463 protein-coding genes, 8 tRNA genes, 3 rRNA genes, 1 other RNA gene, 8 pseudogenes, 1 riboswitch and 4 other annotated features (2 of these 488 running past the window's edge) are annotated in these 461,373 nt (G+C 35.2%); of the genes and pseudogenes, 401 read left to right on the forward strand and 82 right to left on the reverse strand.

Going from position 1 to position 461,373, the window contains the following annotated elements:
- The 3 genes from F3I00_RS01370 to F3I00_RS01380 all read right to left on the reverse strand — a co-directional run.
- A protein-coding gene (locus F3I00_RS01370; RefSeq protein ID WP_020806544.1) for a hypothetical protein crosses the window boundary here: on the reverse strand, nt 1–156 show its 5' portion. 288 nt of this gene lie to the left of the window's left edge; the window shows 156 of its 444 coding nt (coding positions 1–156); it begins with the start codon at nt 154–156; its stop codon lies off the left edge, out of view.
- Nucleotides 157–287: 131 nt separating this feature from the next.
- Nucleotides 288–1,337 carry an IS30-like element ISLga1 family transposase gene (locus F3I00_RS01375; RefSeq protein WP_024273054.1) on the reverse strand — a complete coding sequence of 350 codons (1,050 nt, stop codon included), beginning with the start codon at nt 1,335–1,337 and terminating at the stop codon, nt 288–290.
- A gap of 241 nt (nt 1,338–1,578) precedes the next feature.
- Nucleotides 1,579–2,994: a C69 family dipeptidase gene (locus F3I00_RS01380; protein WP_020807240.1), complete on the reverse strand. Its 1,416-nt coding sequence runs from the start codon at nt 2,992–2,994 to the stop codon at nt 1,579–1,581.
- Between the two features lie 148 nt (nt 2,995–3,142).
- Between F3I00_RS01380 and glyA the strand changes: the two genes are divergently transcribed.
- The 11 genes from glyA to alr all read left to right on the forward strand — a co-directional run bounded on the left by glyA (nt 3,143) and on the right by alr (nt 16,221).
- Nucleotides 3,143–4,378 (forward strand): serine hydroxymethyltransferase, encoded by a 1,236-nt coding sequence (glyA, locus tag F3I00_RS01385; protein WP_020807239.1) that lies wholly within the window; start codon nt 3,143–3,145, stop codon nt 4,376–4,378.
- 70 nt (nt 4,379–4,448) lie between these two features.
- Nucleotides 4,449–6,680 (forward strand): alpha-galactosidase, encoded by a 2,232-nt coding sequence (locus F3I00_RS01390; protein ID WP_020807238.1) that lies wholly within the window; start codon nt 4,449–4,451, stop codon nt 6,678–6,680.
- A gap of 258 nt (nt 6,681–6,938) precedes the next feature.
- Nucleotides 6,939–7,931 carry a tryptophan ABC transporter substrate-binding protein gene (trpX, locus tag F3I00_RS01395; protein WP_159310962.1) on the forward strand — a complete coding sequence of 331 codons (993 nt, stop codon included), beginning with the start codon at nt 6,939–6,941 and terminating at the stop codon, nt 7,929–7,931.
- Nucleotides 7,928–8,827, forward strand: a complete 900-nt coding sequence (locus F3I00_RS01400; protein ID WP_020807236.1) for an ABC transporter permease — start codon at nt 7,928–7,930, stop codon at nt 8,825–8,827. Before trpX ends, F3I00_RS01400 begins: the two co-directional genes overlap by 4 nt.
- Nucleotides 8,820–9,584, forward strand: a complete 765-nt coding sequence (locus F3I00_RS01405; RefSeq protein ID WP_020807235.1) for an ABC transporter ATP-binding protein — start codon at nt 8,820–8,822, stop codon at nt 9,582–9,584. Before F3I00_RS01400 ends, F3I00_RS01405 begins: the two co-directional genes overlap by 8 nt.
- Before the next feature lie 140 nt (nt 9,585–9,724).
- Nucleotides 9,725–11,284 (forward strand): APC family permease, encoded by a 1,560-nt coding sequence (locus F3I00_RS01410; protein ID WP_051904654.1) that lies wholly within the window; start codon nt 9,725–9,727, stop codon nt 11,282–11,284.
- Between the two features lie 117 nt (nt 11,285–11,401).
- Nucleotides 11,402–11,653, forward strand: coding sequence for a type B 50S ribosomal protein L31 (locus F3I00_RS01415; protein WP_003647850.1), 252 nt, complete (start codon nt 11,402–11,404; stop codon nt 11,651–11,653).
- A 165-nt stretch (nt 11,654–11,818) separates the two neighbouring features.
- Nucleotides 11,819–13,186, forward strand: coding sequence for a UDP-N-acetylmuramoyl-tripeptide--D-alanyl-D-alanine ligase (gene murF / locus F3I00_RS01420; protein WP_020807233.1), 1,368 nt, complete (start codon nt 11,819–11,821; stop codon nt 13,184–13,186).
- Nucleotides 13,187–13,201: 15 nt separating this feature from the next.
- On the forward strand, nt 13,202–14,659 hold the full coding sequence (locus tag F3I00_RS01425) for a DEAD/DEAH box helicase (protein ID WP_020807232.1): 1,458 nt from the start codon (nt 13,202–13,204) through the stop codon (nt 14,657–14,659).
- A gap of 72 nt (nt 14,660–14,731) precedes the next feature.
- A complete protein-coding gene (gene acpS, locus F3I00_RS01430) occupies nt 14,732–15,091 on the forward strand; it encodes a holo-ACP synthase (protein WP_020807231.1) in 360 nt (119 codons plus the stop codon).
- Nucleotides 15,091–16,221, forward strand: a complete 1,131-nt coding sequence (gene alr / locus F3I00_RS01435) for an alanine racemase (protein WP_020807230.1) — start codon at nt 15,091–15,093, stop codon at nt 16,219–16,221. Before acpS ends, alr begins: the two co-directional genes overlap by 1 nt.
- Before the next feature lie 62 nt (nt 16,222–16,283).
- On the opposite strand, the gene cbpA is transcribed toward alr, so the two are convergent.
- Both cbpA and F3I00_RS01445 read right to left on the reverse strand, forming a co-directional pair.
- Nucleotides 16,284–16,964: a cyclic di-AMP binding protein CbpA gene (cbpA, locus tag F3I00_RS01440; protein WP_003647846.1), complete on the reverse strand. Its 681-nt coding sequence runs from the start codon at nt 16,962–16,964 to the stop codon at nt 16,284–16,286.
- Between the two features lie 142 nt (nt 16,965–17,106).
- On the reverse strand, nt 17,107–18,078 hold the full coding sequence (locus F3I00_RS01445) for an L-lactate dehydrogenase (RefSeq protein ID WP_003649482.1): 972 nt from the start codon (nt 18,076–18,078) through the stop codon (nt 17,107–17,109).
- Nucleotides 18,079–18,258: 180 nt separating this feature from the next.
- Here F3I00_RS01445 and pth point away from each other — a divergent pair, with 180 nt between their 5' ends.
- From pth to rpoC, 16 genes are all read left to right on the forward strand, one after another.
- The gene (pth, locus tag F3I00_RS01450; protein WP_020807229.1) at nt 18,259–18,816 is read left to right on the forward strand and encodes an aminoacyl-tRNA hydrolase; all 558 of its coding nucleotides are present in this window, start codon (nt 18,259–18,261) and stop codon (nt 18,814–18,816) included.
- A 1-nt stretch (nt 18,817) separates the two neighbouring features.
- Complete coding sequence (gene mfd / locus F3I00_RS01455) at nt 18,818–22,315, forward strand: transcription-repair coupling factor (RefSeq protein ID WP_020807228.1); 3,498 nt, start codon at nt 18,818–18,820, stop codon at nt 22,313–22,315.
- A 13-nt stretch (nt 22,316–22,328) separates the two neighbouring features.
- On the forward strand, nt 22,329–22,571 hold the full coding sequence (locus F3I00_RS01460; protein WP_003649479.1) for an RNA-binding S4 domain-containing protein: 243 nt from the start codon (nt 22,329–22,331) through the stop codon (nt 22,569–22,571).
- Between the two features lie 88 nt (nt 22,572–22,659).
- Entirely contained in the window at nt 22,660–23,037 is a 378-nt protein-coding gene (locus F3I00_RS01465; protein ID WP_003647843.1) for a septum formation initiator family protein, read from the forward strand.
- Nucleotides 23,037–23,393, forward strand: coding sequence for a S1 RNA-binding domain-containing protein (locus F3I00_RS01470; RefSeq protein WP_003649478.1), 357 nt, complete (start codon nt 23,037–23,039; stop codon nt 23,391–23,393). The genes F3I00_RS01465 and F3I00_RS01470 overlap by 1 nt, the downstream gene beginning before the upstream one ends.
- A gap of 21 nt (nt 23,394–23,414) precedes the next feature.
- The gene (gene tilS, locus F3I00_RS01475; protein WP_020807227.1) at nt 23,415–24,710 is read left to right on the forward strand and encodes a tRNA lysidine(34) synthetase TilS; all 1,296 of its coding nucleotides are present in this window, start codon (nt 23,415–23,417) and stop codon (nt 24,708–24,710) included.
- Nucleotides 24,711–24,793: 83 nt separating this feature from the next.
- A complete protein-coding gene (gene ftsH, locus F3I00_RS01480) occupies nt 24,794–26,920 on the forward strand; it encodes an ATP-dependent zinc metalloprotease FtsH (protein ID WP_020807226.1) in 2,127 nt (708 codons plus the stop codon).
- Between the two features lie 82 nt (nt 26,921–27,002).
- Nucleotides 27,003–29,702: a YfhO family protein gene (locus tag F3I00_RS01485; protein WP_020807225.1), complete on the forward strand. Its 2,700-nt coding sequence runs from the start codon at nt 27,003–27,005 to the stop codon at nt 29,700–29,702.
- A 221-nt stretch (nt 29,703–29,923) separates the two neighbouring features.
- The gene (gene hslO, locus F3I00_RS01490) at nt 29,924–30,799 is read left to right on the forward strand and encodes an Hsp33 family molecular chaperone HslO (protein ID WP_020807224.1); all 876 of its coding nucleotides are present in this window, start codon (nt 29,924–29,926) and stop codon (nt 30,797–30,799) included.
- 59 nt (nt 30,800–30,858) lie between these two features.
- The gene (gene dusB, locus F3I00_RS01495) at nt 30,859–31,866 is read left to right on the forward strand and encodes a tRNA dihydrouridine synthase DusB (RefSeq protein WP_159310963.1); all 1,008 of its coding nucleotides are present in this window, start codon (nt 30,859–30,861) and stop codon (nt 31,864–31,866) included.
- Nucleotides 31,867–31,880: 14 nt separating this feature from the next.
- Nucleotides 31,881–33,422 carry a lysine--tRNA ligase gene (gene lysS / locus F3I00_RS01500; RefSeq protein WP_020807223.1) on the forward strand — a complete coding sequence of 514 codons (1,542 nt, stop codon included), beginning with the start codon at nt 31,881–31,883 and terminating at the stop codon, nt 33,420–33,422.
- Nucleotides 33,423–33,522: 100 nt separating this feature from the next.
- Nucleotides 33,523–33,597 (forward strand) — tRNA-Gly (locus tag F3I00_RS01505).
- 40 nt (nt 33,598–33,637) lie between these two features.
- Nucleotides 33,638–33,711 (forward strand) — tRNA-Pro (locus F3I00_RS01510).
- Nucleotides 33,712–33,874: 163 nt separating this feature from the next.
- Nucleotides 33,875–36,343 carry an ATP-dependent Clp protease ATP-binding subunit gene (locus tag F3I00_RS01515; protein ID WP_020807222.1) on the forward strand — a complete coding sequence of 823 codons (2,469 nt, stop codon included), beginning with the start codon at nt 33,875–33,877 and terminating at the stop codon, nt 36,341–36,343.
- Between the two features lie 200 nt (nt 36,344–36,543).
- Nucleotides 36,544–40,182, forward strand: coding sequence for a DNA-directed RNA polymerase subunit beta (locus tag F3I00_RS01520; RefSeq protein ID WP_159310964.1), 3,639 nt, complete (start codon nt 36,544–36,546; stop codon nt 40,180–40,182).
- Between the two features lie 15 nt (nt 40,183–40,197).
- Complete coding sequence (gene rpoC, locus F3I00_RS01525) at nt 40,198–43,869, forward strand: DNA-directed RNA polymerase subunit beta' (RefSeq protein WP_020807220.1); 3,672 nt, start codon at nt 40,198–40,200, stop codon at nt 43,867–43,869.
- 67 nt (nt 43,870–43,936) lie between these two features.
- Here rpoC and F3I00_RS01530 read toward each other — a convergent pair whose 3' ends face one another.
- Nucleotides 43,937–44,614: a prepilin peptidase gene (locus F3I00_RS01530; RefSeq protein ID WP_020807219.1), complete on the reverse strand. Its 678-nt coding sequence runs from the start codon at nt 44,612–44,614 to the stop codon at nt 43,937–43,939.
- Between the two features lie 167 nt (nt 44,615–44,781).
- On the opposite strand from F3I00_RS01530, the gene rpsL reads away from it, so the two are divergent.
- The 40 genes from rpsL (at nt 44,782) to F3I00_RS01730 (ending at nt 67,590) form a co-directional block, all read left to right on the forward strand.
- Nucleotides 44,782–45,189 carry a 30S ribosomal protein S12 gene (gene rpsL / locus F3I00_RS01535; RefSeq protein ID WP_003647838.1) on the forward strand — a complete coding sequence of 136 codons (408 nt, stop codon included), beginning with the start codon at nt 44,782–44,784 and terminating at the stop codon, nt 45,187–45,189.
- 25 nt (nt 45,190–45,214) lie between these two features.
- Nucleotides 45,215–45,685 (forward strand): 30S ribosomal protein S7, encoded by a 471-nt coding sequence (rpsG, locus tag F3I00_RS01540; protein WP_003647837.1) that lies wholly within the window; start codon nt 45,215–45,217, stop codon nt 45,683–45,685.
- A gap of 29 nt (nt 45,686–45,714) precedes the next feature.
- Entirely contained in the window at nt 45,715–47,811 is a 2,097-nt protein-coding gene (gene fusA, locus F3I00_RS01545; RefSeq protein WP_003647836.1) for an elongation factor G, read from the forward strand.
- A gap of 270 nt (nt 47,812–48,081) precedes the next feature.
- On the forward strand, nt 48,082–48,390 hold the full coding sequence (rpsJ, locus tag F3I00_RS01550; RefSeq protein ID WP_003647835.1) for a 30S ribosomal protein S10: 309 nt from the start codon (nt 48,082–48,084) through the stop codon (nt 48,388–48,390).
- 26 nt (nt 48,391–48,416) lie between these two features.
- On the forward strand, nt 48,417–49,046 hold the full coding sequence (rplC, locus tag F3I00_RS01555; protein ID WP_003649467.1) for a 50S ribosomal protein L3: 630 nt from the start codon (nt 48,417–48,419) through the stop codon (nt 49,044–49,046).
- Nucleotides 49,047–49,060: 14 nt separating this feature from the next.
- The gene (rplD, locus tag F3I00_RS01560) at nt 49,061–49,678 is read left to right on the forward strand and encodes a 50S ribosomal protein L4 (RefSeq protein ID WP_003647834.1); all 618 of its coding nucleotides are present in this window, start codon (nt 49,061–49,063) and stop codon (nt 49,676–49,678) included.
- Nucleotides 49,678–49,974, forward strand: a complete 297-nt coding sequence (gene rplW / locus F3I00_RS01565) for a 50S ribosomal protein L23 (RefSeq protein ID WP_003647833.1) — start codon at nt 49,678–49,680, stop codon at nt 49,972–49,974. The genes rplD and rplW overlap by 1 nt, the downstream gene beginning before the upstream one ends.
- Before the next feature lie 19 nt (nt 49,975–49,993).
- Nucleotides 49,994–50,830: a 50S ribosomal protein L2 gene (gene rplB, locus F3I00_RS01570; RefSeq protein ID WP_003649466.1), complete on the forward strand. Its 837-nt coding sequence runs from the start codon at nt 49,994–49,996 to the stop codon at nt 50,828–50,830.
- A gap of 21 nt (nt 50,831–50,851) precedes the next feature.
- The gene (gene rpsS / locus F3I00_RS01575) at nt 50,852–51,139 is read left to right on the forward strand and encodes a 30S ribosomal protein S19 (protein ID WP_003647831.1); all 288 of its coding nucleotides are present in this window, start codon (nt 50,852–50,854) and stop codon (nt 51,137–51,139) included.
- Between the two features lie 20 nt (nt 51,140–51,159).
- Nucleotides 51,160–51,513 carry a 50S ribosomal protein L22 gene (gene rplV / locus F3I00_RS01580; RefSeq protein WP_003649465.1) on the forward strand — a complete coding sequence of 118 codons (354 nt, stop codon included), beginning with the start codon at nt 51,160–51,162 and terminating at the stop codon, nt 51,511–51,513.
- 14 nt (nt 51,514–51,527) lie between these two features.
- Nucleotides 51,528–52,196, forward strand: coding sequence for a 30S ribosomal protein S3 (gene rpsC, locus F3I00_RS01585; protein WP_003649464.1), 669 nt, complete (start codon nt 51,528–51,530; stop codon nt 52,194–52,196).
- Between the two features lie 2 nt (nt 52,197–52,198).
- The gene (gene rplP / locus F3I00_RS01590) at nt 52,199–52,636 is read left to right on the forward strand and encodes a 50S ribosomal protein L16 (protein ID WP_003647829.1); all 438 of its coding nucleotides are present in this window, start codon (nt 52,199–52,201) and stop codon (nt 52,634–52,636) included.
- Nucleotides 52,626–52,823: a 50S ribosomal protein L29 gene (gene rpmC / locus F3I00_RS01595; protein ID WP_003647828.1), complete on the forward strand. Its 198-nt coding sequence runs from the start codon at nt 52,626–52,628 to the stop codon at nt 52,821–52,823. Before rplP ends, rpmC begins: the two co-directional genes overlap by 11 nt.
- Before the next feature lie 22 nt (nt 52,824–52,845).
- Complete coding sequence (rpsQ, locus tag F3I00_RS01600; protein WP_003647827.1) at nt 52,846–53,112, forward strand: 30S ribosomal protein S17; 267 nt, start codon at nt 52,846–52,848, stop codon at nt 53,110–53,112.
- 33 nt (nt 53,113–53,145) lie between these two features.
- Complete coding sequence (gene rplN, locus F3I00_RS01605) at nt 53,146–53,514, forward strand: 50S ribosomal protein L14 (RefSeq protein WP_003649463.1); 369 nt, start codon at nt 53,146–53,148, stop codon at nt 53,512–53,514.
- 20 nt (nt 53,515–53,534) lie between these two features.
- Nucleotides 53,535–53,774 carry a 50S ribosomal protein L24 gene (gene rplX / locus F3I00_RS01610; protein WP_003647825.1) on the forward strand — a complete coding sequence of 80 codons (240 nt, stop codon included), beginning with the start codon at nt 53,535–53,537 and terminating at the stop codon, nt 53,772–53,774.
- A 14-nt stretch (nt 53,775–53,788) separates the two neighbouring features.
- Nucleotides 53,789–54,331 (forward strand): 50S ribosomal protein L5, encoded by a 543-nt coding sequence (gene rplE / locus F3I00_RS01615; protein ID WP_003649462.1) that lies wholly within the window; start codon nt 53,789–53,791, stop codon nt 54,329–54,331.
- A 14-nt stretch (nt 54,332–54,345) separates the two neighbouring features.
- Nucleotides 54,346–54,531, forward strand: coding sequence for a type Z 30S ribosomal protein S14 (locus F3I00_RS01620; protein WP_003647824.1), 186 nt, complete (start codon nt 54,346–54,348; stop codon nt 54,529–54,531).
- Between the two features lie 24 nt (nt 54,532–54,555).
- The gene (rpsH, locus tag F3I00_RS01625; RefSeq protein ID WP_003647823.1) at nt 54,556–54,954 is read left to right on the forward strand and encodes a 30S ribosomal protein S8; all 399 of its coding nucleotides are present in this window, start codon (nt 54,556–54,558) and stop codon (nt 54,952–54,954) included.
- Nucleotides 54,955–54,978: 24 nt separating this feature from the next.
- The gene (rplF, locus tag F3I00_RS01630) at nt 54,979–55,509 is read left to right on the forward strand and encodes a 50S ribosomal protein L6 (protein ID WP_003649461.1); all 531 of its coding nucleotides are present in this window, start codon (nt 54,979–54,981) and stop codon (nt 55,507–55,509) included.
- Nucleotides 55,510–55,536: 27 nt separating this feature from the next.
- Complete coding sequence (gene rplR, locus F3I00_RS01635) at nt 55,537–55,896, forward strand: 50S ribosomal protein L18 (RefSeq protein WP_003647821.1); 360 nt, start codon at nt 55,537–55,539, stop codon at nt 55,894–55,896.
- A 17-nt stretch (nt 55,897–55,913) separates the two neighbouring features.
- Nucleotides 55,914–56,438 (forward strand): 30S ribosomal protein S5, encoded by a 525-nt coding sequence (gene rpsE, locus F3I00_RS01640; protein WP_003647820.1) that lies wholly within the window; start codon nt 55,914–55,916, stop codon nt 56,436–56,438.
- 9 nt (nt 56,439–56,447) lie between these two features.
- Nucleotides 56,448–56,633 (forward strand): 50S ribosomal protein L30, encoded by a 186-nt coding sequence (gene rpmD, locus F3I00_RS01645; RefSeq protein WP_024273012.1) that lies wholly within the window; start codon nt 56,448–56,450, stop codon nt 56,631–56,633.
- A gap of 25 nt (nt 56,634–56,658) precedes the next feature.
- Nucleotides 56,659–57,099 carry a 50S ribosomal protein L15 gene (gene rplO, locus F3I00_RS01650; protein WP_003649460.1) on the forward strand — a complete coding sequence of 147 codons (441 nt, stop codon included), beginning with the start codon at nt 56,659–56,661 and terminating at the stop codon, nt 57,097–57,099.
- The gene (gene secY, locus F3I00_RS01655; protein ID WP_020807218.1) at nt 57,099–58,394 is read left to right on the forward strand and encodes a preprotein translocase subunit SecY; all 1,296 of its coding nucleotides are present in this window, start codon (nt 57,099–57,101) and stop codon (nt 58,392–58,394) included. The genes rplO and secY overlap by 1 nt, the downstream gene beginning before the upstream one ends.
- Nucleotides 58,395–58,405: 11 nt before the next feature.
- Nucleotides 58,406–59,059, forward strand: coding sequence for an adenylate kinase (locus tag F3I00_RS01660; RefSeq protein ID WP_003647817.1), 654 nt, complete (start codon nt 58,406–58,408; stop codon nt 59,057–59,059).
- 72 nt (nt 59,060–59,131) lie between these two features.
- Nucleotides 59,132–59,353, forward strand: a complete 222-nt coding sequence (gene infA, locus F3I00_RS01665) for a translation initiation factor IF-1 (RefSeq protein ID WP_003647816.1) — start codon at nt 59,132–59,134, stop codon at nt 59,351–59,353.
- A gap of 14 nt (nt 59,354–59,367) precedes the next feature.
- Nucleotides 59,368–59,484, forward strand: a complete 117-nt coding sequence (gene rpmJ / locus F3I00_RS01670; RefSeq protein ID WP_003647815.1) for a 50S ribosomal protein L36 — start codon at nt 59,368–59,370, stop codon at nt 59,482–59,484.
- A 33-nt stretch (nt 59,485–59,517) separates the two neighbouring features.
- Nucleotides 59,518–59,865 carry a 30S ribosomal protein S13 gene (rpsM, locus tag F3I00_RS01675; protein ID WP_003649457.1) on the forward strand — a complete coding sequence of 116 codons (348 nt, stop codon included), beginning with the start codon at nt 59,518–59,520 and terminating at the stop codon, nt 59,863–59,865.
- Between the two features lie 24 nt (nt 59,866–59,889).
- Nucleotides 59,890–60,279, forward strand: coding sequence for a 30S ribosomal protein S11 (gene rpsK, locus F3I00_RS01680; RefSeq protein ID WP_003647813.1), 390 nt, complete (start codon nt 59,890–59,892; stop codon nt 60,277–60,279).
- A gap of 45 nt (nt 60,280–60,324) precedes the next feature.
- Nucleotides 60,325–61,263, forward strand: a complete 939-nt coding sequence (locus tag F3I00_RS01685) for a DNA-directed RNA polymerase subunit alpha (RefSeq protein WP_003649455.1) — start codon at nt 60,325–60,327, stop codon at nt 61,261–61,263.
- Nucleotides 61,264–61,289: 26 nt separating this feature from the next.
- The gene (gene rplQ, locus F3I00_RS01690; protein WP_003649454.1) at nt 61,290–61,673 is read left to right on the forward strand and encodes a 50S ribosomal protein L17; all 384 of its coding nucleotides are present in this window, start codon (nt 61,290–61,292) and stop codon (nt 61,671–61,673) included.
- Between the two features lie 179 nt (nt 61,674–61,852).
- Nucleotides 61,853–62,701: an energy-coupling factor transporter ATPase gene (locus F3I00_RS01695; RefSeq protein WP_020807217.1), complete on the forward strand. Its 849-nt coding sequence runs from the start codon at nt 61,853–61,855 to the stop codon at nt 62,699–62,701.
- The gene (locus tag F3I00_RS01700) at nt 62,677–63,543 is read left to right on the forward strand and encodes an energy-coupling factor transporter ATPase (protein WP_020807216.1); all 867 of its coding nucleotides are present in this window, start codon (nt 62,677–62,679) and stop codon (nt 63,541–63,543) included. Before F3I00_RS01695 ends, F3I00_RS01700 begins: the two co-directional genes overlap by 25 nt.
- Nucleotides 63,540–64,337, forward strand: a complete 798-nt coding sequence (locus F3I00_RS01705) for an energy-coupling factor transporter transmembrane protein EcfT (protein WP_020807215.1) — start codon at nt 63,540–63,542, stop codon at nt 64,335–64,337. The genes F3I00_RS01700 and F3I00_RS01705 overlap by 4 nt, the downstream gene beginning before the upstream one ends.
- Nucleotides 64,338–64,340: 3 nt before the next feature.
- Complete coding sequence (truA, locus tag F3I00_RS01710) at nt 64,341–65,132, forward strand: tRNA pseudouridine(38-40) synthase TruA (protein ID WP_020807214.1); 792 nt, start codon at nt 64,341–64,343, stop codon at nt 65,130–65,132.
- Between the two features lie 102 nt (nt 65,133–65,234).
- Nucleotides 65,235–65,678: a 50S ribosomal protein L13 gene (rplM, locus tag F3I00_RS01715; RefSeq protein WP_003647806.1), complete on the forward strand. Its 444-nt coding sequence runs from the start codon at nt 65,235–65,237 to the stop codon at nt 65,676–65,678.
- A gap of 13 nt (nt 65,679–65,691) precedes the next feature.
- On the forward strand, nt 65,692–66,087 hold the full coding sequence (gene rpsI / locus F3I00_RS01720) for a 30S ribosomal protein S9 (RefSeq protein ID WP_003647805.1): 396 nt from the start codon (nt 65,692–65,694) through the stop codon (nt 66,085–66,087).
- 123 nt (nt 66,088–66,210) lie between these two features.
- Nucleotides 66,211–66,621: a hypothetical protein gene (locus tag F3I00_RS01725; RefSeq protein ID WP_020807213.1), complete on the forward strand. Its 411-nt coding sequence runs from the start codon at nt 66,211–66,213 to the stop codon at nt 66,619–66,621.
- A 102-nt stretch (nt 66,622–66,723) separates the two neighbouring features.
- On the forward strand, nt 66,724–67,590 hold the full coding sequence (locus tag F3I00_RS01730; protein ID WP_003649443.1) for an NmrA family NAD(P)-binding protein: 867 nt from the start codon (nt 66,724–66,726) through the stop codon (nt 67,588–67,590).
- Between the two features lie 252 nt (nt 67,591–67,842).
- On the opposite strand, the gene F3I00_RS01735 is transcribed toward F3I00_RS01730, so the two are convergent.
- Complete coding sequence (locus F3I00_RS01735; RefSeq protein WP_020807212.1) at nt 67,843–68,427, reverse strand: DJ-1 family glyoxalase III; 585 nt, start codon at nt 68,425–68,427, stop codon at nt 67,843–67,845.
- A gap of 275 nt (nt 68,428–68,702) precedes the next feature.
- Here F3I00_RS01735 and F3I00_RS01740 point away from each other — a divergent pair, with 275 nt between their 5' ends.
- Nucleotides 68,703–69,392 carry a histidine phosphatase family protein gene (locus F3I00_RS01740; protein ID WP_020807211.1) on the forward strand — a complete coding sequence of 230 codons (690 nt, stop codon included), beginning with the start codon at nt 68,703–68,705 and terminating at the stop codon, nt 69,390–69,392.
- Nucleotides 69,393–69,418: 26 nt separating this feature from the next.
- Here the strand turns inward: F3I00_RS01740 and F3I00_RS01745 are convergent, their stop codons facing one another.
- A complete protein-coding gene (locus tag F3I00_RS01745) occupies nt 69,419–69,742 on the reverse strand; it encodes a helix-turn-helix transcriptional regulator (RefSeq protein WP_020807210.1) in 324 nt (107 codons plus the stop codon).
- 97 nt (nt 69,743–69,839) lie between these two features.
- On the opposite strand from F3I00_RS01745, the gene F3I00_RS01750 reads away from it, so the two are divergent.
- From F3I00_RS01750 to F3I00_RS01770, 5 genes are all read left to right on the forward strand, one after another.
- Complete coding sequence (locus tag F3I00_RS01750) at nt 69,840–70,724, forward strand: cation diffusion facilitator family transporter (RefSeq protein ID WP_003649439.1); 885 nt, start codon at nt 69,840–69,842, stop codon at nt 70,722–70,724.
- 65 nt (nt 70,725–70,789) lie between these two features.
- Nucleotides 70,790–71,047: a hypothetical protein gene (locus F3I00_RS01755; protein ID WP_020807208.1), complete on the forward strand. Its 258-nt coding sequence runs from the start codon at nt 70,790–70,792 to the stop codon at nt 71,045–71,047.
- 1 nt (nt 71,048) lies between these two features.
- Nucleotides 71,049–71,234 (forward strand): hypothetical protein, encoded by a 186-nt coding sequence (locus F3I00_RS01760; RefSeq protein ID WP_020807207.1) that lies wholly within the window; start codon nt 71,049–71,051, stop codon nt 71,232–71,234.
- Nucleotides 71,235–71,252: 18 nt separating this feature from the next.
- Nucleotides 71,253–71,930: a 2,3-diphosphoglycerate-dependent phosphoglycerate mutase gene (locus tag F3I00_RS01765; protein ID WP_065169772.1), complete on the forward strand. Its 678-nt coding sequence runs from the start codon at nt 71,253–71,255 to the stop codon at nt 71,928–71,930.
- 109 nt (nt 71,931–72,039) lie between these two features.
- Nucleotides 72,040–72,975 carry an AAA family ATPase gene (locus tag F3I00_RS01770; RefSeq protein ID WP_003649435.1) on the forward strand — a complete coding sequence of 312 codons (936 nt, stop codon included), beginning with the start codon at nt 72,040–72,042 and terminating at the stop codon, nt 72,973–72,975.
- A 66-nt stretch (nt 72,976–73,041) separates the two neighbouring features.
- Here F3I00_RS01770 and pepC read toward each other — a convergent pair whose 3' ends face one another.
- On the reverse strand, nt 73,042–74,391 hold the full coding sequence (pepC, locus tag F3I00_RS01775; protein ID WP_020807204.1) for an aminopeptidase C: 1,350 nt from the start codon (nt 74,389–74,391) through the stop codon (nt 73,042–73,044).
- Between the two features lie 194 nt (nt 74,392–74,585).
- On the opposite strand from pepC, the gene F3I00_RS01780 reads away from it, so the two are divergent.
- The 13 genes from F3I00_RS01780 to F3I00_RS01840 all read left to right on the forward strand — a co-directional run bounded on the left by F3I00_RS01780 (nt 74,586) and on the right by F3I00_RS01840 (nt 87,976).
- Nucleotides 74,586–75,137 (forward strand): dUTP diphosphatase, encoded by a 552-nt coding sequence (locus F3I00_RS01780; protein WP_003649433.1) that lies wholly within the window; start codon nt 74,586–74,588, stop codon nt 75,135–75,137.
- Nucleotides 75,137–76,516: a DNA repair protein RadA gene (gene radA / locus F3I00_RS01785; RefSeq protein WP_020807202.1), complete on the forward strand. Its 1,380-nt coding sequence runs from the start codon at nt 75,137–75,139 to the stop codon at nt 76,514–76,516. Before F3I00_RS01780 ends, radA begins: the two co-directional genes overlap by 1 nt.
- A gap of 81 nt (nt 76,517–76,597) precedes the next feature.
- Nucleotides 76,598–78,097, forward strand: a complete 1,500-nt coding sequence (gene gltX / locus F3I00_RS01790; RefSeq protein WP_003649431.1) for a glutamate--tRNA ligase — start codon at nt 76,598–76,600, stop codon at nt 78,095–78,097.
- Nucleotides 78,098–78,190: 93 nt separating this feature from the next.
- A complete protein-coding gene (gene cysS, locus F3I00_RS01795) occupies nt 78,191–79,603 on the forward strand; it encodes a cysteine--tRNA ligase (RefSeq protein WP_020807201.1) in 1,413 nt (470 codons plus the stop codon).
- Nucleotides 79,596–80,039: a Mini-ribonuclease 3 gene (locus F3I00_RS01800; RefSeq protein ID WP_003649429.1), complete on the forward strand. Its 444-nt coding sequence runs from the start codon at nt 79,596–79,598 to the stop codon at nt 80,037–80,039. The genes cysS and F3I00_RS01800 overlap by 8 nt, the downstream gene beginning before the upstream one ends.
- Nucleotides 80,026–80,781 carry a 23S rRNA (guanosine(2251)-2'-O)-methyltransferase RlmB gene (gene rlmB, locus F3I00_RS01805; protein WP_020807200.1) on the forward strand — a complete coding sequence of 252 codons (756 nt, stop codon included), beginning with the start codon at nt 80,026–80,028 and terminating at the stop codon, nt 80,779–80,781. Before F3I00_RS01800 ends, rlmB begins: the two co-directional genes overlap by 14 nt.
- A gap of 182 nt (nt 80,782–80,963) precedes the next feature.
- Nucleotides 80,964–81,827 carry a PRD domain-containing protein gene (locus tag F3I00_RS01810; protein ID WP_020807199.1) on the forward strand — a complete coding sequence of 288 codons (864 nt, stop codon included), beginning with the start codon at nt 80,964–80,966 and terminating at the stop codon, nt 81,825–81,827.
- A gap of 9 nt (nt 81,828–81,836) precedes the next feature.
- Nucleotides 81,837–82,196, forward strand: a complete 360-nt coding sequence (locus F3I00_RS01815; protein ID WP_003649426.1) for a PTS lactose/cellobiose transporter subunit IIA — start codon at nt 81,837–81,839, stop codon at nt 82,194–82,196.
- 18 nt (nt 82,197–82,214) lie between these two features.
- The gene (locus F3I00_RS01820) at nt 82,215–83,918 is read left to right on the forward strand and encodes a PTS lactose transporter subunit IIBC (RefSeq protein WP_020807198.1); all 1,704 of its coding nucleotides are present in this window, start codon (nt 82,215–82,217) and stop codon (nt 83,916–83,918) included.
- Nucleotides 83,919–83,928: 10 nt separating this feature from the next.
- The gene (gene lacG / locus F3I00_RS01825; protein ID WP_020807197.1) at nt 83,929–85,356 is read left to right on the forward strand and encodes a 6-phospho-beta-galactosidase; all 1,428 of its coding nucleotides are present in this window, start codon (nt 83,929–83,931) and stop codon (nt 85,354–85,356) included.
- A 145-nt stretch (nt 85,357–85,501) separates the two neighbouring features.
- Nucleotides 85,502–86,059, forward strand: a complete 558-nt coding sequence (locus tag F3I00_RS01830; RefSeq protein WP_003649423.1) for a sigma-70 family RNA polymerase sigma factor — start codon at nt 85,502–85,504, stop codon at nt 86,057–86,059.
- A 67-nt stretch (nt 86,060–86,126) separates the two neighbouring features.
- Nucleotides 86,127–86,345 (forward strand): hypothetical protein, encoded by a 219-nt coding sequence (locus F3I00_RS01835; protein ID WP_003647785.1) that lies wholly within the window; start codon nt 86,127–86,129, stop codon nt 86,343–86,345.
- A 122-nt stretch (nt 86,346–86,467) separates the two neighbouring features.
- The gene (locus F3I00_RS01840; protein ID WP_020807196.1) at nt 86,468–87,976 is read left to right on the forward strand and encodes a gluconokinase; all 1,509 of its coding nucleotides are present in this window, start codon (nt 86,468–86,470) and stop codon (nt 87,974–87,976) included.
- Nucleotides 87,977–88,073: 97 nt separating this feature from the next.
- On the opposite strand, the gene F3I00_RS01845 is transcribed toward F3I00_RS01840, so the two are convergent.
- The 5 genes from F3I00_RS01845 to F3I00_RS01865 all read right to left on the reverse strand — a co-directional run bounded on the left by F3I00_RS01845 (nt 88,074) and on the right by F3I00_RS01865 (nt 94,683).
- Nucleotides 88,074–89,123: an IS30-like element ISLga1 family transposase gene (locus F3I00_RS01845; RefSeq protein ID WP_024273014.1), complete on the reverse strand. Its 1,050-nt coding sequence runs from the start codon at nt 89,121–89,123 to the stop codon at nt 88,074–88,076.
- A gap of 82 nt (nt 89,124–89,205) precedes the next feature.
- Nucleotides 89,206–90,363, reverse strand: coding sequence for a glycerate kinase (locus F3I00_RS01850; protein ID WP_024273015.1), 1,158 nt, complete (start codon nt 90,361–90,363; stop codon nt 89,206–89,208).
- Between the two features lie 100 nt (nt 90,364–90,463).
- Nucleotides 90,464–92,224, reverse strand: a complete 1,761-nt coding sequence (locus tag F3I00_RS01855) for a 1-deoxy-D-xylulose-5-phosphate synthase (RefSeq protein ID WP_020807812.1) — start codon at nt 92,222–92,224, stop codon at nt 90,464–90,466.
- A 99-nt stretch (nt 92,225–92,323) separates the two neighbouring features.
- Nucleotides 92,324–93,571, reverse strand: coding sequence for an MFS transporter (locus F3I00_RS01860; RefSeq protein WP_020807811.1), 1,248 nt, complete (start codon nt 93,569–93,571; stop codon nt 92,324–92,326).
- 95 nt (nt 93,572–93,666) lie between these two features.
- Nucleotides 93,667–94,683: a polyprenyl synthetase family protein gene (locus F3I00_RS01865; protein ID WP_024273016.1), complete on the reverse strand. Its 1,017-nt coding sequence runs from the start codon at nt 94,681–94,683 to the stop codon at nt 93,667–93,669.
- Between the two features lie 423 nt (nt 94,684–95,106).
- Here F3I00_RS01865 and rpmG point away from each other — a divergent pair, with 423 nt between their 5' ends.
- The 11 genes from rpmG (at nt 95,107) to F3I00_RS01920 (ending at nt 101,644) form a co-directional block, all read left to right on the forward strand.
- The gene (gene rpmG / locus F3I00_RS01870; protein WP_020807809.1) at nt 95,107–95,256 is read left to right on the forward strand and encodes a 50S ribosomal protein L33; all 150 of its coding nucleotides are present in this window, start codon (nt 95,107–95,109) and stop codon (nt 95,254–95,256) included.
- 7 nt (nt 95,257–95,263) lie between these two features.
- Nucleotides 95,264–95,434, forward strand: coding sequence for a preprotein translocase subunit SecE (secE, locus tag F3I00_RS01875; RefSeq protein WP_003647777.1), 171 nt, complete (start codon nt 95,264–95,266; stop codon nt 95,432–95,434).
- Nucleotides 95,435–95,529: 95 nt separating this feature from the next.
- A complete protein-coding gene (nusG, locus tag F3I00_RS01880) occupies nt 95,530–96,081 on the forward strand; it encodes a transcription termination/antitermination protein NusG (protein WP_003649415.1) in 552 nt (183 codons plus the stop codon).
- A gap of 130 nt (nt 96,082–96,211) precedes the next feature.
- The gene (gene rplK / locus F3I00_RS01885; RefSeq protein WP_003651949.1) at nt 96,212–96,637 is read left to right on the forward strand and encodes a 50S ribosomal protein L11; all 426 of its coding nucleotides are present in this window, start codon (nt 96,212–96,214) and stop codon (nt 96,635–96,637) included.
- Nucleotides 96,638–96,734: 97 nt separating this feature from the next.
- Complete coding sequence (rplA, locus tag F3I00_RS01890; RefSeq protein ID WP_003647774.1) at nt 96,735–97,427, forward strand: 50S ribosomal protein L1; 693 nt, start codon at nt 96,735–96,737, stop codon at nt 97,425–97,427.
- 130 nt (nt 97,428–97,557) lie between these two features.
- Nucleotides 97,558–98,202 (forward strand): amino acid ABC transporter permease, encoded by a 645-nt coding sequence (locus F3I00_RS01895; RefSeq protein ID WP_020807807.1) that lies wholly within the window; start codon nt 97,558–97,560, stop codon nt 98,200–98,202.
- Nucleotides 98,189–98,836, forward strand: a complete 648-nt coding sequence (locus F3I00_RS01900; RefSeq protein ID WP_020807806.1) for an amino acid ABC transporter ATP-binding protein — start codon at nt 98,189–98,191, stop codon at nt 98,834–98,836. The genes F3I00_RS01895 and F3I00_RS01900 overlap by 14 nt, the downstream gene beginning before the upstream one ends.
- Nucleotides 98,833–99,624 carry an amino acid ABC transporter substrate-binding protein gene (locus tag F3I00_RS01905; RefSeq protein WP_024273017.1) on the forward strand — a complete coding sequence of 264 codons (792 nt, stop codon included), beginning with the start codon at nt 98,833–98,835 and terminating at the stop codon, nt 99,622–99,624. Before F3I00_RS01900 ends, F3I00_RS01905 begins: the two co-directional genes overlap by 4 nt.
- Before the next feature lie 38 nt (nt 99,625–99,662).
- Nucleotides 99,663–99,786 (forward strand) — a sequence feature (ribosomal protein L10 leader region).
- A gap of 37 nt (nt 99,787–99,823) precedes the next feature.
- Nucleotides 99,824–100,324 (forward strand): 50S ribosomal protein L10, encoded by a 501-nt coding sequence (gene rplJ / locus F3I00_RS01910; RefSeq protein ID WP_003647770.1) that lies wholly within the window; start codon nt 99,824–99,826, stop codon nt 100,322–100,324.
- A gap of 43 nt (nt 100,325–100,367) precedes the next feature.
- A complete protein-coding gene (gene rplL / locus F3I00_RS01915) occupies nt 100,368–100,730 on the forward strand; it encodes a 50S ribosomal protein L7/L12 (RefSeq protein ID WP_003647769.1) in 363 nt (120 codons plus the stop codon).
- Nucleotides 100,731–100,807: 77 nt separating this feature from the next.
- On the forward strand, nt 100,808–101,644 hold the full coding sequence (locus F3I00_RS01920; RefSeq protein WP_020807804.1) for an ion channel: 837 nt from the start codon (nt 100,808–100,810) through the stop codon (nt 101,642–101,644).
- A gap of 35 nt (nt 101,645–101,679) precedes the next feature.
- On the opposite strand, the gene F3I00_RS01925 is transcribed toward F3I00_RS01920, so the two are convergent.
- A complete protein-coding gene (locus tag F3I00_RS01925; protein ID WP_003649409.1) occupies nt 101,680–101,904 on the reverse strand; it encodes a hypothetical protein in 225 nt (74 codons plus the stop codon).
- A 105-nt stretch (nt 101,905–102,009) separates the two neighbouring features.
- Between F3I00_RS01925 and F3I00_RS01930 the strand changes: the two genes are divergently transcribed.
- From F3I00_RS01930 to F3I00_RS02020, 19 genes are all read left to right on the forward strand, one after another.
- On the forward strand, nt 102,010–102,621 hold the full coding sequence (locus F3I00_RS01930) for a class I SAM-dependent methyltransferase (RefSeq protein ID WP_020807803.1): 612 nt from the start codon (nt 102,010–102,012) through the stop codon (nt 102,619–102,621).
- 76 nt (nt 102,622–102,697) lie between these two features.
- Nucleotides 102,698–102,880, forward strand: coding sequence for a hypothetical protein (locus tag F3I00_RS01935; protein ID WP_003647765.1), 183 nt, complete (start codon nt 102,698–102,700; stop codon nt 102,878–102,880).
- 160 nt (nt 102,881–103,040) lie between these two features.
- On the forward strand, nt 103,041–103,523 hold the full coding sequence (tadA, locus tag F3I00_RS01940) for a tRNA adenosine(34) deaminase TadA (protein WP_020807802.1): 483 nt from the start codon (nt 103,041–103,043) through the stop codon (nt 103,521–103,523).
- A 33-nt stretch (nt 103,524–103,556) separates the two neighbouring features.
- Nucleotides 103,557–103,637, forward strand: an RNA gene (ffs, locus tag F3I00_RS01945) — signal recognition particle sRNA small type.
- 62 nt (nt 103,638–103,699) lie between these two features.
- Entirely contained in the window at nt 103,700–105,508 is a 1,809-nt protein-coding gene (gene dnaX / locus F3I00_RS01950) for a DNA polymerase III subunit gamma/tau (RefSeq protein ID WP_020807801.1), read from the forward strand.
- 11 nt (nt 105,509–105,519) lie between these two features.
- Nucleotides 105,520–105,849 (forward strand): YbaB/EbfC family nucleoid-associated protein, encoded by a 330-nt coding sequence (locus F3I00_RS01955; RefSeq protein WP_003647760.1) that lies wholly within the window; start codon nt 105,520–105,522, stop codon nt 105,847–105,849.
- A gap of 2 nt (nt 105,850–105,851) precedes the next feature.
- Nucleotides 105,852–106,451, forward strand: coding sequence for a recombination mediator RecR (recR, locus tag F3I00_RS01960; RefSeq protein ID WP_003649405.1), 600 nt, complete (start codon nt 105,852–105,854; stop codon nt 106,449–106,451).
- The gene (locus F3I00_RS01965) at nt 106,448–106,684 is read left to right on the forward strand and encodes a YaaL family protein (protein WP_003647758.1); all 237 of its coding nucleotides are present in this window, start codon (nt 106,448–106,450) and stop codon (nt 106,682–106,684) included. The genes recR and F3I00_RS01965 overlap by 4 nt, the downstream gene beginning before the upstream one ends.
- Before the next feature lie 107 nt (nt 106,685–106,791).
- Entirely contained in the window at nt 106,792–107,433 is a 642-nt protein-coding gene (gene tmk / locus F3I00_RS01970; RefSeq protein WP_020807800.1) for a dTMP kinase, read from the forward strand.
- A 13-nt stretch (nt 107,434–107,446) separates the two neighbouring features.
- The gene (locus tag F3I00_RS01975; protein ID WP_003649403.1) at nt 107,447–107,773 is read left to right on the forward strand and encodes a cyclic-di-AMP receptor; all 327 of its coding nucleotides are present in this window, start codon (nt 107,447–107,449) and stop codon (nt 107,771–107,773) included.
- The gene (locus tag F3I00_RS01980) at nt 107,773–108,630 is read left to right on the forward strand and encodes a DNA polymerase III subunit (protein WP_020807799.1); all 858 of its coding nucleotides are present in this window, start codon (nt 107,773–107,775) and stop codon (nt 108,628–108,630) included. Before F3I00_RS01975 ends, F3I00_RS01980 begins: the two co-directional genes overlap by 1 nt.
- Before the next feature lie 10 nt (nt 108,631–108,640).
- On the forward strand, nt 108,641–108,985 hold the full coding sequence (gene yabA, locus F3I00_RS01985) for a DNA replication initiation control protein YabA (protein WP_003649401.1): 345 nt from the start codon (nt 108,641–108,643) through the stop codon (nt 108,983–108,985).
- Between the two features lie 3 nt (nt 108,986–108,988).
- Nucleotides 108,989–109,846, forward strand: coding sequence for a 16S rRNA (cytidine(1402)-2'-O)-methyltransferase (gene rsmI, locus F3I00_RS01990; RefSeq protein WP_003651995.1), 858 nt, complete (start codon nt 108,989–108,991; stop codon nt 109,844–109,846).
- 17 nt (nt 109,847–109,863) lie between these two features.
- The gene (locus tag F3I00_RS01995; RefSeq protein WP_020807798.1) at nt 109,864–110,598 is read left to right on the forward strand and encodes an acyl-[acyl-carrier-protein] thioesterase; all 735 of its coding nucleotides are present in this window, start codon (nt 109,864–109,866) and stop codon (nt 110,596–110,598) included.
- A gap of 50 nt (nt 110,599–110,648) precedes the next feature.
- On the forward strand, nt 110,649–111,164 hold the full coding sequence (locus F3I00_RS02000; protein ID WP_024273019.1) for a folate family ECF transporter S component: 516 nt from the start codon (nt 110,649–110,651) through the stop codon (nt 111,162–111,164).
- A gap of 28 nt (nt 111,165–111,192) precedes the next feature.
- The gene (tsaB, locus tag F3I00_RS02005) at nt 111,193–111,918 is read left to right on the forward strand and encodes a tRNA (adenosine(37)-N6)-threonylcarbamoyltransferase complex dimerization subunit type 1 TsaB (RefSeq protein ID WP_159310965.1); all 726 of its coding nucleotides are present in this window, start codon (nt 111,193–111,195) and stop codon (nt 111,916–111,918) included.
- Nucleotides 111,902–112,459, forward strand: a complete 558-nt coding sequence (gene rimI / locus F3I00_RS02010; RefSeq protein WP_065169729.1) for a ribosomal protein S18-alanine N-acetyltransferase — start codon at nt 111,902–111,904, stop codon at nt 112,457–112,459. The genes tsaB and rimI overlap by 17 nt, the downstream gene beginning before the upstream one ends.
- Nucleotides 112,456–113,502, forward strand: coding sequence for a tRNA (adenosine(37)-N6)-threonylcarbamoyltransferase complex transferase subunit TsaD (gene tsaD / locus F3I00_RS02015; protein ID WP_020807794.1), 1,047 nt, complete (start codon nt 112,456–112,458; stop codon nt 113,500–113,502). The genes rimI and tsaD overlap by 4 nt, the downstream gene beginning before the upstream one ends.
- A 234-nt stretch (nt 113,503–113,736) precedes the next feature.
- Nucleotides 113,737–114,360: a hypothetical protein gene (locus F3I00_RS02020; protein ID WP_020807793.1), complete on the forward strand. Its 624-nt coding sequence runs from the start codon at nt 113,737–113,739 to the stop codon at nt 114,358–114,360.
- A 90-nt stretch (nt 114,361–114,450) separates the two neighbouring features.
- On the opposite strand, the gene F3I00_RS02025 is transcribed toward F3I00_RS02020, so the two are convergent.
- The 3 genes from F3I00_RS02025 to F3I00_RS02035 all read right to left on the reverse strand — a co-directional run bounded on the left by F3I00_RS02025 (nt 114,451) and on the right by F3I00_RS02035 (nt 116,614).
- Complete coding sequence (locus F3I00_RS02025; protein ID WP_020807792.1) at nt 114,451–115,824, reverse strand: ClC family H(+)/Cl(-) exchange transporter; 1,374 nt, start codon at nt 115,822–115,824, stop codon at nt 114,451–114,453.
- 109 nt (nt 115,825–115,933) lie between these two features.
- Nucleotides 115,934–116,221 carry a hypothetical protein gene (locus tag F3I00_RS02030; RefSeq protein WP_003649392.1) on the reverse strand — a complete coding sequence of 96 codons (288 nt, stop codon included), beginning with the start codon at nt 116,219–116,221 and terminating at the stop codon, nt 115,934–115,936.
- Nucleotides 116,222–116,284: 63 nt separating this feature from the next.
- Complete coding sequence (locus tag F3I00_RS02035) at nt 116,285–116,614, reverse strand: DUF3990 domain-containing protein (protein WP_274741735.1); 330 nt, start codon at nt 116,612–116,614, stop codon at nt 116,285–116,287.
- 109 nt (nt 116,615–116,723) lie between these two features.
- Here F3I00_RS02035 and F3I00_RS02040 point away from each other — a divergent pair, with 109 nt between their 5' ends.
- The gene (locus F3I00_RS02040) at nt 116,724–117,773 is read left to right on the forward strand and encodes an IS30-like element ISLga1 family transposase (protein WP_159310966.1); all 1,050 of its coding nucleotides are present in this window, start codon (nt 116,724–116,726) and stop codon (nt 117,771–117,773) included.
- An 18-nt stretch (nt 117,774–117,791) separates the two neighbouring features.
- Here F3I00_RS02040 and F3I00_RS02045 read toward each other — a convergent pair whose 3' ends face one another.
- Entirely contained in the window at nt 117,792–117,974 is a 183-nt protein-coding gene (locus F3I00_RS02045) for a DUF3990 domain-containing protein (protein WP_020807948.1), read from the reverse strand.
- Nucleotides 117,975–118,128: 154 nt separating this feature from the next.
- Nucleotides 118,129–119,121, reverse strand: a complete 993-nt coding sequence (locus F3I00_RS02050) for a GMP reductase (protein WP_024273020.1) — start codon at nt 119,119–119,121, stop codon at nt 118,129–118,131.
- Between the two features lie 190 nt (nt 119,122–119,311).
- Here F3I00_RS02050 and F3I00_RS02055 point away from each other — a divergent pair, with 190 nt between their 5' ends.
- The 3 genes and pseudogenes from F3I00_RS02055 to F3I00_RS02065 all read left to right on the forward strand — a co-directional run bounded on the left by F3I00_RS02055 (nt 119,312) and on the right by F3I00_RS02065 (nt 122,487).
- Nucleotides 119,312–120,601, forward strand: coding sequence for an adenylosuccinate synthase (locus F3I00_RS02055; RefSeq protein WP_020807949.1), 1,290 nt, complete (start codon nt 119,312–119,314; stop codon nt 120,599–120,601).
- A 3-nt stretch (nt 120,602–120,604) separates the two neighbouring features.
- On the forward strand, nt 120,605–121,900 hold the full coding sequence (gene purB / locus F3I00_RS02060) for an adenylosuccinate lyase (protein WP_020807950.1): 1,296 nt from the start codon (nt 120,605–120,607) through the stop codon (nt 121,898–121,900).
- 133 nt (nt 121,901–122,033) lie between these two features.
- Nucleotides 122,034–122,487: pseudogene (locus tag F3I00_RS02065) on the forward strand (hypothetical protein).
- A 102-nt stretch (nt 122,488–122,589) separates the two neighbouring features.
- On the opposite strand, the gene F3I00_RS02070 reads toward F3I00_RS02065, so the two are convergent.
- Nucleotides 122,590–123,639: an IS30-like element ISLga1 family transposase gene (locus F3I00_RS02070; RefSeq protein WP_159310967.1), complete on the reverse strand. Its 1,050-nt coding sequence runs from the start codon at nt 123,637–123,639 to the stop codon at nt 122,590–122,592.
- A 122-nt stretch (nt 123,640–123,761) separates the two neighbouring features.
- Between F3I00_RS02070 and F3I00_RS02075 the strand changes: the two genes are divergently transcribed.
- From F3I00_RS02075 to F3I00_RS02105, 7 genes are all read left to right on the forward strand, one after another.
- The gene (locus tag F3I00_RS02075; RefSeq protein ID WP_024273021.1) at nt 123,762–124,505 is read left to right on the forward strand and encodes a hypothetical protein; all 744 of its coding nucleotides are present in this window, start codon (nt 123,762–123,764) and stop codon (nt 124,503–124,505) included.
- A gap of 16 nt (nt 124,506–124,521) precedes the next feature.
- Nucleotides 124,522–124,971 (forward strand): bis(5'-nucleosyl)-tetraphosphatase, encoded by a 450-nt coding sequence (locus F3I00_RS02080; RefSeq protein ID WP_003649380.1) that lies wholly within the window; start codon nt 124,522–124,524, stop codon nt 124,969–124,971.
- Nucleotides 124,972–125,086: 115 nt separating this feature from the next.
- Nucleotides 125,087–125,386, forward strand: a complete 300-nt coding sequence (locus F3I00_RS02085; RefSeq protein ID WP_003652023.1) for a type II toxin-antitoxin system RelB/DinJ family antitoxin — start codon at nt 125,087–125,089, stop codon at nt 125,384–125,386.
- Complete coding sequence (locus tag F3I00_RS02090; protein WP_020807867.1) at nt 125,386–125,694, forward strand: type II toxin-antitoxin system YafQ family toxin; 309 nt, start codon at nt 125,386–125,388, stop codon at nt 125,692–125,694. Before F3I00_RS02085 ends, F3I00_RS02090 begins: the two co-directional genes overlap by 1 nt.
- 99 nt (nt 125,695–125,793) lie before the next feature.
- On the forward strand, nt 125,794–126,981 hold the full coding sequence (locus tag F3I00_RS02095) for a CoA transferase (protein WP_020807868.1): 1,188 nt from the start codon (nt 125,794–125,796) through the stop codon (nt 126,979–126,981).
- Nucleotides 126,982–127,167: 186 nt separating this feature from the next.
- Nucleotides 127,168–127,986 carry a helix-turn-helix domain-containing protein gene (locus F3I00_RS02100; protein ID WP_065169794.1) on the forward strand — a complete coding sequence of 273 codons (819 nt, stop codon included), beginning with the start codon at nt 127,168–127,170 and terminating at the stop codon, nt 127,984–127,986.
- 101 nt (nt 127,987–128,087) lie between these two features.
- Nucleotides 128,088–128,552 carry a hypothetical protein gene (locus F3I00_RS02105; protein WP_020807870.1) on the forward strand — a complete coding sequence of 155 codons (465 nt, stop codon included), beginning with the start codon at nt 128,088–128,090 and terminating at the stop codon, nt 128,550–128,552.
- A 135-nt stretch (nt 128,553–128,687) separates the two neighbouring features.
- On the opposite strand, the pseudogene F3I00_RS02110 reads toward F3I00_RS02105, so the two are convergent.
- Nucleotides 128,688–130,619, reverse strand: a pseudogene (locus F3I00_RS02110) (ABC-F family ATP-binding cassette domain-containing protein).
- Nucleotides 130,620–130,784: 165 nt separating this feature from the next.
- On the opposite strand from F3I00_RS02110, the gene F3I00_RS02115 reads away from it, so the two are divergent.
- The 25 genes from F3I00_RS02115 to trxA all read left to right on the forward strand — a co-directional run bounded on the left by F3I00_RS02115 (nt 130,785) and on the right by trxA (nt 164,664).
- Entirely contained in the window at nt 130,785–131,429 is a 645-nt protein-coding gene (locus tag F3I00_RS02115; RefSeq protein WP_003647732.1) for a redox-sensing transcriptional repressor Rex, read from the forward strand.
- A 137-nt stretch (nt 131,430–131,566) separates the two neighbouring features.
- A complete protein-coding gene (locus tag F3I00_RS02120; protein ID WP_020807871.1) occupies nt 131,567–132,133 on the forward strand; it encodes a TIGR00730 family Rossman fold protein in 567 nt (188 codons plus the stop codon).
- A gap of 170 nt (nt 132,134–132,303) precedes the next feature.
- Entirely contained in the window at nt 132,304–132,762 is a 459-nt protein-coding gene (locus tag F3I00_RS02125; RefSeq protein ID WP_020807872.1) for a LytTR family DNA-binding domain-containing protein, read from the forward strand.
- Nucleotides 132,759–133,517 carry a hypothetical protein gene (locus tag F3I00_RS02130; RefSeq protein WP_020807873.1) on the forward strand — a complete coding sequence of 253 codons (759 nt, stop codon included), beginning with the start codon at nt 132,759–132,761 and terminating at the stop codon, nt 133,515–133,517. The genes F3I00_RS02125 and F3I00_RS02130 overlap by 4 nt, the downstream gene beginning before the upstream one ends.
- Before the next feature lie 507 nt (nt 133,518–134,024).
- Complete coding sequence (gene groES / locus F3I00_RS02135) at nt 134,025–134,309, forward strand: co-chaperone GroES (RefSeq protein ID WP_003647727.1); 285 nt, start codon at nt 134,025–134,027, stop codon at nt 134,307–134,309.
- Nucleotides 134,310–134,340: 31 nt separating this feature from the next.
- Nucleotides 134,341–135,972: a chaperonin GroEL gene (gene groL / locus F3I00_RS02140; RefSeq protein WP_020807874.1), complete on the forward strand. Its 1,632-nt coding sequence runs from the start codon at nt 134,341–134,343 to the stop codon at nt 135,970–135,972.
- Nucleotides 135,973–136,276: 304 nt separating this feature from the next.
- On the forward strand, nt 136,277–136,396 hold the full coding sequence (locus F3I00_RS10760) for a YSIRK-type signal peptide-containing protein (protein ID WP_229036579.1): 120 nt from the start codon (nt 136,277–136,279) through the stop codon (nt 136,394–136,396).
- Nucleotides 136,347–143,501: a Rib/alpha-like domain-containing protein gene (locus tag F3I00_RS10765; protein WP_236547646.1), complete on the forward strand. Its 7,155-nt coding sequence runs from the start codon at nt 136,347–136,349 to the stop codon at nt 143,499–143,501. Before F3I00_RS10760 ends, F3I00_RS10765 begins: the two co-directional genes overlap by 50 nt.
- A gap of 254 nt (nt 143,502–143,755) precedes the next feature.
- A complete protein-coding gene (locus tag F3I00_RS02155; RefSeq protein WP_020807788.1) occupies nt 143,756–145,519 on the forward strand; it encodes an ABC transporter ATP-binding protein in 1,764 nt (587 codons plus the stop codon).
- Between the two features lie 140 nt (nt 145,520–145,659).
- Nucleotides 145,660–148,233: a DNA mismatch repair protein MutS gene (gene mutS, locus F3I00_RS02160; protein ID WP_020807787.1), complete on the forward strand. Its 2,574-nt coding sequence runs from the start codon at nt 145,660–145,662 to the stop codon at nt 148,231–148,233.
- Between the two features lie 5 nt (nt 148,234–148,238).
- Nucleotides 148,239–150,131: a DNA mismatch repair endonuclease MutL gene (mutL, locus tag F3I00_RS02165; RefSeq protein ID WP_020807786.1), complete on the forward strand. Its 1,893-nt coding sequence runs from the start codon at nt 148,239–148,241 to the stop codon at nt 150,129–150,131.
- A 5-nt stretch (nt 150,132–150,136) separates the two neighbouring features.
- Nucleotides 150,137–150,715: a Holliday junction branch migration protein RuvA gene (gene ruvA / locus F3I00_RS02170; protein ID WP_003649357.1), complete on the forward strand. Its 579-nt coding sequence runs from the start codon at nt 150,137–150,139 to the stop codon at nt 150,713–150,715.
- Nucleotides 150,716–150,742: 27 nt separating this feature from the next.
- Nucleotides 150,743–151,762, forward strand: a complete 1,020-nt coding sequence (gene ruvB, locus F3I00_RS02175; protein WP_024273023.1) for a Holliday junction branch migration DNA helicase RuvB — start codon at nt 150,743–150,745, stop codon at nt 151,760–151,762.
- Nucleotides 151,763–151,822: 60 nt separating this feature from the next.
- Entirely contained in the window at nt 151,823–152,275 is a 453-nt protein-coding gene (gene yajC / locus F3I00_RS02180) for a preprotein translocase subunit YajC (protein ID WP_035425547.1), read from the forward strand.
- Nucleotides 152,276–152,382: 107 nt separating this feature from the next.
- Nucleotides 152,383–153,831 (forward strand): glucose-6-phosphate dehydrogenase, encoded by a 1,449-nt coding sequence (zwf, locus tag F3I00_RS02185; RefSeq protein WP_020807783.1) that lies wholly within the window; start codon nt 152,383–152,385, stop codon nt 153,829–153,831.
- A complete protein-coding gene (gene dinB / locus F3I00_RS02190) occupies nt 153,831–154,952 on the forward strand; it encodes a DNA polymerase IV (protein WP_024273024.1) in 1,122 nt (373 codons plus the stop codon). The genes zwf and dinB overlap by 1 nt, the downstream gene beginning before the upstream one ends.
- A gap of 40 nt (nt 154,953–154,992) precedes the next feature.
- Nucleotides 154,993–155,958 (forward strand): bifunctional oligoribonuclease/PAP phosphatase NrnA, encoded by a 966-nt coding sequence (locus F3I00_RS02195; protein WP_020807781.1) that lies wholly within the window; start codon nt 154,993–154,995, stop codon nt 155,956–155,958.
- Complete coding sequence (locus F3I00_RS02200; protein ID WP_020807780.1) at nt 155,942–157,327, forward strand: DEAD/DEAH box helicase; 1,386 nt, start codon at nt 155,942–155,944, stop codon at nt 157,325–157,327. Before F3I00_RS02195 ends, F3I00_RS02200 begins: the two co-directional genes overlap by 17 nt.
- Nucleotides 157,328–157,557: 230 nt before the next feature.
- The gene (gene alaS, locus F3I00_RS02205; RefSeq protein ID WP_020807779.1) at nt 157,558–160,206 is read left to right on the forward strand and encodes an alanine--tRNA ligase; all 2,649 of its coding nucleotides are present in this window, start codon (nt 157,558–157,560) and stop codon (nt 160,204–160,206) included.
- A gap of 54 nt (nt 160,207–160,260) precedes the next feature.
- Nucleotides 160,261–160,518 (forward strand): IreB family regulatory phosphoprotein, encoded by a 258-nt coding sequence (locus tag F3I00_RS02210; RefSeq protein WP_003647717.1) that lies wholly within the window; start codon nt 160,261–160,263, stop codon nt 160,516–160,518.
- Nucleotides 160,518–160,949, forward strand: coding sequence for a Holliday junction resolvase RuvX (ruvX, locus tag F3I00_RS02215; protein ID WP_003649348.1), 432 nt, complete (start codon nt 160,518–160,520; stop codon nt 160,947–160,949). Before F3I00_RS02210 ends, ruvX begins: the two co-directional genes overlap by 1 nt.
- A 1-nt stretch (nt 160,950) precedes the next feature.
- Complete coding sequence (locus F3I00_RS02220) at nt 160,951–161,265, forward strand: DUF1292 domain-containing protein (RefSeq protein WP_020807778.1); 315 nt, start codon at nt 160,951–160,953, stop codon at nt 161,263–161,265.
- A gap of 55 nt (nt 161,266–161,320) precedes the next feature.
- On the forward strand, nt 161,321–161,863 hold the full coding sequence (locus tag F3I00_RS02225; protein WP_020807777.1) for a CvpA family protein: 543 nt from the start codon (nt 161,321–161,323) through the stop codon (nt 161,861–161,863).
- Nucleotides 161,864–161,906: 43 nt separating this feature from the next.
- Nucleotides 161,907–164,273 carry an endonuclease MutS2 gene (locus F3I00_RS02230; RefSeq protein WP_159310968.1) on the forward strand — a complete coding sequence of 789 codons (2,367 nt, stop codon included), beginning with the start codon at nt 161,907–161,909 and terminating at the stop codon, nt 164,271–164,273.
- A 79-nt stretch (nt 164,274–164,352) separates the two neighbouring features.
- Nucleotides 164,353–164,664: a thioredoxin gene (gene trxA, locus F3I00_RS02235; protein WP_020807775.1), complete on the forward strand. Its 312-nt coding sequence runs from the start codon at nt 164,353–164,355 to the stop codon at nt 164,662–164,664.
- An 85-nt stretch (nt 164,665–164,749) separates the two neighbouring features.
- Here the strand turns inward: trxA and F3I00_RS02240 are convergent, their stop codons facing one another.
- Nucleotides 164,750–165,145 (reverse strand): YslB family protein, encoded by a 396-nt coding sequence (locus F3I00_RS02240; protein ID WP_003647712.1) that lies wholly within the window; start codon nt 165,143–165,145, stop codon nt 164,750–164,752.
- 96 nt (nt 165,146–165,241) lie between these two features.
- Here F3I00_RS02240 and murI point away from each other — a divergent pair, with 96 nt between their 5' ends.
- The 3 genes from murI to F3I00_RS02255 all read left to right on the forward strand — a co-directional run bounded on the left by murI (nt 165,242) and on the right by F3I00_RS02255 (nt 167,981).
- A complete protein-coding gene (gene murI / locus F3I00_RS02245; protein ID WP_020807774.1) occupies nt 165,242–166,042 on the forward strand; it encodes a glutamate racemase in 801 nt (266 codons plus the stop codon).
- Between the two features lies 1 nt (nt 166,043).
- Nucleotides 166,044–166,667 carry an XTP/dITP diphosphatase gene (locus tag F3I00_RS02250; protein ID WP_020807773.1) on the forward strand — a complete coding sequence of 208 codons (624 nt, stop codon included), beginning with the start codon at nt 166,044–166,046 and terminating at the stop codon, nt 166,665–166,667.
- A gap of 135 nt (nt 166,668–166,802) precedes the next feature.
- The gene (locus F3I00_RS02255) at nt 166,803–167,981 is read left to right on the forward strand and encodes an acetate/propionate family kinase (RefSeq protein ID WP_020807772.1); all 1,179 of its coding nucleotides are present in this window, start codon (nt 166,803–166,805) and stop codon (nt 167,979–167,981) included.
- Nucleotides 167,982–168,023: 42 nt separating this feature from the next.
- On the opposite strand, the gene F3I00_RS02260 is transcribed toward F3I00_RS02255, so the two are convergent.
- Nucleotides 168,024–168,920, reverse strand: coding sequence for a mechanosensitive ion channel family protein (locus tag F3I00_RS02260; RefSeq protein WP_003649340.1), 897 nt, complete (start codon nt 168,918–168,920; stop codon nt 168,024–168,026).
- Between the two features lie 126 nt (nt 168,921–169,046).
- Between F3I00_RS02260 and F3I00_RS02265 the strand changes: the two genes are divergently transcribed.
- Together F3I00_RS02265 and F3I00_RS02270 are read left to right on the forward strand one after the other, a co-directional pair.
- On the forward strand, nt 169,047–169,478 hold the full coding sequence (locus F3I00_RS02265) for a DUF948 domain-containing protein (RefSeq protein ID WP_020807771.1): 432 nt from the start codon (nt 169,047–169,049) through the stop codon (nt 169,476–169,478).
- Between the two features lie 22 nt (nt 169,479–169,500).
- Complete coding sequence (locus F3I00_RS02270) at nt 169,501–169,842, forward strand: hypothetical protein (protein ID WP_003647706.1); 342 nt, start codon at nt 169,501–169,503, stop codon at nt 169,840–169,842.
- A gap of 93 nt (nt 169,843–169,935) precedes the next feature.
- Here the strand turns inward: F3I00_RS02270 and F3I00_RS02275 are convergent, their stop codons facing one another.
- Entirely contained in the window at nt 169,936–171,042 is a 1,107-nt protein-coding gene (locus tag F3I00_RS02275; RefSeq protein ID WP_003649338.1) for an aminopeptidase P family protein, read from the reverse strand.
- A gap of 143 nt (nt 171,043–171,185) precedes the next feature.
- Between F3I00_RS02275 and F3I00_RS02280 the strand changes: the two genes are divergently transcribed.
- The gene (locus F3I00_RS02280) at nt 171,186–172,181 is read left to right on the forward strand and encodes a substrate-binding domain-containing protein (RefSeq protein WP_020807770.1); all 996 of its coding nucleotides are present in this window, start codon (nt 171,186–171,188) and stop codon (nt 172,179–172,181) included.
- Between the two features lie 80 nt (nt 172,182–172,261).
- On the opposite strand, the gene F3I00_RS02285 is transcribed toward F3I00_RS02280, so the two are convergent.
- The 5 genes from F3I00_RS02285 to F3I00_RS02305 all read right to left on the reverse strand — a co-directional run bounded on the left by F3I00_RS02285 (nt 172,262) and on the right by F3I00_RS02305 (nt 180,987).
- Nucleotides 172,262–173,902, reverse strand: coding sequence for an ABC transporter ATP-binding protein (locus F3I00_RS02285; protein ID WP_024273025.1), 1,641 nt, complete (start codon nt 173,900–173,902; stop codon nt 172,262–172,264).
- Nucleotides 173,903–173,908: 6 nt separating this feature from the next.
- On the reverse strand, nt 173,909–174,958 hold the full coding sequence (locus tag F3I00_RS02290) for an IS30-like element ISLga1 family transposase (protein ID WP_087261295.1): 1,050 nt from the start codon (nt 174,956–174,958) through the stop codon (nt 173,909–173,911).
- A 305-nt stretch (nt 174,959–175,263) separates the two neighbouring features.
- The gene (locus F3I00_RS02295) at nt 175,264–178,092 is read right to left on the reverse strand and encodes a transglycosylase domain-containing protein (RefSeq protein ID WP_020807922.1); all 2,829 of its coding nucleotides are present in this window, start codon (nt 178,090–178,092) and stop codon (nt 175,264–175,266) included.
- Between the two features lie 97 nt (nt 178,093–178,189).
- Nucleotides 178,190–179,587, reverse strand: a complete 1,398-nt coding sequence (gene pepV, locus F3I00_RS02300) for a dipeptidase PepV (protein ID WP_020807923.1) — start codon at nt 179,585–179,587, stop codon at nt 178,190–178,192.
- Between the two features lie 17 nt (nt 179,588–179,604).
- Nucleotides 179,605–180,987: a glycerophosphodiester phosphodiesterase gene (locus F3I00_RS02305; protein ID WP_020807924.1), complete on the reverse strand. Its 1,383-nt coding sequence runs from the start codon at nt 180,985–180,987 to the stop codon at nt 179,605–179,607.
- A 100-nt stretch (nt 180,988–181,087) separates the two neighbouring features.
- On the opposite strand from F3I00_RS02305, the gene F3I00_RS02310 reads away from it, so the two are divergent.
- The 5 genes from F3I00_RS02310 to F3I00_RS02330 are packed head-to-tail and all read left to right on the forward strand — an operon-like array spanning nt 181,088 to nt 184,751.
- A complete protein-coding gene (locus F3I00_RS02310; RefSeq protein ID WP_003647701.1) occupies nt 181,088–181,414 on the forward strand; it encodes a hypothetical protein in 327 nt (108 codons plus the stop codon).
- Nucleotides 181,415–181,427: 13 nt separating this feature from the next.
- The gene (locus F3I00_RS02315) at nt 181,428–182,795 is read left to right on the forward strand and encodes a bifunctional UDP-sugar hydrolase/5'-nucleotidase (protein ID WP_020807925.1); all 1,368 of its coding nucleotides are present in this window, start codon (nt 181,428–181,430) and stop codon (nt 182,793–182,795) included.
- A gap of 11 nt (nt 182,796–182,806) precedes the next feature.
- Nucleotides 182,807–183,352 carry a YutD family protein gene (locus F3I00_RS02320; RefSeq protein ID WP_003649331.1) on the forward strand — a complete coding sequence of 182 codons (546 nt, stop codon included), beginning with the start codon at nt 182,807–182,809 and terminating at the stop codon, nt 183,350–183,352.
- A 2-nt stretch (nt 183,353–183,354) separates the two neighbouring features.
- On the forward strand, nt 183,355–184,137 hold the full coding sequence (locus F3I00_RS02325; protein WP_020807926.1) for a TIGR01457 family HAD-type hydrolase: 783 nt from the start codon (nt 183,355–183,357) through the stop codon (nt 184,135–184,137).
- Entirely contained in the window at nt 184,125–184,751 is a 627-nt protein-coding gene (locus F3I00_RS02330; RefSeq protein ID WP_003649329.1) for a TIGR01906 family membrane protein, read from the forward strand. The genes F3I00_RS02325 and F3I00_RS02330 overlap by 13 nt, the downstream gene beginning before the upstream one ends.
- On the opposite strand, the gene F3I00_RS02335 is transcribed toward F3I00_RS02330, so the two are convergent.
- Together F3I00_RS02335 and F3I00_RS02340 are read right to left on the reverse strand one after the other, a co-directional pair.
- Complete coding sequence (locus tag F3I00_RS02335; protein WP_003649328.1) at nt 184,748–185,398, reverse strand: VTT domain-containing protein; 651 nt, start codon at nt 185,396–185,398, stop codon at nt 184,748–184,750. The two genes, F3I00_RS02330 and F3I00_RS02335, sit on opposite strands and share 4 nt — an antisense overlap.
- A 26-nt stretch (nt 185,399–185,424) precedes the next feature.
- On the reverse strand, nt 185,425–186,381 hold the full coding sequence (locus tag F3I00_RS02340; protein WP_020807928.1) for an NAD(P)/FAD-dependent oxidoreductase: 957 nt from the start codon (nt 186,379–186,381) through the stop codon (nt 185,425–185,427).
- Between the two features lie 99 nt (nt 186,382–186,480).
- Here F3I00_RS02340 and F3I00_RS02345 point away from each other — a divergent pair, with 99 nt between their 5' ends.
- The 10 genes from F3I00_RS02345 to F3I00_RS02390 all read left to right on the forward strand — a co-directional run bounded on the left by F3I00_RS02345 (nt 186,481) and on the right by F3I00_RS02390 (nt 195,530).
- The gene (locus F3I00_RS02345; RefSeq protein ID WP_003649326.1) at nt 186,481–186,846 is read left to right on the forward strand and encodes a CvfD/Ygs/GSP13 family RNA-binding post-transcriptional regulator; all 366 of its coding nucleotides are present in this window, start codon (nt 186,481–186,483) and stop codon (nt 186,844–186,846) included.
- Between the two features lie 523 nt (nt 186,847–187,369).
- A 16S ribosomal RNA gene (locus F3I00_RS02350) occupies nt 187,370–188,942 on the forward strand.
- 220 nt (nt 188,943–189,162) lie between these two features.
- A 23S ribosomal RNA gene (locus tag F3I00_RS02355) occupies nt 189,163–192,069 on the forward strand.
- 60 nt (nt 192,070–192,129) lie between these two features.
- A 5S ribosomal RNA gene (gene rrf, locus F3I00_RS02360) occupies nt 192,130–192,246 on the forward strand.
- Together the 16S, 23S and 5S rRNA genes with 4 tRNA genes alongside form the textbook arrangement of a ribosomal RNA operon.
- A gap of 13 nt (nt 192,247–192,259) precedes the next feature.
- Nucleotides 192,260–192,332: transfer RNA gene (locus F3I00_RS02365), tRNA-Asn, on the forward strand.
- A gap of 22 nt (nt 192,333–192,354) precedes the next feature.
- Nucleotides 192,355–192,444, forward strand: a tRNA-Ser gene (locus tag F3I00_RS02370).
- Nucleotides 192,445–192,560: 116 nt separating this feature from the next.
- Nucleotides 192,561–192,632, forward strand: a tRNA-Glu gene (locus F3I00_RS02375).
- A 23-nt stretch (nt 192,633–192,655) separates the two neighbouring features.
- A tRNA-Val gene (locus F3I00_RS02380) sits at nt 192,656–192,728 on the forward strand.
- Between the two features lie 77 nt (nt 192,729–192,805).
- Nucleotides 192,806–192,877, forward strand: a riboswitch (SMK box riboswitch).
- Nucleotides 192,875–194,083: a methionine adenosyltransferase gene (metK, locus tag F3I00_RS02385; RefSeq protein ID WP_020807865.1), complete on the forward strand. Its 1,209-nt coding sequence runs from the start codon at nt 192,875–192,877 to the stop codon at nt 194,081–194,083. (Overlaps the previous riboswitch by 3 nt.)
- Nucleotides 194,073–195,530, forward strand: coding sequence for an MDR family MFS transporter (locus F3I00_RS02390; protein ID WP_020807864.1), 1,458 nt, complete (start codon nt 194,073–194,075; stop codon nt 195,528–195,530). Before metK ends, F3I00_RS02390 begins: the two co-directional genes overlap by 11 nt.
- Nucleotides 195,531–195,578: 48 nt before the next feature.
- Here the strand turns inward: F3I00_RS02390 and F3I00_RS02395 are convergent, their stop codons facing one another.
- Entirely contained in the window at nt 195,579–196,286 is a 708-nt protein-coding gene (locus F3I00_RS02395; RefSeq protein ID WP_077959210.1) for a phosphatase PAP2 family protein, read from the reverse strand.
- Nucleotides 196,287–196,529: 243 nt separating this feature from the next.
- Here F3I00_RS02395 and leuS point away from each other — a divergent pair, with 243 nt between their 5' ends.
- The 15 genes and pseudogenes from leuS (at nt 196,530) to F3I00_RS02470 (ending at nt 211,865) form a co-directional block, all read left to right on the forward strand.
- Nucleotides 196,530–198,944 carry a leucine--tRNA ligase gene (leuS, locus tag F3I00_RS02400; RefSeq protein WP_020807862.1) on the forward strand — a complete coding sequence of 805 codons (2,415 nt, stop codon included), beginning with the start codon at nt 196,530–196,532 and terminating at the stop codon, nt 198,942–198,944.
- A 101-nt stretch (nt 198,945–199,045) separates the two neighbouring features.
- A complete protein-coding gene (locus F3I00_RS02405; protein ID WP_020807861.1) occupies nt 199,046–200,704 on the forward strand; it encodes a polysaccharide biosynthesis protein in 1,659 nt (552 codons plus the stop codon).
- Between the two features lie 107 nt (nt 200,705–200,811).
- The gene (locus F3I00_RS02410) at nt 200,812–201,945 is read left to right on the forward strand and encodes a DUF2974 domain-containing protein (protein ID WP_020807860.1); all 1,134 of its coding nucleotides are present in this window, start codon (nt 200,812–200,814) and stop codon (nt 201,943–201,945) included.
- A gap of 71 nt (nt 201,946–202,016) precedes the next feature.
- Complete coding sequence (locus tag F3I00_RS02415) at nt 202,017–202,763, forward strand: hypothetical protein (protein WP_065169722.1); 747 nt, start codon at nt 202,017–202,019, stop codon at nt 202,761–202,763.
- Between the two features lie 45 nt (nt 202,764–202,808).
- Entirely contained in the window at nt 202,809–203,654 is an 846-nt protein-coding gene (locus tag F3I00_RS02420; RefSeq protein ID WP_020807858.1) for an NAD(P)H-hydrate dehydratase, read from the forward strand.
- Nucleotides 203,655–203,659: 5 nt separating this feature from the next.
- A complete protein-coding gene (locus F3I00_RS02425) occupies nt 203,660–204,337 on the forward strand; it encodes a L,D-transpeptidase (protein ID WP_159310969.1) in 678 nt (225 codons plus the stop codon).
- Nucleotides 204,338–204,373: 36 nt separating this feature from the next.
- The gene (locus F3I00_RS02430; protein ID WP_024273028.1) at nt 204,374–205,300 is read left to right on the forward strand and encodes a D-alanyl-D-alanine carboxypeptidase family protein; all 927 of its coding nucleotides are present in this window, start codon (nt 204,374–204,376) and stop codon (nt 205,298–205,300) included.
- Between the two features lie 280 nt (nt 205,301–205,580).
- Nucleotides 205,581–207,257: an arginine--tRNA ligase gene (gene argS / locus F3I00_RS02435; protein ID WP_020807855.1), complete on the forward strand. Its 1,677-nt coding sequence runs from the start codon at nt 205,581–205,583 to the stop codon at nt 207,255–207,257.
- A 111-nt stretch (nt 207,258–207,368) separates the two neighbouring features.
- On the forward strand, nt 207,369–208,286 hold the full coding sequence (locus F3I00_RS02440) for a class II fructose-bisphosphate aldolase (RefSeq protein WP_003647684.1): 918 nt from the start codon (nt 207,369–207,371) through the stop codon (nt 208,284–208,286).
- 69 nt (nt 208,287–208,355) lie between these two features.
- Nucleotides 208,356–208,673, forward strand: coding sequence for a hypothetical protein (locus F3I00_RS02445; protein ID WP_020807854.1), 318 nt, complete (start codon nt 208,356–208,358; stop codon nt 208,671–208,673).
- A gap of 49 nt (nt 208,674–208,722) precedes the next feature.
- Nucleotides 208,723–209,178: a GNAT family N-acetyltransferase gene (locus F3I00_RS02450; RefSeq protein WP_020807853.1), complete on the forward strand. Its 456-nt coding sequence runs from the start codon at nt 208,723–208,725 to the stop codon at nt 209,176–209,178.
- Complete coding sequence (locus tag F3I00_RS02455) at nt 209,179–209,511, forward strand: putative quinol monooxygenase (RefSeq protein ID WP_020807852.1); 333 nt, start codon at nt 209,179–209,181, stop codon at nt 209,509–209,511. It begins immediately after the preceding gene.
- 437 nt (nt 209,512–209,948) lie between these two features.
- Nucleotides 209,949–210,485: a hypoxanthine phosphoribosyltransferase gene (gene hpt, locus F3I00_RS02460; protein WP_003649311.1), complete on the forward strand. Its 537-nt coding sequence runs from the start codon at nt 209,949–209,951 to the stop codon at nt 210,483–210,485.
- 11 nt (nt 210,486–210,496) lie between these two features.
- Nucleotides 210,497–211,165, forward strand: coding sequence for a type 1 glutamine amidotransferase (locus F3I00_RS02465; RefSeq protein ID WP_020807851.1), 669 nt, complete (start codon nt 210,497–210,499; stop codon nt 211,163–211,165).
- 68 nt (nt 211,166–211,233) lie between these two features.
- Nucleotides 211,234–211,865 (forward strand): annotated as a pseudogene (locus tag F3I00_RS02470) (NAD(P)H-binding protein).
- A 58-nt stretch (nt 211,866–211,923) separates the two neighbouring features.
- On the opposite strand, the gene F3I00_RS02475 reads toward F3I00_RS02470, so the two are convergent.
- Nucleotides 211,924–212,382, reverse strand: a complete 459-nt coding sequence (locus tag F3I00_RS02475; protein WP_020807850.1) for a GAF domain-containing protein — start codon at nt 212,380–212,382, stop codon at nt 211,924–211,926.
- A 208-nt stretch (nt 212,383–212,590) separates the two neighbouring features.
- Here F3I00_RS02475 and F3I00_RS02480 point away from each other — a divergent pair, with 208 nt between their 5' ends.
- The 4 genes from F3I00_RS02480 (at nt 212,591) to F3I00_RS02495 (ending at nt 215,957) form a co-directional block, all read left to right on the forward strand.
- Nucleotides 212,591–213,586 (forward strand): class III bacteriocin, encoded by a 996-nt coding sequence (locus F3I00_RS02480; protein ID WP_020806887.1) that lies wholly within the window; start codon nt 212,591–212,593, stop codon nt 213,584–213,586.
- 62 nt (nt 213,587–213,648) lie between these two features.
- Entirely contained in the window at nt 213,649–214,215 is a 567-nt protein-coding gene (locus F3I00_RS02485; RefSeq protein WP_020806886.1) for a DNA-3-methyladenine glycosylase I, read from the forward strand.
- Nucleotides 214,215–215,153 (forward strand): AEC family transporter, encoded by a 939-nt coding sequence (locus F3I00_RS02490; protein ID WP_020806885.1) that lies wholly within the window; start codon nt 214,215–214,217, stop codon nt 215,151–215,153. Before F3I00_RS02485 ends, F3I00_RS02490 begins: the two co-directional genes overlap by 1 nt.
- A 21-nt stretch (nt 215,154–215,174) precedes the next feature.
- Nucleotides 215,175–215,957, forward strand: a complete 783-nt coding sequence (locus F3I00_RS02495; protein ID WP_020806884.1) for a CPBP family intramembrane glutamic endopeptidase — start codon at nt 215,175–215,177, stop codon at nt 215,955–215,957.
- A gap of 39 nt (nt 215,958–215,996) precedes the next feature.
- Here the strand turns inward: F3I00_RS02495 and F3I00_RS02500 are convergent, their stop codons facing one another.
- On the reverse strand, nt 215,997–216,752 hold the full coding sequence (locus F3I00_RS02500) for an MIP/aquaporin family protein (protein ID WP_020806883.1): 756 nt from the start codon (nt 216,750–216,752) through the stop codon (nt 215,997–215,999).
- Between the two features lie 201 nt (nt 216,753–216,953).
- Between F3I00_RS02500 and F3I00_RS02505 the strand changes: the two genes are divergently transcribed.
- The 3 genes and pseudogenes from F3I00_RS02505 to F3I00_RS02515 all read left to right on the forward strand — a co-directional run bounded on the left by F3I00_RS02505 (nt 216,954) and on the right by F3I00_RS02515 (nt 221,819).
- Nucleotides 216,954–218,432, forward strand: a complete 1,479-nt coding sequence (locus F3I00_RS02505) for an MFS transporter (RefSeq protein ID WP_020806882.1) — start codon at nt 216,954–216,956, stop codon at nt 218,430–218,432.
- A gap of 105 nt (nt 218,433–218,537) precedes the next feature.
- Nucleotides 218,538–219,989 (forward strand): MFS transporter, encoded by a 1,452-nt coding sequence (locus tag F3I00_RS02510; protein ID WP_020806881.1) that lies wholly within the window; start codon nt 218,538–218,540, stop codon nt 219,987–219,989.
- A 255-nt stretch (nt 219,990–220,244) separates the two neighbouring features.
- Nucleotides 220,245–221,819: pseudogene (locus F3I00_RS02515) on the forward strand (ATP-binding cassette domain-containing protein).
- A gap of 47 nt (nt 221,820–221,866) precedes the next feature.
- On the opposite strand, the pseudogene F3I00_RS02520 reads toward F3I00_RS02515, so the two are convergent.
- Together F3I00_RS02520 and F3I00_RS02525 are read right to left on the reverse strand one after the other, a co-directional pair.
- Nucleotides 221,867–222,184, reverse strand: a pseudogene (locus F3I00_RS02520) (hypothetical protein); the annotation flags it as partial.
- A 111-nt stretch (nt 222,185–222,295) separates the two neighbouring features.
- Nucleotides 222,296–222,616, reverse strand: coding sequence for a transcriptional regulator (locus tag F3I00_RS02525; RefSeq protein ID WP_201288368.1), 321 nt, complete (start codon nt 222,614–222,616; stop codon nt 222,296–222,298).
- Between F3I00_RS02525 and F3I00_RS02530 the strand changes: the two are divergent.
- Together F3I00_RS02530 and F3I00_RS02535 are read left to right on the forward strand one after the other, a co-directional pair.
- Nucleotides 222,592–223,953: pseudogene (locus F3I00_RS02530) on the forward strand (oleate hydratase); the annotation flags it as partial. The gene F3I00_RS02525 and the pseudogene F3I00_RS02530 sit on opposite strands and share 25 nt — an antisense overlap.
- A gap of 247 nt (nt 223,954–224,200) precedes the next feature.
- On the forward strand, nt 224,201–224,629 hold the full coding sequence (locus F3I00_RS02535) for a GNAT family N-acetyltransferase (protein ID WP_024273031.1): 429 nt from the start codon (nt 224,201–224,203) through the stop codon (nt 224,627–224,629).
- 139 nt (nt 224,630–224,768) lie between these two features.
- Here F3I00_RS02535 and F3I00_RS02540 read toward each other — a convergent pair whose 3' ends face one another.
- Both F3I00_RS02540 and F3I00_RS02545 read right to left on the reverse strand, forming a co-directional pair.
- Nucleotides 224,769–225,557 (reverse strand): Cof-type HAD-IIB family hydrolase, encoded by a 789-nt coding sequence (locus tag F3I00_RS02540; protein ID WP_020806873.1) that lies wholly within the window; start codon nt 225,555–225,557, stop codon nt 224,769–224,771.
- Nucleotides 225,558–225,582: 25 nt separating this feature from the next.
- Nucleotides 225,583–226,389, reverse strand: coding sequence for a Cof-type HAD-IIB family hydrolase (locus F3I00_RS02545; protein ID WP_020806872.1), 807 nt, complete (start codon nt 226,387–226,389; stop codon nt 225,583–225,585).
- Nucleotides 226,390–226,494: 105 nt separating this feature from the next.
- Here F3I00_RS02545 and F3I00_RS02550 point away from each other — a divergent pair, with 105 nt between their 5' ends.
- Nucleotides 226,495–227,331: a helix-turn-helix transcriptional regulator gene (locus F3I00_RS02550; RefSeq protein WP_020806871.1), complete on the forward strand. Its 837-nt coding sequence runs from the start codon at nt 226,495–226,497 to the stop codon at nt 227,329–227,331.
- A 120-nt stretch (nt 227,332–227,451) separates the two neighbouring features.
- Here F3I00_RS02550 and F3I00_RS02555 read toward each other — a convergent pair whose 3' ends face one another.
- Nucleotides 227,452–228,783 carry a solute carrier family 23 protein gene (locus tag F3I00_RS02555; protein ID WP_003649289.1) on the reverse strand — a complete coding sequence of 444 codons (1,332 nt, stop codon included), beginning with the start codon at nt 228,781–228,783 and terminating at the stop codon, nt 227,452–227,454.
- Nucleotides 228,784–229,199: 416 nt separating this feature from the next.
- Here F3I00_RS02555 and F3I00_RS02560 point away from each other — a divergent pair, with 416 nt between their 5' ends.
- The 12 genes from F3I00_RS02560 (at nt 229,200) to lacG (F3I00_RS02615) (ending at nt 239,203) form a co-directional block, all read left to right on the forward strand.
- The gene (locus F3I00_RS02560; RefSeq protein ID WP_020806870.1) at nt 229,200–229,964 is read left to right on the forward strand and encodes a DeoR/GlpR family DNA-binding transcription regulator; all 765 of its coding nucleotides are present in this window, start codon (nt 229,200–229,202) and stop codon (nt 229,962–229,964) included.
- 15 nt (nt 229,965–229,979) lie between these two features.
- The gene (gene lacA, locus F3I00_RS02565) at nt 229,980–230,408 is read left to right on the forward strand and encodes a galactose-6-phosphate isomerase subunit LacA (RefSeq protein ID WP_003647662.1); all 429 of its coding nucleotides are present in this window, start codon (nt 229,980–229,982) and stop codon (nt 230,406–230,408) included.
- A 13-nt stretch (nt 230,409–230,421) separates the two neighbouring features.
- On the forward strand, nt 230,422–230,997 hold the full coding sequence (gene lacB / locus F3I00_RS02570; protein WP_020806869.1) for a galactose-6-phosphate isomerase subunit LacB: 576 nt from the start codon (nt 230,422–230,424) through the stop codon (nt 230,995–230,997).
- 18 nt (nt 230,998–231,015) lie between these two features.
- The gene (locus F3I00_RS02575) at nt 231,016–231,696 is read left to right on the forward strand and encodes a DUF4867 family protein (RefSeq protein ID WP_003647660.1); all 681 of its coding nucleotides are present in this window, start codon (nt 231,016–231,018) and stop codon (nt 231,694–231,696) included.
- Between the two features lie 241 nt (nt 231,697–231,937).
- A complete protein-coding gene (locus F3I00_RS02580; RefSeq protein ID WP_003649285.1) occupies nt 231,938–232,429 on the forward strand; it encodes a PTS sugar transporter subunit IIA in 492 nt (163 codons plus the stop codon).
- A gap of 27 nt (nt 232,430–232,456) precedes the next feature.
- Nucleotides 232,457–232,771, forward strand: a complete 315-nt coding sequence (locus F3I00_RS02585; RefSeq protein ID WP_020806868.1) for a phosphotransferase system, galacitol-specific IIB component — start codon at nt 232,457–232,459, stop codon at nt 232,769–232,771.
- Between the two features lie 24 nt (nt 232,772–232,795).
- The gene (locus F3I00_RS02590; protein ID WP_003649284.1) at nt 232,796–234,214 is read left to right on the forward strand and encodes a PTS transporter subunit IIC; all 1,419 of its coding nucleotides are present in this window, start codon (nt 232,796–232,798) and stop codon (nt 234,212–234,214) included.
- A gap of 28 nt (nt 234,215–234,242) precedes the next feature.
- Entirely contained in the window at nt 234,243–234,500 is a 258-nt protein-coding gene (locus F3I00_RS02595; protein ID WP_003647656.1) for a hypothetical protein, read from the forward strand.
- Nucleotides 234,501–234,804: 304 nt separating this feature from the next.
- Nucleotides 234,805–235,644 carry a PRD domain-containing protein gene (locus tag F3I00_RS02600; protein WP_020806867.1) on the forward strand — a complete coding sequence of 280 codons (840 nt, stop codon included), beginning with the start codon at nt 234,805–234,807 and terminating at the stop codon, nt 235,642–235,644.
- An 11-nt stretch (nt 235,645–235,655) separates the two neighbouring features.
- A complete protein-coding gene (locus F3I00_RS02605) occupies nt 235,656–236,012 on the forward strand; it encodes a PTS lactose/cellobiose transporter subunit IIA (protein ID WP_020806866.1) in 357 nt (118 codons plus the stop codon).
- 50 nt (nt 236,013–236,062) lie between these two features.
- Complete coding sequence (locus F3I00_RS02610; protein ID WP_020806865.1) at nt 236,063–237,760, forward strand: lactose/cellobiose PTS transporter subunit IIB; 1,698 nt, start codon at nt 236,063–236,065, stop codon at nt 237,758–237,760.
- Nucleotides 237,761–237,775: 15 nt separating this feature from the next.
- The gene (gene lacG, locus F3I00_RS02615; RefSeq protein ID WP_003649281.1) at nt 237,776–239,203 is read left to right on the forward strand and encodes a 6-phospho-beta-galactosidase; all 1,428 of its coding nucleotides are present in this window, start codon (nt 237,776–237,778) and stop codon (nt 239,201–239,203) included.
- Nucleotides 239,204–239,339: 136 nt separating this feature from the next.
- Here lacG (F3I00_RS02615) and F3I00_RS02620 read toward each other — a convergent pair whose 3' ends face one another.
- Entirely contained in the window at nt 239,340–240,224 is an 885-nt protein-coding gene (locus F3I00_RS02620) for a LysR family transcriptional regulator (RefSeq protein WP_020806864.1), read from the reverse strand.
- 210 nt (nt 240,225–240,434) lie between these two features.
- Here F3I00_RS02620 and F3I00_RS02625 point away from each other — a divergent pair, with 210 nt between their 5' ends.
- The 3 genes from F3I00_RS02625 (at nt 240,435) to glsA (ending at nt 244,718) form a co-directional block, all read left to right on the forward strand.
- A complete protein-coding gene (locus tag F3I00_RS02625; RefSeq protein WP_020806863.1) occupies nt 240,435–242,228 on the forward strand; it encodes an FAD-binding protein in 1,794 nt (597 codons plus the stop codon).
- A gap of 26 nt (nt 242,229–242,254) precedes the next feature.
- Nucleotides 242,255–243,670: a DASS family sodium-coupled anion symporter gene (locus F3I00_RS02630; protein ID WP_020806862.1), complete on the forward strand. Its 1,416-nt coding sequence runs from the start codon at nt 242,255–242,257 to the stop codon at nt 243,668–243,670.
- A gap of 127 nt (nt 243,671–243,797) precedes the next feature.
- Entirely contained in the window at nt 243,798–244,718 is a 921-nt protein-coding gene (gene glsA / locus F3I00_RS02635; RefSeq protein WP_020806861.1) for a glutaminase A, read from the forward strand.
- 73 nt (nt 244,719–244,791) lie between these two features.
- Here the strand turns inward: glsA and F3I00_RS02640 are convergent, their stop codons facing one another.
- Entirely contained in the window at nt 244,792–245,763 is a 972-nt protein-coding gene (locus F3I00_RS02640) for a LacI family DNA-binding transcriptional regulator (RefSeq protein WP_020806860.1), read from the reverse strand.
- A gap of 234 nt (nt 245,764–245,997) precedes the next feature.
- Here F3I00_RS02640 and F3I00_RS02645 point away from each other — a divergent pair, with 234 nt between their 5' ends.
- From F3I00_RS02645 to F3I00_RS02660, 4 genes are all read left to right on the forward strand, one after another.
- Entirely contained in the window at nt 245,998–247,938 is a 1,941-nt protein-coding gene (locus F3I00_RS02645; RefSeq protein ID WP_159310971.1) for a sucrose-specific PTS transporter subunit IIBC, read from the forward strand.
- Nucleotides 247,939–247,947: 9 nt separating this feature from the next.
- Nucleotides 247,948–249,618 (forward strand): alpha-glucosidase, encoded by a 1,671-nt coding sequence (locus F3I00_RS02650; protein WP_065169758.1) that lies wholly within the window; start codon nt 247,948–247,950, stop codon nt 249,616–249,618.
- A gap of 52 nt (nt 249,619–249,670) precedes the next feature.
- A complete protein-coding gene (locus F3I00_RS02655) occupies nt 249,671–251,833 on the forward strand; it encodes an alpha-galactosidase (RefSeq protein WP_159310972.1) in 2,163 nt (720 codons plus the stop codon).
- Between the two features lie 354 nt (nt 251,834–252,187).
- Complete coding sequence (locus F3I00_RS02660) at nt 252,188–252,808, forward strand: phosphatase PAP2 family protein (RefSeq protein WP_020806857.1); 621 nt, start codon at nt 252,188–252,190, stop codon at nt 252,806–252,808.
- Nucleotides 252,809–252,898: 90 nt separating this feature from the next.
- Here the strand turns inward: F3I00_RS02660 and F3I00_RS02665 are convergent, their stop codons facing one another.
- Nucleotides 252,899–253,915, reverse strand: a complete 1,017-nt coding sequence (locus F3I00_RS02665) for a C45 family autoproteolytic acyltransferase/hydolase (protein ID WP_020806856.1) — start codon at nt 253,913–253,915, stop codon at nt 252,899–252,901.
- 35 nt (nt 253,916–253,950) lie between these two features.
- On the opposite strand from F3I00_RS02665, the gene F3I00_RS02670 reads away from it, so the two are divergent.
- Entirely contained in the window at nt 253,951–254,118 is a 168-nt protein-coding gene (locus tag F3I00_RS02670; protein ID WP_020806855.1) for a hypothetical protein, read from the forward strand.
- 208 nt (nt 254,119–254,326) lie between these two features.
- Here the strand turns inward: F3I00_RS02670 and F3I00_RS02675 are convergent, their stop codons facing one another.
- From F3I00_RS02675 to F3I00_RS02725, 11 genes are all read right to left on the reverse strand, one after another.
- Nucleotides 254,327–256,027 carry an adenine deaminase C-terminal domain-containing protein gene (locus tag F3I00_RS02675; protein WP_003649258.1) on the reverse strand — a complete coding sequence of 567 codons (1,701 nt, stop codon included), beginning with the start codon at nt 256,025–256,027 and terminating at the stop codon, nt 254,327–254,329.
- 64 nt (nt 256,028–256,091) lie between these two features.
- Nucleotides 256,092–257,141, reverse strand: coding sequence for an ABC transporter substrate-binding protein (locus F3I00_RS02680; RefSeq protein ID WP_020806854.1), 1,050 nt, complete (start codon nt 257,139–257,141; stop codon nt 256,092–256,094).
- A gap of 28 nt (nt 257,142–257,169) precedes the next feature.
- Nucleotides 257,170–258,213 (reverse strand): ABC transporter ATP-binding protein, encoded by a 1,044-nt coding sequence (locus tag F3I00_RS02685; RefSeq protein WP_020806853.1) that lies wholly within the window; start codon nt 258,211–258,213, stop codon nt 257,170–257,172.
- A 10-nt stretch (nt 258,214–258,223) separates the two neighbouring features.
- Nucleotides 258,224–259,012 (reverse strand): ABC transporter permease, encoded by a 789-nt coding sequence (locus F3I00_RS02690; protein WP_003649255.1) that lies wholly within the window; start codon nt 259,010–259,012, stop codon nt 258,224–258,226.
- On the reverse strand, nt 259,005–259,835 hold the full coding sequence (locus F3I00_RS02695) for an ABC transporter permease (RefSeq protein ID WP_020806852.1): 831 nt from the start codon (nt 259,833–259,835) through the stop codon (nt 259,005–259,007). Before F3I00_RS02695 ends, F3I00_RS02690 begins: the two co-directional genes overlap by 8 nt.
- Nucleotides 259,836–260,157: 322 nt before the next feature.
- Nucleotides 260,158–261,042, reverse strand: coding sequence for an Rpn family recombination-promoting nuclease/putative transposase (locus F3I00_RS02700; protein ID WP_159310973.1), 885 nt, complete (start codon nt 261,040–261,042; stop codon nt 260,158–260,160).
- A gap of 184 nt (nt 261,043–261,226) precedes the next feature.
- Nucleotides 261,227–262,876, reverse strand: a complete 1,650-nt coding sequence (locus F3I00_RS02705; RefSeq protein WP_020806850.1) for an APC family permease — start codon at nt 262,874–262,876, stop codon at nt 261,227–261,229.
- Nucleotides 262,877–263,066: 190 nt separating this feature from the next.
- Nucleotides 263,067–264,278, reverse strand: coding sequence for an MFS transporter (locus tag F3I00_RS02710; protein WP_020806849.1), 1,212 nt, complete (start codon nt 264,276–264,278; stop codon nt 263,067–263,069).
- A 1-nt stretch (nt 264,279) separates the two neighbouring features.
- Entirely contained in the window at nt 264,280–264,489 is a 210-nt protein-coding gene (locus F3I00_RS02715) for a hypothetical protein (protein ID WP_020806848.1), read from the reverse strand.
- On the reverse strand, nt 264,482–264,913 hold the full coding sequence (locus tag F3I00_RS02720; protein ID WP_003649248.1) for a MarR family winged helix-turn-helix transcriptional regulator: 432 nt from the start codon (nt 264,911–264,913) through the stop codon (nt 264,482–264,484). The genes F3I00_RS02715 and F3I00_RS02720 overlap by 8 nt, the downstream gene beginning before the upstream one ends.
- Before the next feature lie 85 nt (nt 264,914–264,998).
- Nucleotides 264,999–265,586, reverse strand: coding sequence for a membrane lipoprotein lipid attachment site-containing protein (locus tag F3I00_RS02725; RefSeq protein ID WP_020806847.1), 588 nt, complete (start codon nt 265,584–265,586; stop codon nt 264,999–265,001).
- A gap of 305 nt (nt 265,587–265,891) precedes the next feature.
- Between F3I00_RS02725 and F3I00_RS02730 the strand changes: the two genes are divergently transcribed.
- Nucleotides 265,892–266,977 (forward strand): M42 family metallopeptidase, encoded by a 1,086-nt coding sequence (locus F3I00_RS02730; RefSeq protein WP_159310974.1) that lies wholly within the window; start codon nt 265,892–265,894, stop codon nt 266,975–266,977.
- Nucleotides 266,978–267,234: 257 nt separating this feature from the next.
- Here F3I00_RS02730 and F3I00_RS02740 read toward each other — a convergent pair whose 3' ends face one another.
- The 3 genes from F3I00_RS02740 to F3I00_RS02750 are packed head-to-tail and all read right to left on the reverse strand — an operon-like array spanning nt 267,235 to nt 271,301.
- On the reverse strand, nt 267,235–268,521 hold the full coding sequence (locus F3I00_RS02740) for a phosphatidylserine decarboxylase family protein (RefSeq protein ID WP_020806845.1): 1,287 nt from the start codon (nt 268,519–268,521) through the stop codon (nt 267,235–267,237).
- 25 nt (nt 268,522–268,546) lie between these two features.
- Nucleotides 268,547–269,980: a basic amino acid/polyamine antiporter gene (locus tag F3I00_RS02745; RefSeq protein WP_020806844.1), complete on the reverse strand. Its 1,434-nt coding sequence runs from the start codon at nt 269,978–269,980 to the stop codon at nt 268,547–268,549.
- Between the two features lie 34 nt (nt 269,981–270,014).
- A complete protein-coding gene (locus F3I00_RS02750) occupies nt 270,015–271,301 on the reverse strand; it encodes a phosphatidylserine decarboxylase family protein (protein ID WP_020806843.1) in 1,287 nt (428 codons plus the stop codon).
- A gap of 354 nt (nt 271,302–271,655) precedes the next feature.
- On the opposite strand from F3I00_RS02750, the gene F3I00_RS02755 reads away from it, so the two are divergent.
- From F3I00_RS02755 to F3I00_RS02810, 12 genes and pseudogenes are all read left to right on the forward strand, one after another.
- The gene (locus tag F3I00_RS02755; RefSeq protein WP_020806842.1) at nt 271,656–273,692 is read left to right on the forward strand and encodes a beta-galactosidase; all 2,037 of its coding nucleotides are present in this window, start codon (nt 271,656–271,658) and stop codon (nt 273,690–273,692) included.
- A 147-nt stretch (nt 273,693–273,839) separates the two neighbouring features.
- Nucleotides 273,840–275,332 (forward strand): annotated as a pseudogene (locus F3I00_RS02760) (peptide MFS transporter).
- Between the two features lie 152 nt (nt 275,333–275,484).
- Nucleotides 275,485–276,717 carry an MFS transporter gene (locus F3I00_RS02765; protein ID WP_003649236.1) on the forward strand — a complete coding sequence of 411 codons (1,233 nt, stop codon included), beginning with the start codon at nt 275,485–275,487 and terminating at the stop codon, nt 276,715–276,717.
- A gap of 97 nt (nt 276,718–276,814) precedes the next feature.
- Nucleotides 276,815–277,666, forward strand: coding sequence for an alpha/beta hydrolase (locus F3I00_RS02770; protein ID WP_020806840.1), 852 nt, complete (start codon nt 276,815–276,817; stop codon nt 277,664–277,666).
- A gap of 88 nt (nt 277,667–277,754) precedes the next feature.
- Nucleotides 277,755–278,195 (forward strand): MarR family winged helix-turn-helix transcriptional regulator, encoded by a 441-nt coding sequence (locus tag F3I00_RS02775; protein WP_003649234.1) that lies wholly within the window; start codon nt 277,755–277,757, stop codon nt 278,193–278,195.
- Nucleotides 278,196–279,929, forward strand: a complete 1,734-nt coding sequence (locus tag F3I00_RS02780; RefSeq protein ID WP_020806839.1) for an ABC transporter ATP-binding protein — start codon at nt 278,196–278,198, stop codon at nt 279,927–279,929.
- Nucleotides 279,922–281,691 (forward strand): ABC transporter ATP-binding protein, encoded by a 1,770-nt coding sequence (locus tag F3I00_RS02785; protein ID WP_020806838.1) that lies wholly within the window; start codon nt 279,922–279,924, stop codon nt 281,689–281,691. Before F3I00_RS02780 ends, F3I00_RS02785 begins: the two co-directional genes overlap by 8 nt.
- Nucleotides 281,692–281,742: 51 nt before the next feature.
- A complete protein-coding gene (locus F3I00_RS02790) occupies nt 281,743–282,564 on the forward strand; it encodes a transporter substrate-binding domain-containing protein (RefSeq protein ID WP_020806837.1) in 822 nt (273 codons plus the stop codon).
- Nucleotides 282,565–282,620: 56 nt separating this feature from the next.
- Nucleotides 282,621–282,869 (forward strand) — a binding site (T-box leader).
- A 145-nt stretch (nt 282,870–283,014) separates the two neighbouring features.
- On the forward strand, nt 283,015–283,764 hold the full coding sequence (locus F3I00_RS02795; RefSeq protein ID WP_003647627.1) for an amino acid ABC transporter ATP-binding protein: 750 nt from the start codon (nt 283,015–283,017) through the stop codon (nt 283,762–283,764).
- A gap of 1 nt (nt 283,765) precedes the next feature.
- Nucleotides 283,766–284,590, forward strand: coding sequence for a transporter substrate-binding domain-containing protein (locus tag F3I00_RS02800; protein ID WP_020806836.1), 825 nt, complete (start codon nt 283,766–283,768; stop codon nt 284,588–284,590).
- Nucleotides 284,587–285,225, forward strand: a complete 639-nt coding sequence (locus F3I00_RS02805; RefSeq protein ID WP_003647625.1) for an amino acid ABC transporter permease — start codon at nt 284,587–284,589, stop codon at nt 285,223–285,225. The genes F3I00_RS02800 and F3I00_RS02805 overlap by 4 nt, the downstream gene beginning before the upstream one ends.
- Before the next feature lie 13 nt (nt 285,226–285,238).
- Nucleotides 285,239–285,889 carry an amino acid ABC transporter permease gene (locus F3I00_RS02810; RefSeq protein ID WP_020806835.1) on the forward strand — a complete coding sequence of 217 codons (651 nt, stop codon included), beginning with the start codon at nt 285,239–285,241 and terminating at the stop codon, nt 285,887–285,889.
- 46 nt (nt 285,890–285,935) lie between these two features.
- Here the strand turns inward: F3I00_RS02810 and F3I00_RS02815 are convergent, their stop codons facing one another.
- The 3 genes from F3I00_RS02815 to treR form a co-directional block, all read right to left on the reverse strand.
- The gene (locus F3I00_RS02815) at nt 285,936–286,772 is read right to left on the reverse strand and encodes an Rpn family recombination-promoting nuclease/putative transposase (protein ID WP_020806834.1); all 837 of its coding nucleotides are present in this window, start codon (nt 286,770–286,772) and stop codon (nt 285,936–285,938) included.
- A 105-nt stretch (nt 286,773–286,877) separates the two neighbouring features.
- On the reverse strand, nt 286,878–288,536 hold the full coding sequence (gene treC / locus F3I00_RS02820) for an alpha,alpha-phosphotrehalase (protein ID WP_020806833.1): 1,659 nt from the start codon (nt 288,534–288,536) through the stop codon (nt 286,878–286,880).
- Nucleotides 288,537–288,549: 13 nt separating this feature from the next.
- Nucleotides 288,550–289,275 (reverse strand): trehalose operon repressor, encoded by a 726-nt coding sequence (gene treR, locus F3I00_RS02825; protein WP_020806832.1) that lies wholly within the window; start codon nt 289,273–289,275, stop codon nt 288,550–288,552.
- A 194-nt stretch (nt 289,276–289,469) separates the two neighbouring features.
- On the opposite strand from treR, the gene F3I00_RS02830 reads away from it, so the two are divergent.
- The 3 genes from F3I00_RS02830 (at nt 289,470) to F3I00_RS02840 (ending at nt 293,357) form a co-directional block, all read left to right on the forward strand.
- On the forward strand, nt 289,470–291,398 hold the full coding sequence (locus F3I00_RS02830) for a PTS glucose transporter subunit IIABC (protein ID WP_159310975.1): 1,929 nt from the start codon (nt 289,470–289,472) through the stop codon (nt 291,396–291,398).
- A gap of 142 nt (nt 291,399–291,540) precedes the next feature.
- Entirely contained in the window at nt 291,541–292,242 is a 702-nt protein-coding gene (locus F3I00_RS02835) for a DUF4097 family beta strand repeat-containing protein (RefSeq protein ID WP_236547647.1), read from the forward strand.
- Nucleotides 292,243–292,307: 65 nt separating this feature from the next.
- Nucleotides 292,308–293,357, forward strand: coding sequence for an IS30-like element ISLga1 family transposase (locus F3I00_RS02840; protein ID WP_024273054.1), 1,050 nt, complete (start codon nt 292,308–292,310; stop codon nt 293,355–293,357).
- Nucleotides 293,358–293,575: 218 nt separating this feature from the next.
- Here the strand turns inward: F3I00_RS02840 and udk are convergent, their stop codons facing one another.
- The gene (gene udk / locus F3I00_RS02845; RefSeq protein WP_003649222.1) at nt 293,576–294,211 is read right to left on the reverse strand and encodes a uridine kinase; all 636 of its coding nucleotides are present in this window, start codon (nt 294,209–294,211) and stop codon (nt 293,576–293,578) included.
- A 161-nt stretch (nt 294,212–294,372) separates the two neighbouring features.
- Here udk and F3I00_RS02850 point away from each other — a divergent pair, with 161 nt between their 5' ends.
- The 31 genes from F3I00_RS02850 to F3I00_RS03010 all read left to right on the forward strand — a co-directional run bounded on the left by F3I00_RS02850 (nt 294,373) and on the right by F3I00_RS03010 (nt 322,221).
- Nucleotides 294,373–295,740, forward strand: a complete 1,368-nt coding sequence (locus F3I00_RS02850; protein ID WP_020806830.1) for an MFS transporter — start codon at nt 294,373–294,375, stop codon at nt 295,738–295,740.
- A gap of 142 nt (nt 295,741–295,882) precedes the next feature.
- The gene (locus tag F3I00_RS02855; protein WP_003649220.1) at nt 295,883–296,035 is read left to right on the forward strand and encodes a hypothetical protein; all 153 of its coding nucleotides are present in this window, start codon (nt 295,883–295,885) and stop codon (nt 296,033–296,035) included.
- Nucleotides 296,026–297,345: a sensor histidine kinase gene (locus F3I00_RS02860; protein ID WP_231110767.1), complete on the forward strand. Its 1,320-nt coding sequence runs from the start codon at nt 296,026–296,028 to the stop codon at nt 297,343–297,345. The genes F3I00_RS02855 and F3I00_RS02860 overlap by 10 nt, the downstream gene beginning before the upstream one ends.
- A complete protein-coding gene (locus F3I00_RS02865; RefSeq protein ID WP_003649217.1) occupies nt 297,342–298,139 on the forward strand; it encodes a LytTR family DNA-binding domain-containing protein in 798 nt (265 codons plus the stop codon). The genes F3I00_RS02860 and F3I00_RS02865 overlap by 4 nt, the downstream gene beginning before the upstream one ends.
- Before the next feature lie 12 nt (nt 298,140–298,151).
- Nucleotides 298,152–300,311: a peptide cleavage/export ABC transporter gene (locus tag F3I00_RS02870; RefSeq protein ID WP_003649216.1), complete on the forward strand. Its 2,160-nt coding sequence runs from the start codon at nt 298,152–298,154 to the stop codon at nt 300,309–300,311.
- Between the two features lie 10 nt (nt 300,312–300,321).
- On the forward strand, nt 300,322–300,915 hold the full coding sequence (locus F3I00_RS02875) for an HlyD family efflux transporter periplasmic adaptor subunit (protein ID WP_003649215.1): 594 nt from the start codon (nt 300,322–300,324) through the stop codon (nt 300,913–300,915).
- Between the two features lie 301 nt (nt 300,916–301,216).
- Nucleotides 301,217–301,444: a Blp family class II bacteriocin gene (locus F3I00_RS02885; RefSeq protein WP_049159833.1), complete on the forward strand. Its 228-nt coding sequence runs from the start codon at nt 301,217–301,219 to the stop codon at nt 301,442–301,444.
- Between the two features lie 9 nt (nt 301,445–301,453).
- On the forward strand, nt 301,454–301,651 hold the full coding sequence (locus F3I00_RS02890; protein WP_003649213.1) for a Blp family class II bacteriocin: 198 nt from the start codon (nt 301,454–301,456) through the stop codon (nt 301,649–301,651).
- A gap of 562 nt (nt 301,652–302,213) precedes the next feature.
- Nucleotides 302,214–302,360 carry a hypothetical protein gene (locus tag F3I00_RS02900; RefSeq protein WP_156235821.1) on the forward strand — a complete coding sequence of 49 codons (147 nt, stop codon included), beginning with the start codon at nt 302,214–302,216 and terminating at the stop codon, nt 302,358–302,360.
- A gap of 366 nt (nt 302,361–302,726) precedes the next feature.
- The gene (locus tag F3I00_RS02905) at nt 302,727–303,011 is read left to right on the forward strand and encodes a bacteriocin immunity protein (RefSeq protein ID WP_003649210.1); all 285 of its coding nucleotides are present in this window, start codon (nt 302,727–302,729) and stop codon (nt 303,009–303,011) included.
- 155 nt (nt 303,012–303,166) lie between these two features.
- Nucleotides 303,167–303,364 (forward strand): hypothetical protein, encoded by a 198-nt coding sequence (locus tag F3I00_RS02910; RefSeq protein ID WP_020806826.1) that lies wholly within the window; start codon nt 303,167–303,169, stop codon nt 303,362–303,364.
- A gap of 13 nt (nt 303,365–303,377) precedes the next feature.
- Nucleotides 303,378–303,608: a hypothetical protein gene (locus F3I00_RS02915; RefSeq protein WP_003649208.1), complete on the forward strand. Its 231-nt coding sequence runs from the start codon at nt 303,378–303,380 to the stop codon at nt 303,606–303,608.
- Nucleotides 303,609–303,791: 183 nt separating this feature from the next.
- Nucleotides 303,792–304,106 (forward strand): bacteriocin immunity protein, encoded by a 315-nt coding sequence (locus tag F3I00_RS02920; protein ID WP_159310976.1) that lies wholly within the window; start codon nt 303,792–303,794, stop codon nt 304,104–304,106.
- A gap of 135 nt (nt 304,107–304,241) precedes the next feature.
- On the forward strand, nt 304,242–307,043 hold the full coding sequence (locus F3I00_RS02925) for a cation-transporting P-type ATPase (protein ID WP_024273036.1): 2,802 nt from the start codon (nt 304,242–304,244) through the stop codon (nt 307,041–307,043).
- A gap of 72 nt (nt 307,044–307,115) precedes the next feature.
- On the forward strand, nt 307,116–307,964 hold the full coding sequence (locus tag F3I00_RS02930) for a patatin family protein (RefSeq protein ID WP_020806823.1): 849 nt from the start codon (nt 307,116–307,118) through the stop codon (nt 307,962–307,964).
- A 101-nt stretch (nt 307,965–308,065) separates the two neighbouring features.
- Nucleotides 308,066–309,562: an ABC transporter substrate-binding protein/permease gene (locus tag F3I00_RS02935; protein WP_020806822.1), complete on the forward strand. Its 1,497-nt coding sequence runs from the start codon at nt 308,066–308,068 to the stop codon at nt 309,560–309,562.
- Nucleotides 309,546–310,280 carry an amino acid ABC transporter ATP-binding protein gene (locus tag F3I00_RS02940; protein WP_024273037.1) on the forward strand — a complete coding sequence of 245 codons (735 nt, stop codon included), beginning with the start codon at nt 309,546–309,548 and terminating at the stop codon, nt 310,278–310,280. Before F3I00_RS02935 ends, F3I00_RS02940 begins: the two co-directional genes overlap by 17 nt.
- 99 nt (nt 310,281–310,379) lie before the next feature.
- Complete coding sequence (locus F3I00_RS02945) at nt 310,380–310,901, forward strand: GNAT family N-acetyltransferase (RefSeq protein WP_020806820.1); 522 nt, start codon at nt 310,380–310,382, stop codon at nt 310,899–310,901.
- 117 nt (nt 310,902–311,018) lie between these two features.
- The gene (locus tag F3I00_RS02950) at nt 311,019–311,888 is read left to right on the forward strand and encodes a phosphate ABC transporter substrate-binding protein (protein ID WP_020806819.1); all 870 of its coding nucleotides are present in this window, start codon (nt 311,019–311,021) and stop codon (nt 311,886–311,888) included.
- Nucleotides 311,889–311,904: 16 nt separating this feature from the next.
- On the forward strand, nt 311,905–312,897 hold the full coding sequence (gene pstC, locus F3I00_RS02955; protein ID WP_020806818.1) for a phosphate ABC transporter permease subunit PstC: 993 nt from the start codon (nt 311,905–311,907) through the stop codon (nt 312,895–312,897).
- Complete coding sequence (pstA, locus tag F3I00_RS02960; protein ID WP_003647609.1) at nt 312,897–313,787, forward strand: phosphate ABC transporter permease PstA; 891 nt, start codon at nt 312,897–312,899, stop codon at nt 313,785–313,787. Before pstC ends, pstA begins: the two co-directional genes overlap by 1 nt.
- A gap of 10 nt (nt 313,788–313,797) precedes the next feature.
- Nucleotides 313,798–314,598 (forward strand): phosphate ABC transporter ATP-binding protein PstB, encoded by an 801-nt coding sequence (gene pstB / locus F3I00_RS02965; RefSeq protein ID WP_003647608.1) that lies wholly within the window; start codon nt 313,798–313,800, stop codon nt 314,596–314,598.
- A gap of 10 nt (nt 314,599–314,608) precedes the next feature.
- Nucleotides 314,609–315,364 carry a phosphate ABC transporter ATP-binding protein PstB gene (pstB, locus tag F3I00_RS02970; protein ID WP_020806817.1) on the forward strand — a complete coding sequence of 252 codons (756 nt, stop codon included), beginning with the start codon at nt 314,609–314,611 and terminating at the stop codon, nt 315,362–315,364.
- 17 nt (nt 315,365–315,381) lie between these two features.
- A complete protein-coding gene (gene phoU / locus F3I00_RS02975; protein ID WP_048684893.1) occupies nt 315,382–316,065 on the forward strand; it encodes a phosphate signaling complex protein PhoU in 684 nt (227 codons plus the stop codon).
- Nucleotides 316,066–316,219: 154 nt separating this feature from the next.
- Nucleotides 316,220–317,758 (forward strand): YfcC family protein, encoded by a 1,539-nt coding sequence (locus F3I00_RS02980; protein WP_020806815.1) that lies wholly within the window; start codon nt 316,220–316,222, stop codon nt 317,756–317,758.
- A gap of 80 nt (nt 317,759–317,838) precedes the next feature.
- On the forward strand, nt 317,839–318,306 hold the full coding sequence (locus F3I00_RS02985; RefSeq protein ID WP_003649196.1) for a DNA starvation/stationary phase protection protein: 468 nt from the start codon (nt 317,839–317,841) through the stop codon (nt 318,304–318,306).
- 122 nt (nt 318,307–318,428) lie between these two features.
- Nucleotides 318,429–318,770 carry a hypothetical protein gene (locus tag F3I00_RS02990; protein WP_065169551.1) on the forward strand — a complete coding sequence of 114 codons (342 nt, stop codon included), beginning with the start codon at nt 318,429–318,431 and terminating at the stop codon, nt 318,768–318,770.
- A gap of 58 nt (nt 318,771–318,828) precedes the next feature.
- A complete protein-coding gene (gene rbsK / locus F3I00_RS02995; RefSeq protein WP_020806813.1) occupies nt 318,829–319,752 on the forward strand; it encodes a ribokinase in 924 nt (307 codons plus the stop codon).
- Nucleotides 319,753–319,755: 3 nt separating this feature from the next.
- A complete protein-coding gene (gene rpiA, locus F3I00_RS03000) occupies nt 319,756–320,454 on the forward strand; it encodes a ribose-5-phosphate isomerase RpiA (protein ID WP_020806812.1) in 699 nt (232 codons plus the stop codon).
- A 115-nt stretch (nt 320,455–320,569) separates the two neighbouring features.
- Nucleotides 320,570–321,493, forward strand: a complete 924-nt coding sequence (locus F3I00_RS03005) for a nucleoside hydrolase (RefSeq protein ID WP_065169552.1) — start codon at nt 320,570–320,572, stop codon at nt 321,491–321,493.
- Nucleotides 321,493–322,221, forward strand: coding sequence for a GntR family transcriptional regulator (locus F3I00_RS03010; protein WP_003647599.1), 729 nt, complete (start codon nt 321,493–321,495; stop codon nt 322,219–322,221). The genes F3I00_RS03005 and F3I00_RS03010 overlap by 1 nt, the downstream gene beginning before the upstream one ends.
- 66 nt (nt 322,222–322,287) lie before the next feature.
- Here F3I00_RS03010 and F3I00_RS03015 read toward each other — a convergent pair whose 3' ends face one another.
- Nucleotides 322,288–322,614 carry a bacteriocin immunity protein gene (locus F3I00_RS03015; RefSeq protein WP_020806810.1) on the reverse strand — a complete coding sequence of 109 codons (327 nt, stop codon included), beginning with the start codon at nt 322,612–322,614 and terminating at the stop codon, nt 322,288–322,290.
- Nucleotides 322,615–322,877: 263 nt separating this feature from the next.
- On the opposite strand from F3I00_RS03015, the gene F3I00_RS03020 reads away from it, so the two are divergent.
- The 6 genes from F3I00_RS03020 to hpt (F3I00_RS03045) all read left to right on the forward strand — a co-directional run bounded on the left by F3I00_RS03020 (nt 322,878) and on the right by hpt (F3I00_RS03045) (nt 329,911).
- Nucleotides 322,878–323,657, forward strand: coding sequence for a DeoR/GlpR family DNA-binding transcription regulator (locus tag F3I00_RS03020; RefSeq protein WP_020806809.1), 780 nt, complete (start codon nt 322,878–322,880; stop codon nt 323,655–323,657).
- Between the two features lie 111 nt (nt 323,658–323,768).
- Nucleotides 323,769–326,174, forward strand: coding sequence for a phosphoketolase family protein (locus F3I00_RS03025; protein ID WP_020806808.1), 2,406 nt, complete (start codon nt 323,769–323,771; stop codon nt 326,172–326,174).
- A gap of 166 nt (nt 326,175–326,340) precedes the next feature.
- Nucleotides 326,341–326,997, forward strand: coding sequence for a nitroreductase (locus tag F3I00_RS03030; protein WP_003649188.1), 657 nt, complete (start codon nt 326,341–326,343; stop codon nt 326,995–326,997).
- 118 nt (nt 326,998–327,115) lie between these two features.
- Nucleotides 327,116–327,814: a hypothetical protein gene (locus tag F3I00_RS03035; protein ID WP_201288369.1), complete on the forward strand. Its 699-nt coding sequence runs from the start codon at nt 327,116–327,118 to the stop codon at nt 327,812–327,814.
- A gap of 50 nt (nt 327,815–327,864) precedes the next feature.
- Nucleotides 327,865–329,244: a hemolysin family protein gene (locus tag F3I00_RS03040; RefSeq protein ID WP_039157093.1), complete on the forward strand. Its 1,380-nt coding sequence runs from the start codon at nt 327,865–327,867 to the stop codon at nt 329,242–329,244.
- A 97-nt stretch (nt 329,245–329,341) separates the two neighbouring features.
- Nucleotides 329,342–329,911: a hypoxanthine phosphoribosyltransferase gene (hpt, locus tag F3I00_RS03045; protein ID WP_003649185.1), complete on the forward strand. Its 570-nt coding sequence runs from the start codon at nt 329,342–329,344 to the stop codon at nt 329,909–329,911.
- Between the two features lie 83 nt (nt 329,912–329,994).
- Here the strand turns inward: hpt (F3I00_RS03045) and F3I00_RS03050 are convergent, their stop codons facing one another.
- On the reverse strand, nt 329,995–331,305 hold the full coding sequence (locus F3I00_RS03050) for an APC family permease (protein ID WP_020806805.1): 1,311 nt from the start codon (nt 331,303–331,305) through the stop codon (nt 329,995–329,997).
- Between the two features lie 113 nt (nt 331,306–331,418).
- Between F3I00_RS03050 and F3I00_RS03055 the strand changes: the two genes are divergently transcribed.
- The 5 genes from F3I00_RS03055 (at nt 331,419) to wecB (ending at nt 336,331) form a co-directional block, all read left to right on the forward strand.
- A complete protein-coding gene (locus tag F3I00_RS03055) occupies nt 331,419–332,135 on the forward strand; it encodes a GH25 family lysozyme (RefSeq protein WP_020806804.1) in 717 nt (238 codons plus the stop codon).
- A 10-nt stretch (nt 332,136–332,145) separates the two neighbouring features.
- The gene (locus tag F3I00_RS03060; protein WP_020806803.1) at nt 332,146–333,381 is read left to right on the forward strand and encodes a DEAD/DEAH box helicase; all 1,236 of its coding nucleotides are present in this window, start codon (nt 332,146–332,148) and stop codon (nt 333,379–333,381) included.
- Nucleotides 333,381–334,706: a PTS sugar transporter subunit IIC gene (locus tag F3I00_RS03065; protein WP_020806802.1), complete on the forward strand. Its 1,326-nt coding sequence runs from the start codon at nt 333,381–333,383 to the stop codon at nt 334,704–334,706. The genes F3I00_RS03060 and F3I00_RS03065 overlap by 1 nt, the downstream gene beginning before the upstream one ends.
- Nucleotides 334,707–334,762: 56 nt before the next feature.
- Nucleotides 334,763–334,835: transfer RNA gene (locus F3I00_RS03070), tRNA-Arg, on the forward strand.
- Nucleotides 334,836–335,188: 353 nt separating this feature from the next.
- Nucleotides 335,189–336,331: a non-hydrolyzing UDP-N-acetylglucosamine 2-epimerase gene (wecB, locus tag F3I00_RS03075; RefSeq protein WP_020806801.1), complete on the forward strand. Its 1,143-nt coding sequence runs from the start codon at nt 335,189–335,191 to the stop codon at nt 336,329–336,331.
- A gap of 37 nt (nt 336,332–336,368) precedes the next feature.
- On the opposite strand, the gene F3I00_RS03080 is transcribed toward wecB, so the two are convergent.
- Both F3I00_RS03080 and F3I00_RS03085 read right to left on the reverse strand, forming a co-directional pair.
- Complete coding sequence (locus F3I00_RS03080; protein WP_020806800.1) at nt 336,369–336,878, reverse strand: GtrA family protein; 510 nt, start codon at nt 336,876–336,878, stop codon at nt 336,369–336,371.
- Complete coding sequence (locus tag F3I00_RS03085; protein WP_003649178.1) at nt 336,871–337,317, reverse strand: flavodoxin; 447 nt, start codon at nt 337,315–337,317, stop codon at nt 336,871–336,873. Before F3I00_RS03085 ends, F3I00_RS03080 begins: the two co-directional genes overlap by 8 nt.
- A 186-nt stretch (nt 337,318–337,503) precedes the next feature.
- On the opposite strand from F3I00_RS03085, the gene map reads away from it, so the two are divergent.
- The 11 genes from map (at nt 337,504) to F3I00_RS03140 (ending at nt 348,064) form a co-directional block, all read left to right on the forward strand.
- A complete protein-coding gene (map, locus tag F3I00_RS03090) occupies nt 337,504–338,328 on the forward strand; it encodes a type I methionyl aminopeptidase (protein WP_003649177.1) in 825 nt (274 codons plus the stop codon).
- Between the two features lie 15 nt (nt 338,329–338,343).
- On the forward strand, nt 338,344–339,267 hold the full coding sequence (locus F3I00_RS03095; protein ID WP_020806799.1) for a YihY/virulence factor BrkB family protein: 924 nt from the start codon (nt 338,344–338,346) through the stop codon (nt 339,265–339,267).
- Between the two features lie 58 nt (nt 339,268–339,325).
- Nucleotides 339,326–340,234 carry a UTP--glucose-1-phosphate uridylyltransferase GalU gene (gene galU / locus F3I00_RS03100; RefSeq protein ID WP_003649175.1) on the forward strand — a complete coding sequence of 303 codons (909 nt, stop codon included), beginning with the start codon at nt 339,326–339,328 and terminating at the stop codon, nt 340,232–340,234.
- A gap of 119 nt (nt 340,235–340,353) precedes the next feature.
- Entirely contained in the window at nt 340,354–341,187 is an 834-nt protein-coding gene (locus F3I00_RS03105; protein WP_020806798.1) for an Rpn family recombination-promoting nuclease/putative transposase, read from the forward strand.
- A gap of 127 nt (nt 341,188–341,314) precedes the next feature.
- The gene (locus F3I00_RS03110; protein ID WP_020806797.1) at nt 341,315–342,274 is read left to right on the forward strand and encodes an ABC transporter ATP-binding protein; all 960 of its coding nucleotides are present in this window, start codon (nt 341,315–341,317) and stop codon (nt 342,272–342,274) included.
- Nucleotides 342,267–343,814: an ABC transporter permease/substrate-binding protein gene (locus F3I00_RS03115; protein WP_020806796.1), complete on the forward strand. Its 1,548-nt coding sequence runs from the start codon at nt 342,267–342,269 to the stop codon at nt 343,812–343,814. Before F3I00_RS03110 ends, F3I00_RS03115 begins: the two co-directional genes overlap by 8 nt.
- 13 nt (nt 343,815–343,827) lie before the next feature.
- A complete protein-coding gene (locus F3I00_RS03120) occupies nt 343,828–344,238 on the forward strand; it encodes an OsmC family protein (RefSeq protein ID WP_020806795.1) in 411 nt (136 codons plus the stop codon).
- Nucleotides 344,239–344,366: 128 nt separating this feature from the next.
- A complete protein-coding gene (locus F3I00_RS03125; RefSeq protein ID WP_020806794.1) occupies nt 344,367–345,431 on the forward strand; it encodes a low temperature requirement protein A in 1,065 nt (354 codons plus the stop codon).
- A 67-nt stretch (nt 345,432–345,498) separates the two neighbouring features.
- Nucleotides 345,499–346,110, forward strand: coding sequence for a GTP pyrophosphokinase family protein (locus tag F3I00_RS03130; RefSeq protein ID WP_020806793.1), 612 nt, complete (start codon nt 345,499–345,501; stop codon nt 346,108–346,110).
- Between the two features lie 4 nt (nt 346,111–346,114).
- Nucleotides 346,115–346,780 carry a response regulator transcription factor gene (locus tag F3I00_RS03135; RefSeq protein WP_020806792.1) on the forward strand — a complete coding sequence of 222 codons (666 nt, stop codon included), beginning with the start codon at nt 346,115–346,117 and terminating at the stop codon, nt 346,778–346,780.
- Nucleotides 346,781–346,789: 9 nt separating this feature from the next.
- Nucleotides 346,790–348,064 carry a cell wall metabolism sensor histidine kinase WalK gene (locus F3I00_RS03140; protein WP_020806791.1) on the forward strand — a complete coding sequence of 425 codons (1,275 nt, stop codon included), beginning with the start codon at nt 346,790–346,792 and terminating at the stop codon, nt 348,062–348,064.
- 129 nt (nt 348,065–348,193) lie between these two features.
- On the opposite strand, the gene F3I00_RS03145 is transcribed toward F3I00_RS03140, so the two are convergent.
- Together F3I00_RS03145 and F3I00_RS10690 are read right to left on the reverse strand one after the other, a co-directional pair.
- A complete protein-coding gene (locus F3I00_RS03145) occupies nt 348,194–350,578 on the reverse strand; it encodes a Xaa-Pro dipeptidyl-peptidase (protein WP_020806790.1) in 2,385 nt (794 codons plus the stop codon).
- 122 nt (nt 350,579–350,700) lie between these two features.
- Complete coding sequence (locus F3I00_RS10690) at nt 350,701–351,609, reverse strand: hypothetical protein (RefSeq protein WP_020806789.1); 909 nt, start codon at nt 351,607–351,609, stop codon at nt 350,701–350,703.
- Between the two features lie 194 nt (nt 351,610–351,803).
- On the opposite strand from F3I00_RS10690, the gene F3I00_RS03160 reads away from it, so the two are divergent.
- From F3I00_RS03160 to F3I00_RS03190, 7 genes are all read left to right on the forward strand, one after another.
- Entirely contained in the window at nt 351,804–354,338 is a 2,535-nt protein-coding gene (locus F3I00_RS03160; protein WP_065169716.1) for a M1 family metallopeptidase, read from the forward strand.
- Nucleotides 354,339–354,425: 87 nt separating this feature from the next.
- Complete coding sequence (locus tag F3I00_RS03165; RefSeq protein ID WP_020806787.1) at nt 354,426–355,196, forward strand: Cof-type HAD-IIB family hydrolase; 771 nt, start codon at nt 354,426–354,428, stop codon at nt 355,194–355,196.
- Between the two features lie 45 nt (nt 355,197–355,241).
- A complete protein-coding gene (locus F3I00_RS03170; protein ID WP_003649162.1) occupies nt 355,242–355,937 on the forward strand; it encodes a CPBP family intramembrane glutamic endopeptidase in 696 nt (231 codons plus the stop codon).
- Nucleotides 355,938–356,023: 86 nt separating this feature from the next.
- Nucleotides 356,024–356,097 (forward strand) — tRNA-Arg (locus tag F3I00_RS03175).
- Between the two features lie 181 nt (nt 356,098–356,278).
- The gene (gene glmS / locus F3I00_RS03180) at nt 356,279–358,090 is read left to right on the forward strand and encodes a glutamine--fructose-6-phosphate transaminase (isomerizing) (protein ID WP_020807583.1); all 1,812 of its coding nucleotides are present in this window, start codon (nt 356,279–356,281) and stop codon (nt 358,088–358,090) included.
- A gap of 135 nt (nt 358,091–358,225) precedes the next feature.
- Nucleotides 358,226–358,645, forward strand: a complete 420-nt coding sequence (locus F3I00_RS03185; RefSeq protein ID WP_020807582.1) for a helix-turn-helix domain-containing protein — start codon at nt 358,226–358,228, stop codon at nt 358,643–358,645.
- On the forward strand, nt 358,638–359,225 hold the full coding sequence (locus F3I00_RS03190; protein WP_020807581.1) for a Fic family protein: 588 nt from the start codon (nt 358,638–358,640) through the stop codon (nt 359,223–359,225). Before F3I00_RS03185 ends, F3I00_RS03190 begins: the two co-directional genes overlap by 8 nt.
- 46 nt (nt 359,226–359,271) lie before the next feature.
- Here the strand turns inward: F3I00_RS03190 and F3I00_RS03195 are convergent, their stop codons facing one another.
- The 3 genes from F3I00_RS03195 to F3I00_RS03205 form a co-directional block, all read right to left on the reverse strand.
- On the reverse strand, nt 359,272–360,402 hold the full coding sequence (locus F3I00_RS03195) for an acyltransferase family protein (protein WP_159310978.1): 1,131 nt from the start codon (nt 360,400–360,402) through the stop codon (nt 359,272–359,274).
- Between the two features lie 245 nt (nt 360,403–360,647).
- On the reverse strand, nt 360,648–361,805 hold the full coding sequence (locus F3I00_RS03200; RefSeq protein ID WP_020807579.1) for a site-specific integrase: 1,158 nt from the start codon (nt 361,803–361,805) through the stop codon (nt 360,648–360,650).
- 584 nt (nt 361,806–362,389) lie between these two features.
- Nucleotides 362,390–363,370 (reverse strand): Abi family protein, encoded by a 981-nt coding sequence (locus F3I00_RS03205; protein ID WP_003653473.1) that lies wholly within the window; start codon nt 363,368–363,370, stop codon nt 362,390–362,392.
- Nucleotides 363,371–363,907: 537 nt separating this feature from the next.
- Between F3I00_RS03205 and F3I00_RS03210 the strand changes: the two genes are divergently transcribed.
- A complete protein-coding gene (locus tag F3I00_RS03210) occupies nt 363,908–364,096 on the forward strand; it encodes a hypothetical protein (RefSeq protein ID WP_020807578.1) in 189 nt (62 codons plus the stop codon).
- 818 nt (nt 364,097–364,914) lie between these two features.
- Nucleotides 364,915–365,145 (forward strand): hypothetical protein, encoded by a 231-nt coding sequence (locus F3I00_RS03215; RefSeq protein WP_003653471.1) that lies wholly within the window; start codon nt 364,915–364,917, stop codon nt 365,143–365,145.
- On the opposite strand, the gene F3I00_RS03220 is transcribed toward F3I00_RS03215, so the two are convergent.
- Entirely contained in the window at nt 365,127–365,822 is a 696-nt protein-coding gene (locus F3I00_RS03220) for a DUF4145 domain-containing protein (RefSeq protein WP_003653470.1), read from the reverse strand. The genes F3I00_RS03215 and F3I00_RS03220 overlap by 19 nt on opposite strands.
- Nucleotides 365,823–365,839: 17 nt before the next feature.
- Nucleotides 365,840–366,520: a LexA family transcriptional regulator gene (locus F3I00_RS03225; protein ID WP_020807577.1), complete on the reverse strand. Its 681-nt coding sequence runs from the start codon at nt 366,518–366,520 to the stop codon at nt 365,840–365,842.
- Between the two features lie 185 nt (nt 366,521–366,705).
- Here F3I00_RS03225 and F3I00_RS03230 point away from each other — a divergent pair, with 185 nt between their 5' ends.
- From F3I00_RS03230 to F3I00_RS03240, 3 genes are all read left to right on the forward strand, one after another.
- Complete coding sequence (locus tag F3I00_RS03230) at nt 366,706–366,951, forward strand: helix-turn-helix transcriptional regulator (RefSeq protein ID WP_113533036.1); 246 nt, start codon at nt 366,706–366,708, stop codon at nt 366,949–366,951.
- A complete protein-coding gene (locus F3I00_RS03235; protein WP_020807575.1) occupies nt 366,951–367,748 on the forward strand; it encodes an ORF6N domain-containing protein in 798 nt (265 codons plus the stop codon). The genes F3I00_RS03230 and F3I00_RS03235 overlap by 1 nt, the downstream gene beginning before the upstream one ends.
- Nucleotides 367,749–367,874: 126 nt before the next feature.
- Nucleotides 367,875–368,039, forward strand: a complete 165-nt coding sequence (locus tag F3I00_RS03240) for a hypothetical protein (protein ID WP_155271673.1) — start codon at nt 367,875–367,877, stop codon at nt 368,037–368,039.
- Between the two features lie 21 nt (nt 368,040–368,060).
- Here the strand turns inward: F3I00_RS03240 and F3I00_RS03245 are convergent, their stop codons facing one another.
- A complete protein-coding gene (locus F3I00_RS03245) occupies nt 368,061–368,216 on the reverse strand; it encodes a hypothetical protein (protein ID WP_157957776.1) in 156 nt (51 codons plus the stop codon).
- A 59-nt stretch (nt 368,217–368,275) separates the two neighbouring features.
- On the opposite strand from F3I00_RS03245, the gene F3I00_RS03250 reads away from it, so the two are divergent.
- From F3I00_RS03250 to F3I00_RS03260, 3 genes are read left to right on the forward strand one after another with little or no spacing between them, the layout of a single operon-like run.
- On the forward strand, nt 368,276–369,001 hold the full coding sequence (locus tag F3I00_RS03250; protein WP_020807574.1) for an ORF6C domain-containing protein: 726 nt from the start codon (nt 368,276–368,278) through the stop codon (nt 368,999–369,001).
- A 26-nt stretch (nt 369,002–369,027) separates the two neighbouring features.
- Nucleotides 369,028–369,249, forward strand: coding sequence for a hypothetical protein (locus F3I00_RS03255; protein ID WP_020807573.1), 222 nt, complete (start codon nt 369,028–369,030; stop codon nt 369,247–369,249).
- Nucleotides 369,250–369,432 (forward strand): hypothetical protein, encoded by a 183-nt coding sequence (locus tag F3I00_RS03260; protein WP_020807572.1) that lies wholly within the window; start codon nt 369,250–369,252, stop codon nt 369,430–369,432.
- Here the strand turns inward: F3I00_RS03260 and F3I00_RS03265 are convergent.
- Complete coding sequence (locus tag F3I00_RS03265) at nt 369,429–369,677, reverse strand: hypothetical protein (protein ID WP_020807571.1); 249 nt, start codon at nt 369,675–369,677, stop codon at nt 369,429–369,431. The two genes, F3I00_RS03260 and F3I00_RS03265, sit on opposite strands and share 4 nt — an antisense overlap.
- A 94-nt stretch (nt 369,678–369,771) precedes the next feature.
- Here F3I00_RS03265 and F3I00_RS03270 point away from each other — a divergent pair, with 94 nt between their 5' ends.
- The gene (locus F3I00_RS03270; RefSeq protein WP_020807570.1) at nt 369,772–369,981 is read left to right on the forward strand and encodes a helix-turn-helix transcriptional regulator; all 210 of its coding nucleotides are present in this window, start codon (nt 369,772–369,774) and stop codon (nt 369,979–369,981) included.
- A 56-nt stretch (nt 369,982–370,037) separates the two neighbouring features.
- Nucleotides 370,038–370,319 (forward strand): hypothetical protein, encoded by a 282-nt coding sequence (locus tag F3I00_RS03275; RefSeq protein WP_020807569.1) that lies wholly within the window; start codon nt 370,038–370,040, stop codon nt 370,317–370,319.
- Nucleotides 370,320–370,445: 126 nt separating this feature from the next.
- Here the strand turns inward: F3I00_RS03275 and F3I00_RS03280 are convergent, their stop codons facing one another.
- The gene (locus tag F3I00_RS03280) at nt 370,446–370,892 is read right to left on the reverse strand and encodes a hypothetical protein (protein ID WP_020807568.1); all 447 of its coding nucleotides are present in this window, start codon (nt 370,890–370,892) and stop codon (nt 370,446–370,448) included.
- A 60-nt stretch (nt 370,893–370,952) separates the two neighbouring features.
- On the opposite strand from F3I00_RS03280, the gene F3I00_RS03285 reads away from it, so the two are divergent.
- The 47 genes from F3I00_RS03285 to F3I00_RS03520 all read left to right on the forward strand — a co-directional run bounded on the left by F3I00_RS03285 (nt 370,953) and on the right by F3I00_RS03520 (nt 404,051).
- Entirely contained in the window at nt 370,953–371,180 is a 228-nt protein-coding gene (locus tag F3I00_RS03285) for a hypothetical protein (RefSeq protein WP_020807567.1), read from the forward strand.
- A gap of 35 nt (nt 371,181–371,215) precedes the next feature.
- Nucleotides 371,216–371,536, forward strand: a complete 321-nt coding sequence (locus F3I00_RS03290) for a hypothetical protein (RefSeq protein WP_020807566.1) — start codon at nt 371,216–371,218, stop codon at nt 371,534–371,536.
- 129 nt (nt 371,537–371,665) lie between these two features.
- Nucleotides 371,666–371,917: a hypothetical protein gene (locus F3I00_RS03295; protein ID WP_020807565.1), complete on the forward strand. Its 252-nt coding sequence runs from the start codon at nt 371,666–371,668 to the stop codon at nt 371,915–371,917.
- Nucleotides 371,918–372,108: 191 nt separating this feature from the next.
- Nucleotides 372,109–372,306 (forward strand): hypothetical protein, encoded by a 198-nt coding sequence (locus F3I00_RS03300; RefSeq protein WP_020807564.1) that lies wholly within the window; start codon nt 372,109–372,111, stop codon nt 372,304–372,306.
- A gap of 5 nt (nt 372,307–372,311) precedes the next feature.
- Entirely contained in the window at nt 372,312–373,049 is a 738-nt protein-coding gene (locus F3I00_RS03305) for a hypothetical protein (RefSeq protein ID WP_020807563.1), read from the forward strand.
- Nucleotides 373,046–373,396: a hypothetical protein gene (locus tag F3I00_RS03310; RefSeq protein WP_232001033.1), complete on the forward strand. Its 351-nt coding sequence runs from the start codon at nt 373,046–373,048 to the stop codon at nt 373,394–373,396. Before F3I00_RS03305 ends, F3I00_RS03310 begins: the two co-directional genes overlap by 4 nt.
- 25 nt (nt 373,397–373,421) lie before the next feature.
- Entirely contained in the window at nt 373,422–373,754 is a 333-nt protein-coding gene (locus F3I00_RS03315) for a hypothetical protein (protein ID WP_020807561.1), read from the forward strand.
- Between the two features lie 153 nt (nt 373,755–373,907).
- Entirely contained in the window at nt 373,908–374,381 is a 474-nt protein-coding gene (locus F3I00_RS03320) for a helix-turn-helix domain-containing protein (protein WP_126327871.1), read from the forward strand.
- Nucleotides 374,378–374,644 carry a hypothetical protein gene (locus F3I00_RS03325; protein ID WP_020807558.1) on the forward strand — a complete coding sequence of 89 codons (267 nt, stop codon included), beginning with the start codon at nt 374,378–374,380 and terminating at the stop codon, nt 374,642–374,644. Before F3I00_RS03320 ends, F3I00_RS03325 begins: the two co-directional genes overlap by 4 nt.
- Complete coding sequence (locus tag F3I00_RS03330) at nt 374,641–374,841, forward strand: hypothetical protein (protein WP_020807557.1); 201 nt, start codon at nt 374,641–374,643, stop codon at nt 374,839–374,841. The genes F3I00_RS03325 and F3I00_RS03330 overlap by 4 nt, the downstream gene beginning before the upstream one ends.
- A 7-nt stretch (nt 374,842–374,848) precedes the next feature.
- Nucleotides 374,849–375,043 (forward strand): hypothetical protein, encoded by a 195-nt coding sequence (locus F3I00_RS03335; RefSeq protein ID WP_020807556.1) that lies wholly within the window; start codon nt 374,849–374,851, stop codon nt 375,041–375,043.
- The gene (locus tag F3I00_RS03340) at nt 375,040–375,219 is read left to right on the forward strand and encodes a hypothetical protein (RefSeq protein ID WP_024273045.1); all 180 of its coding nucleotides are present in this window, start codon (nt 375,040–375,042) and stop codon (nt 375,217–375,219) included. The genes F3I00_RS03335 and F3I00_RS03340 overlap by 4 nt, the downstream gene beginning before the upstream one ends.
- On the forward strand, nt 375,219–375,500 hold the full coding sequence (locus tag F3I00_RS03345; RefSeq protein ID WP_020807555.1) for a hypothetical protein: 282 nt from the start codon (nt 375,219–375,221) through the stop codon (nt 375,498–375,500). Before F3I00_RS03340 ends, F3I00_RS03345 begins: the two co-directional genes overlap by 1 nt.
- 13 nt (nt 375,501–375,513) lie before the next feature.
- Nucleotides 375,514–375,780, forward strand: a complete 267-nt coding sequence (locus tag F3I00_RS03350; protein ID WP_020807554.1) for a hypothetical protein — start codon at nt 375,514–375,516, stop codon at nt 375,778–375,780.
- Nucleotides 375,767–376,039, forward strand: coding sequence for a hypothetical protein (locus F3I00_RS03355; protein ID WP_020807553.1), 273 nt, complete (start codon nt 375,767–375,769; stop codon nt 376,037–376,039). Before F3I00_RS03350 ends, F3I00_RS03355 begins: the two co-directional genes overlap by 14 nt.
- Complete coding sequence (locus tag F3I00_RS03360; protein WP_020807552.1) at nt 376,032–376,280, forward strand: hypothetical protein; 249 nt, start codon at nt 376,032–376,034, stop codon at nt 376,278–376,280. Before F3I00_RS03355 ends, F3I00_RS03360 begins: the two co-directional genes overlap by 8 nt.
- On the forward strand, nt 376,267–376,560 hold the full coding sequence (locus F3I00_RS03365) for a hypothetical protein (RefSeq protein WP_020807551.1): 294 nt from the start codon (nt 376,267–376,269) through the stop codon (nt 376,558–376,560). Before F3I00_RS03360 ends, F3I00_RS03365 begins: the two co-directional genes overlap by 14 nt.
- Complete coding sequence (locus tag F3I00_RS03370) at nt 376,541–376,798, forward strand: hypothetical protein (RefSeq protein ID WP_020807550.1); 258 nt, start codon at nt 376,541–376,543, stop codon at nt 376,796–376,798. Before F3I00_RS03365 ends, F3I00_RS03370 begins: the two co-directional genes overlap by 20 nt.
- Nucleotides 376,791–377,153: a VRR-NUC domain-containing protein gene (locus F3I00_RS03375; RefSeq protein ID WP_020807549.1), complete on the forward strand. Its 363-nt coding sequence runs from the start codon at nt 376,791–376,793 to the stop codon at nt 377,151–377,153. The genes F3I00_RS03370 and F3I00_RS03375 overlap by 8 nt, the downstream gene beginning before the upstream one ends.
- Complete coding sequence (locus F3I00_RS03380) at nt 377,150–377,641, forward strand: hypothetical protein (protein WP_015979941.1); 492 nt, start codon at nt 377,150–377,152, stop codon at nt 377,639–377,641. The genes F3I00_RS03375 and F3I00_RS03380 overlap by 4 nt, the downstream gene beginning before the upstream one ends.
- Before the next feature lie 90 nt (nt 377,642–377,731).
- Nucleotides 377,732–378,208 (forward strand): ArpU family phage packaging/lysis transcriptional regulator, encoded by a 477-nt coding sequence (locus tag F3I00_RS03385; protein WP_020807548.1) that lies wholly within the window; start codon nt 377,732–377,734, stop codon nt 378,206–378,208.
- Between the two features lie 286 nt (nt 378,209–378,494).
- Nucleotides 378,495–379,007, forward strand: coding sequence for an HNH endonuclease (locus tag F3I00_RS03390; protein ID WP_020807547.1), 513 nt, complete (start codon nt 378,495–378,497; stop codon nt 379,005–379,007).
- A gap of 167 nt (nt 379,008–379,174) precedes the next feature.
- A complete protein-coding gene (locus F3I00_RS03395) occupies nt 379,175–379,624 on the forward strand; it encodes a phage terminase small subunit P27 family (RefSeq protein WP_020807546.1) in 450 nt (149 codons plus the stop codon).
- On the forward strand, nt 379,621–381,495 hold the full coding sequence (locus F3I00_RS03400) for a terminase large subunit (protein ID WP_020807545.1): 1,875 nt from the start codon (nt 379,621–379,623) through the stop codon (nt 381,493–381,495). Before F3I00_RS03395 ends, F3I00_RS03400 begins: the two co-directional genes overlap by 4 nt.
- The gene (locus F3I00_RS03405) at nt 381,476–381,682 is read left to right on the forward strand and encodes a DUF1056 family protein (protein WP_113533035.1); all 207 of its coding nucleotides are present in this window, start codon (nt 381,476–381,478) and stop codon (nt 381,680–381,682) included. Before F3I00_RS03400 ends, F3I00_RS03405 begins: the two co-directional genes overlap by 20 nt.
- On the forward strand, nt 381,682–382,878 hold the full coding sequence (locus F3I00_RS03410) for a phage portal protein (protein ID WP_020807544.1): 1,197 nt from the start codon (nt 381,682–381,684) through the stop codon (nt 382,876–382,878). The genes F3I00_RS03405 and F3I00_RS03410 overlap by 1 nt, the downstream gene beginning before the upstream one ends.
- On the forward strand, nt 382,838–383,551 hold the full coding sequence (locus F3I00_RS03415; protein WP_020807543.1) for a head maturation protease, ClpP-related: 714 nt from the start codon (nt 382,838–382,840) through the stop codon (nt 383,549–383,551). Before F3I00_RS03410 ends, F3I00_RS03415 begins: the two co-directional genes overlap by 41 nt.
- 5 nt (nt 383,552–383,556) lie before the next feature.
- The gene (locus F3I00_RS03420; RefSeq protein WP_020807542.1) at nt 383,557–384,762 is read left to right on the forward strand and encodes a phage major capsid protein; all 1,206 of its coding nucleotides are present in this window, start codon (nt 383,557–383,559) and stop codon (nt 384,760–384,762) included.
- 12 nt (nt 384,763–384,774) lie between these two features.
- Complete coding sequence (locus tag F3I00_RS03425) at nt 384,775–385,155, forward strand: DNA packaging protein (protein WP_020807541.1); 381 nt, start codon at nt 384,775–384,777, stop codon at nt 385,153–385,155.
- On the forward strand, nt 385,112–385,468 hold the full coding sequence (locus tag F3I00_RS03430; protein WP_035425575.1) for a phage head closure protein: 357 nt from the start codon (nt 385,112–385,114) through the stop codon (nt 385,466–385,468). Before F3I00_RS03425 ends, F3I00_RS03430 begins: the two co-directional genes overlap by 44 nt.
- Nucleotides 385,461–385,940, forward strand: coding sequence for a hypothetical protein (locus tag F3I00_RS03435; RefSeq protein WP_020807539.1), 480 nt, complete (start codon nt 385,461–385,463; stop codon nt 385,938–385,940). The genes F3I00_RS03430 and F3I00_RS03435 overlap by 8 nt, the downstream gene beginning before the upstream one ends.
- A complete protein-coding gene (locus F3I00_RS03440; RefSeq protein WP_020807538.1) occupies nt 385,924–386,295 on the forward strand; it encodes a DUF806 family protein in 372 nt (123 codons plus the stop codon). The genes F3I00_RS03435 and F3I00_RS03440 overlap by 17 nt, the downstream gene beginning before the upstream one ends.
- The gene (locus F3I00_RS03445; protein WP_020807537.1) at nt 386,295–386,942 is read left to right on the forward strand and encodes a phage tail protein; all 648 of its coding nucleotides are present in this window, start codon (nt 386,295–386,297) and stop codon (nt 386,940–386,942) included. Before F3I00_RS03440 ends, F3I00_RS03445 begins: the two co-directional genes overlap by 1 nt.
- Before the next feature lie 79 nt (nt 386,943–387,021).
- A complete protein-coding gene (locus tag F3I00_RS03450; protein ID WP_020807536.1) occupies nt 387,022–387,573 on the forward strand; it encodes a hypothetical protein in 552 nt (183 codons plus the stop codon).
- A 210-nt stretch (nt 387,574–387,783) separates the two neighbouring features.
- Complete coding sequence (locus tag F3I00_RS03460) at nt 387,784–393,234, forward strand: NlpC/P60 family protein (RefSeq protein ID WP_159310979.1); 5,451 nt, start codon at nt 387,784–387,786, stop codon at nt 393,232–393,234.
- A complete protein-coding gene (locus F3I00_RS03465; RefSeq protein WP_020807534.1) occupies nt 393,221–393,964 on the forward strand; it encodes a phage protein in 744 nt (247 codons plus the stop codon). Before F3I00_RS03460 ends, F3I00_RS03465 begins: the two co-directional genes overlap by 14 nt.
- Nucleotides 393,961–396,759, forward strand: a complete 2,799-nt coding sequence (locus F3I00_RS03470; protein ID WP_020807533.1) for a phage tail spike protein — start codon at nt 393,961–393,963, stop codon at nt 396,757–396,759. Before F3I00_RS03465 ends, F3I00_RS03470 begins: the two co-directional genes overlap by 4 nt.
- 15 nt (nt 396,760–396,774) lie before the next feature.
- Nucleotides 396,775–396,984: a hypothetical protein gene (locus F3I00_RS03475; protein WP_020807532.1), complete on the forward strand. Its 210-nt coding sequence runs from the start codon at nt 396,775–396,777 to the stop codon at nt 396,982–396,984.
- Nucleotides 396,926–399,781 carry a BppU family phage baseplate upper protein gene (locus F3I00_RS03480; RefSeq protein WP_232610096.1) on the forward strand — a complete coding sequence of 952 codons (2,856 nt, stop codon included), beginning with the start codon at nt 396,926–396,928 and terminating at the stop codon, nt 399,779–399,781. The genes F3I00_RS03475 and F3I00_RS03480 overlap by 59 nt, the downstream gene beginning before the upstream one ends.
- Nucleotides 399,782–399,835: 54 nt before the next feature.
- Complete coding sequence (locus F3I00_RS03485; RefSeq protein ID WP_003656397.1) at nt 399,836–400,300, forward strand: hypothetical protein; 465 nt, start codon at nt 399,836–399,838, stop codon at nt 400,298–400,300.
- Nucleotides 400,301–400,312: 12 nt separating this feature from the next.
- Nucleotides 400,313–400,522 (forward strand): XkdX family protein, encoded by a 210-nt coding sequence (locus F3I00_RS03490; RefSeq protein ID WP_020807530.1) that lies wholly within the window; start codon nt 400,313–400,315, stop codon nt 400,520–400,522.
- Complete coding sequence (locus F3I00_RS03495; RefSeq protein WP_024273047.1) at nt 400,488–400,877, forward strand: hypothetical protein; 390 nt, start codon at nt 400,488–400,490, stop codon at nt 400,875–400,877. Before F3I00_RS03490 ends, F3I00_RS03495 begins: the two co-directional genes overlap by 35 nt.
- A gap of 3 nt (nt 400,878–400,880) precedes the next feature.
- Entirely contained in the window at nt 400,881–401,090 is a 210-nt protein-coding gene (locus F3I00_RS03500; RefSeq protein ID WP_003656394.1) for a hypothetical protein, read from the forward strand.
- Nucleotides 401,087–401,431, forward strand: coding sequence for a hypothetical protein (locus tag F3I00_RS03505; protein ID WP_003656393.1), 345 nt, complete (start codon nt 401,087–401,089; stop codon nt 401,429–401,431). Before F3I00_RS03500 ends, F3I00_RS03505 begins: the two co-directional genes overlap by 4 nt.
- Nucleotides 401,432–401,434: 3 nt before the next feature.
- Nucleotides 401,435–402,382 (forward strand): GH25 family lysozyme, encoded by a 948-nt coding sequence (locus tag F3I00_RS03510; protein ID WP_003656391.1) that lies wholly within the window; start codon nt 401,435–401,437, stop codon nt 402,380–402,382.
- A gap of 545 nt (nt 402,383–402,927) precedes the next feature.
- Nucleotides 402,928–403,113: a hypothetical protein gene (locus F3I00_RS03515; RefSeq protein WP_015979968.1), complete on the forward strand. Its 186-nt coding sequence runs from the start codon at nt 402,928–402,930 to the stop codon at nt 403,111–403,113.
- Nucleotides 403,114–403,385: 272 nt separating this feature from the next.
- The gene (locus F3I00_RS03520; RefSeq protein WP_024273048.1) at nt 403,386–404,051 is read left to right on the forward strand and encodes a nitroreductase; all 666 of its coding nucleotides are present in this window, start codon (nt 403,386–403,388) and stop codon (nt 404,049–404,051) included.
- Between the two features lie 41 nt (nt 404,052–404,092).
- On the opposite strand, the gene F3I00_RS03525 is transcribed toward F3I00_RS03520, so the two are convergent.
- Both F3I00_RS03525 and F3I00_RS03530 read right to left on the reverse strand, forming a co-directional pair.
- The gene (locus F3I00_RS03525) at nt 404,093–404,653 is read right to left on the reverse strand and encodes a DUF4811 domain-containing protein (protein ID WP_020807525.1); all 561 of its coding nucleotides are present in this window, start codon (nt 404,651–404,653) and stop codon (nt 404,093–404,095) included.
- Complete coding sequence (locus tag F3I00_RS03530; RefSeq protein WP_065169717.1) at nt 404,653–406,125, reverse strand: MDR family MFS transporter; 1,473 nt, start codon at nt 406,123–406,125, stop codon at nt 404,653–404,655. The genes F3I00_RS03525 and F3I00_RS03530 overlap by 1 nt, the downstream gene beginning before the upstream one ends.
- 172 nt (nt 406,126–406,297) lie before the next feature.
- Here F3I00_RS03530 and F3I00_RS03535 point away from each other — a divergent pair, with 172 nt between their 5' ends.
- A complete protein-coding gene (locus tag F3I00_RS03535; RefSeq protein WP_003649102.1) occupies nt 406,298–406,735 on the forward strand; it encodes a MerR family transcriptional regulator in 438 nt (145 codons plus the stop codon).
- A gap of 85 nt (nt 406,736–406,820) precedes the next feature.
- Here F3I00_RS03535 and F3I00_RS03540 read toward each other — a convergent pair whose 3' ends face one another.
- The gene (locus F3I00_RS03540; protein ID WP_113533030.1) at nt 406,821–408,575 is read right to left on the reverse strand and encodes an oligopeptide ABC transporter substrate-binding protein; all 1,755 of its coding nucleotides are present in this window, start codon (nt 408,573–408,575) and stop codon (nt 406,821–406,823) included.
- Between the two features lie 80 nt (nt 408,576–408,655).
- Nucleotides 408,656–408,895 (reverse strand) — a binding site (T-box leader).
- A 376-nt stretch (nt 408,896–409,271) separates the two neighbouring features.
- Here F3I00_RS03540 and F3I00_RS03545 point away from each other — a divergent pair.
- From F3I00_RS03545 to F3I00_RS03555, 3 genes are all read left to right on the forward strand, one after another.
- The gene (locus tag F3I00_RS03545; protein ID WP_003649099.1) at nt 409,272–409,637 is read left to right on the forward strand and encodes a pyridoxamine 5'-phosphate oxidase family protein; all 366 of its coding nucleotides are present in this window, start codon (nt 409,272–409,274) and stop codon (nt 409,635–409,637) included.
- Nucleotides 409,638–409,806: 169 nt separating this feature from the next.
- A complete protein-coding gene (locus tag F3I00_RS03550) occupies nt 409,807–411,123 on the forward strand; it encodes a C1 family peptidase (RefSeq protein WP_020806966.1) in 1,317 nt (438 codons plus the stop codon).
- 138 nt (nt 411,124–411,261) lie between these two features.
- The gene (locus F3I00_RS03555) at nt 411,262–412,167 is read left to right on the forward strand and encodes an ROK family protein (protein ID WP_020806965.1); all 906 of its coding nucleotides are present in this window, start codon (nt 411,262–411,264) and stop codon (nt 412,165–412,167) included.
- A 112-nt stretch (nt 412,168–412,279) separates the two neighbouring features.
- Here F3I00_RS03555 and F3I00_RS03565 read toward each other — a convergent pair whose 3' ends face one another.
- Nucleotides 412,280–413,329 carry an IS30-like element ISLga1 family transposase gene (locus tag F3I00_RS03565; RefSeq protein ID WP_024273054.1) on the reverse strand — a complete coding sequence of 350 codons (1,050 nt, stop codon included), beginning with the start codon at nt 413,327–413,329 and terminating at the stop codon, nt 412,280–412,282.
- Between the two features lie 98 nt (nt 413,330–413,427).
- Here F3I00_RS03565 and F3I00_RS03570 point away from each other — a divergent pair, with 98 nt between their 5' ends.
- The 11 genes and pseudogenes from F3I00_RS03570 (at nt 413,428) to F3I00_RS03625 (ending at nt 423,532) form a co-directional block, all read left to right on the forward strand.
- A complete protein-coding gene (locus F3I00_RS03570; protein ID WP_159311091.1) occupies nt 413,428–414,246 on the forward strand; it encodes an AraC family transcriptional regulator in 819 nt (272 codons plus the stop codon).
- Between the two features lie 94 nt (nt 414,247–414,340).
- Nucleotides 414,341–415,239, forward strand: a pseudogene (locus F3I00_RS03575) (alpha/beta hydrolase).
- Between the two features lie 5 nt (nt 415,240–415,244).
- Nucleotides 415,245–416,450 carry an MFS transporter gene (locus F3I00_RS03580; RefSeq protein WP_051904650.1) on the forward strand — a complete coding sequence of 402 codons (1,206 nt, stop codon included), beginning with the start codon at nt 415,245–415,247 and terminating at the stop codon, nt 416,448–416,450.
- Nucleotides 416,451–416,552: 102 nt separating this feature from the next.
- A complete protein-coding gene (locus F3I00_RS03585) occupies nt 416,553–418,349 on the forward strand; it encodes a DUF2207 domain-containing protein (protein ID WP_159310980.1) in 1,797 nt (598 codons plus the stop codon).
- Nucleotides 418,350–418,354: 5 nt separating this feature from the next.
- Nucleotides 418,355–418,807, forward strand: a complete 453-nt coding sequence (locus F3I00_RS03590) for a GNAT family N-acetyltransferase (protein ID WP_020806960.1) — start codon at nt 418,355–418,357, stop codon at nt 418,805–418,807.
- A gap of 41 nt (nt 418,808–418,848) precedes the next feature.
- On the forward strand, nt 418,849–419,310 hold the full coding sequence (locus F3I00_RS03595; RefSeq protein WP_024273050.1) for a hypothetical protein: 462 nt from the start codon (nt 418,849–418,851) through the stop codon (nt 419,308–419,310).
- Nucleotides 419,307–420,137 (forward strand): PfkB family carbohydrate kinase, encoded by an 831-nt coding sequence (locus F3I00_RS03600; protein ID WP_020806958.1) that lies wholly within the window; start codon nt 419,307–419,309, stop codon nt 420,135–420,137. Before F3I00_RS03595 ends, F3I00_RS03600 begins: the two co-directional genes overlap by 4 nt.
- A gap of 3 nt (nt 420,138–420,140) precedes the next feature.
- Nucleotides 420,141–420,698 carry an ECF transporter S component gene (locus F3I00_RS03605; RefSeq protein ID WP_003649089.1) on the forward strand — a complete coding sequence of 186 codons (558 nt, stop codon included), beginning with the start codon at nt 420,141–420,143 and terminating at the stop codon, nt 420,696–420,698.
- Between the two features lie 49 nt (nt 420,699–420,747).
- A complete protein-coding gene (locus F3I00_RS03610; protein ID WP_003647546.1) occupies nt 420,748–420,927 on the forward strand; it encodes a 2-hydroxymuconate tautomerase in 180 nt (59 codons plus the stop codon).
- 365 nt (nt 420,928–421,292) lie between these two features.
- Nucleotides 421,293–422,615: a DUF2325 domain-containing protein gene (locus tag F3I00_RS03620; RefSeq protein WP_020806957.1), complete on the forward strand. Its 1,323-nt coding sequence runs from the start codon at nt 421,293–421,295 to the stop codon at nt 422,613–422,615.
- Between the two features lie 77 nt (nt 422,616–422,692).
- A complete protein-coding gene (locus F3I00_RS03625; RefSeq protein ID WP_003649087.1) occupies nt 422,693–423,532 on the forward strand; it encodes a YitT family protein in 840 nt (279 codons plus the stop codon).
- On the opposite strand, the gene F3I00_RS03630 is transcribed toward F3I00_RS03625, so the two are convergent.
- Nucleotides 423,527–423,883 (reverse strand): arsenate reductase family protein, encoded by a 357-nt coding sequence (locus tag F3I00_RS03630; protein ID WP_020806956.1) that lies wholly within the window; start codon nt 423,881–423,883, stop codon nt 423,527–423,529. The two genes, F3I00_RS03625 and F3I00_RS03630, sit on opposite strands and share 6 nt — an antisense overlap.
- Before the next feature lie 121 nt (nt 423,884–424,004).
- Nucleotides 424,005–424,085, forward strand: a sequence feature (ribosomal protein L21 leader region).
- Between the two features lie 14 nt (nt 424,086–424,099).
- On the opposite strand from F3I00_RS03630, the gene rplU reads away from it, so the two are divergent.
- The 12 genes from rplU (at nt 424,100) to recN (ending at nt 433,286) form a co-directional block, all read left to right on the forward strand.
- A complete protein-coding gene (rplU, locus tag F3I00_RS03635) occupies nt 424,100–424,411 on the forward strand; it encodes a 50S ribosomal protein L21 (RefSeq protein ID WP_003647543.1) in 312 nt (103 codons plus the stop codon).
- 19 nt (nt 424,412–424,430) lie between these two features.
- Complete coding sequence (gene rpmA / locus F3I00_RS03640) at nt 424,431–424,730, forward strand: 50S ribosomal protein L27 (protein WP_003647542.1); 300 nt, start codon at nt 424,431–424,433, stop codon at nt 424,728–424,730.
- Nucleotides 424,731–424,802: 72 nt separating this feature from the next.
- Nucleotides 424,803–425,912, forward strand: coding sequence for an aminopeptidase P family protein (locus F3I00_RS03645; protein ID WP_020806955.1), 1,110 nt, complete (start codon nt 424,803–424,805; stop codon nt 425,910–425,912).
- 84 nt (nt 425,913–425,996) lie between these two features.
- Nucleotides 425,997–426,566: an elongation factor P gene (efp, locus tag F3I00_RS03650; RefSeq protein ID WP_003647540.1), complete on the forward strand. Its 570-nt coding sequence runs from the start codon at nt 425,997–425,999 to the stop codon at nt 426,564–426,566.
- A 17-nt stretch (nt 426,567–426,583) separates the two neighbouring features.
- Complete coding sequence (locus F3I00_RS03655; RefSeq protein ID WP_003647539.1) at nt 426,584–427,030, forward strand: Asp23/Gls24 family envelope stress response protein; 447 nt, start codon at nt 426,584–426,586, stop codon at nt 427,028–427,030.
- Nucleotides 427,031–427,432, forward strand: a complete 402-nt coding sequence (gene nusB / locus F3I00_RS03660) for a transcription antitermination factor NusB (protein WP_159310981.1) — start codon at nt 427,031–427,033, stop codon at nt 427,430–427,432.
- A 47-nt stretch (nt 427,433–427,479) separates the two neighbouring features.
- Nucleotides 427,480–428,328 carry a bifunctional methylenetetrahydrofolate dehydrogenase/methenyltetrahydrofolate cyclohydrolase gene (locus F3I00_RS03665; RefSeq protein WP_020806953.1) on the forward strand — a complete coding sequence of 283 codons (849 nt, stop codon included), beginning with the start codon at nt 427,480–427,482 and terminating at the stop codon, nt 428,326–428,328.
- Complete coding sequence (gene xseA / locus F3I00_RS03670) at nt 428,318–429,688, forward strand: exodeoxyribonuclease VII large subunit (protein ID WP_159310982.1); 1,371 nt, start codon at nt 428,318–428,320, stop codon at nt 429,686–429,688. The genes F3I00_RS03665 and xseA overlap by 11 nt, the downstream gene beginning before the upstream one ends.
- On the forward strand, nt 429,669–429,914 hold the full coding sequence (locus tag F3I00_RS03675; RefSeq protein ID WP_003647535.1) for an exodeoxyribonuclease VII small subunit: 246 nt from the start codon (nt 429,669–429,671) through the stop codon (nt 429,912–429,914). Before xseA ends, F3I00_RS03675 begins: the two co-directional genes overlap by 20 nt.
- On the forward strand, nt 429,915–430,781 hold the full coding sequence (locus tag F3I00_RS03680) for a polyprenyl synthetase family protein (RefSeq protein ID WP_020806951.1): 867 nt from the start codon (nt 429,915–429,917) through the stop codon (nt 430,779–430,781).
- Between the two features lie 3 nt (nt 430,782–430,784).
- Nucleotides 430,785–431,597, forward strand: a complete 813-nt coding sequence (locus F3I00_RS03685; RefSeq protein WP_003649079.1) for a TlyA family RNA methyltransferase — start codon at nt 430,785–430,787, stop codon at nt 431,595–431,597.
- A gap of 9 nt (nt 431,598–431,606) precedes the next feature.
- Nucleotides 431,607–433,286 carry a DNA repair protein RecN gene (recN, locus tag F3I00_RS03690; protein WP_020806950.1) on the forward strand — a complete coding sequence of 560 codons (1,680 nt, stop codon included), beginning with the start codon at nt 431,607–431,609 and terminating at the stop codon, nt 433,284–433,286.
- Nucleotides 433,287–433,346: 60 nt separating this feature from the next.
- Here recN and F3I00_RS03695 read toward each other — a convergent pair whose 3' ends face one another.
- Nucleotides 433,347–433,640, reverse strand: a complete 294-nt coding sequence (locus F3I00_RS03695; RefSeq protein ID WP_020806949.1) for a hypothetical protein — start codon at nt 433,638–433,640, stop codon at nt 433,347–433,349.
- 159 nt (nt 433,641–433,799) lie between these two features.
- On the opposite strand from F3I00_RS03695, the gene gmk reads away from it, so the two are divergent.
- From gmk to F3I00_RS03745, 10 genes are read left to right on the forward strand one after another with little or no spacing between them, the layout of a single operon-like run.
- Nucleotides 433,800–434,414: a guanylate kinase gene (gene gmk / locus F3I00_RS03700; RefSeq protein ID WP_003649076.1), complete on the forward strand. Its 615-nt coding sequence runs from the start codon at nt 433,800–433,802 to the stop codon at nt 434,412–434,414.
- A 3-nt stretch (nt 434,415–434,417) separates the two neighbouring features.
- Nucleotides 434,418–434,636, forward strand: coding sequence for a DNA-directed RNA polymerase subunit omega (gene rpoZ, locus F3I00_RS03705; protein ID WP_003647530.1), 219 nt, complete (start codon nt 434,418–434,420; stop codon nt 434,634–434,636).
- Between the two features lie 54 nt (nt 434,637–434,690).
- Nucleotides 434,691–437,087: a primosomal protein N' gene (priA, locus tag F3I00_RS03710; protein ID WP_020806948.1), complete on the forward strand. Its 2,397-nt coding sequence runs from the start codon at nt 434,691–434,693 to the stop codon at nt 437,085–437,087.
- 20 nt (nt 437,088–437,107) lie between these two features.
- Nucleotides 437,108–438,052, forward strand: coding sequence for a methionyl-tRNA formyltransferase (gene fmt / locus F3I00_RS03715; RefSeq protein WP_065169474.1), 945 nt, complete (start codon nt 437,108–437,110; stop codon nt 438,050–438,052).
- The gene (rsmB, locus tag F3I00_RS03720) at nt 438,045–439,361 is read left to right on the forward strand and encodes a 16S rRNA (cytosine(967)-C(5))-methyltransferase RsmB (RefSeq protein WP_020806946.1); all 1,317 of its coding nucleotides are present in this window, start codon (nt 438,045–438,047) and stop codon (nt 439,359–439,361) included. The genes fmt and rsmB overlap by 8 nt, the downstream gene beginning before the upstream one ends.
- A 6-nt stretch (nt 439,362–439,367) precedes the next feature.
- Nucleotides 439,368–440,120 carry a Stp1/IreP family PP2C-type Ser/Thr phosphatase gene (locus F3I00_RS03725; protein WP_020806945.1) on the forward strand — a complete coding sequence of 251 codons (753 nt, stop codon included), beginning with the start codon at nt 439,368–439,370 and terminating at the stop codon, nt 440,118–440,120.
- Between the two features lie 2 nt (nt 440,121–440,122).
- On the forward strand, nt 440,123–442,111 hold the full coding sequence (pknB, locus tag F3I00_RS03730) for a Stk1 family PASTA domain-containing Ser/Thr kinase (RefSeq protein WP_159310983.1): 1,989 nt from the start codon (nt 440,123–440,125) through the stop codon (nt 442,109–442,111).
- Nucleotides 442,111–443,004 (forward strand): ribosome small subunit-dependent GTPase A, encoded by an 894-nt coding sequence (gene rsgA, locus F3I00_RS03735; protein ID WP_159310984.1) that lies wholly within the window; start codon nt 442,111–442,113, stop codon nt 443,002–443,004. Before pknB ends, rsgA begins: the two co-directional genes overlap by 1 nt.
- Before the next feature lie 8 nt (nt 443,005–443,012).
- A complete protein-coding gene (gene rpe, locus F3I00_RS03740) occupies nt 443,013–443,663 on the forward strand; it encodes a ribulose-phosphate 3-epimerase (protein ID WP_020806942.1) in 651 nt (216 codons plus the stop codon).
- Nucleotides 443,660–444,328, forward strand: a complete 669-nt coding sequence (locus F3I00_RS03745; protein WP_020806941.1) for a thiamine diphosphokinase — start codon at nt 443,660–443,662, stop codon at nt 444,326–444,328. The genes rpe and F3I00_RS03745 overlap by 4 nt, the downstream gene beginning before the upstream one ends.
- Nucleotides 444,329–444,377: 49 nt before the next feature.
- Here F3I00_RS03745 and rpmB read toward each other — a convergent pair whose 3' ends face one another.
- A complete protein-coding gene (gene rpmB, locus F3I00_RS03750; RefSeq protein WP_159310985.1) occupies nt 444,378–444,563 on the reverse strand; it encodes a 50S ribosomal protein L28 in 186 nt (61 codons plus the stop codon).
- A gap of 171 nt (nt 444,564–444,734) precedes the next feature.
- On the opposite strand from rpmB, the gene F3I00_RS03755 reads away from it, so the two are divergent.
- The 13 genes from F3I00_RS03755 to smc all read left to right on the forward strand — a co-directional run.
- Nucleotides 444,735–445,097, forward strand: a complete 363-nt coding sequence (locus F3I00_RS03755; RefSeq protein WP_003647521.1) for an Asp23/Gls24 family envelope stress response protein — start codon at nt 444,735–444,737, stop codon at nt 445,095–445,097.
- Between the two features lie 21 nt (nt 445,098–445,118).
- The gene (locus F3I00_RS03760; protein WP_020806940.1) at nt 445,119–446,783 is read left to right on the forward strand and encodes a DAK2 domain-containing protein; all 1,665 of its coding nucleotides are present in this window, start codon (nt 445,119–445,121) and stop codon (nt 446,781–446,783) included.
- 3 nt (nt 446,784–446,786) lie between these two features.
- On the forward strand, nt 446,787–448,826 hold the full coding sequence (recG, locus tag F3I00_RS03765) for an ATP-dependent DNA helicase RecG (RefSeq protein WP_020806939.1): 2,040 nt from the start codon (nt 446,787–446,789) through the stop codon (nt 448,824–448,826).
- Between the two features lie 11 nt (nt 448,827–448,837).
- On the forward strand, nt 448,838–449,839 hold the full coding sequence (gene plsX, locus F3I00_RS03770) for a phosphate acyltransferase PlsX (RefSeq protein ID WP_020806938.1): 1,002 nt from the start codon (nt 448,838–448,840) through the stop codon (nt 449,837–449,839).
- Between the two features lie 55 nt (nt 449,840–449,894).
- A complete protein-coding gene (gene acpP, locus F3I00_RS03775) occupies nt 449,895–450,137 on the forward strand; it encodes an acyl carrier protein (RefSeq protein ID WP_003647518.1) in 243 nt (80 codons plus the stop codon).
- A gap of 157 nt (nt 450,138–450,294) precedes the next feature.
- Entirely contained in the window at nt 450,295–451,305 is a 1,011-nt protein-coding gene (locus tag F3I00_RS03780) for an ABC transporter ATP-binding protein (RefSeq protein WP_048686738.1), read from the forward strand.
- A gap of 6 nt (nt 451,306–451,311) precedes the next feature.
- A complete protein-coding gene (locus F3I00_RS03785) occupies nt 451,312–452,280 on the forward strand; it encodes an ABC transporter ATP-binding protein (RefSeq protein ID WP_020806936.1) in 969 nt (322 codons plus the stop codon).
- 2 nt (nt 452,281–452,282) lie between these two features.
- On the forward strand, nt 452,283–453,245 hold the full coding sequence (gene opp4B, locus F3I00_RS03790) for an oligopeptide ABC transporter permease (protein WP_003649062.1): 963 nt from the start codon (nt 452,283–452,285) through the stop codon (nt 453,243–453,245).
- Nucleotides 453,246–453,261: 16 nt separating this feature from the next.
- On the forward strand, nt 453,262–454,176 hold the full coding sequence (locus tag F3I00_RS03795) for an ABC transporter permease (RefSeq protein WP_020806935.1): 915 nt from the start codon (nt 453,262–453,264) through the stop codon (nt 454,174–454,176).
- Nucleotides 454,177–454,488: 312 nt separating this feature from the next.
- On the forward strand, nt 454,489–456,243 hold the full coding sequence (locus tag F3I00_RS03800; protein WP_065169476.1) for an oligopeptide ABC transporter substrate-binding protein: 1,755 nt from the start codon (nt 454,489–454,491) through the stop codon (nt 456,241–456,243).
- A 124-nt stretch (nt 456,244–456,367) separates the two neighbouring features.
- A complete protein-coding gene (locus F3I00_RS03805) occupies nt 456,368–458,125 on the forward strand; it encodes an oligopeptide ABC transporter substrate-binding protein (protein ID WP_020806934.1) in 1,758 nt (585 codons plus the stop codon).
- A 103-nt stretch (nt 458,126–458,228) separates the two neighbouring features.
- A complete protein-coding gene (rnc, locus tag F3I00_RS03810) occupies nt 458,229–458,909 on the forward strand; it encodes a ribonuclease III (protein WP_039156961.1) in 681 nt (226 codons plus the stop codon).
- 14 nt (nt 458,910–458,923) lie between these two features.
- Nucleotides 458,924–461,373 carry the 5' portion of a chromosome segregation protein SMC gene (smc, locus tag F3I00_RS03815; RefSeq protein WP_159310986.1) on the forward strand. It continues 1,111 nt past the right edge of the window, so only the first 2,450 of its 3,561 coding nucleotides appear in the window; its start codon is at nt 458,924–458,926; its stop codon lies beyond the right edge, outside the window.

A 461,373-nucleotide genomic window follows, 5' to 3' on the forward strand; every position in this document is an offset into this window, starting at 1 on the left:
TTCTGGCATTTTTAAATCTATATTATTCAGATCTTTACAATCTTTCATGTATACTACAGGACGATAATAGAATGTTCCGTTGCTATCAACACTTTGTTGAACACCGTAGCGATGAAATGTTCCGATAACTTTAACACATTTGTAAGTACCTTGCATATTATGTTTCCTCTTTATCTTTTTAGATTTGGTTTTCACATTATTATATACGCAAAGAATACTAATAATTTTTTATTAATTTTTCAATTTTTAATTTCCGTAAATTGCAATAATAAATTGAACACTTTTGGTTAAGCTGCTTGATAGATTCGATCTAATTCTCTTTCAAAGATTTCATCTGGTGTATGATAAGCTAAGATCTTTCTTGGCAATGAGTTGCACCAGGTTTCAATATCAATGATATTTTGTAAAGAATAGTTAGCTATTGCTTCTCCTTTAGGAATGAATCTGCGAATAAGACCATTGTGTCTTTCAACTGTTCCCTTATCACAAGAAGTGTAAGGATGGGCATAGTAAACCAGTGTATTGGATGCTTCTTCTAGGTTGGACAGATCCGCAAATTCTGAACCATTATCAGTGGTAATAGTTTTAAAAATATCATTCCAGTGTTCACTGTATTGTCTTTGGAGTTCTTTAAAGGCTTGCATGACACTGATAGAAGTCTTGTCGGGAATACGAATAATTAAGAATTCACGACTCATGCGCTCAGATAAGGTTAACAGCACTTCATCATCTTTAGTCTTATGTCCAAGAACCAAATCGCATTCCCAATGACCGAATTCATTACGTTCACTAATTTCTTTTGGACGTTCTTCAATACTTCTGCCAAGCTTTTTCTTGTTTTTGCGAACACGATGAAGCTTGGTATTGCGTTTAAGCTTCTCAGGCAAGTCGTAATTATAAATGCCTAATAAGCCCTTATCAACGTAATTATAAAGAGTTTTGGTGCAGACAACATCGCTGCTAGAGAATTCGCCAGCAGCAGTGGCACGATTACTGCAAACATCAAGCGACCAACCGTCTTTAAAGAAATGTTTGTGGACATAGTGAATAAATTGAGTTTTTTTGAGAAAGTCTGATTTGCGCCCACAATTTTTACGATGAGCTTGATATACATCATGTCCTTGAGTAGCCTTGTATCTTTTGACTTTACCATGATACAGTTTTACAGTGCCACGTTTAATCTCATAACTGATAGTAGAAGGAGAACAGTTGAGTTCACGAGCAATTGCACGCAAAGAGCAGCCATCTTTCAAACGCAATTGAATAATAACTCGCTCTTCAAATGATAAATGCTTTCCTTTAACGTGCTGGTTCATGGTAGAATGTAAAGAGTCCATTTTGACCTCCAATAGAAAGTTTTTGTGGTTATTAACATTCTATCAAACAGGTCCGAATGGACTTTTTATTTTTCTAAAGTGTTCAATTTGATTTTACAATCAACGAATTTTTAATTTCTATAAAAATATTTAATTTATATTTTCTGATAATAAAATCTGGGATAAGATAATATTCTAGACCATAAAAAGAACGTTGAGTTTTATGCTCAACGTTCTTTTTACATTAATGAATTTTTACAAATTAATCAAGTAAATCATACTTCAAAGTCATTAAACCATGACCTTCGTTAACCATGTTTCCTAATAATTCAACAGTATTATTGTAGACCGTGTCAGCCATCTTTTGGTTTGCTTCATTAAGCTTGTCTTGAAGTTCGTCGCCAGAATATTTTTCGGCTTCTTTGTCAGTTTCATGTTGAATTTTATGGCATTGAGCAAGACTCTTTTGTTCAAAATCAGCTTCTAATTCGCCATAAACGCGGAAGTTAGTATCACCTAGCTGAGCAGTTAACTTGTTTAACCAGAAGATCTTATTTAGATCAAACTTAGGGCCAGTTTGAAAGCTTGCTGGAGTAGTAGTGATATTAGTGTAGAAAGGAACCATGCTGTTAAAAGTATTTGGACCAAATGCTAACCATTGAACACCAGCAATTTTTTCTGGAACATCATTTCTAATTTGTAAGATATGAGTTTCAAAGTTTCTGTTAATACCAATTGGACGGAATGTCTTCTTTTGTTCAGCACTTCCTTGATCACCATATGCGTCAAAAGGTGTGTCTTGGTAGTGAGAACTTTCTGCCCATTTAATATCTTCAATGCTAATCTTACGGTTAGCGTGACAGATGAAGGGTTGATCTTGATCACTTGGCTCGCCGCCAAAATCAGGGTCAAAGTAATTGTGGATATACCAAGCACGAGGATTATTGTAGTGAGCATCTTTGATTGTTGATGAACCAAAAATATGACGTAAATTGTAGCCTTCGAGATCTGGATTTAGGTGATATTCTTCAATTAAATCTTTAAGATCTTTTGATGAAGCAAAATCATCGTCATCAAAATAAAATTCATCAATGTTTAAACGGTTAGGTGCAATAACATAAGCGTTATCTGGAATACGTCTAGCAGCCCAGTGGTGTCCGCCAATAGTTTCAAGATACCAAATTTCATTCTTATCAGAAAAGGCCATACCGTTCATTTCGTAAGTACCATACTTTTCAAGTAGATAACCTACACGTTCAACACCTTCATATGCAGAGTGAATGTAAGGAAGGGTCAAGGTAACAAAATCTTCTTCACCTAAGCCGCCTTCTTCAAGTAATGGATCAATACCTTGAATACGTGAGTTAGTAGTAATTGTTTCAGTTGCAGTCATAGCAATATTATCTGAGTTGATACCAGCAGCTGCCCAGATTCCATTTTCACCAGATGCATCAGGTGCACTAGTGTAGCGGAGCGGATTAGGAAGAAGATCTTTGTCATCAATCTTTTGATGGCTAATTACGCTTTCGTAGTGCTTGGGTTGATCTTTTGGCATTACTACGTCGAATCTCTCAGGAATAATGGTACGACCACCATCTTCACTACGAGCGATCATTGTTGAACCATCAATAGTTGCATCTTTTCCGACTAAGATAGTAGTACATTCGGTTTGTTTCATTAAAAAAGCTCCTTCTCTATTAACGTATTTATTTATATTTTAAAAGATCTTTCTAATATAAAGCAAACCTTGAAGCTAAATTTACAACAAATATAAGGTATAATTTGGTAAAGCATAAAGTTTCTGAAAGCATGGGAGGAATTAATCGATGAATTATGGAAAGAAAGCACCAGCACTTTGGGATGCAATTAAGAGTGAAGAAAAAAGGCAAGAAGATACAATAGAGTTAATTGCATCAGAAAATATTGTTTCTGATGCTGTCAGAGAAGCACAAGGATCTGTGTTAACGAATAAATATGCAGAAGGATATCCGGGTAAAAGATATTACGGTGGTTGTCAATATATTGATCAAGTAGAACAATTGGCGATTGACTATGCTAAAAAATTATTTAATGCGGAATATGCAAATGTTCAACCACACTCTGGTTCACAAGCTAATATGACAGTTTATAATGCTTTATTAAAGCCAGGAGATACAATTTTGGGGATGGGAATGGATGCTGGTGGGCACCTTACTCATGGCTCAAAGGTTAATTTCTCAGGAAAGATTTTTAATTCTGTTAGTTATGACCTAAATCCAGAAACTGAAGAATTAGATTTTGAAAAAATTAGACAAATTGCCTTAGAAAATAAACCCAAATTAATTATTGCTGGGGCATCAGCATATAGTAGAATTATTGACTGGCAAAAATTCCGTGAAATTGCGGATGAAGTTGGTGCTTATTTAATGGTTGATATGGCTCATATTGCTGGGTTAGTTGCTACAGAGGCTCACCCAAGTCCAATTCCGGTTGCAGATGTAGTTACTACTACTACTCATAAAACTTTACGTGGACCACGGGGCGGGATGATTTTGTCTAACAATAAGAAATTAGGTAAAAAGATTGATTCTGCTCTTTTCCCAGGTACTCAGGGAGGACCGTTAGAGCATGTAATTGCTGCAAAGGCACAAGCTTTTTATGAAGATTTGCAGCCACAATTTTCTACATATATTGAGCAAGTGGTTAAAAATGCCCAAGCAATGGCAGACGAATTTAAAAAGAGTGAAAATATTCGCGTAGTATCAGGCGGAACTGATAATCACTTGATGATTATTGATATTACTAAAACCGGTGTAACAGGAAAAGATGCGCAGAACTTGCTTGACTCAGTAAATATTACAACTAACAAAGAATCAATTCCCGGTGATACTAGAAGTCCGTTTGTCACTAGTGGATTGAGAATTGGAACGCCAGCAATAACTAGTAGGGGTTTTAAAGAAGATGATGCAAGAGAAGTTGCAAGAATCATTATTAAAGTTTTAGATAGCCCTGAAGATAAAGATGTATTAACAAATGCCAAAAGTAGCGTTAAAAGCTTGGTGGAGAAGCATCAAATCAAATAAAAAAGAGAGCTAGTTTACTCAGAAAAGACGCAGTATTTGAATAAGTTAGCTCTTAGTAAGGTTGAAACAAATGATTGATGTAATTGATAATAAATATTTCTATCTACATAATAAAGAAGTTGCGTATTTATTTGATTTGTTACCTAATCAACAATTAGAGCACTTATATTATGGTGAAGATTTAGGTAAATTATCTAAGAACGATTTGGAATATATGTCGCTTCATCCAAATAAAGCTTCTGGAACAGTAAAATTTTCTAAAAAAATAAAAAATTTGACACTCGCTGATCGAATGCAGGAATTTCCAACGTATGGTACAAGCGATTTTCGTGAGGGCGCTGTAAGTATTGAAAATGAAGACGCTTATCTATATCCTGAGTTTAAATATGATCATTTTGAGATTACAACAGGTAAGAGGAGGAGCTTAGATTTTCCTACTTCATATGGAAATGATAGTGAAAATTTAATTGTCTACTTAATCGATACTGAGCATCAATTAGAATTGCAACTTTCATATAGTATTTTTGAAAACTTGTCAGCAATAGTGCGTAAGGCAGCAATTATTAATCATGGTCAGCAAGAGATTAAACTTACCAATTTGCAAAGTACAGTTCTTGATTTGCCGAATGATAGTTATGATTTTCTTCAATTATCTGGAGCTTGGACCAAGGAGCGGCATATTATCAGGCGCCCTCTTACACAAGGAATTACCAAAATTGAATCATTAAGAGGAGCATCAAGCCATCAAGAAAATCCTTTTATTGCACTTGTGGATAAGGATGTGACAAATGATAGTGGAAATATTTATGCAAGCAATTTGATCTATTCCGGTAATTTTATCAGTCAAGTAGAAGTTGATGAGTGGGGACAAAGTCGGTTGATGACTGGAATCAATCCAGCTACCTTTACTTGGAAATTAAGTCGGAATCAAGTATTTTCTACACCAGAAGCTGTTTTGTTTTATAGCAAGCATGGATTTAACGGTTTAATGAAACAGACACATAATTTTGTTACAAAGCACATCATTGATCAAAAATGGCAACGGCGAGATAGGCCAATTGTAATAAATAATTGGGAAGCTACTTATTTTGACTTTAATGAAGCTAAATTGTTAAAGCTTGCAAAAGAAGCTAATAAGCTAGGAATTGAGTGTTTTGTTCTTGATGATGGATGGTTTGGTAAACGAGATAGTGATAACAGTTCATTAGGAAATTGGACAGTAGATAAAAGAAAGTTTCCACAAGGATTGGATCATTTTAGTGCACAGGTGCATAAAATGGGGATGAAATTTGGATTATGGTTTGAACCAGAAATGGTTTCACCAGACACCGAACTCTATAATATGCATCCCGACTGGATCGTTAGACACCCCTATAATCGTTTTTCTGTTGGACGAAGCCAATATGTCCTAGATTTTGCTAATCCAGAAGTAGTCGATAATATTTATAGACAAATGGAAAAAGTAATTGAAACAGCCCAGGTTGACTATATTAAGTGGGATATGAATCGAAATATTACTGAAGCATATTCACCATATTTGAACAAGTCGGGTTATTCACAGGGAGAGTTTTTCCACAGATATATTCAAGGCGTTTACAAGTTATACGCAAAATTATTAACAAGTTTTCCCGATCTGTTAATTGAAGGTTGCGCTAGTGGTGGCGGTCGTTTTGATTTAGGAATTCTATATTATAGTCCACAAATTTGGCCAAGTGATGACAGTGATGCGGTAGAAAGACTAGATATTATGTCAGGCACCTTACTTGCTTACCCCTTATCTACGTTTAGTAATCATGTTTCTGCTGTTCCTAACGATCAAGTAAAAAGAATAACAAGTTTAAAATTTAGACAAAATGTTGCTTGCTTTGGTCCTTTAGGATATGAGCTAGACCTAGGTAAGTTATCAACAGAAGAAAAGAACCAAATTAAAAATTGGATTAGATGGTATAAAGAAAATCGTAAATTGTTAGTCAATGGAACTTTTGATCAACTACTAAAATTTGATTCCTCACAAAATACTTATGCTTGGAGTGTAAGTAACTCTAACAAACAAATTGTTGGATTTTATCGCAAACTCGCTCGACCTAATGAAACTTTAGATCAATATCTCCCTCTTAAACATTTAAATGATCATCAAAAATATCAGATTAATTCTGACCAAATGGTATCGGGTAGAGTTTTACAAAAATTTGGATTACGTGAACCATATCAATTTAATGCTTCAAATCCTGACACTGCGCAAATTAGTGGTGACTTTCAATCGTATCTATATCAAATAAAAACTATTGACAGAAAAATATAAGCCAATTACAATATAATTAAATTTTTTAAGGAGTGCTTAATTATGAATACACAAGCTAAGTTTATTAAGAATAATCGTTGGCAAGGCCAGTAAATCAGGTTGTTAGCAAGATACAACCTGAAAGATTCAGATTGTATCTGTGCTGGCTGTGTATTTATTGTGGTCTGCATGGAAGAAACATGCAGACCTTTTCTTTTACAATAAAAAATGATAGGGATCTGCATGGAGTCAGATTCCTATTTTTTGTGGAGAAAAATTATGAAAGGAATGTATGGATTAATTGCAATTTTAATAGCTTTTTTAGCAGCGGCTTTTTTCACTGAAAATCGTAAACAAGAAACAGAGAGAAAAGTACCGCAGGTCGGTGTTTTAACTTTAATGCATCACCCAGCTCTTGATGAAATATATCGTGGTTTTAAAGCTGAATTAAAAGCAGCAGGATATGTAGATGGGAAAAATATCAAGATTGATTATCAAAACGCAAATAATGATCAAAGCAATTTACGTACTATGGCTACTAAGTTAACTGATGAGCAGTCAAAAGTCCTTGTTGGGATCACTACGCCGGCTGCGCAAGCATTAGCAAATTCAACTAGTAAAACACCAATTGTTTTAGGAGCAGTAACAAATCCGAAAGCAAGTGGTTTGGTAAAAAATGAACGTCATCCAGAATCAAATGTAACTGGTGTATCCGATGCTGCTCCGATTAAGCAACAATTAGATTTAATTAAAGAATTTATGCCTAATCTGAAAACATTAGGGGTAATTTATACTTCAAGTGATTCTTCCGCAGTTAGTGGTTTTCATGAAATCGAGCAGGAATGTAAAAGAAGAAAAATAAATTTAAGGGTATTTTCAATAGCAAATAGCAATGATCTTAATCAAGTATCAGAGCAAATGTTTAGGCAGGTGGATGCGGCTATAGTACCTACGGATAACACAATTGCTGGAGCAATGGAAACCTTAGTTAAAAATGGCAATGCAGCTAAGAAACCTATTTTCCCAGCGGCCGCAACGATGGTAAAGCAAGGGGGCTTAGCAACTTACAGTGTTAATCAGTACAAGCTAGGACAAATGACTGGAAAAATGACGATTGCTATTTTAAAAGGTAAAAGGGTCAGCTCATTACCAGTAGAAAGAGTTCAAAAAGGAGAACCTGTGGTTAACTTAAAAGAAGCAAAAGAATTGAATCTCCAAGTGCCACCAAGATTTCTAAAAGAGTGTCAAAGAAATGGGGTTGTTTACAGATGAATTTGATCGTATCTGCAATTGGTCAAGGATTATTATGGGCATTATTAGGCTTAGGGTTATATTTAACTTTTAGAATCTTAAATTTCGCTGATATGACAGTCGAAGGAACTTTTCCCTTAGGAGCAGCTGTGGCTGTTGCTAATCTTGCTCATGGGATGTCACCATATTTGGCTACTTTTTTAGCTTTGCTTGCGGGAATGATCGCAGGATTAGTGACCGGTTTATTATATACAAAAGGAAAAATTCCAATTTTGCTTGCTGGTATTTTGACGATGACTGCAATTTATTCGATTAACTTAAGGATTATGGGCGGTTCTAATATTTCATTAATTGGTAAGAAAACCCTGCTTAATAATGAGTTTTTGAAGTCTCTACCTCAGTATTTTAATAGTGTGGTCTTAGGAGTAATAGTTGTAGTAATTATTACAGGAATTTTGGTTTTCTTTTTAAATACGGATTTTGGCCAGGCTTTTATTGCTACGGGAGATAATCCTAAAATGGCTAAGTCTTTAGGAATCTATACTGATTCAATGATAATTATTGGTTTAATGCTTTCAAATGGAATTGTTGCTTTATGTGGAGCATTAATTGCACAAAATAATGGCTATGCTGATATTAATATGGGGATTGGAACGATTGTCATTGCCTTAGCTTCAATTATTATTGGTGAAGTAGCTTTTGGCGAATTAACCTTAAATCAAAGATTAGTAGCAGTTACTCTAGGAAGTATTATTTATCGCTTAATTTTATTAGCAGTTTTACAACTAGGCTTTTCAGCTAATGATTTAAACTTAATTTCTTCAATTGTTTTGGCACTTTGCATGATGCTGCCACAATTAGAAAAAATTGCACATTTGAAAAAACCAATAGAGAGAGGAGTGAAGAAGCATGACTAAGCCAATTTTAGAACTAAAAGATGTAAAAACCACTGTAAAGACAGCTGATGGTGAAATAGTTCCTATTTTAAAAGGAATTGATTTAAAAATTAAAGCTGGGGATTTTATTACTATTATTGGAACGAATGGGGCAGGTAAATCTACACTGTTGAACACTATTGCGGGTAGTTTAAGACCGGATAGTGGTTTTCTTCTCCATAATGGACACGACATTACTAAAATGAGTGAGGAAAAACGGACGCAATTTATTGGACGCGTTTTTCAAGATCCTAAGCTGGGGACTGCTCCTAGAATGACAGTGGCGGAAAATCTTTTGTTAGCAACTAAGAGAGGTAAGAGAAGATTTTTGAAAATAAGAAAGTTAAAGCAAAACTTACCACGTTTTAAAAAATTGGCTGCAGTTATGAACAATGGACTAGAAAATCGCTTAAATACTTTCGTAGAAGGTTTATCAGGTGGTCAAAGACAGGCTCTAAGTTTCTTAATGGCTACGATTGAAAGGCCGGATATTTTGCTGTTAGACGAGCATACGGCGGCCCTAGACCCACATACAAGTGAAAATTTATTGGCTGTAACTGATCAGCAGATTAAGGAAAATAAATTAACTGCCTTAATGATTACGCATCACATGGAAGATGCTTTAAAGTATGGGAACCGTCTTTTAGTTTTAAAAGATGGGAAAGTTAAAGCCGATATTAGCGAACAAGAAAAGCAAAATTTAAAAGTAAGTGATCTATATAAATATTTTGAAGATTGAAATGAAAGCTAGAGCCAGTTGTCGGCTCTGCTTTTTTTAGTTAAAATAATTTTTAATTGTTTTAAGTGTGTATTTAATAATAAAAATGGGGAGAAGCTGTGAATAATAAAGGACATAAAATAAGTTTATTTTCAGCAATAATGCTAGCCCTTAATTCATTGATTGGATCGGGATGGCTTTTTGGATCGGGATCAGCAGCCAAAATTGCAGGTCCAGCAGCTATCTTGTCGTGGATAATTGGTGCAGTTATTATTATTGCAATTGCCCTAACTTATGTTGAACTCGGAGCGATGTTTCCTGAGAGTGGCGGAATGAGCAAATACGCTCAATATAGTCATGGTCCCATGCTTGGCTTTATTGCTGCTTGGGCAAATTGGATTTCTTTAGTAACTTTAGTACCAATGGAAGCAGTTGCTGCAGTTCAATATATGAGTTCATGGCCTTGGAAATGGGCAAATTGGACTCATCATTTTATGCAAGGTGGTAATATAACGACACCTGGATTATTAGTTGTGTTTGCGTTCATGATTATTTTTACTTTAATTAACTTTTGGTCAATTAAGATTATGACGCACTTTACTAACTTGATTTCTGTTTTCAAGGTTTTACTGCCTACAATTACAATTATCATGTTATTTGCATCTAGTTTTCACCCTGCTAATTTTGGCCATGATGTGAAAACTTTTATGCCTTATGGAAGTCGAGCAATTTTTGAAGCAGCTTCCGGAGCTGGGATTATTATGTCTTATGATGCTTTTCAGACGATTATTAATATTGGTGGAGAATTAAAGAATCCACGTAAAAATATTATTCGCGGAGTTTTGATATCGATGCTGGTAACTGCAGCTATTTATATCTTGCTTCAAATAGCCTTTATTGGCGCAGTAGATCCTGCGATAATTGCTAAAAACTCATGGCATGGAATTAACTTTGCTTCTCCATTTGCGGATATTGCAATTTTGTTAGGAATTAATTGGTTAGTTATCTTACTGTATATGGATGCCTTTGTTTCGCCATTCGGTACTGGAGTAGCTTTTGTAGCAACGGCTTCTAGAGCATTAGCTGCAATGACTCATACTAAACATTTACCAGCTTGGCTAGGTAGACTCAATCGACGCTACTTAGTACCTCGCTTTGCGATGGTTGCTGATTTAATCTTAGCGATGATCTTAGTTAGTGTCTTTAGAAATTGGAATTTACTAGCAACGGTAATCACTTGTGCAACTTTAATTGCTTATTTAACTGGTCCAGTAACTACGATTACTTTAAGAAAAATAGCACCTGACTTAGACCGCCCGTATAAGCCAGTATATATGCGATGGTTTGCTCCATTAACATTTGTACTAACTAGTTTGGCTATTTATTGGACAATGTGGCCAACAACAATTCAAGTTATTTTGGTAATCGTGTTAGGCATACCGATTTATTTCTATTATGAGGTTAAATATCAAAAAAGAAATTTTAAGTCACAGTTTAAACATGCTGCTTGGCTTTTAGGTTATTTAGTATTTATCTCGATTATGTCTTATTGCGGTAGTGATGGTTTTGGCGGTCAAAATTGGATTTCATATCCTTGGGATTTCTTGGTTATTAGTATTGCATCATTATTGTTCTATAAATTTGCAATCAACAGTGGTCTAGAAAAAATTGATGCTACTGCGATAAAAGTAAACGAAAAAATTAAGCTTGAAGAAGACTAGGATTTGAAGTCGTAACTATAAAATAGCTTGAATTATGGTTAGAAAGGTGCTATTCTTAACTAGTCGTGAAATAATCTATGATCTGAAATATTGGTCATGGCAAAGGAGTATTAAACAATGAGAAAAGGGATTCATCCAGATTACCAAGAAGTTGTTTTCATGGACTCAGCAACTGGTGCTAAGTTCGTAGCTGGTTCTACTTTAAAGCCAGAAGAAACAATTGAATTTGAAGGTAAGACTTACCCATTAGTTCGTGTTGAAATTTCTTCAGATTCTCACCCATTCTACACTGGCAAGCAAAAGTTTGCACAAGCAGATGGTCGTATCGAAAAATTCAACAAGAAGTACGGTATTTCTTCAAAGAACTAATAATTCTTGGTATTTTTTACCAAAAGAGCAGCCCACTTTGGACTGCTTTTTTTTCATGATTAACGTGGTATAATTCTTATTGATATGCAGGTGACCTTTTTCTGATAAGTGTAAATCAGTATAATATGGTTACATGCAATTTTAGGTAGGAGTAATTTATTTATTATGAAAATGCAACTTGCTGAGATCGCCAAAGCATTAAATAGTTCAGTTAATATGGGAGAAGATAAGGTCATCACTTCTGTTGTTTTTGACTCAAGAAAAGCAACACCCAATTCTTTATTTATCCCATTAGCCGGTGTAAGGGATGGACATGATTTTGTATCGAATGCAATGGCAAATGGAGCAGAAGCAACTTTGTGGAAAAAAGGTCATGAAGGTAAGCCAACTGATGTGCCAGTTATTGAGGTTGAGGATCCATTAACAGCACTTCAATCTTTAGCTAAATATTACTTAGGTAAAGTTAATCCAACCGTTGTTGGAATTACTGGTTCTAACGGTAAGACTACAACCAAGGACATGGTTGCAGCTGTTTTAGCTAAAAGATTTAACGTTCATAAGACACAAGCCAACTTTAATAATGAAATTGGTGTTCCTGTAACCATTTTAGAGATGAAGCCATCTACTGAGATTCTAGTGCTTGAGATGGGAATGGATCGTCCAGGACAATTACATCATTTAAGTGAATTAGTAAGACCCGATGTTTGCGTGATTACCATGATTGGCGAAGCTCACATTGAATTCTTTGGTACTAGGGATAAAATTGCTGATGCTAAGATGGAAATTACCGATTTCTTAAAAGAAGACGGTAAGTTTATTTATAATGGCGATGAACCATTGTTAGAGGAACGTGCAGCTAAGATTAAGCAAGACAAGAGTACTTTTGGATTTAGAGAAGAAGATACTGTTTTTGCAACTACTTTTAGGTCTTACATGCACCATGCTACTTTTGAAGTAAATGATTCAGAGCAGCAATTCAAAATTCCAATGATTGGTAAGCATAATGTATCAAATGCTCTTGCGGCAATTAGTGTAGGACGTCACTTTGGCGAAAATGATGAACAAATTGCTCAAGCCTTAGCTAACTTTACCCCAACTGCAAATAGAATGCAGTGGAAGAAGGGAGACGTAGGCGAAGCAATTATGGACGATGTTTACAACTCAAATCCAACTGCGGTTAAGGCTGTTACTACTTCATTTGGTCAGGTGATGGTTAAAGATGGCGGACGTAGAATTGCAGTCTTAGGCGACATGTTAGAGCTTGGGGATGAATCTGCTGAGCTCCATGCTTCACTTGCTAATGCGTTAGATCCAGCAATTATTAACGAATTATATTTGTATGGCCCAGAAATGAAGAATTTATATGATGCACTTGTTGATAAGTATCCAGCAGCCAACTTGCATTATTATCCACAAGATGAAATGAATCATATGATTGATGACTTAAAGAATGATATTAAGCCAGATGATATTGTTATGCTAAAAGGATCACATGGAATGCATTTAGAAAAGGTTTTAGACCGCCTAATGTAGGAAGGAATTAGATATTTGAAATTTTCTGAAATGAACTTGAAACCTGAAATTTTAAAAGCTATTAAACGTTCAGGTTTTGAAGAAGCTACTCCAATTCAAGAAAAGACTATTCCCTTAGTTTTAGAGGGAAAAGATGTAATTGGTCAGGCACAAACTGGTACTGGTAAAACTGCTGCTTTCGGTTTGCCAATTTTACAGAATTTAGATAAACAACACGACTCGATTCAAGCCATTGTTATTGAGCCAACGCGTGAGCTCGCTATTCAAACCCAAGAAGAATTATTCCGTTTGGGTAGGGATGAAAAGGCTCGTGTCCAAGTTGTTTATGGCGGGGCAGATATTCGTCGTCAAATTCGTGCTTTAAAGCAAACCCCAGCAATTTTAGTAGGAACACCAGGACGATTATTAGATCACTTGAAACGTGGAACAATCGATATTTCTAAGGTGAAAACAATTGTTTTAGATGAAGCAGATGAAATGCTTGATATGGGATTTATTCAAGATATTGAAAGCATCTTGAATTATGCTTCAAGTAAACATCAAACTTTGCTTTTCTCAGCAACCATGCCTAAGCCAATTCTACGAATTGGTGAGAAATTTATGCATGATCCCGAAATTGTAAAAATTAAGGGAAAAGAATTAACTGCCAATTTAATTGATCAGTATTTTGTAAGAGCAAAAGAAAACGAAAAATTTGATATTTTATGTCGTTTGATTGATGTCCAAAATCCTGACTTGGCTGTTATTTTCGGTAGAACCAAAAGACGTGTCGATGAATTAACACGTGGTTTACAAGCTCGCGGCTATAACGCTGCTGGAATTCATGGTGATCTTTCTCAAGCTAAGCGCATGAGCGTGTTAAAGAGATTCCGTAAAGGTAAGCTTGATATTTTAGTAGCAACTGACGTGGCTGCCCGAGGATTAGATATTTCTGGTGTAAGTCACGTTTATAACTATGATATTCCACAAGATCCAGATTCTTACGTTCACCGTATTGGTAGAACTGGACGTGCTGGTCAAAACGGAATGTCAGTAACTTTTGTTACACCAAATGAAATTGGCTACATGCGTACTATTGAACAATTAACGCATAAAAAGATGATGCCGCTAAAACCGCCAACAGATGAAGAAGCATTTAAGGGACAATTGAGTGCAGCAAATAAGAAGGTAACAGAATTATTAGATGGTGATCTTTCTAAATATACTGCAGAAGCATCACAACTACTTGATGATTATTCTGCTGTGGATTTGGTAGCTGCCTTGTTAAAGAATTTATCTAAAGATGCTGAAAGCGTAAAGGTAAAAATTACACCTGAAAAGCCATTGCCATTTAAGTCAAAGCATGGTAACAATAATCACCATTTTAAACGTAACTTCAAGCGTGGTGGCGATCGTAATGAAAGATATCATCGTAAGCCAAATGCCCGTCGTGTTGGTAGAAAACATGACTTTGTAATTAAGAAAAAAGACTAGTTTTTAATTGGGAGCTGTAGTTGCTACAGCTCTTTTTTGTAATATAATGTATCAATGTGTGAGGTAAAAATAATGATTAGAGGCTTTGGAATTGACTCTGTTGAAGTTGAACGCATGAAAAAAATTGTTGAAAAAGGCGATAAATTCGCTAAAAGAGTGTTAACTCCAAAGGAATTTGCACAATATCAACAATTAAAAGGAAAGCGAAAAGTTGAATATCTTGGTGGACGTTTTTCATTAAAAGAGTCTTTTTCTAAGGCATTAGGGACAGGTCTAGGTAAGTATGTTGGCTTTCAAGATATTGAAACCTTATGGGATGATTTAGGACATCCAGTAATGACGTCGACTAAGTTTTCTGGAAATATTTTTGCCAGTATCACGCATGATGATCATGAGATTATAACAGGTGTAGTTTTGGAGGAATTAAATTAATGGTTCCAGGTATTCATCGCCCAGCTGTAGTAAAGGTTAATTTGGGCGCAATTAAGAGAAATATTGAAAATGAAATGCAGCATCTTGAGCCAGGCCAAAAGATGCTTGCTGTTGTAAAAGCTAACGGTTATGGCCATGGCGCAGTAGAAGTAGCTAAAGTAGCAGATCAGGTTGGAGCTGCTGGATTCTGCGTGGCAATTTTAGATGAGGCGTTAGAATTAAGGCGTGCAGATATTACTAAAACGATCTTAGTCTTAGGTGTTGTTTCTCCTGAATATGCTCCTATTGCTGCAGCCAATGATATTTCACTGACTGTTCCAAATCTAGAATGGCTTAAAGAAGCAGAAAAATATTTAGAAAATTCAGACTTACAATTGAAAATTCATTTAGGTATTGATTCAGGAATGGGTCGAATCGGATTTAATGAAGATAAGGACTTTATTGCTGCTAACAAATTTTTGAAAAATAATGATAATTTTTACATTGAAGGAATGTTTGCTCATTTTGCTTCTGCTGATAGCAGCGATGAAACTTACTTTAAACATCAATGTGAAAAATTTAACCATATGAAGAGTTTGCTTACAGTAAAGCCAAAGTGGATTCACGTTGATAATACTGCAGCAAGTATTTTTCATGATGGAATTAAGAGTGATTTAGTTAGATTTGGAATTGGTATTTATGGCTTAAATCCTTCTTCTAATCCTAATTCACCTGATTTGAAGTCAAAAATTGCCTTAGATCCAGCTTTATCATTTGAGAGTGAATTAACACATGTGAAGACAATTCATCAAGGCGATGGGGTTGGATATGGTTCGACATTTGTTGCCAATAAGGATACGATTATTGGAACAGTGCCAGTTGGTTACGCAGATGGTTTTATCAGAAAATTCCAAGGTTTTAAAGTTAAGGTAGGTAATGCATATTGCCCAATTGTTGGCCGTATTTGTATGGACCAGTTCATGGTTGAAATGCCAAAAGAAATGCCGATTGGAACTAAAGTAGTAATTATTTCTAATAATCCTGATGATCCAAATAATATTAAAGCAGCAGCTGATTATGTTGATACAATCCATTATGAGGTTGCTTGCTTATTGAACGATCGTTTACCGCGTGTTTATTACGAAGATTAAATTAAAAAGAGCTCGTTTAGCCAAATTGAAATGGCTAAGCGAGCTTTTTTATTGATTAAAATTTAATCTTTTAATTCCCCAGGTTGTTCTGCGCTACGAATTGTTAGTCCAGATTGAAGATCTTCAATTTCGGGAACTACAAAACCTTTCTTTTCTAGGCGATTTACAATTGCAGTCATAGTTTCGCGAGAGACACCGATTGGCAAAGTAAATAAATTACGACGAACTAGTTCGCCAGTTTTAACATCTAAAGTTAGACAGCCTGCGATATTACTGTACTTAGAAATGATTTTTGCCATTTTAACTAAGTTACCACGATCATTGTCAGAAAGAATAGTTAAAACATAAGAACCATTCTTAATGTTCCAAGCATCGGAAAGCATGTCTAGTAAACGAGCGTGAGTTAAAATTCCATAGAAGTGGTTTTCTTCATCCAATACAGCGATGTATGGGAGGTCTTTAATATTAAAGAATACACGGAAGAAAGGTGAATTTACCTTAATAGTTTTAGTAGCATTCTTAAGCAAGTAAGTTACAGGTAGATTCATGTCGCCACCTTGGGACTTATGACGGTAGATATGCATCTTATAAATATTTCCGCGGAAAATAGTTCCTGTATCATCTAAAATAGGAACACAACGGAAACCGGAGTCTTCTAAGATTTTTAATGCTTCGGCAAGAGTAGCTTTTTCGTTGACTGTAGTTAAGTAATCTTTTTTATAAACAAGAGATTTAATTAGCATGATTAGCCTCCATACATCTGAAATTTACAAGCCATTATACCATAGTTTTATATAAAAATTAAAGTCTGATTAAACAACTTTAATTTGAAGAAGAAAAAAGCATTCACGATAAGTGAATGCTCTTCCGTAGAAAAAGTCTTAATTATTGACGAACTTTTACGCCAGTTTCTTTGAAGGCTTTGTCCATAACTTCTTTCAATTGTTTTGCAGAAGCTTCCATCTTAGCTTGTTCGTCAGCGCTTAATGGCATTTCAATAACTTGCTCTAAACCGTGACGACCAACAACTGCTGGAGTACCAATGTGAAGATCGTGTAAACCGTATTCACCGTCCATAGGTACTGAAAGTGGAAGAACTCTGTGTTCGTTGTTCAAGATAGCTTTAGTAATAAATGCTAATGCAGTACCGATACCGTAGAAAGTAGCACCCTTCTTGTTAATGATATCGTAAGCCATGTCAGCAACTTCTTTGTGGATTGCTTCAAGCTTGTTTTCACCAACTTCTGGGTGAGCCTTTACCCAGTCGCTAACTTTTACGCCACCAACATTGTTGTAGCTCCATACTGGGAATTCGGTATCACCGTGTTCACCAAGCATGTATGCATTAACTGAACGAGGATCAACGTGTTCCATTTCACCGATAACTTTTTGAAGACGACCAGTATCAAGTGAAGTACCTGAACCGATAACACGATCCTTAGGGAAACCTGACATTCTCCAAGTTGCGTGAGTTAAAATATCAACTGGGTTAGCAGCAACTAAGAAAATACCATTGAATCCAGATTCAACGATTGGTTCAACAATTGAAGATAAAATCTTTAAGTTCTTGTTAACAAGGTCAAGACGAGTTTCACCTGGCTTTTGTGGAGCACCAGCAGAAATAACTACTAAGTCAGCGTCTTTTGCGTCTGAATATTCTGCAGAGTAAATAGTCTTTGGTGCAATCCAAGGAGTTGCGTCTGCTAAGTCAATAGCATCACCTTGAGTTCTTTCTTTAACGATATCAACGATACCTAATTCTTGGGCGATACCTTGTTGAACTAATGAAAATGCGTAAGTAGAACCTACAGCACCGTCACCAACAAGAATAATCTTATGAATTTTTTCTTCTGACATTTGCTAATACTTCCTTCCATATTAGTGATTTATTTAACAATAAGATTATATCATATTGAAATTTAAAAATTAAAAATATAACTTTAAAGATGTAGTTTATTATTTGTAAGTAAGCCTGTGCTATAATCTCAAGAGCGAAAGAATATAGAATTAGATATTTGTCAAAGAGGATGAAAAATAATGAAATTAATTGCAGGTTTAGGAAATCCGGGTAAAAAATATGATCAGACCAAGCATAATACTGGCTTTATGGCATTAGACCATTATTTAAACAAAAACAACTTAGATTTAGATAAAGATAAATTTGAAGGATTATGGACTAAGCAGAAGATTAACGGCGAAGATGTGATTTTTCTTGAACCGCAAACTTTTATGAATGATTCCGGAAAGTCAATTGCGCAAGTGGCCAATTTCTTTAAGATTGCTCCAGAAGATATCCTAGTTATTCACGATGACATGGATATGCCAATCGGGAAGATCAGAATTCGTGCAAATGGAAAATCAGGAGGTCATAATGGGATTAAGAGTATTATGGCCTGTTTAGGAACAAATAATTTCAACCGCTTAAAGATTGGAATTCGTCATCCGCGAAAAGAAAGCGTTGTTTCTTGGGTATTAAGTCCTTTTAATGATGAACAGCAAAAGTTAATGGATGCAGCTTTTGATGTTAGCGAAAATATCATTAACGATTTCATTAAGGGGAAGAATGCCCAGTATTTAATGAATCAGTACAATTAAAATGAACATTACAGAATTACTTAATAAAGACAAAGATTTAAATAATTTTATTAATAAAGTTCCAAAAGAAAAACGTTCACTTTTAACTGGAGTAAATTCTGGAGCTTTTAGTGCTGTCTTGATGCAAATGCTAAGCACTTGGCAGCGCCCATTAATTTTGGTTGAAGATAGTGAAGACAAGGCACAGATGCTTTTAGATGAACTAGGAAACTTATTACCTGATAATATGGTATTTAGTTTTCCAGTTGATGCCACAATTGCAACACAAACTGCTATCGCTTCTCCAGATGAGCTAAGTCAAAGACTGCAAACTTTGAAGTTTTTGACTGAAAAAAGAGCTGGAATTGTAGTAGTTACTCCGCAAGCATTGCAATATAAGTTAAGTGATCCGCGAGATTTTACTAAAGCAAAGCAAGTATTTAAACCTGAGGCAGAATTTGACTTAGATGAATTAACTGCATGGTTCACACAAGCTGGATATCGTAGAGAAAATATTGTCGCACGTCCAGGAGAATTTGCTCGTCGTGGCGATATTCTTGATGTTTATCCTTTAGACCAAGAAAATCCTTTTAGAATTGAATTTTTTGGTGATGAGGTTGATACCGTAAAAGAATTTGATGCAGCAACACAACGTAGCTTAGAAGAAAAAGATATTGTTTCAATCGGCCCGGCTTTAGATAGAGTGTTTTCTAGTCGTAATCTTCATGAGGCAGTTAAGAAAATAAAACAAGACATGAAGGAATCAATTGCCAAAGAAGAAAATGTTAAAAATCATTTTGTTAAAGCAATTGATTTGCTTGAAGCGGATGGCCTTCCTGAAAATTATGCTTTTTTAGTTGATTACTTACTTCCAAAGTCATTCAATTTAATTGATTATCTTGATAAAAATGGACTACTTTTATTTGATGATTGGCAAGCAATCAAAAAGAATGTTGCTGATGTAGATGCTCAAAATGAAGCTTTTATTTCCGAAGAAATAAAAGCAGGTGCAATGTTAAATAGCCAAAAATTACGACATAATTTTGAGCAAGTAGTTCAAAAGGTGAAACAAGCACAGGTAATATTTTCACTGTTTCAAAAAGGAATGGGTCGCTTAAAATTTGACCAAATACTTAATTTTACTACGCGAGAAGTCCAGCAATTCTTTAGTCAAATGCCGTTAATTAAGAGTGAATTGAAGCGCTTTGCGAATGAAGAAAATACGGTTATTTTACAGGCTGATTCTGCAACTCGTGCTAAGCAAATTACTCAAAATTTGGTAGATTATGGTGTTGATCTTCCGATTGTTAAATCTGATCAAGTTTTGGTAAAAAAAGCTCAAATAACTGTTGGTGATTTTGCACACGGTTTTGCACTTCCTAGTTTGAATTTAGTGTATTTAACTGAACGTGAACTATTTAATCAAAGACCACACCATCGTAAACGTATTAAAACACTTGAAAATGCTCAGCGTTTGCGAAACTATAACGAATTAAAGCCAGGTGATTATGTCGTTCATGTTAATCATGGTATTGGTCGTTTTGAGGGAATTAAGACGTTAGATGTAGATGGCAAAAAACGCGATTACATAACAATTACCTATCAGCATCATGATCAATTATTTGTTCCAGCTGATCAATTAGGATTAGTTCAAAAATACGTGGCATCAGAGGGTAAAGTTCCTCATATTAATAAATTAGGAAGTGCAGAGTGGGCCAAGACCAAAAAACGAGTTCAATCAAAGGTTGAAGATATTGCAGATGATTTAATCGAACTATACGCCAAACGTGAATCTGAAAAAGGTTTTGCCTTTAGTCCAGATGATGATTTACAAAAAGAATTCGAAGATGCTTTTCCTTATCCAGAAACGCCTGATCAATTGCGGTCAATTAGAGAAATCAAGGCGGATATGGAAAGCCCTAAGCCAATGGATCGCCTCTTAGTTGGAGATGTAGGTTTTGGTAAGACTGAAGTTGCTTTAAGAGCTGCTTTTAAGGCTATTCGTGATGGAAAGCAAGTTGCATTTTTAGCACCGACTACTATTTTGGCACAGCAACATTTTGAAACAATGCAAGATCGCTTTAAAAATTTCCCAGTCAATTGTGCGCTTTTATCGCGCTTTCAAACTCCTGCTGAAGTAAAGGAGATAATTGAAGGTGTAAAAAATGGTCAAATTGATATGGTTGTTGGTACGCATCGCTTATTATCAAAAGATGTAAAGTTTAAAGATCTTGGTTTATTAATAGTTGATGAAGAGCAGCGATTTGGCGTTAAGCACAAAGAAAGATTAAAGGAATTAAAAGCTAATATTGATGTTTTGACTTTGACAGCTACGCCAATTCCGCGTACTTTACACATGTCAATGGTTGGCGTGAGAGACCTTTCTGTAATGGAAACGCCACCAACTAATCGATATCCAATTCAAACCTATGTCATGGAAGAGATGCCTAGTGTTGTACGCGAAGCAGTTCTTAGAGAAATGAAGCGAAATGGGCAGGTATTCTTCTTGCATAATCGAATTGATGACATTGATAAAGTAGTTAGCCGATTAGAAGAACTGATACCAGAAGCTAAAATTGAATATATTCATGGTCGCATGAGCGAAAACCAAATGGAAGATATTATGTATCGTTTTTCAAGAAATGAGTTTGATATCTTAGTAACAACAACAATTATCGAAACTGGAGTTGATATGCCTAATGTCAACACAATGATTGTTGAAAATGCAGATCACTATGGATTAAGTCAGCTTTATCAATTACGTGGTCGAATTGGACGAAGTGCTCGTTTAGCTTATGCCTATTTCTTGTATCAGCCTAATAAGGTTTTAACGGAAATTGGTGAAAAAAGACTAAGTGCTATTCGCGATTTTACTGAATTGGGATCTGGCTTTAAGATTGCAATGCGGGACTTGTCAATTAGAGGAGCCGGCAACATGCTAGGAAAACAGCAACACGGCTTTATTGATAGCGTTGGTTATGATCTATATGCTCAAATGCTAGATGATGCAATTAAGAAACGTAAAGGCAAGAAAGTTGCTGTTAAATCTAATGCAGAAGTGCAATTTAATTTGGAAGCATATATTCCCGATGATTATATTGCTGATCAGGAACAGAAGATTGAATTTTATAAAAAAATTAAAGGGATTAATGATCAAAAAGAAGCAGAAAGTATTGCTGATGAATTAATTGATCGTTTTGGAGATTATCCATTAGCGGTGGAAAATCTGTTAAATGTGTCAAAAGTTAAAGCAGATGCTGATTTAGCTCAAGTTGTAGCAATTAATCAGAAGTCAGATGATAAATTACAGGTTATTTTCAATAATCGTGCTAGTGAAGAATTAGAAGGGCCAAATATTTTTAAGGCATTAGAACATGTGTCGTTAAGAGCTAGGATTAATATGGATCCACAAAAGAGAATGAATGTCATGCTTGAACTTGAAAAAAAGATGAGCACTAGACAATTATTTAATGAATTACATATATTTTTGGCAGCGGCGAGCGATATTGTTCAAAGGTAGAGAGGAAAATAAAATGAGAATCGATAAATTTTTAAAAGTATCTAGATTAGTTAAGAGACGTACAGTTGCTAAAGAAATGGCAGATCAAGGAAGAGTAAAAGTTAATGATCGAGTAGTTAAGTCCAGTTATGACGTAAAAGTCGGTGATGTTATTGAAATCGGATTCGGTACGAAACAATTGAAAGCTCGTGTACTTGACTTGAGAGAAACGACTAAGAAGGCTGAAGCAAGCGATTTGTATGAGCTAATTGATTAATGACAAGGGAAGAGTAAGGTGTTATATTAATAACAAGTGGTGATATAATTAAGATTTAGAATATAAACGAAAAGGCAGGGACACGCGTATGCAGAGAGGGCCACGACTTTATAATGCCTTAAGCGATGAAGAACGCTTGGCGCGCTTACGGCGCAAAGCAGCTAGGAAAGAAAAAGAAGTTCATCGCGTTCGGCGAAATCGAATTGTTGCTTGTTTTGCAATTGCAATTTTAATTTTTGGACTACAGTTAATTATGGTCCATGTACAAACGGGTAGAATTAATAGTCAAATTCAAACGAATAAGACAGAGTTAAACCAAGTTAATAAAACTAATAAAAAATTAAAGGCGCAAGTGGCAGATCTGAAAGATCCTGATTATGTGGCTAAAGTAATACGTTATAAGTTCTACTATTCTAAATCTGGCGAATCAATATATACTCTTCCTGATAAAGAGGAGGATTATTAGTGAAATTTCCAATTGGATTAAGACTTAATGCTAAAGTTAACAATATTACTAAGCTTGGGATTTTTGTGACTTTACCGCACCATCATCATGGCTTGATTTTTCATAAAGATTTTGGTGATAAATGGGAAAGTGCTAGGAACAAGTACAGTATTGGAGATGAGATCAGGGTAGTTATTATCAATAATCGTGAGGGAAAGCTTTCACTCTCTCTGAGTCAAGTAAACAATCCTGATTTGATTGATCCGACTAATGAATTTAAAGATAGTAAAGACTTTACTCCTTTAGCAAAGCTAGTAGAAAGTTCTACAAAGAAAATAGCAGATTTAAAGAACTCAATTGAGTTAAGTGACCAATAAAGGTCACTTTTTTATTTAACAATGACAGAATTTACAAATTTTTTTACTAAAAATAATATTGAAATTAAAAATAAAAAGTTCTTGTTAGCTGCAAGTGGTGGACCTGATTCAGTGGCATTATTCCATATGTTAGTTAACTTCTTACCTGATCCGTCAGCGCAGTTAATTGTGGCACATTTGGATCATTGTTTAAGAAAAGATAGTTATTTAGAAAGTGAGTTACTACAAAGATTAACCACTGCTTTTAAAGTAAAACTAATAGAAAAAAGCTGGCCCCTTGCGCTTCATCCTAAAACTGGTATTGAAGCAAGGGCGCGTGAGTTTCGCTATGCATTTTTAGCCAATACCGGGAAAAAATATCAGGTTGATTACTTGTTAACAGCACATCATGGCGATGATTTAATTGAAAATATTTTACTCAAATTTATTCGTTCAGGGGATGTAGCTGAAATGAATAGTCTTCAGGTCGTAGGAAATTTTAACTCTATGAAGCTATTACGGCCGTTAATTAAGTATTCAAAAGATCAGTTGTTAGAATATGATAAGCAGAATGACTTAGACTATATTGAAGACGAGACTAATTTTGAAGATGATACTTTAAGAAATCGTTTAAGGCATCATGTTGTTCCTTTATTGAAAAAAGAAACGAATCATTTAGTTGAAAATGCCTATCGTTTTAGCGAAAGTGCAGCGCTACTTTCAGACTGTCAAAGTAGCTTTTTTGAAAGTTTGATTTTACCTGTTAGCTTTGGTAAAGCTTTACAAGGTAGGAAATCAGATCTAATAGACTTAAATAAAAATCAGTTAGCAGCTTTTTTTGATTATCTAATTTATAAAAAGTGGCATCAACGAGTTCACTTTGATGAAATTAGGTGGAGCAAAAATGCAACTTTTAACAAAGAAAATTTTCAATTAATTTTTTATCAAGATTATTATTACTTGATAAATAGAAACGAGTTAACGCCAATTGACGTTAATAAAAAGAAAATTAAGCTCGATGAAAAGTTTTCTTTAAACGGAAAAGAATACATGATTTCAAATGGTAAAAAACTGGGCAACTTAGTTGGATATTTCTATGGAGCAAAAAGTGATTTCTTAGAGGTGGGAAGTTTACCTCAGGGAAGCAAATTAAGACTAGCTGATGGCAGGCAAACAAAAGCTAAGAAAAAATTTGCGGAGAATGGAATTCCTTTGATATTAAGGCCGTATTGTCTAACTATTTGGCAAGGAAAAAATCCAGTTTATGTTGAAAATGTCTATCAAAATCAAGAATATAATCCAGATTTTATTCGATATAATGTATATATTTATCTTTAAGTTTGTGCAAAGTTCTATGGTAAAAGCGTAATTTGTGGTAAAATCGTTGGAGTAATTCCAAGAAGTGTCGCGGAGGTTTATAGATGAAAAATAGAAGAAATAGACTGCTTTCTAACGGTCTTTTCTATATCATAGTATTCGTGATCCTCTTGGCTGGAATCAATTGGGCTGTGGGTGGCTCAGGTAGTAATGGTTCCACAGAAAATATCCGTTATTCTCAATTAGTAAAAGATTTAAAAGCGGGTAAAGTCAAGAGTATCAATGTACAACCATCGAATGGTGTATATACGGTTACTGGATCTTATAAGAAAGCTCAAAAGTCAAAGAATCAAAATAATACTGGATTTGGACTTATTCCAAGTTCACAAAGTAGTAGTGAAGTAACTCGTTTCAGTACTACGATGCTTCAAAATGACTCAATGGTTAAGACAGTTTCAGATCTTGCTCAAAAGAGCGGAGCATCAATTTCTGGACAAGGTGAATCTCAATCTGGAACTTGGATTTCTACTATTGTCATGCTTGTTCCAACTTTGATTTTTATTGTCATGCTTTGGATGATGATGAACCAAGGTGGACAGGGTCGTGGTGGCGGCATGATGAACTTTGGAAAATCTCATGTTAAGCCACAAGATCCAAGTAAAAATAAGGTTAGATTCTCAGATGTAGCTGGTGAAGAAGAAGAAAAGCAAGAGTTAGTTGAAATTGTTGAATTCTTAAAGAATCCAGCAAAATATACTAAATTAGGTGCTAGAATTCCGGCTGGTGTTCTTCTCGAGGGTCCTCCTGGTACTGGTAAAACTTTACTTGCCCGTGCGGTTGCTGGTGAAGCTGGTGTACCATTTTATTCAATTTCTGGTTCAGACTTTGTTGAAATGTTCGTCGGTGTTGGTGCATCTCGTGTACGTGACTTATTTGAAACAGCTAAGAAGAATGCCCCAAGTATCATTTTCATTGATGAAATTGATGCCGTTGGACGTAAACGTGGCAATGGTGTTAGCGGTGGTCATGATGAAAGAGAACAGACTTTGAACCAACTATTGGTTGAGATGGATGGTTTCGAAGGTGATGAAGGTGTCATTGTTATGGCAGCTACTAACCGTTCAGATGTTCTTGACCCGGCACTTCTTCGTCCTGGCCGTTTTGACCGTAAGGTTTTAGTTGGTCGTCCAGATGTTAAAGGACGTGAAGCTATCTTAAAAGTTCATGCTAAGAATAAACCTTTAGCACCAGATGTCGACTTAAAAGAAGTAGCACGCCAAACTCCTGGTTTTGTGGGTGCTGATCTTGAAAATGTTTTAAACGAAGCTGCTTTAGTTGCTGCTCGTCGTAATAAGACTGAAATTACAGCATCTGATATTGATGAAGCAGAAGACCGCGTTATTGCAGGACCAGCTAAGAAAGACACTGTTATTTCTCCTGAAGAAAGAAAGCGTGTTGCATACCATGAAGCAGGACACGCAATCGTTGGTTTAGTCCTTAGCGATTCTAGAACCGTTCGTAAAGTTACGATTGTACCTAGAGGTCGTGCTGGTGGATATAACATTATGCTTCCAAAAGAGGATGAAAATATCATCACTAAGAAGCAATTAATGGAACAAGTTGCTGGTTTAATGGGTGGTCGTGCTGGTGAAGAAGTAGTTGTTGGTGATAAATCTACGGGTGCTTCAAACGACTTTGAACAAGCCACTAACATTGCTCGTGGTATGGTTACTCAATATGGTATGACTGATGTTGGTATGACTGAGCTTGAATCTCCAAGTATGCAATCACCTTATGGAACTAAGCCATACAGTGAAGCTACAGCTGCTAAGATCGATGAAGCAGTTAAAGAAATTCTTGATGAAGGTCACAAACAAGCCGTTGATATCATTAAGAGCCACCGTGAAACTCACAAGATTATTGCAGAGGCATTGCTCAAGTATGAAACTTTAAACGAAAAGCAAATTCTTTCATTATTCAAGACTGGTAAAATGCCAGAAAATGATGAGAATGAATTTCCAAGTGAATCTAAGGCTTCAACTTATGAAGAAGCAAAAGCTGCAATGGAAAAGAAGGATCAACAAAGAGAAGAAACTGAAAATAAGGATGACAAAGAAGACGTTCATCCACTTCCTGATGATCATAAGAATATTGACGATATTCCACTTAATCCACCATCTGAAAAGAAAGATTCTGACGAACACAATTCAGATGAAAACGAGGATAGGTAAGAGTTTATTGTAAGAGTAATGTTTATACTCCTTTCTAATACTGAAATTACAGATTTTAGAAAGGAGTTTTTTGGTATTAAGAATGAAATATTTAAGTAAAAAAGACAAAAAGATTTTAAAATTAAGCTTAATAAGTTGTTTGACAACTATAGTGCTCTTTTTCCTTTTATCTACTTTCACTGATTGTAATCCAATCTTTGGAGGAGTATTGTACGGAGGAGATTTACCTAATCAGTACTTATCTTTCTTTCAATACTATCGTCATTTAGTTTTAGGAAATTGGGCTAGTGCTGGGTATACTTTTTCTAATGGACTAGGTGGAGATATGGCTGGTAACATTGCTTACTATGTCTTAAGTCCGTTAAATTTTATAGTTTTTCTTTTTCCTGCAAATAAAATCAATATTGCCGTTTATGTAATAATCCTGCTTAAGCTAGGTTTGATGAGTGGTACATTCACTTGGCTTATTTTAAAATGGTTTAACTTTAAATATCAGGCCTATGCAATTTTTTTAGGAATTGCGTATAGTTTAAGTGGCTATTCAGTTGCTTATGCTGGAAATGTCATGTGGTTTGATGGATTAATTTTGTTGCCTTTAATCACTTATGCTTTGGTTAGAGGAATCAAGACTAATAAATGGCTCGCGTATAGTATTTTACTGGCTTGTGCCATTATATTTAATTACTATATTGGTTACATGATTTGTATCTTTATGGTAATTATTTTCCTAGCATATACAATTAATAATTTTAAAGACATAAGACTATTTTTCCACCAATTCTTGAATTTTGCGATCAGTTCAATTATTAGTGGTTTAATTAGTGCAATAGTCCTATTACCAACTCTATTTAATCTCTCAAGTAATAAATTAGCACAGTCGGATTTTAATTCAGATTTTAATATTAAGCTACTTATTACTGGGGGAAAAACAGTATCAAGACTGTTTATTGGGGATACTTACAATGATTGGCCGCCAATTTTTGTAGGTACATTAGCTGCTATAATTTTTATTATCTACTTTATTGATTCTCGTAATTCAGTTAAAGCTAGAATTACTAATCTGATAATTGGAATTATGTTTGTCTTAAGCATTATCGTGCGTCCGTTATACTTATTCTGGCATGGTGGACAACAAACTATTGCTTATCCTTATCGGTTTAGTTTTTTAATCGTATTTTGGATTTTGCTTTTAGCAGCAAAAGAGCTGTCATATCAAGACTTTAAGAGAAAAGATAGAATTATAGCTACCACTATTTATTTATTACTGAGTTTGATGACTGTATATATTCGTCGTCGAATTGGACCAAATAATTTTTATGAATGGATAGCCGTAGCTTTAGTACTTCTCTTTGGACTATTAATCTACTTTTCAAATAAAAACTTCGTTCGAATTATTCTAATATTAATTGGACTAGTCGAATTATCGGGAAACGCATATACTGGCCTTAGCCATCTTGGAATGAAGAGTGATTACTATCCTAGATACGTTGCAGAAAATAATGAACTAATTTCAAAGATCCCAGCAGCTGATAAGACAGGTAGAATCGCTAAAAATTATGAACTAAATAATGATCGCGGTGAAGGATATACTTTTAACTATCGTGGGGTAGAAGAATTTTCATCCAATAATGATTCACGAATTAGTAGTTTGATGACTGATTTGGGATTTTCAACATTTAGATACTTCTATTATTATCAAACTGGTACTGTAGTTACTGATGCTATTTTTAATGTTAAGAGCTTTATTAACAGTTCTTTGACTAATCAAAGCATTTCACCAGAATATGTTAACTATGGTTTAAGAGATGATTTAAAAACTAGACCAGTTATTTTAAAACAGGGCGATAAAACTGTGTATCGAAATGAAACACTTCCATTTGCCTTTGCTGGTAATTTATCCAATAAATTAAAGTTTAAAGATGAAAATCCTGTCTATAATCAAAACTTAGTTTTAAATTCTTTGACCCAATCTAAATCAAATGTGTTGGATTATAGTACTAAAAAGGCTCGAATTACAACAAATAACTTGTCAGTGAAATATGGTACTGTAAAGTATCATGTCATAAAGAAACATAAGAAGATTACTAAACGTACTGAACAAGAATATTTCACAATTAAAAGATATGATAAAGAGCGTCCTGGTACGATGAGTTTCACCTATGATAATCTGAAACCTAACCAAGTGGGATATATTCGATTTAGCAAAAATTTGATGCAATTAGTACTTCCTTTAAATAATTATCAATGGAATAAAAATCCTGATTATCGTCCTCCATTTAGTTTGACTATAAACGGTAAACAAGTTCAACTTCAAGAATATACAGATCAACTAATTGGCGTTCAAGCCGATAAGAATGGAAAAGTTGATATTAAAATGACCATAGATGGAAAAGGCGGCAAGTTCATTCTCAAATATCCTAAATTTGTGAATATCGACTTTTCAGCTTTGCATGATAAAGTCAAAAAAGCCCGTAACAGAGAAATGAAATTTACAAGCTTTAAAGATGGATATGTAGCTGGTAAAGTTACAATTGATAAAAATCAAAACTTAGTGACTACTATCCCTTATAGTAAGGGCTGGCAAGCTAAAGTAGACGGAAAACCAGTTAAAATTAATCGTACATTGGGTGTATTTATTGGATTAAAGATGAAACCAGGAACTCATCAAATTACATTGAAATATAGAACCCCAGGTGTATTAGTAGGTGCCATCTTGAGCATTATTGGTATTATTTCCTTAATTGTATTTACTTTATTTTTAAAGAAAAATAAGAAAGATTAATTGATTAGATACACTTCTCGATGCTTGTTTTGGAGAAGTGTATTTTTTTAAGTAGGTAAAAATTCAGTAATATCGACAGTATTAAATTGCTTATTGGCGCTGTAACAAGTATCATAGGTATAATCCTACTAGTGGTATTTAATTTTTTTGAAAAAGAAAAAGTATTAGTCAAAAAGTAAAGTCTATGTTTTATAGGCTTTATTTTTTAGGGGAAAGAAAAAATGAAAGATTATTTAGTAAAAGCAATTGATAAAACTAAAAACTTACGATTGATTACAGTTAATGCCAAAGGTCTTGTTGGTGAAGCGCAAAAAAGACATGATACATGGAGCGCATCGTCAGCTGTACTTGGTAGAACTTTAATTGGCGGTCTGCTTTTATCAGCAGCCTTATTGAAAGATAAAGATGAATTGACAGTTAGATTACTAGGCAACGGTCCAGTAGGAGCAACTGTTGTAACAGCAAAAGCTGACTTGACTATTAAGGGGTATATACAAAATCCGCATATTGCTCTTCCTCCTAAGAAAGATGGACATATTGATGTAGCAAGAGCTGTTGGTGAAGGTTGGCTTGAAGTAACCAAAGATCAAGGCCTAAAAGAACCTTATACCGGTCAGGTTCCAATTGTTAGTGGAGAAATTGCGGAAGATTTTACATATTATTTAGCAAAATCTGAACAAATTCCTTCAGCTGTTGGCTTGTCTGTTTTTGTTGAACCAAACAATAGTATCGGAGCTGCGGGCGGTTTTGTATTACAAGCATTGCCAGGAGCAGCTGACGAACAATTAGCTCAAGTAGAAAAGAGAATTAAAGCTCTTCCGAATCTTTCAACTTTATTCCTAGATGGAATGACACCTGAAAATCTAGCAGAAAGGATCCTAGGAACTGATTGCAAGATTTTGGCTAAAGAAGATGTTGCGTTTTCCTGTGATTGCTCAAAAGAAAAATACAGCAAAATTTTAGCTACACTTAAGCCAGGACAACTAAAAGACATGATTGAAAAGGACCACGGTGCAGAATTAGTTTGTCGTTTCTGCAAAGAAAAATATCACTTTACTGAAGATGAATTAAAAGATGTCCTTAAGAAGGCAAATTAAAGTGGTGTGTAGTAGATAGTTTTGCTATAATATTGGGGTATTTGAAAGGATGAGCAAGTGTGAAAAACGATAGTTGGAAAATTAGGGATGTTGAAATTCCTAATCGTGTAGTAGTTGCACCGATGGCTGGAATTTCAAATGCTGCTTTCCGAGTAGTATGTAAAGAATTTGGCGCAGGCCTAGTGGTTTGTGAAATGATTTCAGATCATGGAATTATTTACCGCAATAAAAAGACTTTAGAGATGTTGACAGTTGATCCTAGAGAGCATCCGATGAGTATTCAAATTTTCGGTGGAAGTGAAGAAACTTTAGTTGAAGCTGCTCATTATGTGGATACTCATACTGCAGCTGACATTATCAACATCAATATGGGTTGTCCTGTACCAAAAGTAACCAAGACTGATGCTGGAGCTCGTTGGTTATTGGATCCAAATAAGATTTATCAAATGGTTCATGCTGTAGTGAGAAATGTGAACAAACCAGTAACTGTTAAAATGAGAACAGGCTGGGATCAAAAGCATATATTTGCTGTTGAAAATGCCTTGGCTGCCCAAGAAGCTGGTGCTAGTGCTGTTGCTATGCACGGACGTACTAGAAAACAAATGTATATGGGTGAGGCAGATTGGGAAACCTTAAAAGATGTTGCAGATGCATTAACCATACCTTTTGTTGGTAATGGAGATGTTACAACACCTGAAAAAGCAAAATCAATGCTTGAAGATGTTGGAGCTGATGCAGTAATGGCCGGTAGAGCAGCCTTGGGAAATCCATGGATTATTAAGGACATGGTTCATTATTTAGACACTGGTGAAAAACTACGTCCACAAACTGTTGAAGAAAAAGTGGCAACTGCTAAAGAACAGTTAAATGGCTTAATTGATCTTAAAGGTGAAAAAATTGCTGTACCGGAATTTAGACGTCAAGCTGCTTATTATTTGAAAGGAATTCCCCGTTCAGCTCGAACCCGTGCTAAAATAAATGATGTTTGGACGAAACAAGAAGTTTTTGACTTGTTAGATGACTTTGTGGAAAAATATGAAGCAAGACAAAAGCAAATTAATCGATAAAAGGAGTTTTTAGAGTGGCAAAGAATGAAATGAACGACCAACTAATTGTTCGTCGTGAAAAAATGGACGAAATGCGTGAAAATGGCATTGAACCTTTTGGTGTAAGAAAGTTTGATCGTCAAGACTTAGCTCGTACTTTGAATGAAAAGTATAGTAAAGAAGATAAAGATGAATTAAATGCCGATATGCCTATGACCAAAATTGCAGGTCGTATGCTTGCCAAGCGTGGTAAGGGTAAAGTAGGTTTTGCTGATCTTTATGACCGTACTGGTAAGATTCAAATTTATGTACGTAAAGATATTGTTGGCGAAGACAACTACAAGATTTTTAAGAAATCAGATATTGGTGACTTCTTAGGCATTGATGGGGAAGTAATGAAAACTGATACTGGTGAGTTAACTATTCGTGCTACTCACGTTACTTTCTTAGCTAAAGCTCTTCGCCCATTACCTAATAAATGGGACGGTTTGAAAGATGTTGAACAAATTTATCGTCAACGTTATCTTGATTTGATTACTAATCACGAAAGTTACATGCGTTTTGTTCATCGTACTCAAATTATTCAAGCTATTCGTAACTACTTAAATAACCAAGACTTTTTAGAAGTTGAAACTCCAGTTCTTCACAATATTCCAGGTGGTGCTGAAGCACGTCCATTTATTACTCACCACAACGCTTTAGACATTGATCTTTACATGAGAATTGCGTTGGAACTTCCACTGAAGCGTTTGATTGTTGGAGGTATGGAAAGAGTTTATGAAATTGGCCGAGTATTTAGAAACGAAGGTGTTGATACTCGCCATAATCCTGAATTTACTGAGCTTGAAACTTATGCTGCTTACTGGGATTTCCACGATGTCATGGATGAAGCGGAAGGAATTATCAGAGCAGCTGCTAAAGTAGTTTCTCCAGATGGTAAGATTAACTACCAAGGTACTGATATTGACTTAGGTAAACCATTCCGACGCGTTCATATGGTTGACTTAATTAAGGAAAAGACTGGTGTTGACTTCTGGAAAGAAATGACTGACGAAGAAGCTAAGAAGATCGCCGAAGAACATGGAATTCATACTGAACCATTCTGGAAAGTCGGTCATGTAATTAATGCTTTCTTTGATGAATTTTGTGAAAAGACTATTGTTGATCCAACCTTTGTTTATGGGCACCCGGTAGAAATTTCACCACTTGCTAAAAAGAATGCAGATGATCCAAGATTTACTGATCGTTTTGAAATCTTTATTTTGGGAATGGAATACGGAAATGCCTTCTCAGAACTAAATGATCCAGTTGATCAACGTCACCGTTTTGAAGAGCAAATGGAAGAACGCGAAGCTGGTAATGATGAAGCTGATATGATTGATGAAGATTATATCCGTGCAATGGAATTTGGTATGCCTCCTACAGGTGGTTTAGGTATTGGTATTGACCGTTTGGTAATGCTTTTAACTGATGCTCCAGCTATCCGTGATGTATTGCTCTTCCCAACAATGCGTCCTGAAAAGGTTGAAGACGTTGATGCCGAAGTGCAAGAAGACTTGAAGAAAAAGAATAAATAATTTAAGAAATAGGCTGTCTTTGAAGATGGTCTATTTTTTTGATTTTTTCAGAAAAAGTACTTGCAATCGAATGATGTTTTGCTATACTAGTAAATGTACTGCGGAAGTAGTTCAGTGGTAGAACATCACCTTGCCATGGTGGGGGTCGCGGGTTCGAATCCCGTCTTCCGCTCCAGTATAAAAGACTCACCGAAGCGTGAGTCTTTTTTGATATTCGGGATGTGGCTCAGCTTGGTAGAGCGCTACGTTCGGGACGTAGAAGTCGCAGGTTCAAATCCTGTCATCCCGATTGAATATTATTTTTATTAAAAAGTTCGTCTTAAGCTAGAAAGACGAACTTTTTTGTATATAATGTTCATGAAATATCAAATAGTTTACATTTACTAATTGTAAGTGTAAGATATTTGTCTAAAGATTGTAGTATGATCTTAAAAGAAATAAGGCGGTGCAGAATGGAAAAATCATATAGTGATAGTGCAAAGAATGTTCTTGAAATTGCTAAAGAGCAAGCACAAAACTTTCACCATCGAATTATTGGAACGGAGCATGTTTTGCTTGCTTTAGTAATTGAAGCTAACGGAGATGCCGGTAAGCTTTTGCGTGAAAGAAACGTAACACCAACCTTAGTGCGAGAAGAAATTGAAAGATATACTGGCTATGGTTCAAGTCCCAAAGCTACATATATGGAAATGTCACCACGCTTAAGCTTAGTTTTGAATTTTGCTAAGCAAAAATCTGACGAATTAGGCACTCCTCAAATTGAAACAAAGCATATTTTGCTAGGGTTATTAGCTAGTGACCAAATTTTGGCAAGTTTAATTTTGAAAAATATTGGTGTAGAACCACGTGACTTAAGTCAAGATATTAATGATAGTTTCATGGATGATTCTGGAGAAGCAAACAATATTTTTGATGTTTCTTCTGCAACTAGAACTAAAAAAGGCAAGTCACTGACACCTAATTTAGATAAAGTAAGTGTAAATTTAAATAAACGTGCACGCGAGGGTGCAATTGATCCAGTAATTGGTAGAGATAAAGAAATAAAGCGAGTAATTCAAATTTTATCTCGAAGAACTAAGAATAATCCTGTTTTAGTTGGAGAACCCGGAGTTGGTAAGACAGCAGTTGCACAAGGAATAGCTTCTGCAATTGTAAATCGTGAGGTTCCGGATAACTTAGCTAAAAAACGTGTCATGGCACTAGACATGGGAAGCTTAATTGCTGGAACTAAGTATCGCGGGGAATTTGAAGATAGAATGAAAAAAATTCTAAAGGAAATTCAACGTGATGGTTCTGTAATTCTATTTGTTGATGAAATGCATACCTTGATTGGTGCAGGTGGAGCAGAAGGTGCAATTGACGCTTCCAATATCCTGAAGCCATCTTTAGCGCGTGGTGATATTCAGATGATTGGTGCCACTACTTTTGATGAATACCAAAAATACATTGAAAAAGATCAAGCCTTGGCAAGACGTTTTCAACAAGTGAAAATCGGTGAGCCTTCAAAGGAAGAAACAGTGGACATCTTAAAGGGGTTACGTCCTAAGTATGAAAAATTCCATAATGTAAAAATTGAAGATGAAGCAATAAATGATGCAGTAGAATTTTCAACAAGGTATATTGCTAACCGCTTTTTACCTGATAAGGCAATTGACTTAATCGATGAAGCAAGTGCAGCGGTCAAGATTCAAGCAGTTGGTAAGGCTGACCCACGTTTGACTAAATTAGATACACAAATTAATGATGTTATTCACCGAAAAGAAGAGGCTGCTGAAAATCAAAACTTTGTTCAAGCGGCTAAATTACGTGATGAAGAAAGCAAGCTTACACAAGATCGAGATAAATTAATTGCAAAAGTAGAAAATAAGAATTCTAAGAAGTCTATTGTTGATTCAAATAAAATTGCCCAAATTGTATCAGAATGGACTGGCGTACCAGTTACTCGAATGAAGAAGAGTGAAACGAAACGTTTAGCTCACCTCGAAAGCATTTTGCATGAACGCGTAATTGGACAAGATAAGGCAATTAGTGCAGTAAGTCGTGCGATTAGACGAAGCAGAAGTGGAATTAAGGATGAAAATCGTCCAATCGGTTCCTTCTTGTTCTTAGGTCCTACTGGTGTTGGTAAGACTGAATTAGCAAAAGCATTGGCAGCAGCAGTCTTTGGCTCTGAAAGAAATATTATTCGGGTTGACATGTCTGAATATATGGATCAAGTAGCTACAAGCAAGTTGATCGGTTCTGCTCCTGGTTATGTAGGCTATGAAGAAGGTGGACAACTTTCAGAACGGGTAAGACGTAATCCATATTCAGTAATTCTGCTAGATGAAGTAGAAAAAGCTCATCCGGATGTTTTCAATTTATTGTTGCAAGTTCTAGATGAAGGTTTCTTAACTGACTCTAAGGGAAGAAAAGTTGACTTCAGAAACACAATCATTATTATGACTTCTAACCTTGGTTCTCGTAGCTTGCAAGAAGATAAAACAGTTGGTTTTGCAGCTGATAATGAAGATAAAAATAAACTTCAACAAGAAAAGGTTACGGCAGCAGTTAAGCAATTCTTTAGACCAGAATTTTTAAATAGAATTGACGAAACAGTTGTCTTTGATAGTTTAACTAAGAAACAATTGCGTGAAATTGTTAGTTTAATGACTAGTCATTTGATCACTCGATTAGCTCGGAAAGAAGTTACTCTAAAAATTTCTCCAGCAGCGTTAGATGTGTTAGCTAAAGACGGTTTTGATCCAGAAATGGGTGCTCGTCCTTTACGTCGTGCAATTCAACATGAACTTGAGGACGTGATTGCAGAAGATTTAATTAGTGAAAAGGTTAAAGCCGGGCAAACAGTTAAGGTTGGCGCTCATCAGGGAAAATTAAAGTTCACAATTGTTGATGAGAGTAAGCCTTTAGTTAAAAATTAGTTCCTTTTGACAAATTAGTAATATAAGTGTAAAATACAAAACGTTTAAAAGGCTGAAATTCAGGATTTCGCTGATCTATTGTCCAGCGAGATGATAAAACAAAAACGACTATTACGTTGTTTTTGTTTTTTTGTACCCAAATTTTAACTTTTTGTAATTTGTAACACAAATGTAATATTTAGATTCTTATATAAGAAAGGATGTTTTCTTTGTTAGGACACGCTGTGAACTACGGTAGTCACCGGACAAGACGTAGCTTCTCTCGAATTAAAGAAGTATTGAAGTTACCTAACTTGACTGATGTGCAAACGCAATCTTACAAGTGGTTTCTTAATGAAGGTATTCGTGAAATGTTTGACGACATTATGCCGATTTCAGACTTTTCAGGAAAACTTTCTTTAGAGTTTGTTGACTACAAACTTCTGAAGCCAAAATATACCCTTGAAGAAGCACGTGATCACGATGCTAATTATTCTGCTCCTCTTCATGTAACTTTAAAGTTAACCAACCATGAAACTGGAGAAATTAAGACTCAAGATGTCTTCTTCGGAGAATTCCCATTAATGACTGATTCAGGTACTTTCGTTATTAATGGTGCTGAGAGAGTTATTGTTTCTCAGCTTGTTAGATCTCCTGGTGTTTACTACCATTCAGATTTTGATAAAAATGGTCGCCAAATTTTCGGTGCTACAGTTATTCCTAACCGTGGTGCATGGCTTGAATATGAAACTGATGCTAAGGATTTAGCTTATGTTCGTATTGACCGTACTCGTAAGCTTCCTTTAACAGTTCTAATTCGTGCTTTAGGATTTGGCTCTGACAGTGAAGTTGCTGATATGTTTGGTGAAAGTGATTCACTTCGTTTCACTTTAGAAAAAGATATCCATAAAAATCCCGCTGACTCTCGTGTTGCCGAAGCTTTAAAGGATATCTATGAAAGATTACGTCCAGGTGAACCTAAAACTACGGATTCATCTCGTTCACTTTTATATGCTAGATTCTTTGATCCAAGAAGATACGATTTAGCTCCTGTTGGTCGCTACAAGATCAATAAGAAACTTTCTTTAAAGAATCGTTTATTAAGACAAACTTTGGCTGAAACTTTAGCTGATCCTGATACTGGTGAAATTATCGCTAAGAAGGGTGACGTTGTTACTCATGAAATTCTTGATAAATTGTCACCTTACTTAGATCGTGATGACTTTAAGATGGTAACTTATGAACCTTCAAAGGAAGGTGTATTACCTGATCCAGTAACAGTTCAAGAAATTAAAGTATATTCCAAAGTTGATCCTGAACGTGTAATTAAGTTAATGTCTAACGGTCATATTGCTGATGACGTTAAACACTTAACTCCAGCTGATGTTTTGGCATCAATTAATTACTTCTTTAACCTTCAAGATAACATCGGAACTACTGATGATATCGACCACTTAGGTAACCGTCGTATTCGTCGTGTAGGGGAATTACTTCAAAACCAATTTAGAATTGGTTTAGCAAGAATGGAACGTGTTGTGCGCGAAAGAATGTCAATTCAAGATATTTCTACAGTTACACCACAACAATTAATTAACATTCGTCCTGTTGTTGCTTCAGTTAAGGAATTCTTTGGTTCATCACAATTGTCACAGTTCATGGACCAAAACAACCCACTTGGTGAGTTAACTCACAAGCGTCGTATGTCTGCCTTAGGGCCTGGTGGTTTATCTCGTGATCGTGCTGGGTACGAAGTTCGTGACGTGCACTATACTCACTATGGTCGTTTATGTCCTATTGAAACTCCTGAAGGACCTAACATTGGTTTAATTAACTCTTTGGCAACTTACGCTATTGTTAATAAGTATGGTTTTATTGAAACACCATACCGTCGTGTTTCTTGGGATACTCACAAGGTTACTGACAAGATTGATTACTTAACTGCTGATGTTGAAGATAATTACATTATCGCTGGTGCCAACGCTCCATTAAACGAAGACGGTTCTTTTAAGGATAAGATTGTTTTAGCTCGTCATAAGGAAGATAACCTTGAAGTTACTCCTGATAAGATTGACTACATGGATGTTATTCCTAAGCAAGTAGTTTCCGTAACTTCTGCATGTATTCCTTTCCTTGAAAACGATGACTCTAACCGTGCCTTGATGGGTGCTAACCACCAACGTCAGGCTGCTCCATTGATTAATCCACACGCTCCAATTGTTGGTACTGGTATGGAATATCGTGCAGCTCATGACTCTGGGGATGCATTAGTTGCTAAAGCACCTGGTGTAGTTGAATACGTTGATGCAAACGAAATTAGAATTAGAAGAGACGATGATACTTTAGATAAGTATGTTCTTGAAAAATTCCGTCGTTCAAATGCAACTAAGAACTACAACCAAACACCAGCTGTTAAGCAAGGTGAAAGAGTAGTAGCTGACGAAGTTATTGCCGATGGTCCAGCAATGGAAAACGGCGAATTAGCTCTAGGTCAAAACCCAATTATTGCTTTCTTGACTTGGAACATGTACAACTATGAAGATGCCGTTATGATTTCTGAACGTATGGTTAAAGATGATGTCTACACATCTATCCATATTGAAGATTATGAATCAGAAGCTCGCGATACTAAGCTTGGACCTGAAGAAATCACCCGTGAAATTCCAAACGTTGGTGAAGATGCACTTAAAGACCTCGATGAAGAAGGTATTGTACGTATTGGTGCCGAAGTTCAAGACGGTGATATCTTAGTTGGTAAAGTTACTCCAAAGGGTGTTACTGAATTATCAGCTGAAGAACGTTTGCTTCACGCTATCTTTGGTGAAAAAGCTCGTGAAGTTCGCGATACTTCCTTACGTGTACCACATGGTGGCGGCGGTATTGTTCAAAACGTACAAGTCTTCACTCGTGAAGCAGGAGACGAATTACCACCTGGTGTAAACAAGATGGTTCGTGTCTACATCGTTCAAAAGCGTAAAATTCAGGTTGGTGACAAGATGTCTGGTCGTCACGGAAACAAGGGTACTATTGCCTTAGTTTGTCCTGAAGAAGATATGCCATACTTACCAGATGGTCGTCCAGTAGACATTTGTTTGAACCCAATGGGTGTGCCTTCACGTATGAACATTGGACAGGTTCTTGAATTACATTTAGGTATTGCAGCTAAGCAATTGGGTATTCATGTTGCTACTCCAGTATTTGATGGTGCTTCTGAAGATGATATGTGGAACATGGTTCGTGAAGCTGGTATTGGTAAAGACGGTAAGACTGTTCTTTATGATGGCCGTACTGGTGAACCATTCCACAACCGTGTTTCAGTAGGTATTATGTACTACTTGAAGTTGACTCACATGGTTGATGATAAGATCCACGCACGTTCAATTGGGCCTTACTCACTTGTTACTCAACAACCACTTGGTGGTAAAGCACAATTTGGTGGTCAGCGTTTTGGTGAAATGGAAGTTTGGGCTCTTGAAGCTTACGGTGCTGCATACACATTGCAAGAAATCTTGACTTACAAGTCAGATGATGTTGTTGGTCGTGTGAAGGCATATGAAGCTATTGTCAAGGGTGAAAGAATTCCAAAACCAGGTGTTCCAGAATCATTTAGAGTTCTTGTTAAGGAACTTCAATCCTTAGGTTTGGATATTAAAGTCTTAGATATGGACCACAAGGAAATTGAATTACGTGACATGGATGATGATTCTAATGATCACTTCAACATTGACACTTTATCTAAGCTTGCTGAACAACAAGAAAAGAAGAAGTTAGCCGAAGAAGCTGCAAAGAAAGATGATAAGTCAGCCGAACCTGTAGATCAGAGTGATTCTTCAACTTCATCTGATGATAAGGTTTCTAAGTAATAGGAGGTTAAACTTTTGATCGACGTAAATAAGTTTGAAAGTATGCAAATTGGTTTGGCTTCTCCAAACAAGATCAGAAGTTGGTCTTATGGCGAAGTTAAAAAGCCAGAAACTATCAACTATCGTACTTTGAAACCAGAAAAAGATGGTTTGTTCGATGAAAGAATTTTCGGACCAACTAAGGACTGGTCTTGTGCTTGTGGTAAGTACAAGGGTATTCGTTATCGCGGTATTGTTTGTGACCGATGTGGTGTAGAAGTTACTTCTGCTAAAGTTAGAAGAGAACGTATGGGTCACATTGAATTAGCTGCACCAGTTTCACATATCTGGTATTTCAAGGGTATCCCATCTCGTATGGGATTAGTGTTAGATATTTCACCTCGTGCACTTGAAGAAGTAATATATTTTGCTGCTTACATTGTAATTGACGCAGGTGATACTGATCTTGAAGATAAGCAACTTCTTACAGAAGCTGAATATCGTGAAAAGAAAGCAAAATTCGGTAACCGTTTTGAAGCTAAGATGGGTGCTGAAGCTGTAAAGGAACTTCTTGAGCAAGTAGATATTGATAAAGAAGTTCATGACTTAAAAGAAGAATTAAAGACTGCTACTGGTCAAAAGAGAACTCGTGCTATCAGAAGATTAGATATCTTAGATGCATTTAAGAATTCAGGCAACAAGCCTTCATGGATGGTTATGGATTGTATTCCAGTTATTCCACCTGATTTAAGACCAATGGTTCAACTTGATGGTGGTCGTTTTGCAACTTCTGACTTGAATGATTTATATAGACGTGTAATTAACCGTAACAATCGTTTGAAGAGATTATTAGACTTAAACGCACCTAGAATTATTGTTCAAAATGAAAAACGTATGCTTCAAGAAGCTGTTGATGCATTAATTGATAATGGTAGACGTGGTCGTCCGGTTGTAGGACCAGGTAACCGTCCACTTAAGTCTCTTTCTCACATGTTAAAGGGTAAGCAAGGACGTTTCCGTCAAAACTTGCTTGGTAAGCGTGTTGACTACTCAGGTCGTTCAGTTATCGATGTTTCACCAAAGTTGAAGTTTTATCAATGTGGTGTTCCACGACCAATGGCTTTAGAGTTATTTAAGCCATTTGTGATGCATGAATTAGTAAAACGTGGTTTAGCATCTAACATTAAGAACGCTAAGCGCAAGATTGATCGTGAAGATGACGATATCTGGGATATCTTAGAAGATGTAATTAAGGAAAGACCAGTTCTTTTGAACCGTGCACCTACTCTTCACCGTCTAGGTATTCAAGCATTTGAACCAGTTTTGGTGCCAGGTAAGTCAATTCGTCTTCACCCACTTGCTTGTGAAGCTTACAATGCCGACTTTGATGGTGACCAGATGGCCATTCACGTTCCATTATCTGATGAAGCTGTAGCAGAATCACGTTTGCTTATGCTTGCTGCTCACCATATCTTGGCTCCTAAGGATGGTAAGCCAATCGTTACTCCTTCTCAGGATATTGTTTTAGGTAACTACTGGCTAACTCAAGCAGAACGTGGTCGTGAAGGCGAAGGTATGATTTTTGATTCACCAGCTGAAGCAGCTATTGCATATGCAAATGGTGATATTCACTACCACACTCGTATTGGTTTAGCGGCTGATTCAATGCCTGAAAAGCCATGGCCAAAGGGATATGAACACGGAATTTTTGTAACTACTTATGGTAAGTTAGTCTTCAACCAAATTTTCCCTAAGGATTTCTTCTACATTAATGATCCTACTCAAGAAAATCTTACTCATCCTGTGGATGAAAAATACTTCTTACAACCAGGTGAAGATATCCATGAAAAGCTTGACAATATGAAGCTTGGAAAGGCATTTAAGAAAGGATTCTTATCAGATTCCATTGCTCAAATTTACAAGGATTATAAAGTTCAAAGAACTTCTGATTTCTTGGATGACTTGAAGGAATTAGGTTACACCGTATGTACTACTTCTGGTTTGACTATTGGTGTCGAAGATATTCCTACAATTACTGATAAGGATGATATCGTAGCAGAAGCTCGTAAGAAAGTTGATGTAGTTTCTAAGCAGTATCGTCGTGGTTTGATTACTGATGAAGAAAGACATGATCGAGTAATTAGTATTTGGAATAATTGTAAAGATATTGTTCAAAACGAAATTGCTCAAATTCATGCCCCAAGAAACCCAATTACAATCATGGCGGATTCTGGTGCTCGTGGTAACATTTCTAACTTTACTCAACTTGCTGGTATGCGTGGATTGATGGCTGCTCCTAACGGAGGAATGATGGAAATTCCTGTTACCTCAAACTTCCGTGAAGGATTATCTGTTTTGGAAATGTTCATGTCTACTCACGGTGCTCGTAAAGGTATGACGGATACTGCTTTGAAGACTGCCAACTCAGGTTACTTAACCCGTCGTTTGGTAGACGTAGCTCAAGACGTTATCATTCGTGAAGAAGATTGTGGTACTGATCGTGGCTTGACTGTTCATGCAATTACTGAAGGCGATGAAATGATTGAACCATTATTTGATCGGCTAGTAGGTCGCTACACTTCTAAGAGCGTTTATGATCCAGAAACTCATGAAGTTATCTGTCCAGCAGATGTCTTAATGGATGAAGATATGGCTCATAAGATTGTTGATGCTGGCGTTACTGAAGTAACTATTCGTTCCGTATTTACTTGCAACACTCAACATGGTGTATGTAAGAAATGTTATGGTATGAACCTTGCTACTGGTGACGATGTTGAAGTTGGTGAAGCAGTAGGTACTGTTGCTGCTCAATCTATCGGTGAACCTGGTACTCAGTTGACTATGCGTAACTTCCACAACGGTGGTGTTGCCGGTGCTGCAGATATTACTCAAGGTTTACCTCGTGTTCAAGAATTGTTTGAAGCTCGTAATCCTAAAGGACGTGCTACAATTTCTGAAGTAACTGGTGAAATAACTTCCATTGAAGAAGATCCAGCAGAACACACTCGTCAAATTACAGTAAAGGGTCAAACAGATACTCGTACTTATGATGTACCATATACTGCATCTGTAGCAGTTGCTGAAGGTGACCATGTTGTACGTGGAGATAAATTGACTCTTGGTTCTATTGATCCTAAGGAATTGATTCGTGTACGTGATGCATTGACTACTGAAAAATATATTCTAAGCGAAATTCAAAAAGCTTATAGAATGCAGGGTGTAGAAATTGCCGATAAGCACGTTGAAGTTATGGCACGTCAAATGCTTCAAAAGGTTCGTATTCTTGATCCAGGTGAAACTGATATCTTACCAGGTGAATTGATGGATATTGGTGAATTTAAAGCAAGAAACCGTGAGGTAATTATTTCTGGTGGTATTCCTGCAACTGCACAAAGTGTAATTCTTGGTATTACCAAGGCCGCTCTTGAAACTAACAGTTTCTTGTCTGCAGCTTCATTCCAGGAAACTACTCGTGTTCTTACTGATGCTTCTATTCGTGGAAAGAACGATCCATTACTTGGTCTTAAGGAAAATGTTATCATTGGTAAGATTATTCCTGCTGGTACTGGTATGCCTGTTTACCGCGAAATGGAACCTAAGGTTGACATTCCTGAAGATGAAAAGAAAAAGTCAGTTTATTCTATAGCTGATATTGAAAAAAAATTAGCTGCAGCTGATGCAGAAAAGAACGATGGCTCAGCTGACTAACCATCCTTTTAAAACTTAAACATTTGTGTTAAAAAAGTCTATTCGCTTTTGTGCGAATAGACTTTTTTTATATGAAATTATAAAAAATAATACTCAGAAATATAAAAGGTATGAAAGGATATTGTTTTTTGTTCCGAGCAATTAAATGAGTAATTATCAGAAAAATGGATGACAATAGGAAAAGATACTCAGCAATGTAGAAGTTATAGTAAAAAATAAGAATAATAAAAATTATTGTATCGCCATAACCAAATTTCTTTTTCAAATTCATTATTAAAAAACTCAATATAACGAAAGAAATTAACATCCATTCAATTGGAGTGTAATCAGAAATAAAGTAGGAAATTTTAAATCCTACTATTGCTATAAGTGGGATAAGGATTTGAACTGGAAAAGATTGATCAAAATAATCAAAAATACTAATTAAAAAAATAAAAATAATAAAAAGGTATGAAATTTGATTAGTAAGCGGATTTAACGGCATAAAAGCTAATCCACCTAAAATTTCGCAATAAAATGTTTCAATAGGAATATAAGCGTGACAGAAGAAACATTTTCCTTGATATCTTAGAAAAGAAAAAATAGGTATTTGGTTAAGAAGCGTAAGCGGGATTTGGCAGTTATCACAATGAGATTTATCGGTTATAAAGTCTTCTGTCTCAAAGCGCTGAACAATTACTAGTAAATGGGAACCAATAATACTACCGATTATAAAATTAAGTATATAAATAAATGAGTTTGACATCTTTTAACCTCCAATATTTATATACGCAAAATCAAAAAAATTTTTTTAAAATGTTTACGGAATTAAAAAATCATGTTACACTAGCCATTGTGCTATTAAAAACATGATATCCGTGAAGTCAAAAAAGAAACTCCCGGATGTGTGAACAATTTTAGGAGGAAATTTTAATGCCAACAATTAACCAATTGGTTAGAAAAGGCCGTCACTCAAAGACGACTAAATCTGATTCACCAGCTTTAAACTATGCTTACAACAGCATGAAGAAAAAGATGAACTACAATCCAGCACCTCAAATGCGTGGTGTTGCAACTCGTGTAGGTACTATGACACCTAAGAAGCCTAACTCAGCTTTACGTAAGTATGCTCGTGTTCGTCTTTCAAACTTAATCGAAGTTACTGCTTACATTCCTGGTATTGGTCATAACTTGCAAGAACACTCCGTTGTTTTAATTCGTGGTGGTCGTGTAAAGGACCTTCCTGGTGTTCGTTACCACATCATTCGTGGTGCTTTGGATACTGCAGGTGTTGATGGTAGAAAACAAGGCCGTTCTAAGTACGGTGCTAAGAAAGGTTAAAACAGTTAAATAGGAGGGACTACTAATGCCTAGAAAAGGTAATGTTGCTAAGAGAGATGTTTTAGCAGATCCAGTTTACAACTCTAAATTGGTTACTAAATTAATTAACCACTTAATGATTGATGGTAAGAAAGCAAAGGCATCTTCAATTCTTTATGATGCTTTTGGTATTATTCAAGATAAGACTGGTAAAGAACCAGTTGAAGTTTTTGAAGAAGCAATGAACAATGTTATGCCAGTTTTGGAAGTTAAAGCTCGCCGTATCGGTGGTTCTAACTACCAAATCCCAGTTGAAGTTCGCCCAGAAAGAAGAACTACTCTCGGCTTAAGATGGCTTGTTTCTTACGCTCGTTTACGTAATGAACATACTATGGATGAACGTCTTGCAAACGAAATTATGGATGCTGCTAACAATACTGGTTCAGCAGTTAAGAAACGTGAAGACGTCCACAGAATGGCAGAAGCAAACCGTGCATTTGCTCACTACCGCTTCTAATCGTTAGTTTGTAAAAGGAGATTAATCTTATGGCTAACAAACGTGAATTCCCTTTGGATAAGACACGTAACATTGGTATTATGGCTCACATCGATGCCGGTAAAACTACCACTACTGAACGTATTTTGTACTACACTGGTAAGATCCACAAAATTGGTGAAACTCACGAAGGTGACTCACAAATGGACTGGATGGATGAAGAAAAGGAACGTGGTATCACTATTACTTCCGCAGCTACTACTGCTCAATGGAAGGATTACCGAATTAACATCATTGATACCCCAGGACACGTTGACTTTACTATCGAAGTAGAACGTTCCCTTCGTGTTCTTGATGGTGCGGTAACTGTTCTTGATGCTCAAGCTGGTGTTGAACCACAAACTGAAAATGTTTGGCGTCAAGCTGAAACTTACGGCGTTCCTCGTATTGTTTTCGTTAACAAGATGGATAAGATTGGTGCTGACTTTGATAAATCTGTTAAGTCATTGCACGAACGCTTAAACGCAAACGCACATGCTGTTCAAATGCCTATTGGTTCAGCAGATACCTTTGAAGGTGTTATTGACTTAATCAATATGGTAGCTGATGTTTACGATGAAGATAAGCTTGGTTCAAAATGGGATACTATTCCTGTTCCTGATGAATACAAGGAAGAGGCTTTAAAGCGTCGTAACGAATTAATTGAAGCTGTTGCTGATGTTGATGACGGCATTATGGACAAGTACCTTGGCGGTGAAGAAATTTCTAATGATGAATTAAAAGCAGCTATCCGTAAAGCTACTTTGAACTTGGAATTCTTCCCAGTTTATGCTGGTTCAGCATTTAAGAACAAGGGTGTTCAAATGATGCTTGATGGTGTTATTGATTACCTACCATCACCACTTGACGTAAAACCTTACGTTGCTCATGATCCTAAGACTGGTGACGAAGTTGAACTTATGGCTGACGATAAGAAACCATTTGCAGCTTTAGCATTTAAGATTGCAACAGATCCATTTGTTGGTCGTTTAACTTTCATCCGTGTTTACACTGGTTCACTTCAATCTGGTTCTTACGTATTGAATGCATCAAAGAATGCTCGTGAACGTGTTGGACGTTTACTTCAAATGCACGCTAACTCAAGAACTGAAATTCCTGAAGTATTCTCAGGTGATATTGCTGGTGCTATTGGTTTGAAGAACACTACTACTGGTGATTCTTTAACTGATCCAGATCACCCACTTATTTTGGAAAGTTTACAAGTTCCAGATCCAGTTATTCAAGTATCTGTTGAACCTAAGTCAAAAGCTGACCGTGATAAGATGGATGTCGCTTTACAAAAGCTTACTGAAGAAGACCCAACTTTCCGTGCTGAAACCAACCCAGAAACTGGTCAAACTTTGATTTCAGGTATGGGTGAATTACACTTAGACATCATGGTTGAACGTATGAAGCGTGAATTTAACGTTGAAGCAACTATTGGTGAACCTCAAGTTGCTTACCGTGAAACCTTTACTAAGGAAGCTAAAGCACAAGGTAAGTTCGTTCGTCAATCTGGTGGTAAAGGTCAATATGGTGATGTTTGGATCGACTTTACTCCAAACGAAGAAGGAAAGGGTTACGAATTCGAAGACGCTATCGTCGGTGGTGTTGTTCCTCGTGAATTTATTCCTTCAGTTGACCAAGGTTTACAAGAAGCTATGAAGAATGGTGTTCTTGCAGGTTACCCATTAATTGATGTTAAGGCTAAGTTGTACGATGGTAGTTACCACGAAGTCGACTCATCAGAAGCTGCTTTCAAGGTTGCTGCTTCTCTTGCTTTGAGAAATGCTGCTGCTAAGGCTGGCGCTGTTATTCTTGAACCTATCATGAAAGTTCAAGTAACCACTCCAGAAGAATACTTAGGTGATGTAATGGGATCAATTACAGCACGTCGTGGTTCTATGGAAGGTATGGAAGACAGAGCAGGTGCTAAAGTAATCAACTCATTTGTTCCACTTTCAGAAATGTTTGGTTACGCAACTACTTTGCGTTCATCAACTCAAGGTCGTGGTACGTTTACAATGGTATTTGACCACTACTCACCAACTCCTAAATCTATTCAAGCTGAAATCATCAAAAAACGTGGTGGAGAAGACGCTGAATAATTTATAAATAGAGAGTTTGAAAAAGAGATATCATTTGATATCTCTTTTTTTGTATAAAAAAATAAAATAAATGCTGAGAAAGCTTGATATTTAAGGAAAGACAAAGTACAATAGTAAACGTGCGAAAATATTGGAGGGGTATACCCCGCGCACAAAAAGCAATGCTTTGACGCAAAAGGTTGCGGCACACCAGGCTGCATTGCCACAGAGGTGAGTCGGTAATTTTTGCCGAGCTAGTCATCTTTTAAAGAAGACGAAGGAGGTTATTAGATGGCAAGTCAACAAATTCGTATTAGATTAAAGTCATACGAACATGGTATTCTCGATGAATCAGCTGCTAAAATTGTAGCTACCGCTGAAAGAACTGGAGCACAAATTTCTGGTCCTGTTCCACTACCTACGGAAAGAACTTTATTCACTGTTTTACGTTCACCACACAAGAACAAAGATTCACGTGAACAATTTGAAATCCGTACACATAAGCGTTTAATTGATATTTTGAATCCAACACCTAAGACTGTTGATTCATTAATGAAGCTTGATTTACCAAGCGGCGTTGATATCGAGATTAAATTATAATTTAAAACATATATGGAGGTGTAATCATGACCAAAGGAATCTTAGGAAGAAAGGTCGGTATGACTCAAATCTTCACTAAAAACGGTATCTTGGTTCCTGTAACTGTTATTGAAGCAACCCCTAACGTTGTTTTACAAGTTAAAACTAACGAATCAGACGGTTACGAAGCAGTTCAAGTAGGTTACCAAGACATGCGTGAAGTATTGAGCAACAAACCTGCCAAAGGTCATGCTGCAAAAGCAAAGACTTCACCTAAGCGCTTCATTCGGGAAATCCGCGATGTCGAGCTTAAGGATTACGAAGTCGGCTCAGAAATCACGGTGGACTCATTTAGTGAAGGTGACGTAGTTGACGTTACTGGAACTACAAGAGGTCATGGTACTCAAGGTAACATCAAGCGTTGGGGCCAATCAAGAGGTCCAGAAACCCACGGTTCTAGATACCACAGAATCCCAGGTTCAATGGGTTCAATCATTAACCGTGTACCTAAGGGTAAGAAGTTACCTGGTCACATGGGTGGCAAGAAAGTTACCGTACAAAACTTAGTAATTGAAAAAGTTGTGCCTGAAAAGAACGTACTTTTAATCAAGGGTAATGTTCCAGGTGCAAAGAACTCATTAATTTTTGTAAAATCTGCTGCTAAAGCTGCTAAATAGGAAGGAGGACTATAATGGCTAATTTAGAAATTATCGATCAAAAAGGTAAGTCTGCAGGTAATGTAGATTTAAATGAAGAAATCTTCGGTATTGAACCTAATGAAAGTGTTGTTTTCGATGCAATCATTAGACAAAGAGCTGGTAAGCGTCAAGGCACTTCTGCTGTAAAGAACAGATCAGCTGTTCGTGGCGGTGGTAAGAAACCTTGGAGACAAAAAGGTACTGGTCGTGCTCGTCAAGGTTCTATTAGAGCTCCACAATGGCGTGGTGGTGGTACTGTATTTGGTCCAACTCCTCGTTCATACAAGATGGACATGCCTCGTAAAGCACGTCGTTTAGCTATGAAGTCAGTTCTTTCCCAAAAAGTTGCTGACAAAGATTTAATCATTCTTGATCAATTAACTTTAGAAGCACCTAAGACTAAAGAATTAAAGGCTATCTTAGATAATGCTAATGTTTCTGGTAAGGTTTTAGTTGTGTCTGATGATAAGAATGTTCAATTATCAGGTAAAAACCTTCCAAAAGTGAAAGTTGTACCTGTTAATGGCTTAAATGTTGTTGATGCGGTTGACTACCAAAAACTTGTATTAACTCAAGACGCTATTAAGAGAATTGAGGAGGTTTTGGCATAATGGATGCACGTGATATCATCTTACGGCCTGTAGTTACCGAAAAATCCATGAATTTAATGGATGATAAGAAGTATACTTTTGATGTGCTTGTATCAGCTACCAAGACTCAAGTTCGTAATGCTGTTGAAGAAATTTTTGATGTAAAAGTTAAGAATGTTAACATTATGAATGTTCGCGGTAAAGAAAAGAGAGTTGGTCGTTACACTGGTAAGACTGCTCGTCGTAGAAAAGCAATCGTTACTTTAACTGAAGATTCTAATGATATTAAGATCTTCAATGATAATAAAGAAAATTAGTAAATAGGAGGTCAGTCAATTGGCAATTATCAAATATAAGCCAACTACAAACGGCAGACGTAATATGACTTCTTCCGACTTTGCTGAAATTACCAAGAAAAAGCCTGAAAAGACTTTACTTGAATCTCAAAGTCATACTGCTGGTCGTAACTCATACGGTCATATTACTGTTAGACACCGTGGTGGTGGTCACAAACAAAAATACCGTATCATTGACTTCAAGCGTAATAAGGATGATGTAAAAGCAGTTGTTAAGGCTATTGAATATGATCCAAACAGAACTGCTAACATCGCTCTTCTTCACTACACTGACGGTATTAAAGCTTACATCTTAGCACCTAAAGGTCTAAAAGTTGGTACTGTTGTTGAATCTGGTCCAAATGCTGATATTAAGCCTGGTAATGCATTGCCATTATCTGCTATTCCAGCTGGTACTGAAATTCACAATATTGAATTGAAGCCTGGTAAAGGTGGTCAATTAGTAAGAAGTGCAGGTACTGTTGCACAAGTTCTTGGTAATGATGGTAAGTACACTTTAGTTAGACTTCAAAGTGGTGAAGTTCGTAAAATCTTATCAACTTGCCGTGCTACTATCGGTTCAGTTGGTAATGAACAACACTCATTAATTCAATTAGGTAAAGCTGGTCGTAAGCGTTGGTTGGGCAAGCGTCCACAATCTCGTGGTTCCGTAATGAACCCTAACGATCACCCACATGGTGGTGGTGAAGGTAAGGCTCCAGTTGGTCGCCCACAACCTATGACTCCATGGGGTAAGAAGTCTCGTGGTATTAAGACTAGAAACTCTAAGGCTAGAAGTGAAAAACTTATTATTCGTCACCGTAAAGGTAACAAGTAATTAAACGAAGGAGGTTAATTAATGAGCCGTAGTATTAAAAAAGGTCCTTTTGCAGATGCAAGCCTTTTAAAGAAGATCGAAGCCCAAGAAGGTTCCGAAAAGAAGCAAGTAATTAAAACATGGTCTCGTCGTTCAACTATTTTCCCTTCCTTTGTTGGTTTCACAATAGCTGTTTACGATGGAAGAAAACATGTGCCAGTATACATTACTGAAGATATGGTTGGTCATAAGTTAGGTGAATTCGTACCTACTAGAACTTTCCGCGGTCACAAGGTCGCTGATAAGGCCACTACTACAGTAGGTAAATAATAGGAAGGAGAGACATCTAAATGGCAGAACAAATTAGTTCAGCTAAAGCTGAAGCAAGAACAGTTCGCATCGCTCCTAGAAAAGCCCGTTTGGTAGTAGACCTTATTCGTGGAAAGAGTGTTGCTGAAGCTCTCGCAATTTTACAATTTACGCCAAGAGCTGCTTCCCCAATCGTTGAAAAAGTGTTGAAGTCAGCTATTGCAAATGCTGAACACAACTACGATCTTGAAAGTGCAAATCTTTACGTATCAGAAGCATACGTTAACGAAGGTGCAACTTTAAAGAGATTTCGTCCACGTGCTAAGGGTATGGCTTCTCCAATTAACAAGAGAACAAGCCACGTAGTAGTTGTAGTATCTGAGAAGAACGATTAAGGGAGGTAAATTTAATGGGTCAAAAGATTAACCCAAATGGTTTCCGTCTCGGTGTTAACCGTGATTGGGAAGCAAAGTGGTATGCAGACAAAAACTACGCTGACACTTTAAATGAAGATTTACGTATTAGAAAGTTCATCTCTGAAAAGTTAGCTGATGCATCTGTTTCCACTGTGGAAATTGAACGTGCTGCAAACAGAATTAACATTTCTATCCACACTGCAAAACCTGGTATGGTTATCGGTAAAGGTGGTAAAGAAGTTGAAGCTTTAAGAAAACAACTTAGTGCTTTAACAAAAAAGAACGTTCACATTAATATTGTTGAAATTAAGAAGCCTGATTTAGATGCTAAATTAGTAGGCGAAGGTATTGCTCGTCAACTTGAAGCAAGAATTGCATTTAGACGTGCAACCCGTCAAGCAACTCAAAGATCTATGCGTTCTGGTGCTAAGGGTATCAAAGTTCAAACTGCTGGTCGTTTGAATGGTGCTGATATGGCAAGAAGAGAATGGCATACTGAAGGTAGTGTTCCACTTCATACTTTAAGAGCAGATATTGATTATGCTTGGGTAGAAGCTGCAACTACTTATGGTCAAATTGGTGTTAAGGTTTGGATCAATCGTGGTGAAATTCTACCACAACGTAAAAACAAACCTTCTAAGAAAGCGAAGGGAGGAAACTAATAGTGTTAGTACCTAAGCGTGTAAAGCACCGTCGTGAATTCCGCGGTAAAATGCGTGGTGAAGCTAAAGGCGGAAAGACCATTGCATTTGGTGAATATGGTTTAGAAGCTGTTGAATCTCACTGGATTACTAATAGACAAATCGAAGCCGCTCGTATTGCTATGACTCGTTTCATGAAGCGTGGCGGACGTGTTTGGATTAGAATCTTCCCACAAAAATCCTACACTGCAAAAGGTGTTGGTGTTCGTATGGGTTCCGGTAAAGGTGCACCAGCTGGTTGGGTAGCTGTTGTTAAAAGAGGCAAGATTATGTTTGAAATCGGTGGCGTTTCAGAAGACGTTGCTCGTGAAGCTTTAAGACTTGCTTCAAACAAGCTTCCAATTAAGACTAAGTTTGTTAAGAAGAGTTCGGAAGTAGGTGGCGAATCTAATGAAGGCTAAAGATATCAGAGCATTAACCACTGATCAAATGTTAGAAAAGGAAAAGCAATATAAAGAAGAACTTTTTAATTTGCGTTTCCAACAAGCAACGGGTCAATTAGAGAACACCGCTCGCTTGAGACAAGTCCGCAAGAACATTGCTAGAATTAAGACAATTCTTAGCGAAAAAGAATTGAGCAAGAATTAGTTAACGGAAGGGAGTTATTAACTTGAGCGAAACTAACGAAAGAAATAATCGTCACGTATACCAAGGTCGAGTTGTTTCTGACAAGATGGATAAGACTATTACAGTTGTTGTAGATACCTACAAGAACCACCCTGTTTATAAGAAGCGTATTAAATACTCAAAGAAGTATTACGCTCACGATGAAAACAACGAAGCTAAGATTGGCGATACTGTTCGTATCATGGAAACCCGTCCATTATCACATGCGAAGCGTTACCGTCTAACTAAGATTGTTAAGAAGTCAATTTAATTACGCGGATTTTATTGAGGGGAGGATAAACTAGTGATCCAACACGAAAGCCGTTTAAAGGTTGCTGACAACTCCGGTGCAAGAGAACTCCTAGTTATCAAGGTTTTAGGTGGTTCTAAGCGTAAGACCGGTAATATTGGTGATATCGTAGTTGCTGCTGTTAAACAAGCAACACCAGGTGGCGTTGTCAAAAAAGGTGATGTTGTTAAAGCAGTTATTGTTAGAACAAAATCAGGTGCACGCCGTGAAGATGGTTCATACATCAAGTTCGACGAAAATGCAGCAGTTGTAATTAATGCTGATAAGAGTCCTCGTGGAACTCGTATTTTTGGGCCTGTAGCCCGTGAACTGCGTGAGCACGATTTCATGAAGATCGTATCTCTTGCTCCTGAAGTCTTATAATTTTTTAGGGAGGTGCACTGATGTTTGTTAAAACAGGTGACAAAGTAAAAGTTATTGCCGGTAAAGATAAAGGCAAAGAAGGCACTGTACTTTCAGTCAACGCCAAGACTAACCGTATTGTTGTCAAAGGTGTTAATAAGATCAAAAAGCATGAGAAACCTTCACAAGCCAACGCTAATGGTGGTGTGGTAGAAAAAGAAGGTTCTATCCATGCATCAAATGTAAAAGTTATTGCTAAAAAAGAAGATAACAACAAATAGGAGGGAGGACGCACATGGCAAACAGTTTAGTAGAAAAATATTCAAATGAAATCGCACCAGCTATGAACAAAAAGTTTAATTACGATTCAGTTATGGAAATTCCTAAAATTGATAAAATCGTTTTAAACATGGGTGTCGGTGATGCAGTTTCTAATGCAAAGAATCTTGATGAAGCTGTAGAAGAATTGACTTTAATCTCAGGTCAAAAGCCTTTGATTACTAAAGCTAAGAAATCAATCGCAAACTTCCGTTTACGTGAAGGTATGTCTATTGGTGCTAAGGTTACCCTTAGAGGCGATAGAATGTACGATTTCTTGTACAAATTAATCAACGTTTCTCTTCCTCGAGTTCGTGACTTCCGCGGAATCAGTTCTAGATCATTTGATGGTCGTGGTAACTACACTTTAGGTATCAAAGAACAATTGATTTTCCCAGAAATCGACTACGACAAGGTAAACCGTGTTAGAGGTTTGGACGTTGTTATTGTAACTACTGCCAATACAGATGAAGAAGCTCGTGAACTTCTTACTGAGTTTGGTATGCCTTTTGCTAAATAATTTGGAGGACATTAATGGCTAAAACATCACAAATCGTCAGAAATCATCGTCCTGCTAAGTTTTCATCTCGTGAATACACTCGTTGCGAGAGATGTGGCCGTCCACACTCTGTTTACCGCAAGTTCAAATTATGCCGTATTTGCTTAAAAGACTTAGCACACAAGGGTCAAATTCCTGGTGTTAAAAAGGCAAGTTGGTAATTAACGGTAAAGGAGGCAAATTAAATGGTCATGACAGATCCAATTGCAGATTACTTGACTAGAATTAGAAATGCTAACATGGCAAAACACAGTTCTGTTGAGATTCCTGCATCATCAATGAAGAAATCACTTAGTGAAATCTTAAAGAACGAAGGCTTTATTCGCGATTACCAAGTTGAAGATGACAACAAACAAGGTATGATCAAGATCTTCTTGAAATACGGTCCTAATAATGAACGTGTTATTTCAGGTTTAAAGCGTATTTCTAAGCCTGGTTTAAGAAACTACGTAAGTGCAGAGAACTTACCAAAAGTTCTTAATGGTCTTGGTATTGCTATCATTTCTACTTCTGCAGGTGTGATTACTGATAAAGAAGCTAGAGAAAAGAACGTCGGCGGCGAAGTTATTGCTTACGTTTGGTAATTTTGACAGAAAGGAGAACTATTAATGAGCCGAATTGGTTTAAAGGTCATCGAGGTTCCTGAAAAGGTCACAGTTACCAAAAATGGTGACGACATCACTGTTAAGGGACCAAAAGGTGAACTTACTAGATACTTTGATCCACGCATTACCTTTGAACAAAAAGATGGAGAAATTCATTTTAGTCGTTCAAATGAAGCTGATAAAGCTCTTCATGGTACTGAAAGAGCAAATCTTGCTTCCATGATTGAAGGTGTAACTGATGGATATGTTAAGAAGTTAACTTTAGTTGGTGTTGGATACCGTGCAGTTGCACAAGGTAAGAAATTAACTTTAAATGTTGGTTACTCTCACCCAGTTGTATTTGAAGCACCAGAAGGTGTTACAGTTAAAACTCCATCAGCAACTTCAATTGAAATTGAAGGTATTTCAAAACAAGTTGTAGGTCAATTTGCGGCAGAAATTCGTGATGTTCGTCCACCAGAACCTTACAAGGGTAAAGGTATTCGTTACGAAGACGAATATGTACGTCGCAAGGAAGGTAAGACTGGTAAATAATAAATAGAAAATTTTTGAGGTGAAATTGTGATTTCTAAACCAGATAAAAACAAATTACGCTTAAAGCGTCATAAACGTATTCGTGGAAAGATTTCTGGTACTGCTGAGCGCCCACGCTTAAGTGTTTTCCGTTCAAACAAAAACATCTACGCTCAATTAATTGATGATGTAGAGGGTGTAACGCTTGCAAGTGCCTCAACAAATGATAAAAATATTTCAGCTGAAGGTTCTAAGATGGAACAAGCTGCTGAAGTAGGTAAAGCTTTAGCTGAAACTGCTGCTAAGAAGAACATTAAGAGTGTTGTATTTGATAGAAGTGGTTACTTATACCACGGCCGTGTACAAGCTCTTGCTGATGCAGCACGTGAAAACGGATTAGAATTCTAGGAAAGGAGAATTAACTAATGGCAAACCGCAACGATTCTCGTAGAGATTCTCGTAAAGATCGTAAAAAAGACGATATTGAAGATCAATTAGTAGCAATTAACCGGATCACCAAGGTTGTTAAGGGTGGTCGTCGCATGAGATTTGCTGCTGTTGTAATCGTCGGCGATAGAAAAGGTCATGTAGGTTTTGGTACTGGTAAGGCTCAAGAAGTCCCAGAAGCTATCCGCAAGGCTGTTGAAGCTGGTAAAAAGAGAATGATTAAGGTACCTACTGTTGGTACTACTATTCCACATGAAGTTATGGGCCATTACGGTTCTGGTAACATTATGTTGAAACCTGCTGAAGCTGGTTCTGGTGTTGCTGCTGGTGGTGCTGTTCGTATTATCATGGATTTAGCTGGTATTTCAGATGTTACTTCTAAATCACTTGGTTCAAATACACCAATCAATGTTATCCGTGCTACTATGGACGGTTTGAGTAAGTTAAAGACTCGTGAAGACGTTTTGAAACTTCGTGAGTCAGCAAAAAGCTTAGAAGATTAAGGAGATTAAATAATGGATTTAAAAGTTACCTTAATTAAAAGCGTCGCACACCGTCTTCCAAAACAAAGAAAGATTGTTAAAGCTCTTGGTCTTGGTAAGGTAAATAGCACTGTTGTTCTTCCAGACAACGCTGCAACTCGTGGCGCTTTATTGAAGATTGCTCACCTGATCTCAGTTGAAGAGGTTAATAAGTAATTAGAATCCAAGGAGGTGCCAATTAATGAAGCTTAATGAATTAAAACCAAATGAAGGTTCACGTCGCAACAGAAAGCGTGTTGGTCGTGGTACTTCTAGTGGTTACGGTAAAACTGCTGGTCGTGGTCAAAAGGGTCAATTAGCTCGTACTGGCGGTAAAACACGTTTAGGTTTCGAAGGTGGTCAAATGCCATTATTCAGAAGAATGCCTAAGCGTGGTTTCAAGAACGTTAACCGCAAAGAATACGCTATTATTAATTTAAATGATTTAAATAGATTTGATGATGGTAGCGAAGTAACTATCGATACATTAAAATCATCAGGTTTAGTTAAAAAAGAACTTGCAGGAGTTAAGTTGTTAGCTAACGGTGAATTAAAGGTTAAGTTGACTGTAAAAGTTAACAAAGCCTCAGAAGCTGCTAAAAAAGCTGTTGAAGCCGCTGGCGGAACTGTTGAGGTGATCTAATGTTCTCGACCTTGAAGAACGCCTTTAAGGATAAAGATATTAGATCTAAAATCTTTTTTACACTCTTTATCCTGTTGCTTTATCGAATCGGAGCTAATATAACAGTTCCGGGAGTTAATGCAAAAGCTATTACACGGGTTGCACAAACTGGTTTAGTCCCAATGTTGGATACAGTCAGTGGTGGTGGATTAGATACATATTCAATCTTTTCTCTAGGTGTTTCACCTTATATTACTGCTCAAATTGTTATTCAATTACTCCAAATGGATATTGTTCCTAAGTTAGTTGAGTGGGGAAAGCAAGGAGAAGTTGGAAGACGAAAGACAAACCAAGTAACACGCTATCTTACTTTAGTAGTTGCTTTTGTTCAAAGTCTTGGGATTACTCTTGGCTTTAACGTTTTAACCGAAATGGGTTTAGTTAAAACGCAAACTCCTCAAACCTATATTGAGATTGCCATTATTATGACGGCTGGGACTATGCTTTTGACCTGGCTGGGTGATGAAATTACTGATAAAGGTTTAGGAAATGGTGTATCTGTAATTATTTTTGCAGGTATTATTGCCCGTCTTCCTAATGGAATTTATCAACTATTTAAAGATGTCATTATTAATAATAGTGCTAGCGATCGTTGGCAGGGGATTTTGTTCTTCATCGCGATCATTATTGCCATTTTACTAGTAACTCAATTTGTTACATGGTTTCAACAGGCTGATTTGCGAGTACCTATCCAGTATACTCGTAGGGCAGCAACAAGTGGCTCCGAAAGTTTCCTACCTTTAAAGGTTAACGTTTCTGGAGTTATTCCAGTTATTTTTGCCAGTTCCTTTATTATTACACCAGCTACAATTTTGATGGCTTTTCAAAGATCTCATGGAAATGAACAATGGTTTAAGATTTGTAATCAAATATTTAGTTTACAAACTACACCAGGTGCATTAATTTATACACTTTTGATTATTTTGTTCACTTTCTTCTATGCCTTTGTTCAAGTAAATCCAGAGAAGTTGGCTGAGAACTTGCAAAAGCAAGGAGCCTACATTCCTAGCGTTTGGCCAGGAAAAGATACACAAAAGTATGTATCTAAAATTTTAATTAGATTATCAACAGTAGGTGCGGTATTTTTAGGACTTGTTGCCTTGTTGCCGCAGCTTGCTACAAATATTTTTGGTTTACCAAGTTCAATTGGACTTGGCGGAACAAGTCTTTTAATCGTTATTGGTGTTGTTTTAGAGTTAGCCCGTCAAGTTGATGGACTACTAATGAAGCGCGAATACGTTGGATTTATTAGATAGTAAGGATAAAAATGATTAATTTAATTCTTTTAGGATTGCCTGGTGCAGGCAAAGGAACAGCTTCTGAAAGCATTGTAGATAAATATCACTTAGCACATATTTCTACAGGTGATATGTTCAGAGAAGCTATGGCTAATGAAACTCCAGTTGGTTTAGAAGCTAAAAGTTATATTGATAAAGGCGATTTAGTGCCAGACGAAGTTACTGCTAAGTTAGTTGAAGAACGTCTTAAGCAACCTGACACTAAGAATGGATTCATCTTAGATGGATTTCCAAGAACCACTGTTCAAGCTGAACTTCTTGAAGGTATAACTAAACGGTTAGAAAAGCCGTTAACTAATGTAATTGCAATTGATGTTGATGAAGATGTTTTAATCAAGCGCTTATCAGCACGCTACATTTGTAAAAATTGTGGTGCAACTTACAACAAGATTTCAAATCCAACTAAAGTAGAAGGTACTTGTGATCGTTGCGGAGGACATGAATTTTTCCAACGCGAGGATGACAAGCCAGAAGTTGTTAAAAATCGCTTAGAAGTTAACAAGAAGATGAATACTCCTCTTCGTGATTTTTATGAAGAAAAAGGAATTCTTTCAACTGTTAACGGTGAACAAACTCCGGAAAAAGTATTTGAAGACATTGACAAAATCTTAAGTAAAGATTAGTCTCTTATTGTTTTTTTACATTCCGTGTTATAATGCCTAAGTGTGACTATTTGTTCATGTGGAGGAACAATTTTGGCAAAAGAAGATGTCATCGAAGTTGAAGGTAAGGTAGTTGATACCTTACCTAATGCTATGTTTAAAGTTGAATTAGAAAATGGTGCAACAATTTTAGCTCACGTTTCTGGTAAAATTAGAATGCACTACATTAGAATTTTACCTGGTGATAGAGTAACAGTTGAATTATCACCATATGATTTAACCAAGGGTAGGATTACGTATCGTTTTATTAAGTAATTACGGAGGCAAACATGAAAGTTAGACCATCTGTTAAACCAATGTGTGAACATTGCAAGATTATCAAAAGACATGGTCGTGTTATGGTGATTTGCTCTGCAAACCCTAAGCACAAACAACGTCAAGGTTAATAGTTATATATTTTTATTAGGAGGTGCAATTTAATGGCACGTATTGCTGGTGTTGACTTACCCAGAAATAAAAGAGTTGTAGTCGCATTAACTTATATCTATGGTATTGGTGAATCAACTGCAAAGAAGATTTGTAAAGATGCTGGTATTTCTGAAGATATTCGTACTAATGACTTGACCCCAGAAGATCAAGAAAAATTACGTAGCGAAGTAGATAAGTACCGTGTTGAAGGTGACCTTCGTCGTGAAGTTAGTCTTAACATTAAGCGTTTAGTTGAAATTGGTTCATACCGTGGTATTCGTCACCGTCGTGGATTGCCAGTTCGTGGACAAAATACCAAGAATAATGCTCGTACTCGTAAGGGTTCAAAGAGAAAATAATTTATTAAATAGGAGGTTAAGTTAATGGCTGCAAAGAAAACAGCACGTAAACGCCGTGTAAAGAAGCATGTTGAAAGCGGCGTTGCTCATATTCATTCTACGTTTAACAATACCTTGGTCATGATTACTGATGTACAAGGTAACGCAGTCGCATGGTCTTCCGCTGGTGCTTTAGGTTTCAAGGGTAGTCGTAAGTCTACACCATTTGCTGCTCAAATGGCCGCAGAAGCAGCTGCAAAGTCTGCAATGGATCAAGGCATGAAGCATGTTGAAGTTTCAGTTAAAGGACCAGGTGCAGGTCGTGAAGCTGCTATTAGAGCACTTCAAGCTGCAGGTCTTGAAATCACTGCTATTCGCGACGTTACTCCAGTGCCGCACAACGGTTCCAGACCACCAAAACGTCGTCGTGTCTAGTTTATTCCTGCGTGCAGGACATTACGTTTTGAAAGGGGCCCAGTAATGATTGAATTTGAAAAACCAAATATTACCGTAGTAGACCAAGAGGAGGCATACGGTAAGTTTGTTGTCGAACCACTGGAACGCGGTTTCGGGACTACTTTAGGTAACTCACTCCGTCGAGTTTTACTTACTTCTATTCCAGGTACGGCACTTTCTTATATTCAGATTGATGGTGTGTTACATGAATTTTCAACAATTCCTGGCGTTAGAGAAGACGTCACAAAAATTATTCTTAATTTGAAGAAACTAGAGTTAAAGTCACTCTCAGATGAAGAAAAAATTGCCGAAATCGATGTAACTGGTCCAGCAATCGTAACTGCTGCTGACTTAAAGGTCGACTCTGATATTGAGGTCTTAAATCCAGATCAATATATTTGTAGTATTGCTGATGGTGGCCATTTGCATATGAACGTTGCGATCAAGAATGGTCGTGGTTATGTTCCCGCAAGTGAAAACAAGACTGATGACATGCCTATTGGCGTCATCCCCGTTGATTCACTCTTTTCACCAATCAAAAAAGTTAACTACCAAGTTGAAAGTGCTCGTGTTGGTAAAAGAGACGATTATGACAAATTAACTTTAGAAATTTGGACTGATGGTTCAATCACACCTAATGATGCCCTTAGTTTCGCTGCGAAGATTCTTGTAGAACACTTCAAAGTATTTATGTCTACTGATATGGATGCGCAGTTTGATGATGTAATGGTAGAAAAAGAGGACGATAAGAATGAGAAGAAGCTTGAGATGACGATCGAAGAGCTTGACTTATCTGTTCGTTCATATAACTGCTTGAAACGTGCAGGAATTAATACTGTTCAAGAATTAACTGATAAATCTGAAGCAGATATGATGCGCGTACGTAACTTAGGACGTAAGTCATTAGAAGAAGTAAAGAATAAACTTGCCGAACTTGGTCTATCACTTCGTCAAGATGACTAAGTTGGAAAAATAAGGAGGGAAAACTCATGGCATACCGTAAATTAGGTCGCGATAGTGCACATAGAAAAGCAATGCTTAGAGAAATGACTACCCAATTGATCATGAACGAACGCATTGTTACTACTGAAACCCGTGCTAAAGAAATCCGTAAAACTACCGAAAAGATGATTACTTTAGGTAAACGCGGTGATTTAAGTGCTAGAAGAAAGGCTGCTGCTTTTGTTCGTAATGAAATTGCTGATATTCATGAAGAAAAAGATGCAGTTGTCGTAAAATCAGCACTTCAAAAACTTTTCAGTGACATTGCACCTCGTTACAAAGACCGTAATGGTGGTTACACTAGAATGTACAAGTTAGCTAACCCACGTAAGGGTGATGCTGCTCCAATGGTAATCATTGAATTAGTTTAATTGCGCAAAATATAATATTATTTTATAAATCTTTCACAAAAGCGAGAATAAGCGTGATGATGGTGGCTTTTGCCTAGTCTAGCTTAGATGTTAAATCATCCCTCTTTGTGGATGATTTTTTTTTGCTCTTTTTTTATAATTGATACAATGACATATTTGAAGAAGAGCAAGTGATATTTATGAAAGACAATATAGTAACCGTAGAGCATCTTTCTTTTACTTATAAAGACAGTGAGGAACCTGCAGTAAAAGATGTTAGTTTTTCAATTCCTAAAGGTACTTGGACCACTTTGGTTGGTCATAACGGAAGTGGAAAATCAACTATTGCTCGTTTATTGAATGGTATTCTTTTACCAGATGATAATCCTAATACTTTGATCAATATCGATGGTATAACTCTAACTGAAAAAACTATGTGGGATATTAGAGATCGTGTGGGAATTGTATTTCAAAATCCTGATAATCAGTTTGTGGGAGCTACGGTTGAAGATGATGTAGCTTTTGGTTTAGAGAACCGTCAAGTCCCTCGTACCAAAATGAAAAGCATTGTTCAGGATGTACTTAATCAAGTAGAAATGATAGCTTTTCAAGAAAGTGAACCCCAATATCTTTCTGGTGGTCAAAAGCAAAGAGTTGCTATTGCAGGAATTTTAGCAATTGGTCCGAAATTGATAATTCTAGATGAATCAACGAGTATGCTTGACCCAGCAGGAAAGTCAAAAATTCTTAGGCTTATAAAAAAATTACAAAAAGAAAATGAGCTAACAATATTTTCAATTACGCATGATATTAATGAAGCGGTGCACGCAGACCAGATTTTAGTTTTAAATAAAGGCAGCTTGCTGGCTAGCGGTTCGCCTGGAGATATATTTAAAGATGATTCTCTTATTAGAAGCGCGGGGTTAGATCTTCCTTTATTTTATAAAATAAAAAATAAGCTAATAAATGAAGGAATAAGTATCCCGCAAGAAGTCAATACTGAGGAAAAGTTGGTGAACTATTTGTGTCAATTGAATTCAAAAATGTAGATTATATTTATGCGCCAGAAACTCCATTTCAGACTCAAGGATTAGCTGATATATCTTTTAAAATAAAAAGTGGCTCATTTGTTGCAATTGCTGGTCATACGGGAAGTGGTAAATCTACCTTAATGCAGCATTTTGATGGCTTATTATTGCCAAGTAGTGGAGCAGTTAATATTGCTGATAAGACTATAACTTCTAACACTTCTAGCAAGTCTTTAAAAGAAATTAGAAAAAAAGTTGGTTTAGTTTTCCAGTTTCCTGAAAGCCAATTGTTTGAAGAAACAGTTCTTAAAGATGTCATGTTTGGACCGCTTAATTTTGGCTTTTCGGAGCAAAAGGCTAAAGAACAAGCTATTGAGTGGATAGAAAAAGTGGGTTTATCTGAGCAAGTTATGAATAAATCTCCCTTCGAACTTTCTGGTGGACAGATGCGCCGAGTAGCAATTGCTGGCGTAATGGCTTATGAACCAGACATTTTATGTTTGGATGAACCAGCTGCTGGCTTAGATCCTGAAGGACAGAAGCAAATGTTTGATATATTTAAAAATTATCAACAGGAAGGACATACTGTCATTTTGATCTCGCATAATATGGATGATATCAGTCAATATGCAGATGATATGCTGGTTCTTGAACATGGTCGTTTAATAAAGCATGCAAGTCCAAAGGAAGTTTTTTCTGATCCTAACTGGGTAAAGGAGCATTTTTTAGATGAGCCTGCTACTAGTAAATTTGCTAGAGAATTAGAAAAGGGTGGCTTTCAATTTTCAGAAATGCCTTTAACTATTGATTCTTTAGTAAATAAAATTGCAAATGATTTAAAGGCGAAGGGAGGAAATGAATGAGTAAAATTATTATCGGTCGATATATTCCTGGGAATTCTGTCGTCTATAAGATGGACCCAAGAGGAAAAATAATCGCTACTTTTTTGTTTATTGTCATTATCTTCCTAGCTAATAACTGGTTATCCTATCTCTTTCTATCTTTTTTTACTTTACTTGCTGTTGGAGCAACTAAATTAAAACCAAAAGTATTTTGGGATGGTGTGAAGCCTTTAATTTGGTTGATCCTTTTTACATCAGTTTTGCAGCTATTTTTTACTACTGGTGGAAAAATTTATTGGCATTGGGGAATTTTTAATATTAGTGAATACGGCATTCAAAACTCTATTTTTATTTTTATTCGTTTTGTAATGATTATTTTAATTTCTACCGTTCTCACTCTGACAACAACTTCATTAGAAATTGCAGATGGAATGGAATGGATTCTAAGACCTCTTGGCTACTTAAAAGTTCCTGTAGCCCAGATTGCACTTGTAATGTCGATAGCACTCCGTTTTGTACCGACTTTGTTAGATCAGGCTGTTAGAATTATGAACGCTCAGAGGGCACGTGGAGCAGATTTTAATAGTGGTGGATTAATTAAAAGAATTCATGCAATTATTCCAATCTTAATTCCTTTATTCATTAGTTCCTTAACAATTGCAATTGATTTAGCTACTGCAATGGAAGCTAGAGGCTATCGAGAAGGGGCAAAAAGGACGCGCTATCGTGTTTTAAAATGGTCAAAGTATGATTGGATTAATCTGGGATATTTTGCCCTCTTGACGCTGATTTTATTACTTACAAGGACATATTAAATAATGACTACGAGATATAAGTTGACAATGGCATATGATGGACACCTTTTTCATGGCTTTCAAATTCAGCCTAATGAGCGGACTGTGCAAGGCGTAATTGAAGAAGCACTAAAAAAGATGACTAAAGGAAAACGGGTAGTGGTGCATGGATCTGGAAGAACTGATGCTGGTGTTCATGCTAAAGGTCAAGTTATCCACTTTGACTATCCAGGAAAAGAAATTCCAGCTAAAAATATGATGCTTGCTCTAAATGCATTAATGCCAATTGATACAGTTTTTTTTGATAGTGAAATTGTTAATTCAGATTTTCATGTTCAATATTCTACTAAAGGAAAATGGTATCGCTATATTGTAGATCAACATCGTTTTACTGATCCTTTTAACCGTTTTTATACGGGACATTATCCATATCCATTAGATATTGATTTAATGCAAAGGGCTGCTAAAGACTTGATCGGAAAACATGATTTTACTAGTTTTGCAGCAAGTGGTGGACAAATTGTTGATAAGGTACGAACAATTTATTACGTAAATATCACTTCTGATCCAGATAATAAAAAAATTATTTTTGATTTTATTGGAAATGGATTTTTATATAACATGGTTAGAATTTTAGTTGGTACTTTACTGGAGATTGGTAATAAAAAACGTCCAGTTGATGATATACCGAGAGTTTTAGCAGCAAAAGATCGACAAGAAGTTAGAACAACAGCACCAGCAAGTGGATTATATTTGCAACATGTTTTTTATGAAGAAGTTCCTAAAAAATATCGATTAGACCTTAAAAAAGATTGACTTTTTGAGCAAAACGACGTAAATTAGTATACGTATGTTTGTCCACGATAGGCCCCGGAAACTTATTGTTTGTCAAACAGAAGAAAAACGGAGGAATTTAAAGTGCGTACTACCCCATTAGCTAAAACTAGTGATATTAAACGTAAGTGGTATGTTATCGATGCGACTGATGTTTCACTTGGTCGTTTATCAACTGCTGTAGCATCAATTTTAAGAGGTAAGAATAAGCCTCAATATACACCAAATGTAGATACTGGTGATTATGTTATTGTTGTTAACGCAGGTAAATTAAAGTTGACTGGTAAAAAGGCAACTGATAAGATCTACTACCACCACTCAGATTACCGTGGTGGTTTAAGAGCTACTCCTGCCGGTGAATTATTAGCTAAGAACCCAGTAAGATTAGTTGAATTATCTGTAAAGGGCATGTTGCCAAAGAATACTCTTGGTCACCAAGAATTCATGAAGATGCATGTTTACGCTGGTGAAGACCACGAACACGCAGCACAAAAGCCTGAAAAATTAGACATCAACGAATTAATCTAGGAGGTTTTAAATAATGGCACAACAAGCAGCTTACGCTGGAACTGGTCGTCGTAAAGATTCTGTTGCCCGCGTACGTTTAGTACCAGGTAACGGTCAAATTACCATTAACAAAGAAGACGTAACTAAGTACATTCCATACCCTAACTTGGTTCAAGATATGAAGCAACCATTAGCATTAACTGAAACTGAAGGTCAATACAACGTTGAAGTTAATGTTAACGGTGGTGGTTTCTCAGGACAAGCTGGTGCAATTCGTTTAGGTATTGCACGTGCACTTCTTGAAGTTGACCCAGATTTCCGTGGTCCACTTAAGAAGGCTGGCATGTTAACTCGTGACCCAAGAATGAAGGAAAGAAAGAAGCCAGGTTTGAAGAAAGCCCGCAAAGCTTCACAATTCTCAAAGCGTTAATATTTATATTACGTTTTTATCGAAAAGACATCTCGAAAGAGGTGTCTTTTTTTGTCAGGTGTAATTATTCAATATAAAAATATTATGTTTTTAGAGAGTTAAAACTAATAATAGGGAATAATAATGATTATATACACTAAATATAAATTTAATGGTGAAGTATTCTTTTCAAGATTTTTCAATTTTGAAGAGATAATGGATCGTAAATATAGTTGCTTGGGACAAATGACTCGAGTGACTATAAAAGGTGGAAAGACTTATGAAGGTTTTGCTGATGAACCTTATTTGTCAGATAAAGGTAAATGTTTAACTTTAATATGGTATGATATCGATTATGGCACTTTAGGGTTAAGAAGTGGTAAAGTAACCACAATATTTATACCGTTAGACATAATTATTGGAATTGAGTCAATTTTACACAGTAATCCACGTTGGGGACATCCACCAATTAATGAATTTGTTTTTAGTAGTGAGTTAAGATCAAAATTAATGGAATTGCATGAAAAATATATGCAAAGTGAGAGAAAAAAGTAGTCTAATGAACTATACTTTTAAACTTCGCTTAAGAAATTGTGAAAGTTTTGAACTATAATAATATAGAAAAGTTAATCCTAAGAAAGGTTCTATATTATTTACATGAAATATTTAATTACCGGAGCGACAGGTAACTTAGGCGAAAAGGTTACTCGTTGGCTTAGAACTATGACTCCCGAAAATAATATTCGAGTTGGAATTCACAATTTAAAAAAAGCGAATAAGTTTGACGACTTAGATGTTGAAAAGGTTAAACTAGATTACTTTGATTTAGATACACTTGAAAAAGCAGTTTCTGGCGTTGATTTGGTTATTTATATTCCTAGTATTACTTATGATTTGCAGAGAAGAATCACAGAATTTGAAAATGTACTGCAAGCTGTGAAAAAGGCAAAAGCAAAGTTGATTTTTGTCAGCTTTTTTGCGGACCAAGAAAATAATCCTTTTGTGATGTCACCATTTTATGCTTATGTTCCAAGGCGATTAGCTAGCTCAAATGTTGAGTATAGTATTGTGAAAAATAGTCTTTATGCTGATCCTTTAGTTCCATATCTTGAAGAATTAATTAAGCGTAAGAACATTATTTATCCTGTTGGTGCACAACCACTTTCTTTTATTACTCGAAATGATAGTGCACATGCGATTGCCTGCCTAGCTATGCAGTCTATAATGCGTGACCAAGGTCAGTCTTATTTACTAAGTATGGATAAAAACTATAATATGGTTGAATTGTCCTACATCATGTCGCGAATTACTGATCATAAAATTGGTTATGCACCAGTCACAATTACTGAATTTGCTAAAATTTATGCCCAAGAAGGCGATGGAAAAGAATTAGCATCAATGTATGCTGGTGGTGCAAAGGGCCTATTAAGCGCAACATCAGACGATTTTCATCGCTTAACTGGACGTGAACCAGAAGAGATGGAGCATTTTCTGCGAAACGGCTACCAGATAGCTCGTTTATAAAAGAATTCTATATTAATACATAATATTTCAAGTTAAAATAAAAGATGTTATACTATAGGTAGTAAGTGCTGAGAGAAAATTAATTGTAATTAAAGTGTAGATGCAGAGCTGAGTAAGACCGTAGGCATGCTAGTAATACACAGACTTTTAGCTTAGGGATGAGGGTAAAAGTCAACTTCTTATTTTAACTGTTATATACGAAAGAAGAGATCAGACATTAAAATCTGATCTCTTTTTCGTGAAGTCTATTAATTAAAGACTAGCATTAATATTCTTAGCCAAGTAGTCGTAAAGCATACCTTTCTCTAAGTCACTGGTATCATGTCCGAGTGTCCGAGCGATAGTGTAAGCATATGCCCAAGCAGTAGCTGGACCACGACTAGTGATAATTTTATGTTCTTGGTCAACAACAGTGATGTCAGTGCTAAAGTGACCATTTGGACATTCTTCTTCGATTTGTTTTTCAAAGCCTGGATAACAAGTATAGTTAGCACCTTCAAGTAAACCGTAGTGCCCTAAAGCGATTGGAGCTGCACACATTGCGGCATCCCACTTACCTGCTTTATTTCTTTGAATCATCAAGTCTGCAAGCTTTTTATTATTTCTTAAATTCAAAGCGCCAGTTCTGCCACCAGGGAAGGCAACAAGATCATAATCAAGAAGTGAGTCATCCACAACCTTATCACAGGTAAGTAAGATATGATGATCACCATCAATTTCTTTTTTATCTAGTCCGACCATGTCGCAGTCAATATTTAAACGACGTAAGACATCAACGACACTTAAGCCTTCAACTTCTTCACAACCGTCTGCAAAGACAACAGCTACTTTTGTCATAAAAAAGTCCTCCTTTTTAGTAATTACTATACATTCTTATTTTAACGCAATGACTTTATCTTTTTTTATTTGAAGATTGAAAAAAATAACTAAAAATTGCGTATATAAATATAGAGAGGAAAATGAAAGAATGGGTGAGGATCTTGTAGTAGAAAATATGTGAAACACTAAATATAGTATCGATTTTAAAAATACTTGAAATAACGCAATATTCTGTTAACATTGAGATAATTGTAATAAAATTTGTGAAACAATTTAAGGAAAGAGGGTAAAAAATGGCTACTGAAGTTTATTTAGTAAGACATGGAGAAACGATGTTTAATCAGTTGAATAAAGTTCAAGGTTGGGCTGATTCTCCATTGACTGTAAAAGGAATTAATGATTTAAAAGTAACTGCTGCTAATTTATCTCAGGTTCACTTTGATAAAATGTACAGTTCTGACTTGAAGCGAGCCATTGATACGGTTCACTTAATTGCAGATACAAATGAAGTTTCAGAAATTGGCAAAATAAGAAAGCTTCCAGCCTTTCGCGAGGTATTTTTTGGAACTTTTGAAGGCGACGATATTGATGAAACTTGGAGAAAAGTTGCGAAAGCTGGTGGCATGAAACCAACGAGTGATGTGGTAAAAATTATTCAGACACTTGGTATTCATGATTTTCGCGAAGCTACTAAAAAGGCTGATCCCCGTCACTTAGCTGAAGACGCCGAGGCACTAGATAATCGCATGGATCAAGCAATTAGTCAATTAGCACAAGAAACTAAAGGATTAGGAAGAGTATTAGTAGTATCTCATGGTGACTTTATCAAGACTTTAGGTATTAAATATTGGGATCAAGCAAGTGGTGACCATGATATTCCATTTCCTGATAACGGAAGCGTTACTCGAGGAATTATTGACGATAATGGAAAATTTAGAATTATTAATTATGGTGTAAAAAATACTGATATTCCAAATTTATAAGATGTAACTACTTTGTTGCATCTTTTTTAGTATAGGTTAGAGGGATGTTCTTTAGCGGTATGTTCAACATGCTCAATCATTGCGTCGATCATTGATAAGACATCAGGATCATTTAAAAAGTAAAAAACGTGTGTCCCATGCTTATGATGTTTAACTAGGTTGTACTTTTCTAAAATTCCTAATTGTTTTGACACGACGGGTTGAGACAATTCAAGTGTAGTTGCAATTGTTGAAACATCGACTTCTTTAGAAGAATTGCGTAAGAAAAATAAAATTGAAATTCGTCTGCTATTACTCAAAACCTTGTATATCTTAGCTGCTTCGTTAACTAGGGATGTGTTTAAACTCATTATGATCACCAAACCTTATTGACAATATATCGAAAATGGAATATTATACTTTCTGCATATAAGTATACCAGATTCGATATATTTATGGAGAAAAAACATGAAAGATAAATCATCATTACGCTATTTTTGGGTAACACTATTAAATATTATTATTACAATTGCTGAATTTATTGGTGGGGCAATTTCTGGCTCGTTAGCTTTGCTATCTGATGCTGTGCATAACTTAAGTGATGTTGGTTCGATAGTCTTAGCTTTTGTAGCTAATTTAATTTCTAAAAGAAAAAGAAATACTAGCAAAACCTTTGGTTATGATCGGGCCGAAATTTTAGCAGCTTTTACTAATGGAATTATTTTAATTGTAATTAGTATCTATTTATTTATTGAAGGGATTCAACGCTTCAGCCATCCAGAACCGATTAGAGGGACAATTATGTTGATTGTTTCTTTAATCGGTCTAGCCGCAAATGTCATTTCGATGTTTGTAGTTATGAAAGAGGCTAAGACTAGTCTTAATGCTAAAGCTACCTTCTTAAATATGCTCTCTGATGCAATTACGAGTGTAGCGGTAGTTTTAGGTGCAATTGTTATTTCGATCTGGAAAATTTATTGGATTGATCCAGTATTAACAATCGCTGCTTCGGTATTTTTACTCAAAGAAGCATATGAAGTAACAATTAAGGCAGCTAATATTTTGATGGAGACAAACCCAAGTATCGATTTGAACAAGGTAAATGAGTTAGTCTTGTCTTGTCCACATGTGAATAATATTCACCATGTCCATGTCTGGCAATATTCAGATAATGTGACAATGCTAGATGCTCACATTAATGTGGATAAGAACTTAGATGCTGTTCAGCTAGAAAAAATCTATACAGAAATTGCAAAAAAGTTAAAATCTCTTGGAATTAATCATGTAACATTGCAAGCAGAATGCACGCGCGGAATTGATGATAAGATGATTTTTGCAGATAAAGAAGATTAGTTATTCTGGTTTTGCTGCTATTTGGTAAAATAGGTGCAAAGCCTTTTATTTTTAGGGAGAAAAAAATGAAGTTCGATACAGATGACTTAAAAGCAAGCCTAAAAAATTATCAACAAAAAGCTAGTGATCAATTTAAAGATTTCGCTGAAAACGATTGGCCTGACATTAAAGATCATGTGACAGAAAAAGGACAACAAGCGGGCGACTATTTGAAGAAAAATGGTGGAAAAGTTTATCAAAATTCTGTTAAAGCTTTTAAAAAAGGTGTTAGAGATCTTGATCAGTGGGTAAACGGAACTAGCGTACATAAGGACGATAAATAATATGAAAGTAAATATTTGGGTAGCATTAATTGTCTTGGTAGTTGGTTTATGGGACTTATATTATGCTTATAATCGTTATCAAGAAAAGAAGATAACTAAAAGAGGTAGTAAAGCAGACGCTATTTCTTTTGCAATTTTAGGGACAATTTTTACAATTGGCGGAATTATTATGCTGTTTATGCATTAGGATTAGGTGGTAAGAATTTTGGTTAAGTTGGTTTTAGTTCGACACGGCGAGAGTATAGCAAATCGGGACAATGTTTATACTGGCTGGAATGATGTGCCATTGAGTAAAAAAGGAATTGAACAAGCAAAAGATGCGGGGCTCAAAGTAGCAAAAATTCCTGACTTTGTGCCAACTCATATTCATACTTCCGTTTTGTCGCGTGCAATTATGACTGCAAATATAATTGCGGATGTTTGTAGTTTTCTCTATTTACCAATTACTAAAACTTGGCGCTTAAATGAAAGACACTATGGAGCTTTGAGAGGTATTAATAAACATGTTTCAAAGAAGATCTTTGGTAAAGAACAAGTATTAAAGTGGAGACGTGGGTTTGATAGTGTACCACCGCTTTTAACTCAGCCCGTTCAAGACCGCAGATATCAAAAGTATGATATGCGCTTAATGCCGCAGGGAGAAAGTTTGCATCAAACTCAAGAACGATTGATGCCATATTTTTGGGATCATATTGCACCTGAATTAATGTCCGGCCATGATCAATTGATTGTAGCTCATGGCTCAAGCTTGCGCGCTCTTATTAAAAAAATTGAGGGTATCAGCAATGAGGATATTGTGAAGGTTGAAGTTCCAAATGCAGAACCAATTGTTTATACTTTTGATTCTGACTTGCATATTATTAAAAAAGAAATTTTACACTAAGCGAGCAGACTTTCGGTCTGCTCCTTTTTTAATAGTTTGTATAGGTGGTTTTATGGTAAAATTTTTTACGAGTATATTTGAACAAATTCTTGTAGAGTAGGAGAAAATAATGCGTAAAATATTTTTATTAAGAGGAGCACCAGGATCAGGTAAATCTTCCTTCATTGCTCGTCACCACTTGCAGCCTTACGCTATTTCTCGTGATGAAATTAGGCTGCTCTTGGCGGATTTGACGGTCTATTATGAAGAAAGTACTGATCATTTGCACCAAGTTATTCCTCGTCATGTAACTGTGCGTACAGAGCAAATGGTTGATAATTTGGTCCAGCATAAAATGGCCTACGGCGAAACTGTCATTGTCGATGGCACACATATCACACCTGATAAAATTGAACATTTTCGTCCTTGGGTTGAAAAATATCGCTACGAACTATTTGTAGTTGATTTAATGCAAAATAATAGCTTAGAAAGCTTACTACGCAGAAATCAAACTAGAATGCACTATGACTGGGTTAAACCTGATGTAATTAAGATGATGTATGAACAATATGAAGCAAATCCAGAAGTACCATCTTGGGCCTATTCGATTTTACCCAATGGGATGGAAAGAGCTTTGAGCCAAAGGGAAAAGAACCTAGATCATTATTCACATGTGGTTTGTATACCAGATAAGGTTAAGCCAGAAGATTTTCCACATGTTCATATTTCTAATTTTTATTTTTCTTTTAATGATGAATTTACTAGAAAATATGGAACTTATCGAAATGTTATAACCTTAGCTAAGACTCAGGATGAGGTAATTGAACAATTTAGACTTCCATATTTTGTATTTAAGTTCCACCACAAGCATTTCTTAATTTCTGCTTATCCAATTCGAAATGAAATGTTAGATCCTATTCGAAAAGTAAAAGGAGTTTGGTCTTACTCGACTGGGCTATATAATGTAGCTGATTTTGTAAAAGAATTTCCAGAAAATGAACATCAACATGTTCATCAGTTCAATTTAAGTAAGATTGACCCTACTCGCTTGCTACATATTTGGTAAAAAGAAAACACTTCAAACTGTATTTTTAACAGTTGAAGTGTTTTTTGCTTGTTTTAAGAGTTAAAATTAATAGTTTTTAGCTAAAGCGCCCATTGGATCCCAAGGAAGTAATTGAATTGGGGCTTTGCTTCCTTCATCAAATGCCTTCTTTAAGTCGTCGCTAAGGTATTTCTTGTTGATAACTGCTTGGTAAACAAATTTATCAAACCATTTATCACTCATGACAAAGTAACCTTTAAATCCTGTTTTTTCGCCCCAAGAATTTTCAATCTTCCACTTAGTAGGTTTGCCATCTACTAAGTCAACACCAGTAATAACCATGGCGTGATCCATCATGCTTTCCCCTGAATCAAGCATATCAGCTTTTGACATATCAAAGTTAACATCAAATAAATCATCACGCTTGTATAATTCGGTGTCTAGTAAACCGGCTTGGCGTTCAGAGTCCTTAACAACATTTGAACCAAACCAAACAACTTCACCATTTTTAAGTTGTTTGATAATTAAGTCCTTCATTTCATCAACTGGTAAATTCAAGTGACGAACTTGACGACCGCCTTCAACATTTCCTAAGTATTCAACAGAAAATACCTTATGGAAAGGCTTATCTTTAGTTGGTGCATTAATTGTGGAAATGTATTCGCTCAAGTCCCAGTTAACATATTTCTTGAAGAAGTCTTGTGGACTCAAGTCAGCATCTCTGTGGTAATTACCATCATCATCTTTATATTCAAAATCAAATTGCTTAGGTGGAACACCAAGAGAAATTGCTAAAATACGGTAAACTTCGCGAAGCATTTCATTCTTGCGTTCTTGAACTTTCGCTTCACTCTTACCAGCTTGAACCATCTTACGTAATTCAAGACCATCTTTTCTAAGTAAAGTATTCAAGGTATCGTTTAATGCACTAGAGTTAGTTGCATTAGCTGTTTCTGGGTAAACTTTCTTAGGAACAATACCGTATTTTTCAATAATTCCGCAAAGCATATCCCATTGACCACCATCTTGTTGCGGAGTAGCAAATAGAAAAGCAACTTTACGATCGCCTAAGTCCTTGTCAGCAGTAGCGATTACATTTTCAAAGAACCAGTTTGATTTTTCAAATTTATCCCAGAAGTTAGTGTAGTTTTGAGATAATTCAAAATCTTTAATTTTGAAGTTCTTTTGAATTGAATGACGCATAGTGTTTAAAGCACTGAACATCCAGCAACGGCCAGATTGTTTTTGGTTAGCAACTTTACCAGTATCAATTTCGATTGAAAAAGTTGGATCTAAATCAATCTTAGTTTGTAAATTTTGACTAGCCTTGAAAATACCGTTTTCTTGAGCAGCACGAGCTGCAATTTTGTTAGCTTTACTTGAGTTAAAGTCATTTTCAAAGTCATTAATAAGATCGTTTGTGATTTCCTTGCTCATAGTCTTCCTCCTTAATTAAAAAAAGCTTAAGTATATTTTAGCTTAAATTAAAGATAAACGTCTAGTGATTGAGAAAAAGAATATTGACTCATAAAATTTATTAAAAAAATAAATGATTTTTTTCGTATATATAATCAGGGACATCTTACGAGAATTAACGTAAAATATAGGTCTAGGAAAAAGAGGGGAAAATAATGAAAAAACGTGGTTTTGAAATAGTATCTAAATATCGTAATGCAGGCTTGCACTTGCCGCAAAGACAAACAATTGCCAGTGCAGGTTATGATTTTGAATGTGCGCAAGATATAGTTTTACCATCAATTTGGTGTATGAATTTTGTTAGAATTTTCAGATTAATTAGAAATAGCCATGAGCTGAATGAACGAGACCTTGAATTAGCAGAAAAAGTTTTAAAGCCTTTTCTAGTACCAACGGGAATTAAAGCCTATATGCCAGAAGATGAAGTTTTGATTCTTGCCAATCGCTCGTCGAACACTTATAAGCGTAATGTTACCTTGCCGAATGGAATTGGAGTAATTGATAGTGACTATTATAATAATGAAAAAAATGAAGGTGAGATTTACTTTCAGATGATTAATTACGGAGTTCGTCCACTAAAAATTAAGAAAGGCGAACGAATCGGTCAAGGAATTTTTATGCCTTATCTGAAAGCTGATAATGATGAACCAGTTCAAAGACAACGTCTTGGTGGATTTGGCTCTTCAGGAACAAGGAATGAAGAATAATGGCAAAAGTTAAAACACGTTATAAGTGCCGTAATTGTGGTTATATTTCAGCTTCTTATTTAGGTAGATGCCCTAATTGCGGTGCCTGGAATCAATTTGAAGAAGAAACGCAAGAAGTAAAAAAAGTATCAACCAAGGCAACTGCTAGTCGCTTAATGACTAAAATTGGAAATAATGATCCAGTAAAATTAAATGAAGTAAAAGCTGAAAAAGAAAAAAGAATTGTAACTCCTTTTGAAGAACTAAATCGAGTTCTAGGAGGCGGAATAGTTCCGGGTTCTTTAGTTTTAATTGGTGGAGATCCTGGAATTGGTAAGTCAACTTTGATGCTTCAAATTACCGGTGCTTTAGCTAAAGAGCATAGTGTTTTATATGTTTCAGGAGAAGAGTCGGCTAGTCAGATAAAGATGCGAGCTGATCGTTTAGGTGTAAGCAACAGCGGAATTTTGCTTTATCCTGAAACCAATATGCAGAATATTCGTGAACAGATTGATGAAATTAAGCCGGATTTTTTGGTAATCGACTCTATCCAAACAATGAATGAGCCATCTCTTGATTCGATGGTTGGATCAGCTTCTCAAGTTCGAGAAGTTACGAGTGAGTTAATGAAGATTGCCAAGAATGATCAGATTACTACTTTTGTTATTGGACATGTGACTAAAGAAGGTGCAATTGCTGGCCCTAAGATTATGGAACATATGGTTGATACTGTCCTTTACTTTGAAGGGGATGGCCACCATTCATATCGAATTTTAAGGTCTGTCAAAAATCGTTTTGGTGCAGCTAATGAGATTGGTATGTTTGAAATGAAAAATGAAGGACTAACAGAAGTAAATAATCCTTCAGCGATTTTCTTAGACGAACGTTTACCAAATTCTACAGGTTCAGCAGTTGTCGTTTCGCTTGAAGGAACAAGGCCACTTCTAGCCGATATTCAAGCTTTGGTAACTCCAACTGCCTTTGGCTATGCTAAAAGAACTACGTCGGGGTTAGATTTCAATCGTGTAGCCTTATTATTAGCGGTTTTAGAAAAACGTGGTAACTTAATGTTACAAAATCAAGATGCATTTTTAACGGCAACAGGTGGAATTAAATTAAATGAGCCAGCGATTGACTTGGCAATTTGTATGGCTGTAGCTTCTAGTTATAAAAATAAAGAAATTTCTTCTACTGATTGTTTTGTAGGCGAAGCTGGCTTAACCGGTGAAATTAGAAGAGTTAATCAAATTGAAGCTAGAGTTAAAGAAGCTGCTAAAGTAGGCTTTAAGCGAATTTTTATTCCAAAACATAATTTAACTACTGAGCTTAAGAATAATTCTGAGATTGAAGTAATTGGTGTAGCAAGTTTGCCGCAAGCTTTAAAACTGGTTTTTAATTAGAAGAGAGATTGAACTTTTGCTCGTTAAAAGTTACACTTAAATGGATGAATTTTAATAAATTTTGAAAGAGGCGCTTTAATTTTGGCAAAACAAAAAATCCGTGTTCGTTACGCACCAAGTCCAACAGGTCACTTGCATATTGGTAACGCACGTACTGCATTATTTAACTATTTATTTGCACGTCATAATAAAGGGACTATGGTCTTAAGAATTGAAGATACTGACCAAAAACGTAATGTTGAAGGCGGTTCTAAGTCCCAAATGGAGAACTTGCACTGGTTAGGTATTGACTGGGATGAAGGTCCTGATAAGGGCGGCGACTTTGGCCCTTACCGCCAATCAGAGCGTAAAGATATTTACAATAAATACATTAAGCAATTAATTGATGAAGGTAAGGCTTACTATTCATACAAGACTGAGGAAGAACTAGAAGCACAACGTGAAGAACAACGTGCAATGGGAATTGCTCCTCACTACACTTATGAATACGAAGGTATGACCGCTGATGAAATTAAGCAAGCTCAAGCAGATGCAGAAGCAAAAGGCTTAAAGCCAGTTGTTCGTATTCACATTCCCGAAAATAGAACTTATGCTTGGGATGATATGGTTAAGGGTAAAGTATCATTTGAATCTGATACTATTGGTGGCGACTTTGTTATCCAAAAACGTGATGGTATGCCAACTTATAACTTCGCAGTTGTAATTGATGACCACTTAATGGAAATTACTCACGTTCTTAGAGGAGACGACCACGTAGCTAATACTCCTAAGCAATTAGTAGTTTATGAAGCACTTGGCTGGGAACCACCTAAGTTTGGTCATATGACTTTGATCATTAACTCTGAAACTGGTAAGAAGCTTTCTAAGCGTGACGAATCAGTTCTTCAATTTATTGAACAATATCGTGACCTTGGTTACTTGCCAGAAGCAATGTTTAACTTTATTACTTTGCTTGGTTGGTCACCTGTAGGTGAAAGCGAAATTTTCTCACAAAGAGAACTAATTAAGTCATTTGATCCTAAGCGTTTATCTAAGTCACCAGCTGCTTTTGATCAAAAGAAGCTTGAATGGATTAATAACCAATACGTTAAGAAAGCCGATCGTGATGTTTTATTAGATCTTGCTTTGAACAACTTACAAGAAGCAGGATTGGTTGGCAAAGAAATTTCACCTGAAAAGATGGAATGGGTTCGTCAATTGGTAAATATTTACGCTGTTCAAATGTCTTACACTAAGCAGATTGTTGATATTACTAAGATCTTCTTTGAAGAAGCTCCAGAATTATCTGATGCAGAAATCGAAGAGATTAAGAAAGACGACGCTCGTCCTGTAATTGAAGAATTCAAGAAACAATTAAATGCAATTCCTCGCTTTACTGCTGTTCAAGTAATGAACGCAATTCAAGCTACTCGTCATGAAACTGGCGTTAAGGGTAGAAAATTATTTATGCCAATTCGAATTGCTGCTACTCGTTCAATGGTTGGACCTGGTATCGGTGAAGCTATTGAATTAATGGGTAAAGAAAAAGTTAACAAGCACATTGATTTAACTTTGAAGCAATTAAGCGATTTAGGTCTTTAATTAATTCTGATAAAGTTAAAGCTACGTGAAAGCGTAGCTTTTTTTGTTAGAATATACTAGGAAATAAATGTCTTAAGTGAAAGAAGGATGATCATGAAGGTCTTTAATACTTTAACTCGGCAAAAAGAAGAGTTTAAGCCATTAGTAGCTGGTAAAGTAAGCATGTATGTCTGTGGACCAACTGTTTATAACTATATTCATATTGGAAATGCCCGTAGCGTGATTGCATTCGATACAATTCGTAGATATTTTGAATATCGCGGCTATGATGTGAAATATGTTTCTAACTTTACAGATGTTGACGATAAGATGATTAATGAAGCCCGCAAAGAACATACGACTGTAGGTGAACTTGCTGACCGCTATATTAAGGCTTTTATGGAGGATACAGAGGCATTAAATATTGAGCCAGCTACTCTTCATCCTAGAGCCACTCATGAAATTAAAGAAATTATTGATTTTGTTCAAGACCTAATTGATAAGGGCTTTGCTTATGAAGTTGACGGGGATGTTTATTATCGTGCTAAAAAGTTCCCTCACTACGGTCAATTAAGCGATCAAAATATTGCTGAACTTGAAGAAGGTGCTTCTGAACATATTAATGAAGAAGAACAAAATAAGAAGGAAGATCCAATTGATTTTGCCTTATGGAAAGCTCAAAAAGAAGACGATGAAATTGCTTGGGATTCTCCATGGGGAAAGGGGCGTCCAGGTTGGCATATTGAGTGTTCAGTAATGTCAACTAAGTATCTCGGTGAGACGATTGATATTCACGGCGGTGGTCAAGACTTAGAATTTCCACATCATGAAAATGAAATCGCTCAAAGTGAAGCTAAAACTGGTAAGAAATTTGTTAATTATTGGATGCACAACGGTTTTGTAACTGTGGGTAAAAAACAAGAAAAAATGTCAAAGTCACTACATAACTTTGTTACAGTGCATGACATTTTAAAGGAAATTGATCCACAAGTTTTACGTTTCTATATGTCTAGTGTTCAATACCGTCGTCCAATTAATTATTCTGAAGACGGTTTAAAACAAGCAGAGACTGTTCTTAAACGTTATCAAAATACCTTGCGTAATCTTGATGCTCGCTTAGCAGATGAGCAAGAACCTCTTGAAGATAATACTTTAAGGGATAATTTAACGCAGGCAAAGGCTGAGTTTATTGAAGCAATGGATGACGATTTTAATGTTCAAAATGCTTTGAGCATTATGTATGACCTAGCTTCAAACCTAAATACGCATCTTCAAAAAGATCAAGTGGATAAACCTGCTTTAAAAAAGGCCAAGAAATTGTTGCTTGATTGGCTTGAAATTTTTGGTGTTAGCTTTAATGAAAAGCAGGCTGATGACGATGACGAGATCGAAGTTATGGTTGCTAAACGTGATGAAGCTCGTAAAAATAAAAACTGGGCTGAAAGTGATCGTTTAAGAGATGAACTACAAGCAAAAGGCATTGTAATTGAAGATACCCCACAAGGAACGAGGTGGCACCGTGCTTAAACCAAAGGTTTTGACAGAAAAAAAGACTAATCCAGATGCCTTAGGACCGCTTACCCTAGCTTATTTAGGTGATGGAGTGTATGAAGTTTATATTAGACGCCACCTTGTGAAAGGCGGTATTGTGAAACCACAAATGCTTCAAAGATATGCAACGCACTATGTTTCAGCTAAAGCTCAAGCTGCTTTGATTACAAAGATGCAAGACTTAAATATGCTTGATGAAAATGAATTAGCAGCCTTTAAGCGTGGAAGAAATGCTAAAAGTCATACCCACGCTAAAAATACTTCGATCAATACTTATAAGTTATCAACTGGTTTTGAAGCAATGTTTGGCTATTTAGATTTATTAGGCAAAAAAGAGCGTGTTGATGAGCTAGCAAATTGGTGCATTGACCAAGTAGAGCAGGGAGGATTAGACAACTATGAGTTCGAATAATGATGAGTTTGTGTATGGACGTCATGCAGGAATCGACTTCTTAAAGACGCAAGATGCTAACTTAATTAATAAAGTTTTTTTACAAAATGGCGTTCAAGAAGAATTTGCTAATCAAGTTTATCAATTAGCACGTAAAAAGAATTTAGTTGTGCAGAATGCTCCGAAAAATAAATTGGATCAAATGGTTAATCATGAAAACCACCAAGGATTAGTTTTAACAGTCGCTCCATTTGAATATGCGGATTTAGATAAGCTTCTTGATAAATTTGACCAAGATGGGAAAGATCCCTTTATTTTAATGCTTGATTCAATTGAAGATCCTCATAATTTGGGTTCAATCTTAAGAACTTGTGATGCAACAGGCGTTGATGCAGTAATTATTCCAAAAAGAAGAGCAACTGGCTTAACTTCTGTTGTTGCTAAGACTTCAACTGGTGCTATTGACTATGTTCCAGTTGCTCGAGTTAATAATTTAGTACAAACTACTAAAATGCTTAAAAAGCGCGGCTACTGGATCTTTGGTACTGCCATGAAAGGTGAAGATTACCGTAAGTGGAATGCTAATGGTAAGACTGTACTTGTAATCGGCAATGAAGGTAAAGGAATTTCACCTCTTCTTTTAAAGCAAATGGATCAAACTTTAACGATCCCGATGGTTGGACATGTTCAATCGCTAAATGCTAGTGTAGCAACTGGTGTTTTACTTTATGGGATGTTTAATAGCCGTCATCCAGAAAAATAAAAATATAGGAAAACGCTTGCATATATTAACTGAACCTGATATGATAACAATCAGTAAGAGATTGAAAAAGTAGATTGTTACTATTGGATTAGGCGAGACTACTGAATAACTCTAACTAGCAATACGTTAGTGGAGTTCATTCAGTAGTCTTTTTTTATCCTTTTTTAAGGAGGTGGGGAGAATTGTTGTTGATCAAGCGCGTGTTTAATAATAATTCAGCTTTGGTTGAGCTAGGCAATAATCGTGAAGCAGTTGTAGTCGGAAACGGAATTGCTTTTAAAAAAACTGAAGGAAAGGAGATAGATACGAGTAAAGTTGAAAATATTTTTTATCTTGAAAATAGTGCAACAAAACGGACTATTTTCTCATTATTAAAGAATACACCAGTAGATATTGCTGTAACTACTATGCATGTCGTTGATCACGCACATAGAAAGTATCACTATGAATTATTTGATTATTTTTACTTGTCGTTGAGCGAGCATATTTTAGGAGTATATCATCGAATCTTGGATAATACTTATCAAGCAAGTCAAATCCCTGATATTAAAGATGAATATCCTCTGGAAAATAAAATTGCACAAGAAAGCGTAAAAATAATTGAACGGGATCTAAAAATTAATTTGCCGGTATCAGAAAGAAAAAATATTATGTTGCATTTAATTAATGCAAAGATTCCTGAAAAAAAGCAGTTTAATCAACCAAAAAATATGATCAACATTGAAGAAATGCTGCATATAGTTCAGGTGATCCTTGATCAACATAATATTTATCGATTAGCTAGTAATAATGATGAATATGAGCGTTTTATGATTCATTTGCAATATCTTTTCAGGAGATTAGAGCAGGGAGAAAAATTTCGCTCATCGGATATTACTAAAAAAGTAAAGGATGAATTAATATCCGAATATCCGGAATCATTTGCAGTAGTAAAAGAAATAGATGAACAGTTGAAACAAGATTTTCAATGGGAAATATCGGATGAGGAAAAGTTGTATTTAATTGTTCATATTCAAAGAATTTATGAGAAAAGTTCAAAATACTAGGAGAAAAAGATGGTTAGTAAAGAAGAAATTTCGATGGTTGGATTTACAATTGTTGCTTATGCTGGAGACGCAAAAACAGACTTGTTAAATGCTCTTAAATTAGCTCGTGAAGGAAAATTTGAAAAAGCTGAAAAGTTGATTGAAGAAGCAAATAATTCATTAGTAGATGCGCATAATGCACAGACTAAGTTAATGAGTCAAGAAGCTAATGGAGAAGAATTAGAAACAACTTTTATTATGTCTCATGGGCAAGATACACTAATGACAACAATGCTTTTACGTGATGAAGTTAAATATTTCATTGATTTGTATAAGCAAAATTTAGCTTTGCGAGCTGAAATTGAGCAGCTTAAAGAAGAAATGAACTAAATAAATGGAGGAGTAAAAATGGATGGGTTGGTAAAAAGAATTGAAAAAGCGCAGCCATTTTTTAGAAAAGTTGCGACTAATCAATATTTAAGAGCAATTCGTGATGGCTTTATCGCGTTAATGCCAATTATTATCTTTTCAAGTTTTTTCTTGTTAATTGCTAATGTGCCTCAAATTTGGGGATTTGTTTGGCCTAAAAAAGTAGCTACAGCTTTAAATTTATTTTATAACTTATCAATGGGCTTTTTGTCCTTAATGGCCGCTTCTACTGTAGCTAAGGCCTTAACTGGAAGTTTAAATCTAAAGTTGCCAAAAACTAATCAAATTCCAGTTGCTGGAGTTCAATATACAGCTCAAATTTCCTTTGCATTTGTGGCAATAGATACTTTGTTAAATAAAGGAAATTTATATTTAGCTACTGATATGATTGGAACTAAAGGATTAATTTGTGCCTTCTTAGTAGCATTTATTGTACCTAATATTTATTATTTTTGTTTTAAACATAATGTCACGATCACGCTACCTGATGTAGTACCTCAAAATATTGCTCAAGCTTTTAAGAATATTATTCCGTTTGCTTTAGCAACTACTTTCTTTTGGGCATTTACGCTAATTTTTAGAGCTTTAACTAATATGAATTTGGCAGCTTGGATAATTAAAAGCCTAACTCCACTTTTTACCGCAGCGGATGGGTATGTTGGGTTAGCAATTATTTATGGTGCAATGGCGTTTTTCTGGTTTATCGGAATTCAAGGGCCCTCAATCGTTGAACCAGCAGTTACGGCAATATACCTAACCAATGTTGAAGCTAATTTAAGAGCATTTAATTCTGGAAATATTCAAGGCGCTAATCATATTTTGTCACAAGGAATTCAAATGTTTGTTGCTACTTTAGGAGGAACTGGAGCAACTTTAGTAGTAACGTTTATGTTTGCTTTTTTATCTAAGTCTAAACAATTAAAAGCAGTTGGACGTGCATCAACAATTCCAGTTATTTTTGGTGTTAATGAGCCTATATTGTTTGGTGCTCCATTAATCTTGAATCCGATTTTCTTTATACCTTTTATTTTTGCGCCAATTCTTAATGTTTGGATCTTTAAAATTTTTGTTGATGTGCTTCATATGCCGTCATTTATTTACAACTTACCATGGACCACGCCGCCAACATTAGGATTGTGGATGGGAACTGGTTTTAATATTTTGGCTTTATTACTAGGAATTTTATTACTAGTAATTGATTCATTATTGTATTATCCATTTTTTAAGGCTTATGACGCTTCAATGCTAGCCCAAGAAGAAAAAAAGGAAGAACTTGAAGAAAAAGATGATAAAAAATCGGTTGTAACGTCTGCTGAACCTAAATTTAATGAATCTGAAATTCCACTTGGCAAAACTAAAGATCAACAAGCACTCAATGTTTTAGTTTTATGTGCCGGCGGTGGGACATCTGGAATTTTAGCTAAGTCACTTAATAAGTTAGCTAAAGAAGATAAATTACCTTTAAATGCAGCAGCTGCTGCATTTGGATCACATCATGATTTAATATCTGGAATGGATGTAGTAATTTTAGCGCCGCAAATGGATACCATGAAAGATGAACTTGCAAAGGAATGTAAACAAAATAATGCTCGTATGATTACCACTACTGGGAAGCAATATATTTATATGACGCAACATGCTAATGAATGTTTGAAACTATTAATCAATGATATTAATAAATGACGGAGGCAGTATGTCAACTTTATTGAAAAGGGTAAAAAAGTTACCCAAGAATTTTGTATGGGGTGCAGCCACTGCGGCTTACCAGGTTGAAGGAAATACAAATTTAGATGGTAAAGGAAAGATTATGTGGGATGACTATTTGAAAAGTCAAGGAAATTTCTCACCCAATCCTGCTTGTGATTTTTATCATCGTTATCCAGAAGACTTAAAATTGGCCCATAATCTGGGGCTAAATGCAGTTCGTATTTCGATTGCTTGGACTCGTATTTTCCCTAATGGTTATGTAACGAACAAGCCAAATGAAGCAGGGGTTAAATACTATCATCGACTTTTTCATGAATGCTTAAAAAATAATTTAGTACCATATGTAACACTACATCATTTTGACAGCCCTAAGACTTTGTTTGATCAAGGTGATTGGCTTAATAGAGAAATGATCAATGAATTTGTAAAATATGCAGACTTTTGTTTTCAAGAATTCGCCGAGGTTGATAATTGGTTTACGATTAATGAATTGATTTCATTAGCTATGTGTCAGTATATTCAAGGCACTTTTCCCCCTAATAAGTTATTTGATGTTTCTGATGCAATTCAGGCTCAGCATAATGAATTAGTAGCACATGCAAAAGTAGTTAATCTCTTTAAAGCTAAAGGATATAAGGGACGAATTGGGTTAATTCATGTGATTCAACCTGTTTATCCAGCAACAAATTCAGAAGCAGATCGACATGCAGCTGATTTAAGAGATGCATTTATGAATCGCTTTTTATTAGATGGAACCTTATTAGGTTTTTATTCTGATCGAACGCAGCATTTAATTAAGGAAATTTTAGTTGCAAATAATGCTGAATTAAAGATTCTTCCTGAAGATCTTGAGATTCTCAAACAAGCAAGTAAACAGAATGATATGCTGGGGATTAATTATTATCAAAATCAAACCGTTGCTAGTTATGAAGGACCAAGTGAAACTTATCATAACGGTAATGGAAAAAAAGGTAGTAGTATTTTTGCCTTTCATGGGGTTGGTAAAGATGTGCGAAATCCCGCTATTCCGACAACAGATTGGGACTGGAATATATATCCTGAAGGGCTATATGACGTACTAAAGAGAATAGAACACGATTATCCTGACTATCCTGTGATCTATATAACTGAAAATGGAATGGGTGCAAAAGAAGCGTGGGATAGGTCGAAACAGTATCTTGATGATGATTACCGAATTGATTTTATTGACCAACATTTGGCAGCTATCTTAAAGGCTCGAAATGAAGGAGTTAATGTGCAAGGATATTTCCTTTGGTCTTTACAAGATCAATTTTCATGGTCAAATGGCTATAATAAACGTTACGGCTTAATTTATGTGGATTTCGCTAGTCAAGATAGGCATTTAAAAAGAAGCGCCTTGTGGTTTAAGGCCCTAAGTAAGACTATGCAATAATAATTTCTTAACAGATAAGAAGTTATCGTTCCGAAACGAAGCACAACTTTACTATACTTGTATCCTATAAACATTCGTTCCCTTAGAAAGAATTCATTCTTTTTTTATTCTGATTATCAAATAGAAAAAGGAGGAATTTCCTGAGATGGAAAAAGTGAATGAAGTTTACTTGATTAGAAGGGTGAAAGAAAAGCAAGATATGAAGGCTTTACATGAGCTTTTGGATCGCTACCGGCCTTTAATCAATGGCGCTAAAATGAATTTTTTCATTCGTAATTTTGATAACGATGACTGGGAACAAGAAGCGTTAATTATGTGTTATCAGAGTTGCTGCACATATGATGAAGATCGAGCAGATAATTTTGGTGCCTACTATCGAACAAAATTCTATAATCATTTAAGATCGCTTTTAAGGTATGAACTAGCCCAAAAAAGGACCGCTTTTACTAAATCAATTTCTTACGACAATGTAGTGCAGAAAAATTTAATTAAAGAAGAAGTCGAAGAAATGCATATCACGCCTCGAAAAGAAATGTATCAAAAGTTTATTAAAAAGCTTTCTGATAAAGAAGTAATTGCTCTAAAAGTTTTTTTAGGAGAATTAACGATCGAAGAGGCAAGTCAGAAAACAAAATATAGCCGTTATCAATTATTGCAAGCAAAGGCTCGCTGCAAAGCAAAAATGCAAAAAGAATTGTTTTAAATTCGCATAGAGGTGATAAAAAGACTATAATAATATTTGTAGAATTTATTTAGGAGGTAATTTTAAGATGGCAGATGAAGTTATTAAGACAGAATTGTTAGACCGTCACATGAAGGAAGTTTTTGATTGGAGCGACTCTGACATCCCTGTTAGAGATGCACTATGGGACTACTTTATGGAAAAGAATGGTAGAGATACCATGAAGACGGAAAGTGACATGCTTCCGTTCTTGAAAGACTCTGACGATAAGATCGAAGCCTTCGTCAACGAAAATCTTAAGAAGTAACATCACCTAAAAACAATAATTCTACGCACCGTGGTCACGCATTGTTTGACCACCAAAGAACAATCTCTAGGGATTGTTCTTTTTTTATGAGAAAATATATTTTAAAAGAAAGGGGCGGTAGAATGGACTATATTATTGGAATGGATATTGGCACAACAGCAAGTAAGGGAGTTTTATATCAAGAAAATGGTAAAAAGATTGCAGAATCAACAATTCCGTATCCCTTAATTCAGGAAAAAGTGGATCAAGCTGAAGAAGATCCGCAAGTAATTTTTGATGCTGTGCAAAAGATTATTTTTGACTTAAGTAAAAAGGCTTCAGGAAAAGTAAAGGCAATTTCGTGGTCAAGTCAAATGCATAGCTTAATTGGACTTGGTAAAAATAATCAATTATTAACTAATAGTATTACTTGGGCTGATAACCGCAGTAGAGAAGTTGTAACTGCTGCAAAGAAGAGTGGATTAGCTAATAGTATTTATCAGCGAACCGGAATGCCGCCTCATCCAATGGCTCCTGTGTATAAGCTATTGTGGATTAAAGAAAAAAAGCCAGAGCTTTTTGCACAGGTGCAAAAGTGGATTGGAATTAAAGAATACATTATCTGGCGTTTAACCGGAAAAATAATGACAGATACAACAATGGCAGCTGGGACGGGATTGCTGAACTTAAATAATTTATCTTGGGATGAAGATTTACTTAGCCAGATCACTTTAGAAAAAGAAAAACTGCCAATCCTAGATAAACCAGAGACTGTTGTGGGAGGAATAATCCCCAATTATATTCAAAAATTAGGATTAACTGATCAGACCAAAATTATTTTAGGTGCAAGTGATGGATATTTATCAACAATTGGGGTTGGAGTTCTAAATGATAAATCTTTTGCTTTAAATGTTGGTACATCAGGTGCTGTGAGAGTAATTGCACCAAAGGCGATAGTTGATTCAGAAAATCGTTTCTTTTGTTATCCAGTAGATAAGAAGCACTACCTATTGGGTGGACCAGTAAATAATGGCGGTATAGTATTTGAATGGGCTAGAAAGACAATTTTCGGTCCTGATCAGACAGCTGAAGATTTTATCAATGTGGCAGAAAGTGTCCCTGCTGGAAGCAATGGGTTGATCTTTCATCCTTACTTGGGCGGGGAACGGGCTCCAATTTGGAATGCCCAGGCGCGTGGATCTTTTATTGGACTCACTAGAAATCACACTAAGCCGCAAATGGCACGCAGTGTTTTAGAAGGAATTGTTTTTAATCTTTTGGGTGCAGCTAGAGGCTTATGTGAAAAAATTGGTAAACCAGAGGCACTAAGAGTGACTGGTGGTTTTGTAAAGAGTGATTTTGTGAGACAGCTAATTGCCGATATTTTTAATTTGCCAGTAATTATAATTAAAAATGACCAAAGCGGAACTTTAGCAGCAATGTTTTTGGCACAAGTGGGGATGAAAAGAGAAGCAAATTTAGAAAAAATCGCTAAGAAAATTGATGAGAGCAAGGTTTATTTTCCTAATCCTAAAAATGTTGCAGTTTATCAAGATATTATTCCCATCTATCGTGAAGTTGAGCACGATTTAGATCAAAGTTATGAAAAAATAGCAAGTTTTCAAGAAAAATATCCTAGATTATTTGAATAAATTAAAAATGATCGTTTAGCATAAAAACTAAATGATCATTTTTTGTTTATAGATAAATATTTTTCGTAAATTGCAATAATAAATTGAACACTTTTAGTTAAGCTGCTTGATAGATTCGATCTAATTCTCTTTCAAAGATTTCATCTGGTGTGTGATAAGCTAAAATTTTTCTTGGCAATGAGTTGCACCAGGTTTCAATGTCAATGATATTTTGTAAAGAATAGTTAGCTATTGCTTCTCCTTTAGGAATGAATCTGCGAATAAGACCATTGTGTCTTTCAACTGTTCCCTTATCACAAGAAGTGTAAGGATGGGCATAGTAAACCAGTGTATTGGATGCTTCTTCTAGGTTGTACAGATCCGCAAATTCTGAACCATTATCAGTGGTAATAGTTTTAAAAATATCATTCCAGTGTTCACTGTATTGTCTTTGGAGTTCTTTAAAGGCCTGCATGACACTGATAGAAGTCTTGTCGGGAATACGAATAATTAAGAATTCACGACTCATGCGCTCAGATAAGGTTAACAGCACTTCATCATCTTTAGTCTTATGTCCAAGGACCAAATCGCATTCCCAATGACCGAATTCATTACGTTCACTAATTTCTTTTGGACGTTCTTCAATACTTCTGCCAAGCTTTTTCTTGTTTTTGCGAACACGATGAAGCTTGGTATTGCGTTTAAGCTTCTCAGGCAAGTCGTAATTATAAATGCCTAATAAGCCCTTATCAACGTAATTATAAAGAGTTTTGGTGCAGACAACATCGCTGCTAGAGAATTCGCCAGCAACAGTGGCACGATTACTGCAAACATCAAGCGACCAACCGTCTTTAAAGAAATGTTTGTGGACATAGTGAATAAATTGATTTTTTTTGAGAAAGTCTGATTTACGCCCACAATTTTTACGATGAGCTTGATATACATCATGTCCTTGAGTAGCCTTGTATCTTTTGACTTTACCATGATACAGTTTTACAGTGCCACGTTTAACCTCATAACTGATAGTAGAAGGAGAACAGTTGAGTTCACGAGCAATTGCACGCAAAGAGCAGCCATCTTTCAAACGCAATTGAATAATAACTCGCTCTTCAAATGATAAATGCTTTCCTTTAACGTGCCGATTCATGGTAGAATGTAAAGAGTCCATTTTGACCTCCAATAGAAAGTTTTTGTGGTTATTAACATTCTATCAAACAGGTCCGAATGGACTTTTTATTTTTCTAAAGTGTTCAATTTGATTTTACAATCAACGGATAAATATTTTTAATCAACCGGCCAATATTTTCACTAATCTGAGTGAGATCATGCTGACTGTCCTTAATTGCTTGCTTTAAATCTTTAGCGCCATTTTCTGTCGCAAAAATTGCATCAATTGGTCCATAGAGTTCATCAACCTTTTCACCAATATTTCCAGTTAGACAGATTACAGTAGAATTCGGTGCCACTTCTTTAGCTGCTTTGGCAACTCCGTAGGGAGTTTTACCAAATTTGGTTTGAAAGTCAGTTGCTCCTTCGCCGGTAAAAATAAAGTCTGCATTCTGTGTTTTTTCTTTGAAATGGGTCATTTCAAGTACGGCTTCAACGCCAGACTGGATAGTAGCATTTGTAAAGGTGAGTAAACCAAAGCCAAGGCCACCAGCAGCTCCGGCACCAGGAGTATTCTCATAATTCTTATTCAGATCTCTTCGTACAACAGCAGCAAAATGATGTAAATTTTGATCTAATTCTTCTACCATTTCAGGCGTAGCTCCTTTTTGCGGACCGAAGACGAAAGAAGCACCATTTTTACCTGTAAGTGGGTTGGTTACGTCGCTAGCTAAAATAATTTCGGTATTTTTTAGCCGAGGATCAATTTTAGAGTTATCAATTCTTACTAGATGATTTAAGTTTCCACCGCCTAGAGGAAGCTCTTGGTCCTGTAAATTAAGTAATTTAACACCAAGTGCTTGAGCCATTCCAGCACCGCCATCGTTAGTACTGCTTCCTCCTAGACCAATAATTATTTTTCTAATTCCTGTGTCTAGAACTGTTTTAATTAATTCTCCAACACCGTAAGTAGTAGTTATTAATGGATTTTTATTTTGATCATTAACATATTGCAGACCTGCTGCTTCGGCCATTTCGATGACAGCAGTTTCTTTGTCGCCTAAAATACCATAATGAGCAGTGACAGAAGTATTTAAAAGACCGGTAACTGATTTAGTAAAAATTTTTCCATTTGTGGCATCCACTAAGGCTTGCATTGTACCTTCACCGCCGTCAGCCATTGGAATTTCAATGTATTCGGCAGAAGGGAGGGCTCGTTTTAGGCCAGTATAAATGGAATTAGCGACTTCTTTTGCAGTAAGTGAGCCTTTAAATGAATCAGGTGCGATGATAATTTTCATAAATCTACCTTTTCTGTTTAGTAAAATATTTTTCAATAAAAAAGGGTGTAAACTGTACAACCTTAAGTACAATTTACACCTTTTGACAAAAATATCTAAATTATTTAATTATCTCCAAAACTTCACTGGCAATTTGCTCTGGCATCAAATGATCACGCTTATAAATAGATCCTTTTGGTTCGTTATCAGTGTATTCTTTCTTAGCACCGTAATTCTTAACCATCATCTTAGTTGGTCCGTAATAGCTTGCGACTTTTTGACCAAAACCACCATCAATACTATTATCTTCAAGAGTAACAACTAATTCGTGATCTTTTTGTAGGTCATCTAAAGTATCAGTATCAAGGTGAGCAGCAGATTTTGGATTAATTAAAGTGGCGTTGATATTGTCTTTCTTTAGTAAATCCACTACTTTTTCACCTAATTGATAAAAGTCGCCTAAACCAATAATTGCTACTTTAGAACCAGATTTAACATCATAGTGAATAGTTGAGTAATCTTCACTAACTACGTTGCCTTCAGGAAGTGGGTTAACTGGTGACTTAATTGCTACGGGATGCTTTCTTTGCTTAACTGCCCATTCGAGCATTGATTTTAATTCATTCAAGGTAGTAGGAGCCAAGTATTCCCAGTTAGGCCAATTTGCAACCATTGTATTGTCGAAAATACCTAAATGAGTTTTAGAAGCAGCAGTAATTCCACCACCAGCAACAATCATTACGACTGGTAAGTCATTAGCAGCAACATCGTGAGAAAGTTGATCATATGCACGTTGTAAGAAAGTAGAATTTTCAAATAAAACTGGCGTAATTCCTTCCTTAACAGCACCGGCAGCAAAGGCAACTGATTCTTGTTCAGCAATTCCAACATCCTTGTAGTTCTTTGGATAATTCTTTTTAATCTCACCTAAACCAAAGACGCCTGGAATAGCAGCATTAATTGCAAGAATATTTTCTTGGTTTTCAATATGTTTCTTTAATAAATCAAGAATTACAGTACTTGCATTTGGAGTTTTTGGTGCAGGAACAGTGGTTTTATCAGTCTTAAGGTCAAATGGAAGGACCCAGTGGTGACTAGCTTCATTTTCAACTGCTGGTTCATATCCCTTACCCTTGAGAGTATTAATGTGTAAAACGATTGGATGATCAATATCCTTAACTGCTTTGAAGGCATCGATCATAGATTTAATATCGTTTCCTTGACCAACATATTTATAGTCAAGCCCCATAGCTGTGAATGGATTGTCTTCAGCTTGACCGTTTGATTCACGTAATTTCTTTAAGGCAGTTACTACGCCACCAACGTTGTCATCAATAGACATTTGATTATCATTAACAACAATGATTAAGTTGTGCTTTTCATCAGCTGCATTATTGAAGCCCTCAAAAGCTAAACCACCAGTTAATGAACCATCCCCAATTAAAGCAGTAATATTTTCATGTTTGCCCATCATGTCACGTGCTCTAGCCATCCCTGTAGCTAAGGCAACAGAAGTAGATGTATGACCTACTGCGTAATAGTCATATGGACTTTCATCGGGATTTGAATAAGGAGTTACATCTTCATACTTATCTGGATCAAGCCAGGCATAAGCACGACCTGTTAACATCTTATGTGGATAAGTTTGGTGAGAAACGTCCCAAATAATCTTGTCCTTTGGTGCATCAAAAACATAATGATAAGCAATTGTAGCTTCGACAATTCCAAGGTCTGGTCCAAGGTGACCACCTTCTGCAGCATCTTTTTCTAGGATTAACGTTCTAATCTCACTAGCTAATTTTTCTAACTCTTTTAAATCTAATTTTTTAAGATCTTTTGGACTTTCAATCTTGTTCAGTAAAAATTCTGGATGTTTGTTCATGTTTTTTTCACCCCAACATTAATAAAAAAGCTTACTCATTTATTGTAGGTCAATGAGTAAGCTTTTACTAATATAAAGTTAGCATAGTGATCTATATATTTAATCTATACTTTCTTCTAATTCTTGAGAGGTTGCTTGTTTTTTAAGGGTCAAGAATAATGCAATAAAACTAAGGGCAAAAGCTGCGGAGTTAATTGCCCAGCCAAAGTTGTAAGAACCAGTTGTATCAAATAACAGACCATTTAAGTAAACAGAAGCAGACATTGCAAAAGCACCAGTCATGTTAATGACAGAAAGAATTGTACTGTAATCTTTAGCACCAAATTCTTCACGAATAAGGTAGGGAAGAGCAACTAAGCAAACACCTTGTCCTAATCCTAGAATGAAGGCAGATGCGATAAGAGGCAAACTAGTTTTAAAGAAAATCTCACCGCTCCAGCCTAGTAAACCAAATAAAGAGTAGATTAATAAGGTTAGACGAGTATTAAAACGGTCAAGCATAAAACCAATAGAGATTTTACCAGCTGCTGCCCCAAGCATTACACCGGATACTACTGCTGCTCCAATTGTTAAAGGCAGACCTTGACTAGTGATATGTCCTGAAATGTGCTGTACAGATCCAGAAACAAATTGTAAAGCTAGCATTGCGAAGGCTAGAGCATAGAAGACTGGTGTCTTTAAGGCAGCTTTTAGGCTAATACCAGTAGTTTCAAGAACTTTTTCTGGAATATTTTTAACTTTGCCATAAGCATGGTGTTTTTCGTTAGGTTTTTCTCGTAAAAATACTGCAGCGGGAACTAAAATACCGAGAATTAGTAAACCTTCACAAATAAAACCGCCTCGCCAGCCAAAGTTAGTAATAATATCACCAATTATTGGATTAAAGATTGTACCACCGAAGGCAGAAACGCCAAGTGCAATCCCCATAACTGTACCTAATTTTTCATTAAACCAATTCCCTAATAAGACAGGAATTGATAAGGTAATGGCAATTGGCTGACAAATTCCAATAATGATCCAAGCAATGTAAAAATGAGTCAAGCTTTGTGCTACAGACAAACTTAGCATTGAAAGACCAATTGTGGCAAAACAGAATGTTAAAAGCCAGCGTAAATTAAGCTTGGTCATAATTTTACCAGCAAATAAAAGAGTAATAGCTGCCGCTGCATTTTGCAGAGTGGTCATTAAAGCAACACTTGCTCGGCCAACATGGAAACTCTTACTAATTGGTTCAAAGAAGAGGCCGATTGTATTAACTATTAGACCGAAGCCAACTAATGAAATCAAGCATGAGACAATAAAGACCCACCATGCAAAAAAGTGTGAAGTATTTTGTTTTTTGTTCACTTCTTATCCTACTTTCTAGAGTATTTATCCAACCAAATATTATATCGAAAGTGAATGTTAGAGGAAAAGAAAAGAGCGTTCTTCTTAACGCTCTTTTAATATTGTCTTTTTAATAATCTACCTGTTAATTGTTCGATCAAAGCACGATTCTCATTATCTGGCCAATGTTTTTTTAGACTAGCTAGGGCTTTTTCGGTATATTGATCAGCTAACTTTTGTGCTCGTTCCACACCGCCGAGATGATTAACCAAATTTTCAATTTCATGTAATTGATCTTGGGTCAGATCTTTTCCCATTTTTACCAATTCGTGTAAATGATTATTATCATCGTTTTGCAAGGCGAAAATTAAAGGACCCGAATAGATTCCATCTTTAACATCAAGTAAGACCGGCTTTTTAAAAGTAGAGCTTGTAGTTTTGTAATCTAAAATATCATCTCTTAGTTGAAAAGCCTGTCCTAGGTATTCTCCAAACTGTTTAGCTTTTAAGGCTTTAGTTACTTTAATTCCACTTTCATAAGCACCAATAAAACATGCTAAGCCAAATAAAACGCCAGTTTTGCCCTTAATTTGGTTTAAATATTCTTTTTCAGAAATATTGATATTATAGGCATTGTTATATTGTTCAGTTTCGCCAACTAGGATATTTTGCATTGTTTTTCCGTCAGCAATTACGCTGTGTAAACTTTGAGCATTTTCGCTTAAAAGCGTTAATGAAAGGGCGAATAAATAGTCACCAGCATAAACGGCGATATGTTTGCCGTATTTAGTTTGAATAGATGGACGCCCATGTCGCATACTAGATTCATCAATAATATCATCATGAATTAAAGTGGCGTTATGAAGCGTCTCAATAGAAGTTGCTATTTTCTGGAGCTCGTCATGTTTTTGAGTAGCGTCAGGACCAAATGCACCAAAGAGCATTACACAAGCAGGGCGGAGCATTTTTCCAGGAACAGCAAAAGTATCTTCTAGTGCTTGTCCTAATAAACCGGGAACGCTATTAATGTGTTTTAAGATAATCTGATTAATCTCAATCATATCTTTTTGCACTTGAGGGAAACTATCCCAAAAAGTGAATTTATTTTTGATATTATTTCTTTTTTCTAGCATAGTATAGGTAATTAAAAGACTAAGTTATTAACTTGTCTTTTGTCTTTGATCCTTCCAGTCATTGAATATTGGTTATAAGAGTAGTCAAAGTGAATAAAAATAAAGTAAGTTGAAGCAATGGATGTTATTTTTCCGCAATATTTTTTAATTTGAATTATTAAGAACTAGAAGATGTAGATCTAAATAGATAATTATAAAAAATGCGATATATCAAGACTTACTATTCTTTATGATTATATAAAATATCTTTATTTTTAGTTAAATAAGATCTTATAATGTATAATTTTACACTATCTGGGATCATTATTTAAAAGTAGATATTGATTTTTTACAATATATATTTATCTTACACTTTACTTTTTAGATAGTAATTGCTAAAATAACGTTTTTTTGCTAAGATAAATGCAGTTTAGGAGTGGTTTTATGGCAGTAAAGAAAGCAGCTCTTGCATGTACTGAATGTGGCTCTCGCAATTATTCAATTGCAGCCAGCAAGAATAGAACGCAAAGACTTGAACTTAAGAAGTTTTGTAAGCACTGCGGCAAGCAGATTTTGCATAAGGAAACGAGGTAGGTAAGCGATGTTTAAATTTTTTAAGAGTGTTAATCAAACTATGGCAAAGGTATCATGGCCAACTTGGAAACAAAATAGACGTGATACCGGGGTCGTAGTAATTAGCTCAATTTTATTTGGTGCTTACCTTGGATTGCTAGATTTATTATTTAGCTACTTAACGCAATTGTTCTTATAGTGACAGTATATGTGTTATAATTGAATCAGCTAAAAAGCCTCCCTTGGAGGTTTTTTTATTTGCACTAAGGTATTATTTTAAGGAGTTTAAAGACAATGGTTGAAACCAGCGAAAAGAAATGGTACGTTTTACACACTTATTCTGGCTACGAAGAAAAAGTTAAGAAAGATTTACTTTCTAGAGCCCAATCAATGGGAATGCAAAACTATATCTTTCGAGTAATTGTTCCTGAAGAACAAAAGACTGAAACTGTTCGTGGTAAGAAACAAGAAGTCGATGAAAAGGTATTTCCTGGATACGTTTTGGTAGAAATGGTAATGACTGACGAAAGTTGGTACGTTGTTAGAAATACACCAAACGTTACTGGATTTGTTGGCAGTCACGGTGGTGGATCAAAGCCATCTCCTTTATATGATGAAGAAATCGAAAGAATTCTTAAGTCTCAAGGACAACCAGCTAAGGAGCAAAAAGCTGACTATGAAGTTGGTGAAACAGTAACTATTATCGATGGTGCATTTAGCGGCATGAGCGGTAAAATTACTGAAATTAATCCAGAAAAAGATAAACTTTATGTTTCAATTGATATGTTCGGCAGAGAAACAAATGCTGAACTTGACTATAACCAAGTAAAAGAATTTGATGAATAATAAAGTCTAATTAACTATTGTCAATTTGAGTAATTGCTGGTAGTATATTAGAGTATCTTTATTATTGTGGGAGGAGAAGAAGGAAAATTCTCCATTATAACCGCATCACGGAATCAAGGAGGTATTGACCGTGGCAAAGAAAGTTATTAACGTAGTTAAACTGCAAATTCCTGCTGGTGCAGCAACTCCTGCACCTCCAGTTGGTCCTGCATTGGGTCAAGCTGGAATCAACATTGTTGGTTTCACTAAGGACTTCAATGCACGTACTGCTGATCAAAAGGGTATGATTATCCCTGTAGTTATTACAGTATATGAAGATCGTTCATTCGAATTCATTACTAAGACTCCACCAGCAGCTGTTCTTTTAAAGAAGGCTGCTAAGGTTGACAAGGGTTCTGGTGAACCTAACACTAAGAAGGTTGCTAAGGTAACTAAGGACCAAGTTAAGGAAATTGCCGAAACCAAGATGAAAGATCTAAACGCTGCAGATGTTGAAGCTGCTATGCGCATGATTGAAGGTACTGCTAGAAGCATGGGCTTCACTGTAGAAGACTAGTGTTTTTAGGAACGTCGGATCGTTAATCAAAATTAACGAATCAAGGTGGGAGAGTTTGAGAAGACTCGTTTGACCACATTTTCAGGAGGATTTTTACATGGCAAAGCATGGAAAGAGATATTTAGAAGCAGCTAAAAAAGTTGATTCAACTAAATTTTATTCAGTAGATGAAGCTATGAAGTTAGCAAAAGAAACTTCATACGCAAACTTTGACGCAACTATCGAAGTTGCATATAACTTAAGCGTTGACCCAAAGCAAGCAGATCAACAAATTAGAGGTGCATTGGTACTTCCAAATGGTACTGGTAAATCTAAGAAGGTTGTTGTTTTTGCTGAAGGTCCACAAGCTGATCAAGCTAAAGAAGCAGGTGCTGACGAAGTTGGTTCTGACGATTTAGTAGAAAAAGTTCAAAACGGTTACTTAGACTTTGATGTAGTTATTGCTACTCCAATGATGATGGCTAAGGTTGGTCGTTTAGGTCGTATCTTAGGACCTAAGGGCTTAATGCCAAACCCTAAGACTGGTACTGTTACTATGGACGTTGCTAAAGCTGTTGAAAACCAAAAAGCAGGTCAAGTTGAATACCGTGTTGATAAGCAAGGTTTAATCCACGCACCAATCGGTAAGGCTTCATTTGACGCTGATAAGTTGGCACAAAACTTTGATGCATTACGTGACGTTATTCTTCGTGCACGTCCTGCATCAGCTAAGGGTCAATACATTAAGAGTGTTGCCGTTTCTGCAACCTTTGGCCCTGGTATCCACTTGGATCCATTGAACTTAGACTAATTAATAGTTACTTAATTAAGCCAAAAGACTTCACATTTGTGAAGTCTTTTTTTGTACTAAGGTTGAAAGTACAATTAGATTTTAGTTAGAATTAAACAATACGCTATTTTTAGAACAGGAGGTGAAGGAAGTGCTAAATTATATTTTTAGTATTTTACCTTCATTGTTTTCCGGTGCTTGGTTAACTATCGAAATCTTTTTTTGGACGACTGTAGTTTCTATTCCATTAGGTTTGTTAGTCGCTTTTGGCTTACATTCAAATTTAAAACTGGTTAAGGCTATTTTGAAATTCTATGTATGGATTATTCGTGGTACGCCGCTTTTACTCCAATTAATTTTTATTTTTTATGGCTTACCAACTGTCGGAATAGTTTTTCCAAGATATGAGGCTGCTTTAGTTGCTTTTATTATTAATTACGCCGCATATTTTGCTGAGATTTTTCGTGGGGGTTTACAAGCCGTTCCTGTTGGACAATTTGAAGCTGCGCAAGTGCTTGGGTTAAGTCGCTGGCAGACTATTAATCGAATTGTTCGACCACAAGTTGTTAAAATCGTTCTTCCCTCAATCGGAAATGAATTAATTAATTTGGTCAAGGATTCTAGTTTAGTTTATGTAATTGGCTTAGGCGATTTACTTCGTGCTGGAAATGTGGCAACGGCGCGTGATGTATCTTTAGTTCCACTTGTCTTAGTAGGATGTGTATATTTGGCAATGACTGCTGTTTTAACAGCTTTATTACGAGTAGTGGAGAAGAAGAGCAATGTCTGGAAATAAAGTTTTAGAGCTTAAGAAGATAAGCAAGAGCTTTGGTACAAGAAAAATTATTGATAAATTAGATCTCTCACTTGATCAAGGCGATATCCTAAGTATCATTGGGCCATCAGGCGCAGGTAAGACAACATTATTACGTTTAATTGCGGGCCTTGAAAGTGCAGATAGTGGAAAATTTATCCATAATGGAAAAGAATTTGATCCAACTGATCGTAATAATCATTTGGTAGGGATGGTTTTTCAAGATTATAATCTTTTTCCTAATCTTTCGGTAATGGATAATATTACCTTAGCTCCAATTATGGTGAATAAGATGAGTAAATCTGATGCTGAAAAAGCTGCAGAGCCTGTTTTAAAGCAACTAGACTTAGAAAAGTTTAAGAATTTGTATCCTTACCAATTGTCAGGTGGACAAAAGCAACGTGTAGCAATTGCTAGAGCATTGCAAATGAAGCCAGAAATTTTGTGTTATGATGAACCAACTTCAGCTTTAGATCCTGAATTGGTAGGAAAAGTAAAAGAAATTTTCTTAAAGCTTAAACAAACTGGAATGACGCAGGTTGTTATTACGCATGATCATCAATTTGGGAAAGCTGTCGCTGATAAAATCTTAAAAGTTGAGCCAATAGAAAAATGATGAAAAAAATAATAAAAGTTTTAGGCTTACTGATGATTGTTATTACAGCCTTGGGATTATATGGTTGCCAAAGACAGGAAAGCTCTTGGCAAAAAATTAAAGAGCGTGGAACCTTAGTAATTGGTGTGGATGATAGTTTTGTGCCGATGGATTTTAGACAAAAAAATGGTAAGTTAGTTGGCTTTGATGTCGACTTAGCAACAGCTGTTTGCAAGAAAATTGGTTTAAAACCTGATTTTCAAACTATCGATTGGTCAATGAAAGAAACCGAATTGCGTAATGGAACAATTGATGTTATTTGGAATGGTTATACCAAAACGAAGGCTCGAGCAAAAAAAGTAGCATTTTCACGACCTTATCTTGAAAATGACCAAATTTTAGTTACGCGTAAGAAAGATAAGATAGATAATTATCGTCAAATGAAGGGAAAAGTCCTTGGCGTTCAAACTGGGTCTTCTGGAGCAGACGATTTAGATAATTATCCTAATGTTCTAAAAAAGCGGGTTAAAAGCACAGTTTTATATGATACTTATAATAATGCCTTCATTGATTTGAAAGCCGGTAGAATCACCGGTTTATTGATTGATGGAGTGTATGCCAATTACTACCTAGCTCATAGTAAGTATCAAAAAGAATTTAAGAAAGAAAAACTACCATATCCGAGCGAAAAGTTTTCAGTAGGAATAAATAAGAAAGACAAGATTTTAAAAGATAAGATTAATCAAGCTCTTGAGCATCTAGAAAAGACAGGGGAGTTAGAGAAAATACGACAAAAATGGTTTAATTAAAAAAAGCTATTGACGACTTATCTAATTTAAGGTAATATATTGTACAGTAAATTCTACCTAAGACTCGGGTGGCTAACGTGCCTTAATATCCCGCCGAGGCCAGAAAAACTAAGAGTTTTACAACTCCATGTCTTTTTGGCGTGGAGTTTTTATTTCGGCTGATAGAATTTATCTTAAAGTAAATTTGGAGGTGAATTCGTTGAGTAAAGCAATCATTGCTAAAAAAGAAAAGCTTGTTGATGACTTTGCAGCAGAACTTAAGGAAGCTAAAGCTATCTTAGTAATTGACTACTTAGGTTTAACTGTTGAAGAAGTAACTAACTTACGTAAGGATTTACGTGATTCTAACGTTAAGATGAAAGTTATCAAGAATACTTACTTAAAGCGTGCTGCTGAAAAGGCTGGTATCGAAGGTTTAGACGATACTTTTGTTGGTCCTACTGCTGTTGTTTACACTGCTGATGCAGATGACATTACTGAACCAGCTCGTATTGTTTCTAAATACGAAGATGATATCGACGCATTATCAATTAAAGGTGGTATGCTCGAAGGTAAGGTTGCCAGCCAAGAAGAAATCAAGAAACTTGCAGCTATTCCAGGTCGCGAAGGTTTACTTTCAATGCTTGTATCTGTATTACAAGCTCCAGTTCGCAACTTTGCATATGCTGTTAAGGCTGTCGCTGATTCAAAAGACGAATAATTATAGTAAATTTACACATATCTAATTTCGGAGGAAACTTATAATGGCTTTAGATACTGAAAAGATTATTGAAGATTTAAAAGGTGCTTCAATCCTTGAATTAAACGACTTAGTAAAGGCTATTGAAGACGAATTTGGTGTTTCAGCTGCTGCTCCAGTTGCTGCTGCAGGTGCTGCAGGCGCAGGTGCAGAAAAGACTGAATTTGACGTTGAATTGACTGATGTTGGTCAAGAAAAAGTTAAGGTTATCAAGGTTGTTCGTGACATCACTGGTCTTGGCCTTAAGGATTCTAAGGACCTTGTTGATGGTGCTCCTAAGAACGTTAAGGAAGGCGTTTCTGAAGACGAAGCTAACGACATCAAAGCTAAGCTTGAAGAAGTTGGCGCAACTGTTACTGTTAAGTAATAAGGTCTTAACTGAACACACTATTAAAAATGAGGACTCTATTTTACGGAGTCCTCATTTTTGTTTACAATAAAATTATGCTTAAGAAAAATTTTTATAAATGGTTTAAGGCTGCTTTAGCTATCGTTTCAATTGTACTGATCGTTCTAGACTTTGCAGCCATAATTGATATTAATGGTACTAATAGTAAGTGGTTTTGGCTTAACAACATTATTTTAATTATTTTAGCAATTGATTATTTTTATAGGCTATATCTTGCTAAAGATAGGCGGGCTTTTTTTAGAAATAATATTTTTGAATTAGTGGCAATTATTCCGGTCGGAATTGCTTTTAACTGGATGAAATTTGCGCAATTGGGAGATATTGGTCTATATTTTAGACTTTTGCGTTTAATTCGCCTGGCCGGACTAGTGGGGATGCTGAAAGATATTTTGCACACTCATGGCATTTTATACGTAATATACTTTAGTATTGCATTTTTAATGTTAGGATCAGTTGCAATATCAATTACTGAACACGTTTCACTTGATCAAGCCTTTTGGTGGGCGATTACCACTGCAAGTACGGTTGGTTATGGTGACATTTCACGGCATACAATTTCTCCACAATCTTTGTTGGGAAAACTAGTGATTCTAGCAATGATCTTGATTGGAGTAGGAGTAATGGGAATTGTTACTAGTTCTCTTACTGCCTACTTGATGAGGAGAAATGAAGGAAAAGTCAGTATTAAAGATAAAGATGCAGAATTAACCTTAATTTTAGATAAATTAGACCGGCTAGAGCAACAAAATAAGCTTCTTGCTCAGCAAAACCAAAATTTACAAGAACAAATTCAAGAATTAAAAGATAGTCATACACCTAGCGAATGGAACAAGTTTAAGGATTGGATCGAAAAAAGAAAAGATAAAAATTAAAGCGTAAATTCAAAAAAAGATGAATTTACGCTTTTTTACATGGTTAAATAAAAATGTAAAATGATCATGAATAAAAGATAGCAGCCCGCGATGATAATAATAACCCACCCAGCAGTCAGCCAAAATCTAGCCCAAGTTTGACTGTTAGTTGAAAGAACACGGCCAAAGACAGCTTGATTGCCTTTTATTCTGAATCCCATCCATAGACAGAAAATTCCGACAATAATTGCTAAAATAAATATAGGAATAGAAACTAACATTCTATCTCTTCCTTTCTGTAATCATTCTAATTATAAAGCTTTGTAGAAAAAAGCAAAGTAGAATTGATAAACTATAAGATAGAAATTGAAGAAGCGAGAATAATTATGACAAAAAAGAATCAAATGTATTTTGCGGCTAATCCGGATGCTAAACATGATGAACATTTAGTTGATTATCATATTGACGATATTGATTTGAAATTTACAACTGATGCAGGCGTATTTTCAAAGCTAAGAATTGACTATGGTTCTGGTGTATTAATCAAAACCATGAAAGACTTAACCTTTCCAAAAGCTGGGATTTTAGACGTTGGAACAGGGTATGGTCCAATGGGCTTATTTGCAGCTAAATTTTGGCCAGAGCAAGAAGTTGATATGGTCGACGTAAATGAACGAGCTCTTGATTTAGCTAGGAGAAATGCAAAGTTTAATCAAATTAACAATGTTAATATCTACCAATCAGATATTTATGAACAAGTGGATAAAAAGTATGGGCTAGTGATTACTAATCCACCAATTCGGGCTGGAAAGAAAGTAGTTGACCAAATTTTATCTGAAGCTAAAGAGCACTTAGTGGAAAATGGAATTTTGCTAGTTGTCATTCAGAAAAAACAAGGGGCACCAAGTGCAAAGAAACTAATGACAAAAGTATACGGAAACTGTGAAATTTTAGCTCGGGATAAAGGATATTACATTTTAATGAGCGAAAATAATTAAAAAGATAACGATAATGGTTTATAATGAAAGCGAATACAAAGTAGAGAAGATAATGCTTTGAAAGAAGTGAATCATTATGAAGCTATTGATTAATATTATTTTAGTCTTAATTGTTTTGGCTGGGTTTGGTGGAATGATTTATTTATCAGTTAATGGTAATAGATTCCTTGGTGCAGCTGGTTTGGCTATGCTTTATTTTGTCGGATCAATTGGCTATTTTGTTAACTGCTATACGATTAAAAAACGTGGCCGAATTTAATAGAAGAGATCCAAAAGATCTTTTTTATTTTTACTTTTTATACTATACATGAATATGTTTAATGATGAACTTCTTTACGTTAGCAGTTAATTTAACTGGCTTTTTCGATTACAATAATAATGATTAATAAGAATTATAGGAAAGATATTGAATAAAATATATGTTTGAAAAAAGCGATAAGGAAGAATACATGCAGCTAGCTTTTGCACAGGCAAAAAAAGCTGAAGAGCAGGGAGAAGTACCGATTGGTGCAATTGTTGTGGATAAAGATGGAAATGTAATTGGCGAAGGCTACAACAGACGCGAGCTTGATGAGGATGCAACCCAGCATGCAGAAATGATTGCGATTAGAGAGGCCTGCAAAAATCTGGGTTCTTGGCGTTTAGTTGATTGCAGCTTGTTTATTACCCTTGAACCATGTCCGATGTGCAGCGGTGCAATTATTAATTCACGGCTAGCTGAAGTTTATTATGGCGCTTTTGATCCTAAGGCCGGAGCTGCTGGAAGTGTAATTGATTTATTCAAAGTAGAAAAATTTAATCACCACCCTCAAGTTTTTGGAGGCTTATTTAAGGATCAAGCAGCGCAAATGTTAAAAGATTTTTTCCGCGAAATTAGGCGTAAACAAAAGCAAGATAAATAGTGGAAAAAATAGTTAAAATACTGTATTATAGTTTGTGGGCAATGTCCGACCTCCAAATTGTGTCAGGACCGGAAGGTAGCAGCACTAAGGTTGCTTGGGCATGTGCCTTTTTTTGAGAAAATAAACAGCTCTTAGCTCGTTTGAGCTAGGAGTTTTTTTGATAAAGGAAGTGCAAAATGGCTTATCAAGCGCTATATCGTAAATGGCGTCCTAGAACTTTTGATGGGGTTGTAGGCCAAACAGCGATTACTGATACATTAAAAAATGCAATCAAGCGTGGCAAGATATCACATGCTTTTTTGTTTGCGGGACCACGTGGTACTGGTAAAACATCATGTGCAAAGATTTTTGCAAAGGCCTTAAATTGTACTAATTTGCAAGATGGTGAGCCATGTAATGAGTGTGAAAACTGTCTTGCGGCAGATCGAGGGACGATGAATGATATTATCGAAATCGATGCAGCATCAAACAATGGTGTTGATGAAATTCGTGATATCCGCGATAAGGTAAAATATGCTCCCACACAGGGGAAATATAAAGTTTATATTATCGACGAAGTTCATATGCTTTCGATGGGTGCCTTTAATGCCTTACTTAAGACACTAGAAGAGCCACCTGAGCATGTAGTATTTATCTTAGCTACAACTGAACTTCAAAAAGTCCCAGCAACTATTATTTCAAGAACTCAGCGCTATAATTTTAAACGGATTGATCAACATGATTTAATTGCTCGCATGACTTATATTCTTGGTCAAGAAAAAATTGGCTTTGAAGAAAAGGCACTTGAGGTAATTGCTCAAGTAGCTGATGGTGGAATGCGGGACAGTTTAAGTATCTTGGATCAAATTTTATCCTATGATCAGGATAAGGTTAAGTATGACGATGCCTTAAAAATTACTGGTTATGCTGCTCAAGAAAAGATTGAGCAAGTCTTATTAGACTTACTTAAGGGCGAAACGTCAGAAGCATTCGAAATAGTTCATAATTTACTTCAAGATGGGGCATCAACTAAGAATATCTTAGATGAACTAATTAGCTTAACTGTTAAAGGGATGCTGGTTATTAAGAGCAATCAAGAGGCAACTTTTTTAACTAAAGATTATGCAGCAGAATTAGCTAAGATCCCAGAAGAAAAATTTTATAATTTAGTTCAAGCAGCCAATACTGCTTTAAACGATTTGCGCTACACTAATCAGCAACAAATTCCGCTTGATGTGTTTGTGGTTCAAGTCACGCAAGGGGTAGGCGGAAATGCACCAGTAGAACAAGGTGATTCAGTTTCTTCAACTGTCGTTCAAAAGTTAAAAAATGAAATTGATAATTTAAGTAAACAAGTTGCTGAACTAAAAAATAGACCAGTTCAAGTAACTAATAGAAGTAGCTCTGACTTTTCTGGGACTATTAAGACAGAAACTAATTCTCGTCCTAAACAAGTTGCTGCTCAAACAGTTAATACTGATCAAAAACCTAAGAGAAGAAAGGCCAGTGCAAATAATCAAGCAGCACAGGAAAATAATCGCCGTCAAGTCTACCATGTACTTGAAAATGCGACGAAAGAGGACTTAAATACAGTCAAAGATATTTGGCCAGATTTATTGTCTACTTTGAAGGTATCTCAAAGAGCCGTCATGGAAGTTTTGAATCCTGTAGCTGCAAGTCATGAACAAATTGTTTTAAAATGTAAATATGAATTATGGTTTGAACGGGCAAATCAAGATGGAGATTTAATTTCTCAGCTTGAAGCTGAAATTGCCAAGTTAACGAAGCATAATTATAGTATTGTTTTAGTTGCAGATTCTTCATGGCTAAAAGTACGGCATGATTTTGTAGCAAGTCATAAGGAAGAATTACTTGCTAAGAAATTTCAAAAAATAGAAAAATCTGAACAAGAAACAAATGAAAATCAGGTAGATCCTCAAGCTAAAAAGGAAGTTATCGATAAAGCAAAAGAACTTTTTGGTGATCTAGCACAAGTTAAAGATTAAGGAGAGAAAAAATGAGTAGAAGACCTAATTTTGGTGGTATGGGTATGGGCAACATGCAAGGCTTAATTAAGCAAGCTAAAAAGATGCAACAACAAATGGAAGCTGAACAAGCAAATTTAGCTACTCAAGAATTTGTTGGCAAGTCTGCTGATGATATGGTAGTAGCAACTTTTAGTGGTGACCGTCAATTGAAAGACTTAAAGATTGATAAGGAAGCAATTGATCCAGATGATCCAGATATGCTTCAAGATTTAGTTATTGATGCTGTTAATAAAGGAATTAAGGCAGTCGATGATGCTACTCAAGCATCAATGGGAAAATACACTAAAGGTTTGATGTAATTATGCAATATCCATTACCAATTGCACGTTTAATTGATAATTATATGAAGTTGCCTGGTATTGGTGAAAAAACAGCAACGCGGTTAGCTTTTTACACAATGGACATGCCTGAAGATGATGTGGAAGACTTTTCCAAGTCATTAATGCAGGTAAAAGAAAATCTTCACTCTTGTTCTATTTGTGGAAATATTACCGAGAGCGATCCATGTGAAATTTGCCGAGATGCAAATCGTGATCGTTCAACAATTATGGTGGTAGAGCAGCCAAAAGATGTAATGGCTTTTGAAGAAATGGGTGAATATAACGGTTTATACCATGTTTTACATGGTGTTCTGTCCCCAATGGATGGTGTTGGCCCAGAAGAAATTAATATTAAGAGCCTAATTACTAGACTGCAAAAGCAAGATGAAGTTAAAGAAGTTATTTTGGCTTTAAATTCTAGTCCAGAAGGTGAAGCAACTGCAATGTACTTAGCTAAGCTAATCAAACCAGCCGGCTTGAAAGTGACGCGCCTAGCTGCAGGGTTAGCTGTAGGTAGCGATATTGAATATGCAAACTCAATTACTTTGAAGCGCGCTGTTCAAGGGAGAACAGATCTATGATTGGAAAAAGGCATAAAGTTAAAAAAGCAGGCGATGAGCGACTATTAAAAGTAGTTGCTCAATTGCAGAGACAACTTGCAGAACAAAAAGTTTTTGATCAGACAACAATTGATTATTCATTTGATAATCGTGTTTTAAATAAAATTCTACATGCGAAATTTATTTTTTTGTATGAAGAAGCAAGAAGAAGAAACACTAAATCTAGTAGCTCATCAAGCGTGATTACTAGATAATGTAGTCCACCAGTGGTGGACTTTTTTTGTGGAAAAATAAATAATCTGAAAAAAACAAGTCTGTCTTTCTTTTTTCTTTTACAGTACAATGCCAATTGGGGGTAGACATGAAAGGATATTTAATTACATTTGAAGGCCCAGATGGGGCAGGAAAAACCACAGTTATCAACGAGCTTATCAAGCAGTTGCCAAAAGAAATACAGAAAAAGACGATTATTACACGTGAACCTGGTGGATCAAAGATTTCTGAAAATATTAGAACAATTATTTTAGATCCAGCAAATAAGGAAATGGATGATCGAACTGAAGCTCTTCTTTATGCAGCTCAAAGAAGTCAGCATGTTAGTGAAGTTATTCGCCCAGCTTTGGCAGCTGGAAAAATTGTCTTGTCAGATAGATTTATTGATAGTTCTTTAGCTTATCAAGGTGTTGGACGTAATTTGGGTATTGAAGCTGTAAAGCAAATTAATGATTTTGGAACTGGCGGACTTGAACCAGATTTAACGATCTTTTTAGACTTAGATCCTGCAACTGGCTTGGCTAGAATTGAAAAGGAACGAGCAGGGCAAGAAGATCGACTTGAACAAGAAAAATTAGCTTTCCACAAAAAAGTTTATGCCGGATATACAGACTTGTTAAAACGATATCCTGATAGAATTAAAAAGGTGGATGCTAATTTGCCAATCGAGGAAGTTGCGGCTAATAGTGTTAAAATAATAAGAAAGCAATTACCTGATATTTTTATGTAAGGATTTGGTAAGAATGAAACTCGTTTTAGCAATTGTACAAGATAAAGACGCGGATGCATTGGCAAGAGAATTTATTCAAAATAATGTGCGTGCAACAAAATTAGCTACAAGCGGCGGCTTTTTAAAGGCAGGAAATACAACTTTTATTGTTGGGATTGAAGATGACCGAGTAAATGAAGTATTAGAAATTATCAAAAAGAGTTCCCACACTAGAGAACAGTATGTTTCTAATATGAATATGGATGCAGCGGGAACTTCAATGCTAGGTAAGCCTGTCCAAGTTACTGTAGGCGGAGCAACGGTCTTTGTATTACCAGTTGAGGAATTTAAGCACTTTTAATGATTGATTTAAAAAATATAGGTCAAAAGCAGACTGATCTTTTAAGGGATGCATATTTAAATAAAAAAGTTGCCCACAGTTATTTGTTTGTCGATCCAATGCAAAAAAAAGGACTTAATACAGCTTATTGGCTGGCATGTCTTTTTAATTGTACAGGAGAAAATAAGCCTGATGGGACGTGCAATAATTGTCAAAGAATTTTAGATGGCAATCATCCTGATGTCTTTTTAGTAAAACTAGAAGGAAAACAGACGCTTTCAATTGATCAAATTCGTCCTTTGAAAGAAGAATTGGCAAAAAGTCCTGTTGAAGGCAAGCGACGTTTTTTTATCATTGAAAATGCTGAAAAGCTAACTTTAGCTGCAAGTAATGCTTTGCTTAACTTATTAGAAGAGCCGGTAGCACCTGTAGTTACGATTTTGATAACCAATAATGAAAATCAAATCTTGCCAACAGTTAAGTCTAGAACGCAGATTCTTAATTTCTCTGATGAAAAAATTGATAGTAAGAGAGCGCAGTTGCTTGAATATGGCTTAACTGATGAAGAAATTGATGATCTAGGCGATACGGCTAAGCTTGAAGAAGAAAGTAAGTATTTGTTCCAAGAGTTATTAGAGCAGAATGATTTAGCACTGGTACGCGTGAGCCAGATTAGCAGTCTTGCTACAAAGCCAGCAAGTCAAAAATTTGTTTTTTATCAACTTAAGACTTTAGCGATGAAGAGTCTAGCAGCTGGTAAAAAGTTAAGGAAAAGTGCATTCTTATTGGAGTTGTTGATGACTGCTGATAAGATGCGAGCTAGTAATGTTAGTTTCCACAATACGTTAGATTATTTAGTATTGAGTTTTGAACGGTAGGTGTTTTTGAGTGGATCCATTTTCACAATTGTCACAATTACAGCAAAATCTTCAGGCAATGACAAAAACTGTTGCCGGTCTGGAAAATGACATGCTTGAAGTATTGAAAGAAAATACAGAATTAAAGGTTGAAAATCAACTATTAAGAGAAAAAATTAGTAAATTAGACGCCAACAAAGAACCAGCAGAAAGTAAATCCCAAGCTGGTCTAAAATCACTACGTAATATTTACGATTCTGGCTATCATATTTGCAACATGTATTATGGCTCTCACCGTGAATCTGGTGAAGATTGCATGTTTTGCTTAGATATTTTAGATAATTTCGTAAATCACGGACAAAAAAATAGGGGATAAAAGATGCAAGCGCAAAGTAGTTTTAATGAAAAGGATAAGGGACGGCTTTACCTTGTCCCTACACCAATTGGTAATTTAGAAGATATTACTTTAAGAGCGAAGAGGATTCTAACTGAAGCTGATTATATTGCTGCTGAAGATACTAGAACCAGCGGAATCTTACTTGAAAAAATTGGCGTTCATAATAGGATGATTTCTTTTCATAAGTATAATTCTAAAGAACGTGCGCCAGAATTAATTAAATTGCTTAAAGAAGGGAATACGATTGCCGAAATTTCTGATGCTGGGATGCCAGTTATTTCCGATCCTGGTTATATTCTGGTCCAAGAATGTATCAAAAATGATATCCCGGTTGTTTCGCTTCCAGGACCTTCAGCTTTTGCGACAGCTTTAATTGCATCTGGCTTTGATGCTCAACCATTTACCTATTATGGCTTTTTACCGCGTAAGAGTAGTGAGCAAAAAGTATATTTTGAGATGATGAATCAGGCACGTGCGACTTCAATTTTCTATGAAGCCCCTCATCGTTTAAAGAAGACTTTAAAGACCTTGGCTGAGGTAATTAAACCAGATAGAAAAATTGTGTTAGCTCGTGAACTAACGAAGATTCATGAGGAATATTTAAGAGGTACAATTAGTGAAATTAATGAATACTTCACTAAGAATGATCCTCGAGGCGAGTTCGTAGTTTTGGTTTCACCAAATGATGAGAAAGAAAAGCAACTTTCTTGGGATGAGCTAATCAAGCAAGTGGCTGATCGAGTTGAAGCTGGCGAAAGTAAAAAGGATGCTATTAAGTTAGTCGCTAAGGCTAATAAAGTATCAAAGAATGAGCTCTATGATAAATATCATCAAAATTAATTGCGTGGTGATCGCTAATGGAAAAGATTTTTAAAGAAGAACATCAGGTTACTTATGGCGACTGTGATGAAACGGGGAAAATTCAGCTTCCTAAATTAATTGAACATTTTATGAAAGTTTCAAATGATCAATTAACTCAAGGCAATGCTGGGATTCATGATTTATTAAAACAAAACTTAGGCTGGGTGGTAGTTGAATATCATCTTGATCTTGAGCGTCTTCCTGAAGCTGGTGAAAAAATTACCGTTACAACAAACGGTAGCGGTTATAATCGCTTTTTTGAATATAGAGATTTTGGTATAATAGACTCTACTAACAAAAAGATAGTAGATGTCAAAAGCCAATGGGTGATTTTAGATCTAAAAAATCGAAAAATTACTGAAGCAGATAGTCAAATGATGGAAAAGTTTGGAAATCCATACTTGAAACATATGCCACGTTTTAAGAGATTACGTCCTTTGAAGGATTATGAATCGAGTAAGACATATGCGGTTCGTTACTATGATTTAGATACAAATCATCATTTAACTAATAGTGTTTATTTTGATTGGATGATTGATACTTTACCAAGAGAATTTTTGAATTCTCATACTGCTAAAAGTGTCGATATTTCATTTAAAAAAGAAGTACAATATGGCGATCAGGCCGTATCTGAGCTTACGCTTGATCAAGATACGCTTACGTCGTATCATTTGATTTCTAATCAAGGTGAAATTTCTGCTTTGGCTGAAATTAGTTGGAGAGAAAATTAAGAGCATGACTTATTAGTACAGTCGTGCTTTTTTGGAAGGTAGGGATGCCAATGAAGACGGGAATAAAGAAAATAGATTTGCAAGGTTTAGTTACTTTGGCATTATTTGTAGCGATGGATATTGTATTAGAAAAAATTTCTTTTGGTCCTTCAACTGTAAAAGTAGGATTGGGATTTATTGGAAGTGCGCTTTTAGGATATTATTTCGGCCCACTTTGGGGTGGAATCGGCGCATTAATTAGTGATTTATTGCGGTCAGCTATTTTTGGAGTTGAGGGAGGTTTCTTCCCTGGCTTTACTCTGTCAGCTATTGTTGGCGTGGTAATCTATGCCTTATTTTTATACCAAAAGCCAATTAAATGGTGGCGCGTTATTGCAGCGACTTTATTAGTCACTTTAGTAGTTAATGTATTAATGAATACTTATTGGCTTCACCTACTATATGGCCTAGACTTACGAGCAGCCTTCTTACAAAGAATTCTCAAGGAATTAATTACGCCATGGATTCAAATTGTCGTACTTTACGTGATTTTAAATGCTTTTCAACGTGTTAAAATAAGAAGGTAATTTCGATAGTATTAAGGATAGAGTTTAAATGAAGATATTAAGTATCACGACTGCAACCAATCATTTGAGTGTAGCTTTGAATGATGGGGATAAAATTGTTGAAAAAAATGAAGAGGATCATCGCAACCATAGCGAGCATTTAGATCCTTTGATTACTGAATTACTAAAAGAAAATAATCTTACCTTAAAAGATATTGATCGTTTTGCAGTGGCAGAAGGGCCAGGTTCTTATACGGGATTGAGAATTGGAATTACAACTGCTAAGATGTTTGCTTCTATTTTAAATAAAGATTTAGTCGGAGTATCAACTTTGGCTGCTTTAGCTAATGGAGTAAATGACGGAGTGATTGTAAGTGAGTTAGATGCTCGTAACAAGAATTTCTTTGCTGGGGTTTATCGAAAAGTAAATGGTAAGCTAGAGAACTTAGTTCCAGATGGTCATTATCATTTAGACAATTTAATTAATAAGATTAAAGAATTGGGTCTGCCTGAAGAAGTTGTCTTTGTCGGCAGTCCAATTGATAAATATCAAGATGAGATTGAAGACTTGTTAGGGTCAGACAACTTTAAGCAAGCTGCAGGCGATAATCAAATTCATGCTGGGGAAATTGGTAAGTTAGCACTTAATAAGGAAGCAATTGATCCTGATAAGATGGTGCCAAAATACTTGAGACGTACGCAAGCTGAAATTGATTGGCATAATAAGACTGGAAAGGCATTTGGTCCAGATAGCGACTATGTTGAAGAAGTTTAGTTTATTTTTTCATCCAGCAGAAATTGACTTGAGTTTTTCGCCTTTTGCTTTGAGACTTGATAATCAAACTTATCAAATTATGAAGGCGAGTGATGAAAATATTGCTGACTTGTTGGGCTTAGAGCAAGAAGTTTATTTTGGCAGAACCCCATGGAGTCGATTTTCTTTTAAGAGCGAATTGAAAAAGCATGCCAATTCTTTGTATCTTGTGGTTTATCAGGGTTCAACCTTGGTAGGCTTCGTCGGGATGAGAATGCAGGCACAAGAAGGACATATTACTAATATTGCTGTTAAGCCTGCTTTTAAAAAAAGAGGAATTGGTGGATTTTTGCTCAGGACAATGATTGAAATTGCTCAAAGAAATCATGCTGTTCAGATGACCTTAGAGGTGCGAAGCGATAATTACAATGCGCAGAGCTTGTATCGTAAGATTGGATTTAGGGATAATTTTATTCGGAAGAATTATTATTCGGCTGAACATGCGGACGCCGTAAGCATGATTAAAAAGATAGCAGATAGAGAACAGGAAGAAGTAAATTGACAAAAAAAGATATTCGAATTTTAGCATTTGAAAGCTCATGTGATGAAACTTCTACCGCCGTAATTAAAAATGGGCGCGAAATTGAAAGCTTAATTGTAGCTACTCAAATAAAAAGCCACCAACGTTTTGGCGGGGTAGTGCCAGAAGTTGCAAGTCGTCACCATATTGAAGTGATTACTCAAATTACTAAGGAAGCTTTAGCTGAAGCAAACGCTACTTGGGATGATATTGATGCAATTGCCGTTACCTATGGACCAGGTCTAGTTGGAGCTTTGTTAATTGGGGTTAGTGCCGCAAAAGCAGCTTCAATGGCAACTGGGATTCCATTGATTGGCGTTGACCACATTATGGGCCACATTATGGCTGCACAATTAAAGGATGAAATTGAATATCCAGCACTTGCCTTGCAAGTATCTGGTGGTCATACTGAAATTGTCTTGATGAAAGATCCGATCCACTTTGAAATTGTGGGTGATACAAGAGATGATGCAGCTGGTGAAGCTTATGACAAGATTGGTCGTGTTTTAGGAGTTAATTATCCAGCTGGTAAGACAATTGATGAATGGGCACATAAGGGTAAGGATACTTTCCACTTCCCACGTGCAATGATGGAAGATGATGACTATGATTTTTCATTCTCAGGATTAAAGAGTGCCTTTATCAACACTTGCCACCATGCAGATCAAATTCATGAAAAGCTTGATAAGTATGATTTAGCTGCTAGTTTTCAGGCTTCAGTTGTTGATGTGTTGAGCCACAAGACAATTAGAGCGATCAAAGAATATAAGCCGAAGACATTTATCTTAGGCGGCGGTGTCGCCGCGAACCACGGCTTACGCGATAGATTAGCAGAAGGGATTGAAAAGTTACCTGCTGATATTAAGCCAAAGGTGATTTTACCGGACTTGAAACTTTGCGGAGATAATGCGGCAATGATTGGTGCTGCTGCATATAACTTGTACAAGGCTGGTAAGTTTAGCGATGAGAATTTGAATGCAGATCCATCACTTGAGTTGCCATATGCAGAGAGCATGTTGAAATAGAAAAATAGTTATGAAAAGAGTCGAACAGAGATGTTTGGCTCTTTTTTGGTAGAATGTTTTTATTTTCTAGTTTTAAATAACTGACACATTAACATTTCATTAAAAACAAGCAATTTCTCCGTTGCTTGTTTTTTCTTATCACTAACATGTTTCCGCAAGTCCTTATTCTGCCGTTTTATAACAATTGTTGCTATAATAAATACGAAAGATAAATAGTCTTGAGGAGGAATTATTATGAAAGATGAAGTTCAATCTCCACAAGAAGAAACTCCTAACACTTATTGGCGTTGGTTAGTAGAATCATGGCGCTATCCTTTAGGCCACAATCCTGCAGAGAAGTGGTATGGAGTTGTTACCTTATTAGGTGAAGATATTGTATTATTCATTGGTTTAGCTGTTGCAGGTAATTACATTGCCAACCTGTTTGACATGCCATTAGTGCATCATGGATCTGGTGCAACTTTCTGGGCAATAGTAATTTTATTTGTTGTTCAGATTATTACAATTCTTTGTTCCATGGTTGGTCACTTATTCGTGTTTGGTAACACAGGTGGCTTTTGGCAGTATGTCAATAAGGTTGCACAAGTAACTAACTGGAACTTCTGGATTGCAATTTGTGCATTCTTTTTCTTAATTTTGAGCTTAAGCTCAGGCTTGCTCGGATTTGGAGAAGGTTTAGTTTGGATTTTCTACGCACTATTTGCATTGGGATCATTTCTTTTAGTTGTCTGCCCAGATCCAGGAACCGAAAAGATGATTCACGACCCATTCTGGGGAGCAGTTATTTACTTAGTAATGGTAGCTGTAGTTTATGCCATTATTTGGGGCATAGCATTAAGTATTTTAATTAACTTGTAGAAAGTTATTATTTCTATATAAAAAGGTGTTGATCATCTTCGCTTATTGTGTTGAATGATCGACACCTTTTGTTTTGAAAATATTTATGAATTATTCTTCTGCATGTTTAACTTTAGGCAAGTTAGATAGCTTGTGATAATTCATCTGAATTCTTAGAGCTGCGTAAATTGGTTTTCCACCTAAGAGATCTAACACAAAGTAAGCGATAAAAGTGGTGATCAGCATTGGAAAAATCTGTTCAACTGAACCTACCATTTCTGTTAAAAGCGTCAGCGCAGTGAAAGGAGCCTTTTCAATAGTACCAAAGTAAGCACACATCGAAGTGACAATAATAATGCCATAGCAGCGCTTTGGCGCAATATTGAAGTGAATCATAAGCACGGCAAAAACAACGCCGAGAAGGGCTCCTAAGACTAGAATTGGCATGAAGATACCACCAGGAACAGATGCCCCATAAGAAATCATTGAAAAAATAAACCGAACAACGAACCAAACAAGTGGTAATAGTATCAGACTTAAGGATCCAGTTTGAATACTTTTCATGAAAGTTGGGTCAAATAGACTTGAAATAAAGTCGTGTGAGCCGCCAAGTAGGTTAGCATTCCATAAACCAATTGGAATTACGAGCAGAAGCGGAATAACACTATGATAAATTGCTGGAATTTTGGTGATCTTTGCATAGACTGGTTTAAGGCTTAAGAGGCAGTATTGATAAAGGTAGGCGAGTAAGCCTAAGACTACACCAATAATTGCTACAAACCAATAAGAAGTAAGTGGCAATGACTTGTCTAAAGGAAGGTAAAGACAAGGCTGCGTGCCAAAGAAGCAAAGCGTCATTAAGTCAGATGACATGGCAGCAGCTAAGGCAGTCAGGACTTCTTTGGGAATGAAGTTAAAGGTTATTTCTTCTACTAGGAAGAAGACACCAGCTAGCGGTGCGGAAAATGCGGCGCTTAATCCAGCAGCTATTCCGCATCCCTGGAGTCTTTTAAGGTCATCTGGATCAGCATGGAAGAGATTTTCACCAAAGGCCTGACCAACCATTGCGCCCATTTGAATACAAGGACCTTCTCGTCCTAAGAATAGACCGGGACAAATAGCTAGCAAGCCACCAACAAACTTGCGCCAGAGAATGCTCCACCAGTTCATTTTATTTTCGTTAAGCATCACAGCTTCAACTTGCGGCACACCGGAACCAGTAATATTACTTAGAACGGGTTTAATAATCTTTCCCAGAATTAGAACGATTGACAAAGTTGCAATGATGTAAGGAATTAGGTAGATCGGTTTTTGCCGCATTAGGGGATAGATAAAGAATAAGAACTTCATTGTGTGGTCGATAATCCACCTAAAGGTACCGACAATTAATCCAGTTATGATTCCGATGATAATTCCCTGTAAGAAGATAAAGAAGAAGTTTGATGTAAACGGCTTAGCTAAGACTTGCTTGGCAGTTTTAATCAATTTTTTCGCCAGCTTTCTAAAAAGTACTTGCTTAATTTAGTTTACATCAATTAGAAGTTAAACTAATAAAAATAACGATAGCTGTGCGCCATCGTTGTTTTTATCGGTATTAATCTGTTGGTAACTTATATAGTTGAGGATTTTGCATTAAATAAAGTTGATTGTTGTCGACCATTAGTCCTTTATGCTCTAAGTTTTCATACATTTCATAGAAATATTGTGGATCTTCTTCATAAAAATAATCCGGTGGAAAACATAGAAAATTATAGACTTTTGATTCTTTAAATAAATTTTCAGCTTTTTCGATCGACATATGATCATTTGCAGCAATTAAAATACTGACTTCCTTAGTAATTGCATTAATAAATGATTCGGTTACGTATTTATTTTTCTTCATAAAGGACACCTCCATATTTTAAACAGTTAATTGAATTTTGAGTTTTAAAGGCCCATTGGTCAGTTAAATTTTCTGGTTTAAGACGAAATATAGCTTTCTCAAAAGATATTGTACCATTAGAATATAGTGCCAATGCTTCCCAGGAATTTGCTTAGAATATAGTGCCAATGCTTCCCAGGAATTTGCTCCATCAACTACAGGACCTATAACTAGATCATAATCTGTATTTAAAGCAAAATCGATATTCTTTCTATTTTTTATGATATAGTTTAGCCAATCTTCGCTTACATGATCAAATATTTTGACTCTTAATGAATAGAATTGGTTTGTATCAAATACATATTTAGAAATTAAAATGTTGTACGGATTTTGTTTTAATTTTGAAGAATTAATTTTTCGTTGATTGTAAAATCAAATTGAACACTTTAGAAAAATAAAAAGTCCATTCGGACCTGTTTGATAGAATGTTAATAACCACAAAAACTTTCTATTGGAGGTCAAAATGGACTCTTTACATTCTACCATGAATCGGCACGTTAAAGGAAAGCATTTATCATTTGAAGAGCGAGTTATTATTCAATTGCGTTTGAAAGATGGCTGCTCTTTGCGTGCAATTGCTCGTGAACTCAACTGTTCTCCTTCTACTATCAGTTATGAGGTTAAACGTGGCACTGTAAAACTGTATCATGGTAAAGTCAAAAGATACAAGGCTACTCAAGGACATGATGTATATCAAGCTCATCGTAAAAATTGTGGGCGTAAATCAGACTTTCTCAAAAAAAATCAATTTATTCACTATGTCCACAAACATTTCTTTAAAGACGGTTGGTCGCTTGATGTTTGCAGTAATCGTGCCACTGCTGCTGGCGAATTCTCTAGCAGCGATGTTGTCTGCACCAAAACTCTTTATAATTACGTTGATAAGGGCTTATTAGGCATTTATAATTACGACTTGACTGAGAAGCTTAAACGCAATACCAAGCTTCATCGTGTTCGCAAAAACAAGAAAAAGCTTGGCAGAAGTATTGAAGAACGTCCAAAAGAAATTAGTGAACGTAATGAATTCGGTCATTGGGAATGCGATTTGGTTCTTGGACATAAGACTAAAGATGATGAAGTGCTGTTAACCTTATCTGAGCGCATGAGTCGTGAATTCTTAATTATTCGTATTCCCGACAAGACTTCTATCAGTGTCATGCAGGCCTTTAAAGAACTCCAAAGACAATACAGTGAACACTGGAATGATATTTTTAAAACTATTACCACTGATAATGGTTCAGAATTTGCGGATCTGTACAACCTAGAAGAAGCCTCCAATACACTGGTTTACTATGCCCATCCTTACACTTCTTGTGATAAGGGAACAGTTGAAAGACACAATGGTCTTATTCGCAGATTCATTCCTAAAGGAGAAGCAATAGCTAACTATTCTTTACAAAATATCATTGACATTGAAACCTGGTGCAACTCATTGCCAAGAAAAATTTTAGCTTATCACACACCAGATGAAATCTTTGAAAGAGAATTAGATCGAATCTATCAAGCAGCTTAACTAAAAGTGTTCAATTTATTATTGCAATTTACGAGAATTAATTTTTATTTTATGTTTGCTCCATTTTGCTGCTTGATTAATATCTGTAGTTAAGTAAAAGCCTTTACCGAAGTCATGTCTTGGTTTTCCCGCATGAATATCTGGTTTTTCTACAATAACGTCACTGCCATGGTACAAAAGATTTGGAATGGAAATTTTCATACTAAATCAACTTTCTAAAAATATATAGAGAAAAAGTTAGTCTCTATATAAATAAGTACGCAAAAAGAAGATGATTTTTTGTATGAAAATTGAATGAATATAAAAACCGAAGTATCCACTTAATATGAATACTTCGGTTCTCATGATTTAAATTTTATTTATCGCCATCAAAAATGGAAGATTTTACAATAACATAATCTACTACTCGAATTGCACTCAAGTCTTTACCGCCAGCGTATGAAATAGAAGACTGTAAATCTTCCTGCATTTCACGCAAGGTATCTTTAATAGAGCCACGATAAGGAACTAACATTTGCTTTCCTTCAACATTGCGGTAGGCTCCTTTTTGAACTTCAGAAGCTGAACCCCAATATTGCTTATATCTCTTGCCATCAATTGTAATTAAGTTGCCAGGAGATTCCTCGTGTCCTGCAAAAAGGGATCCAATCATGACCATTGAAGCGCCAAAGCGGACAGACTTGGCAATATCCCCGTTGTGACGAATACCACCGTCAGCAATCAATGGCTTTCTAGCTGCTTTTGAACACATTCTAAGTGCTGCTAATTGCCAGCCTCCGGTACCAAAACCAGTTTTTAACTTAGTAATACATGCTCTACCAGGTCCTACGCCGACTTTAGTTGCATCAGCTCCAGCATTTTCTAATTCACGAACTGCTTCAGGAGTTGCAATGTTGCCAGCTGTTAAAAATGTATCGGGCAACTTATCTTTAATGTATTTGATCATTTTAATGACGTAGTCAGAATGACCGTGAGCTACGTCGATTGTAATATATTCAGGGATGATCTTTTCTTTAGCTAAGTAGTCGATAAAATCGTATTCGCTATCTTTAATCCCAACAGAAATTGAAGCAAATAAGCCTTTATCATGCATCATTTTAATAAAATCAGCGCGCTTTTCTGGATAAAAACGGTGCATTACATAGTAGTAGCCGTTTTCCGCTAACCAAATAGCTAAATCATCATCAATTACGCTCTCCATGTTTGCTGGAACAACCGGGATTTTAAATGTTCGGCTTCCAAATTTTACGCTTGTATCGGCCTCTTTACGGCTCTTGATAATGCATTTATTAGGTACAAGTTGGATGTCATCATAATCGAAGGCTTCCATACTAAAGTAATTGCTCATCTAATTTACCTCGTGCTTTTTAAAAACTACATGAGTTAATATACGGGGGTTATGAGGTAAAGTCAAGAGCAAAAATGAATGTTTATTTTATTGATTATCAAAAATGTTCGGAAATTAATTGACTATTAAGTTATAGATTGTTAAACTAGTCTTCGGTTTTAAGAAAATGATTTTTATGAGGTGAAATCAAATGACAGCAATAGCAGTTGTAGGTAGTCAATGGGGCGACGAAGGAAAGGGTAAAATTACCGATTTCTTAAGTAAAGATGCAGCAATGGCTGTACGTTCAAATGGTGGTAACAATGCAGGCCACACTATTGAAATTGGTGACAAGACTTTCAAGATGCGCCTAATTCCATCTGGAATTTTTGCTGCTAAGAAGGGTGCTGTAATTGGTAATGGTGTAGTTATCAATCCAGAAGTAATGTTCGGAGAATTAGATAACCTTGAAAAAGAAGGTATCGATATTAGTGGCTTGAAGATTTCTAATCGAGCACACGTAATTATGCCTTACCACATTTTGCAAGATGCTTATCAAGAAGAAGCTAAGGGTGACAAGAAGATCGGAACTACCAAGAACGGTATCGGTCCTTGTTACATGGATAAGGCTTCAAGAATTGGTATTCGTGTTTGCGATTTACTTGAAAGAGATACTTTTGAAGAAAAATTACGTACTAATTTGGCTGAAAAGAATGCTTTATTTACTAAAGTTTATAACAAACCTTCTCTTAAGTTTGAAGATATTTTTGAAAAATACCTTGAATACGGTCAAAAGATGAAGAAATACGTTACTGATACTTCAGTAGTAGTTAATGATGCGTTAGATAAGAATGAAAAAGTCTTATTCGAAGGTGCGCAAGGCGTAATGCTTGATATTGATGAAGGTACTTACCCATACGTAACTTCATCAAACACTATTTCTGGCGGAATTGCTTCTGGTATCGGTATGGGAGCTAACCGTTTGAATACTGTAATTGGTGTCTGCAAGGCTTACACTACTCGTGTTGGTGAAGGTCCATTCCCAACTGAATTATTAGATGAAGTTGGTGATCGCATTCGTGAAACTGCTCATGAATATGGTACTGTTACTGGCCGTCCACGTCGTGTTGGTTGGTTTGACTCAGTAGCTCTTCGTCACGCAAAGCGTGTTGCTGGTATCAATGCTTTAAGCTTGAACTTATTAGATGTATTTTCTGGCTTTGACAAGATTAAGATTGCTACTGCTTATGAACTTGATGGTAAGAAGATTGACTACTACCCAGCAAGCTTGAAAGAATTATACAGATGTAAGCCTGTTTACGAAGAATTACCAGCTTGGGATGAAGATATTACTAATGTAAAGACTTGGGAAGACTTACCAGAAAACGCTAAGAAGTTCTTGAACCGTGTTTCTGAATTAGTTGGTGTTCCTCTAGTTACTGTTTCTGTTGGTCCAGATCGTGAACAAACTATTGTTTTGAAGAATCCTTGGGAAATGTAATTTATGCTAGAACGTTATACTCGTCCCGAAATGGGCAAAATTTGGTCATTAAAAAATAAATATGCTGCTTGGTTAAAGGTTGAGATTGCAGCAACTAATGCTTGGTCAGAGCTTGGTGAAGTTCCTGCTGAAGATGCTAAGAAAATTGCTGATAATGCTTCTTTTACGGTAAAACGCGTTAGTGAATTAGAAGCAATTACGCACCACGATGTTGTTGCTTTTACGAGAACAGTTTCTGAGAGTTTAGGCGAAGAAAAGAAGTGGGTTCACTTTGGCTTAACTTCAACTGACGTTGTGGATACTGCACAAGGCTATATCTTAAAACAAGCTGACGAAATTATTCTTAAAGATTTAGAGACCTTAAAAGAAACAATTGCAGATAGTGCTCGTAAGTATAAGTACACCGTTGAAATGGGAAGAACTCATGGTGTTCAAGCAGAACCAACTACTTTTGGCTTGAAGTTAGCTCGTTGGTATGCAGAAATTAATCGTGACATTGAACGCTTCAAGGCAGCTGCTAAAGATGTTGAATCCGGTAAAATTTCTGGAGCGGTTGGTACTTTTGCTAATGTCCCACCAGCAGTTGAAACTAGCGTTTTAAAGCAACTAGGATTAACTCAGCAACCAGTTACTAGTCAAGTTTTGCCAAGAGACTTACATGCTTACTACATCGCTACGATTGCTTTAATTGCTACAAGTATTGAAAATTGGGCAACAGAAATTCGCGGTTTGCAACGTAGTGAAATTCATGAAGTTGAAGAACACTTTAGAGCTGGTCAAAAAGGCTCTTCTGCAATGCCTCACAAGCATAATCCAATTGGTTCTGAAAACTTATGCGGTATGGCTCGAGTAATGCGTGGTTTTATGGTGCCAGCTTATGAAGATGTAGCTTTATGGCATGAGAGAGATATTTCTCATTCAAGTGCTGAACGTGTGATTTTACCTGATGCAACAATTGGAATTGATTACATGTTAAACCGGTTTAACCGGATTTTGACTAACCTTGATGTTTTCCCAGAAACAATGCTCAAGAATATGGACCGTACTTATGGTTTGATTTATTCACAACGGGTGCTTTTGAAGCTAATTGATGAAGCAGGATTGTCACGTGAAAAAGCTTATGACATGGTGCAAAAATTGGCTAATAAGTCATGGCAAGAACAGACTTCATTTAGAAAGTTAATTGAAGATAGCGAAGTTATGAACTACTTGTCTGAAGCTGATTTAGATGATGCCTTTGATTATCATTATCACTTGAAGCATGTAGATGAGATTTTTGAAAAATGCGGCTTAGATTAGGATAGAAATAGAGATGCTTTTACGTATCTCTATTTTTTTGTTGTTATAAAAATATTATTAAAACATAATTGACTATATTAAACTATTTTTACAAAATTTTAATCAAGTAAAAATGGAAGAGGTGGAGAAATTTATGAAGAATAAAAAGTTATTTGTTGTGCTAGCCTTTGTCTTGATTGCTTTAGTAGGCGGAGGTGTATGGTTTTATCATAATCAGACGACTGTTCCTAAAGGCTGGGTGGATAGAACATTGGCAACAGAGATGAGCGAACCAGATAATAAGTTAAGTAATCCATTCTTTTTAAGATTTGAAAAAAATCAAGCTTACCTTGTGGCACGAGCTAATGGAAGTTTAAATAGCAAGAAGTCTGGACTAAATCAAGAAATTCAAAGAGCATTTTCGAAACGAGGAAAAGATTTACCTGAAGCGGGAGAACAAGTAAAACTGGGACGTGTCAAGACAGAAAAGATTAAGAATGGTTATAAAATTCATACACGTAAGGTAACCTTTATTTTTTAAAAAGACATCTAGGGGTGACTATAGAAGTCAAGATGGAACTTATTGGCAATTTACTCCAAAAGAATAGGTAGAAAAACGTTTTGTTGGATATAATTATGTCCAACAAAACCTTTTTTATTTTGGAAGAGGAAAATATCGTAAATTGCAATAATAAATTGAACACTTTTGGTTAAGCTGCTTGATAGATTCGATCTAATTCTCTTTCAAAGATTTCATCTGGTGTATGATAAGCTAAGATCTTTCTTGGCAATGAGTTGCACCAGGTTTCAATATCAATGATATTTTGTAAAGAATAGTTAGCTATTGCTTCTCCTTTAGGAATGAATCTGCGAATAAGACCATTGTGTCTTTCAACTGTTCCCTTATCACAAGAAGTGTAAGGATGGGCATAGTAAACCAGTGTATTGGATGCTTCTTCTAGGTTGGACAGATCCGCAAATTCTGAACCATTATCAGTGGTAATAGTTTTAAAAATATCATTCCAGTGTTCACTGTATTGTCTTTGGAGTTCTTTAAAGGCTTGCATGACACTGATAGAAGTCTTGTCGGGAATACGAATAATTAAGAATTCACGACTCATGCGCTCAGATAAGGTTAACAGCACTTCATCATCTTTAGTCTTATGTCCAAGAACCAAATCGCATTCCCAATGACCGAATTCATTACGTTCACTAATTTCTTTTGGACGTTCTTCAATACTTCTGCCAAGCTTTTTCTTGTTTTTGCGAACACGATGAAGCTTGGTATTGCGTTTAAGCTTCTCAGGCAAGTCGTAATTATAAATGCCTAATAAGCCCTTATCAACGTAATTATAAAGAGTTTTGGTGCAGACAACATCGCTGCTAGAGAACTCGCCAGCAGCAGTGGCACGATTACTGCAAACATCAAGCGACCAACCGTCTTTAAAGAAATGTTTGTGGACATAGTGAATAAATTGAGTTTTTTTGAGAAAGTCTGATTTGCGCCCACAATTTTTACGATGAGCTTGATATACATCATGTCCTTGAGTAGCCTTGTATCTTTTGACTTTACCATGATACAGTTTTACAGTGCCACGTTTAATCTCATAACTGATAGTAGAAGGAGAACAGTTGAGTTCACGAGCAATTGCACGCAAAGAGCAGCCATCTTTCAAACGCAATTGAATAATAACTCGCTCTTCAAATGATAAATGCTTTCCTTTAACGTGCCGATTCATGGTAGAATGTAAAGAGTCCATTTTGACCTCCAATAGAAAGTTTTTGTGGTTATTAACATTCTATCAAACAGGTCCGAATGGACTTTTTATTTTTCTAAAGTGTTCAATTTGATTTTACAATCAACGAAGAGGAAAATATATTAATGAATCAAGAACTACTAAATAAACTTGAGCATTTAACTGAAATATATAAATCAGGTCACTGGGGAAGCGATATGCCAGAAGATACACGTCCTCAAAATTTAGATTCTAATTCTGAAGTAAATGCCATTTTTTATACATTGCCAACTGCTTTAGACTATCAACGAAATTCTAATACCTTGTGGAAAAGTGCTACGGCTACTTTTGAAGATAATGAAACTAGTTTTGTATTTAATCCACAAGAAGTGGTAGATAAAGATTTTACTGAAGTACAGGCAGCCTTAACTAGATATAGTTTGGCTTTGCAGAAAAATAAGCAGACACAAATTTGGATTAAGCTTTGTCAGACTTTAGATAATAATTTCAATGGAAAAGTAACTGATTTTTTTGCTTATTTTGACAATGATATTCAAAAAGTTCGTCATTATATGCAGGTAGAAAAGAAAAAGGATTTTCCATACCTGTCTGGTAAAAAATTGTGTAATTACTGGTTATACGTGATGTATCAGTATACGAATCTACCTTTGATTAATACTAATCAAATTTATATTGCTACAGATCGGCATATTATTAGAGCTACGCATAAACTTGGGCTGATTACAGATGAAGAAGTAGAAAACACAAAAGTACAGGATTATGTAATAAAAGCTTGGATTGAAGCACTAAAGGGTATCAATTATGTACCTATTGATTTTCAATCTGCGCTTTGGTTATGGGCAAGGAATGGATTTAAAGAAGAATTATAGTTAAAGGGAAAATATCATGAAACATGAACATTCAGCAGGTGCAATTATCTGGCGCAAGAAAAATAACGAAATCCAATATTTATTAATTCAAAGTCAGCCTTATAAGCAATTCAAGAGTGCATGGGCTTTTTCAAAAGGACATCTTGAAGCTGGAGAGACAGCGCAAGAAGCTGCAAAACGAGAAATTTTTGAAGAAGTAGGTTTGAAGCCTGAATTTAATTTTGATTTTAGTGAAAGCTATTCATATCAAGTTACTTCAGAAATTGAAAAGACTGTAACTTTATTTTTAGCAAAATACAATCCTGATCAGAAAATAAAACGGCAAGAAAGTGAAATTAGGCAAACTGCTTGGCTAAACTATGAAGATGCGCAAAAAAGGATTAGAGAGCAAAACTTTAAGGAATTCAGTTTCGAAGATCTGTCTTCTATTTTGGAAAAGGCTAATGATTATTTGAATGGACATTGATTTTGAGAATATAGCCTGATGAGATTCTTTATAATTCAAGTAAGATTATATCTAGTTAAAATCAAATACAATGTATATAAATTGTAGTATAATTTCAGAAAGGGGAGTGATTAATATGGCACATACATATAGTTATCGTGCAGATTCTAAAGATCATGATGAAGTTAAAAGAATTTTAGATAATCTAGGTTTAGATATGTCTACTAGTATTAAAATGTATTTTAAACAAATTATTAGACATAATGGAATTCCCTTTTCAGTAACTAATTCTGATACGCTTACAGAAGATACTAAGAAAGCTCTTTTACTTGCAGAAGCTAAGGATATGGGCTTAATTGAAGACGATACTCCAGCCTTTAAAGATACTAATAAATTGATTAGTTATATGAAAAAACGTGCAAAGGAATTAGAGTAATGTATGAAATAAAAGCCGAAGATACTTTTATTCAGGATGTAAATCGTTGGAGTAAGAAAGTTACTGAGTTATGGGATGAAATTCAAGCAATAACTTCATATATGCAAGAAACTGGAGAAATACCGGAAGAATATGATCCACATCTTTTAACTAATGAAGAGCTGAATTATGTAGGATATTTTGAGTTTCATTTATTTGAGGGGAAACTTGACTTGCTTGTTATTCATACAAAAAACAGAAATAAAAAAGTCTTTCGATTGGTTAGACTAGGGTCTCATAATGAATTATTTCATTCTGATTTACGATAATTAAAATTAAAGTCGTTGCTATCAAACGGCTTTTTATTTTGCTCATTTTTATCTAAAATAAGACTTGAATACAGTTAAAACAAGAAAGTGTATATAAAAATGTCAGAACCAAATTATGCCAAGTTAGAAGCAAGCAACCCTCATTTAGATAAAGAGAAGCCATATCCATTAGCAGGAATCTTGGTTGTGGACTTCACTCATGTCTTGTCAGGTCCAACTTGTACAAGAATGCTTGCCGACGCAGGTGCACGAGTAATTCATATTGAAAGAAAAACAGGGGATGATACGCGTCACATGGGACCATACATTGCGGATGGTTCAAGTGAATATTTCAGAATCTGCAATGCAGGAAAAGAATCAATTGCCTTAGATTTGAAAGATCCAAAAGATCATGCGTTAGCTGAAAAAATGATTGCCAAAGCAGATGTAGTTGTGGAAAACTTCCGTCCAGGCGTGATGGCGCGTTTAGGTTTTGCTCCAGAAGAAATGGTGAAGAAGTATCCTAAATTAATTTTTGCATCAGTATCTGGCTTTGGACAATATGGACCTTGGTCAAAGCAAGCTGCTTACGATACCATTATTCAAGCTGTTTCAGGATTAATGGATGCTACAGGTGAACCGAACGGTAAGCCAACACGTGTTGGAACTTCAGTTTCTGATGTTGTTGCAGGAATCATGGGTTATAGCGCGATTACCACTGCCTTAGTGGCAAGAGAACGCACTGGAAAAGGAACCACAATAGATGTTTCGATGCTAGATTCTACTTTTTCCTTAATGGTGCAGGACTTGATGCTGGCACTTGGGCCACATGAAGTACCACACAGAATTGGTAATCGTCACCCTGATATGTATCCATTTGATACATTTGATTGTCAAGACCAGCCAATTGCTATTTGTTGTGGTAATGATCATTTATGGGGATTATTATCTCATGCGTTAGGCCATGAAGAATGGATGAATCAAGCAGATTTTAAGACAAATGATTTGCGTGAGAAGAACTGGCAAAAAGTAAAAAATGCAATGCAAGATGTGCTTAAGACCAAGCCTGCTGCTGAGTGGGATAAGATCTTACACGAAGCAGGTGTGCCAGCTGGTTTAGTGCTCAATGTGGATAAGACCAGACGCCTTGATCAAATTATTGAGCGCGGGATGGTTAAGACTTTGCCCGATGGCAATGAAGTTTTAGGTTCACCACTCAAGTATGGAACTTGGAATTCTTATGGATTGCAAAAAGATGCACCGAAGTTGGACGAACAGGGTGAACAGATTCGTAAGGAATTTGAATAAAATTAGACATTAAAAAAGATCAAGATTTTCTATTTTTTGAGAATCTTGATCTTTTTTAATGTGGCCTAAAGACTTTTTTAATATTAAATATTGATTTTTAGTGTTTTCTGCTATATTCTAAGCTTTACCATTGAAATATAATTAGCAAAAAATTAATAGATAATAAAAATGCTAGGAGATGAAATTATGACAATTGGAGAAGCACTGTATGAAGAGCGACAAAAATTAGGATTAACGCAAGAAAATATGGTGAAGGGAATTATTAACAAAGGGCATTATTCTAAGATTGAACGAGGATTAGAAAATATTTCAATTAATACATTGTTTAGAATTATTTTGAAACACCATATTGATATTAGTGACTTTTTCAATAAGGTGAAAGACAATTATTATACTTTTGAAGATAAAAAAGCTGAAGAATTAAAGCAAAAGATAATGTACGCTTTTAATAATAATCAAAGAGAAGAATTAAGAATATACTTAAATGAAATTTTGGATTTAAAAGAGCATCAGATTTTTAAATATCGAACCGTAATTGCTATCGCATCTTTAGAAAATAATTTAGCTGACTTAAGTCCATCTTTTAAAAATAAAATAGTTACTAAATTTTCCGAGCATGAAAATTGGTTTGAAAATATTGGAGCATTACAGTTATTTTCTGACTGTATGAAAATATTTACTTTGGAACAGCTAGACTATTTTCTTAGTCAACTGTTAAAGCATTATCAAAAACATACTTATTCTGAAAGTATGCAAGAAAGAATAGCAATTATTTGCAATAATTATCTTTGCTATTGTTATAAGCAAAAAATAGCTGGAAGTAATATTCAAAATGCATTGAGCTATTTAAAAAATTTAGAACCGATTGGTCATTTTTTACTTTGTAAAATATGTTATGATCTATATTTTTATTTATTTGAAGGCAATACAGGAAAAGCAGATGAAATAAAGAAATTGCTGATTAATTGTGGATATCAAGACTGTATTGAACGGTGGCAAATTTAGTTGTGTCTGACGTAACTAATTAAGTAAATATGAAAAAAGATGTGATAATTGTGAGCAATAAAATATAAGTAGGTTACATTTACCTAGAAGGGAGGACAAAGATGAAAAATAAGAAATTAGTTGTGACTGCTTTGGTAGCTTTATTACTTTTAGTAGGCGGTGGAGTATGGTTTTATCATAATCAGACGACTGTCCCTAAAAGCTGGGTTAATCAAAGCTTAATGACTTTGGAAAAATCAGATAATAAACTGAGTAATTCTTTTTATTTGATGTTTGACAAAAATACAGCCTATCTGGCTACACGCTTAGGGGGTAATGAAGAAAGCAAACCTTCAAAATTAAGTAAAGACATTCTAAATGCTTTTTCATTGAAAGAAAATGAACGTCCACAAGCAGGCCAATGGGTAAAATTAGGCAGAGTTAAAACCGAAAAGTTGAGAAATGGTTACAAGTTTAAAACGCGTAAAGTAACTTTCATTTTAAAAAAGACTTCTAACGGTGCCTATCAAAGTCAAGATGGTACTTATTGGCAATTTGTTCCAGAAGGAGTGGCAGAAAGTAAATAATCAAAATGGATATAAGTGATATTAATATTAACCAATATAAAAAATATGCCTAATTAGATTTTGTTAGTCTAACTAGGCATATTTTTATTTATAAGTATTGTAGAAATTGAGTATAGTCAATCTTGATCTTTTACTTTATTCAAATTCATCTAGTGCATCCAAGGCATTTTCCCAGTCACTATTTGCCTGGTCTAATTGCTCTTGAACTGCAGATAATTTTTCTTGCAGTGGTCCAAGCTTTTCAAATGAAGCGGCAATATCTGGATTTGCCATTTCAGTTTGAATTTCTTTTTCTTCTGCTTCTAATTTTTCAATCTTAGCTTCGGCATCGCTAACTGCACGTTCTAATTTTCTCTTTTGAGAATCGCGTGCTTTTTATTCTTGATAAGATAGTTTACCTTTATTTTGACTGGCAGCCGGAGTGGTTTCAGTTTCTGCTTTTTGTGCTTCTGCTTCTTGAGCAGCTGCAGCTTGCTTAGCATTTTCATCTAGGTAGTAAGAATAGTTACCATTATAGATCTTAGCGTGGCCATCGCGAACAGAAATAATCTTGTTAGCTAACTCATTAATGAAGTAACGGTCGTGAGAAACGAAGAGCAATGTTCCATCGTAATTATCTAGTGCTTCTTCAAGAACTTCTTTAGCTTCAATATCTAAGTGGTTGGTAGGTTCGTCCATTAGTAAGAAGTTATCTTTTTCAAGAGACAAAACAGTTAGAGTCAGTCGCGCTTTTTGACCACCAGATAATTGACCAACTGTCTTATCAATATCTTCGGCAGTGAACAAGAAGGAAGCCAAAATAGATCGGACGTCTTTTTCAGGCATTGTCTTGTGACGATCCCAAATTGTATCAAGAACAGTTTTTGAAGGATCTAAACTTTGGAGTTCTTGATCATAGTAACCAATATCTAAACTTGCACCATATTTAATTGAACCACCTTTTGGTTCAAGCTTTTTCATAATGGTTTTGAGCAAGGTAGACTTACCAATTCCGTTAGGGCCGATAATAGCAACGCGGTCATTCTTATTGACTTGGAAGTCGATATCGGAAACCATTACCTTATCAGGATAGCCGATCGTCAGATCCTTAGCGATCAGTACTTCTTTTCCAGAAGGACGTTCGCTAGTGAAGTTAATACGAACTTTTTGCTTGTGCTTAGGTGGCTTGATACGCTCCATCTTGTCCAAAACTTTACGCCGGCTTTGGGCGCGTTTAGTAGTAGAAGCACGAACTAGGTTCTTTTGAATGAACTCTTCTTCCTTTTTAATCTTTTCTTGCTGTTTTTCATAAGCGGCTTCTTGCTGGCTATCCATCAATTCACGTTCTTTAACGTATTGACTGTAATTACCCTTGAAAGTAGTCAGCTTTCCAAAGTTCAGTTCAAAAATTTGATTAGCTAAGTGATCTAAGAAGTACTGGTCGTGAGAAACAGTAATAATTGCGCCTTGATAATTCTTTAGGAACGCTTCTAACCAATCTAAAGTATCTAAGTCAAGGTAGTTAGTAGGTTCGTCAAGCAGCAGTACTGGTGGCTTTTGTAAAAGCAATTTAACAAAGGCAAGTCGTGTCTTTTCACCGCCAGAAAGGGTGCCAATTACCTTATTCCAAGTATTTTCTTTAAAATTAAAACCGTTAAGAATACTCTTAATTTCAGCCTGGTAGGTAAAGCCGCCTTCTTGTTCGAAGTCGTAAGCTAATTGATCATACCGCTTGAGCAAGTCTTCATCTTCGGGATGGTCGGCAATTTGCTCTTGCATTTTAGTGATTTTTTTATTTTTTTCGATTAAGTCATTAAAGACAGTAAGCATTTCATCCCAGATTGTTTTGTCTTCATCGAGGCCATTTTCCTGGGCGATGTAGCCGACTTTTAATCCCTTATTAATAGTAAATTGACCACTAGTTGGTTCTTGTTGACCAGTCATGATCTTTAATAAGGTAGTTTTTCCGGCTCCATTAGGTCCAACAAGACCGATTCTGGCATTGTCAGGAACCGAGAAAGAAATGTTACTGAAGATAGTATTGCCTCCAAAACGTTGTTCGAGGTCTTGAGCTTGTGCAATAATCATAATTATTTTCTCCTAGTGCTTATTTTAACATAGTGAATCTTTTAAATTTTATGAAAATATGGCCTTTGTGAAAATTGTTTCTTGATTTATCCTTAAAGAATGCCTATTATTAGTTTGATTAGTAAATATTTCACATTCGTATTTATAAAAGAAAGAGGCCTCTTAATGGATGAAATTAAGATTCCTAAGGCTACTGCCAGACGCTTGCCGCTATATTATCGCTATTTAATCTTTTTAAATGATGAAGGAAAAGAAAAAGTGTCCTCAACTGAACTTGCGGAAGCAGTTCAAGTTGACAGTGCTTCAATTCGTCGTGATTTTTCTTACTTTGGTGCCTTAGGTAAGCGTGGCTATGGCTATGATGTTAAGAACTTGCTTAATTTCTTTAAAAAGATTTTGAACCAAGATACTTTAACTAACGTTGCCTTAGTTGGTGTTGGTAATATGGGACATGCGCTTTTGAATTATAACTTCAAGCGTACTAATAATATCAGAATTAGCGCTGCTTTTGACATTAATCCTGAAATTACTGGAACAATTATGTCAGGTGTGCCTGTTTATGATATGAGTGAAATGAAGAAGCAGCTTCGTGAGCAACAAATTACGATTGCAATCCTTTGTGTACCGCAAACAGCAGCCCAAAAGACTGCCAATGAAATGTTTGATGCCGGGATTAAAGGGATCATGAACTTTACGCCACTTCGTTTATCTGCACCTTCTAGTGTTCGTGTACAAAATGTTGACTTGGCAACTGAACTTCAAACTTTAATCTACTTCTTGGATTCAGATAAAGATAAGAACAAAAAATAATTTACTATTAATATAGCTTTTGCACAAGCTTAACTAGGCTTGTGCATTTTTTATACATTTTTATTTGTAATCAGAGAGAAAATAATTTTAAGATAAATAGGCATAGAATTTTTAAATTTAGAAATAAGGTAGATAAAATGATTAAAAAAATGGCAGTTTATTGTGGTGCACGCTCAGGTAACCGCCCTGAATATGCTAAAGCTGCTTATGAATTTGGTAAAAAAATGGCAGACCACCAGATCGAGCTAGTCTATGGCGGCGGTAAGTATGGTTTAATGCGAGCAGTTGCTGACGGCGTTTTAGAAAATGGCGGTATTGTTCATGGCATTATTACTGAAGAATTAAAAGATCGTGGTGCAGCTTACGATAAGGTGCAAGATTTTCGCGTGGTCCCAAGTATGGATAAGCGCAAAGATACGATGATGAACTTGGCTGATGGGATGGTAGCTCTTCCTGGCAGTATTGGTACTTTAGAAGAAATAAGTCAAGCTATTTCTTGGACTGCAATTGGCGATAATGCTAAGCCCGTTGCTTTTTATAACTATGCTGGCTTTTATGATTATTTAGATAAGCTATTAAAGCGCATGAATCAGGATGATTTTTTAGAAAATATTTACTTAGATACGGTCTATTTTGGAACTGATTTTGATAAGATTTTGCAGTTTATGGAGGATTATCAGGCTCCAGCTTATCGTGAATATTGATTTATTAAACTAAAGAAGTATAGCCTAAATTTTCCCCTCGTATTTAGGGTCATGCTTCTTTTTTTGACCACTTAGAACTTTAAAATGACCACTTAGTCAATTTCACTAGATTTTAATCTTATATTCATGTTTAATATAAATATCAAGAACGAAACAAGGAAGTGAGAATTGTGAAAGTTAAGCTTGAACTTGATCCAGATCAGCAAGAGACAGAAATAACAATTCATGCTAAAAGCTTAACGCCTGAAGTAGAAAGAATATATCATCAACTTCAAACTGATTCAGAACATCCTGATCAAATTGAGGGGATGATGGACAATACTTCTTATTATTTAAGTATTAACAATATTCTCTTTTTTGAAACAGACGCTAAGCAGGTAATGGCGCATACGACGAGGAATGCATATTTTGTTAAGTATAAATTATATGAACTAGAAAACTTATTAAGTGGGCAGTTCATGCGAGTATCGAAATCGACTATTTTAAATTTAGATCAGATTTACGCTGTTACTAAATCGATTTCTAATTGTCAGATTAAGTTTCATGATTCCTATAAGACAGTCTATGTTTCAAGAAGATATTACCGAGATTTAAATGAAAGATTAAAAGAGAGAAGGGCATTATCATGAGAAAGGCCAGTTTTGGAAGAATTCTTTGGGGATTAGGTTTGCTTGCGGCAGCTGCGTTTTTAGTTTTAGATCAGCTCCACTTGATGCCATTAGAATTAGGCTTTTGGGCAATTTTTTGGACAGTAGTCTTTGGAGCAACCTTAATTACTTCTTTAATTAATAAAAGTTTAGGCGGCAGCATCTTTTCAATTGCTTTCCTATTAATTATTTATGCTAAACCACTTCATATTGAACGTATTGTTCCTTGGACAGTACTTTTAGCAGCATTCTTAATTTGGGGAGGTTTGAGATTAATCTTCAAAAAAAGCTGGAAGCCGACTGTGATTATCAATGGTGAAAAAGTTAATGCTAATTGGTCAGACTTGAAGGCACCACATAAATTTAAGGCTGAGCATGTATTTTCTGATACGTCTAGTTCAGATAATGATGACAATATTGTGATTAGCGAAAAGTTGTCTTCTACTTCACGTTATGTTCATTCGCAACACTTAGAAACGGTGACTGTGAATGTTTCAATGGGAGATGTTAATGTATATCTTGATTCAGCTAAGCCTGCCGGGGATGAAGTACTTGCTAACATCAATATGTCGATGGGAGATATAAATATTTACATTCCAACTTCTTGGCGAGTTGATGATCAACTTGAACATAAATTTGGTGATTTCACTATTGATGGTGATCAACCAGCAGAAGGTCCAACATTAGTACTTCAAGGTCGTGCTAATATGGGGGATGTTACTATTAAGAGAGTTTAGAACTAGAAAAGTCAATCAGCTCTAATTTGAAGTAAAAATTAATTTGCTGTAAAATACTTGTAGTATAAAAAAGGAGAGCTACTGGTAATAGCTCTCCGAAGCACAAGCCGCTAAAAGTGCAGTGGCAAAATTACTATTAGCAAACTAAAAAGTCGCTTTCAACTCTGCCAAAAGTCATCAAGCGGCTTTTTTGTTTGCTTATTTTTTCTTCCACAAATCGTGGATAGCCTTTATCAGTCGTTTTGCAGCTTTTGCTAACTCGGTTAAATCTTTTGCAAGTTTTAGTTTTATTAAAACAAGAACAAGACAATCCATATTAAAATTCAAACAAAGATTCAAGTAAATTGGCACTTTTTAGCACTCAAGCAAGAAAAGTGCTAATTTTTGTGTCTAAATACTTGCTTTTCTTTTATAAACAAGGTACTATCGTAAATGTAAGTTAGCACTTATGAGATATGAGTGCTAAGTGATGTAATAATAGATTAAATATGTACAGGAGGGACTAACGTGTTACAACCAATTGGTGATCGCGTGATCGTTAAAGTAAAAGACGAAGAAGAAGAAAAAGTTGGAGGCATTGTCCTGGCTTCTAACGCTAAAGAAAAGCCTCAAATGGGTGAAATTATTGCCGTAGGAAATGGTAAGCGCAACGCAAACGGCGACTTAATTCCTATGTCAGTTGCAAAAGGTGAAACAGTATTCTTTGATAAATACTCTGGCACTAACTTGAAATACGAAGGCGAAAAGTACTTAGTACTTCGTGAAAGCGACTTATTAGCTGTCGTTAAGTAATTAAATTAGAAATAAAAGGTGGCATATAAATATGGCTAAAGACATTAAATTTTCTGAAAATGCAAGACGCTCATTATTAAAGGGTGTTGATAAATTAGCAGACACTGTTAAGACAACTTTAGGACCTAAGGGTAGAAATGTTGTTTTGGAAAAGAGCTATGGTGCTCCTGACATTACTAACGATGGTGTTACTATCGCTAAGAGTATTGACTTAGAAGATCACTTTGAAAACATGGGTGCAAAGCTTGTTTCTGAAGCTGCACAAAAGACTAACGATATTGCTGGTGACGGTACTACTACTGCTACTGTTTTAACTCAAGCAATTGTTCGTGAAGGTATGAAGAACGTTACTGCTGGTGCTAACCCAGTTGGTATTCGTCGCGGTATTGAAACTGCTACTAAGGCAGCTGTTGACGAATTACACAAGATCAGTCACAAGGTAAGCACCAAGGATGAAATTGCTCAAGTTGCTTCTGTTTCATCAGCTTCAACTGAAGTTGGTAACTTAATTGCTGACGCAATGGAAAAAGTTGGTCACGATGGTGTTATCACAATTGAAGAATCAAAGGGTATTGATACTGAACTTTCAGTAGTTGAAGGTATGCAATTCGATCGTGGTTACTTATCACAATACATGGTAACTGATAACGATAAGATGGAAGCAGACTTAGACAACCCTTACATTTTAATTACTGACAAGAAGATTTCTAACATTCAAGACATCTTGCCATTATTGCAAGAAATCGTTCAACAAGGTAAGAGCTTATTAATCATTGCTGATGATGTTGATGGTGAAGCTCTTCCAACTCTTGTTTTGAACAAGATCCGTGGTACTTTTAATGTTGTTGCTGTTAAGGCTCCTGGCTTTGGCGATCGTCGTAAGGCAATGCTTGAAGATATCGCTATTTTAACTGGTGGTACTGTAATTTCTTCAGACTTAGGTCTTGAATTAAAGGACACTAAGATTGATCAATTAGGTAAGGCTGGCAAGGTCACTGTAACTAAGGATTCAACTACTATTGTTGAAGGTGCTGGCTCAAAGGATGCTATTAGTGAGCGTGTTGACCAAATTAAGAAGCAAATTGCTGACACTACTTCAGACTTTGACCGTGAGAAGTTACAAGAACGTCTTGCTAAGCTTGCTGGTGGTGTTGCTGTTATCAAGGTTGGTGCTGCTACTGAAACTGAATTAAAGGAAAGAAAGTACAGAATCGAAGATGCCTTGAACGCAACCCGTGCCGCTGTTGAAGAAGGTTACGTTGCTGGTGGTGGTACTGCATTAGTTGATGTTATGAAGTCCATTCAAGGTAATGTTAAGGGCGATAGCCAAGACGCACAAACTGGTGTAAACATCGTTATGAAAGCTTTAGGTGCTCCTGTACGTCAAATTGCTGAAAATGCTGGTAAAGACGGTGCTGTTATCTTAGATCACTTAGAACATGAAGACCCAGAAATTGGTTACAATGCTGCAACTGACAAGTGGGAAAACATGGTTAAGGCTGGTATCATCGACCCAACTAAGGTAACTCGTTCAGCCCTTCAAAATGCTGCTTCAATTGCTGCCTTGTTGTTAACTACTGAAGCTGTCGTTGCTGATGCTCCAGAAGATGACAAGAACCAAGCCCCTGCAGCTCCAAACCCAGGTATGGGAATGGGAATGTAATTTAATTCCTAACAAAAAATAAGAAAGAATTATCATTATGACACTATTAGTTTACTGATAGGCATAATGTAAAAGAATCGAGCAATCGCTGATGGTTGCTCGATTTTTTTTTTATGGGCTTTGTAGGATTAAGGGATATTTCTTTAGGTTGTACGGCAATAAATATAAAAAAGTGAAATCGAATTCAATATTAGTATAGAATTTATAAAAATAAGTGTTATTATATAGTTGTCGATTGAAAACGTTATTTAATTAAGGAAATAACCATTTAGGTCTATTGGAGGTAATTTGTATGAGTAATAATATGTTTGGAGATAAACACAACCATTATAGTATTAGAAAACTTTCCGTTGGGGCAGCATCTGTTTTAATTGGTGCCACAATTTACTTGGGGGGGGGTAAACGCCCAAGCTGTACGCGCTGATAGTATTAATGGAGATGCTACCGAACAAGTAGAGAAGAAGAATGAAGCTGATGCTAAGACAGCAGAAGTAAAGACTACTGAACAAAAGCAAGAAAATAATAAGACAGCAGTTTCTGCTACTAATGAAAATGCTAAGCAAAATGTGGCTGAAAACACATCAGATAGTAAAAAGGTTGCATCAAATAGGGATGTTAATGTTATTAAAAACGATGCAACTACTGATGAAAAAGCAGCTACTAAGTCTAGTGTTCAAACAGATAAAGATGTTAATGCAAATAAGTTGGACACTAATACTGTTTCAGTGAATAAGCTTCAGAGAAATTTTAATGTTGCTGGACTTACTGAGAGCAAGGCTGCTAGTGAGAATGTTGAACAAGAAGCTGAGGAGAGTCCACTTGGTGCACGTTTTATGAACCATGTGAATGAATTTCAATCTCTTAGTGATGTTACAACAACGCGTACAGTAACCTTAAATAAACCACAATCTGCTGGTGGTAGGGAAACTATTACGCAAAAGTTAGGTGGATTTGGCTATCCTCAAGTAACAAAAGCAAGCAATTTATCAACAAACATAACTACGATAAATTTTGAGTTTACTGTGATGCTAACCCTTAACGGTCGAGGAATGGATACTGGTATTCGTGATTTTTCAACAAATTTAGTCCTTTCTAATAACAGCTGGACATTTGCATCTGCTGAAGATGAAGAAAATTATAATAAGTTCCTGGCTTTTCAACCATCTGATTATAAGGGAACTTTACCAGCTATTGAGAATAGTGAAATTGCTGTAGATGGATATACTTGGAAGATCACAAGTGCTACTCCAGATGGCGCAGGACTTGGTGCTGAAACATTATCACCATATGCTGGTATTTCACAAAATATCGTTATTGATTATACAAAAGAAGAACACACTGTAACTTACAAATTTAAAGATCCATTTGGTAATCAAGTAGGTAGTTCAGTACCAGTAACCGGTGCAGCTGGTAGCAATCAACCAGTTAGCTTAACTCTCCCAGATGGGTACCAACTTGCATCAGGTAGCCTTCCAACTAGTGTTACTATCCCTACTAATAGTGATAAAACTATTTCAATTCCTGTAAAACATCAACTTACAATTACTATTTCAGGTGAAGGCGCATTTAATTATGCGGACGATAACTGGAAAAATTTAGTTGAGACTAATGAACTTCCTGCTAGTGGTTATAATGTTGGTTTTAATGATGCCAACGCTAGAGCACAACTGTCTAATGGCGATGTAACGTATAATGAAAATAGAAATGTCGGAACTTATACAGTTAGTCTAACCGAAAAGGGTCTTAATGACATTAAGGATCAATTGGGTGATAACTTCATTTATCCAGATCTTAAGGATGTCAAAAGTGAGGCCAAGTTTATTATAGATAAAGGAAATAAAACAATTTCTCTTATTGGAGGAGATACAAAGGTATTTGATAATACTTCTACTCTTCCAGATCAAGGTACTTTCTATTCAGGGCTAGGTCTTGCGGATAATGATCAAGGTAGAATATCAGTTTACAATTCAGATGGCACTCGTAGAACAATTCAATTAACACCAGCTGATGTAGAATTTTGGTTTAATGGACATAAAATCGATAAAGACCAAGCTAAAAATGTTGGAACGTATAATCTTCGTTTAACTGATGACTTTATTAATAAAGTTAAAGCTGCTGATGGTAATAATGGAAATAACTATGAGTGGGCTTATGGAACGCACACGCCTACTGGTAGTGATACTTACACTGCTGACTATGTAATTTATCAAGCAACCGGTAAAGCTAACTTAAGCGGTAACAATTCTAAACTTTATGATGGCAATGCTGTAACTACTGCTGACGTTAATAAGGATGGAAAGATTACTATTGATTTAACCTTACCCGTCTATAAAAAGGCCGATGCACCAGGTGATGAGCCTCAATTATTGAGAACTGTTGATTTAGGTAAGTACACGCTGCAAGATGGTGACTATACTTGGAACACTGCTGATGGTGCTGCACCAACTAAAGGTGGCCAATACACCATTAAATTGAACAAGGGCAATATTTTATCATACTTGCAAGATCGTTTGGTTGCCTTAGCAGGTACGGGAACAGATCCTGATGATGAAACTAAGTCGATGAGTAATGTCACTATTGATACTAACGATATGGATGGTCAAGCAGACTTTGATATTAATACGACTGTAACTTATCAATTTGTTGATGATGACAACAATAAGAGTGCTGTAGGTAATCCTGTAGTTGTAACAGGTCTGAATGGTAAATCGAAAGATGTCAGCTTAAATGTACCAAAAGGTTATGAACTTGTAGGTGAACTACCAACTAAGGCAGCTTTTGGTGATACAAATAAAACTATAAATATTAATTTAGTTCACAAGAAGGATGTAGCTACTAGTCAAGAATCAGTAACTCGTAAGATTACTGTTAACAATCCTACTACTAAGCAGGCTGACTCACACGACCAAACTGTTACCTTCACTAAGGAAGTTACAACTGATGAAGTTACTGGAAAGTCAACTACGATTTATACTCCTGCAACCAAATCTATTCCAGAATACACTGCTCCAACCTTTGCTGGTTATGTTCCTAATCAAACAACTATTCCTGCAACAACTGTTAAACCTGGTGATACTCCAGATGCGGTTATTATTAACTACAATCCACTTGTAATTAAAATTAATCTTAGTGGAGATAACATGACTGAATTTGGGGATGATCTCTGGCAAGATTTCTATACTAGTGATAATTTAATTGTCCCTGGAGTTCAGAATTACACCCTTTCTTTATCATCCGACCAAGATGCTCATATAGCGGATACACATCTTGATCTAATGAATGGCGATCTTATATTTAAAGAGAAACCAACTAATGTAGGAAAGTATAGTGTGATTTTAAGCAAACAAGGACTTGAAGATATAAAGAGCCAGTTAAAAGATGTACTTGGTGATTTGTATGCAGACTCAGAAGTTCAAGATAGTAATATCACAAGCGATGCCACCTTTACGATTGACAAGGGTCATAAGGAAATTGATCTAAACGGATATGATAGTAAGACATTTGATAACACTGCCGATATTCCATCTCAAGATACTTTCTATACTGGATTAAGTTTATCTCAAGATAGTGATCAACCTGGTCAAATATCGATCTATGATAGTAAAGACGGTAAGCTTCACACCATCACATTAGAACCAGAGGATGTTGAATTTTGGCTTGATGGTAAGAAAATTTCCAAAGATCAAGCTAAGAATGTTGGTAGTTACAGCCTTCGTTTAACTGATAGTTTTATCCAAAAAGTTAAGGATCAGGATGGAAATCATGGAAATAACTACGAGTGGACTTATGGCACGCATACTCCTAGTGGGGATGATACCTATACTGCTGAATATGATATTAACCCAGCAACGGGTGTTGCTACTTTAGCAGGAAGCAATTCTAAGGTCTACGATGGAAAAGCTGTTACAACTACTGAAGTTAATAAAGACGGTAAAATTATTGTTGATTTAACTTTACCAGTTTATAAACAAACAGATGATGAGCCACAATTATTAAGAACAGTTGATTTAGGTAAATATACTTTGCAAGATGGTGACTACACCTGGGCTAGTGGAGCTGCACCAACTAAGGGTGGTACCTACACAATTAACTTGAATAAGGACAAGATTTTAGCTCACTTGCAAGACCAGTTTAATACTTTAGCTGGCATGGGTAGAGACTTTGATGATCCAACTAAGTCCTTAAGTAACGTAACGATTGCTACTAAAGATATGAAGGGTACAGCAAAATTTGATATTAATACGACTGTAACTTATCAATTCGTTGATGATGACAACAATAAGAGTAACGTTGGCGATCCTGAAGTTGTAACAGGCCTTAATGGAAATAGCCAAACTGTTAGTCTAGTAGTACCTGATAACTATGTCTTAGCTGCTGGTCAAACTTTGCCAACTAGTGCAAAGTTTGGTGATACTAACACTACAGTTGATATTCACTTGAAACATGATCATATTACTGTTACTCCAGATAAACCGGGAACGCCGGGACAACCAATTGATCCAAGTAATCCAGATGGTCCTAAATATCCTGCTGGTACTGATAAGGATTCGTTGCAAAGTACGATTAAGCGGACAATTAACTATATTTATCAAAATGGTAAACAAGCTGAATCTCCGGTTAATGATTCTCTGCAATTCACTGATACCAAGGTAATTGATAAGGTTACTGGAGAAGTCATTAGTGATGAATGGTCACCAGCTCAGAATTTTAATATCATTACCACGCCAACGATTGAAGGCTATACTGCGGATCAGCCATCAATTTCGAATACCAATATTAGTCATGATCATTCAGCAATCGTAGAAACTGTTACTTATGCACCAAATGACCAAACCGGTAAGATTTCTTACGTTGATGATAAGACTAATACTGAAGTAGGAACTACCTCATTGACTGGCAAGACTGATGAAGATGTAACTATTACTCCAGTTGTACCAACAGGCTGGAAGATTGTCGATGGTCAAAATATTCCAAAGAGCGAAAAGGCTACTCCAAATGGTATTGATACTGTAATTGTCAAAGTTGAACACAAGACCACAACAGTTCCACCAACAGATCCAAAGACGCCAGAAGATAAGTTGCCTGATAATCCAGATAAGCACTACCCAGACGGCGTAGGTGAAAAAGATTTGAACAAGACAATTGTTCGTCAAATTACAGTTGTGAAACCAGATGGTACTAGAGAAAGTCACGATCAATCAGTTAAATTAACTAGAAGTGCAACAGTTGATGAAGTGACAGGTGAAGTAACTAAGTACAGCGACTGGACAACAGGAAACTTCGAAGAATATGATGCCCCAGTAATTGCAGGGTACACACCAAGTCAAGCTAAGATTGAAGGCGTTAAGGTAACTGCTGATAGTGACTTTACTCCAGTAGAAATTACTTACACGCCAAACGATCAAAAAGGTAAGATTTCTTACGTTGACGATAAGACTAATACTGAAGTAGGAACTACTTCATTGACTGGTAAGACTGATGAAGATGTAGTTATTAATCCAGTTGCACCAGCAGGCTGGAAGATTGTCGATGGTCAAAATATTCCTAAGACTGAAAAGGCAACTCCAAATGGTATTGATACTGTAATTGTCAAAGTTGAACACAAGACTACGACAGTTCCACCAACAGATCCAAAGACGCCAGAAGATAAGTTGCCTGATAATCCAGACAAGCACTACCCAGACGGCGTAAGTGAAAAAGATTTGAACAAGACAATTGTTCGTCAAATCACAGTTGTAAGACCAGATGGTACTAGAGAAAGTCACGATCAATCAGTTAAATTAACTAGAAGTGCTACTGTTGATGAAGTAACTGGAACAGTAACAGGCTACAGTAACTGGACTACTGGAAACTTTGATGAATATGATGCCCCAGTAATTGCAGGTTACACACCAAGTCAAGCTAAGGTTGATGGTGTTAAAGTAACTGCAGATAGTAACTTTGATCCAGTTGTGATTACTTATGTTGAAGATCCAATTGGTCAAGACATCACAGTAAAGAAGGGTGACATCCCATCACCAGAAGATGGCGTTAAGAATCATGGTGACTTAGACAAGGTCACTGATCCAAAGCATCCAGATGCTAAGACAACCTACACTTGGAAGAAGACGCCAGACACAAGCGTCGCAGGAGATGTCCCAGCAACAGTGATCGTTCACTACCCAGATGGTTCTAATAAGCCAGTTGATATTACTGTCCATGTTGTAGATGACACTCCAGTAGTACCAACCAAGAACCCAGATCCAATTGGTCAAGACATCACAGTGAAGAAGGGCGACACCCCATCACCAGAAGATGGCGTTAAGAACCATGGTGACTTAGACAAGGTCACTGATCCAAAGCATCCAGATGCTAAGACAACCTACACTTGGAAGAAGACGCCAGACACAAGCGTCGCAGGAGATGTCCCAGCAACAGTGATCGTTCACTACCCAGATGGTTCTAATAAGCCAGTTGATATTACAGTTCATGTTATAGATGAAACTCCAATACCAACCAAGGACCCAGATCCAATTGGTCAAGACATCACAGTAAAGAAGGGCGATACTCCAGATCCAGAAGATGGGGTTAAGAACCACGGTGATTTAGATAAGATCACAGATCCAAAGCACCCAGGCACTAAGACAACCTACACTTGGAAGAAGACGCCAGACACAAGCGTCGCAGGAGATGTCCCAGCAACAGTGATCGTTCACTACCCAGATGGTTCTAATAAGCCAGTTGATATTACTGTCCATGTTGTAGATGACACTCCAGTAGTACCAACCAAGAACCCAGATCCAGTTGGTCAAGATATCACAGTAAAGAAGGGCGATACTCCAGATCCAGAAGATGGGGTTAAGAACCACGGTGATTTAGATAAGATCACAGATCCAAAGCACCCAGGCACTAAGACAACCTACACCTGGAAGAAGACTCCAGATACAAGCGTAGCAGGCGATGTCCCAGCAACAGTAGTTGTTCACTACCCAGATGGTTCTGAAAAGGCAGTTGATATCACAGTTCATGTTGTTGACAACACCCCAGTAGTACCAACAAAGAATCCAGAACCAACCGGTCAAGACATTCACACTCCACAAGGTAAGGTTCCAACTCCTGAATCAGCTATTACTAACAAGGATAAGATGCCAGATGGAACTAAATACACTTGGAAAGAAATCCCAGATGTTAATACTTTAGGTAAACATCCTAGTGTAGTTGTTGTAACTTACCCAGATGGAACTGCTGTTGAAGTGAAAGTTAATGTCTTTGTTGACGGCACTCCAGAAGCAAAGAAAGAAACTAAAGCTCCAGTAGTTAAGAAACAAGTTGTTGAACCAACAAAAGTTGAAACAAGACAAAAGTTGGTTAATAATTACGTGGCTCCTCGTGCAGTAGAAGTTCAAAGAGCTCAAGCTAAAGGTAAGCGTCAATTACCACAAACTGGTGCTAAAGAAAATATTGCAAGTGAAGTACTAGGCATGCTTTCAGTAGGCTTAGGTGCATTGACTGCAGGATTTGCTTCAAAGCGTCGTAAGAAGAATAGATAGTTTTTAGGATAACTAATTAAAAACACTCCATGATTTTTCAGAAATCACGGGGTGTTTTTGCGTAGAAAAAACATAAAATTTTAATTTTAAAATAATTTTGCATGATATAATTTAATAAAAATATTATCTTAGGAGGATGAAAAAATGATCATGGTAGTAACAAACGCTCATCAAAATGTACAAATCACTAGATAATAGATGAGCGGAACTTAATTAAATTTCATTTTGTTAAATCCGTTCATCGAGGAGGCAAAATGAAACATTTACATAAATTAAATCAATATTTCAAAGAATTAACTAAGACTTATTACCTGTTCTTCAAATCTGCTCCTTTAGTTGCCACTTGTGTCTTATTACTTGCGCCGCTTCAAGCAGTAATTCCTTTACTTACTGTGACAGCAGGGCAAAAGGTAATTGATCAAGTTACTAATCATTCACCTTTTATGGAAATGATCATTGTTTGGATTGTAGCTACGGCATTTCAACAATTTTTACCATCGCTTTCGACAATGGTTCAAGGAGTTCTAACTGATAAATTAACAGGTTTTATCAATATTAGCTTGATGAAAAAATCAGCAGACTTACAATCAATCAGTATTTTTGATGACAGCAAATATTTTGATGATTTACAAATGCTCAGAGATGATGCAAGCTGGCGTCCAGTTAATTTAATTGTTTTTGGTGTATCGGTTTTGCAATCATTTCTAACGTTAGCTTTTATGCTAATCTATCTAGCACGATACAATTGGTGGCTAGCTTTGCTTTTGTTAATTGTAATGGTGCCACAGAGTATTTCTTACTACCGTATTCAGCAGCAGTCATTTGAAACGATGGTTGAAAGAAGTAAGAACGCTAGGTATTTGCACTACTATAGTGGACTATTGCTTGATCGTAGGGATGCTAAAGAAGTTAGACTTTTCAATATGTTTCCAAAGATCATCGAAAAGTATATAAGCTTATTTGAACAAACTAAAAAAGATGTTAATCAAATTCGTAAAAAGCAACTTGCGACTAGTTCACTGTTTGTTGTATTAACTGTTGGAGTATTCGGCTATGGCTTTTATTGGTTCACTAATTCAGTAAGAATAGGTGCATTAGAAGTTGGCGTCTTATTGATGTTTGTTTCAGTGATTGGCTATATTTCTACTAGCATGGCTCGAGTAGTGGAAGACAGTAGCTTGTTATACGATTCATTATTATGGATTGAAAAATACTTCAATTTTCTTGAGTATCAAGATAACTTTGAAAACGGTACGAAAAATTTTCCCGATGATTTCGAGAATCTTAGCGTTAAGAATTTATCCTTCACTTATCCATTTTCTAATGCTGAGATTTTGCACAATGTTAGTTTTTCAGTAAAAAGTGGAGAAAAGATTGCAATTGTTGGAGAAAATGGGTCAGGAAAGTCTACTTTGGTAAAATTATTAATGCGTTTTTATGACCCGACTAATGGAAAAATTTCTGTTGATAATTATGATTTAAAAGACTTTAATATCTTTGACTTGCATAAAAATTTGTCAGCTACTTTTCAGGATTTTTCTCGCTTTAAATTAACTCTTAAAGAAAACGTGATTACTGGATATTCATTCAATAAAGATAGGGTAAATAATGTTCTTAAAGCATCTGGATTGGGTGATTTGTTAGCTAATGACCATCTTAATCTGAATACGACGCTGGCTAAAGATTTCAAAAATGGAACTGATTTGTCAGGTGGTCAATGGCAAAAAGTAGCTTTGGCACGAGACTTATATGCTGATGGTAAGATTGAATTTTTAGATGAACCAACGGCAGCTTTAGACGCTAAGAGCGAAGCAGAAATTTATCAACGTTTTTTGAAAGAAAATGATAACAAGACGATTTTCTTTGTGACTCATCGTTTGTCAGCAGTTAGGTTTGCTGATAAAGTATTATTTCTCGACGGTGGAAAAGTTAGCGGTTTTGACACGCATACTAATTTGTTGCAAATTAATCCAAAATATAAAGAAATGTATGATTTACAGAAAAATGCATATCTGTAAGGTTCAATTTTAAATAAGTAATCAATTCTTCATGCAAGTAGGCATGGAGAATTTTTTGCCTTTTAACAGTTAAGATTTTTCAGTGACTTTTACGTTATAATAGAACATAGGTTTTTGGAAGAAAGGATATTTGGTAACGAATGGCAAAAAAAGATACGACACCAATGATGAAGCAATATTACGAGATTAAGGAACAATATCCAGATGCGTTTTTGTTTTATCGTGTGGGCGATTTCTACGAATTATTTGAAGATGATGCAGTTAAGGGTGCACAAATTCTAGAATTAACGTTAACTCATCGTTCAAATAAAACTAAAAATCCAATTCCAATGGCAGGAGTTCCTCACCTAGCTGTGGATACTTACGTCAATACTTTGGTGGAAAAAGGATATAAGGTTGCACTTTGTGAACAACTTGAAGATCCCAAGAAAGCTAAAGGAATGGTCAAACGCGGGATTATTCAGTTAATTACGCCAGGAACCATGATGCAGGAGCGTCCTGACCAAGCAAAAGATAGTAACTACTTAACTTCAGTTATTTCAACAAATTCTGGCTTTGGCCTAGCTTACAGCGACTTATCCACTGGGGAGACTTTTTCCACACACTTAACTGATTTTGAAGGTGTCGCAAATGAATTATTATCCCTTCAAACAAGAGAAGTTGTGTATAACGGGCATTTAACAGAAGCAAACAAAGACTTTTTGAAGAAAGCTAATATTACTATTTCTGAACCAGTTAAAGTAGAAAGTGAACATGCAGAAATTTCTTATGTAGCCCAAAACTTAACTGACGATGCAGAAATTAAGGCCACTAAGCAACTAGTAGCTTACTTACTGTCAACGCAAAAGCGTAGTTTAGCCCACTTACAAGTTGCTCAAAGCTATGAGCCGACGCAATATTTGCAGATGTCTCATACTGTGCAAACAAATTTAGAATTAATCAAGTCAGCTAAGACTTCTAAGAAGATGGGCTCTTTATTCTGGCTCTTAGATAAGACAAGTACGGCAATGGGCGGCAGATTGTTAAAATCATGGATTGAGCGTCCGCTTTTATCAGTTACTGAAATTAACCGACGTCAAGAAATGGTTCAAGCACTTTTTGATGATTACTTCACCCGTGAAAAAGTTATCGACAGTTTAAAGGGTGTGTATGACCTAGAAAGACTGACTGGTCGAATTGCTTTTGGCTCAGTTAATGCACGTGAAATGCTACAATTAGCGCATTCTTTAGGTGCAATTCCTGATATTTTGAATTCCTTACTTGAAACGAATAATCCACATCTGCAAAACTTTGCTAAGCAAATTGATCCTTTAAAGGGAATCCATGATTTGATTGTTAATACTATTGTGGATAATCCCCCACTTTTAACGACAGAGGGTGGTTTGATTAGAGAAGGAGTTTCAGACCAATTAGACCGCTACCGGGACGCGATGAATAATGGTAAAAAATGGCTATCCGAAATGGAAAGCCACGAACGTGAAGTGACTGGAATTAACAACTTAAAGGTTGGCTATAACAAGGTCTTTGGTTACTATATTGAAGTTACGAATTCAAATAAAGATAAGGTGCCCACTGATCGCTACACTAGAAAGCAAACATTAACTAATGCAGAGCGGTATATCACGCCTGAACTAAAGGAACATGAATCATTGATTCTAGAAGCAGAAGCTAAGTCAACTGGCTTAGAGTATGACTTGTTTGTAAAACTAAGAGAAGATGTTAAAAAGTATATTCCAGCTTTACAAAAATTAGCTAAACAAGTTGCAAGCTTAGATGTTTTGACAGATTTTGCGACAGTTAGTGAACAAAATAATTATGTTCGCCCAGACTTTACAGTTGATAAGCAAGAAATTAACGTAGTTAATGGTCGCCACCCAGTTGTTGAACAAGTTATGACTGCTGGTAGTTATATTCCAAATGACGTGAAGATGGATCAAGATACTGATATTTTCTTAATTACTGGACCAAATATGTCTGGTAAGTCTACTTATATGCGTCAAATGGCCTTGATTGCAATCATGGCGCAGATTGGTTGTTTTGTCCCAGCAGATAGCGCAACTCTACCAATTTTTGATCAAATCTTTACTCGAATCGGAGCAGCAGATGATTTGATTTCTGGTCAGAGTACTTTTATGGTAGAAATGAGTGAAGCTAATGATGCTTTGCAACATGCGACAAAACGTTCTTTAATTTTATTTGATGAAATTGGACGAGGCACTGCTACTTATGATGGGATGGCTTTGGCTGGAGCAATTGTGAAGTATCTTCATGATAAGGTCGGAGCAAAGACGCTCTTTGCGACTCACTACCACGAATTAACTGATTTAGACCAAACACTAAAACATTTAAAGAACATTCACGTTGGTGCGACCGAAGAAAATGGTAAGTTGATTTTCTTACATAAAATTTTGCCAGGACCAGCTGATCAATCTTATGGTATTCATGTTGCTCAATTGGCAGGCTTACCACGTAAAGTTTTAAGAGAAGCAACTACGATGCTGAAGAGATTAGAGCAGCAGGGAGCAGGAGAGTTACAGCCGGCTAGTGAGCAACTTGATCTCTTTACCGCTGAAGAAGCAAGTGAACCGGCAATTTCAGATGATGAAAAAGATGTCTTGGATGATATTCAAAATGTGTATCTTGCTGACAAAACTCCTTTGCAGGTCATGGAACTTGTATCTCAGTGGCAGCAAGAGTTGAAAGATAAGGACTAATAATCATGAGTAAGATTCATGAACTTTCACCTGAATTAACTAATCAAATTGCTGCTGGTGAAGTTATTGAACGACCAGCTAGTGTTGTTAAAGAATTGTGTGAAAACTCCCTTGATGCTGGTAGTAGCCGTATTAGAATTGACTTTATTGATGCGGGCTTAAAGCAAATTACGGTTCAAGACAATGGAAGCGGAATTGCAAAAGATCAGCTTGATTTAGCTTTTACTCGTCATGCAACAAGTAAAATTGCAACTGAGCGAGATTTATTTAACATTTCTACTTTAGGATTTCGCGGAGAGGCCTTGGCCTCAATTGCCGCGGTTTCCCATGTTGAAGTAATAACCAGTAGCGATAATTTAGGCGGTGTTCGTGCAATTTTTGTAGGCAGCGAAAAGAAACTACAAGAAGATGCAGCTTCACCAAAGGGAACCAAGATTTCAGTTAGTGATTTATTTTTTAACACGCCAGCTCGGCTTAAATATTTACGCTCTGAAAGAACGGAAATTCTAAAGATTGTTGATATTGTCAACCGACTTGCTTTAGGACATCCTGATGTTGCTTTTACTCTCACTAATAACGGTAAGATCTTACTAAAAACCAATGGACGTAATGATTTAAGACAAGATATTGCGAATATCTATGGCCGTCAGCTTGCAGAAAAGATGGAGGTCCTTAAGGGCACTAGTCCTGATTTTAAGATTACTGGCTTACTTTCTGATCCTAATACAACTCGTTCAAATCGAAACTTTATTTCTTTATTATTAAATGGCCGCTATATAAAAAATTATCGTCTGACTCAGGCAATTATAGCTGGTTATGGCAGTAAGTTAAGGCCGCGCCGTTATCCAATTGCTGTTGTCAACATTGAACTTGATCCACTTTTGGTTGATGTTAACGTCCATCCAACTAAACAAGAGGTGCGCTTGTCAAAGGAGCAGGAATTAGAGCGTTTATTAACTACAAGTATTTCAGAAGCCTTAGATCAGACCAGTCAGATCAATTCAGGTTTGAATAATCTATTAACTCCTAAAAAGTCGACAAATATTGACCAATTAAAATTTAACTTAAATAAAGATGTGGTTGATACTGTTCGTCCAGTGGAGTTTATTCCGCAAGTGGAAGCTGATAAAAGTGCTGAAGTTCATGAAACAGCAGCAAATTTTGTCAGTTTAGATAAGGTTCGCAATGACGATAAATATGTGATTACTGCAAGCTGGGATGAAAATGTGGATAAACAGGTGCAGCTAAGTCCATTTGATGAAGAAAAAGATATTCAAGGAAAAGATGATAGTCTTATTTCTTCAGGGGATGAAATTTTAGCTAACAATTTACCTGAATTAATTTATTTAGGTCAGACTAAGTCATATTTAGTTGCGCGCCATGATGAAGACTTATACTTAATTGATCAAATAGCAGCTTATCGGCGTTTAGCCTATGATCAAATTTTTCATGATTTAAATAGTGAAAATATTTCTCAGCAGGGTTTACTTAGTCCTTTGATTTTAGATTTTAGTAATGTTGACTATTTGAAACTAAAAGAAAATCTTAATAATCTACAAGAATTAGGGATATTTTTAGAGGATTTTGGTCAAAATAGCCTGATCTTAAGAACTTATCCGATCTGGCTCCAACCTGATGTAGAAAAAAATGTGCGCATGATTTTAGATTTATATTTAAATCAAAATGAACAAGATTTTACCAAGCTTAAAGCACAAATTGCTGGCGAAATAACAATGCGCCAAAGTACTAGAAGAAGAAATTTAAATCCAGTTGAAGCACAAGAACTATTGAAAGACCTGAGAAATAGTAGTGATCCTTATCAAGATTTTGAAGGAAAAATCATTATTATTCAATTAAGTGAGAATGATCTCAATAAGATGTTTAAAAAAGATGAGTAGGTAAAATGTTTGAATATCTCAAAGGAATAGTAGCAAAAATTGATCCAGCTTATGTAGTATTAGATGTAAATGGCATTGGGTATAAGATTCTTTGTCCCACTCCTTATAGCTATCAAGAGAATCAGCCAGCAACTATTTATGTTGAACAAGTTGTCAGAGATACAGGAATTACCTTGTATGGCTTTTTATCTTTAGAAGACAAAGAATTATTTTTAAAATTATTAAGCGTTTCAGGAATTGGACCAAAATCGGCCGTAGCGATTATGGCAGCTGAGGATACGGATTCGTTAGCCAGTGCAATTCAAAATGGAGAGGTAAAATATTTAACTCGTTTTCCAGGAGTCGGAAAGAAGACTGCTTCTCAGATTGTCTTAGACTTAAAAGGAAAGTTAGGCGACTATGTGAAGAAATCAACAGTTGCTGCCGATCTTTCGCCGAGCCTGCAAGACGCTGTGCTTGCCTTGGTAGCACTTGGTTATACTCAAAAAGAAGTTGACAGAATTACTCCAAAATTAGCAAAATTACCTGAAAATACTGCTGATGGCTATATTAAAGAAGCGTTGGCTTTACTACTTAAGAAGTAAAAGTAAAAATTAGTTAAGGATAAGGAAGTGAAAGATGTGAATGATGAAGAACGAATTATAGGCGCTGAAAGTAGCGAAGAAGATGAAACGATCGAATTGTCTTTGCGTCCGCAACTACTTGCTCAATATATTGGACAAGATAAAGTAAAGAGCGAGATGAAAATCTATATTAAAGCTGCTAAAAAGCGAGACGAAGCCTTAGACCATGTTTTGTTATACGGACCTCCTGGTTTAGGTAAAACTACTTTGGCATTTGTAATTGCTAATGAAATGGGCGTTCACTTAAAGAGTACCTCGGGCCCAGCAATTGAAAAAGCGGGAGATTTGGTGGCTCTGCTTTCAGAATTAAATCCAGGGGATGTCTTATTTATTGATGAGATTCACCGCTTAGCAAAGCCAGTCGAAGAAGTCTTATATTCAGCAATGGAAGATTTTTATATTGATATTGTGGTCGGAGAAGGGCAAACAACTCATGCAGTGCACGTGCCACTTCCTCCTTTTACTTTGATTGGAGCAACTACCAGTGCTGGTCAATTATCTGCGCCGCTAAGAGATCGGTTTGGAATTATTGAACACATGCAGTACTATTCTGTTGATGATCTAGAAAAAATTATTCAAAGATCAAGCGTAGTTTTTAACACTAAGATTGATCCAGAAGCAGCAATTGAATTAGCGCGACGTTCTCGTGGAACGCCACGTGTTGCTAACCGTTTACTTAAGCGGGTTCGCGATTTTGCGGAAGTAAAGGGAGAAGAAGCTATTTCTTTAGCAACTACTAAGCACTCACTTCATTTGCTAGAAGTTGACGATGAAGGATTAGATCAAACTGACAGAAAACTTTTAAGAATGATGATTGAAAATTATGGTGGCGGTCCTGTTGGAATTAAAACCATTGCAGCTAATGTTGGTGAAGACACGGATACAATTGAAGAAGTTTATGAACCATATTTACTTCAAAAAGGATTCATTACTCGAACTCCTCGGGGAAGAAGCGTTACGCAAAAAGCTTATTTACAATTAGGATATCCACCAAAAAAAGCAGAGTAAGTTTTTAGTTAGAGCAAAAATACGGTATAATTATTATTTGAAAGTTAATTAATAAAAATAATGAGGTGTAATACTTTGAATACATTTTTCTTAGCACAAAGTGCTGCTGGTATGAATAACATGTTCATGATTATTGCAATGATTGCAATTTTTGTCTTCTTCTACTTTTCAATGATTAAGCCACAAAAAAAGCAACAACAAGAACGGATGAAGATGATGTCTGAACTTAAGAAGGGCGATCAAGTAATTATGGTTGATGGTCTTCACGGTAAAGTTGATTCAATCAATGACGCAGATAAGACTGTTGTGATTGATGCCGATGGAATCTTCTTAACATTTGAAAGAATGGCTATTCGTCGCGTTCTTCCAACTGCTGCCGCTCCAGCAAAAGATGTTGAAGCTAATGAAGCAAAAGAAGAAAAGGTTGAAACAGAAGAAAAGCCTACTGAAAGTAGTAAAACAGAAGAAACAACTTCTGACAAAGCTGATAATACTAATTCTGAAGATAAATAAAAAAACGTCCGCAAGGACGTTTTTATTTTTTCATTGTCATAGATTAATATTGTAAAATATGAATTGGTAAAGTAAATTTTAATAAGTTTAATAGGTAGGTAGTTAGAATGGAAAATATTCCAGTTGTCATGATTATTTTTGGTGGCTCGGGTGATTTAGCTCATAGAAAGCTTTATCCAGCCTTATTTAACTTATATCAGAAGGGATTAATTCATGATCATTTTGCCGTAATTGGTACAGCTAGAAGACCATGGAGTCATGAATACTTACAAGAACAAGTTGTTGCAGCAATTAAAGAAAGCAACAATAGCTTTGATGAGAAAGATGCAAAAGAATTTGCTTCGCATTTTTATTACCAGTCACATGATGTAACTGATGTTGATCACTACATTGCTCTTAAAGAATTAGCTACAAAGCTTGATAAGAAATATCATGCAGAAGGCAACCGTATTTTCTACATGGCAATGGCACCAAGATTTTTTGGCACAATTGCAACTCATATTAATGATCAAAAGCTAGTTGGTAGTGGTTTTAACCGCTTGGTAATTGAAAAGCCGTTTGGTCATGACCTAGCTTCTGCTGAAAAATTAAATCAAGAAATTGGAGAAAGTTTTGCTGAAGATTCGGTATATCGAATTGACCACTATCTCGGTAAAGAGATGGTTCAAAATATTATGCCGCTTAGAATGACTAATCCAATTGTTAATAATATTTGGTGCAAGAAGTACATTGCTAATATGCAAGTCACTCTTGCTGAAAGCTTAGGCGTTGGTACTCGTGGTGGATATTATGAAACTTCTGGTGCTTTACGCGATATGGTTCAAAACCATATTTTTCAAATTATTACTCTCTTAGCAATGCCAGAACCTAAAGCCTTAGATTCAGATCATATTCATGAAGCAAAGCAAGAACTACTTGATAGCTTGGTTATTCCAACTCCAGAAATGGTAAAAAAGCATTTCTCACGTGGTCAATATTTAGCAAGCGACGATGAAGTAGAGTACTTAAAGGCTGACCAAGTTGTTCCTGATTCTAAAGTAGAGACATTTGTTGCTGGTGAAGTTAACTTCAAAAAGGGTCCTGTAGCTGGTGTTCCAATCTACTTTAGAACTGGTAAGAAGATGAAGGATAAAGTTTCTAGAATTGATATTGTGCTCCACCACATGAATAATTTGTACGGCAATGCACATTCAAATAATATTTCAATTATTATTGATCCAAGAAGCGAGATTTTCTTTACAATTAACGGAAAAAAGATTACTACTGAGGGCTTAAGAAGAGAAAATCTTAGCTATAAGTTTTCTAAACAAGAAATGGATCAAGTTCCAGATGGCTATGAAAGATTACTTCATGATGTCTTTGTAGCTGATCGTACTAACTTTACGCACTGGTCTGAATTAAAGCAATACTGGAAGTTTGTTGATGCAGTTGAAGCTGCATGGCAAGATGAAAACAAAGATATTAAGCAACTTGAGCAATATCCAAGTGGTGAATTTGGTACTGAATCAAGTAACCATATTTTTGAAAAAGATACTGAGCATTGGATTTACCGTTAATGGACTTACTGCCTAAAAATAATATTAAGCGTAAAATTATTCATCTGGATATGGATGCTTTTTATGCCTCAGTAGAGATTCGAGATAATCCTGCTTTAAAAAATAAAGCTGTTTTAATTGGCGGCGATCCTAAAAAAAATAGGGGACACGGGGTTGTGGCAACTGCTAATTATTTGGCCCGTCAATATGGTGCGCATTCAGCCATGCCAACTGCTAAGGCAGTTAGGTTAATTCCAGCAGAAAAACTTGTAATTATTCAACCACATTTTGAAAAGTATCGAGCTGTTTCAGCTGAAATTCACCGTTTAATGCATGAGATGACTGATCGAGTAGAATCAGTTTCTTTAGATGAAGCATACTTAGATGTAACGGAGAATAAGCTTCACTTAGATGATCCTGTTCGAATTGCAACTATCCTTCAAGAGCAAATTTATCAAAAGGTTGGATTGACAAGTTCATTTGGCGTTTCTTACAACAAGTTTTTAGCTAAAATGGGGTCGGAATATGCTAAACCCTTTGGTAGAACTGTAATTAAGCCTGAAACTGCACTTGATTTTTTAGCAAAGCAAAAAATCGAAAAGTTTCCCGGCATTGGACCTAAAACGCAAGAAAGATTAGCAGAGATGGGAGTCTACACCGGAGCTGACCTAATAAAAATTCCAACAGATGTGTTGATCAAAAAATTTAATCGTATGGGCTATTTGATTGCCCAACATGCACATGGTATTGACTTGAGAGAGGTAGTTACTGATTCAGAAAGAAATCGAAAGTCGATTGGGATTGAGCGAACTTTTAATCAGAGTTTATTTGATGAAAATGAAGCTTTAACTAAACTGCGAGCTTATAGCGGTGAACTTGAAAATAAGTTAAAAAAGCGACATTTTCTTGCAAATTGTGTTGTTTTAAAGATTCGCGATGTTAATTTTAAGACAATTACTAAAAGAAAGAAGCTAAAACAAGGCACTAATGATAAAATTGTTATTTACGACACTGGTCGTGTCTTGTTTGAAACAGAAAAAGGGATGCTCGCAACTGGAGTACGTCTGTTAGGACTTACTGTAACCGATTTTGAAGAACATCCAGTTGAGAACTTATCGTTAGATATTTTTGAAAACAAGTAATGATAAAATAAATTTAGTAAACAACAAGGAGAACAGATTAATGGCAACTTTTGATGAAATTTATGAAAAGATAAAAGAATACCCAACAATTATTTTGCACCGTCACACTAGTCCTGACCCAGATGCAATTGGCTCTCAAGCTGGTTTAGCAAGATCATTGAGATTAGCTTTTCCAGATAAAAAGATTCTTTGTGCTGGTGAAAATGATGAAGGTGACTTGATCTGGATTAATAAAATGGATGAAGTAACACCTGAAGATTATCAAGGAGCTTTAGTAATTACTACTGATACTGCAAATACTCCACGTATCTCTAATAAGAATTACGATAAGGGAGATCTTTTAATTAAGATTGACCACCACCCAGATGTAGATCCATATGCAGATATGAGCTATGTAGATCCAGACGCACCAGCTGCTTCAGAAATTGTCTTTGACTTTTTGAAAGCAGAGAACTTACCAGTTACTAAGGAAGTTGCGGCAGCTTTATATGCAGGTATTGTCGGCGATACAGGTAGATTTATGTATCCTGAAACTTCAGCGCACACTTTTGACGTTGCAGCCGAATTAACTAAGACGGGAATTAACATTACTGATATTGCTAGAGAAATTGCAGATGTTACTTTTGATGAAGCCAAGTTGCAAGCTTTAGCAATGGATAAGATGGAAATTAACCCAGTTGGAGCAGCTTACACAATTTTGATGCAAGACGATTTAAAGAAGATGGGATTAACTGACGATCAAGCAAATGTTGCTGTTTCAACTCCAGGTCGAATTAAGGACGTTTTAGCTTGGAATGTATTTGTTGAAAAACCAGACGGTACTTTCCGCGTTCATTATCGTTCAAAGGGTCCTGTAATTAATCATTTAGCTGAAAAGCATGATGGTGGTGGCCATGCATTAGCATCTGGTGCCAATGCCAAGGATATGGATGAAGTAAAACAAGTCTTTGACGAAGTAGTAGAAGTAACAAAGAAGTACAATGAAGAACATGGCACAAACAAATAGTATATTTCAAAGTGAAAAGATTAGACCAGAATTACGAACTGGTCTAGAAAAAATTAACTTTAGTAAACCCACTAAGGTTCAAGCTGCAGTTATTCCGGCTCTTTTAAATAATAAAAACGTCGTAGTTCAAGCAGCTACTGGTTCAGGTAAGACTCATGCCTACCTGCTTCCACTTTTGAACATGATTGATGAAAATGCCCCAGTAACGCAAGCTGTAGTAACTGCGCCTAGTCGTGAATTAGCAAATCAATTGTATAAAGTAGCGCGTCAATTAAGGGATGCGAGTGGTCTAAATATTTCAATTGAATATTTAGGTGGTGGCAATGACCGGAATCGCCAAATTGAAAAAGCTGAAAATAGGGCTCCACAATTAATTATTGCTACTCCTGGTCGTTTACATGACTTTGCATCAAAGAAAGTTATTAATTTAGATAACGTCAAAGCCTTTATCATTGATGAAGCAGACATGACACTTGATATGGGCTTTTTAGGGCAAATGGATGAGATTATCTCTAAGTTAGATAAAAAAGTCGTTTTAGGTGCTTTTTCAGCAACTATCCCAGTTAAGCTAGAAAATTTCTTAAGGAAGTATATGTCAAAGCCGGACTTTATCGTTATTGATAATCCAGCAATTATTGCTCCAACAATTCAAAATGACTTAATTGATGTTGGTTCAAGAGATAAAAAAGAAATTTTATATAAGCTCTTAACAATGGGACAACCATATTTGGCCTTAGTTTTTGCTAATACTAAAAAGACTGTTGATGAATTAACTGATTATCTTGAAGAGCAAGGCCTTAAGGTGGCTAAGATCCATGGCGGAATTACTGAACGTGAGCGCAAGCGTATAATTCGCCAAGTTAGAGAAGGTCAGTACCAGTATGTTGTAGCTAGCGATTTAGCTGCTAGAGGAATTGACGTACCTGGCGTTAGTTTAGTGGTTAACTATGAGATTCCTAAGGATCTTGAATTTGTTATTCACCGAATTGGTAGAACTGGTCGAAATGGCCTTAAAGGTCACGCAATTACCTTGATCTATGATGAGGAAATGCCACAAATTGAAGACTTAGAAAAATTAGGTATTCACTTTGACTTTAAAGAAATTAAAAATGGTGAATTAGTTGAAAGAACACACTACCATCGTCGTGACAATCGTCAAGCTCGCAGTCACAAGCTTGATAATCGCATGATTGGAATGGTTAAGAAGACTAAGAAAAAAGTAAAGCCCGGTTATAAGAAGAAAATTAAGCAAGCCATTCAAAAAGACCGCCAGCAAAAGCGTAAGATCGAAGAGCGTCATCAAATTAGAAAAGCTAAACGTAGACGTAAGCGTGAGCGCGAACAAGCACGCGGAAATTTTGACAACTAGAAAATTTGTAGTAAAATAAATCACGTTTAGGACATATTACTGAAGTATTTTCTTCAAAGAGAGGACCAGGCGGGTGAGAAGGTCTAGAAGTACTTAGTAATGCTACCTAATTTAACTAAGAAATTAAATATTTAAAGAGGTAACAAACACTGTTGCAATCAAGGTGGTACCGCGCTGGGAGCGTCCTTGTTTTATGCAATAGTGTTTTTTATATTTGTAGGAGACTTTTTATGAAACAATTGACTAGTTCACAAGTACGTCAAATGTTCTTGGACTTTTTTAAAGAGCATGGCCATATGGTTATGCCCAGTGCATCATTAATTCCACAAGACGATCCAACCTTATTGTGGATTAACTCTGGTGTTGCTACGATGAAGAAATATTTCGATGGTTCTGTTGTACCTAAGAATCACCGAATTACTTCTTCTCAAAAATCAATTAGAACTAATGATATTGAGAATGTTGGTAAAACTGCACGTCACCAAACTTTCTTTGAAATGCTTGGTAACTTCTCAGTTGGGGACTACTTTAAGAAAGAAGTTATTCCTTGGGCATGGGAATTTTTAACTAGTCCAAAATGGTTAGGCTTAGATCCAGATAAGCTTTATGTAACTGTTTATCCTAAGGATACAGAAGCATACCATATGTGGCATGATGTTGTTGGCTTACCTGAAGATCACATTGTGAAGTTAGAAGATAACTTCTGGGATATTGGTGAAGGTCCATGTGGTCCTGACTCAGAAATTTTCTATGATCGTGGTCAAGAAAATAACGATGTTGCTGAAGATGATCCTGAAAACTTCCCAGGTGGGGAAAATGCTCGCTACCTTGAGATTTGGAACATCGTATTTTCACAATTCAATCACTTACCAAATGGTAAATATGTTGATCAACCACACAAAAACATTGATACCGGTATGGGATTAGAGCGTGTTGTTTCAATTATTCAAGATGCACCAACTAACTTTGAAACTGACTTGTTCATGCCAATTATTAAAGAAACTGAAAAGTTAAGTGATGGCAAGAAGTATGCAGCAAACAAGGAAGATGATGTGGCATTTAAGATTATTGCCGACCACGTTCGTGCTGTAAGTTTTGCGATTGCTGATGGAGCTCTTCCTTCAAACTCAGGTCGTGGATATGTTTTACGTCGTTTAATTAGACGTGCCGACTTGAATGGTCAACGTTTGGGTATTAAGGGTGCATTTTTGTACAAATTAGTACCTGTAGTTGGCGAAATCATGAAGAGTCACTACCCAGAAGTTGTTGATCAACAAGCATTCATTCAAAAAGTAATTAAGAACGAGGAAGAAAGATTCCAAGTAACGCTTTCATCTGGTTTGAACTTACTTGATAACATTATTGCTGAAGCTAAGAAGAGCGATGACAAGACTGTTTCTGGTAAAGATGCGTTTAAGTTATTTGATACTTACGGCTTCCCATATGAATTAACTTTTGAAGCTGCTCAAGATGCTGGTCTTAAGGTTGATAAGAAGGGCTTTGATGAAGAAATGAAAGCCCAAAAAGAACGTGCTCGTAAGGCTCGTGGTAACTTACAATCAATGGGCTCACAAGATGTTACTTTGATGAACATCAAGGACAAGAGTGAATTTGAATATAGCACTCTAGAAGAAAAGCATGCTAAATTAATCGATATTGTTGTTGATGATAAGCTAGTTGATAAAGCCGATGGTGAACACGCAACTTTAATTTTTGATAAGACTCCATTTTATGCAGAACGCGGTGGACAAGTTGCTGACCATGGTGAAATTTTGAACCAAAATGGTGAATTAGTTGCTCGCGTAACAGATGTACAACATGCACCAAACGATCAAAACTTACACTTTGTTGATATTATTTTGCCACTTGAAAAGGGACAAGAATATATCTTGAAAGTTGACCAAAAACGTCGTCGCGGCTTAAAGCACAACCATACAGCTACCCACTTATTGCATGCTGCTTTACGTGAAGTTTTAGGTACTCACACTCACCAAGCTGGATCTTTAGTTGAACCAGACTACCTACGTTTTGACTTTACTAGTTTAGAGCCAATGACTAAGAAGGAAATTGCTAACGTAGAAAAGATCGTTAACGAAAAGATCTGGGAAGAAATTCCAGTTAAGACAACAGTTACTGATCCTGATACTGGTTTAAAGATGGGTGCTTTAGCCTTATTTGGTGAAAAATATGGTGACACAGTTCGCGTTGTTCAAATTGATGACTTCTCAACTGAATTCTGTGGTGGTACCCACTGTGAAAACACTGACCAAATTGGTATGCTTAAGATTGTTTCTGAATCTGCTGTTGGTGCTGGTACTCGTAGAATTATTGCTGTTACTGGTCCAGAAGCTTATAAGTATGTAACAGACCGTGACGAGATCTTGAAAGAAGTTCAAGATGAAGTTAAGGCAACTAAGGCTGAAGATGTAACTAACAAGATTTCTTCTCTTGAAGAAGACTTACGTGCAAGCCAAAAAGAAGCTGAACAATTAAAGGCACAAATTAACAAGGCAAAAGCAGGCGACTTGTTTAATGATGTTAAGCAAGTTAAAGATTTAACTGTAATTGCTGCTCAAGCTGATGTAGAAGGCATGAATGATTTACGTGAACTTGCCGACAATTGGAAGAGCAGTGCTAAATCTGATGTTTTAGTTTTAGCTGCTGAAGTTAACGGTAAGGCTAACATGGTTATTAGCTTGAACGATAAGGCAATTAAAGCTGGTCTTAAAGCAGGCGACTTAATTAAAACTGCTGCTCCAATCTTTGGTGGTGGCGGTGGCGGTCGTCCAAATATGGCACAAGCCGGTGGTAAGAACCCAGCAGGTTTAAAGGACGCTATCGCTAAAGTGTTACAAGAAGTTGAAGAAAAACAAAATTAATTGAGTTCGTTCGATATTTCAAGTAAAATTAAGAAGAATAGGAGGAATTTTATTATGAGTTCGCTAGATAAAACAATGCATTTTGACTTTAACCAAAATAAGGGTAAGAATGTATACGACACTCTACAAGACGTATACAATGCACTTGAGGAAAAGGGCTACAGCCCAATTAATCAAATTGTTGGTTACTTACTCTCAGGCGATCCTGCATATATTCCTCGGCATAATGATGCCCGTAATTTAATCTTGAAACATGAACGTGATGAAATTATTGAGGAATTGGTTAAGAGTTATTTAGGTAAAAATAAATAATGCGATTACTTGGACTGGACGTTGGCTCTAAGACTGTGGGGGTTGCAATTAGCGATCCTTTGGGAATCACTGCTCAAGAGCTTGAAACAATCAAAATTGACGAGAGCAAGTTTAGTTTTGGCATGCGTCAAATCAGAAAGATTGTCCGTAAATATGACGTCGAAGGTTTTGTTTTAGGACTACCCAAAAATATGGATGGCAGTAGTGGGCATTCTGTAGAAAGAAGTAAGCAGTACGGTGAACGCTTGAAAGAGAAATTTGACTTGCCTGTTCATTATATGGATGAGCGGCTTACAACCGTACAAGCTGATCGTATTCTAGTTCAAGAAGCTGGCGTACATGATCGTGTTGAAAGAAAAAAAGTTATTGACCAAATGGCTGCTGTTTTGATTTTACAAAGTTATCTAGAAGCAACCAGAAAGGATAAGTAAAATGAGTGAAAAAATTAACGCTAACCAAGATAATGATCGTCAAATCACTTTAGTTGATGATCAAGGCAATGAAGAACTTTTTGAAATATTATTCACTTTTACGTCTGAAGATTATGGTAAATCCTATGTTTTACTATATCCAGCAGCCGTTAGCGACGATGATGATGTGGAAGTACAGGCTTTTAGCTACGATGCTGACGAAGACGGTGATGTAACCAGTTCTGACTTACACGAAATCACTGATGATGACGAGTGGAATATGGTACAAGGCGTTTTAAATACATTTTTGTCAGACGATCGCTTAAGTGGCGAATAATCTTCAAAAAAGACTGGCGGAGGGGCTAGTCTTTTTTGCTTAATAAGGATGAACAATGATTTCTATTCTCATTTTATTAATTTTTATTTATTGTTGTTATGTAGGTTATCGACGTGGCATAGTGTATGAAGGCTTGGCTGCAGGTGGATATGTAGTAGGGTTGATTTTTGCAACATTATTGTACAAACCCTTTAGTAACTTCTTAAATCTTTGGGTGCCATATCCTTCAGCGAGTGATCGAAGTAGTTTTGCCTTCTTTGATAAGACTACAGGATTAACCTTAGATAAGTCATTCTATGCAGCAATAGCTTTTTCGATTGTTTTGTTGCTTGTTTGCTGTATATGGCGTTTGGTGATGTTAGGTTTTAATCAGCTAAGGTATATTACTGTAGATGCTAGATTAAATACATGGGGCAGCATTATTATTGCTTTTATTGTGACCCAGATTAGTGTTTATTTGCTTTTATTTATTTTAGCTACGATTCCTAATAATAGTTTGCAAAATATGCTGGGGCATTCTATTTTAGCAAGTGGTATCTTGCATTTTTCTCCAGGAATTTCACAAGTTTTCATAAAATTATTCATTACAACAATATAAAAAGTGGGCCCAGTTATGGGGCCCTTTTTGCTAGGTGGAAGATATGAACTCTAAAATTATTGAAAAATTAGAATATAATCGCATAATTAAACAATTAAGTGACTTGGCAATTACTGCACCTGCAAAAGCTCAGGCTTTGAAATTAATGCCAAGCAGTGACTTTGATGAAGTAAAAAAATCGATTGATCAAACTAGGGTACTTTCGAATATCTTGCGGGTTAAGGGACCAATGCCGATAACGGACTTTAAAGATGTTCGACCTAGTTTGAAGCGACTTAAAGTTAAGGCTAACTTAAATGGCGAAGAATTAGGTAATATATTTCTAGTCCTTAGTCTGGCTAAAGACGTGGGACAATTTACATCGGACCTTGAAGAGCGTGAAATTGATACACGTCCTATTGAAAAATATCTCAAAAATTTAGCAGTTTCAGAAGATTTGTTTAAAAAATTAAATCAGTCAATTGAATATGATGGAACAGTTAAGGATACAGCTTCTTCAAAATTGATGCAGCTTAGACATGATATTCAGAGTAATGAAACTGATATTAAGAACCACATGAATGACTATATTAGTGGCAAACATACGCAGTACTTGTCAGAAAATATTGTAACTATCAGAGATGGACGTTATGTTTTGCCAGTAAAACAAGAATATAAGAATAAATTTGGTGGAGTTGTTCATGATCAAAGCGCTAGTGGTCAAACTTTATTTGTTGAGCCACAAGCAGTCTTAGTACTTAATAATCGTCAGCAAAATTTGCTGGCTCAAGAACGACAAGAGATTCACCGTATTTTAATCGAGTTATCAGAACTTGCTGGTACTTATCAAAAAGAAATTAAGAATAACGCAGTAGCTTTAGCTCAATTAGACTTTTTAAGTGCTAAAAGTAAATTAGCAAAGAAAATGAAGGCTACAGAGCCTGTTCTAAATCAAGATCATGTTATCAAATTAAGAAAGGCACGACACCCTTTAATTGATCCAAAAAAAGTAGTACCCAATAATATTGAACTAGGAACTACTTTTGACACTATGTTAATTACAGGACCAAACACCGGTGGTAAAACGATCACGTTGAAGACTTTGGGATTACTTCAATTAATGGCACAAGCTGGCTTATTTATTACTGCAGAAGAGGGGAGTCAGTTAACGGTCTTTAATGAAATCTATGCAGATATTGGAGATGAACAATCGATTGAGCAATCTTTAAGTACATTTTCATCGCATATGGATCAAATTATTAAGATCATGAATAATGTTACTGAAGATGATTTGGTTTTAATTGATGAACTTGGTGCTGGAACTGATCCAGAAGAAGGTGCAAGTCTAGCAATCGCAATCTTAGATGATTTACGCCAAACACAAGCAAAGATTGCGATTACTACGCACTATCCAGAATTAAAACTGTATGGTTATAATCGCGAGCGAACTACCAACGCTTCAATGGAATTTGACTTAAAAAAATTGGCACCAACTTATCGCTTGAGAATTGGAATTCCTGGTCAAAGTAATGCCTTTGCGATTGCACATCAATTAGGGATGAATGAAGCTGTTGTAGATAAGGCTAGAAGTTTAATGAACGATGAAGACAGCGATATTAATAAAATGATTGAGCGTTTAACTGAACAAACTAAGGCTGCTGAACAACTTCATGAAACTTTGAAGCAAAATGTTGATCAAAGTATCACGCTTAAACGTCAACTTCAAAATGGACTTGATTGGTATAACCAACAAGTACAGAAACAACTTGAAAAGTCTCAGGAGAAGGCTGATGAAATGCTTGCTAAGAAACGTAAGCAAGCTGAAAAAATTATTAATGATCTTGAAGAGCAAAGAAGAGCTAGCGGACAAGTTAGAACAAATAAAGTAATTGAAGCTAAAGGCGCTTTGAATAAACTTGAGCGTGAAAATCAAAACTTAGCTAATAATAAGGTGCTACAGCGTGAAAAAAAGCGTCATGATGTAAGTGTAGGCGATAATGTTAAAGTCCTTTCATATGGCCAACAAGGTGTAATTACGAAGAAGTTAGGCGATCATGAATTTGAAGTCCAAATTGGTATTTTGAAAGTGAAGGTAACTGATCGTGATGTTGAAAAGATCGCTGCACAAGCCAGTCAAAAAAAGCCAGAAAAATCTGTTCGCTCTAGCCGCGGTCTTCGCTCTAGCCGTGCAAGCAGTGAACTTGATTTAAGAGGGCAGCGCTATGAAGAAGCTTTAACTAACTTAGATCGTTATCTTGATGCCTCGCTTTTAGCTGGTTTGAATACGGTGACCATCATTCATGGTATTGGTACAGGTGCAATTAGAAATGGTGTTCAACAGTATTTGAAACGTAATCGACATGTAAAGAGTTATAATTATGCTCCAGCCAATCAAGGTGGAACAGGGGCTACAATAGTTAATTTGCAATAAGCAATATACTTGCAAAAAGTAAGTAGTTCTACTAAACTATATTTATAATTTAAAGAATTTATTTTGTGAGGTAATAACTATGGTTGATGAAATTACAGATGCAACTTTTGAAGATGAAACTAGCGAAGGTGTTGTTTTAACTGATTTCTGGGCAACTTGGTGTGGTCCATGTAAAATGCAATCACCAGTAATTGACCAACTTTCAGAAGAAATGGACGATGTAAAGTTCACTAAGATGGATGTTGACCAAAATCAAGAAACAGCTCGAAACTTAGGAATCATGGCAATTCCAACTTTACTAATTAAAAAAGATGGTAAAATTGTTGACCGCCTAACTGGCTATACTCCTAAGGAAAAGCTTGAACAAATTTTAGATCAATACACTGATTAATTTACAGTCAAAAAGGGTACAAACTATGAATTTTAAATAGTTTGTACCCTTTTTAGTATTAATATTTTTTCTTCATTAAGAGTAATTAATCAGACTGAGCTGTGATTTGAACGACATGTTTTTTAGTAATCGTAGCTGAAGCCTCAGTAGGAGTACCATTTTGGCGTTCTAAACATTCTGCAATAATTCCACTTTCTAATGAAAACTCATCACTTTGACTATCTAGTCGATCAGTAACAACTTGTCCTGAAAGTTCGAAAACTGCAGTGTGTTTACGATCTTTGAGTACTTTTAAAGTTCCAAATTGAGCCATGTCAAAAAATTCGATTAAGTCATCGATATCTGATAAGTCATATTTACGACTGACATGTTTACCAGCCCAGTAAAGAATTTCTTTATCTTCGCTACCTAAGATAGTAGGCAAGATAAAGTCACGGTATAATGAATTTAAAAAATAAAGATGTTCGTTTGTATGTTCCATGCTTTCATTTCCTTTTGTCTTCTATAACATTTTAACTTAAAATAGGTGGAGGGGAAAAGAGATTTTAATCATCATTTGTTTAAAGGAGTTTTTTTAATGGATAATCGACCAATTGGAGTTTTAGATTCAGGCTTAGGTGGCTTAACTGTATTAAAAAAAGTAATTGAAAAAATGCCTAATGAATCAACTATTTTTATTGGTGATCAGGCTAATATGCCATATGGAGATCGCTCAAAAGAAGAAATTATTTCTTTAACTCGCGATAGTGTAAACTTCTTATTAAGTAAAGATGTAAAGATTATTATTTTTGGTTGCAACACAGCGACTGCAGTTGCAATGTCTACTATTCAAAAAGAAGTTCCTTTGCAAATAATTGGAGTGGTTCAATCTGGTGCCTTAGCTGCAGCTAGGACCACAGAAACAAAGAATGTTGCGGTAATTGGTACTAAGGCAACTGTTAATAGTCATTCTTATTCAAAAGAAATTCAATATCGTGATCCAGAAATTCAAGTAAGCGAATTTGCACAACCTAAATTAGCACCTCTTGCTGAGGAAGATCCTGCTGAAGAGATTAAACAGGCTGTTGTCAGCGAAAGTTTAGCGCCATTGAAAAATATTGATTACGATACTCTTGTTTTAGGCTGTACTCATTATCCATTATTAAGAGGTGAAATTGTTGCAGTGGTTGGTCAAGATAAAAAAATTGTTGATCCAGCTGATCAGGTGGCACAATATACCTATAACGTTTTACGGCGTGACGGCTTATTTGCTGCTGATGATTCTGATACAACACATGAGTACTATACGACAGGGGAAGCTAAGAAGTTCACTGAAATAACACGTCAATGGATGAATGATGAAACAATTGTTGGTCATCATGTAGATGCTGAGGATTAAAATGGATACTTTATTATTTGCAACTAACAACAAAAATAAGGCTAAGGAAGTTGAAGAGGCCTTACAAAAGAATAACTTTCCAATTCATGTGATTACTAATCAAGATTTAACTGATCCGCCACATGTTTTAGAAACTGGTACCACATTTTTAGCTAATGCCAAGCTAAAGGCTCATCAGATGGCAGAATTTAGCAATCTACCGACTTTAGCTGATGATTCAGGATTATCGGTCGATAAATTAAATGGCGCTCCTGGTGTCTATTCTGCGCGCTATGGCGGTGAAGCTCATAATGACGCTTTGAACAATGCTAAGTTATTAGCTGAATTAGGCGGCGTGCCAAAAGAAGAAAGAAAGGCTACTTTTCATACAACAATGGTTGTTTCCTGGCCAGGTAAATTTGAGGATGATTTAGTAACCGAAGGCGAAATTCGCGGTGAAATTTTAACTTATCCACAAGGTAAAGGCAATTTCGGTTATGATCCGCTTTTCTTTGTTCCTGATAAGGGCAAAACGTTTGCTGAAATGACAGTGGATGAAAAGAATGCAATTTCTCATCGAGGTCAAGCTTTGAGAAAATTACTTACTGAATTGCCAGCCTGGTGGAAAAAGATGGAAAATAAATAAATTTCGAAGAACTTATTCTGATTAATGGATAAGTTCTTTTATTTTCTACTTTTAATTGTTAAGATGAAAGCGCTATACTAAAATTGTGAGTTTACTTGATAAATGTAAGTTTAGTTGAAATTGAGGTTATAGCGTATGAAAAAAGTTTTAGCAATTAATTCAGGAAGCTCTTCCTTTAAATATAAATTATTTTCTTTCCCTGATGAAAAAGTCATTGCTTCAGGAATGGCTGATCGAGTGGGGATGGAAAATGCTGTCTTTAAAATCAAGCTAAGTAATGGCCGAGAATATATCAAAAATATGCCTATTCATGATCAAGAAGAGGCAGTGAAGCTTTTAATTGAGGATTTGAAAAAATTTCATGTAGTTGAAGACCTGAGAGAAATTACTGGAATTGGTCACCGAATTGTAAATGGCGGTGAAATATTTAAGGAATCTGTTCGTGTTGGTGACAAAGAGTTACAAGAAATATTTGATTTAGGTGAACTTGCACCTTTGCACAATATTCCTGAGGCAAATGGAATCAAGGCCTTTTTGAAAATTGTTCCTAATGTTCCACAGGTAGCGGTTTTTGATACTTCTTATCATCAAACTTTAGATCCAATCCACTATCTATATTCGATTCCTTATGAATATTATGAAGATTATGGCATCAGAAAATATGGTGCGCATGGAATTTCTATTTCTTATGTTGCACCGCGTGCAGCCAAGATGCTTAAGAAAAATCCTAACTTAGTTAACTTGATTGTTTGCCACTTAGGATCAGGTGCTTCAGTTACTGCGGTTAAACGTGGAAAGTCTTATGATACTTCAATGGGAATTAGCCCGTTAACTGGTGTAACAATGGGAACGAGAAGTGGAGATTTTGATCCTTCAGCGCTGCAACGTTTAATGCATAAGACCGGAATGAATATTGATGAAGCAATTGATGTTTTGAATTATAAGTCAGGATTATTAGGTATTTCAGGTGTATCTTCTGATATGCGTGATTTAATTGAAAGTAAAGATAAGCGTGCTAAGTTAGCACGTAAGATATTCATTAACCGAGTTGTTCGCTATGTAGGCGCCTATGCAGCAGAGTTAGGCAGAATTGATGCAGTTGTCTTTACTGCAGGAGTAGGTGAACATGATCCTGGCATTAGAGCTGGTATTATGTCTTCATTAAGATATTTGGGTTTAGAACCAGATTTTAAGGCTAATCGAACAGATGGCGAAAAGTTTATTTCTAAACCTAAGTCTAGAGTAAAGGCACTTATTGTCCCAACTAATGAAGAATTAATGATTGCTCGCGAAGTAGTTCGCGTTGTGCAATAAAAAAGGATTAAGCAATAGATAAAAGTCTAGTTGCTTAATCCTTTAAGATGCAGAACTATTTTCTTGTTTTGTTGGCATGGGACTGAATTTAAGCCCGCGTTGATTGAATTCTTTGATATAAGCACTGAGATAGGCATTTTTAATCGTACTTTGGCTATTTGCAATTACTTGAAAATGAATTTGATAGGTAATACTTGAGCCGGTTTGATTAATGATTCCAATAATTTGAGGGCCCTTTTTGATTTGTTTTTTAAACTTATCTTTTAAAGCGGCGTTTACCGTATCAACGGCATGATTAATTTCAGTAAGATTATTTTCTACTGAAAGATTTAAATTAATATCCATGCTCCAGCCAGAGTGTGAACCATGACTCAAATTTTCAACTACGGTAATGTTACGATTAGGAATATAGATTACAGCGCCATTAGTAGTTTTAAGGCGGGTATTACGCAAGGTAAAGGAGAGAACAGTTCCGGTGTAGTTGCCAATTTTGACAGTATCGCCTATATTGTATTCACCTTCGCTTAAGATGTTCATCCCAGTTATGACATCGCTAACTAAGCCCTGTGCGCCCATTCCTAAGGCTAGAGATACTAACCCTACACTAGCTAACAACGTTCCGACTGGGATTCCCATTAACGTTAAAACGCTATATAAATAAAATAAGAGAACAGTGTATTGAAAAAGAGCAATTCCTAATTGAGCTAGAGTTCTTTTCCTTCCAGTCATACGTTCTTGAAATTTAGGATTCTTTAATAAATATTTCGTTAATAAGCGTTTCCCTATATGCCAAATTAAAAAGAAAATAATTGTAGTAATAATAATTTGTATACCACGACTTAATAAAGTATGAAGTACATTGTCCCAATTAATTAAGGAATCAATGTTATTAGTTTTTTTAGTTGTAGAAGTTCCTTTTAGAAGAGTAGACCAGTTCAACTCATGCCCTCCTTATCTAATTTCTTTAAAAATAGTATATCAAAAACTTGGGTACTATTTCATTGCTTGAGGGGAGGAATAATGCTAGACTTTTTTATGAGAGGAATAATTAATGGAGGATAGATTATGTCAATTTCATATGGTGCATTAGCTGGCTTAATTGCAGCAGTTGCCTTTTTAATCTTGGTCTTATTTACTTTACCTTTAATTGTTAGAGTTACTAAGACAATGAAAAAAGTTGACGCAACTATGGACAGCGTTAATACAGCTGTTGATGATTTAACGAAACAAACTTCTGTATTAATGAAGCAAAGTGAAGATTTATTAGAAAAAAGTAATGCTCTTCTAGCTGACGTAAATGGAAAAGTAACAGAATTAGAACCAGTTGTAAAGGCGGCAGCAGATTTAGGTGAAAGCTTGTCAGACATCAATTCTTCATCAAGAAGAATGGTTGAACGCTTCTCTGGTATGGGTATTAGAGGAGCTGGAATTGGCATCTTTTCATCTCTAGTTAGTCGCATGTTTGCAAGACGTAAACGTCGTCGCGGTGAAGACTAATATTTATTAAAGGAGAACAATTATGCGTAAACTTGGTGGATTTTTATTAGGTAGCGTTGTTGGTTTAGGTGTTGGCTTAATTGCTGGCTCATTATTGTTGCCAGAAGACGCAACTGATGATGTAAAGAAAAAACTTGCTGAAAATGAAAAATTGCAAGATTTGAAAGAAAAGTATGATAAGGGAACTGAAGCAATTAAGAATCAATTAGCTTCTTTCCCTAAGTCAGTTGAAGATGATTCAGAATTAAGAGATTTTGATGATATCGTAATTGATGACACTAACAAAGATCTTGGCGAAGATGAAAAATCTGATAAGGATGCTGTTAGTGACTTAAACAATGCTGAAGATACTGAAAATAACTAAAATTAAATATTTATAAAGAGAATCAAGTTTTGCTTGATTCTTTTTTTTACAATCAAAAACCTGCTGATAAAGTTTATCAACAGGTTTTTTTGATTAGTCTTTAACTGGAATGTATTTTAATTCCTTACTTGTCTTAGTGAAGGTTTCAAAACCGTTTTTAGTGACTACACCACAATCTTCAATTCTAACGCCGGCTACGTTAGGAATGTAAATACCAGGTTCAATTGAGAAGCACATACCTTCTTCAAGAACTACGTCGTTTCCTTCCATGATTTGTGGAAATTCGTGAACGTTCATCCCAATACCATGACCAAGACGGTGAATAAAGTATTCTCCATAACCAGCTTTAGTAATAATATCTCTAGCAACAGCATCAAGTTCGCTGGCAGTAATACCTGGTTTCGCTGCTTCAATAGCTGCTTGTTGTGCTTCACGGTCGACTTCATAAATTTCTTTTTCTTTAGCAGTTGGTTCGCCGTAAGCGACAGTTCTACTTGAGTCAGAAGCATAGCCGTTGTGCATGGTTCCAAGATCGAATAAAACTAATTCGTTTGGTTCAATTTTGTTCATTGTTGGACCAAGGTGAGGGTTAGCTGCATTTGTACCTGCTTGGACGATCGTTTCAAAACTAGTATGCATTACACCTTTTTGAAGTTTTAGTTGGTAATCAATTTGTCCAGCAACATAACGTTCAGTTACGCCGTTTCTAAGAGCATTGAAACCAATTTGAAAAGCAAAGTCAGCTTCTGCACCGGCAGCTTTTAATTGTTTTACTTCTTCGGGGGTTTTACGTAAACGTGCTTCAGCTACGAATGGAGAAACGTTATTGGTAAATGAAGAATCAGGAAAGGCAATGCGTAATTGTTCTAAACGATCAACTGAGAGATGTGATTTTTCAATTGCGATATTATTAGGTTTACCGACACGTTGATTTACTAGATCAGCAATTTTTGCCCATGGATTTTCATGGTCAAGATAGCCATAAACATCACCATCCCAGGCAGAATTTTTAGCTTCTTCAACATTTAATTCAGGCGCAAAGATAAATGCAGGCTTGTCTTTAAAAGCAAGTAAAGCAAAAATTCTTTCATGTGGATCCATGCTATAGCCAGTGAAATAATTAATACTGATTGGATCAGAAATATAAGCAACGTCATTATTGGTTGAAATTAACCAATTTTGTAACTTGTCTAAATTCATAATTTTGGCTCCTTTTTTAATATATACTGGGAGTATACCATATAATATGGTAAAATAATGAGTTTTTAGTCGTAAACGGTTGCAATGTGTGAATATTCTTGATAAGTTATAAAAGAGTGTTTTTACAGGAGTGTGAGAAATTTATGCAAAAGCAAGAAGTAACTATTTATGATGTTGCTCGTGAAGCAAAAGTTTCTATGGCTACTGTTTCAAGAGTAGTAAATGGAAATAATAATGTACGTAAAGAAACACGTGAAAAAGTATTAGCTGTCATTGATCGCTTGCATTATCAACCTAATGCAGTTGCTCAGGGATTAGCTTCAAAGAGAACTACAACAGTTGGATTAATTGTTCCTGATTTGACAAACATGCACTTTGCTGAGTTATCTAAAGGAATTGACGATATTGCTACGATGTATAAGTACAATATCTTACTTTCCAGTGTTGGTAATACTTTGTTGAATGAAGATCAAGTAATCCAAAACTTACTTAATAAGCAAGTTGATGGTGTAATTTACATGTCAAACTTAATGAGTGAAAAGGCTCAAGAAATCTTCAAGCGTACAAATACACCAGTTGTTTTAGCTGGTACTGCTGATGCTAACCAAGACTTTCCAAGTGTAACAATTGACTATAAAGCCGCTGAAAAGGAAGCATTGAGTCTTCTTTTAGAAAACGGTAAGAAGAACTTAGCCTTAGTTGTAGGTGACGGAAAAGCTTATGTTAACAAGGACAACCGTTTCGTTGCTTATACGGATTTCATGGAAGAACATAATTTGAAGAATGTTCATATCTATGAAGATGCTAAAACTTATGAAGATGGCTATAAGTTATTTAAGCAAATTAAAGCTGATAAAGTAGATGGGATTATTGCTACTCGTGATGTAACAGCTGCAGGTATCGTTAATGCGGCTGTTCATGCAGGCGTAAAGATTCCAGAAGACTTAGAAATTATTTCTGCTGCATCAACTAATGTTGCTAAAATTGTTCGTCCTCAATTAACAACTGTTCAACAACCACTTTATGATATCGGTGCTGTTGCAATGAGAATGTTAACTAAGTTGATGGACGATGAAGAATTAGATGATGCTCATGTTATCTTGCCATATACTTTGAAGAAGTCTCGTTCTACTAAGTAGATAAGTTAATTAAAAAAAAGTACTGTTACTCTGCGGTTGAAAAAACGTCGATGTTAACAGTACTTTTTTGTATTGTGAATTTAAATGGTTTCACTAGCTGTATTTTTTATTTCATTTAAATTAACTACTTTGTTAGCTAATTGTTCGATTTCGTTCCTTAAGTGATGAGTTACCATAATCACTGTTTTATCCTGTTTAGTCAGAATCAAACGTTCGAGCTGTGTACTTGAGGCTTTATCTAATGCAGACGTTGCTTCATCTAGTAAGTAGATTGGAGTATCACGTAATATTTCTCTAGCAAATGCAATACGTTGCTTTTGACCGCCAGATAATTGCTTTCCTTGATCATCTAAAACTGTATCAATTCCATTAGGTAGTTTAGTAATTAAATCTTCTAGGCCACATTCTTTGATTACCTTATTAATTTTCTGAGTTGATATCTTTTTTCCTAAAGTTAAATTCCATTTTAGGGATGCTGAAAAAATATACGAATCTTGCTGTAAATAAGAAATTTTCTGATGTAGGTCATGATCTGAAATTTGATCGTAACTCATATTGCCAAGGTTAATTTCTCCTTTGTAGTCTCTTAGTAAGCCACCAATTAGATTTAAAATTGTAGATTTTCCAGCTGCAGAATCTCCTGTTAGAATATATTTATTTTGCAATATAAAATCTAAATTCAAATTATGGAAAATTGGTTCATCACTTTCAGCATAATGGTAGGAAACATTCTTTAGGTTAAGTTTTCCTAGTTGCCAATTAGAAATTGAATGAGTCTCACTTTCATTGTTAGATACAGATTTAAATTTTTCCATTATTGGTTTTATAGACTTAAATTCCTGCCAATTAAAACTAATACCACTTAATTCAGCGAAAATTGTACTAGCAAAGAATTGTGCACCACTAATCGTTCCTACTAGGGTGAGATGATGTAAGATTAGCCAACCAGTTTGTCCTAAAATAATGACTTGGCTAATAAATGCTAAGCCATTAGTTATTGCTTGAGTTATTCCAGCCGTTTTACTGTAGTTTAGTGTATGCTTTTTTACATCGTCTGAAGAACCCTCGATTTTTTTTACGATAGTCTGAGGGAGATTAGCTAAAAAGAGTGTATTGAAGCCATTTAATATATCATTAATTGTATTAACTAATCGTTCATTAGCATGAGTATATTCTAATGATCGTTTAGCTAAGATTTTAGAAAACATATTTGGCACGATTCCCATAATAACTGTTAAGACAACAACAGTTACTACCAAACTTATATTGAAATATGCTAGTGTAAGCATCCCAAAAACTATTTCACTAACTTGTCTGACAATCATTAAAAAGTCAGTAATTCCGAAATTATTAATAGTAGTAATATCATTAGTTAGCCAAGAACTGTATGTTGCTACAGTTTGTTTATGAAAAGTAGCATAATTTGCCTTGGATAAGTCTGTTGCAATACTATTTCTGATTAATTTGTCTACATTTTGAGATAAACGTGTCTGTTCTACGTTAACAAGGCAATTAACAATAGCATAAATGATATAGGCTCCGCCCATTATTGCAACCCACATAAAGAATTCAGCGGCACGTAATTTAGCAACCGAACTCAATGCATTAGCGCTAGAAATACCTGCTAGTGTTAAAAATCCAGCATTAACAACTATGAGAAAGACTACTAATAGAAATTCCCATTTTAACTTTTTCGTAAATTGCAATAATAAATTGAACACTTTTGGTTAAGCTGCTTGATAGATTCGATCTAATTCTCTTTCAAAGATTTCATCTGGTGTGTGATAAGCTAAAATTTTTCTTGGCAATGAGTTGCACCAGGTTTCAATGTCAATGATATTTTGTAAAGAATAGTTAGCTATTGCTTCTCCTTTAGGAATGAATCTGCGAATAAGACCATTGTGTCTTTCAACTGTTCCCTTATCACAAGAAGTGTAAGGATGGGCATAGTAAACCAGTGTATTGGATGCTTCTTCTAGGTTGGAAAGATCCGCAAATTCTGAACCATTATCAGTGGTAATAGTTTTAAAAATATCATTCCAGTGTTCACTGTATTGTCTTTGGAGTTCTTTAAAGGCCTGCATGACACTGATAGAAGTCTTGTCGGGAATACGAATAATTAAGAATTCACGACTCATGCGCTCAGATAAGGTTAACAGCACTTCATCATCTTTAGTCTTATGTCCAAGGACCAAATCGCATTCCCAATGACCGAATTCATTACGTTCACTAATTTCTTTTGGACGTTCTTCAATACTTCTGCCAAGCTTTTTCTTGTTTTTGCGAACACGATGAAGCTTGGTATTGCGTTTAAGCTTCTCAGGCAAGTCGTAATTATAAATGCCTAATAAGCCCTTATCAACGTAATTATAAAGAGTTTTGGTGCAGACAACATCGCTGCTAGAGAATTCGCCAGCAGCAGTGGCACGATTACTGCAAACATCAAGCGACCAACCGTCTTTAAAGAAATGTTTGTGGACATAGTGAATAAATTGATTTTTTTTGAGAAAGTCTGATTTACGCCCACAATTTTTACGATGAGCTTGATATACATCATGTCCTTGAGTAGCCTTGTATCTTTTGACTTTACCATGATACAGTTTTACAGTGCCACGTTTAACCTCATAACTGATAGTAGAAGGAGAACAGTTGAGTTCACGAGCAATTGCACGCAAAGAGCAGCCATCTTTCAAACGCAATTGAATAATAACTCGCTCTTCAAATGATAAATGCTTTCCTTTAACGTGCCGATTCATGGTAGAATGTAAAGAGTCCATTTTGACCTCCAATAGAAAGTTTTTGTGGTTATTAACATTCTATCAAACAGGTCCGAATGGACTTTTTATTTTTCTAAAGTGTTCAATTTGATTTTACAATCAACGATTTTAACTTTTTGAAATATTTTAGTAATTCCATTAATTCTCCTTTAAATATTAAAATTTGATTTAAATAATAATACTTTGATTAATTTTATTCAATATATTTTAATAATTAGTTTGAAAATTATAGTTTTAGTCAAACAAAAAACTGATAATCGTTAATTTTGATTATCAGTTTTTATTGATTTTAAAACTATATTTTTCTATGGAGCAGTTGGACCATTATTAGTGGCTGTACTGCCTTCAGTGGTCTCGCTGCTAGTATTTGTGTTAGCAGCTGAACCTTCATTAGAACTAATATTTGAATTTACATCATTTGCAGCATTGTTGCTCTCGGAATTACTACTTTCCGCGGAAGAAGATGATTCACCTGTGGAACTTGAACGATTTCGCCTAGTAGAAGTAGATGATGAAGAACCATTATTATTTCCTCCTTGACCAGTACTTCGAGCTTGTTGGTCATTTGCTCCGACATTTCGGTTAGTTGAAGACGAAGAATTATTATTTGATTCACGGTAAACTTCGTGGTTTTTGCCGTAATAATTTTTAGCATCTTCTGAAGTTGAACCATCAGCGACAGCAAATAGGCTGTTGATGTTTTTCTTCTTAGAAATTGTCTTGCCAGTATAGATTAAGACTTTGCCATAATCATTATTCTTGCCTTCTAAGTAATCATAGAAGAGGTTGTAGTCTTTAGTTGATCCACCGATACCAAATCTAGCAGTAGCAGCTGGAGCAGGGGACAAACTTAATGCAGTAGTCTTTTTGCCAGAAAGCTCAATATTATCGCCATCATAGCTTACAGTTCCTGGTAATGTTCCAGTTCTTGCTAAGACTCTATTTTTATAAACCGAGCTTGGACGACTTGGTGCATCATTTAATTTAAAGATCGATGGATCTTCTTCGTAAAGTGCATTAGCGATATTTGCCCAAAGATTTAAGTTGGTCTCACTAGAATTAGAATCTAGGTTGTATGAGTGACCATAGAAGTTGTCATAACCCATCCAACTAGAAATCGTGATTCCAGGGGTAGACCCATTGAACCAAATATCACGATAATCGTTACTGGTTCCAGTCTTACCAATTAAGTTCTTGTAGTTAAACTTCAAAGTACCTGTTAAACTTGATGCAGTACCCTTAGTTACTACTTGGTGAAGCATCTTCTGCATAATGTAAGAAGTACCAGTAGAGAAGACCTTTTGTGGATTTTGCTTATGCTTATAAATTACTCTACCTGATGGATCTTGAATTTCTTCAATGTAGTATGGATCAGCACGCTTACCATTGTTATAGAAGTTAGAGAAGGCACTAGCATTATCGGCAACTGAAAAACCATAATCTGTACCACCGAGGGCCAAACCTAGGTTTTCAAATTCGCTTTTACTCAAGTTTAAGCCGAGTTTTTTCATATCCTGACGCAAGTTAATGTTCTTATCGTTGACTAACTTACTGTATAAGTTTACGGCAGGTAAGTTGTAAGATTTACTTAGAGCTTCTTGAGCTAAGATAAACCGGTTTTCTACAGTTGAATTATAGTCAGTTGGAATATAGTTGCCAAATCTAGTAGGGAAATCTGCCAGCGCTGTTTGGCTAGAAATCAGCTTGTGTTCAATTGCTGGACCATAAACTAGATATGGCTTAATAGATGAACCAGGTGAACGATAAGTATCAAAGGCGTGGTTAATTTGAGAGTTCTTAAAGTCAACTCCGCCACTGAATGCTAATACCTTGCCAGTTGCGTTATCAATTACAACACTACCATTTTCCACATGTTCGGTAGTATTAACCCACTTGTTAGTAGATGAGTCAAAATCACGAGAAGTCTTATCTTGACCATATTTATTTTGCTTAACTATACGTTGCATGGTTTGATAAAGTGGCTGTCTAATCGTGGTCTTAATATGATAGCCCTTTTGATGAAGTAATTCAGTTGCACTAGTTAGGTATTGATTATAACGGTTAGTATCTTGTTTAACATCTGATACCTTTAAACCATCTTGCTCAATTAATTTTTCTGCTAAGAGACTGGTACTCTTATTCATTACTAAATTATATAAGTAGCCACTTTGCTTCTTTTGTTTGGATGCTTTTTCAGGAGCAAGAAAATCAGCACGTAAATCATATTTTTTAGCTGCAAGATAGTCTTTTTTACTAATATCGCCATTTCGATACATCCGAAATAGAACAATATCTTTTCTGCGCATTGCTAAATCAAGGTCTTTTTTAATTTTTCCGTTTAAACGATATGGGGTATAAATAGATGGACTTTGAGGTAAACCAGCAATGAAAGCAGCTTGTGGCAAGTTAAGTTCAGAAATAGACTTACCAAATATACCTTGTGCCGCAGTTTTAATACCCACAATGTTTTCTCCACGGTTGTTTTTACCATAAGGAGCAGCATTTAAATATGAACGGAGAATATCTTCTTTTGAGAAATGCTTTTCGATCTTATGAGCATAAAACATTTCGGTAACTTTTCTTCTCCAAGTGGTCTGACTAGTTAAAAACTGCATCTTAACCAATTGCTGAGTTAAAGTTGATCCACCAGTTTGTACACCAACACCAGTTAGTTCAGAAAGGACAGCTCTAACTAGGGATTTAGGTAAAACTCCCTTATGAATATAGAAATTTTCATCTTCAGTAGCTGTTACAGCATTCTTAACTAAAGGGGTTAGTTCGCTTTCACTTGCCTTTTTGGTGACTGTATCTGAGCGAACCGTAGCAATTTTTTTATTGCCAGCATAGTAAAGTGTGGCTGAATTTTGTGCATGGTTTATTTGCTGATTTAATTCGCTAATTGTTGGAATGGGCTGCTGGCGAACAATGCCAAGGGCGTAGCCACCACCAAAACCAATTAGGAGAAATAAACCAAAAACTGCAATTAAGATCAAATAATGGAAAACACGACGTAAAGTTAAATAAACGATGCCGCTGTAAAATTTCCATTGGCTTTCGTCTGATTCGCTTTGAAGTGTTTTAACTTCTGGCCCCGCAGTTAGGAACTCTATGATTTTTTCTTTTAAATTTTTCACAGATCAGGATCCTTTGTTAATTACTTTCCCCCTATTATAGCAAAAAAAGGACTAGCATTGACGTTGTCCTTTTTTACGAATTTATTAATATTTTGATTTATTTAGTTAATTCATAGATTGCTTCAGCATAAATAGCAATTGAATTAATCAAATCTTCAACCTTCATGTATTCATTTGGTTGGTGCATAACAAGTGGAGCACCTTCTGGTTGAGCACCAAAGGCTACACCATGTTTAAATAAACGACCATATGTACCGCCACCAATGATAACTTCATGTCCCTTCTTGCCAGTTTGCTTTTCATAAACTGACAGAAGAGTTTTAACGATTGGATCGTCTCCAGGAACATAATGAGGCGCTTCTGCTGAGCCATCAACTCTGGCGTCTAAGATATTGCCAAATTTTTCGTTGATTTTTTTAACCATTTCTTCTGGTTCAATACCTTGTGGGTAGCGAACGTTGTTTAGTAGGTATGCATTTTGACCTTCAAAGTTAAACATACTTGGTGAACTGGTTAAGTCGCCCATTAAGTCGTCATGATGGAAAATACCTAACTTCTTACCGTTAAAGTCTTTATGTTCAACAGTTGCAAGGAAGTGTAAGAAATTCTTGGCTTGACCATCAAAATTAAGACTATCAAGGAAAAGAGCAAGGTAAGTAGCAGCATTTCTACCAGTTTCAGGAGCTGAAGCATGAGCACCGTGACCGGTTAGAGTTAATGAAAGACGACCGCTAAGCATTTCTGCTTTTCCTTCAAGTTTATGTTCTTTAAGGAATAAGTTGAATTTTTCCTTGATGCCATCAATATCGCCTTCAAGTTGAGCATGAGCGGTTTGAGGGATGACATTAGTTGCAATTCCTGATTGGAATGTCCAAAGTTTAACGTCGCCTTGGTTTGGATTATCTTTAAAGTCAAGTTTTAAGGTAACAATGCCTTGTTCACCATTGATAATTGGAAATTCTGCGTCAGGTGAGAAAGCAACATCTGGGGCAGGTTGATGCTTTAAGTAGTAGTCAATTCCAACCCAGTTAGTTTCTTCATTAGTTCCAACTACGAAGTCAATTTTCTTTTTAGGTTTAAAGCCGTGTTCTTTTAAAATTAGCATCCCATAGTAAGCTGCTAATGATGGGCCTTTATCATCGGCACTACCACGTCCATAAATTTTGCCATCTTTGATAGTCATCTTAAATGGATCGGTCTTCCAGCCTTCACCAGCAGGAACGACATCCATGTGACCGATAATACCGACACGCTTGTCGCCAGAACCCATGTTGATTCGACCAGCATAGTTATCAAAGTTTTCAGTATCAAAGCCGTCACGTTTAGCAAATGATAAAAACTTTTTCATAGCCTTAACTGGTCCGGGACCTACAGGATATTCTTTGCTAGTATTATTTAAATCTTCAGAAGAATCAATTGCAATCAATTCTTTTAAATCATTTAAAATAGCATCCTTCTTTTCTTGTGCTAATTTTTTATAATCTAGTTCTTCCATAACATACTCCTTTATTTTTATCTCTGATTAAATATTACAGCATTTACATCTGAATAAGTCGACCAAAAGCTTTTATTTGGGACTTTTTCAACTGGTAAATAGGGAAATAGGGCAACGTTTGTTTGACGATAAGCAGGATCAAGTTTTTGATAATTCTTATAGGCAAATGTGTTTTTATTAAATAAGCCATAATATAAGACTTTAGAAGACTTAACCCAGCCATCATTAGTAAGAAGCCATAAATCTTTAACTCCGCCACTTACACCTAGTATTTTATAGTGTTTTCTTGGCATAAGTCGATTCTTTTTACCAGATTGCTTATCAGGTTTATTATAAGTGAAAATTGGATTTTGAGTAGGGTTAATAATGCTTAAATTCCAATATGGCAGAATCCATTCTGGCTGTAAGTCTAAACTAACCAGGTCGGCAGGAACAAATTCCTTATCGCCAATTTGATAAAAAGTTTGTCCTGAGGCGATAACAGCTGAAGAAACATGAACTGGGTCTAAAAAGTTAAGTTCTTTTGATGTTGTCACTTTTAGATATGGATTTTCACTAATTGCAGTAGGCATCCGACCAAAGTAAATTCCATCTTTATTGACGTCATATTTTTTAGTACCAGTTTTAGCTAATTTGTATTTATAGCCTCTTGCGGGGAAGTTAGTGACAACTCCATCAACATCATTGTTGATTAACCAGTTCCATAGCTTCGGCGTTTCATTCATTTCAGCCCAAACAAATACTTTTTGATGTAGTGCATGAAGCTGGCTAATTAGCTTGGGATTTTGAGTAATTAGATCAGATGAGATATTGATCCCGTTTACGTAACTTAATACTTCAAAATTAATTCTTTGCAAAGAACCAACAATAAAGATTCTTGGAACATCTGGTAGCAGTTGACTCATAGTTTTTAAGCTCGGTGCAGAAAAGCTGTGAATCATTACCCGATCTTGCATATGGTACTTTTTGATACTGGCAGCAAGTAGTTCTTCCATATTTTTAGGACTATTATGTTTAGTTTTTTTGGTTTCAAGTAGGAATTTAGTGTTAGGTTTATCTTTGTAGTAATCAAATAATTGATCTAAAGAGATAATTGATTCACCGTTAGCTTGTTTTAAGGTGTTTAAATAGGAGAAATTATTTTGTGATACAATAACCGATGATCCAACAACTCGGCTTAAATCGCGGTCATGAGAAACAACTAAGACGTTATCTTTGGAAACATGCAGGTCGAGTTCAACATAGTCCGCGCCATCCGCAAAAGCTGAGTTATCACTTTGAATTGTTTCTTCTGGATATTTACTGGGATTACCGCGGTGACCAATGACTAGGAATCCCGATTCAAAAATAAAAATCAAACTAAAAAAAAGGGCTAGGAAATAATGCCTGCTTGTTTTCATGTGTACACCTCTATTCTTTTTAACAATAGCATGGATGTATACTTTTTTCTATAATTAATATAGTAGTTAATAATCATTTTAAGAAAGTAGATGCTGAAATATGGCTTATGAGCAACTAGATTTAATCGAAGAAGTTACTCGCAATGACGGATCTAAATATTATGAAATTTCAAATATTGATCAAAATGGTATCGCTGAATTAGCCGTAGACCGTGGATTAATAAAGAAAGTACGGATACTTCAGCTAAATTTGGCTAGAACAAAGGCACTTCAATTATACGAAGAATATATTAATAAAACATATCAACTAGAAACTTTAACTAATGAGGATGATTGGAAAGATCCGCAGTGGGTTGAGTGGGAAAAACCTAAAGGAAAAGTTTTAGACGCCTTTAATACAGTATTAAAAGCCAATCATATTGGTTAGAAGAGAGTAAAGTATGGAAAAATTACGTATTGTTCATACCAATGACTTACATTCTCACTTTGAACAATTTCCTAAAATAAAAAGATATTTACATCAAGCGCAAAATGATAAAAGCGTTGATCAAACTTTTACCTTTGATGCTGGCGACTTTATGGATCGTTCTCATCCTTTATCAGATGCAACTGAGGGTCAAGCTAATATTAAATTAATGAATGAATTTAATTATGATGCGATCACAATTGGTAATAATGAAGGAATTTCTAATTCACATGCAGTTTTAGAAAAATTATTTGATCATGCGAATTTTCCAGTTATTTTGGCTAACTTACGTGAAGAAGATGAAAGTATGCCGAAATGGTGTACTTCATATAAAATTTTTGAAACTAAAAAGAAAACGAGGATTGCAGTTGTTGGTTTAACTGCCGCTTATCCAATGACGTATGGCCCTAACCATTGGCATGTAAAGTTGATTTCTGATACTTTAGATAGATTACTTCCTACAATTAAAGGAAAATATGATATGTTAATCATTGTTAGTCATATTGGCTTAAGGATGGATCGATATATTGCACATCATTATCCAGAAGTGAACTTGATTGTTGGTGGACATAGCCATGATTATTTGCCCAAGGGAGAGAAAGTAAACAAAACATGGATTACTCAGACTGGAAAATGGGGTCAGCATGTCGGCGATATTGCGATTCAATTAAATGATAACCACCAGATAGTGTCAATTGTGCCAAATACTGTCAAAACAGCTGATTTACCAAGTTTAGAATCGGACCAAGCTAAAATTGCTGCTTGGCGTAAGCAAGGTGAGCAGATGCTTCAATCACGTCAAATTGCAAAGTTACCTGCTAAATTTAACAATGATAAAATGGCGGCAATTCAAGTTTCTCTCGATGCAATTAGTAATTTCGCTGGAACTGATATTGCGGTTTTAAACAGTGGCTTGTTTTTAACGCCATTTCATCAGGGAATTTTAACAGAAGCTGATTTACAAGCTGCTTTGCCTCACCCAATGCATGTAGTGCAAACTAAATTGCTTGGAAGTGATGTTTGGCGCATGGTAATGGAGATGGAAAAGAATCGTCATTTTCTAAGTAAGTTTGCTCTTAAAGGAATGAGTTTTAGAGGAAAAATCTTTGGCGATCTTGTTTATAAAGGTATTCAAGTTGATCATGCAAGTAGAACAGTCTACATCAACGGAAAAGAGATTGATCCTGAAAAAGAGTATACGCTTGCCTTGCTTGATCATTATGTTTTAATTCCATTTTTCCCTACCATTTCAATTATGGGCAAAAACAAGTTTTTGTTCCCTGATTATTTACGGACTGTAATTGGAAACTATTTAAAAGAAAAATACCCGATAGATAAATAGAAAGAAAAATAATGGAGTATAAAGAAGCAGATAAAGAACAACCGCTTTATCATCCTTTGGCTCATGTAATTGTCAATGAAGACACGATAATGATTAATGGGCGAAAGTATGAAATTTTAGCTAATGTAAAAGATGCTCTAGATATTGAATTGCTAAAGGAAAAATATGATCCTTACCTTGATCAGTACGATTATTTAGTAGGGGATATTTCAAGTGAGCATTTAAGATTAAAGGGATTTTATGATGAAAAAGATCGCGTTGCAATTGATAAAAAAGCTAATGCGATTGTGGATTATTTAGAGGAATATTGTAATCCCGGCAGTGCGTATTTTGTTTTACGACTAGCTCAAGAAAATCAGATCAAGAAGGTTGCGTTTGGCAGACAAAATAAGAGAAAAAACATGTCTAATAATCGCTATCATTCTAAACGTCCCTACTTTAAAGAAAGACGTGTCCACAAAACAAGAATTGGTGGTCATAAAACAGCTGTAAAATTTCAACGTGGAAAGGGAAGTCATAAAAATAGGGGCTTCGTAATTAAGAAAAGAAAGGGCTAATTGTGGAACATAAAGATTATAAATGTTACTTAATTGATTTGGATGGAACTATCTATCGCGGTAGCGATACGATCGAAAGTGGCGTGAGATTCATTCATCGTTTGCAAGAAAAAAATATTCCCCACTTATTTTTAACTAACAATTCTACTCGTACGCCGCAAATGGTAGTTGATAAGTTGCGCGGACACGGAGTTAATACAGATATTTATCATATTTATACGCCTGTTTTAGCTACAGAGTCTTACTTACTAGCTCAAAATCCAGATACTGCTAAGATACCAGTTTATATCATTGGACAAACAGGATTAGTGCAAGGGCTATTAAAAAATGAACGTTTCTACTACGATGATCGAAATCCTAAATATGTGGTAGTTGGAATGGATACGGATTTAACTTATCATAAAATTCGCGTGGCTACTCGCTCGATTAGAAATGGTGCAACCTTCATTGGGACGAATGCTGATAAAAATTTACCTTCTGGAGATGAGCTATTGCCAGGTAACGGTGCACTTTGCACAATGCTAGAAGTAGCAACAGGTGTTAAGCCTATTTATATTGGTAAACCGTCATCAATTATTGTGGCTAGTGCTTTGAAGATGCTAAATGCTCAAGGCAAGGATGCAATTTTGGTTGGGGATAATTATGATACTGATATTATGGCAGGCGTTAACTGCAATATTGACTCTTTGTTAACTTTGACTGGTGTAACTACTAAGAAACAATTGGCAGAAAGGGATAAGCAGCCAACTTACGTTGTAGAAAATCTGGATGAATGGAAACTATGAAGAAAAAGCCAATCGTTGCAGTTGTTTACAATTGTTTGATGGCTCTTGCTACTGCTACTTTGGGAGCAGTAGTTTTAAGCTGGCCGTTATTAGCAGTTTTTGTAAAAATCCAAAAAACAAATTTAATAGTAAAAACAACCTTAGCAACAGTGATGGAGAACTATACACAGCTCTTAGATTATTTATTGTTGCCATTTAATGATAAACTTCAGATGTCTAATTTTCCGACTTCTTCAAGCGCAGCGCGTCATTTTTATGAGTGTAAGTTATTATTTGAATTAGCAATAATTGTTTTTGTAGTTGGATTACTTATTCTTATTTTCTTAAAAATGAGAAAGAGAATGAGTTATATTTATATTTCGAGAACAACAGCGCTAATTTTCATGATTTTACCTGTGATAATCTTACCGTTTGCTTTAATGAATTTTGATGAATTTTTTATAGCATTTCACCATCTCTTGTTCAACAATGGTGATTGGCTGTTCAATCCTGCAACTGATCCCATTATTAACGTATTAACTGAAGAATTTTTTGCTGGTTGTTTTGCAACTGGCGGAATAATTTATGAGTTATACTTTTCTTGCTTTATTTTGTCAAAAAAAAAGGAGCTTTAACGAAGCTCCTTTTTTAATACTAATTTTTTCTTTAACCAGATAATTAAGACTGGCAAAACCGAAATTAAAATGATTGCAATTACGATCAATGAGAAATGTTCCTGGACAACTGGAATGTTTCCAAAGAAGAATCCTAATGCAGAGAATAGAGTTACCCAGAGAAAACCACCAATAAAGTTATAAATGATGAAAGTTCGATAATGCATCTTACTTGCACCTGATACAAATGGAACAAATGTACGAATAAATGGAATAAATCTTCCAATTACAATAGTAATGCCGCCGTGTCGATCGAAAAAGTTTTCAGCGGCTTTTCGTTTATCTTGATTAATTAATTTGTTGAACCAACTATGTTTAGTTCCTTCAGCTTGCGACCAGTGTCCGATTTCATAGTTAATCGTATCACCTAAAACAGCAGCTGCTATGAAAATTAGATAGCAAACCCAGAAATGAAGATTATATTTAGGTGTGGCTGCCATAGCACAACATGCAAATATAAGTGAATCTCCAGGTAGAAATGGAAAGATAACCAGACCCGTTTCGATAAAGATAATTGCAAATAAGATTAAGTAAGTCCAGTTTCCAAACATATTCACAATGGTGACTAAATGGTCATCAATATGAAGAATAAAATCGATAAGTCCCATAAATAAAAATAGATTCCTTTCACAAATTAAATACTGGTAGAATGAAAAGTCATTGTTTTTTCTGGAAATAGGTCTTGCATAATATTGCTAATTGCAATTTGTGCTTCACCAAATCCTAAAGCAATCATTGGTACTCTTCCAGGATAAGTAATGGCATCGCCAATTGCATATACATGGGGAAGATTAGTATGCATTTGTTGAGAAACAGCGATTAGATTATGGTCTAATTTGATTCCCCATTTACGTAATTGTCGATTATCACTCTTGAAGCCATATGCAACTAGTATTTCATCAACATTTTTAGTAACAAAATCTTGACTTGCACCAACTTTATGCAAAACTAATTCCATTCTATTATTGTTTAACTGCACATCTTTTGGAAGATAAGGAGTTAAAAGTTCAACATTTTTTAAACTTTTAAGCTTGTTGACGGAGCTTTCAAGACCACGAAACTCATTTCTACGGTGAATTAAAAATATATCTGATGTGGTTGCTAACTCTAGCGCCCAGTCAAGTGCAGAATCTCCACCACCAAGAATAGCTACTTTTTTGTTAGCAAAGATTTCAGGATGCTGCATTGAGTAATGGATATGTTTTTGTATGTCTAAAGTAGTTGATAAAGGAAGTGTTTTAGGCTTAAATGCTCCAAGCCCTGTAGCAATTAATAAACTTTTAACTTCATATGTTTTATCGATTAGGATATTTTCGTTTTCTAAAAAAGAAATCTCTTTTACTTTATGAGAGAGTATGAATTTAGTATTACTGTTTTGCTCAAGTAATTGAGAAACTAGTTTTTCACCTTTAATAGAAGGAAAAGCGGGAATATCCTTAATATTTTTTTGTGGATAAAGCATATTAATTTGCCCGCCAACTTCGTCTAATGCATCAAAAGAAATTGTCTTTAATCCGTGTAAATTAGCGAAAGAGGCTGCAAAAAGTCCAATAGGACCTGCACCAATAATAGCTAAATCATATTTTTCCATCTTTATAAGAAATCCTCCGTAAAACTAAGCATAGAAGTCATGTCTTTAGCGTTAATTAAAAAGACAGTTATAATTAATATTAGTAAGGGATGAGATAGTATGCAAGTTAAAATTGGCGATATAGTTCATGGAAAAATTAGTGGGATACAACAATATGGAATTTTTGTAAGGCTAGATAGCAAGGTAGAAGGCTTGATCCATATCTCTGAAATACATGGTGGATATGTTAAAGATATCGGAAGAGAGTATCAAGTTGGCGAAACAATAAAGGTACAAGTTATTGATATAGATCCATACTCTAATCAGATTAGTTTATCAAGAAGAGCAGTCCTTCCAGAAGTAAAAGAAGCAAGAAAAAAGCGAGTCCATTTTTGGACTTCAAAACGAGTTAAAAAAGGTTTTACTCCTTTAAAAGAGGTCCTGAGTACCCAAATTAAAGAAGCAAAAAATAGATATTCGAAATAAAGAGCAAATAAACATGTTAAGTATTACTGCTTAACATGTTTATTTTTATATCCGAATTTTTAAAATAAAGATTGCTTTTAAGTTGGAAAAATAAAAGACGAAAATCAGACAATTGAAATCTATTAATAGTTAATATTCGGAATATATCTTTTTGTTAAAAACTATATTGACGAAAAGGAGAAAAGTCTGTAAAGTAATACATGCTGTTTGAGGCAAGCAAGAAGCAGAGCCAGGAGGCAAAGCGAGAAGCTTGTCAAGAGAGCAGAAAGATGATAATATTATAAAGCTGTCATTTGAGAGAGATGAGAAAGAGAAAAAAGCTTGTCAAAACTCAAGAGGCATGATATAATATAAAAGTTGTCACACGGCAACGGTAGTACCTTGAAAACTGAACAAAGTTTCGCTGAAAGTGTGCGGGATATAAAAATCCCAAACAAAAGCGAAGTCAATTCGCAAGCAATAAATTTGAGATAACTCAAAGAAAGTTTTAGAGCTAAACGATAAAAAGCTCATTTTCAAGAAGGAAAATGAGAGTTTGATCCTGGCTCAGGACGAACGCTGGCGGCGTGCCTAATACATGCAAGTCGAGCGAGCTTGCCTAGATGAATTTGGTGCTTGCACCAAATGAAACTAGATACAAGCGAGCGGCGGACGGGTGAGTAACACGTGGGTAACCTGCCCAAGAGACTGGGATAACACCTGGAAACAGATGCTAATACCGGATAACAACACTAGACGCATGTCTAGAGTTTAAAAGATGGTTCTGCTATCACTCTTGGATGGACCTGCGGTGCATTAGCTAGTTGGTAAGGTAACGGCTTACCAAGGCAATGATGCATAGCCGAGTTGAGAGACTGATCGGCCACATTGGGACTGAGACACGGCCCAAACTCCTACGGGAGGCAGCAGTAGGGAATCTTCCACAATGGACGCAAGTCTGATGGAGCAACGCCGCGTGAGTGAAGAAGGGTTTCGGCTCGTAAAGCTCTGTTGGTAGTGAAGAAAGATAGAGGTAGTAACTGGCCTTTATTTGACGGTAATTACTTAGAAAGTCACGGCTAACTACGTGCCAGCAGCCGCGGTAATACGTAGGTGGCAAGCGTTGTCCGGATTTATTGGGCGTAAAGCGAGTGCAGGCGGTTCAATAAGTCTGATGTGAAAGCCTTCGGCTCAACCGGAGAATTGCATCAGAAACTGTTGAACTTGAGTGCAGAAGAGGAGAGTGGAACTCCATGTGTAGCGGTGGAATGCGTAGATATATGGAAGAACACCAGTGGCGAAGGCGGCTCTCTGGTCTGCAACTGACGCTGAGGCTCGAAAGCATGGGTAGCGAACAGGATTAGATACCCTGGTAGTCCATGCCGTAAACGATGAGTGCTAAGTGTTGGGAGGTTTCCGCCTCTCAGTGCTGCAGCTAACGCATTAAGCACTCCGCCTGGGGAGTACGACCGCAAGGTTGAAACTCAAAGGAATTGACGGGGGCCCGCACAAGCGGTGGAGCATGTGGTTTAATTCGAAGCAACGCGAAGAACCTTACCAGGTCTTGACATCCAGTGCAAACCTAAGAGATTAGGAGTTCCCTTCGGGGACGCTGAGACAGGTGGTGCATGGCTGTCGTCAGCTCGTGTCGTGAGATGTTGGGTTAAGTCCCGCAACGAGCGCAACCCTTGTCATTAGTTGCCATCATTAAGTTGGGCACTCTAATGAGACTGCCGGTGACAAACCGGAGGAAGGTGGGGATGACGTCAAGTCATCATGCCCCTTATGACCTGGGCTACACACGTGCTACAATGGACGGTACAACGAGAAGCGAACCTGCGAAGGCAAGCGGATCTCTGAAAGCCGTTCTCAGTTCGGACTGTAGGCTGCAACTCGCCTACACGAAGCTGGAATCGCTAGTAATCGCGGATCAGCACGCCGCGGTGAATACGTTCCCGGGCCTTGTACACACCGCCCGTCACACCATGAGAGTCTGTAACACCCAAAGCCGGTGGGATAACCTTTATAGGAGTCAGCCGTCTAAGGTAGGACAGATGATTAGGGTGAAGTCGTAACAAGGTAGCCGTAGGAGAACCTGCGGCTGGATCACCTCCTTTCTAAGGAAGGCGAAAGATGATGGAGAGTGCGAGAGCACTAAAGAGAAGTCATCGAGAAAGCCAAGCGGAAGCACACTGAGAAACTTTGTTTAGTTTTGAGGGTAATACCTCAGAGAGCTAGTACATTGAAAACTGAATATAATCTAAAGCAAAAAACCGAGACAATCGAAAAAACAGATTGAAGAGCGACCGAGAAGAGAGAGAAACTCAACTTGAAATAGGTCAAGTAGAAAAGGGCGCATGGTGAATGCCTAGGCACTAGAAGCCGATGAAGGACGTGACGAACCACGAAAGGCTTCGGGGAGCAGTAAGTAAGCGATGATCCGGAGATATCCGAATGGGGGGAACCCAATACCGCGAGGTATTATCAAGAGCTGTTAAGGCTGTTGAAGGAAGACGCAGTGAACTGAAACATCTAAGTAGCTGCAGGAAGAGAAAGAAAAATCGATTTCCCAAGTAGCGGCGAGCGAACAGGAAAGAGCCCAAACCAGCTGGCTTGCCAGTTGGGGTAGTAGGACTGCAATAAAGTACTTGAAGCGATAGCAGAATTATCTGGAAAGATAAGCCAGAGAGGGTGAGAGCCCCGTAAGCGAAATTGCAGAGAGACTTAGCAGGATCCTGAGTAGGTCGGGACACGAGGAATCCCGATTGAAACCGCGAGGACCATCTCGCAAGGCTAAATACTAACTAGTGACCGATAGTGAACCAGTACCGTGAGGGAAAGGTGAAAAGAACCCCGGAAGGGGAGTGAAAGAGAACCTGAAACCGTGTGCCTACAAGTAGTCAAAGCACATTAAAGTGTAATGGCGTGCCTTTTGTAGAATGAACCGGCGAGTTACGTTATGGTGCAAGGTTAAGTCAGAAAAGACGGAGCCGGAGCGAAAGCGAGTCTGAAGAGGGCGAGAGAGTATCATGACGTAGACCCGAAACCAAGTGACCTACCCATGACCAGGTTGAAGGCGTGGTAAAACACGCTGGAGGACCGAACCCACGTGAGTTAAAAATCGCGGGGATGAGTTGTGGGTAGCGGTGAAATTCCAAACGAACTTGGAGATAGCTGGTTCTCTCCGAAATAGCTTTAGGGCTAGCCTCGTGTGAATGATAATGGAGGTAGAGCGCTGTTTGGACTAGGGGCCCGTCAGGGGTTACTGAATCCAGATAAACTCCGAATGCCAGATATCAATGCACGGGAGTCAGACTGCGAGTGATAAGATCCGTAGTCGAAAGGGAAACAGCCCAGATCACCAGTTAAGGTCCCCAAATCTATGCTAAGTGGAAAAGGATGTGGAGTTGCGTAGACAACTAGGATGTTGGCTTAGAAGCAGCCACCATTTAAAGAGTGCGTAATAGCTCACTAGTCGAGTGACGCTGCGCCGAAAATGTACCGGGGCTAAGCATAGTACCGAAACTGTGGATGCATATCAAAGGATATGCGTGGTAGGAGAGCGTTCTAAGAGCGGCGAAGTTAGATCGAGAGGACTAATGGAGCGCTTAGAAGTGAGAATGCCGGTATGAGTAGCGAAAGATAGGTGAGAATCCTATCCGCCGAAAGACTAAGGTTTCCTGGGGCAGGCTCGTCCGCCCAGGGTAAGTCGGGACCTAAGGTAAGGCCGAGAGGCGTAGCCGATGGACAACAGGTAGAGATTCCTGTACTGAAATTGTTCGATAAGAACAAAGGAGGGACGCAGGAGGCTAATGACGCATGTAGCTGGAAAAACATGTGCAAGCAGTAAGAAAAAAGATGAGTCAAATGCTTATGTTTAGATTTCAAGCTGTGACGCGGAGTGAAATCAAAGTAGCGAAGGTCATGATGTCACACTGCCAAGAAAAGCTTCTAGCCAGAGCAATTTTACCCGTACCGCAAACCGACACAGGTAGTCGAGTGGAGAACACTCAGGTGAGCGAGAGAACTCTCGTTAAGGAACTCGGCAAAATGACCCCGTAACTTCGGGAGAAGGGGTGCTGATGGTAAAAGATCAGCCGCAGTGAATAGGCCCAAACAACTGTTTATCAAAAACACAGGTATCTGCAAAATCGTAAGATGACGTATAGGTGCTGACACCTGCCCGGTGCTGGAAGGTTAAGAGGAGAGCTTAGCGCAAGCGAAGGTTTGAATTGAAGCCCCAGTAAACGGCGGCCGTAACTATAACGGTCCTAAGGTAGCGAAATTCCTTGTCGGGTAAGTTCCGACCTGCACGAAAGGTGTAATGATTTGGGCACTGTCTCAACGAGAGACTCGGTGAAATTATAATACCCGTGAAGATGCGGGTTACCCGCGACAGGACGGAAAGACCCCATGGAGCTTTACTGTAGCTTGATATTGAGTATTTGTTAAACATGTACAGGATAGGTAGGAGCCAGAGAAAGTAGGACGCTAGTCTTACTGGAGGCAATGTTGGGATACTACCCTTGTTTGATGGATCCTCTAACTCGCAGAGCTGAGCGTTCTGGAGGACAGTGTCAGGTGGGCAGTTTGACTGGGGCGGTCGCCTCCTAAAATGTAACGGAGGCGCCCAAAGGTTCCCTCAGAATGGTTGGAAATCATTCGCAGAGTGTAAAGGTATAAGGGAGCTTGACTGCGAGAGGTACACCTCGAGCAGGGACGAAAGTCGGGCTTAGTGATCTGGTGGTACTGCATGGAAAGGCCATCACTCAACGGATAAAAGCTACCCTGGGGATAACAGGCTTATCTCCCCCAAGAGTTCACATCGACGGGGAGGTTTGGCACCTCGATGTCGGCTCGTCGCATCCTGGGGCTGAAGTCGGTCCCAAGGGTTGGGCTGTTCGCCCATTAAAGCGGCACGCGAGCTGGGTTCAGAACGTCGTGAGACAGTTCGGTCCCTATCCGTCGTGGGCGTAGGAAATTTGAGAGGAGCTGTCCTTAGTACGAGAGGACCGGGATGGACATACCGCTGGTGTACCAGTTGTCTTGCCAAAGGCATCGCTGGGTAGCTATGTATGGAAGGGATAAGCGCTGAAAGCATCTAAGTGCGAAGCCCCCCTCAAGATGAGATTTCCGATGCGCAAGCAGTAAGACACCTTAAAGACGATGAGGTAGATAGGCTAGGAGTGGAAGCATAGCGATATGTGGAGCGGACTAGTACTAATCAGTCGAGCACTTGACCAAAGCTCAAAGGTTTAGAGCGGAAGATTATATTCAGTTTTGAGTGTAAAAGCTCAGAAAGAGTACGGTGGCGATGGCAAGAAGGATACACCTGTTCCCATGCCGAACACAGAAGTTAAGCTTCTTAACGCCGAGAGTAGTTGGTGGGAAACTGCCTGCGAGGGTAGGCAGTCGCCGTGCTCTTTTTTAATATTCCGGCTTAGCTCAGTTGGTAGAGCACCTGACTGTTAATCAGGTTGTCGTCAGTTCGAGTCTGACAGCCGGAGTTTATGGCAATAATAAAATGATGGAGTGTTGTCCGAGTGGCTGAAGGAGCATGATTGGAAATCATGTATACGGGCTTTACCTGTATCGAGAGTTCGAATCTCTCACACTCCGTTGGAGAATATTTTTCGCCATAATGTGTATTTCATTTATTGAGTATTTTTCAAAAAAAGTTCTTGATTTTTGAAAATCATCTGGTATAGTAATATATGTGCTCAATTGTGAGATCTGACCCGTTGGTCAAGTGGTTAAGACACCGCCCTTTCACGGCGGTAACATGAGTTCAAATCTCGTACGGGTCATTACCATATTAAATATGGTTGTTGGAGGATTAGCTCAGCTGGTAGAGCATCTGCCTTACAAGCAGGAGGTCACAGGTTCGAGCCCTGTATCCTCCATCGTTCATGGACTACCGAATATGGTAGTCTTTTTTTGTGTTTAAAAATTAATGAACGAAATTTTGTATATATTGTTATTCGGTTAAGGTCCCGAAAGGATTCGTTTTTTAGCGAAGATGCCTTGTAACCGAAAGATGGGGGACTCTATGAGAAAAGAAAAACGTTTATTTACTTCAGAATCAGTTTCGGAAGGACACCCTGATAAGGTTGCCGATCAAATCTCTGATGCAATTTTGGATGCTATTTTAGCTAAGGATCCAAATGGTCGTGTCGCATGTGAAACTACGGTTACTACTGGTCTTGTACTAGTAGTTGGTGAAATTTCTACTTCTGCTTATGTAGATATACAATCAGTAGTTCGAAAGACAATTTTAGAAATTGGTTATAATCGTCCTGAACTGGGTTTTGATGGTAATAATTGTGCCATTTTGGTTGATATTGATGAACAATCGAGTGATATTGCTGGCGGTGTTAATGAATCTCTAGAAACACGTGAGAATCATGAAGATAAAGATGATTTGGATAAGATTGGTGCTGGAGATCAAGGCTTAATGTTTGGGTTTGCGATTAAAGAAACACCTGAATTAATGCCACTTCCTATTTCTTTAGCACATTCATTGATGAGACGGGTTGCTAGTCTTCGCAAAGAAGGACGTCTTGATTGGCTAAGACCAGACGCAAAGGCACAAGTAACTGTGGAATATGATGATGACAATAAGCCAAAACGTGTAGACACAGTCGTTATTTCTACTCAAACTGATGCAACAGTAACTAATGATGAAATTCGTGAAGCAATGATTGATATGGTAATTAAGAAAGTTATTCCATCTCAATATCTTGATGAAAATACTAAGTTCTTAATTAATCCTTCTGGTCGCTTTGTCATTGGCGGACCTAAGGGAGATTCCGGTTTAACTGGTCGAAAGATTATTGTTGATACCTATGGTGGATATGCCCGTCACGGTGGTGGTGCATTTTCAGGCAAAGACTTAACAAAAGTTGACCGAAGCGCTAGTTATGCAGCTAGATATGTAGCTAAGAATATTGTAGCTGCTGATCTAGCTTACCAATGTGAAATTCAACTTGCTTATGCAATTGGAGTTGCTCATCCAGTTTCAATCATGGTAGATACTCATGGAACAAGTAAGGTAAGTGAAGATTTGCTAGTTGAAGCCGTTAGAAATGTCTTTGATTTAAGACCAGCTGGTATTATTGAGATGCTTAACTTAAGACGTCCTATTTACCGTCAAACAGCCGCTTACGGACATTTTGGAAGAACAGATATTGACTTACCTTGGGAACATACTGATAAAGTAGAAGCTTTGAAAAATTATGTGAGTGAGCATGCAAAATAGAAGTAATACTAAAATTGTTACAATTGCTATCTTTTTGACGACTTTTATGACTGCAATTGAAGGTACCATTGTTTCAACGGCGATGCCAACTATCGTTTCTGATCTAAATGGATTAGAAATCATGAATTGGGTAGTTTCAACTTTCTTATTGATGACTGCTGTTTCAACTCCAATTTATGGAAAATTAGCTGATAGTATTGGCAGAAAACCTGTTTTTCTGTTTGGAATTGCGGTTTTTGTAGTTGGTTCTGCGCTCTGCGGAATTGCTCAAAATATGGTAGAACTGATTCTCTTCCGTGTGATTCAAGGATTAGGTTCAGGTGCTGTTCAGCCGGTGGCAGTTACAATCATCGCTGATTTATATACACTAGAAAAAAGAGCAAAAATGTTAGGATTGAACTCCGGCTTTTGGGGAGTAGCTTCTGTTATTGCTCCTTTATTAGGTGGATTTATTGTACAGCATCTTTCATGGCACTGGATTTTTTATATTAATGTGCCGTTAGGAATCATAGCTTTTCTTTTGGTCGTTTTCTTCTTAAAGGAAAGGAAAACTAGCAGTAATTCTACTTTGGATTTAAAGGGAACAACTTGCTTGGTTATCTTTTTATTGGCTTTAATGGTATTTTTACAAGAGTTAGAAAATGGCTTAACTATTGTCTTATTAGGTTTAGTAGTTATTATTATTGTTTCGGCGATTATCTTTTTCAAAGCTGAAAAAAGAGCAAAAGATCCAATTATGCCACTGGATATGTTAAGCAGTAAAGAATTTACAATGATTAACTTGATTACGTTACTTATTTCTGGTGTGGTTATTGGCTTTGAATTTTATATTCCGACATGGATGCAAGGGATAAATGCCACAAGTGCGTCTATTGCTGGCTTTGCAGTAACACCAAGTTCTTTAATGTGGATCGTGGGTTCATTTTTAATTGGTGGTATGTTAGGTCGATGGGGGATAAAGAAAACATATGATTATATGTTGCTTATCTTGATAGTCGCTGATTTAGCATTAATTTTAGTTCCGATTTACACATCGTTTTGGATATTTTGCTTAATTGCGGCCTTTAACGGAACAGCTTTTGGGGCTATTACTACAGCTTCACAAGTTCGCTCTCAAGTACTTGTTGGACACGATAAGATTGGTGTTGCTACTAGTTTTAATACACTAATGAAATATTTAGGACAGACTATGATGGTATCGATCTATGGTATTACTTTTAATGTGGTCGTAGCTAAACAATTATCGCATCATCCAAATTTAACGCAAAAGATGATGAATGATATAGTTTCAGCTGATAAGGCTAAGCATTTGGCTGCTAATTTAATACCAAGTTTAAGACAAGTATTATTAAGCGGGTTAAAGTCTGTATATGTAGTTTCTTTAATTGTTATTGTTTTATCTTTAATTCTTAATCAACTTTATAAGCAAAAGAAAATTGCAAAATAAAAAGCGCTAACTGAGATTGATCTAGATTAGATCTCAGTTAGCGTTTTTTTAATTATGCTTTTTTAAGTAAGAATGGTACAGAACTGAAAAACCTAGTAAAACAAAAGTAGTACCTTCTAACCATCCACCGACTACATCGGAAGGATAATGAACATGACAGAAGATTCGAGTATAACCGATAAACAGTGGAAAAATAATCCAAATAATAATTAGCGTGGTGCGCCAAAATTTATTTTTAACTAATAAGATAGTTAAAATAATTAGAATTCCGAAGAAAGTTGCGCTGCCGACAGAGTGGCCTGATGGAAAGCTATAACCATCTGCAAAAACTAAATGATGAACTAAAGGACGATGGCGTTCAACTGCATGTTTAGTAATCCAATTGTAGCCATTGGCGCATATCATTAATCCCGCCGAAAAGAAAGCATAACTAAATTTTTTAGCGATAAGTAAACCGATGAATAAAACGATAGTTGCAATCGTTAAAGTACTAGTATTCCCGATCACAGTTAACTTAGTTGCAATTGCAATGTTGACTGGATTGTTATTAGAAATAAGATGAATAATTGTTTGGTCAAAAGAATGAATAAATGGATTTTTATATATGACCAAAAGGGCCCAGACTACATAGAGAATTAAAAAAATAAATCCTGGAACCAGTGTGTCATGAACGACTATATTGTTATCTTTCTTTTTCAAAAAAATTTCTCCCCTTGTAATTTCTAGTAGATGTGGTAAATTATAATCATTATCCATAAAAAAATAAAGACTAGGGAGTAGTAGCAAGTCATAATTGTTTTTAGAGATGAGCTGGTTAGGTGCAAAGCTTAACAGTTATGCTGTGAACTTACCCTTATGAGAAGTCTATCGTTTGCTTTCCGCGTTAAGGGGCATGAGTGTCGCACATAATCTGTGTGGAACTTAGGTGGTAACGCGAAAATGAAGTTCGTCCTATGATTTTTATCATAGGGCGTTTTTTAATTTTAAGGAGAGATTTAGGTGTACAATCACAAAACTGTAGAAAAAAAGTGGCAAAAATATTGGGCAGAGCATGATACTTTTAAGACAGGAAATGATCCTAAGAAGAAAAACTATTATGCTTTAGATATGTTTCCATTTCCATCTGGTAAGGGGCTTCATGTAGGACACCCAGAGGGCTATACCGCAACTGATATTATCTCTAGAATGAAGCGAGCACAAGGCTATAATGTGCTTCATCCGATGGGATGGGATGCATTTGGTCTGCCAACAGAGCAATATGCTTTAAAGACTGGTGAAGATCCAGAAAAAGTTACTAAAGAAAATATTGCTAACTTCAAAAAGCAGCTTAATAAGCTTGGCTTTTCATATGATTGGGATCGCGAAGTAACAACCTCTGATCCTAACTACTATAAGTGGACTCAATGGGTTTTTGAACAGATGTACAAGAAAGGTTTAGCTTATGAAGCTGAAGTTCCTGTTAACTGGTCACCAGATTTAGGGACAGTTGTTGCCAATGAAGAAATCGTTGATGGTAAGACTGAACGTGGTGGCTACCCAGTTTACCGCCGTAATATGCGTCAATGGATGCTTAAGATGACTGCTTATGCAGATCGTTTACTTGAAGATTTAGACGATTTAGATTGGCCAGAACCAGTTAAAGAAATGCAACGCAACTGGATTGGTCGTTCAGAAGGTGCACAAGTTACTTTTAAGGTTAAAGATAGTGATAAGACTTTTGATGTCTTTACTACTCGTCCAGATACTTTGTTTGGTGTTAGCTACACAGTACTTGCTCCAGAAAGTAAATTAGTCCAAGAAATCACTACCCCTGAACAAAAAGCAGCAGTTGATTCCTACATTAAGAAAATTGAATCTAAGTCTGATCTTGAAAGAACTGATCTAAATAAGGATAAGACTGGTGTATTTACAGGTGCTTATGCAATTAATCCTGTCAATGGTAAGGAAGTTCCAGTTTGGATTTCTGATTATGTCTTAGCAAGTTACGGTACTGGGGCAGTAATGGCAGTGCCGGCTCATGATGATCGTGATTATGCTTTTGCTACTAAATTTGGTTTACCAATTAACCGAGTTATTGAAGGCGGAGATTTAGAAAAAGAGGCCTTTACTGGCAATGGTAAGCATATTAATTCAGACTTCTTAGACGGCCTAGATAATGAAGAAGCTAAGAAGAGAATGATTGAATGGCTTGAAGATCACAATGCTGGTCAAAAGAAGGTCAACTATAAACTTCGTGACTGGGACTTTTCTCGTCAACGTTACTGGGGTGAACCAATTCCTGTTATTCACTGGGAAGATGGTACTACTTCATTAGTTCCTGAAGATGAATTACCACTTCGTTTACCACATGCAACTGACATTAAGCCATCTGGTACTCCAGAAAGTCCACTTGCTAACTTAACTGATTGGGTAAATGTTGTTGATGAAAATGGTCGAAAGGGTAAGCGTGAGACCAATACTATGCCTAACTGGGCTGGTTCTTCTTGGTACTACTTGCGTTATGTTGATCCACACAATGACAAAGAATTAGCTGATTACGATCTCTTAAAACAATGGCTTCCAGTTGACCTTTATATTGGTGGTGCAGAACACGCAGTTCGCCACCTGCTTTATGCTAGATTCTGGCACAAGGTACTTTACGACTTAGGTGTTGTACCAACCAAGGAACCATTCCAACGTTTGTATAACCAAGGCTTGATCTTGAAGAATCACGAAAAGATGTCTAAGTCTAAGGGTAACGTAGTTAACCCAGACGATGTGATCGATGAATATGGTGCTGACTCACTTAGAATGTATGAAATGTTCATGGGTCCACTTGATGCTTCAATTGACTGGGATGACAATGGCCCGGCTTCAACTAAGAAGTTCCTAGATCGTGTATGGCGTCTATTTGTTAACGACCTCGATTTAAAAGCAATTCCGCAAGAAAGAATTGTTGACAAAAATGACGGTGAACTTGATAAGGTTTATGCTGAAACCGTTAAGAAAGTTACGGAAGATTTTGATGCCTTACACTTCAACACAGCAATTAGTCAAATGATGGTATTTATAAATGCTGCTCAAAAGGCTAAAACTATTCCACGTGAATATGCTGAAGGTTTTGTTAAGTTACTTGCTCCAGTGGCACCACACATGATGGAAGAAATCTGGCAAGTCTTGGGTCATGATGAATCAATTACTTATGCTAAATGGCCAACTTATGATCCAGCTAAATTAGTTGAATCAACTGTTGAAATTATGGTTCAAGTTAACGGCAAACTTCGTGGTAAATTTAAGGCTGCTAAAGATTCTGATAAAGATACCTTAGAAAAAGAAGCTCTCTCGCTTGACCATGTTCAAAAATTCTTAGATGGAAAAGACGTTAAGAAAGTGATTGTTATTCCAAACAAGATCGTTAACATTGTTGCTAAGTAATTTAAGTTTTTCCTAAATAATTAATATTTGTAAATACTGTTTACATTAATGAGTAATATATAATTCAGACGCTTAACTGGATATAGGGAAAATTTATTTTTATGGAAAATAATACTAAAAATACTAAAGAGACAATGGTCAAGGGCTCCGCATGGATGACCTTTGGCTCTATTGTGTCACGAATTTTAGGTGCATTGTATATTATTCCTTGGTATGCCTGGATGGGAAGCCATGGAAATATTGCTAATGCCCTAACAGCGAAAAGTTATAATATTTATAGCTTATTTATCATTATTTCTACGGCTGGTATTCCGGGTGCAGTTGCTAAGCAAGTAGCGAAATATAATGCTCTAAATGAATATGACATTGGACGTAAGCTGTTTAGACGTGGCTTGATTTTGATGGCAATTTTTGGCGTAATTTGTGCTGCTATTATGTACTTCGGTGCTCCAATTTTAGCTACTGATAATATTATTGGCGCACTCTTACATGGGGCAGAAAGTGATCCACGACAAGTTGCTGTAATGAGAAGTTTATCTTATGCAGTTTTAATTATTCCAATTTTGAGTATAATGCGTGGATATTTCCAAGGTTATGCAGATATGATGCCTCCAGCTATGTCTCAATTTGTTGAACAATTAGCTCGTGTATTGTGGATGCTTTTAACGGCATATATCATCATGCAAGTTCAACATGGTTCCTATGTCCATGCCGTTGTTCAATCAAATTTAGCTGCAGCCATTGGTGCGGTATTTGGAATTTTGCTTTTAGTTTGGTTCTTATATCGTAGAAGAAATGAATTAAACGCATTGATGGAGCACTCAAATCATGCAATTAAAATTTCTACTGCTGGAATTTTTTGGGAAATTATTAATCAGTCGATTCCATTTATTATCATTGATTCAGGAATTACATTATTTCAATTAATTGACCAATACACTTTCCACCCAATGATTGCGATGTTTGTTCATGCAAGTTCTGATCAAATCGAGTCATGGTATGCTTTATTTGGATTAAATGCAAATAAATTAATTATGATTATCGTGTCTTTAGCTACTGCTATGTCAGTAACTGCCATTCCACTTTTGTCAGGTGCTCATGCAAGACGTGATTATGCTAGCATTTCTAGCCAAATTGAAAACACAATGGAACTATTCCTATTTGTTATGATTCCTGCTTCTTTAGGGATGGCTGCAATTGCAACACCAATTTATACGATTTTTTACGGCTATGATCCATTAGGCTCAAATGTCTTATACCTGTCGTCTTTTACAGCAATCAGTTTAGGACTTTTTACGGTTTTAATGGCAATTTTACAGGGACTATCAGAAAATGGACTAGCAATAAAATACTTAGTTTTGGGAATCATTATTAAATTTGCTGTTCAGTTACCAATGATTCAATTATTTAAGGTATATGGACCACTTTTAGCTACAAATATTGGATTAATTATTACTATTTGGCTTTCTTTGAAACATTTAAAGGTTAGATACAAATATAATAGTGGGCGTACATCCAGAAGATTCATTGGAATCGCAATTTTCTCAATGGCTATGTTTGTTGTAGTTACTGGAGTAGTTGATTTTGGTGGAAAACTCATTTCGCCTGAGCGTCGTCCAACTTCCTTTATTTTAGTTATACTTGCTGTTGCTGTTGGTGGCATTTTGTATGCATTCTTATCAGTGAAATTTGGCTTAGCGCAAAAGATTATTGGACCAAAGGTTAACCGAGTATTAGCAAGATTGCATATTAGAATTTAAGAATATAGAGAAAAAGGGAAACTTAGTGCCTATACCTAAGTTTCCCTTTTTTGCCCCTGCCAAGGAACTTCATTATATAATATTCTAGAGAAAGTGAGGAAGAAAAGATGAATAATATGCTTGTATATGCTGCGAAAGAAAGGAAAAGCTTTAGTGAAGCTTCTTTAAACGAGATAGACAGCATGATTTTTTCACAGTTAGCATATTGCAATTTTGATCTTCTTCCTCAAATCACTAAGTTGACCGATTTGGCTTCAGACGACGAAATTAAGACTTTAACACAAGGCAATCTTGGCGGAAAAAATACCGAAAAATTAATCAAGATTATGATTAAAAATCCACGTTTTAAAAATGTATCTTGGCATCAAGCCATTAGTAAGGTAGATGCAAAAACACAGATGCAGTTTAATGCTGTTACTTTTTATGTCGCTACGGGCGAGTATTATGTTGCTTATCGTGGAACAACAGCGACGACTATTGGATGGAAAGAAAACTTTAATATGTCTTTTAGAGATTGGGTGCCAGCTCACTATTTTGCCCGTTCATATTATCGAAAAGTAAGAAATAAATTTCCCGGGAAATTTTATATTGGAGGTCATTCGAAAGGTGGTAATTTAGCTTTTGCCGTTGCATTAGGCCTAAAAGAGGCCGATTTAGCTAATATTGTTAGAATAGACTGTTTTGATGGTCCCGGCTTTCATAATCAAGATCGATTAAAAAATAAATTTTTAAAATTAAAAGGGAAAATCCATAAATACATCCCACAAGGATCCTTAATTGGAATACTTCAAGATGATCTTATTGGAGAAAAAGATTATTGCACGATTGTAGCGGCTGCAGGTGTGAATATACTTCAGCATGACATGTTTAATTGGCGTGTAAAAAATGACAAGTTTGTGACTTTAAAACAATTAGATAGTACCTCTGAAATTTCCTGGAAGGCAATTGCTGAATGGCTAAAAAATACTACTGATGCTGAACGAAGAGATTTTATTGAAATGTTGTATTTAACTGTTAGCGATACTAATCAAATTTATTTTAGAAATCTATTAACGCCTAAAACAACGTATAAACTAGCCACTTGTTTAATTAAAAATAGTTCTGTTAAAAAAGAGGTATGGGAACCAATAATTAGAAAATTATTTCAAGCTTATGTTAACTCAGGTACAACAACGCTCAGTGATCAGAGAAGAAATAATTTAATGAGTTTTAAAAATATTTTAGATGAGCAACGCCGATAGTAATAAAAAATTTAAAATTTCCCGCTTATCAGGAAAAAGAGTAAAATAACGTTTGAAAGAGGTGGACAAAATTGAAAAAAGATACATATATGACTTTGCTAGGATTGCGTGATACTTGTTATAACAATTTCAATTTTGATATTGATGAAAAAGATTTCTACTTAGGAACCGATACATATAAAAAGATAGATAAGATCTTAAAAAACGCACAAGACGAGCAGCTTCTAATTCAGTTTGAAGAAGGTACTCACCTTTATCAAGATTATGATCCCGAATATTTGAGTGTAGCTCAAAAGAGAGAAGTGCAACATGATATTAACGCAGCTCGTGACTTTTTAGATAACTATGATGGTAACAGTGATGATAAGCATGATAATTATGCCGCTTACTTAGATGACAATTCATTAAGTTATTCTTTTGGTGCAGATAGTAGTTTAGATGAAGTGCAAAATAATTTAAACGATATTGAAACTGACGCAGTTATTGTTTGGCAAAGAAGAAAAGATGAATATATCTTACTCCCACATACTATTCACAGCCTTGAAAGAATTAAAAAGCAAATTTCATCGAATAAGCATGTTGATGATAAAAAACTTCGTTATGCAATGGAGCGTTTGTTTGATAATATAACTGATTTCCTTAAGCCATTTAGTGATAGCGAACTAGGAAAATATGAAAATACGATTTCTGAAGAGTTAAAGGACAATTTTGAGCATTATGCTTTAGGCGTTCAAACAGATGCACGAGAAACAGCAGCTGATAAATTGACAAAATATGCTGTTGAACTTGCAGAAAAGGAAAATAACGATAAATTATAAAGCTGAAGCTCATCGATTTGATGGGCTTTTTTGGATAAGATAAAAATGAAAAGTATTTCAAAAGAACTAATATCTGAGGTAATTAAAAAGCGTGAAAGTGCCACACATAAGGGTAATTATGGGCGAGTACTATTAATTGGTGGTAATAAAAAATATGGTGGTGCTCTCATTATGTCTGCAGAAGGTGCACTAAACAGTGGTGCTGGTTTGACTACGGTGGCGACAGATTCAGTAAATATTAGTGCCCTACATACCAGAGATCCTGAAATTATGGCTCTTGATTGGGATAAAAGAGATGAATTAAGAAATCTAATTGTGGGCTCTAATGTAGTAGTTTGTGGTATGGGACTTGGTTTAGATGACCAGGCACGAGATATTTTGGCTCTTATTAGAGATAGCATTAGCTTAAAGCAAGTATTGATTTTAGATGCAAGTGCACTTGATTTAATTAGCCAGCAAAAAGATTTATTGCCAGTAAACTCAAAATTAGTAATTTTTACACCTCACCAGATGGAGTGGCAAAGATTGAGCAAAATAAAAATTGCTGACCAAAATGATCAATCGAATCAAGCTTTTTTAAATGAATTAGTCCCCAGGAAAAATGCTATTTTAGTATTAAAATCTAATCATACTAAAGTTTATGATCAAGCAGGAAATATTTATCAGAATCCTTTTGGCAATCCAGGAATGGCGATTGGCGGAATGGGAGACACGTTAGCTGGAATCATTGGTGGTTTCTGCGGACAATTTCCACCTAATTTAAAGACTGTCGCAGGTGCTGTGGGAATTCATTCAATAACTGCTGATGAAATTGCGAAGAAAGACTATATTGTTCGACCGACACAACTGTCAGCCCTTATTCCTGCAATGATGAGAAAATATGAGAAGTGAATAAAATGAAAAAGATAAGTAAATATCAAAACTCTGTTTTAATTATTGGAACAATACTAACTATTTTAGTATTTGCAATTATTTTATTTCCTCATCGTAATGTATCGCTGGCAAGTCCAAATAAAATAGTAAACAGTAAAGTAACCAAAAAAGTAGCCCCAAAAGTAAAAAAAGTTACACATAAAGATTCTAATTTACCATATCCGGATCCCAAAGATTTACAGCCAGCTGGTAGCTGGAAAGTTAAAAGTGAAAGTAAGGCACATCCTGATCTGGTGAGCCTAAATAATTTGTGGATAAGAGTTTCAATTAAGGGAAATCGTGTTTATATTATGGATAGTAACAAACCAGTTTACACCATGCTTGCATCTTGCGGGGTGTATCATAATGGTAAATCTGCAACGCCAACTGGAACTTATGCTGTCGAAGCTGAAAGGGGAGCAACATTTTTTAACCAGAGTCTCCAGGTTGGCGCACGTACTTACATTAGCTGGCACGGCCATGGAACTTATCTCTTTCATTCGGTCCCAACAGATGGTAATAATAAAATCATGAAAAATGAAGCAAAGAAACTTGGTAAAACCCAAGCCTCGCATGGTTGCATTCGCTTGAGTATTCCTGATTCTAAATGGCTATATGAAAAATTACCTGTTGGCACTAAGGTTGTAGTAAAGGATGAGTAGACTAAATATGTGCAGCGAAAGAAATTAGGTGACGAAATGAGGCATGCAAAAAAGAAATCTAGAAAAAAATTTCTGTGGATAATAGGTATAGCAGTAATTATTATTTGCTTTTTTCTGTGGAAAAATGATCATGGTCCAAATGGGATGCCGTCTAATTATCATGCCGATCAAGTGAACTTAAATGTTAAAGCTGCCGTAGCAATTGATGCCAAAAATGAAAACGTCATTTATGCCAAAAATGCCAATCAAAGTTTGCCAATTGCTTCAATGACTAAGTTGTTAACTGCTTACTTAACTTTAAAAGCAATTAAAGAGAAGAAAATTTCTTGGGATACAACTGTTAGTCCTACTCAAGAAATCATTAATTTAAGTTCTAATCCTGATTATGCAGGTGTGCCACTTAGTTTAGGTCAAAAATACACTGTTAGAGAACTTTATGATGCGGCATTGATAAAGTCAGCTAATAATGCAGCTCGTATGCTGGCGATTGCAGTTAGCGGAAGTGAGACTAATTTTTTAAATCAAATGCGACAGCAAGCCAATAAATGGAAACTTCATAATGTTAAATTGGTGACAGTTGATGGGTTACCGGAGAAAAATAAAAACTTCTTAGGGATGACAACGACAATTGAAAATAAAATGAGTGCTAATGATATGGCAATTATTGCGAGAAAATTAGTTACAGATTATCCTGAAGTTTTAAGTACGACTAAAGTAGCAAAGTCCGATTTTAGAAATACATTAATGACTAATAGCAATAAAATGCTAAGTCGACTTTCAGACTACGATCCTAATTATCCTGTCGATGGGTTAAAAACAGGAACAACTGATGGAGCTGGCGCTTGCTTTACTTGTACAATGGATAAAAATAATAAGAGAGTAATTACAGTGATTTTGGGTGCTCAAAATGATAACGAGCGCTTTTCAGAAACAAAAAAGTTACTTAATTATTCTTTTAATTAAAATTTAGCTATGAATTCGTTTTAATATTGCACTTTGGCTAAGATTGCTGATATAATCTTCATGATAAAGAGTTAAAAGTAGTAATATTAATCTATTTTCAGCGAGTCTATGGTTGGTGGAAGTTAGGCAATAGAGTGATATGAAGGCGTGTTTAACTACAATTTTAAAATCAATTAATAAGCGGATACTTTGTATCAAGTAGAGTGGTACCGCGGGAAACTTTCTCGTCTCTTTCTAGATTAGCTAGGAAGAGACTTTTTTTATGCAAGAGGTGTTATCAGTGGATTTTAAACAAAAAGTCGTAGATTTAGTTAGTGAACAGGTAGATTTACCTAAAGAAAAAATTGCAATGTTAATTGAAAGACCAAAGAATGCTAAAATGGGAGATTATGCTTTTCCAGCATTTGCTTTGGCTAAAATTGAGCACAAGAATCCAGCTTTGATTGCAAAAGACATTGCAGAGAAAATTAGTGACGATAATTTCACTAGTATTCAGGCAGTTGGACCATATGTTAACTTTGCGATTGATCATGCTAAACTTGTTAATGCAACTTTAAATGATGTTTTGACAGAAAAAGACCATTTTGGTGATCAACAATTAGGCGAAGGTAATGTACCGATTGATATGTCTTCTCCTAACATTGCTAAGCCAATGTCAATGGGGCATTTACGTTCTACTGTTATTGGTAATTCAATTGCTAAAACTTTGGAAAAAGTTGGTTACACTCCAATTAAGATTAATTACCTTGGTGACTATGGTACACAATTTGGTAAGTTGATTACAGCGTATCGTTTATGGGGCAATGAAGAAGATGTTAAGAAAGATCCAATTACTAATCTTTTCCATTATTACGTTAAATTCCATGAAGAAGCTGAAAAAGATCCTAAATTAGATGATGAAGGACGTGCTGCATTTAAGAAACTTGAAAATGGTGACGAAGAAGAGATTAAATTGTGGAAATGGTTCCGCGAAGTTTCCTTGCAAGAATTTAACCGTATTTATAAAGAATTAGGTGTAACTTTTGATTCATACAACGGTGAAGCTTTCTTTAACGATAAGATGCAACCAGTAGTTGACGAATTAAGAGAAAAAGGATTACTAGAAGAATCTCGCGGAGCTCAAGTCGTTAACTTAGGTGAAGATGAGAATCCAGCATTAATCTTAAAATCTGATGGCTCTAGTCTTTATATGACTCGTGATTTAGCTGCTGCATTATATCGTAAAAAAGAGTATGACTTTGTTATGTCTCTTTATGTTGCTGGTGGTGAACAAAGCGGTCACTTTAAGCAATTAAAGCAAGTTTTGAAGAAAATGGGATATGACTGGGCTGATAATATTCACCACATTCCATTTGGTCTAATTACGCAGGGCGGTAAGAAGTTATCAACAAGAAAAGGTAATGTTGTCTTCTTAGATAAAGTATTGAAAGATGCGGTTTCTTTAGCAGAACAACAAATCGAAGAAAAGAATCCTAACTTAGCTAATAAAGACCAGGTAGCTCATGATGTTGGTGTGGGTGCAGTAGTATTCCACGACTTAAAGAATGATAGAATGGATAATTTTGACTTTGACTTAGAAGAAGTTGTTCGTTTCGAAGGGGATACTGGTCCATACGTTCAATATACTAATGCTAGAGCACAAAGTATCTTGCGTAAGGCAAATAAAGAAATCTCAATGGATAATTTGAGCTTAAATGATGATTGGTCATTTGCAGTTGCGAAAGCTTTAGCTGATTTCCCAGCTATTGTAGCAAAAGCTTCAGAAAAATTTGAACCATCAATCATTGCCAAATATGCGTTAGATTTAAGTAAGAAATTTAATAAATACTATGCAAATGTGAGAATTTTAGATGAAGACGATCAGTTAAATGCTCGTCTTGCACTAGTTCAAGCAACTTCAATTGTTTTAACTGAAGCTTTGAGACTTTTAGGCGTAAATGCACCTAAAGAAATGTAATATTTCTCAAAATAAAAATATTCACTGAATTTTTTTGAGCTAAAGTATGTTAATTTTTGCACTAATGGGTTAAACTAATGATGTGTTAAAAATTTAGGAGGTATTTTTTTAATGGCTTATTTAGTAAATGGTAATGACATTTTCAAAGCTGCTCGTGAAAACCACTACGCTGTAGGTGCATACAACACTAACAACCTTGAATGGACTCGCGCACTTTTAAGAGGTGCTAAGGAAACTAGAACTCCTTTATTGATTCAAGTTTCTACTGGTGCTGCTAAGTACATGGGTGGTTACAAGACTGTTAAGGATTTAGTTCTTAACGAAATGGACAACATGGATATCGATGTTCCAGTTATTTTGAACTTGGACCACGGTGACTATGAATCTGCTAAGGAATGTATCGCACTTGGTTACTCATCAGTTATGTTTGATGGTCACAACTTACCAACTGACGAAAACTTAGCTAAGACTAAGGAAATCGTTAAGTTAGCTCACGAAAGAGGTATCTCTGTTGAAGCTGAAATCGGTAAGATTGGTGAAAACCAAGGTGCCGATGGCGGTGAATTAGCATCTGTTGAAGACGCTAAGACTTTCGTTGCTGCTGGTGTTGACAAGCTTGCTTGTGGTATTGGTAACATCCACGGTGTTTACCCAGAAGGCTGGAAAGGCTTGAACTTCGATCGTTTGAAGGAAATCGCAGAAGCTGTACCAGGTGAACCACTTGTTCTTCACGGTGGTTCTGGTATTCCTCAAGACCAAATTGAAAAGGCAATTAAATTAGGTATTGCTAAGATCAACATTAATACTGAATTCCAATTAGCATTCCAAGCTGCAACTCGTAAGTACATCGAAGACAAGATGGACTTAGACAAGGGCAACAAGGGTTACGACCCACGTAAGCTTTTGAGAGCTGGTACTGACGCAATTACTGATTCTATGAAGGAAATGATTTCATGGATGGGTACTGCACCAATCGACTCAAAGGAATCATCAGTTAAGTTTGACGAAGCTTCATTAAACGAAGAATAATCAACTAATTCCATTAAAAAAGACCTCAGTTTTTCTGAGGTCTTTTTTGTTTAGGTGAGATAAAAGATAATGCATGTCGAATTTTACGAAAAGGGTTGTAAAAGTTTCTTTAAAAAATATAATAAGCAAAAAGATACCATTGTAGAATTGGTTGAAGCCGCAATTGACAAAGAAGTGGCTAGCGGGATGACAAAGGTTAAATTGGCAACCAGAAAAAGAATAAAGGGTAGAAATATTTATGAATTTCGTCTTAATGCTGGCACAATAGGTTCGATTCGAATTGCATTTTCAATTTTCGATAAAAAAACAATAGTTTACTTTATTAGCAAAAACCTTCAAAAATCAACGTTTAGTAAAGATTTTGATAAAATAATTGTTAAGCTATAATAAAATATTTTTAGTGCTATACATATTCAAAAAGTAAGAGTTTATTACTATGAAAATTTTGAAAATTAAAGCTCTTGATCAAGAAACAGAAAATAAATTATTAGTAATTTGGGAAAGCAGTGTCAGAGCTACGCACAATTTTTTATCAGATCCAGAAATTAATAATATTAAGAAATATGTTCCTCATGCTTTAAGAAGAGTATCGCATTTAATTGTTGCATATGATGAGAATGAACCAGTTGCTTTTATGGGAATCAATGATCTAAAGCTAGAGATGCTTTTTGTTGCTGCTAATCAGCGTGGAACTGGAATTGGAAAAGCCTTAATTACTTACGGCATCAATAATTTAGATATTAATGAGCTTTCCGTTAATGAGCAGAATCCAGGAGCTCGTAGTTTTTATGAACATATGGGATTTAAAGCAGTAGAAAGATCTGAGTTTGATGATCAGGGTAATCCTTACCCAATTTTAATTATGAAAAAGAATTTAGAAAGAAGGATTTAGATGTCTTTAACAGTTAACCTTTATTACACTGGAAAAAATGGAAGTGCCCGCAAGTTTGCTGAAGAAATGGAAAGTAGCGGTGTGGCTGATCGTATTAGACAAGAGCCAGGCAATGAAAAATACGATTATTTCATTCCTATGAATGACCCAGAAACAATACTTTTGATTGATAGCTGGAAGAACCAAAAATCTTTAGATGCTCATCATGCTTCGCCAATGATGAAAGAATTAGCAGATTTACGTGAAAAGTATGATCTACATATGCGTGTTGAACGTTATATTTCTGATGAGAATGGGATGCCAGATACGGATCAAAAGTTTATTAGAAAATAGTAACAGAAAAACTCGTTGATCTATCAATCAACGAGTTTTTGCGTTCAATACTAAAAATAGAGGAAAATGAAGAATAGAATTATAGATTTATTTCCGACGAACCTTTACAGGAACTGGAACTGGTTTATTTACAATAGCGGCATTTGCAGCAAGTACTGCCATAGCGCTAACTCCTAGAATTAATAATAATTTCATTAAACCATTCCTTTCTTTATTTGATTGATATCCATCTTAAAGTGAAGTTGTGAATTTTTTGTGACTTATATTTAAGAGAAAATCTAAAAAACTATAAATAATTTTATTCCCTTTATAAATACGAACGATTTTGCAATATTAAGTAAAAATAATTAATAAATAAGTGTAAAAAGACTAAAAAAATCTCTTTATTTATGTTAAAATTTCATCATTGACGATTTTAAGTAAAGAGGAATTACAGAATGAATAACGATATCGAACGTATATTGTATACTCAAAGCGACTTAGATAGTCGTATGGATGAAATGGCTGCGGAATTAAATGTGAAGTATAAGGACGAAGAGCCGATTGTCGTGCCCGTCTTAAATGGAGCCATGATTTTTGCTAGTGACATGATTAAGCGATTGAATTTTAAGTTGACTATTGATCCGATTAAGGCCTCTAGTTATGCTGGTACGCAATCAACTGGAGAAGTAAAGATTACGCAAGATATTAAGTCAGATGTAAAAGATCGTCCAGTAATTTTTATGGAAGATATTATTGATACCGGTCGGACTTTACAAGCACTCAGTGAAGTCATGAAAGGTCGTGGAGCTAAGAGCGTTGAAGTTGTTGCAATGCTTGATAAGCCTGAAACACGTGTAGTAGATTTTCATGCTGATTATTACGGTTTTAAGGCACCAGACGAGTTTTTAGTCGGCTATGGCTTAGATTATAATGGCCTATATAGAAACCTGCCTTATGTGGGAATTTTAAAGCATGAGGTTTATGCTAAATAAGGGGATAAGTAATGCGTGTAAATGTTTTACAACATACTCCAAATGAAGGACCTGGTTCAATTAAAACTTGGGCTGATCAACATCACTATGATTTCTATGTTTATCATCCTGAAACTTTTGGTAAACTGCCAACTGTGGAAGAAACGGATTTATTAATAATTCTTGGTGGACCAATGAGTCCAAACGATGATTTAATTTGGATTAAGCAAGAGAGAAAATTAATAAAAGAAATGCTTGATGCACATAAACCAATGTTTGGCGCATGTCTTGGTGGACAACAAATTGCAAAAACTGTGGGCGCTAAGATTTTAGATGCTCCCCATAAAGAAGTTGGATGGGCACCGGTTTACTTGAAGGATCAGACTATTTCTAACATCCCGGAAAAATTAATAGCTCTTCATTGGCACCAGCAAATGTTTGAAATTCCAGAAGGAGCTAAGTTATTGTTCTCAAGTGATTTAGTAAAGAATCAAGGCTTTTTACTTGGTGATAATGTGATTGGTTTACAATTTCATTTTGAACCAGAAGAAGATAATGTGAGAGAAATTGCAATTAATGATGTTGATTATCCGTTAGAGAATAATGATTTGCATCAAACTGGTAAAGAAATTATTGCTCACGGGGTACCGGAAGAAAATCAGAAAGTAATGTTTAAGTTACTCGATTTCATTACTAAGTAAAAATTTTAGACTACTAATAAAAAGTAAGCTAAAATAAAGCTGTAAGTTTTTCTAGGAGGAAAATTATTATGGCTAAGATTTTTATTTTTGGTGGTTCAGGAAGAGTTGCTACAGACTTAATTCAAGACTTAGTAGCAGATGGTAATACTGTGACGGCTGCTGCTCGTCATCCAGAAAATATTATTCAACTTGATGGCGTTACGGCTGATAAACTTGATTTACATGTTGACGTTGATGATATTTTAAACAAGTAAAAGGTTTTGACGCAATTTACTTTACTGCTGGTTCACGTGGTAAAGATCTGATTCAGACGGATGCAATGGGAGCAATTAAGACAATGATGGCTGCTGAAAAGGCGGGCGTTAAGCGTTACATTATGCTCAGTTCGATGCTTAGTTTAGATATTAATTCATGGAAGAAGATTCCAAGCTTAGAGGATTATTTGGCAGCTAAGTTCTTTGCAGATACTTATTTGATGGATTCTACAAATTTGGAATATACTATTTTACAACCAGGCAGTCTTATTGAAGAAGCTGGAACAGGTAAAATTCAACTTAATGTTGAAGCGACAGATTCGAATCCAATCCCTGATGTTGCCAAAACATTAGCAGCAATTCTGAAATATCCGAATACAATCGGCAAGGTTATTCCAATGAGTAGTGGTAAGACACCAATTGATGATGCTTTGAAAGAAATCTAATAAAGAGAAAAAAGACTCCATTATGGGAGTCTTTTTGTGTGTTAAGGAAATATGCTATTTAAAATTTAAAGACATTAGAAATTGCTTCCAAATATTTTTGATCTAACTCATCAAAATTAGCAATTTTAGTTGAGTCAAAATCAAAAACTCCCCATAAATCATGATTTCTCTTAAAAATAGGAATAACGATTTCAGAATTTGAATCACTATCACAAGCAATATGTCCTGCAAACTCATGTACATTTTTTACAATTTGAGTTTGCCTTTCTTTTGCAGTTGTTCCGCAAACTCCTTTACCAACAGCAATATGAACGCATGCTGGTTTTCCCTGAAATGGACCAAGGATTAATTCATTATTTTCATAGCGATAAACACCAGCGAAGTTAACGTTATCAAGTGAATTAAATAAGAGTGCAGAAATATTTGCAGTGTTAGCAATCCAATCACTTTCTCCGTCTACTAGAGCTTCAGCTTGTTTTACTAATAGTTGGTAATTGCTTTCTGTTGTTGCTGACATAAGTGGTACCTCAATTTTTAGTAAATTTATTTAATTTTAACACTTATAAAACATTTAATAGAGAAAATTATATTTTTAATTTAAACATTTGTCTTTCTTCACATCCTAATCAGATTTATGTTAGCAGTTTACTTTATTTGTTGTCTGGATTCAAATCGCTCATAATAAAATTGAGAGAAGGGTAAATGAAGAAAGGATTTGTCCAATTATGATTGGAAAAGAAACTCAAATACGTTTAGTAAATAAATTAGAAAATATACACCACGTTGTTGTTCAAGCTTCAGCACTCGATGGAAGTAATGTATTTGTCTTACAATTACTTCATAGACAGAGCGATGTTATTGTTTATCAAACTCCAAATGATAGCGAAACTGTGACCTTTAATGAGGATCATCCAATTTTATACTTGAAAGGACCCAATTCAGCTGGTACAGCGGGTGGACATACTCAAACTTGGGTACAAAGTGGAGAAGACAATAAATGGTTCGTTGGAACTAAACCTAAAAGGCATGGTAATACTTATTGGACAACGCAAATTGCGCGAGTAACAGTTCCTGGCTATCAAACTCAAATTTTTACCAGTAATACGGAGTTGCCAAGACTTTCTTATCTTAATCGCGCAGGTTCAGGCTATGACGATGGAAGTGTAGCTTATCCTGGCAAAGATTTAGTTAGAGTAGAAGCAGCTGTTTCACCGAATAAACAATATTTCTTAATTGCAAGTATTGACATCAATCACACAGGTCATTTTGCTATCTATAATCTTGATGAAGTTAATAAAAAACTAGATCAAGCAGAAGAAAAAGCTGAAGATGTTAATATTCAGAGCTTGAATTGTTTAGGTGCATTTAATATCCCACATTTTAATGATCAAAAGATTATTTCGATTCAAGGCTATGGAATTGATGATAATAAGGACATTTATATTTCCAGTCAGCCCAGCCCGCATACAACGTTCTTAGGATTTCCAAAACAAGGTAAACCACGTGAAATTGTAAAAATTCCCTGGGGAATATCCAATTCAAATAAATGGTCATCAGTCAATTTAGACAACAGTTTAAATTTAGATGCATTAGACTTTTGTACTGAATTTGAAGGAATACAAGTAACAAGTGATTGTCTTTACTTAACCGTTGCCTATCACCAACGAAACAGTGATTTGACTACTTTGATGAATCGAATATATCAGGTTGAAAAATTTTAGAAAATGGACAGACTATTGAGTCTGTCTATTTTGTTATAATTGATAAAAATGAGGTGTAAAAATTGAAACTAAGTCGTTGTAGTTGGGGAAACAGTAAAAATCTACTTTATCAAAAATATCATGATAAAGAGTGGGGAAAGCTTAATTTAGATTCAACTTATTTATATGAAATGCTAGTTTTAGAAAGTTTTCAGTCAGGATTATCATGGGAGACAATTTTAAATAAACGAGGAAATTTTAGAAAAGCTTTTGCAAATTTCGATTATCATAAAGTGGCTGAATTCAATCAGGATGATTTTGAACGATTGATGCAAGATAAAGGAATTGTACGCAATCGCTTAAAGATAAATGCAGCAATTAATAATGCAAAAATATTGGTTAAACTAGAAAAAGAAAATCGGACTTTTGAAGATTTTCTAACTGAATTTATTCCTAAGCCAATAATGCATTATCCACAAAAGATGGAAGATATTCCTGCTTCGGATGGTTTATCTACGCAAATTTCAAAAGAAATGAAAAAACTTGGCTTTAAATTTGTAGGACCAGTAACTGTGTACTCTTTCTTACAAGCGGTTGGATTAATTAATGATCACTTAGAAAATTGTAGTTTTAAGAACGGGGGACTTTGATGTCTTTATTACTGCCGACAAAACAAGTAGTAATCATGTTCATTTTGATGATTGTCGGCTGGATTTGTTATCAAGTTAAGTTTCTACATGAACAAACGGTTAAGGATCTAACTAAGATCCTTTTATATGTAGTATCTCCTTGTTTAATTATTAACTCATTTCGGCAGTCATTTTCGGCTGCTAGATTATTACAATTTGGGCTAGTGTTTTTACTAGTAATTGCTTTATTTATATTTAAAATTATTACTAGTGAGTTTATTTTTGGTAAAAATTTAGTCAAAGATCGTCAGAAAAGAACAGTATTGCGATATGCAGGCACCTATACTAATGCAGGCTTCATGGGAGTTCCATTAGTACAGGCAATTCTAGGAACTAAAGGAGTCTTTTTTGCAGTTCCTTATTTAATTGCTTATAACATTTTCATGTGGACACATGGAATTAGAATGTTCACACAGAAAAAACAGTCATTTAGAGAAAGTTTTCAGCAAGCCGTGATTAACCCTAATATTATTGCGGCGGTTATTGGGATGATTTTGTTTATAACGCAAGTTAAATTACCTGATGTAGTTTCAGATCCAATGAATTATATTGCTAATTTAAATACACCCTTAAGTATGATCGTAATCGGTACAAATCTTGGTTCCATTAATTTAAAAGCAGATTGGCAAGATAAGCTAGCTTGGAGCGGAGTGTTTGTTAGAAACCTATTTTTTCCAATAGTCATTTTAGGGATCTTATATGCCTTACCATTACCGGCAATTGCCAAAATGACTACGTTAATTATGGCTACTTGTCCAGTTGCAGGTGTTGTAGTTCTCTTTAGTTTACTTAGTAATTTTGATGTGAAATTTCCAACGAAATTAATGTGTTTATCGACTTTAGGAGCGATTATTACTATTCCTTTAGTGATTTGTTTAGCTACGTTTATAGGCTTATAAGCTAAAAGGCGAGGAAAGATAATGAAAAAAGATAATTATTTAGCAATCAGTGAAACAAACGCATCGATTAAATGGATGCTAATTGCTTCTATAATTTATCTGGTGGTTTATTCACTAGCAGGAAGATTGGAATTTCAGTCTCAATCGATTTGGATGCAAATTTTGTATTTAGGTATTGTCTGCGTTTTGGCAATAACTTTTAAAAAGTTCTATAAGACAGACAAAGTTTTTATTAAATTGCCTAAAGAAGGAAAAGTAAAGATTATCACAATTATTTTTTGTGCTCTGGTGATCTTACTCTATGCTCTATTGGGTAGCGTGGTAAGTTGGGCAGAAGTTTTTGAGTCAATGCCTGAAATGATGTGGGGATCCATTTGCGTTGCTTTGGCTGCAGGAATTGGCGAAGAAGTTTTATGCCGAGTTTTACTATTTAATTTGTTTGCTAAAATTTTTGAAAATAAAAAATATGTTTTAGTTTGGGCTTCTTTAGCTTCGTCAATCTTATTCGGATTATTTCATTTGATTAATTTAACGCATGGAGCAGCTATTAATGCTACTATGCAACAAGTATTTTACGCAACTGCTATTGGATTAATATTTTCATATATTCATATTTTTACTAATCGAATTTGGTTGTGTATTGTGATGCACTTTTTATTAGATTTACAGCCCAATATTGGAACGATGGAAGCACAGGCATCTCCATGGGGGCTAATTTTATTAATCTTTGGTACAGCAATGATTGTTTCTTTATTTTCTATTTATGTATTTAATAGAAGAGCTAATAAGGTGTTTGAATATTAAAAAAAGCAGATCAACTGATCTGCTTTTTTACATACTTAATTAATTTCCAAAAGGAATTTTGTAAAGAAAAATTCCGATAATTGCACCAAGAGTAGGAGCGATAACAGGAATCCAGCCATAACTCCAGTGTGCGCCACCCTTTTTATTAGGGATTGGCAAGAGTGAGTAAACAAGTCTTGGACCAAAATCACGTGCTGGGTTAAGAGCTGGACCAGTTGGACCACCAAGAGCCATAACTAATGCAGTAATTAAAAATCCAACACCTATGTTAGCAATATCGACAGCTTGTTTGAAAAACATACCCTTGTAAAGTCCGATTGCAACAAACATTAAAACTGCAGTACCAACAACTTCTGAAATAAAACCGTTCCATTTGCTGTTAGTACAGTCGCTAGTAGCAAAACAAGAAAATACAATGTCAGGATCAGTAGATTCTTTAAAGTGTGGCCAATACATTGCTAGAACAAGAAGCTGACCACAAATTGCACCTAGTAATTGGCAAATTATATAAGGAGCGACTTGTGACCATGGAAAGTTACCAGCAGCTGCTTGAGCAACAGTAACGGCCGGATTAATATGGTTACCAGAAATTGAACCAAATAGCATGGCAGGAAGCATAACACCAAAGCCAAAACTGAAGGCAACCAAAATCCAACCACCATTAGCCTTACCGTCAGGTGCATTACCAGTTGTTCCTTTTAAGAAAGAGTTGGCAACTGAACCATTACCAAATAATACTAAAATTAAAGTACCGAAAAATTCGGTAAAATACTTGAGCATCCAACTATGTTCCATAGATACTTTTTCCTCTCTTGAAAAAATAAGTGAAAAATAAACACAGCTACTGATTATACCTAAAGTTCTAGAAAAATCCTAGATATTTTTTTAAGATTCTTGCATTTTTGAGCAAAAAGTTTGCATAATATAAAGATAAATGTTTTAGCTCTAATTACTTGATGTAATAAGGGCTCTTTTTATTGTTGAGGAAGTGCTTTAATGAACAAGAAACAGATCAGGATGGTAACAGTGGCCTTGATGCTGGGAAACGTAATGGCCGGACTAGATGGAACAATCACTAATACTGCAATTCCAGCAATTGTATCGGCTTTACACGGAATTCAATTTATGGGCTGGATTGTAGCAATCTATCTTTTAGGAATGTCTGTTTCAATACCAATTTGGACCAAAATTGGTGAAAAAATCACTAATAAATTAGCTTTTGAAATTGCATTAGGTCTGTTTGTTTTAGGGTCAACTTTAGAAGGGTTAGCACCAAACATCTACTTTTTCTTAGTGGCAAGAATGATCATGGGCATTGGTGGCGGTGGCATGGGATCACTACCTTATATTATCGCTGGCTATGTTTTTCCAAATATTAAAAAGAGAACACAAATTTTAGGTTACTTGACTGCAAGTTTTAATGGTGCAGCAATTCTGGGACCTTTAGTGGGTGGCTGGCTAATTGATGCCTTATCTTGGCACTGGGTTTTCTATATTAATATTCCAATCGGATTAGTTGCTTTACTAATCGCCCTAGTTTACTACAAACCGGTGACACCCAAATCTGCACCAGTCTTTGACTTAAGAGGAGCATTTTTATTAGTTAGTGGTTTGATTATGTTTCTGATGGGGATTCAACTCTTAGGTTTAACTGCAACTTGGATTGTAGTCGGATTAATATTATTGAGCTTAGTTCTTTTAATTTTCTTCTTCTTACACGAAGCAAAGGCTGAAAATCCAATTATTCCATTATCAATCTTTAGAAACAGAGATTTAAATGGTGATCTAATTCTATTTGCAACTACCTGGGGTGCCTTTATTGCCGTTAACACTTATTTACCAATGTGGGCACAGGCACTTTTAGGGATGTCGGCGTTAATGGGTGGAATGACTTTAATTCCTAATTCAGTTGTTGAAATTATTGCTTCGCAAACTGTTGCTACAATTCAAGAAAAAATTAGAACTTTTACCTTAGTAATGATTGGAATTGTCACAATGATGATCTCTTCTGGTGGACTATTTTTAGCAAATAATCATACACCGCTATGGGTATTAATTGTAGTCGGTGCTTTTTCTGGAATTGGAGTTGGTTTTATCTTCGTGGCACTTCAAGTAAAAGTTCAGATTGATGCTGGAATGAAAGATATGGCGACTGCCACTTCGACATCGTACTTAATTAGAATTCTAGCTCAAACAGTAATGGCAGCAGTATATGGTGTAATTATGAATTTGGCTTTAGCTAGCGGAATCAATTCGCACAGTAATATCACGATGAAGATGATGAATGAATTAAGTGACGCTAAATCTGCTAAATTATTGCCACAGCAGCTTTTGCCAGAGATGCGTGAAATTTTTCATAGTGGTATCCACGAAATAATGGCAGTTTCCTTTATTTTATTATTAATTGCTACTATTTTTAATTTCTATTTCAACTTCAGACAGCCAAATAAAAAAATTCGAAATTATTCAAAATAGTTCTTGTTTTTAAGTAAGTGAGCAAGTATATTTTAGATAGATTATTAGCCTTGATTATTGCGAAATAATTGGGGCTTTTTATTTTTTAGAAAAGTAGGTGTAGATATGACGAAAAAGCAAGTAACGATGGTGACGTTTGCCATGGTTTTAGCAAATGTAATGGCAGGATTAGATAGTACGATTATTAATACCGCAATTCCCGCCATTATCGCGGACTTACATGGAATCCAATTCATGGGCTGGATTATTGCAATTATGCTCTTAGGGATGTCAGTTTCAACCCCAATTTGGACCAAAGTCGGTGAAAAAATTGGTAATAAAGCCACCTTTGAATTATCGTTACTCTTTTTTGTTTTAGGCTCTCTTTTTCAAGGCTTGGCTGATAATATGTATTTCTTTCTTTTGGCACGTGCTTTAATGGGGATTGGTGCTGGAGGTATGGGGTCGCTGCCTTATATTATGGCTGGCTTTATTTTTGATAATATTAAAGCAAGAACGAAGATTCTAGGATATTTAGGTGCTGCTTTTAGCGTAGCAGCGATTGTAGGACCATTAGTAGGTGGTTATTTAGTAGATTCTCTTTCCTGGCACTGGGTCTTTTATATTAATATTCCAATTGGTCTTTTAGCAATTTTATTATCGTTAATGTATTATCACGAAGGCAAGATCAGAAAAACGCCTAAGTTTGATATACTGGGTTCTTTTTTAATCATTGTTGGATTAACTTTGCTTTTATTAGGGATTCAGTTGCTTGGTCTAACTAAGCCATGGAGTGTAGCAAGTTTAATTATTGCTGGTTTAGTGTTATTAGTTTTATTCTTTATGCATGAAGGAGGGCACCCCAATCCTGTAGTACCGATTAGTATGTTTAAAAATCGAGCTTTAGTCGGTGATTTTTTACTCTTCATTTTTAGCTGGGGTGCATTTTTAGCAATTAATACATATTTACCGATGTGGGCGCAAGGTTTGCTTGGCACAACTGCGTTAATTGGTGGAATGACCTTAATTCCGAATTCCTTAGTTGATGTGGTAGGAACTTTAGTGGTTAATCCCTTAAAGGCGCGTTTTAATAATCGAACACTACTTTCGATGGGATTAATTTGTATTTTGATTTCGTCCTTAGGACTAGCACTGGCACCGCAAAGTACTAATATTTGGTGGTTGGCAATTATTGGAACTTTTTCTGGCTTTGGGGTGGGGTTTATTTTTGTATTGCTTCAAATTAAAGTTCAAGTTGATGCTAGTGAGAAAAACATGGCGCCGGCAACATCACTTTCATATTTAATTCGAATTCTGGCTCAAACTGTCATGGCTGCTGTTTATGGTGTGATTATGAATGTACAATTGGCCAAGGGAGTTGCTGAAAATTCAGGTATAACGATGGGGATGCTTAATAAGTTAAGCGATGCTTCATCTGCTAAAAGCTTGCCACAGAATTTATTACCGACAATGAGAAATATTTTTCATTTAGGATTGCAAGAAATTATGTGGTGTGCCACTGCTTTGCTTGTAATTGCGATTGGATTGAATTTTATTTTTAATAAAAATAGTAAATAAGAAAAAAGCTGGTAGACGAATCCTAAAATTGGAATTGTCTATCAGCTTTTTTTGTAGTATTAAATCGCTGTAGTCTAAACACTACTTAGTGCTGGCACTAATAAATTAAAGAAATATTGATATTTTAATAAAAAAATAATATTATTGAGGTAATTTCTAAATGGTTATCTCCAACTAACAGATATGTATATTTATCAGTTCCCTTAGAAAAAGCGGACGCTATTAAAAATAATTATAGGATCTAGATGATTAAAAATGAGTTTTCAAAAATTAATTAAAACTAATTTACTCTTATTCATTGTAATAATTGTTTTAGAGATTTTGTTTGCAGCAGGATCTGCAACAAGTTCGTATATTATACAATTCGCTTATAATCAACTAGTTAAAAATATTCTTCTAGGTTTTTTGCTAATTATTGCCAGTAGTGTCTTTCTTTCATTCGTTTCTTATATTTTGAGTTCGTTAGCTACATATCTTTTTAGTAAGCAAACGCAAAAATATATTCACAGTATTAGGCATAAATTAATAAGCAAATACTATCATGACAAGGCGCCTAAAGTAGCTGAAATGGAAAATGAATTAAATAGCAATTTACAAGTGCTGACTAAAAATTATGCCGATCAGTCTTTGAGTATTATCCAATCAGGTTTTTTATTGGTTACGTCAATTAGCAGCCTTCTTCTAATGAATTGGATGCTGACATTGTTAGCAATAATTCTATCAGTTATTACGCTTTATATTCCCCGCTTTACAAGACAGAAAGCTTCTAATGCAACGCAAAAAGTAGTTAGTAGAAATAGTAAATACTTGTTAGCTATTGAAGAATGGTTTAATGGTCTAGAAGAATTAAGAAAATATACTGCTTTTAATAAATTAGACTTAGTCATGCAAAAAGTTAGTCAGAATCTAGAAACAAGTTTCGTAAAAAGAAAAAAGGTAATTTCTGTTGCTGATTTCCTTAATGGATGTGCTAATTCTTTTTCTCAAATTGCGATTACTCTGTTAGCCGCAATTTTGTTTTTTAATCATCAAGTAACTTTTGGAGTAATAATAGCAGCAGGTAACTTCTCCTCTATGATTTTAAATTGTTTATTGACAATTACTACATCGCTAACAAGAATTCAGTCAGTTCAAGGTCTTAACAAACAAATTATTGAATCCCAGAAGTTAGCCTCTTCTCATAAAGAAACTAATACTGATGAAATATACTCAATTAGTACGCATAATTTAAGTATTTCATTTAAAAATGGAGAAACGATCTATTTCCCAGATATTCATATTGAAAGAGGAGAAAAAGTGTTGCTTAGTGGCGACAGTGGTACTGGTAAGTCTACGCTATTTAAGCTAATTCTTAATAAATTACAACCAACTAATGGACAAGTTGTTTTTGAAAATAAATATGGTAAAGAAGTTAGTCCTGATTATGCTTAGATAGGATATATTCCTCAAGATGGGAAGCTTTTTCCTACTTCTATTATCAACAATATTATTATGTTCGATAATAAATTGAAAAAACTGGTTAAAAAAGCAGTTGAAAATAATGATTTAAGTAAAGATATAGCTAGTATGCCAAATGGACTTGAAACGGGAATTGATTTAGATACGAATAATTTTTCTGGAGGTCAGCGACAAAAAATTGTGTTAGCTCGGGCTTGCGTTCACGATGACGATTTTATTTTGATTGATGAGGGTACTAGCGCTATAGATAAAAAAGCAACGCTTGATATCTTAAAGAAGTTATTAGATGGCCCATACACTGTGATCTTTATAGCTCATAATTTTAATGAAGAAATGAACAGTCTCTTTGATAGAGAAATACACTTAACTTAGATGCGTTTTTTGTATTATTAATTATTTGCTTTTTCTATTTTTCCAACTGCAATTGGAAGAGTAACATGTGGACCATATTTTACTACATTTATATTGAAAGGAACCATTGTTGTGCCTGACACTAGCTCAGTTTCTGGTAAATCAACAAATCCATCTCCATTTAAGTCATTGTCCATTGTTGCTTTACCATCAGGGAAACCATGGAAGTGTTGCTAGTGTTCGATATTTGCTGGAGTGTCGAACATTTCAATCATAATATGTAACGTATCTTGTTCCTCATCTTCAGTAAAAGTAGCAGTTCCGTGAGGAGAGCAGGCTATTTTTTCGGCATTAAGTGGTCCAATTTTAGCAATATATTTTTTCATTTTAATTTCCTTTCTAAAAAATTAAACTTTCAACTATATTATAGAAAGCAAAATTGAAATGAAGAAAATAATATGCTTAGAAATTAGTACTGGCTAATGATAACAGAATAGTTAGTTATTGATAACAATATGATTCTCAATATATGATAAGAGCTCATTAATTTGCTTTTGATAATCATGACCAACCCACCAAACCAAGAGCATGTAAATCCCACCTGACTGATAGCTAATTGCATAGGGAGGAAGTTTTAAATTAGGTTGAGAGTAATTAATTAACTCTTTCAAAAATTTGGTTTGCTGGTTAAGTAATTCTCCTTCTAAACCAGCATTAAGGAATAATTTCATTAGATCCGGATGATCCTTAAAAAATTTAAAATAGACTGCTAATTGATCCTTGAAGTCGGTTAGATGGCGATTTACTTCTTTTACCAAAGGCTGTTAAAGAAATCTTGAATTTAGTAATGACACCAGAAAAGGATTTGCAAGATAAGAAAATTAATGAAGTCTTTGACGATGAATTTTTTAAGTCAAACTTCTGGTTATATTGGCAAACAATGTTTGCATTTATGCCTTGGGCAAGTGCAATGGAAATGCGTCGTTACTTAATGCGGTTTGTTCAGCATGTAGCAACTTTGAAGAATCTGTCTTCACTTCGCTTTACTAAGTACAATCAATACGAAGATTTAATTATGCCTTTGATTAGTTACTTAAAGAAGCATGGAGTAAAATTCCACTATGACACAATTGTAGATAATATTATTGTTAATCGGACTGAGGATGAAAAAGTAGCTACTGAAATTAAGATGACTGAGAAGGGGGAGCAAAAAGTTATTAAGTTAACCCCTAACGACTTGGTCTTCGTAACTAATGGTTCAATTACTGAAAGTACAACTTATGGGGCCAACACGCACCCAGCTGAACAAAAACATGAGCTTGGACCAAGTTGGCAATTGTGGAAGAACTTAGCAGCGCAAGATGAAGACTTCGGTCATCCAGAAAAGTTCTGCGAAAATATTCCAGCTGCTAACTGGGTAATTTCAGCTACAGTTACTTTCACTAATGATGATATTGTGCCTTACATTGAAAAGGTTAATAAAAAGGATCCACATTCTGGTTCCATTGTAACTAGTGGTCCAACTACGCTTAAGGATTCTAACTGGTTACTTGGATATTCAATTAGTCGTCAACCACAATTCCATAAGCAAAAGCCAAATGAACTGATTGTTTGGTTATATGGCTTGTATTCAAATACTAAGGGTAACTATGTCAAAAAGACTATGCCTGAATGTGATGGTATTGAACTTTGCGAAGAATGGCTTTATCACATGGGTGTTCCTGAATCAGAAATTAAGAAGATGGCAATTGATGTAACTACAATTCCAAATCATATGCCATATATTACGTCTTACTTCATGCCACGTGCATTGGGGGATCGTCCAAAGGTAGTGCCAAAGAATTCCAAGAATTTAGCCTTCATTGGTAATTTTGCTGAAACTGAGAGAGACACTGTCTTTACTACTGAATATTCAGTACGTACTGCTATGGAAGCTGTCTACACTTTGCTTAACGTAGATCGCGGTGTTCCTGAAGTATTTGCATCTGCCTTTGATGTGAGAATGTTAATGAACGCAATGTATTACTTAAATGACAGAAAGAAGTTAACTGAACTAAATTTGCCTTTACCTGAAAAATTGATGGTTAAAGAAGGTTTGAAGAAAGTTAAGGGAACTTACGTTGAAGAATTACTTAAGAAGTATAAGTTGATATAGATAAAAATTTAATTATTTGACTAATAGGGATGAGTGGAATAGCTTGTCCCTATTTTGTATAGTATTAGAAATTTGCTTTTTATTGAAAAGTATTTTTTAATTAGAGAAGTAAATTATATTATTAGAAAAGAGAAGGATTTTTATTTTAGACGAACAACCCGCCCGATGGGGCTCTAAGAATTATCGTAAAGTTAAAGATTTATATTATAGTGCTTTTCCAGAATGGGAAAGATTTTCATGGATGTCAATGGTATTAATGAGTTTGCGCAAGAAGCTACAACTTAATGCCGTCTATGATGGAGAAGTATTTTGCGGGATGGTTTGTTACTACATTAGTGACAATACTGTTTATCTGGCTTACTTAGCTGTTGAATCCGAATTACGTGGTAATGGATATGGAAGCAAAATTTTACATATGCTTGAAGAAAAATATCCAGATCAGCAAATTGTGTTAGATATTGAACCGCTTGATCCTGATGCGGAGAATTATCATCAACGTGTAAGTCGTCTGCGCTTTTATCAAAAGAATGGGTGGCGTAGAACTCACCAGATGTTAGTTGACGCAGATGGTGAATTTGAAGCTTTAGTTGATCAAAATCATTTTGATAAAAAGGATTTTGCTAAGACCTTGAAACAAATGAGTTTAGGCTTTTATCGCTTTAGAATTGAAAAATAATATTTGCAGTCACTTAACTATTGAGTGACTGTTTTTTATGAAAGTATATTTAAAATATAAAGTTGAAGAATTTGGCGATATGTATTAGAAAAAGTAAAAAGGCTTGAAACAGAGAGGGGGATTGTTTCAAGCCTTTTTACTAGAGAATATTATTTTTAATGTAGGTGAGAACACCTTGTTCATTGTTTGATGTTGTTGTATGATTCGCGACCTTTAAAAGTATTGGAGCTGCATTTGACATAGCTACGCCATCGCCAACTTCTTTAACCATTTCTAAGTCATTTCCACCGTCACCGAAAGCAGTCATTTCAGTAAGAGAAATACCAAGTACTTTACCTAATTCTGCTAAGCCATGTGCCTTATGAATTCCTGGTAAGATAAGATCGATATCGCCGTGCCCACTACTTGTTACATTACAGTAATTGCCAAGGTTCTTTTTTAGAAAATGAATATAATAATCTGTCTTTTCATCAGGACAGGAAATAGAAAATTTCAGAACTTTGTCGTCAATTTCACTAAAGTCGTGTATTTTCTTTAAACGATAGTAATACTTAGTAGAGATTTCGTAATAAGCGTCCGTAAATTGAACTGGAAAATAGGCACACTCTACTCCTGATACTAAAAATTGTAATTCAGCTTGCTTTAAAAGAAAATCTTCAATCTTTTTAACGTTTTCTTCAGAGAAAGCATGCAGGGCTAGAATCTTTTCTTTGGTTCTAACTAAGGCACCATTTTCTGCAACATAAACTACAGCTGGAAATTTCTTAAAGAAAGTAGTAATTTGATAATATTGATTACCACTAGCAACTGTGAATATAATGTTTCTTTTTTCTAATTCCTGGTAGATTTTAGCAAATTTTTCTTCATCATAACTTTTATCGTCTCTTAAGAAAGTACCATCCATATCAACGGCAATTAGCTTTGTCATTTTGCAGTCTCCTTTTAATAATTTATTAAAAAACAAACTTATCTAAAGCCTTTGCGATGCCGTCATCATCGTTTGATGCAGTGATAAAGTCTGCGTGATCTTTAGCTTCTTGACTTCCATTACCCATAGCCACAGCAGTTCCTACGATATCAAACATAGAAATGTCATTTCTTTCATCCCCAAAAGCAATCATTTCGTTAGTGCTAATGCCAATCTTTTCACCTAATTCTTTCAAACCGTTTCCTTTGTTTACGTTTGGATGTAGACATTCTAAGAAATGGTCATCTGCACGAACAATATATAAATCTTGATCAAACTTTGTTCTTAATATTGGTTCAAATTGATCAAGAGGAGCTTTATCGCCAACAAAGCAGCCTTTAGAAATCTGAAAGTCGTTAGGCATTTCATCAGGAGTTCTAATGAACAGTGGAGCCGTATTCTCCCAGGCTTGCAGTAATTCAAAGTAATCTACGTCATGATCTGCAGTAATAATTCTCGAATCTGGATCAACAATATTGAAAGGAATTTTTTGCTCTTTAGCAAATTTAGTCAGCTCGCGGTAAAGCTTATTGCTGACAAGATCTTGCGTCATTATTTTTCCGTCTGCGGTTCTCGTAATTGCACCATTTAAAGTTACGGCATATTGATCACTGCCTTCAATTCCAAGTTCTTTCATGAAATGCGCAAGACCCGCGATTGGTCGACCAGAGCAAAGTACGACCTTGATTCCCTGATCTAAAGCTTTTTTAATTGCTGCTTTAGTAGAGGGAAGAATTTTATTTTTAGAGTTTAAAAGTGTACCGTCTGTATCTAAGGCGATTAATTTAATCATTTTTATTTCCTCCTCGTATTTTTTACACTATTAAGATACCATTTATAAATAGAAACTAAGTGTCATTTCTGTAACTAAGAAGTAATTATTTTGAAAGGGATTACAATGGTTGAGCATGAGGAAGTTCAAAATAATCAAAGACTACCATTTTATTTTTATCGTGATAATCAGGTAAATGAGCCAGAGCATTGGCATCAGGGAATTGAGCTTAACTATTTAATTAAAGGAAAAGATTTGCGTTTTGCACTTGAGGGTAAAACTTACCATTTCAATAGTGGCGATATCTGGCTAGTTAACCGCCGGCAAATTCATAGTGCTTCAGGTGAAAATGAAGACTGGAAGTATGAAGGTTTTATTATTGATGATGACTTTTTATTGAGCCAGTATCCAACGAGTATCAATTGGAATCTTGATTTATTAGGTAAAAATAGTACTAATAATCAAACTGCTTATAAGGAGTTAAAAAAAGAAGTTGTTGAACTTGGTGAATTGTGTCAAAAAAGCTTGACTGACGCTCGACGTTTTATGATTTTAAGTCATTTAATGAGAATTATTGTCTTACTTGATCAGAATTTTAATAAGAAAGAGCCAGTTACTAGAAATCCTAATCTTCCCTTGGGGGATGAAATAATTAAATATATTAATGATCATTTTCAAGAAGATATTCAGGTTAGTGATATTACAAATAAATTTAATATTTCGCATGTAACTCTGAATCGGCAACTTAAGCAGAGCAATAATATGAGCATGGGTAAATACTTAAAGCTGGTTCGTTTGATGCACGCTAGAGAAATGCTACTGAGCACAAATAAGCCAATTGAATTGGTGGCGTTTGAGAGTGGATTTTCGAATGCACGGGTGTTGAATAGAAATTTTAAAGAATGGAAACATAAGACGCCAACGGAATATCGAAATGAGTTTAGTAAATACTTTATTAGATGAATTATCAATATTTTTTAGCAATAAAAATATGAAGATACATAAAGATATACAAAAAAATATTTTATATGAAAAAAGCTAGAATCCACATTACATGGATTCTAGCTTTTCTCATATATTCAACTAATTAAAATATTTTTGTCCTTTTTCTTTCTTTTCAGCTTCTAATGCTTTTTCACTGGCTGCCTTCTTAGGTAAGATCCAGTTCATTAACATACCGAAGATTGTACATAAAGCGACTGAAGTTAATTGAAAATTACCAAGTTGGAGGTAGGCACCACCAATACCGATAACTAAAATAACTGAGGCAATTAACATATTACGTTTTTCACCAAAATCAATCTTGTCGTCAACTAAGATCTTAAGACCGTTAGATGCAATAGTTCCGAATAATAAGAAAGAAATACCACCAATAACTGGCATTGGAATTGATTCGATAACTGCAGCGACTTTACCAACAAAGCTAAAGATAATTGCAAATACAGCAGCTCCAGCTAATACCCAAACTGAGTGAACCTTAGTCATTGCCAAAACACCAATATTTTCACCATAAGAAGTGGTAGGTGGACCACCGATGAAACCAGCAATAATTGTTGAAAGACCATCACCCATCATAGTTCTGTGAAGACCAGGATTCTTAAAGAAGTTTCTCTTGGTTAAAGAGTTAAGAACCATAATATGTCCCATGTGTTCAGTCATAGTAACAAAGGCAATTGGAGCCATAGTTAAAATAGCTGCAGGATACCACTTAAAGTGGTAGCTGATTCCAGGTAGGTCTAAAGCAGGCATGGAGAACCAAGCGGCTTTTGCTACACCAGAGAAGTCAACAATTCCTAAGACGCAAGATAAGGCATAACCACAGACAATTCCAAGCATAATGGAAACTAGACTAGTAAAGCCTTTAAAGCACATTTGGAAAATTAGTGTCATAACTAATGTGAAGATTGCAACTCCAAAGTAGGTTAAGTTGTATTTAGTGCCTTTCATCATGGCGTCGTTAGCGGCAGTAGTTGCTAGAGATAAACCAATTACGATAATAATTGGACCGACTACAATAGGTGGCAAAACTTTATTAACCCAATCAGAACCAACTTTTGCAATGACTAAAGCTACAATTACATATACAAGACCAGCAGCAATCGCACCTTGAGCAATTGCTGGATAGCCATCTTGTCTCATTAAGGCTTGCATAGTAGCAACAAAGGCAAAACTTGAACCTAAGTATGCTGGAATCTTGAAGTGGGTAAGAAGCATGTGGACTAATGTACCTACACCAGATGAAAGCAAGGCAATACTTGGATTGATTCCGACTAAAATTGGAACTAAAACGGTTGAACCGAACATGGCAAACAAGTGCTGCATTGAAAGCAAAATTCCTTGTCCAAGTTCAGGCTTTTCATAAACGTCTAAGATCGCATCATCATTATGAAATGTGTCTTTAGGCATCTTTTTCATTTTTTCCTCCTTGAAAACGACATTTGGATGACCTAAAGAAAAAACGACTATCTAAAGAATTACCTCTAAGATAGTCGTTTCTGTTTAAAACTATGCAAAAATAGTTTACGCGCAGACTTCCTTGATAGCCTCACAGGACTAAATTAAAGGTCATCACTTATATTTCTTTTTTATTTAACTAAGTTATAGTAAAAAAGTCAAGTGTGAAATTTGAGCTGTTCTAACTTGTGAGTTTGAAAGTTCACAAAAAATTTAAATATTTTATTTGTAAGCGATATCGTTGCTATAATACGGCTTAGAAGGGCTATTTGGCAATTTTTGATGAAAATGAACATAAATTAACTTTGACAAACATAAATGAACATATATAATAAAGATGTAATGAGTTGGTTAGCCAAATAGAATTAAGGTGAACAATGCTAAAAAGAGAACGATTAAGAAATATTTTAGAAATTGTGACTGATAGAAAGTTTGTGACCGTTGATGAATTGGCTAAGGCGTTGCAAGTTTCAGATATGACAATTAGACGAGACCTCAATGAATTGAATACGACTGGTAAAGTGATGCGAATTCATGGGGGAGCGCAAGTGATTTCTCAGCAAGATTCAGTTGAAAAGAATTATATGCAAAAAAGAGAAATCAACATTTCTGAAAAAAAAGCAGCTGCTGAAGTTGCAAGTAAGATTGTTCAAGATGGCGAAACGATATATGTTGGACCAGGAACGACTCTAGAGTTTATGGTTGCTAAGTTAAATCAAAGGAAATTACGGATTGTTACTAATTCTTTGCCTGTTTTTGAAGCAGCTAAAAAGAATACAAATAATTATGAACTAATTTTAATTGGTGGAGCATATCGTCGAGTTAGCGGAGCTTTCATTGGGGCATTAGCAAATAATCAGTTAAGAGGAATATCTTTTGATCGTGGCTTTGTTGGCGTAAACGGAATCAAGGACACCTCAATGATGACTGCTAACTTAGAAGAAGGACAGACGCAAGGCTTGGGATTAAATCGCTCACGTAAAAAGTATGTTGTGGCTGATTATCACAAGATTAACCGCAATGACTTTTATGAGTTTTATCACTTATACGATGTTGATGGTTTGATTACAAGTCCTGGGCTTGATCCGGATATCGTAAAGCATTACAGCCAAATCACGACTTTATATCAGGGTAGTGAATAGCGAAAGGAGAACAACATGAAAGTTGTTATTGGTAGTGACAAAAAAGGTTTTGAATTAAAAGAAAAAGTTAAAAAGTATCTAGAAGATGGCGGCTATGAAGTATTAGATGTAACGCCAGAACCAGCAGAAGACTTTGTAGAATCTAGCTTAAAAGTTACGCATGAAGTCTTAGACCATGGTATTAAGAAGGCTATTATGTTTGATGAATATGGCGTTGGTTCAGCAATGGCATCAAACAAGGTTAAGGGCATGGTAACTGCTGATGTTAACGAAGAAAGAACTGGACACATGACTGCTATGCACAACGGGGCTAAAGCATTGGCAATTGGTAGTGGCATTGTTGGTGAAAAGCTTGCCGAATCAATCATTGATTACTACTTGCATACTGAATATGCAGGCGGACGTCACCAAGTTCGTTTAGACATGCTTGAAAAAATGATTTAGAGGAGGCTTGAAAATGTTTGATAATGATAGACCACAACCAGAATTTGTAGACCCAAAGATTGATAAACATACTGTTGTTGCATTAGGTAATGACCACATTGTTACGTCAATTAAGATGGCATTATCTGACCATTTGAAAGAAGAAGGATACCAAGTCTTAGACTTTGGTACTTATGACAACACTAGAACTCACTACCCAATGTATGGTAAGCGTGTTGCTGAAGCTGTTGCTGACGGCAGAGCTGATGTTGGTATTGTAATGTGTGGTACTGGTATTGGTATTTCAACTGCAGCTGATAAGAATGAAGGTATTCGTGCCGCAATGGTTGGCGATGTTGCTCAAGCTAAGTATGCTAAGCGTGAATTAAATGCTAACGTCTTAGGTATGGGCGGTATTGTTTTAGGAAGAGACTTTATTTTCTACATTGCTGATGCATTTTTGAATGAAAAGTATCAACCAACTGAAGAAAACAAGAAGTTAATCGAAAAGATCGATAGTATTGCTAAACCAAATCCTGACCAAAAGGACAATGAACACTTCTTTGACGAAGAAAACAAGAAGTGGGCTGAAGGTGTATATCACGATTAGTTAGAATGGGGTAATAACATGAGTAAATTAGAAGAATTTAGAAAAGCAAATCCCCAATATAAGATTTTAACTTTGGATGATCCATCTTTTAAAGAATACGGTGTACTCTACACTAATGACTTTAATTTAGATGATGTTTATAAGGTAATGGAGAAGGTTCCAATTCCCGAAACTGGCATGAAGTATATTGCTAACATTCCTGAACTAGCTGACACTTATACTATGCTTGCTGTAAAGCGTGATATTTTTGGTGAAATTCCAATTGATGCTGGTGTTACATTGGGTCACTCAGATACATTTACTGCATTTGAATATCACCAATGTTCAGAAGTAAACATTATGCTTGATGATGTCTTAATGGTGCTTGGTAAGCGTGAAACTTTGGAAGAGAAGCATTTTGTTGATCCAAATACTGAAGCTAGAATGTTCTACATGCCAAAAGGTACTATTGTAGAACTCTATAATGATACTCTTCACTATGCTCCAATTCAGATAACTAAGAAGGGCTACAAGGTAATTGTGGCTGTAATTCATGGTACTAACGCTGTTTTACCTGAAGGCGTTAAGAGTCTGAATCCACGCGTAGTTAAATGCGGAAAGTTCCAAGTCGTTCACCCTTCTCGTAAAGATAAGATTGAACAAGGTTATCAAGTCGGTTTAAGTGGGGATGTAATTAAAACAACTCCACTTGATGAATAAATAATAAGCGCAATAAACTACAATATTTATAAATTTCCCTCAACTTTTATTAATAGAAACTTATGGAGCATATAATTATATGCTCCATTTTTTTATGCAAAAATAAGTTCAAAATCATTTTTGAAAGCGCTTGTAATTTAACGAACAGTATTATATGATAATGGTGTAGTAAATGAACAATATCTAACATATAAAAAACAAAAGTAAAAGTTCATTTACAGATACTGGAAAGGTGGTTCATATGACAGTGGCAACTAGTTTATTTGCTCCTGACGCAGTTTTTACCAGCGACAAGACGAGTAAGGAAGAAGTCCTAAAAGAGGTCTATGGCAAATTATTAAAGGCTGGCTATGTAAAAGGAAATTTCCTTTCACATATTATTGAAAGAGAAGAGCATTATCCAACTGGAATTGACACTTCGCCAATTTCGAAAGAGTTGCCAAATGTCGCAATTCCTCATACAGAAGGCGAATTTGTAAATGCTCGTCTGATTGTTCCAATCGCTTTGAAACATCCAATTAAGTTTCAAAATATGATTGCTCCGGATGAAAGTTTAGAAGTTAAATTCTTATTTATGATTTTAAACAATGATCCGGAAGGACAGGCAAATGTCCTAGCACAGATTATGGGGTTCTTATCCACAACGCCAGTTGAAGATTTAATTAGGCTGTTTAATCTCACTTCAACTAAAGAAATATTTGATTTTATGAGTGAGAATTTTAAGCAAGAATAGGAAGATATTTTTTGGGAGGTATTTATTATGGCAAAGGAAGTTAAGTTATTAGCTGCATGTGGTGCAGGGGTTAACTCTTCTCACCAAATTAAGGATGCTGTTGAAGAAGAAATGAAGAAACGTGGACACAATGTTCATGTTGATGCTGTGATGATTAAGGATGTAAACGAAGATATGCTTAATCACTATGATGCATACTTGACTATTGCTAAAACTGATCTAGCATTTGAACCTAAAATTCCTTTAATTGAAGCAGGTCCAATTCTTTACAGAATTCCAGCAATGGCTCAACCTGTTTATGACAAGGTTGAAGAAGTAGTTAAAAAGGTAGAAAACGAATAGCAGTTATTCCTGGGGGAATAGAAAATGAACGCGATAATTGATTTTGCGAATGCTATCTTTAAGCCTTTAATTGATATGGGAGCACCAACAATCATGTTGGTTGTTCTTACTATTATTGCTCTATGTTTCAGAGTTAAATTTAGTAAGGCTCTTGAAGGTGGTATGAAATTAGCTATTGCCTTAACGGCGATCGGCGATGTTATGAACTTATTGACTACCAGTTTTGCACCAGCGATGAATCAATTCGTTAAGAATACTGGTATGCATAAAGATATCATGGATATGGGATGGGCACCACTTGCCACTATTACTTGGGGTTCTCCATATACCTTGTACTTCTTGTTAGTTTTAATTATCTTGAATGTTTTAATGTTGATCTTCAAGAGAACTAACACACTAGATGTTGATATCTTTGATGTTTGGCACTCAGCCTTTGTTGGTTTGTTTGCAGTATTCTGCGGCGCACCACTTTGGTTAGCAACTTTATTAATTTTACTTATTGGTTACTTGAAGATCGTCAACTCAGACTTAATGAAGCCAACATTTGACGACTTGCTAGATGCTCCATCAAGCAACCCTATGACTACTACTCACATGAACTATATGATGAACCCAGTAATCATGGTCTTCAATAAGTTCTTTGATAAGTGCTTACCATGGCTTGATAAATACGACTTTGACTCAGCTAAATTAAATGAAAAAATTGGTTTCTGGGGCAGTCGTTTCGCAATTGGTGTTTACTTAGGTATCTTTGTTTCATTACTTGCTGGCTACAACTTTACAACTGAACAAGGTTGGAAGACAATGTTTACTCTTTCCTTCACAGCCGGTGCATGTATTGAGTTGTTCTCAGTTATTGGTTCTTGGTTCATTGCTTCTGTTGAACCATTATCACAAGGTATTTCAAACTTCGCTACTTCAAAATTTAAGGGACGTACATTCAATGTTGGTCTTGACTGGCCATTCATCGCTGGACGTGCTGAAATTTGGGCAGCTGCCAATGTTTTAGCTCCAATTATGATGGTTGAAGCTATGGTTATTCCAGGCAACAGATTAATGCCTTTAGGTGGTATTATTGCCATGGGTGTTACTCCAGCCTTGTTAGTTGTAACTCGTGGTAAGATTATTAGAATGATTATCATTGGTACCATTGAATTACCAATCTTCCTTTGGGCAGGTACTTTAGTTGCTCCATTCGTAACTCAAGTAGCTCACCAAGTTGGTGCTAACATTCCTGCTCACACTTTAGTATCAGATACTACTATGGAAGGTCCTATTGAAAAATTCTTAGGTTACTTAGTAGGTAACGCTTGGAAGCATCAAGGAATGTTCATTGTTTATGCAATCTTAGCCATTGCTGCTTATATTTTAATCTTCTGGTGGTACTCAACAGAAATGAAGAAGCGTAATGCTAAATATGCAGCAGCTGCTAAAGAAGCATAGTTAATAATATTATTTAGAAACGGTAGAGATGATTTTTATGAAGACAAAGAAAGTTAGCCGCGAAGAAGAAGCACGACGTAAGCGAGTATTATATTGGACAATATTTGTAATTGCGATTAATATTCCACAACTTTTCTTTAAAAATATTTTTATTGAAGGCTTTGCAATGATTGGTACTATTTATGCCCTTTATCGCTTGGTGGTATTCGATAATAAAAAGAATCGTCTCAGCCGTAAATATTATGACTGGAAGGGCAGACCTTTAGACGCCAAGAATAAGAATTAAGACAGTTTAGAATAAGTTATTAAAAAAAGTTAAGATTTATATTTTTAGAAAAACCGCACGCAAAAAGAGATTGGAATTGAAACCAATCTCTTTTTATTTAGGGACAATAAATAATAAAATAAATAAATACTAATAAAAGCGTTTACATTAGACAGATTACATGCTAATATACATGTGTAAGCAAAAATAAATGTGGATTGTTACTAATACGATTAGGCAAAACCGCGAATTTTTAATACAGATGACTAACTGTAATCTCGTATTAAAATTCGTGGTTTTTTTATTTTTCCTGGAGGGGTGAGAGATGGAATACCGAATAGTTCAAATATTAAACAATAATGTTGCTATTGTTCATACCAGGAATAATAAACAAAACATTGTTATGGGAAGGGGTGTTGCTTTTCATAAGCAAAAAGGAGATTTAATCCAAGAAGAGAATGTCGACAAAATATTTGAGATAAGAGATAGAAATACCGTTAATGATTTAACAACTTTGTTATCAAACGTACCGCTAGATTTTGTAACTACAAGTTATGACTTAATTGATCAAGTGCAGGCAAAATATCATTTTGCTGCTGAACCTTACATCTACGTAACTTTAACAACACATTTATTTGGGGCGTATCAGCGCTTAATCAATGGCGATAATGATGTTAATTATTTACCAGATTTAAGTGATAACTATTCAGTTGCTTACAAAATTGCGGATGACGTAATTAAGGGATTTAAAAGTAGTTTAGATATTTCTTTTCCAGAGTCAGAACATAAGAGTATCGCCCTTCACTTTATCAATGCTCATACTAGTGGAAGTGTTGAAGAAGAGAAGAGTCAAACAGAAAATGAAGAAATCATAAAAGTTGTTCAAAATGAGCTTGAAAGAAATGGGATATATCGAACGCAAAAAAATGCCAACGATTATGACAGATTGTTAGTTCATTTGAAGTATTTTATTAATCGGCTTAATAATCACGAGCCAGATAGTTTACCAGTTTCTAAAGGAATGATTGGAGAAATAGAAGCTAGTTATTCGAAGGCTTGGAGAATAGTTCAGAGAATAAAAGAATTAATGCAAGAAAAATTAGAAATAAAGTTATCGTTAAGCGAACAAACATATTTAACAATTCATATTCAGAGATTGATCTAAGGAGAATAAAAATGGACGCAGAAAATCAAATTACTAAAGAAGATATTTCAATGACTGGTTTTTCAATTGTTGCATATTCAGGGGATGCAAGAACTTACTTAATGCAGGCAATGGATAAAGCTAGTGAAGGAAAGATTACTGAAGCAAAAGAACTTGTTAAGAAGGCGGAGGAATCAATCAACTTAGCTCACAATGAACAAACTAAGCTCTTGAGTAAAGAAGCTGGAGGAGATGATATGGATGTGACCTTCATTATGGTTCACGGTCAAGATACATTGATGACCACAATGCTTTTGAAGGACCAGATGAAGACAATTATTAATCTTTATGAACGAGTAAATAAGCTCGAAGGAAATAGTATTGAATAAGTAGTTTAAAAATAAATGATTTTTAAACTTAGGATGAGGAGGAAGAAAAGATGAATGGTTTTACCAAAGCAATGGATAAAATGAAGCCAAAATTCGAAAAAATAGCGGCTAATCCATATGTTTCAGCAATTCGTGACGGCTTTATTGCTGCCATGCCAATTATTTTGTTTTCAAGTTTGTTTACGCTGATTGCATATGTACCAAACGCATGGGGATTTTATTGGCCTAAGGCAGTAGAAAATGCATTGGTTTTGCCTTATAGCTATTCAATGGGCTTGCTTGCTTTATATGTAACTGCAACTTGTGCGAAGAATTTAACTGATTATAAGAACTTAAAGCTTCCTAAGACAAACCAGATTAATCCAATGAACGTTATCTTAGCTGCTGAAATTTCATTCATTATTATTGCTATTAAAGTTGGTAAAAATGGATTAGATTTAACTTACTTAGGTACGCAAGGATTAATCGCTTCATATATTGTTGGTTTGATCGTACCTAATATTTACTATGCATGTGTTAAGAACAATGTAACTATTAAAATGCCTGATGTTGTACCACAAAACATTGCTCAAACTTTTAAAGACATTTTTCCAATGACTTTTTCAGTAGCATTATTCTGGTTGGTACAAATTGTATTAAATCAATTCTTTGGTGCAAATTTATCAGAATGTGTAGTAAAGGTTCTTTCACCATTATTCCACGCAAGTGATACTTATGGTGGTTTAGCATTAGTTGCTGGTGCGATGGCATTCTTCTGGTTCGTTGGTGTACAAGGTCCTTCAATTGTTGCACCAGCCGTAGCTGCAATTGAGACTACTAACGTTGGTTTGAACCAACAATTAGTTCATGCAGGAATGCAAGCAAGCCATGCTTTAACTATTAACTGTCAAGACTACGTTATGAACATGGGTGGTACTGGATCAACTTTCGTAGTTCCATTCATCTTCTTACTTTTAGCTAAATCAGCTCAAAACAAGGCTGCTGGTAAAGCCGCAGTTATTCCTGGATGTTTCTCAGTTAACGAACCTATTTTGTTTGGTGCTCCAATTATCATGAACCCAGTATTCTTCATTCCATTTTTGGTAACACCAATGTTCAATGTCTGTGCTTATAAATTCTTTGTTCAAGTTCTTCACATGAACGCTTTATACAACACTTTACCTTGGACTGTTCCAGCTCCAATTGGTATTATCGTATCTTCTGGTTTTGCTGGTTTATCATTTGTTTATGTAATTTTAACTTTAGTTGTTGATACTTTAATTTGGATTCCATTCTTTAAGTTCTACGACAACGATTTGTACAAACAAGAACAAGCTAAGCTTGCTGCAGAACAAGCTTCTGGCGTAGCTACTGCTACTGATGATTCAACTGCTAGCCTTGCAGCTACTGACAAAGAAGCTAAAGAAGGTATTACCAAAGATACTAACGTAATGGTTATCTGTGCCGGTGGTGGTACTTCAGGTATCTTAGCTAAGGCCTTAAACAAGATGGCTAAAGAACGTAATTTGCCACTTCACGCAGCAGCTCGTGCTTATGGTCAACACATGGATATTATTCATGATATGGACTTAATTATTTTGGCTCCACAGATGGATAGTATGAAGGATAACTTGAAAGAAATTGCTGATCATGACGGTTCTAAATTAGTCACTACTACTGGACGTCAGTACATTGAATTAACTCAGAAACCTGATTTAGCATTTAAGTTTGTTGTTGATAGCCTTGAAGGCAAGAATGAAGATAAGTAATTGAGGTAAAAATTAATGAAAGAATTTAAATTTCCAAAAGGATTTTACTTTGGCGGTGCAACTGCTGCTTACCAATGTGAAGGCGCAACAAAAGAAGATGGTAAAGGTGAAGTAATCTGGGATAAGTACTTGCGTGAACAAGGAACAATTAATCCAGATCCAGCTTGTGATTTTTACCACCGTTATCCAGAAGACTTAGAATTATGTAAAAAGTTTCACATTAACGCAATTAGAGTTTCAATTGACTGGGCAAGAATTTTCCCTGAAGGTGAAGGAAGAATTGAGCCAAGAGGTGTTGAATACTACCACAAGTTATTTAAGAAATGTCATGAAGAAGGCGTAGAACCTTTCGTAACGCTTCATCACTTTGATACACCACAAGCCTTGCAAGACAAGGGTGGCTGGCTATCACAAGAAATGTTAGATGCTTTTGTTGAATATGCTAAGTTCTGCTTTAAGGAGTATGCTGGCGAAGTTAGATACTGGATTACCATTAACGAACCTACATCAATGGCTGGTCAACAATATGTTGGTGGAACATTCCCTCCTGCATACAAGGATCAATTTGATAAGTGTTTTAAAGCTGAATATAACCAGAATCTAGTTCATGCCCGGATTGTTAATGCTTATAAAGAAGCAGGCTATACTGGCCAAATTGGTATTGTTCATGCTCTTCAAACTGTTTATCCAGCAACAGACAGCGAAGGTGACAAGCATGCTGCTGAATTAAAAGATGTTTTAGAAAATAAGTTTTATCTTGATGGAACGTTAGCTGGTAAGTATTCTAAGCATACGCTTGCTTTAGTAAAAGAGATTATTGATGCTAATGGTCAACAAATGATTGACATCAAGCCAGAAGATGAAAAAGTACTTCTTAAAGCTGCAAAGCAATTAGACTTTGTGGGAGTTAACTATTACTTCTCGAAGTTTATGAAAGAATATCATGGTGACACCGAAATCATTCATAACGGTACTGGTGAAAAGGGAACTGATGTCAACCGTATGAAAGGCGTTGGTGAAGAAATTCACCCGAAGGACTTGCCAGCAACTGATTGGGATTGGATCATTTATCCACAAGGGATGTATGATCAATTGAAGCGTGTTTACGATGATTATCCTTTAGTTCATTCAATCTATATTACCGAAAACGGAATGGGTTATAAAGATAAGTTTGAAGGCGAAGATAAGATCATCGATGATACACCAAGAATTGATTATCTAAAGCAACATATGGAAGAAGTAGCTAAGGCAATTGAAGCTGGTATTCCAGTCAATGGTTACTTTGTATGGTCACTGCAAGATATGTTCTCTTGGACGAATGGTTATTCAAAGCGTTATGGCTTATTCTATGTCGATTTTAAGACGCAGAAGCGTTATGCCAAAAAGAGTGCATATTGGTATAAGAAATTAGCTGAAACTCGAGAAATTCCTTCTATTGATTAAAAAAATCATTTGTAAAAGCTAAGTACTAAATGAAAGTACTTATTTTTTTTGATGGAAAAGTTTAGAAGTATATATTAAGTTCAAGTAAACGTGCAGGTAAAAACCAGCCAAGCATTCAATGCTTAGCTGGTTTTGTTTAATTTAGATGGAACTTCCGAAGAATGTCAATTCCTTGTTTTTGATATTTATTGGGAATAAAACTTTTTCTCATTGCAATTTGCATGTATGCCCAGAGTTTTTGTCCTGAACGAAGACGAATTATGTGGAGATCCTTTTCCTCTTTAACGGAATTCTCCATTGCTAGAGCAATACCAACGTTTCTTTTAACTAAATCGATCATTAGCTTCATTGTTCGAGCCGTGTATAAAATGTTTGGAGTAAAATCGCCGAGCTTTGCCTCTTCTTCCAAACATTCTCTGGTTAAGTAACCTTTTTGTCTGGCCACAAACTTGCGGTTTCTTAATTCCTGGGCATCAATGACTTTTTTATTTTTCCAAGGATCATCTTTACCGGTAATGATAACTAACTCTGTTCTATCTAAATTACGGATAAAATAGGCAGGATCGTTGATTGGCACCATCCAAGAATAGATAGCAACGTCTACATCGCCATTATTTAAATCTTTAAATGCAGTCGCACTTCTTTCTAAGCGAGCATCTAACAGGTTAACAATGTCTTCTTTATAAAATTTTTCTATAATTTCAGGAATATAAATACTACCAGCAATCCCAGAAAAGGCTACTCTAATTTTTTTAATATTGGCGTGTTTAACGTCGTAATCGATACTTGCCATTTCTTTTAAAAGATATTTGGCTTTCTGATAAAGTAATTCACCTGCGGGTGAGAGTGTAATTCTACTTTTGCGATTCTTTTGAAAAATCAAGGGATCATCAAATCTATTTTGAAGTCGCTTAATCGCCATCGAAATTGTCGGTTGTGTAACGTTGAATGAATTAGCAGTCACGGTATAGTTCTGCGTTTCAACTAATTTGCAAAAATATAATAGATCCTTATCGTTCATATTATTATCTCTTTTATAAATATTTTTTATAAACTAATCTTTTTTAATTATAAGTTACATTTTTCACAATTGCAAGGAAGCTATGATATATGCGGTTTTATAGAGTTGAGTAGTTCAATTTTATTCACAATTACCCACTAGAAAAAGTTTATAAAGAGATATAAATTGCTATGTGTAAAGGATGAAACAAGTTTGTGAGGAGAAGAGCATATGGTGTATAAGACGAAAGTATCTTGGGATGCCACATATGATGTAATTGTAATTGGTTTTGGTGGCGCCGGAGCAGGTGCAGCGCGTTTTGCTGCTGATAATAATGCAAAAGTTCTTTTGATTGATGCTGCTCCTGAAGGAAGCGAAGGTGGTAATACTAGATATGCTGGCGGTGCTTTTGCTTGGGGATCAAATTTCGATCAACTGAAAGAATACTATAAGCAGACCTATTATCCATTTAAGTATGATGAAGAAGCTTTAGATACCTTTATCAAAAATGTAATGCAAATGAAGGAGTATTCAAAAAAGTATTTTGGAATTGAAGCTCAACCAACGGGTAGAAGACCAAATGGAGAATATCCAGAATATAAAGATGCAGCTTCTATGCAGTCTCAAAGTATGACTAAAGGGATGTACAATGGCGGATTTTGGAAATTGCTTCGTAAGCAAGTTTTTGATCGATTAGACAAAATTGATATTTGGTTTGAATCGCCAGCAGAGCACTTAATTCAAGATCCAGAAACTAATACAGTAATGGGTGCTGTTATTAAGCGAAATAATAGAGAAGTAAATGTTGCTGCTAAAAGAGGAGTTGTCTTAAGTCTAGGCGGTTTTGAAAATAATCAAAGTATGATTCAAGACTTTTTGGGTCAAGGTTCGCTTGCGCCAATTGGTACTTTGTATAACCGTGGTAAGGGAATTGATCTTGCTGTTGAAGCAGGTGCGCGATTATGGCATATGTCTAACTACGATTCACATGGCTTATCACTTAGACAAAATGAACCACGAGAAAAATTTGCTTACATGATTAATTGGAAGAGCTTATTTAATGGGTCAATTTTTGTGGCAGGGGATGATGGAACTCGTTACTTTAGAGAAGATGAAGAAGATCGTCATGGCTACAAGTACAATCATGGAAATTGGGTTATGATTCCTAATCAAAATCATCCACATATCATTATGGATCAAGCTCAATATGAGCAGCTTTCTAACGATCAGTCAGCTAAGGCAGATCAAATTAAAGAATTGATTTCATATGCAATTAAAGCTGATTCAATTGAAAAATTATCTAAAAAAATTGATGCGCCATATTTAAAGCAGGCAGTTGAAGACTTTAATTTCTTAACTGATGTGAAAAAACGAGATATGTTTTTGAACAGAAAAATTGAAACTATGAGATCTTTAAAAGAAGGCCCATACTATGCAATTCCTGTTCGTCATAATATTTTGCATACACATGGTGGTGCACAGAGAAATTCTAAATGTGAAGTAATTGGACTTGATGGAAAGGCAATTCCTAATTTATATGAAGCCGGAGAATTAGGAGACATTTTTGCCACTAAGTATTTAGGGGCCAATTCAATTGCTGATTTATTAATTTCAGGAAAGATTGCTGGAACTAATGCAGCAAAAATAAAGAATAACGTAGATCTTCCAGATGCTGTTACTAGCGCAAGTCAAGTTCATGAAGATTTAAAGAGTGATGCACATCAAGTTAAGATGCATTTTGAAGCTGGTAAAAATCAAGGAATTGGGTCAAGCGATCAAGGGATTAATGATCTTCCAATTGTTGTTCGTGTAACTTTAGATGAAAATCAAAACTTAAAGAATATCGAAACGCTTCAAGAAAAAGAATCTGGCGATTTGGGTGGTCAGGCAATACCAAAATTGACCCAAGAAATGCTCGACCATAATTCTGCTGACGTGGACTCAGTTTCTGGTGCAAGTACAACTAGTAGAGCATTTAAAGATGCTGTTAAACAAGCAATAGAGAATGCTCGTAAAAGCAAATAGCTTTGGTTAGGGGAGAAGATATACAAATGTTAGCAAAAGTAAATTGGAAGGGATTTATACTTCCAGTAATTATTGGATGTGTATTGTGGATCATTACACCTTTTAGACCGGCTGCAATAACACCAATTGCATGGCATTTATTTGCCTTATTTATTGCCACAATCGTGGCATGTATTACTAAACCATTACCGATGGTTGGTTCTACTTTGGTTGCTGTTACAATTGGTACGCTACTTCATATTTTTAATATTAAAGAAGTATCTGCATCTTTTGGGAATACGACTGTTTGGTTAATTGCAATGTGCTTGTTCATGTCTGCTGGATTTATTAGATCAGGATTGGGTAAACGTGTTGCTTATCTATTTATTAGGTCTTTTGGTAAAAGAACAATTGGCTTAGCTTATTCACTTTCAACGGTTGAAACCTTAATGGCGATTGCCATTCCAAGCAATATTGCACGTGTTAATGGTATTATGTATCCAATTATTGACGCCTTATCTAGACAAATGGGGTCAGATCCAAAAGAAGGTACACAAAGAAAGTTAGGATCGTATTTGATTTTTAACGAGTACGAGGTAAATATTGTAACTTCAACTATGTTTTTAACTGGACTAGCTGGAAATATGGTTGCTTTAGGTATTGCAAAAACGCAAGGAATTACTGTCTCATGGATGCAATGGTTTTTAGCAGCAATTGTTCCAGGTCTAATTTCTCTAATTTTAGTACCATTTATTTTATATAAAATTTATCCACCAGAAGTTAAAGAAACACCTAATGCTAATGCATGGGCAAGTAAAAAGCTTGAAGAAATGGGAAAAATGACGCCTGCTGAAAAGATTATGGCTTGCGTATTTGTTTTGGCATTACTTTTATGGTTATTAGGATCAAGTATTGGAATTGATGCAACTTTAGTTGGTTTTATCGCAGTTTCAATTTTGTTAATTTCAGGTGTCATTACTGTTAAAGATATGATGGATCAAAAGGGTGCTTGGAGCTTGATTGTATGGCTATCAATTGTAATGCTTATGTCACAGAAATTAATGAAATTAGGATTTTTCCCTTGGTTCTCAAAGGAATTAGGTCTAATGCTTCATGGCGTTAACTGGGTTTGGGTCTTAGTAATTCTATTCTTGGTTTACTTCTATATTCACTATATGTTCCCATCTATTACTACGCAAAGTTCAGCCGTTTTAGCAGGTTTTCTATCAATTGCACTTGGAGCTGGTGTTCCAAAGCTAATGGCGGGATTAATGCTAGGCTTTGCAGGGTCGATCTTTTGTTCAACGACTCCTTATTCAGCTGGACCAGCTGCACTTCTTTCAACTACAGGATATGTAAAATCATCAGATTGGTGGAAATTGTCCGCAATTTTCGGTGTCTCTTTGAATATTGTATGGCTTGGCGGCGGTCTGCTTTGGACTAAAATAATTGGTTTTTGGTAAAAAAATAAAATATCAGCGGTGCATGTTATCGCTGATATTTTATTTTGTAATCTCAAATATTTCACCTAATCAATTGAATCATCTATGCTTAAAGTGAGAGTGTGTTTTTCATAGAAAAGAAATAGCTATGATTCAATTAGAGCAATTAGTTCAGAAAAATTTAGCTAAGGAAAAAGAAGGTAAAGTTGCAAGTTATATTCCTGCCTTAGCAGAAGTTAACCCTAAGCAATTAGGAGTAGCGCTTTATGATTTAGATGATGGCGAAATTGGTGAAGCTGGGCAAAGTGAAGTTCGATTTGCAATCGAGAGTATTTCAAAAGTAATTACCTTGATGCTTGCTATAAAGAAGATGGGGATCCAAGAAGTATTTAAGCATGTTGGATCTCGTCAAACCAGTTTTGCCTTTAATTCAATTCTTAATATGGAGATTGAAAAGGCCAAATATCCACTGAATCCGTTTATTAACGCCGGTGCTATTGCTACAACATCGATGGTAGTAAGTAAGACCGGAGAAGGAGCATTTGAGGAAATCTTATCATTTGCCCGTGATATTTGTAATGATCCTAATCTTTATTTAGATCAAATTATTTATCATTCTGAAAGACGGACTGGTAATCTCGACCGGTCACTTGCATATTATATGGAATCTAAAAATATGATGCTTGGAGATGTGGTAACTAGCCTTAATACGTATTTTAAGCAGTGCTCAATGATGGTTACAGCTCATTCTTTGGCTAATTTAGGTGCCGTTTTGGCAAATGGTGGGGTGAAGCCATGGGATAACAAGCGGATTATTTCTGATGAAGAGGCTAGATGTGTTAAATCGCTGATGATGACAACGGGTCTTTATAATCAATCAGGAACCTATTCGCGTTTAATTGGCGTGCCAACTAGGAGTGGGGTTGGTGGTGGTTTAATGTCAGCTGCTCCTCATAAGTATGGCATTGGTATCTTTAGTCCGGCCCTTGATAAGGATGGTAATAGTGTTGCCGGCCTTGATCTATTAAGAGATATTGTCGAAGGATTAGAATTGGATATTTTTGATTAGTTAAAAATTGGATAGAAAAAAGCTAAGCTACTCGCTATTTTTTGCGGGATGCTTAGCTTTTTTTGCTATAGGATTAATCTCCAATGATTAATTTAACTGGAAGTTTAAAGTTTTCATTTTTTTCAGGTTTATATCCATTAATCTGTTTAAGAAGTAATTCAATTAGTAAACTACTAATTTCTTCTATTGGTTGTTGAATGGTCGATAACTGAGGAAAATAATTTCGTATCAAATTCGTACCATCATAACCTATTAAATCTAAGTCTTGTGGAATTTTAATTCCTACTTCTTGAGCTGCTTCATAAGCAAGGATAGCTGTTAAATCATCAGTACAAAAAAGGCCATCAATAGGTTCATTTTGAAGTATTTTCTTTATTAGTTCTTTTTTTATAGTTGGTGACATTGTAAAAGAAAATGCATGTTCATGTGGAATTAAATTACATTTTTTTAATGTTGTAAAAAAGCCCTCAACACGGGCATCGGTCGGATTATGAGATCTGACATGGCTGCTTATAATATGGATATGTTTTGCGCCTTGATTTATTAAATATTTAGTTGCTTTAATTCCACCTTTAAAATTGTCAGAACTCACTACTGGAATATATGGTGCCAGATTTCTATCAAAGGAGACAATTGGCGCCTGTATATTTTTATATTCTAGGATATCTAGGTTATGGGTTCCCGAAATAATTCCGTCTACTTTATTGGCAGCTAGCATATCTAGATATCTTTTTTCTTTATCAGGACTATTCGCGGAGTTACATAGAAAAACTCTGTATCCTTTTTCAAATAGCTTTGATTCTAATTTTGAAATTAATTCGCCAAAGAATGGGTGAGAAGTATCATAAAATATTAAGCCAATAATATGAGTTGCTTTTCCTCCAAGTGATCGAGCAATGTTGTTAGGCTGATAGTTTAATTCTTTGATGGCATTATTTACTTTTATTTTGGTTGCATTTGATATATATCCTCTATTATTAAGGACTCTAGAAACTGTTGTTGGAGATACACCAGCTTTTTTTGCAACATCAGTTAATTTAATCATAATGGGTTCCTCTCATAATTAAATATTGAACCAATTTTTACTCAAAAGCAAGCGCTTACTATAATGAATTTATGCTATCCGCATGCCAGTATACTGTTTTCTTAGGTTGATATACGTAACTAATTTAGGAATTTATAAGCGGCTTTTATGTGAAAGCGGTTGACATACTATGAAACAAGACTATGATTGTAGTTGTAGAAAGCGTTTACAGTATTAATGCTTAGGAGGAAAATAATGGATCATAAACAAGTAGCTAAACGTATTTTAAAATACGTTGGGCAAGATAATATTCAAGCAGCAGCGCATTGTGCTACGCGTTTAAGATTGGTTTTAAAGGATGATAAAAAGATAGATCAAAAGGGATTAGATAATGATCCAGATGTAAAAGGTACTTTTGAAACCGATGGTCAATATCAAATCATTATTGGTCCTGGGGATGTTAACAAAGTTTATGATGAAATGGTTAAGATAGCCAATTTGAAAACAGCAACTACTGATGATTTAAAGAAAGTTGCTGCGAATAAGAATCATAACGTTATATTGGACTTGTTTAAATTATTATCTGATATTTTTATTCCAATTATCCCAGCTTTAGTTGCTGGTGGTTTATTGATGGCTTTGAACAACGTTTTGACAGCACAACATTTATTTGCTGCAAAATCATTAGTTCAAATGAATCCTCAATTGAATGACTTTGCTAACTTTATTAATATGCTAGCATCAGCACCGTTCACTTTTTTACCAGTGTTAATTTGTATGTCAGCAACTAAACGCTTTGGTGGCTCAAGAATTTTAGGTGCTACTATGGGCTTTGCTATGGTAATGCCACAATTGATTAGTGGTTATGCTATTTCTACTACTCCGCATATTCCTACCTGGAACTTCTTTGGTTTGCATGTAATGCAGGCAGGTTATCAAGGTCAAGTTTTATCTGTCTTAGGTGTGGCATTTATTTTGGCGAGTGTTGAAAAGTTTTGTCATAAGCATTTGAAGTCAGCAATTGATTTTACTTTTACGCCAATGATTGCAATTATTGTAACTGGATTTTTAACTTTTGCAATAGTTGGTCCCGTTTTAAGAACTTGTAGCGACTGGATCACTAATGGAATTATTTGGTTCTACAACACGACTGGTTGGTTTGGAATGGGACTATTTGGTTTATTCTATTCAGCCATTGTTATTACTGGTTTACACCAAACTTTCCCAGCAATTGAAACTCAACTTTTAGCTAATATTTCAAAAACTGGTGGTTCATTCTTCCTACCTGTAGCAGCTATGGCTAATATTGGTCAAGGTGCCGCAACTGCTGCTGTATGGTTGACTTCAAAAAATAAAAAACAAAAATCATTAGCAGGCTCATCAGCATTTTCTGCAATGCTTGGTATTACAGAACCAGCTATCTTTGGTGTTAACTTAAAAATGAAGTATCCATTTATTTGTGGAGCCATTGCTTCTGGTATTAGTAGTGCAATATTAGGTTTATTCCATGTTCTTTCCATCTCAATGGGACCTTGTTCATTAATTAGTTTTATTTGTATTAAACCAGGCTTTATTCCTCAGTTTATGTTAGGGATGATTATTGACTTAATCGTGGGATTCTCAATAACATACATTTATGCCAAGAGATATAATGCAAAACATCCTGTTGAAGACGATACAGTTGAAGAAATTGATGTTAATGATGAAGTAATTACTGCACCCATCAGTGGTCAAGTTGAATCTTTAAGAGATACTAAAGACAAAGTCTTTTCATCAGAAATGATGGGAAAAGGAGCTGCTATTATTCCTGAATCTGAAAACGTGGTTGCCCCAGCAAGTGGTGAAATAACTGTAGCTTATCCTACTGGACATGCATATGGAATAAAAACTGATGACGGAGCTAATATTTTAATTCATTTAGGAATTGATACAGTAAATTTGAAAGGTAAAGGATTTTCTAGCAAGGTTAAACAAGGAGATAGAGTAAATAAAGGTGATCTTTTAGGAACGTATGATTTTAAGTTAGTTGAAAAAGAAGGTTATGATCCAACAGTAATGGTAGTTGTTACGAATACTGCAGATTATGCTGAAGTTAAGAGAGTTACTGGTAAAGAAGTAAAGGAAAATGATAATTTAATTGCTTTAACTGAACCTTCTAAAGGAAAAACATCAGTTGCAACAGCTGATCCAGTTTAGGAGAGAACAATGAAATGGTGGCAAAATTCAGTAATTTATGAAATTTATCCTAAAAGTTTTTATGATACAAACGGTGATGGTATCGGAGACTTAAAAGGTGTGGAGAAAAAATTACCATATCTTAAAGAACTGGGAATAGACGCAATTTGGCTAACACCTATTTATTTATCTCCACAAGTTGATAATGGGTATGATGTAGCTGACTATCGCAAAGTTGATCCAATGTTTGGAAGTAATGATGATTTGAAGGAACTTATTCGAAAATCCCATGATTTAAATATTAAGATCATTCTTGATATGGTTGCTAATCATACTTCAGATCAATGTGCTTGGTTTAAAGAAAGTAAGAAGTCAAGAAATAATTATTTTAGTGATTTCTATATTTGGAAAGATCCAAAGCCAGATGGAAGTGAACCCAATAATTGGGCAGCTAGTTTTGGAGGTTCTGCTTGGACTTATGTACCAGAAAGAAAACAATATTACCTTCACTATTACGCCTCTCAACAACCAGATTTAAATTGGGAAAATCCAATTGTACGTCAATATATATATGATGCAATGCGTTATTGGAAGGCTCAAGGAGTTGATGGTTGGCGCTTGGATGTAATTACACAAATTTCTAAAGACTTAACCTTTAAAGATGCACCAAGAGTTGTCGATAGAAAGTATGTTCCATTAAAAAATACCAGCGGACCGCATATGCATCAATATATTCACGAATTAAATCAAGAAGTATTAAAGCCATTTGAAATGATGAGCGTAGGCGAGGCACCGAATAGTAGTATCAAAGAAATTCTAGATTTAACAAGTCCTAAAAGGCAAGAGCTTGATATGGCATTTAGTTTTGAACATATGCGAATAGATAAAGCTGCTAAAGAAAATGGTGCTCTTGCCCTTAAACAACCAGATTTCTTACAATTAAAAAAAGTTTTATCTAAAATGCAATATGAGCTTAATAATAAAGCTTGGAATGCTTTATATTTTGAAAATCATGATCGTTCAAGAATACCTTCGCGTTGGGGAAATGATACAAAGTATCGTTATGAGAGCGCAACGGCATTTGCGACTATATTACATGGATTAAAAGGCACGCCATTTATTTTTCAGGGTGAAGAAATTGGAATGACCAATCCTAAGTATTCAGTGGAAGAATATGAAGATATTGATCTTAAAAATAAATACCAGGAACAAGTTAAAACAAAGCATTTATTAAATGCTAATGAATTTTTAGCAATAGAACATAAAATAGCATGTGATAATTCCCGTACTCCTATGCAATGGAATGGTGAGAAAAATGCAGGTTTTACAACAGGAATACCTTGGTATAAGATAAATCCAAATTATTTTAGGATAAATGTTGAATCAGATAAAGCTAGTGAAAAGTCGATTTTTAAGTATTATCAACGTCTCATAAAGTTACGTCATAATGAAGAAATATTAACAAAAGGTAATTATGAAGAATTACTTAGGGATGATAAAAATATTTTTGCGTATAAACGAAACTTGAATAGAAAAAGTTGGCTAATTATAGTCAATATGACGGATAATATTTTGTCATTAAAATCATTAGAAGCTGATTTGAAAAGGTATTCAAAAGTAATTTTGCATAATTATAAAGGCAAAATTACAAACAATGAATTTAAACCATATGAGGCATGTATCTTAGAAAAAAGGTTGTAAACTAAATTAAGAGTATGCAGGATCCGTAATGATCCTGCTTTTTTGGAGAAAAATGTTAAAGATAGATAATAATAAAAATCAAATATTATTTCATTTGTATAACACTCAAATTTCTTATGTGATAGAAATAATTGATGGAAAATTTGTGACAAATAGATATTTTGGCCCTAAGCTACCATATTTTTCTGGCAGTACTTCGTTAGATAATGGAAAGCATGCTTTTTCCATTTATCAGCAGGAAGATGCTTTTTCAGTTTCGAGTCTGCCATTAGAATATAGCGTTTCACAATCAGGTGACTATCGTGAAACTAGTGCTGAACTCAATGATAAGTTCAATCTGCCAATAATTGATATGAAATATGTGCGATATGATCAAGAAAAGGTTGAACTTTCAAGTTTACCCCACATAAGGCAAGCCAAAGGGAGTAGCTTAAATATACATTTGATAGGTAATAATGGTAGGTTGGCTATTACAATACATTATTTTTTACTGAATGATTTTCCAAGTATTATACGTTGGATATCGTATAAGAATATAGGCAAATCTCTGATACATATAAAAAAAGCTGATAGTTTACAACTAGATGTGCCTAATAGAGAATGGAAAACGTTAAGTTTTTATGGAACGCATGCAAGTGAATTCATACCATCAATAAAGCCAATTTTTGATGGAAAGGTTGAAATTAATAGTACAAGAGGTAGTAGTAGTCCGCAACATCAGCCTTTTATTGCATTGATCGACAAGAATTTTACATTAGATAGAGGTAAATTTATTAGTTGTAATCTTATTTGGAGTGGAAATTTTAGAATTAGTATTGAGAAAGAACAAGAAAACTATGTAAGATTAAACGCTGGTGTTAACAATAAATTATTTAATTATACTTTGAGACCTTCTGAACAGTTTATTACTCCGCAAGCAATTATAACAACTGGGCAAAATGGATTAGGAGAAATGAGTAGATTATCTCAAGAAATAATAAGTAATTACATTGTGAATTCGAGAATCCAACAACCATTAATAGCTCTTAATACTTGGGAAATGTCATATTTTGATGTTACAGAAAATAAGTGCATAAAAGCTTTAAATCAAGCCGAAAAGATTGGAGCTAATTTGTTAGTAATTGATGATGGTTGGTTTAATAATAGAAACTCAGAAAAAGGACAATTGGGGGACTGGATACCAGATTATAATAAATTCCCAAATGGTTTAAAATATATTGCTGAGCTAACCCATAAAAAAGAAATGAAATTTGGAATTTGGATTGAGCCCGAAATGGTTACTACATCAAGTGATTTATTTAAGAAGCATCCAGATTGGGTTTTAGGCTTAGATTCTGTTGAGAGAGCTTTATATAGTAGAAATCAGCTCGTTTTAGATTTAAGTAAGAAAGAAGTGCAGAATTACTTAATTAATATAATAAGCAACTTAATTATTGAGAACAGAATTGATTATTTAAAATGGGATTTCAATCGTCAACTAGCACCTATTTTTAGCCAAGGAAGAAGTGCATTAGATCAAGGAAAAGTTGGCTTTGATTATATTTTAGGCTTGTATCGTATATTAAGTTCTCTTAGAGAAAAATTTAAGAACTTAATTATAGAAAATTGTGCAGCTGGTGGCGGAAGAATGGACCTGGGGATGGTATACTTCACTGATCAAACTTGGATTAGTGATTTAACTGACGCTTTGGGTCGTTTTAGAATAATTACTAATATGGCTACAATTTATCCGATTAGAATTTTTTCATCCCATTTTTCAAAATCCCCTAACGAACAAGATGGAAGAATATTACCGATAGAAACTAGATTAGTTCTTTCTTCATTAGGATCCTTGGGTTTTGAATTAAATTTAGAATTAATGGGTGAAGATCAAATTGATAAAATTAAGTCTTACGTAAAAAAATATAAAGAAGAATATAGCTTAATGCATGATTCTGTATGTTTACCGTTAACGCCATTAAGAGAAAAAGCTACGATGCCAATGGCCATTATGTTAAAAGATGCCAAAAAGATTGGGGTTATATATTCGTACGGTGCAACAGATGCTGTTCATATCCCTCGATGGCTACCACTTATTTTTTTAGATAATAAGTGTGACTATAAGGTAAATGATGACTATTCTTGTTCAGGTGTTGAATTAAATAATGCAGGATTAACTATTTTCCCAGTTATAGGTGATTTTTGTGTTGATGTTGAATATTTAAAAAAAGAATAGGAATCTGACTAATAAATTTTCTAGAAATAGAAGATTATTAGTTTAAAAGTGATTTATAGAAAGAATATATTGATCTAAAAAAGCTAAGTATTATCTTAGGTGCTCTTGGTACATGTGCCATACGTATCGCAAAAGCTTACGCAATAATAAAAAAAGCTAATCACAATGATTAGCTAAACTCAAAAGTCATCTTAAGTTACGATTGGAGTTAGTGACTCGCACTCACTAGCTCCTTTTCTTTTAAAATTATACACTAAAAAGTTCATTTTTGGTATGAAAGTGTATGTAAAGCTCATTTTTGATCCTATTTAAGTGGTAAAATAATAAAAAACATTAATGGAAATAGGAGTAAAAATGAAAAAGTACGCAAAAGCAATATATTGGGGATTACCAATTAGTTTAATCCTTGCTATTTCAATTATTTTGCATTTAGGTTGGATCAATGCCTTTGATAATTTCTTTGAAGGATTAGTTCATATTGTGCCTAATTTAAAAGGTCTAATGCTAAAGATTACATTTTTAGCTGATACCAAGGTTGATTTAGTTTGGATGGTGCTGATTGCCGTAATTCTATGGTTTAGAAAACAACGTCCTCTTGCAACTAACTTGGTTTTAACAATGATTACTGGGGATGCAGTAGGTTGGGTAATTAAACACTTAATTCAAAGAGCACGTCCAGTACAACACTTAGCAGTTGATGACGGTTTTAGTTTTCCAAGTGGCCATACCTTAGGAATGGGAATGATTGTAATTTGGATTATTATGGTTCTCTTGCCAGTTGTCTTGAAGGATAGAACTAAACGTTTTTGGATTGATTTTCTTTTAATTGTTTGGTTAGTCATTGTAATGATTTCTAGAGTATATGTGTATGCTCACTATCCATCAGATGTTTGTGGCTCCGTTGCAATTGCCTTAACTTGGGTTGCTGTCATGCAATTTGTGTTTGAAAAGATTAAGCAAACGATAAATAAATAGTAAACAAAATAGGGTTAAGCGTAAATGCTTAACCCTATTTGTGTGAGTAGTTTTATAATTATATTTCTGATTAAGTTAATAGAAATTTATTTAGTCAAATAATGTCCAAGGTTGACTTGGTCTGTCATACAGATAACCTTTTTGCCAGTTCCATTCTGGATGCTGTTTCATAAAGTTTTTTGCATCAAATGGCTCGCCATCGGCTCTGCCAAAGATGCCCCACATATTCAAGCTTTGAATATCAGTAGCATCTGCGCATTTACCATCGCATGAGCCACCTGGGAAGAATGGAACATTCCATACACCATGTGGATCATCAGCATAATATTGTGGATCAACATCGTAGTGAGCACAAATATTACGTGAAGAAGGACATTGATAACCAAGATATGGGTCATATTTATCAGCTAAAATCTTTTTAGCTACTGAATCGTCAATTGTGCCTGATACTTCTGGCAATAATTGCTCAAAGCGAGCCAGGCGAGCACCAGTTTGCTGGCGAGTGTCATTATAGCCGTTGTCGACACACTCAAGATTGCGAATTCGAGGATTATGACAAGCATTGCAGCCATAGTAGAAACCATCAGTTGATTCTAGTAATTCTTGATTCTTTAATCCTTGCTCATAACGGGCAATTTCACCGGTATTAATATTGCAAAGAAGCCAAATATTAGCGTAGCCACCGTTATTCCCTTCATTGACTAGTTTTACCCATTGGTCAATATTATTAGCATATTGAGTAGCTTTACGAGCCCGGATAAATTCTGGCATCCCGTTTACATCATAACCAACAAATCCAGCAATAGTGGTTTCAGTAATGCCAAGACCTGCATCTGTTACGTAAAAGTCGGTCATTGAATCGATGTAGCCAGGAACGGTTTGCATCTTAAAGGCATGACCATTAGTTGGGTGAACTTCTTCGCAAACGTTGAAGTATTGTCCACTCCAAAAATCGTCAAAACTTTCGTGAGCAATGACAGGTTTTCCATCCCGCGTAGCAGATCCAGTTGCAACAAAACCAGAGCAGTGTGATCCGCGTGGACCTTGAGGTGGATTGTTTGAGTAGTTAGCTGCAACTTGTGGCCACCAATAGCCGGTTAACTCCATCCAATCGTTCCAGCTCCAGTTTTAGCACATGTTACTTGGTATTTAACTTTACTTGGGAAACCATCTTACTTTCAATCATTGTAGCAGCTGTAACTGCCATTCTTTATCTATTCTTGGGTAAAAAGAGATTGGCAAAGATTGGCGATATTCCTACTGCAATTAGGGAGCAGAAGAATCATCAAGACGCTAAGAAACAAAATTAATTTTTTTGAAGTATATTTCAATTTTTAGCAATTTATGTGCTGAAATGAAGTATACTTCATTTTTTTATGAATTTAAGGCAAATTTGAAGTATAATTCAAGAAAATAATTTAGAAACAAAAATACGCCATTTCTATCTAATTTAAATTAGGTAAGAAATGGCGTTTTTTGTTAGTTATTAGAATTTAAGAAAAAGCGACTATATAAGCATTATAATTTCTCAAATAAAGGTATTTTTTCCTGAGATTTTACATCGAACAATCCTTTATCAGAAATTTTTATTTGAGGAGAAACCAATAGAGACAGTGTTGAAAATGACATAATTTCGTTTGTATTTTTATATCCTAAGTCTTGCAGAGTATGTCTAATGTTACTAATTTTTTCTCCTAATTTTGTCATTGGTTCATCACTAACAACTCCGCCGATAGGTAATGGAGCATCTTCTATGATTTCGTCTCCTTTAGCAACCACATAACCACCTTGTTCATCTATTAATTGATGTTGTATTTTTAGCATAGCCTTAATGTTTGTTCCCATTATCATTATATTGTGGTGATCATGAGCCCAGGTGGCTCCAACAGCACCGTCTTTAGAAATTCCGCGATCTACTAGTCCTAAAGTGTAGTTACCATTGTTTTTGCCATAACGGTCTTGCACCATAATAAGATTTAAGTTTGCTTTTTTCCATTGCACTTCATGATTTTTAACTTCTAGTTTTACTTTAATATGATTGGTAAAAGTTCCAACAGGATTAATTTGGATTACATTGGCAACTACTTGACCATTGTTAATCAGATCAGTTTTTAATTTGAAATCATTGATTTCTAGTTTAGGAGCTTTAACTGATGATCTTAGAGAAGGCAAGAATTGATAATCAGATTTCTTAAATTTGTTTTCTATAGGAAGGCCATTTTTGTATACGGTATTAATAGATAATGTTCTAGGATTGTCTAGAATTATAAAATCAGCTATTCTTCCTGGTGCAATACTTCCGCGATCCCATAAACCCATATGTCTTGCAGGAGTATATGTTGAAATATAAATTGCTTGCTCTGGGGTCATTCCCATATCAATTGCTTTCTTTACTAAAGCATTTAAGTGGCTATGAAGAAGAGTATCAGGCATTGAGTCATCTGTTACAAGAGCAACATGTTCGAAAAAGTCATTTTTAATGATAGTGTCAATTACATCTTGATGCATAGACTTTAGTTGGACTTCTACAAACATTCCATTGCGAACTTTTTCTTCAACTAGTTCGGCAGTTTGTTGAGTATGATCAGTTGTAATGCCAGCATAAATGACCTTTGTTAAGTCTTCTCCAGTGTAAGCTGGAACGTGACCTTCAAGTGGCATTGTAGGGTGGATGTTTCTACACGTTTTTATTATTTTCTTGATTAAAGTATTATCAGGGGAAGTCATACCTTTAAAGTTCATTACTTCACCCAAACATATGAAGCGGGGATCCTTTAATAGCTCTTTAACTTCATCGGGCCCAATTTGACCACCAGTAGTTTCCATATGTGAATTAGTTGAAGGAACTGATGATGGTATTCCGAAATAGATGTCTATTGGAGAGGGCTGATTAATAAAATTTTTAAGACCTTTTATACCAGCGACGTTAGTAATTTCATGATCATCTGCAATAATTGTCGTTGTACCATATTTTCCAATTGTTTGTCCCATGATTTCTGGTGTTGTCATTGAACTATCAATATGCATATGAGCATCAACAAAGCCAGGAATAAGATATTTACCTTTCAGATCTATAACTTTTTTAGCTGTAACGTTAGCTAGATTATCGCTAATCCAATAAAATTTATCATCTTTTATAGTTACATCGCTGTGAATGAACTTTTTCAAGAAGACATTGAAAACTTGAGCGTTTTTAATTAATAAATCTACCTGTGTCATGTGTTGCTCCTTATAAATAAAAGAGTTGGTAATTCCAACTCTTTTATAATGTTTGCGTTAAAAACTAATTATTCATTATCTTGTTCCATTGGTTTATCCATTTGGAAATATGGCTGTTAACATAGAAGAAATCAATGGTTTTAGCACGTTTAGCTACATCACCGTAAGTTTTATTAGCTGCCTCTTTTTTGCTTAAATTAACTTGTTGATTAACAGGAGCGTTATTAAGTGATTTAGTATTAGCAACTTTCTTTTGCACTGATTCGCTTAAACGGTAATTAATATATTGATAAGCTGCATTCGTATTTTTACTATTTTTCAAAATAGAAACATTATCATAGTTAGCATAAGTGCCAGAAGCTGGTACGAAATATTTTAAATCAGGATTAGTTGCTTGAAGCATTCCGACAGCATAGTCACCTACAACTGCAGCACTAATTTCTCCAGTCTTAAACATATTACTTAAATCAGAACTTTGAGTATAAGTTTTTACGATGTTAGGTTTTAATTCCTTCATTGCTTTAAATGCGGCAGTACCATCATCTTTAGTAACTTGGGTACCAGCATGATCTCCAGCAATATATAGCATAGCAGGGCCAAATGTAGTAGTCATATCTGGAACGGATATTTTTTGCTTGAGCTTATCAGACCAAAGATCGTTCCAATCTTTAATGTTTACTTTTTTAGGATTATAAATAATTCCTACACTATTTACTGTATAGGGAACAGTATTGGTTTTCTTAGCTAATTGCTGTTGATCTTTAGATAGATACTTGAAATTTTTGATTTTTGAAAAGTTTAGTTTTTTAAATAATTTCTTTTTTGCTCCTGTAACAGCATTATTTTGAGCGAGTTCAATAACATCGACATTAGAGTTGGGATTATGTTCTATTTGAGTTAGTCGAGTTGAACTGTCTCCAAATTGAGTTGAGACTTTGACGTTATATTTTTTTGAGAAGGGATTTAAAACATCTGAGCGCATTTGCTTAGTAGATAAGCCAAAGGTTGAAACTACCAATTTCTCACTTGATTTTGATGAACAAGCAGAAGTACCGATTGCAATACCAGCAGTAATTAAGATAAGGGACCAAAGATAAAACTTTTTGAATTTCATGATATTCCTTTCTGAAAATAAAATTCAATTATTCTGATAGAGGATGAAGATGTTTAGCTGGGAGAGTGAGAGTTACTGTATCTCCTGAACTGCGCATCTTTGCTCTAGCTTCTTCAACTTGAAAAATTCCTAAATCACTTGTAATTGTGTATTTAAAACTTTGTCCCAGATATTCACGAGATGTAATAGTTCCTAAGAAAGAGTTTTCTGAATGATTATCTTGATCAAGAAGAATATTTTCTGGTCGAATGGTTAAAATTTTGGCATTGCTGTTTGATTCTTTTGTGGTTAGCAAAGTGTTTTTAACTAGAATATGATGGTCGTCGTTTCTTTCATTAGAATTTATAGAAATGAAGTTATCGTAACCTATAAAACGAGCTACATATTCTGTACGAGGGTGATGAAAAATATTTTGCGGAGTATCGTATTGCTCGATGTGACCATCTTTCATAATTAAAACTTTGTCAGAAATTGCGAAACATTCTTGCTGATCATGTGTAACGAAAAGAACAGTCATTTTTAACTTTTGCTGTAAATTACGAATTTCTTCTCTCATTTTTAAACGTAATTTTGCATCTAAGTTGCTTAGAGGTTCATCCATCAATAATAATTGTGGATTTGTAACTAAAGCACGTGCTAAAGAAACTCTTTGTTGCTGCCCTCCTGAAAGTTGAGCAGGGTATTTTTCCTTTAACTGATAGAGTCCTGTTGTGTTAAGGATTGAAGTAACTTTATCTTTTATTTCATCTTTAGAGACTTTATGCATTTTTAAACCAAAAGCAACATTATCAAAGACATTTAGATGAGGAAACAGAGCGTAGCTTTGAAAAACCATCCCAAAGTTTCGTTTATAGACTGGAATATTTGTAATTTGTTTACCATTGAGTAAAATTTGTCCCTTACTTTCTGGAATTAAGCCAGCAATAATTCGTAATGTTGTAGTTTTACCACATCCAGATGGTCCTAATATTGAAACTAAATCACCGTCTTTTATATTGAAAGAAATATTTTTTAAAATGTTGTTTTTTCCATCGTATGACTTAACTAAATTTTTAATTTCTAAATTTGCCAAAATAATACCTCTATTTAGTAAGACTATTAATCCCAATTGCTTTTTCGACTAAGACCATCATTAAAGCTGTAAAGATCATTAAAAGAACGGAGATAGCTGAAACTGTTGGATCATAATTGTTTTGCAGATAATTTAAAATTGCTGGCGGAAGCATTGTTAGAGAAGGACCATTCATAAACAATGAAATTGGAATGTTGTTGAATGAGTTAATAAAACACAGCATAAAAGCCGCAATAATACTGGATTTAATATTAGGTAAAACTATTAAGAAAAATCCTTTTCTTGGTGAGCATCCATATATCCAGCCCGCTTCTTCTATGTGTTTATCCATTAATAGCATGCTGGCTGTAACTAGGCGAATTACGTAAGGTAAACATAGTAAGAAATGACCTATAACTAGACCTATAAAGACTGGGATTCTTAGAGTAACAACTACGGCTTGATATAGGGCAAAACCAATAACAATTTCTGGGATTAATGTAGGGCTGAGGAAAAATGATTGAAACCAAGCGGCATGTTGAATATGAAATCGAGTTAGTGCATAAACAGCTGGAATACCAATTAACAAAGCTAAGCTACTAGCTAAAAGAGCCACTATTAAACTTGATTCAAAACCAGAAATAAAGTCAGGTTGCTGAAAAATATTCGCATACCAATTAAAAGTGAAACCTTTTATAGGTAAAGAAATTGAACTCTCAGTATTAAATGACGTAATAATAACTAGAATTAAAGGAATCAGTAATAACGCTAATATGATAAGTGAAATAGCAGTTAAAACTTTATTTTTTCGATCAAGCATGGCTAGGTCTCCTATCTAAAAAGTAATTTATTTTTTTCATAATCCACATAGATAGTGCAGAAATAATAATTAAAATTAGAGCAATTACGCTAGCTTTTTGCCAATTACCTAAAGTCATTGCTTGTTGGTAAATTAACGTAGACATAACCAAATGACGATTCCCTCCCAAAATTTGAGGAGTAGTATAAGCTGTCATTGTTCCTGCAAAAACCAAAATGCAGCCTGTGAAGATTCCTGTCGTTAACTGAGGGATTATTATTTTAAACAAAGTTTGTAATGGAGTAGAGCCAAGTACAGCAGCAGCTTCTTCCACTTCTAGATTGAGTTCAGAAATATTACTAGTTAATGTGATGATCATAATTGGTAAAAATAGATAAATGGATCCGATTATGATTGCTAGATTGGTATAAAGCAGTGACAAGGGATGATTAATTAAATGCAAATTTAATAAAAATTTGTTTACTATGCCATCTCGTCCTAGGATGATAATCCAAGCAAAGTTTCTGACAACTGCGTTAGTTAACATTGGAAATAAGATTAGGATCATTAAAATTTGTTTAATGGATTTTTTCTGACGAGCAATCCATAGAGAAATGGGTAACCCTAAAATTAAGACAAGGATAACTGTTACGATAGCTATAAAAAATGTTCTTCCAATTATTTGCCAATTATAAGTATTCCTTAGGAATGTAGAATATAGTCCCCAGAAACCATATCTAGTTTGAAATGTAGGAATAATGATTTGAATAATGGGAAAAAGTGCGAATAATAAAACTCCCATAAAAGCTGGAAGAAGTAACCAAATGACTGATTTTCGATTCATTTTTAACCTCCGATTTGTCTATTAGCTTAAATGATTGTAAGTCTAAAGTCAATGATAAATACGAATATTATTAAACATATGCTTGTCTAAAGATTGCATTTATGCATAAATAAAGCTGATAAAATTTTTTAATAATGAATAAGATAAATAAAAACACGAACATTAAAAAGGAATAATGTTTTTGTAAGATATAGCATTACTATAAATAATTGGATATAAAAAAACTGATATACCGGCGTTGTGATTATAACGTCTGCATATCAGTGCTGATTTTTTATTTTAGATTTTAATTTTGAAAATTATACACAAAAATATAAACGCATTAGTTTTTATGCGAATCATACATAGCAATAATTTTTTCTAATTCTTCATTGGGAATCAGTTTCAAATTTCTAACAAATTCTGTAGCTTGTTCCAAAGTACTGCCATTATTCAGTTGATTTTTGAGAATAATTTTGGCAGAATCTATTTTTCCTTGCTCTAATCCCTGTTTAATACCGTGCTGTATTCCTTGCTCATAGCCTGCTTTTCCTGCAGCTTGTTCTCGTTCTAGCATTCTTGTTTCGTAAAGCACGATCTTTTCCCTCATTTCCGGATCTTCGTTGATTTCTTTAATTCTTTTTTGCGCATAATCGAAATGTTTATTTAATTTAACTGGCTCATTATTCATCAGTTTAGCTAGAGCTTTTAAGTCTTCGCTCTGACCCTCAGCTGAAACTTGTGAATTAATGATAATCTTTGTCACGCCATCCTGCAATTGTTTCGACCTATCTTGATCTGAGTAAGTATGGTACGACTCGTAAAATTTATCATCTTTCTTAGGCTTAAAATTACAGAGAAAAATAATATAGGCGTCTTTTAAATTTCGATAGGTCTTGCCCTTATTTAAAGTATAGCGTAAATCAATCCTTGAAAGATAGTAACGCATCCGTCTACCAATATCATCTTGATCCGTTGTCTGCATTTCGATATTAAACACACGACCTTCATGGTCTGTGACTAAAACATCAAGTCTAACTTCTTTAGCCTCGTTTTTACGCTCAGAATTATTAATCTCAACTTGCTTATCTAACCAATCAATCTTCTTGATCTTTAGATCTGGAATGATGATTTCAAGCAAATATTTACAAAAATCCTTGTTTTCCATCACCATCCCAAAGACCTTATCTTCTGTGAACCCAAACCATGGTTTAGTCTTTTTAACCATATGAGCAGTCCTCTCTAAAGATATTTGAGGAAGTAATCCCATATGTTTATTACGCAAAGTGGTAAGATTTTTTATAATTAATTTAAAATTTATTCTAGCTAAAAAAGCATATCCCAATATAAAATCAGAATATACTTTTTCACTCTAATTAATAATGTACTTTAACAAATAATTATTAGGGCCTTTAATCTTCTTCAGCCTTAAAACCATTGGCTAGGTTAGGTTTTCTTCTACCAATTAGCCAAACAATCAGTAGACTAAATATACCTTCAACAGCAATGTAGATTCCACGTCCAGATAAGTGCTTTAATCCTCCTAGGTAAATTCCGAAGATAATTGAACACATAATGATTGCAATCATTGAAATCCATTGAACTTTATCAAAAGCAATACCGTATTCAACTTCTCGGTGTCTGATTCCAGGCAGAATTGCACCTAAACCAATTAAGACGATTACAGCAACAATATTAATAATTAATTCATACCACCAAATACTGCTTCCTTCTGGTACATCTTGTGGCGTAATTCCCATAATCGTGGCTATAGCAGTAACGAGAAGGAGAATTAATCCAACAGCATAGGCAATTTTGTCGTTTTTAATAAAGACATATTTTGAAGGGAATTTTTTCGAATCTTTTCTAACCCGCATAAATGAGTAGAAGATCCAGCAGGTAACACCTGGTGAAACGATTGCGTTTAAGTTAAGCAACCAGTTAAAAATATCGTTCATGTCAGGCAAAAAGATACCTAAGATCATAATGAATGATGACAAAGCTACAGTTAATATATATCCATTAATTGGTAAGCCATTCTTATCCTTTTTTCTAAGGAACTTAGGCATATAGCGACTACCAGTATCGGAAATTAACATTCTAGTCATTGCATCAAGTAAAACTGCTAGCAACGCACAGTTAAAGAAGAAAGATGTCCAAGCCCAGAGATAAAGAAGGAAATTGCCCCAACCATATTGGTGACCAATCATCTTAAAGGCATAGTAAGCACCGTTCATTTTTAAGTCGTTTGGCATATGATTAGCGTTAAAGTAGATTCCTAGAGCAAATGAGCCTAAAATTGTTAAAAATGCAGTCATTGCTGCTAAGGCAATCATTGCCTTAGGGAAGTCATATTGTGGCTTTTTCATTTTGGTTACATAAGGAGCCACTAGTTCAGCACCGTTCATTGCATAGATTAACATAGCAATCGTTGAGAAATAGTGCCAGTCAAATTTAGGAAAAATATCTTTCCAAGTAAAATTGGTTGTCGCCATATGACCGCCTGATTTTGCCAAGCCTACAAAGGCAAGAACAACAAAAAGAATGGTCATAATTACCATTAACCCACCACCAATTGTTGACAAGAATTCCATTGAATTTGAAAAATGGTGTTCAATAATAATGAATACAATAAAAGTTACAAAAGTTAATAGGGCAAATAAAGAATTGGGGATTTGATCTTGAAATTTTTCTGATCCAGTAAGGGCCCAACCTAAGTCAACGATAACTTCATTAGCTGAATCAACAGCATAAGGAATTGAAGCAGCCCAATAAGTCCAAGCAGTGAAATATCCTAAGAATTCACCATCAGTTCCGCGTACCCAGGAAGAAAGCCCTCCACCCTCTGTACTAAAGGCAGAGCCTAATTGGCCAACCATTAAAGAGTAAGGAATGACATAGAATAAAACCATTACAATCCATGAGAATATGACAGCCATTCCTTGGTTTTGAAAATTGAACATGATATCGTCTAAACCAATAACAGTACAGAGCGCCATCAAAAATAAAGTCTGCCAAGAAATAAATTTCTTATCTGGGTTTAATGCATTTAATTCATCCACGTTTAAATTTTCTCTCTTTTCTAGTAATAATTATTTATGCGTTATTACTAGGATTAACTCGGTGACTTATTTTTAAATTTAATATTCATAAATCTAAAATCGATCCTTATATATTTTTTCTTTATCTAGTATAGATTAAAATTGTCGTTAAAAATAGCACCTCTCAAATTTATGAGGGATGCTATTTTTGTTATTTGGCAAGATTTCTAACAACATTAAGATTAAACAAAATTAAATTTAAGACTACGATTGCTGCGGTGACAATAAATACCATGCTGTAGCTGGAAATTCCAGCGATAAAGGAACCAAGAAGAGGACCGACAATATTTCCAATATACATTGCACTTTGATTCCATGAGAAAATTCGACCGGTTACTGCTGCCGGGGAATTTTTAGTAAGCAAGGTTTGTACTTGAGGAAAAAGACAGGCATCAGTAAAACCAACAAAAAATCGTAGAATACCTAATTGAATTGTATTATGAACAAAAGCAGTTAAAAAGAAGAGAATTGTCGCTCCGATAAAACCACCAATAATAATCTTGTGTGTACCAATTCTGTCGCCTAACGCTCCAAAACGAGAAGCAGCTAAGAAAGTAGCAATTCCCGGAAGAGCCGCAATAATTCCTGAAACAAAGACGACATTGCCATTTCCATTCATTAATTGCTTAACATAAAGTGAAACAATCGGATTAATTGAATTATTGGCAGCCTGGATAATTAAGGTTGTTAAGAGCAAACCAAAGATTAAGGCAGGAGAGCGAAGAGTTGCAATGACGCCGCTTGCTTTATCAAGTTTCTTTTCAGTAATGGGCTTAAAGCCTTCTTCATGAACAAAGAATAATGAAAGAAGGAAAGAGATTAACAATAAACCGCCCGTGATAAAGAAAGTAACACGGTAACTAAAGGCAGAAGCTAGTGCACCTCCTAAAAATGGTCCCAGCAAGTTGCCGGCAGTAAAAGATGAAGCCATGGTTCCTAAAGCTTGACCAGATTTTTCCTTTGGCGTTTCTGTAGCAATTAGAGCATTTGAATTTGATACAAAACCCGCAAAAACTCCTTGTAGCATTCTTAGGAAAAATAGTTGCCAGACGTTAGCAACTAGTCCCATGCTTCCAAGAACAATTGCCATTCCTAGAGAAGCTCGCAAGATCATTAGTTTTCTACCTTTTTTGTCAGCTAATTTTCCCCACCAAGGCGAGATAATAGCGGAAACAAAGTATACTCCTGAAAAAATGAAGCCAGACCAGAAGTTTAATTGCTGGTGAGTAAAATGACCAAGAGTATCAATATACAGAGGCAAAAAAGGCATGATTTCTGAAAAAGCGATTCCCGCAATAAAAACGGCAATTGAAAGGACATAAAGGTTCTTTTTCCAAATAGGTTTATCAGATTTTTTTGTCATCCTATTCCTCCAACTTTTTAAAGTTTACGGTCTTATTTTTCAAGGAGATCTTTCCTACTTCAAATCCATAATCTTTGAGTTCTTTTTTATAAGTCAGAAAAGAATGGTCGATTGGCAGACCAGCAATCTCTTGAATTTGATCAAAGGATAACTGGAAATCACTATTTTTATTGTTTTTAATATATTCCCATAAGGGATTAAACTTACTCATCATTATGCCTTCTTTGAACTTGTTTTTCTAAATTATTTGATATTTCTTCTAGTTTAGTTAAAGTGTCAGAATTTACCGTGCCGACTAATTGATTAACTTCTTCAAAAGCTTGATTAACTTGATCAAGAACATCTTTGCCAGCTGGTAAAAGAAATAATTGCTTCTTTAAACCGTTCTTGGGATCAGGACGGCGTTCAATCATCTGCTTTTTTTCTAATAATTTAACTACATTGGTAAAGCTAGCAGGTTGATAAAAGAGATATTCAGCAACTTCTTTTTGGATACAACCGGGATGCTTTTGAATATAACGTAAGGCATGAGCATGCGTCATTCTTAAGTTAATTGAACTCAATCTTTGATTAATTAAAAGATTCTCTAGTTTACCAATATGATATAGAAGATTGGCTAGTGGTCGTTTTCTCATAGAATTCCTTCTTAAAAAGTTGTAATTACAACTAATGTCAAAAATAATTATAACGTAATTAATTGTAATTACAACTAGTCATTGATTAATTACTTGGATTAGTGACTTGTGAGAAATCATATTTACGATATTTTAAAGCAGCTTTTCGATCCTTAAAAATAGCACTGTGAATATCACCTGATGAATATGCTAAGTAGAGGCAGCGATGCCCTTTAAAAGTACCTGTAATATAAATAATATCAACAGTATCTAAGAAACCACGTGTCCGTAACCACTGAGAGCCGTTTTTGTCTTCAAAGGATACCATTGTTGCGTTTCCAGCATAGGTTTTATTGTCTTTTTCAGAACGATGGCTCAAATTTAAGTTGGGATCTGTTTTTTGATAGACCACAGAATCCATGATTGTATGTTTGGTAATGATAAATTTTCGAGCCTGGGTGCTATAGATATCAGTTTGGTACCAAGTACCTTGAAAGTTGTCTGGAATTGTAGCTAGTTTAAAGCCTGGATATTTTTTATTTAAGTTTGGCTTAGGCGTGGCGGTTTTACTCTTCTTTGAAGTAGTGATTGAAGATTTTGAACTGGAAGATTTATTTTCGGTATTATTAGACGAAGTATTGCTGCAAGCAGTGAGCAATATGGTTGAAAGAAGTACTAGGACTAGCTTTTTCATGTTTTTTACTTCCTTAAGATATGAATTTTTGCTATAAGTATAACAAAAGATAGGAAAATCTATGATATTTTTTAACCGCAAAACAAAAAGCAGACATCTGGGGGAATAGAAGTCTGCTTTTTTAATGTCGTATGTTATTCTGGGAGAATAAGTAAGGTGTAGAAGTTCCCTTACTTGTCTAATAGAATACCTTTAATTTTTTAAATAAAGCTAGGCATAAGATTTAAAATTTGCAAAGAATTTCTTTAAAAAGTTTAAAGAAGTAAAATATAATTAAAACAAAAGTATTTGCGAGAGGAAAAATCATGAAAAAAGAACAAGAAATTGAAATGCTAAAAGAATTCTCTGATGCAAATTCAACCTCTGGATTTGAAGAAGAATTTGTAAAATTATTTTCGACTTATGCTAAAAATACAGCAGATATTACAGTTGATGGCATGCTTAATGTGTATGCTGCAAAGAAGGAAAATAAGGGAGATCGTCCTGTAATTCAGATGGATGCACACTCAGATGCAGTGGGCTTCATCACTCAAGCGGTTAGACCAAATGGTTTAATAAAATTCGTGCCACTTGGTGGCTGGGGAAAATATAATATTCCTGCATTAAAAGTAAAAATTAGGAATCGTGATGGTGAGTATATTCCAGGTGTAGTTGCAACTAAGCCACCACATTTTATGACTGCAGCTGAAAGAAATTCGATTCCAGAAGTAGCTGACATGTCAATTGATGTTGGCTCATCAAGCAGAGAAGAAACAATAAAAGACTATAAGATCGATACCGGTTGTCCAATTTTTGTTGATGTGAAGTGTGAATATCATGAAAAATCAGGTCTTTTCTTTGGAAAAGATTTCGATGATCGATTTGGTGCTGGTGCAATGGTCGATGTTTTAGATAATTTAAAAGGTGAAGAAACTGATTTTGATGTTGTGGCTGCTTTATCAAGTCAAGAAGAAGTTGGTCTTCGCGGAGCTTATGTAACTGGTAGAAAGATTAAGCCAGACTTATGTATTGTGCTTGAGAGTTGTCCAGCAGACGATACTTTTGAGCCAGACTGGCTATCTCAAACTGGATTAAAACGTGGTCCAATGTTGAGAGATATGGATACTACATTTTTGCCAAACCCTAAATTTCAACAATATGCTTGTGATTTAGCTGATAAAAATGGAATACCATACACCCGATCAGTAAGAACTGGTGGAGGACAAGATGGAGCTGCAATTTACTACGAATATGGTGCACCAACAATTGTAATTGGTATTCCAGTACGTTATGAACATTCGCCATATTGCTTCTCTGCGTATAAGGACTTTAAGGCATCAGTTGATCTAGCAACTGCAATTATTCGCGATATGACGCAAGAAAAATTAGATAGTTTTAAAAAGGTGATTTAATGGACTGGAAAAGTTTCTTTAGAAAAATGACAATTATCATTTGGATGCTATGTTTGATTAATTTGTTGGTGTTAATAGTTCGCTACACTGCAAGTGATATTGGAACGTTTTTTTCGTGGGATTATCCGCTAATATGGGCTTTTATACTGGGATGTATTTTTTGTATTTTGGCGATTTTCTGGCCCAAGAAAAATAAATAAAAGTATGAAAAAAGTGAAGGTACATTGAAGTGCCTTCACTTTTTGTGTGATCTGATTTTATTCTACGCGTGCAATTTCATCATGAACCTTAATATTGTGTGAACCTAGACTTGGCTCTTGACCATGAAGATTAAATTTGACGTTAACACCAGGTCTAAATAGAAGTACATGAGTTGAACCACCAAAGTGGAAAATACCTAATTGATCACCTTTATTAATATGTTGACCAACTTTAACTGTTATTTCATTACCAGATACTTCTGCCATACCTACAGCAACAAAGCACATTAATCCAATCTTTGGATTATCAGCTTTGATGAAAATAACAGCACGTGATGCAGTTTCAGTAATATAAGCTTGAGAATCATTAGGTGCAGCTGGGTCAGGACCTTTAGGATTTTCAAAACCTTGTGGTAAAGTTTCAGAATAGTATGAACCATATAGGTTATAAGCTTTAACAACCGTACCACTAACAGGACTATTCCATCTGTGGTAACTTAGTGCACTAAGAAAGGCTTGATAGAGAGTACCACCAACAAATTCTGATGTTAATGAGTCATTGTGAAGCAAATCGATTAATGAATATGGTTGTCCCTTAATCCAGAATTTAGCTTTAAGTGGAAGGTTATGTGCAATACGATATGGTGCTGATTCACAAGCATTAGCAATTGAATCAGGGTCATCAGCATTAGCAACAGGACGAACGCCAGGATTAAAAGTTCTCGTGAAGAAATGATCCCAAGATTTAAATCCGTATTGCTGATCAATATCATTATTAGGACAGGCAAAAATGTCATGGAAGTTTTCGCCATAAGCAGCATTACACATACTCTTTAGTGCTTCGTCTCCAAGCCATCCTTCTTTAGAACGATTAAGAACATATGTAGAATCAGGAGATTGTAAAAATCTTCCCCAATAATCTAAAATATCACGTAATTTTTGATTAACACGTGGATCCATAAAAGCGACATAGCCAGCTTTGGTTGCCATTGGGTAATCTAAGATAGCATTGATTGGGAAGCCGACTAATCCAGTAGCATTAAATTCTGGAGCCCGGTGCATGACACGGTTAATAACTCTGAGCATTTGATGATAATTATGAACAGCTGGGGTGTCCATTAGTGTTTCGACATATTTAGCTGGAACTTCTTCAAACATCATATGGAATAAATTCCAAAGATACCGATCGGATTCAATTAGATCTTTCAAGGCTTGAACAGGTGGTAAAAGAGTTTGATCTTGTTCTGCTTCAGCTTCTTTTAACACCTTTTTTAGCCAATTATTGTAAAACTCTTGATCGCTAGGTAACCATTGTCCAACATTAAATTTTGCATCTTTTTTCATTTTCAACACCTTTTAATAGTAATAACTATAATGAAATCTTCTTTGTGACTAGAAGGTAGACAGAAACAACAGCCAAAATACAAATGATAATAGCCAATGCTAATTCCCATTTGTTAAATAGAGGGGTACCTTTTTTGTCGTATTCTTTTCTGGCAAAGTAGTAGAAGATTATACCTACAGCATAAATAATTGTTGAAATCAGTAGGTAATTAAGTCCTGCTGCATATAAGAGCCATAGACAATAGATGGTTGATAAAATACCTATGAATAAACTCTTATTACGTTTACGAGAATCATTAGCAAATATTTCACGTTTTTGAGCAATTTTCCATAAGTACATTGAACTTAATAAGTAACAAGGTAAAATTATTACCCCGGTAATGTCGATACATGCGAGATAAACATTATTAGCTGTTACTACTAAGATCATGAACAAGGACATCAAAATACTTGAAATGTATAAGGATACACTAGGTACCTTTTTCTTATTTTCATGAGCAAAGAATTTTGGCAATACATGTCCTTTAGCTGCAGCATATGGAAGTTGAGCCATCATAACGGTCCATGCAACCCATGAACCACCAACAGAGATAATTACGGAAATTGTGACGAAGTCTATGAACCATGGGCCTAATAAGTTTTTCATCAAGTAAGCTGTTGATGGATCAGTTAATTTAGAAAGAGTTGGTTGATGATAAATACCATAAGCAACAATACTAATTAGAACATAGGCGATTAATGAAATTAAATAGCCCATTACAGTTGCTTTACCAACATCTTTAGGATTTTTAGCATGGTTAGAAATAACAACCGCACCTTCAATACCGATAAAGCACCATAATGTTACTAACATAGGAGCTTTAATTTGGCTAACAAAGTTTCCTAAGTGAAGACCTTGTCCCCAGAATCCCCAGAAAAATGTTGGGAAGCGGAAGAAGATTAGCATACAAATTAGAATGATTCCTAAACTAATGAACTTGATGATAACTGTAATGTTGTTAAGAAATGAGGCTTCTTTAACACCATTAAGAACTAAAAAATTATAAATCCAAATTAAAACAATACCGAATATAACAGTTGGCCATTGGTGTTTAAGCAAGACCGGAAAGTAACGACCGAATGAGTCATTAAGCATAACGGCATAAGCTACATTACCTGTAATTGCTTCAATCCAATAACCCCATGCTGAATTGAACCCAACATATTTACCGAAACCAGCGCGTGCATACGAATAAATACCAATATTTAAATCTGGTCTTTCTTCAGCTAAGATTTTGAAAGTAAAAGCAAGTCCAAACATGCCAATACCGGTCAAGATCCAAGCAATAAGGACAGCACCAAGTGATGAAGAAGCGGCCATATTTTGAGGAATATCAAAAATTCCGCCACCAATCATGGCACCAACTACCATAGCTATTAAGCCAAAGAGACCAATTTTATGACTTTTAGTTTTAGTCATTTTGAAGTCTTCTTTCTTTTAATTAAAATCCAACTTATTTAACGCGAGCTATTTCTTCGCTAACTTTAATATTTGAGCTACCTAATCCAGGTTCTTGATCATGTAAATTAAATTCAACTTGAGTTTCAGGTCTAAATAGAAGTACATGAGTTGAACCACCGAAGTGGAACATTCCTAGTTGATCACCCTTATTAACGTGTTGACCAACACGTACAGTGATTTCATCACTTGAAACTTCAGACATACCTACAGCAACAAAACACATGAGACCAATCTTTGGATTATCGGCTTTGATGAAAATGACAGCACGAGTAGCTGTAGCAGTTAAGAAGGCTTGTGAATCATTTGCAGCAACTGGATCAGCACCACGTTCATTTGCGAATCCTTGATATAAACTTTCAGAGTAGTATGAACTTGGTAAATTATATGCTTTTACAATAGTTCCACTAACAGGACTATTCCATCTGTGATAACTTAAAGCACTTAAAAATGCTTGATATAAGGTTCCACCTTCAAATTTTGAGGTCCATGGGTCGTTATGAAGAAGATCCATTAATGAGTAAGGTTGTCCTTTAATCCAGAATTTAGCTTTCATTGGTAAATCACGAGCAATTCTAAATGGAGCAGATTCACATGCATTGGCGATTGAATTTGGATCTTCAGGATCTTGAACTGGACGAATGCCAGGATTAAATAAACGAGTAAAGAAATTGTCCCAGGAAGTAAAACCTAAATGTTTTTCACGGTCATCTGACTCACATTTAAAAATAGTTGTAAAATTATCGCCATCAGCTACTTTAGACATTTCATTTAATGCATAGTCACTTAACCAGCCATTTTTAGAAGTGTTAAGAACATAGGTAGATGCGGGAGTTTGCAAATATTTGCCCCAATAATTCAATATATCTCTTAATTTCTCATTGATTTTTGGATTCATGAAAAACACATATCCAGCCTTAGTAGCCATTGGATAATCCAAAATTGCATTGATTGGCGTTCCGACCAATCCAGTAGTATTAAATTCTGGAGCTCTTTGAATAATACGATTGAGCATTAAAAGCATTTGACGATAATTTCTTACTTGAGGAGTGCCCATCGGTGTGTCGACGTATTTTTCAGGAATTTCATCAAACATCATTTGAGTAATATTGTACAAGTATCTATTAGACTCAATTAAATTTTTCAAGGCTTGAACAGGAGGTAGTAACTTTTGATTTTCTTCACTTTCTGCTTCTTTTAAAACCTTTTTCAGCCATTTGTTGTAAAATTCTTGGTCACTTGGTAACCATTGTCCTACATTATATTGGATATTCTTTTTCATCTTATTTACCTCTTGTATTTATAAAAAATAACAAAAAAATATAATAAAGTGCACTTTCATCATCACTATAAGGCTAAATGTAAGTGAGATCAAAAAAAACGTATTTTTAAATAAAAAAACAGGTAGCGCTAAACTACCTGTCTTTGCATACATTTAATTTAAAAACTATTATTTAATTCTTTGCAGCTGTCACTGATAATTATGGTGAAAAGCTTGGAACAATTGTTGTTGAAAAGAAGATCAAAAGTTAAGTACAAATGACGGACAAATTAAGAATTAAAAGCAGTATGATTATCTTAAAGGAATAGCTACGTTTTCTGAAATTGCAGATAGAAAGAAACAAGGAATAAAGTCATGAAACGTATCTTAAATACTAACGAATTTCTACATGGCGGTGATTATAATCCTGAGCAGTGGTGGGATGAACCGGATGTGATCAATCAAGATTTTGCACTGTTTAAGCAAGCAAAGATAAATACAGTGACGGTAGGAATTTTTTCGTGGGCAAAATTAGAACCAGAAGAAGGTAATTATGATTTTTCTTGGCTAGATAGTATTTTTGACCGAGTTGAGGAGATGAATGGTCATGTTGTTCTTGCTACGCCTAGTGGCGCAAGACCTGCATGGCTTGCACAAAAATATCCTGAAGTTCTTCGAACAGATAATCTAGGAAATAAGCGTGGTTTTGGTGGTCGTCATAACCATTGTTTGACCTCACCTATTTATCGTGAAAAAGTGCGAGAGATTAATACGAAATTAGCGGAGCATTTTGGTCAAAGAAAGAGTCTAGTGCTTTGGCATATTTCTAATGAATATTCAGGCGAATGCTACTGCGAGTTATGCAAAAATGCTTTTAGAGAGTGGTTAAAAAATAAATATGGAAATTTAGATAATCTCAATCATGCTTGGTGGAATACTTTCTGGAGTCATACTTATAACGATTGGTCGCAGGTTAATCCACCAAGTCCTTTAAGTGAGATGGGTAATAAAGGGATGAATCTGGATTGGAAGAGATTTATTACTGATCAAACAATTTCGTTTATTGATAATGAAACTGCACCCTTGAAAAAGATAACGCCGAATATTCCAGTTACTACTAATATGATGGCTGGAAATCCTTTAATGGATCCATTTGCTGGTTTTGATTATCAAAAAGTTGCGAAGCATTTAGATTTTATTTCTTGGGATTCTTACCCTGCATGGGGAAATGATAATCAAACTACAGCAGAACTTGGAAGAAATGTTGGTCTAGTTCATGACTTCTTTAGAAGCTTGAAACATCAGAACTTTTTAGTCATGGAAAACACTCCGTCGCGTGTTAACTGGCATAGTGTTGATAGGGCAAAGAGACCCGGAATGCATGAATTAGCCAGCTTACAGGATATAGCACATGGCAGTCAAGGCGTGCTGTATTTTCAGTTAAGAGCGTCACGCGGATCATCTGAAATGTTTCATGGAGCGGTAATTGAGCACCGTCATCCTGAGCAAATGCGTGCCTTTAAAGATGTCACTAAGGTAGGCAAAGACTTAGAAAAAATTAGATCAATTATAGATACCAACTATCTTAAAGCTAAAGTTGCTATTGTTTTTAGTTATGATAGCTATTGGGCTTTGCAAGATGCTGAAAGCTATAGTAAAGATAAAAAGATTTGGCAAACAATTCAAAAACATTATCGTTATTTTTATGACCATGATATTCCAGTTGATTTTGTTAGTCCTGAAGATGATTTTTCAGAGTATACCTTATTGATCGATCCGATGCATTTTTTGATGAGTAAAGCATACATTGAAAAAATTGACAGCTATGTTAAAAATGGTGGTCAGATTGTTGGCACTTATATTAGCGGGGTTGTAGATGAAAATGATCTGGCTTATATGAATGAGTGGCCTAAGGAATTACAAGATATATATGGAATAGAGCCACTTGAGACGGATGTTTTGTATCCTGGACAAGCAAATACGATTATTTTTAAAGGAAAAGAATATAAGACACACGATTATTGTGAAACTTTAATAAATTGTACAGGAAAGGTGCTTGCAAAATATACTAGTGATTTCTATCAAGATACACCTGCTATTGTGGAACACGACGATGGGCTAGGAAAAGGATATTATCTTGCTTGCCGGACCGATTATGATTTGCTAGAAAAATTTTATGAAGAAATAGCCAGTGATTTAATTCCAGAACTGCCAATTTGTAAATCTAGCAGTAAAGTTTCGATTCAAGTGCGTGAAAATGAGAATACACAGTATTGGTTTGTTCAGAACTTTTCTGATAAAGAGGCAAAGATTAAATTAGATAAGGAACTTCTTGACCTCATAGGAGGTAAAAAGGATAAAGGAGAAGTTGTTTTAAAGCCATTTGAGAGTAAAGTTTATGGTGTTGAATAAATGAGTTTAAAATAAGCATTCTAAGATGGAAAGAGAATGCTTATTTCACATACTGCTCTACACCAATTTGACTACTTATTCTAAATAGGTATAAAATTAACCTTTCTGTGTGAATAAAACACAAAAGACGGAAAGGAATAATTTTTGATGAATAATTCGACAACAGAGAAGACTTTCTTTGGACAGCCACGTGGTTTGTCTACTTTGTTCTTCACTGAAATGTGGGAGAGATTTAGTTACTACGGTATGCGTGCTATCCTACTCTTCTACATGTACTATGCTGTAGAACGTGGCGGACTAGGCATGGATGAAACAACTGCTGCCTCAATCATGTCTATTTATGGTTCGCTAGTTTTTCTTTCTACAGTAGCTGGGGGCTGGCTAGCAGATAGAATCTGGGGAGCAAGGAGTACTGTCTTCTTTGGTGGTGTCCTAATTATGATTGGACACATTGTTTTAGCTTTGCCAATGGCAGAGTTAGGCTTATATATTTCAATTGCATTTATTGTAATTGGTACTGGATTGCTTAAACCAAATGTTTCTAACATGGTAGGTGGTCTTTACTCTTTAGATGATCGAAGAAGAGATGCAGGATTCAGTATTTTTGTTTTCGGCATTAACCTTGGATCTGCTTTGGCTCCCTGGCTTGTTCCTTGGGCAAGTGAAGGATTTGGTTTTAACTTATTTGGCAATCATCTTAATTTCCACGCTGGTTTTTCTTTAGCGGCAGTGGGAATGTTCTTTGCCTTGGTGCAATATGTGTGGGGAGGTAGAAAATACCTTTCTGATGATGGGATGCAGCCGACTGATCCAATTGATCCTGCAACTCGTAATAAGCTATTGAAGAGAGTTCTTTTAGGTGCTTTAGTTTTAGCAGCTGTTTTAGGTGTGATGGCTGCGTTAGATCAATTAAACGTCGAGAACATTATTACCCTAATTACTATTGTGGCTATTGCTTTGCCAATTTACTACTTTGTTTTAATGCTTAGAAGTCCTAAAGTAACTAAAGAAGAACGTTCGAAAGTATGGGCTTATATTCCATTATTTATTGCTGCTGCAATTTTCTGGGGAATTGAAGAATCTGGATCAGTTGTTTTAGCCTTGTTTGCTGCGCAAAGAACAGTTCTTCATATTGGAAACTGGCACTTTACTGCTGCTAACTTCCAAACTTTAAATCCATTATTTATTATGATTTTAACCCCATTTTTTGTTTGGCTATGGGATAACTGGAAGAAGCAACCGAGTGCTGCTGGTAAGTTTGCAGCTGGTTTAGTTTTCGCTGGACTTTCATACATGTGGATGGCACTACCAGGTATGCTCTATGGAACAAATGGACGGGTTAGCCCATTCTGGTTAGTTGGTTCCTGGTTCATTGTTGAAATTGCTGAGATGCTTATTTCGCCAATTGGATTATCCGTAACAACTCGTTTAGCTCCTAAGGCATTCCGCTCGCAATGATGAGTCTTTGGTTCTTAGCTGATGCAACTGGACAAGCTGTTAATTCGCAGATTGTTAAGTATTATTCAAGTAAAACTGAAGTAGCTTACTTCTTAGCTGTTGGTTTGGTAAGTGTGTTATTTGGTGTTGTAATGTTTTTCTTCACAAAGAAGATTCATAATTTGATGGCTGACGCTGAGTAATTAAGTAAAAAATTGAATATTTAAATTAAAAAGATTCAAGCTTTAGCTTGAGTCTTTTTTCTGTAGGCATTGTAAATTATTAAAAAACGAGTAGAATGAATTCTGAAGAAATAATTGGATGACAGAGAGCATTCGTTTTGGAGGAATTAAATATGGATACAATGGTTAAGCACAGACATAGTCTAAGCAAAAATCAGAAGTGGGTTATAGCATCTACTTCTTCAGGTTTTGCTCTTGAAAATATGGATGTGCTTTTTTTATCGTTTGCAATGAGTTCAATGATTGCTGATCTGCACTTATCAGGTGGAGCAGCAGGTTTTATTTCGACAATTACTAACCTTGGAATGTTAGTGGGTGGAATTGCTTTTGGAATTCTAGGAGATAAAATTGGCCGTGTTAAGACTTTTAGTCATACGGTAATTATTTTTGCGATTGCGACTGCTTTGATGGCTTTTGCTAATAATATTTATATGATCTATGGACTACGTTTCCTAGCAGGAATCGGAGCTGGTGGTGAATATGGTGTCGGAATTGCTTTAATTGCTGAAAACTTTCATAAAGAGCAAATCGGTAAGATGACATCAGTTGCAGCAATTGGTGGTCAAATTGGCGCAATTTTAGCAGCTTTGATTGCGGCTTGGATTATTCCAACGGCTGGTTGGCATATGCTATTTCTAGTAGGAATCATTCCAGTAGTTTTAACAATTTTTATTAGAAAGCATGTTCATGAAAGTGAACAATTTCTTGAGGCTAAAGCTAGTGAAAAGAATTCATTATTGTCAGATGTAGCTAAAAAGATGTTCTCTACGCCTCGTCTTGCTTGGCAAACACTGGGCTTGATGATTATGATGACTGTTCAAATTGCGGGCTACTTTGGCTTAATGAACTGGTTACCAACAATTGTTCAAAAGCAATTAAACTTAAATGTTTCAAATTCTAGTCTTTGGATGATTGCAACTATCATTGGGATGAGTATCGGAATGATGACCTTTGGTTCAATTTTTGACTACTTTGGTCCTAGAAGAGCCTTTGCAATTTTCTTAATTGGTTCTGCCTTGATGGTATATACTTTGAGCTTAGCTCAAAATATGGCTACTCTTTTAGTAATTGGTGCTGTTGTCGGTTTTTTCTCAAACGGGATGTTTGGCGGTTACGGTGCTGTGATCAGTAGATTGTACCCAACTGAGATTAGATCAAGTGCCAACAACATTATTGTTAATGTGGGTAGAGCAATTGGTGGTTTTTCATCAGTAGTAATCGGTATTTTAATGGATAGATATAATCTTGGTGTAGTAATGGGCTTTTTATCAGCCTTATACATTATTAGCTTCATTGTGATGATTACTTTACCAGGTTTAAAGGATTTATCAAAAGTAACAAAATAGTATAGCTTTTAGCAATAGTAAACTAGTGAGAATAAATATTTTTCAATTAATAATTGTCCTTGTATACTAGAGAAAAGTAAGTGTGAGGGGAAAGATTATGAAGAAGAGAAAAATTTATCTTGCTAGTTTTTTTGTTGCTTTATTTTTATTGGTTTTAACGGGATGTAGTCAAAAGTCGCAGGAAATTCCAACAAAAAAGGTTACAGTTTCATTGAGTAATACTAAAACAATTCCTACCTTTTTCTTCCACGGTTGGGGCTCTAGTGTAAATGCCGAAAAGCATATGGCAAATGCGGCTAAAAAGGCCGGTGCGACTAATACCATTGTTCAAGCTGACGTAAGTAAAAATGGTACTGTTAAGTTGAACGGAACTATTCTCAAAAGTGTCAAGAACCCAATTATTGAAGTTAATTTAGAAGACAATCAAAGTGGTAAGACGTCCTATGTGAAAGACGTGATTACTGCCGTTTCAAATAAATATCACTACGCTAAAATCAATTTAGTTGGACATTCGATGGGAAATTTGCAGATTGCTAATTATATTAATGAGAACTACAACAATAAAAAATTACCACAGATTAATAAAGTAGTTTCAATTGCTGGACATTACGATGGCTATTTAGGTGAAGAAGCCGGACAAAAAGCCAAGATCAAGAATAAAGAAACAGGGCAACCAGACATTTACAGTGATGGATTTAAGAAATTGTTGCCTTTGCGTAAACATTATCCAAAGCAGATCGAAGTTTTGAATATTTATGGTAATAAGAAAGATGGCTCGAATTCGGACGGGTCAGTTTCTGTAGCTTCTGCTCAAAGTTATAAATATTTAATTAATGGACGTGCAAAATCATATCGAGAAGTTGAAATAAAAGGAAAGAATGCGCAACACAGTAAATTGCATGAAAATAAAGAGGTTGATCGTCTTCTAATTGACTTTTTATGGAAATAAAAATAAAAAATATTGACAAATAGTCCTTGTAGATACTAATATAATTAAACGATTAGTATCTACAGGGACTATTTTTGCGAGGCAAAGCATGGAACTAAGTGAAACAGAAAAATTAAATTTTGCGATTATTCGTGGTAGTAAGGCTTATGAAGAATGGGATAGACAGCAAGGCATGCCTGCTTATTTAACGATTATCTTGTATGAATTACTATTACGCAAAAGATTGACACAAAAGGACTTAGTTTATCTAAGTGACTTACCTAAACAATCAATTAATAAAGGGATTCATCGTTTATTAGAAAAGGATTATTTGAAATTAACAATTGATCCGGATGACAATCGAGTAAAGTATTGTCAGTTGACTGAATCTGGTAAAAAATATGCCAAGGAAAAAATGACACCCTTATTTGAAATAGAAAATAAAGTAGCTCAAAAGATGGGTGCGCAAAAGATGAAACAATTGGTAGCTCTAAATGAAGAATGGAGTGAAACATTTTGGAAATTTTTAAGAAAGAAGGGAGAAAAATAAATGCAGATTTTGAAGCCGCATTTCAAAAATTATCGTAAAGAAATTATTTTGGCAGTTATCACCATTTTGGTTTCAGCTTTTGCAACCTTATGGCAACCGCGATTGTTAGAAAACATTCAAAAAGCAATTTTAGCTGATAATCATGATACTGTTTTAAGAGATGGGATTGGGTTAGTAGTACTTGGTTTATTAGCGATTATTGCCGGAATTTTTAATGTATATTATGCTGCAAAAATTGCCCAGGGAATAACTTCAGATTTACGAGAAGAAACTTATGCAAAAATTCAGAGCTTTTCATTTGGAAATATTGAGAAGTTTTCTAGTGGTTCTTTAGTAGTACGTTTAATTAACGATATGAACCAAGTTATGAATATGATGATGATCTTGTTCATGCAGCTGCTTAGAATGCCGATAATTTTGATTGGTTCATTTGTATTAAGTATTGTTACTATTCCTCATTATTGGTGGGCTCCAGTATTAATGCTTGCTTTAATGATGGGTGTTGGCTTTATTGTTATTCAAAATATGAACCAGCTGTTTGCCAAGTTTCAAAAATATATGGATAAAATTTCTACTCGTGTAAAGGAAAATTTACAGGGTGTTCGTGTAGTTAAATCTTTTAATCAAGGTGAAAATGAAATCAAGAGATTTAACAAGACTTCTGATAGTTTGAATGAGTTAAACATTAAAATTGGTTATTGGATTTCTACTATTATGCCAGCGTTTATGCTAATTGCTTATTTAGTAATTGCATTAGTAGTCTTTTTAGTAGGCCGCAGTGCTAATTTAAATCCAACTGATGTAGCTGTTGTATCACCATATGTTTCTTATATTTTAACTTTGCTCTTTGCAATTTTAATTGGGGGCTTTGTGATTATGAACTTCACCCGTGGGATGGTTTCTTTGAGAAGAATTAAGGAAGTTCTTGATACTGAGCCGGATGTTCAATTTAATCCCAATGCTTCAGCTGCACCAGAAAAAGGTAGTATTGAATTCGATAATGTTTCTTTTACTTATCCAGATGGGGAAAAGCCAACTCTGAAAAATATTTCCTTTAAAGTAAAGCCAGGAGAGATGGTTGGTATTGTTGGAGCAACTGGATCGGGTAAGAGTACGCTTGCTCAACTTATTCCGCGTCTTTATGATCCAACTGAAGGAATGATCAAAATTGGTGGCAAAGATTTAAAAACTATTGGTGAAAAAGCTCTTCGTAATACAGTTTCAATGGTTTTGCAAAAAGCAATTTTATTCTCTGGTACAATTGCATCTAACTTACGGCAAGGTAAAGAAGATGCAACCGATTATGAATTGAAGCGTGCTTCAGAAATTGCACAAGCGCAAGAATTTGTAGGTCAATATCCAGATGAATTCGATCATGAGGTTGAAGAGCGATCAGCCAATTTCTCCGGCGGTCAAAAGCAACGTTTATCTATTGCTCGCGGTGTAATCGGTCAACCACCTATTTTAATTTTGGATGATTCAACTTCAGCCTTAGATGCTAAATCTGAAAAATTGGTTCAAGAGGCTCTAGAACATGATCTAAAGGATACTACAACAGTAATTATTGCTGAAAAAATTGTGTCAGTAATGAATGCTGATAAAATTTTAGTTTTAGATGATGGAAAACTCGTCGCTGAAGGGACTCATGAAGAGCTATTAAAGACTTCTCCAATTTATCAAGATATTTATCGCACACAAAAAGCTAAAGAAAAGAGAGGCGAGATTGATGAGTAATACTAAAAAAGCCCTGAAATATTTTGCTAAGTATCTGAAGAATTACTGGAAAGGAGTTACGGTAGTTGTAGTCCTTTCCTTGGCTTCGACTTTAAGTCAAGTTTTAGGACCGCTTTTCCTGGGAAATGCTGTTCAAGAATTGACTAAAGCTGTCAGCAAAGTAGCTAGTCGCAGTCATGATTTAAGTAGTTTTTATCAGTCTCTTGGCTCAATGGTCAGCGTTTATGCAGCAGGAATTATTGCTTCGTTCATTGCTTGGATGGTAATGTCTAAATTTACTGCGAACGCTACAAATGACATGAGAGAGAACTTATTTGCCAAGTTTCAGAGGATGCTAATTCGTTATTTCGATACTCATCAAGATGGAAAGTTATTATCTTTGTTTAATTCAGATTTAGATAATATTTTTAACGCCTTAAATAATGCAATTTTTGAAATTATTTCTCAAGGTGCATTATTAATCGGAACAATTATTATGATGTTTATTGTTAATCCAGTGATGGCTTGTTTTACAATAGCTACAACCCCGTTTATTTTGATAATTAGTTTAGTCATTATGAAAAAGGCACGAATTTATTTAGACAAGCAGCAAGATAAAATCAGTGACCTTAACGGATATGTTAATGAACAGATTAATGGTGAAAAAGTTATTATTACTAATGGCTTACAAAAAGAATCTGTTCAAAACTTTAAAAAATATAATAACGATGTTCGTAGCGCTATGTTTAAGGGGCAATTTTATTCTGGAATGCTTTTCCCATTATTACAAGGAATTTCTTTATTGAACTTAGCTATTGTAATTGGTGGAGGTGCATGGCTAATTGTTAGCGGTCAGGTAAGTGGAGCAGTGGGTTTAGGATTAATTGTTGCTTTTGTTGAATATTCGCAAACATATTTCCAGCCTTTAACTCAATTAACTTCTATTTATTCTATGACTCAACTTGCTTTAACCGGTGCAAGAAGATTGGCTACTGTTGAAGAGCAAGATGAAGAAGATACTGTGCCAAATGGCAAAGTTTTACAAGGAATTGAAAAAGGCGTTAAGCTTGAAAATGTGCATTTTGGTTATAACGCTGATAAAGAAATTTTGCATGGTGTTTCAATTGACGTTGATAAGGGGAAATCTGTTGCCGTAGTTGGTCCAACTGGATCAGGGAAAACAACTATTATGAACTTGATTAATCGCTTCTACGATGTTAATAGTGGAAAAATAACCTTTGATGGCGTTGATGTACGTGATATTACGCTTGAATCTTTAAGAAATAATGTAGGTATTGTTTTACAAGATTCAGTACTGTTTACTGGAACAGTTGAAGAGAATATTAAGTATGGTAAGCCAACTGCAAGTCGAGAAGAAGTAATTGCAGCAGCAAAAGAAGCGAATATTCATGACTTTATCATGACGCTTCCTGAGGGTTATGATACTCAAGTTTCGGAAGAAAATTCGGTCTTTTCTACTGGCCAGAAACAATTAATTTCGATTGCTAGAACTATTTTGACTGATCCAGAATTTTTGATTTTAGATGAGGCCACTTCTAATGTTGATACAGTTACTGAGGCTAAAATTCAAAAGGCAATGGATGCTGTTATTGCAGGCAGAACGAGCTTTGTTATTGCTCACCGTTTGAAGACAATTCTAAATTCAGATAAAATAGTAGTATTGAAAGACGGAAATGTCATCGAAGAAGGAAACCACGACGAGCTGATTAAGAAGCGTGGATTTTACTACGGACTATATACTAACCAAATGGCATTTGAATAATTTAGAGGGATCTTTTCCCTCTAATTTTAGTTAGGGGGGGAAAACAAAAAAGTGAAAAGAAAGCTACGAATTTTTTCTTTATTTACTGTTTTATTGAGCGTTTTTCTACTATCAGCATGTCAAAAAAATACGCGGAATGTATATCAAGAAGTCAAAAAAAGCAATGAAATTACCTGGGGCGTTAAAGCTGATACCCGTTTATTCGGTTTAATGAGCATTAAAACTGGAAAGATTGAAGGCTTTGAGGTTGATTTAGCCAATGCATTGACCAAAGAAATTCTGGGAAAAAATGCTAAAGCCAGCTTTGTACAAACTACTGCTAAAACCAAAATTCCGCTGTTAAAGAATGGAAATATTGATGCAGTTTTAGCTGCAATGACAATTACACCAGAGCGTAAAAAACAAATTGATTTTAGTAATCCATACTTTTATGCTGGTCAATCTTTGCTAGTTAAGGAAGATTCATCAATTAGAAATGTTCAAGATTTAAATGGGAAAATAGCATTAGCTGTTAAAGGTACAACAGCTGTCGCTAATGTTAAAAAATTTGCTCCCAAAGCAAAGGTATTAGAATTTGACGATTATGGTCAAGCATTTACTGCACTAAAGGCAGGTCAAGGGCAAGCGATGACAACTGATAATGGTTTACTTGCCGGAATTGCTACTGAAAATAAAGGCTATAAGCTTGTTGGTGGTACATATACAAATGAACCATACGGTATTGCCGTGAATAAGGGACAGAAGCAAATGAAGAATGCAATTAATCGTGCTCTAAATAAATTAAAAAAAGATGGGACGTATAATGCCTTAGTAAAGAAGTGGTTTAGCGGTATTCCAGGCTTTAATATTAAAGAGGCTGAAGGTGAAAAATAAATTTTTTACTTGCCTTTTTTGAAAAAATATTATTAAATGTAATCAACATTTAAATTTAAAAAGCGATGAAAAGAAAAGTAAATAATTTATTTCTTTTAGTGAGTTAACGGTAGTGGAAAAGTTAGCAGACCCTGGATTATTGAAAGACACTTTTACAATGCTGCTGGCTGAAATCTTTAATGAGAGTAAGTTTAGCCGTAAGCGGTACGTTATCTAGCCGCTGGAGCATGTTTGTGCTCTAGTCAAGTTGGTCTTTAAGTAGACAATTTAGGTGGTACCGCGGAAAAAAGCCTTTCGTCCTGAGAAATCTAGGAGCGAGGGGCTTTTTTCTTTACTCCAAATTAAAAAAGGAGTTATGTCTGAGTAAGCAATAGCTAAGCTATATTAAAGTTAATTTTAATAATTTTAGAGTAGAATGGAAAAGTGAGTAAAAAAGAGAGGGGAAGCACAATGGCTGCAATTATTGATTTTAAGCATGTAAATAAGTACTATGGTAAATTCCATGCTTTAAAGGATATAAATTTAAGTATTGAAGAGGGTCAAGTTGTTTCAATTATTGGACCATCTGGTTCTGGTAAGAGTACTTTGATTCGAACAATGAATGGACTAGAGCGAATCAATTCTGGTACTTTAATGGTTACTGGCTATGATCTAGCAGATAAGCATACGGATTTAAACAAAATTCGTAAAAATGTGGGAATGGTTTTCCAGCATTTTAACTTGTATGACAACCATACTGTGCTTGAAAATATAACTTTAGCTCCTAAGATTGTTTTACACCGTCCAGAGAAGGAAAACCACGATATTGCAATGGATCTTTTGAAAAAAGTGGGTCTTGAAGAAAAGGCTAATATGTATCCAAGACAGTTATCTGGTGGGCAAAAGCAACGTGTTGCAATTGCTCGTTCATTAGCAATGAGACCAAAAGCTATTTTATTTGATGAACCAACTAGTGCGCTTGACCCAGAAATGATTCAAGATGTTTTAGATGTTATGAAGTATGTAGCAGATCAAGGAATTACAATGGTTGTTGTAACTCATGAAATGGGCTTTGCTCGTGAAGTTGGAGATAGACTTATTTTCTTTGATCAAGGAAGAATTTTAGAAGATGCTAAGCCAGAAGAGTTCTTTGAACATCCTAAGACTGAACGTGCACGTCAATTTTTAAGTAAGGTTATTACTGAAAAGCTAGGTGGCTAAAATGAAAAAATCAATTAAGATTTTTATTTTACCTTTGGTATTAGGTTTACTGATTACTTTAACTGGATGTGCCAAGAAGCAAAAATCAAGTAATGCTTATGAACAGGTTAAAGCAAGTAAAACCATTACTTGGGGCGTTAAGGCTGATACGCGATTATTTGGTTTAATGAGTATTAAAACTGGAAAAATCGAAGGTTTTGAAGTAGATTTAGCAAAGGCTTTAACTAAACAAATGTTAGGTAAAAATGCAAAAGCTGAATTTGTGCAAACTACGCCTAAGACGAGAATTCCGTTACTTAAAAATGGTAATATTGATGCAATTTTAGCAACAATGACAATTACACCCGATCGTAAAAAACAAGTAACTTTTAGTGAACCATATTTTACTGCAGGTCAATCTTTACTAGTTAAGGATAATTCAACTATTAAAAATGTTAAGGATCTTAATGGTAAAACGGCTCTAGCTGTTAAGGGAACAACAGCAGTTGATAATGTTAAAAAATTTGCACCAAAAGCAAAGGTTTTAGAGTATGACGATTATGGTCAAGCTTTTACGGCCTTAAAAGCAGGACAAGGTCAAGCAATGACTACTGATAATGGCTTGCTTGCCGGAATTGCTAGTGAAAATAAGGGGTATAAGTTGGTTGGTGGTACCTACACCAGTGAACCTTACGGAATTGCTGTAGAAAAGGGACAAACTGGTTTTGCTGATCGCATTAACAAAGCACTAAATGAATTAAAGAAAAACGGAACATATCATCGTTTGTTAGTTAAATGGTTCAATGGTATTCCAGGATTTAACATTAAGGAGGTTGAAAATTCGTGATAGGGATTTTAACAAATCACTGGTCTGAATTCTTATCAGGCTTTTGGAACACAATCTTATGTAGTCTAATTGCCCTGTTCTTTAGTTTAATTCTTGGGGTAGGCTTTGCTTTATTAGAAGTTGCACCGAATAAGTTTGGTAGAGCAGTGGCACATGTCTATATTGAAATTTTCCGTAACATTCCTTTGCTAGTTATTACAATGATTTTTTACCTTGTTGTACCGCAAATTTGGTTTAAGGTATCAGGTTTTGCAGCTGGAACAATTGGATTAACCTTGTATACTTCAGCTTTTATTGCAGAAACTGTTAGGGCAGGAATTAACTCAGTTGGAGATGGACAAATGGAAGGAGCTCGTTCAAATGGGATGACTTATACGCAAGCAATGCGATACGTTATTTTGCCACAGGCTCTAAAGATTGTAATTCCTCCATTGGGCAATCAATTTATTAACTTAATTAAAAACTCATCGGTATTAGCCTTTGTAGCCGGTTTTGACTTGATGTATCAAGCAGATGTCATAGCTTTTTCATCTTTTGAAACTATTAATACCTATGTTGTTGTAGGTTTATTTTACTTAATTTTAACCTTGCCATTAAGTTACTACATGCGTCACTTGGAAAAGAAATTAGCCTAGGGAGGAGAAAAAGATGGAAAACTTTATTCATGCATATTCTTGGATTAACATTCGCTTTCTCTTACAAGGTTTGTGGGTGACTATATATGTATCCTTAATATCAATTGCCTTGAGTTTTATTCTAGGATTAGTATGCGGCTTTATTCGATATGTGAAGATCAAATATCTTTCAACTATTGTTGGTTTTGTAATTGACATTATAAGAAATTTACCGCTATTGCTGATAATCTTCTTTACGTACTTTGGATTGCCAGAGTTAGGAATTGTTACTAATCCAACAGTAGCATCGATTATTGCTTTGGTAGTATTTGAAGGAGCAATGCTTGCTGAAATTGTTAGAAGTGGTATTGCTGCTGTGGATCCGGGACAAATGGAAGGAGCTCGTTCAAATGGGATGACCTATATGCAGGCGATGTATCATGTGATCATTCCGCAAGCTCTTAATAAGATGATCCCGTCCCTTCTGTCACAATTCGTTTCATTAGTTAAAGACACATCACTTGCAACAATTATTGTTTTGCCAGAGTTATTGTTTCATGCACAGATTATTTACAGTCAAAATACGACATATTTGATTCCAATGTATGTAATTATTGCAATTATGTATTTCATTGTTTGTTTCTCGCTTTCAATGATTGCTAAGCATTTGCAAAGTAAGTATTAATTATATGAAAAACCACGTGAGCTGAACTCACGTGGTTTTTTGTTGATTAATTATTTTTTATAAATTGTTTTAGTTCTTTTTGAGAGAAGTATGAACCATAATCTTCAGTTAATTGTTTTAAAATGAAGTCATTGCTAGCATTCAATTTTCTACTGAGCTTAATCATTTTCTTAATAGCGTCAATTCGTTCTTCTTCTTTTCCTGTTTTTTCTCCAACATATCGCATATCATCAAGTTTCATTTGGTAATCCATGAGCTCTTTCCTTCTTTCTGGATTAGTTTTATATTTCTCAACATCGCTTTGTAACTTTTGAATAAAGCTATCATTTGTATTAATTTTACCACGCATTAAATCAAAAAATCCTTGCAGACGGGGCGTGATTTTTCCTTTTGTTCCACTTGCATTAAGCAAAATCAGATTTTGACCAATATTTAATGGATCATGTCTAAATCCCTCAGTGCTCCAAGTAGTATCGTAACGATATTGGTCAAGCCCAAGCGGATCGGTTGGTAGAATTAAAATTAAATACGTAGTAGGCAAGTTGCGATAATTTTCACCTTGCATAAATAGACTTTGATCCATCATTGAAAAATAATACCGCATCCGCTTTCCTAAAAAATCAGGCAGGGTCATTTGTAGTTCAATATCAAAGACTCGGCCTTTGTCATCTGTAGCATAGATGTCGGGGATAATACCATGCATTGCAGGATGAAACTTCAATCTTTTCTGTGTTTCAAAACTAGCAGTTTGAATATGCAATTCAGGCGCAATTGCTTGTAAAAGGTCGCGGCAGTTAGTTCCTTGTTCCATAACCCAGCTAAAGATGGGATCAGCGGTGATATTAGCTTCATCAACCCGTTTTTCTAATTCTTTCCTATCCATAGAAAACTCCTTTAAGTGTATTAGAGAAAGATCTCCAATCTTAATTACGCAAAAGGGAGTTTTATTTTTTGAAAAGAAAAAGAAGATCAATCTGATCTTCTTAAATTAAAGTTTGATTGCTAAAGCTTCATAAGGCTTTAATTGCAAGACTGAAGGCAGAGAAACAAGATTTTTATCGTAATTTTGAATTAAAATCTGACCAACCTTATTTAAATATTCAGCAGGTATTTTAACTTCAGTTTCTTTGCCATAGAAGTTTGCAAATACTAAAAGTTTTTTATTAGAGTCATCTAAATAACGTTCATAGGCCATAACTTGTGGGTGTTCCATTAAAAATGGTTTGATGTGACCTTCAGAGATCAATTTTTCTGATTTTCTGAGTTTAATTAATTTTTGATAGAAATTAAAAATTTCACCATCCTGTAGTTCTTTTTCAACGTTAATTCTATCTTGGTCTGTTGGCATGAGCCAAGGTTTGTGGCCACTAAAACCAGCATATTGAGAATTATCCCAGTGCATTGGAACCCTTGAGTTATCGCGAGCTTTAGACTGAACAATTTCAAAAGCTTCTTTTTCATCAATACCTTTTTTGATTAATGCGTCATAGGCATTCAAAGCTTCGACGTCAACATAATCCTTCATGGAAGTATAGTGAGGATCCATCATACCAATTTCTTCGCCCATATAAATGTAAGGCGTTCCGCGTAGTAGATGAAGAGCAAGAGCTAACATCTCAGCAGATTTATTGTGATATTTTCCAGTATCACCGAATCGATTTAATGCCCAAGGCTGGTCGTGATTATTCCAGAATAGAGCTTGCCAGCCACCACCTTGATCAATCTTACTATTCCAGGTAAGCATAATATCTTTTAATTTCTTAAAGTCAAAAGGCATCTTAGACCATTTTTCACCGTTTTTATAGTCAACTTTGAGGTGATGAAAGGTAAAGACCATTGAAAGCTCATGATCTTCTGGACGAGTATAAGCAATTGAATTTTCAATTGTAGTTGATGACATTTCTCCAACAGTAACTGATTCTCGGTCTTGACCGAAGGATTTGGCATTTAATTCTTTTAAATATTGCTGCACCACTGGTGTATCAGTATAAAGGGATTTTTCTTGCACCGGATCTGTTGAGTTAACTAAGGTAGTATCTTTCCCTGTAACGTTGATTACGTCAAAGCGGAAGCCGTGAACTCCTTTATTACGCCAAAAGTTTACAACATCTATTAAGGCAGCACGAACTTCAGGATTATGCCAGTCAAGATCTGCTTGAGTTGGGTCATAGAGGTGGAGATAGTAGTAATCAGTGTCGCCAAATTTTGACCAAGCTGGACCACCAAATTTTGATTGCCAGTTATTAGGTAGTTGTCCGTCCTTACCTTTTCTAAGATAAAAGAATTTTTGATACTTTTTATCTCCAGCTAGAGCTTTTTTAAACCATTCATGTTCCGTTGAACAGTGATTTAAAACCATGTCGAGCATCACATTAACATTAATTGTTTTTAATTTAGCGACTAGTTCTTCGAAGTCGCTCATTGTTCCGAATCGAGGATCAATTTTTTTATAATCAGCAATGTCATAGCCGTTGTCATTTTGTGGAGAAACAAAAAATGGGTTAAACCAAATGAAGTCTACATTTAGCTTTTTGATATAGTCGATTTTTTCAATGATGCCACGTAAGTCGCTGATACCATCATTATTTGAGTCATAAAAAGATTTGGGGTAAATTTGATAAATTACTTTATTGCCTAAATTATTCATCGCTGAATCCTTTCTAAAATTTAATCTTTTTTCTGCGAGCAAAATCCACAAATTTGAATTTGTCAGGTCGATGATAGGACAGGGTTAATTCGAATTTAGTTGTGTCAGCTAAATAATTTCTACTTGCAACTAGCACTGCAAGTTTATTGTCTAATTGAAGTAAATCTTGAATTCTCTTGTCAACTTTACAAACAGAAATTTCTTTCGTTGCATAGGAAATTTCTAATTTTTCTTTATTTTCTAAATAATTATAAATAGAAGTTTCTGCGGCATCTTTTGGAAGTGAATTAATAGGAGGAGAAAGCAAATAGTCGCAATCTAAGACATCAGCTTGTCCTTCTATTAATCGCAAGCGTTCAAGATGAAAACCAGCACTGTTTTTTTCTTCAGGAAAATATTTGATAAAGCCAGTTGGCAAATGATCTTCTTTTTGTAAAAATAAAACTTTTGTTTCTGCTTTAAGTCCTAATTGATTATTCAATTCTGCAAAACTGCTAATTCCTGAAATGGGAAAAGTGTAGCGATCGAGATTTAAAACTATTGAACCTTTTCCACGAATCTTCTGAATTAAGCCTAGGTCGGTTAAGCTAGTAAGTGCTTTTCGAATTGTTTCTCTTGAAGCACCATATAAGTCCATTAATTGATGTTCACTAGGGAGATATTCGCCAGGTTTATATTGTTGATGCTTAATTTTATCAACTAAATCTTGAGCAATAGCACTAACTTTAGATTGAGCCATAAAAGATCCTCCTTTGTCTTTAATTATATACACTTGTTTAGACAAGTAAAGCAAAACTTTTTCATCTATAAAATACTTAATTTAAAAGAAAAGTAAGCTTTTTCATAAAATAGTATTGACAGCTTGTACAGACAAGTATAATATTTAAATCAAGATATGTGAAAGCGGATACTTCCAAAGAGGAGAATGAAATTATGGTACAAGATACTACTAATTTATTAGCTCCAGCTACTGGAGCGGTTATTGCTTTAGCTAAGACTTCAGATCCTATTTTTTCTCAAGGAACAATGGGAGATGGATTTGGTTTGACCCCAACTATTGGAAAGGTTGTAGCACCTGTTTCAGGAAAAATCAGTATGGTTGCCGATACTAAACATGCTGTCGGAATCGTTACTAACGAAGGGCTAGAAGTACTAGTCCACATGGGCGTTGATACAGTCGGCTTAAAGGGTGCACCATTCACGATTAAGATTGAAAATGGTCAAGAAGTTAAGGCCGGCGATGAAATTGCTGAAATGGATTTAGATGAAATCAAAGCTAAGGGATTAGATACAACAATCATGGTTTTGATTACTAATTCAGCTGACAAGATTTCAGGACTTGATGTAACTGAAGGTGAAGCAAAAGCTGGTGAAGCTGTAGCAACGGCTTACTTAAAGACGGCAGAAGCAGAGGACACTTCAAGCAAAAAATTATCTTATCCAGAGTTAGCTTCTTTTATTATTAAAAATGTCGGCGGTAAGGAGAATGTTAATAATGTAATTCACCGTATTACACGCTTACGTTTTTACTTAAAAGATGAAAGTAAAGCAAATGATGACGTTTTAAAAAATCAACGTGGAATTTTAGACGTGATGCATGCGTCAGGACAATATCAGGTTGTAATTGGTAATGAAGTAACTAATGTCTTTGATGAAGTAGTTAAGCAATTAGGACCTTTAGATAGTGAAGCAGCTCCTGCTCCAGAAGATGACGGTAAAAATCCAGTTTCAAAAGCTTTTGGTAATTTAATTGGATTTATCACTGGTTCAATGAGTCCAATTATCGGTGTAATTGCTGCAGCTGGTATTATTAAAGGTATTTTGGCATTGCTTACTCTGCCACAATTAGGTAGTTTACTTAGTGTCAAGAGTACAGCCTATATCACTACTAGCGCAATTGCTGATTCGGCTTTCTTCTTCTTGCCAGTTCTAGTTGGTTACTGCGCAGCTAAAAGATTGAATTCCGATCCAATCATCGCAGCAGTAATTGGTGGAGTATTAGTTTATCCGCAGTTAGTTGAATGGGGCAAAGCCTTTAAGACAATGTTTGAAGTTGGCGGAATTAAGTTTGAATTTTTGAACTATACTTACTCAATTTTCCCAATGATTTTAGCCGCATGGCTTGCTAAGAAGTGTGAAGATTGGCTTAAGAAATGGCTACCATCGTACTTACAAATGATTTTTATTCCATTAATTACTGTTTTAGTAGTTTCAGCATTGACTTTAATGGTAACCGGCCCAATTATTCAAGGTGTTGCTAATGGTATTGCAGCCTTTATCAACTGGTTAGTTCATGCATCTGGCTGGATTGGTGGATTTATTATTGGTGATTTCTACCAAGTATTGGTTATCTTTGGTTTGCACTGGGGTGTTGTGCCGCTTGTTGCCCAACAAATTGCTGGCACTGGTGAAAGTGCATTGAACGCAATTATTTGTTCATCAATGATTGCTCAAGGTGCTGCCGTATTATCGGTAGCTATTAAGTCTAAGAAAGAAGACTTAAAGGAATTAGGTTTTGCTTCAACTATTTCTGCAATGTGTGGTGTTACTGAACCAGCTGTTTATGGTATTAGTTTAAGATATAAGAAAGTATTTATTTCTGGTTGTATTGGTTCTGCATTTGGTGGTCTTGTTACTGGTTTAATGCACGGAACAATGTATGGCTTTACTGGTGGATTAATTGGATTTTCTTCATTCTTTAATCCTAAGCATCCTACTGATTTATCTAGCTTCTATACATTTTTGATTGCTAGTGCTGTAACAATTGTGGTTTCATTTATCGTAACTTGGGTTTGGGGCTACAATGATAGCATGGTTCAAGGAGCTAAGGTTGCAAAGAAAAAGAGACCTGGTAGTAAGTAAAAGAATTTATTTAAATTAGATAAAAAATAAAACAACGTTGAAAATTTCAGCGTTGTTTTTTGCGTTTAGGAGTTGCAAATATTAAATCATATTAATATAATTAATAATAATTTAATTAAGTCGTGGATTAGGGGGAAAGGCTATGATTTTTGAAAAGCTTTTTTCTAAAGAGAATAAAAAAGATGAGATAGTTGATGTAAAGTTAAGTGATAAAAAGTTCAATGAATTAAGAATAAAGCTAAGTATTGGAGACGTAACAGTTGAACAAGGCGAGAATTTTTCGGTTAATTTTACTGGGAAAAGACACTACTTACCGCTTATTCGCTTAGAAGATGGTAAACTACGACTTAAGCAAAAAATGAATTTGATTGAAAAGGGAGAAGCTCACTTAAAAGTTGTGATTCCTGCAAAGGCTACTTTGGATAGTCTTGATATTCAAACTAGTAGCGGTGATATTGAGATAGTTGATATTAAGACTGAAAAGGCATATCTTAAATCGACTGAAGGTAGAGTTAGAGTAAGACGAGTGGCGATAGCTGAGTCACTTCTTGAATCAACAGATGGAAATGTAACAGTACGAAATAGTGATCTGGCCGATGGCAAGTTAGCGACATATGATGGCGAAATCAAAGTATCGGGATCTATTTTATCTAAGATTTCTTTAAATGTAACAGATGGAGATATGAATCTAACTGATGTTACGATTGACGAAGGCAGCGCAAATTTAAAGGCTGGCAACTTTACGCTCGATCATGCTGTATTTAAGAGTGATTATGAAATAAAGAATATTGAAGGAAATAATACCGTTGATTGTAAAATCAAATTGAACACTTTAGAAAAATAAAAAGTCCATTCGGACCTGTTTGATAGAATGTTAATAACCACAAAAACTTTCTATTGGAGGTCAAAATGGACTCTTTACATTCTACCATGAACCAGCACGTTAAAGGAAAGCATTTATCATTTGAAGAGCGAGTTATTATTCAATTGCGTTTGAAAGATGGCTGCTCTTTGCGTGCAATTGCTCGTGAACTCAACTGTTCTCCTTCTACTATCAGTTATGAGATTAAACGTGGCACTGTAAAACTGTATCATGGTAAAGTCAAAAGATACAAGGCTACTCAAGGACATGATGTATATCAAGCTCATCGTAAAAATTGTGGGCGCAAATCAGACTTTCTCAAAAAAACTCAATTTATTCACTATGTCCACAAACATTTCTTTAAAGACGGTTGGTCGCTTGATGTTTGCAGTAATCGTGCCACTGCTGCTGGCGAATTCTCTAGCAGCGATGTTGTCTGCACCAAAACTCTTTATAATTACGTTGATAAGGGCTTATTAGGCATTTATAATTACGACTTGCCTGAGAAGCTTAAACGCAATACCAAGCTTCATCGTGTTCGCAAAAACAAGAAAAAGCTTGGCAGAAGTATTGAAGAACGTCCAAAAGAAATTAGTGAACGTAATGAATTCGGTCATTGGGAATGCGATTTGGTTCTTGGACATAAGACTAAAGATGATGAAGTGCTGTTAACCTTATCTGAGCGCATGAGTCGTGAATTCTTAATTATTCGTATTCCCGACAAGACTTCTATCAGTGTCATGCAAGCCTTTAAAGAACTCCAAAGACAATACAGTGAACACTGGAATGATATTTTTAAAACTATTACCACTGATAATGGTTCAGAATTTGCGGATCTGTCCAACCTAGAAGAAGCATCCAATACACTGGTTTACTATGCCCATCCTTACACTTCTTGTGATAAGGGAACAGTTGAAAGACACAATGGTCTTATTCGCAGATTCATTCCTAAAGGAGAAGCAATAGCTAACTATTCTTTACAAAATATCATTGATATTGAAACCTGGTGCAACTCATTGCCAAGAAAGATCTTAGCTTATCATACACCAGATGAAATCTTTGAAAGAGAATTAGATCGAATCTATCAAGCAGCTTAACCAAAAGTGTTCAATTTATTATTGCAATTTACGAAGGAAATAATACTGTTTGGAGTGCAAATTTAAAATATGCCCATGTAAGAACGGCAAATGGTTTAAATAATATTTCGTTTGATCCACAACCTTCAGGCGTTGTTTTAACAATGACAACGGTAGATGGAGATAATGTAGTTGAGTAGAAAAAATAAACCTCGTAGAATAACCTACGAGGTTTATTTCTATTTAACGTTACTTAAAACTGAACGAATTTTAGTAGTAAGCATATCAATTGCTACATCATTTTCGCCGCCTTCTGGAACGATGATGTCAGCGTAGCGTTTAGTTGGTTCAATGAATTGATTGTACATTGGTTTAACGGTCTTTAAGTATTGATCAATAACTGAATGAACTGAACGACCACGTTCTTGCGTGTCGCGCTCTAATCGTCTAATGAAGCGAATGTCATCATCAGTATCGACAAAGACCTTGATACTCATTAAGTTACGTAAGTTTTCTTCACCAAGGACGAGAATACCTTCTAGGATAATAATATCAGCTGGTTCGGTGTGAATCGTCTTTTCGCTTCGAGTATGAGCAGTAAAATCGTAAACTGGCATTTCAACTGCCTTATAGTCCATTAATTGACGAAGTTGGTCAACAAGTAGTGGCATGTCAAAGGCATCGGGATGATCGTAGTTAATCTTCTTACGCTCTGACATTGATAAGTCATCGTTATTTTTGTAATAAGAATCTTGCGTCATAATTAAAATATGGTCATCTTGTTGTAATTGGTCATAAATTTCATGGGCAATGGTCGTTTTACCACTACCTGAACCACCGGCAATTCCAATGATAATAGGGCGTTTACTTTGCACGATTAAAATCTCCTTTTTTAAACTATTACAATAATACCTTAAAATTACGCTCTGTGATAGATTTACAGGCAATAATATTGACAAATATGTGTTTTTTCTGAACATGTGAAGTAAAATAAAATTGAAAGTGTTATATATGGTTTTAAAAAGAAGGTTTTACTTTGACTGCTCAAGAAAAAGTCGCAATCAAGAATTGGAATCCCCGATATCGGAGAAATGTTTATTTATATCTATGGATTTACGGAATTTTAGGTGCGGTAACTGGAATTACTAATGATGCAGCTTTGTCATACTTTGATATAGTAGCACCAGGATTAATTTCAGGTCTGAATATCTTTAATGCGATTACTGCATTATTAATGTCGTTGATGATTGTTTGGGTGCATGAATTAGGTTATCGTAAAATTTTGTTGATTTTGCCGCCTTTAACTTCTATTTTCCTGGCGTTAACTACTATTACAACTAATCAAATAATTATTATGTTTGCCTACATTATTTCATGGACTGCAATTGGAGTTTATGACTTAATGTATCCTTTGATGTGGACTTCTTATGTACCTAAAGAAATCAGAACTAAGATGTTTACAGTAGTAATGGTTGTAAACTTAGTTGCTCAAACTATCTTAACTTTTATCGGTGGAAAAGCAGTAGTGTACTTCTTTAGTAAGATGCAGGGTATTTCTTATGATATTGCTTCTAATCTATCTGCTCATACCGCCCAATTAAGTGGGAGTTATCTAGCTAATTATACCAATGCCTTTAGAATAGTATTGATTTTGACTGCTTTAGTTAATGTAGTTGCTTTTGTATTAGCAATCTTTATTAAAGATGAGCCAAAGGACTATCGAACCGTGGGGATGAAGAAACCGCAAACGCCAGAAGAGAAGAAAAAAGCTTTTGAAGCTTTGATTAATAAAAAGACGATTATGTGGATCTTGTATATTGCAGGTATTCAACTAGGTGCTAGATTGGTTGTTCCTTATATTCCAATTTACTTGAATGAATATCTGCATATTCCCCGGGGAATTACTTCAACAATTAATACCTTTCAGACCGCAGCGATGTTTATTGGATATTTCTTTGCTCCATTCTTAGCCAAGAAGCTAGGTGCCATTGTTTCTATTGCTGCTGGAACCTTAACTTGTGCACCATTAATGTTTTTAATGGCTAACGGTCGACACTTCGGCACTGGAATTACTCTTTTTGTAATTGTAGGGGTTTTGCTATTCTTACGTAGTGGTTTAGCAAATGCAACAATGCCAATTCAGCAAGAAGTACAGATGATTATTGTTGATAAAGATATGCGTCCAGCCTTTACTGCTGTGGTTCAGATTGCATATGCGGTAATTGGAATAATTGATGGATTATTTACAGCCTTTTACTTACTTAAGACGCCAGCTGGGTATGCGAATGCATATTACATTGCGACTGCCCTATATGTAGTAGTAAGTATCTTATTAATTGCAATGTTTGCTAAACAATATAACTGGATCTTAGACGAGAAGAAGAGCACATCTAATGAAAAATAGTTAATTGATAACTTAAGAATAATAATAAAATACCGAATTAGTCGTAAAAGTGACTGATTCGGTATTTTTGGTATTTTCGAGGGATGAAAGATGGTAATATTTAAGACATAAAAATAATATTGATTATTTAAGGAGAAGAATAATGAAAGAAATTAGAAAAGAAAATATTGTTAAAACTACTACTTTGAGTGAAGAAGAAATGATTGAAGTTGTTGGTGGTACTAGAGTAAATGGTTTTGTTAATGGAAATTTTAGTAAAGGTATATTTTACTGGACGCGCAACATTTGGAAATAAAAATGTTGTTAGTTTATAGCTTTTTAATGCTTATTTCTGGAATAACTGATTTATGGATATTTTTTAGAGTTTCTCAAATTGCAGCTAGTAAAAAAAATATTTTGATTCTCGGTGGAGTGTTATTCTTACTTCCAATTTTATGTGGAGGAGTTGTTGAACTAGCCACTTTTTTGGAAATTTTATTTTTCATATTTTATTTTAGAAAGAGTAAAGAAAAAAATTTGGCTATTGGGGCAATTTTAATTGTAGGAGTTGTAGATTCCATAATAGATATACTAGGTAGTATCTTAATGGAGCTTTTACATATTGAGGATATAATTTATCTTAATTTATTAGTCCAAATTAGTATTATACTTCTTGCAGTTTTTATAATTGAGATCTTCTATAAGCATCTTCACTCATATTTAATGAATGAAAATCACAATGTGTTTATAGGACTGTTGATCTATCTATATGTTTCCACTACTTTAACAATGATTTTTTATGGACAAACCCAGAAAAATGCATCGTTAAGTATGTTTTTTACAATTTTTGTATTAATTCAAATAGTTTTTGCTATGGCGACTTACGTGGAACTAATAAATATTCAAAAGCATCTTTTAAAAAAATCACAACAAGATAAATTAATAAAAGAGCAAAAACAATTACAAGACTATGCGCAATATCTTGAAGAGAGCGAAGATGAGTTACGTGCTTTTCGGCATGATTATCGAAATATGTTTAACTCATTAAAAATCAGTGCACAAGAAGGAAATACTAAAGAAGTAATCCAAAAGCTTGATGAATATACTAAGGCCAATTTAAATGCAAAAGCATTTGAAAAATATAGAGATGTTAATCATATAAAAATAAAATCTCTCAAAAGTATCATTATTGCTAAGTTAACAGAAATGTATAGAGAACATATTCCATATAATTTTGAATGTAGCAGTGAAATTACGAAATTGCCTAAAAATATTAATGAAATAGATTTAGTCAGAATCGTCGGTATAAGTTGTGACAATGCGATTGAAGAAAGCAAAGTATTAATAGAGCAAAGTCAAGAAGCTCATATTGAAATTATGGCTTATTCAAACGAACGTGGTGAATTTGAATATGAAATACAAAATAAACGAGGTGATTCTGAAATTTCAATTAAACAAATACAACAAAACGGTTATTCAACAAAGAAAAGTCACTCTGGCTTGGGCTTAGCCAATATCAATAGTATTAAAAATAAATATGAAAATATGACTATTTCTTATGAAGTGCCTGAAGGATACTTTGATTTCTATCTCGTGATTGAACCAGAGGAGGAAAGTGAAGAATGAAATATTCCGTAATCGTTTGTGATGATGACGAAGTATTAGCAAAAAATTTAGCGAAAAATATTAAATATGCAGTTAGTAACTTTACCGATGATAATCCAGTCTACGAAAATATTGAAATCAATTTAGAGCTAGTTGCTAATACATTTGAGCAAGTTGTAAGTTATGTAGTTGCTAATGATATTCAAAATGCAATTTACTTTTTAGATATTGAATTAAGTCAAAATTCAAAAGCTAAAAACGGAGTAGACTTAGCAGAATTTATTAAAAAGCAAGATCCAAATGCACAAATAATTTTTGTTACTGCTTATGACAAATATGCTCCTTTAACTTATCGTAGAAGAATTGGTGCTATTGATTATATTAATAAGGCCTTAGATTCAAGAGAAATGATGCAGCGATTAGAAGAAACCTTGACTGGCGCCGTTCAAAGTATCAATAATCTTATGAAATCAGGAAGAAAAGAACTTATCTATAAAATTGGACGGAGAGTTAATAAAGTTGAAGACACGACTATTTATTATCTTGAAAATAGTACTTCACAACACAAAGTTAATTTGATAACTGAAACTGGTGTAGCTGAATTCAGAAGTAATATCTCCAAAATTAACGAAGAAAATGATTTTTTAGTTAAGGTATCTCAATCTTGTGTAGTAAATCCAAATAATATCAACAGCATCGACTTTTCAAAAAAGACAATAAAGTTTCCTAATGGAGATGAAGTAGTGTTCGCTCGTAGTTGCAGAAAAACTGTTGAGGATCTATTAAATAAATATCCAGAAATTAATGTTAAGTAAAAGGTAAGACTTATGTTATTCAAATATAAATCCGTATACGTGCCACAAGTGGATGAGATGGATTGCGGCGTTGCTTGTCTAGCAATGATCTTAAAGCAATATCATTCTCGCGTATCTTTAGCACATTTACGTCATGAAGCTCGTACTAATCTTGAAGGCACAACTGCTTTAGGACTAGTGAAGACAGCACAAAAATTTAATTTCAAAACAGAAGCCGTAAAAGCAGATATGTCTTTATTTGATGAGAATAGTATTCAATATCCTTTTATTGCCCACGTCCTAAAACAAGGAGAACTACTTCATTATTACGTAGTTCTTAAAAATGCTAAGAATTATTTAGTAATTGCAGATCCTGATCCATCAGTTGGTGTAGTAAAGATGCCAAAAGACAAATTTGCTCAAGAATGGACTGGTGTTGCACTCTTTATGGTTCCTAACGAAGACTTTGAACCAATCAAAGAAAAGAAGAATAATTTATGGTCTCTCTTTCCATATATGTTTAAACAAAAGCGGCTGATGATTAACATCATTTTAGCCGCTTTATTAATGACCATAATTAGTATCTGTAGTTCATATTTTGTTCAAGGAATAATTGATACTTACATTCCAGATGGAACCTATCAGACTCTTTCGATCTTAGCTGTTGGACTATTAATTGCTTATGTCTTTAATTCAATTTTTTCTTATGGACAGAATTTTTTATTAAATATTTTAGGTCAAAGATTAAGTATTGATCTAAATCTGCGATACATCAGGCATATTTTTGAATTACCAATGGAATTCTTTGTAACAAGAAGAACGGGTGAAATTACTTCGCGTTTTTCTGATGCAAGTAGAATTATTGACGCTTTGGCAAGTACAGTTATTTCGCTCTTCTTAGACCTCTCAATTGTGATTGTGATGGGATTAGTCTTAGCAGCACAAAATATGACATTATTTGGGATTACACTGTTAGCTTTGCCTATTTATGCAGTTGTAATTCTAGGTTTTACTAAAAAGTTTGAAAAACTAAATAACGAACAAATGGAAAGTAATGCTGTTTTGAGTTCTTCAGTTATTGAAGATATTCAAGGAATTGAAACTATTAAAGCTTTAAATAGTGAGAATACAAGATATAGAAGAATCGACAGTCAGTTTGTAGATTACTTAAAGAAGTCATTTAAATATAGTAAGACTGAGAGTTTACAGACAGCACTCAAGACATTTATTCAATTATCTCTTAATGTAATTGTTCTTTGGGTTGGTGCAAAGATTGTAATGCAAGGACAATTGAGCATTGGTCAGTTAATGACGTTCAATGCATTGCTGGCATATTTCATTGATCCCTTGCAAAGTATTATTAATTTACAACCGCGACTTCAATCAGCTAGTGTTGCTCAAAATCGATTAAATGAGGTCTATCAAGTAAAAAGTGAATTCAATCAGAAGGCTACTATTGAAGATCGTAAGCTCCTAGAAGGAAATATTGAATATAAGAATGTGGATTATAGCTATGGTTATGGCACAGATGTCTTAAAAGATATTAATCTCAAAATTAGCCAGGGCGAAAAATTAACGATTGTTGGAATGAGTGGTTCTGGAAAATCTACGATGGTTAAGTTGTTAGTAGATTTCTTTTCGCCAAGTAAAGGTCAGGTTACATTAAATGGACATGCAACAAGTGAGATTGATAAGCATACGTTGCGGTCATATGTAAATTATGTACCTCAAACTCCATATATCTTTTCTGGAACAGTTAAAGAGAATTTGTTGTTAGGTTGTAGGCCAGATATCACTGAAGAAGATGTAATAAAGGCTTGTCAAATTGCTGAGATTGACCAAGAAATAGCTAATCTACCTTTGCAATTTGAAACAAAATTAGATGAAAATGCCAAAATTTTATCTGGTGGACAAAAACAAAGGTTAACTATTGCCCGGGCATTACTATCTCCTGCAAAGGTATTTATTTTTGATGAAGTAACAAGTGGCTTAGATACAATTACTGAGAAGAAAGTGATTGATAATTTGATGAAGCTAAAGGATAAGACAATTATCTTTATTGCGCATCGACTAGCAATTGCAGAACGGGCAGACAAGGTAGTTGTAATTGATCATGGTCAAATAGTTGAAGAAGGCAGCCACAGCGAATTGATGAGTAAGCATGGTTTTTACTATGACTTAGTGAAGGGATAGGTGAGTACAGATGGATGCAAAAGAGTATGAAAGTACAGAATTCTATTCCTATAAGTTCAAGAATTTCTCGACAATGATTATTATTCCAGCCGCTATTTTTGTTCTACTTTTATTTATTGGATCTTTTTTTGCTGTTAGACAGAGTACAGTCTCTTCGGTTGGCGTTGTTGAACCAACGGTTGTAATTAATCAGAAAAATGTTAGCTATGATGAGGGACAAGTCGTTACAAAACATGGTCAAAAATGGGTAGCTCATGTTGATCAAGATAGTGGGATTAGTTTAATGCCTGTTATGAAAGCTAAAGGAAAAGTGAGGATTGTTACCTATGTGCCCACTAATAAAATCTCGTCTATTAAGAAGGGGCAGAAGTTAAACTTTTCTGTACCTACAGTAGACGGCTTGAATAGTAGATTAACTGGTAAGGTAAAGGAGATTGGTGTTTATCCAATAAATGTGAACAAGCAAAGTATGTATGAAGTTATTTCGATTGCCAAAGTTAGTGATATAAATGTTAAGTACGGAATGCAAGGTAATGCCACAATAGTGACAGGTCGTAGCACATATTTTAACTATTTTTTAGATAAGGTATTGAATAAAAGATAAATTTGATAGAATAAAAAATTAAAATTTTATTAATCTAAAGATAAAAATATAAGTGAATAAAAAAGAGATGTTAGATAAGAATATTGATTTGCAAAGAGCAATATTTCATATAAAGCAAGATATTAATTTGTATTCTGTAGTGTATGGATTTAAATTGCCTGAAACTTAATTTTGGGAACGAATTTGGATAAAATATACTGTTTTGGTTAGTAAGTAAGCAATATTAATCCATATAAAAAATAAATTGTTTTTTATAGTAGGCTAAATATATAAAGATTATTAATTATAGGAGGTCTTTATTATGAAAAATTTTAATACATTATCATTTGAAACATTGGCTAACATAGTTGGTGGGAGAAATAATTGGGCTGCTAATATAGGTGGAGTAGGTGGAGCGACAGTCGCTGGATGGGCTCTTGGAAATGCAGTTTGCGGTCCTGCTTGTGGCTTTGTTGGAGCACACTATGTTCCAATAGCATGGGCTGGCGTAACGGCAGCTACTGGTGGATTCGGAAAGATAAGAAAGTAGGGAATTAATATGGCTTTAAAAACATTAGAAAAACATGAATTAAGAAATGTAATGGGTGGAAACAAGTGGGGGAATGCTGTAATAGGAGCTGCTACGGGAGCTACTCGCGGAGTAAGTTGGTGCAGAGGATTCGGACCATGGGGAATGACTGCCTGTGGCTTAGGAGGTGCTGCAATTGGAGGATATCTGGGATATAAGAGTAATTAATTTATATAGAGATTTATGTTATTCTTTGTAACTATTATTAATGTAATACTTTTTTTAGGTAACTTGTATCAAACGGGCTTTAATTATTTTAACTTTAATCAATTGCAAGCACTTTTACTAACTATTTTTCTTATTGTTACTGTAATAGTTATCGCTATTAATAAAAAATTAGAAAGAGGTTATGATCTTTCTTTTTTTGCACTTTATTTGTATTGGCCAATTTATGTTTTTGAAGTTAAATTATATAATTCAACAAATTATAAAGATGGAATAGAATTTTGGGTTTATTTCGTACTAATTTTGGCCATATCGTTTGTAATAGGAAAAATATTAAAAAGAATCATAAGAAAGTAATAATAAAACTGAAAGTACTAAATTAGTTTTTGAATGACTGATTTAGTGCTTTTTCTACTTTCTCCTTTATTTAAGTAAATATGAAAATCTAATAGATTTACTTAATGTTAAGCTTATTTTATAAAATTTTGAAAGAGATGGGATTACATGGAATTAAATAAGAAAATCACTACATTAATGTATCTGGGAAAAACTCAGAAATTAAGAAATGCTATTAAATCTTGATATTAATAAACCTTGGTTTAATAACGTTTTTCTTTTGAGTAAAAATCCAGAATTAACTAAAAATAGACTTCTTTCCCAGACACTACTTATCGTTTTGTTTGCTAAGCCAGTAAATGCGCAAGAAGTATAAAATACACAACTTCAAGAAATAAAAATAGAAAAGTATGCTGATGTATCACCTCAGAAATATGAAAACAATGTTTGAGATCAAATATGACTCAAGTTAAGGATTTAATTAGTAAACGCGATAATAAAGAATATTTGCTTTATATTGGACGTCCAACTTGTTATTACTGTCGTGAATTTTTTCAGCATTAAAGGAATTTAATCGGGTAACAGGTGAAAGTCATTATATTTTGATATTTGATGCAAGGTAATGCCACAATAGTGACAGTACGCAGTACATATTTTGAATATTTTTTAGATAAGGTATTGAATAAGCGGTAAATTTGATAGAATAAAACGACATTAAATTATATTATGTGAGGATAAAAAGATGAACGAAACCAAATTAAAAGAGATGTTAGATAAGATTAAAGCAAACTCTGATATTGCAACTGATCCAGAAGCTCAAAAATTGATTGACACCGCTATTGAAAAATTGGATAAGGAAATTAATTTACAAAAGGTAGTATTTAATCTAAAGCAAGATATTAATTTGTATTCTGTAGCACATGGATTCAAATTGCCTGAAACTTTGACCAAGTTGCAACTTTTATTAGATAAAGATCTCGACAAGTGGGCTGGGGCTGGTGAAACTTTGTCATTGACTAATTTTTAGATAAATCAGTATTCAAGCACTAGGCACTATTGAACTTGGCACGTAGTAAATAAATACCAAATTTGTCATAAAAAAGACCAAATAGGTCTTTTTTATTTTTTGCCAATTTTTAAATGCTAAAATCATAGCAAGATCTTTACAGGAGAAGAAAGAAAATGAATGATAAACAGCTTATTTTTTATTCTATTCTTAGCGGAATTTTAATTAGTATTCTTGCTAGCTTGGGTGATCTTGCAGTTGGAAGTCAGCTAACTTTTTGCATAATTTTAGGGAATATCCTATGTGGAATAATCTTTGCCTATTTAGTATTTGAATTTATAAAAAGAATGAAAAATAAGAAATTAAAAGTATAAAGGAAGACTACCAATGAAATGGATTGAAACAATTAAAAATAAGGAAACAAATACGGAAGAATGGATAGTGGTTGTACTAAGCTTAATCTTTGCAATTTTTGTAAGAAAAATATTCTTCTATTTCGTAAATATTGATAGTGTAGTCCTAAACTTTGCAATCGGAATTACTAGTATGTGGATTTTCTCAATTACTTATTATTATATGAAAGACAAGTTGCAACAACGCTTAAAGAATAGAAAATAAGAAATATAGGTATGAGCAAAAGAAGAACTTATTAAAAAAAGTAAATAATTTATATATCTAAATACCAAATTGGTAATATATTAGGTCAAATCAGTCATTTTCAAGTTTTACAAAAAATGATAGTAAAATTAATGAATAAATGATAATATTTGGAAACAAAACTACTCTTTGGAGGACAGAAATATGAAAAATGAATTGAAACAAGTGTTGAATGACTTTATCGCACTTGCTAAGACTCATTATGATAGGAAAGGCAATGAATACTTACTAGAACAACTTGAAGTTGCTTTAGACAAGTTAGAACATAATGTTCAAGATGAAGTAGATGAAGCCCGTGCAACTTATCAAAATATAAATACTATTTGTCTTACTAACTATCTTTACTTGGAAACAGATGAAGAAGCATTACTTGAAAAGATTAAAAAAATTTCAATGAGTAAAGGCTGGCTTGGTGGCTTAAACAGCTGGAATACAACTAATACTTGGCCTGGAAGATAAGAAAAACATAAATATCAAAAGAAAAATTTAACAAAGAATGAAGAGTAGTCGAAGGCTACTCTTTTTTTAATATATTAACTTTATGTGCATATTTTTTAAAAGTGAACTAAAATGGATCTGTAAAAAGGAATAGAAGTGATAACTTTGACTAAAAATGATGAAAACGATGAGATAATTAAGGTTGCTCAATTATCTGTTGAAGATGCACTGAAGGAATTAAATACTAGTCAAAGCGGCTTAACAATTGATGAAGTTCATACATTGCAGCAAAAATATGGAAAGAATATTTTTGCCAAAGCAAAACAGGAGCCACTTTGGAAGAAATTTTTAACTAATTTTACTAATTTAATGGCGATTCTGCTTTGGGTAGCAGGTATTATTGCTTTTTGTGCTGATTTAGTGCAATTAGGAATTGCTATTTGGGCAGTAAATATCATTAATGGTATTTTTAGTTTTTGGCAAGAATTTCAAGCTGATAAGGCAACTGAGGCCTTAGCGAATATGCTCCCTTCTTATACTCGTGTTGTAAGAAATGGTAAGGAAGAGAAGATTTTAGCTAAAGACTTAGTGCCTGGCGATATCGTTAAGCTTGAAGAGGGAGACGATATTCCAGCTGACATTCGTGTAATTGCAGCTACAACGGCTCAAGCAGATCAGTCCTCACTGACTGGTGAAGTGAACCCAGTTCATAAGGGGGCACATGCTGTTGAAGACGTTAAGAAGAAAAATCACGCTGATCTTAATAACATGATTTTTTCTGGTACTAATATGATGAAGGGCAACATTACCGGTGTTGTTGTCAAAACGGGCATGAATACTGATTTTGGTAAGATTGCTGAATTAACTCAAAACGTTGCTCAACAAAAGAGTCCGCTTGAAAAGGAACTAGATACTTTAACTAAGCAGATTTCAATTTTGGCAATTTCAATTGGAATTATTTTCTTCCTAATTGCTACTTTCTTTGTTCACTATCCTTTAGTAAAGGGCTTTGTTTTTGCCCTGGGAATGATTGTAGCCTTTATTCCAGAAGGATTAGAGCCAACAGTTACTTTATCTTTAGCTGGTGCAGTACAACGAATGGCAAAAAAGCACGCTTTAATTAAGCGCTTGTCTAGTGTAGAAACGTTAGGTTCAACATCAGTGATTTGTTCTGATAAAACAGGAACTTTAACTAAGAACGAAATGACAGTTAAGGAACTTTGGACACTAGAAAAGAGTTATCATGTGTCAGGTGAAGGCTATGCTGTTCGTGGTCATATTAAAGAGGGACCAACGCATGTTTTTGCTAAAGATAACGATACTTTAAAAGAAGTATTACTTGGTGGCGTTTTTGCAGACAACGCAAGAATTCAAGCACCAGATAAAAAGCATGTCCGTTATCAAATCTTGGGCGATCCAACTGAAGCATGCCTTGAAGTGGTTGCTCGAAAAGGTAAAGTTGATGTTGAAGCTGAATTAAAAAATACGCCGCGAGTTAAAGAACTACCATTTGATTCAAGTAGAAAAATGATGACGGTAATTCAAAGCTTTGATGGCACACACCGTTTTAATACCTATACTAAGGGTGCTCCAAATTGTGTGGTTGATAAGTGTACTTCTTATTTAGAACACGGTGAGATAAAACCTATTACCCAGGAAATAAAAGATAAGATTATGCGAGCTAATGATGGCTATGCGAAGGATGGACTGCGTGTTTTAGCAGTTGCGGGACGTAATCTTGATCAAAAGATGATGAACAATTTAGACTCAGCAACGATTGAGACGGTTGAAGAAAATCTTACTTTCTTAGGTTTAACAGTCATGATGGATCCACCAAGAGCAGAAGTATATAAAGCTGCTCGTGAGTGTCGCAAAGCTGGAATTAAGGTAACGATGGTTACCGGTGATTATGGTTTAACTGCTAAAAGTATTGCGCGCCAGATTGGTTTGACCGATCCAGATAAGCCTTTAACTGTAATTACAGGGGATGCTTTAAAGACAATGCCAGATGATGAATTAAGACATTATCTTGAAGGTGAAGTTGTCTTTGCTAGAATGGCACCTGAGCAAAAATATCGTGTCGTTTCTATGTATGAAAAAATGGGCAAGATTGTTGCTGCTACCGGTGACGGTGTTAATGATGCTCCAGCCTTAAAGAAAGCCAATATTGGAATTGCCATGGGCGGTACTGGTACTGATGTTGCAAAAGAAGCAGCTGATATGATTTTAACTGATGATAACTTTGCTTCTATCGTTGGTGCAATTAAAGAAGGACGCGGTGTGTATAGCAATATTCGTAAGTTCTTAATTTATATTTTGAACTCAAACATGCCTGAAGCAGTTCCTTCAGTTTTGTTCTTGCTTTCAGGTGGCGCAATTCCGCTTGCTTTAACTGTAATGGAAATTCTATTTATTGACCTAGGAACAGATATGATTCCAGCACTCGGATTAGGACGTGAAGATCCTGAAAAAGGCATCATGGATCGACCTCCAAGGTCACCTAAAGATCACTTAATTAATAAGCATGTTTTAGCTAAAGCATTTTTATGGTACGGCTTAATTGCTTCAATTATTGCAACAGCAGCATTCTTTGGTGCTAACTTCTATCGTGGTCATATTTTTCCAAATTTACCAGTAGTAGGCTGGGATTATCGTCAAGCAACGACAGTAACTTTGGCTGCAATTATTTTTTGTCAGATTGCGGCAGTATTAAATATTCGTTATTCGAGACAATCAATGTTTAATAGGCATTTCTTCAAGAATTCCATGATCTTTATCGGAATTATTATGGAGATAGTTTTGTTACTATGTATTTCTTATGTGCCAGTTTTCCAGTCATTCTTTGGTACGGAGCCACTTAATGCACATGATTGGATTATGCTAGTATGTATTCCAATTCCGTTAATTTTAATTGATGAATTAAGAAAGTGGATTCTCAGGAAAAATTATAAAAAGTAAATAAACTTTAACTGCTAGTTTTAACTAGCAGTTTTTTCTTGCTAAAATATTAAAAATAAAGGTGGCGAAAGTATGAAAAAAGGATTGGTAATGGAAGGCGGAGCAATGCGCTGCATGTTTACCGCTGGTGTTATTGATACTTTAATGAAAGAAAAAATTAAGTTTGATGGAGCAATTGGTGTGTCAGCTGGGGCTGCATTTGGCTGTAATTATAAATCTGAACAAATAGGAAGAGTTTTACGTTATAACATTAAATATGCTCATGATCCTCGCTTATCAAGTTGGCAGTCGTGGCTAAAGACAGGAGATTTATATGGTGCTGATTTTTGCTACCGAGAGCTACCAGTTAAATTAGATATCTTTGATACAAATGCTTTTCAAAAAAATCCAATGGATTTTTGGTGTGTGGCAACTGACATTGATAATGGAGAAGCTGTATATCACAGGTTGTTGTCAGGTAAAGAGGCTGATTTAAAATGGATTCGTGCATCTTCTTCTATTCCAGTTTTTGCAAGGCCAGTAGAGATAGGTACTCGTAAATATTGGGATGGGGGAATTAGTGATTCAATCCCGATTAAATTTTTTGAAAAAATTGGCTATCAGAAGAATGTTGTAATTTTAACGCAGCCACTATCTTACCGAAAAGAAGCAAGTAAACTATACCCAGCGTTAGAGTTAGTATTACACAAGTATCCTGCTGTCTTAAAAAAATTGAAGACTAGGGCAACAGATTATAATGATGTCCTTAGTTACATTAGAAAAAAAGAAGTACAAGGCAAAATATTAGTTATCAGGCCTCCTTATCCTTTAGATATTGGTACGATGGAAAAAGATCCTAAGGAATTGAAACGAGTATACAATATTGGCGTAAAAGAAGCTCAAAATTGTCTAAAAGCAGTTCAATCTTATTTAAAAGAATAATATTTACTTGTCTTCATTGCGTTTCATTCGCTATAATTAACAAAAGCTTAAAATTTCAGTTTTTAATTTTTAATAGTAATAATATAGAGGGAATGAGCGTAATGAAGAAAACAAAACTATTTAGTTTTTTCTTTGCATTTTTACTCTTCTTCTCACTCGGTGCCACTTTTATTCAACCAGCTCAAGCAGCTAGTGAAAAGAAAGTAGCAGAAGGTAGTGTTTTAAAGAAGATTAAAAAGAGTGGAGAGCTAGTAGTAGGTACATCCGCCGACTATCCGCCATTAGAATTTACAGCAAGTGAAAATGGCAAGACTAAGTATGTTGGAGTCGATATTGAATTAGCTAAAGACATTGCCAAAGATTTAAACGTAAAGCTTGTTATTAAAAATATGTCTTTTGATTCACTGTTAGTTGCACTTGAAACAGGAAAGGTAGACATGGTTATTTCTGCTATGACGCCTACCCCTGAGAGAAAACAAAGTGTAGCTTTTTCAAAAATTTACTACAAGCCAAGTGGTGAATATTTTTTAGTAAACAAAAAAGATAAGGATAAGTATACAAGCATCCAAAGCCTTAAAGGCCAAACTATTGGTGCTCAAACAGGAGGTAACCAATATAATTTAGTTAAGTCGCAAATGAAAGATTCTAAGTTAAAAGGTCTTGGGAAAATTAATAACTTGGTCTTAGCTTTACAATCTGGTAAGGTTTCGGCAGTTGTCGTTGAAGAATTAATCGCTAAAGCTTATGCGGAAAATAATAATAGCTTAGCCGCAGTACGTTCAAACCTGAAAGAAACACAGTCTGGAAATGCAGTAGCAATTGCAAAGGGACAAGATGAATTAGTTGCTCAGGTGAATAAAACTATTGATCATGTTCAAAAGAAAGACTTAATTAATAAACAATACCTTCCAGCAACTGCCAAATATATGAAAACGGAAAAGAAAAGTAATACTTTTGCTAAATATATTCCATACTTCTTCAAGGGCATCTGGTACACGATTGTAATTACTGTCTTTTCTGTCATTATTGGTATTGTTTTAGGAATCATTTTAGCCTTGATGCGCCTGTCTAAGAATCCAATTTTACATTGGCTTGCTGTTTGTTATATTGAATTTATTCGCGGTACGCCTCAAATGGTTCAAATCTTGTTTGTATACTTTGGAATTGGATATTTGATTTCTAATCTTTCAGCCTTGGTTGCTGGTATTATTGCCATTGGGCTTAATTCTGGAGCCTATGTGGCTGAGGATATTAGGTCAGGAATTGATTCTTTGCCAAAAGGACAAATGGAAGCAGCACGTTCCCTAGGTTTAAGCCGTCAGAAGGCATTTAGATATGTAATTATTCCTCAGGCAATAAAGAATATTTGGCCAGCCTTAGGTAATGAGTTTATTACTTTATTAAAGGACAGTTCTTTGGTTTCAGTAATTGGGGTTGCTGAATTAATGTACCAAACACAATTAGTTCAGACTTCAACTTATAAGGGTGTATTGCCATTATTCATTGCCATGATTATTTACTTTGTTATGACTTTCTCATTGACGAGATTGTTGAATCACTTTGAAAAGAGGATGAAACGTAATGACAGCAATGATTAAGGTTGAACATTTAAAGAAAAGTTTTGGAAAAAAAGAAGTCCTCAAAGATATTTCAGCAAATGTTGATAAAGGAAAAGTTATCAGTATCATTGGCCCATCAGGTTCAGGAAAAAGTACATTTTTACGCTGTCTTAATGTACTTGAAAAGCCAAGTAGTGGTAAGATCGTTTTTGATGGACAAGATTTAACGCATATTAATGAAAAAGAGTTAGATGTTTTACGTGAAAAAATGGGAATGGTTTTTCAAAGTTTCAATCTTTTTCCTAATATGAATGTAGTTGAAAATATCAAACTTGCTCCAATGAAAGTTAAGGGCGTAAGTGAAGATGAGGCTGAGAAACAAGCTTTAGAATTACTGGCTAAAGTTGGTTTGAAAGATCGGGCTGAGCAATATCCTTCGAGTCTCTCTGGTGGTCAGCAGCAGCGTGTTGCCATTGCTCGGGCGTTAGCGATGGATCCAGAGGTAATGCTGTTTGATGAGCCAACAAGTGCATTAGACCCAGAGATGGTCGGAGAAGTTTTAAAGACAATGCAGGATTTAGCTGATTCGGGAATGACGATGGTTATCGTTACTCACGAAATGGGGTTTGCTCGTGAAGTTTCTGATGAAGTTTGGTTTATGGCGGATGGATATTTACAGGAACAGGGCAGTCCTGAGCAAATTTTTGAAAATCCGCAGAGCCCACGTGCACAAGATTTCCTTTCTAAAGTTTTATAAATATTAATATTTCTTTTAAATAAGCACTTTCTTTTTACAAGGAGAGTGCTTTTCTTTATAATGGTTTCTTGATAAAAAAGTTGGAAAGGGATGAGTTTAATGAAGATTAGACAAGCTACAATAAATGACTATGATCAAATCATGACAATTTTGAAGGATGGAGCAAACCAACTAGCAGAGCGCGGAGTTGATCAATGGCAAGGAGACTATCCTTCTCCAGATCAAATTAAAGATGATATTGAAAAAGGCTTTGCTTATCTTGCTGTTTCAGCTGATGGCGAAACTGTTGGAGCCATTTCAATTGTTGAAGCTCCAGATCATTCCTACGATAATTTAAAGGGTAAATGGCTTCGTAATACAGACAAGTATGTGGTAATACACCGTGTCGCAATTCATTCAAAGCATGCGGGCAATGGTTATGCTACTAAATTGTTGACTGAGGTAATTGATTATATCCGTGATAATCGTAAAGATATTGATAGTATTCGTATTGATACTCATGAAAATAATACTGCGATGCAGCATTTGATTGATAAAATGAACTTTACTAAAGTAGGAGAACTACATGGCGTTTATCGTCCCGATGAAATTTCATATGTTTATGAAAATGTCAGAGAATAGATAACTTTTTGGCTAGGTTGAAAAACCTAGCCTTTTGTTTAGTTTATGCGTTCTGTTGACAGAGGATATTATGATAAAATATTCTTGTTAAATACTGTAAATTACATGGAGAAATTGATGAGAACAAATTTTAAATTTAAAATAGCTGCTGTTTTAGGACTGCTAGCTATTTTAATCGGACTTACAGGCTGTGCTAACAATAATAGCAATAAGATTACTGTTGTTGGATCTAGTGCCATGCAGCTTTTGGCTGAGCAAGCTGGAAATGACTATCGTCTTTCTCATCCAGACAGTAATATTGTTGTTCAAGGTGGAGGTTCTGGGACTGGTCTTAGCCAAGTACAGGCTGGTGCTGTTGAAATCGGAACTTCTGATGTTTTTGCTGAAACACAAAAAGGAATTGACGCCACAAAATTGCAAAATCATCTAGTTGCAGTTGTAGGTATTGTACCAATTGTTAATAAGAGCGCTGGCGTGAAAAATTTAACCAGACAGCAATTGAGTGATATTTTTACTGGTAAGATTACCAACTGGAAACAAGTTGGCGGAAAAAATCAAAATATCACTGTAATTAATCGTTCTAAAGGTAGCGGTACTCGAGGAACTTTTGAAGGCTTAATTCTGAATGGAAAAAAGCCAATTCAAGCGCAAGAACAAGATTCTAACGGTACTGTGCGTAAGATCGTCAGCTCTACGCCAGGGACGATTTCTTATATTTCTTTCCCATATGCTAATGATGAAAATATTCAAAAACTGAGTATTGACAAAATAAAGCCTACGAATAAAAATGTGGAAACAAATCGTTGGCATCTTTGGTCTTACGAGCATATGTATACTAAGGGAAAGCCTAATAAAAATGTTCAAAAGTTTATTGATTATATGCTTGGTAGTAAAGTTCAAAATGACTTAGTGCCAAAGCTAGGCTACATTAGTATCAATAAGATGCAAGTTGAACGTGATAGTAATAATCATGTTGTTCAAAAATAAAGAATAGGACGTTTTGATGAATAACAAAGATCTAAAAAAAGTAGTTGAATCTGCTTTAGATAAGCAAAAGGTTCCTCATGTTAAATTAAAGAAGATTGGAGCTAGCAAGGTTGATGTTGCTAGTTTAACTGAACCCTCAAAAGAAACGCGACAAGAATATTGGGGTAAGGGGTTAACTTACTGTGCTATTATCTTAATTATTATTTTAGTTGCTTCAATTATTGGTTTTATTGGCTTTCATGGCTTAGAAACATTTACTAAAGACCACGTAAATGTATTTCAATTTTTGACTTCTAGTGACTGGGATCCAGGTGAAGGAAAGGGCCATGTTGGTGCGGCTGCAATGATTGTAACTTCTTTTTCAGTAACTTTATTAGCAGCTTTAGTAGCAACACCATTTGCAATTGCAGTAGCCTTGTTTATGACTGAATATTCTTCTAAAAAAGGCGCACGCTTTTTACAATCCGTAATTGAATTATTAGTTGGGATTCCATCTGTTGTTTACGGATTTTTGGGGTTAACAATTATTGTCCCATTTATTAGAAATATTTTTGGTGGCACAGGATTTGGTATTTTGTCTGCTACTTTGGTTTTATTTGTCATGGTCTTACCAACGATTACTTCTTTGACTGTTGACAGTTTAAAGGCTGTTCCTTCTGACTACCGAAAGGCTTCTTTTGCTTTGGGAGCAACTAAGTGGCAAACAATTTATAAGGTTATTTTGCGAGTTGCTTCTCCTAGAATTATGACTGCGGTAATTTTCGGAATGGCACGTGCTTTTGGGGAAGCATTAGCCGTACAAATGGTTATTGGTAATGCGGTCTTAATGCCAGCTAACTTAGTAAGTCCATCAGCTACTTTAACTAGTCAATTAACTAGTCAAATGGGAAATACCGTGATGGGAACTTTGCCTAATAATGCCCTTTGGTCCTTAGCCTTGTTATTATTAATTATGTCTTTAGTCTTTAACTTCTTAGTCCGCTTAATTGGAAAGAGAGGACAGAAATAATGAATGCAAAAACGCGTAATAAAATTGCTACGGCTGGTATTTATACCTTGGTGAGTATTGTCGTAATTATTCTTTTTGGAATTTTAGGCGATATTTTAGTTTCTGGTGTACCACATCTTTCATGGCATTTTTTATCTTCTGAAGCCTCTTCTTATCAAGCTGGTGGTGGAGTAAGAGATCAGCTTTTTAATTCTTTATATTTATTAGTCTTGACACTGATTATTTCTTTGCCAATTGCATTAGGGGCTGGGATTTATTTAGCAGAATATGCTAAGGATAATTGGTTTACAAACTTAATTAGAACAACCATTGAAATCCTGAGTTCTTTACCATCCATTGTTGTAGGTTTATTTGGTTACTTATTATTTGTAGTGCAATTTGGTTTTGGCTTTTCTATTATTTCTGGTGCATTAGCACTAACATTTTTTAATCTACCAACTTTGACTAGTAATATTGAACAAGCTATTGAAGGTGTTCCACAAGCCCAAAGAGACGCTGGACTTGCTTTAGGCTTATCGAACTGGAAGACAATTCGGGGGATTGTTTTACCTGCAGCTTTACCTGGAATTTTAACAGGTATTATTTTAAGTGCTGGTAGAATTTTTGGTGAAGCAGCAGCTTTAATTTATACTGCAGGTCAAAGTGGATCAACAATTGACTATAGTAATTGGAATCCGCTTAGTCCAACTAGTTTCTTAAATGTTATGCGCCCAGCAGAAACTTTAGCTGTTCATATTTGGAAAGTTAATACCGAAGGAATCATTCCTGATGCAACAATTGTTTCAGCTGCAACTTCTGCTTTATTAATCATTGTGGTTATTTTGTTTAACCTGGGTGCACGTGCCTTAGGTAACCATTTATACCGCAAGTTGACAGCTGCTAAGTCATAAGGAGAAATTTATGCAAAATGTAAATGAAGCACCTACTTTTATTCATCAATTCGATCAAGATGAACAAATTATTTCTACTAAGGACCTTAGTGTTTTTTACGGTGGGAGTATTCAAAAGCTTTTTGGAGCTAGTCTGCAATTTAAGAAAAAAACAATTACTGCCTTAATTGGTGGATCTGGATCAGGAAAGTCGACTTTTTTACGTTGCCTTAATAGAATGAATGATAAGGTTGCTCGAGTTGATGGTGAAATTTGGTATCACGGCTTAGATATTAATAAAAACAATATCAATGTTTACCAATTAAGAAAAAATATTGGCATGGTCTTTCAAAAGCCAAATCCATTTCCAAAATCAATTAGAGAAAATATTACGTATGCTCTAAAAGCAAATGGCGAAAAAGATAAGCAAAAGCTAGATCAAATTGTCGAAGAAAGTTTAAGAGCAGCTGCTTTGTGGGATGAGGTGAAGGATAAGCTAGATAAGAGTGCCTTAGCAATGTCAGGTGGACAACAGCAACGTTTATGTATTGCTCGAGCGCTTGCCTTGAAACCCGAAATTCTGCTTCTTGATGAACCGGCTAGTGCGCTTGATCCTGTTTCTACCTCTAAGCTTGAAGATACGCTCAAGCAATTGAGAACCGATTATACGATGATTATGGTTACTCATAATATGCAGCAAGCTAGTCGTATTAGTGACTATACAGCTTTCTTTCATTTAGGACATGTTCTAGAGTACGATAAAACAGAAAATATTTTCACTAATCCTAAGGGTGAAATTACGGAAGATTATATTCGCGGAAGTTTTGGATAAGGGGTTTACTGTGGAAAATATTATTACAAGTAGAGATGTTCATCTAAGTTATGGAAATGTTGAAGCTTTGCATGGGATTAACTTGGATTTTGAAGAAAAAGAATTAACTGCTTTAATTGGACCTTCGGGGTGTGGAAAGTCAACTTTCTTGCGCTGCTTAAATAGGATGAACGATGATATTCCAAACATTCATATTAGCGGTGATATTCAGTTCGAAGGACAAAACATTTATGGTTCTAAGATGGATCTGGTAGAATTGCGTAAGGAAGTTGGGATGGTTTTCCAGCAGCCGAGTCCTTTTCCATTTTCTGTTTATGACAATATTGCTTACGGATTAAAGATTGCTGGAATTAAGGATAAAGAGTTAATTGATCAGCGCGTTGAAGAAAGTCTTAAGCAGGCAGCAATTTGGAAAGAAACAAAAGATAATTTAGATCGCAATGCCCAAGCCTTTTCTGGTGGTCAGCAGCAAAGAATTTGTATTGCGCGTGCTTTAGCAGTTCGTCCGAAAGTAGTTTTGCTTGATGAACCCACGAGTGCGCTTGATCCAATTTCAAGTAGTGAAATTGAGGAAACCTTACTTGAATTAAAGCATGAATATACTTTTATCATGGTGACGCATAATTTGCAGCAGGCCAGTCGAATCAGCGATTATACTGCTTTCTTAATGAGTGGGGACTTAATTGAATATGGTAAAACAGCTGATATGTTCATGAATCCTAAGAAACAGATTACAAGTGATTATCTGAATGGACGTTTTGGTTAATAAGGAGAAGTTTTAAGATGCATGAAGTTTTTTTAGATGAATTACGTAAATTAAATACCCGCTTTATGGGGATGGGGATTGATGTTAGTGAGTCAATTGAGGAAGCTACGCAAGCCTTTGTTGATCATGATAAAAAATTAGCTCAAAGCCTAGTAAAAGATGATCAAAAAGTTTCTCGGGCTGCTACTAAAGTTGAGAAGAGAACCTTGAAGTTAATGGCTCTTCAGCAACCGGTTGCTAGTGACTTTAGAAATGTAATTAGTATCTTAAAGGCAACGGGAGATTTAGAACGAATTGGCGAAAATGCACTTTCAATTGCTTGGGAGACAATAAGAGTAAAGGGTAATCCACGTATTCCAGAAGTTGAAACAATTATTAAGTCAATGTCTAAGAAAGTTAACTTCATGCTTGATCAAGTTTTAAAAGCTTATGTTCAAGGTGATGAAAAATTAGCTCGTGAAGTTGCTAAAAAAGATGACGAAGTAGATGAAGATTATGTGAAGGCGCGTAAGTTGATTATTGCTGGGATTAAACAAGATCCAGAAGCTGCAGTTGCTTCTTCAAGTTACTTTATGGTAATTCGTTTACTAGAACGTATTGGTGACCACGTAGTTAATTTAGCACAGTGGGTTGTTTATAAGATGTCAGGTGAATTAGTTGACTTAAATACTAAAGATACTGATGAAATGACTGAACTATAGATGAAATGGCTGAACTATAATTGAAAATATTTAAATTAGAAGACTGCAATTTTGCAGTCTTTTTTGTGTAGATAAATGTAAGCGCGTGCAAATTTTCATAAAGAAATCTATAATAAAACTATAAATAAAACTGTAAATGTGATCGGGGGAAGTTATGAGTAATACAGTTCAAAAAAAGAAAAAGCATCAATTTCCAACAGCGTATACGGTTATTATTATCGTTCTGCTATTGGTGCAGATTTTAACATTTTTTATTCCATCGGGTAATTATGCAACGCTTGAGTATGATCAACCTAATAAGGAATTTGTGATTACTAAGCCAAATGGTAGTAAACATAAAGAGGCAGCAACCCAAAAAACTTTAGATAAGTATAAAGTTAAGATTGACGTGAAGAAGTTTACTAATGGTACCATTTATAAGCCTGTGGCAATTCCTGATTCTTATGAAAAGATCGATCAGAAAAAGCCAGGACTAGGTGGAGCAATTTATCAATTTTTATCTTCACAAGTAAATGGAATTGCGCAAAGTATTGATATTATTGCCTTTGTTTTAATTCTTGGTGGATGTATTGGTGTTGTTCACGCAAATGGTGCAATTGATGCCGGTATGCAGGCACTTTCTAAAAAGATTAAAGGTAAGCAAGTATTATTGATTGTTTTGGTAATGGGCTTGATTGCCATTGGTGGTACAACTTTTGGTTTAGCTGAAGAAACCATGGCCTTTTATCCAATTTTGATTCCAGTATTTTTACTGGCAGGATTTGACCGTATGACGGTTGTCGCGACGATCTTCTTAGGAACCAGCATTGGTACGATGGCGTCAACTATTAACCCATTTTCAACTGTAATTGCTTCTAATACTGCTGGTGTTAACTTTACAGAGGCATTGCCGTTAAGAATTTGCATGTGGGCAACTTGTGTTATTGTGGGGATGATTTATGTTATTGCATATGCTAAAAAGGTACAAAAGAACCCTAAGGCTTCATATGTTTATAATGATTTCGTTAAGGAAGATCAAGAATATCTGAATCAAGACCAAACAATACAAGAGCATGAATTTACTTGGCGCCAAAAATTAACATTACTTGTTTTCGCAATTGCATTTATTGTAATGATTTGGGGCGTTCAGCAAAAGAGCTGGTACTTCACTGAAATTGCAGTTGTCTTCTTAGCAACTGGATATATTTTTGCCTTTATTTCAGGCTTAAGTGAGCACAAGTTTGTTGAAAGCTTCGTAAATGGTGCAGGCGACTTATTAGGTGTAGCTTTAACAATTGGATTAGCGCGTGCCGTTTCAATTGTGATGGAAGAAAGTCATACTAGCGATACCATTATGAACTTCTTTAGCCAACAAGTTTCTGGTATGCCACCACTACTGTTCATTTGGTTTATGTTCTTGGTCTACATTGTTTTAGGATTCTTTATTCAATCATCTTCAGGTTTAGCTGTTCTTTCAATGCCAATTATGGCACCATTAGCTAACGTAGTTGGTATTGACCGAGCAAGTATTATTGATGCTTATAACTGGGGACAAGGCTTTATCAGCTTGGTAGCTCCAACTGGTTTGATCTTAATGAGCTTAATGATGGTGAATATCGGCTTTAATAAGTGGTTTAAGTTTTGCTGGAAATTATTAGTAATTGAATTTGGTATTTGTTTAGCATTTTTAGCAATTGGCTTAGTTGTTTACTGATAAGGCAGATAAATAGCTTTTATTAATTTTTATAGTTATGATTTAAATATAAATATTGTTTTATTCAAGGAGGCATTTTTATGGCTTATCCAAAAACTAAAAAAATTATGAATGAAATCGTTGCTGATTTAACTCAAGCGCATATGGTTGTTCATCAACATCATTGGTATATGCTCGGAAGAGGATTTTTGAAATTACACCCATATTTAGATGATGTAATGGATGAATTAGCTGAACAACAAGATGGAGTTGCAGAAAGATTAATTGAGATTAACGGTAGTCCAATTTCAACTTATGAAGAAGTATTAGAAGAAACTAACGTTCCAGATCAAGTTGGCAGCTGGGACTTATCCATGGAAGAAAGATTTCAATTAATTGTTAATGCATATAAGCAATTACGAGATGATTATGAACGTGGTATTAAGATTAGTGAAGATGAAGGCGACAATTCCACTAATGACTTATTAATTGCTTATCATACCGCCGTTGAAAAGAGAATCTGGATGATGTCAGCTGAACTTGGTAAGAGACCTGGCGAAGGTGAATAGATTTTAAAGAATAAAAAAGGAGCGAATGAATTTTTGCTCCTTTTTATCGTTTATTGTATGATTTAGAAAAATTATAAGTTAAATATATTCTTTTAAGTGAAATGGAAAATTTAGGTATAACAATGGATCTATTTAACAACCAACAAGCTCGAGATGCTGCAATTAAAGCCATGCATGAATATCATTTAGCCTATAAAGCAGGGCAAAGTATTGATACAACAGAAGTTAAACAATCGCTGAAAAAGTTATCTCAATCAGATAGAACTTTTATGTTTATTCTAGGAAATACAAGCAATCCATTAGTTGCAATTCCGTCAATCAATTATGATATAAAGAAAAACACTTTAAATAAATTAATTATGGCCTACTTTTATTTCAAAAAAGAAACCGAAAACAAAATGGACAGGCAAATATTAGTGGTGCAGGCAGATAACTTTTATAAATCAGTTGCCTTAAATAAATAATAAATGCTCCTTTTTGCTATAATTAAAAGAAAAAGATCGTGCATGAAAGGAAAAATTGATGAATAAAGTTACAATTGTTGGATCAATTAACGTTGACAACATTATGCATATCAAGAAACTTCCTCAACCAGGAGAAACAATAGCAATGTCCGAATTTTCAAAGGCAGCTGGTGGAAAAGGCGCAAATCAAGCAGTTGCAAGTAGTCGTGCCAAGAATGAAACAATATTTGTTGGCCGTGTTGGGGATGATGACAATGGCCGCTTTATGCTTGAACAATTTAAGGATAATGGAGTTAATGTTGATCATGTAACAGTAACGCCTAATGAACAAACTGGTCAAGCTTATATTTTGCTTCAAGAATCTGGTCAAAATTCGATTATTATTCAACATGGTGCCAACTTTGATGTAACTGCTGAAGATGTTAGAAATGCCAAGGATCAAATTGAAGATAGCGATTTTGTGATTGCACAATTTGAAACTCCACTTGAAGCAATTATTGAAGCCTTCAAGATTGCTAGAGCTGCAGGTAAAACTACTATTTTAAATCCTGCTCCTGCTCGTACTGACATTCCAAAAGAATTATTAGAGTTGACCGATTTAATTACTCCTAATGAAACTGAAGCTGAAAGTATTACCGGGATTAAGGTTGATAGTGAAGAATCAATGAAGAAAAGCAGTGAAGTCTTTCATCAGATGGGGATTAAAGGCGTAATTATCACTATTGGTGAACGTGGTTCTTATGTTTCCTATGAAGATATTGAAGAGATTATTCCAGCCTTTAAAGTCAAGGCCGTAGATACAACCGCCGCAGGTGACACTTTCTTAGGTGCTCTATCTAGTGAGTTAAAACCTGATTTAAGCAACTTAAAAGATAGTGTTGTTTATGCGTCTAAATCTTCGTCATTTACTGTACAAAAACTAGGTGCATTTCCATCCATTCCGACTAGAGATGTAGTTGAGCAAGCTTTAAAGGAGAACTAAATAATGGACAAGAGTGAACAAGATCAATTAAAAAAGGAAGCAGCCACTAAAGCTGCTATGATGGTAGAATCTGATTCTGTTTTAGGTGTTGGAACTGGGTCAACAGTTGCTTTCTTTATTGATGCATTAGGTGAACGCAAAGAAAAAGAGGGTTTTAGTCTTAAGCATATTGTTACTACTTCTAATCGTAGTAAAAAGCAACTTGAAGGTTTAGGCTTTAAAGTTGATGAGTTAGCAGATATTGACCAGGCAGATTTAACTGTAGATGGAGCAGATCGTGTTGATGATAATCTAGATGGAATCAAGGGTGGCGGTGGCGCTTTAACTTTAGAAAAGAATGTCGCTATTAACTCAAAGAAGATCATTTGGATTGTTGATGAATCTAAAATGGTTCACCACCTAAGTGGTTTTCCGCTTCCAGTTGAGGTTTTACCAGTTTCAGCTGAACAAAATTTTAAACGTTTTGAAGTAGAAGGCTTAAAACCGCAATGGCGTCTAGATGATAACGGCAAGCGTTATGTAACGCATTATGGAAATTATATTATTGACTTAGCTGCTGATCCAACTCCTGTACCATATGGCTTAGCAGATTACTTAGATCACACAGTTGGTGTTGTTGAACATGGATTGTTCTTAGATATGTGCGATGAAGTTATTATTGCTCATAGCGATGGTACGATTGAAGATAAGAAAAGAAAATAGATAGTTTTAAAGAAAATAATCTAACTTTTAAAGACTTGACTAGTTCAAGTCTTTTTTTGTAACAAATCTTAGTTCATAATAAATATGATACGTAGATTTAGAAAGAAGGACCTTTATGTCAAAAAAGCCCTTAATTATTAGTACAGATCCGGGAATTGATGATGTAGCTGCAATGACGATTAGTCTCTTTGCAGCTGATCTTGATGTTAAGATGATTGTTCCTACTTGGGGAAATGTATCCTTAGAACACACGCTTCAAAATACTCTTGATTTAGAAAAATTTTTACATACTAAGGTACCAGTAGTTAAAGGTGCTAATCAACCACTAGTACGTCCAGCAATTAGTGCTGCTTCAGTTCATGGCGAAACAGGAATTGCAGGTTTTGAATTTGAAAAAGCAAATAATGATTTATTAATGTCAGGTCTTGCTGCTACTAAAATGTGTGAAGCAATTAAAAGTAGTCCTGAAAAGGTAACTCTTTTAGGAATCGGCCCATTAACTGATTTTGCACTTTTATTTAAGCAGTATCCTGATGTAGTAGAGAATATTGCTAAAGTTTATATTATGGGCGGAAATATTGGTCATGGAAATCATAGTCCATTTGCGGAATATAATATTGCTGGAGATCCGGAAGCTGCTCAAATTGTCTTTCATTCTGGATTACCAGTCTATGTTGCTCCACTTGAAATTGGCGACAAGGCGCATTTGACACAAGATCAAATGGATAAGATTAAGGAATGCGGCGAAGTTGGAAAGATGCTATATTCGATGTTTTCACATATTCATGAGCCAGATGGTGATCTTAGAATTAAGATTTATGATCCAACTGCTGTAGGTATAATGCTTCATCCTGAATTCTTCACCTTGAAGCCTGCGAATGTTGAAATTGAATTAGCTGGACGTTATACTTATGGCGCTAGCGTGATGGACTTTTTAAGCAAAGAACATAACGCACAAATCGCAACCGACGTCGATACAGAGAGGTTTGCAACTTGGTTCGTTCAAAGTATCCAAGCTGCCAATAACGGGAGAAAATAATGACTGATTTAGTCTATCGCTCAGTAATGCGCGATATTAAACAAAAAATACTTAATAATGAATATGAAGATATGCGCTTACCAGATGAGCGGAGTTTAAGTGATTATTACCATGTAAGTCGTTCATCAATGAAGCGAGCTTTGGGATTACTTGCACAGCAAGGAATAGTCTTTAAAAAAAGGGGTAGTGGAACTTTTATTAATCCTCTTTACTTAAAGAATCAAGCTCTCTTTAAATATGAGGGATCAAATTTAGGTATTACGGATTCTTTTAGTGTTCCAGGTAAAAAGCAAAGTATTGAGTTACTAGACTATCAAGTAATTAAGGCTGATGAAGATTTAAGACAAGATCTATTTTTGAAAGAATCAGATTTTGTTTACCAAATTAAGCGATTGCGTTTATTAGATGATCAACCATTTTTGATTGAAACCGGCTTTATTCCAATTAAGATTACGCCAGAATTAAATCCAGATATTTTAAAAGGATCTCTGTTTAATTATTTAGAAGATACGCAAAATAAAACTGTAACGCGGTCATTCTTAACGATTACAGTTGAACCTTCAACATTAGAAGATCAATCTAAGTTAATGCTGGCTCCTAATGAACCAGTTGGCGTGATGGAAGGTATTTTCTTTTTAGATGACGGAACGCCATTTGAAGTTTCAAATATGCGAATTCACTATAAATATATGAAATACAATACTTTTGTTAACTTAAGTCAAGAATAAAAAAATAAGGCATCGTTTTTCTCGGGGGATGAGAGAAACGATGTCTTTTTTGATTGAGGGGATAGTTTAATCAAATTGCAAACTATCATTAATTGGTGCCAGATATACATAGTTTAAGTTAGTATTTTTGCATTGTTCACTGAGAGAATTAATTAAAGCATCTTGTTCCTTAGTGATTGGAATTTGTTTTAGCGCTATTTGAGATTGTAAAAACATAACTAACTTATTACTCCAAGCAGCTGCGTCATCATGATTTTCCGCTTTTGCTATAACCTTTAAAATTGCTTTTTCAAGAGGAAGATATGCGTTAATTTGTACTTTATTAAAACTAGCATATAAGTCCTTTAACGTTATGACAACTTCATTTTGTTTAGTAATAGTATTTTCTAACATGATAATGACCTCGCTTCGTAAATAACTAATTTATTTCTGGGCCCACTTAAATACTAGCATCTGCAATGTATGAAAAGGTGTTTTTACGCCCATATTGCAGCTTTTGTTAAGTGTTTGTCTTGATTTAAATAACATCATACTGAAATTTATCAGTGAATTGTTTCTTAAATACTGATAAATACTTAGAATAAAGCTGAAAATACAGAGAAACACGCAAATATGATAGGGCTTTCTGATAAGATTAGACTTGTGAGGTGAGAGAGATGCAATCGCAAGTTGAAAGATTAGATTTAATTAGACGTACATTAGATGAAAGAAAAACAATTAGTACGCGTGAAATTATGCAATTATGCCAGGTTTCCTTTGATACGGCTAGAAGGGATGTAATTAAATTAACCAATACTGGTCAAGCAATTCGAATTCATGGTGGACTGATGAAAATTAAACAAGGAACAGTGCCTGACTATAATTCTAGAGCACATGTTTTATCACCTATTAAGAATAAGATGGCTAAAATGACAGCAAAATATTTGACGGCTGATAAGTTAATATATTTGAATGCGTCAACTACGATTTCGCAGCTTTGCCATTATTTAACAGGTTTGAATGCCACAATTATGACAAATTCAATTGATAATGCAGGAGCCTTAATGATGGATAATTTGCCTAATGTGATTTTACTAGGTGGCTATTTGAATAAGGAAAACCACTATACATCTTCTTTAAATAGTTTGAAAGAAATTGATCAGTATGAGTTTGACGTTGCTGTGATTGGAACGTCATCGGTTAATAAGAATGGTGTATTTGTAGTTAATCATTCTGATGCTCAGATTGAAAGAGAAGTAGTTAATCGGACAAAGACAGTTATTTTGCTAGCAGAAGAGTATAAATTTAAAGAAGATCGATCATCCCCGTACAAGGTAATGGACTGTAAGCAGGCAGATATTTTAATTACGGATAATCGATTAGCTCCTCAGTATCGAAAATATTTCAAAAAGAATATCAAGATTCGCGAGGTATTAGCAGAAGAAAGTCAAAATTGAATTTACAAAATTGGACCGTCCCAATAATTTTAAAAGTTGAATTTTAATGCTTGATGAATTATGATTAATACTGTAATAAGCAATGAAAACTATTTCAAGGAGATACTTGCTATGGTAGTAAATTATGATTCTGAAGAATATTTAAAGAGCGTCGATGCATATTGGCGTGCAGCCAACTACTTATCAGTTGGTCAACTATTTTTAATGAATAATCCACTATTAAAAGGCGAATTAAAAGCTGAAGATGTAAAGCCCAAGCCAATTGGTCACTGGGGGACAATCGTTCCACAAAACTTTATTTATGCTCATTTAAATCGTGCAATTAAAAAGTATGATTTAAACATGTTCTATATTGAAGGATCCGGTCATGGTGGCCAAGTAATGGTATCTAATTCATACTTAGATGGTTCATATACTGAGCGCTATCCAGAAATTACTCAAGATGAAAAGGGAATGGCTAAGTTATTTAAGCAATTTAGTTTCCCAGGTGGAGTTGCTTCTCATGCTGCACCAGAAACACCAGGATCGATCCATGAGGGTGGCGAATTGGGCTATTCACTTTCTCATGGTGTAGGTGCAATTTTAGATAATCCGGATGTAATTGCAGCGGTTGAAATTGGTGACGGTGAATCAGAAACTGGTCCACTTGCTACTTCTTGGTTCTCAAGTAAATTTATTAATCCAATTAAAGACGGTGCTGTCATTCCAATTTTACAAATCAATGGCTTTAAGATCTCTAATCCAACTATCGTTTCCAGAATGAGCGATGAAGACCTAACTAAGTACTTTGAAGGAATGGGCTGGAAGCCATATTTTGTTTCTGCATATAAAGATGGCGAATTTAATGGTTACAAGGACCACATGGAAGTTCACCACGAGATGGCTAAGACAATGGATGAAGTTGTTGAAGAAATTAAGGCTATTCAAAAGCATGCCCGTGAAAATAACGATGATTCATTAGTTAAATGGCCAATGATTGTCTTTAGAGTGCCTAAGGGATGGACAGGTCCTAAATTTGACTTAGATGGTAATCCAATTGAAAATAGCTTCCGTGCTCACCAAATTCCGATTCCAGTTTCTCAAGGTGATATGAGTCATAAGGAAATGCTTACCGACTGGATGGAAAGCTATAAACCAGAAGAGCTATTTAATGAAGATGGGTCACCTAAGGAAATTGTTAAAGAAAACACCTTATCTGGCGACCAAAGAATGGCGATGAATCCAGTAACTAATGGCGGAATTAATCCTAAAGTGTTAAATATGCCAGATTACCGTGATTTTGCAGTGAAGTTTGATAAACCTGGTTCTGTTGAAAAGCAAGACATGGCTGAATGGGCAAAATACTTAGACAAGATGGCTGCCTTAAATCCAACTAATTTCCGTGGTTTTGGTCCAGATGAAACTAAATCTAACCGTTTATTCCAACTTTTAGATAATCAAAAACGTCAATGGATGGAAAATATTCATACTCCAAATGATGAAAACTTGGCTCGCGAAGGTCGCGTGATTGATTCGCAATTATCTGAACACCAAGATGAAGGATGGCTTGAAGGTTACGTTTTGACAGGCAGACATGGTTTCTTTGCTACATATGAAGCATTTGGCCGCGTAGTTGATTCAATGCTTACCCAACACATGAAGTGGTTAAGAAAGGCTAAAGAACAAACTTGGCGTCATGATTATCCAGCTTTGAACTTAGTTGATACTTCAACTGTTTTCCAACAAGATCATAACGGTTATACTCACCAAGATCCTGGTATGTTAACCCACCTTTATGAAAAGAACCGTCCAGATTTAATTCATGAATACTTACCAGCAGATACTAACTCACTTCTTGCTGTATCTGATAAGGCATTTAGAGATCGTGAATGCATTAACGTTTTAGTAACTTCCAAGCAACCTCGTCCGCAATGGTTCTCGATTGAAGAAGCTAAAAAGTTAGTTGATAAAGGTCTTGGCTACATTGACTGGGCATCAACTGATAAGGGTGCTAAGCCAGATGTTGTCTTTGCTTCCACTGGTACTGAACCAACGATTGAGTCGTTAGCTGCGATTGATTTATTGCATAAAAAGTTCCCAGACTTAAAGATTCGTTACATTAATGTTATTGATGTCATGAAATTAATGTCTCCAGAAAAGAATCCGAATGCAATCAGCAATGAAGAATTCGATCGTCTTTTCCCTAAAGACACACCAGTCATCTTTGCATGGCACGGCTTTAAACCAATGATGGAATCAATTTGGTTTGATCGTGGACGCGGAAAGAATGATGTTCATATTCATGGCTATGAAGAAAATGGTGATATTACTACGCCATTTGATATGCGAGTATTGAACCATATGGATCGCTATGATTTAGCAAAAGATGTTGTCGAAAGTGTTCCTGAACTAAGTGAAAAGAATGCTGACTTTATTGATGAAATGGATAGCTTGCTTGCTAAACACCATCAATATATTCGCGACAATGGTAAAGATATGCCTGAAGTTACAGAATGGCAATGGAATGGCTTAAAATAGAGTTTAATAAATAATTTTTATAGAAAGACCTAATAAATGTTAGGTCTTTTTTTTATGGCTAATTAGTTATTAAAATTAGCTCTATCCTAAGAGCAGCATAGCTGTTATAATGAGCTTATAGAATGTAAGTGTAATTTTATTGATAAAATATTGAAGGGATGATTGGATGGAATTTAAAGATGTCTTAGCACGTGAACATGCAACAAGAAAATTCACGGATCAAAGAGTAAGTGAAAAAACTGTACGTAAGGTTATCGAAGAAGCACAAAGAACACCATCTTTACTTAATTCGCAGCCTTGGCGCATTTATGTTGCTGAAGGTGAAGTAGCAAAAGCAATTAGAAAAGAACACGAAGAAAAGACTTTGGCTAATGAAGAACCTCACGAAGAATTTGATTCATTATTAAAAGTTGAATGGGATACGTTTCCAAGTAAGAACATGGCAACAATGAGTGAAACTTTAGATTATTTCTTACGAGGAGAAACAGATGATTTTGATCAAGCTCAACTAAAATTATTCAATGCTCCTGTAATTGTTTTTCTTACTATTCCTAAACAATCTCCAGCTTGGTCAATCTTTGACTTAGGTGGCTTTTCACAGACTTTAATGCTGGCTGCAAATAATCGTGGCTTAAGTACAATGCCAGCACATGCTTTTGTTAAGTATCCAGAAGTAATTAGAAAATATTTGAATATTCCAGAAGATGAAACAATTGGAATTGGGATTGGCTTAGGATATCCTAATAAAAAGGCAACGATTAATGATTATAAGTCTAAGCGTGTACCACTGGATGAAATTTTAAAAATTAAGAAAAATCTTTAACCATGATTTCCTGAAGAATTGAATGTAGATATTCTAGTTCTTCAGGATTTTTATATCCACTTATTTAAAATAAAATTAAAATATGGCATAATTATAAAAAACGGTAAAAGGGATGAAAATGATGACTTTATTAGTTTCTCCGCAGCAGTGGGCTAATTGGGATCAATGGTATAACTACACTTTGCTTGGCTATGTTTTAATTTTAGGAACTATCTTTTTATTTGTGGGCTTAATCCCATTTTTATGTGTAAAAAATAAATTAACGGCGATTTTATTTGGACTAACGACTACAACTCTATGCATTTTTTTAGGCCTATCGTATTTTAAAAATAAGGAATCAACAGAATATAGGAAGGAAAATCATTACTTAACTGCAATGGTAAGAGTATATGATGCTCAAATTTTTGCCAAAAAGTATTATGATCCAAATGAAATTGAAACATTTAAATATGTGGCAGATATTAATACACCTTCTCATTTGCCTTCGATTTATCAAAAAATTCCTGTTAAACAAGAAGTTACTTATCTTGGTAAAAATGATTATTATGCTTTTGTTAAACTAGATAATACAGTGATGAAATTTAGTTTAGCAGATTGTAAGAAGATTCCTGGTAATAAAGCCTATTTTACTGGTTATCATTTTAAGATACGAAATAAGAAATTTTTGAAATTAGGTTTTATTGATTTAAAACATGATTTACGCGATAAGATTGAGTTACCAGCAGATTCTTATAATAAGCAAGTATCAGAGAATATTGAAGAAAATTACAATCATCCAGGATTAGTTGCAAACTGGATCCCTGATTCGGAGAAATAATGCTAAAATAGAGATGTAATTATTTAATATATAAAAAAGGTGAAGATCACTTGTCTACAAGTACTATAACTACTAATTTAATTGTTATTTTCATAACGTTTTTAATTGCGATATTCTTTGTTGTTGCCGAATTTGCTTTAGTGCAAACTAGATCTAGTCAGCTAGAAGATATGCTAGCAAACGGTCAAGGTAGCCCTAAGAAATTAAAGCGAGCATTACACATGGTTCATAACTTAAATGAATCATTATCTACTACTCAAGTAGGTACGACCTTGGTCGGTGTTATTTTAGGTTGGATTGGTCAAGGAACGATCGAAGAGTTATTGACTGATGTATTTAAGATGACGCCCTGGTTTGGAGTAAAGACTAGCGGAGTATTAGGAGCAACTTTAGGTGTTGTACTATTAACATACTTAGAAGTTGTTGTAACTGAAATTGTCCCTAAAAATATTGCCATTGATATGCCTGTTAAGTGTTTGATGGCTGTTGTTACTCCTTTGACTGTATTTCATACGGTAGTATACCCATTTGTTTGGCTACTTAACCATAGCGCCAATGGCTTACTTCATTTGTTGGGAATGCAATCAGCTGATGAAGAAAGTGAAGTTTATTCACAATCTGAAATTCTCCGTTTATCGCGTAATGCTGTGACTGGCGGTTCACTTGATAAAGACGATTTGTTATATATGGAGCGTGCCTTTGAATTAAATGATAAGGTTGCTAAAGATATTATGACTGACCGTACTCAGCTTCAAGTTTTGAATGCCACTGATAATGTTAAGACGGCTTTAAAGAAATATATTGAGGATGGTTTCAGCCGTTTTCCAGTTGTTCGTGATAACGATAAAGATGATATTGTGGGGTATGTTTATGCATATGATATTGTAAGTCAAGATCAGGAGAATCCTGATGTTCCCATTACTAGAATTATTAGAGCGATTATTACTGTGCCTGAATCAATGTTAATTCAAGATATTTTGAAGTTAATGATCAAAAAACACACTCCAATTGTTCTAGTAGTAGATGAATATGGTGGTACCAGTGGTATCGTAACGGATAAAGATATTTATGAAGAACTCTTTGGTTCGATCAAAGATGAAATCGATGATGTTTCCGATGAATATATTGTTCGTGACGATCACGGCGACATTCATGTTTCAGGAAAGACTACTTTATACGATTTTGAACGTTACTTCCATACTAAGCTTAAGAGTTTTGAAGACAGCGATATAATTACTATCGGTGGCTATATGATGGAACATTACCCTAACCTAAAGAAGGGTGAATCTGTTGACTTAGAAGGTTTTAAGTTTAAGTTAGTAAATATTGAACAAGGTTTCATGCGTTGGTTCCTTGTTTCTAAGATAGCTAAGGATACTGACAAAAAAGCAGCAGATAGCGATCAAAATAGTGAAGAAAAAGCCAAATAATCGGCAAAAGCACCTTAAGATGGGTGCTTTTTTTGATAATTAAATGTTATAATTCTACTAATAACAAAGCATTTATAAAAAGATATAGAGGGTTAAGATGCAAAATAGTGATAATATTGACAACATTATTGATCGTGTTTTATTCAGCCAGGATGATATTGAAGAAATTTGCCAAAGACTGGGCAAACAATTGACTGAAGACTACGCTGGAAAATTTCCATTAGTCATTGGTGTATTAAAGGGTGCAGTTTATTTCATGACGGATTTAACTCGTCACATGAATGTAAAGATGCAAAATGATTTCATGGATGTTTCAAGTTATGGTGACGGTTTTGAGTCAAGCGGCAAAGTTAGACTAGATATTGACGTTCAAGCTGATGTCAAAGATAGAGACGTTTTACTTGTTGAAGATATTGTTGATACTGGTCATACTTTGAAGTTTATGAAGGATTTATTAACTAAGCGCGGTGCCAAGAGCGTAAAATGCTGTGCTTTGCTTAATAAAACTGAACGTCGTGAAGATGATGTAGTTGTAGATTACTTTGGATCAAAAGTTGAAAATGAATTTGTTGTTGGCTATGGTTTAGATTACTTAAATGCATATCGTAATTTACCTTATGTCGGTGTTTTAAAACCAGAAGTTATTCAGGCAAACTTAAATCGTTAATAATTAAAATATTACTTTAATAGACAATCATAAAAGGGTTGAAAGCTGCTCGTTAGAGATAGTTTCAACCCTTTATTTGTAAATTAATTCTGCTGATTGTGCTTCTTCATATAATAGTAAACTGGTAATCCCAAAGCCGTTAATCCAATTCCAGTTATTGAAAGCCAAAATTCATTAATTACGGTACTAATTACAATAAACAAACCGCCGCCGATTGAAATGATGGGGATAATTGGGTACCAAGGAACAACATATGGACGATCTAGCTTAGGTTCACGATAGCGTAGAACTACCACTGCGATTGAAATTAATGTTGTAAAGGTCCACATGACAAATACCAACATATTAGTTAAGAGATCAAAAGTTCCTAAAAAAATCATTATTAAGGAAACAGTCAAGATAATTAAAGCACTAATTGTCGGCACACCTGTATTAATGTTAGTACGGCCGATTTTATTTGAAAATGGCAACATTTTATCTTTTGCTAGAGTATATGGAATTCTCATTCCGGTAAGCATGAAGCCATTAATTGCTCCATAAACAGAGATTAAAATTCCAATTGTAATTAATTTGCCGCCCAGACTGCCAAAGAGCTTTAATGAGGCAAGATAAGCTGTATTTTGGTTGCCAATTATTTCTTTAAAGGGAATTGCAGTTAAGAAAGCATAATTTACTAACACATAAATCAAGGTAATTGCGGATAGTCCGATAATAATCGCTCTTGAAAGGTTCTTTTCTGGTTCCTTTACTTCACCAGCTAAATTGGTAACATTAATCCAGCCATCATATGCGAATAAAGCAGCTAATAAACCACCACTTAAACCAGCCCAAAAAGAAACATTATGGCCAGAACTTAAGGGAAGTAAGTTGACACTAATTTTAGCTGGATTAAAAAGACCAAAAATCACAATTAAAGCAATTGGAATTGCCTTCAGAATTGTCATCGCTGACTGCATTCTGGTTGAGAACTTGGTAGAAATAAAATTTAAACTCATTAAAAAAAGAGCGAGCAATAAAGCAATCAGGGTTGCATATTTAGTAGGGAAACCAAATAAGACAGCAAACTGTTGCCCAAATACCACGCTTAAAGCGGCGATATTGGCAGGAAAGTAGACCAGCATTTGTGCCCAGCCAAATAAAAAGCCCCAAACTTTCCCATAAGTATATTCAATATATTTAATTGATCCGCCAGTAACTGGGAGTGCAGCAGCAATTTCAGAAACTGTTAGACCAGAAGCAATAGAAACGATACCGGCTAGAATCCAAACAAAAAGAGTTAAAGATGGTGTACCTGTTTCATGACTAATGCTACCAATTTTAAAGAAGACACCCCCGCCAATTACAGTTCCCACCACGGTTGCCAGAGCTTGTCCAAAGCTAATTTGTCTTTTCAATATGTGCTTTCCTTTCAATTCATTTATAACTTTTAGTATTGATATCATTTTATACTAAATTTTAGTGAAAGTGGTATAGAAAGGAGAAGTTCGTTAAAATAACTAATGGAGGGATGATTGTGCATCGTTATCGACATAAATATACTTTTCCAAGTATTATTATTTTGCTCATTCTAGCCTTTTCTGGACTGGTGTGGGGATATTTCAACATGAAGCAAAATACAACTGTGCCACGTGGTTCAAATATGAGCGTGCTTGGAATTGAATTAGATCAAACTAAAGATTATATTGACCTTCATAAATTAGAAAAGAACGGTATTTCATTTGTTTATTTGCGTTCAACGCAGGGGAAGTCGTATTTTGACGACAATTATTTGCTTTACCGTGATCAACTTCAGGGGACTAATCTTAATTTTGGTACAATTATTGCCTATAGTGATGAAACCAGCAATCAGGATCAGTATCAATATTTTGTAAATAAAGTAGGAACTAATACTGGCAGTTTACCAGTTATGATTGTACCGGCTACAAATCACTTAACGAAATCATATTGGAAAAAAATGGGTGAATTTGCTCAGATGATAAATAATCTTGGCAAGAGAACGATGATAGCAGGTGACTATCATTATCATAATTACTTTCCAGAAGGAACAAGATTTTTATATACGGGAGCAAGTTTAAAAGACAGGCGACATTATGCCTTTTGGTGTTACACTCAAAATGGAAGAGTTAAAAATATTGATAATTTAGATCGAGATGTAACAATGTTTGCTTACATTGGTACTAATACGCAATATGCGCAATTATATAGTCAAGAAAAAACACAATAGAGGAAGTAAAATGTATTCACAAGCAGTTTCACAAGTTCTAGAAAGAGAACACAAGACTAAACCAACTTTAATTCAAGAGCGGACGTATGATGCAATACGCAATGGTGCAAGTCTGGTTGGACTAGCTAAGACTGGTACGGGAAAGACTTGGGCATATGGATTGCCAGTAATGGAGCGCGTTGCAGACATTGGCGGTCGAGGGGTAATTTTAGAGCCAACAACTGAACTAGCAATTCAAACGAGAAATAATCTTTTGCATTATGCCAAAGCTTTAGGACTTAAAACAATCGCACTAGTTGGGGCTGGTAATAGAAAAAGACAATTAGAGCGTTTAAAAAAAGAAAAGCCAGAGATAATTATTGCTACTCCAGGAAGATTTTTTGACTTTCTATCAGAGAATCGAATTAAGTATCAAGATATTAATGCTTTAGTAATTGATGAGGCAGATGATATTCTAGAATTTGCAAAATTAGATTTATTGAGTTCCTTAGGACAAAATTTATCTTCAACAGCTCAAATTTTACTTTTTGGTGCCTCAGAATCTGAAGTTACAAAAAATGCAGAAAATCTTTTTAATCATACTTTTTTATTAGTTGATGTACGCCCAGAGCAAAAGTCTGAAGTTAAACATTATTTCTTGCAAGTTTCAAATGAATATAAAATGCAGTTTCTACAACGCTTAGCAAAGTTAGATAAATTCAAAGGTATCCTGTTCTTTGACAGTAGCGAAACTGAAATGAGATTTGCGCGAATTTTTAATCGCAGCAAGACTAAATTTGCTGTTTTAAGTAATGAAACGAGCAAGCAAAACCGTGAAAAGTTGCTTAGTAATTTCAGAGCAGGTCGAATTAAGTTTTTATTTGCGACTGATTTAGCTGCGCGTGGCTTAGATTTACCTGATGTTAGTTATGTCATTAATTTTGAAATACCAAGTGAAGTTAATACATACTTGCATCGTAGTGGTAGAACTGGACGGATGAATAAGTCAGGAACAGTCGTTACTCTTGGGGATGACCATGATTTTAGAAATCTAAAGAAATTGCTGGCTGGTACGTATCAAATTGAAAGAGCATATTTTGCTGGCTATAGTTTAACCACTGAAAAACCTAAGCTTAAAAAAGAAGAGAATGCAGAAAAGAAAGAGCATAAAAAGGTGGAAAAAAATAAGCCAAAGCATAAAAAGAAACGTTGGCGTAATAAGAAAAATAAAGGATATCATCCTCGAAAGAGCAGAGGAGAGAAATAATGTCATCTTTAGTTAAATGGCTTGAAACTTACGTTTTACCTCCTGCATCTCGCTTAGCTCAAGTCCGCTGGCTAGTTGCAATGCGGGATACTTTTATTTCTTTACTACCAATTACAATGGCTGGTTCAATTGCAATGCTATTTAATAGCATCATTAGAGCCGCTAAAGTGCAAATGCATTGGGATACCTTTTATTCTTTGATGCAGCCGATTGTCGCAATTGATAATATTATTTGGGAAGGTACATTTGCACTTTTTGCAGTTTATTTTGCGATTTCTTGGGGCTATCACTTAGCTAAGACCTATGAAGTAAATCGTTTTGCTGGTTCAGTTGCTTCCTTAGTTGCTTTTGCAATGAGTATTAGCGATTCAGTGAAATTACGTATTGATGGAGATGTGGTTGATATTAAAAATGCTTTTGATATTAAGCAGTTTTCAACAATGGGATTATTTACAGCTATTATTTTTGGCTGTATTGGGACTGCCTTGTTTATTGTATTTTATAAGGCAAGAATTCGGCTTAAAGTTGATACCAGTATGCCCCATGCGGAATGGGTAGCATTTAGTACTTTAATTCCAATTCTACTTTCAGTATTTATTGTTGGCTTTGTTAATTACGCCTTTCAACGGCTTACTGGAACTTATTTTGGTAATTGGCTTCTTGCTACTATTCAGCGTCCCTTGGTTAATTTGGGGCAGGGTTTTGGAGTCGTCTTATTGGTTACCTTTCTAGTTCAAATCTTTTGGTTCTTTGGGATTAACGGCATTAGCGTTTTAACTCCAGTGATGGACTCTTTGTGGTTAACTCCAGAAAATATTAACGTTACAGCTGTTCGAAATAGTGAGCATGTTCCATATATTTGGGTTCGCGATTCATTTAATGTATTTGCTTGGTTTGGTGGAGCAGGAGGTACATTAGTATTAATTATTGCAATCTTGATGTTTTCTAAACGTAAAGATTATCGAACAATAGCGAAGATGGCTGTAGCACCTGGGGTATTTAATATTAATGAGCCTATTATTTTTGGCTTACCTGTAGTTTTTAATCCAGTTTATTTAATTCCATTTGTTGTTGCTCCGCTTGTAAATGTGTCACTAGCATATTGGGCTACAACGGCCGGCCTAGTTAATCCGGTTCAAATTTTTGTTCCAACAGTAATGCCGCCACTTATTGGACCATTTCTAGCATGTAATTATGACTGGCGTGCTATTGTTTTAGCGCTTATTAATATGGTAATTGCACTTCTTATCTGGATGCCGTTTGTTTTTGCAGCTGACAAGATTGCTAAACAAGATAATAATCAACGCAATTTCTATTTACCATAGTATTAAATTTTTAATAGTTAAAAGTCAGTTTTTATGTTAAAGTAGAAACTGATTCTGACCCCGTAGTTCATCTGGATAGAACAATGGTCTCCTAAACCGTAGAGGTGAGTTCGAATCTCACCGGGGTCATAATTAAAAAGGTATGTACTTCAATTATAAGGAGTACATACCTTTTTGAATATCAGACGTATTTTAATGGATTGATAAAAATTTTCAAAACAACCCAGAGAAAAATAATTAATAAGATGGCAATAATTCCAATTAAAAAATATTTAGTCCTTCGGGGATAGGAATTTCCTAAAAGAAAAACCAGACAGAACACTATAATGGTAATCAGAATTGCAGCCAGAGATAAAAAACTAAACATAATATATTTCACTTTCCTTATAATATATAAGTATAAATTAGTTCGGCTAATAGTACCAAAGAAAATTGAATTAGGCTATAGTATAAGAGATAAGCTATAAGGCGAGGAAATATTTATGAAGAAAATCGAAGTTATGACTGTTTTTGGAACTAGGCCAGAAGCTATTAAGATGGCCCCCTTAGTGTTAAAGCTAAAACAAGATGAGCGTTTTGAGGAAATAACGGTAGTAAGTGCGCAGCACCGTGAGATGCTTGATCAGGTGTTAGATATTTTTAAAATCAAACCTGATTATGATTTTAATATTATGCACAAAAATCAAACTTTGGAAGATATTACTTCAAAGGTATTGATTGATATGGCAAAAGTAATCAAAACAGAACGTCCAGATATCGTTTTGGTTCATGGTGATACAACCACTAGCTTTGCGGCTGGTCTTGCAACGTTTTATGAACAAACTACTTTAGGTCATGTTGAAGCAGGTCTTAGAACCTGGAATAAATATTCACCGTTTCCTGAAGAAATGAATCGGCAAATGACAGATGATTTAGCAGATTTGTATTTTGCACCAACTGAATTAAGTAAAAAGAATTTAATTAAAGAAAATCATCTAAGCGATAATATTTATGTTACTGGAAATACGGCAATTGATGCATTAGAGCAAACAGTAAAAAAAGATTATCACCATGACGTTCTTGATGAGATTAAACCTGGCAATAGAGCTATTTTAGTTACTATGCACCGCAGGGAAAATCAAGGTGAACCGATGAGACGCGTTTTTAAAGTAATGAAGCAGGTAGTTGATAGTTATGATGATGTAGAAATTATTTACCCGGTTCATCTTTCACCAAGAGTTCAAAAAGTTGCAAAGGAAGTACTGGGCGGGGACCCTCGAATTCACTTGATTAAACCACTTGATGTAGTTGATTTTCATAATTTGGCTAAAAGAAGTTACTTTATTATGACTGATTCAGGTGGGGTACAAGAAGAAGCACCTTCTCTTGGTAAACCGGTATTAGTTTTACGCGATACGACTGAACGCCCAGAGGGTGTTGAAGCAGGAACTTTGAAGCTTGTAGGCACTGAAGTAAATAAGGTTCATGATGAAATGATTCGCTTACTTGAAGACAAGAATGCCTATGATGAAATGGCTAATGCTAAGAATCCATATGGAGATGGCAAGGCTTCAGATCGAATTATGGATGCAATTGCTTATTATTTTGATAAAGAACATAATCAAAAACCAGCAGATTTTAGATAAAAATAAAGCTCCAGAAATTAATCTGGAGCTTTTTTCATTATTTCTTATTAAAATGATCTTTAAATCTTTTAGCAAACTTGTTACTAGTATTAAGGAAAATTGATTTAGTAGTTAAATAGTTAAAAATACCTACTAAAATTTGATCGACAATTTTTACAAAAAGAGCATTCCAGTGAAGCCAGGAAATACCAACTAACATAATCAAGTTATCAGGAATCAAACTGATAATTCGGTAAATAAAGAATAAGCATAATTGGTAAACAACGCCATGCTGCTTATCAACATTTTGAATGAAGACGCCATGTTTATTAAAAGAAAAAGAGGCTAAGTTAGAAATAATGAAAGCGACTGTGTTGGCATAAATTACTGGAATTTTCCAAACATTATGAAATAAAAGAAAGCAGGCAATATTAATGACTGCTGCTAAAAAGCCAAAGATAACGTAAACATAAAAGTTTCGGTGCCTGGCAACAAGCTTACTTCCAAGCTCTCGTAACTGGGCTTGGGTAATCTTTTGCCCCTTTCTTTTATGATGATTTTTAGTCATTAAATGCCTCGACTATTTCTTCGGTAGCTTGATCAATTAAATCAATATCTTCGTCATCAACAGCGTTTTCGATTTTTACTGGTTTTGCTACTTCAACTGCGCCGCACTTAATAAATGCCTTTTCAAAGTCATCTACGTTTTCACAATAATGATCTTTGTATGTTTTATCTCCAGACCCCATAACGGCGAATTTTTTACCCGATAAGTCAAGAGTAACTAATTGGTCATAAAAGTCTTTTAATTCATCAGTCATCACACCTTCGCCGTAAGTATAAGTAACCATTACGCAAAGATCAGCATCAAGATAAGAAGAAGCATCTGCAAAACTGACATCAATATTTTCTACGTCAAAACCTGCATCTTGTAAATTTTCTTCTAAAATTTCTGCCATATCTTCATCATTACCAGTCATACTGGCAAAGACAATCTGTGCTTTCATGTAAAAAACTTCTTTCTATAACGTTTTCTCCTATTATACTAAAGAAAGTTGGTGGTTTGTAATCTTAAGAGAAATTATTTAAGAAAAGCTTTATAATGAATGGTTGAGACTGTCTTAATGACTACTAAATTATGTTTATTTAAGGTATGCTAATAGTATATAAATATTAAAAAAGGAGATTTTTTAATGATAACAATTAAGTCAAAACGTGAACTTCAGGGTATGCAAAAATCAGGTCGCGTTTTAGCAGCAATGTTTGAAGGCTTACGTGATGTTATTAAGCCTGGAATTTCTACTTGGGAAATCGAAGAATTTGCTCAAGATTTTATGAAAAAACATGGTGGTCGTCTTTCAGAACAAGGTTTTGAAGGCTATAAATACGGCACTTGTATTAGTGTTAATGACGAAATTGCACATGCCATTCCTCGAAAAGATAAGATCTTAAAAGAAGGCGACTTAGTTAGTGTTGACGTAACTTGTAACGTCGATGGCTATGAAACTGACTCTTGCACTACTTACGGCGTTGGTGAAATTTCTGCTGAAGATCAAAAATTAATGGATGTTACCAAAAAGGCAATGTACATGGGAATTGATCAAGCTGTAGTTGGTAATCGTATTGGTGATATTGGTAGCGTTATTCAGAACTACGTTGAAAATGAAAATGGCTACGGAGACGTTCGTGAATTAGTTGGTCACGGAATTCAACCATCTATTCATGAAGATCCTGAAGTTCCTCACTGGGGTAAGGCTGGTCACGGCTTACGTTTACGTGAAGGTATGACAATTACTGTTGAACCAATGGTCGAAGCTGGTGGTGATTGGAGAATTGAACAAAAGACTGTTTCTGATCCAAACGATGACTGGGTTTACTACGCAACTCCAGATGGCTCAAAGTCAGCACAATTTGAGCATACTTTTGCGATCACTCCAGATGGTCCAAAGATTTTGACTTTGCAAAAGCCATATGATGGCTATGAAAAGTATCTTCCTCATTTTTTAGATGAAGATTAATAAGTAAAATATTTTATGAAATCTTTTCTCAATCAGACTAGGAACCGTACAGCAAATTTTATTCAATTACTATCAAAACATATTAGCCAGGGTGAAATAAACCAAAATTCCATTATTATTGCTTATTATGTATTGTTAAGTATTTTTCCAATCATAATTATTATTGGAAATGTTTTACCTTTATTTAGTATTGATACCAAGCCAATTGCTCGTTATTTAGAATTGATTTTTCCAAGTCAAGTTTCAAGCTTAATTATGCCGATTGTTAATGCTTTATTGAAAAAACATTCAAGTGGATTTATTTCTTTAGGTATTGTAGTTGCAATTTGGTCATTGAGTTGTTTGGTTAATTCGATTCGCTTGGGCGCAAATAAAATCTATGGCGTTGATAAGCAAGAAAAGGGAAAATCTTGGTGGAATTATTTACTAGCCAGAACTTTCACTTTTGCTTTATCAGTAATTTTAGTAGTTGGATTTTCAATAATAATTTTCATTTTCACTTTTGGTAGACAAATTATGGAATTTTTGGCCCCAATTTTTAACCTATCCTTATGGTGGGTTTATAAATTAGAAAATTATCGCTGGCCGATCATAATTTTAATGACAGTGATAGTGAATTTGTACATTAACTATGTAATTCCAAATATTCGAGTTCAAAAACGTGTGGTTTGGCCAGGAGTATGGTTTACTGTAATAAGCTGGAGTACCTTATCATATTTCTTTGGGTTATACCTAAGACAATTTGGGACACGCTGGCAAAATTACGGGATTGTAGGCTCATTTATTATCTTTATGCTTTGGCTTAATGTAGGTTCATTCTTATTATTGCTGGGTATTTGTATTAATGCAGCAGGAGATGAACTAAAAGGTAGAAAGATTGAATACAGTCAAAGCCCGATTTTGAGAATTTTTAGAAAAAACAAAGAATTACCTAAATAAGTTGACGTAAGTTTGGTAAAATCCATTATGGAAAGCTTATTTTTGTGAGGAGAATAAAATGAAAGTAAGAAAAGCAGTTATTCCAGCAGCTGGATTAGGAACTAGATTTTTACCTGCAACTAAGGCTATGCCTAAGGAAATGGTACCAATTGTTGATAAACCAACAATTCAATTTATCGTAGAGGAAGCAAAAAAATCAGGAATTGAAGATATCTTGATTGTTACTGGTAAGAACAAGCGCTCAATTGAAGATCACTTCGATGCTAACCCAGAACTAGAACAAGATTTGGAAGAAAAGGGTAAGACTGAACTTTTACACTTGACTCAATCAATTACTAATTTAGGTGTTAACCTTTACTACACTCGTCAACCACACCCAGCTGGTTTAGGAGATGCGATTTTAAGAGCTCGCAGCTTCGTTGGGGATGAACCATTTGCTGTTATGCTTGGTGACGATTTGATGGACGATAAAGTTCCACTAACTAAGCAATTGATTGATCGCTATGACAAAACACATGCTTCAACTATTGCTGTTATGCCTGTACCACACGAAGAAGTTTCTAAGTATGGTGTTATCGATCCAGATAACGAAATTGAACCAGGTTTGATTAACGTTAAAGCCTTTGTTGAAAAGCCAGATGTTGATAAGGCACCTAGTGATTACGCAATCATTGGTCGTTACTTATTGACTCCAGAAATTTTTGATATTTTAGCACATCAAAAACCTGGTCGTGGTGGTGAAATTCAATTAACTGATGCTATTGATACTATGAACAAGACTCAACGAGTATTTGCTCACGTATTTAACGGCGAACGTCATGATGTTGGTAACAAGGAAGGCTACCTTGAAACATCAATTGAATATGGTTTATCTCACCCACAAATTAAAGATGATTTACGTAAGTACATCATTGCAATGGGCCAAAAATTACAAAATGAAGATAAAAAGACTAATAAGAAAAAATAATAATTTTTATTAACATTTTAGAAAGAAACTATCGATCGATAGTTTCTTTTTTTGATAAAAAATATTTTTCATTTTTGCGTAATAGTAATTAGAAACTTTTCGTAAAAAAGGAGATGCCTATGCGCAAAAGTGAAAACGAGTTAGTAGCTAAGATCACTGATGATCCAGTATTCAGCTGGGTAATGGAACAGGATGATAATTGCTGCAAACTGTTGCAGGCAATTTTGCCTGAATTGAATATTACTCGAGTTGAGTTTGAAACACAGAAGAGATTGAAGTTTCATCCTGAAAAGCGAGGGACAATTCCGGATATTTTAGCTTATGATCAAGAAGGAAGAGTATATGACATTGAACTACAGGTATTACAGAATAAGTTTCTTGCTCAACGAATTCGATATTATTTTTCAATGATTGATCAGAATTTGTTGATGAGTGGTGGTAAGTATCGAGATTTACCAGAAACTTATGTGATTTTTATTTTGCCAAATGATCCATATGATCAAGATGAAAAATACTACGAATTTGCCTTTCAGCAGTTGAAACGAAAAAATCCATTGGTGCTTGATACTAAGCAACACGCAATTATCTTAAATGCGAGTGGGAGTATTGGTGAGGTTACACCGCGTCTACAAGGCTTTTTTGACTTGATTCATGATAAAATAAGTACAAAAGATGAGTTTATTGAAAAATTGAATCGAGAAGTTAAAAAGTTTGGTACTGATCCGGGAAGGAGAAAGGAACTTATGGATTATCAGATGCGACTAGATGATGAGAGAGAATTTGGAAAAGAACAGGGAAAACAAAAAGAGCAAATTTCTTCAATCAAGAGACTAATAAAAATGGCTCGGCAATTTAAAGCAAGCGATGATTTTATCTTAAAACAGCTTATGGAAGATTATGGCGATAATTTTTCAAAATCAGAATTGCAAGAGTTTATTAAAAAGAATAAATAAAATTAAAACAAGAATTATGTAAAAAAGAACATAATTCTTATTTTTTTAGTCAAAAAGTGTAATCTTTTTGCCAACTTCTTGTAAGTAGTGAGAAAATATAAGTAACACTTTTTATAAGGATTAAATGATGATTGAATATAAAAATATTTCGAAGAAATATCAGGATCAAGAAATCCTAAAAGATGTTTCTTTTACAGTGAAAAAAGGAGATATCTTCGTCTTAGTTGGACCTAGTGGTAGCGGCAAGACTACGCTACTAAAAATGTTTAATAGACTGATTGAACCAACAAAAGGTGAGATATTGTTAGATGATAAATCAATAAAAGACTACGATTTACGTAAATTAAGAGAAAAAACAGGCTACGTTTTGCAGACGGCCAGCTTGTTTCCAAATTTGACTGTTGGTGAGAACATTACCATTGTCTTAGAGCAAGAAGGCGTTAGTCGAAAAGAGCGACGCAAGAAACAAGAAGAATTACTAAAGTCAGTTGGTTTAGACCCAAAATTGTATTGCGATCGGATGCCAAATGAGCTTTCTGGTGGTGAGCAGCAAAGAGTGGGAATTATTCGTGCACTTGCTGCAAATCCTGAGGTAGTTCTTATGGATGAGCCTTTTTCTGCACTTGATCCAGTCGTGAGAAAGCAATTACAAGATTTATTGCTTAATCTCCATGATCAGCTCAATAAGACGGTGATATTTGTAACCCACGACATGCAGGAAGCAATTCGTTTAGGGAACACAATTGGTATCCTGCATAAAGGTGTTTTAGAGCAAGTTGGTAAACCAAGAGAAATTTTGCGTCATCCTGCCACCGAGTTTGTTCGAGAGTTTTTTGCCGGGAATCGAATTAATCAAAAACTTGATCTAGAAACCTTGCTCAAGAGCGAGTTGGGAGTAGATCCAAGATTTTATCCAAAGGTAGAGACTTTAGTTCGCTATCATGTCTACAGTGTGCAAGATTTGATTAAGGATTGTTCTAATCATCCTGATAGTTTATTTATTGCGGAAACGGAATTTGGCGAGTTTTTAATTGAACCAAAACGTGTTTGGAATTTCTTTTTAAAGTGGGTGGCTGGAAATGATTAAATCTTTGTGGCAAATGCTTTTAACAGAACATGATCAAATTTGGGCTACAACGCTTGTTCATATTAAAATTTCATTGATTGCGCTTCTTATCGCAATGGTCATTGCAATTCCGCTAGCTTTTATCTTAAAAGGACATAAAAAGGCAGCTGAATTCACACTGCAAATTGCTGGTATTATCCAAACTATTCCAAGTTTAGCAATTCTAGGTTTACTTCTACCATTTGTCGGCATTGGAACTACGCCTGCAATTATTGCCTTAGTTTTATATGCAATAATGCCAATTTTTCAGAATACTTATTCAGGTTTAACAGATATTCCTGATAACTTAGAAGAAGCAGCAACTGCTTTTGGTCTGACTAAATGGAAAAAGCTGCAGCGATTAGAAATTCCAATGGCAATGCCAATGATTTTTGCCGGAGTTAGAATTGCTTTAGTAATGATTATTGGTACCGCAACTCTTGCAGCCTTGATTGGTGGCGGAGGCTTGGGTACTTACATTTATGTCGGTATCAACTCAAACAACAATACAGAAGTTCTAATGGGTGCGATTTTATCTGCGCTGCTTGCTTTAGTATTTAGTGGCGTTTTAAAATTTATTGCTAAAAATAATAAGCGACTCAAGTGGGGAAGTATTATTATAGCTGTAATTTTGCTCATTTGGGGCGGAAGCAGTTTATATAGTCACTTTACCAGCACTTCAAAGAATGTCGCTGAACCTAAGCAAACAATTACAATTGCTGGGAAAATGGGCTCTGAGCCTGCTATTTTAATTAATATGTATAAGGATTTGATTGAGAAGAATGATCCAAATACAAAGGTAGTCTTAAAACCTAATTTTGGAGGAACAACTTTTTTGTTCAAGGCACTTCAAACAGATAAGGTTGATATTTATCCTGAATTTACAGGAACAGTCTTACAAACTTTAGTGAAAACGGGAAAAAAGACTGGTAATGATCCAAATCAAGTTTATGTTGAGGCTAGAAGCGATTTAAAGAAACAATTTGACATGGAATACTTGAAGCCAATGGCTTATCAAAACGGCTATGCCTTAGCAACAACGCAAAAATTTGCGAAAGATAACCATCTAACAAAGATGAGTGATTTAAATCGAGTTAATAAAAAAGTTCATGCGGCTTTTGATCCAGACTTTACTTCTTTAAAAGATGGATATCCTGGTTTAAAGAAAATTTACAAGTTAGATTTTGCTTCAATTAAAAGTACTGAATCAAGCATTCGATATCACGCTATTGCGAATAATCAAGCTAATATTGTTGATGGATACACTACTGATGCTGAGATTAAAAAGTATAACTTAGTGATGCTTGATGATGATAAAAAATTCTTTCCGCCTTATCAAGGTGCTCCGTTAATGAAGGCAAAGTTTGCAGAGAGAAATCCTCGAATTGTAAAGGCATTAAATAAATTAGCTGGTAAAATTACAACTCAAGAAATGCAGGAAATGAATTATCAGGTTAATGTTAAGCATGAAAAACCAGCTAAAGTAGCCCATGATTATTTGGTAAAACATGGATTAATTTAGAAAAGAGATAAGAATGACAAAGTATACAGTAAAAAGCGAGTTAACTGGGACTCCTTGGCAAATTGAAAATAGAACCAAAAAACATAAATTTATCGTAGATGAATCAGCAAGTGGTAAAAATGTTGCTCCTAATCCAGTAGAATATTTAGCTGGTGCAGTAAATTCCTGTATCTCAATTTCTGCGGGGATGATTGCTAACGTCCACCATCTAGACGTAAAGAACTTCAAGGTGACAAATCAAGCAATTACTACTAAGTTAGGCCATGGAAAATCAGTTGTCAGTGAAATGTTAATTACAGTTTCCTTTGATAGCTCCATGTCTAAAGAAGAAAAGCAGGACTTTTTAGCACATACCTTGCATGTTTCAACGGTTTATCAAACAGTCTCTCAAAGCATTAAAATTTATGTAGAATTAGAAGATTAATTTATAAAATACTCTTAGTTACTCGGACTAAGAGTATTTTTGCTTTTTTAGGAAAGATAGGGCAAGATATAAATTAATTAAGTTTTAGGGGGATTTAAGTTAAAAAAATAATTGCTAAACCAGTTGGAATGTTTGAATTATTCTATGATCTAGTTTTTGTCTATGCAATTTCTCGTATTCCAGCAATGATTCATCATCCTGTCAATGGTAGCATTCCTCTAATTACATTTTTGCAATTTTTATTAGTTGTCATTGTGGTAATGCAAATTTGGTTTTACCAGGTTATTTACTTTAATCGCTATAGTAAAAATAAAATTGGCGATCTGAGTGGTTTAGTATTAAATATGTTTGTTGCAGTGTATTTAGCCAATAATATTAATATTGAATGGCGGGTCACATTTCATTACTTTAATACGGCAATGGTTGTAATGGTTGCAACGCTTTTTTGCCAGTATTTGTTTACAAAAGTTGAAGAAAATAATGATAAAAAAGTTTTTCTAATCATTTTGGAACTCGAATTCTTACTAATAGTTTTAGGCCTTTTGGTTGGTTATCCAGCAGGAATTTATTTTTGTATTGCGGGCTATATCATCGGCTTTATTTTGCCAATCTTTTTATGGCATATGTTTAAAGAAGAGCACGTAAATTTTCCACATTTGGTTGAAAGAGTAAGTTTAATTGTCATCATTGCCTTTGGTGAAGCGATTGTTAACTTGGCAACTTACTTTAATAACAAAACACCGCTAGTTTACGCTGCACTTTTGTTTTTGTCTTTAGTTTTGATGTTTGCGAGCTATGCAATTTTATCAGATAAGTTAATCAACCATCATCAAATTAGTAAGGGCTTCGTGCTGATGTATAGTCATATCGCAATTGTAGTTTCGATTTTATTATCGACAGTATCTTTGCTTTATTTACAAATAAAAAATGTAAATAAATCATTTCTATTTTTCTTAATTATTGGCTCACTAAGTTTGTACTATTTTTCCTTAACTATTAATCAAATATATAACGAAAATACGTGCAAATTTGCCATTCGTGATTTTCTTACATTAATAACTATTTTCTCGTTGGGAGCAGTTTACTTATGGTTGGTAATAAGTTCTGAATTAGGTATTGCAATCTGCTTATTAATTTGGAACCTGGTATTTTTCTTAGATTTTCTAATGAAAAGCAAGAATTCTTTAAAATAGTGTAAGTGTGATTATTAAAAAATCTTTGACTGCTATAATATTAGTAAATCAATAAAGAAGGTTTAATATGGACATTTATGGTGGCTACGCCCCAGTTTTAGATAAACTACTTAATCAAATGCTGGAATATTTTAGAAAAGAAAATAAAATTCACCAAGAGCAAACCGGGGACAGTCTTTATGAACACTTAATTGGTCGAGTAAAAAGACCCGAAAGCATGATTGAAAAATGTCAGCGAAAAGAGCTGCCAGTAACTCCAGAATCAGCAATGAAAAAAATTCGAGACAGCGTTGGAATTCGGGTTGTCTGCAATTTTATTGACGATATTTATACTTGTATTGACTTGATTCAGGATTGGGATGATGTGGTAATTGTTAAGCAAAAAGACTACATTACCAATGCCAAGCCCAACGGTTACCGTTCTTACCACATGATTTTAGATGTTGAAAGACCTGAAAAAGACATTGAGGGCAATACTCCAGGACACTATTACGTTGAAGTACAGCTTAGAACAATTGCAATGGATACTTGGGCAAGTTTAGAGCATGAAATGAAGTATAAGCATAAGATAAAGAATCCTGAAATGATTGGTAAAGAGTTGAAGAGAGTTGCGGATGAATTGGCGTCTTGCGATGTAAGCATGCAGACCTTGCGTCATTTGATTAGAGAGGAAGACTAACTTAATGAAAATTTTACTGGCAGAGGACGAAGAACAGTTATCTCGTGTTTTGGTAGCAGCAATGAAAAGCGTTAATTATGATGTCGATGCTGTTTTTAATGGCAGAGATGCGGTAGAACTTGCTAAAAAGAATTCATATGATGTAATTATCTTAGATATCATGATGCCAATTATGGATGGCATTACTGCGCTGAAGCAAATTCGTAAAAGTGGCGACAAGACCTATGTATTAATGCTTACTGCAAAAGCAGAAATTGATGATCGCGTAACTGGTTTAGATAGCGGGGCAGATGATTATCTGACTAAACCATTTTCATTAAAAGAGTTGCTCGCTCGTTTACGTTCAAAAGAAAGACGAGATGATCAATATACTCCTAATGAGGTTGAGGTTGGCGATCTAGCCTTGAATGTATCTGAGCAAGAGCTAGTAAGTCATAATTCAATTCGCTTAGGAAGTAAAGAGACGCAACTTTTGAATTATTTGATGCTCAATGAAGGTAAAGAATTTTCAACTTCAGACCTATTAGCGCATGTTTGGAAAGATGAAGATGATGCTAATGAAGAGGTAGTCTGGATTTATATTTCTTATTTAAGACAAAAACTACAATCGATTCGAAGTTCAGTTCAGATTGTAGGTGAAAAAGGCGGTAGTTTTTCATTAATTAGGTAGGTGAGATTAATGATTCAAAAATTTCGCTGGAAATTTATTGGAATGTCGATTATGGCGCTGTTCGTAGTTCTAGTTATTACGTTAGGTACATTACTTGGAATTAGCTACACTCAGAGCCATAATGAAGTCGATCGAGTATTGACAACCTTAGTCAATAACCAAGGTCAATTAACACCGCGTAACGCTAAACCAGTTTTTGGTAATCAAAAAGATCCAATTAATAAAAATTTCTTAGCTGGTGAGTATAATCCAGAAGCTATTTTTCAGTATCGCTATTTTACGGTTGCAAGTACCAAGAATAATACACCTAAAATAATAAACGACGCTAACGTGTACGATGTAGCGCAAAAGAAAATTATTAATACGAGTAAGCAGGTTTTTAAGGATAAAGTAACTAGTGGATCAGTCAGTATTGGCAATAATCAATATGCTTATCGAGTAGGTAAGGACCAAAAAGGTAATCAGTTTATTGTCTATTTGAACGAATCGCTGATCTATCATCGATTTTCTCTCTTATTTAGAGTTTCAGTGGTGCTGGGATTAATTGCTTTAATTGTTTTTGCACTGATTCTAATCTTAGTATCAAAAAAGGCAATTGGACCAATAATTACTACTTATCATAAGCAGCGCGAATTTATTACTAATGCAGGACATGAATTAAAGACGCCTTTAGCAATTATTTCGGCTAATACTGAAATGGAAGAAATGCTGGGGAATAATTCAGAATGGAATAAAAGTACAAAAGAGCAGGTTGATCGCTTAACTCGGTTAATTAATCGTTTAATTGCTTTAGCTAGAACCGGTGAAACTGGAGAAGTAGTTTTAAATAAGGTTAACTTTTCTGAGATTGTTAAAAAGAATGTTACTAACTTTAAGTCGGTCATGCAGAAGAATGATTTGAAGTATAATGCGATAATTATGCCAGATTTGTATGTAAAGGCCGAAAGAAATATTTTAAGTGAATTGACTAATATTTTATTAGATAATGCACGAAAATATTGTGATAAAGATGGTGAAGTTAAGGTAAGTTTGACTAAGGGCAGACTTGGTACAAATGCAATTTTAAAGGTTGCAAATACTTATAAAGAAGGAAAGGGGAAAGATTATTCTCACTTCTTTGAAAGATTTTATCGTGAAGATGAATCTCACAATTCAAAAAAATCTGGTTTTGGTATTGGACTAGCAATGGCGCAAGAAATTGTGCAAACTTTCCATGGTAAGATTCATGTTAATCATAAAGACGAGATGATTGTTTTTACAGTGATTTTAAGATTAGCAAAATAAAAGCAGTTAGTTTTCAGTTTTGAAGACTAACTGCTTTTTTGCATATATTATATTTTTTTTATTATCATCTTAAAAATGAATCCAATACATAGTCGAACTTGAAGTTTCCATCTAAAACATCTCCGTTTCTTACATTTCATGAAAGATCAATTGAGTCTTATCTAAGTCAATTGTATAAGTCTCATCTTCAAGTGGGCGCTTAGTCATTCCCTGATCGGTTGAATAGATAATCAAACCTAATCTTGCACCAGCTGGTAATCGATAGAAAGTAGGTTGCAATTCAAACTCCAAGTCATAGAATTTACCTGCTTCAATCTTTTCAGCGTGTTTCATATCAGCGTAGTTTTGGACGTTCATATGCCCCTTAGTAATCAACTTAGCCTTTGTTTCTTTATCAGGAACAAATTCTTTCATTACTTCAGTTCCGAAACGGTAACCTAATTCCTGAATTTGATCGTTAAAGGACTTAGGAATTGGAGTAAGACGTTTTCTTGATCCTAAATCAACCAAAGCTACTGAAATTTGTCCTTTTGGAAGAGAAGTAGCAAGGCTCATCTTAATCTTAGGACGACCGACTAAAGTTACAGTATGAATGAACTCGTCAGTTACAAAGCGTAATTGCTGATCAAGCCACTTTTCTTCACCAGAGATAAAGTCATATTGCCATTTACCTTCGGAAATTTTAGCTTCTTTGAAGACTTTACCGCCTTGGTCGGTGAATGAAAGTTTATCATTGTCTTCGCCGCCATCTTTTAAGAGCTTACCTTTTTTATCAGGGAAGTAAATTTCTTTTTTACCTAATTCATTATTCCAAGTTGGTTCTTCATGCCAGATGTCTGGTTGTAAGTTGTCTTGGATTAATACATCTTCCCATTGCTTGTAGGCATTATTCTTAACACCTAATAATTCATGACAGAACCATAAATTCATTAAGTCTGAGAAGTCGATTGAAAGTAAGTTGTTCATGTTGTAGTGCGGACCTTGGTGCAAGAATAATTTATGCGCAATTGGTAATTTAGAAACTTTTTGCCAAACTTTGTAAACATTCTTTGGTTTAACATTCCAGTCGTTTAAACCATGAACTGAGATCCAAGAACATTTGATATTATCAGTATGATGACGGTAATTTCTAGCTTCCCAGAAATCAGAATATTGACCAGTTTCACGATCTGATTTTTCTAAGAGACGTTTTTGCATAGCATCAAACTTTGGCTTGATCTTAAGATAGTCGCCAGCATCCCAAAGGTTAGACTGACAAGTTTCGGCAAGCATGTCTAAATCTTCACCTTGACAAGCTTCTGGAGCAATTACTAATCCATGTTCACGGTAGTAATCATACCAGGAAGAAATAGCTGCTTCTGAAACAACCGTTTTAAGTCCAGCAACGCCAGTAGTTGCAATTGCAATTTGAAGCGTACCTAAGTATGAACGACCTGTCATTCCAATATTACCATTACACCAAGATGCTTTGGTTTCATGTTTTCTAGTACGATCAGTATAAGCAATTCGGTCGCCATGAAGCCATTCGATAATTTCTTTAGCAGATTCAGTTTCTTCTGGAGCGCCAGTAATTCTTAAACCATCTGAACCACGGGTTCCGATTGCACCTGCATAGACATTAGCAAAACCGCGTGCAAGTAAGTATTCATTTAAAGAATAAGCTGCTTTGTGGACTGCTTCTTCAGTTGCCGCTTGATCTTCGCTAGCTGGCTTTTTAGCTTTAGCAGTCGGCATTGCTTCATATTTAGGATAAGGACTCTTACTTGCATCTTCTAAGTTGACATCTACATTGTGATTACGTTTTTCATTAGCGATAATTCCACCAAAATAGGGGTCAGCTGTATAAAGGGCAGGGAACTTGAAGTTGTTTGATTGATATGGTCGAAAGACAGTTACTTGAAGTAAATCGGGTTTGCCATCTTCATCAGTATCAAGATCGCTTTCGACATAAACAACTTCACGAATTACCTTACTCATATCAAAAACAGGTAAAGATTTTCCATTAAAGTACATAAACTTATTATTACCGTAAAATTGAGTGAAATAGCCCTTACCAGCCATATTATCAATGAAGGTTTGACCGTTTTTGGCACGAGTATTAAGTAAACGATAGAAGACCTTAATTAATTCATCACGATCAATCTCTTCTTTTTCGGTATATGGAAGGGCATTAGCCTTCATGCGAGCTAGGGGATCTTTTAAATCATAGTCATATTCCACATGATACCCCAGCAACTGCAAGGCAATATTATAGAAACTATTGCGTGAAATTGAAGCAGGATCTTTAGCTAAAAAGTCTTTTAAAGTTTCATTTTCACTAACTGCGAACTCTGCAAGTTTAGCTTCTTTTGCGCCATAAGTTTTTGCTTCCGCAACTGAATTTTCGACTAACGTAGCTAAAAGATCAGAAAAGCTGTTTTCTTTCCAATTATCAGGCAAGAAATTGATGGATTCTAATTCTTTGATCATTTGGTCAAAATCAGTTTGAAGATAACCATATTGATTGTATTTCATTAAATATACGCTCCCTTTTATATAATCTCTTACTCATAATTTTACTAGTTTTACCTCAATAAAAGAAGAAATAAAAATGCTGCAAATTTTGCGACATTTTTGTTGAAATTAAGAGGTTAGTTTTAATTAATTTTGTTCTCAGTGTATTCATTACCAGATTGATAATCATTGAAATCTTCACCATTAAGATGGAAGTGTTCGCCGTAAACTAAGTTAATGATTTTTGGATTTCGATTATCTTCTAGACCGAAGAGGACATAATCCGTCCATTTATTTCTACTAAAACTAGCATCAAAGTCTTGATTAAATTGAATTTCTTTATCTTTGCCCAATACAGTTAATTTAGCAAGGAGCAAACTTTTATCTAGATGAGCTACTTCTTCAAAAATTACAGAATCGATGACTGTTTCATCAACTGTTCCGGCGTTTCTCTTAAGTTCAATTTCTTTAACCATTGCCTTGTAGTAATTTCGATCAAGATACTGCTTTAGACTTTTAACTTGGTACTTAGAATTAACATACTTCTCTCTTAACAACTGACTATATAGGAACTGTGCTTGAATATAGACTTCTTTATAAGCCGTGAAGTCATCTTTAGGATCCGGCTTAGTGAATTTGATATGGAGACGATGCAATAGTTTTTGGTATTTATCGAATCTTTGATTAGGATAGAAAAGTTTATAATTATTATCGCCAGAGTTCTTAATGAGGTAATTAGAATCATATTCAAAACGTAGCCGTACTTTAAATATGAAATCAAAAAGAGCAGCAATAATATAAAAACTGAAAAAGATAAGTACTAAAATGGCGAAGCCACCTACTATACCGCCAATAGAAGAATTGTTACTATCGCTACTATCAGATGAAGTGTAACTAGTTCCTCCGCCTGAAGAGCCACCAGTACTGTGACCACCACCGGTTGATCCCATGGAAGCAAAGGCTGGTTGAGAAAAATTGGTATTAGTCGTAGTGACGCTTACACCTAAGAATAGAAGACAAACTAAGATAAATATTTTAACTTTCTTTTTCATAAAATTACCCAATAAATAAAATACGTTATTTATATTTTAATTAAATAAGAAGAAAAAAAGCAAATTAAGATTTAAAGATATTTTTTAGATTTTAATGAATATAACTAAATTATTTTTAATTCAAAAACTGGTAAGTAAGATTTTTATTTCTTATAATAAATAATTGAGAAGCTATAAATATTGGAGGTCAAAATATGGCAGAAGTTAAACGTTTTTATGAAACTTTTCACCCAGATCATTATGATATCTATTTAGATATTAGCCGTGAAAAAAAGAGCTTCCACGGTAAAACTATTGTAGTTGGGGATGCTCAAGAAGAATTAGTTAAATTAAATCAAAAGTACTTAAAGATTACCTCAGTTAGAGTAGATCAAAAGAAAGCTGATTTTGATTATAACGATAAAGAAGAAGTCGTTAATATTAAAGCTGGCAAAGTTGGTAAGATGAAAATTGAGGTTGACTTTGAAGGCAAGTTAACTGATTCAATGATGGGTATTTATCCTTCTTACTATGAAGTGGATGGCGAAAAGAAGCAATTAGTTGGTACTCAATTTGAAACTACTTTTGCTCGTCAAGCCTTCCCATGTGTTGACGAACCAGAAGCTAAGGCTACTTTTGCACTAGCGATTAAGTTTGATGAAAAGCCTGGTGAAACAATTATTTCTAACCAACCAGAAGAGAAATTTAAAGATGGGGTTCACTACTTTAAGCCAACTGTACGTATGTCTAGCTATTTAGTTGCCTTTGTCTTTGGCGATATGCAAAAGAAATTGACTAAGACTAAGTCTGGTGTTGAAATTGGTGTATTTGCAACAAAGGCACATAAAGCAAAAGAATTAGATTTCGCTTTGGATATTGCTAAGCGTTCAATTGAATTTTATGAAGATTTCTATGAAACTCCATATCCATTAGAGCATTCATACCAAGTAGCACTTCCTGACTTTTCAGCAGGTGCAATGGAAAACTGGGGCTGTGTAACTTACCGTGAAGCATATTTATTGCTTGACCCTAATAATACTTCACTAGATATGAAGCAATTGGTTGCAACTGTTATTGCTCACGAATTAGCTCACCAATGGTTTGGTGATTTAGTAACTATGAAGTGGTGGGACAACTTATGGCTTAACGAAAGCTTTGCTAACATGATGGAATATGTAGCAATTGATGCCTTAGAGCCAAATTGGAAGATTTGGGAAATGTTCCAAACTTCTGAAGTTCCTGCCGCTCTTCAAAGGGATGCTACTGATGGTGTGCAATCAGTTCACGTTATGGTAAATGACCCAGCTGAAATTGATGCTTTGTTTGATTCAGCTATTGTCTATGCTAAGGGTTCAAGAATGTTAGTCATGGTACGTGCTTTATTAGGTGATAAAGCACTTCGTGAAGGATTGAAGAATTACTTTGCAGCTCATAAATATAGTAATGCCACAGGTGACGATTTATGGAATGCACTTGGTAAAGCAAGTGGCTTAGATATTGGTGCAATTATGCATTCTTGGTTAGAGCAACCAGGTTATCCAGTCGTTAATGCCAAAGTTGAAGATGGCAAGTTAGTCTTAACTCAAAAACAATTCTTCATTGGTAAAGGTAAAGAAGTTGGCCGTAAGTGGCAAATTCCATTAAATGCTAATTATGCAGCTGTACCTAAGATTATGAAGGATGAAGAATTAGTTGTTGGTGACTACAAAGATTTACTTGCTAATAATGGTACTCCTTTCCGCTTAAATGTTGGTAATAATTCTGACTTTATTGTTAAGTATGATCAAACACTTCTTGATGATATCTTAAGTCATGTTGATGAGTTAGACGCAGTTGATAAGTTACAATTGCTCCAAGACTTCAGATTGTTAGCTGAAGGTGGTCAAATGTCTTATGCAGATATTGTGCCACTTCTTCCTAAGTTTGCAGATTCAACTTCACCAATTGTTAATAATGCTTTGTACAGAATTATGACTACTTTACGTAATTTTGTAACACCTGGCTCAGATGAAGAAAAGCAATTGAAGAAACTCTATGATTTGCTTTCTGAAAAACAAGTTAAGCGTTTAGGCTTACTTCCTAAGGTTGGCGAGTCTAACGATGATAACTTAACTAGACCATACGTTGTTTCAGATTCTCTATATGCTGATAATGATGATACTATTAATGGTCTTCACGCTATTTATTCAGAAAACTCCGATAACTTAGAGGGTATTTCAGCTGATATCAGAAGTGCTGTTTTAGTTAACGAAGTTAAAAACTTTGGTAATATGACCTTGTTTGATAAGTTGCTTAAGAAGTACCAAGAAACTTCTGACGCTAGTCTCAAACAAGACTTATGTGCTGGTATTACTTCAACTAAAATGCCTGAAATTATTGACGCAATTGTTGATGATTTTGAAAATGCACAAGTTGTTAAACCACAAGACCTACGTGCTTGGTACCGCAATGTTTTAGCTAACCCATTTGGTCAAGAACAAGCTTGGAATTGGATTAGATTAGAGTGGCCATGGCTTGAAGCAACTGTTGGTGGTGATATGGAATTTGCTACTTTCATTACTGTGACAGCAAATATTTTCCATACTGAAGAAAGATTGAAACAATTCAAAGACTTCTTTGAACCAAAGATCAATACTCCAGGATTAACTCGTGAGATTAAGATGGATACTAAAGTAATCGAAACTAAGGTCAACTTAGTTAAGAAAGAACAAGCTGCTGTTAATGCTGCAATTGCTAAAGCAGTTGCTTAAAAATAAAGATTAAATAAATAAAAAAGATGCGCTTTCAGTTTTGAAAGCGCATTTTTGATATAATCTATAAAATAGGAGTGACTTAATTTGATAAAAACAATCTTTTTTGATGTTGACGGAACATTAGTTTCGCATAAAACAGATAGTGTGCCTAAAAGTACTAGAAAGGCACTTAAGCTTTTACGTGAAAATGGAATCAAGCTTGTGTTAGCTACTGGGCGTGATATGAGCCAATTAAAAAAATTACCGGTTAAAGATATAAAGTTTGACGGTTATTTGACGATGAATGGACAACTCTGTCTAGATGAAAATGGTAATGAACTTTTTGGTAATCCAATTGATAAAGAAGATACTGAAAAGATGATTGAATTAATTAAAGAGGAGGCTGTCCCGATTACTACGATTGGTAAAGAAGGACCATACATTAATTTTGTGACAGATCAAGTAGTTGCTGCTCAAAAAGCTGTTTCTAGTAAAGTTGCACCAGTTGGTAAATATCACGGTGAAAAGGTCTATCAATTTATTGCATATGGAAAGCGCGATGACTTAAAGAAATTAGTCAATAATCTTCCAAATTGCAAGTTAAGTTGGTGGAATGAGTATGCAGTCGACATTATTTCAAAAGATGGTGGTAAACTAGCTGGCGTTGAGAAGTATCTTAAATTGCAGGGACAAACTTTAACAGATACCATGGCTTTTGGCGATGGCGAGAATGATTTAGACATGCTAAAAGCTGTTCAACTTGGTATTGCTATGGGCAATGGAGAAGAGCAGGTGAAACAGATTGCTGATTATGTGACTAGCGATATTAATGAAGATGGAATCTATAATGCCTGTAAGCACTATAAGCTGATTTAAAATAGCACTATAATAAAAGCAAAGATTAAGTTGGGGAGAAATTTGATGAAAATAATTAAGTGTGTATTCAAATGGTTAGGGATCGCCATTTGCCTATTTCTTATTTTTGCTTTTATGCAAGTGCCAATTTTGGAAAGTACACCTGTATATTCAATCGATAGTCAGCAACAATTTATTGAAGCTTTTAAGCATGTGAATATGTTTCATAATATATTTATGATAATTATCTTTACAATTATCACATTTATTATGGAATGGTATGTTTGTAAATGGCTAAATAATAAATTGGATTTTTCAAAAAAATTAAGTCGAAAAAATCTGATTTTATCATTAGGAGCAGGTGTATTTTGTTTTATTCTTCAGTTATTAACAATGTTTTCTGTCTTTGTTAATGCCAAACCGGATGTATTTACAGAAACATTGAAAACTGGATTAGCTGTACCTTTAATCTTATCCCTAACTTTAATCGGCCCCACTTTAGAAGAATTATTATTTCAAGCTGGAATTCAAAAGGGTATTTTCAAAAGGTTAAATCCATGGATAGCGATTATTTTGACGGCAATTATTTTTGCTGGTGCTCATAATGTAACTCTGAATTGGTCATTTTTGAATAGATTTTTATCCGGAGTAGCTTTTGGATATGTTTACCAGAAGACGGATGATATAAAAATGGCAATTTTGAGTCATAGTATATCTAATCTTTTACCACTGATAATCTGCTGCATGCAGGCTTGGAGTTGAAAAATCAATTTAAATAAATTTCTTCAAAAAATAATTGACATCCAACTTCCTTTTCCCTATACTAGAATATGTTCTGTTAAGGAACTGGTTTGGTAGCTCAGCTGGATAGAGCAACGGTCTTCTAAACCGTGGGTCGTGAGTTCGAATCTCACCCAAATCACTGATATGACGCTCCGTATGGGGCGTCTTTTTTTTATGCAATTTTTCTTCTTTTTGATATAGACCAATTACAAATAAAACTTCTTGACCAATTTTTAATATAGGGTTATTATTGCTCATATGACAACAAATAAAAGATAGTCCATTTATTTCAAATGAACTATACCAAAGGAGAAAAATGTATGTGTGGAATTGTTGGTGTTGTTGGAAAACCTGCAAGAGATATTATTTTAAATGGTCTAACTAACTTAGAGTACCGTGGTTACGATTCAGCAGGTATGTATTTAAATGATCTTAATGGCAATGAATATTTAACTAAGGCAGTTGGTAGAATTTCTAACTTAAAAGAAAAGTTAACTCCAGATGAACAAGGCTTAGTTGGAATTGGTCATACTCGCTGGGCAACTCATGGTAAGCCAACAGTTGATAATGCTCACCCTCATTTTGATGAAACTAAGCGTTTTTACTTGGTTCATAATGGTGTAATTGAAAATTATGTGGAGTTAAAAGAAAAATATTTACAAGGTGTTAAGTTCCATTCAAATACTGATACTGAAGTGGTTGTTCAATTAATTGGTAAAATTGCACGTGAAAAGAATTTAGACGGTTTTTCTGCATTTAAAGAAGCTTTGAAGTTAGTTAAGGGCTCATATGCTTTTCTTTTGGTTGATAATACTGAACCAGACCATGTTTTTATTGCAAAAAATAAGTCACCAATGATGCTCGGTCTTGGAGATGGATTTAATATTATTGCTTCTGATGCAATCTCTGTTTTAGATCAAACTAAGACTTTTGTTGATTTACAAGATGGTGACGTAGGTGACATTACCAAGGATTCTTACACAATTGAAACTGTTGACGGTAAAAAAGTTGAACGTAAACCTCACGTATTAGATATTGATCCAAATGCTGCTTCAAAAGGCACCTATGAATTCTATATGCTAAAAGAAATCGATGAGCAACCAAGCGTTATGCGTAAAATTTCTCAAACTTATTTTGATGAAAATGGTGACGTTAAGGTTGAGCCTCAAATCATTGATGCTCTTTCTAAAGCAGATCGAATTTACATTTATGCAGCAGGTACTAGTTACCATGCTGGATTAGTAGGAAAGATGCTTTTAGAACACTACACAGGTATTCCAACAGAGGTTGGTTTAGCTTCAGAAGCTGGCTATCATTTCCCAATGCTGAGTAAAAAGCCATTCTTTATTTTTCTAACTCAATCTGGTGAAACTGCTGATTCACGCGTTGTTTTAAAAGAAGTTAATAAGCGTAATATTCCAAGTTTAACCATTACTAACGTAGAGGGTTCAACTTTATCAAGAGAAGCAGACTACACTATGCTGCTCGAAGCAGGTCCTGAAATTGCCGTTGCATCTACTAAAGCTTATACTGCTCAAATTGCTGTTCAAGCAGTGCTTGCTAAAGCTTTGGGTGAAGTACTTAATAATCAAGATGCAAAAGACTGGAACTTAAAGCATGATTTAGCCATTGCAGCTGAAGGGATGCAACAGCTTGTTGACAGCAAGGAAAGTTTAAAAGAAATTGCTGACAAGTACTTAATTAAGTCACGCAATGCCTTCTATATTGGACGCGGAATTGACTATGCTGTTGCCTTAGAAGGAGCATTGAAGCTTAAGGAAGTTTCATACATTCAAACTGAAGGTTTTGCTGCAGCTGAATTAAAGCATGGAAATATTTCTCTTATAGAAAAAGGCACTCCAGTTATTGCTTTAATTAATGATCCAGCAACTGCCGATTTAACTCGTGGTAACATTCAAGAAGTTGTTTCTCGCGGAGCTAATATTATTACAATTGTTGGTAAGGACTTCGCTAGAGAGGGCGACGATGTAGTATTACCAGAAATTAACTACTATATGTCTGCGCTTTTAACTGTTGTACCGGCGCAGCTGCTTGCATATTATGCTTCTAAAGATAAGGGATTAGACGTTGATAAGCCACGTAACTTAGCTAAGAGTGTGACTGTTGAATAAAATTTAAATAAGTTAGTAAAATAGCGAATTAGTGATCTTGAAAGTGACTAATTTGCTATTTTTAATTGAATGTTTTTTCGAAAATATGAGCTTTTGATTTAAAATAAGGATAGTTAATAATCAGTGAGGATTCTTATGCTATCAAAAATATCAATTTTACTTACAAATCACCAGCTTACATTAAAAGATATTTCTCAAAATCAACATTTGGCAGAACAAGATTTAAGAAAAGCACTCGACGAAAATCCTGATAATTGGTCCAGTTCGGTCTTATCAGCTTTGTCGTCATCTTTGAATATGCGACCTGGAGATTTATTAGAATTACTTGATCCGGTTTATTCTTTAAAGATTAATGATCATAGCCAAATGATTCAAGGAATCTATATTGAAGATCCTGAAATTTATGAACAAATTCGCTTTGTGGTAGAAAGTGAGCATTTAGAAGGTTGGCAACCTGATGAAGAGGATATTTTAAGATTGCTTGATGAAGCACTTAATCCATCTCCTACATTCCAAACTGAAATAGGTAAGATCTGGGGTGGGGAAGATGATTGAGGAGAGAAAAGATACAGAATGGTATCGCAGAAAATGTCTTTATCCCAATGGAACACTTAAAAATAAACTCAATATTAAGGATGCAGCAGAATTAGCGCAAAAAGAATACTTAGGTTCAGCTGTGCGCGCGTTAGCTTTTTTGAGGAAGAATAAAAAGATTACTAGCGTTGAAGACTTGAAGAAAATTCATAAAATTATGTTTGGTTGGCTTTATGATTGGGCAGGACAAATTCGAGATTATGAGCTGATTAAAGGAGATACTGAGTTTTTAGAATATACTCGAATTAAGTTTGGAATTGAAGAGATAGATGAGAAAATGAGGCAATTGGCTAGTCAAAAAGAACTTGCCAACACCGATTATGCCTTTCTGCTTGATCGCTTAAATTATCTCCATCCCTTTAGGGAAGGAAATGGTAGGAGTAGCAAGTTGTTTTTACAAGCTTTTGCTGCAAATCATGGTCAAGTTATTGATTATCCGCGGTCAAATAAAGAATTGATTATTGCTCAAAATAATGCAGATATTAACCAAATTGCTAGATTAATTAAGGTCAAGTCCAAATCCAAGAGAATTAAGTGTTAAATAAAAAGGCATCCCAATGATGGTTTTTCGTCATTAGAATGCCTTTTTAATTGAACAGAAAACTAATTCTCGATAATTTATTTTCCTTAACCCAACTCCAGCAAAGATGTAATAAGTAAGCAGAAGCAAAAGATAGACACCAAGTAAAAATCCATGTTCCAAAGAAAGTTAAAAAGGGATGATAGTGAGCATGAAGCGACATGTTTAGACCGCGCCAAACTAATTGGTTCCAGAATACATTAGAAAGATACGCACGGTAGGCGTAAATAGCTAGAAAATGAAAAACTTTTAAACTAGTTTGGGAATTTTTCTTTACTTGATGTAAGCAAAATGCAGCAATAAGAGCAATTACTGCTAAAGAGTATGGTGTCATGGAAGGTTTATAATATGGAGCATTATTAAAATTAATGGGGTGGCCAAAACCTTGCAGTTCAATATTGGTCCAAATAAAGCAAATAATAAAAATAATACTAAGTAGCCACCAAAAATTAGTTAAAAATGCGTTGACATAATCGCGTAATTGCCAGGCCAAAACTCCGTAGACGCCATAGATAAAGAAAGAGATAAAAACTCTATCCAGTAAATACCAGTCATTTTGATGGATGCCATGAAAGACATAGGTATCGTAAAACCCAAGCCAAGTGAAATAAAGGATAAATGTGACAATTGCAATTATTATTCCACGTTTAGTATTCGTCCCTACATAGCGACTAATCGCCCAAAAGAGTGGCATTAGGATGATAAATTGTAGCATCATCGTGTTATACCAAAGGTGCGGTGCCGCAGTTCCGTTAATGAATTGCCAACAAAAAGTTGGAAAATTATAGTATTTATTTACTTGTTGTTCCCAGGGCATTCCTAGTAAATAGATTGAAGTCCACCAAATGGTCGGTACAAATAAATTAGACCAATTACTGCGAAAATATTTCTGATAAGAAAAATGTTTTTTTAAATCATAAGTTCTAATAGTTGTATATAAGATTCCAAAAATAAAAGCAGGGGCGGTATATTTTATTAGGTTATATAGAAAGCCAAAAACATCTTGAGTATGTGTTGGTTGCTTAATATCCATAACTAAGGCCATAATTGGTTGCGCCATAACTGCAGTACATGCAAAGACCTTAAGATAGTCGCCAATATCAGCTATTCTAAATGATAAAAATTGATATTTTTTCATAAATTAGTCCTCTCATGAGTAGAGTCTAAAAGCTAATTCCTAATATATGCATCTTTTTGAAAAAAGACAAGATGTCTATAATTAGGCGCTTAACAATTATTAAAATTTGAACTAGGATATAGATGACTGATCGAAACTTCTCATCCTAAGAAGTGTAGGATAATAAAGAAAGCCCCGTAGCAGTAGTGCTATAGGGCTTTTATGTGTGGTTATTAAACTTAAAAAGGGACAGAAAAGGGACAGTTTTATTCAAAATTTTGTATAGCTTCATCGAATTCTAAGTGTTGTTTATGGGTAACGTGTAAATAAATTTTTCTTGTAATATCAGAATTGGCATGACCAACTCTATCGGTAATTAAACTTAATGGATATCCTTCCTCTGCAAGTTTGGAAACGTGAGTGTGTCGGAAGATATGCGAGGTAGCTTTCTTCTTCCACTTCTGTTCATTTACAAACTCTCTTAGAAATCTACTTACAGCTGATGTATTTATCGGTCCATTAGTATTACTGTATTTATTATGAAATAGGAAATCATTAGAGTTTTGTCCCTTAGAAAACTCTTTATATATCACAACTGCTTCTTTAGGCAAAACAATAGTTCGTTGGCTAGAGGATGTTTTGGTAAACTCTTGTCTTTCATTCCGATGTCCTTCAGTACTAATTAAAGTGCCTGAAATATTAACATACCATAGCTTTGTTTCTTTATCTTGAAATATATTCTTTACGAGCAACCCACATCCTTCTCCTACACGCATACCAGTAAGGTATAGCATTTTGAATAAAGCATAAAAATCAGTTCTCTTTTTTTCTAAACAATGGTTAAATAATTTGCTCAGTTCTTTATCGGTAAGATACCAGTTTTCTACTCGATCTTGCTTCTTAGCACGTTCATTTTTAAAATTAATTTTTACTTTTAAAGCTGGATTCTTTTTTGCATACCCAAATTGAATTGCAAAATCAAAAAGTTTTGTAAAAACCACATGATATTTATGTGCAGTAGCATTAGATAATTCATCTTTATAAAGAAGATTATTAATGTATGTATTAAGTTCAATAGTAGTAATAGAATCAGCCGATCTTTTTCCGAAAGTCCTAGAAATTTTACTAAGGCAAGCAAAGTAAGTATCTAAAGTTTTAGGTGCTAAGCCCTGATTAGACATATTAGTTTGTAAATCTTCAATAAGTTTATCCATCGTAATTTGTTTAATAGATTGAATATTTAACTTATCTTGGATCATCTTTTTGACTTTCACATCAGCTAAATTTCGAGCCTTAGCAGTGTTTTTAGTAATTGTGGTAGAACTCTTATGTACACCCAGGAAAGAGGGATCAGTATACCTAATTGAGTATTTAAATTTGCCATTTTTCAAAGGCTCTACTTGAGGAGTATAATATTTAACCATTTGATTTTTACCTCCATTTTGCTAAAATAGGGTAGACGAAAGGCGTTGAGTTACCAGCTCAACTTTTCATCTAGCATATATATGTGTTTGCTTTGAACATTGGTCAGAGTGATGACCGACCCGTGAAGTGTTATCAGCGCTTTGCGGGTCTTTTTTTATTGCTTGGCTTGGTGGATATTAGACTGTAGCATATAATTTTGAATAGCGGTACGGTAATTAAAATTCTGCTAGAATATGAGTTAGGATCACGTGTGCCCAATTTTGGGCTAGGCTTGTAAGATAATTAATATCTTGCGAGTCTTTTTTATTATTAAGCTGCGCGATCGGAACGAGCGCGCAGCTAGGGCGCCCGCGGTCAGATTCAGATTATCTCTTGTTGATTTTCGTGAATCAAAAGAAGTAAGATGATTAATGTAATGATTGTTTGGTTCATGTTTGTCACCTCCGAGTGACATGGGCACAGCTTGCTGTGCTAAACTCAGGAGAGTGACATAACATGAAAGAGCGGGCGCCCTAAGAGCTTTTAACTTCTAGGGATGTTATTTCAGCTTTTATAGTCGCCAGCCGTTTAGACTAAGTTTAATTTATTTACTTAAAAAATCAGCATTGAGTTCTGCTTGATTACAAATAAACTCTTTTTCATCAGGATAAAGTTCAAGATATCTTTTAATGTAAAAACTAATACCACCACTTAGCTCATTGTATGCGGTTCGATCTTGTGAAAATTCTAATGTATTAATTAATGTACCTAGACGACTTTGACCTTTACCATTTCTATAATCAGCTGGTGAAATTTTAAGAAGACCATGGATTATAGGATTATATGGAATTGCATGCTTTTTAGAAAAATGATTATAGATTCGTCCACCATGTGCTGATGTGTTTCTATAGTCTAAGTATAAAGATAGCAAGTTAACATATCCTTGTTCAAAAGCATTAATCTGCTGTAACAATGCCTCATCTAATCCTGTCATACGAGAAGTTACACTTCTTTTTTGTGGAGTTTTAAGAAGTCTGTACCACCAAATTAAATTTCCAAAGTTAAGTTTCTTAACAATTATCCAAGGTGGAATGTTATGGTGATCATTTCGGTAGTGGCTATATGGTTCAGACTTAGCATGCGTAATACCTTTTAGAATACTTAGCAGAGCATCAATAGGATAAACCATTTTATGAAGGGATTTATTGTATTGCTTTTTACCTGTAACGTAATTTTTTCGGTTTAAATATATTGTTTGGTCTTCAGATATTTGTTCTGCTACTGTATATGCTAATGCTTGTCTTAGGTTAGCTTCAAAAATTTCGATAGCAGACATAACCTCAGATCTTATTTTTCTATCTAAAGTAAATAATTGAAAAATATGTTCAAAAGTAATTCCAGCCTTGAATTTGTCTTCTGAATCTAATGGATTAGCTAAAAAACAATCTTTATAGCCATTAATAATTTCATAATAGCCGTAACTCAATAAATCTTTTTTGGCTGCTTCTTTATTTTGAAATAACAGACCACGTTGTTCTAGTAATTCTATTTGTTTATCAATAGTTAAAAAAGGTTTGGTATTCATTTTAATTCTCCAACACAAAAAGGACATGTATCAAAACACATGTCCTTTTTGGTACGACCGCACAGCGGTCACTTAAATTGATTAACTAAATCTTATCAGGTAAAAGGGCAATGTGTCAATCAAAAATGTATTTTTTTATACATTTTTGTAACTAGTAAGTTGAATTGTATTCTTTTTATACAATTTCCTAATAGTCTAAAAAGAAAATAATTTTTCTTTTCATTTTCATTCTCCATGACCGTCCGAAAGGGCGGCTTTTATTTTGCAGATAAATATGTATCAATAAGGTAGTAATGCTTTTTAGGGATGCTTGCTTTTTATTTTATATACGAAAAACACCTCATGGAATATCTACCATGAGGTGTTTTAACGACCTGTGTACTTTACAGGCATTTTAGCTATATCCTAATGATAAATATAAAAACATAAATTTTCAATAATAATTACTTGGTTTTCCTATGTCATCGTCAACTTGAACGGCAGCAATTTCATCATTTTAACAGTGTCACCTGATATAATTTTCTTGAGGTGAACAACATGAAAGAGACAATATATTTTACAAAAGAGGATGGCAATAATAGATTGCTCTTTACTTCTGATAATGGAAACACTAATTGGCGAGGTGCTATTAGTGAACTTGGTTTAAAAAAGGCAGAAAAGCAGTTGGGACACAAACCAACAAATATATACATGTTAGTTGATGGTTGTGAAATAAAGCTAATTTAATCCAAGTTTATTTTTTATATAACTTTCTGCTACTGCTGCAATAATAGTTATAGAAGCATTGCCAACTTTTTCTTTATCATAAATTTGTTTTAAAAATTTATATTTATCCATAGTACCTTTTACTACATATCAAACCCAACGTGAATAGCTTTACCCAGAATACGGCCTGGATTATCTTCGTTTAAGATGATCGGGTCGTATTTTGTGTTTATAGGATAGGGCGGTTTTTATTTTGGTTAGAGAATTCATATTAGAGAGCCTTTTTGTAATAAAAAAAGCCCTCTATTCAATTAGAATAGAAGGCTAAAGGGACTATATCCCACGTAAAAATGTTTAAGGAGCTTAATCTCCAAGTACCTATATTATTACATATTCTTTCCTTCTATTCAAGTTATTTGGAAATGTATAATTTCATTAGTTCATCACTTATTGATTTCATGAATCAAAAGAAGTAAGATGATTAATGTAATGATTATTTGGTTCATGTTTGTCACCTCCGAGTGACACAGGCACAGCTTGCTGTGTTAAACTCAGGAGAGTGACATAACATGAAGAGAGCGGGCGCCCTAAGAGCTTTGTGCTTAAGGGATGCCTGTTTCTTATTTTATATACGAAAAACACCTCATGGAATATCTACCATGAGGTGTTTTAACGACCCGTGTACTTTACAGGCATTTCAGCTATATCCTAATGGTAAACATAAAAATATTGGTTTTCAACAATAATTACTTGGTTTTACTAGTCATCGTCAGTCTGAATAGTTGCAATTTCATCATTTTAACAGTGCCACCTGATATAATTAGTCTTGAGGTGAGAAAATGATTAATAAAAGTACTACACCTAAAATATCTGAATTACTTTCGAAAAATGTAGACTTGAAACGTCAATTAAGAATAGCGAAAGAATTACAGCAAAATAAAGTAATAGACTTGAATGTTCAAAAAGTGATAAAAGTTACTTATCGAGTCGGATTAGGAACACCAGATGATCCAGTAAGAGAAATCAATTCTTATTGGGATGAAAATGGATCTCATTTATTTGATTTGTGATTTCTGCTTACGGGTGGATTTTTAATCATTAATTTAACATTTATTTGACTAATGAATATATCCAAATAAGCCTTCAGCTCTTGCAGTTTCTGATTAGTATCAAAATTTTGTGGTCGATTCCAATGCGCATAATCATTTCCATTAATTCTTACGACATCGGCTGATACACCTAAAGCGTCAGAATCTTTAAAGTAATGACCAATTGCACTATTTAATGTATATTTACTTACTTTTTCAACATCGTCACTTGAAAATTTAACTGCAAAGTCCTTAATTAGTATTTCTTCAGCTGCACGATATCCAATACCAGCAAGTTCTATATTTCCGTTATTTTCAGCTTGTTCTGCTTGATGATACATATCGACAAAACGTGGTGAAAAATCACTTATTCGTTTTTCAAACTGTCTTAAGCTGCTAGATGGAGTATACGTAAGCAATTGGGGATCAGAATCATCACTATCTGGAAATACTTTTTGAATTGACCAATGGTCTTTTTGACAACTAGGACAGTGATGACGCATGTAAATAATTTTAAAGCCACTGTAATGAGTGTGTCCTTCAATAGAGGATTGAGGATTATTAATTTTTCCGCAATTAGGACATATATCTGGAATTAAAAATTTAGTACGACGATAATTAGGAATTTGTTGATCAATCTGATAAATTCTATATTGCATAAAAATCTCCTATAATTTTACATATCAAACCCAACATGAATAGCTTTACCTAAGATACGGCCTGGATTATCTTCGTTTAAGATGATCGGGTCGTATTTTGTTGTGTTGATAGGATAGAGAAATACATCTTTGCCGACGTGCTTAACCTTCTTTAAGGTAGCTCTGGTGTCATCGTCAACTTGAACGGCAGCAATTTCATCGTCTTCAACAGTAGGTTGCTTATGGATAAGAACAAGAGCACCGTCTGGAATAAGTGGTTCCATCGAATCACCTTGGCATCTTAGTGCAAAAAGTTCATCTTTTTTCGGTTCTTCTTCAAATAATTCATAAGTGTAGCCCTCAATGTTCTGTTCGGCCAAGATAGGTTCACCGCATGCGATTGTTCCTATAATAGGAACTCGAACGTAATGCATCCCTGATGTGTCGATAGAATTGGAGGGAGTAGGTTCTGAATCTAGTTCAAAAGAATATCTTGGATCTATATCACTTTTTTTAACATTTAATGCTAAAGCGAGTTTTTCCAAGTTTCCAGCATTAGGAGTAGATTTTTCTCGAAGATAACCGGATAACGTTGTAAGAGGTATACCAGCTTTTCTGGCTAATTCAGATTGTGTCATTCCATGCATATATTCTTTTAAATTAGCAGATATTAACTTTCGAGCGGCTTGTTCGAAAGCTGATAATTTATTTCTCGGCATTATTTAGCCTCCTTTCTCTAACTGATCTTAAAACTAAACTTTTAAGATTAATTGAGTTTATGCCTATATTATAATAGAAATTCCGTAGTTGTGTTCATTTTTATACAAAAATACTAGTTTATTAGTTGGCATTACTAATAAACTAGTATAATATAAAATCGAACTTGAACGAGAGGAGGAAATATATGAGTCAAAAAGATGTGAAACTTACGCTCGAAGCGGCTCGAATAAATGCAGGATATACACAGGCTCAAGCTGCGAATGCACTAGGACTAAAGTCGACAACACTTGCAGGTTGGGAAAAGGATAGCACTAGATTGTCATATATAGAAGCACATAGATTAGCTAAGTTATATGGAATAACTCCTGATTTGCTTTTTTTTGGCAAAAAATACGACTTTATTAGTAGAATGAAGAAAGAGAGAAAGTAATGAATAATCAATTGAAAGTTCTAGGTACAAAACATATCGGTAAGATTACATTCACTGGAATTGAGGGTGGATTTGGACCAGGTAAGAAAGCAATTTTAGCAAAAGACACTGCTAGAATTCATAATCAGCCAGTTGGAGAAATCAATAGAAGAATCAATAACAATCGTAAGTGGTTTAAAGACGGTGTCGATATTATTGACCTGAAATCCGTTATGGCTCAAAACCATAACGAAATTGGATTTACCCAAAATGCTTGGAATCGTGCTAAGAACATCTATCTCTTATCTGAGCGTGGATATGCCAAGCTTTTAAAAATCCTAGACGACGATAAAGCTTGGGAAATTTATGACGAATTAGTAGATAACTACTTCAACATGCGAGTAGCAGTTAAGGAAAATAAGCCAGCGATTGTTAATCAAGAGCGTTTAGCAATTATGAAAGATAATTCAGCTACTAGAAAAGCCAATATTCTTTACAAAATTGCAATGCACACTAAGTCCGATTCTTCTAAGGAAATGTTATTGGCAAAAGCAGCAAGCTTAATTACTGGAGAGATGACAATTCCAGTAATGGAGAAGAAGACCTATACGGCTACTGATATTGCTAATGAATGTGGAATTAAAGCTCAAGCAGTTGGGAAAATTGCTAATCGTCTTGGCTTAAAAGCTGAACAGCCTGGTCAAAACAAATATGGTCGCTGGGCAAACAGTAAGTCACAATATTCAGATAAAGAAGTTCCACAGTGGCTCTACTTTGAAGAAGGCAGAGAAGCAATTAAGAAGGAATTGGAGGAATAATTATGAACTACGAAAATGTTAAAGATGCACTTAAAGAATTAGTTGCTTTGAATAGTCCTGGTACAACTACACAATACTTGTTCTATCTGTCACGTAAAGATAAATAAGCAGGAAGGAGTGTTCGATATGGATGAAACAATGATTGAAATTAATGCCGTGATTGATCAATTAGCATCTAAATTAATTCAAAAAGATGAATTTGATTACGACATTAAAGATGCACTTATTTCAATGCTAGAAGCAAAGGAAAATTATTCACTAGCATTAAAAAAAGCCAAAACTAGAAAATAATCTAGTTTTGACTAGTCAAGATTAATGATTAGATGATTTCACCTGGCTTAAAACACGCTTATAAATTCTAAAATACTCAGTTACCGCAGACAACGAAGTATTAGAAGTATTTTTCTTTTGAGCACTTGCTACAGCCAAGGCAACAGTTATATCATGAGCGATTTGTTCATCTGTCATAAAATTCACCTCCATTTACAGGATGAATTAATTATATCTCATAGAAAGGAATGCTTATTATGGTAAATAATCTTCAATTATTTAAGTTTGAAGGGAAAGAAGTTAGAACTTTAAAAATTAATGATGAACCATATTTTGTAGGGAAAGATGTGGCAACCATTCTTGGATATGCAAAGGCGGCTAATGCAATTAGTCAACATGTAGATGATGAAGATAAAGGGGTCACTAAAATGATGACCCCTGGGGGAAATCAAAATATTCAAATTATTAACGAATCAGGGATGTACAGTCTCATCTTAAGTAGCAAACTTCCAAATGCTAAGAAGTTTAAGCACTGGGTAACAAGCGAAGTTCTTCCAGCTATTCGAAAGAATGGATCATATCAATTACCGCAAACACCAGAAGAACGTTTGAAACTAGCAATGGAAGCTACCATTCATTTGGACGAGCGAATGACTAACGTAGAAAAAGATGTTGATTTTATTAAAAATACGTCTGAAATTGACTTAAACCAACGATTTAAACTGCGAAAAGCAAGAGATAGAAAATCGGTAGAAGTTTGCGGTGGTAAGAAGAGCAATTTTTACAAAGATAAAAATAAAAGACGCAAAGTTTTTCGTCAGTTAGAGCATGATTTCAAAGATTCGTTTGTAATTTCAAGATATGAGGATTTATCAAAGAAAGACTTTGATAGAGCAATTAATTTCATCAGTAATTGGTATCCATCATATCCGCTACAACAAGATATTCAACGAATGAATGCACAGACTGATTTAGGTCTATAAGCGATGTAAGAATTGGAGAAATAATGATGAACTACGAAAATGTTAAAGATGCACTTAAAGAATTAGTTGCTTTGAATAACCCTGGTACAACCTTTGGCAAAGTTTCAACAATTATTGATTCAGGGGTAAAGACTGGAGAACGAAAGTTTGAAGTAAAGGATCTTCAAGAATCTAATTATGAATTGTTGGCTAATGTATGTGACTTACTTGGTTTGAGTGACATTTATCTTGATGAGGAGGAAGAGTAAATGAAAAGATACACAGTGACATCTAAGCCTATTGAAGCAACTGAAACGCTTAAACAAATTCCAATAGCTAAAGAAATCATTGCTGTTTTAAGAAGCCATGATCTTAATTATGAAGATGCAAAAAAAGCACTTGATTGTGCAAACCAAGTACTTTTGAATTATTTGCTTGACAAAAAGATTTAGTTGTTATTAAGCCAATCTTTTACGTTTTGTCCAGCATTTTTAGTTTTCTCTTGTTCTTTTTGATACTCAGCATATTGTTCAGCATTAGCACCGACTACATAGCTTGTTTCGTAGTCAGCTGGTTCACCTGAATTTACTAATTTAGTACCTACATGAAGAAGCTTCCAACCCTTTTGCAAATACTTATTAGCACGTTCATTTGAATAAATGTCATCAAATTCAAGAGTAAAAACAATGTCTTTCACGAGTAAATCATCTCCTTATTTTCAGATCATCAATGGGCAACTAAAAATATTATAACACAGTATATTGTGGGAACATAAGTGCGAGGCACAAAATATGTGGAACAAAATTGAAAAAATCTTAAAAGAAAAACATATGTCAATATATCGTTTAGCTAAGGAAAGCGGAGTTAACGAGAACACATTACGCAATTATAAAAAGAATTATTCGAATCCTGACGGTGTTGATCCGAGTTTTAAAAATGTATGCAAAATTGCTGATGCTTTGAATGTTTCTCTTGATGATTTAAGAGACAAAGAAAAGTAACCGACAAAGGTCAGCAATACTTTATTAATAAGTTTTTGAGGGATGAGGAAGAGTAAATGGAAGAAAAAGATGACATTTCGATTTTAAACTTAATCGAAAAAAATATAAGCAAAATAAAAGTTTCACATAATTTTCAAGCAAAAAGTTTCTACATTTCTACAATTGAAAAGTTATGTGAAGCGTACGATCAACAGATTAGTGCTGAACTAATTAATTTTCGAGAAGAAAAGCCATCGGTTAGGAAACCAATGACTAAAGAACAGTATGATGAATTCTTTAAAAATGCTGGGATTTTACCCAATCAAGAATTTTTGGACAAAAAGGAAAGTAAAGAATGATTGAACTAGCTGTAGTAGCAATGTGGGTATTTGGATTAATAATTGTAACTTTGATGAGTTATGAAAAAACAAAAAACACCACATTGAATGTAGTGTCAGTAATCTTAATTCTCATAATTACAACAATTATTGTTGCTTCTTTAAGTCATAGTTAAATGCTTTCAAGGTAGCAAGAACAGATTCATTAGCTGTATCAAAATCGTTTTGATCAGCCCCATATTCACCAGCTTTAGCGATTTTTGACAAAGTATCGTTAACTAATTTTTTCTCTTCTGAATTACAAATTGGTAATACTTGACCAGCTGATTTTTGCGCTTGTCTTAGATTGTTTATGTCACCAAATTGGTTAAGGCAAGAAGCTAAATCGCCTAGAAAATTAGAAATTAAATTATTTTTGAAATCTTGCATAGCTTGATTTCTCTTAAGTTTTTCATTTTCTTGCGCAAACTTTTGCTTGGTCAATTCTAATTCTTTAACAGTTTTGTTATTGCTTCGATTATTCAGAAAAGTAACAACAGAGGCTACTACAGCAACAATGATGCTACCAATTTGACTAATTAATGCCCAGTTCATTTAACTATGTACTCCTTATTAATTCTATTGAAATTATAGCAGAAAACGAGATGAGTAGGGATGGAGGAAAAGAAAATTAGCATAGATAAAGAAATACTAAAAACGATAGAACATACTGCTAACATTGCTGCAATGACTGGTAGCAGGAAGAATTATGGAATTTATATTAGTACGATTTCAAGCTTATCAAATGTACTTACTGTTTTAGGTAATTTAGAAAAAGAGCCGCCGAATAAAATTAAAGTTTATGGTAGCGGTCAAATAGCAGCTGAAATTGAAGATAAATAAATCACAATCGGAGGTAATAAAAGAGGTATCCAGATATGAATTTATCAGAAGAAGATATTAAACGAATTGCTAATGAAGTATATGAACTTCAAAAGCGAGATAAACAATTTACTGTCAAAAAACCAGTATATAGCAAAGAATGGATCAAGTTGAGCAAAGAGATTGATGCTTGGTGCCATGAAAATAAAGATGGTTATGGTGCTGGATATCAAACGTTGCACGATCAAATTTATGGAGCAATTAGATTCGTCACTGGTTGTAGTTGGATTAAAAGTTTAACTAAATATGATATACCGCCGGCTAGATTTATCTTTGAGCAAATGACATCTGAATTTAAGAAAAATAGAGGTAAATAAAAATGGACGAAGAATTTATCAATGCATTACGTGATTACACATTAAAAGTAATGAAAAAAGAACAGTCTCCAGAATTAGTTAGCAAGTTAGTTGCTGAACTTATGGAGTTGCAAAGGTAGGTGAGCAGAGATGTCTATAAAAGGTGCAATAAAAGATGTGTCTAAAATGGACGATATTTTAACGCCTAAGGAAGTTGAAAAGAAGTATAGCTGGTCATACTCAACGTGGCGAAGAAGACGCGAGGAGTGCTTAGTTTCTCCATATAAAGATGCAATTGTAATGGAGAGCCAACGAAGATGTCATGTTAAGGCTAAGAGGTTTGAAGAGTTTCTAGATTGGAAGTCACAACAAATCTATGATGAGCAGTTTGGGTTAGTTTAGGAGTTTAAAAATGTATAAAACAGATATTTTAATTTCAAAATGGTTTAACAAGAAGGTTAATGATTTCTTCGAAACAAATTTGAGTACAAGAGAAAGTGATATCTTCATGTTCACTGGAATCTTTTCAGCATTAGTAATTTTCGTGATTCTCTTCTATTGCGTAATCATGCCGAACATATAGGAGGGATGAAATGCTTAGTATTAAAACGATGCATAAGTTAGTTTTAAACTCTAATGTTTATCAACTAAAACAACCAATTCAAAAAGATAGATATACAGTGCTATTTGAAAAAGAGCTAGAAAAAAGCCCATCGCTAACGGTAATTAGTGATGGACTGTTAAAAAATAAAAACCATATTGATTATAGCATGTGCACTATCAGGCGGTGAACAAGATGGTACGGATTAAAAAGGTCTACGACAAGAATTATACCGTTATTGGAAATACTTCTATAAATGATAGCGGGTTGTATTTAGCAGATAAGGGAATGCTTGAATATTTGTGGTCAAAGCCTGACGATTGGGATTTCTATGCAAGAGAAGTAGCAAAGCATCAGAAGGACGGAATAGATGGAGTAAATTCTGCATTACGTCACTTAGAAGAAAATGGTTATTTATGTAGAGGTCGAGTTAGAAATGAAAAAGGACAGCTTAAAGGAAGCAAGTGGCTTTTATCAGAAACTCCAAAAAAAGAATGGAGTGAATATTATCAAAAGAAATGCGAAAAAAGAAAGAAAAAGCCTAAAGTGGAAAAACCAATACAGGCTAAGCCTAAACAGGCTGAACCTAAACAGGAAAATCCAGGACTACTAAATACTAACCAAACTAAATACTCACCTAACAAAATAAAGAACTTTACTAAATCTCTCTCTAAAGAAGAGAGGGAGAGAGATAAAAATCTAATTGATATATTAATCAATCATTTAAATAATACTGCTGAATTGTGGCACAGAGAACCAATTATTTTTTCTGAGAATGAATACAGTAGGTTAATTAAAGCAGTACATGGTAAAGATCCAAGATTATTAAAAGAAATTGCTGAGAAAACAGTAGTTAACAGTGAACAATATCCGCAAGGCTATTTGCTGAACTGTATCAAGAATTTACCAGATGTGAAAGAAGAGAGTGCATGATGGATAAATACATTTATAGCAAATCATGGTATGGACGTCGAATAGTTGTTAAACAGTTAGCGTATGAGGATATAGGTCCATACTTTGCAGGATACATCGAATTAAAGAAAGATGATCCTAAGGATTGGTTGAGACATGCTGGAGTGGGAGATCAGGATTATTTTTATGGAGTTGATCCTTTTACTTCGTTTCCAGGATGCCCTACATTTGCTGGATATCTATTAGATGATGAACATCATATCTACGTTGGCTTTGATACGCAAGAATTTGCAGCTGCATACAACAGGGATGATTGCATTGAAATTTTAAAAGAGGTAGCCAAAAAATTAGCATCCCACAATAAATAGAAATTAAGAAAGGCAAGAAGAAAAAATGGGAAGATACAATTTTAAAAACTATGAGTACAGCAAAAAAGATAATTTAAACAGTAATTTGGATATTAATAAGCTTTCTAAGGAACTAGTTAACAGGCCATTAAACTCATCATATCGAAAGAATGATTCTTACAAAGTGGGAGTTGTCTTATATTTTATGAGTGGCCAAACATATAAGACACCAGAATTTACAGTTGACGATATTTATGATGCACTGCAACGAAATAAACGCTGGCTTGATCAAGAAAATGGCGGAGCAATTAATCTAGGCTATGTTGTAAGATACAGTACTTATAAGTTTTATGAAAGGTCAGAACATGGTAGAGCTTAAGTTTGCATGGAGAAAAGAAAAGCGTGAGGGTTTACCTAAAGAAGATCAGGAAGATCTTAGTTTAGATCATCAGAATATAAAGGTAGCACGCAACGAGTTATTTTTTATCATACTAAATGTGGAAAAGAATGGGCACCAATTGCAGGAGAGGTTATGTATAAAAATTCTCACTGTCCTTGTACTTCTAAATTTAGAAATCATGATTATGGGTGTAATAGAGTTGATAAATTTCTTGAATCTCATAATTGTAAAAGAATTGGTGAATATAAAGATATGAAACACCCCATTAAAATATTTTCTGAAAAATGTAAACATACTTTTCTTAGAACACCAGATATTCTTCTTAATCAAAAAGCTGGAGCTAAATGCCCAATTTGTAGGAAAAAGCCTGCCAGATTTCAAATTAGCAACTTTATGAAAGAAGAAATTAAATGGAGAAAATCTAAAGGATTTACTCAGAAAGATGTTGGGGATCTTATACATTGTTGCGATCATCTAATATCAGATTTTGAAAATGGGCATAAAAGACCATCAAAGAAGCAAATTGCTGAAATTAAAAATTATATGGAAGCTTTGACTATTGGGGATGATGACGTGATTAGAGAGGCAGTTGACGATAAGCAATGAAAGTAATAGATAAGCGAGGAAAAAAGCAAGCTAATGACTGGCAAGTTGGTGATGTAGTTTGTTTTTGGGAAGATGTCGAAAATAAAAAATATGCGATTATTACACATATTAGTCAAGAAGATGGATATGGATTGACCAACTTAGGTGCAAATGCGGGTACTGAGCACGTTCTATTTGCAGATACACCGTCTTCAGTAATTGATATTTTAATTGACCGTGGCTTTCACTTTGAAAAGGTAAACGCAAAGCTGGTGATTGAATGATGCTTTGCAGTGCAGTTGCCTTTGTAGAAGGCTATGATCCTAAAATTAAACTAAGTCAAAAACAGTTACTTAATATGGTGCATCAAATTAAGCCTAATGAGCCTTTACCAAAAGAAATAGATGGCTATAAGGTTAAACCTTGCGATGATTATTCGAAAAGATATTTAATTTATATTTTTTACAGATTGGAGAACTAAATATAGAATGCTAGCAACAGATAATAAATGTAAATACTGTCAAGGTAATGAACCGCTGGTAAGTTTTGATGATACTCCAATACAAATTTACATGGGTTTCAATGAAGATTCAGCTTTATCGGTTGATGTGGATTCTGCAATTTACAATTTAACTTTTGAAATTCAAGCAATTTATTGCCCAATGTGCGGGAGGAGACTATGAAAATTAGAGTTTCGTGGGATTCGCCAGATTATTATCAACCCACAGAAGATACTTATGAAGATATTGAAGTAGATGATAATGCTACCGAAGAAGAGATTGAAAATGTTGTAAAGGAAACGGCATTTGAACATTTTGAATATGGCTATGAAATTTTAACTACTAAGGAGAAAAAATAATGTTTTTAAATGGTAAAGACTGGAAATGTCCTAAATGTAAAACTGAAAATTATATTGGAGATAGTGTAAATGATGTAGCAGCATTAAAAAGTTTAGATTATCTTGAAAATAATAATATTGAAGTACCATTTATTTGTGATAAGTGTGGTTTTAAAGAAGTATTACTAGTTGCGTATGACTTGGCTAAAAATCGTTACGAAGTGGATTATGAAGATACAGCATTTTGTAATAAAGACAAAAAATGGAGAGATAAGTTATTACAGGATGCTAATTTGATTTAAGGAGACAAAATTTATGAAGCGATTCAAAATACCAGAGACTGGGGACAATGTCATTTTAAAAAGTAAAAAGACAACTGATTATAAAGAAGTCAAAATAGTGGAAGTTGAAGCTGAATTTTATGCTATTGAACTTGCTACAGGTAAATCTTTAAAAGATAAGTCAGAGACTTTTATAGGTGAATCAATTCCAGATTTGCTTGGCTGTTTACAAGATAGATATGAAATTTACTTAGACGATGAATTTGTAGAAGTGAGTGGTTTTGATTATGTGCCAAAATAAATGTATTTACTGCACTTTCAATCCTATAACTCATATGGGTGCAGATTTCATAAGTGGTAAACCAATTGACAAGAAGTTTAAAAAGAAAATTGATTTATGGGATGGAATGGATTGGAAATATGCAACGTATATCTATACCGATAAAGAATCATTTACTTTAGAAACAGATGAGCCAGATAGTGAATGCTATGAACGTCAATATACGCATACTCTTATTGATTACTGCCCGAAATGTGGGAGAAGGTTAACTGATGAATGAAATGATAATTAAGTATCAACTTATTAAAGTTAGGCAAAAGCAATTAGAAGAAAATGGCCTACTAAAACTAACAGATTACTTAGTAACTAATGATTATAAAGGCTTTGAAAAGTATCTTTCATTGTGGGCTAAAAAACATCATATGCCTGTTCTCAAAGCAGCATTTATTTTTACGAAATTTGAAGATGATTTTATAGATTTACAAACTCAATTAATGGAGAAACATTATGAACAAAATTAACTCAATTATTACTTTAAGACATTTTGAAAAAGATGAACCGTTAATTATTTATAGTCCTGAGATTGCTGACAACGTAAGTCTGCAAATGGTTAATACAATTGCAGACATTAGCGCTTATGTTTATGATGATGAATCTTTCTATGATTTAGACCGAGAAATAACTTATGGATCTAACTCTTACGTTATTAATCGAAAACCAAGCAGACAGCGTGAAGTTTTTGTAAATGCCAAAGATATTGTTATGGTTCAGGAGGCTGACATTGATTTGGACGATCGTTAACACAATTGGACCTTTGATGGTCATTGTACTTTGTATTTATAACAATCATTTACAGAAAGAATCGCAACGTCTCAGTAAGCAAGCTTTGAAAGAAATTGATGAGTATTATAAAACGATTTCCAAAGCTTTTGATGCACAAACAAAATTTAATGATTCAACAGTTGATAATATTGAACGTCATGAGGAAGCTATGCGAATTATTGTTAATTATATTAAAGCAGGTGAAAATAATGTCTGAATCTGAGCATAGTATTCAATCTAAGATACAAATTGAATTATCTAAGCATGGTTGTACAGTATTCCGTGCTAACGTTGGAAAGATGAGAACACCAGATGGGCGTTTCTTTTCTACTGGATTACCTTCTGGCTTTCCCGACTTGTCCGGTTTTAGATGGATTGATGGCAAAGCTTTCTATATTGAAGTTAAGAATGCAACTGGCAAACCAAGAGAAGATCAGATACGTTTTCATCACATGCTTACATCACATGGTATTATTCACGGCATTGCTCGCAGTGTAGATGATGCTCGAATGATAGTCGAAGGTGCACTTATAGGCTATGGTTTTGATGATTATGAAGGAGGAATTGCATGACACTTTCTACTGAGTTTTATGATTATTTACACCAATTAGAAAAGGACGGATCAATTAATCGTTTTGATATGGATAGCCCACAGCTTACTAAGCTTCATGAGCTGGCTTCTGGAACGTTTGAAGATAGACGAGCTAATTGTATTAAGCTTCTTGAACGAGGATTTGATAAGTGGGAAATCTCTGCTGAAACAGAGTTTGCAGCGTCAGTTATTGAAATTTTTCGTAGAGAAGCAAGAATTCCGATTGTACCTCACTATAACTATTTAATTGATGGCAAGTTCTATACAGATTTAAATGCACTACGTAAGGCTTTTAAAATACCTACTACTGCTGGTGCAATTGATTATCTTTGTGATAGACGCCATAAAGCTTATCATCTCAAAAAATTCCATTGGGAACAGATACCATTAGGTTCGCACATGATCGATGGGCACGGTACAGAACGAGTTAAAGATTCTTATGATATCAGGACTTACAAGCAATTTTAGTCTACTTATACCCATACCTTTTAACTGTTATATGTATTAAAATATAGAAATGAGGTATTGAAAATAACAGTAAATTTGAGGAGTGGGAATGTGAGTTTATTATTTAGAGAATTAGATTGCGATAAGACGTGCGATAGAGTTGATGAATTCTTAACTGATGATTTAGAAAGATTAATTCTAATGGCTGGTCGTAATCTTACTGACTTACGTTCTCCTAGCTTATCTCTAGCACCTGGTCATTCCAGTGGAACTAATCATGCAGAAGTAAATATCATTCATGGTCTTAACGCTGAGGCAGAGGTAAGAGCAATCCATCACACCATTTACCATCTACCTGAAATGTCAAAAATAATAATGCGCGATCTCTACATTTATCAAATGGAGAGTTGGCAAGTAGCCGATGCAATTAGATATGGTCACACTCAATACAATGCGTTAAGACGGCGAGCACAATTATTCTTTGCTGATAGTTTTGATCATTGGCAAAGGTATATGAATTGTGAACCAATCATTGATTTACATCGATATAAAAAAGACCGGAATCATACCGGTAATTTAGCGGAATAATAGTGATGGTCGAACGGCTAGAATATAAGCTATAGTAGTACTGTGAGTTAAATCGGAATACATAATGCTCACACCACTCCTTAAATATAAATATGTAAGGCTGGTAATGGTTCGACTCCATTATCAGTCATCAGATATCGCAAGCATCAATTTTAATTGTTATATTTTTATTTAGGTCATTTACAATTTACATGCTTTATCTGCTTACGATATCGCTGGAGAGTTTGCTTATGGAAACAGCAAGCTCTCTTTTATTTTGCTCTAAGAATTATGTGGAGATGATAAAATGCCAAGAGTTAGACGGTGTAAGTATAAGGGATGTCATGGGTTTGCCATGATGCCTAATTACTACTGCACCAAACATATTAAGTATGAAGTAGAGTATAGAGCGGAACGTGAGAAGTATCGCAAGCGTCAAGCTTCACGCTCTACTACTTGGCATTACAATCATGTCACTCGCTATCGTAACTCCGTTAAGTCAGAGCAGAATAAGTTCTATCACTCTCGTGAGTGGCAGTCACTTCGTGCTCTCGCTCTTCAACGTGACTTTAACTTGTGCAAATATTGTCGGATAAATCCTGGAAACATTGTCGATCACATTGTTCCTATTGAATGGGATCAAAACAGAATGAAGAATGCAGATAATTTGGTAACGTGTTGTAGGGACTGTCATGCCAAGAAGACACGCTGGGAGCAGAAGTATTATGGTACTGGTCTACATAATTCTTTAAAAGATGTACCAGCCATTACGGATATTGAAATAATTAATAAATTGATGAATGCACGAGATGACAAATAACTGCGATCTAAGACGATTTAATTTTTAATGAGCGATCATCATACTCAAATGAAAATTAAATCAATTTTATCCCCCGCCTAGTGGCGAAAATGGAAGAGCCGCACCATAGCCGTCATCTTGCGTGAAATATTAAATTTTGAAACTTTTTGAAAGCGGGGTGAAACCTAATGAACGTTGACTTAACTAAACCAAAAGTTCCAACGCAAGCGCCGAAATGGCTGGGAACTTACGGCAAATATTTGTGGCCCAAATTGACCGCATATTTGAATAAAAGCAATAAGATTATTCGTGCAGACGAGTATTTAATTCAGCAATATTGTTCTGCATATGATATTTACAGACAGGCTTATGAAGATTTACAAAAAAATGGCATTCAGCAAAAGGTTTATAAAACTTCTCTCTCTCCTGTAGATGGTTCAGTGGTCAGTCGTGATTTTCAGGGTTTCAAGAAAAATCCTGCTTACAATATGATGTCTGATTCTTTAGGAAGACTTAATACAATTGGTAAACAACTGGGCCTAAGTCCACAAGCTAGAAATAAGCTTATGGAACTTTCAGGGCCAGACACAGAAAAGAAATCAGTTGCTGAATCAATGAAGGAGTTCTTTAAATCATGAAAATTGATCTAACACAAACTCATGACGTAATCGGTGCTTTTAAAAGCATTGATTGGTCAGATATTAAATCAAAATATACTGATCCCGCAACTTTATACGCTTTTTCTGTTTTAAATGGCACAAAAATAGCTGGATATAGGATAAAACTTGCATGCTTTCGGCATTTAATGGATCTCAAAAGACAAGGACAACCAGATTTTCCTTATCACTATGATGTAGAAGAAGCTAATAGACTTCTAACTTTCGCTAAAATTTGTCCTAATGTTGATACTGGAGAGCCAACTAAGTTAATGGAATGGCAAGAGTTCACTTTTGCTCTTATGTTTGGCTGGCGTGATGAGGATAGCAACAAACGATTTACTCGTGTAATAGACTCTGTATCGCGTGGTCAAGGTAAGACGTATCAAATGGCTATCTTAGTTTGCTACTCATTTCTAATTGAAAGCATTGGGTTATCAAATCAAGATTATTTAGTGGCTTCTATTAACTTCAAACAAACTATGAAGTTATTTGGCTATGTCGCTTCAATGATGAGAAAAATTATTCAAAGTGAACCTTTTAAAAGCTACGCAAGTGAAGTAAATCTTTATATTCAGTCAGACCAAATTATTATGAAGAAAAATAATAATGTTTTACGTGCCATTAGTCTTGAAGCTGGACAATATGACTCTTATCACTTTAGAACAGCTATATTTGATGAAATCGGAGAAGTTAAATCACGGGAAACTGTGAGCAAGATCATTTCTGGCCAGGTTAAAGTTCCAAATCATCAATTTATCCAAATTTCTACTTCTTATCCTGATCCCACAGTTCCATTCCATCAAGATCAAAAAATGGTTATTCAAGCAATGGAGCAGGATTGGAAAAGGGATGCAGATAGCTATCTAGGATTAATTTGGTCACAAGATAGCTTAGATGAAACTTACAAGCCTGAAACATGGGTTAAGTCCAATCCCCTCTTAGATTTACCGGATCAACACGACGGCTTGATGAAAGGCTTAAAAGACAAGCGTGATAGCGATTTGCTAACTGGTAATATTTCAGACTTTCAAACTAAAAACCTCAATTTATGGCTAAAACAATCAACTGATAGCTATTTAAATTTAAGAGACGTTGAGGACGCTGTAGATAATGATTTTAAGATTGATGGTCGAGAAGTATTTATCGGCTTTGACTACTCTATGTTTTCAGATAACACAGCACTAGGTTTTGTTTATCCTTATGGAGATAGAAAATTCCATTTAGAACAGCATAGTTTTATCCCTTGGCAACATGCAGGATCAATTGAAGCTAAAGAAAAGCAAGATGGACTTGCCTACCGTAATTATCCTGAATATTGCACGATTACAGCACATCAACAAGGCATTATTAATCCAGAACAGATTTATAGATGGTTGCTAAGCTATGTTGAAGAACACCAATTGAAAGTTAAATTCTTTGGCTATGACCGCTTTGGATCATATCAAGTCAAGAACATAACAGAATCTCTTAATGTAAATACCGACTGGTACATTATGGACATTCAGCAAAGAACGTCAGCTCTTGCAAATCCTACTAAGTTTTTACAGGAACTTTTTGTTACTCATAAAGTATCTATTCCTAATGATCCAATCATGCAAAAGGCTTTACTTAATGCGATAGTTAAGGCTGATAAAATTGGTATTCAAATTGACAAGGATAAAGCCACTTTAAAGATTGATGTTGTCGATGCTTTAATTGATGCACTATTTCAAGGAATGTACTACTTCGATGAAAATGCTGATTTAAATAATAAAGACACTGAAATTGATAGAATGACAGAACAACAAGTCCTTGATTGGTTTAAGAATCCTAAGTCAGGACTACTAGGAGGTGAGACCACTGATAACTAAGTTAAAAGAACAGCTATGGAAATACATTGATGTGATTTTCTATTTTGCAGGACTTATAGCAATTACTTTTGGTGCTTTCAAAATTAATGAACCATTGGGTTACATCGTTGGCGGTGTAGCCCTTTTAATTTCTGGTTATTTAGTAGAACTTATCGCATCTGGCGGTGAGAAAGGAGGTGGTAATTAATGCCTCTGCTTAAACTAAATAGATCTCACTCTCAGGGGTTTTCTTTAAATGATCCTGATTGGGTAACTTTTCTAACAGGCGGAGAAGCACAGAAATATGTTTCTGCTGATACCGCATTAAAGAACTCTGATATTTTTTCTCTGATTATGCAACTATCAGGAGATTTAGCAATGGTTCGTTATACTGCTGATTCTGATAGATCTCAATCAATTATTAGCAATCCGAGCGTAACCACTAATGGCTATAGCTTTTGGCAAGGAATGTTTGCCCAGTTATTGCTAGATGGGAATTGTTACGCATATAGGCATAAAAATGCTAATGGAGTTGATTTATCTTGGGAGTATTTAAGACCCTCACAAGTTCAACCAATGCTATTACAAGACGGTTCAGGATTAATCTACAACATTAATTTTGATGAACCAGCAATTGGGTATATGGAAAATGTACCGACTTCCGATGTCATTCATATTAGGTTATTGTCAAAGAATGGCGGTAAAACTGGCGTATCTCCACTTTCTGCACTAATAAATGAGCAGCAAATCAAAGACGCTTCTAATGCCTTAACTTTAAAAGCATTAAAGCAGTCTGTTACTGCTAGTGCAGTATTAAGTATTCAACATGGTGGTTTACTTGACGCTAAGACAAGAATTGCAAGATCAAAGGAAATTTCAAAACAGATTCATGAGTCAGATGGTCCAGTAGTAATTGATGCGCTTGAAGAGTACAAACCGTTAGAAATGAAAGGCAATATTGCAAGTCTTCTAAATCAAGTTGATTGGACTAGAGATCAAATTGCAAAGGTTTATGGTGTACCCGACAGTTATTTAAACGGTCAAGGCGACCAGCAATCTTCTATTACTCAAATTGGTGGTCAATATGCTAAATCATTAAATCGTTATGTACAAGCAATTATCAGCGAGTTAAATGATAAATTGCATGCTAATATTTCAGCCGATATTCGCTTTGCTATTGACGCAATGGGAGACCAATATGCAAGTACTATTTCAGGCTTAGCCAAAGATGGCACAATTGCTGGTAATCAGGCTCGATTTATTTTACAAAATTCTGGCTATCTCCCTAGCGATTTGCCTGATCCAGAAAAGAAACCACAACAAGCAATTCAATTAATTCAGCAACAAGAGGGAGGTGATGACGATGGTAACAATTCAGATGAACGGGGAAGTAATTCCGAGTGATTATGCTGACGTCTATGATTATTTAGGCTATGAAAGCATTAATCCTAAGACTGTTAAGCAGGCTTTGAATGACGCAGATGGATCAGACGTAACGCTTGAGATTAACTCTCCTGGTGGTTATGTGGACGCAGGAAGCGAAATCTATACAGCACTTAAAGAGTATCAGGGCAATATTACAGCTAAGATTACTGGTCAAGCTTGTTCTGCTGCTTCATGGATTGCCCTTGCAGCAGATAAGGTTGAAATGTCGCCAACTGCTCAAATGATGATCCATAGAGCTTCTACAATTTCAATGGGTAATAGCGATGACTTATCTAGTGCGTTAAATGCTTTGGATTCACTTGATAAGTCGTTTGTTGATCTATATAGTCAACGCACTGGCTTAGACAAGCAAGAAGTTTACAGATTAATGTGTAATACTACTTGGATGAATGCTAAACAAGCAGTAGATAAAGGATTTGCAGACGAAATTATGTTTCAAGATAGTAAACAGCCTGCATTAGTAAATGCAGATGGTTCTCTATCAGTTAAACCAGATATGATTAATAAGATTAAGAACTTACTTCATAACCAATCGACCGAGAATGTCGTTAAACCTCTACCAAAAGAAAATAAAAAGAATGATGGCCAACTTCAAAAGAAGCTGGTTATTTTATTTGGAAAGGAAAATTAAGATTAATGAATATCAATCAATTAAAAGACGCGTTTGATATGGCTGGTCAAAAAGTACAAGACTTAGAAGATAAACGCGCACAAATTGTTGTTGATCTTGGTAAAGATGAATCTTCTCACTCTGTAGATGAAGTTACCAAGTTAAATGAAAGTTTAAAGAATGCCAAGATGAATCAAGAATTAGCTAAAGCAGCTTATGAAGACGCTAGAGCTGATTTGAATGCTGAACCAATTAATAAGAAACCATTACCAGTTAAACAAGACGGTAAAGCTGATATTAAGGCTATTAAGAACCAATTTGTTTCTGATTTTAAGAACTTGGTAACTTCTGGAACTACTGGTGCTGGAAATGCAGGTTTAACTATTCCAGAAGATATTCAATTACAAATTAGAACTTTAACACGTTCATTTGTATCTCTTGAAAGCTTAGTTAATGTTGAAAATGTTTCTACTTCTCATGGCTCACGAGTTTACGAAAAGTTGAACGATATTACACCATTGAAAGACTTAGATGACGAAACAGCCATTATTGGTAATAATGACGACCCAGAATTAACAGTAATTAAGTACTTAATTCACCGTTACGCTGGAATTACTACTGTAACTAATACTTTATTAAAGGATACTGTAGACAACATCATCCAATGGTTAGTTAACTGGGTAGCTAGAAAAGATGTTATTACTCGTAATGCTAAGATTCTCGAAGTCATGGGGAAAGCTCCTAAAAAGCCAACTATTTCTAAGTTTGATGATATTAAGGACTTAGAAAACAACACTCTTGATCCAGCAATTGAAGCAAGCTCAAGTTTTATCACTAACCAATCTGGGTATAACATTTTAAGTAAATTAAAAGATGCAGAAGGTCGCTACTTAATGCAACCAGATGTAACTAATCCAGATAAGTACATGATTGATGGTAAACCTGTAGTTCGTATTGCTGATAAGTGGTTACCAGATGTATCAGGTTCACACCCTCTATACTTCGGAGACTTAAAGCAAGGCATTACTTTATTTGACCGTCAACAAATGCAAATTGACACTACTAATACTGGCGCTGGTTCATTTGAAAGCGACAGTACTAAGCTTCGTTTCATTGACCGATTCGATGTTGAATTAATTGATGATGGAGCTTTTGCAGCTGCTTCATTTAAGACTGTTGCAGATCAGTCTAAAGGAACGGCTGATACTGATAAGCAAACCTCTCAAAACTAGAGGTGATTCTTAATGACCGCTTATCTTAAGATCACTGATGGCCTTAAGAGGTCATTAGGATATCTTGATGAAGACGATTCTTTAGATGAAGGTTTAAAGAAACGTATGACTGGTGCTTTAATTGCAGCTGAAAGCTATGTTCAGGGTGCAATTGGCACTGACTTAGATGATTTCTATACTTCTGAGGAGAATAAGCCACTGTATACCTTAGTGTGCAATGCTTTAGCAGCTTCTTATGTTCAAAATCCAGTGAGCATTACTTCTGGTGCAGTAGTAACGGTGGATGCTGTAACAAATGCAGTAATTGGCCAGCTTAGAGGGCGTTATGCCAAGGAATTGGAGGATCACGATGGTAAGGATATTGAATCCGAGCAGACAAAATCAGAAGATTGAGTTTGGAAAAGAATCTGATGAACCTGAGTACGACCAAAATGATAATCCAATTCCTTCAATTACAGTCTTATGGACGACTCTAGCAATTCCTTATAGTTTGAACACGACTCAGATCATTCAAGCTCAGGGGCTTAATTTAGCTGACCAGCGAATGTATGCTGTAAGACATCGGTTAGATAGTTTCTGGGATCAAATCTCAAGAGCTAGAGTTAATGGCGAGATGTATGAGGTTGTTCATATAAATCCAGATGAAAAGAACTCTCCCACAAGCTATGATTTAGTGACTGTTAAGAAGGTTGAAGATCATGGCTAAAGATATGGGAGAGTTTTTAGATAGTTGGGTTGATTCCGTTGAGCAGAGCATGAAATTGACACCTGAAGACAAGGCAAGAATTACCGGCGCAGGTGCCGAAGCTTTTAGTCAGGTATTGCATGATCGCACGCCACGAAGCAATGAAATCTATCGAAGAGGGCGCTCTGCTGGTCATGCGAATGCTAAGCATGGTAATTCGCACCGAAAGACTAAGCACCTGCAGGATAGCATTACGTATAAGGCTGGTTATACAGCTGATAAAACTCATACTGGAGATACAGATGTTGGCTTTGAAGGAAAGTACTATGATTTTTTAGCTAAGATTGTAAATAATGGTCAGCACCATATGTCTGAGAAAAGATATGCCAACATGCATTTTTATGATAAAGCCCAACAAGAAGCTAAGAAATCAGTTAAGGAAGCTGAATTAAAGGCATTTAAGGAAGTGATGAACCATGACAGCGATAAATGACGCATATCAAGCTATTTTAAATAAAGTGCCCGGAGTCGATCGCTATTATAAAAAGCGAATAACAGGGAAAATTGATAATACTAAAACTGATTTGCTGATTACTCCAGTTATTGGAAGTTATGCCGGTTATGGCTCAAATATTCCCACTGTAGAAGTTCAAGAAGTAGAAATTCAAGTTTTTATTGGTATAGAAAATAAAACAGCTAATTTAGACACGATCAAGAATTCGATTGTGTCTTTTTTAGTGCCTGAATGGCAAGTAAGCTATGGACCAGATGAAGGAACTGATCCTGAAACAGATGAAACTATGCTTACTTTCCATTTCACACGCAATTATGAAAGGAAGTTAAATTAATGGAATTAAATGGTTTTGCGAGAGCATTAATTGCTCCTGAAGATGATAATGCAAAATTGAAAACTCTTGATGAATTCAAAAAGTATGGTCAATACAAAGCACAAGGTGTTTTTCAAGCTGATTTACAAACTGCTAGAGGTACTACCCAAAGCAATATTACTGGTTTGAACCCAACAGTAACTAAAGTTTATGGTTCTAACACTACTGCTGAAAGTGAAGTTGGTGTTGAGAATATTTCATGTACTTTTGCAGCGAATGATATGCCTTTTGATATTGCCTCTCTTATGCAAGGTTTGTTTAAGGATAAAGAACATGGTGGGTATAAACGTGCGGATAAGCGCTTGTTCAAGGGGGCTTATATTGCAGTTTCTGAAAATCATGGCTTTCCAGTTTACTATGCTTTCCCATACTGTACTTTTACTCCAGGTACGGGTGTAAACATGCAAACTGATGCAGCTAGTCCAGTGACTGTGCATGACACATTTACAGTTACTCCACAAGCTCGTCCAACTGATAATTTACTCTATCAAATCTTTGTTGGTGATCCTGATCGTGATCCAGCTTGGAAAAATGAGGAAGCAATGTTGGCTTATATCATTGATGGTTTCCAACAAACATCAGCCCCAACTCCAGCACCTTCTAAGTAGTTAAAGCAGGGAGGGAGGGGTAGGAACAAATAAAGCAGGTTCGAATCCTGCTTTTTTTATATGAAAGGAAAATAAATAAATGACTCAAATTACTGTAGAAGCAAAAGAATTAGGTTTAAAGCCTATTGAAGTGGATCATAGCTTCAGAATGAAAAGAAAAGCTGGTCAGCTTAATCAAGATATTTCTCAAATTCAATTAGAAAAACAAAGAGGCTTTTCTAGTGCAGTACGAGATCTGAATGTTTTGCAAAAGCTTGATAAGTCTAAAGCAGAAGATGAGCGTACCTTAGAGCGTTTAGAAGACAAGTATGGAACTGGGTTCGGCTCAACTGATCCGGATTACTGGGATATGAGGGTTGAATCAGTTGCTTTAGCAATTTCACCGCAAGTAAATCAGGTCACTCTGACTTCTGAGACTGAACTGAAAATTACGGAAAAATATTTAGCTTTTATTGAGGATTTAGCAGGTATCAATACAAAAGCCAGAAAGCAAAAATTTGAAAACCAAGATTTAAATACTGATGATATTGCTAAAGTTGCGAAAAAGCTTGTGTTTGCAATTTTAGATATTAAAGAAGATTCGGAGGCTTCTGAATCAGATAAGAAAAGTAACTCTTTGGGAGATAAATAAGTTCTGGTCAGAATTTGTTGAAGATATTGATTACACCGAACAAGATGCAATCGTTAATGGTCATGTTTCACCTAATGAAATAGAAGCATTTGACACAGATCGCTGGGCACAAATTATGGAAGCTCAAAGCCGTAAAGATCGCCCAATAGATGCTAGTGAATATGCTTTAAGCCAATTAGCACAAGGAAAAACTAGAAAGGAGGTTAAATAATGGCAGGAAAAATACCAGTTGGAGATTTTAATACACGAATATCATTAGATGGCGAACAGCCAATTCAAACGCTTAAATCTTTAAAAAGTGAGGTATCTTCTGCTACTAGTGCATGGAAAGCACAAGTTGCCGAACTAAAATCAGCTGGAGATCAACTGGGAGCTGCAAAAGCTAAGTATGAAGGACTAGGAGATACTTTAAAGAAGCAACAATCTTTATTGGAGCGTAATAAGTCTGAATTAAATAGCTTAAAAGAGGCGCAAGCTAAAGTTGATACAACGACAGAAAAAGGTCGCAATGAGTACGAAAGATATTCAAAAGAAATTGCTACTGCTGAACGCAATGTTGCTAACGCTACTACTAAAATTGCTAAATTAAGTCAGCAACAAGAAAAGGCTCGTAACTCGCTTGATTACTACAAGTCAGGATTAGCAAGCGCGCAAAGCGAACTTAGAAAAATTACTGAGTCAAGTAATGCTTATGTTGGAAGACTTGAAGCAGAAGGTAAGCATGAAGAGGCCAATAAGGCTAAATTGTCGGGCTTATCACGTGAATACGACAAACTAAATCAAGTTTATAAGATCCAATCTAATGAATTATCTAAGATTGCTTCTGAAGCTGGTAAATCTAGTGAAGCATATAGACGTCAGAAAGTACGTGTAGATGAGACGGCCACAAGTTTAGCTAAGACTAAATCTGAAATGTCAGGTTTATCTTCAGAAATGAAGAAAGCTAATCCATCAATTTTTGATCGTTTTAAATCTAAAATTACTGGAGTTAATGGAGAAGCTAAACAGACTCATTCTTTGTTTAAAAAGATTTTTAGTGCAAATCTTTTAAGTAATGCTGTTTCTTCAGGGTTTAGTTCATTAACTTCTGGACTAAAGTCAACTATTACATCAGGTATGCAGCTTGATGGTGTAATTGGTAAAGTTCGAGCACAGTGGGCTGGATTAGGTAAAAATAAAAATGATACTCAGATCTTAGTAGATCAAATGGGCTACTTGAAGTCTAATACTGCAATGACTGGGGACGAAGTTCATCAGCTACAGTTAAATATGAATCGTTTAACTAATGGTAATTTATCGCATACGTTAGCTTTGTCTAAAAGTATTGCAACCATTGGGGATGCGACTAAGATGACTTCCGGCGAAATGGTTGGTCTATCAAGTGCAATGGCTAGGGCTCTTAGTGGCTCTAAAGTTTCAGCAATGCAATGGCAAAGAATGAGTAAGCAAGCGCCTGGATTAGGTGCGGCTTTGTCTAAAGTGGCTGGAATGTCAGAAGAAGCATTTGGCAAGATGGTCACTTCTGGCAAAATGTCGACTAAACAATTTGAAGAATTAGTTGAAAAAGCCGGCCAAGATGGTGGTAAAGCCTTTGCTAACTTTAAAAAGACCCAAGGTGGTGCTGCAAAATCAATGCAGGACTCTTGGAATTCATTAAAAGCTAAAATGGCACAACCATTATTTGATGTGAAGACATCAGGAATGCAACAATTGGCTGACTTAATGCAGTCAAAGCCAGTACAAGATGGTGCTGAAATGCTTGGTGTAGCAATTCAAAAAGTTGCTAAACTTGGAATGCAAGCATTAGGCTACATTGCCAAGCATAAAGGCGATATTGTAGGTATTGGGTCTGATCTTATGTCCATTACCAAAGATATTGCAATAGATACTTGGAAGACTCTTTCTAAAATAATTGTTGATATTGCTGAAGCCTTTGGTTTAACTAGTAAGAATGCTTTAAAGTCAAAAGACCCTCTGAAACAATTAAGAGTGGTATTAGATAATTTAGCTAAAAATAAAAAAGCGATTCAATGGATTTCTAAGGCAATTATTGCTATTGCAGCCATTAAGACTTTAAAACCAGTTGCAAGTGGATTGTTTTCAATTGCAAGTGGTAGTGTCAAAGCCTATAAAGGCGTTAAAGCACTTCATGATGGTTTTAAAGGACTTGATTCTGTTAAAGATCTCAAAGGGCCAGAAGGGGCACTTGCCAAGATAGGCTCGGGCGTTAAAACAGCATTTTCTAAAATTAGCTCTGGGTTTAAAACGATTGCAAGTGTTGCAAAATCCACAGCTTCAAAAATGTGGTCCTCGTTCAAAGATGTTTTCGCCAAGATAGGCTCGGGCGCTAAAAACGCACTATCTGGTAAATCTTTTGGAGGTGCATTTCAATCTTTAAAATCTGCTGGTGGATTTAGCAACTTAACAACAGCTGGTAAAGTTGCTACTGGTGCAGCAGGTGTGGGCGTTGCTTTAGATGCTGGTTCATCTATCCTATCAGCATTCAAAGATAAGAAAGGATCAATGAAACAGTACCAAGATGCAGGAAAAGGAATAGGTTCTGCAATTGGTGGCGGTATTGGTCTTTTCTTTGGTGGTCCTGCTGGTGCAGCGATCGGTTCTCAGATTGGTAAGATAGCTGGTGGCTGGGGTGGTAAAGCAACCAAAGAATTTCTAAATGGCTGGAAGTCTAAGAAGCCACCTAAGAATTTCTGGTCAATGGAAAACTTAGGCTGGTCCACAAAGGATGCTTTTGGCAAGATGAGCAAGGGCATTGATTCTTGGTGGAAAGGCATTAAAAAGTCTAACCAAAAATCTCAAAAAGAATGGCAAAAAATTGATAAGCTTAGAGAACAAAACCAAAAGAAACAGCAAAAAGCTTGGAATGATTATTGGAAAAAAGTTGGTAAAGGTTTTGAGAAATTTGGTAAGGATTCTAAGAAAAATCTAGATAAAACAGTTAAAAACTCACAGAATTTTGTAAAGAAACTGGGACCTAATATTAAGAAGGGTTACGATACTTTTCTGAAAAATGGTCACAACTTCTTTAAGAAATTTAATTCAAACCTAGGTGATTTCTTCAAATCTATTCCTAAAAATAGATATGTAAAGGCATTTCAAAAGGGAAAACTATTTCAAACTGCTTATAAGGATATTTCTAAGCAAACTAAGAAATGGACTAGAGATTTTAGTAGATCTTGGAATAATCATTGGAAGAATACTCAAAAAGCTGTTTCCCAATGGTCTAAGAACACTAAGAAAAATTATGATAAAGGGACTAAGTCTTTACAAAAAAGCTTTAAATCCTGGTCTAAGAATGCAAAAAAGACATGGGATTCTCATTGGAAAACTTTAAATAAGTCAGTAGGTACTTTCTGGAATAAAGCGAAGAAAAGCAGTGCTGATGGTACTAAGAAATTACTTGAAGAAACCAAAGGATATGCAAAAGAATCAGGCAAAGAATGGCTTAAACATCATAGCTATGTAACTGATATTTCTAATGATTTCCAAAAAAACTTAAAGAAGAATCATGGCAATATGCTAGATGCTTTAAAACAGACTACTGGAGATCAACTACATAAAATAGCCCATAATTTTGCTGATAAATGGGATTCAATTAAGCGTGATACAGCTAAAAAATGGTCAGATATGAAGTCAAATGCTTCAAAGTGGGGAAGTAATATGCATTCCTGGTTTGATGGCTTTAATAGAAAATGGCAAAATGGCTGGTCCAATTTAGGTAAAGGTATTCAGAATATTTTTTCTGATATGTGGAAGTCAATGCAAAAGCTCGGCAAAAATGCCATGACTGGTTTGATCGATATTGTTAATGGTGGTATTGGTGCTGTTAATGATGTCATTTATTTCTTTGGTGGTGGTCACTCTACTGTTAAAAAGTTATCTCATTTTGCAACTGGTACTGGATACTTTGGCTCTCAAAGACGTGCGATTACTGAACCAACATTAGCAATGGTTAATGATGGCAATGATTCACCAGAAACTGGCAATAAGGAAGCTCTTTACCGTCCTACAACTGGAGAATTTGGTATTTTCCAAGGTCGAAATACTACCACAATGCTTTTACCAGGGGATGAAATTCTTAATGCCTCAGATACCAAGAATTTAATGAGTGCAATGGGAGTTGCTCATTTTGCAAACGGCGGTATTGGTGGATTCTTCAGTAATATTGGCAAGAATGTAGGTAATTTCTTTGGTGGTATCGGTTCATGGGCTAAGAACACTATGGACGGTATGAAGAAGTTCTTTGACTTAGCTAAAAAGATTGTCTCTGGTCCACAAAAATACTTGGATGGTATTTTTAAATGGACTGGTGTTAAAGGCTTATCTCGTGGCGCATTTCATACGATGATTACCAAAGGATTTGATAAAGGTAAGAAACAAGTAAGTGCCTTTTGGAAAACTCTTTGGAATATGGTATCCAGTTCTCTTGATGGAGAAGCAGAAGGAGGATTGCTAGGTGCTGTTGAAAAATATGGTAAAGACAAACCTTATGTATGGGGTGCCGAAGGCCCAGATTCATTTGATTGTTCTGGATTGGTTAAGTATGCCTTAGAGAAAGCATTTGGTAAAAGCTTTCCTCACTATTCAGGCGATCAATATTCTGCTTCACGTGGGGTTAAAGATCCACAAATTGGCGACTTAGTATTCTTTGGACCTGGTGGTCGAAACCACGTTGGTGTTTATGCAGGCAACGGTAAAATATGGTCGGCTATGAATCCAAGTTCTGGAATAGGAATGGCCAATGTCTCAGACTTTCACGAGGGAGAAGTAAGCTATCGTCGTGTTCCAGGATTAAAGAACGAGGGCGGAGAAAGCAACGTCAAAGCAAACTCTAATTTGGAAAAATTTATTAAAGGGCTACCTGGAATGGGTGGCTTTTTTAAGTTCATTAGTAAAATTGGAGATTTATTTGGTATTGCAGCTGATGCAAAGGATCCTGCTGGTACAGGAGCTGATCGTTGGGGCGAAGACATTAAAAAGGCTGCTGAAACAATGCATACCTCAGTTACTCCAACAGAAATCAGAAAAATTATCTCTATGATTGCTGGTGAATCTAGAGGCAATCCTAGCGCTGTACAGCCAGGAGCTGATCCAGATGGTGACGGTTCTGGTCCAGCACGAGGATTATTGCAGTACAAAACTAGTACTTTTAATGCATATAAAGTTAAAGGACATGGCAATATTTACCATGGCTGGGATCAATTGCTTGCTTTATTTAATGATTCTAACTGGCGTAATGATATTCACTTTGGAGCAGGTTGGGGACCCACAGGACACAAACGTTATGCAAATGGCGGTCTTGCTAACCAGCCTTCTATTTTTGGCGAAGCTGGCTTAGAAATGGCTATTCCACTATCAGCGGTTAAATCTAGTCGTTCTTATGAATTGCTTGGCAAGACTGCTGCGATTGTTGCCGCTAGAGATAATATTCAACCAACCTCTGCTAATGCTGGTGGTTTAGGCGAAAAATTAGATAAAGTAATTGATCTGCTTACTGCTATTCTTACTGCACCAGCAACGGTTGAAACTAGTATTAATGTAGATAAACAGTCTCTGGGGAATTCAATTACTGAGGTTGTAAATGCAAGAATGCGTTTGAATTCAATTAATAGAAAGAAGGGTATAAGTGTCATACGGTAGATTAATTTATCACAATAAAAGCTCCACTTATTTTGGAGCGCGTGTAGTTTTTCCATTAGTGCAGGCCACAACCAAAAGAAACGTTTCTCTCACTCAAGTTGTGGGTGTAAATGGTTCTTACATTAATGATAATTTGAACTATACAGATATCACGCAACAAATAACTTTTATTGTCGAGCGTCCAATTTTCTATAAAGATTGGTTTACGTGGGGGATGGATTTTGGTGATTGGTTAACATGTAAAGATAAATTTGTTAAGTATGAGCCTTTTTATTTTGATCATTTTAGAGGTTGGCATTGGGAAGCTTATGTAAGCGAAAGTCCTACTGTAACACCACAAAGTAGCAATATTGCTAACGTAACAATGAGCTTAGCCTGCAAGCCGTTTCTAATTGATGATGAATCAATTAAATACCAGCCAGTCTCCACCTTACCTATCTATAATCCAACGCAATATAATTCCTTGCCTTTATTTCATATTGTTGGCAATGGCGATTTTACGATGACTGTTAATGGTTTAGATTATCAGTTTAAAGATACTGATGACGAACTGTTTATAGATAGTGAAAAATGTTTGGTTTATAAGTCACTGACAGAAAGACGGACAAGCAGGGCAATTTTGCCTAATCATGAATATCCGGAATTAATACCAGGTAAAAATAGTATTACATTAAAAGGTAACTATTCTAAGTTTGAATACCAACCAAGATGGGGGCGAGCAATTGTATGATTCCTCGACTTTATGAAACATATATTTCTGACTTTAATACTGAAGGTCTAGGATCACTTAAGGATTTACTTACTATTTCAATTACTAAAAATAGGAATCAGATACCTACTTTAGCAATGACTTATCCGATTAATGCATCTTTAAGCAAAGACATAACTGAGGGCATGGTAATTGTGGCTGATATGGGACTAGAAGATGATGAAAGAAATCAACAATTTAGAATTGTAGACGTATCTAAGAGTATGACTTCAATTTCAATTACTGCTAATCATGTCTGGTCTGATTTATCGAATATTCCTCTCAAAAAGGATATCAGTGAAGCACATGCTGGGCCGAATAGAGCATTTGATTTAATTAGCGATGCTTTGGCATGGCCTGTTTCAGGGTTAGGTTTTGCTAGTGATATTCCTACCGTTGCAAACTTAGGCTGGAACTTTAAAGAGTTAGGTAATGCTAATGCTGCTATTTTTGGAGCTGACCAAGCTGGGGATCAAACCACTAACACAATGGAAGCTTTATACAATGGAGAATTTAGATTCAATAATTATTACCTAACTATGCTGAAACATGCTGGTCAAGATAATGGGGTAGTGATTAAATACGGGCGAAATATGCAGTCCATTACTAGGGATGAGACCACTAGTGGAACATATAATGCGATTATGCCGTATGTAACCTATTCTCCCGAAGAACAACCACAGCCAGACGGAGAACCATTTGATGGAAAAGCCACAGTTCAATATTTGGCTAACGGTACAATTAACCTTTTTAGTACCCCATATAAAGGACACACCCCTGTAAACAGTATCAGGAATGGCGAATACTTAAAGTTTGTTGCGAAGACTGATAAGCAAACGCTCAATAATGATATCTGGTATAAGACTGATACAGGTGGTTGGGTTGAAGCCAGTTTGATTACATTTGACAAGTCAGGTAACTATGTAGTTAATAAGATCACTGCTCAGGGAACTCTTGAAGTGGGTGATGATATTCAAGGCATAATTGTTAAGAATGACGGTGTTGGTACGGTTTCATACGCAGGCCCTGGTCAAGTGCCACTTTATACTTCACCTTTTGGAGGTCATAAGAGCGGACAATACTTGAATAATGGCTCTAGCTATAAGATTTATTGGAAGGCTAAAGATATCGATGGAACTGTTTGGTACAATTTAGGCAATCGAGATACGCAATGGATTTCATCTCAATATTTTGTCTTATCAAAGACTGGGGACTATGCAACGCAAAAAGCCTATGGCCGTTTAAGCATTAATGGTAATGTAACAGTGATGTCGGGTCCTGGTGGGACAGGAAACGTAATTAGCTGGAATAATAAAGGTCAATATCCGATTTATGATATTTCAACTGACTCTGAAGGCACTAAGTGGTATCACATTGGTCAGCAGAATGGCCATCAGCTTTGGGTTAAATCTGGCGATAATGTTAGCTTTAAAGAACCTGGAACAGTTGAATATAAAGAAGATGATGCAGAAAAAGCTAATATTCAGCAAACTGCACAAGTTCCTGTATATAGTGATCCAAGTGGTATAAGTCCAACCGGAAAATACTATAGCTTAGGTAGTTTACTAAGAATTACAGCGCAGTCAACTAGTCAAGGTAAAACCTTTTATGAAGTTGGAACTAATCAATGGATTAATTCAGATTTCTTCAGTTTCGCTCATGCCACAGATGTAGCACCAGGTGAAGATGATTCGGATGCTGAGCCTGAGGTATCAGAACAAACTTTAGAATTAGACGAAACAGTGCTAGTTTCTGAATATGCACGGATAACTAACGCACCTTTGAGAGTGCAAGCAGTAGATTTATCTTCTTATGGAATTGGTAATGATAAGAACAAGTTGCTAGCAGTTGCTAAAGCTTATATGAAAGAATACAGGATCGGTTACCCAAATATTTCGCTTACTGTTTCATATGAGCAAATGCAAGGCGAGTATCAAAAATTAACTCAAGTTGACTTATATGATTATGTGAGTGTGTTATTCGATGAGGTAGGAATTTTTGAAAAAGCTCAATGCACTTCCATAACTTGGGATCCTGTTAGAGAAATTGCTACCAGCATTACAATAGGTCAGTTGCCTATTAGTTATGACCATGCTTTAAATAATTTTGTAACTAATATGGTTGCAAAAAATACAACTATGGCTACTAAACGCGCAACTCACTTGTTTGGGGAATTAAAGCAAGTTATGGAAGAAAATGATCAAGATCAAAAGGCTGGATTGCTTAAATTAACTAGGCAGCTTGGTATTGACGATCAAGCTTGGAGAGATAGCTATGACCGATTACAAAGTATGATTACTTCCATAAATACGACTGTACAAGACGTACACAACTGGATTGCCAGTGGTGGCGGGGGAGAAATTACCGCTTATCCTAACTGGCAAAAGCCAACTGAATTAAGAGCTTTAAGTAATGGTGGCGGATATCTCCGTTTTAATGCTGAAGGCTTAGAATACGTTGGACGCGATGGGGTTGCTAGAAGTGCCATAGACAGTCAAGGCCGGCTAATTGCTGAAAGAATTACTGGTGGTACGATCACAGGAGTTAAACTTGAAGGTATTACTGTTGATGGTGATTCTTACATACGTTCAATTGGTGGCGATGGAAAAGTTGCAGTTATGTCGGGCGACCATGGCTTTTCTTGCACAGCACCTGGCAAAGAAAAAGTTGCTCTTGATTGGGATCAAAATTGGGGAGTGCTCAGGATTGGAAATCAATACTTATATGCTTCTGACATTGCTTGGATACGTCAACAGCGTGGCGGCCGAATTCATTAGATTGAGGTGAAATAATTGAATAATGATGCTGTTTTAGCAAAAGCTCTAAACGAAATTGCACGTTTAGAGCTTTTAAATTTTAGGAAAGACGTTGTAATCGAACAATTACAAAACGAGATTAGAATGAGAGATCAATTGAAAGGAGGCGAAAAGAATGCTCCAAGCAGTGACACTAAGCACGAACAAACAAACGACCAATCTAAGTCGAGTGGAGGTAAGAGATAGTGATAAAGGTGAAATACTAGAATCGTTTATTCTCAATCCTGATGGAACGCCATACGATTTAACAAATAAATCTCTCGTCTTTAATGAAAATAAAGATGGCAATAAGTTTGTTTCAGATGATAACGTCGAAATCGTGGATGAAAGAATAGGGCATATTACTTATCAGTTACACGATCAAGTTCATTCTGCAAGAGGTACGGCTTGGTTTGACATTATTGATAAATCTAATGGGTCGAAGATTGATTCAACTACTGACTTCTATATTGAAGTTAGAGACAGCTTAAAGTGTACGGTTTACAACACAACGTATATTTCAGATCTGGAAAAATTAAAGCAACAGATGGAAACCTTGCTTAAACAAGCTGATGGTGAACTTCAGGCTGAATTGCAAAAAGCGGAACAGCAACTTGATCAAGAGTTGCAGAACTTCCGTAATCAATACAATTCTTTAAGTGCTGATTTTCAAAATCAATTTAATGCTGCACAAAATGCTCGTCAGCAAGACTACACAAATCAAAAGAATGCTATTAACCAGGACTGGACTAATAATAAAAATCAGATCTGGGGTCAATGGAATACTGACAAATCTAGCATTGACAAGCAAGCTAAAGATACCATTCAAGCAATTAAAGACAATGCTAAGCAAGTGCTAGATAAAGACCAAGCAGACTGGAATGCAAAACAGCATTCTTGGGATGACACATTTAGCCGAATTGTTAAAGAGTGGCAAGTTAAGACTAACAGTTTAAATAGCACCGTTCAGGATTTAACAACTAAATTTGGCAATATTATCAATGAAGTGACTGACTTGATGAATAACAAATTGCCAGATATGAATGCTAAAACTGACGCTGTTCAAAAGAAGGTTGACCAATTAAGAACAAGTCTTGGTCAGATTGATTGGACTACTTTTTCCAGAAGAACAGACAACAGTGGTGGTGTAAACTTGCTTCCTAATACAGCTACTTTGAAGGATTTTAGTACAGGACATTATGGCGACAGTGATGCGCACAATGGAATATCTATAGATCCTAAAAGTCAGTGGTCCTCTGACACAAATATAAATTTAGTTAAAACAAAAATAGCTTATGTATGGGGCGATAAAGCTAAAAATGCTCCACTTGTTATTCCGGGTGGCGTGTATTTACCGGCAGGGACATACACATTAAGTTTTCTAGCTCGAACAAATGGTATAGATGATTCCCCAATATTCCATTTTGGATTATATAGTGATTGGACTAATAATCATGGTGGAGCTCCGCTTGCTACATCTGACGCTGTAAACAATAAATGGGGAAGACATCAGATAACTTTTAGCATTCCAGAAAGCTACTATCATACTACATTGCGGATACAGCAGAATGATGATGCCGCTATTCCGGGAGGTTCTATTTATTTTGCTAATTTAAAGCTTGAATCAGGCTCAATCGCTACTGATTGGTGCCCAAGCTATCTTGACTTTGATAGGCTAGATGGTCGTCATGATATGGTAGATTCTCCTGATTTCAATACTTTAACAAGTACAGGAATATACTTTATTACACAGCCCGATCATGGCCGTAATTATCCTGTTGCAAATGGGGGTATCTTAAAAGTCGATAATGCTCATGATTCACGTATTGAACAGACCTATTATGAAGATACAAATGACGCACGAATCTGGCATCGTCAATACGTGGAGAGTACATGGAAGCCGTGGAAACAAATACCGAATAGCGATGAAGTATTGCCTGTATCTGGCGGTAGTATGCAGAAGGGAAGCTGGATTAATTGGGATGCACAAAGTCCTTATAATGCTCATGAGGGCAATATTGGTGGAATTCAATGGAATGGCGCTTCTGATAGTATTAAAATTTTTGGAGATAACAACGCCAGCGACAATCTAGATCTAGCTATTCAATTAGGTGATGATGATTCTAATCACATTTCTTTTAGAAGAGCAGATGGCGACGAAGTAGCTGCAATTAATATGGATGGATACTATACGGGATCAGTAGGTTGGAATAATATTAGAAGTAAGCCTGATGTAGCGCAAAAAAGCGATCTAAATGTGAATGTTATTAGAGGCTATAATATTGAAACCGATCAGCCAGGTCCTACGACAGTAGAACAGGCTGGAAAGCCTGTGCTAGTAGATCAAGCAACATTAGCTACTTTTGCCAGAGCTTATCGAGATGTTCGAAACCATACCGATTATCGCTATCCAACAGATCAAGCATTGAATACAGCTATCAATTTAAATAGTGATCCTTATCTGGATACAGGAATTTATAAGATCGTTAATTGTGCCACTATCAATGGACCATGGCCTGATACTACAAGACGATGGTACTATTTAACTGTGATTAAATATGATGACAACACCATTTATCAGACTGTTGACCAGGGACCTGAACGTTTTGTAAGAACTGTTTCTAAAACTACTAATTCATATCCGCAATGGAATCAATTCGCTATGATGAATAGAGTTACGGATCTATCTGATAGATTGCAAGGCTTTACCATGCAACAAACTATGTTCCAACACCGCGTTGACTATGAGAGCCCATCAGGAACTATCAGTAATCAAACCGTAGACTTCAATGCTTATAAAGAAACAGGAATTTTAAAGGTTGTTAACTGTTTAGTCCAAAACGGACCATATAAGAGTGATAATCGTCATAGTGTTTTCTTGAAAATTACTAATCTTGATGGTCAAACTCAATATCAAACTGTGTACGAGGGAGACAACCTTTATGGCCGTAAGCTTTATAATGGGTCCGGTCAATGGCATAAGTACACTAACACACCGATTTAATATTTTTAATCCTTAACCAAATGGTTAGGGATTTTTTTATGGAGGAATTTAACTATGACAGAAGAAACTAATCAAAATGCAGAACAAGCAAAAGCAGCTGGTACAGCTACAACTATGAAGACTTATTATTGGTCAAACGATGATGTGCCTTTTAGGGTAATTTCATCAGTTGATGTAATTACAGCTAATCAATATCCTTTAGTAGTAACTCCACCTGATCCAAACTTGAAATCTCCAAAATATGATTGGATGAAAGGCGAATGGTACGACGTTAGCGAAGAATCTTACGGACAACGTTTGACAGCAGTTACCGAAAGCTTGAAGACCCTTGAAGGAAGTATTACTAGCTTGCAAGAAGCCCACAAAGGCACTCTGCAAAGTGCGGAAGCCAGCGATAAGGTTATGGAGCAACTTCAAGCCTCCGTTCAACAAACTAACAGAATGGTGGCTAGCTTAAGTGCAATGATGGTTGCCTTGGGTAAAAGATCTCAATCCAGCAATACTGAAGTATCAAAATAGGAGGATTTTAAAATGGATTTACAAGCAATGATCGCAGAAGTTCAAAGAGAACTAATTGAATCATGGAAGAACCAATATAATTGGGGCTGGTTTGGCGAAAAGAAAGAAGCCAACTTAACTTTCCGAAGTTATGTTCAGCAAGGCATTCTTAGCAAAGAAGGATATAAAGAAATCACAGGTGAGGACTATGACCAAGCTGAAACGGTACTTAGTCAACCTTAAGCTTAATGACCTTCAGGTAATTATTGCAATAACTATGATCGCTATTGGCGGCTCACTTTGGTACGATCGTCATTATTTCTTTTGGCCGCCTAATTTGCAAAGCGCGCTCAATGACTGGCGAATAGATATTTTTATTTTGCTAGTTGGCATAGTGCTATTTTTTGCTACTGCATTTAGACCTGACGATACCTTATTAATTCGTACGCTTTTAGTAGTATGTGGAGGTATTGTATTAGGCTTGGCATTCTTGCAATTAGGACACATTATCTTTACATCTGAATTCAGAATGGGACACACCGTCATTGGCGATGTAGTCCTTTTTCTTTTGATTTTGCATGTAGCTCATGATCGCTAGGAGGTGCTTCGCTTGCATGTAGACCTAATTATCGGTGCTCTTGGAACATTCTTAGGAGTGCTAATAACTGCATATAACGCATATCATAAAAACAAGCGAGATACTTTCCAAGATATTGTCGAAGAATTAAAAAGCGAACGTGACGATTACAAGAAACAGGTTAAGCATCTACAAGAAGAGAATGAAAAATTGAGAGAGGAATTACGAAAATGAGATTAGATATTAATTTAATTTGGGCAATTGTAGTTTTATTAGTAGCTGGAATGGCTACTGCTTACAGCATGAATAAGCAGAAATTGGAAAAATTAAAGCTCACTCACCCTAAGCTTGCGACAGTTTTAGAAACAGCAGGCGAGTTAGCTTTAAAGGCAACTACTTATCAAGCATCCCTTGACGATAAAGAGGGATCGAAGAAACTTTATGATGCAACAGATGAGGTCTTTTACCAATTGCAAAAACTCTATCCGAATCTTCCAATTGATAGAGCAACTGTAAGAAACATTGTTCAACATGAGTATGAAAAGCTTGTAGCTGATTCAAAGAAAGAGGCTTAATAAATGACGCAAACAATTGAAAATCGAGCTTATGGTGTTGATGTATCTAGTTTTAATAATGCAAATGTGACTGAATATACAAACGCTGGGGCTAATTTTGTTCTTGTAAAAGTATCTGAAGGCTTAGACTATCGTAACCCTAAAGCTAAAGCGCAAGTAGATAGTACTAAGCAAAATAATGTGGTACCAATGGGTTACCACTATGCTCACTTTGGTGCTGATAGCAACAGAGCTGTTCAAGAAGGAAACTATGCTATTAGTTCTGCTAAGCTAGCAGGTGTAGTTGTAGGATCTTTTTTAGCTTGTGACTATGAGCAAGGCAGTGGAAACGAAACTGGAGGAGATCGTGAAGCTAATACGACGGCAATTCTAACTTTCTTGGATACTATTGTGAGTGCTGGATATAAGCCTTTACTATATTCAGGCGCTTATCTTATGAAAAATAAAATTAATACTTCTAGAATTCTAGCCAAGTATCCTGATTGTTTATGGGTAGCAGCATATAATGGTAAAATAGCGAATGACGCGAATTTTGGCTACTTCCCATCAATGGACGGAGTAGCGATCTGGCAATTTACTGACAATTGGAAAGGCCTGAGTGTGGACAGTAATATTGCAGTTAAGTCTTTAAAAATTGATGCTAATGTAAACAAACCAGTATCACAACCAGTTAATACTTCCACACAGCCTAAGACATGGACCGATGTACAAGGAATGACTTGGCATGAAGAACATGGTACTTTTATTACTGGCGGAGCAATCAACCTTAGATGGGGTGCTAATACACAAAGCACACTAATTGCTACTTTACCAGCAGGCTCAGAAGTTAAATATAATGCTTGGGCTAGAGATAATGCTGGACGTGTATGGTTACAACAACCACGCGAGAACGGGCATGATGGATACTTAGTTGGTCGAGTTGGTACAGAAGCATGGGGAACATTTAAATAATTTGATATAATGGATTTGACCAAGCTAAGGAACTCTACGTGAGCTTAGCTAACGTAATCTAGTTTAGTAGGACTGGCTAGGTGCGTTCTAAATCCTACACTAATAGCCACTCTGGAGATTTCTCTGGAGTGGCTATTTTTTTGTATTATTTTTTATGATTTTTATTGACAATGTACGCTAAAGCATGTATTATAATAATTGAAAGGAGGAAAACGATACAGGATAGAAAGGAGAATTTAAGATGAAGAAAAAAAGGCATAAGAAAAAACCAAGAATAAAGATGCACTTCAAAATCAATCTTTGGTTCTTGGTTTACGAAATCTCCATTGAATGGAGCTAATAATTGAAGAGGGAGGGAACGGAACTCCCTTCCTTTTCTATATCTTCATTTTACTAAGCAAAAAGGAATTTTACAAATGAAAAATCTAAAAATTCAGAAGAAATATAACAATAAAGAGATGAAATTTGAATTTTATCCAAGAAGGTTTTTAATTGTTTTAGGTACAATAATAACTTTACTGGTTCTCTGGAAGGTGGTATTTTAAATGGCTAAAATTACAGAAGCAAGAGCTAAAGCTAATAAAAAATGGGATGAAAAAAATAAAGCTAGAAAATTATACATCAATAAACGTTCAACTGCTAAAAGCTTCATATTGAATTTAGCGACTGAAGAAGATTTAGCTAATATTGAAGAGTATGTAGCAGAAAGAAGAAAGCAATTAGGTCTTTAAAAAGGGACAGAAAAGGGACAAACTAGTGGCAATAATTGACATTTAGTGGCATTTGATGGCAACTAGTCAACATCTAAAATTATTGATTTATCAATGGTTTTGCTTTAATATCAATATTGGTGTGATTTCGTCACATTGAACCTCCTAAGAAGTGTAACAATTTATTTTCTTCATTAGGTCATGTTAAGCTGTAATCAGAAGTGGTTGCAGCTTTTTTTTATAGTCATAAAAGGGTTAAAATATAAGATATTAATACAATAAAGAAGGAATATATGATGAACGTAGAAGAAGCAATTTTAACTCGGCATGCAGTTCGTTTATTTAACCCAGATGATAAAATTTCAAGAGAAAGTTTAGAAAAAATTGTTGAGTTAGCGCAACATGCACCTTCATGGGTAGATTCACAACCCTGGAAGGTATATATTGCAACCGGTAATACACTAGCAGCAGTTAAAAAGCGCCATGCTGAAAATGTTAAGAATGGTGTTAAGGCAAATCCGGATTGGCCAACTACTCACCGAGAAGATTGGGCTAAGTTTCCCAGAGAAAATATGCTAAAGCACAATGAAGCAACTGCACATTTTTGGGAAAATCCAGAGTTGTCTAATATGACACGTCAAGATTTACAGATACGTCTTTACGATACGCCAGCAATTTGTTACTTAACCATTCCTAAAGATTCAAATCAATGGTCAGATTATGACTTGGGTGCTTTTGGTCAAACTTTGATGTTAGCAGCTAGAGGAATGGGGATTGACTCAATGCCAGCTTATGAAATTGTAAAATTCCCTGAATCAGTTAAAGAAATTATGAATATCCCTGATTCTGAATGGCTTGCCATGGGTATAGCATTAGGATATGCCGATATGGCAACAAGAGTTAATGAATATCGAGCTCCACGTGTACCACTAGATGAAATGCTAAAAATAAAAGACTAGAAAAGACGCCGCTCAGGACGTCTTTTCTGAAGAAAATATAATTAATGAAGGGATGCAGCTTTTTGAGACTGCATTTTTTCTTGCATTTGTTTTTGTAATTTCTGCATATCTTTTGTCGAGATAACCTTCCAGTTTGAAGGAAGGGTAAAAATATACTCTCTATGTTTTAACTCGTTATTATGACTAAACGCACTAAACATAATCCGGCTAAAATTATCTTTGTAAATATATCGAGTAGTTCTTATCTTAAGACTAGCTTCTTTACCTTGCTTAACTTTGGTTGAAACCTTATCTAGTTTAATTGCTTTGGGCTTCTTTTGATTGTTATTAGTCTTATATAAATATACTTTTTCTGTTCCATTACCCAGAGATTGATAAAGTAAAATTGGTAGGTTAGGGTTAACGCTTGAAGTTAAATTTTGTGTGCTAGTCTGTGTTTCTGTCTTCAGTCCCCAGTGATTGTAGTCATGTTCGACGATACCCAGCACGCAAAGCAAAGTAATGATTAAAGAAATCCATGAAACTAGAGTATGACCTTTCCCAGGGATGACATTAAAGTATATAAATAAAATTACTGCCAAAATTAAAATTATAATTATCATTATCCGTTCACCTCTTCTTGATTTTCACGTGCACGGTTGCCTTTCTTTAAGAAGAAAGAAAGAACTAAAGCAACTAAGGCAAAAAGAATACTCATTGCAAATGAAGCACGGAATCCATCTAAAGTTGCATTGATTGCTTGATTCTTATATTGAAGTGGAAGGGTATGAAGCAGTTCTTTTGCTGGCATATGGTTGTTGGTTGTAGTAGTTAAAATTGAAACGAGAATAGCAGTACCAATTGAACTTAAAACTTGTCGAAAAGTATTGTTCACTGCTGTTCCGTGGGAGATTTTGTTTAAAGGCAATGAGTTCATTCCTGAAGTGGTAACGTTCATCATAACTAAAGCAACACCGACCATTCTAATTGCGTACAAAACAATAATCATAGTATATGAGCTTTCTGCAGTTAAGAATACAAATGGAATAGTGCCAAGTGTTAAGAGGGTCATTCCAGTAATTGCCATTTTTCGTGCACCATATTTATCGAATAAACGTCCCGTAATTGGTGACATAATTCCGATCATCAAGGCACCAGGTAATAGCATTAATCCTGAATGAAATGCTGATACACCACGTAAATTTTGAATATATAATGGCAAAACCATTTCAATACCAACCATTGCTAAATTGGTAATACCACTTAAAGCAGCTGCTAGAGAAAATTCGAAATGTTTGAAGACGGTAATATCTAAAAATGGATCTGCCATCTTTAATTGCCGCATGCCAAAAAGAATAACAAATATAATTCCTACGCCAATAAATCCTAGAATTTCAGGGTTAGTCCATCCTTTATTACCAGCTTCTGAAAAGCCGTAAAGTAAACTACCAAAACCAATAGTTGAAGTTGTCACTGACCAAACGTCAATTTTTTCTTTCTTAGTTGGAAGAACGTCTTTAATTAGGAAAAACGCTAAAATAATAACAATTCCAGCAATTGGAGCAATAATACTGAATAAGTAACGCCAGGAAAGATTATCAACAATCCACCCAGATAAGGTTGGACCAATAGCTGGTGCGAGACCAATAACAATACCAACTGTTCCCATCGCAGCACCGCGTTTATTAGCGGGAAAGATTGAAAGCATGATGGTTTGAAGAAGCGGCATAGTAACACCCACGCCGAGTCCTTGAATAATTCTTCCAGTTAATAAAGTCCCAAAATTTGGCGCAACTGCAGCAGTCACTGTTCCAATAAAGAAAACTGACATTGCTGTCAAATACATTTTTCTTGAGCCAAAACGATTAATTAGCCAAGCTGAAACTGGAATCATGACTCCATTAACTAATAAAAATGCAGTTGAAAGCCATTCAGCAGTTGCTGTACTGATATGAAAGGAACGCATAATTGAGGGAAGAGCTGTTGCAAGCAAGGTTCCATTTAACACAGTACAGAAAGATCCAATAATTAAAACTAGAACAAGCAAGTTTCGATTATAGGCTTTTCCGTGAATATCGGTTGGTTGATGATCCATTTGAATTTTCCTTTCTATTGTTAAAAAATCTTACAAACTATAAAAACTATATTCTTAAATAATTCCCTTGTCAAATTATCTTACATAAAAGTCATGATATTTAACATATATGTTGTCAAAATTAACATAAGCTATTAAACTATAAATAAGATTACGAGGTAAGGAATTTATAATGGAATCAAAAAAGATACTTCATAATGTTTTTCAAAATATTGAAGTAGGAATTGGAGAAGTTAGCAAAGTAGTTGGTGTATCTCAAAGACAATTACGCTATTGGGAAGAAAAGGGCTATATTAAGCCTGTTTCTGATGATAATAGCGGTGTTAGAAGATATAATTTATCGACGCTTTACTTAATTGTTTTTATTAAAGAACAACTTGATAAGGGATTTACATTAGCAGCAGCTTTTGAGCGTTCAAAAGATATTAGGGTAAAGAGTAAAATTGTACGTACCTTTTTTGAACATACTTTTAATGATGTAAAAATTACCAATCCTGATAAAGGATATGGTGAAATTGACCTAGGTGAATTACGAACTGACGATGGTAAAATGTATCATTTCAAGGGTGTTGTTGATGAACGTGGTCGCTATGTAAAAATTGATGAATAAAAAGGAAGCACCAACAAGTAAGTTATGCTTCCTTTTTTAGGACAAGTCGATATTGTTTTTATTTTTATAAGTATATTAATAATATTTATTTACTAAAACCAGCTTCATACCAAACGTTGGCAGAAGGTTTCAGTGACCAGCCAGTTACTTTGCTATTAACTGCCGTCACTGAGTAAGCACCGCTAGTTGGGACTACATAAGCTTTGTTGTACATCCATCTTTGCCATTCGTGGAATTTTTGCACCCGATATTTTTTATCAAAAGATTTGGCAGAATCGATTTCATTCAATAATTTAGTATTAGTCGGAGAGACAAAACGGGCAAAATTATAAGGCATCTTTTCACCGTAGAACACGCTTGGAGAAGGATCACCTGCTGCACCCCAAGCTCCTTCAAGAACATCAATTTTAGGATCACTTGCTTTAACTGCAGCTACCCAGCGGTTAAATTCCATCGGACGGCCGCCTAAGAATTTAACGTTTAAACCGGCTTTTTTCCATTGTTGAATGTAGTTACGCCAGATGGCCTCGCTGTTTTCGCCAGAACCACGTACTGCTAGATTGATAACTAAGGGCTTACCATTTGGTTGACTCCGATAGAGTGCGCCAGGTGCTTTTTTATAGCCAGCTTTATCTAGTAATTTATTGGCTTTATCTAGATTATAAGAATAGGTTGGAATATTTTTGTCATAATATGGAGTAAATTGTGAGGGAATCAAAGAATTAATTCTGAATTCTAAACCACGGTAGAACCGTTTATTAATGACATCAACATTCATTGCATAGGCCATTGCTTTTCGTAAAGCGGGATTATTCATCTTAGCATGAGGATTTTCAACATTTTTACCAAGTTTTGCATCCCATTTTCCAACTTTAAAGGCTAAGTAATCGTAGCTAAGTGTTTTTTTACCAACAAAATTAACTCCCTTAGTGTTTTTTACCTGTTCCCATTGTGAGCTTAGAACATTTGCAACGTCGAATTTTTTGCTCTTAATTGCTTGTGAGACATTAGAATTAGTAATATTTGACATGTAAATATGTTCAAAGTTAGGTTTACCGCGCCAGTAATATGGATTTCTTGACCAACTAGTAGATTGTCCTTGAACGGTTTTATCCATTTTATATGGACCAAAGTAGAGTGGGTGCTTTCTTACTTGCGGACTAGAAACAAGCTTGTCAAAGGGAACGTGCTTCAAATAATGGTAAGGAGCAGCGTGTTCCCAGAAGAAGCCATTAGCGGAGTTCATCATTGCTGGTTTTAATTCTTTAAAGTGAAGGATTAATTTCTTTCCATTTGGTCCATCTGGCATTTCAAGACCAGAAATATTATTAGCTTTTCCCCGATGGTATTCAGCCATTCCTTTAATATTTTCAAGCGAAGAGGTATATTGAGTAGTTTGAACTTTAGGATTAGCTAAAATTTCGTATGCATACTCCAAATCCTTAGCGGTTACTGGCTTGCCATCAGACCAACGAACTTTCTTTTTCACTTCGATTTCAGCAGTATTGTTACTATGATTTAGTTTTAAACTGGCAGCTCCTTTATTGGTGAATTGATAATGATCATTAATATCAAAAAGTGCTTCGTCTCCTGGAGCAGCTGCTTCAGAATCGGGACTAGTATCAGCAATTTCAGCTGAAAAAATTCCAGTAAATGGTGATTCATTTTCTAAAGCATAGGTCAAGGTTCCTCCTTTTTTAATGGTTTTATGAGGAACGGCCTGGGAAAACTTGATGGGCTGGTTGCTCGAATCAGTTTTCTTGGCACCACAAGCAGTTGATAAAATCGCTAGTGAGCTCGCTAGTGTTACATACAGCAGTTTGGACTTTGACATCTTCATATAAAATTCTCATTTCGTCAAAAATCCAATAACAGCATGATTAAGAAAACAAAAAGACGCTCTATTAGATCGTAATGATCCAATAGGGCGTCTTGTCGCTGTACCACCTATTTTTACTAGAAAAACTAGTCTTTAATAACGTACGGTTCAATACAAGAGAACGATACGCCGTCGCTATAAAGGGCTGTCCCTTAAACTACTTTAAATCGTAGTTTACGCTCAAAGGTGATTTTCATTAAGACTCTATCTATTTCTTCACACCAACCAGAAATTCTCTGAGAGACGAGCACTTAATTACTTTTCCTTATCAAAGCTGTTTGATAATAATGTTTGTGCTCATAATAATACGCCGATTTGAAAATATGTCAACATAAAATTATATTTTTCTTATTTTAATTATAAATTTATTTTTATATTGATATGATATGCCTCACTGTAAGTTTCATACAAAAAAATTGCAAATAATCTTTAGAAGATAGACAAATTTAAGGCCACTGATTTAAAGCAAATGTTATTGATTAAAAATATGAACGGGAGGGTAAAGCAAATAATTTATATATTTATTGATTGAAAGATAACTGTCAATTGTTATTTAATATAATAAAAATATTATAAAAACTTGAGCAAAAAAGAAGATTTTTTCTCTTAAGAGGCCTATACTTGTAATTGATAAGTGATAGAAAGGAACTGTATACTATGAAAAAATTAGATACAAATAAATTAACTGAAAAACAAGCAGATCTTTTTAAGAACAATTTAGTTTATATTGCTACTGTTGACGAAAATGGTAATCCACAAGTTGGTCCTAAAGGTTCAATGACTGTATTAGATCCAAGTCATATGCAATATCTTGAAAAGACTAAAGGTGCAGCTTATGAAAACATTAAGCGTGGCTCTAAAGTTGCACTAGTTGCAGCAGACGTTCCTTCTCATACTGCTGTTCAAGTTTTAGCAACTGCACATGTTCATGAAGATGATGAATATGCAAAAAAAGTCGTATCTGGTACTGATACTCCTAATGCATTTGTAGTAGTACTTGATATTGATGAAATTTTTGAATAATTTATATAAATTCAAAGATTTTATTCTGTCTGCATTTTAAATAATTTAAGAGAGACTAAGTATTCAAAAATACTTGGTCTTTTTTGCTAGATAACTTGCTTATTTTTTATATTAAGGTAAGATTAAAACTAATTAAATGAATCTAATGAAGTTAAAAGGAGAGATAAAAATGGGTGCTTTATCAGAACAAGAACTAGCAGCTTTTTCTGCAGATTTTAATAAAAATGATAAAAATAAAGTAGCATCTCGTGCTGCTCGTCGAAATGGATTATTTGAAGCGTCATTTAATGATGAAGTTTCAAAACGGTTAAATCACACTTTTTCTACCGAACTTGATATTGGTGGAGTAACTGACCAAAAGCATTCTGGTCGTTGCTGGGAATTTGCAACTTTGAATGTTTTGCGTCATCATTTTGGTAAAAAATATCATGTTAAGGACTTTACTTTCTCACAAGCTTATAATTTCTTCTGGGATAAGATTGAAAGAGCTAACGCTTTTTATGATAGTATGATTCGCTTAGCTGATAAGCCAGTTGATGATCGTGAAGTTGAAACCTGGTTTGATTTTGCAGGTCAAGATGGTGGTTTGTGGCAAATGGCAATTAATCTGGTAAAAAAATATGGTGTAGTTCCATCATACGCAATGCCAGAAAATGCAACTTCAAATAATACAACTGCATTAATTGATTCCTTAGCTCGTAAGGAAAGAAAAGATGCGCTAGTATTACGTAAATTAGTTCAAGAAGGTAAGCTTGAAGAAGCTGAAAAAGCTAAGAAAGAATTCTTAAATGAAGTTTACCGCATGGCTGCAGTAGCGTTGGGTGAACCACCAAAGAAGTTTGATTTGGAATATCGTGATGACGATAAAAAGTATCATTTAGAAAAAGATTTAACTCCACGTCAATTTGCAGAAAAATATTTAAAAGATTTTAATTGGGATGATTATGTTGTCTTATTAAACTCACCTAATTATGATTACAACAAGCGCTACCACCAAGGTTTATATGATAATGTTGCTGGCGGTCAACCAATTACTGGTTTAAATGTGCCGATTGAAGTTTTGGCACGAGCAGCTGCAGCTCAATTGAAAGATGGAAGAGCAGTTATTTTTGGAAATGACGTTTTAAAACAAATGGAACGTAAAACTGGTTTCCTTGATACCGATTTATACAAGACTGATGACTTGTTTAGTGTTGATACTCAAATGAGTAAGGCTGATCGTTTAGCTACTGGTGAAGGATCTGCAACACATGATATGACTTTAGTCGGCGTTGACGAAGACAATGGTGAGATTCGTAAGTGGAAGGTTGAAAATTCTTGGGGCGATAAGTATGGTCACAAGGGCTTCTACGAAATGAGTCAAAAGTGGTTTGAAGAGTATGTTTATGACGTAGTTGTTGATAAGAAGTACTTATCTGAAGACTTAGTTAAACTTTGGGAAGAGCCAGCTGTTGACTTGAAGCCTTGGGCACATATTGGCTTATAAAAATGAGAAGAGATCGAAAGATCTCTTTTTTTAATGTCAATTTTTAAACTAAAAAATGTCAATCTGTGACTTGTTTTGAAAATGAATGCACCATAAAATATCATTTGTAAGCGCTAAACATTAGAAGAGGGGATAATAATGAAAAAGAATTATTTAAGCATTGATATTGGAGGAACAAACGTAAAATATGCTGAACTTAATAATGCGGGGAATATTATCGAACAAGGTAAGATTAAGACATCACATGATAAAGAACAATTTTTAAAAAATATTGATCAAATTGTAGAGAAATATGTAAAAAAGGAAATTAAAGGGATAGCTTTTTGTGCTCCAGGAAAAATTGCGCATACTAAAATTCACTTTGGCGGAGCTTTACCTTTTCTTGATGGCATCGATTTTGCAGTAAGGTATAAAAAATATGATATTCCAGTTACGGTGATTAATGATGGTAAAGCCAGCGTTTTAGCTGAGAATTGGCTTGGCAGTCTAAAAGATATGCAAAATTGTGCTGCTATCACTTTAGGTACGGGCGTTGGTGGAGGAATAATTGTTAATGGGAAGCTGTTAAATGGGGCGCATTTTCAAGCAGGTGAATTAAGTTTTTTGCAGCTTAATATGAAAGAGCCTGGATTTGATGGCTTTGCTGGTGGTTATGCTTCTGCTGTTCAAATGATCAGAAATGTTAACGAAGCCATCGAAAATGATGATGAGACTGATGGTTTAGCTGCTTTTGAAGCAATTAATAATGGAAATGAGAAGGCAAAGAAAATTTTTGATGAGTATTGCAAGCGAATTGCTGCTATTATTATCGATATTCAAGCTGTAGTGGACTTAGATGCAATTGCAATTGGTGGCGGAATTTCTGCACAGCCAATTGTGGTTCAAGGAATTAATCAAGCTTATGATAAAGTTTTAGCTGATAATGAATTGATTAGAAAAACTTTCACTCGCCCAAAGATAGTTGAAGCTAAGTTTAAGAATGGGGCGAACCTCTATGGTGCTCTATACAATCTCTTTATTCATGTAAATGGTGAAAAACTATAATGACATATGGCAAGAAAATAAAGCAGCATGAAATAGTAATTCCTACTGATCCGCTGCCTGTATGGTATTTTATTTTTCACGTAAATTGCAATAATAAATTGAACACTTTTGGTTAAGCTGCTTGATAGATTCGATCTAATTCTCTTTCAAAGATTTCATCTGGTGTATGATAAGCTAAGATCTTTCTTGGCAATGAGTTGCACCAGGTTTCAATATCAATGATATTTTGTAAAGAATAGTTAGCTATTGCTTCTCCTTTAGGAATGAATCTGCGAATAAGACCATTGTGTCTTTCAACTGTTCCCTTATCACAAGAAGTGTAAGGATGGGCATAGTAAACCAGTGTATTGGATGCTTCTTCTAGGTTGGACAGATCCGCAAATTCTGAACCATTATCAGTGGTAATAGTTTTAAAAATATCATTCCAGTGTTCACTGTATTGTCTTTGGAGTTCTTTAAAGGCTTGCATGACACTGATAGAAGTCTTGTCGGGAATACGAATAATTAAGAATTCACGACTCATGCGCTCAGATAAGGTTAACAGCACTTCATCATCTTTAGTCTTATGTCCAAGAACCAAATCGCATTCCCAATGACCGAATTCATTACGTTCACTAATTTCTTTTGGACGTTCTTCAATACTTCTGCCAAGCTTTTTCTTGTTTTTGCGAACACGATGAAGCTTGGTATTGCGTTTAAGCTTCTCAGGCAAGTCGTAATTATAAATGCCTAATAAGCCCTTATCAACGTAATTATAAAGAGTTTTGGTGCAGACAACATCGCTGCTAGAGAATTCGCCAGCAGCAGTGGCACGATTACTGCAAACATCAAGCGACCAACCGTCTTTAAAGAAATGTTTGTGGACATAGTGAATAAATTGAGTTTTTTTGAGAAAGTCTGATTTGCGCCCACAATTTTTACGATGAGCTTGATATACATCATGTCCTTGAGTAGCCTTGTATCTTTTGACTTTACCATGATACAGTTTTACAGTGCCACGTTTAATCTCATAACTGATAGTAGAAGGAGAACAGTTGAGTTCACGAGCAATTGCACGCAAAGAGCAGCCATCTTTCAAACGCAATTGAATAATAACTCGCTCTTCAAATGATAAATGCTTTCCTTTAACGTGCTGGTTCATGGTAGAATGTAAAGAGTCCATTTTGACCTCCAATAGAAAGTTTTTGTGGTTATTAACATTCTATCAAACAGGTCCGAATGGACTTTTTATTTTTCTAAAGTGTTCAATTTGATTTTACAATCAACGATTTTATTTTTCATGATCATAATTCTGAAAAATACATTGCTCCGCATTGGCATCGGGGAATTGAATTAAGTTATGTTGAAAATGGTAGAATAGATGATTTTTTGATTAATAAAAAGCACTATTCTTCTAAGTCAGGCACTATTTTGGTAGTAAATACGCAAGAGATTCACAGTATTCATGACTTTAAAAACACTAATTCACTTGCATTATCAATAATTTTTCCATATGACTATATTACTAACCTATATCCTGATATTGCCCATCAAGTCATTAAAATTAATGATCCTGCTACTTTTACCGATAAACAAAAACTTGCCTATCTTCACTTGCAGGGGTTACTAAGTCAATTTATTAAAGTATATTTTCTCAAAATTCCAACTAAACACTTAGAGCAGCAACGCTTAATTGATGAAATTTTATGTCTATTATTAGCTAATTTTACTGAAGATAAGAAGGATCAGGAACAAATTAGTGAGCGTAAGATATATACTATTAATCGTTTGCAATACATTACGCAATATGTAAATAATCATTATCAAGAAGAGTTGAATTTAGCTTTACTTGCTGAAAAGTGTAATATTTCAAAAGAATATTTAGCACGCTTTTTTAAGAAAGAAATGGAACTTACGGTTGAAACATATATCAATAATGTCAGAGCTGAACATGCTTATGGCGAATTAAAGAATTCCAAAAAGAATTTGACTCAAATTGCCATTAGCTGTGGCTTTTCTAGTATTAGGACGATGAATAGAGCTTTTAAAAAACTATATGGCAAAAGTGCATCTGAAATGAAGAAGAAATTAATAAAATAGGTCAATTTGCGCCAATAACTGGTTAAGATTGACCTATTTTTTAGATTCATTTTTAGTTATTATGAAAGCGAATTCAATGAGAGAGGGAAATATGATGAAAGATCAAGAGATTCTAAATGCAGTTAAAGAAATGCGTATTAGCTGGAAAGAGAATGATGATAAGAGAGATAGCGGTTTGCCACACGATATTCCTGAAGTAACACGTATAGATGATCTTCAATATGGTGAAGATCCCAAATGGAATTTATTAGACTTATATTTACCTAAGAACGTTAAAGGTAAGATTCCAGTGATTATTAATATTCACGGTGGCGGCTGGGTTTATGGAACAAAAGAAACCTATCAATTTTATGGCTTAGGGATGGCGAAGAGAGGATTTGCATTTGTTAATCCAAACTATAAATTAGGTCCAGAAGTAAAATTTCCTAAGGAACTTGACCAAGTAAATGAATATATTCATTGGGTAGCAGATCACGCTGATGAATATAATCTTGATAAAAATAATGTCTTCTTAATTGGAGATTCAGCTGGTGGTCAAATGCTGAACAATATACAGCTATTTTGACTAATCCTGAATACCGTGAAAAATTTGGCTATACACTGACAGATTTGAAATTTAGAGCAGTTGCTTTAAACTCACCAGCTACTTTTATTAAAGATCCAGGCATGATTGGAGACGGTACTTTAGCATATTTTGATCCAGAAGTAATGAAGAGCGCGAAGAATCAAGATTTAATTGATGTTGAAAAGTATATTACTGAAGACTTTCTGCCAACCTTTATTTCGACTGCTAATGAAGATTTCATTCATGATTGCGCTGTTAGATTAGATGGATTTTTAAGAGCTAAGGGAATTGAAGTTATTCAAAAGTCTTGGGGCGATGAAAAGCACCCTGAGCCACACGTCTTCTTAATTAATCAAAAAGATGAGTTAGCAAAAGAAGCTAATGACGAAGAAGCTGAATTCTTCAGAAAACACCTTGTCAAAGATTAGCAGAAATGAAGTGGGAGGAAAATAAAATGAAAGAAAAGAATCCGCAAGATCATGTGATCTTTAAGATATCATTATTATCGATTTCAATCTTTTTAATGATGGCACCAGCCATTGCGCCTGCTTTACCGCTAATGTATCATGCTTTTCCAGGAATAGATAAAGCTGGGGTTGAAATGTTATCGACGATCCCTAATATCGGAATTGTAATTGGTTTATTAATTAGCCCATTTTTAATTAAGTTAATGGGAGAAAAGCCAACCATTATTACAGGGTTGGTAATAACCTTATTAGCTGGTACTTTTCCAATGTATGCCACTGCTTATACACCTATTTTAATTTCTAGATTTTTGATCGGTGCTGGAATTGGTTTATTTAACTCACTTGCGGTTAGTTTGATTCCACAGTTTTATAGTAGTAATGAAGAAAAATTAGCTACAATGGTAGGTTATCAAAATGTAATGGGTAGTTTGGGTGCAGCTCTTGCATCATTTCTGATTAGTTGGCTTTTAACTATTTCATGGCATGCAGCATTTGCAATTTATTTCTTAGTAATTCCAGTTTTGATCTTGTTTATCTTATTTGTTCCGCTTCCTTCTTCAAGACAAAAGAAGACTGACAAGGCAAGAAAGACAAAAGAAAAACAAACTATTAATGGTAAAGTGATTTTAATCGCCATTTTAATGTTCTTTATTTTTCTATTTTATATGCCAATGAGCTTTAAGATTCCAGCTTTAGTTGTTCAAGAAAAGCTAGGAACAGTTAGTGAAGTTTCAGCTTTAACTGGGGTTTTGAATTTAGTAGGCATTCCAATAGGTGCATCATTTGGGTTCTTCTTTAAGAAACTACACGATAAGATCTTTCCGTTAGGATTTGGTTTAGTAGCAATCGGTTTCTTTATAATTGCTTTAGCAAGTAATTTCGTTATGTTAAGTCTTGGTTGCTTGATTTTAGGAATTGGCTTTGGCTTGGGCGTTCCATATATGTACAATTGGCTTGACTGGTCAGCTCCAGCAAATTCAGTTAACTTAGCAACAACCATTGTTTTGGTACTAGTTAATGTAGGATGTGCAATTTCACCAATGATTATTAATGCAGTTACATCAAGTGCTAAAATGGGATTATTGATTTCGGCTATTTTCTTTGCTTGCTTTTCAATATATGCGATTATTCACTATCTCAGAGTTCACAAAAAGCAAAGTGCAACTGCTTAAAACTAAATAATTTACTAATTAAGCGTTAGAATATTATCTAGCGCTTTTTTTGTGTATTAAGTTATAATTAAGCCACAGCTCACTTTTTCTTACGAGGGACCTATGAAAAAACTTTTTCACTTAATAATTGGGATGATAATGCTTGTAACTTTGACTATCATCTTCACAAAACCAGCTTTAGCTGATGTAGATTATGATATTACTAACGTTGATGTTACTGCCCATGTAAATGCAAATGGATCATTGTTGATGGAGAGAAGAATCACTTATAAGTTTGACGATGATGCCCATGGCGTTTTTTATCAACAAAATCTTACTGATAATCAAGAATTAAAAAATCAGCAGGTTAGAGTAATATCTGGTAAAAATTCACAGCCAGTCGTACAAAGTGATAGTCACGCCAATAATACTTATGAATTGAGTCACAGCGATCATGGCTATCGCTTTAAGGTATGGCATAACGTAACTGATGGTGATAAATTCACGATAATTTATACTTATGAAATTACGAATGCCATTATTAACTGGAAAGATACGGCCGAGCTTAATTTTAAAATTATTGGTGATGGCTGGGATACAGACCTTGATAACGTTCGAGTAGGGATCTTTTTCCCAAGTTCAGTTAAGGATCTTAAGGCTTGGGCTCATGGAGATTTGTCGGGCCAGATTACAGTTAATTCTGAAAAAGGCAGTATTATTATGACAGCTGCAAATGTAAGCGGAAATGAGGGAATAGAGGTTCATAGCCTTTTTCCTACGGTAGTGACAAGTCAAAATAAAAATATTAGAGACCAAAATCATAAAAAATATGTCTTAAATCAGGAAGCAAAATTTGCTCATGAAGCCAACGAACGTCGTCAAAGAAGCAGAATGCTTGGCTTAGGTGCTTTGGTACTATCAGGATTATTTTCTTTATCCATAATAATTAGAAGTTTTACTTTGAAGAAATCTGGAGTTAAACCTAAAAAAGAAAAGCAATTACCTAGAAATTATGATGTCCCTACAGTTTCACCAGTAATGGCTGAAATTTTGGATCTGGACGATAAGCCAAGTTCTAGATCATTAACTGCTTATTTAATGGAATTAGCTGTAAAAAAGAGGATAGAAATTGAACCTATTAAGGTAAGAAGAAAAACATACTATAAAATTTCTTTAATTGATAAAGATTTAATGGGCGAAGTTACTTTGATGAAATACTTATTTAATAAGGTTGGCGATGGGAAAAGTTTTACAACTTATGAACTTAAAAAACAACGATCTTCTAAGCTAAGTAAACTCTTTGCTAATTGGCAAAAAAAGGAAAAACAAGCAGCAATTAATGCTGGCTTTTTTGATAAAAAGGTTGAACATAAGAAGGAAACTAATTTAGTCTTAATGATCATCTTATTAGTATTAAGTGGTGCTGGAATAATTGCTGCTTTCTTTTCTAGTGAGGGAACAGCAGGTCTATTTATAGTGGCCACAATTATGATAGGATTAGCAATTCTAGCAACTATTTATAGTAATAAAAAGTTATCGCCATATACTGCTAAGGGAGCAGAATCAACTAATCAAGTACGTGGTTTTAAGAAAATGCTAGATGAGATTGGTAATTTTAAAATGCGCGAAGTCGGAGAATTGCCTCTGTGGGAAGAAATTATGCCATATGCGGTTGCTTTGGGTGTATCTAAAAAGGTGTTGAAACAACTTAAAATAGAATTTGCAGATGAAATTGATGATACAAATATTTTGTTCTGGGGTCCATTTTATAGCTCAGGACGGGATGGATTTGCAAATAATTTTAATTCAAGCTTTAATTCAGGCGCAAACTTAAATTCATCAGCTTCTGGTGGATCGGGTGGATTTTCCGGTGGTTCATCAGGTGGCTTTGGTGGCGGTAGCGGAGGAGGTGCCTTTTAAATATTATGAATAAAATCAAAATTAGAGAATTTCAAAAAAAAGACTTTAATGATTTATGTGTAATACATGATCAAGCAAGAAAACAAGAACTAAAAGCGGCTAATTTAGAAGCGGCCTTTAAACCGCTGAAAATTGCAGCAATTGAAGAAGATTTATTTTCATATAATATTTATGTAGCAACAATAGATGAAAAGATTGTCGCTTTTGTTGCATTTAGCGATGATGAACTCGCCTGGCTTTACGTAGATCCTAGTTTTCAAAAGCAAGGAATTGGCAGTAAGCTGATTGAGTTTTCATTAACTAAGATGAAACGACCAACCTATTTAGAAGTATTAACTGGTAATCCTGCTAAAAGTTTGTATTTACATAAAGGTTTTAAATTTCTGAAGCACGAATCAGGAAAAATGCCAGGAAATGAGATATTTCACGTTGAAGTTGACTTATTGATTTATAAGTAGGAAATTGATATTTTTAGCTAATAAAAAAAGTTGGGGAAAATTTGCGAAAAAGACGAGAATACATTTGGTGTTTAATTGAGCTATCAGACGGTAATAAGGAGTGGTATTGCTTAAGTAAGGTGCTAAGACGGGCACTTTTTATTGAAAAGAAAAACAATCAATTTTGGAAACAAACCATGATTGGCAATTATATTACTGTTGCAAGAAGTAAGTACATTAAAGGGCGAGCACGGTTAACAGTTGGTCGAATTGAAAAAATCAGGATTCGTAAAAACAGTGCTGCTGATTGGCACTGGAGCCGTAATCAATTCATTACAACAGAACATCTGCTCAACCTTAAAGATTCATATAATTATTTAAGGCATGATTATTGTTGGTATAATCGTTTAGCGATCAAAATGGCCTTAATTTATTGGCATAACAAGTTGCTACAAATTAAACTGAATTCTAAAAGATATGCAGTTAAGAAGAAACGGTTAAAATTAGAAAGAACATTAAAATGAAAGAAAAACTTTTGATTAGTCAAGATCTCTCCTGCCTAGGTCAAGTTTCATTAAGTGTTGCTTTACCAATTTTAGGAGCGTGTGGCTATCAACCAGATGTATTGCCGACGGCGATTTTGTCTACCCATACTGGTGGCTTTGGCGATAACACTTTCTTAAATTTAAGTAGCGAAATGAGTAAAATTATTGCTCATTGGCAGGACCAAAAGATTGATTTTGAAAATTTATACTTAGGTTATTTAGGCAAAGAAGCCATTGATTTTTGGATAGATCATATTTCTAATTTTAAAGTCAGTAAAGTCCTGCTTGATCCTGCTATGGCAGATTCAGGTAAATTATATCGCGGTTTAAACTTAGATTATGTGGCAAAAATGCGCGTGCTTGCTAATTTTGCAACAATTTTAACACCAAATTTAACTGAAGCTTGCTTATTATTAGATAAAAAATATCGAAGTTTTTCAATTGATGAGATTGAAGAGCTGGCTTTAGAATTAAAGAAAAAGTTTAATGTGAATGAGGTATTGATTACTGGAATTCAAATGCAGGATAAAATTAAGATTGCTGGAGTGTCAGCCAGGGATACAGCTTTTGTAATAGAAACTGATAAGGTGAAACGTTCATTTTTTGGTACAGGCGATATGTTTGCAAGTAGTTTATTAGCGGCAATTTTAGCAGGTTATTCGCTAAAGGAGAGTTCGCAGATAGCAGCAATTTTTGTTAAAATGACAATTAAAGCAACTGATTCAACTCGAGATAAACGGTTAGGACCTAATTATGCAGGTGCTTTATCTTGGTTAATGAAGAAAGTAGAGGAGAAAAAAGGTTAGGAAATGCGAACAAGGGAAAATTCGTTAGTTTCAATAATTATGACCGGTTTATTTGCGGCGATAATTTATCTAGGAGTCTGGGTTTTACGAATTCCAGTTCCTGCTTTAGTTGGTCGTCCCTTTATCCATTTTGGTAATACCTTAACTGCTGTTGCAATTTTGTATCTGGGATATCGGAATGGAATGCTTGCAGGGATTATTGGGTTAGGCGGCTTTGACTTACTTAATGGCTATGCAGCCACTTCTTGGTTGACAATGCTTGAAGTGGTGGTAGTTGCAAGTGTTTTAACGGCAGTATATAAAGGAATGCACTATCAAGATAGCAAGAAAAATATTATTATTTTGGGAATTATCGCTGGGGTAACTAAAATTTTTACAACTTACTGTGTTTCAATTGTTGAAGCATTGATGGTTGGAACTAGTTTAAATGTAGCCTTAGTGAGTTCTTTTGTGAGTTTACCAGCAACGGTCATTAATTCGATTTCAACTGCAATTTGTACGCCAATTTTATATTTTGCAGTGCGAGATGGTGCAAGAAGAGTTTTAAGAAAGAGTGTATAGCTTAAAATAAGTCTGCTATAATTTTGGTTAAAAAAAGGAGAAATTTAAAATGCCATTTGTACATGTAGAATTAATTAAGGGTAGAAGTGATGAGCAATTAACTCAAATGATGAAAGATATCACTGAAGCTGTTCATAAGAATACTGGTGCACCGAAGGAACATATCCATGTAATTATTAATGAACTTGATAAACATACTTACGGCCAAGGCGGCGAATGGAGAGCTTAGTTAAATTTAAGTATTCTTATTGGGCTACTGTTCTTTAGTCAAAAATATTTAAATAATAAATAAAAAACTCGTGATTAGTGTAAACATCTAATCACGAGTTTTATTTTGGTAAAAATTGTAAGAAACTAATCTTCTTTTTTAGCTTCTTCTAACGCCTTCATAATTGAAGGGTTCTTTGAGTGACAATCTTTTAACATTTGGTAATCTTCTTCAGATAATTTAACAGTGTATTTAGTCATAATTTTCCCTCACTTTTTATATTTACCTTTAATATATCACTTTCTTGAAAGATTGATAGAGAAATTTTGAATTGAAGCAGGTTAAATCGATATAATAGATAAAAAGTAAGTAAGAAAGTGATTAAAATGTTTGATTATCGAAATAATTTAAAAAGAATTTTAAATAATACTGCAGGCGATGACAAAAGTCTTCAAAATAGCTTAAATGCAATTAAGGTAGTATTGGGTATTACAGGCGAAGCAGAGTCTACCTCAGCAAATAATAAAATGGATGACAAAGTTATTGCACAAATAAATACTTTTCTTCAGGGAATAACTACATTAATTGAACGCCCAGGTGACAAAAATGCTAAAAAAATTGCCTTAGGAGCTCTACATAAGTTAACCTTTGATCACAATATTGCCACAAATTTTGGAAAGAAATTAGGATTATTAGACCAAGCTATTCAAGCTTCAGAAGAAACTAGTACTGCAGTAAATCGAAAAATTTTTGAGGATGCGGTAAAGCCTAAAAAAGAAAAAAATCGCGATTATCGAAAGGGTAGAAGATATACTGTCATTCGTGCATTAAAGGGTGCGGATTTGATCAATAATAATGGTGAAGTTGTCTTTGAAGTAAATGAGGGGCAAATTCATGATTTGAATTTAAAGAGTGGTGATATTGTTGAAGCTTTGCCTTTAGCAAATAGTTTAAATAAAGCTGAAGTTTTGCGAGTAGTTGGTTATCGAAAATTGCGCAGCCGTGATTATGACAAAATAGCAGACTTTAAATATGGAGTAGTACAAGGAAGTCTAGGCAATTTAAGTGTTTCACGAAATATCCATGGAGAAAAGCTGGTTATTAATCATAAGCCAGTAATTGTTGCGCTTGATTCTAGCTATTATCAAAATGGCAATATTCATTTAGAAGACGGCGCAATTGTTGATTTAGCTTGGTATACAGGCGATGTTAGATTAAAAAAAGATCCAGCAAGCGCAGTTCAGGTTCGCTGGATTTATGAAACAGAGCAACCTAAGCGAGTTTCTAAAACAAAAAAAGCAAAGACAAAGGTAGTAGCAAGTACCCAAGTATTAGCTAAGTTAGATATGAACTTACATTATCAACGAGTAGGGATTGCTGTTGGCGATAATCAAAATGAAGCGATTTTAGAAGGGATTGTTAACCGCTACAATGGCATTCCAATTCCGATTGATGCATTTGAAGGCAAGAAAAAGGTAATTGAAAGTCAAATTAAAGATTTAGACATTGTAATTTTGGTTACTGCATTTGCTGCCCATGATAGTACTTGGAATATTAGCGAATTTGCAAGTAAATATCACGTTAAATTTGCTGTTAGTTCTAGCAAGGGATATCAAGCATTTGAGCGTGCACTATATCGAGCAGAAAATGGGATGCCAGCTTATGAAGGTAACCAACAATTAGAATACAAAATGTTAAAGAATAATTAGGAATAAGCAGTGTAGCTGACAAGATGCATGAAAATTAGATAAAATATTAATAACTTATTTTTAGGAAGGACGATGAAATGACAAAAAATATTAAAAAGAAATCTTGGATGCGTTGGCTAGTATTTTTAGCCGGCTTAGAAATTATCGCCATTTCTATTAATTTCTTCTATGGTCCAATTAATATTGCAGCGGGTGGCTCAACTGGTATTTCAATCTTAGTTGATGCAGTATGGGGTATTAATCGGTCAATTACTGTTTTAGTTGTTAATATTTTAATGCTTATTCTAGCAGCGATCTTTTTAGGAAAAAAGACAACGAAAAACGTTGCCTTAGGTAGTTTATTACTTCCAGTGTTAATGGGACTTACGCCTAGTTTTAAAATTACTAATAATCAATTACTAGCAGTAATCTATGGTGGTGCTTTGATGGGACTAGGTGTTTCTTTACTATACCGCGTTAATGCATCAAGTGGTGGAACAACAATTCCGCCAATGATTTTAAAGAAATATTTTTACATTAATCCAGCAATTGGATTACTTGCAATTGATATGGTAATTATTTTTCTTAACATTTTCGTTGATGGCTGGAATGCATTTTTATTAGCCGCCTTGTCACAAGTAGTGACAGCCATGACTATGAACTATGCAGAAGCTGGCTTTGACCGTAAATATCAGGTGCGTGTGATGAGTAACGAGCATTTTGAAGAACTAAAGACAATGCTACTTGATAACTATAACGGTTTAACAATTTACGATGTTGTTGGTGGCTACAGTGATGATGACAAAAAGCAGCTACTATTAGTAGTTGATACCCGTGAATATGGTCCTTTAATCAATAAAATTCATGAGATTGATTCAGATGCTTTTATTATCACTGACACAGTTGCGCGTGTTCATGGCGGACAATGGGGACTATAACCAAGTTTTTTCGTATATGTCTTCTTTAAAGCCGCAAGTTAATTTTTTACCGTCAGTAACTAAGGGTCTTTTAATTAATTTTCCGTTTTGTGAAAGTAATTTTGCTGCTTCTTCAAGCGTCATCTTGTTTATTTGATCTTTTAAGTGCATTTGGCGGTAAACTTGGCCAGACGTATTGAAAAAATATCTTAATCCGCGATCTTGAAAATCAGTTAGCCATTTAAGTAGATCTTGTTGCTTAGGTGGTTTTTCTACTAAGTCTTGATATTGATAAACAACTTGATGATCATCAAGCCATTTTTGAGCTTTTTTAGAAGTTGAACAATGTTTATAACCATAAAATTTAAGCATATTCTTTCCCCTTATTATAAATACTTGTAAATTTATTTTAGTATTTTTTTAGAAATTTTGATATTGAATTGCTTTAAAAGAGGGATGAGAGTATACTGTAAGAGTTGTATTTGTGGAAACCTCACATCTGCAACCGCACGTTTATGGGGTAAGAAGAGAATTAACGTTAATTCCACCTCATACGGCGAGTCTAAGTATTTTTTCGGAGGTGTACAAATGTACGCAGTTATTAAAACCGGTGGTAAGCAATACAAGGTTGCTAAGGGCGATAGCGTTTTTGTTGAAAAACTTGAAGTTAAGCCTGGCGACGAAGTAACTTTTGATGAAGTTATTCTTGTAAATGATGGTAAGTCAACTAAGATTGGTACTCCTGTAGTTGAAGGTGCTAAAGTTGTTGCTAAAGTTGAAAAGCAAGGCAAAGAAAAGAAAGTTGTTACTTTCAAATACAAGCCTAAGAAGCACTCACACACTAAGTACGGTCACCGTCAACCTTACACTAAGGTAACTATCGAAAGCATTGAAGCTTAATTAAGGGGTGAAACAAATTATGATGATTAATAATCTTGAAGCACTTAAATTATTTGCCCACCACAAGGGTGGTGGTTCAACTGCTAACGGTCGTAACTCAGCTGGTCGTCGTTTAGGCGCAAAGCGTGCTGATGGTCAAAAGATCAACGCAGGTTCAATCATTTTCCGTCAACGCGGTACTAAGATCCACCCAGGTAAGAACGTTGGTATCGGTGGCGACGACACTTTGTTTGCTTTAACTAGTGGCGTTGTTAAATTCGAACGTTTGGGCAGAGATCGTAAACAAGTTTCTGTTTACCCAGTTGAAGAAGCAAAATAATTATTTCTTTTGCAGACTGGACGTCCCTAAGGAACGTTCGGTCTTTTTTTATCTACTCAGGAGGTAGGTCATATGTCTTCAAATCAAGAGTTGCTAACTTTAATTAATAATCGAATTGATAAAACTACTAAATTGATCAAAGAAGAACAAGCAGATGCTTTAATTATTTTTAATCAAGCAAATTATCGTTTCTTAACTAATTTTTCTGGTGAAGAAGCTGAGCTTATTTTGACTGCTGAAGGGGATCGTGTTTTGTTGTCTGATTCACGCTTTAAGGATCAAATTCGTCATCAAGCTCCTGGTGAAATGAAGGTCGTAATGCAGACAATGGATGTGGTTAAAGAAATTGCTAAGCAATTAAAACAATTAGATGTAAAAAATGTTTTAGTTGAAGGAGAATTTATTTCTGCAACTCAATTTGAAGCTTTGAAAGAGGCCTGTCCCGATCTTAATTTTGTCTTAAGTGCTGAATTAGTTGAAAAAGTTCGCAATGTGAAAGACGACTTAGAATTGGCTACTTTACAAAAAGCGATTGATATTTCTGCTCAAAGTTTTAAAGAGATCTTGCCTTTAATTAAACCAGGAGTTAGCGAAAGAGCCATCGGAGCTAAATTAGACTATTTGTTTAAAATGAATGGCGGAGATGGTCCTTCTTTTGAAACGATTATTGCTTCTGGATATCGTGGTAGCTGGGCACATGGCGTTGCTAGTGATAAAAAAATTCAACAAGGTGAATTGATTGTAATTGATTTTGGAAGCTTTTATCATGGTTACACTGCGGATATCACAAGAACAGTAGCTTTAGGACAAGTAGAACCAGAATTAGAAAAAATATACTATATTGTATTAGAAGCCCAAAAGCGCGGAATTGCTGCAGCAATTGCTGGAAATACTGGAAAAGATATCGATCAAGCTGCTAGAAACTATATTAAAGAGCAAGGCTATGGGGAATACTTCGGTCATGGGATTGGCCATGGAATTGGACTAGAAGTACACGAACTCTGTACGCCAGCAATGCCATATGGAAAAGAAGTTATGAAGAATAATATGGCAATTACTGTTGAGCCTGGGATTTATTTACCAGATCGCGGCGGTGTTAGAATTGAAGATGATGTGTTGATTAAGGACGATCATCCTTATGTAATGTCACAATTGCCAAAAGATGAGCTTTTAATTCTATAATTTTATCTAATTATGTGGTTAATGTTGCGAAACAATGGATAAGATTGGTAAGATAAGTAAGTGTAGAAATGAGGTAATTTTACTATGACAATGATCTCAGTTAATGAATTTAAAAATGGATTAACTATTGAATATAACAACGATTTATGGCGTATTGTTGAATTCCAACATGTTAAGCCAGGTAAAGGTAGTGCTTTTGTTCGTTCAAAGCTTAAGAGCTTAAGAACTGGTGCAGTACAAGAATATACTTTCCGTTCAACTGCTAAAGTTAATACTGCTGACATTCAAACTAAAGCTATGCAATACTTATACAATGACGGTACAAGTTTTGTATTTATGGATACTACTACTTATGAACAACTTGAAATTCCAGAAGCTCAAGTTGAAAGAGAATCTAAGTTCTTAAAAGAAAACATGGTAGTTAATGTCATTATGCACGACGGTGAAACTTTAGGTGTTGACTTACCAAACACAGTTGATCTTGAAGTTGCTGAAACTGAACCTAACATTAAAGGCGATACTTCTTCTGGTGGTGGTAAGCCTGCAACTATGGAAACAGGTTTAGTAGTTAATGTTCCATTCTTTATTAATCAAGGTGATGTATTAACTATTAATACTGCTGATGGTACTTACGTTTCTCGTGCAAATAAATAATTTTTGAGGTAAAAAATATGGCTGATAATTCAACGATTCTTTTATCAAGCAATGACAAAGGCGATGAAACCCGAGTTGATCTTGGTGTTTTAGAAGTTATTCTAGGAATTGCTGCCAGAAAAGTCGATGGCGTCAGCGAAATGCGTGGGACGCTGAAGACTGGCATTAATACTCTTTTTGGTCGTTCTAACCAAGGTAAAGGCGTTTCCTTAAGTGTTGAAGACGATAAGTTAACTGCTGATGTTTATGCTTATCTTGACTATGGCGTAAATGTGCCAAAAGTATGCGTCGAACTGCAGAAAAACTTGACTTTGCAATTGAAGCAAATGACGGATTTAGATTTAACTCAAATTAATGTTCATGTAGTTGGCCTAGTTTCAGAAACAGAAGAGACTGAATCTGAAGTAAAAGCTGACACAGAAGCACTTTTCCCAGATGATAAAGAGGACGAGGCTAAAGACTAAATGACACAGCATGAGATGAGAAGAATTGCAATGCAAGCAATTTATTTAGCTAACCAAGGAAATTTAACTGATGCGGAAGAAGTTTGTCAAAAAGCACTAAAAGCTTTAGAGCTAAAGAGCTTTCCGGATTATTCTGCAGAAATAGTAAATGGTGTCTTGGCTAATAAAAAAGAGCTTGATGAGCAATTAAGTAAATACTTAAAAAAGGGTTGGCGTCTTAATAGGATTAACGAAATTGACTTGGCCATCCTTGAAGTGGCTCTTTATGAAATGCAAAATAGTAGGGCAATTGAGCCAGTAGCTGCTTTAAATGAAGCGTTAAATTTATGTGATGAATTTAGCTCTAAAGAATCCAAAAAATTTATTAATGGTCTCTTGGCCAATTTCATTAAGAAAGACTAACTAATGAGTCGGCTCGTTGAGCCGACTTTTTTTGATGAGGTGATTAGGTGAAAAAATTACTAGAAGGAAAAACTCCTGCAAATGAAATTACAGAAAATTTGAAAAAAGAAATAAAAAATTTAAAAAATGACGGAATAAATCCAACTTTATGCGTAATAGAAGTTGGAGACGATCCTGCAAGTAAAATTTATTTGCGAGTTAAAAGAAATTTAGCAAAAAAAGTAGGTATCAATGAAGTTGGATTGCATTTTCCAGCTGATACTTCTCAAGCTGAACTTCTAGGAAAGATTAAGGAACTTAATCAAGATCCAAATATTAATGGGATTATGGTTCAATTACCAGTTCCACCTCAAATTAATCCAAGAGCCATTTTTGAAACTATTGCTCCTGAAAAAGATGCTGATGGATTTTCTCCACTTAACTTAGGTCGTCTTTGGGAAGGACAGAGTGATATTATTCCAGCGACAGTTCGTAGTATTTTAACATTGATTGATTATTACGGAATTAAGATGGCCGGAAAGAACACAGTGATTATTGGTCGGAGCGTGATTGTTGGTAAGCCTTTGGCTGCAGTTTTACTTGAACGAGATGCAACTGTAACCATTGCTCATTCAAAGACTAATAATCTGGCAGACTTGACAAGAAACGCTGATGTAATCATTTCTGATGTAGGTAAAGCTCATTTAGTAACTGAAGATATGGTAAAAGACGGTGCAGTTTTGATTGATGTTGGGATGAACCGTGAAAATGGCAAATTAATGGGTGATGTAGATTTCGATACAGTAGCCCCTAAGGCTGAAGCAATTACACCGGTTCCTGGAGGAGTTGGTCCGTTGACAGTTGCTAGTTTAATGAAACAAGCAGTAATTTTAACGAGGAAGCAGCATGGCAGATAATCCAGTTTATCTTTCTGTGAGTGATTTAAATTTTTATATTTCACAAAAATTTAAAAATGATCCTTATCTACATAAGGTTTTTTTACAGGGAGAGTTATCTAATTTTAGATTCAGGATGCATTCCCATCAATATTTTTCATTAAAGGACGATAAGTCTAAAATTAACGTAGTTATGTTTCGCTCCTTTTTTGAAAAATTAAAGTTTAAGCCTGAAGAGGGAATGAAAGTTTATGTAAGTGGTTATGTGGATGTTTATGGTCCGCAAGGCTCATACCAGTTTTACGCTCAAACGATGGAACCAGCCGGGTTAGGTGGTCTTTATGAACAACTAAGACAGCTACAAGAAAAACTTGAAAAAGAAGGCTTATTTAATGAAGATCATAAAAAGCGTTTGCCACTGTTTCCAGATCGTATTGCAGTTGTAACTAGTGCCTCTGGGGCAGTTATTCACGATATTATGGTTACAGCTAACCGAAGGTTTCCGCATGCTGAAATTGATCTCTATCCAGCTAAAGTTCAAGGAGATGAAGCAGCTGATACTATTGTTGCTTCTCTAAAGCAGATTCAAGCGCAGGGCGATAAGTATGATGTAGTTATTATTGGACGCGGTGGAGGATCATTAGAGGATCTGTGGCCTTTTAACGAAGAAAAGGTTGTACGTCAAATTTATGCAATGCAAATGCCAGTTATCAGTTCTGTGGGACATGAAACTGATACTACTTTAGCTGACCTAGTTGCAGATGCTCGTGCAGCAACTCCGACAGCTGCTGCAGAATATGCAACGCCAAATTTAGCTGATGTATTAACTAAAATTGTACAATTACGCGCTCGGCTTTATGCAGCAATGCAGGCTAATATTCGTGCTAAACGTCAGATTTTAGATCGTCTGAGGAACGCTCCAGTTCTACAAGAGCCAACTAGAATTTATGATAAACAAATTCAACAAGTTGATATGCTTACTCATCGACTCAATCAAGCAATGTCTAACCAGCTTCAGCATGATCGTTCAGGTGTACGTTTGCTTCAGGAACGGTTAAAGGCGCTTAATCCTGGTCGAAGACTAGAACAGCTAGAACGTGAACGAACTTTTATAGTTGCTAATTTATTTTCAACAATGACAACTTATCTAAAAGATCAAAGAAATAAATTAAATCGAATCATGCAGCAGTTAGATGACATTAGCCCTTTGAAGACAATTAGTCGGGGCTACGTTTATACAACGGATCAGGAGGGAAATACAGTTACTTCTGTTGATAAGTTAGAAATTGATGAAAAATTAAAGTTACATTTCAAAGATGGTCAAGTACAAGTAAATGTAGAAAATATTCGGAGAGAAAAAGATGGCAACCAAGAAAAATAATTTTGAAGAACAATTAAATGAATTACAAGAAATTGTCAATAAGCTTGAAAGTGGCAACGTTCCTCTTGAAGACGCTTTAAATGAATTTCAAGCTGGAGTTAAGTTGAGTCGTGAACTGGAAAAGAAACTTAATGATGCCGAGCAAACAGTTGCTAAGTTAGTTGATAAAGATGGAAACGAGAAGACGCTCGATCCCCAAAATGCGTCAGCTCCTGAGGAAGAATAAATGAATTTAAAAGATTTTCAAAAAATATATACACCTCAAATTGATAAATTTTTAGAGGATCACTTAGCAAGTGAAGTTGATAATCCAATTTTTAGTAAAATTATGTTATATTCAGTCATGGCTGGTGGTAAGAGATTACGACCGCTTCTTTTCTTAGCAACACTTGAAACATTAAACTATAAAATTAGTGAATCAGAATTAAGAATCGCATGCGGAATTGAATTAATACATACTTATTCACTAATTCATGATGATTTACCAGCAATGGACAATGATGATTATCGCCGCGGAAAGCTTACCTCTCATAAGAAATGGGGAGAGGCTGAAGCTATTTTAGCTGGGGATGCCTTGCTTCCATTAGGAATTCAATGGATTACAGAAGGTAGTAATTCAGCGGCCTTGGCTATTATAATCTCACAAGCTGTTGGTCCAAACGGAATGGTAGGCGGACAATATCTTGATATTGATTCAACTAATAATGATTTAGTTAAAGAAAACGTCAAAGTTATTGATCAAATGGAGTGGTTAAAGACAGGTTGCTTAATTGAAGCTAGTGTTAAAATGGCAGCTGTTTATGCTGGTGCAAGCACTGATCAAGTTGATCGCCTAGATAATTTTAGTAAACAGTTTGGTAGATCTTATCAAATTTATGATGATTTAGTTGACGTAGTTGAAACAGAGCAAGAAGCAGGTAAAGCTACGCACAAAGATGCAGATGAAGGTAAAAATAATACCTTAACTTTACTTGGAATTGAAGCTAGTCGTAAGCAGCTTTTAAAAATGATTGAAACGGGAAAAGAAGCTGTAAAAATCTTTAAGCAGCCTTTGTTAGGCGATTTTTTTAATTTATATCAGAAGGTATTATAGTAAATGGCTAAAAAGCGTGCAGATGTTTTATTATTTGAACAAGGCCTTTTTAATTCTCGCAGTCAAGCGCAACGAGCTATTATGGCGGGCTTAGTTAATGACCATAATCATCAAAGAATTGACAAAAGTGGTGAAAAATTTCCTGAAGGTGAGATTTTTCATATTAAAGATGATGGCAAAAAATATGTTTCTCGTGGCGGATTTAAATTAGAAAAGGCGTTGCAAGTATTTAATATTAACTTGAAAGATAAGATTTGTCTTGATATTGGTGCTTCAACGGGTGGATTTACTGATGTTGCCTTGCAAAATGGTGCTAAGTTAGTTTATGCCCTTGATGTTGGTTATAATCAACTTGCTTGGAAATTACGCGACAACCCGCAAGTTATAGTTATGGAAAAACAAAATTTCCGCTATAGTAAGCCTGCTGATTTTACTGATGGGCTTCCTGATTTTGCAATGACAGATGTGTCATTTATATCGTTAGATTTAATCATGCCGCCAATGTATGAAATTTTAAAAGATCAGTGTGATGCTGTTTGCTTAATTAAACCCCAATTTGAAGCTGGTCCTGAAAATGTTGGCAAACATGGAATTGTTCATGATCATGATGTTCATGCTAATGTCATTAAGCATACAATGCAAATGGCTCAAAAGATTGGATTTAATATTCTTGGAGTAGATTATTCACCAATTAAGGGTGGCAAGGGAAATATTGAGTTTTTGATCCATTTAGGTAAAGATTTAGCAAATCCTGGACAAGATTTGTGGCAAGGAAATCCAGCTGATGTGGTTCAACGTGCAGTTAGTGGCCTTTAGGTGAAAAAAATGTTAGTTGAATTAGATATTAAAAACTTTGCGATTATTAAGACGCTTAAAGTTCGTTTTCAAGAAAAAATGACTGTTTTAATTGGAGAAACAGGTGCAGGAAAGTCAATTATTATTGATGCAGTTTCTCTTTTACTAGGAAGTCGAGCACAAAATGAAATGATTCGCTCTGGTGAAAAAAAAGCAGTCATCACGGGCTTATTTGTGCTGAGCGAGCAAAAAGAGTTAATTGAGAAATTATGTGAAAAATATGGTCTTCCATTTGAAGATGATCAATTAATAATTAGTCGAGAGTTAACGCATAAGGGTAGAAATGTAGTTAGAATTAATGGTCAGCTAACAACAATTAATGTACTACGAGAAATCGGTAGAAATCTGGTTGATATTCATGGCCAAAATGATCAACAAATTTTAATGGATCCAGATCGGCAAATTGACTTAATTGATAATTATGCCAAACCTAAGTTTAAGGATGAATTAGAAGATTATGCGGCTGATTTTGAAAGATGGCGTCATCTTACTTCACAATTGCGTAAATTAAGAGAAGATGCGCAAGAAATTGCTCAGAAGCAAGATATTTTAGAATTTCAAAATAATGAACTTGAGAGTGCTGATTTAACTGATCCAGATGAGGACGAAAAGTTAGAAGAAGAATTTAATGAATTAAATAATTATCAAAAAATTGCTGATACAGCCAATTATTTTATGCAATTATATGACGATGACGAGCATGGTCTAGCTACTTTACTTGGGGATGCACAAAATGCAGCAGAAGATTTAAGCAATTATGGTAAAAAATTTGAAAATTTTGCTACTAGTTTTAATGATGGCGTTTATTCGTTAAATGACGCTCGTAGTGAATTGTCTTCTCTAATGGATCAGATGGATTTTGATGAAGAGCGCTATCAATATGTTTCTAGCCGCTTAGATACTCTAAATACTCTTAAGAAAAAATATGGACCAACTCTAGAAGATGTTTTTAAATTTGCCCAGAAGGTTAAGAACGAACTTGGTAAATTTGAAACTGGAGATTTGGACGAAGAAAAAATTCAAAAACAATTAGCTGATGTTGAAAATAAACTCAGCAGGAAGGCAAAAAGACTACATAAGCAAAGAGAACAAACTGCTCGTGAGCTGGAGGAAAAGATAAAAAAAGAATTAGCTGATCTTTATATGGAAAAAGCTCGTTTTTCTATTCGAATTAATGAGACTGATTCTTTTACAAAATTAGGAACAGATCAAGTGATTTTTATGATTGCGCCAAACCCTGGTGAGTCCTTGATGCCTTTAGTCAAGATAGTATCTGGCGGGGAGCAGTCACGCTTAATTTTAGCTTTAAAAGCAATCTTTAGTCGCGTAGAACCAGTTGGAACGATGATTTTTGACGAAATTGATACTGGTGTTTCTGGACGTGTTTCAGCAGCTATTGGTAAAAAAATGCATGCAATTGGTCAAGAAAAACAAGTTATTACGATAACTCACTCACCGCAAGTTGCTGCTGCTGGTGATCAACGATATTCTGTTGTAAAACAAGTTAAAGATGGAGCTACCTATACTCAAGTTGGACCTCTTACTCAAGAAGAAGCAATTACGGCAATTGCTCAAATGATGGCAGGCTCTGATGTAACCGATGCTGCTAAAAGAAATGCTGCTGATTTGATGGAAAGCTTTAAAAAATAAAATAAAGGACTTCTTGTAATGATGATTAAAAATTGCATCACTTTAAGAAGTCCTTTATTTTTATGCTGTTTCAACATTAAAGATATCATTTAAGTCAATAATTCTAATTATATTATTATCATAACTATCTAGTACAAAACGTCCAGCTGATGTTCGTTTAATTAGCTGTCCAATTTCCGTTTTTCCATTTTGGTAGGTGAGTAAGATGTATTCTTTATGAAAGAGCGCATGCTCTAAAATTCTAATAATTTTACCTGGATCTTGTGCAAAAGTAGTAAGCTTATTAATATTATAGGTAAATAAGTAATTATATATTTTTTTGCTATAATTATTAAGTGATTTCAATAAATTCATATCTCATTCCTCGTATATCCCGAACTTGTGTTTGCACTATGTATTATACGAACAAATGTTTTTAATTGCAAGCAGAATTTATATCTCTTTGCGAAACTCTTGAAATTGTTCGCTTTTTAGTGCAATATATTCTTGTTACTATAATTTTTAGGAGCAAAAATGGCACATCAAGGTTTATTATTAGTTCTATCTGGTCCTTCAGGTGTTGGTAAGGGGACCGTTAAAAGTGCAATGGTTAAGCAAAAAGCTTTTTCATTTGAATATTCTGTTTCAATGACGACTCGTAAGCCTCGTCCAGGTGAAGTTGATGGCAAGGATTACTATTTTGTTTCGGAAGATCGTTTTCAAGAGGCGATTAGAGATAACGAACTTTTGGAATATAATGAATATGTAGGTAATCACTATGGCACTCCTCTTGCACCTGTTCAAAAGATGCTTAAAGAAGGCAAAGATGTTTTACTCGAAATTGATGTTAATGGAGCAAAACAAGTGCGTAAGTTGATGCCCGATGGTGTTTTTATCTTTTTAACACCACCAGATTTGCACGAATTAAAGCATCGAATTGTTAACCGCGGAACCGATTCTGATAAGGTAATTGCAATGAGAATGAAGCAGGCACGTAAAGAGATCTTAATGATGGAAGACTATGATTATGCTGTAGTTAATGATACTGTGGCTAATGCAGTTGATCATATTAAATCTATTGTTGAAGCAGAACACGTGCGTGTACCGCGAGTAATTAATGATTATAGAAATATGGTTAAGGAGGATTAACAGATGAAAATTACATATCCATCTATTGATAAATTGCTGTCACGAGTAAATTCTCGTTATTCTCTTTCAGTTTTAGCTGCTAAAAGAGCTCACGAAATTCAAGCCGGAGCACCGTTAGCTTTAAAGCATTATAAGTCTGACAAAGCAGTTGGCAAGGCGCTTGAAGAAATTGCTGCTGGTAAAGTTACAATTGATCCTGAGCATCGTGAAGATATTGGCTAGAATTTTTTCCTTCATTGTTAAGCAATGAAGGTTTTTTAGTAGGTGATAAGTTAGATGATTGCACAAGTTATTGTAGATGTGGCTGCTAAGCAAACTGATCGCGTATTTGAATATCATATTCCTCGAGAACTAACTGATGTGGCTGTTGGCTCGAGAGTGGTCGTTCCCTTTGGGAGGCGAAAAGTACAAGGCTTTGTTGTTGGTATCAGTAAAACAACTTCTTATTCAGGAAAATTGAAAGATTTACTTGTTGTTGTTGATGAATTGCCACCTCTTACTCCAGAATTAGTTGCTTTGTCTAAAACTTTAGCCGATAAAATTTTTGCCTACCGAATTACAATCTTGCAGTCGATGTTGCCAAGGGTAATGAGGGCAAATTATCGAAAAATTTTAGTTCCAATTACTGAAGAAGCAAAAAAGCTTAAAATTTTTAAAGGTGAGCCACTTGATTTAAATGAAGTTTCAAATCTTAATACTATTGTAGAAATTAGAAAGTTAATTAAAAATAATCAGGCTAAGATTGAATACCTAGTTGAAAACAAAGCCAAGAAAAAACAGGCTGCAATCTATCTTTTAACGAAAACTAAAGTTAAATACCAAGAGATTTTAAAAGGATTAAGAAAAACCGCTAAAAATCAGCAAGCTTTATTGGATAATATCGTAAAAAAATATCATGAATATCCAAAATTAGGTTCAAAAATAGTGTCTGAACTGGATGTGTCAAGTTCTGTTCTAAGAACTGCTGTAAAAAAAGGCTGGCTTGTAAAAAAAGAGCAAGAAATATATCGTGATCCGTTAAAAGACTTTGAGTCTAGGAAACAGAAAAATCAAATTAAGTTAAATTCAGAACAAACTCATGCTTTAAATTCAATTGGAAAAAGTATTCAAAAAAAAGAAGCGAAAACTTTTCTTCTTGAAGGAATTACTGGTAGTGGTAAGACAGAAGTATACCTTCATGCAATTAGTATCGCACTTGAGCAGAAAAGAAATGCTTTAATGTTAGTTCCAGAAATTTCTTTGACACCGCAAATGGTTAAGCAAGTAAAAGAACGTTTTGGAGATAATGTTGCAGTTTTGCATAGTGGCTTATCTGAAGGAGAAAAATATGATGAGTGGCGCAGAATTCGTCGCGGAGAAGCTCAAGTTGTAGTCGGAGCAAGAAGCGCGATTTTTGCTCCTTTAAAAAATATTGGCTTAATAGTAATTGATGAAGAACATGAATCTTCCTATAAACAAAATGATACTCCTCGTTATCATGCCAGAGATGTTGCTTTATTGAGAAGTAAATTTCATAAATGTCCAGTTGTTTTAGGGAGTGCTACGCCTTCTTTGGCAAGTCGTGCAAGAGCTCAAAAAGGAAGATATGAATTATTGCTTTTAACTAAACGCGCTAATCAAAAATCTTTGCCTAAAGTTGATTTAATTGATTTAAAAACAGTCGAATTTGCTGGAGCTCAGTTTGATTTATCGATTCCTTTAGTGGATGCAATCAAAGAAAAAATAGCTAAAAAAGAACAGGTAATTTTACTTCTTAATCGTCGAGGTTTCGCTAGTTTTATGCTTTGTCGCAATTGTGGCTTTGTCCTAAAATGCCCAAACTGTGACATTTCATTAACGCTTCATAAAGATACCCAACAGATGCAGTGTCATTATTGCGGGCATAAAGAACCGATTCCAAGAAAATGTCCAAAGTGTCAAGGTGAAAAAATAAGATTTTTAGGTACTGGAACACAAAAAGTACAAGAAGAACTTGAAAAATTACTACCCGAAGCAAAAATTTTAAGAATGGATGTTGATACGACTAGACGTAAGGGAAGTTATAAAAAAATCTTAGATAGTTTTGGCGATCATAAAGCTGATATTTTATTAGGGACGCAGATGATCGCAAAGGGATTGGATTTTCCAAATGTAACTTTAGTTGGTGTAATTAATGCTGATACTGCCCTCTCACTGCCAGATTTTAATTCTGCAGAAAAAACTTTTGATCTGCTAACGCAAGTATCAGGAAGAGCTGGAAGAGCAGAAAAAACTGGCAGGGTAATGATTCAAACTTATAATCCTGATAATTATGCGATAAAATTAGCACAAAGTCAGGATTATGAGAGTTTTTACCAAAAAGAAATGCAGGTTAGATTTCAAGGCAACTATCCGCCTTTCTTCTATACCACACTAATTACGACTACATCAAAAAATGAGCAATCGGCTGCTAAAGAAGCATTTGTGATTAAAAGAAAGTTGATGCGGCATCTACATGCCCCAACAATTATTCTGGGACCGACTCCAAGCAGCGTAGCAAAAATTAAAAATCAATATTATTACCAAATCTTGGTAAAATATAAATATGAGCCTAAATTGCATGATTTGCTTCATCAAATTCAGGATGATGCACAATTAGCGCAAAAACGTGGTTTAAATATATATATTGATAATGAGCCAGAAAGAATAATGTAGTTAAGAAGGAAGTTGAATCTATGTCATCAGTTATTTTTTTAGGAACGCCAAATTTTGGTAGTGTTGTTTTGCAAGGTTTAATTGATCAAGGATATGATGTTAAGGCTGTAGTTACTCAGCCTGATAAACGAGTAGGACGTAAGCAAGTAGTTCATCAATCTGCTGTTAAGCAAACTGCGCTAAAACATAATCTTCCTGTTTATCAGCCAGCTAAGTTATCTGGATCAGATGAGCTTGCAGAATTAATGAAGATTGAACCAGACTTTATTGTAACTGCAGCTTATGGACAATTTTTACCAACTAAATTTTTGAAGTCTGCTAAGATTGCACCGGTTAATGTCCATGGTTCACTCTTGCCAAAATATCGTGGTGGTGCACCGATTCAGTACTCCGTTTTAAATGGAGATAAGGAAACCGGAATTACCATAATGGAAATGGTTAAGAAAATGGATGCAGGAGATATTTTCTCTCAAAAAGCTTTACCAATTGAAGCTGACGATACCAGTGGTACTTTATTTGATAAGTTAAGTATTTTAGGTAGAGATTTACTGCTAGAAACCCTGCCGAAATTTATTGATGGAACAATTACACGGACTCCTCAAAATGAAGCTAAGGTAGTTTTTTCACCAAATATTTCTAAAGAACAAGAGCAAATTAAATTATCAATGACGGCTGAGCAAGCTAATAATTTGATTCGCGCCCTTAATCCTGATCCAGGCGCATACTTAATGCTTGATGGCAAGAGATTTAAGATTTGGAAGGCAAAACCTTTAGCTGAGAAAACAAGTTTTACTGCTGGAACTTTAGTTACTAATAAAAAGAAATTTGTAATTAGCATGGCTAATGGAAGTGAATTAGAACTACTTGAAGTTCAACCAACTGGTAAGAAAAAAATGAATATTAAGGACTACTTAAACGGTCAAGGCAGTCATTTTACAAGTGGAGAAAAGATAATTGATGAGTAATGCGAGAACAGTTGCTTTAGAAACTTTGATTAAGGTTTTTAATCAAAAGAGCTATTCTAATATTGCTTTAAATAATGAACTAGTAAAATATGAGTTAAAGCCAGCTGATAAGGCTTTAGCAACAAGAATTGTTTATGGAACTATTCAATATAAAATATTTTTAGAATATCAATTAAAACCGCTGATTAAGACCAAATTACGCGATAAATTTTTAATGCCATTACTTTTAATGTCTGCATACCAATATTTTTTCCTAGAAAAAGTACCAGCAAATGCAATCTTTGATGAAGCAAATAAATTAGCTAAAAAATTTAGTAAGAAAAATAGTGGTAGCTATAAACTAGTTAATGGAATTTTACGTGCTTTAGAGCGCCAAGGAAAAGTTTTACCATCGTCTGATAATTTAGTTGATTATTTGAGTATCAAAGAAAGCTTTCCTAAGTGGTTGGTAGAATATTTATTGGATCATTTTGGTGAAGATCAGACTAAAGAAATTTTGGTGCGAAGTAATCAACCAGCAGCTAACTCAATCAGAATGGCTGCAGTGAAAGGAAAGTTCGAAGAAATTAAAACCGCATTGAGAAAAGACGGTTTTGATTTTAAAGAATCTTGTTTAACAGGGCATAATTTGAACCTAAGTAAAGGCGGAGTAGCACAAACCAGCTTGTTTAAGGACGGAAAAATTACTATTCAAGATGCGGCAGCTTCACTTGCTGTAGATGCTTTTAATTTTACTGGGAATGAACAGGTTTTAGATGCATGTAGTGCCCCTGGAGGAAAGACTGTTCAAATTGCAGAAAAATTAACAAATGGTAGCGTAATTGCTTTAGATATTCATGAAAATAAACTAAGGCTTGTCAAAAATGCTGCCAAAAGACTTCATGTTAGTGATAAAGTAAAAACAAAGGCTTTGGATGCCAGAAAAGCTCAAGAATATTTTACTGCAGGACAATTTGATAAAATCTTAGTAGATGCTCCATGTTCTGGTCTCGGTTTAATAAGACGTAAGCCAGAGATTAGATATGAAAAGTCACTAGATGATATTAAAAATTTAGCTAGAATTCAGCTGTCTATCTTAGAAAATATTAGTGGGCTTTTAGCTCCAAGTGGAGAGTTGGTTTATTCAACTTGCACGATTAGCCTCGAAGAAGATGAGGGAGTAGTTAATCAATTTTTGAAACTGCACCCTGAATTTGATTTAGTTCCAGTTCAGGTAGGAAAGCTTCCAAAACAGAACATGGTAAGAATTTTTCCTAGTGTAGATGGCAGTGATGGATTTTTTATTGCAAAATTAAAAAAACGAGGGTAAATAATTTTGATTAAAACAGCGTTTGCTTCAAGCATTGGTAGAGTCCGAGAGACTAATCAGGACTTCGTAAAAGTATTTAAAAATCAAAATAATATCATTATGGGGATCGTTTGTGACGGAATGGGTGGCCATCAGGGCGGCGATGTTGCTTCAACAATGGCCGTTAGCCATTTAGGTCACAATTTTGAAAAGACAGATTTTACTGATCCTGATTTAGCTCAAAAATGGCTAACTGTACAATTGCGATTAGAAAATGAAACTATTTTAAATACAGCAGACCGTTTTGCTGATTTAAATGGGATGGGTACTACAGTTGTTTTGGCAATTGCTTTTACCGAAAAAATCTTAATTGCTCATTTAGGGGATTCACGCTGCTATTTGTATGGCGGAAATGAGTTTAAGCAAATCACTGAGGATCATTCCTTAGTACATGAATTAGTTAAGATGGGACAAATAACTGAGCAACAAGCTAGAAATCATCCTCAAAAAAATATCATTACTGAAACATTAGGTGTTTCAAGTACTGTGAATCCAGAATTTGATGTACTTGAAGTACATGCAGGTGATATTTTTCTTCTTTGTACAGATGGCCTAACAAACTCTTTAACAGATCCCCAGATTCAACAAATTCTCGCCACTAAGAACTTAAATTTAAAAGAACGTTGCAATAAATTGATTAATGAAGCAAATCGTTTAGGTGGCGGAGATAATATTACTGTTTGTTTACTTGCCTATGTAGAAAAGGATGGTGACAAATAGCGATGGAAAAGGGCCATTTACTTGGTGGTCGCTATAAAATCATTTCTGTTCTAGGCGAAGGTGGAATGGCTAATGTTTATTTAGCTGAGGATATCATTTTGCAAAGAAAAGTTGCTGTTAAAGTATTACGGCTTAATTTGCAAAAAGATCCTCAAACTATTCAACGCTTTCAAAGAGAAGCACTTTCAACTAGTGAATTAAGTCATCCTCATATTGTTTCTATTCTTGATGTAGGAACGGAAGGAGATTGCCATTATTTGGTAATGGATTATGTTGATGGACCCGATTTAGAGGAATACATTCAACGCAATAATCCAATTCCTTTGCCTAAAGTGATTGATATCATGGATCAAATTTTGAGTGCTGTAGCTTTAGCACATAAACACAATGTGATCCATCGCGATCTAAAACCACAAAATATTTTAATGGATAAAAAGGGTAATATTAAGATTGTTGATTTTGGTATTGCGATTGCACTAAATCAAAGTACCGTGACGCAAACTAATACTGCTATGGGATCAGTACATTATATGTCTCCTGAACAAGCACGTGGCAGTATGGCTACAAAGCAATCAGATATTTATTCTTTGGGGATCATTTTATATAAATTATTGACTGGAACGGTTCCTTTTACGGGAGAAAATGCGGTTGCAGTTGCCTTGAAACATTTTCAAGAAAAAACGCCGTCTTTAAGAGCTAAAAATCCGTCAATTCCCCAAGCACTAGAAAATGTTGTCTTTAAAGCTACCGCTAAAGATCCGAGAGATCGATATAAGTCTGTTTTAGATATGAAAAAAGATTTAGATACTTGTTTGGATCCAAAGCGTAAGGATGAACCTGTCTATAAGCCCCAACATGATCCCGCAGCAGATGAAACTATCGTTATTCCTCCGCTAGAAGGAAGCGTTCATAATAAAGATCATGAAACACAGGAAAAGTCAGAGCCAAAAGAAGAAAAAAAGAATTTCCTAGATAACCTAAAAGGCCATAAGTGGTGGTGGATAGGTGCTTTAATTGCATTTTGCGTGATTATGGTAATTCTCTTTTTTGCTCTTGGTAGAAAAGATATGGTAGATATTCCTAATCTTAATAAAATGACGCAGACAGAAGCTAAAAATTCTTTGAATTCTTCTGGTTTAGAACTTGGAAAAATTAGTTATGAGTACTCTGATACTGTACCTAAAGGAAAGGTAATCAGAACTAAGCCTCCAATTGGTTCGCAAATAAAAGATGGACAAAAGGTAAATCTGATTATTTCTAAAGGGCCTCATCTTGTCGAAATGCCTAATGTGATTGGTGAATCATATACTGTTGCTAAGAAACAGTTAGTTAAATTAGGCTTTTCGGTTGCTAAAACTGAAGAATATTCTAGCAACCCTGAGAATCAGGTTAATGCTCAAGATGTTGAGCCTGGCCAGCAAATTAATCCTGATAAGGCAACTGTAACTTTATTAGTTTCTAAAGGACCTTCTTCGGCGAGTAGTACCCGATCTAGAAGACATACAATAAAATTAAGGGATATTGTAGGCTATTCTTTAAAGGGCGCTCAAGATTATGCTCGTGAGAATCATTTAACACTTAAAGTTGAAGAAGAAGATTCAGATGATAAGAATGATGGAACTGTCTTGCGTCAATCGCCAGAATCGGGTACTGACGTAAGTTCAGGTTCTACCTTAACTGTTATAGTAGCTAAGTCTAAAAAGACAGATGCAAATAGTAGTTCAAACAGCTCTACTACGACTACCACGGTTACTAAGTCATATACAATAAATTATCCAGCAGATTCTAGTCAAAGTAATTCACAAAAGACACCTGATCATATTCAGGTTTATGTTTCGGATGATGATCATTCGATTAATAATATTTATCGTGATATGAATATTACTTATGAGCAAAGTTTTACTGTTCCTTTTAAATTAACTAAGAAAAATGGCCATATAAAGATATTAAGAAATGGCAATACTATTTTAGATGAGGACGTTAATAAATAATGAATAAAGCACAAGGGACTATCGTTAGCGCTATTTCCGGTTATTACGACGTTGAAATTGAGAACAAGGTAGTTAGAACTAGAGCACGTGGAGTTTTTAGAGATCGTAAGCAAAAGCCATTAGTAGGTGATAGAGTAGTTGTTCAATTAGACGATCAAGGGATGAATTACTTGATAGAAATATTACCTCGAACTAATGAAATTGGACGTCCTGCAGTAGCCAATGTATCAAGAGTATTATTAGTCATTTCAGCGGTTGAACCGGATTTTTCACTTGAATTGCTAGATAGATATCTGACCTTTTTTGCTTGGAAAAATGTGGGAGTAGTTATTTATTTATCAAAATCTGATATTACGCCTAATGAAAAATTAAAAGCAATTAAATGTAAGTTAGATTATTATCAAAAAATTGGTTATTCTGTTTTTGAAGATGCGGAAGAATTAGAACGGCAATTGCCTACTATGATTCAGAAAGATCAAATCTGGACTTTAGCAGGTCAATCTGGAGCGGGAAAGTCAACTTTGCTAAATAAGCTGGAAGGAGAAGCAAATCAAGCGACAGGTGCAATTTCAACAGCTTTAAATCGTGGTAAGCATACAACAAGACAAGTTAAGCTTTTTAAATATGCATCTGGTTTTATTGCAGACACTCCAGGTTTTTCAGCAATTGACTTATTTAAAATTAAAGTTGATGAGCTTGGAAATTATTTTTATGATTTAAAAGATGCAAGCGTTAAGTGCAAGTTTAGACGATGCCAGCATATAAAAGAGCCTGGTTGTGAGGTTAAGAAACTAATTGAAGAGGGAAAAATAGCTAAAAGCCGCTATGATTCTTATTTAAAGATTAGACAGGAAATTTCTGAAAACAGAATGCCTGAGTATTTAAAGAAATAGGTGAAGAAATGATAGCACCATCAATCTTGAATGCAGATAACATGCATTTAAGCCGTGATATTAAAGCAGCCATTGAGAGTGGCATTGAAAGGTTTCATATTGATATAATGGATGGCCATTTTGTTCCTAATTTATCCTATGGACCAGAATTGGTAAAAGATTTTAAACGCTCATTTCCTTTTACTAAGGCGGAAATTCATTTAATGAGTAATAATTTGGATACTACTTTGCCACTTTTTGTTGAAGCTGGGTGTGATATTTTAGAATTTCATTATGAAGCTACAGATAAGCCAGATTACTGGTTAAATTATTTGAAAGACCATAATGTTCGTTGCGGAATGGCAATTAATCCTTCGACGCCGATTAATAAATTAAAGCCTTTTTTAAATAAATTAGATCAAGTGCTATTAATGACTGTCAAACCAGGTTTTGGTGGTCAAAAATTCGAAGAAGTATCGGTTGATCGTTTGACTGAACTTCAAGATATGATTAAAAATGAAAATCTGGATTTGCCGATTGAGGTAGATGGCGGAATAGATCGTGAAACTTTAAAATTAACTCGCGATGCTGGAGCTAAGATTTTTGTTGCTGGATCGTATATTTTTAAAAATGGCAGTATTGAAGACCAAGTAATGAAGTTGAAAAAAGAAGATAAATGAAAGCAATTGCATTATTAGGCGGTCCAAAAGAAGAATGGCCACAAAATTTATCAGATAAAATTAAATTAGCACAAAAAAAGGGCGCCCTAATTATGGCTAGTGACCGGGGCAGCCTTTTTTTATTAGAACTAGGAATAGTTCCTGATGTTGCATTAGGAGATTATGACTCATTAACTAATCATGAAAGACAATTAGTTGAACGTAAAGTTAAAGATATGCGTTACTCAAATCCTATCAAAGATTTTACAGATTCAGAAATGTTGTATTATGTAGCATTTATTGACTATAAGGTTGATGATTTGACTGTATATGGTGCAACAGGGGGAAGATTAGATCATTTTTTTGTTAATATGTACGCTGTATTAAAAACACCTTTTGCCAGTTTTAAAGAGCAAATTAAGTTCGTTGATAAACAGAATATTGTGCGCTTTTTTGGCAAAGGAAGACACTTAATTTCTTATAATTCTGACTACAAATATTTAGGGATTGGTGCTTTAACCGAGGTGAAAGATTTTAGTATTAAAAATGCTAAATATGATTTAGCCCCAGTTGATTTGAAAGTGCCAGCTATGTATTCTTCAAATGAATATTTGCGTCAGCAAGCAGTAAAAATTTCTTGTAAATTTGGTGTTTTAATTGTAATTAATAGCCGAGATAAAAAATAAAAGGGATCAAGTTTTATACTTGATCCCTTTTATTTTTTTTACTTCTTAATTAGGCACGTTTAACCTTACCGGATTTCAAAGCGCGAGCAGATACCCAAACACGCTTTGGCTTACCGTCAACAAGGATGCGAACTTTTTGAAGGTTTGGCTTCCATGAACGCCGCACGGAGTTCAAAGCCTTTGAACGCTTGTTACCAAAGACCGTCTTGCGGCCAGTAATAATGCCTTTTGCCATTTGTGCTAAACCCTCCTTTATTTGTGTTGTAGTACTTATCTAATTTATCACAGCTTTTAGTTTTGTGCAATATTGTCTTTTCATTTTCTTAAAACTAACATTGTTGATATAAGAGCTTGCTGTGTTAAAATAAATTGAGAAAAAATTGTTCTTCGTTAATGGAGGAATACGATGGCTGTTAAAATTAAAACAAAGTATGGCTTAATTGATATTTCAAATAGTGTGATCGCTACTGTCGTTGGTGGCGCAGCAACTTCTAACTATGGTGTAGTTGGAATGGCTTCAAAGAACGCCTTGCGGGATGGAGCTTACACTATTTTAAATCGCGAGAATTATCGACGCGGTGTAGTAATTAAAACTAATGATAATCAAATAGTCGTTGATGTATATATTATTGTGGGTTATGGTCTAAAAATTTCAGAAGTAAGTCACAATGTACAAGATAGTGTAAAATACAATCTTGAAAATCTTTTAGGCATTAAAACAAAATCTGTTAACGTCATTGTTCAAGGCGTAAAGATTTTAGACGATTAATGCAATCTGGAGGAGCTAATTGTGGTTTTAACTGAAATTAATAATGATCAATTCAGAGATATGGTTCGTGCAGCAACTCATCGCATGGGCAAAAATGCTGAATTTGTAAATAAATTAAATGTTTTCCCAGTACCTGATGGTGATACTGGAACTAATATGAACTTAACCATCGAAAGCGGAGCTAAGGCAGTTAATGAAAACCTCAGTGAATCTGTTGGCGATTTAACAGAGAGTCTATCAAAAGGTATGCTAATGGGAGCTCGTGGTAACAGTGGTGTTATTACTTCCCAACTCTTTAGAGGCTTTTATAAAGCTACAGAAGGTAAAAAGGCCTTAACTGCACAAGACTTAGCAGATGCTTTTGCAAATGGTGTTTCAACTGCTTATAAGGCAGTTATGAAGCCGGTTGAGGGAACCATCTTAACTGTTGCTCGCGTTGCGGCTGAAGAAGGTAAGAACAAGGCTAATGAAACTGATGATGTCAGTGAAGTAATGAGAGCAGTAGTTGACGGTGCTAAGAAAGCTTTAAAGACTACACCAGATTTATTGCCAGTTTTAAAGCAAGTTGGAGTAGTTGACTCAGGTGGTCAAGGACTCGTATTTATTTATCAAGGTTTTTTAGAAGGAATACTTGGTGAAAAAGATAATGATGATTATCAACTTGATGAAGGTGAAATGGATGAGTTAATTAATGCAGCTCACCATCAAGCTGAATCTGCGCAAGTTCAATTATCAACGAGTGATATTAAGAATGGCTACTGTACTGAAATAATGGTTGACTTGACTGCAGATGTTCCAAACAAAGAGAAGTTTGACCTTGACCAATTCAGGGAGCATCTTTCTAACTTAGGTGATTCATTATTAGCAGTTTCTGATGGTGAAGTTGCTAAAGTTCACGTTCATACGGAGCATCCTGGAGATGTCTTTACTTATGGTAAAAAATTTGGTCAATTAGGCAAAATTAAGATTGATAATATGCGAATTCAACACGAAACTATCTTAGAAAATAACGAAGAACAAGAAGAAAGTGTTGATTTTGCAGTTATTGCAGTTGCTTCAGGTCACGGAATTCGTGAACTCTTTAAGAGTGAAGGCGTAAATAGAATCATTTCTGGTGGACAAACTATGAATCCATCTACTAAGGATATTATGGACGCAATCACTAAATCAGGTGCTAAGAAAGCCATTATTTTGCCAAATAACGGTAATATCATTATGGCAGCTAAACAAGCTGCTGAAGTTAGTGATATTCCAGTTGGAATTGTGCCAACTAAGACAATTTCTCAAGGTTTAACCGCTATGCTTTCATTTGATCCTGATGCTTCAGTAGAAGAAAACGTTGAAGCAATGTCTGAAGATTTAGATACTGTTAAATCTGGTGAAGTTACAAAAGCAATTCGTGATACTAAGATCGATGATATCCAAGTTAAAAAGGATGATTATCTTGGAATTGTTGACGGTACAATTAAGGTTGATAATCCAGATTTAGTTGATACCACTGTATCTATGATTGAAAAGATGTTAGATGAAGATAGTGAAATTATTACTATTATGTACGGTAGCGATGCTACTAGAGAAGAAGCTGATGCAGTAGTTAAAAAACTTGAAGCAAGCCACGATGATTTAGAATTTGAAATTCATGATGGTGGTCAGCCGGTTTACTACTTCTTGGTATCCGTGGAATAAAATATGAATAATAAGCAGAGTAAGTTATTTGAACCAGTAACTGAGCTAAAAGGCGTAGGAGCTAAAACTGCTACGGCTTTAGCTGGTCTTGGCATCAATACAATTTATGATTTACTATTTTATTTTCCTTTTAGATATGATGACTTAGAGACAATCCCTCTTGATCAAATCGAAGATGGACAAAAAGTTTTATTAAAGGGAATAGTGGTAACAGATCCATTTGTTAGCCGATTTGGTTATCGAAAAACAAGACTCAGCTTTAAAATGAAAATTGATCATGACATAATCATGGTCAATTTTTTTAATCAGCCTTGGTTAAAAGATAAGGTTGAATCAGGTAAGGAAGTTGCCGTTTACGGTAAATATCAGGTGGCTAGACAATCACTAAGTGGCTTTAAATTAGTAGCAGAAAAGAAAGACTCAGGCTTTGCGCCAATTTATTCTGTTAACCGTCATTTGAAGCAAAATAAGTTACAAAAACTAATTGATCTGGCTCTAGAGGAAGTCTTGCCTGAAGTTGGGGAAACAATTCCAGCAGTCTTACGAGAAAAGTATCGCCTACTTTCTGATCAAACCTTAGTAGAAAAAATGCATCATCCTAAAAATGGTAATGAAGCCAAAATAGCGCGTAGAAGTGCTATTTTTAGGGAATTTTTTCTCTTTCAAGTGCAACTAGCTCAGCTTCTTTCTCAAAGGGATGAAGATGTGCCTGGTGTAGAAAAAAGATATGATTTAGTTGCCGTGAAAGAATTAATTCAAGCGATTCCTTTTGAACTATCAGATGATCAAAAAAAAGTAGTTAATGAAATTTTTGCCGATCTTCATTCTCCAAGACAAATGAGAAGACTACTTCAAGGAGATGTTGGTAGCGGCAAAACAGTTGTAGCAGTTTTTGCTATTTATGCCGCAATTACTGCCGGTTTTCAGGCAGCCTTGATGGTTCCTACGGAAATTTTGGCTCAGCAGCATTTTACTAAAGTAGACGAATTATTAAGACCTTTGGGAGTTAGAGTCGCCTTATTAACTGGTGATACCAAGGAATTAGAAAAGAGAGAAATTTATCGCGAATTAGCTGACGGAACAATCAATGTAGTGATTGGAACACATGCTTTAATTCAAAAGGATGTTCATTTTAAGAATCTCGGTCTTGTAATTATTGATGAACAGCACCGCTTTGGTGTCAATCAAAGAAATACATTAATTAAAAAAGGAATTGCTCCAGACGTTTTAGCAATGACAGCAACGCCGATTCCACGTACTTTAGCTTTAACAGTATATGGCGATATGGCTGTTTCAGAGATTCGTCATTTACCTAAAGGACGTAAGCCAGTGGTTTCTTCATGGGCAACATCAAGCAAGTTAAAAGAAGTTCTTGAATTAATGCGTTCACAGCTTGATAAAGGTTTTCAAATTTATGTTGTAACTCCCTTGATTAGCGAATCAGAAAAAAGTGATTTAAAAAACGCTGAAGATCTGCAAGCTAGACTTGCTCACTACTTTAAAAATGAAAATGTGGTTTTGCTTCATGGTCAAATGAAAGGCAACCAAAAGAATGAAATCATGGACAGCTTTGCTGCTGGCAAGATTGATATCCTTGTTACAACTAGTGTGATTGAAGTTGGAGTCGATGTTCCAAACGCAAATATGATGGTAATTTTTAACGCTGATCGCTTTGGTTTAAGTCAGTTGCATCAGTTGCGCGGACGAATTGGGCGTGGACAGACGCAAAGTTTCTGCGTTTTTGTGAGTGATCCTAAAACTGAAATCGGTAAAAAGCGGATGAATATAATTACCTCTACCAGCAATGGTTTTAAACTAGCAGAAGAAGATCTGAAGCTGCGAGGTGAAGGAGACGTTTTTGGTAAAGCACAGTCTGGCTTACCACAGTTTCAGGTTGGAGATGTGGTAAATGACTATAATACTTTGGTTACGGCTCAAAAAGAAGCTCGTGCCCTAATTAAAGCTGATCCTAATTTGACTAGCTCAGAAAATAAATTCTTACTAGAAGTGCTAAAATATAAGAAAGATTTAAATAATAATTAAACGGAGTAAGTATGAAAAAAATTGCAATTGATGCGATGGGCGGAGAGAATGCCCCTCAGGCTATTATTGATGCTGTTTTAAAGGTAAAACCTAAACTAAAAGATACAAAATTTATTTTATTTGGGGACGTAGAGAAAATTAATCAATTGATCCCTGATGAGCAAAAAGAAAGAATTGAAGTTATTGCTACGAGTGAGGTTATTGTCGATAGCGACGAGCCTGTAAGAGCGATTAGATGTAAAAAAGACTCCTCGATGGTAGTTGCTGCTAACTATGTTAAAGCAGGAAAAGCAGACGCATTATTTTCATTAGGAAATACTGGAGCACTGCTTGCTTGCGGAATTTTTATTATTGGCAGAATTAAGGGCGTTGAACGTCCAGCCCTAATGCCAACGCTGCCTAGTGCTAAGAGTGAACAAGGCTTTAATATTATTGACGTTGGTGCTAACGCGCAGAGTAAGCCTGAATACTTAGTTCAGTGGGCTCAAATGGCTAACTTCTATGCTCAAAAAATTAGAAATATTCAAAATCCTACTGTTGCTTTACTAAACAATGGTGCAGAAGATGATAAGGGAGATCCACTTCATCAAGAAGCTTATAAACTTTTAAAAGAAACTAAGCTTAACTTTATTGGTAATGTTGAAGGAAATGATTTGATGGAAGGTAAGGCTGATGTAATTGTGACTGACGGCTTTACTGGAAATGCTACTCTTAAAGCTATTGAGGGAACTGCTAGTGTGATTCTACGTTTACTTAAAGATTCGCTCTTAAATAATGGTTTACGCCCTAAAGTTGGCGCCTTGCTGGCTAAACCAGGATTAACTGCTTTAAAGAAAAGATTTGATACAGCAAGATACGGCGGTGCAGTTTTATTGGGCGTTAATGCGCCTGTTGTTAAAACACACGGAAGATCTAATATTCGACCAATTTACTACACTTTGTTGCAAATTGATAGGATGCTTAGTCAGGATTTAGTTGGTGAATATAAAAAATACTTTAGTGAATCTCGCTAGACTTTAATAAAAAAATGCCTTAGAATTAAACTAAACTTTTTTGGAGGTTAAAGAAATGACCGAAGAGGAAATTTTTAACAAAATTGCTGATATGATTTCAGAACGTTTTAGTATTGATCGTGATAAGATCACTAAAGATTTAAATTTTCAGAATGATTTAGATGCAGATTCAATTGATTTCGTTGAGTTAGTAATGGATCTTGAAGATACATTTGGAGCAGAAATTCCAGATGATGACGCAGAAAAATTACAAACTGTTGGTGAAGCAGTAGAGTATATTAAGAATCACCAAAATTAAAATTTTAATCATTGAAATTTCAGAAGATACTGTCATTTTTCATTTACTTTTATAAAAGTTATTGAAATAGCAGTATCTTTTGTTTATAATAATGACATTAAATTGAAAATCTAATTGACTTTTAATAATGTCGTAAGGTTTGAGAGGAGAATGGCCTTTGGAAAAGCAAAGTGATCTTTTATTAGATATCGAACACTTGCATACCGCATATCGTTTGCACGGTAAGTTTTATGATGCCGCTGATGACATTAACTTGACCTTGAAACGAAATGAAATTTTGGCAGTTGTTGGTGAATCTGGTTGTGGTAAAAGTACAATTGCTTCAAGTATTATTGGTTTGTACGATCACAAAAATACGAGAGTAACCGGAGATATCTTGTACAATGAATTAAACTTAGTTAACTTAAATGAATCATTGTTTAACAAAATTCGTGGAAACAATATTGGAATGATTTTCCAGGATCCATTGGCATCTCTTAATCCATTAATGAAGGTTGGAGATCAAGTTGCTGAGACACTTTACTACCATACTGATATGGGCGAGAAAGCTCGTCATGCACGTGTAATTGAGCTCTTTAACCAAGTTGGTATGCCACGTCCTGAAGAAATGTATGAGATGTACCCACATGAATTATCTGGTGGATTGCGTCAACGTGTCGTAATTGCGATCGCAATTGCATGTAAACCAGAAATCATTATTGCTGATGAACCGACTACAGCATTGGATGTTACTATTCAGGCACAAATTTTGGATTTACTTAAGGAAATTCAAAAAGAATCACATTCAGGAATTATTTTGATTACTCACGACTTAGGTGTTGTTGCTGAAACCGCTGATCAAGTGGCAGTTATGTATGCTGGACAAATTGTTGAAAAAGCTGATGTTAAAACAATTTTTGAAAATCCACTTCATCCATATACACGTTCACTTCTTCATTCAATGCCGCAAACGGATGATGAAAGCCAAGATCTTCACGTGATTCATGGAACAGTTCCTTCGCTAGTTAATATGCCTAGAACTGGTGACAGATTTGCTGCAAGAATTCCTTGGATCCCAGCCAGTGCTCATGAAGAGAACCCTAAGATTCATGAAGTGGAACCAGGGCATTTTGTAAGATGTACTTGCTGGCAAAGCTTCCATTTCCAAGATGAAGAAAAGAAAGGATAGGAAATTATGGCCGATGAAATAATCGAAATAAAAAATTTAAAAGTTCACTATCCAATTCGTTCTGGCTTCTGGAATAGAGTTACTGGATATGTTAAAGCCGTAGATGGAATTAATCTTTCTATCAAAGAAGGAGAAACTTACGGCTTAATTGGTGAATCAGGTTCAGGTAAATCAACAACTGGTAAAGCAATTGTCGGAGTTGAAAAAGTAACCAGCGGACAAATTTTATACAAGGGCGTTGATGTAACTAAAGCCTCAAACCGTAAGAGACTCAACTATAACAAAGATGTTCAAATGATTTTCCAGGATTCTATGTCTAGTTTGAACCCTAGAAAACGTATTGAAGACATTATTGCTGAGCCAATTAGAAACTTCGAAAATTTAACTACTGATGAAGAAAGAAAGAGAGTTCAAGAACTCTTAGATATCGTTGGGATGCCTAGTGATGCAATTTACAAGTATCCACACGAGTTCTCTGGTGGGCAACGTCAAAGAATTGGTGTAGCACGTGCTGTTGCTACTCACCCAAAGCTTATTGTGGCCGATGAACCGACATCAGCCTTGGACTTATCAGTGCAAGCTCAGGTTTTGAACTTCATGAAGCATATTCAACAAGAATACAATATTGCTTATCTCTTCATTTCACACGATCTGGGTGTTGTAAAGCACATGTCAGAAGACATTGCGATTATGCACCGTGGACGTTTTGTTGAAATTGGTAAACGTGATCAAATTTATAAGAATCCAATGCATATTTATACTAAACGTTTACTTTCAGCAATTCCTGTTGTTGACGTTGAGCATAGAGAACAACATAAGGAAGAGCGTCAACGTGTAGAAAAAGAATTCTTGCAAGATCAAGACAAGTGGTATGAAAAAGATGGTCGTGTCTTGCCACTTCAAAAAGTTGGCGATCGTCATTTCGTTGCATTACCTAAAGAAATGATTAGGCAAGAATTGAAGGAGGGAGAATAGGTATGTGGAAAACGGTTTTACGTAGAATCCTGATTATGATCCCCCAGTTACTTATCTTGAGTTTGCTAGTCTTTATTTTGGCTAAAATGATGCCTGGTGACCCATTTACTGGAATGATTAATCCGAATTCAGACCCTAAGGAAATTGCAAGATTAAGACAAGAATATGGTTTAAATGATCCAGTTTGGGTGCAATATACTCGTTGGCTGGGAAATATGTTCCATGGTGATTTAGGTCAATCATATATTCAGAAGGTTCCAGTTACTTCTTTGATTTGGGATCGTGCAGTTAATACTTTCTGGTTGTCTTTAATGACTGTTGTTTTAACTTACTTAATCGCAATTCCATTAGGTGTTACAGCAGGCCGTCACCAAGATGAATGGCAAGATCACGGAGTACAAATATTTAACTACATTACTTATGCTGTGCCTCCGTTTGTTTTCTACATTTTAGGTATCTGGCTATTTGGATTTACACTAGGTTGGTTCCCAATTTCTGGGTCCGTTAGTGCAGATGTCAACCCAGGAACTTTTGCTTACTTCTGGAGTAGGTTCTATCACTTGATTTTACCTTCAATTCTTTGTGCTTTAATTTCTACTACAGCAATTGTTCAATATTTAAGAACTGGTATTGTTGATAACAAAGTTGAAGATTACGTAAGAACAGCTCGTAGTAAGGGTGTTCCAGAAAATGTTGTCTTTAATAAACATATTTTGAGAAACTCACTTTTACCAATCGCTGCTTTCTTCGGTAACACTATTACTGGTTTATTATCAGGTTCAATGGTTATTGAATCAGTCTTTAGTTACCCTGGTATGGGTAAGTTGTTCCTAGATTCTATTGGACAACGTGACTATACAACTTTGACAGCCCTAATTTTATTATTTGGTGTGTTAACTTTAATTGGTAACTTATTATCTGATATTATCATGAGTATCATTGACCCAAGAATTCGGATCAAGTAGGGAGGAGTAGAAAATTATGGCTAAAGATAAAAATACATCAAAAAAAGATCAAAATGCTAAAACCTCTCTACCACCGTCTGGATTTAAGATTATCGTTCGCGAGGTTTGGCGCGATAAGGTAGCATTTGCTTCATTTTGTATTATTGTTGCTATCTTACTATTTACTTTTGTCGGCTCATTGTTCTTAAACAAGGGTCAAGTAACAGAAATTAATATCGCTGAAGCATATTATGGATGGGGTGAATCAGGTCACGTCTTCGGTACTGATGACGGTGGTCGTGACATCTTGAAGTTATTGATGATGGGTGGACGTAACTCTATATTAATTGGTCTATCTGTTACTGTACTTTGTGAAGGTGTTGGACTTTTAGTTGGTTTATTCTCTGGTTACTTTGGTGGAGTTACTGACGCAGTTATTATGCGTATCGTAGACTTTATCCAGATTTTGCCACAGTTCCCAATTATCATTGTTTTGACTACTGTTATTCCTAACTACAATGCTGGAACTTTAGTATTGTTGATTTCTATGTTTGGATGGACATCGACTGCTCGATACTTCCGTGCCTTTGTTCTTTCACAAAGAGAGCGTGAATATGTTTTAGCTTCAAAGACTTCGGGTTCATCTAATTTAACAATTATTTTCCGTGAAGTTTTGCCAAACATTACTTCAGCTTTAGTTATTGATGTCGTATTAATGATCGCTGGTAACATTGGTATTGAAACTACTTTATCTTTCTTAGGATATGGGCTACCAACTACTACACCATCACTTGGTACTTTAATTGGATTTGCTAACGACCCAGTTAACGTTACTACTCGTCCATGGTTATGGATGCCAGCAACAATATTATTGTTAATCATCTCATTGAGTATTAACTACGTTGGTCGTGCTCTTCAAAGAGCTGGAGACGCTCGTCAACGTGAAAATTAAATTTAATTGTATTAACATTAAAAAGCAACTCATAATTGAGTTGCTTTTTTTGATATATAGCTAAAAATACAGCTAATATACTAATTTATTTATTTAAATAATGGGCATAAGCTTAATTTTTGACTTTAAAAATAAAAATTTTATGGAACTGAAAGTAGTTGCTTAACGTTGATATATCAAGATATCTGGCTAAAACGAATAAATTAAAATGAAAAAATATTAAAATCAATTGAGCAAAAGCGTTGTTTTATGAGTTTGATGATGATACTATTAAATCATCAACTTGTCCCAAATAGATGGAGGAATATAACTATGAAGAAAGCCAAACTATTTGGAAGTTTAACTTTACTTTCTGGTGTTGCTTTAACATTAGCAGCATGTGGTAATAATTCAAATTCAAAAGTAGATAACCCAACTAAGAGTTTTAAAGAAGCTACTCCTAAGAAGGCCGTTAAGAAGGGCGGTACTGTAAGTGTAGCTCTTGAAACTGATACTCCAATTACCGGCGTCTTTTTAAATGAACTTTCAGATACTCAAAACGACTCTGATGCAATGGCTCCTGGTAATGAAGCTTTATTTGATACAAATGATACTTATCAAATTAATGATAAGGGACCTGCTACCTTAAAATTAGATAATAAAAATAAAACTGCTACTATCACCGTTAAAAAAGGTGTAAAGTGGTCAGATGGCAAGCAAGTAACTGCTAAGGATATTGAATATTCTTATGAAATTATTGCTAATAAAGCAACAAAATCTTCTCGTTATACTGAATCACTTCAAAATATTGTTGGTTTAAGTGAATATCACGATGGAAAATCTAACACTATTTCGGGTATTGAAATGCCAGATGGTGAAAATGGTAGAACTGTAGTACTCCACTTTAAGGAAATGAAACCTGGTATGAAGTTTAGTGGTAATGGTTACTTCTGGGAAGCTGCAGCACCATATCATTACTTAAAAGATGTTCCATTTAATAAGTTACAATCCTCTGATCAAGTAAGAAAGAACCCATTATTCTTTGGTCCATATAAGATGAGTAAAGTAGTTCGTGGTCAGGCCGTAACCTTTGTACCTAATAAATATTACTGGAGAGGTACGCCAAAATTAGATAAGGTTACTATTCAAGTTTTGAACCCTAACTCAGCTTCTCAAGCTATTAAGAGTCACAAGTATGATATTGCGGGTGTTGTTAACTCACAATGGAAAAACGTAGCTAATACCAATAACGTTAACTGGATTGCAAATATTCCATTAGCTTACAGTTACTTAGGCTTTAAAGTAGGTAAGTGGGACGGAGCTAAAGGCGAAAACGTAATGAATAAGGATGCTAAGATGAATAATAAAGCATTACGTCAAGCTATTGCTTATGGTATGAATGTTTCTGCTGTAACAAAACGTTATACTAATGGCTTAACTTTCCATATTCCAACTTTAATTCCAAAACAATTTGGTAAATATTACGATAAGAATGTTAAAGGCTACGATTACAATATCAAGAAAGGTAATGAAATTCTTGATAAGGCAGGATACAAGAAGAAGGGTAAATATCGTGTACAACCAAATGGCAAACCTTTAACTATTCGTTTAGCCGCTATGACTGGTAACTCTACTCAAGAGCCAATCATTCAAAACTACATCCAACAATGGAAGAAGTTAGGCTTGAATGTTAAGTTAACTGGTGGTCGTTTGATGGAAATGAATTCCTTCTATAACAAGGTTCAAAATGATTCTAAAGACGTTGATATGTTTATGGGTGCATGGTCATTATCTTCAGAACCATCACCAAATGACTTGTACAGTGTAAAGGCTCCTTACAACTTTACTCGTTTCGTAACTGCTAAGAATACTAAGTTACTTCAGGAAATGGATTCTGAAAAGTCATTTAACACAAACTATCGTGTCAAGAAGTTCCATGAATGGCAAAAGTACATGAATGATGAAGCTTATGTTGTTCCAGTATCTAACAGTTACAATGTAAATGCTGTTAACAGCAAGATTACTGGTTACTCATTGAAACCTTCAGCTGCCAATAGTCTTTGGTACAATGTTGGAATTGCAAAATAACAATTTAAAAAAGATTTTCAAAAGGTCGTCAAATTTGACGACCTTTTTTTGTAATTTGTTAAAAATTTTTTCAGTGCTAAAATTAAATATATCAACTTGTCCAATATTATTGGAGGAAAATTTAATGAAGAAAGGCAAATTAATCAGCACATTAACTTTGCTTTCAGGTGTTGCCTTAACTTTAGCAGCCTGTGGTAATAACAATAAAGATACGAGTCACCCTAACTTTAAGGAGTATACTCCTAAAAAAGCAATAAAAAATGGTGGTAGCGTTAGCGTTGCCGTAGTTACTGATACACCTTTTACTGGTATTTTTAACGATGAGCTATCAACTAACAATACTGACTCAGAAGTTATGCAATATGGTGATGAGTCATTGTTTGCAACTAACGACACCTATAAATTTGTTAAAGGCGGAGCTGCTGATATTAAGATTAATAAGAATGCAAAAACTGCAACTATTACAATTAATCCTAAAGTTAAATGGTCAGATGGTCAGCCATTAGTTGCTAAAGACTATGAATATGCTTATGAAATTATTGCTAATAAGGCAACGCATTCTCAACGTTATACTTCAAGTTTAGCTGACCTTGAAGGGTTAGAAGAATATCATGAAGGAAAATCTGATACTATTTCTGGTATTGAAATGCCAGAGGGTGAAAATGGTCGTACAGTAGTACTTCATTTTAAAGAAATGAAGCCTGGCATGAACCAAAGTGGTAATGGTTATATTTGGGAGGCAGCTGCCCCTTACCATTATTTAAAAGATGTTCCATTTGATAAGCTGATTTCAAGTAATAAGGTTCGTAAAAATCCATTATTCTATGGTCCTTACAAGGTAAGCAAGGTGGTTCGTGGACAATCAGTATCATGGGTTCCGAATGAACATTATTACAAGGGTAAGCCACACTTAAATAAAATTACAGCTTCGGTAATTACACCAGCTTCAGTTGCTCAATCCATTAAGAGTAATAAGTTTGATGTAACTCAAGTAAGTAATTCACAGTGGCCTAATATTAAAGGAACTAAAGGAGTAAACTTTATTGCAAATATTCCACTTTCATATTCTTACCTAGGCTTTAAAGTGGGTAAGTGGGATTCAGCTAAGGGCGAAAACGTGATGAATAAAGATGCTAAGATGAACAACAGAGCATTACGTCAAGCTATTGCCTATGGTATGAATGTTGATCAAGTTTACAAGAGATATTCATATGGTCTTTCATTTAGAATTCCTACTTTAATTCCAAAACAATTCGGTGATTACTTCGATAAAGATGTTAAGGGCTATACTTATAACATTAAAAAGGGTAACGAATTACTTGATAAGGCAGGCTACAAGAAGAAGGGTACTTACCGTGTACAACCAAATGGCAAGCCTTTGACTATTCGTTTAGCTGCGATGACTGGTAGCAAGGTTCAAGAACCAATTATTCAAAATTACATCCAGCAATGGAAGAAATTGGGCTTGAATGTTAAGTTAACTAGTGGCCGCTTGATGGAAATGAATTCCTTCTACGATAAAGTTCAAAATGATTCTAAAGATGTTGATATGTTTATTGGTGCATGGTCACTTTCTTCAGAACCTTCACCTCAAGACTTGTACGGTGCTAAGGCTCCATTTAACTACAGTAGATTTGTTACTAAAGAAAATACTGATTTGTTGAACGATATTGATTCTCAAAAAGCCTTTAATAACAGCTACAGAGTTAAGAAATTCCACCAATGGCAAGCATATATGGACAAGGAAGCTTACGTTGTTCCAGTTTCAAATAGTTACAGTATTTATGCTGTTAACAACAAGTTGACCGGTTACTCATTGGCTCCATCTAAGAGTATGGGTGGCGGATTCCCTAATTGGTACTATGTTGGTTATGCTAAATAAATCAAATAAACAAAAGGTGCGACTGATGGCCGCGCCTTTTTCTTTAGCTTTTTTTAATAGCAGAAAATAGGTATAATTAAAGGGTTAAAGAAAGGAAGCAACTATGGTTTCAGTAGCTTTTAAAAATAATTTAAAAGAAAAATACGGAATAAAGTTTAATAACGAAAATTTACTTGAAGATGCATTCACTCATTCTTCTTATGCAAATGAACATCCCGGGAGAAAAGATTATGAAAAGTTAGAGTTTCTAGGGGATGCTGTTCTTGAACTAGCTGTATCCGATTATCTATATCGGCATTTTCCAAGATTAAATGAAGGTGAATTAACGCGAATGCGTTCTAATATTGTTAGAACTGAAGGATTTTCTGAATTTGCGATTGAATGTGGTTTTCCAGCAGAAATTAATCTTGGTAAGGGAGAAGAAAAGGCTGGGGCAAGAAAGCGCAAGACACTTCTTGAAGATGTCTTTGAGGCATTTAATGGAGCATTGTTCTTAGATCAAGGAATGCCAGCTGTACAACATTTCTTGCATTTGACAGTTTATCCATTGATTGCTGAAGGTGATTTTAACGCTTCAAGAGATTATAAGACTGAGCTTCAAGAACGTCTACAAGTAAATGGGCCAGTTAAGATTGAATATCAAGTAATTGCCGAAGATGAATCAAAGCCATCCTTTAAAGTACAATTACTTGTAAATGATAAAAAGATTTCTGAAGGACAAGGCCGCAATAAAAAAGCTGCTGAACAGCAAGCGGCTCAAGCTGCATTAGATAAAAATAAATAAGAAAAGGTGAGTCTGTGCCACTACAACAATTAGTTTTAAATGGTTTTAAGTCTTTTGCTGATAAGACGACAATTAGATTTAATAATGGTATTACGGGAATCGTTGGTCCAAATGGTAGTGGAAAAAGTAACATTACTGAAGCAATTCGCTGGGTAATGGGTGAAGGTTCTGCCAAGTCTTTACGTGGTGAAAATATGAAAGATGTTATTTTCGCTGGTAGTCAAATGCGTGCTCCAATGAATCATGCTGAAGTGGAGTTGATTTTCGATAATCGTGATCATCAACTTGCTTCTGATGAAAAAGAAGTTATCGTGACCAGAAAAATTTTGCGTAACGGCGAAAGTGATTATCTTTTGAATCATCATCCCGTAAGATTAAAAGATGTTAGAACACTTTTTATTGAGTCTGGTATGTCTTCTGACAGTTTGGGCATCATTTCTCAAGGAAAAGTTGATGAAATTCTTAATTCTAAACCGCAGCAGCGTCGCGGGATCTTTGAAGAAGCAGCTGGTGTGCTTCATTTTAAACAACAAAAAGAAACTGCTTTAAAGCAATTAGATAAGACTAATGCTAATTTAATTAGAATTAATGACTTAGTTAAAGAATTAGAAGGCAGAATTGAGCCACTTCATGAACAAAGTTCTTTAGCAAAAGAATATAAGTTTCAAAAAGAACAGCTAGACCATAAGTTAAAGCAACTTTTAGGTTTAGAAATTGAAAGCTTAAATGAAGAGAAAAAAGATGTTGCTAAGAAAGCAAATGCTAATCAAGAGATACTTGATAAGTTAGATAATGAAGTTAAGCAATCACAGGCTGATTTAGAAGAAAAACGCAAACAATCAAATAAACGTCACGCTGAAAAAGATGAAAAACAACAAGAGCTGTTATCTTTGACGCAAAAACTTGCTGCTCTTAATACTGATCTTCAGATGCACCAACAATCAAGAGAATATGATGTTGCGACACAAAAAGAATATAATGCTCAGGCTGAAGAATTAAAAGAACGACAAAAACATTTATCTAAGCAGCTGACGGCTAATGAAGAAGATCTAAAGAGTCAGAATCAAGTTCTTGCAGAATTTTTAAAGAAACAAAAGGAATTAAAGCAGGAACTTAAGCAAGGACCAGAACAATTAAATAATCAGTTAGAGAAAGTTCGATCCGATTATATTCAAACTTTACAAGATCAAACTAGCAATAATAACGAGATTGTTTACCTAAAAAATGAATTGACGCGAAGCCAAAAATCAAGCAATAATCGTCAACAAGAGGTTGAAGAGCAATTAGCAGCAGCGCAAAAAGTTCTTGCAGAACTAAAGAAACAAGGCCATGATCTTGTTTTAAAACGACAACAATTAAACGAAACTATTTCGTCTCTTGATCAAAAGATTACTCAAAAAAGTAAGCTTAAAGATCAAAATGAACAAACTTATTTGAGTGTCAGAGATAAATTACAACAGATTTCTGCGCAAGTAGAGGGGCTAAAGCGAATTAGAGATCGCCATGAAGGTTATTATTATGGAGTTAAATACGTTTTAAACCATCAAAGTGATTTTCATGGAATTGTTGGTGTTATTGGCGAGCTGATTTCTTTCCCAGCTGAATTAGAAGCAGCCTTATCAACTGCTTTAGGTGGCGGAGTACAAGATTTAGTAACTATTGACCAGAATAGTGCAAGAGATGCAATTAATTTGTTAAAACAAACTCGAAGCGGGAGAGCTACCTTTTTACCATTAGATGGCTTGCGTCATAATGAAATTGCAACTTCTACATTAAATTCTCTTCAAAGCATCGAAGGATTTAAGGGCGTAGCGGCAGATTTAGTAACTGCTAAAACTAAAGTTAATATTTCAAATGCAATTTCTTATCTTTTAGGAAATGTTTTAGTAGTTGATACTATTGATACAGCTTTACGTGTTCAACGCAGAATTGGTCGTTACTATCGTATTGTTACTTTAGACGGAGATATTATTAGCCCTGGCGGAAGTATGACGGGGGGAACCAGAAATACCAGAAATAATTCTCCACTTGCAACGAATGCGGAAATTGATAAATTAACAAATCAAATTAAAGTTGGTAAAGAAAAATTTGCTAAATTAGAAGCGACTTTGAATGATCTAAATCATAAGTTATCTGACTTACAAACTGACTTAGAAACCAAAAATACTGAATTGAATTCTTTAAATCAAAAGATTAGTGAACAAGCAATTAAGTACGAAAATGAAGAAAAAGAAGTAAAGCGACTAAATCAGTTAAACGATCTACAACAAAAAGCTGAGCTTGAGAAAAAGCAAGAAGAAGCAGAACTTACCAGTCGCCTTGAAAAGGCACAAGTTAAAAAAGATCAACTTGAGAAGCTAGCTCAAACACAAAGGTCAAAAATGGATCAGTTAAAGAGTGATCTAAATGATTTTGATGAGGCTTATCAAAAACTTCAGACTAAATTAAGTAACTTAAATTCTGA

This window comes from Lactobacillus sp. JM1 (assembly GCF_009834385.1).
In the GTDB taxonomy this organism is placed as follows: Bacteria; Bacillota; Bacilli; order Lactobacillales; family Lactobacillaceae; genus Lactobacillus; species Lactobacillus paragasseri.

What these genes read in the sequence shown, in the direction of transcription:
- F3I00_RS01375 (WP_024273054.1), bottom strand. Translation starts at nt 1,337, where the DNA reads ATGGACTCTTTACATTCTACCATGAACCAGCACGTTAAAGGAAAGCAT.
- F3I00_RS01380 (WP_020807240.1), bottom strand. Translation starts at nt 2,994, where the DNA reads ATGAAACAAACCGAATGTACTACTATCTTAGTCGGAAAAGATGCAACT.
- glyA (WP_020807239.1), top strand. Translation starts at nt 3,143, where the DNA reads ATGAATTATGGAAAGAAAGCACCAGCACTTTGGGATGCAATTAAGAGT.
- F3I00_RS01390 (WP_020807238.1), top strand. Translation starts at nt 4,449, where the DNA reads ATGATTGATGTAATTGATAATAAATATTTCTATCTACATAATAAAGAA.
- trpX (WP_159310962.1), top strand. Translation starts at nt 6,939, where the DNA reads ATGAAAGGAATGTATGGATTAATTGCAATTTTAATAGCTTTTTTAGCA.
- F3I00_RS01400 (WP_020807236.1), top strand. Translation starts at nt 7,928, where the DNA reads ATGAATTTGATCGTATCTGCAATTGGTCAAGGATTATTATGGGCATTA.
- F3I00_RS01405 (WP_020807235.1), top strand. Translation starts at nt 8,820, where the DNA reads ATGACTAAGCCAATTTTAGAACTAAAAGATGTAAAAACCACTGTAAAG.
- F3I00_RS01410 (WP_051904654.1), top strand. Translation starts at nt 9,725, where the DNA reads ATGCTAGCCCTTAATTCATTGATTGGATCGGGATGGCTTTTTGGATCG.
- F3I00_RS01415 (WP_003647850.1), top strand. Translation starts at nt 11,402, where the DNA reads ATGAGAAAAGGGATTCATCCAGATTACCAAGAAGTTGTTTTCATGGAC.
- murF (WP_020807233.1), top strand. Translation starts at nt 11,819, where the DNA reads ATGAAAATGCAACTTGCTGAGATCGCCAAAGCATTAAATAGTTCAGTT.
- acpS (WP_020807231.1), top strand. Translation starts at nt 14,732, where the DNA reads ATGATTAGAGGCTTTGGAATTGACTCTGTTGAAGTTGAACGCATGAAA.
- alr (WP_020807230.1), top strand. Translation starts at nt 15,091, where the DNA reads ATGGTTCCAGGTATTCATCGCCCAGCTGTAGTAAAGGTTAATTTGGGC.
- cbpA (WP_003647846.1), bottom strand. Translation starts at nt 16,964, where the DNA reads ATGCTAATTAAATCTCTTGTTTATAAAAAAGATTACTTAACTACAGTC.
- F3I00_RS01445 (WP_003649482.1), bottom strand. Translation starts at nt 18,078, where the DNA reads ATGTCAGAAGAAAAAATTCATAAGATTATTCTTGTTGGTGACGGTGCT.
- pth (WP_020807229.1), top strand. Translation starts at nt 18,259, where the DNA reads ATGAAATTAATTGCAGGTTTAGGAAATCCGGGTAAAAAATATGATCAG.
- mfd (WP_020807228.1), top strand. Translation starts at nt 18,818, where the DNA reads ATGAACATTACAGAATTACTTAATAAAGACAAAGATTTAAATAATTTT.
- F3I00_RS01460 (WP_003649479.1), top strand. Translation starts at nt 22,329, where the DNA reads ATGAGAATCGATAAATTTTTAAAAGTATCTAGATTAGTTAAGAGACGT.
- F3I00_RS01465 (WP_003647843.1), top strand. Translation starts at nt 22,660, where the DNA reads ATGCAGAGAGGGCCACGACTTTATAATGCCTTAAGCGATGAAGAACGC.
- tilS (WP_020807227.1), top strand. Translation starts at nt 23,415, where the DNA reads ATGACAGAATTTACAAATTTTTTTACTAAAAATAATATTGAAATTAAA.
- ftsH (WP_020807226.1), top strand. Translation starts at nt 24,794, where the DNA reads ATGAAAAATAGAAGAAATAGACTGCTTTCTAACGGTCTTTTCTATATC.
- F3I00_RS01485 (WP_020807225.1), top strand. Translation starts at nt 27,003, where the DNA reads ATGAAATATTTAAGTAAAAAAGACAAAAAGATTTTAAAATTAAGCTTA.
- hslO (WP_020807224.1), top strand. Translation starts at nt 29,924, where the DNA reads ATGAAAGATTATTTAGTAAAAGCAATTGATAAAACTAAAAACTTACGA.
- F3I00_RS01515 (WP_020807222.1), top strand. Translation starts at nt 33,875, where the DNA reads ATGGAAAAATCATATAGTGATAGTGCAAAGAATGTTCTTGAAATTGCT.
- F3I00_RS01520 (WP_159310964.1), top strand. Translation starts at nt 36,544, where the DNA reads ATGTTTTCTTTGTTAGGACACGCTGTGAACTACGGTAGTCACCGGACA.
- F3I00_RS01530 (WP_020807219.1), bottom strand. Translation starts at nt 44,614, where the DNA reads ATGTCAAACTCATTTATTTATATACTTAATTTTATAATCGGTAGTATT.
- rpsL (WP_003647838.1), top strand. Translation starts at nt 44,782, where the DNA reads ATGCCAACAATTAACCAATTGGTTAGAAAAGGCCGTCACTCAAAGACG.
- rpsG (WP_003647837.1), top strand. Translation starts at nt 45,215, where the DNA reads ATGCCTAGAAAAGGTAATGTTGCTAAGAGAGATGTTTTAGCAGATCCA.
- fusA (WP_003647836.1), top strand. Translation starts at nt 45,715, where the DNA reads ATGGCTAACAAACGTGAATTCCCTTTGGATAAGACACGTAACATTGGT.
- rpsJ (WP_003647835.1), top strand. Translation starts at nt 48,082, where the DNA reads ATGGCAAGTCAACAAATTCGTATTAGATTAAAGTCATACGAACATGGT.
- rplC (WP_003649467.1), top strand. Translation starts at nt 48,417, where the DNA reads ATGACCAAAGGAATCTTAGGAAGAAAGGTCGGTATGACTCAAATCTTC.
- rplD (WP_003647834.1), top strand. Translation starts at nt 49,061, where the DNA reads ATGGCTAATTTAGAAATTATCGATCAAAAAGGTAAGTCTGCAGGTAAT.
- rplW (WP_003647833.1), top strand. Translation starts at nt 49,678, where the DNA reads ATGGATGCACGTGATATCATCTTACGGCCTGTAGTTACCGAAAAATCC.
- rpsS (WP_003647831.1), top strand. Translation starts at nt 50,852, where the DNA reads ATGAGCCGTAGTATTAAAAAAGGTCCTTTTGCAGATGCAAGCCTTTTA.
- rplV (WP_003649465.1), top strand. Translation starts at nt 51,160, where the DNA reads ATGGCAGAACAAATTAGTTCAGCTAAAGCTGAAGCAAGAACAGTTCGC.
- rpsC (WP_003649464.1), top strand. Translation starts at nt 51,528, where the DNA reads ATGGGTCAAAAGATTAACCCAAATGGTTTCCGTCTCGGTGTTAACCGT.
- rpmC (WP_003647828.1), top strand. Translation starts at nt 52,626, where the DNA reads ATGAAGGCTAAAGATATCAGAGCATTAACCACTGATCAAATGTTAGAA.
- rplX (WP_003647825.1), top strand. Translation starts at nt 53,535, where the DNA reads ATGTTTGTTAAAACAGGTGACAAAGTAAAAGTTATTGCCGGTAAAGAT.
- rplE (WP_003649462.1), top strand. Translation starts at nt 53,789, where the DNA reads ATGGCAAACAGTTTAGTAGAAAAATATTCAAATGAAATCGCACCAGCT.
- F3I00_RS01620 (WP_003647824.1), top strand. Translation starts at nt 54,346, where the DNA reads ATGGCTAAAACATCACAAATCGTCAGAAATCATCGTCCTGCTAAGTTT.
- rpsH (WP_003647823.1), top strand. Translation starts at nt 54,556, where the DNA reads ATGGTCATGACAGATCCAATTGCAGATTACTTGACTAGAATTAGAAAT.
- rplF (WP_003649461.1), top strand. Translation starts at nt 54,979, where the DNA reads ATGAGCCGAATTGGTTTAAAGGTCATCGAGGTTCCTGAAAAGGTCACA.
- rpsE (WP_003647820.1), top strand. Translation starts at nt 55,914, where the DNA reads ATGGCAAACCGCAACGATTCTCGTAGAGATTCTCGTAAAGATCGTAAA.
- rplO (WP_003649460.1), top strand. Translation starts at nt 56,659, where the DNA reads ATGAAGCTTAATGAATTAAAACCAAATGAAGGTTCACGTCGCAACAGA.
- secY (WP_020807218.1), top strand. Translation starts at nt 57,099, where the DNA reads ATGTTCTCGACCTTGAAGAACGCCTTTAAGGATAAAGATATTAGATCT.
- F3I00_RS01660 (WP_003647817.1), top strand. Translation starts at nt 58,406, where the DNA reads ATGATTAATTTAATTCTTTTAGGATTGCCTGGTGCAGGCAAAGGAACA.
- rpmJ (WP_003647815.1), top strand. Translation starts at nt 59,368, where the DNA reads ATGAAAGTTAGACCATCTGTTAAACCAATGTGTGAACATTGCAAGATT.
- rpsM (WP_003649457.1), top strand. Translation starts at nt 59,518, where the DNA reads ATGGCACGTATTGCTGGTGTTGACTTACCCAGAAATAAAAGAGTTGTA.
- rpsK (WP_003647813.1), top strand. Translation starts at nt 59,890, where the DNA reads ATGGCTGCAAAGAAAACAGCACGTAAACGCCGTGTAAAGAAGCATGTT.
- F3I00_RS01685 (WP_003649455.1), top strand. Translation starts at nt 60,325, where the DNA reads ATGATTGAATTTGAAAAACCAAATATTACCGTAGTAGACCAAGAGGAG.
- rplQ (WP_003649454.1), top strand. Translation starts at nt 61,290, where the DNA reads ATGGCATACCGTAAATTAGGTCGCGATAGTGCACATAGAAAAGCAATG.
- F3I00_RS01695 (WP_020807217.1), top strand. Translation starts at nt 61,853, where the DNA reads ATGAAAGACAATATAGTAACCGTAGAGCATCTTTCTTTTACTTATAAA.
- F3I00_RS01705 (WP_020807215.1), top strand. Translation starts at nt 63,540, where the DNA reads ATGAGTAAAATTATTATCGGTCGATATATTCCTGGGAATTCTGTCGTC.
- truA (WP_020807214.1), top strand. Translation starts at nt 64,341, where the DNA reads ATGACTACGAGATATAAGTTGACAATGGCATATGATGGACACCTTTTT.
- rpsI (WP_003647805.1), top strand. Translation starts at nt 65,692, where the DNA reads ATGGCACAACAAGCAGCTTACGCTGGAACTGGTCGTCGTAAAGATTCT.
- F3I00_RS01725 (WP_020807213.1), top strand. Translation starts at nt 66,211, where the DNA reads ATGATTATATACACTAAATATAAATTTAATGGTGAAGTATTCTTTTCA.
- F3I00_RS01730 (WP_003649443.1), top strand. Translation starts at nt 66,724, where the DNA reads ATGAAATATTTAATTACCGGAGCGACAGGTAACTTAGGCGAAAAGGTT.
- F3I00_RS01735 (WP_020807212.1), bottom strand. Translation starts at nt 68,427, where the DNA reads ATGACAAAAGTAGCTGTTGTCTTTGCAGACGGTTGTGAAGAAGTTGAA.
- F3I00_RS01740 (WP_020807211.1), top strand. Translation starts at nt 68,703, where the DNA reads ATGGCTACTGAAGTTTATTTAGTAAGACATGGAGAAACGATGTTTAAT.
- F3I00_RS01745 (WP_020807210.1), bottom strand. Translation starts at nt 69,742, where the DNA reads ATGAGTTTAAACACATCCCTAGTTAACGAAGCAGCTAAGATATACAAG.
- F3I00_RS01750 (WP_003649439.1), top strand. Translation starts at nt 69,840, where the DNA reads ATGAAAGATAAATCATCATTACGCTATTTTTGGGTAACACTATTAAAT.
- F3I00_RS01755 (WP_020807208.1), top strand. Translation starts at nt 70,790, where the DNA reads ATGAAGTTCGATACAGATGACTTAAAAGCAAGCCTAAAAAATTATCAA.
- F3I00_RS01760 (WP_020807207.1), top strand. Translation starts at nt 71,049, where the DNA reads ATGAAAGTAAATATTTGGGTAGCATTAATTGTCTTGGTAGTTGGTTTA.
- F3I00_RS01770 (WP_003649435.1), top strand. Translation starts at nt 72,040, where the DNA reads ATGCGTAAAATATTTTTATTAAGAGGAGCACCAGGATCAGGTAAATCT.
- pepC (WP_020807204.1), bottom strand. Translation starts at nt 74,391, where the DNA reads ATGAGCAAGGAAATCACAAACGATCTTATTAATGACTTTGAAAATGAC.
- F3I00_RS01780 (WP_003649433.1), top strand. Translation starts at nt 74,586, where the DNA reads ATGAAAAAACGTGGTTTTGAAATAGTATCTAAATATCGTAATGCAGGC.
- radA (WP_020807202.1), top strand. Translation starts at nt 75,137, where the DNA reads ATGGCAAAAGTTAAAACACGTTATAAGTGCCGTAATTGTGGTTATATT.
- cysS (WP_020807201.1), top strand. Translation starts at nt 78,191, where the DNA reads ATGAAGGTCTTTAATACTTTAACTCGGCAAAAAGAAGAGTTTAAGCCA.
- rlmB (WP_020807200.1), top strand. Translation starts at nt 80,026, where the DNA reads ATGAGTTCGAATAATGATGAGTTTGTGTATGGACGTCATGCAGGAATC.
- F3I00_RS01815 (WP_003649426.1), top strand. Translation starts at nt 81,837, where the DNA reads ATGGTTAGTAAAGAAGAAATTTCGATGGTTGGATTTACAATTGTTGCT.
- F3I00_RS01820 (WP_020807198.1), top strand. Translation starts at nt 82,215, where the DNA reads ATGGATGGGTTGGTAAAAAGAATTGAAAAAGCGCAGCCATTTTTTAGA.
- lacG (WP_020807197.1), top strand. Translation starts at nt 83,929, where the DNA reads ATGTCAACTTTATTGAAAAGGGTAAAAAAGTTACCCAAGAATTTTGTA.
- F3I00_RS01830 (WP_003649423.1), top strand. Translation starts at nt 85,502, where the DNA reads ATGGAAAAAGTGAATGAAGTTTACTTGATTAGAAGGGTGAAAGAAAAG.
- F3I00_RS01835 (WP_003647785.1), top strand. Translation starts at nt 86,127, where the DNA reads ATGGCAGATGAAGTTATTAAGACAGAATTGTTAGACCGTCACATGAAG.
- F3I00_RS01840 (WP_020807196.1), top strand. Translation starts at nt 86,468, where the DNA reads ATGGACTATATTATTGGAATGGATATTGGCACAACAGCAAGTAAGGGA.
- F3I00_RS01845 (WP_024273014.1), bottom strand. Translation starts at nt 89,123, where the DNA reads ATGGACTCTTTACATTCTACCATGAATCGGCACGTTAAAGGAAAGCAT.
- F3I00_RS01850 (WP_024273015.1), bottom strand. Translation starts at nt 90,363, where the DNA reads ATGAAAATTATCATCGCACCTGATTCATTTAAAGGCTCACTTACTGCA.
- F3I00_RS01855 (WP_020807812.1), bottom strand. Translation starts at nt 92,224, where the DNA reads ATGAACAAACATCCAGAATTTTTACTGAACAAGATTGAAAGTCCAAAA.
- F3I00_RS01865 (WP_024273016.1), bottom strand. Translation starts at nt 94,683, where the DNA reads ATGCTAGAAAAAAGAAATAATATCAAAAATAAATTCACTTTTTGGGAT.
- rpmG (WP_020807809.1), top strand. Translation starts at nt 95,107, where the DNA reads ATGGCAGTAAAGAAAGCAGCTCTTGCATGTACTGAATGTGGCTCTCGC.
- secE (WP_003647777.1), top strand. Translation starts at nt 95,264, where the DNA reads ATGTTTAAATTTTTTAAGAGTGTTAATCAAACTATGGCAAAGGTATCA.
- nusG (WP_003649415.1), top strand. Translation starts at nt 95,530, where the DNA reads ATGGTTGAAACCAGCGAAAAGAAATGGTACGTTTTACACACTTATTCT.
- rplA (WP_003647774.1), top strand. Translation starts at nt 96,735, where the DNA reads ATGGCAAAGCATGGAAAGAGATATTTAGAAGCAGCTAAAAAAGTTGAT.
- F3I00_RS01900 (WP_020807806.1), top strand. Translation starts at nt 98,189, where the DNA reads ATGTCTGGAAATAAAGTTTTAGAGCTTAAGAAGATAAGCAAGAGCTTT.
- F3I00_RS01905 (WP_024273017.1), top strand. Translation starts at nt 98,833, where the DNA reads ATGATGAAAAAAATAATAAAAGTTTTAGGCTTACTGATGATTGTTATT.
- rplL (WP_003647769.1), top strand. Translation starts at nt 100,368, where the DNA reads ATGGCTTTAGATACTGAAAAGATTATTGAAGATTTAAAAGGTGCTTCA.
- F3I00_RS01920 (WP_020807804.1), top strand. Translation starts at nt 100,808, where the DNA reads ATGCTTAAGAAAAATTTTTATAAATGGTTTAAGGCTGCTTTAGCTATC.
- F3I00_RS01925 (WP_003649409.1), bottom strand. Translation starts at nt 101,904, where the DNA reads ATGTTAGTTTCTATTCCTATATTTATTTTAGCAATTATTGTCGGAATT.
- F3I00_RS01930 (WP_020807803.1), top strand. Translation starts at nt 102,010, where the DNA reads ATGACAAAAAAGAATCAAATGTATTTTGCGGCTAATCCGGATGCTAAA.
- F3I00_RS01935 (WP_003647765.1), top strand. Translation starts at nt 102,698, where the DNA reads ATGAAGCTATTGATTAATATTATTTTAGTCTTAATTGTTTTGGCTGGG.
- tadA (WP_020807802.1), top strand. Translation starts at nt 103,041, where the DNA reads ATGTTTGAAAAAAGCGATAAGGAAGAATACATGCAGCTAGCTTTTGCA.
- dnaX (WP_020807801.1), top strand. Translation starts at nt 103,700, where the DNA reads ATGGCTTATCAAGCGCTATATCGTAAATGGCGTCCTAGAACTTTTGAT.
- F3I00_RS01955 (WP_003647760.1), top strand. Translation starts at nt 105,520, where the DNA reads ATGAGTAGAAGACCTAATTTTGGTGGTATGGGTATGGGCAACATGCAA.
- recR (WP_003649405.1), top strand. Translation starts at nt 105,852, where the DNA reads ATGCAATATCCATTACCAATTGCACGTTTAATTGATAATTATATGAAG.
- F3I00_RS01965 (WP_003647758.1), top strand. Translation starts at nt 106,448, where the DNA reads ATGATTGGAAAAAGGCATAAAGTTAAAAAAGCAGGCGATGAGCGACTA.
- tmk (WP_020807800.1), top strand. Translation starts at nt 106,792, where the DNA reads ATGAAAGGATATTTAATTACATTTGAAGGCCCAGATGGGGCAGGAAAA.
- F3I00_RS01975 (WP_003649403.1), top strand. Translation starts at nt 107,447, where the DNA reads ATGAAACTCGTTTTAGCAATTGTACAAGATAAAGACGCGGATGCATTG.
- F3I00_RS01980 (WP_020807799.1), top strand. Translation starts at nt 107,773, where the DNA reads ATGATTGATTTAAAAAATATAGGTCAAAAGCAGACTGATCTTTTAAGG.
- rsmI (WP_003651995.1), top strand. Translation starts at nt 108,989, where the DNA reads ATGCAAGCGCAAAGTAGTTTTAATGAAAAGGATAAGGGACGGCTTTAC.
- F3I00_RS01995 (WP_020807798.1), top strand. Translation starts at nt 109,864, where the DNA reads ATGGAAAAGATTTTTAAAGAAGAACATCAGGTTACTTATGGCGACTGT.
- F3I00_RS02000 (WP_024273019.1), top strand. Translation starts at nt 110,649, where the DNA reads ATGAAGACGGGAATAAAGAAAATAGATTTGCAAGGTTTAGTTACTTTG.
- tsaB (WP_159310965.1), top strand. Translation starts at nt 111,193, where the DNA reads ATGAAGATATTAAGTATCACGACTGCAACCAATCATTTGAGTGTAGCT.
- rimI (WP_065169729.1), top strand. Translation starts at nt 111,902, where the DNA reads ATGTTGAAGAAGTTTAGTTTATTTTTTCATCCAGCAGAAATTGACTTG.
- F3I00_RS02020 (WP_020807793.1), top strand. Translation starts at nt 113,737, where the DNA reads ATGAAAGATGAAGTTCAATCTCCACAAGAAGAAACTCCTAACACTTAT.
- F3I00_RS02030 (WP_003649392.1), bottom strand. Translation starts at nt 116,221, where the DNA reads ATGAAGAAAAATAAATACGTAACCGAATCATTTATTAATGCAATTACT.
- F3I00_RS02040 (WP_159310966.1), top strand. Translation starts at nt 116,724, where the DNA reads ATGGACTCTTTACATTCTACCATGAATCGGCACGTTAAAGGAAAGCAT.
- F3I00_RS02045 (WP_020807948.1), bottom strand. Translation starts at nt 117,974, where the DNA reads ATGAAAATTTCCATTCCAAATCTTTTGTACCATGGCAGTGACGTTATT.
- F3I00_RS02050 (WP_024273020.1), bottom strand. Translation starts at nt 119,121, where the DNA reads ATGAGCAATTACTTTAGTATGGAAGCCTTCGATTATGATGACATCCAA.
- F3I00_RS02055 (WP_020807949.1), top strand. Translation starts at nt 119,312, where the DNA reads ATGACAGCAATAGCAGTTGTAGGTAGTCAATGGGGCGACGAAGGAAAG.
- purB (WP_020807950.1), top strand. Translation starts at nt 120,605, where the DNA reads ATGCTAGAACGTTATACTCGTCCCGAAATGGGCAAAATTTGGTCATTA.
- F3I00_RS02070 (WP_159310967.1), bottom strand. Translation starts at nt 123,639, where the DNA reads ATGGACTCTTTACATTCTACCATGAATCGGCACGTTAAAGGAAAGCAT.
- F3I00_RS02075 (WP_024273021.1), top strand. Translation starts at nt 123,762, where the DNA reads ATGAATCAAGAACTACTAAATAAACTTGAGCATTTAACTGAAATATAT.
- F3I00_RS02080 (WP_003649380.1), top strand. Translation starts at nt 124,522, where the DNA reads ATGAAACATGAACATTCAGCAGGTGCAATTATCTGGCGCAAGAAAAAT.
- F3I00_RS02085 (WP_003652023.1), top strand. Translation starts at nt 125,087, where the DNA reads ATGGCACATACATATAGTTATCGTGCAGATTCTAAAGATCATGATGAA.
- F3I00_RS02090 (WP_020807867.1), top strand. Translation starts at nt 125,386, where the DNA reads ATGTATGAAATAAAAGCCGAAGATACTTTTATTCAGGATGTAAATCGT.
- F3I00_RS02095 (WP_020807868.1), top strand. Translation starts at nt 125,794, where the DNA reads ATGTCAGAACCAAATTATGCCAAGTTAGAAGCAAGCAACCCTCATTTA.
- F3I00_RS02100 (WP_065169794.1), top strand. Translation starts at nt 127,168, where the DNA reads ATGACAATTGGAGAAGCACTGTATGAAGAGCGACAAAAATTAGGATTA.
- F3I00_RS02105 (WP_020807870.1), top strand. Translation starts at nt 128,088, where the DNA reads ATGAAAAATAAGAAATTAGTTGTGACTGCTTTGGTAGCTTTATTACTT.
- F3I00_RS02115 (WP_003647732.1), top strand. Translation starts at nt 130,785, where the DNA reads ATGGATGAAATTAAGATTCCTAAGGCTACTGCCAGACGCTTGCCGCTA.
- F3I00_RS02120 (WP_020807871.1), top strand. Translation starts at nt 131,567, where the DNA reads ATGATTAAAAAAATGGCAGTTTATTGTGGTGCACGCTCAGGTAACCGC.
- F3I00_RS02130 (WP_020807873.1), top strand. Translation starts at nt 132,759, where the DNA reads ATGAGAAAGGCCAGTTTTGGAAGAATTCTTTGGGGATTAGGTTTGCTT.
- groL (WP_020807874.1), top strand. Translation starts at nt 134,341, where the DNA reads ATGGCTAAAGACATTAAATTTTCTGAAAATGCAAGACGCTCATTATTA.
- F3I00_RS10760 (WP_229036579.1), top strand. Translation starts at nt 136,277, where the DNA reads ATGTTTGGAGATAAACACAACCATTATAGTATTAGAAAACTTTCCGTT.
- F3I00_RS02155 (WP_020807788.1), top strand. Translation starts at nt 143,756, where the DNA reads ATGAAACATTTACATAAATTAAATCAATATTTCAAAGAATTAACTAAG.
- mutS (WP_020807787.1), top strand. Translation starts at nt 145,660, where the DNA reads ATGGCAAAAAAAGATACGACACCAATGATGAAGCAATATTACGAGATT.
- mutL (WP_020807786.1), top strand. Translation starts at nt 148,239, where the DNA reads ATGAGTAAGATTCATGAACTTTCACCTGAATTAACTAATCAAATTGCT.
- ruvA (WP_003649357.1), top strand. Translation starts at nt 150,137, where the DNA reads ATGTTTGAATATCTCAAAGGAATAGTAGCAAAAATTGATCCAGCTTAT.
- yajC (WP_035425547.1), top strand. Translation starts at nt 151,823, where the DNA reads ATGAGGTGTAATACTTTGAATACATTTTTCTTAGCACAAAGTGCTGCT.
- zwf (WP_020807783.1), top strand. Translation starts at nt 152,383, where the DNA reads ATGGAAAATATTCCAGTTGTCATGATTATTTTTGGTGGCTCGGGTGAT.
- dinB (WP_024273024.1), top strand. Translation starts at nt 153,831, where the DNA reads ATGGACTTACTGCCTAAAAATAATATTAAGCGTAAAATTATTCATCTG.
- F3I00_RS02195 (WP_020807781.1), top strand. Translation starts at nt 154,993, where the DNA reads ATGGCAACTTTTGATGAAATTTATGAAAAGATAAAAGAATACCCAACA.
- F3I00_RS02200 (WP_020807780.1), top strand. Translation starts at nt 155,942, where the DNA reads ATGGCACAAACAAATAGTATATTTCAAAGTGAAAAGATTAGACCAGAA.
- alaS (WP_020807779.1), top strand. Translation starts at nt 157,558, where the DNA reads ATGAAACAATTGACTAGTTCACAAGTACGTCAAATGTTCTTGGACTTT.
- F3I00_RS02210 (WP_003647717.1), top strand. Translation starts at nt 160,261, where the DNA reads ATGAGTTCGCTAGATAAAACAATGCATTTTGACTTTAACCAAAATAAG.
- ruvX (WP_003649348.1), top strand. Translation starts at nt 160,518, where the DNA reads ATGCGATTACTTGGACTGGACGTTGGCTCTAAGACTGTGGGGGTTGCA.
- F3I00_RS02220 (WP_020807778.1), top strand. Translation starts at nt 160,951, where the DNA reads ATGAGTGAAAAAATTAACGCTAACCAAGATAATGATCGTCAAATCACT.
- F3I00_RS02225 (WP_020807777.1), top strand. Translation starts at nt 161,321, where the DNA reads ATGATTTCTATTCTCATTTTATTAATTTTTATTTATTGTTGTTATGTA.
- F3I00_RS02230 (WP_159310968.1), top strand. Translation starts at nt 161,907, where the DNA reads ATGAACTCTAAAATTATTGAAAAATTAGAATATAATCGCATAATTAAA.
- trxA (WP_020807775.1), top strand. Translation starts at nt 164,353, where the DNA reads ATGGTTGATGAAATTACAGATGCAACTTTTGAAGATGAAACTAGCGAA.
- F3I00_RS02240 (WP_003647712.1), bottom strand. Translation starts at nt 165,145, where the DNA reads ATGGAACATACAAACGAACATCTTTATTTTTTAAATTCATTATACCGT.
- murI (WP_020807774.1), top strand. Translation starts at nt 165,242, where the DNA reads ATGGATAATCGACCAATTGGAGTTTTAGATTCAGGCTTAGGTGGCTTA.
- F3I00_RS02250 (WP_020807773.1), top strand. Translation starts at nt 166,044, where the DNA reads ATGGATACTTTATTATTTGCAACTAACAACAAAAATAAGGCTAAGGAA.
- F3I00_RS02255 (WP_020807772.1), top strand. Translation starts at nt 166,803, where the DNA reads ATGAAAAAAGTTTTAGCAATTAATTCAGGAAGCTCTTCCTTTAAATAT.
- F3I00_RS02265 (WP_020807771.1), top strand. Translation starts at nt 169,047, where the DNA reads ATGTCAATTTCATATGGTGCATTAGCTGGCTTAATTGCAGCAGTTGCC.
- F3I00_RS02270 (WP_003647706.1), top strand. Translation starts at nt 169,501, where the DNA reads ATGCGTAAACTTGGTGGATTTTTATTAGGTAGCGTTGTTGGTTTAGGT.
- F3I00_RS02275 (WP_003649338.1), bottom strand. Translation starts at nt 171,042, where the DNA reads ATGAATTTAGACAAGTTACAAAATTGGTTAATTTCAACCAATAATGAC.
- F3I00_RS02280 (WP_020807770.1), top strand. Translation starts at nt 171,186, where the DNA reads ATGCAAAAGCAAGAAGTAACTATTTATGATGTTGCTCGTGAAGCAAAA.
- F3I00_RS02290 (WP_087261295.1), bottom strand. Translation starts at nt 174,958, where the DNA reads ATGGACTCTTTACATTCTACCATGAATCGGCACGTTAAAGGAAAGCAT.
- pepV (WP_020807923.1), bottom strand. Translation starts at nt 179,587, where the DNA reads ATGGAAGAACTAGATTATAAAAAATTAGCACAAGAAAAGAAGGATGCT.
- F3I00_RS02305 (WP_020807924.1), bottom strand. Translation starts at nt 180,987, where the DNA reads ATGAAAACAAGCAGGCATTATTTCCTAGCCCTTTTTTTTAGTTTGATT.
- F3I00_RS02310 (WP_003647701.1), top strand. Translation starts at nt 181,088, where the DNA reads ATGGCTTATGAGCAACTAGATTTAATCGAAGAAGTTACTCGCAATGAC.
- F3I00_RS02315 (WP_020807925.1), top strand. Translation starts at nt 181,428, where the DNA reads ATGGAAAAATTACGTATTGTTCATACCAATGACTTACATTCTCACTTT.
- F3I00_RS02320 (WP_003649331.1), top strand. Translation starts at nt 182,807, where the DNA reads ATGGAGTATAAAGAAGCAGATAAAGAACAACCGCTTTATCATCCTTTG.
- F3I00_RS02330 (WP_003649329.1), top strand. Translation starts at nt 184,125, where the DNA reads ATGGAAACTATGAAGAAAAAGCCAATCGTTGCAGTTGTTTACAATTGT.
- F3I00_RS02335 (WP_003649328.1), bottom strand. Translation starts at nt 185,398, where the DNA reads ATGGGACTTATCGATTTTATTCTTCATATTGATGACCATTTAGTCACC.
- F3I00_RS02340 (WP_020807928.1), bottom strand. Translation starts at nt 186,381, where the DNA reads ATGGAAAAATATGATTTAGCTATTATTGGTGCAGGTCCTATTGGACTT.
- F3I00_RS02345 (WP_003649326.1), top strand. Translation starts at nt 186,481, where the DNA reads ATGCAAGTTAAAATTGGCGATATAGTTCATGGAAAAATTAGTGGGATA.
- metK (WP_020807865.1), top strand. Translation starts at nt 192,875, where the DNA reads ATGAGAAAAGAAAAACGTTTATTTACTTCAGAATCAGTTTCGGAAGGA.
- F3I00_RS02390 (WP_020807864.1), top strand. Translation starts at nt 194,073, where the DNA reads ATGCAAAATAGAAGTAATACTAAAATTGTTACAATTGCTATCTTTTTG.
- F3I00_RS02395 (WP_077959210.1), bottom strand. Translation starts at nt 196,286, where the DNA reads ATGGATAATGATTATAATTTACCACATCTACTAGAAATTACAAGGGGA.
- F3I00_RS02405 (WP_020807861.1), top strand. Translation starts at nt 199,046, where the DNA reads ATGGAAAATAATACTAAAAATACTAAAGAGACAATGGTCAAGGGCTCC.
- F3I00_RS02410 (WP_020807860.1), top strand. Translation starts at nt 200,812, where the DNA reads ATGAATAATATGCTTGTATATGCTGCGAAAGAAAGGAAAAGCTTTAGT.
- F3I00_RS02420 (WP_020807858.1), top strand. Translation starts at nt 202,809, where the DNA reads ATGAAAAGTATTTCAAAAGAACTAATATCTGAGGTAATTAAAAAGCGT.
- F3I00_RS02425 (WP_159310969.1), top strand. Translation starts at nt 203,660, where the DNA reads ATGAAAAAGATAAGTAAATATCAAAACTCTGTTTTAATTATTGGAACA.
- F3I00_RS02430 (WP_024273028.1), top strand. Translation starts at nt 204,374, where the DNA reads ATGAGGCATGCAAAAAAGAAATCTAGAAAAAAATTTCTGTGGATAATA.
- F3I00_RS02440 (WP_003647684.1), top strand. Translation starts at nt 207,369, where the DNA reads ATGGCTTATTTAGTAAATGGTAATGACATTTTCAAAGCTGCTCGTGAA.
- F3I00_RS02445 (WP_020807854.1), top strand. Translation starts at nt 208,356, where the DNA reads ATGCATGTCGAATTTTACGAAAAGGGTTGTAAAAGTTTCTTTAAAAAA.
- F3I00_RS02450 (WP_020807853.1), top strand. Translation starts at nt 208,723, where the DNA reads ATGAAAATTTTGAAAATTAAAGCTCTTGATCAAGAAACAGAAAATAAA.
- F3I00_RS02455 (WP_020807852.1), top strand. Translation starts at nt 209,179, where the DNA reads ATGTCTTTAACAGTTAACCTTTATTACACTGGAAAAAATGGAAGTGCC.
- hpt (WP_003649311.1), top strand. Translation starts at nt 209,949, where the DNA reads ATGAATAACGATATCGAACGTATATTGTATACTCAAAGCGACTTAGAT.
- F3I00_RS02465 (WP_020807851.1), top strand. Translation starts at nt 210,497, where the DNA reads ATGCGTGTAAATGTTTTACAACATACTCCAAATGAAGGACCTGGTTCA.
- F3I00_RS02475 (WP_020807850.1), bottom strand. Translation starts at nt 212,382, where the DNA reads ATGTCAGCAACAACAGAAAGCAATTACCAACTATTAGTAAAACAAGCT.
- F3I00_RS02480 (WP_020806887.1), top strand. Translation starts at nt 212,591, where the DNA reads ATGATTGGAAAAGAAACTCAAATACGTTTAGTAAATAAATTAGAAAAT.
- F3I00_RS02490 (WP_020806885.1), top strand. Translation starts at nt 214,215, where the DNA reads ATGTCTTTATTACTGCCGACAAAACAAGTAGTAATCATGTTCATTTTG.
- F3I00_RS02495 (WP_020806884.1), top strand. Translation starts at nt 215,175, where the DNA reads ATGAAAAAAGATAATTATTTAGCAATCAGTGAAACAAACGCATCGATT.
- F3I00_RS02500 (WP_020806883.1), bottom strand. Translation starts at nt 216,752, where the DNA reads ATGGAACATAGTTGGATGCTCAAGTATTTTACCGAATTTTTCGGTACT.
- F3I00_RS02505 (WP_020806882.1), top strand. Translation starts at nt 216,954, where the DNA reads ATGAACAAGAAACAGATCAGGATGGTAACAGTGGCCTTGATGCTGGGA.
- F3I00_RS02510 (WP_020806881.1), top strand. Translation starts at nt 218,538, where the DNA reads ATGACGAAAAAGCAAGTAACGATGGTGACGTTTGCCATGGTTTTAGCA.
- F3I00_RS02535 (WP_024273031.1), top strand. Translation starts at nt 224,201, where the DNA reads ATGGTATTAATGAGTTTGCGCAAGAAGCTACAACTTAATGCCGTCTAT.
- F3I00_RS02540 (WP_020806873.1), bottom strand. Translation starts at nt 225,557, where the DNA reads ATGACAAAGCTAATTGCCGTTGATATGGATGGTACTTTCTTAAGAGAC.
- F3I00_RS02545 (WP_020806872.1), bottom strand. Translation starts at nt 226,389, where the DNA reads ATGATTAAATTAATCGCCTTAGATACAGACGGTACACTTTTAAACTCT.
- F3I00_RS02550 (WP_020806871.1), top strand. Translation starts at nt 226,495, where the DNA reads ATGGTTGAGCATGAGGAAGTTCAAAATAATCAAAGACTACCATTTTAT.
- F3I00_RS02555 (WP_003649289.1), bottom strand. Translation starts at nt 228,783, where the DNA reads ATGAAAAAGATGCCTAAAGACACATTTCATAATGATGATGCGATCTTA.
- F3I00_RS02560 (WP_020806870.1), top strand. Translation starts at nt 229,200, where the DNA reads ATGCTAAAAAGAGAACGATTAAGAAATATTTTAGAAATTGTGACTGAT.
- lacA (WP_003647662.1), top strand. Translation starts at nt 229,980, where the DNA reads ATGAAAGTTGTTATTGGTAGTGACAAAAAAGGTTTTGAATTAAAAGAA.
- lacB (WP_020806869.1), top strand. Translation starts at nt 230,422, where the DNA reads ATGTTTGATAATGATAGACCACAACCAGAATTTGTAGACCCAAAGATT.
- F3I00_RS02575 (WP_003647660.1), top strand. Translation starts at nt 231,016, where the DNA reads ATGAGTAAATTAGAAGAATTTAGAAAAGCAAATCCCCAATATAAGATT.
- F3I00_RS02580 (WP_003649285.1), top strand. Translation starts at nt 231,938, where the DNA reads ATGACAGTGGCAACTAGTTTATTTGCTCCTGACGCAGTTTTTACCAGC.
- F3I00_RS02585 (WP_020806868.1), top strand. Translation starts at nt 232,457, where the DNA reads ATGGCAAAGGAAGTTAAGTTATTAGCTGCATGTGGTGCAGGGGTTAAC.
- F3I00_RS02590 (WP_003649284.1), top strand. Translation starts at nt 232,796, where the DNA reads ATGAACGCGATAATTGATTTTGCGAATGCTATCTTTAAGCCTTTAATT.
- F3I00_RS02595 (WP_003647656.1), top strand. Translation starts at nt 234,243, where the DNA reads ATGATTTTTATGAAGACAAAGAAAGTTAGCCGCGAAGAAGAAGCACGA.
- F3I00_RS02600 (WP_020806867.1), top strand. Translation starts at nt 234,805, where the DNA reads ATGGAATACCGAATAGTTCAAATATTAAACAATAATGTTGCTATTGTT.
- F3I00_RS02605 (WP_020806866.1), top strand. Translation starts at nt 235,656, where the DNA reads ATGGACGCAGAAAATCAAATTACTAAAGAAGATATTTCAATGACTGGT.
- F3I00_RS02610 (WP_020806865.1), top strand. Translation starts at nt 236,063, where the DNA reads ATGAATGGTTTTACCAAAGCAATGGATAAAATGAAGCCAAAATTCGAA.
- lacG (WP_003649281.1), top strand. Translation starts at nt 237,776, where the DNA reads ATGAAAGAATTTAAATTTCCAAAAGGATTTTACTTTGGCGGTGCAACT.
- F3I00_RS02620 (WP_020806864.1), bottom strand. Translation starts at nt 240,224, where the DNA reads ATGAACGATAAGGATCTATTATATTTTTGCAAATTAGTTGAAACGCAG.
- F3I00_RS02625 (WP_020806863.1), top strand. Translation starts at nt 240,435, where the DNA reads ATGGTGTATAAGACGAAAGTATCTTGGGATGCCACATATGATGTAATT.
- F3I00_RS02630 (WP_020806862.1), top strand. Translation starts at nt 242,255, where the DNA reads ATGTTAGCAAAAGTAAATTGGAAGGGATTTATACTTCCAGTAATTATT.
- glsA (WP_020806861.1), top strand. Translation starts at nt 243,798, where the DNA reads ATGATTCAATTAGAGCAATTAGTTCAGAAAAATTTAGCTAAGGAAAAA.
- F3I00_RS02640 (WP_020806860.1), bottom strand. Translation starts at nt 245,763, where the DNA reads ATGATTAAATTAACTGATGTTGCAAAAAAAGCTGGTGTATCTCCAACA.
- F3I00_RS02645 (WP_159310971.1), top strand. Translation starts at nt 245,998, where the DNA reads ATGGATCATAAACAAGTAGCTAAACGTATTTTAAAATACGTTGGGCAA.
- F3I00_RS02650 (WP_065169758.1), top strand. Translation starts at nt 247,948, where the DNA reads ATGAAATGGTGGCAAAATTCAGTAATTTATGAAATTTATCCTAAAAGT.
- F3I00_RS02655 (WP_159310972.1), top strand. Translation starts at nt 249,671, where the DNA reads ATGTTAAAGATAGATAATAATAAAAATCAAATATTATTTCATTTGTAT.
- F3I00_RS02660 (WP_020806857.1), top strand. Translation starts at nt 252,188, where the DNA reads ATGAAAAAGTACGCAAAAGCAATATATTGGGGATTACCAATTAGTTTA.
- F3I00_RS02665 (WP_020806856.1), bottom strand. Translation starts at nt 253,915, where the DNA reads ATGGAGTTAACCGGCTATTGGTGGCCACAAGTTGCAGCTAACTACTCA.
- F3I00_RS02675 (WP_003649258.1), bottom strand. Translation starts at nt 256,027, where the DNA reads ATGACACAGGTAGATTTATTAATTAAAAACGCTCAAGTTTTCAATGTC.
- F3I00_RS02680 (WP_020806854.1), bottom strand. Translation starts at nt 257,141, where the DNA reads ATGAAATTCAAAAAGTTTTATCTTTGGTCCCTTATCTTAATTACTGCT.
- F3I00_RS02690 (WP_003649255.1), bottom strand. Translation starts at nt 259,012, where the DNA reads ATGCTTGATCGAAAAAATAAAGTTTTAACTGCTATTTCACTTATCATA.
- F3I00_RS02695 (WP_020806852.1), bottom strand. Translation starts at nt 259,835, where the DNA reads ATGAATCGAAAATCAGTCATTTGGTTACTTCTTCCAGCTTTTATGGGA.
- F3I00_RS02700 (WP_159310973.1), bottom strand. Translation starts at nt 261,042, where the DNA reads ATGGTTAAAAAGACTAAACCATGGTTTGGGTTCACAGAAGATAAGGTC.
- F3I00_RS02710 (WP_020806849.1), bottom strand. Translation starts at nt 264,278, where the DNA reads ATGACAAAAAAATCTGATAAACCTATTTGGAAAAAGAACCTTTATGTC.
- F3I00_RS02715 (WP_020806848.1), bottom strand. Translation starts at nt 264,489, where the DNA reads ATGAGTAAGTTTAATCCCTTATGGGAATATATTAAAAACAATAAAAAT.
- F3I00_RS02720 (WP_003649248.1), bottom strand. Translation starts at nt 264,913, where the DNA reads ATGAGAAAACGACCACTAGCCAATCTTCTATATCATATTGGTAAACTA.
- F3I00_RS02725 (WP_020806847.1), bottom strand. Translation starts at nt 265,586, where the DNA reads ATGAAAAAGCTAGTCCTAGTACTTCTTTCAACCATATTGCTCACTGCT.
- F3I00_RS02730 (WP_159310974.1), top strand. Translation starts at nt 265,892, where the DNA reads ATGAAAAAAGAACAAGAAATTGAAATGCTAAAAGAATTCTCTGATGCA.
- F3I00_RS02740 (WP_020806845.1), bottom strand. Translation starts at nt 268,521, where the DNA reads ATGAAAAAAGATGCAAAATTTAATGTTGGACAATGGTTACCTAGCGAT.
- F3I00_RS02745 (WP_020806844.1), bottom strand. Translation starts at nt 269,980, where the DNA reads ATGACTAAAACTAAAAGTCATAAAATTGGTCTCTTTGGCTTAATAGCT.
- F3I00_RS02750 (WP_020806843.1), bottom strand. Translation starts at nt 271,301, where the DNA reads ATGAAAAAGAATATCCAATATAATGTAGGACAATGGTTACCAAGTGAC.
- F3I00_RS02755 (WP_020806842.1), top strand. Translation starts at nt 271,656, where the DNA reads ATGAAACGTATCTTAAATACTAACGAATTTCTACATGGCGGTGATTAT.
- F3I00_RS02765 (WP_003649236.1), top strand. Translation starts at nt 275,485, where the DNA reads ATGGATACAATGGTTAAGCACAGACATAGTCTAAGCAAAAATCAGAAG.
- F3I00_RS02770 (WP_020806840.1), top strand. Translation starts at nt 276,815, where the DNA reads ATGAAGAAGAGAAAAATTTATCTTGCTAGTTTTTTTGTTGCTTTATTT.
- F3I00_RS02775 (WP_003649234.1), top strand. Translation starts at nt 277,755, where the DNA reads ATGGAACTAAGTGAAACAGAAAAATTAAATTTTGCGATTATTCGTGGT.
- F3I00_RS02780 (WP_020806839.1), top strand. Translation starts at nt 278,196, where the DNA reads ATGCAGATTTTGAAGCCGCATTTCAAAAATTATCGTAAAGAAATTATT.
- F3I00_RS02785 (WP_020806838.1), top strand. Translation starts at nt 279,922, where the DNA reads ATGAGTAATACTAAAAAAGCCCTGAAATATTTTGCTAAGTATCTGAAG.
- F3I00_RS02795 (WP_003647627.1), top strand. Translation starts at nt 283,015, where the DNA reads ATGGCTGCAATTATTGATTTTAAGCATGTAAATAAGTACTATGGTAAA.
- F3I00_RS02800 (WP_020806836.1), top strand. Translation starts at nt 283,766, where the DNA reads ATGAAAAAATCAATTAAGATTTTTATTTTACCTTTGGTATTAGGTTTA.
- F3I00_RS02810 (WP_020806835.1), top strand. Translation starts at nt 285,239, where the DNA reads ATGGAAAACTTTATTCATGCATATTCTTGGATTAACATTCGCTTTCTC.
- F3I00_RS02815 (WP_020806834.1), bottom strand. Translation starts at nt 286,772, where the DNA reads ATGGATAGGAAAGAATTAGAAAAACGGGTTGATGAAGCTAATATCACC.
- treC (WP_020806833.1), bottom strand. Translation starts at nt 288,536, where the DNA reads ATGAATAATTTAGGCAATAAAGTAATTTATCAAATTTACCCCAAATCT.
- treR (WP_020806832.1), bottom strand. Translation starts at nt 289,275, where the DNA reads ATGGCTCAATCTAAAGTTAGTGCTATTGCTCAAGATTTAGTTGATAAA.
- F3I00_RS02830 (WP_159310975.1), top strand. Translation starts at nt 289,470, where the DNA reads ATGGTACAAGATACTACTAATTTATTAGCTCCAGCTACTGGAGCGGTT.
- F3I00_RS02835 (WP_236547647.1), top strand. Translation starts at nt 291,541, where the DNA reads ATGATTTTTGAAAAGCTTTTTTCTAAAGAGAATAAAAAAGATGAGATA.
- F3I00_RS02840 (WP_024273054.1), top strand. Translation starts at nt 292,308, where the DNA reads ATGGACTCTTTACATTCTACCATGAACCAGCACGTTAAAGGAAAGCAT.
- F3I00_RS02855 (WP_003649220.1), top strand. Translation starts at nt 295,883, where the DNA reads ATGAAAGAAATTAGAAAAGAAAATATTGTTAAAACTACTACTTTGAGT.
- F3I00_RS02865 (WP_003649217.1), top strand. Translation starts at nt 297,342, where the DNA reads ATGAAATATTCCGTAATCGTTTGTGATGATGACGAAGTATTAGCAAAA.
- F3I00_RS02870 (WP_003649216.1), top strand. Translation starts at nt 298,152, where the DNA reads ATGTTATTCAAATATAAATCCGTATACGTGCCACAAGTGGATGAGATG.
- F3I00_RS02875 (WP_003649215.1), top strand. Translation starts at nt 300,322, where the DNA reads ATGGATGCAAAAGAGTATGAAAGTACAGAATTCTATTCCTATAAGTTC.
- F3I00_RS02885 (WP_049159833.1), top strand. Translation starts at nt 301,217, where the DNA reads ATGAAAAATTTTAATACATTATCATTTGAAACATTGGCTAACATAGTT.
- F3I00_RS02890 (WP_003649213.1), top strand. Translation starts at nt 301,454, where the DNA reads ATGGCTTTAAAAACATTAGAAAAACATGAATTAAGAAATGTAATGGGT.
- F3I00_RS02900 (WP_156235821.1), top strand. Translation starts at nt 302,214, where the DNA reads ATGCTATTAAATCTTGATATTAATAAACCTTGGTTTAATAACGTTTTT.
- F3I00_RS02905 (WP_003649210.1), top strand. Translation starts at nt 302,727, where the DNA reads ATGAACGAAACCAAATTAAAAGAGATGTTAGATAAGATTAAAGCAAAC.
- F3I00_RS02910 (WP_020806826.1), top strand. Translation starts at nt 303,167, where the DNA reads ATGAATGATAAACAGCTTATTTTTTATTCTATTCTTAGCGGAATTTTA.
- F3I00_RS02915 (WP_003649208.1), top strand. Translation starts at nt 303,378, where the DNA reads ATGAAATGGATTGAAACAATTAAAAATAAGGAAACAAATACGGAAGAA.
- F3I00_RS02920 (WP_159310976.1), top strand. Translation starts at nt 303,792, where the DNA reads ATGAAAAATGAATTGAAACAAGTGTTGAATGACTTTATCGCACTTGCT.
- F3I00_RS02930 (WP_020806823.1), top strand. Translation starts at nt 307,116, where the DNA reads ATGAAAAAAGGATTGGTAATGGAAGGCGGAGCAATGCGCTGCATGTTT.
- F3I00_RS02935 (WP_020806822.1), top strand. Translation starts at nt 308,066, where the DNA reads ATGAAGAAAACAAAACTATTTAGTTTTTTCTTTGCATTTTTACTCTTC.
- F3I00_RS02940 (WP_024273037.1), top strand. Translation starts at nt 309,546, where the DNA reads ATGACAGCAATGATTAAGGTTGAACATTTAAAGAAAAGTTTTGGAAAA.
- F3I00_RS02945 (WP_020806820.1), top strand. Translation starts at nt 310,380, where the DNA reads ATGAAGATTAGACAAGCTACAATAAATGACTATGATCAAATCATGACA.
- F3I00_RS02950 (WP_020806819.1), top strand. Translation starts at nt 311,019, where the DNA reads ATGAGAACAAATTTTAAATTTAAAATAGCTGCTGTTTTAGGACTGCTA.
- pstC (WP_020806818.1), top strand. Translation starts at nt 311,905, where the DNA reads ATGAATAACAAAGATCTAAAAAAAGTAGTTGAATCTGCTTTAGATAAG.
- pstA (WP_003647609.1), top strand. Translation starts at nt 312,897, where the DNA reads ATGAATGCAAAAACGCGTAATAAAATTGCTACGGCTGGTATTTATACC.
- pstB (WP_003647608.1), top strand. Translation starts at nt 313,798, where the DNA reads ATGCAAAATGTAAATGAAGCACCTACTTTTATTCATCAATTCGATCAA.
- phoU (WP_048684893.1), top strand. Translation starts at nt 315,382, where the DNA reads ATGCATGAAGTTTTTTTAGATGAATTACGTAAATTAAATACCCGCTTT.
- F3I00_RS02980 (WP_020806815.1), top strand. Translation starts at nt 316,220, where the DNA reads ATGAGTAATACAGTTCAAAAAAAGAAAAAGCATCAATTTCCAACAGCG.
- F3I00_RS02985 (WP_003649196.1), top strand. Translation starts at nt 317,839, where the DNA reads ATGGCTTATCCAAAAACTAAAAAAATTATGAATGAAATCGTTGCTGAT.
- F3I00_RS02990 (WP_065169551.1), top strand. Translation starts at nt 318,429, where the DNA reads ATGGATCTATTTAACAACCAACAAGCTCGAGATGCTGCAATTAAAGCC.
- rbsK (WP_020806813.1), top strand. Translation starts at nt 318,829, where the DNA reads ATGAATAAAGTTACAATTGTTGGATCAATTAACGTTGACAACATTATG.
- rpiA (WP_020806812.1), top strand. Translation starts at nt 319,756, where the DNA reads ATGGACAAGAGTGAACAAGATCAATTAAAAAAGGAAGCAGCCACTAAA.
- F3I00_RS03005 (WP_065169552.1), top strand. Translation starts at nt 320,570, where the DNA reads ATGTCAAAAAAGCCCTTAATTATTAGTACAGATCCGGGAATTGATGAT.
- F3I00_RS03010 (WP_003647599.1), top strand. Translation starts at nt 321,493, where the DNA reads ATGACTGATTTAGTCTATCGCTCAGTAATGCGCGATATTAAACAAAAA.
- F3I00_RS03015 (WP_020806810.1), bottom strand. Translation starts at nt 322,614, where the DNA reads ATGTTAGAAAATACTATTACTAAACAAAATGAAGTTGTCATAACGTTA.
- F3I00_RS03020 (WP_020806809.1), top strand. Translation starts at nt 322,878, where the DNA reads ATGCAATCGCAAGTTGAAAGATTAGATTTAATTAGACGTACATTAGAT.
- F3I00_RS03025 (WP_020806808.1), top strand. Translation starts at nt 323,769, where the DNA reads ATGGTAGTAAATTATGATTCTGAAGAATATTTAAAGAGCGTCGATGCA.
- F3I00_RS03030 (WP_003649188.1), top strand. Translation starts at nt 326,341, where the DNA reads ATGGAATTTAAAGATGTCTTAGCACGTGAACATGCAACAAGAAAATTC.
- F3I00_RS03035 (WP_201288369.1), top strand. Translation starts at nt 327,116, where the DNA reads ATGATGACTTTATTAGTTTCTCCGCAGCAGTGGGCTAATTGGGATCAA.
- hpt (WP_003649185.1), top strand. Translation starts at nt 329,342, where the DNA reads ATGCAAAATAGTGATAATATTGACAACATTATTGATCGTGTTTTATTC.
- F3I00_RS03055 (WP_020806804.1), top strand. Translation starts at nt 331,419, where the DNA reads ATGATTGTGCATCGTTATCGACATAAATATACTTTTCCAAGTATTATT.
- F3I00_RS03060 (WP_020806803.1), top strand. Translation starts at nt 332,146, where the DNA reads ATGTATTCACAAGCAGTTTCACAAGTTCTAGAAAGAGAACACAAGACT.
- F3I00_RS03065 (WP_020806802.1), top strand. Translation starts at nt 333,381, where the DNA reads ATGTCATCTTTAGTTAAATGGCTTGAAACTTACGTTTTACCTCCTGCA.
- wecB (WP_020806801.1), top strand. Translation starts at nt 335,189, where the DNA reads ATGAAGAAAATCGAAGTTATGACTGTTTTTGGAACTAGGCCAGAAGCT.
- F3I00_RS03080 (WP_020806800.1), bottom strand. Translation starts at nt 336,878, where the DNA reads ATGACTAAAAATCATCATAAAAGAAAGGGGCAAAAGATTACCCAAGCC.
- F3I00_RS03085 (WP_003649178.1), bottom strand. Translation starts at nt 337,317, where the DNA reads ATGAAAGCACAGATTGTCTTTGCCAGTATGACTGGTAATGATGAAGAT.
- map (WP_003649177.1), top strand. Translation starts at nt 337,504, where the DNA reads ATGATAACAATTAAGTCAAAACGTGAACTTCAGGGTATGCAAAAATCA.
- F3I00_RS03095 (WP_020806799.1), top strand. Translation starts at nt 338,344, where the DNA reads ATGAAATCTTTTCTCAATCAGACTAGGAACCGTACAGCAAATTTTATT.
- galU (WP_003649175.1), top strand. Translation starts at nt 339,326, where the DNA reads ATGAAAGTAAGAAAAGCAGTTATTCCAGCAGCTGGATTAGGAACTAGA.
- F3I00_RS03105 (WP_020806798.1), top strand. Translation starts at nt 340,354, where the DNA reads ATGCGCAAAAGTGAAAACGAGTTAGTAGCTAAGATCACTGATGATCCA.
- F3I00_RS03110 (WP_020806797.1), top strand. Translation starts at nt 341,315, where the DNA reads ATGATTGAATATAAAAATATTTCGAAGAAATATCAGGATCAAGAAATC.
- F3I00_RS03115 (WP_020806796.1), top strand. Translation starts at nt 342,267, where the DNA reads ATGATTAAATCTTTGTGGCAAATGCTTTTAACAGAACATGATCAAATT.
- F3I00_RS03120 (WP_020806795.1), top strand. Translation starts at nt 343,828, where the DNA reads ATGACAAAGTATACAGTAAAAAGCGAGTTAACTGGGACTCCTTGGCAA.
- F3I00_RS03125 (WP_020806794.1), top strand. Translation starts at nt 344,367, where the DNA reads ATGTTTGAATTATTCTATGATCTAGTTTTTGTCTATGCAATTTCTCGT.
- F3I00_RS03130 (WP_020806793.1), top strand. Translation starts at nt 345,499, where the DNA reads ATGGACATTTATGGTGGCTACGCCCCAGTTTTAGATAAACTACTTAAT.
- F3I00_RS03135 (WP_020806792.1), top strand. Translation starts at nt 346,115, where the DNA reads ATGAAAATTTTACTGGCAGAGGACGAAGAACAGTTATCTCGTGTTTTG.
- F3I00_RS03140 (WP_020806791.1), top strand. Translation starts at nt 346,790, where the DNA reads ATGATTCAAAAATTTCGCTGGAAATTTATTGGAATGTCGATTATGGCG.
- F3I00_RS03145 (WP_020806790.1), bottom strand. Translation starts at nt 350,578, where the DNA reads ATGAAATACAATCAATATGGTTATCTTCAAACTGATTTTGACCAAATG.
- F3I00_RS10690 (WP_020806789.1), bottom strand. Translation starts at nt 351,609, where the DNA reads ATGAAAAAGAAAGTTAAAATATTTATCTTAGTTTGTCTTCTATTCTTA.
- F3I00_RS03160 (WP_065169716.1), top strand. Translation starts at nt 351,804, where the DNA reads ATGGCAGAAGTTAAACGTTTTTATGAAACTTTTCACCCAGATCATTAT.
- F3I00_RS03170 (WP_003649162.1), top strand. Translation starts at nt 355,242, where the DNA reads ATGAAAATAATTAAGTGTGTATTCAAATGGTTAGGGATCGCCATTTGC.
- glmS (WP_020807583.1), top strand. Translation starts at nt 356,279, where the DNA reads ATGTGTGGAATTGTTGGTGTTGTTGGAAAACCTGCAAGAGATATTATT.
- F3I00_RS03185 (WP_020807582.1), top strand. Translation starts at nt 358,226, where the DNA reads ATGCTATCAAAAATATCAATTTTACTTACAAATCACCAGCTTACATTA.
- F3I00_RS03190 (WP_020807581.1), top strand. Translation starts at nt 358,638, where the DNA reads ATGATTGAGGAGAGAAAAGATACAGAATGGTATCGCAGAAAATGTCTT.
- F3I00_RS03195 (WP_159310978.1), bottom strand. Translation starts at nt 360,402, where the DNA reads ATGAAAAAATATCAATTTTTATCATTTAGAATAGCTGATATTGGCGAC.
- F3I00_RS03200 (WP_020807579.1), bottom strand. Translation starts at nt 361,805, where the DNA reads ATGGTTAAATATTATACTCCTCAAGTAGAGCCTTTGAAAAATGGCAAA.
- F3I00_RS03205 (WP_003653473.1), bottom strand. Translation starts at nt 363,370, where the DNA reads ATGAATACCAAACCTTTTTTAACTATTGATAAACAAATAGAATTACTA.
- F3I00_RS03210 (WP_020807578.1), top strand. Translation starts at nt 363,908, where the DNA reads ATGAAAGAGACAATATATTTTACAAAAGAGGATGGCAATAATAGATTG.
- F3I00_RS03215 (WP_003653471.1), top strand. Translation starts at nt 364,915, where the DNA reads ATGATTAATAAAAGTACTACACCTAAAATATCTGAATTACTTTCGAAA.
- F3I00_RS03220 (WP_003653470.1), bottom strand. Translation starts at nt 365,822, where the DNA reads ATGCAATATAGAATTTATCAGATTGATCAACAAATTCCTAATTATCGT.
- F3I00_RS03225 (WP_020807577.1), bottom strand. Translation starts at nt 366,520, where the DNA reads ATGCCGAGAAATAAATTATCAGCTTTCGAACAAGCCGCTCGAAAGTTA.
- F3I00_RS03230 (WP_113533036.1), top strand. Translation starts at nt 366,706, where the DNA reads ATGAGTCAAAAAGATGTGAAACTTACGCTCGAAGCGGCTCGAATAAAT.
- F3I00_RS03235 (WP_020807575.1), top strand. Translation starts at nt 366,951, where the DNA reads ATGAATAATCAATTGAAAGTTCTAGGTACAAAACATATCGGTAAGATT.
- F3I00_RS03240 (WP_155271673.1), top strand. Translation starts at nt 367,875, where the DNA reads ATGGATGAAACAATGATTGAAATTAATGCCGTGATTGATCAATTAGCA.
- F3I00_RS03245 (WP_157957776.1), bottom strand. Translation starts at nt 368,216, where the DNA reads ATGACAGATGAACAAATCGCTCATGATATAACTGTTGCCTTGGCTGTA.
- F3I00_RS03250 (WP_020807574.1), top strand. Translation starts at nt 368,276, where the DNA reads ATGGTAAATAATCTTCAATTATTTAAGTTTGAAGGGAAAGAAGTTAGA.
- F3I00_RS03255 (WP_020807573.1), top strand. Translation starts at nt 369,028, where the DNA reads ATGAACTACGAAAATGTTAAAGATGCACTTAAAGAATTAGTTGCTTTG.
- F3I00_RS03260 (WP_020807572.1), top strand. Translation starts at nt 369,250, where the DNA reads ATGAAAAGATACACAGTGACATCTAAGCCTATTGAAGCAACTGAAACG.
- F3I00_RS03270 (WP_020807570.1), top strand. Translation starts at nt 369,772, where the DNA reads ATGTGGAACAAAATTGAAAAAATCTTAAAAGAAAAACATATGTCAATA.
- F3I00_RS03275 (WP_020807569.1), top strand. Translation starts at nt 370,038, where the DNA reads ATGGAAGAAAAAGATGACATTTCGATTTTAAACTTAATCGAAAAAAAT.
- F3I00_RS03280 (WP_020807568.1), bottom strand. Translation starts at nt 370,892, where the DNA reads ATGAACTGGGCATTAATTAGTCAAATTGGTAGCATCATTGTTGCTGTA.
- F3I00_RS03285 (WP_020807567.1), top strand. Translation starts at nt 370,953, where the DNA reads ATGGAGGAAAAGAAAATTAGCATAGATAAAGAAATACTAAAAACGATA.
- F3I00_RS03290 (WP_020807566.1), top strand. Translation starts at nt 371,216, where the DNA reads ATGAATTTATCAGAAGAAGATATTAAACGAATTGCTAATGAAGTATAT.
- F3I00_RS03295 (WP_020807565.1), top strand. Translation starts at nt 371,666, where the DNA reads ATGTCTATAAAAGGTGCAATAAAAGATGTGTCTAAAATGGACGATATT.
- F3I00_RS03300 (WP_020807564.1), top strand. Translation starts at nt 372,109, where the DNA reads ATGCTTAGTATTAAAACGATGCATAAGTTAGTTTTAAACTCTAATGTT.
- F3I00_RS03305 (WP_020807563.1), top strand. Translation starts at nt 372,312, where the DNA reads ATGGTACGGATTAAAAAGGTCTACGACAAGAATTATACCGTTATTGGA.
- F3I00_RS03310 (WP_232001033.1), top strand. Translation starts at nt 373,046, where the DNA reads ATGATGGATAAATACATTTATAGCAAATCATGGTATGGACGTCGAATA.
- F3I00_RS03315 (WP_020807561.1), top strand. Translation starts at nt 373,422, where the DNA reads ATGGGAAGATACAATTTTAAAAACTATGAGTACAGCAAAAAAGATAAT.
- F3I00_RS03320 (WP_126327871.1), top strand. Translation starts at nt 373,908, where the DNA reads ATGTATAAAAATTCTCACTGTCCTTGTACTTCTAAATTTAGAAATCAT.
- F3I00_RS03325 (WP_020807558.1), top strand. Translation starts at nt 374,378, where the DNA reads ATGAAAGTAATAGATAAGCGAGGAAAAAAGCAAGCTAATGACTGGCAA.
- F3I00_RS03330 (WP_020807557.1), top strand. Translation starts at nt 374,641, where the DNA reads ATGATGCTTTGCAGTGCAGTTGCCTTTGTAGAAGGCTATGATCCTAAA.
- F3I00_RS03335 (WP_020807556.1), top strand. Translation starts at nt 374,849, where the DNA reads ATGCTAGCAACAGATAATAAATGTAAATACTGTCAAGGTAATGAACCG.
- F3I00_RS03340 (WP_024273045.1), top strand. Translation starts at nt 375,040, where the DNA reads ATGAAAATTAGAGTTTCGTGGGATTCGCCAGATTATTATCAACCCACA.
- F3I00_RS03345 (WP_020807555.1), top strand. Translation starts at nt 375,219, where the DNA reads ATGTTTTTAAATGGTAAAGACTGGAAATGTCCTAAATGTAAAACTGAA.
- F3I00_RS03350 (WP_020807554.1), top strand. Translation starts at nt 375,514, where the DNA reads ATGAAGCGATTCAAAATACCAGAGACTGGGGACAATGTCATTTTAAAA.
- F3I00_RS03355 (WP_020807553.1), top strand. Translation starts at nt 375,767, where the DNA reads ATGTGCCAAAATAAATGTATTTACTGCACTTTCAATCCTATAACTCAT.
- F3I00_RS03360 (WP_020807552.1), top strand. Translation starts at nt 376,032, where the DNA reads ATGAATGAAATGATAATTAAGTATCAACTTATTAAAGTTAGGCAAAAG.
- F3I00_RS03365 (WP_020807551.1), top strand. Translation starts at nt 376,267, where the DNA reads ATGAACAAAATTAACTCAATTATTACTTTAAGACATTTTGAAAAAGAT.
- F3I00_RS03375 (WP_020807549.1), top strand. Translation starts at nt 376,791, where the DNA reads ATGTCTGAATCTGAGCATAGTATTCAATCTAAGATACAAATTGAATTA.
- F3I00_RS03380 (WP_015979941.1), top strand. Translation starts at nt 377,150, where the DNA reads ATGACACTTTCTACTGAGTTTTATGATTATTTACACCAATTAGAAAAG.
- F3I00_RS03390 (WP_020807547.1), top strand. Translation starts at nt 378,495, where the DNA reads ATGCCAAGAGTTAGACGGTGTAAGTATAAGGGATGTCATGGGTTTGCC.
- F3I00_RS03395 (WP_020807546.1), top strand. Translation starts at nt 379,175, where the DNA reads ATGAACGTTGACTTAACTAAACCAAAAGTTCCAACGCAAGCGCCGAAA.
- F3I00_RS03400 (WP_020807545.1), top strand. Translation starts at nt 379,621, where the DNA reads ATGAAAATTGATCTAACACAAACTCATGACGTAATCGGTGCTTTTAAA.
- F3I00_RS03410 (WP_020807544.1), top strand. Translation starts at nt 381,682, where the DNA reads ATGCCTCTGCTTAAACTAAATAGATCTCACTCTCAGGGGTTTTCTTTA.
- F3I00_RS03415 (WP_020807543.1), top strand. Translation starts at nt 382,838, where the DNA reads ATGGTAACAATTCAGATGAACGGGGAAGTAATTCCGAGTGATTATGCT.
- F3I00_RS03420 (WP_020807542.1), top strand. Translation starts at nt 383,557, where the DNA reads ATGAATATCAATCAATTAAAAGACGCGTTTGATATGGCTGGTCAAAAA.
- F3I00_RS03425 (WP_020807541.1), top strand. Translation starts at nt 384,775, where the DNA reads ATGACCGCTTATCTTAAGATCACTGATGGCCTTAAGAGGTCATTAGGA.
- F3I00_RS03430 (WP_035425575.1), top strand. Translation starts at nt 385,112, where the DNA reads ATGGTAAGGATATTGAATCCGAGCAGACAAAATCAGAAGATTGAGTTT.
- F3I00_RS03435 (WP_020807539.1), top strand. Translation starts at nt 385,461, where the DNA reads ATGGCTAAAGATATGGGAGAGTTTTTAGATAGTTGGGTTGATTCCGTT.
- F3I00_RS03440 (WP_020807538.1), top strand. Translation starts at nt 385,924, where the DNA reads ATGACAGCGATAAATGACGCATATCAAGCTATTTTAAATAAAGTGCCC.
- F3I00_RS03445 (WP_020807537.1), top strand. Translation starts at nt 386,295, where the DNA reads ATGGAATTAAATGGTTTTGCGAGAGCATTAATTGCTCCTGAAGATGAT.
- F3I00_RS03450 (WP_020807536.1), top strand. Translation starts at nt 387,022, where the DNA reads ATGACTCAAATTACTGTAGAAGCAAAAGAATTAGGTTTAAAGCCTATT.
- F3I00_RS03460 (WP_159310979.1), top strand. Translation starts at nt 387,784, where the DNA reads ATGGCAGGAAAAATACCAGTTGGAGATTTTAATACACGAATATCATTA.
- F3I00_RS03470 (WP_020807533.1), top strand. Translation starts at nt 393,961, where the DNA reads ATGATTCCTCGACTTTATGAAACATATATTTCTGACTTTAATACTGAA.
- F3I00_RS03485 (WP_003656397.1), top strand. Translation starts at nt 399,836, where the DNA reads ATGACAGAAGAAACTAATCAAAATGCAGAACAAGCAAAAGCAGCTGGT.
- F3I00_RS03490 (WP_020807530.1), top strand. Translation starts at nt 400,313, where the DNA reads ATGGATTTACAAGCAATGATCGCAGAAGTTCAAAGAGAACTAATTGAA.
- F3I00_RS03495 (WP_024273047.1), top strand. Translation starts at nt 400,488, where the DNA reads ATGACCAAGCTGAAACGGTACTTAGTCAACCTTAAGCTTAATGACCTT.
- F3I00_RS03505 (WP_003656393.1), top strand. Translation starts at nt 401,087, where the DNA reads ATGAGATTAGATATTAATTTAATTTGGGCAATTGTAGTTTTATTAGTA.
- F3I00_RS03510 (WP_003656391.1), top strand. Translation starts at nt 401,435, where the DNA reads ATGACGCAAACAATTGAAAATCGAGCTTATGGTGTTGATGTATCTAGT.
- F3I00_RS03515 (WP_015979968.1), top strand. Translation starts at nt 402,928, where the DNA reads ATGGCTAAAATTACAGAAGCAAGAGCTAAAGCTAATAAAAAATGGGAT.
- F3I00_RS03520 (WP_024273048.1), top strand. Translation starts at nt 403,386, where the DNA reads ATGATGAACGTAGAAGAAGCAATTTTAACTCGGCATGCAGTTCGTTTA.
- F3I00_RS03525 (WP_020807525.1), bottom strand. Translation starts at nt 404,653, where the DNA reads ATGATAATTATAATTTTAATTTTGGCAGTAATTTTATTTATATACTTT.
- F3I00_RS03530 (WP_065169717.1), bottom strand. Translation starts at nt 406,125, where the DNA reads ATGGATCATCAACCAACCGATATTCACGGAAAAGCCTATAATCGAAAC.
- F3I00_RS03535 (WP_003649102.1), top strand. Translation starts at nt 406,298, where the DNA reads ATGGAATCAAAAAAGATACTTCATAATGTTTTTCAAAATATTGAAGTA.
- F3I00_RS03540 (WP_113533030.1), bottom strand. Translation starts at nt 408,575, where the DNA reads ATGAAGATGTCAAAGTCCAAACTGCTGTATGTAACACTAGCGAGCTCA.
- F3I00_RS03545 (WP_003649099.1), top strand. Translation starts at nt 409,272, where the DNA reads ATGAAAAAATTAGATACAAATAAATTAACTGAAAAACAAGCAGATCTT.
- F3I00_RS03550 (WP_020806966.1), top strand. Translation starts at nt 409,807, where the DNA reads ATGGGTGCTTTATCAGAACAAGAACTAGCAGCTTTTTCTGCAGATTTT.
- F3I00_RS03555 (WP_020806965.1), top strand. Translation starts at nt 411,262, where the DNA reads ATGAAAAAGAATTATTTAAGCATTGATATTGGAGGAACAAACGTAAAA.
- F3I00_RS03565 (WP_024273054.1), bottom strand. Translation starts at nt 413,329, where the DNA reads ATGGACTCTTTACATTCTACCATGAACCAGCACGTTAAAGGAAAGCAT.
- F3I00_RS03580 (WP_051904650.1), top strand. Translation starts at nt 415,245, where the DNA reads ATGAAGTGGGAGGAAAATAAAATGAAAGAAAAGAATCCGCAAGATCAT.
- F3I00_RS03585 (WP_159310980.1), top strand. Translation starts at nt 416,553, where the DNA reads ATGAAAAAACTTTTTCACTTAATAATTGGGATGATAATGCTTGTAACT.
- F3I00_RS03590 (WP_020806960.1), top strand. Translation starts at nt 418,355, where the DNA reads ATGAATAAAATCAAAATTAGAGAATTTCAAAAAAAAGACTTTAATGAT.
- F3I00_RS03600 (WP_020806958.1), top strand. Translation starts at nt 419,307, where the DNA reads ATGAAAGAAAAACTTTTGATTAGTCAAGATCTCTCCTGCCTAGGTCAA.
- F3I00_RS03605 (WP_003649089.1), top strand. Translation starts at nt 420,141, where the DNA reads ATGCGAACAAGGGAAAATTCGTTAGTTTCAATAATTATGACCGGTTTA.
- F3I00_RS03610 (WP_003647546.1), top strand. Translation starts at nt 420,748, where the DNA reads ATGCCATTTGTACATGTAGAATTAATTAAGGGTAGAAGTGATGAGCAA.
- F3I00_RS03620 (WP_020806957.1), top strand. Translation starts at nt 421,293, where the DNA reads ATGTTTGATTATCGAAATAATTTAAAAAGAATTTTAAATAATACTGCA.
- F3I00_RS03625 (WP_003649087.1), top strand. Translation starts at nt 422,693, where the DNA reads ATGACAAAAAATATTAAAAAGAAATCTTGGATGCGTTGGCTAGTATTT.
- F3I00_RS03630 (WP_020806956.1), bottom strand. Translation starts at nt 423,883, where the DNA reads ATGCTTAAATTTTATGGTTATAAACATTGTTCAACTTCTAAAAAAGCT.
- rplU (WP_003647543.1), top strand. Translation starts at nt 424,100, where the DNA reads ATGTACGCAGTTATTAAAACCGGTGGTAAGCAATACAAGGTTGCTAAG.
- rpmA (WP_003647542.1), top strand. Translation starts at nt 424,431, where the DNA reads ATGATGATTAATAATCTTGAAGCACTTAAATTATTTGCCCACCACAAG.
- F3I00_RS03645 (WP_020806955.1), top strand. Translation starts at nt 424,803, where the DNA reads ATGTCTTCAAATCAAGAGTTGCTAACTTTAATTAATAATCGAATTGAT.
- efp (WP_003647540.1), top strand. Translation starts at nt 425,997, where the DNA reads ATGACAATGATCTCAGTTAATGAATTTAAAAATGGATTAACTATTGAA.
- F3I00_RS03655 (WP_003647539.1), top strand. Translation starts at nt 426,584, where the DNA reads ATGGCTGATAATTCAACGATTCTTTTATCAAGCAATGACAAAGGCGAT.
- nusB (WP_159310981.1), top strand. Translation starts at nt 427,031, where the DNA reads ATGACACAGCATGAGATGAGAAGAATTGCAATGCAAGCAATTTATTTA.
- xseA (WP_159310982.1), top strand. Translation starts at nt 428,318, where the DNA reads ATGGCAGATAATCCAGTTTATCTTTCTGTGAGTGATTTAAATTTTTAT.
- F3I00_RS03675 (WP_003647535.1), top strand. Translation starts at nt 429,669, where the DNA reads ATGGCAACCAAGAAAAATAATTTTGAAGAACAATTAAATGAATTACAA.
- F3I00_RS03680 (WP_020806951.1), top strand. Translation starts at nt 429,915, where the DNA reads ATGAATTTAAAAGATTTTCAAAAAATATATACACCTCAAATTGATAAA.
- F3I00_RS03685 (WP_003649079.1), top strand. Translation starts at nt 430,785, where the DNA reads ATGGCTAAAAAGCGTGCAGATGTTTTATTATTTGAACAAGGCCTTTTT.
- recN (WP_020806950.1), top strand. Translation starts at nt 431,607, where the DNA reads ATGTTAGTTGAATTAGATATTAAAAACTTTGCGATTATTAAGACGCTT.
- F3I00_RS03695 (WP_020806949.1), bottom strand. Translation starts at nt 433,640, where the DNA reads ATGAATTTATTGAAATCACTTAATAATTATAGCAAAAAAATATATAAT.
- gmk (WP_003649076.1), top strand. Translation starts at nt 433,800, where the DNA reads ATGGCACATCAAGGTTTATTATTAGTTCTATCTGGTCCTTCAGGTGTT.
- rpoZ (WP_003647530.1), top strand. Translation starts at nt 434,418, where the DNA reads ATGAAAATTACATATCCATCTATTGATAAATTGCTGTCACGAGTAAAT.
- priA (WP_020806948.1), top strand. Translation starts at nt 434,691, where the DNA reads ATGATTGCACAAGTTATTGTAGATGTGGCTGCTAAGCAAACTGATCGC.
- fmt (WP_065169474.1), top strand. Translation starts at nt 437,108, where the DNA reads ATGTCATCAGTTATTTTTTTAGGAACGCCAAATTTTGGTAGTGTTGTT.
- rsmB (WP_020806946.1), top strand. Translation starts at nt 438,045, where the DNA reads ATGAGTAATGCGAGAACAGTTGCTTTAGAAACTTTGATTAAGGTTTTT.
- pknB (WP_159310983.1), top strand. Translation starts at nt 440,123, where the DNA reads ATGGAAAAGGGCCATTTACTTGGTGGTCGCTATAAAATCATTTCTGTT.
- rsgA (WP_159310984.1), top strand. Translation starts at nt 442,111, where the DNA reads ATGAATAAAGCACAAGGGACTATCGTTAGCGCTATTTCCGGTTATTAC.
- rpe (WP_020806942.1), top strand. Translation starts at nt 443,013, where the DNA reads ATGATAGCACCATCAATCTTGAATGCAGATAACATGCATTTAAGCCGT.
- F3I00_RS03745 (WP_020806941.1), top strand. Translation starts at nt 443,660, where the DNA reads ATGAAAGCAATTGCATTATTAGGCGGTCCAAAAGAAGAATGGCCACAA.
- rpmB (WP_159310985.1), bottom strand. Translation starts at nt 444,563, where the DNA reads ATGGCAAAAGGCATTATTACTGGCCGCAAGACGGTCTTTGGTAACAAG.
- F3I00_RS03755 (WP_003647521.1), top strand. Translation starts at nt 444,735, where the DNA reads ATGGCTGTTAAAATTAAAACAAAGTATGGCTTAATTGATATTTCAAAT.
- recG (WP_020806939.1), top strand. Translation starts at nt 446,787, where the DNA reads ATGAATAATAAGCAGAGTAAGTTATTTGAACCAGTAACTGAGCTAAAA.
- plsX (WP_020806938.1), top strand. Translation starts at nt 448,838, where the DNA reads ATGAAAAAAATTGCAATTGATGCGATGGGCGGAGAGAATGCCCCTCAG.
- acpP (WP_003647518.1), top strand. Translation starts at nt 449,895, where the DNA reads ATGACCGAAGAGGAAATTTTTAACAAAATTGCTGATATGATTTCAGAA.
- F3I00_RS03785 (WP_020806936.1), top strand. Translation starts at nt 451,312, where the DNA reads ATGGCCGATGAAATAATCGAAATAAAAAATTTAAAAGTTCACTATCCA.
- opp4B (WP_003649062.1), top strand. Translation starts at nt 452,283, where the DNA reads ATGTGGAAAACGGTTTTACGTAGAATCCTGATTATGATCCCCCAGTTA.
- F3I00_RS03795 (WP_020806935.1), top strand. Translation starts at nt 453,262, where the DNA reads ATGGCTAAAGATAAAAATACATCAAAAAAAGATCAAAATGCTAAAACC.
- F3I00_RS03800 (WP_065169476.1), top strand. Translation starts at nt 454,489, where the DNA reads ATGAAGAAAGCCAAACTATTTGGAAGTTTAACTTTACTTTCTGGTGTT.
- F3I00_RS03805 (WP_020806934.1), top strand. Translation starts at nt 456,368, where the DNA reads ATGAAGAAAGGCAAATTAATCAGCACATTAACTTTGCTTTCAGGTGTT.
- rnc (WP_039156961.1), top strand. Translation starts at nt 458,229, where the DNA reads ATGGTTTCAGTAGCTTTTAAAAATAATTTAAAAGAAAAATACGGAATA.